The sequence below is a fragment of the Streptomyces sp. NBC_01474 genome, from assembly GCF_035918215.1.
Taxonomy (GTDB): Bacteria; Actinomycetota; Actinomycetes; order Streptomycetales; family Streptomycetaceae; genus Streptomyces; species Streptomyces aureus.
In genome coordinates this window covers 7,867,501-8,322,853 of sequence record NZ_CP109449.1, presented here as the reverse complement: position 1 = coordinate 8,322,853, position 455,353 = coordinate 7,867,501, and the positions used below count along the sequence as shown (strand labels likewise).

At 71.0% G+C, this 455,353-nt stretch carries 413 protein-coding genes, 8 tRNA genes, 2 rRNA genes, 3 pseudogenes and 1 riboswitch (2 of these 427 running past the window's edge); of the genes and pseudogenes, 138 read left to right on the top strand and 288 right to left on the bottom strand.

Annotation, left to right across the window (positions count from 1 at the left end; genetic code table 11):
* The 6 genes from hisG to OG758_RS38005 form a co-directional block, all read right to left on the bottom strand.
* Positions 1–710 carry the 5' portion of an ATP phosphoribosyltransferase gene (hisG, locus tag OG758_RS38030; RefSeq protein WP_266566648.1) on the bottom strand. The gene continues 139 nt to the left of window position 1, outside the view, so 710 of the gene's 849 nt are visible here — the first part of the coding sequence; it begins with the start codon at positions 708–710; the stop codon falls past the left edge of the window.
* A 62-nt stretch (positions 711–772) separates the two neighbouring features.
* Positions 773–1,045, bottom strand: coding sequence for a phosphoribosyl-ATP diphosphatase (locus tag OG758_RS38025; RefSeq protein ID WP_100597453.1), 273 nt, complete (start codon positions 1,043–1,045; stop codon positions 773–775).
* Positions 1,046–1,080: 35 nt separating this feature from the next.
* The gene (gene ribH, locus OG758_RS38020) at positions 1,081–1,566 is read right to left on the bottom strand and encodes a 6,7-dimethyl-8-ribityllumazine synthase (RefSeq protein ID WP_100597452.1); all 486 of its coding nucleotides are present in this window, start codon (positions 1,564–1,566) and stop codon (positions 1,081–1,083) included.
* A gap of 66 nt (positions 1,567–1,632) precedes the next feature.
* Positions 1,633–2,931 (bottom strand): bifunctional 3,4-dihydroxy-2-butanone-4-phosphate synthase/GTP cyclohydrolase II, encoded by a 1,299-nt coding sequence (locus OG758_RS38015; protein WP_326714022.1) that lies wholly within the window; start codon positions 2,929–2,931, stop codon positions 1,633–1,635.
* Positions 2,928–3,572 carry a nicotinamide mononucleotide transporter family protein gene (locus OG758_RS38010; protein WP_326716168.1) on the bottom strand — a complete coding sequence of 215 codons (645 nt, stop codon included), beginning with the start codon at positions 3,570–3,572 and terminating at the stop codon, positions 2,928–2,930. Before OG758_RS38010 ends, OG758_RS38015 begins: the two co-directional genes overlap by 4 nt.
* A gap of 2 nt (positions 3,573–3,574) precedes the next feature.
* Entirely contained in the window at positions 3,575–4,183 is a 609-nt protein-coding gene (locus OG758_RS38005) for a riboflavin synthase (protein ID WP_100597450.1), read from the bottom strand.
* Positions 4,184–4,486: 303 nt separating this feature from the next.
* Positions 4,487–4,617: riboswitch (FMN riboswitch) on the bottom strand.
* An 82-nt stretch (positions 4,618–4,699) separates the two neighbouring features.
* Here OG758_RS38005 and OG758_RS38000 point away from each other — a divergent pair.
* Entirely contained in the window at positions 4,700–5,029 is a 330-nt protein-coding gene (locus OG758_RS38000) for a hypothetical protein (RefSeq protein WP_326714021.1), read from the top strand.
* 131 nt (positions 5,030–5,160) lie between these two features.
* Here OG758_RS38000 and OG758_RS37995 read toward each other — a convergent pair whose 3' ends face one another.
* A complete protein-coding gene (locus OG758_RS37995) occupies positions 5,161–6,351 on the bottom strand; it encodes an ROK family transcriptional regulator (protein WP_326714020.1) in 1,191 nt (396 codons plus the stop codon).
* A 141-nt stretch (positions 6,352–6,492) separates the two neighbouring features.
* Between OG758_RS37995 and OG758_RS37990 the strand changes: the two genes are divergently transcribed.
* A complete protein-coding gene (locus tag OG758_RS37990) occupies positions 6,493–7,713 on the top strand; it encodes an MFS transporter (protein ID WP_326714019.1) in 1,221 nt (406 codons plus the stop codon).
* Here OG758_RS37990 and OG758_RS37985 read toward each other — a convergent pair.
* Both OG758_RS37985 and OG758_RS37980 read right to left on the bottom strand, forming a co-directional pair.
* Complete coding sequence (locus tag OG758_RS37985; RefSeq protein WP_326714018.1) at positions 7,673–8,131, bottom strand: acyl-CoA thioesterase; 459 nt, start codon at positions 8,129–8,131, stop codon at positions 7,673–7,675. The two genes, OG758_RS37990 and OG758_RS37985, sit on opposite strands and share 41 nt — an antisense overlap.
* Before the next feature lie 98 nt (positions 8,132–8,229).
* Positions 8,230–9,510 carry an alginate lyase family protein gene (locus OG758_RS37980; RefSeq protein ID WP_326714017.1) on the bottom strand — a complete coding sequence of 427 codons (1,281 nt, stop codon included), beginning with the start codon at positions 9,508–9,510 and terminating at the stop codon, positions 8,230–8,232.
* 204 nt (positions 9,511–9,714) lie between these two features.
* Here OG758_RS37980 and OG758_RS37975 point away from each other — a divergent pair, with 204 nt between their 5' ends.
* On the top strand, positions 9,715–11,124 hold the full coding sequence (locus OG758_RS37975) for a uracil-xanthine permease family protein (RefSeq protein WP_326714016.1): 1,410 nt from the start codon (positions 9,715–9,717) through the stop codon (positions 11,122–11,124).
* Here the strand turns inward: OG758_RS37975 and OG758_RS37970 are convergent.
* Positions 11,106–12,230 (bottom strand): glycoside hydrolase family 6 protein, encoded by a 1,125-nt coding sequence (locus OG758_RS37970; RefSeq protein WP_326716167.1) that lies wholly within the window; start codon positions 12,228–12,230, stop codon positions 11,106–11,108. The two genes, OG758_RS37975 and OG758_RS37970, sit on opposite strands and share 19 nt — an antisense overlap.
* A gap of 180 nt (positions 12,231–12,410) precedes the next feature.
* Here OG758_RS37970 and OG758_RS37965 point away from each other — a divergent pair, with 180 nt between their 5' ends.
* Both OG758_RS37965 and OG758_RS37960 read left to right on the top strand, forming a co-directional pair.
* Complete coding sequence (locus tag OG758_RS37965) at positions 12,411–13,115, top strand: DUF5995 family protein (protein ID WP_326714015.1); 705 nt, start codon at positions 12,411–12,413, stop codon at positions 13,113–13,115.
* Positions 13,116–13,219: 104 nt separating this feature from the next.
* The gene (locus tag OG758_RS37960) at positions 13,220–14,149 is read left to right on the top strand and encodes an LLM class F420-dependent oxidoreductase (protein WP_326714014.1); all 930 of its coding nucleotides are present in this window, start codon (positions 13,220–13,222) and stop codon (positions 14,147–14,149) included.
* A 44-nt stretch (positions 14,150–14,193) separates the two neighbouring features.
* On the opposite strand, the gene OG758_RS37955 is transcribed toward OG758_RS37960, so the two are convergent.
* The 11 genes from OG758_RS37955 to fmt all read right to left on the bottom strand — a co-directional run bounded on the left by OG758_RS37955 (position 14,194) and on the right by fmt (position 26,203).
* Positions 14,194–15,897 carry a flavin monoamine oxidase family protein gene (locus OG758_RS37955; protein ID WP_326714013.1) on the bottom strand — a complete coding sequence of 568 codons (1,704 nt, stop codon included), beginning with the start codon at positions 15,895–15,897 and terminating at the stop codon, positions 14,194–14,196.
* 59 nt (positions 15,898–15,956) lie between these two features.
* Entirely contained in the window at positions 15,957–16,754 is a 798-nt protein-coding gene (locus tag OG758_RS37950) for a carbon-nitrogen hydrolase family protein (protein ID WP_326714012.1), read from the bottom strand.
* A 386-nt stretch (positions 16,755–17,140) separates the two neighbouring features.
* Positions 17,141–17,593 (bottom strand): Lrp/AsnC family transcriptional regulator, encoded by a 453-nt coding sequence (locus OG758_RS37945; protein WP_100597439.1) that lies wholly within the window; start codon positions 17,591–17,593, stop codon positions 17,141–17,143.
* Between the two features lie 10 nt (positions 17,594–17,603).
* Complete coding sequence (locus tag OG758_RS37940; RefSeq protein WP_116503458.1) at positions 17,604–19,076, bottom strand: amino acid permease; 1,473 nt, start codon at positions 19,074–19,076, stop codon at positions 17,604–17,606.
* A 383-nt stretch (positions 19,077–19,459) separates the two neighbouring features.
* Complete coding sequence (locus OG758_RS37935; RefSeq protein ID WP_326714011.1) at positions 19,460–20,905, bottom strand: GuaB1 family IMP dehydrogenase-related protein; 1,446 nt, start codon at positions 20,903–20,905, stop codon at positions 19,460–19,462.
* Between the two features lie 109 nt (positions 20,906–21,014).
* Positions 21,015–21,371 carry a barstar family protein gene (locus tag OG758_RS37930; RefSeq protein ID WP_227293621.1) on the bottom strand — a complete coding sequence of 119 codons (357 nt, stop codon included), beginning with the start codon at positions 21,369–21,371 and terminating at the stop codon, positions 21,015–21,017.
* Positions 21,368–21,796, bottom strand: coding sequence for a ribonuclease domain-containing protein (locus tag OG758_RS37925; RefSeq protein WP_326716166.1), 429 nt, complete (start codon positions 21,794–21,796; stop codon positions 21,368–21,370). The genes OG758_RS37930 and OG758_RS37925 overlap by 4 nt, the downstream gene beginning before the upstream one ends.
* 69 nt (positions 21,797–21,865) lie before the next feature.
* Positions 21,866–22,909: a sugar-binding transcriptional regulator gene (locus OG758_RS37920; protein ID WP_227293623.1), complete on the bottom strand. Its 1,044-nt coding sequence runs from the start codon at positions 22,907–22,909 to the stop codon at positions 21,866–21,868.
* Between the two features lie 78 nt (positions 22,910–22,987).
* Positions 22,988–23,674, bottom strand: a complete 687-nt coding sequence (gene rpe, locus OG758_RS37915) for a ribulose-phosphate 3-epimerase (protein WP_100597433.1) — start codon at positions 23,672–23,674, stop codon at positions 22,988–22,990.
* A gap of 92 nt (positions 23,675–23,766) precedes the next feature.
* A complete protein-coding gene (locus tag OG758_RS37910; RefSeq protein ID WP_326714010.1) occupies positions 23,767–25,224 on the bottom strand; it encodes an RsmB/NOP family class I SAM-dependent RNA methyltransferase in 1,458 nt (485 codons plus the stop codon).
* Between the two features lie 34 nt (positions 25,225–25,258).
* The gene (gene fmt, locus OG758_RS37905) at positions 25,259–26,203 is read right to left on the bottom strand and encodes a methionyl-tRNA formyltransferase (protein ID WP_266566610.1); all 945 of its coding nucleotides are present in this window, start codon (positions 26,201–26,203) and stop codon (positions 25,259–25,261) included.
* A 260-nt stretch (positions 26,204–26,463) separates the two neighbouring features.
* Between fmt and OG758_RS37900 the strand changes: the two genes are divergently transcribed.
* Positions 26,464–27,003, top strand: a complete 540-nt coding sequence (locus OG758_RS37900; protein WP_326714009.1) for a hypothetical protein — start codon at positions 26,464–26,466, stop codon at positions 27,001–27,003.
* Between the two features lie 143 nt (positions 27,004–27,146).
* Here OG758_RS37900 and OG758_RS37895 read toward each other — a convergent pair whose 3' ends face one another.
* The 14 genes from OG758_RS37895 to pyrR all read right to left on the bottom strand — a co-directional run bounded on the left by OG758_RS37895 (position 27,147) and on the right by pyrR (position 44,029).
* Positions 27,147–29,297 (bottom strand): primosomal protein N', encoded by a 2,151-nt coding sequence (locus OG758_RS37895; protein WP_326714008.1) that lies wholly within the window; start codon positions 29,295–29,297, stop codon positions 27,147–27,149.
* A gap of 125 nt (positions 29,298–29,422) precedes the next feature.
* Positions 29,423–30,631, bottom strand: coding sequence for a methionine adenosyltransferase (gene metK / locus OG758_RS37890; protein ID WP_326714007.1), 1,209 nt, complete (start codon positions 30,629–30,631; stop codon positions 29,423–29,425).
* Between the two features lie 249 nt (positions 30,632–30,880).
* Complete coding sequence (gene coaBC, locus OG758_RS37885; RefSeq protein WP_326714006.1) at positions 30,881–32,131, bottom strand: bifunctional phosphopantothenoylcysteine decarboxylase/phosphopantothenate--cysteine ligase CoaBC; 1,251 nt, start codon at positions 32,129–32,131, stop codon at positions 30,881–30,883.
* Positions 32,132–32,242: 111 nt separating this feature from the next.
* Entirely contained in the window at positions 32,243–32,515 is a 273-nt protein-coding gene (gene rpoZ, locus OG758_RS37880; RefSeq protein ID WP_005319902.1) for a DNA-directed RNA polymerase subunit omega, read from the bottom strand.
* A 91-nt stretch (positions 32,516–32,606) separates the two neighbouring features.
* Positions 32,607–33,164 (bottom strand): guanylate kinase, encoded by a 558-nt coding sequence (gmk, locus tag OG758_RS37875; RefSeq protein ID WP_116503433.1) that lies wholly within the window; start codon positions 33,162–33,164, stop codon positions 32,607–32,609.
* A 58-nt stretch (positions 33,165–33,222) separates the two neighbouring features.
* Positions 33,223–33,546, bottom strand: a complete 324-nt coding sequence (locus OG758_RS37870) for an integration host factor (protein ID WP_026246651.1) — start codon at positions 33,544–33,546, stop codon at positions 33,223–33,225.
* Positions 33,547–34,027: 481 nt separating this feature from the next.
* Positions 34,028–34,873: an orotidine-5'-phosphate decarboxylase gene (gene pyrF / locus OG758_RS37865; protein WP_266668356.1), complete on the bottom strand. Its 846-nt coding sequence runs from the start codon at positions 34,871–34,873 to the stop codon at positions 34,028–34,030.
* Positions 34,870–35,979, bottom strand: coding sequence for a quinone-dependent dihydroorotate dehydrogenase (locus OG758_RS37860; protein ID WP_326714005.1), 1,110 nt, complete (start codon positions 35,977–35,979; stop codon positions 34,870–34,872). The genes pyrF and OG758_RS37860 overlap by 4 nt, the downstream gene beginning before the upstream one ends.
* Positions 35,980–36,036: 57 nt before the next feature.
* Positions 36,037–39,345 carry a carbamoyl-phosphate synthase large subunit gene (carB, locus tag OG758_RS37855; protein ID WP_326714004.1) on the bottom strand — a complete coding sequence of 1,103 codons (3,309 nt, stop codon included), beginning with the start codon at positions 39,343–39,345 and terminating at the stop codon, positions 36,037–36,039.
* Entirely contained in the window at positions 39,338–40,480 is a 1,143-nt protein-coding gene (carA, locus tag OG758_RS37850) for a glutamine-hydrolyzing carbamoyl-phosphate synthase small subunit (RefSeq protein WP_227293634.1), read from the bottom strand. The genes carB and carA overlap by 8 nt, the downstream gene beginning before the upstream one ends.
* Positions 40,477–41,097 (bottom strand): PH-like domain-containing protein, encoded by a 621-nt coding sequence (locus OG758_RS37845; protein ID WP_382060546.1) that lies wholly within the window; start codon positions 41,095–41,097, stop codon positions 40,477–40,479. The genes carA and OG758_RS37845 overlap by 4 nt, the downstream gene beginning before the upstream one ends.
* A gap of 5 nt (positions 41,098–41,102) precedes the next feature.
* A complete protein-coding gene (locus tag OG758_RS37840; RefSeq protein WP_326714002.1) occupies positions 41,103–42,389 on the bottom strand; it encodes a dihydroorotase in 1,287 nt (428 codons plus the stop codon).
* Between the two features lie 5 nt (positions 42,390–42,394).
* Complete coding sequence (locus OG758_RS37835) at positions 42,395–43,372, bottom strand: aspartate carbamoyltransferase catalytic subunit (RefSeq protein ID WP_100597419.1); 978 nt, start codon at positions 43,370–43,372, stop codon at positions 42,395–42,397.
* 81 nt (positions 43,373–43,453) lie between these two features.
* On the bottom strand, positions 43,454–44,029 hold the full coding sequence (gene pyrR, locus OG758_RS37830) for a bifunctional pyr operon transcriptional regulator/uracil phosphoribosyltransferase PyrR (RefSeq protein ID WP_116503417.1): 576 nt from the start codon (positions 44,027–44,029) through the stop codon (positions 43,454–43,456).
* 243 nt (positions 44,030–44,272) lie between these two features.
* Here pyrR and bldD point away from each other — a divergent pair, with 243 nt between their 5' ends.
* Positions 44,273–44,773, top strand: coding sequence for a transcriptional regulator BldD (bldD, locus tag OG758_RS37825; RefSeq protein ID WP_100597417.1), 501 nt, complete (start codon positions 44,273–44,275; stop codon positions 44,771–44,773).
* A gap of 212 nt (positions 44,774–44,985) precedes the next feature.
* Here bldD and nusB read toward each other — a convergent pair whose 3' ends face one another.
* From nusB to OG758_RS37760, 13 genes are all read right to left on the bottom strand, one after another.
* Positions 44,986–45,420 (bottom strand): transcription antitermination factor NusB, encoded by a 435-nt coding sequence (gene nusB / locus OG758_RS37820; protein WP_326714001.1) that lies wholly within the window; start codon positions 45,418–45,420, stop codon positions 44,986–44,988.
* A 2-nt stretch (positions 45,421–45,422) separates the two neighbouring features.
* A complete protein-coding gene (efp, locus tag OG758_RS37815) occupies positions 45,423–45,989 on the bottom strand; it encodes an elongation factor P (protein WP_266566568.1) in 567 nt (188 codons plus the stop codon).
* 51 nt (positions 45,990–46,040) lie between these two features.
* Entirely contained in the window at positions 46,041–47,159 is a 1,119-nt protein-coding gene (locus tag OG758_RS37810; protein ID WP_326714000.1) for an aminopeptidase P family protein, read from the bottom strand.
* 103 nt (positions 47,160–47,262) lie between these two features.
* The gene (locus tag OG758_RS37805; RefSeq protein ID WP_326713999.1) at positions 47,263–48,219 is read right to left on the bottom strand and encodes an AAA family ATPase; all 957 of its coding nucleotides are present in this window, start codon (positions 48,217–48,219) and stop codon (positions 47,263–47,265) included.
* A gap of 123 nt (positions 48,220–48,342) precedes the next feature.
* Positions 48,343–49,437 (bottom strand): 3-dehydroquinate synthase, encoded by a 1,095-nt coding sequence (aroB, locus tag OG758_RS37800; RefSeq protein WP_326713998.1) that lies wholly within the window; start codon positions 49,435–49,437, stop codon positions 48,343–48,345.
* Complete coding sequence (locus tag OG758_RS37795; protein ID WP_326716165.1) at positions 49,434–49,916, bottom strand: shikimate kinase; 483 nt, start codon at positions 49,914–49,916, stop codon at positions 49,434–49,436. Before OG758_RS37795 ends, aroB begins: the two co-directional genes overlap by 4 nt.
* Positions 49,917–49,945: 29 nt before the next feature.
* Positions 49,946–51,130, bottom strand: coding sequence for a chorismate synthase (gene aroC / locus OG758_RS37790; RefSeq protein ID WP_326713997.1), 1,185 nt, complete (start codon positions 51,128–51,130; stop codon positions 49,946–49,948).
* Between the two features lie 144 nt (positions 51,131–51,274).
* Complete coding sequence (locus tag OG758_RS37785) at positions 51,275–52,099, bottom strand: shikimate dehydrogenase (protein WP_326713996.1); 825 nt, start codon at positions 52,097–52,099, stop codon at positions 51,275–51,277.
* Positions 52,099–53,757 carry an endolytic transglycosylase MltG gene (mltG, locus tag OG758_RS37780; protein WP_326713995.1) on the bottom strand — a complete coding sequence of 553 codons (1,659 nt, stop codon included), beginning with the start codon at positions 53,755–53,757 and terminating at the stop codon, positions 52,099–52,101. Before mltG ends, OG758_RS37785 begins: the two co-directional genes overlap by 1 nt.
* Before the next feature lie 123 nt (positions 53,758–53,880).
* Entirely contained in the window at positions 53,881–54,345 is a 465-nt protein-coding gene (gene ruvX / locus OG758_RS37775) for a Holliday junction resolvase RuvX (protein WP_326713994.1), read from the bottom strand.
* On the bottom strand, positions 54,345–57,014 hold the full coding sequence (alaS, locus tag OG758_RS37770; protein ID WP_326713993.1) for an alanine--tRNA ligase: 2,670 nt from the start codon (positions 57,012–57,014) through the stop codon (positions 54,345–54,347). Before alaS ends, ruvX begins: the two co-directional genes overlap by 1 nt.
* Complete coding sequence (locus OG758_RS37765; RefSeq protein ID WP_326713992.1) at positions 57,014–57,373, bottom strand: DUF6167 family protein; 360 nt, start codon at positions 57,371–57,373, stop codon at positions 57,014–57,016. Before OG758_RS37765 ends, alaS begins: the two co-directional genes overlap by 1 nt.
* A gap of 7 nt (positions 57,374–57,380) precedes the next feature.
* Positions 57,381–57,851 (bottom strand): DUF948 domain-containing protein, encoded by a 471-nt coding sequence (locus tag OG758_RS37760; RefSeq protein WP_116503394.1) that lies wholly within the window; start codon positions 57,849–57,851, stop codon positions 57,381–57,383.
* 147 nt (positions 57,852–57,998) lie between these two features.
* On the opposite strand from OG758_RS37760, the gene OG758_RS37755 reads away from it, so the two are divergent.
* Positions 57,999–60,203: an ATP-binding protein gene (locus OG758_RS37755; protein WP_326713991.1), complete on the top strand. Its 2,205-nt coding sequence runs from the start codon at positions 57,999–58,001 to the stop codon at positions 60,201–60,203.
* A gap of 29 nt (positions 60,204–60,232) precedes the next feature.
* Here the strand turns inward: OG758_RS37755 and rpsD are convergent, their stop codons facing one another.
* The 5 genes from rpsD to OG758_RS37730 all read right to left on the bottom strand — a co-directional run bounded on the left by rpsD (position 60,233) and on the right by OG758_RS37730 (position 65,532).
* Positions 60,233–60,847, bottom strand: coding sequence for a 30S ribosomal protein S4 (gene rpsD / locus OG758_RS37750; RefSeq protein WP_100597404.1), 615 nt, complete (start codon positions 60,845–60,847; stop codon positions 60,233–60,235).
* A 380-nt stretch (positions 60,848–61,227) separates the two neighbouring features.
* On the bottom strand, positions 61,228–62,613 hold the full coding sequence (locus OG758_RS37745; protein WP_326713990.1) for a replication-associated recombination protein A: 1,386 nt from the start codon (positions 62,611–62,613) through the stop codon (positions 61,228–61,230).
* Between the two features lie 69 nt (positions 62,614–62,682).
* Positions 62,683–63,327, bottom strand: a complete 645-nt coding sequence (locus OG758_RS37740) for a vitamin K epoxide reductase family protein (protein WP_326713989.1) — start codon at positions 63,325–63,327, stop codon at positions 62,683–62,685.
* Between the two features lie 219 nt (positions 63,328–63,546).
* Positions 63,547–64,809, bottom strand: coding sequence for a histidine--tRNA ligase (gene hisS, locus OG758_RS37735; protein ID WP_326713988.1), 1,263 nt, complete (start codon positions 64,807–64,809; stop codon positions 63,547–63,549).
* A 12-nt stretch (positions 64,810–64,821) separates the two neighbouring features.
* Entirely contained in the window at positions 64,822–65,532 is a 711-nt protein-coding gene (locus OG758_RS37730; RefSeq protein ID WP_326713987.1) for an MBL fold metallo-hydrolase, read from the bottom strand.
* 216 nt (positions 65,533–65,748) lie between these two features.
* On the opposite strand from OG758_RS37730, the gene OG758_RS37725 reads away from it, so the two are divergent.
* Positions 65,749–66,561 carry a peptidylprolyl isomerase gene (locus tag OG758_RS37725; protein ID WP_326713986.1) on the top strand — a complete coding sequence of 271 codons (813 nt, stop codon included), beginning with the start codon at positions 65,749–65,751 and terminating at the stop codon, positions 66,559–66,561.
* 134 nt (positions 66,562–66,695) lie between these two features.
* Complete coding sequence (locus OG758_RS37720; protein WP_326713985.1) at positions 66,696–67,928, top strand: DUF349 domain-containing protein; 1,233 nt, start codon at positions 66,696–66,698, stop codon at positions 67,926–67,928.
* 63 nt (positions 67,929–67,991) lie between these two features.
* Here OG758_RS37720 and OG758_RS37715 read toward each other — a convergent pair whose 3' ends face one another.
* The 15 genes from OG758_RS37715 to pgsA all read right to left on the bottom strand — a co-directional run bounded on the left by OG758_RS37715 (position 67,992) and on the right by pgsA (position 83,355).
* Positions 67,992–70,589, bottom strand: a complete 2,598-nt coding sequence (locus tag OG758_RS37715; protein WP_326713984.1) for a RelA/SpoT family protein — start codon at positions 70,587–70,589, stop codon at positions 67,992–67,994.
* 169 nt (positions 70,590–70,758) lie between these two features.
* Entirely contained in the window at positions 70,759–71,307 is a 549-nt protein-coding gene (locus OG758_RS37710; protein ID WP_266566526.1) for an adenine phosphoribosyltransferase, read from the bottom strand.
* Positions 71,304–72,431, bottom strand: a complete 1,128-nt coding sequence (gene secF / locus OG758_RS37705) for a protein translocase subunit SecF (RefSeq protein WP_326713983.1) — start codon at positions 72,429–72,431, stop codon at positions 71,304–71,306. Before secF ends, OG758_RS37710 begins: the two co-directional genes overlap by 4 nt.
* Position 72,432: 1 nt before the next feature.
* Positions 72,433–74,214 carry a protein translocase subunit SecD gene (secD, locus tag OG758_RS37700; protein WP_326713982.1) on the bottom strand — a complete coding sequence of 594 codons (1,782 nt, stop codon included), beginning with the start codon at positions 74,212–74,214 and terminating at the stop codon, positions 72,433–72,435.
* A gap of 139 nt (positions 74,215–74,353) precedes the next feature.
* Positions 74,354–74,854: a preprotein translocase subunit YajC gene (yajC, locus tag OG758_RS37695; RefSeq protein ID WP_266566520.1), complete on the bottom strand. Its 501-nt coding sequence runs from the start codon at positions 74,852–74,854 to the stop codon at positions 74,354–74,356.
* Between the two features lie 165 nt (positions 74,855–75,019).
* A complete protein-coding gene (gene ruvB / locus OG758_RS37690; protein WP_326713981.1) occupies positions 75,020–76,093 on the bottom strand; it encodes a Holliday junction branch migration DNA helicase RuvB in 1,074 nt (357 codons plus the stop codon).
* Positions 76,094–76,145: 52 nt separating this feature from the next.
* On the bottom strand, positions 76,146–76,754 hold the full coding sequence (ruvA, locus tag OG758_RS37685) for a Holliday junction branch migration protein RuvA (protein WP_326713980.1): 609 nt from the start codon (positions 76,752–76,754) through the stop codon (positions 76,146–76,148).
* Complete coding sequence (gene ruvC, locus OG758_RS37680; protein ID WP_116503365.1) at positions 76,751–77,299, bottom strand: crossover junction endodeoxyribonuclease RuvC; 549 nt, start codon at positions 77,297–77,299, stop codon at positions 76,751–76,753. The genes ruvA and ruvC overlap by 4 nt, the downstream gene beginning before the upstream one ends.
* Positions 77,300–77,404: 105 nt before the next feature.
* The gene (locus OG758_RS37675; RefSeq protein WP_326713979.1) at positions 77,405–78,157 is read right to left on the bottom strand and encodes a YebC/PmpR family DNA-binding transcriptional regulator; all 753 of its coding nucleotides are present in this window, start codon (positions 78,155–78,157) and stop codon (positions 77,405–77,407) included.
* Between the two features lie 75 nt (positions 78,158–78,232).
* A complete protein-coding gene (gene pdxT, locus OG758_RS37670; protein WP_326713978.1) occupies positions 78,233–78,838 on the bottom strand; it encodes a pyridoxal 5'-phosphate synthase glutaminase subunit PdxT in 606 nt (201 codons plus the stop codon).
* Positions 78,838–79,686: a pyridoxal 5'-phosphate synthase lyase subunit PdxS gene (gene pdxS / locus OG758_RS37665; protein WP_362906110.1), complete on the bottom strand. Its 849-nt coding sequence runs from the start codon at positions 79,684–79,686 to the stop codon at positions 78,838–78,840. Before pdxS ends, pdxT begins: the two co-directional genes overlap by 1 nt.
* 290 nt (positions 79,687–79,976) lie before the next feature.
* Positions 79,977–80,522 (bottom strand): hypothetical protein, encoded by a 546-nt coding sequence (locus tag OG758_RS37660; protein WP_326713977.1) that lies wholly within the window; start codon positions 80,520–80,522, stop codon positions 79,977–79,979.
* A 99-nt stretch (positions 80,523–80,621) separates the two neighbouring features.
* Positions 80,622–81,782 (bottom strand): glycosyltransferase family 4 protein, encoded by a 1,161-nt coding sequence (locus OG758_RS37655; protein WP_326713976.1) that lies wholly within the window; start codon positions 81,780–81,782, stop codon positions 80,622–80,624.
* Complete coding sequence (locus tag OG758_RS37650) at positions 81,779–82,684, bottom strand: phosphatidylinositol mannoside acyltransferase (protein WP_326713975.1); 906 nt, start codon at positions 82,682–82,684, stop codon at positions 81,779–81,781. The genes OG758_RS37655 and OG758_RS37650 overlap by 4 nt, the downstream gene beginning before the upstream one ends.
* Positions 82,681–83,355 (bottom strand): phosphatidylinositol phosphate synthase, encoded by a 675-nt coding sequence (gene pgsA / locus OG758_RS37645; RefSeq protein WP_326713974.1) that lies wholly within the window; start codon positions 83,353–83,355, stop codon positions 82,681–82,683. The genes OG758_RS37650 and pgsA overlap by 4 nt, the downstream gene beginning before the upstream one ends.
* Positions 83,356–83,624: 269 nt before the next feature.
* On the opposite strand from pgsA, the gene OG758_RS37640 reads away from it, so the two are divergent.
* Both OG758_RS37640 and OG758_RS37635 read left to right on the top strand, forming a co-directional pair.
* The gene (locus tag OG758_RS37640) at positions 83,625–85,832 is read left to right on the top strand and encodes an elongation factor G-like protein EF-G2 (protein WP_326713973.1); all 2,208 of its coding nucleotides are present in this window, start codon (positions 83,625–83,627) and stop codon (positions 85,830–85,832) included.
* A gap of 190 nt (positions 85,833–86,022) precedes the next feature.
* Positions 86,023–87,690 (top strand): hypothetical protein, encoded by a 1,668-nt coding sequence (locus OG758_RS37635; RefSeq protein WP_326713972.1) that lies wholly within the window; start codon positions 86,023–86,025, stop codon positions 87,688–87,690.
* 53 nt (positions 87,691–87,743) lie between these two features.
* Here the strand turns inward: OG758_RS37635 and OG758_RS37630 are convergent, their stop codons facing one another.
* Entirely contained in the window at positions 87,744–88,310 is a 567-nt protein-coding gene (locus tag OG758_RS37630) for an HIT family protein (RefSeq protein ID WP_116503347.1), read from the bottom strand.
* 66 nt (positions 88,311–88,376) lie between these two features.
* Between OG758_RS37630 and OG758_RS37625 the strand changes: the two genes are divergently transcribed.
* Entirely contained in the window at positions 88,377–89,045 is a 669-nt protein-coding gene (locus OG758_RS37625) for a potassium channel family protein (protein ID WP_326713971.1), read from the top strand.
* 31 nt (positions 89,046–89,076) lie between these two features.
* Here OG758_RS37625 and thrS read toward each other — a convergent pair whose 3' ends face one another.
* The 3 genes from thrS to OG758_RS37610 all read right to left on the bottom strand — a co-directional run bounded on the left by thrS (position 89,077) and on the right by OG758_RS37610 (position 93,064).
* The gene (gene thrS / locus OG758_RS37620; RefSeq protein ID WP_326713970.1) at positions 89,077–91,053 is read right to left on the bottom strand and encodes a threonine--tRNA ligase; all 1,977 of its coding nucleotides are present in this window, start codon (positions 91,051–91,053) and stop codon (positions 89,077–89,079) included.
* 163 nt (positions 91,054–91,216) lie between these two features.
* Positions 91,217–92,434: a hypothetical protein gene (locus OG758_RS37615; protein WP_326713969.1), complete on the bottom strand. Its 1,218-nt coding sequence runs from the start codon at positions 92,432–92,434 to the stop codon at positions 91,217–91,219.
* Positions 92,435–92,497: 63 nt separating this feature from the next.
* On the bottom strand, positions 92,498–93,064 hold the full coding sequence (locus OG758_RS37610) for a DUF4365 domain-containing protein (RefSeq protein ID WP_326713968.1): 567 nt from the start codon (positions 93,062–93,064) through the stop codon (positions 92,498–92,500).
* Positions 93,065–93,233: 169 nt separating this feature from the next.
* Between OG758_RS37610 and OG758_RS37605 the strand changes: the two genes are divergently transcribed.
* Positions 93,234–93,959 (top strand): 3'-5' exonuclease, encoded by a 726-nt coding sequence (locus tag OG758_RS37605; protein ID WP_326713967.1) that lies wholly within the window; start codon positions 93,234–93,236, stop codon positions 93,957–93,959.
* Positions 93,960–94,034: 75 nt separating this feature from the next.
* Here OG758_RS37605 and OG758_RS37600 read toward each other — a convergent pair.
* The 4 genes from OG758_RS37600 to OG758_RS37585 form a co-directional block, all read right to left on the bottom strand.
* Positions 94,035–94,106: transfer RNA gene (locus tag OG758_RS37600), tRNA-Val, on the bottom strand.
* Between the two features lie 53 nt (positions 94,107–94,159).
* Positions 94,160–94,606: an SRPBCC family protein gene (locus OG758_RS37595; RefSeq protein ID WP_326713966.1), complete on the bottom strand. Its 447-nt coding sequence runs from the start codon at positions 94,604–94,606 to the stop codon at positions 94,160–94,162.
* A gap of 328 nt (positions 94,607–94,934) precedes the next feature.
* Positions 94,935–95,006, bottom strand: a tRNA-Val gene (locus tag OG758_RS37590).
* 83 nt (positions 95,007–95,089) lie between these two features.
* Complete coding sequence (locus OG758_RS37585) at positions 95,090–95,536, bottom strand: TIGR02611 family protein (protein WP_326713965.1); 447 nt, start codon at positions 95,534–95,536, stop codon at positions 95,090–95,092.
* Between the two features lie 190 nt (positions 95,537–95,726).
* On the opposite strand from OG758_RS37585, the gene OG758_RS37580 reads away from it, so the two are divergent.
* Positions 95,727–96,140, top strand: coding sequence for an SsgA family sporulation/cell division regulator (locus tag OG758_RS37580; RefSeq protein WP_003959770.1), 414 nt, complete (start codon positions 95,727–95,729; stop codon positions 96,138–96,140).
* Positions 96,141–96,393: 253 nt separating this feature from the next.
* Positions 96,394–96,954, top strand: a complete 561-nt coding sequence (locus OG758_RS37575) for a CGNR zinc finger domain-containing protein (protein ID WP_326713964.1) — start codon at positions 96,394–96,396, stop codon at positions 96,952–96,954.
* Between the two features lie 37 nt (positions 96,955–96,991).
* Here OG758_RS37575 and OG758_RS37570 read toward each other — a convergent pair whose 3' ends face one another.
* Both OG758_RS37570 and OG758_RS37565 read right to left on the bottom strand, forming a co-directional pair.
* On the bottom strand, positions 96,992–97,171 hold the full coding sequence (locus tag OG758_RS37570) for a hypothetical protein (RefSeq protein ID WP_266566474.1): 180 nt from the start codon (positions 97,169–97,171) through the stop codon (positions 96,992–96,994).
* Between the two features lie 168 nt (positions 97,172–97,339).
* A complete protein-coding gene (locus tag OG758_RS37565; protein WP_326713963.1) occupies positions 97,340–97,777 on the bottom strand; it encodes a hypothetical protein in 438 nt (145 codons plus the stop codon).
* Positions 97,778–98,007: 230 nt separating this feature from the next.
* Here OG758_RS37565 and OG758_RS37560 point away from each other — a divergent pair, with 230 nt between their 5' ends.
* Entirely contained in the window at positions 98,008–98,529 is a 522-nt protein-coding gene (locus OG758_RS37560; RefSeq protein WP_326713962.1) for a DsbA family protein, read from the top strand.
* 19 nt (positions 98,530–98,548) lie between these two features.
* Here OG758_RS37560 and OG758_RS37555 read toward each other — a convergent pair whose 3' ends face one another.
* The 3 genes from OG758_RS37555 to OG758_RS37545 are packed head-to-tail and all read right to left on the bottom strand — an operon-like array spanning position 98,549 to position 101,305.
* Positions 98,549–99,373: a GNAT family N-acetyltransferase gene (locus tag OG758_RS37555; protein ID WP_326713961.1), complete on the bottom strand. Its 825-nt coding sequence runs from the start codon at positions 99,371–99,373 to the stop codon at positions 98,549–98,551.
* Between the two features lie 58 nt (positions 99,374–99,431).
* The gene (locus OG758_RS37550) at positions 99,432–100,253 is read right to left on the bottom strand and encodes an aminotransferase class IV (protein WP_326713960.1); all 822 of its coding nucleotides are present in this window, start codon (positions 100,251–100,253) and stop codon (positions 99,432–99,434) included.
* Positions 100,250–101,305 carry a chorismate-binding protein gene (locus OG758_RS37545; RefSeq protein WP_326713959.1) on the bottom strand — a complete coding sequence of 352 codons (1,056 nt, stop codon included), beginning with the start codon at positions 101,303–101,305 and terminating at the stop codon, positions 100,250–100,252. Before OG758_RS37545 ends, OG758_RS37550 begins: the two co-directional genes overlap by 4 nt.
* A 145-nt stretch (positions 101,306–101,450) precedes the next feature.
* Here OG758_RS37545 and OG758_RS37540 point away from each other — a divergent pair.
* From OG758_RS37540 to OG758_RS37520, 5 genes are all read left to right on the top strand, one after another.
* Positions 101,451–101,523: transfer RNA gene (locus OG758_RS37540), tRNA-Gly, on the top strand.
* A gap of 37 nt (positions 101,524–101,560) precedes the next feature.
* Positions 101,561–101,634 (top strand) — tRNA-Cys (locus tag OG758_RS37535).
* 1 nt (position 101,635) lies between these two features.
* Positions 101,636–101,707 (top strand) — tRNA-Val (locus OG758_RS37530).
* A 43-nt stretch (positions 101,708–101,750) separates the two neighbouring features.
* Positions 101,751–101,822 (top strand) — tRNA-Val (locus OG758_RS37525).
* 42 nt (positions 101,823–101,864) lie between these two features.
* Positions 101,865–101,936: transfer RNA gene (locus OG758_RS37520), tRNA-Val, on the top strand.
* A 54-nt stretch (positions 101,937–101,990) separates the two neighbouring features.
* On the opposite strand, the gene OG758_RS37515 is transcribed toward OG758_RS37520, so the two are convergent.
* The 4 genes from OG758_RS37515 to OG758_RS37500 form a co-directional block, all read right to left on the bottom strand.
* Positions 101,991–102,278: a TFIIB-type zinc ribbon-containing protein gene (locus tag OG758_RS37515; protein ID WP_266566462.1), complete on the bottom strand. Its 288-nt coding sequence runs from the start codon at positions 102,276–102,278 to the stop codon at positions 101,991–101,993.
* 69 nt (positions 102,279–102,347) lie between these two features.
* Entirely contained in the window at positions 102,348–103,295 is a 948-nt protein-coding gene (locus OG758_RS37510) for a phosphotransferase family protein (protein ID WP_326713958.1), read from the bottom strand.
* A gap of 199 nt (positions 103,296–103,494) precedes the next feature.
* On the bottom strand, positions 103,495–103,701 hold the full coding sequence (locus OG758_RS37505) for a hypothetical protein (RefSeq protein WP_326713957.1): 207 nt from the start codon (positions 103,699–103,701) through the stop codon (positions 103,495–103,497).
* A gap of 209 nt (positions 103,702–103,910) precedes the next feature.
* Complete coding sequence (locus tag OG758_RS37500; RefSeq protein ID WP_266566457.1) at positions 103,911–104,186, bottom strand: hypothetical protein; 276 nt, start codon at positions 104,184–104,186, stop codon at positions 103,911–103,913.
* Between the two features lie 196 nt (positions 104,187–104,382).
* Here OG758_RS37500 and OG758_RS37495 point away from each other — a divergent pair, with 196 nt between their 5' ends.
* A complete protein-coding gene (locus OG758_RS37495; protein WP_326713956.1) occupies positions 104,383–105,648 on the top strand; it encodes a serine/threonine-protein kinase in 1,266 nt (421 codons plus the stop codon).
* A gap of 7 nt (positions 105,649–105,655) precedes the next feature.
* Here the strand turns inward: OG758_RS37495 and OG758_RS37490 are convergent, their stop codons facing one another.
* From OG758_RS37490 to OG758_RS37450, 9 genes are all read right to left on the bottom strand, one after another.
* Positions 105,656–106,483, bottom strand: a complete 828-nt coding sequence (locus tag OG758_RS37490) for a TrmH family RNA methyltransferase (RefSeq protein ID WP_266566453.1) — start codon at positions 106,481–106,483, stop codon at positions 105,656–105,658.
* Positions 106,484–106,571: 88 nt separating this feature from the next.
* Positions 106,572–107,807 carry a uroporphyrinogen-III C-methyltransferase gene (gene cobA / locus OG758_RS37485; RefSeq protein ID WP_326713955.1) on the bottom strand — a complete coding sequence of 412 codons (1,236 nt, stop codon included), beginning with the start codon at positions 107,805–107,807 and terminating at the stop codon, positions 106,572–106,574.
* Positions 107,808–107,974: 167 nt separating this feature from the next.
* The gene (gene cobT / locus OG758_RS37480; RefSeq protein WP_326713954.1) at positions 107,975–111,439 is read right to left on the bottom strand and encodes a nicotinate-nucleotide--dimethylbenzimidazole phosphoribosyltransferase; all 3,465 of its coding nucleotides are present in this window, start codon (positions 111,437–111,439) and stop codon (positions 107,975–107,977) included.
* 355 nt (positions 111,440–111,794) lie between these two features.
* Entirely contained in the window at positions 111,795–113,006 is a 1,212-nt protein-coding gene (gene cbiE / locus OG758_RS37475; protein ID WP_326713953.1) for a precorrin-6y C5,15-methyltransferase (decarboxylating) subunit CbiE, read from the bottom strand.
* Positions 113,007–113,087: 81 nt separating this feature from the next.
* Positions 113,088–113,735 (bottom strand): GNAT family N-acetyltransferase, encoded by a 648-nt coding sequence (locus OG758_RS37470; protein WP_326713952.1) that lies wholly within the window; start codon positions 113,733–113,735, stop codon positions 113,088–113,090.
* A 130-nt stretch (positions 113,736–113,865) separates the two neighbouring features.
* Positions 113,866–114,699 (bottom strand): MetQ/NlpA family ABC transporter substrate-binding protein, encoded by an 834-nt coding sequence (locus OG758_RS37465; protein WP_326713951.1) that lies wholly within the window; start codon positions 114,697–114,699, stop codon positions 113,866–113,868.
* An 8-nt stretch (positions 114,700–114,707) separates the two neighbouring features.
* On the bottom strand, positions 114,708–115,538 hold the full coding sequence (locus OG758_RS37460; RefSeq protein WP_326713950.1) for a MetQ/NlpA family ABC transporter substrate-binding protein: 831 nt from the start codon (positions 115,536–115,538) through the stop codon (positions 114,708–114,710).
* 71 nt (positions 115,539–115,609) lie between these two features.
* Positions 115,610–116,353: a methionine ABC transporter permease gene (locus OG758_RS37455; protein ID WP_326713949.1), complete on the bottom strand. Its 744-nt coding sequence runs from the start codon at positions 116,351–116,353 to the stop codon at positions 115,610–115,612.
* Entirely contained in the window at positions 116,350–117,387 is a 1,038-nt protein-coding gene (locus OG758_RS37450) for a methionine ABC transporter ATP-binding protein (protein ID WP_266566437.1), read from the bottom strand. The genes OG758_RS37455 and OG758_RS37450 overlap by 4 nt, the downstream gene beginning before the upstream one ends.
* Before the next feature lie 540 nt (positions 117,388–117,927).
* On the opposite strand from OG758_RS37450, the gene OG758_RS37445 reads away from it, so the two are divergent.
* Positions 117,928–118,287 carry a hypothetical protein gene (locus tag OG758_RS37445; protein WP_266668480.1) on the top strand — a complete coding sequence of 120 codons (360 nt, stop codon included), beginning with the start codon at positions 117,928–117,930 and terminating at the stop codon, positions 118,285–118,287.
* Between the two features lies 1 nt (position 118,288).
* A complete protein-coding gene (locus OG758_RS37440; protein ID WP_326713948.1) occupies positions 118,289–118,720 on the top strand; it encodes a hypothetical protein in 432 nt (143 codons plus the stop codon).
* Between the two features lie 33 nt (positions 118,721–118,753).
* Here the strand turns inward: OG758_RS37440 and OG758_RS37435 are convergent, their stop codons facing one another.
* From OG758_RS37435 to OG758_RS37425, 3 genes are all read right to left on the bottom strand, one after another.
* Positions 118,754–119,251, bottom strand: coding sequence for a GNAT family N-acetyltransferase (locus OG758_RS37435; protein WP_326713947.1), 498 nt, complete (start codon positions 119,249–119,251; stop codon positions 118,754–118,756).
* A 37-nt stretch (positions 119,252–119,288) separates the two neighbouring features.
* A complete protein-coding gene (locus tag OG758_RS37430) occupies positions 119,289–119,807 on the bottom strand; it encodes an RNA polymerase sigma factor (protein WP_326713946.1) in 519 nt (172 codons plus the stop codon).
* A gap of 102 nt (positions 119,808–119,909) precedes the next feature.
* On the bottom strand, positions 119,910–121,091 hold the full coding sequence (locus OG758_RS37425) for a glycerophosphodiester phosphodiesterase (protein WP_326713945.1): 1,182 nt from the start codon (positions 121,089–121,091) through the stop codon (positions 119,910–119,912).
* Positions 121,092–121,375: 284 nt separating this feature from the next.
* On the opposite strand from OG758_RS37425, the gene OG758_RS37420 reads away from it, so the two are divergent.
* A complete protein-coding gene (locus OG758_RS37420; RefSeq protein ID WP_326713944.1) occupies positions 121,376–122,047 on the top strand; it encodes a lysophospholipid acyltransferase family protein in 672 nt (223 codons plus the stop codon).
* 133 nt (positions 122,048–122,180) lie between these two features.
* Here OG758_RS37420 and OG758_RS37415 read toward each other — a convergent pair whose 3' ends face one another.
* The 4 genes from OG758_RS37415 to argH form a co-directional block, all read right to left on the bottom strand.
* The gene (locus OG758_RS37415; protein ID WP_326713943.1) at positions 122,181–123,731 is read right to left on the bottom strand and encodes an MFS transporter; all 1,551 of its coding nucleotides are present in this window, start codon (positions 123,729–123,731) and stop codon (positions 122,181–122,183) included.
* A complete protein-coding gene (locus OG758_RS37410) occupies positions 123,728–124,279 on the bottom strand; it encodes a TetR/AcrR family transcriptional regulator (RefSeq protein ID WP_326713942.1) in 552 nt (183 codons plus the stop codon). Before OG758_RS37410 ends, OG758_RS37415 begins: the two co-directional genes overlap by 4 nt.
* A gap of 121 nt (positions 124,280–124,400) precedes the next feature.
* Positions 124,401–124,556: a hypothetical protein gene (locus OG758_RS37405; RefSeq protein WP_326713941.1), complete on the bottom strand. Its 156-nt coding sequence runs from the start codon at positions 124,554–124,556 to the stop codon at positions 124,401–124,403.
* A gap of 157 nt (positions 124,557–124,713) precedes the next feature.
* Positions 124,714–126,141, bottom strand: a complete 1,428-nt coding sequence (gene argH, locus OG758_RS37400) for an argininosuccinate lyase (RefSeq protein ID WP_326713940.1) — start codon at positions 126,139–126,141, stop codon at positions 124,714–124,716.
* Between the two features lie 243 nt (positions 126,142–126,384).
* Between argH and OG758_RS37395 the strand changes: the two genes are divergently transcribed.
* Positions 126,385–126,972 carry a pyridoxamine 5'-phosphate oxidase family protein gene (locus OG758_RS37395; RefSeq protein WP_326713939.1) on the top strand — a complete coding sequence of 196 codons (588 nt, stop codon included), beginning with the start codon at positions 126,385–126,387 and terminating at the stop codon, positions 126,970–126,972.
* Positions 126,973–126,975: 3 nt separating this feature from the next.
* Complete coding sequence (locus tag OG758_RS37390) at positions 126,976–127,686, top strand: L,D-transpeptidase family protein (RefSeq protein WP_326713938.1); 711 nt, start codon at positions 126,976–126,978, stop codon at positions 127,684–127,686.
* Here OG758_RS37390 and OG758_RS37385 read toward each other — a convergent pair.
* Both OG758_RS37385 and OG758_RS37380 read right to left on the bottom strand, forming a co-directional pair.
* A complete protein-coding gene (locus tag OG758_RS37385) occupies positions 127,680–129,158 on the bottom strand; it encodes a sensor histidine kinase (RefSeq protein ID WP_326713937.1) in 1,479 nt (492 codons plus the stop codon). The two genes, OG758_RS37390 and OG758_RS37385, sit on opposite strands and share 7 nt — an antisense overlap.
* Positions 129,155–129,883, bottom strand: a complete 729-nt coding sequence (locus tag OG758_RS37380) for a response regulator transcription factor (protein ID WP_326713936.1) — start codon at positions 129,881–129,883, stop codon at positions 129,155–129,157. Before OG758_RS37380 ends, OG758_RS37385 begins: the two co-directional genes overlap by 4 nt.
* A gap of 145 nt (positions 129,884–130,028) precedes the next feature.
* On the opposite strand from OG758_RS37380, the gene OG758_RS37375 reads away from it, so the two are divergent.
* The 4 genes from OG758_RS37375 (at position 130,029) to OG758_RS37360 (ending at position 133,655) form a co-directional block, all read left to right on the top strand.
* Positions 130,029–131,396: a ferredoxin reductase family protein gene (locus tag OG758_RS37375; RefSeq protein ID WP_326713935.1), complete on the top strand. Its 1,368-nt coding sequence runs from the start codon at positions 130,029–130,031 to the stop codon at positions 131,394–131,396.
* 8 nt (positions 131,397–131,404) lie between these two features.
* Complete coding sequence (locus OG758_RS37370; RefSeq protein ID WP_326713934.1) at positions 131,405–131,863, top strand: FMN-binding protein; 459 nt, start codon at positions 131,405–131,407, stop codon at positions 131,861–131,863.
* Positions 131,864–131,894: 31 nt separating this feature from the next.
* Entirely contained in the window at positions 131,895–132,587 is a 693-nt protein-coding gene (locus tag OG758_RS37365; RefSeq protein ID WP_326716164.1) for an FAD:protein FMN transferase, read from the top strand.
* A gap of 96 nt (positions 132,588–132,683) precedes the next feature.
* Positions 132,684–133,655 carry a bile acid:sodium symporter family protein gene (locus OG758_RS37360; RefSeq protein ID WP_326713933.1) on the top strand — a complete coding sequence of 324 codons (972 nt, stop codon included), beginning with the start codon at positions 132,684–132,686 and terminating at the stop codon, positions 133,653–133,655.
* 74 nt (positions 133,656–133,729) lie between these two features.
* Here OG758_RS37360 and OG758_RS37355 read toward each other — a convergent pair whose 3' ends face one another.
* From OG758_RS37355 to argC, 5 genes are all read right to left on the bottom strand, one after another.
* On the bottom strand, positions 133,730–134,269 hold the full coding sequence (locus OG758_RS37355) for an arginine repressor (protein WP_326713932.1): 540 nt from the start codon (positions 134,267–134,269) through the stop codon (positions 133,730–133,732).
* Positions 134,270–134,286: 17 nt separating this feature from the next.
* A complete protein-coding gene (locus OG758_RS37350; RefSeq protein WP_326713931.1) occupies positions 134,287–135,489 on the bottom strand; it encodes an acetylornithine transaminase in 1,203 nt (400 codons plus the stop codon).
* Complete coding sequence (gene argB / locus OG758_RS37345) at positions 135,486–136,421, bottom strand: acetylglutamate kinase (protein ID WP_116503245.1); 936 nt, start codon at positions 136,419–136,421, stop codon at positions 135,486–135,488. Before argB ends, OG758_RS37350 begins: the two co-directional genes overlap by 4 nt.
* Complete coding sequence (gene argJ / locus OG758_RS37340) at positions 136,418–137,569, bottom strand: bifunctional glutamate N-acetyltransferase/amino-acid acetyltransferase ArgJ (RefSeq protein WP_326713930.1); 1,152 nt, start codon at positions 137,567–137,569, stop codon at positions 136,418–136,420. The genes argB and argJ overlap by 4 nt, the downstream gene beginning before the upstream one ends.
* 88 nt (positions 137,570–137,657) lie before the next feature.
* Entirely contained in the window at positions 137,658–138,686 is a 1,029-nt protein-coding gene (argC, locus tag OG758_RS37335) for an N-acetyl-gamma-glutamyl-phosphate reductase (protein ID WP_326713929.1), read from the bottom strand.
* A 618-nt stretch (positions 138,687–139,304) separates the two neighbouring features.
* Here argC and OG758_RS37330 point away from each other — a divergent pair.
* The gene (locus tag OG758_RS37330) at positions 139,305–139,751 is read left to right on the top strand and encodes a DUF6314 family protein (RefSeq protein WP_326713928.1); all 447 of its coding nucleotides are present in this window, start codon (positions 139,305–139,307) and stop codon (positions 139,749–139,751) included.
* A 1-nt stretch (position 139,752) separates the two neighbouring features.
* Here OG758_RS37330 and OG758_RS37325 read toward each other — a convergent pair whose 3' ends face one another.
* The 3 genes from OG758_RS37325 to OG758_RS37315 all read right to left on the bottom strand — a co-directional run bounded on the left by OG758_RS37325 (position 139,753) and on the right by OG758_RS37315 (position 142,361).
* Entirely contained in the window at positions 139,753–140,328 is a 576-nt protein-coding gene (locus OG758_RS37325) for a histidine phosphatase family protein (RefSeq protein WP_326713927.1), read from the bottom strand.
* 79 nt (positions 140,329–140,407) lie between these two features.
* Complete coding sequence (locus OG758_RS37320) at positions 140,408–140,857, bottom strand: GNAT family N-acetyltransferase (RefSeq protein WP_326713926.1); 450 nt, start codon at positions 140,855–140,857, stop codon at positions 140,408–140,410.
* A gap of 67 nt (positions 140,858–140,924) precedes the next feature.
* The gene (locus OG758_RS37315) at positions 140,925–142,361 is read right to left on the bottom strand and encodes an aminotransferase-like domain-containing protein (protein ID WP_326713925.1); all 1,437 of its coding nucleotides are present in this window, start codon (positions 142,359–142,361) and stop codon (positions 140,925–140,927) included.
* Between OG758_RS37315 and OG758_RS37310 the strand changes: the two genes are divergently transcribed.
* The gene (locus tag OG758_RS37310) at positions 142,360–143,328 is read left to right on the top strand and encodes a DMT family transporter (RefSeq protein WP_326713924.1); all 969 of its coding nucleotides are present in this window, start codon (positions 142,360–142,362) and stop codon (positions 143,326–143,328) included. The genes OG758_RS37315 and OG758_RS37310 overlap by 2 nt on opposite strands.
* Before the next feature lie 71 nt (positions 143,329–143,399).
* Complete coding sequence (locus tag OG758_RS37305; protein ID WP_326713923.1) at positions 143,400–143,594, top strand: DUF1918 domain-containing protein; 195 nt, start codon at positions 143,400–143,402, stop codon at positions 143,592–143,594.
* A 15-nt stretch (positions 143,595–143,609) separates the two neighbouring features.
* Here OG758_RS37305 and OG758_RS37300 read toward each other — a convergent pair whose 3' ends face one another.
* The gene (locus tag OG758_RS37300; protein ID WP_326713922.1) at positions 143,610–144,818 is read right to left on the bottom strand and encodes a glycoside hydrolase family 10 protein; all 1,209 of its coding nucleotides are present in this window, start codon (positions 144,816–144,818) and stop codon (positions 143,610–143,612) included.
* A gap of 175 nt (positions 144,819–144,993) precedes the next feature.
* On the opposite strand from OG758_RS37300, the gene OG758_RS37295 reads away from it, so the two are divergent.
* Together OG758_RS37295 and OG758_RS37290 are read left to right on the top strand one after the other, a co-directional pair.
* Positions 144,994–145,854 carry a 3-hydroxybutyryl-CoA dehydrogenase gene (locus tag OG758_RS37295; RefSeq protein WP_266566377.1) on the top strand — a complete coding sequence of 287 codons (861 nt, stop codon included), beginning with the start codon at positions 144,994–144,996 and terminating at the stop codon, positions 145,852–145,854.
* A 208-nt stretch (positions 145,855–146,062) separates the two neighbouring features.
* A complete protein-coding gene (locus OG758_RS37290; RefSeq protein ID WP_266566376.1) occupies positions 146,063–146,320 on the top strand; it encodes a hypothetical protein in 258 nt (85 codons plus the stop codon).
* Positions 146,321–146,335: 15 nt separating this feature from the next.
* Here OG758_RS37290 and OG758_RS37285 read toward each other — a convergent pair whose 3' ends face one another.
* The 10 genes from OG758_RS37285 to infC form a co-directional block, all read right to left on the bottom strand.
* Positions 146,336–146,881 carry an NUDIX domain-containing protein gene (locus OG758_RS37285; protein WP_326713921.1) on the bottom strand — a complete coding sequence of 182 codons (546 nt, stop codon included), beginning with the start codon at positions 146,879–146,881 and terminating at the stop codon, positions 146,336–146,338.
* Between the two features lie 74 nt (positions 146,882–146,955).
* Entirely contained in the window at positions 146,956–148,296 is a 1,341-nt protein-coding gene (locus tag OG758_RS37280; RefSeq protein WP_326713920.1) for a transcriptional regulator, read from the bottom strand.
* Positions 148,297–148,581: 285 nt separating this feature from the next.
* Entirely contained in the window at positions 148,582–149,715 is a 1,134-nt protein-coding gene (locus tag OG758_RS37275) for a PP2C family protein-serine/threonine phosphatase (protein WP_382624867.1), read from the bottom strand.
* A gap of 170 nt (positions 149,716–149,885) precedes the next feature.
* On the bottom strand, positions 149,886–152,396 hold the full coding sequence (gene pheT, locus OG758_RS37270; protein WP_326713918.1) for a phenylalanine--tRNA ligase subunit beta: 2,511 nt from the start codon (positions 152,394–152,396) through the stop codon (positions 149,886–149,888).
* Positions 152,396–153,520, bottom strand: coding sequence for a phenylalanine--tRNA ligase subunit alpha (pheS, locus tag OG758_RS37265; RefSeq protein WP_116503210.1), 1,125 nt, complete (start codon positions 153,518–153,520; stop codon positions 152,396–152,398). The genes pheT and pheS overlap by 1 nt, the downstream gene beginning before the upstream one ends.
* Before the next feature lie 140 nt (positions 153,521–153,660).
* Positions 153,661–154,815 carry a sensor histidine kinase gene (locus OG758_RS37260; protein ID WP_326713917.1) on the bottom strand — a complete coding sequence of 385 codons (1,155 nt, stop codon included), beginning with the start codon at positions 154,813–154,815 and terminating at the stop codon, positions 153,661–153,663.
* A 55-nt stretch (positions 154,816–154,870) separates the two neighbouring features.
* A complete protein-coding gene (locus tag OG758_RS37255) occupies positions 154,871–155,713 on the bottom strand; it encodes a TrmH family RNA methyltransferase (RefSeq protein WP_326713916.1) in 843 nt (280 codons plus the stop codon).
* 172 nt (positions 155,714–155,885) lie between these two features.
* On the bottom strand, positions 155,886–156,269 hold the full coding sequence (rplT, locus tag OG758_RS37250; protein WP_266566360.1) for a 50S ribosomal protein L20: 384 nt from the start codon (positions 156,267–156,269) through the stop codon (positions 155,886–155,888).
* 97 nt (positions 156,270–156,366) lie between these two features.
* The gene (gene rpmI, locus OG758_RS37245; RefSeq protein WP_100597076.1) at positions 156,367–156,561 is read right to left on the bottom strand and encodes a 50S ribosomal protein L35; all 195 of its coding nucleotides are present in this window, start codon (positions 156,559–156,561) and stop codon (positions 156,367–156,369) included.
* Positions 156,562–156,678: 117 nt separating this feature from the next.
* Complete coding sequence (gene infC, locus OG758_RS37240; RefSeq protein ID WP_100597077.1) at positions 156,679–157,404, bottom strand: translation initiation factor IF-3; 726 nt, start codon at positions 157,402–157,404, stop codon at positions 156,679–156,681.
* A gap of 349 nt (positions 157,405–157,753) precedes the next feature.
* Here infC and OG758_RS37235 point away from each other — a divergent pair, with 349 nt between their 5' ends.
* Positions 157,754–158,125: a DUF1844 domain-containing protein gene (locus OG758_RS37235; protein WP_326713915.1), complete on the top strand. Its 372-nt coding sequence runs from the start codon at positions 157,754–157,756 to the stop codon at positions 158,123–158,125.
* A gap of 13 nt (positions 158,126–158,138) precedes the next feature.
* On the opposite strand, the gene OG758_RS37230 is transcribed toward OG758_RS37235, so the two are convergent.
* Complete coding sequence (locus OG758_RS37230) at positions 158,139–158,870, bottom strand: SseB family protein (RefSeq protein WP_326713914.1); 732 nt, start codon at positions 158,868–158,870, stop codon at positions 158,139–158,141.
* Positions 158,871–158,965: 95 nt separating this feature from the next.
* Here OG758_RS37230 and OG758_RS37225 point away from each other — a divergent pair, with 95 nt between their 5' ends.
* Positions 158,966–159,898, top strand: coding sequence for a serine hydrolase (locus OG758_RS37225; protein ID WP_326713913.1), 933 nt, complete (start codon positions 158,966–158,968; stop codon positions 159,896–159,898).
* A gap of 11 nt (positions 159,899–159,909) precedes the next feature.
* On the opposite strand, the gene mycP is transcribed toward OG758_RS37225, so the two are convergent.
* Both mycP and OG758_RS37215 read right to left on the bottom strand, forming a co-directional pair.
* The gene (gene mycP / locus OG758_RS37220; protein ID WP_326713912.1) at positions 159,910–161,079 is read right to left on the bottom strand and encodes a type VII secretion-associated serine protease mycosin; all 1,170 of its coding nucleotides are present in this window, start codon (positions 161,077–161,079) and stop codon (positions 159,910–159,912) included.
* The gene (locus OG758_RS37215) at positions 161,076–162,413 is read right to left on the bottom strand and encodes a hypothetical protein (protein WP_326713911.1); all 1,338 of its coding nucleotides are present in this window, start codon (positions 162,411–162,413) and stop codon (positions 161,076–161,078) included. Before OG758_RS37215 ends, mycP begins: the two co-directional genes overlap by 4 nt.
* Before the next feature lie 148 nt (positions 162,414–162,561).
* On the opposite strand from OG758_RS37215, the gene OG758_RS37210 reads away from it, so the two are divergent.
* On the top strand, positions 162,562–163,764 hold the full coding sequence (locus tag OG758_RS37210) for an amino acid deaminase/aldolase (protein WP_326713910.1): 1,203 nt from the start codon (positions 162,562–162,564) through the stop codon (positions 163,762–163,764).
* A 14-nt stretch (positions 163,765–163,778) separates the two neighbouring features.
* Here OG758_RS37210 and OG758_RS37205 read toward each other — a convergent pair whose 3' ends face one another.
* Genes OG758_RS37205 through OG758_RS37185 form a run of 5 tightly spaced genes read right to left on the bottom strand, consistent with a single transcriptional unit; the run spans position 163,779 to position 169,618 of the window.
* Positions 163,779–164,738: a DUF2510 domain-containing protein gene (locus tag OG758_RS37205; protein WP_326713909.1), complete on the bottom strand. Its 960-nt coding sequence runs from the start codon at positions 164,736–164,738 to the stop codon at positions 163,779–163,781.
* 28 nt (positions 164,739–164,766) lie between these two features.
* Positions 164,767–166,056, bottom strand: coding sequence for a haloacid dehalogenase-like hydrolase (locus tag OG758_RS37200; RefSeq protein WP_326713908.1), 1,290 nt, complete (start codon positions 166,054–166,056; stop codon positions 164,767–164,769).
* 33 nt (positions 166,057–166,089) lie between these two features.
* Positions 166,090–166,869: a 3-oxoacyl-ACP reductase gene (locus OG758_RS37195; RefSeq protein WP_326713907.1), complete on the bottom strand. Its 780-nt coding sequence runs from the start codon at positions 166,867–166,869 to the stop codon at positions 166,090–166,092.
* Positions 166,870–166,875: 6 nt separating this feature from the next.
* On the bottom strand, positions 166,876–168,240 hold the full coding sequence (locus tag OG758_RS37190) for an aldehyde dehydrogenase family protein (protein ID WP_326713906.1): 1,365 nt from the start codon (positions 168,238–168,240) through the stop codon (positions 166,876–166,878).
* Between the two features lies 1 nt (position 168,241).
* Positions 168,242–169,618 (bottom strand): glutamine synthetase family protein, encoded by a 1,377-nt coding sequence (locus tag OG758_RS37185; protein WP_326713905.1) that lies wholly within the window; start codon positions 169,616–169,618, stop codon positions 168,242–168,244.
* 86 nt (positions 169,619–169,704) lie between these two features.
* Here OG758_RS37185 and OG758_RS37180 point away from each other — a divergent pair, with 86 nt between their 5' ends.
* The 3 genes from OG758_RS37180 (at position 169,705) to OG758_RS37170 (ending at position 172,709) form a co-directional block, all read left to right on the top strand.
* Positions 169,705–170,430, top strand: coding sequence for a FadR/GntR family transcriptional regulator (locus tag OG758_RS37180; protein WP_326713904.1), 726 nt, complete (start codon positions 169,705–169,707; stop codon positions 170,428–170,430).
* 111 nt (positions 170,431–170,541) lie between these two features.
* A complete protein-coding gene (gene eat, locus OG758_RS37175; protein ID WP_326713903.1) occupies positions 170,542–171,990 on the top strand; it encodes an ethanolamine permease in 1,449 nt (482 codons plus the stop codon).
* Between the two features lie 26 nt (positions 171,991–172,016).
* A complete protein-coding gene (locus OG758_RS37170; RefSeq protein ID WP_326716163.1) occupies positions 172,017–172,709 on the top strand; it encodes a gamma-glutamyl-gamma-aminobutyrate hydrolase family protein in 693 nt (230 codons plus the stop codon).
* Between the two features lie 15 nt (positions 172,710–172,724).
* On the opposite strand, the gene OG758_RS37165 is transcribed toward OG758_RS37170, so the two are convergent.
* Positions 172,725–173,666 (bottom strand): LysR family transcriptional regulator, encoded by a 942-nt coding sequence (locus tag OG758_RS37165; protein WP_326713902.1) that lies wholly within the window; start codon positions 173,664–173,666, stop codon positions 172,725–172,727.
* 70 nt (positions 173,667–173,736) lie between these two features.
* Here OG758_RS37165 and OG758_RS37160 point away from each other — a divergent pair, with 70 nt between their 5' ends.
* Complete coding sequence (locus tag OG758_RS37160) at positions 173,737–174,894, top strand: TDT family transporter (RefSeq protein WP_326713901.1); 1,158 nt, start codon at positions 173,737–173,739, stop codon at positions 174,892–174,894.
* Here the strand turns inward: OG758_RS37160 and OG758_RS37155 are convergent.
* The 4 genes from OG758_RS37155 to OG758_RS37140 form a co-directional block, all read right to left on the bottom strand.
* Entirely contained in the window at positions 174,821–175,561 is a 741-nt protein-coding gene (locus tag OG758_RS37155) for a helical backbone metal receptor (RefSeq protein WP_382059918.1), read from the bottom strand. The genes OG758_RS37160 and OG758_RS37155 overlap by 74 nt on opposite strands.
* Positions 175,558–176,133 carry a helix-turn-helix domain-containing protein gene (locus OG758_RS37150; protein WP_266566330.1) on the bottom strand — a complete coding sequence of 192 codons (576 nt, stop codon included), beginning with the start codon at positions 176,131–176,133 and terminating at the stop codon, positions 175,558–175,560. Before OG758_RS37150 ends, OG758_RS37155 begins: the two co-directional genes overlap by 4 nt.
* 159 nt (positions 176,134–176,292) lie before the next feature.
* The gene (locus tag OG758_RS37145; protein ID WP_326713900.1) at positions 176,293–178,911 is read right to left on the bottom strand and encodes an ABC transporter permease/substrate binding protein; all 2,619 of its coding nucleotides are present in this window, start codon (positions 178,909–178,911) and stop codon (positions 176,293–176,295) included.
* Positions 178,904–180,028 carry a quaternary amine ABC transporter ATP-binding protein gene (locus OG758_RS37140; protein WP_326713899.1) on the bottom strand — a complete coding sequence of 375 codons (1,125 nt, stop codon included), beginning with the start codon at positions 180,026–180,028 and terminating at the stop codon, positions 178,904–178,906. Before OG758_RS37140 ends, OG758_RS37145 begins: the two co-directional genes overlap by 8 nt.
* 249 nt (positions 180,029–180,277) lie before the next feature.
* Here OG758_RS37140 and OG758_RS37135 point away from each other — a divergent pair, with 249 nt between their 5' ends.
* Positions 180,278–181,225 carry a 5'-3' exonuclease gene (locus OG758_RS37135; RefSeq protein ID WP_326713898.1) on the top strand — a complete coding sequence of 316 codons (948 nt, stop codon included), beginning with the start codon at positions 180,278–180,280 and terminating at the stop codon, positions 181,223–181,225.
* Positions 181,226–181,276: 51 nt separating this feature from the next.
* Entirely contained in the window at positions 181,277–182,110 is an 834-nt protein-coding gene (locus tag OG758_RS37130; RefSeq protein ID WP_326713897.1) for a siderophore-interacting protein, read from the top strand.
* Between the two features lie 64 nt (positions 182,111–182,174).
* Here the strand turns inward: OG758_RS37130 and OG758_RS37125 are convergent, their stop codons facing one another.
* The 4 genes from OG758_RS37125 to OG758_RS37110 all read right to left on the bottom strand — a co-directional run bounded on the left by OG758_RS37125 (position 182,175) and on the right by OG758_RS37110 (position 185,726).
* Positions 182,175–182,951, bottom strand: coding sequence for an ABC transporter permease (locus tag OG758_RS37125; RefSeq protein WP_326713896.1), 777 nt, complete (start codon positions 182,949–182,951; stop codon positions 182,175–182,177).
* Positions 182,948–183,976, bottom strand: coding sequence for an ATP-binding cassette domain-containing protein (locus OG758_RS37120; RefSeq protein WP_326713895.1), 1,029 nt, complete (start codon positions 183,974–183,976; stop codon positions 182,948–182,950). The genes OG758_RS37125 and OG758_RS37120 overlap by 4 nt, the downstream gene beginning before the upstream one ends.
* Before the next feature lie 324 nt (positions 183,977–184,300).
* Positions 184,301–184,948 (bottom strand): PadR family transcriptional regulator, encoded by a 648-nt coding sequence (locus OG758_RS37115; RefSeq protein WP_326713894.1) that lies wholly within the window; start codon positions 184,946–184,948, stop codon positions 184,301–184,303.
* Positions 184,949–185,129: 181 nt separating this feature from the next.
* Positions 185,130–185,726, bottom strand: coding sequence for a GNAT family N-acetyltransferase (locus OG758_RS37110; RefSeq protein ID WP_326713893.1), 597 nt, complete (start codon positions 185,724–185,726; stop codon positions 185,130–185,132).
* 78 nt (positions 185,727–185,804) lie between these two features.
* Here OG758_RS37110 and OG758_RS37105 point away from each other — a divergent pair, with 78 nt between their 5' ends.
* Entirely contained in the window at positions 185,805–186,779 is a 975-nt protein-coding gene (locus OG758_RS37105) for an RluA family pseudouridine synthase (protein WP_326713892.1), read from the top strand.
* Between the two features lie 18 nt (positions 186,780–186,797).
* Here OG758_RS37105 and OG758_RS37100 read toward each other — a convergent pair whose 3' ends face one another.
* The 17 genes from OG758_RS37100 to OG758_RS37015 form a co-directional block, all read right to left on the bottom strand.
* Complete coding sequence (locus OG758_RS37100; RefSeq protein ID WP_326713891.1) at positions 186,798–188,288, bottom strand: cytochrome P450; 1,491 nt, start codon at positions 188,286–188,288, stop codon at positions 186,798–186,800.
* 73 nt (positions 188,289–188,361) lie between these two features.
* A complete protein-coding gene (locus OG758_RS37095; protein ID WP_326713890.1) occupies positions 188,362–188,994 on the bottom strand; it encodes a GTP-binding protein in 633 nt (210 codons plus the stop codon).
* Positions 188,975–189,373 (bottom strand): DUF742 domain-containing protein, encoded by a 399-nt coding sequence (locus OG758_RS37090; protein ID WP_266566303.1) that lies wholly within the window; start codon positions 189,371–189,373, stop codon positions 188,975–188,977. Before OG758_RS37090 ends, OG758_RS37095 begins: the two co-directional genes overlap by 20 nt.
* The gene (locus OG758_RS37085; RefSeq protein ID WP_100597102.1) at positions 189,370–189,777 is read right to left on the bottom strand and encodes a roadblock/LC7 domain-containing protein; all 408 of its coding nucleotides are present in this window, start codon (positions 189,775–189,777) and stop codon (positions 189,370–189,372) included. The genes OG758_RS37090 and OG758_RS37085 overlap by 4 nt, the downstream gene beginning before the upstream one ends.
* Positions 189,774–191,396 carry a sensor histidine kinase gene (locus OG758_RS37080; protein WP_326713889.1) on the bottom strand — a complete coding sequence of 541 codons (1,623 nt, stop codon included), beginning with the start codon at positions 191,394–191,396 and terminating at the stop codon, positions 189,774–189,776. Before OG758_RS37080 ends, OG758_RS37085 begins: the two co-directional genes overlap by 4 nt.
* Positions 191,397–192,050: 654 nt before the next feature.
* Positions 192,051–194,876: a DEAD/DEAH box helicase gene (locus tag OG758_RS37070; protein WP_326713888.1), complete on the bottom strand. Its 2,826-nt coding sequence runs from the start codon at positions 194,874–194,876 to the stop codon at positions 192,051–192,053.
* Positions 194,877–195,037: 161 nt separating this feature from the next.
* Positions 195,038–195,928 (bottom strand): diacylglycerol kinase, encoded by an 891-nt coding sequence (locus OG758_RS37065; protein ID WP_326713887.1) that lies wholly within the window; start codon positions 195,926–195,928, stop codon positions 195,038–195,040.
* 30 nt (positions 195,929–195,958) lie between these two features.
* Entirely contained in the window at positions 195,959–196,903 is a 945-nt protein-coding gene (gene tatC / locus OG758_RS37060; protein WP_326713886.1) for a twin-arginine translocase subunit TatC, read from the bottom strand.
* 50 nt (positions 196,904–196,953) lie between these two features.
* Positions 196,954–197,241, bottom strand: coding sequence for a Sec-independent protein translocase subunit TatA (tatA, locus tag OG758_RS37055; RefSeq protein ID WP_326713885.1), 288 nt, complete (start codon positions 197,239–197,241; stop codon positions 196,954–196,956).
* A 261-nt stretch (positions 197,242–197,502) separates the two neighbouring features.
* A complete protein-coding gene (locus OG758_RS37050) occupies positions 197,503–197,700 on the bottom strand; it encodes a hypothetical protein (RefSeq protein ID WP_116503140.1) in 198 nt (65 codons plus the stop codon).
* A 9-nt stretch (positions 197,701–197,709) separates the two neighbouring features.
* Positions 197,710–197,955, bottom strand: a complete 246-nt coding sequence (locus tag OG758_RS37045; RefSeq protein WP_326713884.1) for a hypothetical protein — start codon at positions 197,953–197,955, stop codon at positions 197,710–197,712.
* Positions 197,956–198,092: 137 nt separating this feature from the next.
* Entirely contained in the window at positions 198,093–199,049 is a 957-nt protein-coding gene (locus tag OG758_RS37040) for a helix-turn-helix transcriptional regulator (RefSeq protein ID WP_227293754.1), read from the bottom strand.
* Between the two features lie 15 nt (positions 199,050–199,064).
* Positions 199,065–200,018, bottom strand: coding sequence for a helix-turn-helix transcriptional regulator (locus OG758_RS37035; RefSeq protein ID WP_326713883.1), 954 nt, complete (start codon positions 200,016–200,018; stop codon positions 199,065–199,067).
* Positions 200,019–200,247: 229 nt separating this feature from the next.
* On the bottom strand, positions 200,248–200,622 hold the full coding sequence (locus OG758_RS37030) for an FKBP-type peptidyl-prolyl cis-trans isomerase (protein WP_116503132.1): 375 nt from the start codon (positions 200,620–200,622) through the stop codon (positions 200,248–200,250).
* Positions 200,623–200,681: 59 nt separating this feature from the next.
* The gene (locus OG758_RS37025) at positions 200,682–201,698 is read right to left on the bottom strand and encodes an FKBP-type peptidyl-prolyl cis-trans isomerase (protein WP_326713882.1); all 1,017 of its coding nucleotides are present in this window, start codon (positions 201,696–201,698) and stop codon (positions 200,682–200,684) included.
* A 143-nt stretch (positions 201,699–201,841) separates the two neighbouring features.
* On the bottom strand, positions 201,842–203,203 hold the full coding sequence (gene pafA / locus OG758_RS37020; protein ID WP_030606492.1) for a Pup--protein ligase: 1,362 nt from the start codon (positions 203,201–203,203) through the stop codon (positions 201,842–201,844).
* Between the two features lie 9 nt (positions 203,204–203,212).
* Positions 203,213–204,472, bottom strand: coding sequence for an MFS transporter (locus OG758_RS37015; protein WP_326713881.1), 1,260 nt, complete (start codon positions 204,470–204,472; stop codon positions 203,213–203,215).
* A gap of 124 nt (positions 204,473–204,596) precedes the next feature.
* Here OG758_RS37015 and OG758_RS37010 point away from each other — a divergent pair, with 124 nt between their 5' ends.
* A complete protein-coding gene (locus OG758_RS37010) occupies positions 204,597–205,634 on the top strand; it encodes a LacI family DNA-binding transcriptional regulator (RefSeq protein WP_326713880.1) in 1,038 nt (345 codons plus the stop codon).
* Between the two features lie 65 nt (positions 205,635–205,699).
* Here OG758_RS37010 and prcA read toward each other — a convergent pair whose 3' ends face one another.
* From prcA to arc, 6 genes and pseudogenes are all read right to left on the bottom strand, one after another.
* Positions 205,700–206,458: a proteasome subunit alpha gene (prcA, locus tag OG758_RS37005; protein WP_326713879.1), complete on the bottom strand. Its 759-nt coding sequence runs from the start codon at positions 206,456–206,458 to the stop codon at positions 205,700–205,702.
* A gap of 83 nt (positions 206,459–206,541) precedes the next feature.
* A complete protein-coding gene (gene prcB / locus OG758_RS37000; RefSeq protein ID WP_326713878.1) occupies positions 206,542–207,384 on the bottom strand; it encodes a proteasome subunit beta in 843 nt (280 codons plus the stop codon).
* A pseudogene (locus OG758_RS36995) lies at positions 207,336–207,531 on the bottom strand (endonuclease domain-containing protein); the annotation flags it as partial. The pseudogene OG758_RS36995 and the gene prcB, both read right to left, overlap by 49 nt.
* Positions 207,532–207,606: 75 nt before the next feature.
* Entirely contained in the window at positions 207,607–207,825 is a 219-nt protein-coding gene (locus tag OG758_RS36990) for a ubiquitin-like protein Pup (protein WP_011027899.1), read from the bottom strand.
* Positions 207,826–207,945: 120 nt separating this feature from the next.
* Positions 207,946–209,457, bottom strand: a complete 1,512-nt coding sequence (gene dop / locus OG758_RS36985; protein WP_341483354.1) for a depupylase/deamidase Dop — start codon at positions 209,455–209,457, stop codon at positions 207,946–207,948.
* A 278-nt stretch (positions 209,458–209,735) separates the two neighbouring features.
* Positions 209,736–211,502: a proteasome ATPase gene (arc, locus tag OG758_RS36980; RefSeq protein ID WP_116503118.1), complete on the bottom strand. Its 1,767-nt coding sequence runs from the start codon at positions 211,500–211,502 to the stop codon at positions 209,736–209,738.
* Positions 211,503–211,756: 254 nt separating this feature from the next.
* Here arc and OG758_RS36975 point away from each other — a divergent pair, with 254 nt between their 5' ends.
* Positions 211,757–212,071: a ferredoxin gene (locus OG758_RS36975; protein WP_227293762.1), complete on the top strand. Its 315-nt coding sequence runs from the start codon at positions 211,757–211,759 to the stop codon at positions 212,069–212,071.
* A gap of 100 nt (positions 212,072–212,171) precedes the next feature.
* On the opposite strand, the gene OG758_RS36970 is transcribed toward OG758_RS36975, so the two are convergent.
* From OG758_RS36970 to OG758_RS36960, 3 genes are all read right to left on the bottom strand, one after another.
* Entirely contained in the window at positions 212,172–212,750 is a 579-nt protein-coding gene (locus tag OG758_RS36970) for a hypothetical protein (RefSeq protein WP_326713877.1), read from the bottom strand.
* A gap of 219 nt (positions 212,751–212,969) precedes the next feature.
* Entirely contained in the window at positions 212,970–213,875 is a 906-nt protein-coding gene (locus OG758_RS36965) for a tRNA (adenine-N1)-methyltransferase (protein ID WP_100597125.1), read from the bottom strand.
* Positions 213,876–213,937: 62 nt separating this feature from the next.
* Entirely contained in the window at positions 213,938–215,446 is a 1,509-nt protein-coding gene (locus tag OG758_RS36960) for a site-2 protease family protein (protein WP_326713876.1), read from the bottom strand.
* 206 nt (positions 215,447–215,652) lie between these two features.
* Here OG758_RS36960 and OG758_RS36955 point away from each other — a divergent pair, with 206 nt between their 5' ends.
* Together OG758_RS36955 and OG758_RS36950 are read left to right on the top strand one after the other, a co-directional pair.
* Positions 215,653–216,510: a RecB family exonuclease gene (locus OG758_RS36955; protein WP_326713875.1), complete on the top strand. Its 858-nt coding sequence runs from the start codon at positions 215,653–215,655 to the stop codon at positions 216,508–216,510.
* Positions 216,511–216,548: 38 nt separating this feature from the next.
* A complete protein-coding gene (locus OG758_RS36950; protein WP_116503106.1) occupies positions 216,549–217,220 on the top strand; it encodes a response regulator in 672 nt (223 codons plus the stop codon).
* A 92-nt stretch (positions 217,221–217,312) separates the two neighbouring features.
* On the opposite strand, the gene OG758_RS36945 is transcribed toward OG758_RS36950, so the two are convergent.
* The 4 genes from OG758_RS36945 to metH all read right to left on the bottom strand — a co-directional run bounded on the left by OG758_RS36945 (position 217,313) and on the right by metH (position 225,312).
* Positions 217,313–218,902 (bottom strand): ABC transporter substrate-binding protein, encoded by a 1,590-nt coding sequence (locus OG758_RS36945; protein ID WP_326713874.1) that lies wholly within the window; start codon positions 218,900–218,902, stop codon positions 217,313–217,315.
* Between the two features lie 76 nt (positions 218,903–218,978).
* The gene (locus tag OG758_RS36940; protein ID WP_326713873.1) at positions 218,979–220,583 is read right to left on the bottom strand and encodes an ABC transporter substrate-binding protein; all 1,605 of its coding nucleotides are present in this window, start codon (positions 220,581–220,583) and stop codon (positions 218,979–218,981) included.
* A 369-nt stretch (positions 220,584–220,952) separates the two neighbouring features.
* Positions 220,953–221,648: an HAD family hydrolase gene (locus OG758_RS36935; protein WP_326713872.1), complete on the bottom strand. Its 696-nt coding sequence runs from the start codon at positions 221,646–221,648 to the stop codon at positions 220,953–220,955.
* Between the two features lie 142 nt (positions 221,649–221,790).
* Positions 221,791–225,312 carry a methionine synthase gene (gene metH / locus OG758_RS36930; RefSeq protein WP_326713871.1) on the bottom strand — a complete coding sequence of 1,174 codons (3,522 nt, stop codon included), beginning with the start codon at positions 225,310–225,312 and terminating at the stop codon, positions 221,791–221,793.
* 288 nt (positions 225,313–225,600) lie between these two features.
* Between metH and OG758_RS36925 the strand changes: the two genes are divergently transcribed.
* The 5 genes from OG758_RS36925 (at position 225,601) to OG758_RS36905 (ending at position 231,937) form a co-directional block, all read left to right on the top strand.
* A complete protein-coding gene (locus OG758_RS36925; RefSeq protein ID WP_326713870.1) occupies positions 225,601–226,365 on the top strand; it encodes an IclR family transcriptional regulator in 765 nt (254 codons plus the stop codon).
* Between the two features lie 366 nt (positions 226,366–226,731).
* Entirely contained in the window at positions 226,732–227,523 is a 792-nt protein-coding gene (locus OG758_RS36920) for an MIP/aquaporin family protein (protein ID WP_326713869.1), read from the top strand.
* A gap of 60 nt (positions 227,524–227,583) precedes the next feature.
* Positions 227,584–229,128 carry a glycerol kinase GlpK gene (glpK, locus tag OG758_RS36915; RefSeq protein ID WP_326713868.1) on the top strand — a complete coding sequence of 515 codons (1,545 nt, stop codon included), beginning with the start codon at positions 227,584–227,586 and terminating at the stop codon, positions 229,126–229,128.
* Between the two features lie 3 nt (positions 229,129–229,131).
* Complete coding sequence (locus OG758_RS36910; RefSeq protein WP_326713867.1) at positions 229,132–230,754, top strand: glycerol-3-phosphate dehydrogenase/oxidase; 1,623 nt, start codon at positions 229,132–229,134, stop codon at positions 230,752–230,754.
* Between the two features lie 124 nt (positions 230,755–230,878).
* A complete protein-coding gene (locus OG758_RS36905) occupies positions 230,879–231,937 on the top strand; it encodes an LLM class flavin-dependent oxidoreductase (protein ID WP_326713866.1) in 1,059 nt (352 codons plus the stop codon).
* Between the two features lie 49 nt (positions 231,938–231,986).
* Here the strand turns inward: OG758_RS36905 and OG758_RS36900 are convergent, their stop codons facing one another.
* The 5 genes from OG758_RS36900 to OG758_RS36880 are packed head-to-tail and all read right to left on the bottom strand — an operon-like array spanning position 231,987 to position 237,099.
* Complete coding sequence (locus tag OG758_RS36900; RefSeq protein ID WP_326713865.1) at positions 231,987–232,523, bottom strand: MarR family winged helix-turn-helix transcriptional regulator; 537 nt, start codon at positions 232,521–232,523, stop codon at positions 231,987–231,989.
* A 56-nt stretch (positions 232,524–232,579) separates the two neighbouring features.
* Entirely contained in the window at positions 232,580–233,206 is a 627-nt protein-coding gene (locus OG758_RS36895) for an SRPBCC family protein (protein WP_326713864.1), read from the bottom strand.
* 37 nt (positions 233,207–233,243) lie between these two features.
* A complete protein-coding gene (locus OG758_RS36890; RefSeq protein ID WP_326713863.1) occupies positions 233,244–235,655 on the bottom strand; it encodes a xanthine dehydrogenase family protein molybdopterin-binding subunit in 2,412 nt (803 codons plus the stop codon).
* Positions 235,656–235,660: 5 nt separating this feature from the next.
* Positions 235,661–236,233, bottom strand: coding sequence for a (2Fe-2S)-binding protein (locus tag OG758_RS36885; RefSeq protein WP_326713862.1), 573 nt, complete (start codon positions 236,231–236,233; stop codon positions 235,661–235,663).
* Positions 236,230–237,099 carry an FAD binding domain-containing protein gene (locus OG758_RS36880; RefSeq protein WP_326713861.1) on the bottom strand — a complete coding sequence of 290 codons (870 nt, stop codon included), beginning with the start codon at positions 237,097–237,099 and terminating at the stop codon, positions 236,230–236,232. The genes OG758_RS36885 and OG758_RS36880 overlap by 4 nt, the downstream gene beginning before the upstream one ends.
* Before the next feature lie 117 nt (positions 237,100–237,216).
* On the opposite strand from OG758_RS36880, the gene OG758_RS36875 reads away from it, so the two are divergent.
* Both OG758_RS36875 and OG758_RS36870 read left to right on the top strand, forming a co-directional pair.
* Positions 237,217–238,311, top strand: a complete 1,095-nt coding sequence (locus tag OG758_RS36875; RefSeq protein ID WP_326713860.1) for an XdhC family protein — start codon at positions 237,217–237,219, stop codon at positions 238,309–238,311.
* A 179-nt stretch (positions 238,312–238,490) separates the two neighbouring features.
* Positions 238,491–239,630 carry a TetR/AcrR family transcriptional regulator gene (locus tag OG758_RS36870; RefSeq protein WP_326713859.1) on the top strand — a complete coding sequence of 380 codons (1,140 nt, stop codon included), beginning with the start codon at positions 238,491–238,493 and terminating at the stop codon, positions 239,628–239,630.
* 130 nt (positions 239,631–239,760) lie between these two features.
* Here the strand turns inward: OG758_RS36870 and OG758_RS36865 are convergent, their stop codons facing one another.
* Positions 239,761–241,125, bottom strand: coding sequence for an MFS transporter (locus tag OG758_RS36865; protein WP_326713858.1), 1,365 nt, complete (start codon positions 241,123–241,125; stop codon positions 239,761–239,763).
* A gap of 281 nt (positions 241,126–241,406) precedes the next feature.
* Here OG758_RS36865 and OG758_RS36860 point away from each other — a divergent pair, with 281 nt between their 5' ends.
* The 14 genes from OG758_RS36860 to OG758_RS36795 all read left to right on the top strand — a co-directional run bounded on the left by OG758_RS36860 (position 241,407) and on the right by OG758_RS36795 (position 254,752).
* A complete protein-coding gene (locus OG758_RS36860; RefSeq protein WP_326713857.1) occupies positions 241,407–242,894 on the top strand; it encodes an aldehyde dehydrogenase in 1,488 nt (495 codons plus the stop codon).
* A gap of 26 nt (positions 242,895–242,920) precedes the next feature.
* A complete protein-coding gene (locus OG758_RS36855) occupies positions 242,921–243,865 on the top strand; it encodes a VOC family protein (protein WP_326713856.1) in 945 nt (314 codons plus the stop codon).
* Positions 243,862–244,659, top strand: a complete 798-nt coding sequence (locus OG758_RS36850; protein WP_326713855.1) for an aspartate dehydrogenase domain-containing protein — start codon at positions 243,862–243,864, stop codon at positions 244,657–244,659. The genes OG758_RS36855 and OG758_RS36850 overlap by 4 nt, the downstream gene beginning before the upstream one ends.
* Entirely contained in the window at positions 244,656–245,435 is a 780-nt protein-coding gene (locus tag OG758_RS36845) for an alpha/beta fold hydrolase (RefSeq protein WP_326713854.1), read from the top strand. Before OG758_RS36850 ends, OG758_RS36845 begins: the two co-directional genes overlap by 4 nt.
* A 10-nt stretch (positions 245,436–245,445) precedes the next feature.
* Positions 245,446–245,967 carry a cupin domain-containing protein gene (locus OG758_RS36840; protein ID WP_100599053.1) on the top strand — a complete coding sequence of 174 codons (522 nt, stop codon included), beginning with the start codon at positions 245,446–245,448 and terminating at the stop codon, positions 245,965–245,967.
* On the top strand, positions 245,960–246,712 hold the full coding sequence (locus OG758_RS36835) for an SDR family oxidoreductase (protein WP_326713853.1): 753 nt from the start codon (positions 245,960–245,962) through the stop codon (positions 246,710–246,712). Before OG758_RS36840 ends, OG758_RS36835 begins: the two co-directional genes overlap by 8 nt.
* Before the next feature lie 19 nt (positions 246,713–246,731).
* Entirely contained in the window at positions 246,732–247,514 is a 783-nt protein-coding gene (locus tag OG758_RS36830; protein WP_326713852.1) for an SDR family oxidoreductase, read from the top strand.
* A gap of 10 nt (positions 247,515–247,524) precedes the next feature.
* Positions 247,525–249,150, top strand: a complete 1,626-nt coding sequence (locus tag OG758_RS36825; RefSeq protein WP_326713851.1) for a thiamine pyrophosphate-binding protein — start codon at positions 247,525–247,527, stop codon at positions 249,148–249,150.
* A gap of 15 nt (positions 249,151–249,165) precedes the next feature.
* Complete coding sequence (locus OG758_RS36820; protein WP_326713850.1) at positions 249,166–250,110, top strand: PDR/VanB family oxidoreductase; 945 nt, start codon at positions 249,166–249,168, stop codon at positions 250,108–250,110.
* A gap of 20 nt (positions 250,111–250,130) precedes the next feature.
* Positions 250,131–250,355, top strand: a complete 225-nt coding sequence (locus OG758_RS36815) for a recombinase-like helix-turn-helix domain-containing protein (RefSeq protein ID WP_266668678.1) — start codon at positions 250,131–250,133, stop codon at positions 250,353–250,355.
* Positions 250,356–250,359: 4 nt separating this feature from the next.
* The gene (locus OG758_RS36810; RefSeq protein WP_326713849.1) at positions 250,360–251,382 is read left to right on the top strand and encodes an aromatic ring-hydroxylating dioxygenase subunit alpha; all 1,023 of its coding nucleotides are present in this window, start codon (positions 250,360–250,362) and stop codon (positions 251,380–251,382) included.
* Positions 251,379–252,647 carry an MFS transporter gene (locus OG758_RS36805; protein WP_326713848.1) on the top strand — a complete coding sequence of 423 codons (1,269 nt, stop codon included), beginning with the start codon at positions 251,379–251,381 and terminating at the stop codon, positions 252,645–252,647. The genes OG758_RS36810 and OG758_RS36805 overlap by 4 nt, the downstream gene beginning before the upstream one ends.
* Before the next feature lie 195 nt (positions 252,648–252,842).
* Positions 252,843–253,514 (top strand): FadR/GntR family transcriptional regulator, encoded by a 672-nt coding sequence (locus OG758_RS36800; protein ID WP_116503058.1) that lies wholly within the window; start codon positions 252,843–252,845, stop codon positions 253,512–253,514.
* Between the two features lie 185 nt (positions 253,515–253,699).
* A complete protein-coding gene (locus OG758_RS36795; RefSeq protein WP_326713847.1) occupies positions 253,700–254,752 on the top strand; it encodes a PAC2 family protein in 1,053 nt (350 codons plus the stop codon).
* A gap of 161 nt (positions 254,753–254,913) precedes the next feature.
* Here the strand turns inward: OG758_RS36795 and mshC are convergent, their stop codons facing one another.
* From mshC to OG758_RS36770, 5 genes are all read right to left on the bottom strand, one after another.
* Positions 254,914–256,143: a cysteine--1-D-myo-inosityl 2-amino-2-deoxy-alpha-D-glucopyranoside ligase gene (gene mshC / locus OG758_RS36790; protein ID WP_326713846.1), complete on the bottom strand. Its 1,230-nt coding sequence runs from the start codon at positions 256,141–256,143 to the stop codon at positions 254,914–254,916.
* Between the two features lie 92 nt (positions 256,144–256,235).
* Positions 256,236–256,676, bottom strand: a complete 441-nt coding sequence (locus OG758_RS36785; protein ID WP_326713845.1) for an SRPBCC domain-containing protein — start codon at positions 256,674–256,676, stop codon at positions 256,236–256,238.
* 104 nt (positions 256,677–256,780) lie between these two features.
* Positions 256,781–257,617 (bottom strand): SCO1664 family protein, encoded by an 837-nt coding sequence (locus OG758_RS36780; RefSeq protein WP_326713844.1) that lies wholly within the window; start codon positions 257,615–257,617, stop codon positions 256,781–256,783.
* Positions 257,581–258,171 carry a DUF3090 domain-containing protein gene (locus OG758_RS36775; protein WP_266566185.1) on the bottom strand — a complete coding sequence of 197 codons (591 nt, stop codon included), beginning with the start codon at positions 258,169–258,171 and terminating at the stop codon, positions 257,581–257,583. The genes OG758_RS36780 and OG758_RS36775 overlap by 37 nt, the downstream gene beginning before the upstream one ends.
* Before the next feature lie 100 nt (positions 258,172–258,271).
* Positions 258,272–258,958 (bottom strand): histidine phosphatase family protein, encoded by a 687-nt coding sequence (locus OG758_RS36770; protein ID WP_326713843.1) that lies wholly within the window; start codon positions 258,956–258,958, stop codon positions 258,272–258,274.
* A 62-nt stretch (positions 258,959–259,020) separates the two neighbouring features.
* Here OG758_RS36770 and corA point away from each other — a divergent pair, with 62 nt between their 5' ends.
* Positions 259,021–260,019 (top strand): magnesium/cobalt transporter CorA, encoded by a 999-nt coding sequence (gene corA / locus OG758_RS36765; protein ID WP_326713842.1) that lies wholly within the window; start codon positions 259,021–259,023, stop codon positions 260,017–260,019.
* 20 nt (positions 260,020–260,039) lie between these two features.
* On the opposite strand, the gene OG758_RS36760 is transcribed toward corA, so the two are convergent.
* On the bottom strand, positions 260,040–260,828 hold the full coding sequence (locus OG758_RS36760; RefSeq protein ID WP_326713841.1) for a ferritin-like domain-containing protein: 789 nt from the start codon (positions 260,826–260,828) through the stop codon (positions 260,040–260,042).
* A gap of 236 nt (positions 260,829–261,064) precedes the next feature.
* Positions 261,065–262,120, bottom strand: coding sequence for an LLM class F420-dependent oxidoreductase (locus OG758_RS36755; RefSeq protein ID WP_266566177.1), 1,056 nt, complete (start codon positions 262,118–262,120; stop codon positions 261,065–261,067).
* A 128-nt stretch (positions 262,121–262,248) separates the two neighbouring features.
* Here OG758_RS36755 and OG758_RS36750 point away from each other — a divergent pair, with 128 nt between their 5' ends.
* Complete coding sequence (locus tag OG758_RS36750; protein ID WP_326713840.1) at positions 262,249–263,232, top strand: aldo/keto reductase; 984 nt, start codon at positions 262,249–262,251, stop codon at positions 263,230–263,232.
* A complete protein-coding gene (locus OG758_RS36745) occupies positions 263,229–265,484 on the top strand; it encodes a helix-hairpin-helix domain-containing protein (RefSeq protein ID WP_326713839.1) in 2,256 nt (751 codons plus the stop codon). Before OG758_RS36750 ends, OG758_RS36745 begins: the two co-directional genes overlap by 4 nt.
* A gap of 82 nt (positions 265,485–265,566) precedes the next feature.
* Here OG758_RS36745 and OG758_RS36740 read toward each other — a convergent pair whose 3' ends face one another.
* A complete protein-coding gene (locus OG758_RS36740; protein ID WP_326713838.1) occupies positions 265,567–266,268 on the bottom strand; it encodes a hypothetical protein in 702 nt (233 codons plus the stop codon).
* Between the two features lie 47 nt (positions 266,269–266,315).
* On the opposite strand from OG758_RS36740, the gene OG758_RS36735 reads away from it, so the two are divergent.
* Positions 266,316–266,504, top strand: coding sequence for a DUF5703 family protein (locus OG758_RS36735; RefSeq protein WP_067429589.1), 189 nt, complete (start codon positions 266,316–266,318; stop codon positions 266,502–266,504).
* 76 nt (positions 266,505–266,580) lie between these two features.
* Here the strand turns inward: OG758_RS36735 and OG758_RS36730 are convergent, their stop codons facing one another.
* From OG758_RS36730 to OG758_RS36720, 3 genes are all read right to left on the bottom strand, one after another.
* The gene (locus tag OG758_RS36730) at positions 266,581–267,330 is read right to left on the bottom strand and encodes a chaplin (protein ID WP_326713837.1); all 750 of its coding nucleotides are present in this window, start codon (positions 267,328–267,330) and stop codon (positions 266,581–266,583) included.
* Positions 267,331–267,470: 140 nt separating this feature from the next.
* The gene (locus OG758_RS36725) at positions 267,471–267,704 is read right to left on the bottom strand and encodes a chaplin (protein WP_326713836.1); all 234 of its coding nucleotides are present in this window, start codon (positions 267,702–267,704) and stop codon (positions 267,471–267,473) included.
* Positions 267,705–267,855: 151 nt separating this feature from the next.
* The gene (locus OG758_RS36720) at positions 267,856–269,181 is read right to left on the bottom strand and encodes a M20/M25/M40 family metallo-hydrolase (protein WP_165914451.1); all 1,326 of its coding nucleotides are present in this window, start codon (positions 269,179–269,181) and stop codon (positions 267,856–267,858) included.
* A gap of 188 nt (positions 269,182–269,369) precedes the next feature.
* Between OG758_RS36720 and OG758_RS36715 the strand changes: the two genes are divergently transcribed.
* Positions 269,370–269,457: transfer RNA gene (locus OG758_RS36715), tRNA-Leu, on the top strand.
* Between the two features lie 13 nt (positions 269,458–269,470).
* On the opposite strand, the gene OG758_RS36710 is transcribed toward OG758_RS36715, so the two are convergent.
* The 15 genes from OG758_RS36710 to tkt form a co-directional block, all read right to left on the bottom strand.
* A complete protein-coding gene (locus OG758_RS36710; protein ID WP_326713835.1) occupies positions 269,471–270,697 on the bottom strand; it encodes an ROK family transcriptional regulator in 1,227 nt (408 codons plus the stop codon).
* Positions 270,694–271,680 carry an ABC transporter ATP-binding protein gene (locus tag OG758_RS36705; RefSeq protein ID WP_326713834.1) on the bottom strand — a complete coding sequence of 329 codons (987 nt, stop codon included), beginning with the start codon at positions 271,678–271,680 and terminating at the stop codon, positions 270,694–270,696. The genes OG758_RS36710 and OG758_RS36705 overlap by 4 nt, the downstream gene beginning before the upstream one ends.
* A complete protein-coding gene (locus OG758_RS36700) occupies positions 271,677–272,648 on the bottom strand; it encodes an ABC transporter ATP-binding protein (protein ID WP_326713833.1) in 972 nt (323 codons plus the stop codon). Before OG758_RS36700 ends, OG758_RS36705 begins: the two co-directional genes overlap by 4 nt.
* Positions 272,641–273,564 carry an ABC transporter permease gene (locus tag OG758_RS36695; protein WP_326713832.1) on the bottom strand — a complete coding sequence of 308 codons (924 nt, stop codon included), beginning with the start codon at positions 273,562–273,564 and terminating at the stop codon, positions 272,641–272,643. The genes OG758_RS36700 and OG758_RS36695 overlap by 8 nt, the downstream gene beginning before the upstream one ends.
* Before the next feature lie 7 nt (positions 273,565–273,571).
* Entirely contained in the window at positions 273,572–274,561 is a 990-nt protein-coding gene (locus OG758_RS36690; RefSeq protein ID WP_116503022.1) for an ABC transporter permease, read from the bottom strand.
* Positions 274,562–274,571: 10 nt separating this feature from the next.
* Positions 274,572–276,266: an ABC transporter substrate-binding protein gene (locus tag OG758_RS36685; RefSeq protein WP_326713831.1), complete on the bottom strand. Its 1,695-nt coding sequence runs from the start codon at positions 276,264–276,266 to the stop codon at positions 274,572–274,574.
* Between the two features lie 31 nt (positions 276,267–276,297).
* Positions 276,298–277,164: an ROK family protein gene (locus tag OG758_RS36680; RefSeq protein ID WP_326713830.1), complete on the bottom strand. Its 867-nt coding sequence runs from the start codon at positions 277,162–277,164 to the stop codon at positions 276,298–276,300.
* A 197-nt stretch (positions 277,165–277,361) separates the two neighbouring features.
* Complete coding sequence (locus OG758_RS36675) at positions 277,362–279,053, bottom strand: carbohydrate binding domain-containing protein (RefSeq protein ID WP_326713829.1); 1,692 nt, start codon at positions 279,051–279,053, stop codon at positions 277,362–277,364.
* Between the two features lie 112 nt (positions 279,054–279,165).
* A complete protein-coding gene (locus OG758_RS36670) occupies positions 279,166–279,765 on the bottom strand; it encodes a histidine phosphatase family protein (RefSeq protein ID WP_326713828.1) in 600 nt (199 codons plus the stop codon).
* 19 nt (positions 279,766–279,784) lie between these two features.
* Positions 279,785–280,660 (bottom strand): phosphogluconate dehydrogenase (NAD(+)-dependent, decarboxylating), encoded by an 876-nt coding sequence (gene gnd / locus OG758_RS36665; RefSeq protein WP_326716161.1) that lies wholly within the window; start codon positions 280,658–280,660, stop codon positions 279,785–279,787.
* A 17-nt stretch (positions 280,661–280,677) separates the two neighbouring features.
* Positions 280,678–282,324: a glucose-6-phosphate isomerase gene (gene pgi / locus OG758_RS36660; RefSeq protein WP_326713827.1), complete on the bottom strand. Its 1,647-nt coding sequence runs from the start codon at positions 282,322–282,324 to the stop codon at positions 280,678–280,680.
* On the bottom strand, positions 282,317–283,252 hold the full coding sequence (opcA, locus tag OG758_RS36655) for a glucose-6-phosphate dehydrogenase assembly protein OpcA (RefSeq protein ID WP_326713826.1): 936 nt from the start codon (positions 283,250–283,252) through the stop codon (positions 282,317–282,319). Before opcA ends, pgi begins: the two co-directional genes overlap by 8 nt.
* Complete coding sequence (gene zwf / locus OG758_RS36650) at positions 283,249–284,781, bottom strand: glucose-6-phosphate dehydrogenase (protein ID WP_326713825.1); 1,533 nt, start codon at positions 284,779–284,781, stop codon at positions 283,249–283,251. Before zwf ends, opcA begins: the two co-directional genes overlap by 4 nt.
* A complete protein-coding gene (tal, locus tag OG758_RS36645; RefSeq protein ID WP_442810375.1) occupies positions 284,778–285,914 on the bottom strand; it encodes a transaldolase in 1,137 nt (378 codons plus the stop codon). Before tal ends, zwf begins: the two co-directional genes overlap by 4 nt.
* Positions 285,915–285,951: 37 nt before the next feature.
* Positions 285,952–288,036 carry a transketolase gene (gene tkt / locus OG758_RS36640; protein WP_326713823.1) on the bottom strand — a complete coding sequence of 695 codons (2,085 nt, stop codon included), beginning with the start codon at positions 288,034–288,036 and terminating at the stop codon, positions 285,952–285,954.
* Between the two features lie 193 nt (positions 288,037–288,229).
* Here tkt and OG758_RS36635 point away from each other — a divergent pair, with 193 nt between their 5' ends.
* From OG758_RS36635 to OG758_RS36600, 8 genes are all read left to right on the top strand, one after another.
* Positions 288,230–289,144 carry a helix-turn-helix domain-containing protein gene (locus OG758_RS36635; protein ID WP_326713822.1) on the top strand — a complete coding sequence of 305 codons (915 nt, stop codon included), beginning with the start codon at positions 288,230–288,232 and terminating at the stop codon, positions 289,142–289,144.
* A gap of 178 nt (positions 289,145–289,322) precedes the next feature.
* Positions 289,323–290,603 carry an ABC transporter substrate-binding protein gene (locus OG758_RS36630; RefSeq protein WP_326716160.1) on the top strand — a complete coding sequence of 427 codons (1,281 nt, stop codon included), beginning with the start codon at positions 289,323–289,325 and terminating at the stop codon, positions 290,601–290,603.
* A gap of 41 nt (positions 290,604–290,644) precedes the next feature.
* Positions 290,645–291,583 carry a carbohydrate ABC transporter permease gene (locus OG758_RS36625; protein WP_326713821.1) on the top strand — a complete coding sequence of 313 codons (939 nt, stop codon included), beginning with the start codon at positions 290,645–290,647 and terminating at the stop codon, positions 291,581–291,583.
* A gap of 14 nt (positions 291,584–291,597) precedes the next feature.
* Complete coding sequence (locus OG758_RS36620; RefSeq protein ID WP_326713820.1) at positions 291,598–292,443, top strand: carbohydrate ABC transporter permease; 846 nt, start codon at positions 291,598–291,600, stop codon at positions 292,441–292,443.
* 47 nt (positions 292,444–292,490) lie between these two features.
* Positions 292,491–293,489, top strand: a complete 999-nt coding sequence (locus tag OG758_RS36615; protein ID WP_326713819.1) for a LacI family DNA-binding transcriptional regulator — start codon at positions 292,491–292,493, stop codon at positions 293,487–293,489.
* 31 nt (positions 293,490–293,520) lie between these two features.
* Positions 293,521–295,455 (top strand): glycoside hydrolase 5 family protein, encoded by a 1,935-nt coding sequence (locus OG758_RS36610; RefSeq protein WP_326713818.1) that lies wholly within the window; start codon positions 293,521–293,523, stop codon positions 295,453–295,455.
* The gene (locus OG758_RS36605; protein ID WP_326713817.1) at positions 295,452–297,713 is read left to right on the top strand and encodes a glycoside hydrolase family 3 N-terminal domain-containing protein; all 2,262 of its coding nucleotides are present in this window, start codon (positions 295,452–295,454) and stop codon (positions 297,711–297,713) included. The genes OG758_RS36610 and OG758_RS36605 overlap by 4 nt, the downstream gene beginning before the upstream one ends.
* A 49-nt stretch (positions 297,714–297,762) precedes the next feature.
* A complete protein-coding gene (locus OG758_RS36600) occupies positions 297,763–298,155 on the top strand; it encodes a YchJ family protein (RefSeq protein ID WP_326713816.1) in 393 nt (130 codons plus the stop codon).
* A gap of 15 nt (positions 298,156–298,170) precedes the next feature.
* On the opposite strand, the gene OG758_RS36595 is transcribed toward OG758_RS36600, so the two are convergent.
* Entirely contained in the window at positions 298,171–298,872 is a 702-nt protein-coding gene (locus OG758_RS36595; protein ID WP_326713815.1) for a FadR/GntR family transcriptional regulator, read from the bottom strand.
* 130 nt (positions 298,873–299,002) lie between these two features.
* On the opposite strand from OG758_RS36595, the gene OG758_RS36590 reads away from it, so the two are divergent.
* The 4 genes from OG758_RS36590 to OG758_RS36575 are packed head-to-tail and all read left to right on the top strand — an operon-like array spanning position 299,003 to position 302,863.
* A complete protein-coding gene (locus OG758_RS36590; RefSeq protein WP_326713814.1) occupies positions 299,003–299,548 on the top strand; it encodes a gluconokinase in 546 nt (181 codons plus the stop codon).
* Between the two features lie 39 nt (positions 299,549–299,587).
* The gene (locus OG758_RS36585) at positions 299,588–300,985 is read left to right on the top strand and encodes a GntT/GntP/DsdX family permease (protein WP_326713813.1); all 1,398 of its coding nucleotides are present in this window, start codon (positions 299,588–299,590) and stop codon (positions 300,983–300,985) included.
* A 46-nt stretch (positions 300,986–301,031) separates the two neighbouring features.
* Positions 301,032–301,805, top strand: a complete 774-nt coding sequence (locus OG758_RS36580) for an SDR family oxidoreductase (protein WP_266931698.1) — start codon at positions 301,032–301,034, stop codon at positions 301,803–301,805.
* A 26-nt stretch (positions 301,806–301,831) separates the two neighbouring features.
* Entirely contained in the window at positions 301,832–302,863 is a 1,032-nt protein-coding gene (locus OG758_RS36575; protein WP_326716159.1) for an L-idonate 5-dehydrogenase, read from the top strand.
* Positions 302,864–302,873: 10 nt separating this feature from the next.
* Here OG758_RS36575 and OG758_RS36570 read toward each other — a convergent pair whose 3' ends face one another.
* The 5 genes from OG758_RS36570 to OG758_RS36550 all read right to left on the bottom strand — a co-directional run bounded on the left by OG758_RS36570 (position 302,874) and on the right by OG758_RS36550 (position 308,805).
* Positions 302,874–303,518, bottom strand: coding sequence for a cytochrome b/b6 domain-containing protein (locus tag OG758_RS36570; RefSeq protein WP_326713812.1), 645 nt, complete (start codon positions 303,516–303,518; stop codon positions 302,874–302,876).
* On the bottom strand, positions 303,502–304,167 hold the full coding sequence (locus OG758_RS36565) for a molybdopterin-dependent oxidoreductase (protein WP_266676222.1): 666 nt from the start codon (positions 304,165–304,167) through the stop codon (positions 303,502–303,504). Before OG758_RS36565 ends, OG758_RS36570 begins: the two co-directional genes overlap by 17 nt.
* A 141-nt stretch (positions 304,168–304,308) precedes the next feature.
* Positions 304,309–305,871 carry an APC family permease gene (locus tag OG758_RS36560; RefSeq protein WP_326713811.1) on the bottom strand — a complete coding sequence of 521 codons (1,563 nt, stop codon included), beginning with the start codon at positions 305,869–305,871 and terminating at the stop codon, positions 304,309–304,311.
* 71 nt (positions 305,872–305,942) lie between these two features.
* A complete protein-coding gene (locus OG758_RS36555; protein WP_326713810.1) occupies positions 305,943–306,902 on the bottom strand; it encodes a hypothetical protein in 960 nt (319 codons plus the stop codon).
* A gap of 235 nt (positions 306,903–307,137) precedes the next feature.
* A complete protein-coding gene (locus OG758_RS36550; RefSeq protein WP_326713809.1) occupies positions 307,138–308,805 on the bottom strand; it encodes an FAD-binding dehydrogenase in 1,668 nt (555 codons plus the stop codon).
* A 186-nt stretch (positions 308,806–308,991) separates the two neighbouring features.
* On the opposite strand from OG758_RS36550, the gene OG758_RS36545 reads away from it, so the two are divergent.
* The 4 genes from OG758_RS36545 to OG758_RS36530 are packed head-to-tail and all read left to right on the top strand — an operon-like array spanning position 308,992 to position 311,254.
* Positions 308,992–309,882, top strand: a complete 891-nt coding sequence (locus OG758_RS36545) for a DMT family transporter (RefSeq protein ID WP_326713808.1) — start codon at positions 308,992–308,994, stop codon at positions 309,880–309,882.
* Positions 309,883–309,919: 37 nt separating this feature from the next.
* Positions 309,920–310,498, top strand: a complete 579-nt coding sequence (locus OG758_RS36540; RefSeq protein ID WP_326713807.1) for an NUDIX hydrolase — start codon at positions 309,920–309,922, stop codon at positions 310,496–310,498.
* 10 nt (positions 310,499–310,508) lie between these two features.
* Entirely contained in the window at positions 310,509–310,901 is a 393-nt protein-coding gene (locus OG758_RS36535) for a YidH family protein (protein ID WP_266668769.1), read from the top strand.
* Positions 310,898–311,254, top strand: coding sequence for a DUF202 domain-containing protein (locus OG758_RS36530; RefSeq protein ID WP_326713806.1), 357 nt, complete (start codon positions 310,898–310,900; stop codon positions 311,252–311,254). The genes OG758_RS36535 and OG758_RS36530 overlap by 4 nt, the downstream gene beginning before the upstream one ends.
* Before the next feature lie 60 nt (positions 311,255–311,314).
* Here OG758_RS36530 and OG758_RS36525 read toward each other — a convergent pair whose 3' ends face one another.
* The gene (locus OG758_RS36525; RefSeq protein WP_326713805.1) at positions 311,315–312,250 is read right to left on the bottom strand and encodes an NADP-dependent oxidoreductase; all 936 of its coding nucleotides are present in this window, start codon (positions 312,248–312,250) and stop codon (positions 311,315–311,317) included.
* 86 nt (positions 312,251–312,336) lie between these two features.
* Between OG758_RS36525 and OG758_RS36520 the strand changes: the two genes are divergently transcribed.
* Entirely contained in the window at positions 312,337–312,633 is a 297-nt protein-coding gene (locus OG758_RS36520) for a hypothetical protein (RefSeq protein ID WP_116502976.1), read from the top strand.
* Between the two features lie 99 nt (positions 312,634–312,732).
* Here the strand turns inward: OG758_RS36520 and OG758_RS36515 are convergent, their stop codons facing one another.
* The 3 genes from OG758_RS36515 to OG758_RS36505 are packed head-to-tail and all read right to left on the bottom strand — an operon-like array spanning position 312,733 to position 315,784.
* Complete coding sequence (locus OG758_RS36515) at positions 312,733–313,326, bottom strand: TetR/AcrR family transcriptional regulator (RefSeq protein WP_326716158.1); 594 nt, start codon at positions 313,324–313,326, stop codon at positions 312,733–312,735.
* A 26-nt stretch (positions 313,327–313,352) separates the two neighbouring features.
* Entirely contained in the window at positions 313,353–315,020 is a 1,668-nt protein-coding gene (locus OG758_RS36510) for a class I adenylate-forming enzyme family protein (protein WP_326713804.1), read from the bottom strand.
* Positions 315,017–315,784 (bottom strand): SDR family oxidoreductase, encoded by a 768-nt coding sequence (locus tag OG758_RS36505; protein ID WP_326713803.1) that lies wholly within the window; start codon positions 315,782–315,784, stop codon positions 315,017–315,019. Before OG758_RS36505 ends, OG758_RS36510 begins: the two co-directional genes overlap by 4 nt.
* 148 nt (positions 315,785–315,932) lie before the next feature.
* Between OG758_RS36505 and OG758_RS36500 the strand changes: the two genes are divergently transcribed.
* Together OG758_RS36500 and OG758_RS36495 are read left to right on the top strand one after the other, a co-directional pair.
* A complete protein-coding gene (locus tag OG758_RS36500) occupies positions 315,933–317,183 on the top strand; it encodes an exo-beta-N-acetylmuramidase NamZ family protein (RefSeq protein ID WP_326713802.1) in 1,251 nt (416 codons plus the stop codon).
* Between the two features lie 84 nt (positions 317,184–317,267).
* Positions 317,268–318,593 (top strand): MFS transporter, encoded by a 1,326-nt coding sequence (locus OG758_RS36495; protein WP_326713801.1) that lies wholly within the window; start codon positions 317,268–317,270, stop codon positions 318,591–318,593.
* Positions 318,594–318,637: 44 nt separating this feature from the next.
* Here the strand turns inward: OG758_RS36495 and OG758_RS36490 are convergent, their stop codons facing one another.
* On the bottom strand, positions 318,638–321,493 hold the full coding sequence (locus OG758_RS36490; RefSeq protein WP_326713800.1) for a penicillin acylase family protein: 2,856 nt from the start codon (positions 321,491–321,493) through the stop codon (positions 318,638–318,640).
* A 257-nt stretch (positions 321,494–321,750) separates the two neighbouring features.
* On the opposite strand from OG758_RS36490, the gene OG758_RS36485 reads away from it, so the two are divergent.
* On the top strand, positions 321,751–322,353 hold the full coding sequence (locus OG758_RS36485) for a hypothetical protein (RefSeq protein WP_326713799.1): 603 nt from the start codon (positions 321,751–321,753) through the stop codon (positions 322,351–322,353).
* 107 nt (positions 322,354–322,460) lie between these two features.
* Here the strand turns inward: OG758_RS36485 and OG758_RS36480 are convergent, their stop codons facing one another.
* The 3 genes from OG758_RS36480 to OG758_RS36470 form a co-directional block, all read right to left on the bottom strand.
* Positions 322,461–322,973: a hypothetical protein gene (locus OG758_RS36480; protein WP_326713798.1), complete on the bottom strand. Its 513-nt coding sequence runs from the start codon at positions 322,971–322,973 to the stop codon at positions 322,461–322,463.
* 122 nt (positions 322,974–323,095) lie between these two features.
* Positions 323,096–323,938 (bottom strand): ABC transporter permease, encoded by an 843-nt coding sequence (locus OG758_RS36475; RefSeq protein WP_326713797.1) that lies wholly within the window; start codon positions 323,936–323,938, stop codon positions 323,096–323,098.
* The gene (locus OG758_RS36470; protein ID WP_326713796.1) at positions 323,935–324,873 is read right to left on the bottom strand and encodes an ABC transporter ATP-binding protein; all 939 of its coding nucleotides are present in this window, start codon (positions 324,871–324,873) and stop codon (positions 323,935–323,937) included. Before OG758_RS36470 ends, OG758_RS36475 begins: the two co-directional genes overlap by 4 nt.
* Positions 324,874–325,006: 133 nt before the next feature.
* Here OG758_RS36470 and OG758_RS36465 point away from each other — a divergent pair, with 133 nt between their 5' ends.
* Both OG758_RS36465 and OG758_RS36460 read left to right on the top strand, forming a co-directional pair.
* Positions 325,007–326,227, top strand: a complete 1,221-nt coding sequence (locus OG758_RS36465; protein ID WP_326713795.1) for a sensor histidine kinase — start codon at positions 325,007–325,009, stop codon at positions 326,225–326,227.
* A complete protein-coding gene (locus tag OG758_RS36460) occupies positions 326,224–326,886 on the top strand; it encodes a response regulator transcription factor (RefSeq protein ID WP_326713794.1) in 663 nt (220 codons plus the stop codon). Before OG758_RS36465 ends, OG758_RS36460 begins: the two co-directional genes overlap by 4 nt.
* 11 nt (positions 326,887–326,897) lie before the next feature.
* Here the strand turns inward: OG758_RS36460 and soxR are convergent, their stop codons facing one another.
* Entirely contained in the window at positions 326,898–327,365 is a 468-nt protein-coding gene (gene soxR / locus OG758_RS36455) for a redox-sensitive transcriptional activator SoxR (protein ID WP_326713793.1), read from the bottom strand.
* A gap of 125 nt (positions 327,366–327,490) precedes the next feature.
* Here soxR and OG758_RS36450 point away from each other — a divergent pair, with 125 nt between their 5' ends.
* The gene (locus tag OG758_RS36450; RefSeq protein WP_266566073.1) at positions 327,491–327,952 is read left to right on the top strand and encodes a MaoC family dehydratase; all 462 of its coding nucleotides are present in this window, start codon (positions 327,491–327,493) and stop codon (positions 327,950–327,952) included.
* A gap of 12 nt (positions 327,953–327,964) precedes the next feature.
* Here OG758_RS36450 and OG758_RS36445 read toward each other — a convergent pair whose 3' ends face one another.
* From OG758_RS36445 to OG758_RS36435, 3 genes are all read right to left on the bottom strand, one after another.
* Positions 327,965–328,603: a TetR/AcrR family transcriptional regulator gene (locus OG758_RS36445; protein ID WP_266668800.1), complete on the bottom strand. Its 639-nt coding sequence runs from the start codon at positions 328,601–328,603 to the stop codon at positions 327,965–327,967.
* A 74-nt stretch (positions 328,604–328,677) separates the two neighbouring features.
* Entirely contained in the window at positions 328,678–328,968 is a 291-nt protein-coding gene (locus OG758_RS36440) for a YiaA/YiaB family inner membrane protein (RefSeq protein ID WP_326713792.1), read from the bottom strand.
* Positions 328,969–329,108: 140 nt separating this feature from the next.
* Positions 329,109–330,260, bottom strand: coding sequence for an acyl-CoA dehydrogenase family protein (locus OG758_RS36435; RefSeq protein ID WP_326713791.1), 1,152 nt, complete (start codon positions 330,258–330,260; stop codon positions 329,109–329,111).
* A gap of 80 nt (positions 330,261–330,340) precedes the next feature.
* Between OG758_RS36435 and OG758_RS36430 the strand changes: the two genes are divergently transcribed.
* From OG758_RS36430 to OG758_RS36420, 3 genes are all read left to right on the top strand, one after another.
* On the top strand, positions 330,341–330,988 hold the full coding sequence (locus OG758_RS36430; protein WP_326713790.1) for a TetR/AcrR family transcriptional regulator: 648 nt from the start codon (positions 330,341–330,343) through the stop codon (positions 330,986–330,988).
* A gap of 43 nt (positions 330,989–331,031) precedes the next feature.
* Positions 331,032–331,742 (top strand): ArsR/SmtB family transcription factor, encoded by a 711-nt coding sequence (locus tag OG758_RS36425; protein ID WP_326713789.1) that lies wholly within the window; start codon positions 331,032–331,034, stop codon positions 331,740–331,742.
* Between the two features lie 186 nt (positions 331,743–331,928).
* Complete coding sequence (locus OG758_RS36420; protein WP_326713788.1) at positions 331,929–332,984, top strand: urea transporter; 1,056 nt, start codon at positions 331,929–331,931, stop codon at positions 332,982–332,984.
* Here the strand turns inward: OG758_RS36420 and OG758_RS36415 are convergent.
* The 3 genes from OG758_RS36415 to OG758_RS36405 form a co-directional block, all read right to left on the bottom strand.
* Positions 332,950–334,278: an MFS transporter gene (locus OG758_RS36415; RefSeq protein WP_326713787.1), complete on the bottom strand. Its 1,329-nt coding sequence runs from the start codon at positions 334,276–334,278 to the stop codon at positions 332,950–332,952. The genes OG758_RS36420 and OG758_RS36415 overlap by 35 nt on opposite strands.
* Positions 334,279–334,474: 196 nt before the next feature.
* The gene (locus tag OG758_RS36410) at positions 334,475–335,557 is read right to left on the bottom strand and encodes a Zn-dependent alcohol dehydrogenase (RefSeq protein ID WP_326713786.1); all 1,083 of its coding nucleotides are present in this window, start codon (positions 335,555–335,557) and stop codon (positions 334,475–334,477) included.
* Between the two features lie 16 nt (positions 335,558–335,573).
* A complete protein-coding gene (locus OG758_RS36405) occupies positions 335,574–336,962 on the bottom strand; it encodes an aldehyde dehydrogenase family protein (RefSeq protein ID WP_326713785.1) in 1,389 nt (462 codons plus the stop codon).
* 283 nt (positions 336,963–337,245) lie between these two features.
* On the opposite strand from OG758_RS36405, the gene OG758_RS36400 reads away from it, so the two are divergent.
* The 3 genes from OG758_RS36400 to OG758_RS36390 all read left to right on the top strand — a co-directional run bounded on the left by OG758_RS36400 (position 337,246) and on the right by OG758_RS36390 (position 346,061).
* Positions 337,246–339,780, top strand: coding sequence for a S8 family serine peptidase (locus tag OG758_RS36400; protein ID WP_326713784.1), 2,535 nt, complete (start codon positions 337,246–337,248; stop codon positions 339,778–339,780).
* Positions 339,780–342,695 carry an FG-GAP repeat domain-containing protein gene (locus OG758_RS36395; RefSeq protein ID WP_326713783.1) on the top strand — a complete coding sequence of 972 codons (2,916 nt, stop codon included), beginning with the start codon at positions 339,780–339,782 and terminating at the stop codon, positions 342,693–342,695. Before OG758_RS36400 ends, OG758_RS36395 begins: the two co-directional genes overlap by 1 nt.
* Positions 342,696–342,779: 84 nt before the next feature.
* On the top strand, positions 342,780–346,061 hold the full coding sequence (locus OG758_RS36390; protein WP_326713782.1) for an ATP-binding protein: 3,282 nt from the start codon (positions 342,780–342,782) through the stop codon (positions 346,059–346,061).
* Here the strand turns inward: OG758_RS36390 and OG758_RS36385 are convergent.
* The 3 genes from OG758_RS36385 to OG758_RS36375 all read right to left on the bottom strand — a co-directional run bounded on the left by OG758_RS36385 (position 346,058) and on the right by OG758_RS36375 (position 349,601).
* Positions 346,058–347,326 carry an MFS transporter gene (locus OG758_RS36385; RefSeq protein ID WP_326713781.1) on the bottom strand — a complete coding sequence of 423 codons (1,269 nt, stop codon included), beginning with the start codon at positions 347,324–347,326 and terminating at the stop codon, positions 346,058–346,060. The genes OG758_RS36390 and OG758_RS36385 overlap by 4 nt on opposite strands.
* A gap of 5 nt (positions 347,327–347,331) precedes the next feature.
* Positions 347,332–348,762, bottom strand: coding sequence for a CitMHS family transporter (locus OG758_RS36380; protein WP_326713780.1), 1,431 nt, complete (start codon positions 348,760–348,762; stop codon positions 347,332–347,334).
* A 206-nt stretch (positions 348,763–348,968) separates the two neighbouring features.
* Entirely contained in the window at positions 348,969–349,601 is a 633-nt protein-coding gene (locus OG758_RS36375; RefSeq protein ID WP_383668518.1) for a TetR family transcriptional regulator, read from the bottom strand.
* Positions 349,602–349,702: 101 nt separating this feature from the next.
* On the opposite strand from OG758_RS36375, the gene hmgA reads away from it, so the two are divergent.
* From hmgA to OG758_RS36360, 3 genes are read left to right on the top strand one after another with little or no spacing between them, the layout of a single operon-like run.
* Positions 349,703–351,028, top strand: coding sequence for a homogentisate 1,2-dioxygenase (gene hmgA, locus OG758_RS36370; protein ID WP_326713779.1), 1,326 nt, complete (start codon positions 349,703–349,705; stop codon positions 351,026–351,028).
* A 40-nt stretch (positions 351,029–351,068) separates the two neighbouring features.
* Positions 351,069–351,818 carry a GntR family transcriptional regulator gene (locus tag OG758_RS36365; RefSeq protein ID WP_326713778.1) on the top strand — a complete coding sequence of 250 codons (750 nt, stop codon included), beginning with the start codon at positions 351,069–351,071 and terminating at the stop codon, positions 351,816–351,818.
* A 12-nt stretch (positions 351,819–351,830) separates the two neighbouring features.
* Positions 351,831–353,051, top strand: a complete 1,221-nt coding sequence (locus tag OG758_RS36360; protein WP_326713777.1) for a type ISP restriction/modification enzyme — start codon at positions 351,831–351,833, stop codon at positions 353,049–353,051.
* Between the two features lie 24 nt (positions 353,052–353,075).
* On the opposite strand, the gene OG758_RS36355 is transcribed toward OG758_RS36360, so the two are convergent.
* A complete protein-coding gene (locus OG758_RS36355; RefSeq protein ID WP_266566041.1) occupies positions 353,076–353,786 on the bottom strand; it encodes a TetR/AcrR family transcriptional regulator in 711 nt (236 codons plus the stop codon).
* 63 nt (positions 353,787–353,849) lie between these two features.
* On the opposite strand from OG758_RS36355, the gene OG758_RS36350 reads away from it, so the two are divergent.
* Positions 353,850–354,800 carry an ATP-binding cassette domain-containing protein gene (locus OG758_RS36350; RefSeq protein WP_326713776.1) on the top strand — a complete coding sequence of 317 codons (951 nt, stop codon included), beginning with the start codon at positions 353,850–353,852 and terminating at the stop codon, positions 354,798–354,800.
* Between the two features lie 43 nt (positions 354,801–354,843).
* A complete protein-coding gene (locus OG758_RS36345) occupies positions 354,844–355,629 on the top strand; it encodes an ABC transporter permease (protein ID WP_326713775.1) in 786 nt (261 codons plus the stop codon).
* Positions 355,630–355,646: 17 nt separating this feature from the next.
* Here the strand turns inward: OG758_RS36345 and OG758_RS36340 are convergent, their stop codons facing one another.
* Both OG758_RS36340 and OG758_RS36335 read right to left on the bottom strand, forming a co-directional pair.
* On the bottom strand, positions 355,647–357,395 hold the full coding sequence (locus OG758_RS36340) for an amidohydrolase (protein WP_326713774.1): 1,749 nt from the start codon (positions 357,393–357,395) through the stop codon (positions 355,647–355,649).
* Between the two features lie 506 nt (positions 357,396–357,901).
* Positions 357,902–358,174: a hypothetical protein gene (locus OG758_RS36335; RefSeq protein WP_116502944.1), complete on the bottom strand. Its 273-nt coding sequence runs from the start codon at positions 358,172–358,174 to the stop codon at positions 357,902–357,904.
* 341 nt (positions 358,175–358,515) lie between these two features.
* On the opposite strand from OG758_RS36335, the gene OG758_RS36330 reads away from it, so the two are divergent.
* Complete coding sequence (locus tag OG758_RS36330; protein ID WP_326716156.1) at positions 358,516–360,063, top strand: serine/threonine-protein kinase; 1,548 nt, start codon at positions 358,516–358,518, stop codon at positions 360,061–360,063.
* A 96-nt stretch (positions 360,064–360,159) separates the two neighbouring features.
* Here the strand turns inward: OG758_RS36330 and OG758_RS36325 are convergent, their stop codons facing one another.
* Positions 360,160–360,969: an SGNH/GDSL hydrolase family protein gene (locus tag OG758_RS36325; RefSeq protein ID WP_326713773.1), complete on the bottom strand. Its 810-nt coding sequence runs from the start codon at positions 360,967–360,969 to the stop codon at positions 360,160–360,162.
* Positions 360,970–361,410: 441 nt separating this feature from the next.
* Between OG758_RS36325 and OG758_RS36320 the strand changes: the two genes are divergently transcribed.
* The 6 genes from OG758_RS36320 (at position 361,411) to OG758_RS36295 (ending at position 369,704) form a co-directional block, all read left to right on the top strand.
* Positions 361,411–361,749, top strand: coding sequence for a hypothetical protein (locus OG758_RS36320; protein WP_326713772.1), 339 nt, complete (start codon positions 361,411–361,413; stop codon positions 361,747–361,749).
* A gap of 1 nt (position 361,750) precedes the next feature.
* Positions 361,751–362,845 carry a GNAT family N-acetyltransferase gene (locus tag OG758_RS36315; protein ID WP_326713771.1) on the top strand — a complete coding sequence of 365 codons (1,095 nt, stop codon included), beginning with the start codon at positions 361,751–361,753 and terminating at the stop codon, positions 362,843–362,845.
* Positions 362,846–363,222: 377 nt separating this feature from the next.
* Positions 363,223–364,023: a glycosyltransferase family 2 protein gene (locus OG758_RS36310; protein WP_326713770.1), complete on the top strand. Its 801-nt coding sequence runs from the start codon at positions 363,223–363,225 to the stop codon at positions 364,021–364,023.
* A complete protein-coding gene (locus OG758_RS36305) occupies positions 364,020–365,033 on the top strand; it encodes a glycosyltransferase family 2 protein (protein WP_326713769.1) in 1,014 nt (337 codons plus the stop codon). The genes OG758_RS36310 and OG758_RS36305 overlap by 4 nt, the downstream gene beginning before the upstream one ends.
* Positions 365,030–365,830 (top strand): polysaccharide deacetylase family protein, encoded by an 801-nt coding sequence (locus OG758_RS36300; protein ID WP_326713768.1) that lies wholly within the window; start codon positions 365,030–365,032, stop codon positions 365,828–365,830. Before OG758_RS36305 ends, OG758_RS36300 begins: the two co-directional genes overlap by 4 nt.
* Positions 365,823–369,704 (top strand): lipopolysaccharide biosynthesis protein, encoded by a 3,882-nt coding sequence (locus OG758_RS36295; protein ID WP_442810374.1) that lies wholly within the window; start codon positions 365,823–365,825, stop codon positions 369,702–369,704. Before OG758_RS36300 ends, OG758_RS36295 begins: the two co-directional genes overlap by 8 nt.
* Positions 369,705–369,743: 39 nt before the next feature.
* Here OG758_RS36295 and OG758_RS36290 read toward each other — a convergent pair whose 3' ends face one another.
* Positions 369,744–371,168: a GH39 family glycosyl hydrolase gene (locus OG758_RS36290; RefSeq protein WP_326713767.1), complete on the bottom strand. Its 1,425-nt coding sequence runs from the start codon at positions 371,166–371,168 to the stop codon at positions 369,744–369,746.
* Positions 371,169–371,322: 154 nt separating this feature from the next.
* Here OG758_RS36290 and OG758_RS36285 point away from each other — a divergent pair, with 154 nt between their 5' ends.
* A complete protein-coding gene (locus OG758_RS36285) occupies positions 371,323–372,417 on the top strand; it encodes a DUF5925 domain-containing protein (RefSeq protein ID WP_326713766.1) in 1,095 nt (364 codons plus the stop codon).
* A gap of 43 nt (positions 372,418–372,460) precedes the next feature.
* Here the strand turns inward: OG758_RS36285 and OG758_RS36280 are convergent, their stop codons facing one another.
* A complete protein-coding gene (locus tag OG758_RS36280) occupies positions 372,461–372,841 on the bottom strand; it encodes a GntR family transcriptional regulator (protein WP_326713765.1) in 381 nt (126 codons plus the stop codon).
* Positions 372,842–372,911: 70 nt separating this feature from the next.
* Here OG758_RS36280 and OG758_RS36275 point away from each other — a divergent pair, with 70 nt between their 5' ends.
* Together OG758_RS36275 and OG758_RS36270 are read left to right on the top strand one after the other, a co-directional pair.
* Positions 372,912–373,832, top strand: a complete 921-nt coding sequence (locus OG758_RS36275; protein WP_326713764.1) for a GNAT family N-acetyltransferase — start codon at positions 372,912–372,914, stop codon at positions 373,830–373,832.
* Positions 373,813–374,313: a DUF402 domain-containing protein gene (locus OG758_RS36270; protein ID WP_326713763.1), complete on the top strand. Its 501-nt coding sequence runs from the start codon at positions 373,813–373,815 to the stop codon at positions 374,311–374,313. The genes OG758_RS36275 and OG758_RS36270 overlap by 20 nt, the downstream gene beginning before the upstream one ends.
* On the opposite strand, the gene OG758_RS36265 is transcribed toward OG758_RS36270, so the two are convergent.
* The gene (locus OG758_RS36265) at positions 374,310–374,945 is read right to left on the bottom strand and encodes a class I SAM-dependent methyltransferase (RefSeq protein WP_326713762.1); all 636 of its coding nucleotides are present in this window, start codon (positions 374,943–374,945) and stop codon (positions 374,310–374,312) included. The genes OG758_RS36270 and OG758_RS36265 overlap by 4 nt on opposite strands.
* A 110-nt stretch (positions 374,946–375,055) precedes the next feature.
* Between OG758_RS36265 and OG758_RS36260 the strand changes: the two genes are divergently transcribed.
* Positions 375,056–375,196: a hypothetical protein gene (locus tag OG758_RS36260; RefSeq protein ID WP_326713761.1), complete on the top strand. Its 141-nt coding sequence runs from the start codon at positions 375,056–375,058 to the stop codon at positions 375,194–375,196.
* 19 nt (positions 375,197–375,215) lie between these two features.
* On the opposite strand, the gene OG758_RS36255 is transcribed toward OG758_RS36260, so the two are convergent.
* From OG758_RS36255 to OG758_RS49155, 3 genes are all read right to left on the bottom strand, one after another.
* Positions 375,216–375,695 carry a GNAT family N-acetyltransferase gene (locus OG758_RS36255; protein ID WP_326713760.1) on the bottom strand — a complete coding sequence of 160 codons (480 nt, stop codon included), beginning with the start codon at positions 375,693–375,695 and terminating at the stop codon, positions 375,216–375,218.
* 260 nt (positions 375,696–375,955) lie between these two features.
* Entirely contained in the window at positions 375,956–376,657 is a 702-nt protein-coding gene (locus tag OG758_RS36250; protein WP_326713759.1) for a class I SAM-dependent methyltransferase, read from the bottom strand.
* A 9-nt stretch (positions 376,658–376,666) separates the two neighbouring features.
* Complete coding sequence (locus OG758_RS49155) at positions 376,667–376,891, bottom strand: transposase (RefSeq protein WP_442810433.1); 225 nt, start codon at positions 376,889–376,891, stop codon at positions 376,667–376,669.
* 545 nt (positions 376,892–377,436) lie between these two features.
* On the opposite strand from OG758_RS49155, the gene OG758_RS36240 reads away from it, so the two are divergent.
* Positions 377,437–378,426 (top strand): lytic polysaccharide monooxygenase auxiliary activity family 9 protein, encoded by a 990-nt coding sequence (locus tag OG758_RS36240; RefSeq protein ID WP_326713758.1) that lies wholly within the window; start codon positions 377,437–377,439, stop codon positions 378,424–378,426.
* Between the two features lie 76 nt (positions 378,427–378,502).
* On the opposite strand, the gene OG758_RS36235 is transcribed toward OG758_RS36240, so the two are convergent.
* The gene (locus OG758_RS36235; protein ID WP_326713757.1) at positions 378,503–379,369 is read right to left on the bottom strand and encodes an esterase/lipase family protein; all 867 of its coding nucleotides are present in this window, start codon (positions 379,367–379,369) and stop codon (positions 378,503–378,505) included.
* 172 nt (positions 379,370–379,541) lie between these two features.
* Positions 379,542–379,988 carry a MarR family winged helix-turn-helix transcriptional regulator gene (locus OG758_RS36230; protein WP_326713756.1) on the bottom strand — a complete coding sequence of 149 codons (447 nt, stop codon included), beginning with the start codon at positions 379,986–379,988 and terminating at the stop codon, positions 379,542–379,544.
* Positions 379,989–380,096: 108 nt separating this feature from the next.
* Between OG758_RS36230 and OG758_RS36225 the strand changes: the two genes are divergently transcribed.
* Entirely contained in the window at positions 380,097–380,471 is a 375-nt protein-coding gene (locus tag OG758_RS36225; RefSeq protein WP_326713755.1) for a cupin domain-containing protein, read from the top strand.
* A gap of 4 nt (positions 380,472–380,475) precedes the next feature.
* Here the strand turns inward: OG758_RS36225 and OG758_RS36220 are convergent, their stop codons facing one another.
* Positions 380,476–381,450 (bottom strand): DNA polymerase Y family protein, encoded by a 975-nt coding sequence (locus OG758_RS36220; RefSeq protein WP_326713754.1) that lies wholly within the window; start codon positions 381,448–381,450, stop codon positions 380,476–380,478.
* A complete protein-coding gene (locus OG758_RS36215; protein WP_326713753.1) occupies positions 381,447–384,977 on the bottom strand; it encodes a DNA polymerase III subunit alpha in 3,531 nt (1,176 codons plus the stop codon). The genes OG758_RS36220 and OG758_RS36215 overlap by 4 nt, the downstream gene beginning before the upstream one ends.
* Before the next feature lie 384 nt (positions 384,978–385,361).
* Between OG758_RS36215 and OG758_RS49150 the strand changes: the two are divergent.
* Positions 385,362–385,682, top strand: a pseudogene (locus OG758_RS49150) (DUF3533 domain-containing protein); the annotation flags it as partial.
* 60 nt (positions 385,683–385,742) lie between these two features.
* Here OG758_RS49150 and OG758_RS36205 read toward each other — a convergent pair.
* From OG758_RS36205 to OG758_RS36155, 11 genes are all read right to left on the bottom strand, one after another.
* Entirely contained in the window at positions 385,743–386,825 is a 1,083-nt protein-coding gene (locus OG758_RS36205) for a S1 family peptidase (RefSeq protein WP_326713752.1), read from the bottom strand.
* Positions 386,826–387,062: 237 nt separating this feature from the next.
* Positions 387,063–387,896 (bottom strand): slipin family protein, encoded by an 834-nt coding sequence (locus OG758_RS36200; RefSeq protein ID WP_326713751.1) that lies wholly within the window; start codon positions 387,894–387,896, stop codon positions 387,063–387,065.
* Positions 387,897–388,099: 203 nt separating this feature from the next.
* Positions 388,100–389,005 carry a S1 family peptidase gene (locus OG758_RS36195; protein ID WP_326713750.1) on the bottom strand — a complete coding sequence of 302 codons (906 nt, stop codon included), beginning with the start codon at positions 389,003–389,005 and terminating at the stop codon, positions 388,100–388,102.
* 256 nt (positions 389,006–389,261) lie between these two features.
* A complete protein-coding gene (locus OG758_RS36190; protein ID WP_326713749.1) occupies positions 389,262–390,050 on the bottom strand; it encodes a DUF1684 domain-containing protein in 789 nt (262 codons plus the stop codon).
* Positions 390,047–391,405: an NtaA/DmoA family FMN-dependent monooxygenase gene (locus tag OG758_RS36185; protein WP_326713748.1), complete on the bottom strand. Its 1,359-nt coding sequence runs from the start codon at positions 391,403–391,405 to the stop codon at positions 390,047–390,049. Before OG758_RS36185 ends, OG758_RS36190 begins: the two co-directional genes overlap by 4 nt.
* Positions 391,402–392,484, bottom strand: coding sequence for an LLM class flavin-dependent oxidoreductase (locus OG758_RS36180; protein ID WP_326713747.1), 1,083 nt, complete (start codon positions 392,482–392,484; stop codon positions 391,402–391,404). Before OG758_RS36180 ends, OG758_RS36185 begins: the two co-directional genes overlap by 4 nt.
* A 47-nt stretch (positions 392,485–392,531) precedes the next feature.
* On the bottom strand, positions 392,532–393,503 hold the full coding sequence (locus tag OG758_RS36175) for an ABC transporter substrate-binding protein (RefSeq protein WP_326713746.1): 972 nt from the start codon (positions 393,501–393,503) through the stop codon (positions 392,532–392,534).
* A gap of 59 nt (positions 393,504–393,562) precedes the next feature.
* Positions 393,563–394,342, bottom strand: coding sequence for an amino acid ABC transporter ATP-binding protein (locus OG758_RS36170; protein ID WP_326713745.1), 780 nt, complete (start codon positions 394,340–394,342; stop codon positions 393,563–393,565).
* Positions 394,339–395,235, bottom strand: coding sequence for an amino acid ABC transporter permease (locus tag OG758_RS36165; protein WP_326713744.1), 897 nt, complete (start codon positions 395,233–395,235; stop codon positions 394,339–394,341). Before OG758_RS36165 ends, OG758_RS36170 begins: the two co-directional genes overlap by 4 nt.
* A 45-nt stretch (positions 395,236–395,280) precedes the next feature.
* Positions 395,281–397,038 (bottom strand): FAD/NAD(P)-binding protein, encoded by a 1,758-nt coding sequence (locus OG758_RS36160; protein WP_326713743.1) that lies wholly within the window; start codon positions 397,036–397,038, stop codon positions 395,281–395,283.
* Entirely contained in the window at positions 397,035–397,901 is an 867-nt protein-coding gene (locus OG758_RS36155; RefSeq protein ID WP_326713742.1) for an amino acid ABC transporter permease, read from the bottom strand. Before OG758_RS36155 ends, OG758_RS36160 begins: the two co-directional genes overlap by 4 nt.
* Positions 397,902–398,422: 521 nt before the next feature.
* On the opposite strand from OG758_RS36155, the gene OG758_RS36150 reads away from it, so the two are divergent.
* Positions 398,423–399,385 (top strand): ABC transporter substrate-binding protein, encoded by a 963-nt coding sequence (locus OG758_RS36150; RefSeq protein ID WP_326713741.1) that lies wholly within the window; start codon positions 398,423–398,425, stop codon positions 399,383–399,385.
* A gap of 43 nt (positions 399,386–399,428) precedes the next feature.
* Here the strand turns inward: OG758_RS36150 and OG758_RS36145 are convergent, their stop codons facing one another.
* Positions 399,429–400,766 (bottom strand): DUF5685 family protein, encoded by a 1,338-nt coding sequence (locus OG758_RS36145; protein WP_326713740.1) that lies wholly within the window; start codon positions 400,764–400,766, stop codon positions 399,429–399,431.
* 290 nt (positions 400,767–401,056) lie between these two features.
* Here OG758_RS36145 and OG758_RS36140 point away from each other — a divergent pair, with 290 nt between their 5' ends.
* On the top strand, positions 401,057–401,500 hold the full coding sequence (locus OG758_RS36140; RefSeq protein ID WP_326713739.1) for a cell division protein SepF: 444 nt from the start codon (positions 401,057–401,059) through the stop codon (positions 401,498–401,500).
* Between the two features lie 56 nt (positions 401,501–401,556).
* Here OG758_RS36140 and OG758_RS36135 read toward each other — a convergent pair whose 3' ends face one another.
* Positions 401,557–403,188: an MFS transporter gene (locus OG758_RS36135; RefSeq protein ID WP_326713738.1), complete on the bottom strand. Its 1,632-nt coding sequence runs from the start codon at positions 403,186–403,188 to the stop codon at positions 401,557–401,559.
* A gap of 259 nt (positions 403,189–403,447) precedes the next feature.
* On the opposite strand from OG758_RS36135, the gene OG758_RS36130 reads away from it, so the two are divergent.
* A complete protein-coding gene (locus tag OG758_RS36130) occupies positions 403,448–404,605 on the top strand; it encodes a hypothetical protein (protein ID WP_326713737.1) in 1,158 nt (385 codons plus the stop codon).
* 261 nt (positions 404,606–404,866) lie between these two features.
* Positions 404,867–405,892 carry a phosphatase PAP2 family protein gene (locus tag OG758_RS36125; RefSeq protein ID WP_326713736.1) on the top strand — a complete coding sequence of 342 codons (1,026 nt, stop codon included), beginning with the start codon at positions 404,867–404,869 and terminating at the stop codon, positions 405,890–405,892.
* 112 nt (positions 405,893–406,004) lie between these two features.
* Here the strand turns inward: OG758_RS36125 and OG758_RS36120 are convergent, their stop codons facing one another.
* Entirely contained in the window at positions 406,005–406,220 is a 216-nt protein-coding gene (locus OG758_RS36120; RefSeq protein WP_116502908.1) for an I78 family peptidase inhibitor, read from the bottom strand.
* 413 nt (positions 406,221–406,633) lie between these two features.
* On the opposite strand from OG758_RS36120, the gene ctaD reads away from it, so the two are divergent.
* Positions 406,634–408,340, top strand: coding sequence for an aa3-type cytochrome oxidase subunit I (gene ctaD, locus OG758_RS36115; RefSeq protein ID WP_326713735.1), 1,707 nt, complete (start codon positions 406,634–406,636; stop codon positions 408,338–408,340).
* On the opposite strand, the pseudogene OG758_RS36110 reads toward ctaD, so the two are convergent.
* The 4 genes and pseudogenes from OG758_RS36110 to OG758_RS36090 form a co-directional block, all read right to left on the bottom strand.
* Positions 408,222–408,685: pseudogene (locus tag OG758_RS36110) on the bottom strand (WYL domain-containing protein); the annotation flags it as partial. The gene ctaD and the pseudogene OG758_RS36110 sit on opposite strands and share 119 nt — an antisense overlap.
* 54 nt (positions 408,686–408,739) lie before the next feature.
* Positions 408,740–409,588, bottom strand: coding sequence for a hypothetical protein (locus OG758_RS36105; RefSeq protein WP_326713734.1), 849 nt, complete (start codon positions 409,586–409,588; stop codon positions 408,740–408,742).
* The gene (locus OG758_RS36100) at positions 409,585–410,853 is read right to left on the bottom strand and encodes a glycosyltransferase family 4 protein (RefSeq protein ID WP_326713733.1); all 1,269 of its coding nucleotides are present in this window, start codon (positions 410,851–410,853) and stop codon (positions 409,585–409,587) included. The genes OG758_RS36105 and OG758_RS36100 overlap by 4 nt, the downstream gene beginning before the upstream one ends.
* Before the next feature lie 400 nt (positions 410,854–411,253).
* Positions 411,254–411,874, bottom strand: coding sequence for a transglycosylase family protein (locus OG758_RS36090; protein WP_384655907.1), 621 nt, complete (start codon positions 411,872–411,874; stop codon positions 411,254–411,256).
* 393 nt (positions 411,875–412,267) lie between these two features.
* Between OG758_RS36090 and OG758_RS36085 the strand changes: the two genes are divergently transcribed.
* A complete protein-coding gene (locus OG758_RS36085; protein WP_326713732.1) occupies positions 412,268–413,083 on the top strand; it encodes a hypothetical protein in 816 nt (271 codons plus the stop codon).
* A 227-nt stretch (positions 413,084–413,310) separates the two neighbouring features.
* Positions 413,311–413,628, top strand: a complete 318-nt coding sequence (locus OG758_RS36080) for a hypothetical protein (protein WP_326713731.1) — start codon at positions 413,311–413,313, stop codon at positions 413,626–413,628.
* A gap of 29 nt (positions 413,629–413,657) precedes the next feature.
* Here OG758_RS36080 and der read toward each other — a convergent pair whose 3' ends face one another.
* The 6 genes from der to OG758_RS36050 form a co-directional block, all read right to left on the bottom strand.
* Positions 413,658–415,130, bottom strand: coding sequence for a ribosome biogenesis GTPase Der (der, locus tag OG758_RS36075; RefSeq protein WP_326713730.1), 1,473 nt, complete (start codon positions 415,128–415,130; stop codon positions 413,658–413,660).
* Between the two features lie 80 nt (positions 415,131–415,210).
* Positions 415,211–415,798, bottom strand: a complete 588-nt coding sequence (locus tag OG758_RS36070) for a lysophospholipid acyltransferase family protein (protein ID WP_326716153.1) — start codon at positions 415,796–415,798, stop codon at positions 415,211–415,213.
* Positions 415,799–415,857: 59 nt separating this feature from the next.
* Positions 415,858–416,562 (bottom strand): (d)CMP kinase, encoded by a 705-nt coding sequence (gene cmk / locus OG758_RS36065; protein WP_326713729.1) that lies wholly within the window; start codon positions 416,560–416,562, stop codon positions 415,858–415,860.
* A 112-nt stretch (positions 416,563–416,674) separates the two neighbouring features.
* Positions 416,675–417,760 (bottom strand): prephenate dehydrogenase, encoded by a 1,086-nt coding sequence (locus tag OG758_RS36060; RefSeq protein ID WP_326713728.1) that lies wholly within the window; start codon positions 417,758–417,760, stop codon positions 416,675–416,677.
* Positions 417,757–418,119, bottom strand: coding sequence for a chorismate mutase (gene aroH, locus OG758_RS36055; RefSeq protein ID WP_326713727.1), 363 nt, complete (start codon positions 418,117–418,119; stop codon positions 417,757–417,759). The genes OG758_RS36060 and aroH overlap by 4 nt, the downstream gene beginning before the upstream one ends.
* A 145-nt stretch (positions 418,120–418,264) precedes the next feature.
* Positions 418,265–418,681, bottom strand: coding sequence for a YidB family protein (locus tag OG758_RS36050; protein WP_326713726.1), 417 nt, complete (start codon positions 418,679–418,681; stop codon positions 418,265–418,267).
* 189 nt (positions 418,682–418,870) lie between these two features.
* Between OG758_RS36050 and OG758_RS36045 the strand changes: the two genes are divergently transcribed.
* Positions 418,871–419,575: a nucleotidyltransferase domain-containing protein gene (locus OG758_RS36045; RefSeq protein ID WP_326713725.1), complete on the top strand. Its 705-nt coding sequence runs from the start codon at positions 418,871–418,873 to the stop codon at positions 419,573–419,575.
* A 176-nt stretch (positions 419,576–419,751) separates the two neighbouring features.
* Here OG758_RS36045 and OG758_RS36040 read toward each other — a convergent pair whose 3' ends face one another.
* The 11 genes from OG758_RS36040 to OG758_RS35990 form a co-directional block, all read right to left on the bottom strand.
* Positions 419,752–420,756: an ADP-ribosylglycohydrolase family protein gene (locus OG758_RS36040; protein ID WP_326713724.1), complete on the bottom strand. Its 1,005-nt coding sequence runs from the start codon at positions 420,754–420,756 to the stop codon at positions 419,752–419,754.
* Entirely contained in the window at positions 420,753–421,484 is a 732-nt protein-coding gene (locus tag OG758_RS36035; protein WP_326716152.1) for an NUDIX hydrolase, read from the bottom strand. Before OG758_RS36035 ends, OG758_RS36040 begins: the two co-directional genes overlap by 4 nt.
* 95 nt (positions 421,485–421,579) lie before the next feature.
* Complete coding sequence (locus tag OG758_RS36030) at positions 421,580–422,770, bottom strand: pseudouridine synthase (protein ID WP_326713723.1); 1,191 nt, start codon at positions 422,768–422,770, stop codon at positions 421,580–421,582.
* A gap of 12 nt (positions 422,771–422,782) precedes the next feature.
* Positions 422,783–423,427, bottom strand: coding sequence for an SMC-Scp complex subunit ScpB (gene scpB, locus OG758_RS36025; protein WP_326716151.1), 645 nt, complete (start codon positions 423,425–423,427; stop codon positions 422,783–422,785).
* Positions 423,428–423,432: 5 nt separating this feature from the next.
* The gene (locus OG758_RS36020) at positions 423,433–424,557 is read right to left on the bottom strand and encodes a segregation and condensation protein A (RefSeq protein WP_326713722.1); all 1,125 of its coding nucleotides are present in this window, start codon (positions 424,555–424,557) and stop codon (positions 423,433–423,435) included.
* A gap of 16 nt (positions 424,558–424,573) precedes the next feature.
* Entirely contained in the window at positions 424,574–425,125 is a 552-nt protein-coding gene (locus OG758_RS36015; RefSeq protein ID WP_326713721.1) for a hypothetical protein, read from the bottom strand.
* Positions 425,110–426,279 carry a ParA family protein gene (locus tag OG758_RS36010; protein ID WP_116502892.1) on the bottom strand — a complete coding sequence of 390 codons (1,170 nt, stop codon included), beginning with the start codon at positions 426,277–426,279 and terminating at the stop codon, positions 425,110–425,112. The genes OG758_RS36015 and OG758_RS36010 overlap by 16 nt, the downstream gene beginning before the upstream one ends.
* Before the next feature lie 346 nt (positions 426,280–426,625).
* Positions 426,626–427,741, bottom strand: a complete 1,116-nt coding sequence (ald, locus tag OG758_RS36005; protein WP_227293926.1) for an alanine dehydrogenase — start codon at positions 427,739–427,741, stop codon at positions 426,626–426,628.
* A gap of 144 nt (positions 427,742–427,885) precedes the next feature.
* A complete protein-coding gene (locus OG758_RS36000) occupies positions 427,886–429,925 on the bottom strand; it encodes a tetratricopeptide repeat protein (RefSeq protein WP_326713720.1) in 2,040 nt (679 codons plus the stop codon).
* A 181-nt stretch (positions 429,926–430,106) separates the two neighbouring features.
* Complete coding sequence (locus OG758_RS35995; RefSeq protein WP_326713719.1) at positions 430,107–430,736, bottom strand: NUDIX hydrolase; 630 nt, start codon at positions 430,734–430,736, stop codon at positions 430,107–430,109.
* Positions 430,737–430,846: 110 nt separating this feature from the next.
* The gene (locus OG758_RS35990; protein ID WP_116502888.1) at positions 430,847–432,520 is read right to left on the bottom strand and encodes a CTP synthase; all 1,674 of its coding nucleotides are present in this window, start codon (positions 432,518–432,520) and stop codon (positions 430,847–430,849) included.
* Between the two features lie 458 nt (positions 432,521–432,978).
* Here OG758_RS35990 and OG758_RS35985 point away from each other — a divergent pair, with 458 nt between their 5' ends.
* Together OG758_RS35985 and OG758_RS35980 are read left to right on the top strand one after the other, a co-directional pair.
* Positions 432,979–434,787, top strand: coding sequence for a glycoside hydrolase family 15 protein (locus OG758_RS35985; RefSeq protein WP_326716150.1), 1,809 nt, complete (start codon positions 432,979–432,981; stop codon positions 434,785–434,787).
* A gap of 126 nt (positions 434,788–434,913) precedes the next feature.
* The gene (locus OG758_RS35980; protein ID WP_326713718.1) at positions 434,914–436,584 is read left to right on the top strand and encodes a PucR family transcriptional regulator; all 1,671 of its coding nucleotides are present in this window, start codon (positions 434,914–434,916) and stop codon (positions 436,582–436,584) included.
* Between the two features lie 24 nt (positions 436,585–436,608).
* On the opposite strand, the gene OG758_RS35975 is transcribed toward OG758_RS35980, so the two are convergent.
* The 3 genes from OG758_RS35975 to recN form a co-directional block, all read right to left on the bottom strand.
* The gene (locus tag OG758_RS35975) at positions 436,609–437,778 is read right to left on the bottom strand and encodes a glycosyltransferase family 4 protein (protein ID WP_326713717.1); all 1,170 of its coding nucleotides are present in this window, start codon (positions 437,776–437,778) and stop codon (positions 436,609–436,611) included.
* A 165-nt stretch (positions 437,779–437,943) separates the two neighbouring features.
* Positions 437,944–438,723 (bottom strand): hypothetical protein, encoded by a 780-nt coding sequence (locus tag OG758_RS35970; protein ID WP_326713716.1) that lies wholly within the window; start codon positions 438,721–438,723, stop codon positions 437,944–437,946.
* A 6-nt stretch (positions 438,724–438,729) separates the two neighbouring features.
* Entirely contained in the window at positions 438,730–440,457 is a 1,728-nt protein-coding gene (gene recN, locus OG758_RS35965; protein WP_326716149.1) for a DNA repair protein RecN, read from the bottom strand.
* Between the two features lie 235 nt (positions 440,458–440,692).
* On the opposite strand from recN, the gene OG758_RS35960 reads away from it, so the two are divergent.
* Entirely contained in the window at positions 440,693–442,036 is a 1,344-nt protein-coding gene (locus OG758_RS35960; RefSeq protein ID WP_326713715.1) for an FtsX-like permease family protein, read from the top strand.
* A 16-nt stretch (positions 442,037–442,052) separates the two neighbouring features.
* Here OG758_RS35960 and OG758_RS35955 read toward each other — a convergent pair whose 3' ends face one another.
* From OG758_RS35955 to OG758_RS35945, 3 genes are read right to left on the bottom strand one after another with little or no spacing between them, the layout of a single operon-like run.
* Positions 442,053–442,958, bottom strand: coding sequence for an NAD kinase (locus OG758_RS35955; RefSeq protein WP_227293932.1), 906 nt, complete (start codon positions 442,956–442,958; stop codon positions 442,053–442,055).
* The gene (locus OG758_RS35950; RefSeq protein ID WP_227293933.1) at positions 442,955–443,770 is read right to left on the bottom strand and encodes a TlyA family RNA methyltransferase; all 816 of its coding nucleotides are present in this window, start codon (positions 443,768–443,770) and stop codon (positions 442,955–442,957) included. The genes OG758_RS35955 and OG758_RS35950 overlap by 4 nt, the downstream gene beginning before the upstream one ends.
* Positions 443,771–443,777: 7 nt before the next feature.
* Positions 443,778–444,071, bottom strand: a complete 294-nt coding sequence (locus tag OG758_RS35945; protein ID WP_326713714.1) for a hypothetical protein — start codon at positions 444,069–444,071, stop codon at positions 443,778–443,780.
* 42 nt (positions 444,072–444,113) lie between these two features.
* Between OG758_RS35945 and OG758_RS35940 the strand changes: the two genes are divergently transcribed.
* The gene (locus tag OG758_RS35940; protein ID WP_116502879.1) at positions 444,114–444,461 is read left to right on the top strand and encodes an SCP2 sterol-binding domain-containing protein; all 348 of its coding nucleotides are present in this window, start codon (positions 444,114–444,116) and stop codon (positions 444,459–444,461) included.
* On the opposite strand, the gene OG758_RS35935 is transcribed toward OG758_RS35940, so the two are convergent.
* The 4 genes from OG758_RS35935 to OG758_RS35920 all read right to left on the bottom strand — a co-directional run bounded on the left by OG758_RS35935 (position 444,445) and on the right by OG758_RS35920 (position 448,573).
* Positions 444,445–445,338: an ABC transporter ATP-binding protein gene (locus tag OG758_RS35935; protein ID WP_326713713.1), complete on the bottom strand. Its 894-nt coding sequence runs from the start codon at positions 445,336–445,338 to the stop codon at positions 444,445–444,447. The two genes, OG758_RS35940 and OG758_RS35935, sit on opposite strands and share 17 nt — an antisense overlap.
* The gene (locus OG758_RS35930) at positions 445,335–446,363 is read right to left on the bottom strand and encodes a FecCD family ABC transporter permease (RefSeq protein ID WP_326713712.1); all 1,029 of its coding nucleotides are present in this window, start codon (positions 446,361–446,363) and stop codon (positions 445,335–445,337) included. Before OG758_RS35930 ends, OG758_RS35935 begins: the two co-directional genes overlap by 4 nt.
* The gene (locus OG758_RS35925; protein ID WP_326713711.1) at positions 446,360–447,403 is read right to left on the bottom strand and encodes a FecCD family ABC transporter permease; all 1,044 of its coding nucleotides are present in this window, start codon (positions 447,401–447,403) and stop codon (positions 446,360–446,362) included. The genes OG758_RS35930 and OG758_RS35925 overlap by 4 nt, the downstream gene beginning before the upstream one ends.
* Positions 447,404–447,544: 141 nt before the next feature.
* Entirely contained in the window at positions 447,545–448,573 is a 1,029-nt protein-coding gene (locus OG758_RS35920; protein ID WP_326713710.1) for an HAD hydrolase-like protein, read from the bottom strand.
* 72 nt (positions 448,574–448,645) lie between these two features.
* On the opposite strand from OG758_RS35920, the gene OG758_RS35915 reads away from it, so the two are divergent.
* Complete coding sequence (locus tag OG758_RS35915; protein WP_326713709.1) at positions 448,646–449,935, top strand: DUF1015 domain-containing protein; 1,290 nt, start codon at positions 448,646–448,648, stop codon at positions 449,933–449,935.
* Positions 449,936–450,045: 110 nt separating this feature from the next.
* On the opposite strand, the gene OG758_RS35910 is transcribed toward OG758_RS35915, so the two are convergent.
* The 4 genes from OG758_RS35910 to OG758_RS35895 form a co-directional block, all read right to left on the bottom strand.
* A complete protein-coding gene (locus OG758_RS35910) occupies positions 450,046–450,873 on the bottom strand; it encodes a hypothetical protein (RefSeq protein ID WP_326716148.1) in 828 nt (275 codons plus the stop codon).
* Complete coding sequence (locus tag OG758_RS35905; RefSeq protein ID WP_326716302.1) at positions 450,765–452,174, bottom strand: hypothetical protein; 1,410 nt, start codon at positions 452,172–452,174, stop codon at positions 450,765–450,767. The genes OG758_RS35910 and OG758_RS35905 overlap by 109 nt, the downstream gene beginning before the upstream one ends.
* Before the next feature lie 144 nt (positions 452,175–452,318).
* A 5S ribosomal RNA gene (rrf, locus tag OG758_RS35900) occupies positions 452,319–452,435 on the bottom strand.
* A 140-nt stretch (positions 452,436–452,575) separates the two neighbouring features.
* Positions 452,576–455,353: ribosomal RNA gene (locus tag OG758_RS35895) — 23S ribosomal RNA — on the bottom strand; it runs 345 nt beyond the window's last position.

The following is a 455,353-nucleotide window of genomic DNA, read 5'->3' as shown; positions in this document are numbered from 1 at the left end:
ACCGTCGGCGACTCGAGACCCGGGGTGAGGGCGACGGCCTGCTCCAGGTGCTCGGCGCGGCAGTCGTAGTCCATCATCACGTACGTCCTGGCGACCAGGACGCCCTGGAGACGGCGCAGGAACTGCTGGACCTTGGGCTCTTCGGCAGCCGCGCCGGAGCGGCGGATCACGACGGCCTCGGACTTCATGATGGGCTCGCCGAAGACTTCGAGGCCCGCGTTGCGCAGGGAGGTACCGGTCTCGACGACGTCCGCGATGACCTGGGCGACGCCCAGCTCGATGGCCGTCTCGACGGCGCCGTCGAGGTGGACGACGGACGCGTCGACGCCGGACTCGGCGAGGTGCTTGCCGACGATGCCCTCGTAGGAGGTGGCGATCGTCTTGCCCGCGAGGTCCTCGAGGCCGGAGACGGTGCCCGGCTTGGCCGCGAAGCGGAACGTGGAGCGGGCGAAGCCGAGCGGCAGGATGACCTCGGCGTTGACGCCGGAGTCGATCAGCAGGTCCTCGCCGGTGATGCCGATGTCGAGCTTGCCCGACGACACGTAGATCGCGATGTCCTTGGGCCGCAGGTAGAAGAACTCCACCTCGTTGACCGGGTCGACGAGGACGAGCTCCTTGGACTCCTTGCGCTGCTGGTATCCGGCCTCATGGAGCATCGCCGACGCAGGTCCGGACAGTGAACCCTTGTTGGGGACGGCGATGCGCAGCATGAGGTCGGATTCCTTTGCGTTCAAGAGGGGTGTGACGTGCGAGTGGGAACTTGACGCCGGCTCTAGAGGTGGGCGTAGACGTCGTCGAGGGAGATTCCCCGGGCGACCATCATCACCTGGACGTGGTACAGCAGCTGCGAGATCTCCTCGGCAGCTGCCTCCTTGCCCTCGTGCTCGGCGGCCATCCAGACTTCGGCGGCCTCCTCGACGACCTTCTTGCCGATGGCATGGACGCCCTTGTCCACCAGTTCGGCGGTGCGGGACGTCGCGGGGTCGCCGTTCTTGGCCTTGAGCTGAAGCTCGGCGAAGAGCTCTTCGAAGGTTTTGTTCGCCATGATGGTCCTAAGACTACGGTGTTCCGCCCGGCCACTCAGCGCCAGGGTTCGCTGACCGAGCGCAGTGTGGCCGCCGTGGCGACGGCCGCCGTGACGGCCTCGTGGCCCTTGTCCTCGTTCGAGCCCTCGATTCCGGCGCGGTCGAGAGCCTGCTCCTCGGTGTCACAGGTCAGCACGCCGAAGCCGACGGGGACGCCGGTGTCGATGGTGACCTGGGTGAGCCCCATGGTGACGCCCTGGCACACGTACTCGAAGTGCGGGGTGCCGCCTCGGATGACGACGCCGAGGGCGACGATCGCGTCGTAGCCGCGGCCCGCGAGCACCTTGGCGACGACGGGGAGCTCGAAGCTGCCCGGGACCCGAAGAAGGGTCGGCTCGTCGATGCCGAGCTCGTGCAGGGCGCGCAGGGCGCCGTCCACGAGGCCGTCCATCACCTTCTCGTGCCACTGCGCCGCGATGACGGCGACGCGCAGGTCACCGCAGTTGCGTACGGACAGTTCGGGTGCGCCCTTGCCACTCACGTTGCTCCTCAGTGCTTGTGTGGTGCTGTGTTCGGTGTGCGGTGTGTCGTCTGACGGGGGTACGGGCTACTGGTTCGCGCAGGTCGTGGACGCGGGGGCGTCCAGCCAGGGCAGGTCGTGGCCCATCCGGTCCCGCTTGGTGCGCAGGTAACGGAGGTTGTGCTCGCCCGCCTGGACCGGCATGGACTCGCGGGCGACGACCTTGAGGCCGTGCCGCAGGAGCGCGTCGGTCTTGTCGGGGTTGTTGGTCAGCAGGCGCAGGCCGCGCACGCCGAGGTCCTCGAGGATCTGGGCGCCCGCCGCGTAGTCCCGCGAGTCGGCCGGAAGGCCCAGTTCCAGGTTGGCGTCCAGCGTGTCGCGGCCGCGCTCCTGGAGCTCGTAGGCGCGCAGCTTGGAGAGCAGGCCGATGCCGCGTCCTTCGTGGCCTCGCAGGTAGACGACGATGCCGCGCCCCTCCTCGGTGATGCGCCGCATCGACTCCTCCAGCTGGGGGCCGCAGTCGCAGCGCAGCGAGTGGAAGACGTCGCCGGTGAGGCATTCGGAGTGGACCCGCACGAGGACGTCGTCGCCGTCGCCGATCTCGCCGTGGACGAGGGCGACATGCTCGACACCGTCGACCGTGGAGCGGTAGCCGTACGCGGTGAAGTCGCCGAAGGCGGTGGGCAGATTGACCTCGGCCTCGCGGCGGACCTTCGGCTCGGAGGAGCGGCGGTAGGCGATCAGGTCCTCGATGGAGATGATCGTCAGGCCGTGCTTGCGGGCGAACGGGATGAGCTCGGGCAGGCGCAGCATCGTGCCGTCCTCGCCCGCGATCTCGACGATCGCGCCGGCGGGGCGCAGGCCCGCGAGCCGGGCGAGGTCGACGGCGGCCTCGGTGTGGCCGTTTCTGACCAGGACGCCGCCGGACTTGGCGCGCAGCGGGAAGATGTGGCCCGGCCGCACGAAGTCGCCGGCCTCGGCGGTGCCGCCGGCCAGGAGCTGGAGCGTGGTGGCGCGGTCGGCGGCGGAGATGCCGGTGGTCACGCCGTGCGCGGGGCCCGCGTCGACGGAGACCGTGAAGGCGGTGCGCATCGACTCGGTGTTGTTCTCGACCATCTGCGGCAGCTGGAGGCGCTCCAGCTCGTCGTTCTCCATGGGAGCGCAGATCAGGCCGCGGCACTCGCTCATCATGAAGGCGACGATCTCGGGGGTGGCCTTCTCGGCCGCGATGACGAGGTCGCCCTCGTTCTCGCGGTCCTCGTCGTCGACGACCACGACGGGCCGGCCGTTCGCGATGTCGCGGATCGCCTGCTCGACGGGGTCGAGCGACAGGTCCGAGGTGTCCTCGTCGTGCGAGGTGCTGTACCAGACGGGTGCCGTGGTCATGCCGGTGCTCCTTCCAGGGCGGGCTGCGAGGCCGAGCGGGACCGCAGCCACCAGTCGCGCATGCCCCACAGGACGAGCGCGCCGTAGATCACGTAGACGAAACCGGAGAAGGCGAATCCGTTGGCGAAGTTCAGCGGTACGCCCACCAGGTCGACGAGCAGCCAGGCGAACCAGAACTCGACCATGCCGCGCGCCTGGGCGTACATGGCGACGATCGTGCCGACGAAGATGTACGCGTCCGGCCAGGGGTCCCACGAAAGCGTGGGGAAAGCGGTGAACAGGCCGCCGACCGCCAGGGTGCCGAGTGCGGCGGCGCCCAGCAGGTAGCCGCGCTCGCGCCAGGTGGCGAACCGGACGGCGAGGGAGCCGTCCTGGGCCTGCCCCTTGCCGCGGTTCCACTGCCACCAGCCCCACACGGCGACGACGATGACCACGAGCTGCTTGCCCGCGCTGCCCGAGAGATGGGCGGTCGCGAAGGCCGTGAGCAGGATGAGGCCGGAGACGAGCTGCGCGGGCCAGGTCCAGATCGAGCGGCGCCAGCCGAGCGCGAGGGCGACCAGACCGACGGTGTTGCCGATCATGTCGGACCACATGATGTGCTGGCCGAAGAGCGTGAACGCCTCGGAGTTCAGCCAGTTCAGGCTCACTTGGTGGCCTCCTGGGCACGGTCGCCGAGCAGCCGCTCGACGTACTTGGCGATGACGTCGACCTCGAGGTTGACCGGGTCGCCGGCCTGCTTCAGGCCGAGCGTGGTCAGGGCGAGGGTGGTGGGGATCAGGCTGATGGTGAAGTAGTCGGGGCCCGCGTCGACGACCGTGAGGCTCACTCCGTCGACGGTGATGGAGCCCTTCTCGACGACGTAGCGCGCGAGGTGCGCCGGGAGCGAGACCTTGACGATCTCCCAGTTCTCCGACGGCTTGCGCTCGACGATGCTGCCCGTGCCGTCGACGTGTCCCTGCACGATGTGTCCGCCGAGGCGCGCGCCGACGGCGGTGGGGCGCTCCAGGTTGACCCGGGAACCGACCGCGAGGGCGCCGAGGCTGGACCGGTCGAGGGTCTCCGCCATGACATCGGCGGTGAACTCGTCGCCCTCGTGCTCCACGACCGTCAGACAGACGCCGTTGACGGCGATGGAGTCGCCGTGGCGGGCCCCTTCGGTGACGACAGGGCCGCGCAGCCTGAAGCGGGAGGCGTCGCCGAGTTCCTCGACGGCAGTGATCTCGCCCAGCTCTTCGACGATTCCGGTGAACACTTCAGTGCTCCTTCGCTGCAGGGGCCGCGGGGCCGACAAGGGCGGCGGTGAGGCGCAACGCCTCAGGGCCGGCGGGGATTCCTGAAGGAGCGAAGGACGCGTGCGGGCGCACGGCTGCTCGCCGGGCGGGCACTGCGGAAGTGGTGGCCACCGGGTCCTCCTGCCTCTTCGGGCACGGACTCCGGGGCACTGTCGCGATAGGGCGACAGAACGTACGGGCGAGGACACCGAGGACGACGCCGAATGAGACCTGTCCCTGAGGACAAGTCGAAACAGACGGCGGCGCGCACGAATGCCCGCCCGCCGCGCACTGCCTCCCATCCGGACTTTAACCGTCGGTCCAGGAATTTCACCTGGTCAACCGGCCGCTGGAAGCGACCGGGTCGCGGACTGTAACCGCCGGTTCGGACTTTCACCGACCCCGGAGTGCGCTGCTTCTGGTACAGGGCCAGTGTGCCACGTCCACGCGTGGGCCAAACGGGTGATCGACTGTGGGCTGTCTCACAGGCCGTGTGCGTGGACTCGCGCAGCGTTCCGGGCGGCCGCCTCTACCAGGGCAAGAGCGTGCCGATCGCAACCGCCGACGAGTTCGAGTCCCACCGTCCGCGCATGTTCGGGCTCGCGTATCGGATGCTCGGTTCGGTCGAGGAGGCCGAGGAGGCCGAGGACACGGTGCAGGACGCGTATCCGCGATGGAGCGGCACGGACCGGGGCGCGATCGGGCGGCCAGGCCGCCTGGCTCGCGAAGGTGGTCACGGAGCTCTGTCCCGACCGGCTCACCTCGGCCAGGGCGCAGCGCGAGCGGTACGCGGGGCCGTGGCTGCCCGAGCCCGTGCTCACCCCTGACGGCACCCTCGGCCCCAAGGGCATGCGGGACGGCGGGCATCTGACGCCCGAACGGGCTGTGGGCAAGGGCACGTTCGAGGAGTTCCTCGCGCGACGGTTCCCCGCGAGCCGACCCGGACCGTGCGCGGGGTTCAGCGGTCCGTCGGCGCGAAGAGGTCGTCCTGCGCCCCGTCCCGCGCCATCAGCAGCGCTCCCCGCAGCACCGCGGCGCCGCCGAGGGCGCCGGCCCGTACCTCGGTGGGCAGCGGGGACATGGCGGCGAGGCGGGTGGCGACCCGGGTCGCGAGGCGGTCGCCTCCCGCGCGGCCGACCTCGCCGCCCAGGACGAGGCAGCCGGGGTCGAGGACGGCGACGACGGAGGCGGCCCCGAGGACGAGCCGGTCGGCGAGTGCGTCGAGGAAGCGGGCGGCGGGCGTCCCGGGCTCCGCCAGTACCGCTTCGCGGACGAGCGCCGCGGCGGCCGGCTCCCCCGGTGCGGACGTCGGGGCCACCAGGCCGTGGGCACGGGCAAGTTCGGCGATGGCGGCGGATCCGGCCAGCGAGTGGAAACCTCCGTCGCACCCGGTCGCGGACGGGAGTCCGGCCGTGCCCGGCACGGGCAGGAAACCGATCTCGCCGGTGCCGCCGGAGGCCCCGCGGCGCAGAACGCCGTCGAGGACGACCGCGGCGCCGATACCGTGACCCAGCCAGAGCAGGGCGAACGTGTCGCGGTCGCGGGCGGCGCCGTCGCGCTGTTCGGCGAGGGCGGCGAGGTTGGTCTCGTTCTCCACCAGGACGCGGGCCGGCAGGCGTTCGTGGAGGGCGGCGACGAGGCGGCGGTGCCACTCGGGCAGGCCCGACGAGTCACGGAGTTCACCGGTGACGGGGTCGATCAGGCCGGGGGCGCCGATTCCCACGGTGTGCAGGGGCTCGGCGCCCGCCTCCTTGGCGGTGCGCTCGACCAGGGCGACGGCCCGTTCGACGGCGGGACCGGTGCCCTCCTCGTCGCCTATGGGCGCGGACGCCTCGGCGAGGACGGTGCCCACGAGGTCGGCGACGGTGAGGGTGACACCCTCGGTGCGGACGTCGAGCGCGGCGAGATGGGCGAGCCCGGAGACGATCCCGTGAAGTTTGGCGTTGGGGCCTCGGCGCCGGGCGCCGGCTTCGCCGACGACCTCGATCAGGCCCTGGGCCGTGAGCCGCTCGACGAGGTCGGCGACGGAGGGCCGGGACAGACCGGTGAGCTCTTTCAACTGCCCGGCCGTCAGGGGGCCTTCGCTCTGGAGGAGGCGCAGCGCGAGCCGGTCGTTGATGGCCCTGGCGGTACTCGGTGATGCGGGCATGGCGCGGATCCTTCCAGATCGCCTTCGCTGCCGGGGCCGGGGCCGTACGGGGAGACCGGTGGAATACCGACTATTTATCAGGCAGGGTTCCTGATAGTTTACGCCAGCAGCCTGGGGACGGTATCGGGAGGGGCACGCCGGATGAGCGAAGTCGGTTACGGGGCAGGGGAGTTGAAGCGCGCACGCTATGCGGTCGCGACCGTCTTCTGCGTCCATGGAGCGGTCACCGGGTCCTTCGCGACCCGGGTGCCCTGGATCCAGGACCACGCGGGGGTCAGCGCGGGCCAGCTCGGTATCGCCCTCGCCTTCCCCGCGCTCGGCGCCTCGGTGGCGATGCCGCTCGCGGGCTGGGTGAGCCACCGGTTCGGCGCGCGCACGGCGCTGCGCGGCCTGCTCGCCCTGTGGACGCTCGCGCTGATCCTGCCCTCACTCGCGCCGAATCTGGCCGTGCTGTGCGTGGCGCTGTTCGTGTACGGCGCGTCGGCGGGCATGTCGGACGTGGCGATGAACGCACTGGGCGTCGAGGTCGAGAACCGCCTCGACCGGTCGATCATGTCGAGCCTGCACGGCATGTGGAGCGTGGGCGCCCTCATCGGTTCGGCGGCCGGCACGCTGGCCGCACACCTCGGCTCCGACGCGCGTCTGCACCATCTGCTCGCCGCGGCGACCCTGACGGTCGTGGGCCTCATCGCGTGCGGCGGCGTGCTGGACCTGCGCCCCACGGAGGACGAGGAGCCGCCGCCACGCTTCGCGCTGCCGCCCAGGTCGGCGCTGCTGATCGGCGCGGTCGGCTTCTGCGCCGTCTTCGCGGAGGGGGCGAGCCTGGACTGGTCGGCGGTCTATCTGCGGGACGTCCTCGACACGTCCGCCGGACTCGCGGCCGCGTGCACCACCGCGTTCACGCTCACGATGGCCGTGGCGCGGCTTGCCGGCGACAGGATCGTGGACCGGTTCGGCGCGGTCCGCACCGTGCGGGTCGGCGGGGTCGGCGCCACGCTCGGCGGGCTACTCGTGGTGGTGGCGCCGAACCCGGCGGTCGCGATGGCCGGTTTCGGCCTGATGGGCCTCGGGATCGCGGTGGTCGTGCCGCTCGCCTTCGCGGCGGCGGGGCGCAGCGGACCGAATCCGAGCCAGGCCATCGCGGGCGTCGCCACCATCACGTACACCTCGGGGCTCGTCGCGCCCTCCGCGATCGGGACCGTCGCCGACGCGACGAGCCTGGTGGTGTCGTTCGGCCTGGTGACGTTCCTGGCGTGCGGGCTCGCGGTGTTCGCGGGAGTGCTGCGCACGGGGGACCGTGCGCGGACGGAGCAGGCCGAGGTCAGTCCTGCGTCCGCAGGAGCTCACGGCCAAGGGTCCTGAACATCTCGCTCCAGGGGGCGGGGCGCAGGGTGGCCGGGTCCAGGCGGACGAGCACGCGGGTGCCGTGGGCGTAGGTCGCCCCACCGTCCGCCGAGCAGAAGCGGAAGCCGTACGTCAGGCCGGTGGTGCCGAGCCGGTCGAGCCAGAGGTGCACGGCGTACGCGCCGGGGCGGTTGACCGGCGCGTCGTAGGTGATGCGCAGCTCCTTGACCGCGTTGCAGAAGTCGCCGGCCGCCACCCAGTCGCCCTCGAAGACGAGGCCGCGCTCCGCCCACAGCGCGGTCCAGGCGCGCTCGACCAGCACCGGGTAGCGGGCGTTGTGGAGCAGGCCGAGCGCGTCGAGGTCGTCGAAGTGGACGGTGACGGGGACGAGCTGTCCGTGGGACTGGGCGGGGCGGGCGAGGGCTTCGGCGGTCACGGGTGGGGCTCCTGATGCGGTACGTACAAGAGCCCCATCGTACGACCTTTGACTAAGCAAACGCTCAGCAGGCCAGGTCGGGGCGTGACGCGACCCGTTCAGCCCGCGATCGAGTCGAGCTGCTCGGCCGCCGGGCGCAGTGCCCACAGATCCCCGCCGGGCGGCGTCTCCAGATGCGGGACCGCCCGCTTCGCCGCGGCGCTCCCGGCGTCGGCGGCAGCGTGCACGATGTCGCTCGCCGCGAACCGGTGGAACTCCAGCTCGGGGTGCGGCCACGCCGTCGCCCCGGTGGCCGCGGGCAGCAGATAGTCGACGGCCTTGAACAGGCTCTGCCCGTCCGGGCCCCGGTACGACCACAGGTCCACGCCGACATGCCGCCCGATCGCGGCGAGCCGGGTGTAGGCGACCAGATCGAAGGTCGAGTAGTGCCAGCTGCGGGTTCTGGCGAGCTCCTGCGGCTGGCTGCCGTCGCCCGCGATCTGCGGGGCTATGCGCTTGGTGCGGGCGTCGAGGACGGTGCGGCGGGCGAGGGCGGTGTCGCCGGTGACGTAGGCGAGGGCGGCGACCTGCATGTCGTAGAACGTGCCGTGGTTGTTCTCGGCGGCGCCCTCCTCCTTGCCGAAGTCGCTGTTCACGAGCCAGCCGAGGAAGTCCTTGTTCCACTCCCCCATCGCCGAGCGGTCGCCCTTCGACCAGCCTGGGGCGCCCGTGCCGAGGAGGGCGACGGCGTCGGTGACGCTCGTGTACGACTGCGAGAAGTCGATGATGCCGATGGCCCGGCCGTCGTACTTGCAGGGGATGAACTGGGCGTGGTCCAGGTTCGGGTTCATGCGCGTGTCCGGGTCGAGGAACCAGGTGCGCAGCACCGTGGCGGCCTTCTCCGCGTACTCCTTGCGGCCCGTGTAGTACCAGGCGAGGGCGAGGTCGTACGTCGAGTCGAAGACCTTCTCCACGTCCTGGCGGTCGGTCCCGGTGTCGACCTCGGGGTTGCGCTGCCCGTCGCGCTGGACGTAGGGGCAGCCCCAGGGGTTGTCGACGGTGGGTGTCTGTGAGGGCCACCAGTAGGGGGCCTGGCTCAGGTAGTCGTGGACGTCGCCGCCGGGCGCGGGCTTCGGTTTGTCGACGACGGTCCAGGGGCCCTGATCCAGCCAGGTGTCGGCGCGGGCCGTCAAGTCCCCCACCGCACGCTTGAGTTGCGGGTCGCCGTGGTCGAGGCGCTGCTTGGTCCGCAGCAGGCGCTCGCCGTCGAGGACGGCGGTACGCGGGGCGCGCACGCCGGCCGTCGCGGACTGGGCCGACACCGGGACGGCCGCGACGGCGGTGACGGCCGCCGCCGCGGTGAGTAGGGCACCGAGACGCACACGGAATCTGGCACGCATCACAACTCCCATCACATATATGAACGAAGTTCATGGATCGAGCCGTGTGAGCGTAGGGCGCCGAGGTGAGCGTGACAATGCCCCTGACAAGGATTCACGCATGGGATCGAGGCCTTCGACCGTGGCGCGAAAAGGGCCTTACGGCGCATTAACATGGCGGCGATCATTTCGAGCCACGAAAGCACCACAGAAAGCAGAACTCATATGGACCTCGGTGTGCGCTGGAAACTTCACGGCGACGGGCGCACCCCGGCTCCGGGCGCCGTCGTGCGCCCGGACGAACGGCTCTCCTGGCCGCGCACCTTCGGGCTCGGCGCCCAGCACGTCGTCGCGATGTTCGGCGCGTCCTTCGTGGCGCCCGTCCTGATGGGTCTCGACCCGAACCTCGCGATCATGATGTCCGGCGTCTCCACGGTGATCTTCCTGCTCGCCACCCGCGGCCGCGTGCCCAGCTATCTGGGCTGTTCGCTCTCCTTCGTGGGCGTCGCCGCGGTGATCCGGGCACAGGGCGGGACCAGCGCCACGGTGACCGGAGCCGTCTTCGTGGTCGGCGCCGCACTGTTCCTGGTGGGTCTCACGGTGCAGAAGTTCGGCGCGCGGATCATCCACGCCGTCATGCCGCCGGTCGTCACCGGTGCGGTCGTCATGCTGATCGGCTTCAACCTCGCGCCGGTGACGGCGTCGACGTACTGGCCGCAGGACCAGTGGACCGCGCTTCTCGTGATGCTGTTCACCGGTTTGGCCGTGGTGTGCCTGCGCGGTTTCTGGTCCCGCATCGCGATCTTCCTCGGGCTGCTCTTCGGCTACGGCATCTCCTGGGTCTTCGACCGGATCTTCGGCCGGATCCACTCCGTGACCGGCGGCGCCGAGGCCGTCGACCACTGGCGCCTGAACCTGTCCGGCGTCGGCAACGCCGAATGGATCGGCCTGCCCTCCTTCCACGCCCCGTCGTTCCAGTGGTCGGCGATCCTCGTCGCGCTGCCCGTCGTGATCGCGCTGATCGCCGAGAACGCCGGACACGTCAAGGCCGTCGGCGAGATGACCGGCGCCAACCTCGACGACAAGCTCGGCACCGCGATCTCCGCCGACGGCGTCGGCTCCATGCTCTCCACCGCGGTCGGCGGCCCGCCCAACACCACGTACTCCGAGAACATCGGCGTGATGGCCGCGACCCGCGTCTACTCGACCGCCGCGTACTGGGCGGCCGCCGGTTTCGCCCTGCTCTTCGGCGTGTGCCCGAAGTTCGGCGCGATCGTGGCCGCCATCCCGGGCGGCGTCCTCGGCGGCATCACCGTGATCCTTTACGGCATGATCGGCCTGCTCGGCGCGCAGATCTGGATGAACGCCGGGGTGGACCTGCGCAATCCCCTGAACCTGGTGCCGGCCGCGGCGGGCATCATCATCGGCATCGGCAACGTCTCCCTGAAGTTCACCGACAACTTCTCGCTGAGCGGCATCGCCCTCGGCACGCTCGTCGTCATCACCGGCTACCACGCGCTGCGCGCCATGGCTCCCGCGCATCTCAAGACGCAGGAGCCGCTGCTCGACGAGGGGACCTCTTCGTACGACGACGCGGCCGGCGACACTGCCGACGGTCAGTCCGCCAAGTCGTAGGCGTAGTCGGGGGCGAACGATCCCGGCTCGCCCTTGCAGCCGTCCGACTCCCCCGGCAGCTTCACCCACAAGTAGGCGTCGATCCCGCGCTCCCCGGTGCGCAGGGTCGGCGCCTGCCCCAGTTTGCGGCCCGAGGGGTCGCACCACGCGCCGTTCGGCGGGGCGCCGTTGCCGTTGCGGCTGGTGTCGATCACGGCGCCCAGGGACGGCGGACCGCCCATCGCCGCCAGGACCCGGCGGGCGTAGGCCACTTCGGCGGAGGTGCGGTTGAAGTTGGAGACGTTCGTGAAGACGCCGTCGGACGAGGCCGGCGACGCGGCGCCCGCCGCTCGCAGCCGGGCCGCCTGGGTACCGGCGGGGTTCCAGTCGGAGTGCCCGGCGTCGTAGTACACCCGGGCCCTGGGGTTCGCCGACTTGAAGGCGCGGCCCGCGCGGGCCAGCGCCGCGTACCGGTCGGAGGGCTGCCCGCCGGAGAGGCACTCGGTCTGGGAGAGCGCGTCGGGTTCGAGGACCACGATGACCTCGCCGGAGCCGAGGCCGGCCGCGAACTTCTGCGCCCAGCTGTCGTACGCGGCGATGTCCGGCGCCCCGCCCTCCGACGCGCCCCCGCAGTCGCGCTCGGGAATCGCGTACGGCACGAGCACCGGCACGCGGCCCTCGCGCGCAGCCGTGGACGTCACCGCCCGCACCCGGGACGTGATGGTGTCGGGCGTGAAGTCGGCGAACCAGACGGCGGCGGGCCGGTCGGCGATCCGGGACTCGATGAGGGGGCGCCGCGGGTCGGAGCGGTTGGCCCTGACCCAGTCGAGCACCTGGGAGTCGGTGTGCCGGTACAGGCGCGTGGAGGCGGGCGCCACGGGCCGCCCGGTGGACGCCCTCGGAGCGGGCTGCGGCTTCTTCTTCGCGGTCTTCGAATCCGACGGGGAGGGCGACGGGCCGGGCGAGGCCGAGGCGGATGTCGCGGTCGGTACGGCGGGCGGCGGAAGCAGGCCGGGCGACCGCGTCACCCGGGGCCGCGCCACATCGCCGCCCTCAAACCCGTCGAGCGCCGACACCATCCCGGCGACCGTGCCGACCGCCGCGACCAGCGACGCGGCCGCCGCCATGGCCCCCCGGCGGGCCGCGCCTCTGCGCTCGGCGCGACGCTCGGCCAGTCGCTGCGCACGTAAGCCTGACACGGTGTTCGCCCCCTCCCCCCACGCACTGTGCCCGGCCCGTTCCCCCATTCCGGGGAAGCCCCCGGCCAGGCGGCACGCGCGCCAGCCTAGGCTTGAGAACCTGCCCCCATGTCGCAGTTGGAACGGTTCGCGAAGTGCACGCCCGCCGCGCGCGGGGTCGACTCCGTGGTGGCCCGGATGCGTGAGCTGGCCGCGTCCTGGCCCGCCTGCGACGGCGTGGCCGTCTTCAACCGGGTCTATCTGTCCGTCACGGAAGAGGTCGACCGGCACATCCACGGCGGCCGGTTCGCCGACCCTGAAGCCGCGACCACGCTGGACGTTCGGTTCGCCGGACGCTATCTGGCGGCCGTCGGAACCCGCTCCCCCGACCACCGTCCGCCCGCCTGCTGGCGTCCGCTGCTCCAGTACCGCCGCCATCCAGGCGTACGCCCCCTGCAGTTCGCCCTCTCGGGCATCAATGCGCACATCGGCCACGATCTGGCGCTCGCCGTCGTGGACACCTGCCGTACCCTCGGCTGCGAACCGGCCGACGTGGAGGATGAGTTCGACCGCGTGGGCGATCTCCTCGTCTCGCTGGAGGAGCGCATCCGCGAAGATCTGATGCCGGGCCCCGATCTGCTCCAGATCGCCGACCCGCTGACCCATCTGCTCGGCTCGTGGACCCTGGAGCGCGCCAGGGACGGTGCCTGGGCAGCGGCCCGCGCCCTGTGGGTGCTGCGTGAATTCCCGGACGTCACCGAGGAGTTCGTCCGGCGCCTCGACGCCTCTGTCGGGCTGGTCGGCCGCATGATGCTCACACCTCTGCCGGACTGATCCGGCCACGCGCCCGCCTTCGTCGCGGAACTCCCCAGTGATCGCTGTACGTTGACGAGAAGTTACGCGAGCGATCCCTGATGCGAACGCGAAGGAGCACCGGCATGGCGACCCGACTCGGCCTCAGCCTCCCCCAGATGAAACAGTACGACATCGGGCGCGACATCCCGGCGGTGGCCCGCGCCGCCGAGGAGATCGGCTACGAAAGCCTGTGGGTCTTCGAGCGGATCCTGTTCCCCGAGCCCGCCCGCCAGGGCCTGTACGGGGTCCCCGGCCTCCCCTGGCCGGACCAGTACCGCTCGGTCGCCGACCCGCTGGTCTCCCTCACCCTGGCCGCCGCCGTCACCGAGCGGGCCCGGCTCGGCACGAGCGTCCTTGTCGCCCCGCTGCACGTACCGTTCCAACTGGAGCGCGCGCTGGCCTCGTTGGACGCGGCCAGCGGTGGCCGCGTCGTCGCGGGCATCGGCACGGGATGGTCCCACGACGAGTACGCGGCCGCCTCCGTGGCCCCGTTCGAGAAGCGCGGCCAGGTCCTGGACGAGCTGCTCGACGTGTGCCGGGCCGTGTGGGGCCCCGACCCGGTGAGTTACGAGGGTGAGCTGACGACGATCGCGCCGTCCGTGGTGGGGCCGAAGCCCGCCGGGCCGATCCCGGTGCTGCTGCCGGCGAACAGCCCGAAGGCCGCGCGCCGGCTCGTGGACCGTGCGGACGGCTGGATGCCGGGGGCCGCGGGCGCGGAGCAGCTCGCCGAGCAGTGGCGCGGTCTGCAGGAACTGGCCGAGGAGCGCGGCCGCAAGGAGCCGATCCAGAGCGTGCTGCGGGTGAACACGATCTACACGCGCGACGCGTACAAGGGCGACGACCGCCGCCCGTTCCAGGGCAGCGTGGCGCAGATCGTCGAGGATCTGGTCGCGCACGACGCGGTGGGCCTCGAGGAGATCCTGATCGACCTCCAGGGCCGCGTCCGCGACGCGGACGAGCTGACGGATGTCGCGGCCGAGGTGTTCACGGCCGCGCGCGAGGCCGGGGTCTGAGTGAGGGTTGCGGGCCCCGGCCTCTGCCGGGGCCCGCACGCCGATCAGTCCTCGGGCAGCTCGACCGGCGCGATCTCGTCGTACACGTCGCCGGGGCCGGGGTTGGTGCCGTCCGTCGCGCCGCCGAGCTGGTGCATGACGCCCCAGACCGCGTTGAGAGCGGTCTGCACGGCGCCCTCGGCCCAGCCGGCCGTCCAGGAGATGTCGTCGCCCGCGAGGAAGATGCCCCGCTTGTCCTCGGGGAGGCGGTCCTGCATGAAGTGCGTGAACAGGCGGCGCTGGTAACGGTAGTGACCCGGCAGGTTCGCCTTGAACGCGCCCATGAAGTAGGGCTCGTTCTCCCAGGACACGGTCACCGGGTTGCCGATGATGTGCTTCCGGATGTCGATCTTCGGATAGATCTCGCCGAGCGACTTGAGCATGACCTCCATGCGCTCGTTCGCCGACAGGGGCAGCCACTTCAGGCTGTCGTCGCACCAGGTGTACGACAGGCAGATGGTGGCCGGCTTGTCCGGGCCGTCGTCGAGCAGGTACGTGCCGCGCGTCATCCGGTCGGTGAGCGTCATGGACATCGTGTCCCGCCCGGTCTCCTCGTCCTTGTCCAGCCAGAACGGCCGGTCCACAGGCACGAAGAGCTTCGAGCTCTCCATGTAGTGGGTGCGCTCGATCGCCGTCCAGTGGTCGATCGGGAAGAGCGAGTCGTCGCACGCGACCTTGGACAGCAGCATCCAGGACTGCGCGGTGAAGATCGCCGCCTGGTAGGTGCGGATGTCACCCGACGCGTCGGTGACCGTGATGTGGTTGCCCGCGGTGCGGTGCAGCCGGGTCACGGCCGGGCGCGGCTTCCGGCTGTCGTGCAGCTCGGCGAGCGAGGTGCCGTACGCCCAGTGGACGATCTTCTCCGGCTCGCGCTCCCACAGGCGCACCGGCAGCTGCTGGGAGCCGCCGACGATGCCGCGGTGGTGGTCGTCGGCCTCGGTGTAGACGACGCGCAGGATCTCCAGGATGGAGTTCGGGAAGTCGGTGTCCCAGCCGCCGGTGCCGAAGCCGACCTGGCCGAAGATCTCACGGTGCCGGAAGGACTTGAAGGACTCGGAGTCGCAGAGGAACCCGTAGAACGTCTGGTTGTCGAGCTTGTCGACGAGCTTCGACCAGATCTCGCGGATGCGCGGCACGTCGCGCTCGCGCATCGCGCGGTTCATGTCGGAGAAGTCGGCGCCCTCTTCGAGGCAGGCGTTCCACGCGTTCATGACGTCGCGGTAGACCTGCGGCAGGTCGTCGACGGTGTTGGCGTAGTGGGACTCGCCCTTGAGGTCGACGACGGTCGACGGGGTCTCGGGGGCAAGCGGGTTGGGGAAGGGCCGCGTCTCCAGGCCCACCAGGTCGATGTAGTGCTGGAGCGCGGTCGACGACGGCGGGAAGCGCATCGCGCCCATCTCCGCGGTCAGCCCGGCGGCCTCGGCGGGGGTGCCCTCGAAGCCGACCGTGCGCAGCCGGCCGCCGATCTCGTCCGCCTCGTACACGACGGGCTTGAGGCCCATCTTCATCAGCTCGTACGCGGCGACGATCCCGGAGAGGCCACCGCCGATGACCGCGACCTCGGTGCCGTGCTCGGTCGCCGGTATCTGCCCGAGGCCCGCGGGGTGCGCGAGGAAGTCGTCGTACGCGTACGGGAAGTCCGGCCCGAACATCGTGATGGGGGGCTGCGCGTCGGTGTGCTGGACGGCGTTGGGCACCGTGGACGTCATGGGGTACGGACTCCTTGCGGGAACTGAGGTACTGAGGGTTCGGGGCGGCGGCGCGGGGCTCAGATCAGCGGCGTGTACAGGCCCGGGCGGCGGTCGCTGAGGTACGGGTTGGCGTCACGGGACGCGGCCAGGAAGGCGGGGTCCACGTCGGCACAGATCAGCTCGTCACCGCGGCCGGCGCGCGCCCTGGCGACGCCGTCGGGCCCGGCGAGCGTGGAGAGCCCGACGAACTCGAACTCCCCTTCCTGGCCGACCCGGTTGACGTACGCGACGTACATCTGGTTCTCGAAGGCCCGCACGGGCACGACCGACTCGGCGACGAACTGGTACGGGTGCATCTGGGCCGTCGGTACGAGCAGCAGGTCGGTACCGGCGAGGGCGTGCGCGCGCACGTTCTCCGGGAACTCGACGTCGTAGCAGATCATGAGGCCGATGCGGACACCGTCGAGCTCGGCCTGGACGACGGCCTGGTCGCCGGGCGTGAACGCGTCGCGCTCGAAGCAGCCGAAGAGGTGGGTCTTGCGGTAGTTCGCGAGGCGGCTGCCGTCGGGGGCGATCAGCTGGGCCGAGTTGAACACCAGCTCCCCGTCGCGCTCCGGGTAGCCGTAGGCCACGGCGACGCCGTGCCGGGCCGCGATCTCGGCGATGGCCTGCGCGGAGGGTCCGTCGGCGGGCTCGGCGAGGCGGGCCACGTCGTCACCGATCGCGTACCCGGTCAGGAACATCTCGGGGGCCGCCAGGAGCCGGGCTCCGGTCGCGGCGGCGCGGCCCGCGGCCTCGTCGAGCACCTTGAGGTTCTCGGCGACGGACCCGGGGCGGCCGGAGCTCTGGAGCAGGGCGGTGCGCAGCGGCGGCATGGGCGTCCTAGGGAGCGTGCGAAAAAGAGGAGGGGATCGGATAAGACGGTACGTTTCCGCGGTCCGGCGGGACAAGACTGGACTGTTGCGTCTTCTCGTACGATCCGTTGCGCCTCATGGGCCGCCGACGGCGATTTGTTGCGCGTCCGGGTGAGCCCTTGGTCGCAGTCCGTACGGGGCGGCCTCCTCAGCCCGGGGAGGGGGAAGCCGACCGTGGCCCGACGTGCCGGGTGGGGATCCTGGGCTGCAGCTGACCGAGCCCCGACACGGAAAAGACGAAGGTGCCGCGGAGCCTGGGCTCGGCGGCACCTTCGAGACGGTCGAACAGGGCACCGGCGACTTCACGGTGCTGCCGTGGCGCCCGGTGCATCCCACACGGTGAGGCGTTACGCGGGCGAGCCCGATGTGTAGCGCCGCATCAGCGGGGACAGGACGAGCACCGACTTGGTCCGCTCCACGAACGGCTCCCCCGCGATCCGTTCCAGGACCCGCTCGAAGTGCCGCATGTCCGAGGCGAAGACCTGGACGATCGCGTCCGCGTCACCGGTGACGGTGGATGCGGACGCGACCTCGGGGTAGCGCTCCAGGCCGCGCTTGATGGCCTCGGGCGAGGTGTTGCGGCGGCAGTACATCTCGATGAACCCCTCGGTCTCCCAGCCGAGCGCGGCCGGGTCGACCCTGACCGTGAAGCCCGTGATGGCTCCGGTGGCCCGCAGCCGGTCCACGCGCCGCTTGACGGCAGGCGCGGACAGGCCGACGAGCTGGCCGATGTCGGCGTAGGAGCGGCGGGCATCCTCGGCGAGGGCGTGCACGATGCGTTCGTCGAGATCGTTCAGCAAGGCAGGTGGTTCACTTCTCTTGGGCAGGCGCGGAGGCGAGTCGGGAGCGACGGGCCCCGTAAAGGAAGTAGAACACGAGGCCGACGGCCATCCACACGCCGAAGACCACCCAGGTGACGGTGGACAGGCTGCCCATCATCCACACGCAGAACCCGAAGCCGAGCGCCGGCAGGATCGGCGAGAGCGGCACCCGGAAGGTGCGCGGCATGTCGGGGCGCGTGCGGCGCAGGACCACGACCGCGATGTTGACCAGGGCGAACGCGAAGAGCGTTCCGATGCTGGTCGCGTCGGCGAGCTGGCCGAGCGGGATCGCCGCGGCGAGGATGCCGCAGAACAGCGAGACGATCACGGTGTTGGCGCGCGGCGCCCCCGTCTTGGGGTGGACCTTCGAGAACACCTTGGGCACGAGGCCGTCGCGGGACATCGCGAACAGGATGCGGGTCTGGCCGTAGAGCACGGTCAGGACGACGGACGCGATGGCGATGACGGCGCCGGCGGCGAGCAGCGTCGCCCAGAACGACTGCCCGGTGACGTCCTTCATGATCCCGGCGAGCGCGGCCTCGGAGTCGTTGAACTGCTTCCACGGCTTGGCGCCCACGGCGACGGCCGCGACCAGCACGTACAGCGCGGTGACGATGACGAGGGAGAGCATGATGGCACGCGGCAGGTCGCGCTGCGCGTTCTTGGCCTCCTCGCCGGCGGTGGAGGCGGCGTCGAAACCGATGTACGAGAAGAAGAGCGTCGCGCCGGCCGCGCTCACTCCGGCCATGCCGAGCGGCATGAAGTGCTCGTAGTTGCCGGACTGGAAGCCCTTGATGCCGATGGCGCAGAACAGCAGCAGCGCCACGATCTTGACGACGACCATGATCGTGTTGGCGCGGGCGGACTCACGGGCGCCGCCGAGCAGGAACGCCATCGCGAGGAGTACGACGATCAGCGCCGGCAGATTGAAGATGCCGCCGTCGCCGGGGGGCGCGGACAGGGCGTCAGGGATCGTGACGCCGATCGTGCCGTCCAGGAGCTCGTTCAGGTACTCGCCCCAGCCGACGGCGACGGCCGCGACCGAGACGCCGTACTCGAGGACCAGACACCAGCCGCAGATCCAGGCGATCAGCTCACCCATCGTTGCGTACGCATACGAGTAGGAGGAGCCCGCGACCGGTATGGTCCCGGCCAGCTCGGCGTACGAGAGCGCCGAGAAGAGGGCCGTGAGGCCGGCGATCACGAACGACAGGGTGACCGCGGGGCCCGCCTTCGGGACGGCCTCGCCGAGCACCACGAAGATGCCGGTACCGAGCGTGGCGCCGATGCTGATCATGGTCAGCTGCCACATGCCGAGCGAGCGGCGCAGACTGCCGCCTTCGCCCTGGCCACCCTCCGCGACCAGGGCTTCCACCGGCTTGCGCCGCATCAGCCTGGCGCCGAGGCCCGGGGTGAGGGTCTCGGTTGTTCGGGTGCGCGGTGGTGCGCCGTGGTCGAGCACGGGCTGGCTCCTTCATCGCTGCCGGTCAGGTGGGCGCGCGCCGGGAACAGCAAGCAGAGACAGCCCACACCAGACCGGGGACCGCCGAGCAGGCCGTCCCCGCCACGCCACGTACAGCGCTTGACTCTAAAGGGTTTCTCTTCCCAGCTGTAATGCAGCAACCTTGCGTATACGTGCATGAACGTTGCGTGGTGCGCGCGGGTGCGGGCGAACGTTGCGCGGTCCGTTTCGTCCGTTGCGTTCCAGCTCCCGGGAAACTTCCGGAAATGGCGAAACCCCGCGCCCCGGAAGGGCGCGGGGCAGTGTCGATGTGCGGCGCCGCCGCGCGAGCGCGACCAGCCGCACGACCCGCAGACAGCGAGCGGCCGGACCCCGCGGAGCGACTAGCTCCAGCTGGCGTGCAGGGGCTTGCCCTCCGCGTAACCGGCGGCGGACTGGATGCCGACGACGGCCTTCTCCTCGAACTCCGCGAGGGAGCTGGCACCCGCGTAGGTGCAGGAGGAGCGGACGCCCGCGATGACCGAATCGATCAGGTCCTCGACGCCCGGACGCTGCGGGTCGAGGAACATGCGCGAGGTGGAGATGCCCTCCTCGAACAGCGCCTTGCGGGCGCGGTCGTAGGCGGACTCGTCGCTCGTGCGGTTCTTCACGGCACGCGCCGACGCCATGCCGAACGACTCCTTGTACAGGCGGCCGTTGGCGTCCTGCTGGAGGTCGCCCGGGGACTCGTACGTGCCCGCGAACCAGGAGCCGATCATGACGTTCGACGCGCCGGCGGCGAGCGCCATGGCGACGTCGCGCGGGTGCCGGACGCCGCCGTCGGCCCAGACGTGCTTGCCGTACTTCTTCGCCTCGGCGGCGCACTCCAGGACGGCGGAGAACTGCGGACGGCCGACTCCGGTCATCATGCGCGTGGTGCACATGGCGCCGGGGCCCACGCCGACCTTGATGATGTCGGCGCCGGCCTCGATGAGGTCCTTGACGCCCTCGGCGGCGACTATGTTGCCCGCGACGATGGGCACCTGCGGGTCGAGGCCGCGGACGGCCTTGATCGCGGAGATCATCGACTCCTGGTGGCCGTGCGCGGTGTCGACCACGATGGTGTCCGCGCCGGCGTCGAGGAGCAGCTTGGCCTTGCCCGCCACGTCGCCGTTGATGCCGACGGCGGCCGCGATACGAAGCTTGCCGTTCGCGTCGGTGGCCGGGGTGTAGAGCGTCGCGCGCAGGGCGCCCGTGCGGGTCAGGATGCCCGCGAGGCGGCCGTCGGCGCCCACGGCGGGGGCGTAGCGGCGGTTGGCGTGGTCCAGCTTGTTGAAGGCGTCGCGCGGGTCGATGTCCGCGTCGAGCAGGAGCAGGTCCTCCTTGGACATGACCTCGGACAGCTGCGTGAACCGGTCGACGCCGGTCAGGTCGGCATCCGTGACGACGCCGACGGGCCGCTGCTCCTCGTCCACCACGACACCGGCGTTGTGCGCGCGCTTGTTCAGCAGGGCGAGCGCGTCGGCGACGGTCTGGTGCGGGACGAGGACGATGGGGGTGTCGAGGACCAGGTGGCGGGTCTTCACCCAGGAGATGACCTCGGTGACCACCTCGATCGGGATGTCCTGCGGGATGACGACGAGGCCCCCGCGGCGGGCGACGGTCTCGGCCATGCGGCGCCCGGCGATCGCGGTCATGTTGGCGACGACCAGCGGAATCGTGGTGCCGGTGCCGTCGGGGGACGCCAGGTCGACCGCCTGACGGGAACCCACGGCGCTGCGGCTCGGCACCATGAAGACATCGTCGTAGGTCAGGTCGTACGCAGGCTGGATGTCGTTGAGGAAACGCACGTGCTGCTCATCCCAGTCGATCAGAGGTGGCCCCCGGGCAGGTCAGCCCGTGGGGGAAAAGCACGTACTTCAGTGTCCCATGCCGCCACTACCACATGCCCACGGACGATTACACAGGCGGCTGGGAGGGGGTGTGGTCAGATCCTCCAAGGGTCAGTGCGATCACCAGCCTCGGGTTCCGGCCACGCCTGCGGTCGACCGCGTCGGTGAACACGTCGAGCGCGGTCTCCCAGTCCTCGGGCCTGGCACTCGCGTAGGGCCGCCAGCCCACGACGGACAGGAGCAGCGCCTGCTCACTGCCGTCGGGCCAGAAGGAGACATCGGTCAGGACGTCGAACAGCGCGTCCCAGTTGCGGCCGAACCAGTCCGGCAGCTCCAGGTCGCGCACACACCGGTCCATGAACCCGGCCTTGTCCTTGACACCTTCGAGGTCGAGGACGCGGATCCTGTCGGGACCTCCGGTCATCTCAGCACCGCCTTGAACGACTCGTAATGGTCATCGGTGTAGTACGTCTCGTGGCTCTGCCTCATGACGATGCGCCGGGCGCCACGGTCCCGCTCGCCGGGGGTGGGGACGGTGTACTCGTGGTAGTAGCCGCGGCTCTGCCGGGGCAGCTCCCGCTCGAAGTTCCCGAATACGGCACCGTCCTTGGCGTACGGGAACGGCCCGCCCTTGTCGATGAGGGTCAGGGTCGTACGGGCCTCGGCGGGGAGCCCGGACTCGGGGACCGTGGACAGACCTCGCGCCCAAGCGGGCGTGGAGCGGCCCGGGGCCGCCGTTGTGGCCTGTTGCGTGTCCTGGGCGGAGCACCCGGTGACCAGCAGTGCGAGGGCGACGAGCAGGGCCCCCACGAGGCGGGTGGGGAGGCGGGTGAGTTGCCGCGGCAGCATGCCGCCGATGCTGCCACAGTCGCCCCCGGTGAGCGCGGTACGCGCCATGAGTACCGCGCTCTACGGGGCCTAGGCCCCGTCGGGGTCCGCGCGGTTCAGCGCCGGCTTCGGCGTGGGGCCCGCGGTGAGGAGGAAGTCCGCGGCGGCCGTGTCCGTGACGAGGCTGGTGACGAGCCCCGACCTGAGCACCGCGTCGATCGCGGCGGCCTTGCGCTGACCGCCCGCGATGGCGACGACCTCCGGTATCCGCCGCAGGCGGTCCGCCTCGACCGTGATGCACCGCTCGCCCAGGTCACGGCCGACCCGGCGGCCCTCGGCGTCGAAGAGGTGTGCGGACATCTCGGCGGCGACGCCGAGCGAGGCGTAGTGGGCCCGCTCCTCGTCGCTGAGCATGTCGTGGACAGTGGAGATGCCCGGCTCCCAGGAGCCGATCGAGACGCAGGCGACCGTGACCTTGTCGAAGTACTCGAAGGCGCGGGCGATGCCCGTCTGGCTGCGCAGCGCGGCCGCGGTGGCCGGGTCGGGCAGGAGCATCGGCGCGTAGATCGGGTGGGCCTCGCCGCCGGAGACCTGGGCGGCGCGCCGCACGGCCTCGACGGAGCCGCGCTCGGCGGTCCCGGCGTCGTACACGCCCGTGAGCTGCACGACCGTGCAGGGCGGCAGCCGGTCGAGCGCGGCCGCCATGTGGATGGTCGAGCGGCCCCACGCCAGGCCGAGCACATCACCCTCGGAAACCAGCTCGCCCAGGAGGTCGGCCGCGACCTCGCCGAGGTTCTCGGGGTCGGGCGACTCCTCGGCCTCGGCCGGGGACTCGACCACCACGGCGTGCCGCAGGCCGTAGCGGGCGCGCAGCGCGTCGGAGCGCTCCGCGTCGAGCTCGGCCGGTACGCGGATCTCGATGCGTACGAGATCCCGTTCGAGCGCGGTCTCCAGGACCCTGGCCACCTTGAAGCGGCTCACGCCGAACTCCTCGGCGATCTGGATCTTGGATTTGCCCTCGAGATAGAAGCGGCGGGCCATGGCCGCCGCCTGCACCAGCTCCGCGGGTCCCATCCGCATCGCTGAGCGACCCGGCGACAGTGCCGACACGGCGATCTCCTCACTGCTGTTCACAACCTGGACTCACCGTTCATCCTTGCAGATGTGGTGGACTTGATCTGCCCTGATGGGCGGCGTTCACGTTCCCGTGGCTCAGTGGCCGCATGCCCAGGCCGCGGCGGCCGACACCGTCTCCGCCTGCGTGCGCAGTGCACGTACCGCCTGGGCGGGGTCGGCGGCGCCGTAGACGGCGGAACCGGCGACGAAGACGTCGGCGCCCGCCTCCGCGCAACGCTCGATGGTGGAGGCCGAGACGCCGCCGTCGACCTGGAGCCAGAGTTCGAGGCCGTGCTTGCTGATCAGCTCACGGGTGCGGCGGATCTTCGGCAGCATGAGGTCCAGGAACGCCTGCCCGCCGAATCCCGGCTCGACCGTCATGATCAGCAGCATGTCGAGTTCGGGGAGCAGGTCCTCGTACGGCTCGATGGGGGTCGCCGGCTTGAGCGCCATGGAGGCGCGGGCGCCCTTGGCGCGGATCTCGCGGGCCAGCCGGATGGGGGCGGCCGCGGCCTCCGCGTGGAACGTGACGGACCCGGCGCCCGCCTCGACGTACTGCGGCGCCCAGCGATCGGCGTCCTCGATCATCAGATGGCAGTCCAGCGGGATGTCCGTAGCCCGCGCCAGGGACTCCACGACCGGCACCCCGAGGGTCAGGTTCGGGACGAAGTGGTTGTCCATGACGTCGACATGGAGCCAGTCGGCGCCCTCGACGGCTTTTGCCTCCTCGGCAAGGCGGGCGAAGTCCGCGGACAGGATGCTGGGGTTGATCTGCACGGCCATGACCCAAGACTGCCATGCCCGGCGCCGGTTGCTCCCCCCGGTCCAGACCTGTCTCGCTCCCCGGATGCCGCGCCCTGGTGTCAGGCGGTGCGTCAGGCGGTGCGCCGGATCAGCGCCAGATACATCGCGTCCGTGCCGTGCAGATGCGGCCAGAGCTGGATGTCGGGGCCGTCCCCGAGCGCCGGTACGCCGGGCAGGAGCGGGCGCGCGTCGATGAGTTCGGCGCCGGGGTGGTGCTTCATGACGTCGTCCACGACGGCGCGGGTCTCGGCGAGGTGCGGCGAGCAGGTCGCGTAGCCGACGACGCCTCCCACCCGTACGGAGTCGAGGGCGGTGGTCAGGAGCGAGCGCTGGAGCGGCGCGAAGCCCTCCAGATCCTCGGGGCGTCGCCGCCAGCGCGCCTCGGGCCTGCGGCGCAGCGCACCGAGACCGGTACAGGGCACGTCCATCAGGACGCGGTCGAACGTACCGGGACCCCACGGCGGGCGGGTGCCGTCGGCCGCGATGACCTGGTACGGGCCCGGGTTCCCCGCGAGCGCGTTCGCCACGAGGCGGGCGCGGTGGGGCTGCTTCTCGGCAGCGAGCAGGGCCGCACCCCGTTCGGAGGCGAGTCCGGCGAGCATGGCCGCCTTGCCGCCGGGGCCGGCGCAGCCGTCGAGCCACTTCTCGTCCCGGCCCTCCAGGGGCGCGTTCGCGAGGGCGATCGCCACGAGCTGGCTGCCCTCGTCCTGGACACCGGCCCGGCCGGTCCGCACGGGGTCGAGCGAGCCGGGCTCACCGCCCTCGGTGAGCCGCACGGCGTACGGCGACCAGCGCCCCGGCAACGCCGACTCCTCGCCGACCTCGTCCAGGACGACGTCCGCGGTCGTCCGGCCCGGCCGCGCCACGAGCGTCACCTCGGGCCGCTCGTTGTCGGCCTCCAGCAGGTCCTCGATCCCCGCACGGCCGCCGCCGAGCGAGTCCCACAGCGCCGACACGATCCATCGCGGATGCGAATGCACCACGGCGAGATGGTCCTCGGCGTCCTCGTCGTACGGGGGCGCGACCTTCTCCACCCACCCGTCGAGGTCGTCCTGCGCCACCTTGCGGAGCACGGCGTTCACGAACTTGGCGCGCCCGTCACCCAGCACGACCCGCGCCAGCTCCACGGAGGCCGACACGGCCGCGTGCGTGGGGATCCGCGTGCCGAGCAGCTGGTGGACGCCCATGTTCAGCACGTCGAGAACCGGCGGATCGACCTCCCGCAGCGGCCGGTCGATACAGGCGGCGACGATCGCGTCGTACGTGCCCTGCCGGCGCAGCGTCCCGTACACCAGCTCCGTGGCGAGCGCCGCGTCACGGGCGTCGAAGTCGCCCTTCTCGCGGGCCTTGCGCAGCAGCGGCGGGAGCACGAGGTTCGCATACGCATCGCGCTCGTCCACGGCCCGCAGCGCCTCGAAGGCGAGATAGCGGACCGGGTCCTTCTGAGGGCGGCGGTACGGCTTTCCGTGCTTCCCGGGGGTGCCGGGCTTACCTGACTTCTGGGGACGCCGGCCGGGCTGGTCGTTCAAAGGTGCTCCGCTGCTGGTATCGGCTCGAACCCATTCAGCCTACGTCGGTCCCGCCCAGGCGCTCGCCCGGGGCAATCCGCACCCCGCGCGCCCAGTCGGCCGCGGCCATCGGCTTCTTGCCCTGGGCCTGCACCCACAGCAGCTCCACCGCGTACGAGCCGGTCCCCACGTACAGGTTCTTCTTGCCGACGGCGAGCTCACCGGGCGCGAGATCGGTGCGGTCCGGGACCGGGACGGCCTGGATGAGCTTGAGGCGTTCGTCCCGGAAGACGGTCCAGGCGCCGGGGGCGGGCGTGCAGCCGCGGACGACGCGGTCGACGCGCAGGGCGGGCGCCGACCAGTCGACGTGCGCGTTCTCGACGGTGATCTTCGGCGCGACCGTGATGCCGTCGGCGGGCTGCGGCAGGGCCTTCAGGGAGCCGTCCTCGATGCCGTCCATGGTCGCGGAGAGCAGGCCGGCGCCCGCGAAGGCCAGCCGGGTGAGCAGGTCGCCGCTCGTGTCGGTGGGACGCACCATCTCTGTCACCGTCCCGTAGAGCGGCCCGGAGTCGAGCCCCTCCTCGATCAGGAACGTGGACGCACCGGTGATCTCGTCGCCGGCCATGATCGCGTGCTGCACGGGGGCGGCGCCGCGCCAGGCGGGCAGCAGCGAGAAGTGCAGGTTGACCCAGCCGTGCGCGGGGACGTCGAGGGCGACCTTCGGCAGCAGCGCGCCGTAGGCGACGACCGGGCAGCAGTCGGGCGCGATCTCGCGCAGCCGGGCCAGGAATGCCTCGTCGCGCGGTTTCGCGGGCTTGAGGACCTCGATCCCCGCCTCCTCCGCGCGATCGGCGACCGGACTGGCGACGAGCCTGCGGCCGCGGCCCGCGGGAGCGTCCGGCCGGGTGACGACCGCGGCGACCTCGTGACGGTCGGAGGCGATCAGGGCGTCCAGAGCGGGAACGGCGACCTCGGGGGTGCCTGCGAAGACGAGCTTCATAGGTGTCTTTCGGCCTCTCGGGGCGAGGAGTTGACGGGCAGCACACCAGTCTATGGCCGTTCCACGGTCCCCTCCCGCCGGTATTCGGGGCCGCCTGTCCCTGGGGGGCGTACGCATCGACGCGCGCTCTGCGCATATGCGCATACGCCCCTCCAGCGTGACCCCTCACCAACTGGCGCGTTGGTCAAGGAAGAGTTGACCAACCAAGGGCCACAGATGCGGCCCGATCCGTTTCAACGCCGGTCTCGAGAGGCTTGTTCATGGCCGACCACGCAACCCACGACGCCCAGGCACGGGCCAGCCTGCACCTCCTGGTACGGGACATCGAGCGGGTCCGCCGGCAGGTGGACGCACTGCGCACCCTCACCGCCCAGCTCGGCAACGTCTACCGCCCGCGCCGCTCCGGCCCCTCCGCGGGCTTCGTCGTCTACGGGCGCGCTCCCGCCCCGACCGTCCGCCTGGCCCAGGAGCTGCGCGACAGCGTCGAGACCCTGGTGACCGCCGCCGTCGACTTCGACCGCTCGCTGGGCTTCTCGTGGGACGCCGTGGGCTCCGCGCTCGGTGTCACGAAGCAGGCCGTACACCGCCGTTACGGGGCCCGCAGGGCAGCGGCGCAGGCGGCGGCCGAGGCCGAGCGCGCCACGGAGACGGCGGGGACACGGCCCCCCGTCCCCATCGGCACGGCGACGATCCCGTCCGTCCCCGCCGCCCGCTCCATGCCCACGCAGCCGACAGCGGGCAGCCAGGTGCTCCGCGAGGACCCCCGCCCGACGGCCTTCCCCGGCCCGCGCAACGGCTGACCTCACTCACGGCCTCCCCGCGTGCCAAGTGCGGGGAGGCGGAGGTGTGTTGGGGGCGCATTGCGTTGTTCCGGGGTGGCACCCGGGACAGGCCGATTGCCACCGGCCCTCCGGGCGAGCCACCCCGCACCACGCACACCACGTCAGCCGATGTCCGGCGGATCCACTCGCACCCGTACCGGCTCCGTGCCGCCGCGGGCCATCCGGGCCGCCTGCGCGTGCTTCAGCGCCGACGCGAGTGCCGCGCCACTGCCGGGCGGGACCCTGACCAGGACGCGCTCCCAGTGCTCCCCCGGCGGCGGGGCCCCGGGGCGGCGAGACGGCCCCGGCGCCGCGTCCGGCACCGGGACAGGGCCCAACACTTCGGCGTCACCCGGCAGTTCCACCGCCGCCAGGAACCCGGCGAGCGCCTCGGGCGCGCCCGAGACCGCCGCCATCCGTGACACCGGCGGGAAGCCCAGCTCGGCCCGCTCGGAGAGCTCCCGCACGGCGTGCCCCACCGGATCCCACCGCACCAATGCCTGCACGGGACGCAGGGTCGGCTCGGCCACGATCACCACCGTGCCGCCCGTCCCCTGCGGTCTCACCAGCGAGGCCGCCGCGATCCAGCGCCGCAGCGCGTCCTCCCCCGCCCGCAGATCGGGGCGGCCCAGCATCGCCCAGCCGTCGAGCAACAGCGCGGCCGCATACCCGCCTTCGGCCACCGGCTCCGCGCCCGGCGTACTCACCACCAGGGCCGGCGCCCCCGGCACCGTGTCGAGGACCTGCTCCCGTCCGGACGTGCGCACCGGCACCGCCGGAAACGCCCGCCCCAGCTCCTCCGCCGTCCTGCGCGCCCCCACGACCCGCGCCCGCAGCCGGAACCCCCCGCACTCCTGGCAGTGCCAGGCACTCTCCTCCTGGCCGCACCAGCCGCACGTCAGGCTGGACGTCCCCTCACTTGCCTCCAGCGGCCCGGCGCAGTGGCGGCAGCGCGCGGGCTCGCGGCACCGCTCGCACGCGAGCCGCGGTACGTAGCCGCGCCGCGGCACCTGCACCAGAACCGGCCCGCTCTTCAGCCCTTCCCGCACCACCTGCCACGCGAGCGAGGGCAGCCGCGCGGCCCGCGCCGCCTCGTCGCGCGCGAGATCCCCGTCCCCCACCGTCCGTACAAGGGGTGCGGCGCCCCGCACCTGCTCACGCCCCGCGATGAGGGGCGCGGCCCAACCGCTCTCGACGAGCTGCGCGGCCTCGACCGTGCAGCTCCAACTCCCCAGCAGAAAAGCACACTTGTCGTGTGCGGCCCGCAACAGCAGCACATCGCGCGCATGCGGCTGCGGAGCATGCGGCTCCGCGTGGCTGGAGTCGCCGTCGTCCCAGATGACCACGAGACCCAAATCCCGCACGGGGGCAAACATCGCGGCCCGGGTGCCCACGACCGCCCGTACCGACCCACGCCGCACCCCGAGCCACTCGCGGTACCGCTTCTCGGGACCCGCGTCGGCGGTCAGCACGGCATGCCGCCCCTCGCCGAGTACGGCGCCCAGCGCGGCGTCGACCCGCGCGACCGCGCGACCGTCGGGCACGACGACGAGGGCCCCGCGCCCGCAGGAGAGGCTCGCGGCGACGGCGCGCGCCACCTCGTCGGCCCACTCGGGTCCGGGCAACGCGGTCCACACGGCGCGTGGCGCGCCGCCCGACGCGAGAGCCTCCAGGAATCCGGCCCCGCGCTCGTACCGCCGCCAGCTGCCCGCGTCCGGCGCCGGCGGAGGCGGGAGCGGCTCGGGCGACGGCTTCTTCTCCGCGCGTGCGTTCCGCGGCGGGACGGCCAGCTGGAGCACGTCGGCGAGGCTTCCCGCGTACCGGTCGGCGACGGCGCGGGCGAGACCGAGCAGCTCCTCCCCGAGCACGGGCTCGGGCGATACGACCTGCGCGAGGGCGGCGAGCGGCCCCTGGTACTCGGAAGCGGCGACCCGCGCGACGACGAACCCGTCGATCAGACCGCCCCCCTCGCGGCGCCCGTCCCGCACGGAGTGCTTCCCGGCGCCGAACCGCACGCGCACCCGCACCCCCGGCTGCGCGTCGGCGTCGAGCTCCTCGGGCACCGCGTAGTCGAAGTACCGGTCGAGATGGAGCACGCCCTTGTCCACGAGCACCCGCGCCACGGGCAGCTCCTTGGCGAGGGCGGCCCCCCGCCACGTACGCGGCTTGGCGCGCGGCACCTTGGCCTGCCGCACGGTCTCCCGAATCAGCGCAAGCTGCTCGGGCGGCGCACCCTCACCGCCGCCGTCGCCCTGCCCGTTCTCGCTGCTCACAGCCAAATTCCTACCAGACCGCACTGACAGCGGCCGCCGCGATGGGGGCTAGGACGCGCGACGGCCCCGGACCGAACCGGTCCGGGGCCGTTCACGTACAGGCGTCGTCGGCCGTGCGGTCCCGCTTAGAGGCCCGCGGCCTTGCGCAGCGCGTCCACGCGGTCCGTGCGCTCCCACGTGAAGTCGGGGAGCTCGCGGCCGAAGTGGCCGTACGCGGCGGTCTGCGCGTAGATCGGGCGGAGCAGGTCGAGGTCACGGATGATCGCGGCGGGGCGGAGGTCGAAGACGTCGGCGATCGCCTGCTCGATCTTGTCCGTGTCCACCGCGGCCGTGCCGAACGTCTCGACGAAGAGGCCCACCGGCTCGGCCTTGCCGATCGCGTACGCGACCTGGACCTCGCAGCGGGTGGCGAGGCCGGCCGCGACGACGTTCTTGGCGACCCAGCGCATCGCGTAGGCGGCCGAGCGGTCGACCTTGGACGGGTCCTTGCCGGAGAAGGCGCCGCCACCGTGGCGGGCCATGCCGCCGTACGTGTCGATGATGATCTTGCGACCGGTCAGGCCGGCGTCGCCCATCGGGCCGCCGATCTCGAAGCGGCCGGTGGGGTTCACCAGAAGGCGGTAGCCCTCGGTGTCCAGCTTGATGCCGTCCTCGATCAGCTGGCCCAGGACGTGCTCCACGACGAACTCGCGGATGTCGGGGGCGAGCAGCGACTCGAGGTCGATGTCCGACGCGTGCTGGGAGGAGACCACGACCGTGTCGAGACGGACGGCCTTGTCGCCGTCGTACTCGATGGTGACCTGGGTCTTGCCGTCGGGGCGCAGGTACGGGATCGTCCCGTTCTTGCGGACCTCGGACAGGCGCCGCGAGAGCCGGTGCGCGAGGTGGATCGGGAGCGGCATCAGCTCGGGCGTCTCGTCGCACGCGTAGCCGAACATCAGGCCCTGGTCGCCCGCGCCCTGCTTGTCGAGCTCGTCCTCGTCACCCTCGACACGCGACTCGTACGCCGTGTCGACGCCCTGGGCGATGTCGGGGGACTGCGAGCCGATGGACACCGACACGCCGCAGGAGGCGCCGTCGAAGCCCTTCTTCGAGGAGTCGTAACCGATCTCGAGGATCTTCTCGCGCACGAGCTGCGCGATCGGCGCGTACGCCTTGGTCGTGACCTCACCGGCGACGTGCACGAGGCCCGTGGTGATGAGCGTCTCCACGGCGACCCGGGAGGTCGGGTCCTCCCGCAGAAGCGCGTCGAGAATGGTGTCGCTGATCTGGTCAGCGATCTTGTCGGGGTGACCCTCGGTCACGGACTCCGAGGTGAACAGGCGACGGGACACAACGCTCCCTGTGGTTGCAGCGGCTGCTGGCTGATCATTTGCGGACGGCCGGGGGCTGCGCCCGGCGTCGTCCGTGACCAGTTTATCGGTCACTCTCGGCCGTCGGACCACGCGTCTCGCCACTTGGGAGCGCTGTGACCAGCGGCACTGCATTCTGCGGTACGACGATCGCTCTTAGGAAGAGGCGAAGGTGTCCGAATTGTAAGCGTTCTATGCGGTTCGTGGCCTCCGCTGGAGCGAAAGTGGCATTCACTCACCGTCGTAGATCCGCTCCTGGGCCCGCGCGTCGCCGATGGGCAGCAGCCGGACGACCTCGTCCCAGATCGTGTCGGAGACCACTTCCTTCGGGCCGTACGGGACCGGGGTCTCGCTGCCGTCCGCGCCGAGCAGGACGGCCTCGTTCTCCTCTGAGCCGAAGGTCTTGCGCTCCCCCACCTCGTTGACGACGAGCAGGTCACAGCCCTTGCGGGCCAGTTTCTTGCGGCCGTTGGCGAGGACGTCGTCCGTCTCGGCGGCGAATCCGACGACGATCTGCCCGGGGCGCGGCCGGTCCGCCGAGAGCTCGGCGAGGATGTCCGGATTACGGACCAGGACGATGGGCTCCGGCTCCTGCCCGTCCTTCTTCTTGATCTTTCCTGTGGCGTACGTCTCGGGGCGGAAGTCGGCCACCGCGGCCGCCATGACCACCGCGTCCGCCTCCGGCGCCGCCTCGAGGACGGCCTCGCGCAGCTGCACGGCCGTCCCGACGTGGACGACGTCGACGCCGGCCGGGTCGGGCAGCGTCGCGTTCGCCGCCAGGAGAGTGACGCGGGCGCCGCGGGCTACCGCCGTGCGCGCGAGGGCGTACCCCTGCTTGCCCGAGGAGCGGTTGCCGAGGAAGCGGACCGGGTCGAGGGGCTCGCGGGTGCCGCCGGCACTGATGACGACGTGACGTCCGGCGAGGTCCTGGACGGTCGCCTGATCGCCGCGTGCGAGGACCCGGCGCACGAAGTCGAAGATCTCCACCGGGTCGGGGAACCGGCCCTTGCCCGTGTCGACGCCGGTGAGGCGGCCGACGGCGGGCTCGATGACGAAGGCGCCCCGGCGGCGGAGCGTGGCCACGTTCTCCCGCGTCGCCGGGTGCTCCCACATCTCCGTGTGCATGGCGGGGGCGAAGACGACCGGACAGCGGGCGGTCAGGAGCGTGTTCGTGAGGAGGTCGTCGGCCAGGCCGTGCGCGGCCTTGGCGAGCATGTCGGCGGTGGCGGGCGCGACGATCACGAGGTCGGCGTGCTGCCCGATGCGGACGTGCGGGACCTCGTGGACGGATTCCCACACCTCGGTCGAGACCGGGTTGCCGGACAGCGCCGACCAGGTCGCCTCGCCCACGAAGTGCAGGGCGGACTCCGTCGGCACGACGCGTACGTCATGTCCCGACTCGGTCAGCCGGCGCAGGAGTTCGCACGCCTTGTAGGCGGCGATTCCGCCGCTGACCCCCAGAACGACCTTGGGCTTGTCCACCGTCCGTGCCTCCCCGCACTCGGATTCCCGCACTCGGGAACGTACGACTCCATGACACACCACAGGCCCGGCAGTCGCGCTGCCGGGCCTGTGGTGAAGAAAACTGATTGATTACTGAGCCGGACCCTCGATGGCCTCGGACGTCAGCAGCCCCGCGTTGATCTCGCGGAGCGCGATCGAGAGCGGCTTCTCGTGGACGTGGGTGTCCACCAGCGGGCCGACGTACTCGAGCAGGCCCTCACCGAGCTGCGAGTAGTACGCGTTGATCTGGCGCGCGCGCTTGGCGGCGTAGATCACGAGGCTGTACTTCGAGTCGGTCGCCTCGAGCAGCTCATCAATCGGCGGGTTGATGATGCCCTCGGGCGCGGTAATGGAAGAGGACACTCTCTGCCTTCCGATGGGATTGAAGATCACATGTGATCAGGAAAACGCGGGATTGCTCCGGCGGAATTCGAGATCACAAATAGATCGAAGATCAAACAACTCTCATCAAGGCTAGCAGCTCGCGGGCCACGTCCTCGACGGAGGTGTTGACCAGGGTCGTATCGAACTCCGCCTCGGCGGCGAGCTCGATCTTGGCGGCCGCGAGTCTGCGCTCGATCACCTCGGGGGCCTCGGTCCCCCGGCCGGTGAGCCGGCGGACCAGCTCCTCCCAGCTCGGCGGGGCGAGGAAGACCAGCTGGGCCTCCGGCATCGACTCGCGGACGAGCCTGGCGCCCTGGAGATCGATCTCGAGGAGGACGGGTTCGCCCGACTCGAGACGGTCCAGTACGGCCCGGCGGGGCGTCCCGTACCGGTTGCCCGCGAACTCGGCCCACTCCAGCAGCTCGCCGTTGGCGATCAGCTTGTCCATTTCCTCGTCGGTGACGAAGAAGTAGTGGACACCGTGCTTCTCGCCGGGGCGCGGCTTGCGGGTGGTGGCCGAAACCGACAGCCAGACCTCGGGGTGTTCCTTGCGCATATGAGCGACGACCGTGCTCTTGCCGACCCCGGAGGGGCCGGAGAGCACGGTCAGCCGCGGACGTTCACTCATGCAGCGATTATTCCAGCTATCCCCGCGTGCCCGGACCAGTCGGTCCGGGCACGGAGGACTAGGCGCCGGTGCTGCCGAACTCGCGCTCCAGGGACGCGATCTGGTTGGAACCGAGTCCGCGCACACGGCGGCTCTCGGAAATTCCGAGCCGCTCCATGATCTGCTTGGCGCGGACCTTGCCCACGCCCGGGAGGGACTCGAGGAGGGCGGAGACCTTCATCTTGCCGATGACGTCGTTCTCCTGACCCTGCTTGATGACCTCGTGCAAGGAGGCGCCGGAGTGCTTGAGTCGATTCTTGACCTCGGCCCGCTCCCGGCGAGCCGCGGCGGCCTTTTCGAGCGCGGCTGCGCGCTGTTCAGGGGTAAGGGGCGGAAGAGCCACGCCTACGTCACCTCGGATGTCGAACTGTCGGATACGGACCGGTGAGGAACCTAGTCGCCCCTCACCTGGGGAGCAACGAGCAAAACGCTCGCCCGTTTCTCCCCCACTGCCTTGAGAGCGTGGGAGGTGCCCCCACTCGACGGAGACTAGCGGCCAGGACCGCCCGAGTCAGCGAGAACGGACGAAAAGTCCTGGTCAGCCTCCGTCGAGCCAGACATTACAGACATATGACCCCGGATTTCTGCCCGGATCCGGATGCGAGCCCCTCCCCGAGGCCCCGCTGAAACATCACGGAATGGTCAAGGAGGCTCTCGAGGGCCCCCACGAGGACCGTTTTCGCACCTCGGCAGCGCCTCTCAGTACCTCTCAGCACCAAGAACAGCTGCGAATCCGTGACCTGACGCCCGCATTCCGGATGCCTCACGGGCATGCAGAAGGCCCCCGCACGCGCGTGCGGGGGCCTTCTGGCGTTCGGACCGGGTCAGGCGGCGACGACCGCCGCGCGGACCTCGTCGGCGAAGCGGACCGACGCCTCGCGCAGGGCGGCGACCGAGGGGCCGGCCTTCAGGACGGCACGACTGACGTTCGGGACGACGTTGCGCGCGGCCGCGCCGAAGACGCCGGGCAGATCCGCCGGGGTCGCACCCTGGGCGCCGATGCCCGGGGCGAGGAGCGGACCGTTGATGTCCAGGTCGTACGAGGACAGGTCCCCGAGCGTCGCCCCGACGACGGCGCCGAACGAGCCCATGGGCGTCTCGCCGGCATTCTCCTCGGCGAGGTGGGCGAGCATCGTCGCGCCCACGTTGCGCCCGTCGGCACGTACGGCGTGCTGGACCTCTCCGCCCTCCGGGTTCGAGGTGAGGGCGAGGACGAAGAGCCCGGCGCCGGACTCGCGGGCCAGGTCGACGGCCGGCTTCAGGGACCCGTAGCCGAGGTACGGCGAGACGGTCAGGGCGTCCGAGAAGAGCGGTGAGTCCTTGTGCAGGAAGGTCTCCGCGTACGCGGCCATGGTGGAGCCGATGTCGCCGCGCTTGGCGTCCATGACGACGAGCGTGCCGGCGGCGCGCAGGTCCGCGACGGCGCGCTCCAGGACGGCGACGCCGCGCGAGCCGAAGCGCTCGAAGAACGCCGACTGCGGCTTGACGACGGCGACGGTGTCGGCGAGCGCCTCGACCGAGATCCGCGTGAAGCGCTCCAGGCCGTCGATGTCGTCGTTCAGGCCCCACGCCGACAGAAGCGCCGCGTGCGGGTCGATGCCGACGCAGAGGGGGCCACGCTCGTCCATGGCGCGGCGCAGGCGGGCGCCGAAGGGTTCGAGAACCGTCATGCGTGGGCCTTCTTCACGTCGGCGCCGACGGCGTCGGCGAGGGTGGCGTACGGCGAGGTGTTCAGGCGGGCGGCGAGGCCCTTGTGGATGGCTCGGGCGTAGAACGGGCCCTCGTAGATGAAGGCGCTGTAGCCCTGGACGAGGGTGGCACCGGCGAGGATGCGCTGCCAGGCGTCCTCGGCGTTCTCGATGCCGCCGACGCCCACCAGGGTGATCCGGTCGCCCACGCGCGCGTAGAGGCGCCTGAGGACCTCCAGGGAGCGTGCCTTGAGGGGCGCGCCGGACAGGCCGCCGGTCTCCTTCACGAGGGACGGGTCGGAGGTCAGACCGAGGCCGTCGCGCGCGATGGTGGTGTTCGTGGCGATGATCCCGTCGAGGCCGAGCTCCACCGCGAGGTCGGCGACGGCGTCGACGTCCTCGTCGGCCAGGTCGGGGGCGATCTTCACCAGGAGGGGGACGCGGCGCGAGGTGACGGTGCGGTCGGCCGCCTCGCGCACGGCGGTCAGGAGCGGGCGCAGCGCCTCGGTGGCCTGGAGGTTGCGCAGGCCGGGCGTGTTCGGCGAGGAGACGTTCACGACGAGGTAGTCGGCGTGGGCGGCGAGCCGCTCGGTCGACTTCACGTAGTCGCCGGCCGCCTCCTCCTCGGGGACGACCTTGGTCTTGCCGATGTTCACGCCGACGGTGGTCCTGAAGGCGGGCTTGCGGGCCGCCAGGCGCTCCGCCACGGCCTCGGAGCCCTCGTTGTTGAAGCCCATGCGGTTGATGAGCGCTCGGTCCGGCACGAGGCGGAACAGGCGCTTCTTGGGGTTGCCGGGCTGCGGCTCGCCCGTGACGGTGCCGATCTCGATGTGGTCGAAGCCGAGCATCGTCATGCCGTCGATCGCGACGGCGTTCTTGTCGAAGCCGGCGGCGAGCCCGAACGGGCCGTGCATGCGCAGGCCGAAGGCCTCCGTGCGCAGTTCCTTGTGGCGGGGCGCGAGGACGGCCGCGACGAACGTGCGGAGCACGGGGACGCGGGCCGCGAGGCGGATCCAGCGGAAGGCCAGGTAGTGGGCCTTCTCCGGGTCCATGCGCTTGAAGACGAGGTTGAAGAAGAGTTTGTACATCGTGGGTGTCCTCACACGGAGGGGGACACCGTTTCCGATGTCCCCCTCAGTGGGCTGCTAGTCGCGGGCCGCGGTCAGGTGTTCCGCGTGTTCCTGGAGTGAACGGACGCCCACGTCACCGTGGTTGAGGGCGTCGATGCCCTGCACCGCGGCCGCGAGGGCCTGCACCGTGGTCAGGCACGGGACGCTGCGCGCCACCGCCGCCGTACGGATCTCGTAGCCGTCGAGGCGGCCGCCCGTGCCGTACGGGGTGTTGACGATGAGGTCGACCTGGCCGTCGTGGATGAGCTGGACGATCGTCTTCTCGCCGTTCGGGCCCTCGCCCTCGCTGAGCTTCCGCACGACCGTGGCGTTGATGCCGTTGCGGCGCAGCACCTCGGCGGTGCCGGACGTGGCGAGCAGCTCGAAACCGTGCGCGACGAGCTCGCGCGCCGGGAAGATCATCGTGCGCTTGTCCCGGTTGGCGACCGAGATGAACGCGCGGCCCTTCGTCGGCAGCGGGCCGTACGCGCCGGCCTGCGACTTGGCGTACGCCGTGCCGAAGACCGAGTCGATGCCCATGACCTCGCCGGTGGAGCGCATCTCCGGGCCGAGGACGGTGTCCACGCCGCGTCCGTGGACGTCGCGGAAGCGGCTCCACGGCATCACGGCCTCCTTGACGGAGATCGGCGCGTCCAGCGGCAGGGTGCCGCCGTCGCCGGTCTTCGGGAGCAGGCCCTCCGCGCGCAGCTCGGCCACGGTCGCGCCGAGCGAGATGCGCGCGGCGGCCTTGGCGAGCGGCACCGCGGTCGCCTTCGAGGTGAAGGGGACGGTGCGCGAGGCACGCGGGTTCGCCTCGAGGACGTAGAGGATGTCACCCGCCATCGCGAACTGGATGTTGATCAGGCCGCGGACGCCGACGCCCTTGGCGATGGCCTCGGTCGAGGCGCGCAGGCGCTTGATGTCGAAGCCGCCCAGCGTGATCGGGGGCAGGGCGCACGCCGAGTCGCCGGAGTGGATACCGGCCTCCTCGATGTGCTCCATGACGCCGCCGAGGTAGAGCTCGTGACCGTCGTAGAGCGCGTCCACGTCGATCTCGATCGCGTCGTCGAGGAAGCGGTCGACGAGGACGGGGCGGGACGGGGAGATCTCCGTGGACTCCTCGATGTACGAGGCGAGGCGGGTCTCGTCGTACACGATCTCCATGCCGCGGCCGCCGAGGACGTACGACGGGCGGACGAGGACCGGGTAGCCGATCTCGTCGGCGATGGCCTTGGCCTCGGAGAAGGTGGTCGCCGTGCCGTGCTTGGGCGCGGGCAGTCCGGCCTCGGCGAGGACGCGGCCGAAGGCGCCGCGGTCCTCGGCTGCGTGGATGGCCTCGGGCGGGGTGCCCACGACCGGTACGCCGTTGTCCTTGAGCGCCTGCGACAGGCCCAGCGGGGTCTGGCCGCCGAGCTGGACGACGACGCCGGCGATCGGGCCCGCGAGGGACTCCGCGTGGACGATCTCCAGGACGTCCTCGAGCGTCAGCGGCTCGAAGTACAGGCGGTCGGAGGTGTCGTAGTCCGTGGACACGGTCTCCGGGTTGCAGTTGACCATCACGGTCTCGTAGCCGGCGTCGCTCAGGGCGAAGGAGGCGTGGACGCAGGAGTAGTCGAACTCGATGCCCTGGCCGATGCGGTTCGGACCGGAGCCCAGGATGATCACCGCGGGCTTGGTGCGCGGCGCGACCTCGGTCTCCTCGTCGTAAGAGGAGTAGAAGTACGGGGTCTTCGCGGCGAACTCGGCGGCGCAGGTGTCGACCGTCTTGTAGACCGGGCGGACGCCGAGCGCGTGCCTGACCTCGCGGACGACGTCCTCGCGCAGGCCGCGGATCTCGGCGATCTGGGCGTCGGAGAAGCCGTGCCGCTTGGCCTCGGCGATCAGGTCGACGTCGAGGCGCTCGGCGGCGGCCAGCTCGTCGGCGAGCTCCTTGATGAGGAAGAGCTGGTCGACGAACCAGGGGTCGATCTTCGTGTACTCGAAGACCTCTTCCTGGGTGGCGCCGGCGCGGATGGCCTGCATGACGGTGTTGATGCGGCCGTCGGTCGGGCGCACGGCCTCGGCCAGGAGCTCGGCCTTGTCGCCGGGCTCGCCGACGAAGGTGAACTGGCTGCCCTTCTTCTCCAGGGAGCGCAGCGCCTTCTGGAGGGCCTCGGTGAAGTTGCGGCCGATCGCCATGGCCTCGCCCACCGACTTCATGGTGGTGGTGAGGGTGGAGTCGGCGGACGGGAACTTCTCGAAGGCGAAGCGCGGGACCTTCACGACCACGTAGTCGAGCGTCGGCTCGAAGGAGGCCGGCGTCTTCTCCGTGATGTCGTTCGGGATCTCGTCGAGCGTGTAGCCGACGGCCAGCTTGGCGGCGATCTTGGCGATCGGGAAGCCGGTGGCCTTCGACGCGAGCGCCGAGGAGCGGGAGACGCGCGGGTTCATCTCGATGACGATGATCCGGCCGTCGGTCGGGTCGATCGCGAACTGGATGTTGCAGCCGCCGGTGTCGACGCCGACCTCGCGGATGATCGCGATGCCGATGTCGCGCAGGCGCTGGTACTCGCGGTCGGTGAGCGTCATCGCCGGGGCCACGGTGATCGAGTCACCCGTGTGGACGCCCATCGGGTCGAAGTTCTCGATGGAGCAGACGACCACGACGTTGTCGTTCTTGTCGCGCATCAGCTCGAGCTCGTACTCCTTCCAGCCGAGGATGGACTCCTCCAGGAGCACCTCGGTGGTGGGAGACAGGGTCAGGCCCTGGCCGGCGATGCGGCGCAGCTCCTCCTCGTCGTGCGCGAAGCCGGAGCCCGCGCCGCCCATCGTGAAGGAGGGGCGGACGACGACGGGGTAGCCGCCGAGCGTGTCGACGCCGTTGATGACGTCGTCCATGGTGTGGCAGATGACCGAGCGGGCGGACTCGCCGTGGCCGATCTTGGCGTTGACGGCCTCGACGACGCCCTTGAAGAGGTCGCGGTCCTCGCCCTTGTTGATGGCCTCGACGTTGGCGCCGATGAGCTCGACGCCGTACTTCTCGAGGACGCCGTTCTCGTGCATGGAGATCGCGGTGTTGAGCGCGGTCTGGCCACCGAGGGTGGGCAGGAGCGCGTCGGGGCGCTCCTTGGCGATGATCTTCTCGACGAACTCGGGGGTGATCGGCTCGACGTACGTGGCGTCGGCGATCTCCGGGTCGGTCATGATCGTCGCAGGGTTGGAGTTCACGAGGATGACCCGCAGGCCCTCGGCGCGCAGGATGCGGCAGGCCTGGGTGCCCGAGTAGTCGAACTCGGCGGCCTGGCCGATGACGATCGGTCCGGAACCGATGACCAGGACGGACTGGATATCGGTGCGCTTAGGCACGCTGGCCCTCCATGAGCTCTACGAAGCGGTCGAACAGGTAGGCCGCGTCGTGCGGGCCCGCCGCTGCCTCGGGGTGGTACTGGACGCTGAATGCCGGCTGGTCGAGGAGGTGGAGCCCCTCGACGACCTGGTCGTTCAGGCAGACGTGGGAGACCTCGGCGCGGCCGAAGGGGGTGTCGGAGACCTTGTCGAGCGGGGCGTCGACGGCGAATCCGTGGTTGTGCGCGGTGACCTCGACCTTGCCGGTCGTGCGGTCCTGCACCGGCTGGTTGATGCCACGGTGGCCGTACTTCAGCTTGTAGGTGCCGAAGCCGAGGGCGCGGCCGAGGATCTGGTTGCCGAAGCAGATGCCGAACAGCGGGGTCTTACGGGAGAGGACCTCCCGCATGACCGCGACGGGGCCGTCGGCGGTGGCCGGGTCTCCCGGGCCGTTGGAGAAGAACACACCGTCGGGCTGGACGGCGTAGATGTCCTCGGCGGTGGCCGTCGCGGGCAGCACGTGCACCTCGATGCCGCGCTCGGCCATCCGGTGCGGGGTCATGCCCTTGATGCCGAGGTCGACGGCGGCGACGGTGAAGCGCTTCTCACCGATCGCGGGGACGACGTACGTCTCCTTGGTGGCGACCTCGGCGGCGAGGTTCGCGCCCTTCATCTCGGGCGCCTGGCGCACCTCGGCGAGCATCGTGCCGTCGTCGGGCAGCGCGTTGCCGGAGAAGATGCCGACGCGCATGGCGCCGCGCTCGCGCAGGTGGCGGGTGAGGGCGCGGGTGTCGATGCCGCTGATGCCGACGACGCCCTGCTTGCGCAGCTCCTCGTCGAGGGAGCGCCGCGAGCGCCAGTTGGAGGGCACGCGCGCGGGGTCCCGCACGACGTAACCCGCGACCCAGATCTGCTTCGACTCGGGGTCCTCGTCGTTCACGCCGGTGTTGCCGACGTGCGGGGCGGTCATCACGACGACCTGGCGGTGGTACGACGGGTCGGTCAGCGTCTCCTGGTAACCGGTCATGCCGGTGTTGAACACCGCCTCGCCGAAGGTCTCCCCCACGGCCCCGTAGGCGCGGCCGCGGAAGATGCGGCCGTCCTCCAGGACGAGTACGGCGGGAGCGTTGGCGGCTCCCCGGGTGGAGGTCGTCATCGTGCGGTGCCTTCCGTCGTGATGGTCGTGCTGTTCATGCTGCTTGTGTTGTTCGCACTGCTTGTGCTGTTCGTGTCGATCATGTTGTTGAGGGTCTCGACCCACTCGGCCTGCTCCGCCGCGTGGTCGGAGCGGAAGCCGGAGTCGATCAGCTTGTCCCCGTGCCCCCAGGTGACGATCAGGAGACCGCCCTCCGTGAGGACCTTGCCGGCGATGCCCTTGTCGAGCCGGGCCTCGCGCAGCTGTGCGACGGGGATGAAGAAGTCCGTGGCTCCGGGGCGTACGACGTCCAGACCCGCGTCCGTGAGCGTGAGCTCGACGCGGCTGCGGGTGCCGAGGCCGTGGGCCACGATGCGGTCGAGCCACTGCCCCGCGGTCGTGGAGCCGTGGTACCGGCCGCTCAGCTCAAGTCTGGCCGGACCCGGCGCGGACGGCGCGGCGGGGAGCGGCGGCAGGTCGCCCTGGAGGGTGCCGCGCCACTTCCACCCCTGGCGCATCAGCCAGTAGACGAGCGTGATGAAGAGGAGCAGTCCGACGATCCAGCCGATCCGGTCGGGCCAGTCCGTCACGTCCGCCGACTTCTGTTCGGCGGCGAGCACTGCCAGTGGTTGCGTCAGTCGTGTCACGCGAGCTTCCCGTCGACGAGCGTGGCCTTGCCCCGCAGCCACGTGTGCGTGACGCGCCCGGGCAGCTCACGCCCCTCGTAGGGCGTGTTGCGGCTGCGCGAGGCGAAGCCGGCGGGGTCCACGGCTCCACGGTAATCGGCGTCGACCAGGACGAGGTTCGCGGGCTCACCTGCCGAGACGGGCCGTCCGTGGCCGTTGGCCCGGCCGATCTGCGCCGGCTTGACGGACATGCGGTCGGCCACGCCGGCCCAGTCGAGCAGCCCGGTCTCGACCATCGTCTGCTGCACGACGGACAGGGCGGTCTCGAGCCCGACCATGCCCATGGCGGCCGCGGCCCACTCGCAGTCCTTGTCCTCGTGCGGGTGCGGGGCGTGGTCGGTGGCGACGATGTCGATCGTGCCGTCGGCGAGCGCCTCGCGCAGGGCCATGACGTCGCGCTCGGTGCGCAGCGGCGGGTTGACCTTGTAGACGGGGTTGTACGTGCGCACCATCTCGTCGGTGAGGAGCAGGTGGTGCGGGGTGACCTCGGCGGTCACGTCGATGCCGCGGGACTTGGCCCAGCGCACGATCTCGACGCTGCCGGCCGTGGACAGGTGGCAGATGTGCACGCGGGAGCCGACGTGCTCGGCGAGCAGCACATCGCGGGCGATGACCGACTCCTCGGCTACGGCGGGCCAGCCGCCGAGTCCGAGCTCGGCCGAGACGATGCCCTCGTTCATCTGGGCGCCCTCGGTGAGGCGGGGCTCCTGCGCGTGCTGGGCGACGACGCCGCCGAAGGCCTTCACGTACTCCAGGGCGCGGCGCATGATCACCGCGTCGTCGACGCACTTGCCGTCGTCGGAGAAGACGGTGACGCCGGCGGCGGACTCGTGCATGGCGCCGAGCTCGGCGAGCTTCTTGCCCTCCAGGCCGACGGTGACGGCGCCGATGGGCTGCACGTCGCAGTAGCCGGACTCCTGGCCGAGCCGGTAGACCTGCTCGACGACGCCGGCGGTGTCGGCGACCGGGAAGGTGTTGGCCATGGCGAACACGGCGGTGTAGCCACCGGAGGCGGCGGCCCGGGTGCCGGTGAGGACGGTCTCGGAGTCCTCACGGCCCGGCTCGCGCAGGTGGGTGTGCAGGTCGACGAGGCCCGGCAGGAGGACCTTGCCGCCGGCCTCGACGACCTCGGCGCCCTCGGCGGACAGGCCGGTGCCGACCGCCTCGATGACGGAGCCGTCGATCAGGACGTCCTGCTGCTCGCCGCCGAGCACCTTCGCACCACGGATAAGGATCTTGCTCATGGTTCTTACTTCTCCTCGGTACGGGTGTGGGTGACGGCGGGCTCGTTGCCGCCCAGAAGCAGGTACAGGACGGCCATGCGGATGGAGACGCCGTTGGCGACCTGCTCGATGACCGTGCAGCGGTCGGAGTCGGCGACCTCGGCGGTGATCTCCATGCCGCGGACCATCGGGCCCGGGTGCATCACGATGGCGTGCTCGGGCATCTTCGCCATGCGGTCGCCGTCCAGGCCGTAACGCCGCGAGTACTCGCGCTCGGTCGGGAAGAAGGCGGCGTTCATCCGCTCACGCTGGACGCGCAGCATCATGACGGCGTCGGACTTCGGCAGGGTGCTGTCGAGGTCGTACGAGACCTCGCAGGGCCAGGTCTCGACGCCGACCGGGACGAGGGTGGGCGGGGCGACGAGGGTGACCTCGGCGCCGAGGGTGTGCAGCAGGTCGACGTTCGAGCGGGCGACGCGGCTGTGCAGGACGTCCCCGACGAGCGTGATGCGCTTGCCCTCGAGGTCCTTGCCGAGTCCGGCGTCGCGGCCGACGAGGCGGCGGCGCATCGTGAACGCGTCGAGGAGCGCCTGCGTGGGGTGCTGGTGGGTGCCGTCGCCCGCGTTGATGACCGGGGCGTCGATCCAGCCCGAGGTGGCGAGGCGGTAGGGCGCGCCGGAGGCACCGTGCCGGATGACGACGGCGTCGACGCCCATCGCCTCCAGGGTCTGGGCGGTGTCCTTGAGGGACTCGCCCTTGGAGACGCTGGATCCCTTGGCGGCGAAGTTGATGACGTCCGCGGAGAGGCGCTTCTCGGCGGCCTCGAAGGAGATCCGGGTGCGGGTCGAGTCCTCGAAGAAGAGGTTGCAGATCGTGCGGCCGCGCAGGGCGGGCAGCTTCTTGATCGGCCGGTCGGCGACCCGGGCCATCTCCTCGGCGGTGTCGAGGATGAGGACGGCGTCGTCGCGAGTGAGGTCGGCGGCCGAGATGAGGTGTCGCATCATCGGGGAGGCTCCGTAGGAAAGTTCAGGAGTATTCGGGCATACGGGCGCGCGGTGGCACCCTCAGGGTCGGGCTGAGGGTGGCTACTGCTCGCCGGCCGGAGCGGTCCGCTTGGCGCCGAGCAGCACGGAGTCGCGTCCGTCCTCCTCGGCGAGCTGGACCTTGACCGTCTCCCGCAGCGACGTGGGGAGGTTCTTGCCGACGTAGTCGGCTCGAATGGGGAGTTCGCGGTGGCCGCGGTCGACGAGGACCGCGAGCTGCACGGCGCGGGGGCGCCCGATGTCGTTCAGGGCGTCGAGTGCGGCGCGGATGGTGCGGCCGGAGAAGAGCACGTCGTCGACGAGGACGACGAGGCGGCCGTCGATGCCGTCGGCGGGGATCTCCGTGCGGGCCAGCGCACGCGGCGGGTGCATGCGCAGGTCGTCGCGGTACATGGTGATGTCGAGGGAGCCGACCGGGATCTTCTGTCCGGTGATCTCTTCGAGCTTGTCCGCGAGCCGGCGGGCCAGGAAGACGCCGCGGGTGGGAATGCCCAGGAGCACGACGTCTTCGGCGCCCTTGGCGCGCTCGACGATCTCGTGAGCGATGCGGGTCAGTACCCGCGCGATGTCGGGGCCCTCGAGTACGGGGCGTGCCTCATCGGAGCTGCTGATGTCCATAAAAAACGGACCCCCTTCTCCGCCTCACGGGACGGACCTTAAAGGACGTCGGATTTGCGCCGTCAACGCTACCAGGCCCGCAACGCCACTGTTCACCCCCCTGGAGGTGCGAGACACGCCGTTCCGAGGGAAGGTCGGTAACGGACCACTCGGCTTGACGCAGCCAAGTAACGCTGCGTAACCTCACAGTGAGTTACCAGCCACGCGGCGGAGCCGCACGTTGATACAGCGTCCGGGAGCTATATGTCCAGCGAATACGCCAAACAGCTCGGGGCCAAGCTCCGCGCCATCCGCACCCAGCAGGGCCTTTCCCTCCACGGTGTCGAGGAGAAGTCCCAGGGACGCTGGAAGGCGGTCGTGGTCGGTTCGTACGAGCGCGGCGACCGTGCCGTGACCGTGCAGCGCCTCGCCGAGCTGGCGGACTTCTACGGGGTGCCGGTGCAGGAGCTCCTGCCGGGCACCACGCCGGGCGGTGCGGCCGAGCCCCCGCCGAAGCTCGTTCTCGACCTGGAGCGCCTGGCCCACGTCCCGCCGGAGAAGGCGGGTCCCCTGCAGCGCTACGCGGCGACGATCCAGTCCCAGCGCGGTGACTACAACGGCAAGGTGCTGTCGATCCGCCAGGACGACCTGCGCACCCTCGCCGTCATCTACGACCAGTCGCCCTCGGTCCTCACCGAGCAGCTCATCAGCTGGGGCGTCCTGGACGCCGACGCGCGTCGCGCTGTCGCCCACGACGACCTCTGACAGACAGAAGTCGGCAGAAACGTCACGCCGGAGGGGCGGGCCCGCGTTTTCGCGGCCCGCCCCTCCGGCGTTCTCGTGCCCTGCAGCCCCGTGTCCCGCAGTCCCGGAGTCCCGCAGTCCCGGAGTCCCGGAGTCCCGGAAAAGCATCAGGCCCGGAGCGGAACACTGAACAGTGTTCCGCTCCGGGCCTGACGGCTGTCGCTGTCTGCCTGCTACGCCTCGTCGCGGCGCAGCGTCGGCTTCAGGTCCTTGAAGCGTCCCAGAAGCCCGTTGACGAAGGCCGGGGAGTCGTCCGTGGAGAACTCCTTGGCGAGCTGCACAGCCTCGTCGAGCACCACGGCGTCCGGGGTGTCGTCGACCCAGACGAGCTCGTAGGCGCCCAGGCGCAGGATGTTGCGGTCGACGACCGGCATCCTGTCCAGGGTCCACCCGACGGCGTACTGCGAGATGAGCTCGTCGATACGCGTGGTCTTGCGCGCGTATCCCTCGACCAGCTTCATCGTGTACTCGCTGACCGGCGGCTGCCGGGTGTCGGACCGGGAGTGCCGGATCCAGTCCGCGAGGACCGTCTGGACGTCGACTCCGCGCTGGTCTGCCTCGAAAAGGATCTGGAAGGCGCGCTTGCGGGCCGTGTTGCGAGCAGCCACGGTTAGCTGTTCACCCGGCCGAGGTAGTCGCTCGTGCGGGTGTCGACCTTGATCTTCTCGCCGGTCGTGATGAAGAGCGGCACCTGGATCTGGTGGCCGGTCTCCAGCGTGGCGGGCTTGGTGCCACCGGTGGAGCGGTCGCCCTGGACGCCCGGCTCGGTCTCCTGGACGACGAGCTCGACGGCGGCCGGCAGCTCGACGAAGAGCACCTCGCCCTCGTGCTGCGCGACGGAGGCGGTGAAGCCCTCGATCAGGAAGTTGGCGGCGTCACCGACAGACTTGCGGTCGACCATGAGCTGGTCGTACGTCTGCATGTCCATGAAGACGAAGTACTCGCCGTCCATGTACGAGAACTGCATGTCGCGCTTGTCGATCGTGGCCGTCTCGACCTTGACGCCGGCGTTGAAGGTCTTGTCGACGACCTTCCCGGAGAGCACGTTCTTGAGCTTGGTGCGCACAAAGGCAGGGCCCTTGCCGGGCTTGACGTGCTGGAACTCGACGACGGACCAGAGCTGGCCCCCGTCGAGCTTGAGCACCAGGCCGTTCTTGAGGTCGTTCGTGGAAGCCACGGTTGCGGAATCTCCTGGACTGACGATGGACGACCCCGGGGGCGCGCGCCGTTACAGCGCGAGCAGTTCCTTGGTCGTAATGGTGAGTAGCTCGGGTCCGCCGTCCGCCTCGGGGCGCACGACGAGCGTGTCATCGATCCGGACACCGCCCCGGCCCGGGAGGTGGACCCCCGGTTCGACGGTGACCGGCACACAAAGGTCCAGTTTACCCATGGCCGCGGGGGCCAACTGCGGCTCCTCGTCGATTTCGAGTCCGACACCGTGTCCGGTGAGCTGTGAGAGGCCGTCCGCGTACCCCGCGGAGTCCAGTACGTGGCGTGCCGCGCGGTCCACCTCACGGCACTCGGCGCCGGGCGCGAGGCTCTCACGAGCAGCCCTCTGGGCTGCGAAGACCAGGTCGTACAGGTCGATCTGCCAGTCCGCGGGCGAGGTGCCGATGACGAACGTACGGCCGATCTCGCAGCGGTATCCGCGGTAGGCGGCGCCGAGGCAGACCGAGAGGAAGTCGCCCTCTTCGACGCGGCGATCGGTGGGGCGGTGGGCGCCACGGCCCGAGTTCGGCCCGGTGCCTACCGAGGTCGGGAAGGCGGGGCCGTCGGCTCCGTGGTCGACCAGGCGGCGCTCCAGTTCCAGGGCGAGATGGCGTTCGGTGCGGCCGACAAGGATCGATTCGAGCAGTTCACCGAGGGCCTGGTCGGCGATCTCGGCGGCGATGCGCAGGCAGGAGATCTCGTCCTCGTCCTTGACGAGCCGCAGCTGCTCCACGGCGCCGCCCAGGTCGGCGAGGCGCAGCCGGGGCGCCACGGAGCCGAGCGCCCGGTGCCTGGCCACGGTCAGATGGTGCTCCTCCACGGCCAGCGAATCCGCCCCCAGGGAGAGCGCGATGTCGCCGGCGGCGACGGCCGGGTCCCCGCCGGGCGCATCGAGCACCTGGATGCGCAGCGACTCGTCGGGCCGTCCCTCGGCGGGCTGCTCGCTGGGTGGCAGCCCGCACATCAGGACGTCGTCTTCGGCGTCGGGGCCCTTCCCCAGCAGGAGTACGGCGCCTTGGGGCGCCGCGCCCGCGAGATAGCGAACGTTGGCGGGGCGCGAGACGAGGACGGCCGCACTGCCGCCCGCCGCAGCGCGCTCCCTCAGCCGGTCCCTACGGGCCGCGTACACCTCTGACATGAACCGAGCGTACGAGCGGTGGGGGAACGCGGCCCGGTCAGCGCGTCCGGACGAGCGGCGAGGAGGCCGGGCCGGGGGGGCTGTGCGGCGGGCCGGGGGCCCGCTACCACTGGGGCGGGCTCGCGATCGAGCGGGCGAGTACGTCGTCCAGGACGCGGGCCGTGGTGGGCACGTCCATCTGGGAGTTGTCGATGATGGGCAGGCCCGAGCCGTACCAGCCGGCCATGCGGCCGTGGATACGGGCGACCTCCTCGTCCGTGAGGCGGCGGTTCCCGCTGCGCTCCGCGTTGCGCTCGAGGACGATCTCCAGGCCGGGGAGCAGCACCACGGGCAGCAGGCCGGGGCCCACGTGCCGCTTCCAGCCGCCGAGACCCACGACCGGGCGGTCCGGGAAGACGGCGTCGTCGAGGATGCACGAGATGCCGTTGGCCAGGAAGTTGCGCGCGGCGAAGCCGCAGGTGCGGCGGGCGAGGCGGTACTGGGCCTCGGAGTGGTCGTTCCACCCCGACTGCGGGTCGGCGAAGCCGGAGCGCACCCACTCGCGTACGTCGTCGAGGCTGATGTGGGCCGTGGGGACGCGGCGCTGGTCCGCCCAGTACTTGGCGACGCTCGTCTTGCCCGCGCCGGCGGGGCCGATGAGCAGGACGGCGAGCGTCGTGGCGGTGGCATCGGCGGTGCCGGCCGCGGGGGGCGGGCTCGGCATGGCGACGGGGCCGCCGGGCGGGAGCTGCACATGGCCCGTGGTGTCCCGCGAGGGGGGCGGGGCGTGCTGAGGGACGCCCGGATGGGGGTGCTGCCCCTGCGGCGGCGGGCTGTGCGGGGCCTGGGGATGCGGGGCGGGTTGGTGCGGGGCGGGCGCCGGAGCGTGCGGCGCGGGTGCGTGCGGGGCCGGGCCCGAGGGGCCGGGTGGGCCCGCGAAGCCCGGGGCAGGCGGTGGCGGACCCGCCGGTCCGGGGCCCGGGTGGGCGCCCGGGTGATGCGCGGCCTGGGACCAGCCGGCGGCCGGTCCGTGCCCCGGCTGAGGGGGCGGCGGCAGCGGCGAACCCACTCCGTGCTGCATCCGGTGCGACTCCGTCTCCTACAGGCAACTGGCGCCGGCGAACAAGGCGCTACCGAACGGTACCTTCCCCGGCCGCCGTTGTGTGAACGGCCGGGGAGGTCGCGAAGTGCCCGAAGACGGGCGCTATTCGGCCACTTCGCCGTACGCCGCGAGGAGCACGGCCGGGTCGGGTCCTTCGAGGACCGTCGGCTTGGCGAGGCCGTCGAGGACGATGAACCGCAGCAGGTTGCCGCGGGACTTCTTGTCGACCTTCATGTTCTCCAGGAGCTTGGGCCACTGGTCGTAGCGGTAGCTCAGGGGCAGCCCGACCGACTCGAGGACGGTGCGGTGCCGGTCGGCGGTCGCGTCGTCCAGGCGTCCGGCGAGACGGCCGAGTTCGGCGGCGAAGTGCATGCCGACGGAGACGGCGGCGCCGTGCCGCCACTTGTAGCGCTCGTTCTTCTCGATGGCGTGCGCGAGGGTGTGCCCGTAGTTGAGGATCTCGCGCAGGCCCGACTCCTTGAGGTCGCCGGAGACGACCTCGGCCTTGACCTTGATGGAGCGCTCGATGAGCTCGGCGGTGTGCGGGCCCTGCGGGGAGCGTGCCGCCTCAGGGTCGGACTCGATCAGGTCGAGGATCACCGGGTCGGCGATGAAGCCGGCCTTGATGATCTCCGCGAGGCCGGACACGAAGTCGTTGACCGGAAGCGAGTCGAGAGCCGCGAGGTCGCAGAGCACGCCGGCCGGCGGGTAAAAGGACCCCACGAGGTTCTTGCCCTCGGCGGTGTTGATCCCGGTCTTGCCGCCGACGGCCGCGTCCACCATGCCGAGCACGGTGGTCGGCACGGCGATCCAGCGCACCCCGCGCAGCCAGGTCGCGGCCACGAACCCGGCGAGGTCCGTGGTCGCGCCGCCGCCCACGCCGACGATGACGTCGGTGCGGGTGAAGCCGGACTGGCCGAGCGCCTTCCAGCAGTAGGCGGCGACCTCGGCGGTCTTGGCCTCCTCGGCGTTGGGCACCTGGATGGCGACGACCTCGAAGCCCTGGTCGGCGAGGTCGCCACGCAGCGCCTCACCGGTCTCGGCGAGCGCCTCGGGGTGGATGATCGCGACGCGCTGGGCGGACTCGCCGATCAGACCGCCGAGTTCACCGAGGAGCTGACGTCCGACGAGGACCTCGTACGGGTCGGTGCCCGCCGTGCCTCCGACCTGGATCCGGGTCACCTGTTGTTCGGTCATGCCTTCTTCAACTCCAGGGCGTCGAGGACCGCGCGGGCGACCTCTTCGGGGGTGCGGTCGTCGGTGGGTACGACGACGCGGGCGACTTCGGTGTACAGGTGGCGGCGCGCCTCCATCAGTTCGCGCCACTGGCGGCGCGGGTTGACGGCGAGCAGCGGACGGGCCGTGTTGAGGCCGGTCCGCTTGACCGCCTCCTCGACGTCCATCGACAGATAGACGACGGGGAGCGAAGCCAGCAGCGCGCGCGTCGACTCGTCGAGGATCGCTCCGCCGCCGAGCGCGAGCACACCCGGGTGCTCGGCGACGGCTGCGCGCACGGCCTGCCGTTCGAGTTCGCGGAAGCGGGGCTCACCCTCGTCCACGAAGATGTCCGCGATGGGGCGGCCCTCGGCGGCCACGATGTCCGCGTCGGTGTCCCGGTAGGGGGAGCCCAGCCACTCGGCGAGCAGCTCCCCCACGGTGGACTTGCCGACGCCCATGGGGCCGACGAGTACGACCAGCGGGCCGGTCACCGGATCTGGAGGTTGTCGAGGTACGACTGCACGTTGCGCCGGGTCTCGGGGACGCTGTCGCCGCCGAACTTCTCCGCGACGGCGTCGGCGAGCACGAGCGCGACCATGGCCTCGGCGACGATGCCGGCGGCCGGGACCGCGCACACGTCGGAGCGCTGGTGGTGGGCCTTCGCGGCCTCGCCGGTCGCCACGTCGATGGTGGCCAGCGCCTTCGGGACCGTGGCGATCGGCTTCATCGCGGCGCGCACACGCAGCAGTTCACCGGTGGTGAGGCCGCCCTCGGTGCCGCCGGAGCGACCCGACGTGCGCTTGATGCCGTCGTCCGTGGTCACGATCTCGTCGTGCGCCTTCGAACCGGGCACGCGCGCGAGCTCGAAGCCGTCGCCGACCTCGACACCCTTGATGGCCTGGATTCCCATGAGGGCCCCCGCGAGCCGGGCGTCGAGACGCCGGTCCCAGTGGACGTGCGAGCCGAGGCCCACCGGCACGCCGTAGGCGAGGACCTCGACGACGCCGCCGAGGGTGTCGCCGTCCTTGTGGGCCTGGTCGATCTCCGCGACCATCGCCTTCGACGCGTCCGCGTCCAGGCAGCGCACCGGGTCGGCGTCGAGCTTGTCGACGTCGGCCGGGGTCGGGTAGACGCCGTAAGGCGCCTTGGCGCTCGCCAGCTCGGTGACGTGGCTGACGATCTCGATGCCGGCCGTCTCCTTGAGGTAGGAGCGGGCGATGGCGCCGAGCGCGACGCGGGCCGCCGTCTCACGGGCGGAGGCGCGCTCCAGGATCGGCCGGGCCTCGTCGAAGCCGTACTTCTGCATACCGGCGAGGTCGGCGTGACCCGGGCGGGGCCGGGTCAGCGGCGCGTTGCGCGCCAGATCGGCGAGGATCTCGGGGTCGACCGGGTCGGCCGACATGACCTGCTCCCACTTGGGCCACTCGGTGTTGCCCACCATGACCGCGACCGGCGAGCCCATGGTGAGGCCGTGGCGCACGCCGCCGAGGAAGGTCACCTCGTCGCGCTCGAACTTCATCCGCGCGCCGCGTCCATAGCCGAGCCGCCGCCGGGCCAGGTGGTCCGCCACCATCTCCGTGGTGATCGGCACGCCGGCGGGAAGTCCCTCCAGCGTCGCGACAAGTGCGGGTCCGTGGGACTCCCCAGCGGTCAGCCAGCGCAACCTGCTCAACGGTGCTCCTCTTGCTCGCGCCTCGAACTGCGATGGCGCGGCCGGGTGCGCGGCCCTGGCCCGCCACCCCCGATCCTCCCACGTCCGCGCACCCGACCCGGCCCCCGGTCCATCAGACGGACGCCGGGACGGACACGGCCCGGGTCAGCCGGCGAGCGCCCGCTCCCCCGCCCGGCGCATCGCACCGAGCGGCGCCGGGGCGCGCCCCGTCATCTGCTCGACCTGGAGGACGGCCTGGTGCACCAGCAGGTCGAGCCCGCTGACGACCGCTCCGCCGTACCCGGACCAGCGGGCCGCGAGCTGTGTCGGCCAGGGGTCGTAGAGGACGTCGAAGAGGGTGCCGGGCCGTTCGGGGATGTCGGCGGCGAGGGCGTCCGTGGTCCCGGCGGGCGTCGTGGCGACGACCAGCGGCGCGGTGAAGGCACGCGCCGCGTCCGACCACTTCCCGATCTTCACGTCCAGGTCGAGCCGCTCGCCCCACTCCCGCATCTCGGCGGCACGGGCGTCGCTGCGTACGTACGCGACGATCTCGCCGGTGCAGATCCGCGACAGGGCGGCGAGCGCGGAGGAGGCGGTGGCGCCCGCGCCCAGGATCGCGGCGGACTCGACCTTGTCGATGCCGCGCTCGGCGAGGGCGGCGACCATGCCGGGGATGTCGGTGTTGTCGCCGACCTTGTGCCCGTCCTCGGTGAGGACGACGGTGTTGACGGCCTCGACGGAGGCGGCCGTGTCACTGATCGTGTCGAGCAGCGGGATCACCGCGCGCTTCAGCGGCATGGTCAGCGAGAGGCCCGCCCACTCGGGCCCGAGCCCGGCCAGGAAGTCGGGCAGAGCCACCTCGTCGACCTCGAAGCGGTCGTAGGACCAGTCCTCCAGGCCCAATTCCTCGTAGGCGGCACGGTGCAGCACCGGGGAAAGGGAGTGGGCGATGGGCGACCCGAGTACGGCCGCCCTTCTGATTGCTGACATCAGTTCTTCCTCGACGCGTTCCACTTGTCGACCAGCTTCTGGTGTTCCTCGTTCGTCTTGGTGAACTCGCTGGTCTTGCCGTCCATCGAGATGAAGTAGTACCAGCCGTCACTGGTCGGGTCGACGGCGCCCTTCAGAGCTTCCTCACCCGGGTTTCCGATCGGCCCGGGCGGCAGGCCCTTGTAGTAATACGTGTTGTAGCGGTTGTCGTACTTGCGCAGCGCGGTGAGACTCAGGTCGATCTTGCTCTGGTTCTTGACGTAGTTGTATGTGGAGTCGAACTCCAGCATTCCGTTCGTCTGCTCGTTGCCGGGCTTGAGGCGGTTGTAGACGACCTCGGCCATCTTGCGGAAGTCGTCGTGGCTCGTGCCCTCGGCCTGCGCGAGGCTCGCCACCGTGATCAGCTGCCACGGGCTGTCGAGGCCAAGGCTCTTGGCCTTCTTCTCGACGCCGTAGGACTCGTACTTCTCGGTCGCCCGCGACACCATCTGCTTCAGGACCGCCTCAGGCTTTCCGCCCTTGGCGACGCCGTAGCTGGACGGGTAGAGGAACCCTTCCAGCGGGTCCTTCACATTCGGCTCGTTCATGGCCCAGGAGGGCAGTCCGAGCTCCTTGTAGTCCTTCTTCGCGACCTCTTGCGTGGTCCCCTTGGCGACGCCGAGCCGCTTGTCGATCTGCTCGTAGACCCACACGTTGCGGCGGCCCTCGGCGATGATCAGGTTGTTCCGGCTGCTCGGGCTGAGCATCATATCGACCGCACTTGCGGCCGACATTTCCTTCTCGAGGTTGTATCCGCCGTCCTGAATGAACTTGCCCCGCGGATTCTGCTCCTGCGCCGCAACGAAGGCGTCCACGCTCTTGATGACGCCCGCGGCCTTCAGACGCTGGCCGATGACGTAGCCGCCCGCATCCGGGGGAATTTCTACGGAAACGGGTTCGCCATTTCCGGACCCCGCGTAATCCGGCGCCGATCCGAAACGGTTCTGATAGAACTGATAGCCGAAATAGCCGACACCGCCGACACCGCCGACGAAGATCACAGTGAGGACCAGGCAGGCGCATCCGCTGCGCCGCTTCTTCGGCTTCTTGCCGCCCCGGCCGCGGCGGCTGCCCCGGTCGCGCGGGTCGTCGTAGTCGTCGCCGTCGTCATCGCCGCCACCGGCGAAGAACGCGTGCTCACCCTGGTCGGGGCCCGGGTCCCAGTTCGTCTCCGGCTCCGCGGCGGCCCCGCGCCGACCGGGCGGCTCCGGCGGCGGGTACGCGTCGGGGGTGCCGTAGAGATCCGGCTGCTCACCGCCGTACGCGACAGGCTGCTGCTGACCGCCGTACGGGTCCACCGGGTCGGCGTTGTACGGGACATGGCCGTGCTGACCGGTGTCCCAGCCGCCACCCTGCGGCTGACCGCCGTACGGCTGTTGGCCGCCGTACTGCTGCTGGCCGTACTGGTCGTGCTGACCGGTGCCCCACTCGCCGCCGTACTGCTGCGGCTGCTGGTGGGACTGAGGATGCTGCTGCTGCGGCTGCTGAGGGTGGTACTGCCCCTGGCCGCCGTAGGCAGGCTGGCCGTCGGCGGCCTGCTGCCCCCACCCCTGGTCCCCGTACAGCGGGTCCTCGGGGTGCCACGGTTCGGAGCCAGGGCCCCGGCCATACTCAGTCATCGATCCCCTACAAGCCGCGAGGCGGCGGCCGCGTCTGGGTGGCAGGGCAACCGTTCCGCCTCTTGATGCTGTGCGGCAGCTGTTCGAACGCCGCCGGTCGCGCGGAACGTTACCGTATCGCGATCAGGTGCCCACTTCGACGCCCTCGCCCGGAGCTTTACCTGACGCCCGTTCGGACTCCAGTGCCTGCTGGAGAATGATGACCGCGGCCGCCTGGTCGATGACAGACCGGCCCTTTTTGGACTTCACGCCCGAGGCGCGCAGCCCCTGGCTGGCCGTCACTGTGGTCATCCTCTCGTCCACGAGCCGCACGCCGACGGGGGCGATCCCGTCGGCCAGCTCCTGGGCGAACGCGCGGACCTTGACCGCGGCCGGCCCCTCGCCCCCCTTGAGGGAGCGAGGGAGTCCGACGACGACCTCGATCGGCTCGTACTCCTCCACGAGTTGCCGCAACCGCCGGTGGGCGGCCGGGACATCGCGTCCCGGCACGGTCTCCACCGGGGTGGCGAGGATCCCGTCGGGGTCGCACGAGGCGACCCCGATCCGGGCGTCCCCGACGTCGATCGCGAGCCGTCGGCCGCGTCGCATCAGGCGGTTTCCGCGACGAGTCGCTCGACGGAGGCCACGGCGTCACCGATGGCGGCCGGGTTCTGGCCGCCGCCCTGGGCGACGTCAGGCTTGCCGCCACCGCCGCCGCCGAGGGTCTTGGCAGCCGTGCGGACCAGGTCACCGGCCTTCAGGCCGCGCTCACGAGCGGCCTCGTTCGTGGCGATGACCGTCAGCGGTTTGCCGTTGACCGTCGTGAACAGGGCCACCACGGCAGGGCGTCCGCCCTGGATGCGGCCGCGCACGTCGAGGACCAGCCTGCGCAGGTCGTCGGCGCCGGTGCCGTCCGGGACCTGGCCGGTGACCAGGGCGACCCCGCGCACGTCGGTGGCGCCCGCGGCAAGACCGGCGGCGGCCTGGAGGACCTTCTCCGCGCGGAACTTCTCGATCTCCTTCTCGGCGTCCTTCAGCTTGCCGAGCATCGCCGAGACCTTCTCCGGCAGCTCCTCGGAGCGACCCTTGACCAGCTCCTGGAGCTGGGCGACGACCGTGTGCTCGCGGGCGAGGAAGTTGTACGCGTCGACGCCGACCAGGGCCTCGATACGGCGCACGCCCGAGCCGATGGAGGACTCGCCGAGCAGCTTCACCAGGCCCAGCTGGGCGGTGTTGTGCACGTGCGTGCCGCCGCACAGCTCCTTGGAGAAGTCGCCGATGGTGACGACGCGGACGCGCTCGCCGTACTTCTCGCCGAACTCGGCGATGGCGCCCTGCTTCTTGGCGTCGTCGATCGACATGACCTCGGCCTGCACGTCGAGTTCGCGCGAGAGGACCTCGTTGATCTTCTGCTCGACGTCCGTCATCACGGCCGTGGGCACGGCGGACGGCGAACCGAAGTCGAAGCGGAAGCGGCCGGGCTGGTTCTCGGAACCGGCCTGGGCGGCCGTCGGGCCGAGGGCGTCGCGCAGCGCCTGGTGCGTGAGGTGCGTGGCAGAGTGGGCGCGGGCGATGGAGCGGCGGCGCGTGATGTCGATGACGGCCTGGGCCGGGGCGCCGATGGTGACCTCGCCGACCTGGACGACGCCCTTGTGGACGTAGACGCCCGGGACCGGCTTCTGGCAGTCGCGGATCTCGATCACCGCGCCGTTGTCCAGCTTGATGCGGCCGGTGTCACCGATCTGGCCGCCGCCCTCGGCGTAGAAGGGGGTGCGGTCGAGGACGACCTCGACCTCGTCGCCCTCGGAGGCGGCCGGGGAGGAGACGCCGTTGACCAGCAGGCCGACGATCGTGGACTCGCTGTCGGTCGACGTGTAGCCGATGAAGTCGGTGGCGCCGGCGGCGTCCGCGATCTCGCGGTAGACGCCGACGTTGGCGTGGCCGGTCTTCTTGGCCTGGGCGTCGGCCTTGGCGCGCTCCCGCTGCTCCTTCATCAGGCGCCGGAAGCCGTCCTCGTCCACGGACAGGCCCTGCTCCGCGGCCATCTCCAGGGTGAGGTCGATCGGGAAGCCCCAGGTGTCGTGGAGCAGGAACGCCTTGTCGCCCGCGAGGACCGTGCCGCCCGCGGCCTTGGTGTCGATGACGGCGGTGTCGAGGATGTTCGTGCCGCCCTTGAGGGCCTTGAGGAAGGCGGCCTCTTCGGCGAGGGCGACGGTCTCGATGCGCTTGCGGTCGGTGATGAGCTCCGGGTACTGCCGGCCCATCGTGTCGATCACGACGTCGACGAGGTCCTTGACGACCGGACCGGTGGCGCCCATGAGGCGCATGTTGCGGATGGCGCGGCGCATGATGCGGCGCAGCACGTAACCGCGGCCCTCGTTGCCGGGGGTCACGCCGTCGCCGATAAGCATCACGGACGTGCGGATGTGGTCGGAGACGACGCGCATCGAGACGTCGGTGCCGTGCTTCTCGCCGTACCGGACACCGGTGAGTTCGGTGGCCTTGTCCATGACGACGCGCAGGGTGTCCGTCTCGTACATGTTCTGTACGCCCTGAAGGATCATGGCGAGACGCTCGAGGCCGAGACCCGTGTCGATGTTCTGCGACGGCAGGTCGCCGAGGATCTCGAAGTCCTCCTTGCCGATGCCGGCGCCGCGCTCGTACTGCATGAAGACCAGGTTCCAGATCTCCACGTACCGCTCGTCGTTGACGGCCGGGCCGCCCTCGACACCGAACTCGGGGCCGCGGTCGTAGTTGATCTCGGAACACGGGCCGCAGGGGCCGGGGACGCCCATGGACCAGAAGTTGTCCTTCTTGCCCAGGCGCTGGATGCGCTCCTTGGGCACGCCGACGACGTCGTGCCAGATGCGCTCGGCCTCGTCGTCGTCGAGGTAGACCGTGATCCAGAGCTTCTCCGGGTCGAGGCCGTAACCACCGTCCGCCACGGAGCTGGTGAGCAGCTCCCAGGCGTACTTGATGGCGCCTTCCTTGAAGTAGTCGCCGAAGGAGAAGTTGCCGCACATCTGGAAGAACGTGCCGTGGCGGGTCGTCTTGCCGACCTCTTCGATGTCCGGCGTGCGCACGCACTTCTGCACCGATGTGGCGCGCGGGGCGGGCGGCTTGACCTCGCCGAGGAAGTACGGCTTGAACGGGACCATGCCCGCGTTGACCAGCAGCAGAGTCGGGTCGTCCGCGATGAGCGACGCCGAGGGCACGACCTTGTGGCCACGCTCCTCGAAGAAGCTCAGCCAGCGGCGGCGGATTTCAGCCGACTCCATCAGTGGTCCTCATTCCGGTTGTACGAGTACGTCGTGTTCTCGAGGTACTTGGGGTTGTTCTTCACGTGGTTGTTCTTCACGTGCTTCTCGATGACGGCGAAGCGGCGCTGCCCGGGGAGTTCGGCGTCCACCGGGGCGTTGAGGCCCAGTGCGTCGTCGAGTTCGGCCTCGCGCTCGGCCATGCCGTCGCGGACGTCCAGGGCGAAGTCCTTGAGGCGGTGGCCCGCCTCGACCGCCTTGTTCGCGGCCTGCGCGGCGAGGCTCTCCGGCGTCAGCTTCTTCAGCTTGCGGTTGACCTTGGTGGTGGCCCATACGCCGGCGGCTGCGCCCGCGGTGAACCAGAACGTACGGCGGAACATCGCTGCGTCAGTCCCTCTTATTCGGGTTGTCCCGCGTGGCCCGCTTGCTGCGCCGCGCCGACGGGACGGTGCGGCCCACGATCACGGTACGGCGGGACGGCTTGGCGGGCGCGTCGGCTGCGGAGGCACCCGTGGACTTGCGACCGATCGCCCGGCGCACGCCGTAGCCGAAGGCGGCCACCTTGACGAGCGGGCCACCGAAGGTGGAGGCGACGGTGGAGGACAGCGCCGACGCGTTCGACGTGACTTCCTGGACGTCCGATGCGATGGCGTCGACCCGGTCGATCTGTGTCTGTGCGGAACGCACGGCCGCGGAGGCGTCGGCGAGCAGCGGGACCGCCTGCTCGGTCACATCCGCCACGAGCTTGGTGGTCGCCCTGAGCGTCTGGGCCAGCCTCGCCAGAGCCACCGCGAGGAAGGAGACCAGGATCGCCCAGAAGACGGCCACCAGGATCCCGGCCACCTCTCCACCGGACACTTAGCACCGCTTCCTGAACATCGAAAAGTCGTCCCCCGAGCCTATCGCGCCGGGGTCCGCGCTCCGTACCGGATTACCGCTCACCGCGGGCGAGGTTGCGCGTACCGATTGTACGGACTGCTTACGGATGAGTACGCTCCGTACCTGATGCGACGCGAACTGCGCCCTGCCGACAGGCCCGAGGGTTCCACCCCGCCCGGCAACCTCCCCCTCGAACTCAACCTCTTCGTCGGTCGGGCCGACGAACTCGCCGAGCTCACGCGGGCTCTTGAGGCGGCTCGCCTGGTCACCGTGACCGGCGCCGGCGGAGTCGGCAAGTCCCGCTTCGCCGCGAGAGCGGCCGCCCTGGCCGCGGGGTACCTGGGCTGCGACGCCGTCCGGCGGGTGGACCTCGCCGCGGTGCGCGAGCCGAACCTGGTCGAGTACGCGCTCGCCGCGGCCCTCGAACTGACCGACCACACGAGCCGCCCGCAGCGCGAGGTCCTCCTCGACCATCTCGGGCAGCGCCAACTCCTGCTCGTCATCGACGGGTTCGAGCATCTCGTCGACGCGTGCGCCTCGCTCGTGACCGAACTGCTCGGTGCGGCGCCCGATCTGCGGATCCTCGCGGTGGGGCGCAGGCCCCTGTCCGTAGAAGGGGAACGGATCTTCCCGCTGGCGCCGCTCGACACCGCGGACGCGGCCGACCTCTTCGCCGACCGGGCCGCCGCACTGCTGCCGGGCTTCGCCCTGGACGACGGGAACCGGACGGATGTCGTCGAGGTGTGCGAGCGGCTCGACTGTCTGCCGCTCGCGGTGGAACTGGCGGCGGGGCGGCTGCGGGCGCTGTCACCGGCGGACCTGCTCGGCCGGCTCGACGACCGGTTCAGACTGCTGACGGGCGGCACGCGCGGCGCGCTGCCGCGGCATCAGACGCTGCGGACGGCGATCGGCTGGAGCCATGAGCTGTGCACGGCGCAGGAGCGGCTGCTGTGGGCACGGCTGTCCGTGTTCTCCGGGCAGTTCGACCTGGACGCGGCGGAGTACATCTGCAGCGGGGACGGACTGCACGCCGACGCGGTCCTCGATGTGCTCTCCGAGCTGATCGCGCAGTCCGTGATGATCCGCGAGGAGGCGGACTCCGTGGTGCGCTACCGGATGCTCGACACGGTCAGGGCGTACGGCGCCGACTGGCTGGAGGTGTCGGGCGACACCGCGCGCATGCGGCGCAGGCACCGCGACTGGTACATGGGTCTCGCCACGTGGTGCGAGCTCGACTGGTTCTCGCCGCGGCAGGCGCAGGTGGCGGCGCAGATCGGGGCGGAGCTGCCGAATCTGCGGGCCGCGCTGGAGTTCTGCCTGACGGAGCCGGGCGAGACGCATCTGGGGCAGTACCTCGCGGGCACGCTGTGGTTCTACTGGGCGGGCTGCGGCCACCTGTCGGAGGGGCGGCACTGGCTGGAGCGCAGCGTGGAGCTCGACGCGGAGACCGAGGACGGCGACTACGCCCGGTCCCGCCTGAAGGCCCTGTGGGTGCTCGGCTATGTGGCGATCCTCCAGGGCGACACGGTGCCCGCGCTCGCGGCACTCCAGGAGTGCCGCGACGAGGCGGACCGTATCGGCGACGCCACTGCGGTCGCGTACGCGGTGCATCGCAGGGGCTGCCTGGCCCTGGTCACGGACGATCTGCCGCGCGCCGAGGAGCTGCTGCGGACGGCGCTGGCCGGGTACCGGGAGATCGGTGAGCTGAACAGCAGCGTGCTGATGGGCCAGGTCGAGCTGGCGATGGCCGTGGCGTTCCAGGGGGATCTGGCCGCGGCGGTCGAGCTGTGCGAGGACGTGCGGCTGGTCTGCGAGGACCACGGCGAGCGGTGGACGCTGGCGTACGCGCTGTATGTCCTGGCGTACGCGGAGTGGACCAAGGGCGATCTGGTGCGGGCGCGGCAGCTGCTGCGCGAGTGCCTCGTCATCGGGGACACGTTCCACGACCTGCTAGGCACGGTCCTGACGATCGAGCTGCTGGCGCTCGTCACCGTGACGGAGGGGGACGCGGGTGAGGCGGCGCTGCTCCAGGGCGCGGCGGGCCGGATCTGGCCGTCCGTGGGGCTGCCGCTGTTCGGCTCGGCGCACTACAACGCGCCGCACGAGCGGTGTGCGTCGGACGCCCGGGCCATCCTCGGCGACGCGCGGTTCGAGTCGTTCGTGGCGGCCGGGGCGCGCCTGGAGCCCGGGGAGGCTGTTCAGCGGGCGCTCGGGCGGGACACCGCATCGCGGCCGGCTGTGGTGCCGGGACCGCGTACCGCGCATCCGGCCCCGGAAACGCGCGAACCCGCCGCCTCCCCGACCGTGCAGGGCGGGGAGACGACGGGCTGAAACGCAGGAAGTGCTACGTCGCCGGATGATCAGCGGGCGTAGTACTCGACGACGAGCTGCTCGTCGCAGATCACGGGGATTTCCTTGCGGTTCGGGTCACGGTCCAGACGGAAGGCCAGGGCCTTCAGGTTGACCTGGAGGTAACGCGGGATCTCGCCGTCGGGGGCGAAGCCACCCTCACGCGCGACCTGGAACAGCGGCTTCTCGCGGCTGCGCTCGCGGACCATCACGACGTCGTCGGGACGGACACGGTACGACGGCTTGTCGACCTTGCCGCCGTTGACCTCGATGTGGCCGTGAACGACCATCTGGCGGGCCTGGTAGATCGTGCGGGCGATGCCCGAACGCAGAACCAGGGCGTCGAGACGACGCTCCAGCTCGATGACCAGGGCCTCACCGGTCTTGAGCTGCGTCTTGGCGGCACGCTCGTAGGCGCGGACGAGCTGGCGCTCGGACACGTCGTACTGCGCGCGCAGACGCTGCTTCTCGAGCAGACGGACCTTGTAGTCCGAGTTCTGCTTGCGGCCGCGGCCGTGCTCGCCCGGCGGGTAGGGGCGGGCCTCGAAGTACTTGACGGCCTTCGGGGTCAGCGCGATACCGAGGGCACGCGACTTCTTGACCTTGGGGCGGGACTGGTTCGTCATGAACCAAACACCTCATTGTTCTGTGTGGATACGGCTTCACCAGGGTTAAGGGAGGTCGCATCCGCAGCCGGGGAAACCCGCCTTGTCCTTGCGGACGGGGCAGGCAGCCGCTCCCTGGTCTGGGCACATACGTGCAGCACGCGAGTGGCCCACCGACCGCTTCCCGGGGGCCGGGATGGTGGTGGGCTGCCCGCGACACCTATCGACGGTGCGCGACGCTCCTGGATCCCCATGCCTTGCGGCGTCGGGGTTCCGGCTGCATGTCCCGCTCTGGTGGTGCCGGCCGGGGCCGGACGCGAGACGCAGCGCTTCGGGAAGTTTACAGGGTGGCGAGGAGTGCTGCGGACCGGGGTCACGACCCCCCGGGGTATCGCGGGGCGTCAGCTGTCCGTCGCGCCCGGCCGTTCCCCGGTGAGGCGCTCGCGGACGCGCTCCGCCACGTCCGCGTACCGGGCCTCCGCCCCGTACCGGGTGGGCTGGTAGTAGCGCTTGCCCTTGACCGCGTCCGGCGCGTACTGCTGGGCGGCGATGCCTCCGGGGACGTCGTGCGGATACACGTATCCCTGCGCGTGGCCGAGCTTGGCCGCGCCCTTGTAGTGGCCGTCACGCAGATGGGGCGGGACGGGGCCCGCGAGGCCCTTGCGGACGTCCTCCATGGCGGCGCCGATCGCCGTCGTCGCGGAGTTCGACTTCGGGGCGAGGGCGAGGGCGATCGTCGCGTGGCTGAGGGTGAGCGCCGCCTCCGGGAAGCCGATCATCGCGACGGCCTGGGCGGCCGCGACGGCCGTGGGCAGCGCCGTCGGGTCGGCGAGGCCGATGTCCTCGCTCGCGGAGATCATCAGGCGGCGGGCGATGAAGCGGGGGTCCTCGCCGGCCTCGATCATGCGGGCCAGATAGTGCAGGGCCGCGTCCACGTCCGAGCCGCGGATGGACTTGATCAGGGCGCTCGCGACGTCGTAGTGCTGGTCGCCGTCCCGGTCGTACTTGACCGCGGCGCGGTCGACCGACTCCTCCAGCGTCTGGAGGGTGATCTCCTTCTCCTGCTTGGCGAGGGCCGAGCCCGCGCCCGCCTCCAGCGCAGTGAGGGCCCGGCGCGCGTCGCCGCCCGCGATGCGCAGCAGGTGGCCCTCGGCCTCATCGGGCAGCGTGACCGCGCCGCCGAGGCCGCGCTCCTCGGTGAGTGCCCGCCGGAGCAGGGCACGCAGGTCTTCGTCCGTGAGGGATTCGAGGGTGAGGAGCAGGGAGCGGGACAGGAGCGGGGAGATGATCGAGAAGTACGGGTTCTCGGTGGTCGCCGCGATCAGCGTGACCCAGCGGTTCTCGACGGCCGGCAGCAGGGAGTCCTGCTGGGCCTTGCTGAAGCGGTGGATCTCGTCGAGGAAGAGGACGGTCTCCTTGCCGTGGCCGCCCAGTGCCCGGCGGGCGCCGTCGATGACGGCCCGCACTTCCTTGACGCCCGCGGTGATCGCAGAGAGCTCCACGAAGCGCTTGTTCGTGGCCTTGGAGACGACGTACGCGAGGGTCGTCTTGCCGATGCCGGGCGGGCCCCAGAGGATCACCGACGAGGGCCCGGCAGGGCTGTACCCGCCGTGGGCTCGATCGCCCTCCCCCACGAGGCGGCGCAGGGGTGAGCCGGGCTTCAGCAGATGCTGCTGGCCGACGACTTCGTCGAGGGTGCGCGGGCGCATCCGAACGGCCAGGGGGCTGCTGGACGGGTCCTTTTCCTGGCGGTCTTCGGCTGCGGCGGTGAACAGGTCGGGCTCCACGTCGAAAACCCTATGTCACCCCACTGACAATCCCGCCCGGCCCCGTGAAGCAGGGGCCCCGGCCGCGGCTCAGCTGGTCCAGAAGTCCCACCAGCGCGTCAGGATCAGCATCCCGATGATCCCGACGTGCAGCACGGGCACGACCCACGTGAACTCACCGAAGAACGACCGCAGCCAGGACGGCGCGGGCAGGAACCCGTTGCGCACGTTGAACGACGTCACGTACCAGAACATGACGATCGTGGCGACCCACGCCAGACAGCACCACAGGCACAGCGAGTTGATCCGGTACAGCGACTGGAACTGCAGCCACGAGCAGAATCCGACCCCGAACAGCGTGCCCGCGTTGAACGTCAGCCAGTACCAGCGCGGGAACCTCGCCCGCCCCAGCAGACTCATCCCCACACAGATCACGACGGCATAGGCCGCGAGCCCCAGCATCGGGTTCGGGAACCCGAACACCGACGCCTGGGCGCTCTTCATGATGTTCCCGCAGGACACCACGGGGTTGAGGCTGCATCCCGGCGTGAAGTTCGGGTCCTCGAGCAGCTTGAACTTGTCGATCGTGATGACCCACGCCGCGAGCAGCCCCGCCGCACCGGTGATCACCAGAAGCAGCGCGAAACCCAGGGAACCCCCGACGCTGCGGGCAGCGCCCGCTCCGTCGTCGCCGGTGGAGGACGCGCTGTCGCTTGCCGTGGTCGTCTTGCTCATCACGCCGTTCCGTCGCTTGGGGTGGTGGCCTGCTGGCAGCCTCATTCTGCCGCACGCTCCTGTGTGTCCACCGTTCGATGGTCATAAGCATGTACAGCCGACGGTCGCGAAACGTTCGCTCCGACGGGCCCCTCCCTGACATGACGACACACACGGCGCGAACAGATAAGGAGCGGGGCACGCGCGTGCCCCGCTCCTTCGACTGCTCCAGAGACCCGGCTACGCCAGCTTGGCCTTCAGGACGGCCACGATCTCGTCGACCGCCACCGCATCCTGCTCGCCCGACTCCATGTCCTTGAGCTGGACGACGCCGTCGGCGAGGTCGCGTTCGCCGGCGACGATCGTGAAGCGGGCGCCGCTGCGGTTCGCGTTCTTCATCGCGCCCTTGAGGCCCTTGCCGCCGTACGAGAAGTCGGCGGAGACGCCGGCCCGGCGCAGCTCCGTCACCTTGGAGAAGAGGACGCGGCGCGCCTCGTCACCGAGCGGGACCGCGAACACGCTGGTGGTGGAGGGGAGTTCGAGCTCCACGCCCTCCGCCTCGAGCGCCAGGACCGTACGGTCGACGCCGAGCGCCCAGCCGACGGACGGCAGCGACGGGCCGCCGATCATCTCGGAGAGGCCGTCGTAGCGACCGCCGCCGCCCACCGCGGACTGCGACCCGAGACCGTCGTGGACGAACTCGAAGGTGGTGCGCGTGTAGTAGTCGAGGCCGCGGACCAGCCTCTCGTCGTCCTCGTAGGCCACGCCCTCGGCGGTCAGGAGCTCACGGACCTGCTCGTGGTACGCCTTGCAGCCGTCGCACAGGTAGTCGCGCAGCGAGGGCGCGCCGACGAGCTGCTTCTGAACCTCGGGGCGCTTGTCGTCGAGGACGCGCAGCGGGTTGATCTCGGCGCGGCGCAGGGTGTCCTCGTCGAGGTCGAGACCGCGCAGGAAGTCCTGGAGCGCGGCGCGGTAGACCGGACGGCACTCCTTGTCGCCCAGCGAGTTCAGCAGGATGCGGAAGTCGCGCAGCCCGAGCGAGCGGTACGCCTGGTCGGCCAGGATGATCAGTTCGGCGTCGAGCGCCGGGTCCTCCGCGCCGATCGCCTCGGCGCCGACCTGCGAGAAGTGCCTGTAACGGCCCTTTTGGGGGCGCTCGTAGCGGTAGTACGAGCCGGAGTACCAGAGCTTCACGGGGAGGTTGCCGGCCTTGTGGAGGTTGGCCTCCAGGGCGGCACGCAGCACGGACGCGGTGCCCTCGGGGCGCAGGGCGAGCTTGTCGCCGCCCTTCGTCTCGAAGGCGTACATCTCCTTGGTGACGATGTCGGTGGACTCACCGACACCGCGCGCGAACAGTTCGACGTTCTCGAAGCCGGGCGTCTCGACGTAGCCGTAGCCGGAGTTCCTCAGCGGGGTGGAGATGGCGTCGCGCACCGCGAGGTACGTGGCGGAGTCGGGGGGAAGCAGGTCGTACGTGCCCTTGGGGGCCTGAAAGGTGCTCACGGAAGTCTCTCGTCACAATCCTCGTCGGGGAGCCTCGAAGGAGGTTCCCTGGCCGGCGGCCACCTGCCGCAGATACGGGTTGGTGGCGCGCTCCTGGCCGATGGTCGTCTGGGAGCCGTGCCCTGAGAGCACCACGGTCGAGTCGTCGAGCGGCAGGCACACGCGTGCCAGCGATTCGAGCATGTCGTCCATGGAGCCACCGGGCATGTCGGTGCGTCCGATGGAGCCGGCGAAGAGCAGATCCCCGGAGAAGAACACGGACGGGATGTCCGCGCTCTCGGGCATCTTGAAGGCCACCGACCCCTTGGTATGACCCGGCGCGTGCGCCACGGTCAGGTCGAGACCCGCCAGCTTCAGTTCGGTGCCGTCGCTCAGCTCCCGCACGTCGTCGGGCTCCCCCACGGTCAGCTCGCCCATCAGCGGCATACCGATGGAGCGGCCGATCCCCTTCTCCGGGTCGCTCATCATGTAGCGGTCGGAGGGGTGGATCCACGCCGGGACGTCATGGGCCCCGCACACGGGCACGACGGAGGCGACGTGGTCGATGTGGCCGTGCGTGAGGATGACCGCGACCGGCTTGAGCCGATGCTTCTTGAGCGCGTCCTCGACTCCCTGGGCGGCCTGGTGGCCGGGGTCGATGATCACGCACTCCTCACCCGCGGCGGGGGCAACCAGGTAACAGTTGGTGCCCCAGGCCCCGGCGGGGAACCCGGCAATCAGCACGATCGTCCTTCGTATGTCGTCCGGCGGAAGTGTGTCCGCAGAAGAATGCGGCAGATCAGAGCCTACCGGCGCTGCCGATTCCACAGCTAACCCATATACGGTACGGGGCACACAGCAGGCGGTCGTAACAGGTCCAGTTCAGACCAGGTTCGTCCCGTTCGGATCACTTCGCATCGGTTCGGAATCAGGTCTCGCGACGTACGAGGAGTAGACCCGGTGGTCAGCAACGATCAGCGGCGGCGGCAGCTCGCCCGGGAGAAGTTCTTGCGGCAGCAGCAGCGGCGGGAGTCCGCGCGGCGCAGGGCGCGCACACGCAACACGGTGATCGCGTCGGCATTGGCCGTGGTCGTGGTGGCGGGCGCCGGCGCGTTCGCCGCCGGGGCCTTCGACGGCAAGGACAAGAAGGACTCGGCGGCCTCCAAGCCGAGCGCGAGTCCCTCCAAGGCCGCCGACCCGTGCAAGAAGCCCGCCGCGGGCAAGGTGAAGCCGCTCAGCTGGAAGAAGGAGCCGGCGCTCACCGTCGACAAGGCGGCGGACTACACGATGAACCTCGCGACCACGTGCGGCGACATCGGTATCGACCTCAAGGCGAAGGAGGCGCCGCACACGGTGAACTCCTTCAACTTCCTGGCCGGCAAGGGCTTCTTCGACCACACCAAGTGCCACCGGCTCACCACCAACGGCATCTACGTCCTGCAGTGCGGTGACCCGAAGGGCACCGGCGCGGGCGGCCCGGGTTACACGATCCCGGACGAGAACCTGAAGGACAAAAGCCTGAAGGGGAACGTGTACCCGGCGGGCACGATCGCGATGGCGAACACGGGTCAGAAGCACACCGGCGGCAGCCAGTTCTTCCTCGTGTACCAGGACAGTCAGTTGCCGCCGAGCTACACACCGTTCGGGACCATTTCCGATTCCGGCATGAAGGTGCTCAAGAAGATCGCCGCCGCTGGTGAGAGCACCGGGCAGGGCGACGGCGCCCCGAACGCCACCGTCGTGATCGACAAGGCGACCGTGAAGAAATCCTGACCGCCGGCGGTGAAATTTCGGTCGCGCGGGATGCGGACAGCCGCCCCGCCGGTCGCCTATGTTGGCCGTGACGAAACTGTGGACGATGCCCGGGGCCCCAAGGCGCCCCGCAGGCATCATGTGGAGGAGGCGCTGTGAGCAGCGACCCGTGGGGCCGCGTCGACGAGACGGGGACCGTGTACGTGCGTTCGGCCGACGGCAGCGAGCGTGAAGTCGGTTCGTGGCAGGCAGGTTCTCCTGACGAGGCCCTCGCCTACTTCAAGCGCAAGTACGACGGCCTGGTCGTCGAGATCGGGCTCCTCGAGCGCCGGGTGCAGACGACCGACCTGTCGGCGAAGGACGCCACGACCGCCATCGAGCATCTGCGCGAGCAGGTGACGGACGCGCATGCCGTCGGCGATCTGGAGGCTCTGGGCAAGCGCCTGGACAAGCTCGTCGAGACCGTCGACGCGCGCCGCGAGGAGCGCAAGGTCCAGAAGGCGAAGCAGTCCGACGAGGCGCGGCACGCCAAGGAGGCCCTGGTCACCGAGGCCGAGGAGCTCGCCCAGAGCGAGCAGTGGCGCGCGGCCGGTGAGCGGCTGCGGGCGCTGGTGGACACCTGGAAGGGTCTGCCGCGTCTGGACCGCAAGTCGGACGACGAGCTCTGGCACCGCTTCTCGCACGCGCGCTCGGCGTTCTCGAAGCGCCGCAAGGCGCACTTCGCCTCGCTGGACGCGCAGCGCGAGGACGCCCGCCAGGCCAAGGAGAAGCTGGTCGCCGAGGCCGAGTCGCTGTCGGCCTCGACCGACTGGGGCACCACGGCCGCCCGGTACCGCGAGCTGATGACGGACTGGAAGGCCGCGGGCCGCGCCCAGCGCGAGCACGAGGACGACCTGTGGAACCGCTTCCGCGGCGCCCAGGACGTGTTCTTCGCGGCGCGCAGCTCGGTCTTCGCCGAGCGGGACGCCGAGCAGGGCGAGAACCTCAAGCTCAAGGAGGAGCTCGCCGACGAGGCCGAGAAGCTCCTGCCGATCGGGGACCTGAAGACGGCCCGCGCCGCCTTCCGCTCGATCAACGAGCGCTGGGAGGCCATCGGCCACGTGCCGCGCGACGCGCGTCCGAAGGTCGAGGGCCGGATGCACGCCGTGGAGCGGGCCCTTCAGGAGTCCGAGGAGACCGAGTGGCGCCGTACGAACCCGGAGGCGCGCGCGCGTGCCGAGGGGCTCACCGGTCAGCTCCAGGCCGCGGTCGACAAGCTGCGGGGCCAGATCGACGCGGCCCGCGCGCAGGGCAACAACGCGAAGGCCGACAAGCTCGAGCGTGAGCTCGGCGGCCGTCAGGCGCTGCTCGACCAGGCGCTCAAGGGCCTGCACGAGTTCGGCGGCTGAGCAGTCATCACATGAGAGGGGCCCCCGGCGCTGAGCGCCGGGGGCCCCTCTCATGTCGGTCGGTTACGGTCTGCGCGCCGACGTCACGCGGTAGACGTCGTAGACGCCCTCCACTCCCCTGACCGCCTTCAGGACGTGACCGAGGTGCTTGGGGTCACCCATCTCGAAGGTGAAGCGGGAGGTGGCCACCCGGTCGCGGGACGTCTGCACGGCCGCGGACAGGATGTTGACGTGCTGGTCGGACAGGACCCTGGTGACGTCCGAGAGCAGTCGCGAGCGGTCGAGGGCCTCCACCTGTATGGCGACAAGGAAGACCGAGGACTGCGTGGGCGCCCACTCGACCTCGAGGATCCGCTCGGGCTCACGGGACAGCGACTCGACGTTCACACAGTCGTTGCGGTGCACCGATACGCCGCTGCCGCGCGTGACGAAGCCGATGATGGGGTCGCCGGGGACGGGCGTACAGCAGCGGGCCAGCTTGACCCATACGTCGTCGACACCCTTGACGACCACGCCGGGGTCGGCGTTCGCACGGCGCTTGCGGCCGCGCGACGGGGGTGCGCTCTCGGCGATGTCCTCGTTGGCGGCCTCCTCGCCGCCGAGGGCCTGCACGAGCTTCTGGACGACGCTCTGCGCGGTGACGTGGCCTTCGCCGATCGCCGCGTACAGGGACGAGATGTCGGGGTAGCGCATCTCGTGCGCGAGCGTGACGAGGGAGTCGCCCGTCAGGATGCGCTGGATCGGCAGGTTCTGCTTGCGCATGGCGCGCGCGATGGCGTCCTTGCCCTGCTCGATCGCCTCGTCGCGGCGCTCCTTGGAGAACCAGGCGCGGATCTTGTTGCGCGCGCGGGGCGACTTGACGAAGCCCAGCCAGTCCCGCGAGGGCCCGGCGCCGGCCGCCTTGGAGGTGAAGACCTCCACCAGGTCGCCGTTGTCCAGGGTCGATTCGAGCGGTACGAGCCGCCCGTTGACCCGCGCTCCTATGGTGCGGTGGCCGACCTCGGTGTGGACCGCGTAGGAGAAGTCGACGGGGGTCGCTCCGGCCGGGAGCGCTATGACGTCGCCCTTCGGCGTGAAGACGAAGACCTCGTTGCGCGAGAGGTCGAAGCGCAGGGACTCCAGGAACTCGCCCGGGTCCTCCGTCTCCTTCTGCCAGTCGAGCAACTGGCGCAGCCACGCCATGTCGTTGAGGTGGTCGTCCTTGCCGGTGGCCTTCGGCTGGTCACTGCGCACCTTGGAGGCGCCCGCGACGGCCTCCTGCTTGTACTTCCAGTGCGCGGCGATGCCGTACTCGGCGCGGCGGTGCATGTCGAACGTACGGATCTGGAGTTCGACGGGCTTGCCGTTGGGGCCGATCACCGTCGTGTGCAGCGACTGGTACATGTTGAACTTGGGCATCGCGATGTAGTCCTTGAACCGGCCGGGGACCGGGTTCCATCGCGCGTGCACCGTGCCGAGGGCTGCGTAGCAGTCCCGCACCGTGTCGACAAGGACACGGATGCCCACCAGGTCGTAGATCTCCGCGAAGTCACGGCCGCGGACGATCATCTTCTGGTAGACGCTGTAGTAGTGCTTCGGGCGGCCGGTGACGGTCGCCTTGATGCGGGCGGCGCGCAGGTCGCTCTGCACCTCGTCGGTCACTATGGCGAGGTACTCGTCGCGCTTGGGCGCGCGCTCGGCCACCAGACGCACGATCTCGTCGTACATCTTGGGGTAGAGGATCGCGAAGGCGAGGTCCTCCAGCTCCCACTTGATGGTGTTCATGCCCAGGCGGTGCGCCAGCGGAGCGTAGATCTCCAGCGTCTCGCGGGCCTTCTTCTCCTGCTTCTCGCGCTTGAGGTAGCGCATCGTGCGCATGTTGTGCAGGCGGTCGGCGAGCTTGATGACCAGGACGCGCGGGTCCTTGGCCATGGCGACGACCATCTTGCGCACGGTCTCGGCCTGTGCGGCCTCGCCGAACTTGACCTTGTCGAGCTTGGTGACGCCGTCGACGAGGAGGGCGACCTGGTCACCGAAGTCGCGGCGCAGCGTGTCCAGGCCGTACTCGGTGTCCTCGACGGTGTCGTGCAGCAGGCCCGCCATGAGTGTCGCGGGGTCCATGCCCAGCTCGGCGAGGATCGTCGTCACCGCGAGCGGGTGCGTGATGTACGGGTCGCCGCTCTTGCGCTTCTGGCCGCGGTGCCAGCGCTCGGCGACCTGGTAGGCGCGCTCGACCTGGCGGAGCGTGGACGTCTCGATCTTCGGGTCGTTGCTGCGCACTATCCGCAGCAGCGGCTCGAGAACGGGGTTGTACGGGTTCGAGCGCTGCACGCCGAGACGGGCGAGGCGGGCGCGGACGCGGTTCGAGGAGCCGGAGCGGGTGGGCTGGCCTGCCGCGGGGCGCACCACGGGCGGCGTGGGCGGTGCGGCCGGAGCCGGGGCGGCGGCAGCGGGGCCGGGGGCGGGGCTCTTGCCGGCGGCGGGCTTGGGGCGCGGCTGCTGCTCGGCCCTCTTGCCTTCCGGGGTGCCGGTGGAGCCCGGCCCGGTCTGGCCGGTCTTCCCGGGCTTCGCGGGCACACCAGTGGGGGCCGCGGCCTGGTCGGCCTTCTGGTCGGGCTTGGCGGCTGTGGGTACCCCCACGCGCTCGGCGCTGGGGGAGAGTGGCTTGGCCTCGTCTGGCAACGGCGCTCCTCGTGCGCGACGGGTCCCCCGTTCAGGTCCCGGAGAGCCCATGGTATCGACACTGGGCCGCCCGCTCGCCTTCGGCCGGTGGGACGACTTTCAACAGGGCAAACGCAAAAGGCGGGCACCGGATTCCTCCGGGCCCGCCCTTACGCCTGTGACCAGGTGTTCAGACCATGAGCAGTGCGTCCAGCGGGGCGCCGTCAAGGGCCGGAAGCAGCCGTTCGCGGCCGCCCAGGAAACCCAGCTCCATCAGGACGGCGATGCCGGCGACCTCGGCGCCCGCGCGCCGGATGAGCCGCACCGACGCCTCGGCCGTGCCGCCGGTGGCGAGGACGTCGTCGATCACCATGACGCGGTCGCCCGCGACCAGGTCCTCGGCGTGCACCTCGATCTCGGCGGACCCGTACTCCAGGTCGTACGACTGGCTGAGCGTCGCCCCGGGGAGCTTGCCGGCCTTGCGTACGGGGATGAAGCCGAGCCCGGCGCGTACGGCGACGGGGGCGCCCAGGATGAACCCGCGCGCCTCCAGGCCGACCACCTTGGTGGCGCCGTTCGCTACGCAGAACTCCGCGAGGGCGTCAGTGAGTGCCGTGAAGGCCGACGGGTCCGCCAGGAGCGGGGTGATGTCCTTGAACATCACGCCCGGCTCCGGGTAGTCCGGCACATCGCGGATGCGGCTGTGGAGCAGCGCCGAGAGTTCTGCGAGCTCGGTCATCGGCGCTTCCCCGAGGGCCGGCCGCGGCCGCGGCCGCGCGACGCGGGCTGGTGGCGGGGGCCGACGACCGCAGCGGCCTCGTCGTCCGACGGGTCGTCGTCGAAGTCGTCGCCCTCGCCCTGTGCCTCCGGGGCCTCGGCGGACTCGCCCTTGGCGGCCGCCGCCGCGCGCTTGGCGAGCACGCGCCTCTTCAGGGCCTTGATCTGCGGGTCGCGTTCCTTGAGGTCGGCGACGAGCGGAGTGGCGATGAAGATCGACGAGTACGCACCGGCCGCGAGACCGACGAACAGCGACAGCGAGATGTCGTTCAGCATGCCGGCGCCGAGGAAACCGCCACCGATGAACAGCAGGCCCGCCACCGGCAGCAGCGCGACGATCGTGGTGTTGATCGAACGCACCAGCGTGCCGTTGATGGAGCGGTTGGCGATCTCGCTGTACGTGTAGCGGGTCTGCTTGGTGATGTCCTTCGTGCCCTCCTTCAAGGAGTCGAAGACGACCACCGTGTCGTAGAGCGAGTAACCGAGGATGGTCAGCAGACCGATCACCGTACCCGTGGTGACCTCGAAGCCGACCAGGGCGTAGATCCCGACCGTGATCGTGATGTCGTGGATCAGTGCGACCAGAGCCGCGATGGCCATGCGCCACTCGAAGGCGATGGCCAGATAGATCACCACGAGGATCATGAACACGATCAGGCCGGTCCATGCCTTGTTGGCGATCGTCTCGCCCCAGCTGGGTCCGACGAGGTCGGCGTTGATCTTCGCCTCGGGGACGTTCAGGTCCTTGGCGAGTTCGGTCTTGATCTGGTCGGACTTCGCGGTGTCCACGCCGGAGATCTGGATGCGCAGACCGCCGGTGCCGAGCTGCTGGACGATCGCGTCGTGCCCGGAGGCCGCTTCGGCGGAGCGCTCCGCCGTGCCCGCGGAGACGCTGGTCTTCGGGGTCGTGAAGACCGCGCCGCCCTCGAACTCGATGCCCATGTTCAGACCACGCACCGCCAGGCCGACGATGGCCGTGATGGTGATCAGGATCGAGATGCCGTACCAGATCTTGCGCTTGCCGATGAAGTCGTAGCCGACTTCACCGCGGATGAGCCGGGCGCCGAGATGGCCGAGCTTCGACATCTCACGCCTCCTTCGTGTCGACAGGGCCTACGGAAGAGCCGGGGGCACGGCGCGTACGGCGCAGTGGCGGCTTGGCGCCGAGGCGCTTCGGGTCGAGCCCGGACCACGGGTGTCCGCTCGCGAAGAACTTCTTGCGGGCCAGGATCGTCATCAGCGGCTTGGTGAACAGGAAGACGACGACCACGTCGAGCACGGTGGTCAGGCCGAGCGTGAACGCGAAGCCCTGGACCTTGCCGACGGTGACGACGAACAGCACCGCGGCGGCGAGGAACGACACGAAGTCGGAGACCAGGATCGTGCGCCGGGCCCGCGGCCAGGCGCGCTCGACGGAGGGCCGCAGCGAGCGCCCCTCACGGATCTCGTCCCTGATGCGTTCGAAGAACACGATGAACGAGTCGGCCGTGATACCGATCGCCACGATCGCGCCGCAGACCGCCGGCAGGTTCAGCGCGAAGCCGATGGCCGGGCCGAGGAGCGTCATGATCACGTAGGTGAGGACCGCGGACACGAGGAGCGAGGCGAGCGCGATCAGCGACAGGCCGCGGTAGTAGACCACCAGGTAGATCACGACCAGCAGGAGGCCGATGGCACCGGCGATCAGGCCGGCGTGCAGCTGCTCACCACCGAGGGCCGCGGTGACCGTCGTGACGCTCTGCTCCTGGAAGGAGAGCGGGAGCGCACCGTAGGACAGCACGTTGGCGAGGTCCTGGGCGGACTGCTGGTCGAAGCTGCCGGAGATCTCCGCGCTGCCGCTCAGGGTCGAGCTGACGCTGGGAGCCGAGACCACGTCGCCGTCGAGCACGATGGCGAACTGGTTCATCGGCGGCTGCTGCTGCGAGAGCTTGCTGGTGATCTTCGCGAACTTCTTCGAGCCACCGCCCGTGAAGTCCATGTTGACGACCCAGGCACCGGTCTGCTGGTTGATCGTGGCCTGCGCCTTGTCGACGTCCTTACCGTTCACCTCGGCGGGGCCGAGGATGTACTTCTCCCACTGGCCGGACGAGTTCTTGCCGCAGGCCACGGCGGTGTCCTCGGGCCTGACGCCCGAGGTGACCTGGCTGCGGGCGGCCTTGTCGGTGCAGTCGAGGTCCGTGAACTTCTTCTGCAGCGCGGCGGTGGCCGCGTCCGGGGTGGAGCTCGCCGAGGGGGTGGGCTTGCCGCTCGCGGAGGAGCTCGCGCTCGGCGTCGGGGAGGAGTCGGCCTTCAGGGCGTCGGTGACAGCACGGCCCTGCGAGGTCTGGGAGGCGGTCGGCGTGGGGGTCGGCGTGCTGGACGCCTTGCCCTTGCCGCCGTCCGTGGCCTTGTCGGCCGCCTTGTCGGTCGCCTTGCCCTTGTCCGAGCCCGAAGGGCTGGCGGACGGCTCGGGAGTGGGCGCACCGGCGGCAACGGTGAGCACGGGGCGGAAGTAGAGCTGGGCGGTCGTGCCGACCTGCTCGCGCGCCTGCGCCTCGTTCGTCCCCTTGGGGATGTTGACGATGATGTTGTCGGAGCCCTGGGTCTGGACCTCGGACTCCGTGACACCCAGACCGTTGACGCGGCGCTCGATGATGCTCACGGCCGTGTTCATGTTGGTCTGGTTGACCGCGTTCTTCTGACCCGGCTCACTCTTCGCCTTGAGCGTGATGCTCGTACCACCGGCGAGGTCGATGCCCAGGCGCGGCGTGGTGTGGCCGGACAGGAACATCCCGCCGGTCAGCGCCACCATCGCGATCAGGATGAAGGCCAGTGTGCGGCCCGGCCTGCTCTGGGCGCCGTGACTTCGGCCCTTCTTGGGTGCTGCCACCTTCTCGTTCTCCCTCTCCATCCGTCCAGCAGCGGGGTACGTGCCCGGACGGCCATGAAATGGTGTCGAGAATCCGTGCGGAAATCACACGTCCGGGACCGCGGAGCGCGAGCGGGCGCGCGCGGTCCTGGGGGCGTGACTACTTCGCGTCGGACTCGCCGTCGGTCTTCTTCGGCTCTGCGCCGTCGGCCTCGGGGGCTGCGTCAGTGGCGGCAGCCTCGTCCTTCTTGCCGAGGTCGATGCGCGAGTCGTCGGAAGCGCCGGCGGGCTCGTCGGTCTCGGTGAGGGAGGAAGCGTCGTCCGGCACGATCGCACCATCGGCGCCGAGGGCGTCGTGGTCATCGTTGTCATCACTCTCGGTGCCGTGGACGATGCGGTTGTACTCGTCGTCGCCGAGGACGGCGCCGATCGAGTTCTTCGCGTAGACGGCGTGGACGCCGGGGGCCACCTCCAGAAGGACCATCTCGTCGTGGACCTCCTTGACGGTGGCGTACATGCCCCCGATCGTGCGGACGCCGGAACCGGGCTGCATCTGGTCCCGCATCTGGCCTGCCGCCTGCTGCTTCTTCTTGGCGGAGCGGGTCATCAGGAACATGGCCCCGATGAGCACGATGAACGGGAGGAGGGTCACGATATTCACGGGACGGAAATTCCTTCGCACGACCGCGCACGTAAGCGGCCTGTTGGATGGGGGTGGGCACGCCGTCCACAAGGGCGGCATCGGCGGAGTCTAAGCGAGTCCACGCTCAAGGAACAACGCTCGACATGGCACCGGGGTTCCTGACCTCGCGACTACGCTGCGCGATCAGGTCCCGAACAGGTCCTGTTGTCCGCTTGTGCCTCTTATCTGCTGGGGCGGCGTGAGGCCGAGATGCGCCCAGGCCGCGGGGGTGGCGACCCGCCCACGCGGGGTACGGGCCAGCAGGCCTTCGCGTACGAGGAAGGGTTCGGCGACCTCCTCGACCGTCTCGCGCTCCTCTCCCACGGCGACCGCGAGGGTGGAGAGGCCGACGGGGCCGCCGCCGAAGAGCTTGATCAGCGCTTCGAGGACGGCGCGGTCGAGCCGGTCGAGGCCACGGCCGTCCACCTCGTAGACGCCGAGGGCCACCCCGGCGATGTCACGGGTGATGTGCCCGTCGGCCTTGACCTGCGCGTAGTCACGGACCCGACGCAGCAATCGGTTGGCGATACGGGGGGTGCCCCGGGAGCGGCCGGCGATCTCGGCGGCGCCCTGGGCGTCGATCTCCACGTCGAGGAGGTTCGCGGAGCGGTGGATGACGCGCTCCAGCTCGGCCGGCTCGTAGAACTCCATGTGCGCCGTGAAGCCGAAGCGGTCGCGCAGCGGCGGGGGCAGCAGGCCCGCGCGGGTGGTGGCGCCGACGAGGGTGAACGGGGGCAGCTCCAGCGGAATGGCCGTGGCGCCGGGGCCCTTGCCGACGATGACGTCGACCCGGTAGTCCTCCATCGCCATGTACAGCATTTCTTCGGCGGGGCGGGACATGCGGTGGATCTCGTCGAGGAAGAGGACCTCGCCCTCCTGGAGGGAGGAGAGGATCGCGGCCAGGTCGCCGGCGTGCTGGATGGCCGGGCCGCTGGTGATCCGGATGGGGGCGCCCATCTCGGCCGCGATGATCATGGAGAGCGTGGTCTTGCCGAGGCCTGGCGCTCCGGAGAGCAGGACGTGGTCGGCGGTGGCGCCACGCGCGCGTGCCGCCCTGAGGACCAGGTCGAGCTGTTCGCGGACCTTCTCCTGGCCGATGAACTCGCCCAGGTCCTTGGGGCGCAGGGCGGCCTCGACCGCTTGGTCCTCGCGGTCGGCGACAGAGCCCACGAGCCGCTCGGTGTCGGGCGTCGCGTCGGTCGTGTCGTCCCAGTTCATGAGGTGTGCCTCGCGGTGGTGGTGGTTCGGGCGGGGAGCGGGCGCGGCCCGGTCAGCGGGTGCGGTTCAGCGTCTGGAGCGCGGCCTTGAGGAGCTTGCCGACCTGCGGCGTGCCGACCTCCTCCTCGGCCTGCGGGGCGACCGCCTCGATGGCCTCGTCGGCCTCGCGGGTGGCGTAGCCGAGCCCGATGAGCGCGGCGTGCAGCTGGTCGCGCCAGCCGGAGGTCACGGGGGCTCCCACGCCCGTGCCGGTGCCGAGGGGCGCGCCGAGCCGGTCCTTCAGTTCGATGAGCAGCTTCTGGGCGCCCTTCTTGCCGATGCCGGGCACGGCGGTGAGCGACTTCTCGTCGCCGGAGGCCACCGCGCGGCGCAGGGCGTCGGGGCTGTGCACGGCGAGCATGGCCTGCGCGAGCCGGGGTCCGACACCGCTGGCGGTCTGGAGCAGCTCGAAGGTCTGCCGCTCGTCGTCGTCGGCGAAGCCGTAGAGCGTGAGCGAGTCCTCGCGTACGACGAGGGAGGTGGCGAGCTTGGCCTGCTGGCCGATGCGGAGCCCCGAGAGCGTGTTCGGGGTGCACTGGACGGCCATGCCGATGCCGCCGACCTCGACCACCGCGGTGTCAGGGGCGAGGGCGGCCACCGGGCCGCTGACGAAGGCGATCATGCGATACGGCCTTTCGGTGCTGTGGCAGGTTTCGATGCGTGCAGGGCGACGGCCTGCTGGAGTCTGTTCTGCGCGGGGGCGCGCCAGATGTGACAGATGGCGAGGGCCAGGGCGTCGGCCGCGTCGGCGGGCTTGGGGGGTGCGTCCAGTCTCAGCAGGCGTGTCACCATCGCGCCCACCTGCGCCTTGTCAGCCCGTCCGCTGCCCGTCACGGCGGCCTTGACCTCGCTGGGCGTGTGAAGGGCTACGGGGATGCCGCGGCGGCTGGCGCAGAGCATGGCGACCGCGCTCGCCTGGGCCGTCCCCATGACCGTCCGCACGTTGTGCTGGCTGAACACCCGCTCCACGGCGACGAATTCGGGCCGGTACTCGTCGAGCCACTGCTCGATGCCCTGCTCGATGGCGACGAGGCGGTGGCCCAACTCCGCGTCGGCCGGGGTCCGTACGACGCCGACACCACGCATCGTCAGGGGCCGCCCCGCGACCCCCTCGACCACGCCGACACCGCACCGGGTCAACCCCGGGTCCACGCCGAGTACGCGCACCCCGCCCCTCCTTCGATAGCCAGTTTGTGCAGGCTATCGGGTACCGCTGACAATGCGACGGGCCGACGGGGCGTGTGTCCCGTCGGCCCGTGCGCTGCCTGCGTGTCAGGCGTCGACCTTCTCCATGACCTCGTCGCTCACGTCGAAGTTGGCGAAGACGTTCTGCACGTCGTCGCTGTCCTCGAGCGCGTCGATGAGCTTGAAGATCTTGCGGGCGCCCTCCTCGTCCAGCTCGACCTGCATGGTCGGGACGAAGTTGGCGTCGGCCGAGTCGTAGTCGATGCCGGCCTCCTGGAGCGCGGTGCGCACCGCGACCAGGTCGGTGGCCTCGCTGAGCACCTCGAAGGACTCACCGAGGTCGTTGACCTCTTCGGCACCCGCGTCGAGCACGGCACCGAGGATGTCGTCCTCGGACAGCTCACCCTTGGGGACGATCACGACACCCTTGCGGTTGAACAGGTACGAGACGGAGCCGGGGTCGGCCATGTTGCCGCCGTTGCGGGTCATGGCGACACGCACGTCGGACGCGGCGCGGTTGCGGTTGTCGGTGAGGCACTCGATGAGCACCGCGACACCGTTGGGACCGTAGCCCTCGTACATGATCGTCTCGTAGTCGGCGCCACCGGCCTCGAGGCCGGCGCCGCGCTTGACCGCGGAGTCGATGTTCTTGTTAGGGACCGAGCTCTTCTTGGCCTTCTGGATGGCGTCGAAGAGCGTCGGGTTGCCGGACACGTCGGAGCCGCCCGTGCGGGCAGCGACCTCGATGTTCTTGATCATCTTCGCGAAGAGCTTGCCGCGCTTGGCGTCGATCACGGCCTTCTTGTGCTTCGTCGTAGCCCATTTAGAGTGGCCGGACATCTGCCTGTCTCCTTCGCGTAACCAACCCAGTACGAACTCCCCCTGGCCTCAAGGGCCGGGGGACCCCCCGAGATCCTACAAGGACCCGGCCACCAGCTTCGCCCGCACCATGTCGACGAACAGCGCGTGCATCCTGTGGTCGCCGGTCAGCTCGGGGTGGAAGGACGTGGCGAGGGCGTTTTCCTGCCGTACAGCGACTATGTGCCCGTCGTACTCCGCGAGTACCTCGGCACGGGCGCCCACCGACTCGACCCAGGGGGCGCGGATGAAGACGCCCTCCACGGGATCGCCCTCCACGCCGCGTACGTCGACCGCCGCCTCGAAGGACTCGTTCTGACGCCCGAAGGCGTTGCGGCGCACGATCATGTCGATCCCGCCGACCGTCTCCTGGCCCGAACGCGGGTCGAGGATCTTGTCGGCGAGAAGGATCATGCCCGCACAGGTGCCGTACACCGGCATGCCCTCACGCACGCGCGCGCGAAGGGGCTCCATGAGCCCGAACAGGACGGCCAGCTTGGAGATGGTGGTCGACTCCCCGCCGGGCAGGACGATGCCGTCCACCTCGGCGAGTTCCTCGGGCCGCCGCACGGGCCTGGCCACGGCGTCCGCCGTGGCCAGGGCGACGAGGTGCTCCCGTACGTCGCCCTGGAGCGCAAGGACGCCCACTACGGGAGAGGTCATTACCAGCCCCGGTTCGCGTAGCGCTCGGTCTCGGGGAGGGTGTCGCAGTTGATGCCGACCATGGCCTCGCCCAGGTTTCGGGAGGCGTCCGCGATGATCTTGGGGTCGTCGTAGAAGGTGGTGGCCTTCACGATGGCGGCGGCGCGCTTGGCGGGGTCACCGGACTTGAAGATGCCGGAGCCGACGAAGACACCCTCGGCGCCGAGCTGACGCATCAGGGCGGCGTCGGCGGGCGTGGCGACACCACCGGCGGAGAACAGCACCACCGGCAGCTTGCCGAGTTCGGAGACCTCCTTGACGAGCTCGTAGGGGGCGCGCAGCTCCTTGGCGGCGGCGTACAGCTCGTTGTTGTCGAAGCCGCGCAGCCTGGCGATCTCGTTCTTGATCTGGCGCAGGTGGCGGACGGCCTCGACGACGTTGCCCGTGCCGGCCTCACCCTTCGAGCGGATCATGGCCGCGCCCTCGGCGATGCGGCGCAGGGCCTCGCCCAGGTTGGTGGCACCACACACGAAGGGGGTCGTGAACGCGAACTTGTCGCTGTGGTTGACCTCGTCGGCCGGGGTCAGCACCTCGGACTCGTCGATGTAGTCGACGCCGAGCGACTGCAGGACCTGGGCCTCGACGAAGTGACCGATGCGCGACTTGGCCATGACCGGGATGGAGACGGCCTCGATGATCTCTTCGATCATGTTCGGGTCGGACATCCGGGCCACGCCGCCGTCCTTGCGGATGTCGGCCGGCACCCGCTCCAGCGCCATGACGGCCACCGCGCCGGCGTCCTCGGCGATCTTCGCCTGCTCGGCGTTGACGACGTCCATGATCACGCCGCCCTTGAGCTGCTCGGCCATGCCGCGCTTCACGCGTGCGGTGCCGGTGGTTTCGACGGACTGGGGGGTGCTGGACACGGGTGACCTCGCTCGGTGGAAAAAGGGGGGTTGCTACTCCACAGAGGAAACGCCCCGCGACCAGTCCACATCAAGGGCCAATGTCCGACCGGTGGCTCATTCTTCGCGAATGCGCCTGGTCACCATCGTGTTATGTGGTCGACCGGTCGGCCGCTTTATGTGGCGGGCCCGGCGAGCACTCATGTGGTGGACCGGTCGGCCAGCCCTTATGTGGTGTACCGGTCGGCCAGCCCTTATGTGGTGGGCCGGTCGGCGAGCGCGACGGGCGCTTCATCGTCCATCTCGAAGGCCAGGGGGAACGGCGCGTGACCCGCGAGCCGGAACCAGCGCACCGTGCGGTGCCTGCGCAGGGCGCGTGCGGCCCGTACGGCGTCGTTGTGGAAGCGCCGGGCCATCGGCACCCTGCGGACGGCCTGAGCGAGCTCCTCGGCCGCGTCGGGGCCGCCCGGGGCGGCGCGCACCGCCTCCATCTGCCCGGCCTCGCCGAACACGGCGCGCAGCGCCTGGCTCAGCTCGCTCTCGGCGACCTCCCGGTGGTCCTCCTCGGCCTGCCGCGCCGCGTGCGCGGCCTCGTACAGGACGATCGAGGCGGCGGGGTCGAGCACTCCGGAGGTGGCCAGCTCCTGTGCCACCGAGGCGCGGCGCAGCAGTTGGGCGTCGAGGGCGGCGCGGGCCGCGTCGATCCGGGCGTGCAGCCGGTCGAGACGGCCCGCTGTCCAGCTCAGGTAGAGGCCGACCGCGATGAGGAAGACCGCGATCCAGATCAAAGTGGAGGTCACGGGCGCAAAGGCTACAGCCGTGCACCGCACCGGCGATCAGCCGCGTGCGGGACGGGAGGGACGTACCGGTTTGTGCGCGTGGCGCGCCGGTACGTCCCGTCAGTCGCGGGCGAGCCCGAACCGGGCCCGCAGTCCGCTGCGTTCGTCGGTGGCCACGGCCGCTGCGCCCGTGGTCACCGTCTCGTACACGGACAGGATGTCCGCCCCCACGGTCGACCAGTCGAAGCGCCGCACGTGCTTGCTGCCGCGCTCGCGCAGCTCCTCGCGCCGGCCGGCGTCGCCCAGGAGCCGGACGGCCGAGTCCGCCAGAGCGTTCGCGTCCTCGTTGGCGAACAGCTCCCCCGCGCCGCCCTGGTCGAGGACCTGGGCGAACGCGTCGAGATCGGAGGCCAGGACGGGCGCGCCCGCCGACATGGCCTCGACCAGGATGATGCCGAAGCTCTCGCCGCCGGTGTTGGGGGCCACGTACACGTCGACGCTGCGCAGCAGCCGGGCCTTGTCCTCGTCGCTGACCATGCCGAGGAACACGACCTGTTCGCGCATCTCGGCGGGCAGGCTCTCGACGGCCTCCTCCTCGTCACCGCGTCCGGCCACGAGCAGCCGGGTCCCGGGCCGCTCGGCAAGGATCCTCGGCAGGGCCCTCATCAGCACGGGAAGACCCTTGCGGGGCTCGTCGATGCGCCCGATGAAGCCGATGGTGCCTCCCTGCCACTCGGCCTTGGGCTCGGCGCGGGCGAAGAAGTCCACGTCGACGCCGTTCGGGATGACGACGGCGTCCCCGCCGAGGTGCTCCACGAGCGTGCGGCGCGCGTACTCGCTCACCGCGATCCGCGCGCTGATCTTCTCCAGGGCGGGCTGGAGGATCGGATACGCGGCGATCATGGCGCGGGACCGCGGGTTCGACGTGTGGAACGTGGCGACGATCGGGCCCTGCGCGGCCCAGCAGGAGAGCAGCCCCAGCGAGGGGGAGGCCGGCTCATGGATGTGGATCACGTCGAACGTGCCGTCGTGCAGCCAGCGGCGCACGCGCGCGGCGCTCAGGAAGCCGAAGTTGAGCCGGGCGACCGAGCCGTTGTAGGGCACGGGGACGGCACGGCCCGCCGAGACGACGTACGGCGGCAGCGGGGTCTCGTCGTCGGCCGGGGCGAGGACGGACACCTCGTGACCCAGGGCGATGAGGTGCTCCGCGAGGTCGCGGATGTGGAACTGGACGCCGCCCGGTACGTCCCAGGAGTACGGGCAGACGATGCCGATCTTCACGGTCGGCGCTCCTCGAGGTCAGCGAGCCACAAGCGCTGCAGCATGTGCCAGTCCTCCGGGTGGTCGGCGATCCCTGTGGCGAAGGCGTCGGCCAGCGCCTGCGTCATGACAGACGTCTTTTCGGCGCGCGTACCTGTCTCGGGCACCTCGATGGGGGCGTGGATGCGTCCGCGCATGACGGGCGACTCGTCGTACCAGAGGGTGACCGGGAGGAGCAGTGCGCCGGTCTGCTGGGCGAGTATCGCCGGGCCCGCGGGCATGCGGGCGGTGTCTCCGAAGAACTTCACCTCGACGCCGGACTCGGACAGATCGCGGTCGGCGACCAGGCAGACCAGGCCGCCGGCGCGCAGCCGGCGCGCGAGCGTGCCGAAGGCGGATCCGCCGTCGTGCGGCAGGACCTCCATGCCGAGGCTCTCGCGGTAGGCCACGAAGCGGTCGTAGAGGGTCTCGGGCTTGAGGCGCTCGGCGACCGTCGTGAACGGGGTCTCCAGCTTGGTGGTGACCCAGGCGCCCGCCAGGTCCCAGTTGCCCAGGTGGGGCAGGGCCAGGATGACGCCCTTGTCGGAGGCGAGGCCGTCGGTGAGGAGGTGGGCGTCGTCGATGTCGAAGCCGTTCCTGACCCGGTCCGCGCTCCAGGACGGCAGCCGGAACGACTCCATCCAGTACCGCAGGTACGAGCGCATGCCCGCCTTGGAGAGCTGCTTGAGGCGCTCCGGGGAGGCGTCGGGCACCACGCGCGCGAGGTTGGACTCCAGGCGCAGGACGCTCTTGCCGCGCCGCTTCCACGCGAGGTCGGCGATGGTGTGGCCCAGGCGGACCGCGACGGGCTCGGGGAGCTTCTTGACCGTGCTCCAGCCCGCTCCGTAGAGGGCGTCGACGAGTCGTTCACGCGCGTTGCTCACGATGCGGTCCCGCTCTCCTGGGAGGCCTCGGCTGCGGCCTCGGCGTCGGCCTCGGCCGACTCCCTGCGGACGGTCACCATCCGCTGGATCAGCGTCACGAGGCTGCCCGCGGCGACGGCCCACAGGGCGATCGGCAGCAGGATCTGGATGCCGGGCACACCGAACGTGTGCAGCCCCGCGAGGCCGGCGGCGACGAGGGTGATCACGAGCCGCTCGGCGCGCTCCACCAGACCGTTGACCGCGACGGGCAGGCCGATGGCCTCACCGCGGGCCTTGGTGTACGACACGACCTGGCCGCTGGCGAGGCAGAAGATGGAGACGGCGCACAGCATGTTGTCGTCGCCGGATCCCGCGTACCAGAGGGCGAGGCCGCCGAAGATCGCGCCGTCCGCGACGCGGTCGAGCGTGGAGTCGAGGAACGCGCCCCAGCGGCTGGTGCGGCCGAGCTGGCGCGCCATGTTGCCGTCCACGAGGTCCGAGAACACGAACAACGTGATGACGATCGTGCCCCAGAAGAACTCCCCACGGGGGAAGAAGACCAGCGCGCCCGCCACGACCCCGGCCGTACCGAGGAGCGTGACCGCGTCGGGGCTGACCCCGCGACGGATGAGAAACGCGGCGAACGGTGTGAGGACACGCGTGAAGAATGCACGCGCGTACTTGTTCAGCATGGCCTTCCCGAGGGTCGGATGGCCGCGCGGCCCTTCTGGCCACCGGCTGGCCCATCGTAGTCACGCGCGCGCGTGGACGACCTACGGGCACCCGCGTGCCCCGGGGGATCACGTACGACGTATGGACGCACCGTGACGCGAGTGGAAAGCTCGAAGACACCGCGGGCGTCGTCGGAGCCGCCATCGCGGGTCCCGCGTGTCCGCGCCCAATGGGACCCCCTCTTCAGCAGGGGTGCCACCTCACCGTGCAAGTAACCGGGAGGCAAGGCATGGGCGACAAGGCGAACACACACTCCGGAGCCGCCGGCAGGGCTACGGCGGCCGACCACCCCGCGTCCGTGAGGAATGTGGTGCTGGTCGGCCACAGCGGATCGGGCAAGACGACGTTGGTGGAGGCTCTCGCGCTGACCGCGGGGGCGGTGAACAGGGCGGGCCGGGTGGAGGACGGGACCGCCGTTTCCGACTACGACGAGATCGAGCACCGGCAGCAGCGGTCGGTGCAGCTCTCCCTGGTGCCCCTCGAATGGGACGGGTACAAGATCAATCTTCTGGACACCCCGGGATACGCGGATTTCGTCGGGGAGCTGAGGGCCGGTCTGCGAGCAGCGGATGCGGCCCTCTTCGTCGTCTCGGCGTCCGACGGGCCCGAGACCATGGCGGGCGCGACGCGCATGGTGTGGGAGGAGTGCGCGGCGGTCGGCATGCCACGCGCCATCGTGGTGACGCATCTGGAGGCGGCGCGGTCCGACTTCGAACAGATGACGCGGACCTGTGAGACGTTCTTCGGCGGCGACGACCCGGACGCCGTCATCCCGCTCTACCTGCCCCTGCACGGCGAGCCGGGGCACGACGGGCACGCGCCGGTCACCGGCCTCGTCGGCCTCCTGTCGCAGCGCGTGTTCGACTACGCGTCGGGCGAGCGCAAGGAGTCCGAGCCGGACCCCGATCAACTGCCGCTCATCGAGGAGGCACGCAACCGTCTGATCGAGGGGATCATCGCCGAGAGCGAGGACGAGACCCTCATGGACCGCTATGTGAGCGGCGAGGAGATCGACTACAAGACGCTGGTCGGTGACCTGGAGCGGGCCGTCGCGCGCGGTGTCTTCCACCCGGTGCTCGCCGCGGCCCCCGCGGCTCCGGGCGCCCGCCAGGGCATCGGCACGGTCGAGCTGCTCGAACTGATCACGGGCGGCTTCCCCACTCCCCTGGAGCGCGCGGCCCCCGTGGTCACCACCCCGTCGGGCGACGCGCGCACGGTGAACGTCTGTGATCCGGACGGCCCCCTGGTCGCCGAGGTGGTGAAGACGGCGTCCGATCCGTACGTGGGCCGGATCTCGCTGGTACGGGTCTTCTCCGGAACCCTGCGACCCGACGACACGGTGCATGTGTCGGGGCACGGCCTCGCCGACCGCGGCCACGAGGACCACGACGTCGACGAACGCATCGGCGCCCTCTCGTCGCCCTTCGGGAAACAGCAGCGCGTGCTCTCCCACTGCATCGCCGGTGACATGGCGTGCGTGGCCAAGCTCGGCAGGGCGGAGACCGGCGACACCCTCTCCGCCAAGGACGACCCGCTCCTCATGGAGCCGTGGGACATGCCGGACCCACTGCTGCCGCTGGCGATCCAGGCACACAGCAAGCCGGACGAGGACAAGCTCTCGCAGGGCCTGTCCCGACTGGTCGCCGAGGACCCGACGATGCGGCTCGAACAGAACCAGGCCACCCACCAGGTCGTCCTGTGGTGCCTCGGTGAGGCGCATGCGGACGTCGCCCTGGAGCGGCTGCGCAACCGGTACGGCGTCCAGGTCGACGTCGTCCCCCACAAGGTCTCGCTGAGGGAGACGTTCGCCGACAGGTCGGCGGGGCGCGGGCGCCATGTGAAGCAGTCCGGCGGGCACGGGCAGTTCGCGATCTGCGAGATCGAGGTGGAGCCGCTGCCGAACGGCTCCGGCATCGAGTTCGTGGACAAGGTCGTCGGCGGTGCGGTGCCGCGGCAGTTCATCCCGTCCGTGGAGAAGGGCGTACGGGCACAGGCCGCGAAGGGCGTGGCCGCGGGCTATCCCCTCATCGACGTGCGGATCACGCTGCTCGACGGCAAGTCGCACTCGGTGGACTCCTCCGACGCGGCGTTCCAGACGGCGGGCGCGCTGGCGCTGCGGGAGGCGGCGGCGGACGCGAAGATCCATCTCCTGGAGCCGGTCGCCGAGGTGCAGGTGCTCGTCGCGGACGACTACGTGGGCGCGGTGATGAGCGACCTGTCGGGGCGGCGCGGCCGCGTGGTCGGCACGGAACAGGCACCGGGGTCTCGCACGCTCGTACGAGCCGAGATCCCGGAGATCGAGATCGGCCGGTACGCGGTGGACCTGCGGTCGCTCTCGCACGGCACGGGGCGCTTCAGCCGGGCGTACACGCGGCACGAGCCGATGCCTTCGCAGCTGGGCGACAGGATGCGCGAACAGGCGCAGGACGTCTCGTAGTTGACCGTCCCCCGGCCACTCGCCAGCCAGGCCGCCCGACCGGTCCCCTTCCGGGCGGGCGGCTTCGGCCGTCCCCTGACGGATGTCGGTGCGCCCGGATACGCTGATGACCTGATCAAGCCGATGACCTGATCAACAGGTGTGCGGGGCAAGGAAGTCGGGAAAGCCGCAGGAGCGAAGGCGCGCGGCGATGGGGGCGGCAGTGGCGGACGACGTATTCGACTTCAGGCCCGGGGCGCAGGTGCCGCTGCACGGCTCCGCGGGCCAGACCGCGGCCACGTACGCCCTCGCTTCGGCGGCGTACCGGGACGCGAAGGTGGACGATCTGCTCGCCGCCAACAGCGAGTGGCACAAGTCCGAAGTGAAGAAGGGCATTTGGTCGCTGGCCGCGCCGAATCTGGGCGAGGCGTTCTCGCGAGCCGTCCAGGGCCGGCTGCTCGGCGGCGCCCGCAAGCCGCTCATCCAGTCCTTCGGCACCGAGCCGCAGGTCGTCGTCGAGCACTGTCTCGCGGCGAACCGGATCCGTAAGCAGCGGGACAGCTGGCTGACGGCCGTGACGGCGCTGTGCGGTCTGCTCTTCCTGCCCGGCCTGATCGCGTGGCTGCTCGTCTTCCAGATCCGCCGCATGATCGGCAAACACGCGAACAAGCGCACGGCCGCCCTGTTCACGACGCTGATGGTGGCCGTCGCGGCCGTCGCCGTGATCTTCCTGGTCCGGCTGCCGTTCACCGGCTTCTGGGCCTGGTATCTGCGCGCGGCGATCGTGGCGCCAGTGGTCGGATGGCTGTGGGCCCGGCAGATCTGCGAGCGCACGGCGCAGGACATGCGGGAGCGCTGGGACAGCCTGCTCGCGGGCGGCGGCATCGGCGCCAAGATCCCGGAGGCGGTGCCCGGCAGCCCCGGCGAGACGGCCGCCGAGCGGCTGCGCCAGAGCCTCGCCAAGCTGACCGCCGAGCAGCAGTCGAACGCCGTGTTCTACGCGGGCCCCAAGGGCATCCTCGGCATGGGCACCCGCTGGGGCAGCTGGCAGCTCGCCGAGGAGCTGATCCCCCGCGACGAGGGAGCGGAGATCCATCCGTTCCGCAGCTGGGACGTCATACGGGCGATCCACGACAAGCTGCGGCTCCTGGAGCGCGGCCCGCTGCACACGGGCGGGTTCCCGACGCCGTCGATCAAGCACTGGATCGTCTCGCCGATCGGGGAGAACGCGAAGAAGGTGGCCCGCCCCAGCGGCACCGACGTCGAGGCCTTCCAGATCAAGAACCACGAGATACAGCGGATCTGCAACGAGCAGCAGTTCGGCAGCGGCGACCGCCACTACCTGGGCGTGCAGTTCACGCTCTGGGACGGCCAGTTGGTCATCACGATGCTGATCACGGTGACGGTGCTGCACGAGACGCTGCGCATCGAGATCACGGGCCATGCTCTCGGCCCGGTGCACTCCCTGTTCACGACGAAGCCCGAGCCGAAGATCAAGGAAGTCGCCAAGGCCATCAAGTTCTGGGAGACGGTGGAGAAGAAGCTCCCCCTCATCGAGCCCGACGAGGTGGTCCGCCTCGCGGTGCGCGCGCCCTTCACGTGGTACCCGCCGCTCCTGGACTTCATCGGCGGCAAGCTGATCCTGCCCGAGCCCTTCGGACTGCGGCACGCCTGGGCGGACAAGCCGTGGCGGCACCGCTTCATGGCGGACGACGCGCTGCGCACGGCCACCCCGGTCCTGCGCGTGGTGCACGCGGCGGCGATCAAGGTGCTTGAGGAGAACGGCGTGGACACGGAGAAGTTCGGTACGCGCTCGTCGTTCCTCAGCAACCTGGTCCAGGCCCCGACGCCCATGAACGCCGACGTGTACGACGCGTAGCCGGGCCCGGCCGGCCCGGCACGGAAGCGCCCGGCCGGCCGGTCACCATCGTCTCAGTCGGCGTCCGGCCAGGCCTTGGCCAACGCGGTCCTGGTGTCGCCGAGCAGCTGCGGCAGCACCTTGGTGTGACCCACCACGGGCATGAAATTGGTGTCGCCGCCCCAGCGCGGAACGATGTGCTGGTGCAGGTGCGCGGCAATGCCGGCCCCCGCCACCGCGCCCTGGTTCATGCCGATGTTGAAGCCGTGCGCCCCGGACGCGGTGCGCAGCGCGGCCATCGCGCGCTTGGTGAAGAGGGCCAGCTCGGCGGTCTCGCCGTCGTCCAGATCCGTGTAGTCGGCGACGTGCCGGTACGGCAGCACCATCAGGTGGCCGCCGTTGTACGGATAGAGGTTGAGGATCGCGTAGACGCTCGCGCCGCGCGCCACGATCAGCGCTTCCTCGTCGGTCATGCCGGGTGCGGCGCAGAACGGACAGCCGTCGTCGGCTCCCGGTCCGGTCGGCTTGTTCTCCCCCTGGATGTAGGCCATCCGGTGCGGCGTCCAAAGGCGCCCGAACCCGTCCGGCTCACCCACCGGCCCCGTGTGCTGCTCCGGCTCACTCGTCATGAGGTGCAGCATATGGCTTCGCCCGTTCGGAGCGTGTCGGCGGGGCAGGCCCCGGTCCCCGCCCGCGATCCTGGACCGATGGACGAGAGACGGCGCACGCCGTGGGAGCACCGGATGGAGACCCCGCTGACGCTGGCGTCCCTGCTGTTCCTCGCGTCGTACGCGGTCAGAGTCCTGGGGCACGGGCTTCCGGACGCGGTGCGCGACGCCTGTCTCGCGGTGACCTGCGCCGCCTGGGCCGTCTTCGCGCTGGACTTCGCCGTCCGATGGCGCCACAGCGGCAAGGGGCTCTCGTTCGTGCGCCGCCACTGGCTGGACGCGGTGGTCATGGTGCTGCCGCTGCTGCGCCCGCTGCAGGTCGTGCGGACCTACGACGCCGTGCGGCGGCGGCACGCACAACCGCGGCTCAGCCTGCACGCGCGCGTGGCGACCTACGCCGGGATGTCCGCCACGCTGCTCGGATTCGCGGCGTCACTGGCCGTGTACCAGGTCGAGCGCGGGCAGCCGCACGCCACGATCCGTACCTTCGGGGACTCCGTGTGGTGGGCCTGCTCGACGCTGGCGACCGTCGGATACGGGGACGTGGTGCCGGTGACCCTGCTCGGGCGTCTGGTGGCGGTGGCGCTGATGGGGTGCGGTGTGGCGCTGCTCGGAGCGATCACGGGCTCGTTCTCGTCCTGGATGTTCCAGGTGTTCCGGCGCGACGACGAGGAGAGGCCCCCGGAAGACTTCCCGGGGGCCTCTTGATGTCGTGCGTCGCTGCCGTCAGCGGCGGGCGTCAGACCTGCACGCGCTCCTCGACGACCTTGACGATCTTCTCGATCGCCTCGTCGACGGGGATGCCGTTCTCCTGCGAGCCGTCGCGGTAGCGGAAGGAGACGGCGCCGGCCGCCATGTCCTCGTCGCCCGCGATGATCATGAACGGCACCTTCTGCTTCTGCGCGTTCCTGATCTTCTTCTGCATACGGTCCGACGAAGAGTCCACGTCGACGCGCAGCCCCTTCCTCTTCGCCTTGGTCGCGAACTCCTCGAGGTACGGGATGTGCGCGTCGCCGATCGGGATACCGACCGCCTGCACCGGCGCGAGCCAGGCCGGGAAGGCACCCGCGTAGTGCTCGAGGAGCACCGCGAAGAACCGCTCGATGGAGCCGAACAGCGCACGGTGGATCATGACCGGGCGCTGCTTGGTGCCGTCGGGGCCGGTGTACTCCAGGTTGAAGCGCTCCGGCAGGTTGAAGTCGAGCTGCACGGTCGACATCTGCCAGGTGCGGCCGATGGCGTCCTTCGCCTGGACGGAGATCTTCGGGCCGTAGAACGCGGCGCCGCCCGGGTCCGGGACCAGCGGGAGGCCCTGCTTCTCGGCGACCTGGCGCAGCGTCTCGGTGGCCTCTTCCCAGACCTCGTCCGAGCCGACGAACTTCTCCGGGTCCTTGGTGGACAGCTCCAGGTAGAAGTCGGTGAGGCCGTAGTCGCGCAGCAGGCCGAGGACGAAGGTGAGCGTCTTGTCGAGCTCCTCCGCCATCTGCTCCTTGGTGCAGTAGATGTGCGCGTCGTCCTGCGTGAAGCCGCGGGCGCGGGTGAGGCCGTGCACGACGCCCGACTTCTCGTACCGGTACACGGTGCCGAACTCGAAGAGGCGCAGCGGCAGTTCACGGTAGGAACGCCCGCGCGCATCGAAGATCAGGTTGTGCATCGGGCAGTTCATGGGCTTGAGGTAGTAGTCCACGCCCTCGTCGAGCTGCATGGGCGGGTACATGCCGTCGGCGTACCAGTCCAGGTGGCCGGAGGTCTCGAAGAGCTTCCCCTTCGTGGCGTGGGGGGTGTAGACGAACTCGTAACCCTCCTCCTCGTGCCGGCGGCGCGAGTAGTCCTCCATGACCCGGCGGATGATGCCGCCCTTGGGGTGGAAGACGGCCAGACCGGAACCGATCTGGTCGGGGATGGAGAACAGGTCCAGCTCGTTGCCGAGCTTGCGGTGGTCGCGCTTCTCGGCCTCGGCGAGGAACTCCAGGTGCGCCTTCAGCTCGTCCTTCGACGGCCAGGCGGTGCCGTAGATGCGCTGGAGCATCGGGTTCTTCTCGCTGCCGCGCCAGTACGCCGCCGCGTTCCGCATCAGCTTGAACGCGGGGATGTTGCGGGTGGTGGGCAGGTGGGGACCGCGGCAGAGGTCCTTCCAGCACAGGTCACCGGTCTTGGCGTCGAGGTTGTCGTAGATGGTCAGCTCGCCGCCGCCCACCTCGACATTCGCACCGTCGTCGGTGGACGCGGAGCCCTTGATGCCGATGAGCTCCAGCTTGTACGGCTCGTCGGCCAGCTCCTCGCGGGCGGCCTCGTCGGTGACGACACGGCGCGAGAAGCGCTGCCCGCGCTTCTGGATCTCCTGCATCTTCTTCTCGATGGCCTTGAGATCCTCGGGCGTGAAGGGCTTCTCCACGTCGAAGTCGTAGTAGAAGCCGTCCTTGACCGGCGGGCCGATGCCCAGCTTGGCGTCGGGGAACAGCTCCTGCACGGCCTGCGCCATCACGTGGGCGGTGGAGTGGCGCAGGATGCCCAGGCCGTCCTCGGAGGAGATCTCGACGGGCTCGACCTCCTCGCCGTCCTGCACGGCGTACGCGAGGTCCTTCAGCTCGCCGGCCACACGGGCGGCGACGATGGTGCGCTCGCCGGCGAAGAGCTCGGCGGCCGTAGTGCCCGTCGTCACCACGCGCTCTTCCCGCTCGGAATCGCGTTGGATGATCACACGGACGTCTGACACCGGGCTCTCCTGCCTGAAGGGGGCACGCGATGACCTGGCCACGCGCGCAATACACAGAGGATCGTACCGAGCCCGGGGCCCGACTCGCGAAACGGTATCAACGCGGCCCGCACCGCGATCCCCGTCCACGCGCCGGGAACCCCCTGCTCACGAGCCCGTGAGCTCAGTCGTCCCCGCTGCACGCCTCTTCGAAGAAGTCCAGATTCTCCTGGAGCGACTTCATCAGCCGGTCGCGCTCGGCCTCCTCCACCTGTACGGGCACCACCTCACTCGCCCCGGTCAGCCGCCGGAAGCCGCCCCGGCTCTCCAGCCGCCCGTGCACCCTGATCGGCAGCCCCACGAGATGCGCGTGCCCCGCCGTCCGGTACGCCTCCTCGTCCAGCGTCATCCGGACGTGCGGCACATCGGCGCCCCCTAGGACGTGCAGCCGCACCGTGCCTTCTCCGCGCGGCCCCGATCTACGCATGCGCACGACGGTCCCGGTGACGCGGACGGCGATGGACGGCTCGGCCTGCAGATAGCGGGCGCTCGCCTCCCGCAGCACCGCCAGGTCGCCGGGCGAGAACTCGACGGGCGCGTCCCCGGCCGTGCACTCGTCGGGCACCCCGGCCGCCGGTGACCACTCGACGCCGACCCGGGCTCCCTCCGTACCGCGGACGAGGGCGACGAGCGCTTCGATGAGCTCGTGGCTCACCCCCGCCTCGACAGCGCCGTCGAAGGCGTCCATGCCGCCGGTGGCCCGCCGGTAGTCGATGGCCTCGCGGGCCGCGTACAGCGCCTGGTGGAGACGGACTGCGAGCGCGCGCCCCGCGGCGACGGGCACGAACGCGGTGAGCCTGCGGCCGCCGGGGGCGTCACCGACGAGGACGGTCTCCAGCGACGCGGCTGCGGGCCTGCGGTGGCGGGCGCCGTAGTAGCCGGCCCTGCCCCGGGCGGCGAGCGCGGCGGCCAGCAGCATCCGGCGGGCGGCGGTGCGCAGTTGCTCCTCCACCGGCCACGCGGCGCTGCCCGCGGGCCCGGCCGGCACATCGCGCCACCAGCGGATCTCGTCGCTCGGCACGGCGAGCGAGACGAGGACCTCCCGCGCGGAGGGCGACCCGCTGCGCTCCAGGGCCTCGAGCGCCTCGCCGAGCAGGTCGTCGCTGTCGGGAAAGGCGCGGGTCTCCGGCACGAGCAGGCTGGTGCGCCCGGAGGCGCCGGGCAGCGTCCAGCGCACATAGCGCCCGGTGGCGCCGCCGCGGCGTTCCCAGCCGTGCCGGTCGAGCAGTGCGTTGAGCACGACCGGGTCGACCTGCTCCGGTCCGGGGCCTTCGAGGTCGGCGGGGTGCGATCGGGCGGTGTTCAGGGCGCGAAGGCGATCGTCGGTCGGGCGGTGCTGCATCAGGGGTCTCCCTCCCTGTCCGTCAGGGCCTCGCGCGTTGCCCGTCAGGGCCTCCCGCGTCCTTCAGGGCCTTCCGCCCGTCCCGATCCGCGTCATGATCTCGCAGAGCGCACGGTCGTCGAAGATCCGCGAGGTCGGGATGCGCACGGTGGTGCGGCGCCGTCCTGTCACGGGGTGGCCGGCCAGGTTGGTCCAGTAGCAGCAGTGCCGCAGGTCGAGCCGGTCGTGGCCGGCCCGCAGCCAGTCGTCCTGCGAACGCGGCACGATCATCACGACCAGGATCTTGTGCACCGACACCGGTGTGCGGGCGAGTTTCTCCAGGTGCGCGTTGTCGAGCGTGAAGGAGAAGGACGGCCCCGGCGGGTTCGGCGAGAGCTGGTACGTGCACTTGAGCTGCACCTTGATGGTGACCTCGTCGTCGACCGTGTGCCCGGGGGCGCTGTGGCTGACGTGCCAGTCGATTCCGTTGTCAGGGAACGGCTGAGAGAGCGAACAGCCCGCGGCTGCCGCTACGGCGTGCAGATAGCCCACCTGCAGTGTCTCCATGCAGGCGGTGGTGGCGAGTGTGCCGCGCGGCGGTGCGATCCGCTCGGGCAGCAGCCCACCCTGTTCGGGCTGCGCGAGCGCCATGTCCAACTGACCTTCCGAAACAGGTGAATCTCCTGGGCGGGCCGCTGAACTGCCGTGACCCGTATCTGTGTTGTCTCCGGTCGGCGTACGACGCAAACAGCCCGGGTATCACCGAAACGGGCAGCAGCGAGGGGCCATCTGCCAGGTGTGAACGAGGAGTTGCATTGACATGACGTGCTGGTACGAGGGTCCTCTGGCCGCCTTCGACACCGAGACCACCGGCGTGGACGTGGAGAGCGATCGCATCGTGTCGGCCGCGATCGTGGTGCAGGACGCCGCGGGCAGCCGGCCGCGCGTCTCACGCTGGCTCGTGAATCCTGGAGTGCCGGTGCCGGCCGGGGCGACGGAGGTGCACGGCCTGACGGACGAGCACCTCCAGCGCAACGGCCGCTGGCCGGCTCCCGCCGTGGAGGAGATAGCCCGGCTGCTGGGCGAGCAGGCCGCGGCGGGCCGCCCGCTCGTGGTGATGAACGCGCCGTTCGATCTGACGCTCCTGGACCGGGAGTTGCGGCGACATCGCGCCTCCGCGCTCGGCCGCTACATGGAGAGTTCGTCGCTGTGCGTCCTCGATCCGCGCGTCCTCGACAAACACCTGGACCGCTACCGCAAGGGCCGCCGCACCCTGACGGACCTGTGCGCGCACTACGAGGTGGAGCTGGAGGGCGCGCACGACGCGGCCGCGGACGCGCAGGCCTCCCTGGATGTCGTACGGGCCGTGGGTCGCCGCTTCGCGTCCCGCCTGGAGCGTCTGTCCCCCGCCGAGCTGCACACCCTTCAGGCGGTGTGGCATGCCGCTCAGGCGCGTGGGCTGCAGGCGTGGTTCGCGCGCAGCGGCAATCCGGAGACGGTGGATCCGGCGTGGCCGATGCGCACGGAACTGCGTGAGGCCGCCTGACAGTTGCCCGTGCGGGCTCGGGCCCGGGGCACAGAAAAGCCGGTCCGTCTACTGACGGACCGGCTTTCTTCCGGGTGGGCGATACTGGGTTCGAACCAGTGACCTCTTCGGTGTGAACGAAGCGCTCTCCCACTGAGCTAATCGCCCGGGAACGGGTTGAACCATACAGGCCCCGGCGGGTTTCCAACAAACCGGTTCGGTCAGCGCCGCCGCAGATGCGCGACGAGCCCGCGCCGCCCACCCCGCATCATCAGCGCGTGGTTGACGAGGAACACCGGCCTGCCGACGAGGGCGAACCGCCGCAACAGGGGTTTGCACACCTCCACCTCCTGCTCGTACAGCGCGCGCGTCCCGCCCTCTCGCGCGCGCACGGTCCACCGCACCCAGCCCTCCAGGTCGCCGGACACGGCGATCTCCAGGACCCCGGCCTCGGTGTCACGGCGCAGGGCGGTGGCCGTCACGAACAGGTCGTACGGGAGGAGCGAGCGGAATCGGGCGGTGCCGCGGTGCTCGTCAAGGGGTGTCGCCTCGCGCACTTGGGGCCACCACAGGGGGTAGTCCTCGGCGCGCTCGAGGGCCGCGAACACATCGGCGGGCTCCTCGGGCAGGTCCCAGACACTGCGGAAGCGGTAGTGGTTCCAGTCCATGGTGCGAGTCTCCCCCCGTGACGCGGTGACTCACCTGAACGTGAATTGGCCTGATGGCGACTGTCGTTGATTCACCGTCAGAACTTCCGGATTCCCACTGAAATCCGAGAACTCTGAAACGGGGTCAGGTTTGCCCACCCGTCGAATTGCCGAAGGGTCCCGCGGGGATTTATATCCCAGGCATCCGTACGGATTATGGGATTCCTGTTCCGGTCGCCGGACACCAGGAGCGCGCCGCAGCCAGAAAGCGCTTGCAGGTCATGGCGGCCGGGCGCGGAAACGCCGAGTGCCCCGGAGGCTTGAAGCCTCCGGGGCACTCGGTCCGGGGTGGGCGATACTGGGTTCGAACCAGTGACCTCTTCGGTGTGAACGAAGCGCTCTCCCACTGAGCTAATCGCCCGGGCGCAGAGAGAACATTACCGCATGTCAGCAGGTGCTCCGACCAGCCCTGACACCCCCGGCGCGACCCTCGCGGGCCCCCGCTCACTCCTTGATCTTCCACGGCATCTCGAAGCCGAACTTCCACACGTAGATCACCACGAGCACCACGATGATCACCACGCCGACCGACGTCAGGATGATGTTCCGCCGGCGCACCGCGGGGTCGAGCGCGCGCTGCGTGGCCTCGGTGACCTTGCGCTTCGTCCAGCGGAGCACGAGCTGCGCCCAGACGAACTCGGTCGCCCAGATCGCCATGCCGCCGAAGATCACCAGCCAGCCCGGCCCCGGCAGCGGCAGCATGATCACGCCCGCCACCACCACCGCGAGCCCGACCACGAAGACGCCGACCTGCCAGCTCAGATGCAGGGCTCTGCGGGCCTTGATGAACTCCGGCGCCCGCGAGCCGAGCTCCGGCTCGGCCTTCGCCCCGCCCCCCGTCGCCGCGGCCACGGATTCAGACTCGGCCGCCTCGTCACTCCCCGTATTCATACAACCAAACCTACCCGACGGAATCCCGTCACCGGAATGGACGCTCCGGACCGAGAAACACTCCGCCGTCCGAGCTACCTAAACGCACTCAAAACACTCAGAGGGGTTTACAACGGCACCGTAGGTGGCATGTCGATTTCGCCGACGTGCGAATCCCCGAGCGCACACTGAGCGAAAGGCCCTGGCGCTTATGAACACCACGGTCAGCTGCGAGCTGCACCTGCGCCTCGTTGTGTCGAGCGAGTCCTCACTGCCTGTACCCGCAGGACTGCGGTATGACACGGCCGATCCCTACGCCGTGCACGCCACCTTCCACACCGGAGCAGAAGAGACGGTCGAGTGGGTGTTCGCCCGCGATCTGCTCGCCGAGGGCCTGCACCGGCCCACCGGCACCGGCGACGTCCGAGTCTGGCCATCCCGTAGTCACGGCCAAGGCGTCGTCTGCATCGCTCTGAGTTCCCCTGAGGGCGAGGCTCTGCTCGAAGCCCCTGCGAGGGCGCTGGAGTCGTTCCTGAAGAGGACCGACGCGGCCGTGCCACCCGGCACGGAACACCGCCACTTCGATCTCGACACGGAGCTCTCACACATCCTGGCCGAAAGCTAAGGCCTGGAGCCGACGCCGGCACACCGCCGGAGTCACGCACCGCGAGAGCCGCTCGATGCCGTCCACTCGGGGAGACGGACCGAGCCACAACAACTGCATATGGCATACACCGGCGCCGCCGCCGTGGGATCCCCACGGCGGCGGCGTCGGCGCGTCCATGGGCCGGCGGCCAGGCGCCACACGGACGGGCGGACCTATAACATCGGCCAGCATCGGCGGGCACAGGCCCGACCCCCAGGCCAGGGAGCAAATCGTGCTGATCACCCACGACACCCGGTGCGCCCTCGACACCGTGGTCGATCTGGTGAACACCGCACCGGACGACGAGCAGGCCGTCGACGGGCTGGCCGATGTGGCAGCCCTGGGCGAATTCGTACGAAGGAACGACATCAGTGACGTCGGGACACTCACGGAGCGTGACCTCGACGGCGTACAGAGTGTGAGGGGACGGTTCGCCGCCGTGTTCGCGACGCCCGACCCGCACGCCGCCGCCTCGCTCATCAACGAGCTGGTCGCCGCCGCGGGCACCACGCCGCGCCTGACGGACCACGACGGCTACGACTGGCACGTGCACTACTTCGCACCCGGCGCCTCCGTGGCCGACCACCTGGCGGCCGACTGCGGGATGGCGCTCGCCTTCTTCGTGGTCGCCGGGGAGCAGGAGCGGCTGCGGCGGTGCGAGGCCCCGGACTGCCGGCGGGCCTTCGTGGACCTCTCCCGTAACCGGTCGCGCAGGTACTGCGACAGCCGCACCTGCGGAAACCGTTTGCACGTGGCGGCGTACCGGGCGCGCCGCAAGGAGGCGGCGGGCTGACCCGCCCGTGGCCTCACAGCAGGAACAGCCCGTGGCCTCACAGCAGGAACAGATCGTGCAGCGAAGCCAGGAGCAGCAGGCAGCCGATCACCGCCAGAAAGATCATCAAGGGTGGCTGTGACAGTGCGAAGAGGCAGCCTCGGCGTTCGTCGGCCATGAGGGCGTCGTGTCGCTCGTCGGCCTGCGGGGCGGAACCGCCCTGTGTTGTGTCCAGCATCTCGCGGCGATGATGACGCAGCCGGCACACCGCAGTCGATCAACACGCTCAAAAGAAGCGGGAGTTCGCCGGATCCCGTGACGTGGGTGGTACGAGGTCGACCGGGAAGGGTCCGGCGGCTTCCGTTTTCCGACCGGGGTCGACCGACCGCCTGAGAGATTCCTCTGGTCAGATCCCGTGCTTCTTCAGAATCGCCTCGATGTCGCTGAAGTCCTCGGAGCCGGGCTTCGCGGCAGGACCGGCCGCCGCGGGCCGGGCGGTCTGCCCCAGCGAGGGGGCGGAGGCCGCGGGTGCCACGGCCTGGGTCTCGGCGGCGGCCTTCGCCGCCTTGCGCTCCTTGCGGGTGCCACCGCTGCGGCGCTCCAGCGCGCGGGTCACCATGAACAGGAGCCAGGCGCCACCGAGCACGACGAATCCGGCCCACGCCGTAGGGCTGAACGCGGTGTCCGCCAGCCAGCCGACCGCACCGGTCATCACCAGACCGATCGGCACCAGCGAATACGCCGCTATGCGCGCGGCCGCGAGGAAGCGCTTCCGGTACGCGGTGACCGCGGCGATACCCAGCCCGGCCACGGAAACGGCGGAACAGACGGTCTCGGCAATCATCCGGTCCTCCTGGCACAGGCAGCGGGCGACGGAGCATTCCGTCCTCTCCATCGTGCACCGCCCCAGGGTCCGGAGGCCACGGTCCAGCCCGACCTCAGGGACTTTTCCGGGTACGACCTCCTCCGTAGGTGCCGGTCCGGGGCCTGTCAGGGGTCCTTCCAGGGTCTGATCAGGGAGTCTGCCGCAGGTGCCGGTTGGGGTCCCCGGCGCCCGGCTGGAAGACTGGTCCCATGAACGACGCCTCTCCCGCCTCCGCCCCTCAGGGCCGCCCCGTCCTCGACGTCTGGTGCGAGCTCCAGTGCCCCGACTGCCGCACCGCTCTCGACGACGTGCGCGCGCTGCGGGCCCGCTACGGCGACCGCATCGACCTGCGCCTGCGGCACTTCCCGCTGGAGAAGCACAAGCACGCCTTCGCGGGCGCGCAGGCCGCGGAGGAGGCCTTCGAGCAGGGACAGGGCTGGCCGTACGTGGAGGCGGTGCTCGGCCGGGTCGAGGAACTCGACCGCAAGGGCGAGCCGTTCCTCGTCGAGGTCGCGCGTGAACTCGGCCTGGACGCCGAGGAGTTCGACACCGCACTCATCGACGGCAGGCACATCCTGATCGTCGACGCGGACCAGGCCGAGGGCAAGGCGATCGGCGTCACGGGCACACCCACGTACGTCATCGACGGCGAGCGGCTCGACGGCGGCAAGAGCCAGGACGGCCTGCTCGAACGCGTCGAGGAGATCGCCGACCGGCTGCTCGGCTCGTAGCCGGCGGCCCGCGGGCCGCTCAGAGCAGCGGCTTGTACAGGTGGAACTCGGTCGCCCGGTATCCGAGCGACTCGTACAGGCGGACGGCCGGGGTGTTGCCCGCGAAGACGTTGAGCCCCAGGCGGGCGACGCCCGCGGCGTGCGACTCGGCCTCCGCGAGGAGCATCAGCGACCGCCCGTGGCCGTGCCCGCGGTGCTCGGCCGCGACCTCGACGTCGTAGACGTAGGCGCTCTCGCCGCGCAGCGCGACCCACAGCGTGCCCACGACCGCGCCGTCCGCCTCGAGCACGCTCAGGACCGCGTCCCGTGTGGCCAACCCTTCCGCGAGCGTCGCCGCGTGATCGGCCTCGGTCTTGGCGCGGGCCTGGGCCTCCGGGACGCCCCGCTCGACCAGGGTGCGCACATAACCAGCCTGCGTGTGTGCCTCCCACGCGGTGAACTCGGGGCCGGTCATGCGCCGTCCCACGCTGCCCGCCGGGAGCGTGGGGGGCTCGGCCGGGAGCTCCTTCTCCATGTTCCGGTTGCGCTCGACGTAGCCGAGGGCGGTGGCCAGGGCGAGGGCACGCTCCGCCGGCGCGGGGATCGAGACCTCGATCCGGCCGCAGCCCCAGCCGCGCGCCACCTCCTCGGCGGCGAGCGCGGCGACGGTGCCGCGGCCCCGCCCGCGGTCCTCCTCCTCGATCCGCAGATCACGGATCCGGGCCACCCCTTCGCCGTAGACGGGGTGGGTGCCCAGACGCAGCTCGCCGACGGGGCGGCTGTTCACGCACACCTGGTAGTGGCGTGACCGCGTCCCGTCGGCATCGCGCTGAAGCGGCTCGGTCGGCCGCAGGGTGGTGGTCATCAGGGGTGTTCTACCCGCCCTGTGACCACCGCGTCACCCGGATTAGGAGTCGTCCTGTCTACGGGTCGAGGTCGTCCGCCGCGCGCTCGTCGAAGACGCGCATCGCCTTGGCGGTGACGGGACCGGGCGCGCCCGGCAGCTCGCGTCCGTCGACTCGGTGCACGCCCTGCACGTCGCGCAGCGTGGACGTCAGGAAGATCTCGTCGGCACGCTCCAGGACGTCCAGCGGCAGATCGGTCTCCTTGGCGCCGGTCCACTCGACGGCCAGCGCTCGGGTGATGCCCGCCAGGCAGCCGGAGGCGACCGGCGGGGTGTGGATCTCGCCGTCCAGGACGACGAAGACGTTCGACCCCGTGCCCTCGCAGAGCTGACCCACCGTGTTGGCGAACAGCGCCTCGGAGGCGCCCTGTTCGCGCGCGCGGGCGAGCGCGACGACGTTCTCCGCGTACGAGGTGGTCTTCAGGCCGGTGAGCGCGCCGCGTTCGTTGCGCGTCCACGGGACCGTGACCGTGGCGGTGGAGTCGGGGCGCCGGGCGGCCTCGCCGAGGGCGACCACCAGCGTCGGCCCGTGCTCACCGCGGTCGGACCCCAGCGGGGAGAGCCCTCCGGTGTACGTGATCCGCAGCCGTCCGAGCGGCATCGGGTTGGCCTCGAGGACGGCTTCGCAGGCCCGGCGCACCTCGTCGAGATCGGGCTCGGGCAGACCGAGACCGCGCGCGGAACGGGCGAGCCGGTCCAGGTGGCGGGTCAGCGCGAACGGCTTCCCGTCGACCGACTTCACCGTCTCGAAAATGCCGTCGCCCACGGTCAGGCCATGGTCGAACACCGAGACACGGGCGGCCTCGAGGTCCTGCAGTGTGCCGTCGAGCCAGATCTTCACGTAGGGATCCCTCCACTTTCCTGGTACGTACCCGACGCTACCGCTAGCAGCCGAGAAGCCTTCAGTTCGGTCTCCCGCCACTCACCTTCGGGGTCCGACCCCCAGGTGATTCCGGCGCCCGTGCCGAACCGCAGGACGCCCTCGGCCCGGTCGGCCCAGAACGTGCGGATGCCGACGGCCAGCTCGCCGATGCCCCGGTCGGCGTCGACCCAGCCGATGCCGCCGCAGTACGGACCGCGCGGCGCCGTCTCCAGGGCGTCGATGATGCGCAGGGCGCTGGACTTGGGCGCTCCGGTGACCGAGCCGGGCGGGAACGCGGCGCCGAGCAGGTCACGCCAGCCCGCGCCGTCGCGCAGTTCACCGCGGACGGTGGAGACAAGGTGGACGAGGCCCGGGTGTTTCTCGACGACGCACAGCTCCGGGACGGTCACGGAACCGGTCGCGCACACGCGTCCGAGATCGTTGCGGACCAGGTCCACGATCATCACGTTCTCCGCGTAGTCCTTCTCCAGGAGGTCCGCCTCGGTCCGGCCCGTGCCCTTGATCGGCCCGGACTCGACGGTCCGCCCGGTGCGGCTCAGGAACAGCTCGGGGGACGCGGTGGCTATCTCCACGCCGTGCTCGGGAAGGCGGATGGTCCCCGCGTAGGGGGCCGGATTGCCGCGCGCGAGGAGCGCCGTGAGGGCGTCCACGTCCGCGCGCGGCGGAAGGGGCGCGGACAGGACGCGGCAGAGGTTGGCCTGGTAGACATCGCCGGCCGCGATGCGGGCGCGGATCCTGCGGACGCCCTCCGTGTACGCGGCCCGGTCGAGGGACGACGTCCAGTCACCGGCCGCGGGCCCCTGCCAGGCCCCGGGGACCGGGGCGGGCACGGGCTCCTCGCGTACGGAGCCGAAGCGGGCACACACAAGACGGCCCTCGAAGTCCGCGGACACGGCCCAGAAGCCGGCGGAGTCCAGGGCCTCGGGATCGCCGGTCACGTCGCGCAACTCGGTCGCTACGAGACCGCCGAAGCGGGCCAGAGGGGGCAGGTCGTGAGGGAGGTCGCGCACGTCTTCGAGTCTATGGCGGGTGTCCCCCGCGTGACCTGGGGTGGTCGCACCGCAGCACGCTGCGCAAACGCGTTTTTGTACTGGCCCAGGAATCCGCTAGAGTTCAACACGTCGCCGGGACGCGCAAGCGAAACGGAAACGACAAGCGGACGTAGCTCAGTTGGTAGAGCGCAACCTTGCCAAGGTTGAGGTCGCCAGTTCGAACCTGGTCGTCCGCTCAGGAAGTGGGGGATCTTCCCGAACCCCCACACTCCTGGTGGAGTGGCCGAGAGGCGAGGCAACGGCCTGCAAAGCCGTCTACACGGGTTCAAATCCCGTCTCCACCTCCAAGGACGATTAGCTCAGCGGGAGAGCGCTTCCCTGACACGGAAGAGGTCACTGGTTCAATCCCAGTATCGTCCACTGGATCATCGCGAAGGTCACCTTCCCGACGGTCCGAAACCCCGCGCGATTAGCTCAGCGGGAGAGCGCTTCCCTGACACGGAAGAGGTCACTGGTTCAATCCCAGTATCGCGCACGCAGCACCACTCACGGGTCCTGATACAGTCTGGTCCGTCCCGCGCGATTAGCTCAGCGGGAGAGCGCTTCCCTGACACGGAAGAGGTCACTGGTTCAATCCCAGTATCGCGCACACTCAAGAAGCCCCCAGCCTTTCGGCCGGGGGCTTCTTCATGTGCTGGGCGGCTCAGGAGGAGAAGAGCATCCGGCCGAAGCCGCCCTTGTGGTGGCCGTGGTGACCGCCGTGGTGCCCGCCGTGGTGCGGGGCACCCCAGGCCGGGGCGGGGGCCGACGGGTACGCCTGCGGGGCCGGAGGCGCCGGCGGCACCTGCTGCTGCCACTGGGACTCGAGGCGCGTCAGGGACTCCAGCTCGCCATAGTCGAGGAATATCCCCCGGCAGCCGCTGCACTGCTCGATCTGGACGCCATTGCGGTTGTACGTGTGCATCGGTGCATGACACTTGGGGCACTGCATGGTCGGCTCAACTCCTCGCCGTTCGGCACTTCTTCGCCGGAACACTTCCCGGCACCGGTCCGTTGCACCCTACTTCGCCACGCCGTGTGCCAACTCGGCCGGTACCGCTGCCATTCGGTCACAGGCGTCGACCAATGCCTCCTCCGCCTCGTCGAGCGCCCGGCCGGCCGCGACGGCCTTGGCCACGGCGAGTGCCGCGGTCTGGACGGTGAGAGCGCGGGCCGGGGCGTCGAGGGCGGGCCACGGGTCGCCCTGGAGCGACGGAGCGCCGCCCGCCTCCTGGTACGCGGTGAGGAACCTCGTCCACTCCTGTGCCGGAAGCAGGCCGCACGCGAACCACGCGGCGGGGCGGGCGAGGTCCCAGGCCGGGTCTCCGGTGCCGAGATCGTCGACGTCGATCAGGAGCCAGGGGCCGGTGCCGGCGGGGCGGCGGACGAGCTGCCCGAGGTGCAGGTCACCGTGGCACAGGGCCGACGCGTGCCCGCCGGGGGTCTCGGCTCGGGCCCAGGGCGGCAGGCCCGACCAGGCGCGCAGGATCGGGGCACATGCCGCGTGCGGGCCGGCGGCCAGGAGCCGCGCGACGGCGAGGGCCGCCTTGGCCGGGCCGCGCATCGGCGGGAGCGGGCCCGGGAGTTGCGCCGTGGGCACCGCGTGGAGGCGGGCCAGGAGCGTGGCCGCGTCCTCCCACGGCGCGCGTTCGGGGGCGTCGGGGTCCACGGGGCTGCCGTGCGGCCAGAACGTGACGAGCCGGTCGTGCAGATCCGCCGCGACCGGCGTGAGGGGTGGCAGCAGGATGCCGGGGAGCGCCGCCGCCGTGGCGAGGCGGGCGGTGAGCTCGGCGGGATCCGTGCCGGGGGCGTGGGCCTTGGCGACGATGTCTCCGTGACGCACGACCGTGCCGTCCGCCCGGTCGGCGAGTACTGCGCCTGCGGCCGGGCAGGCGCAGGGCCCCTGGCCGGGGTGCGCCGCGCCGCGTGCCGTGGCGGTGAGTGCGGGCAGCAGGACGGGTGCGGTCATCGGTGGTTCCCCCCGGGTGGTGTCACCGCGAGCGTACGCAGAACCGGCGGGTGGGTCCTACCGGTGCGCGGGCAGAACAATGGCCGCGCAGCTCCCCAGCTGCGCGGCCATCATGTGCCGTCCGCCGCACCCCCGTCCCCACGGGGTTTCATGGCCGGATGTCCCCGCCCGGACCGCTCTTCCGGGCCTGGGGCGCCGCTCAGCGCCCCAGCATCACGCCCACGGACGACGCTTGTGTGACCACTGCTTCCCAGCCGCCGAAGACGACTACGAGCAGGGCCGCCAGGGGAAGAACCATGGCCGTCGCCACCAAGGGGTGACGGCGCTCGGAACGACGGCCGCCGAACGTGGCGAATGCCCTGCGTCCCTGCGTGCGGACCATAGTCCGCGGTGCCGTGTCCGCCATGGTTCCTCTCCCGGTCAAGATCTTCGGTTTGGCAGCGGCGGGTACCTGACCTCGGGGGACGAGTGCTTGCACCCGCCGCTTGACCTCAAATCTAGGCGCGTCAGGAGCCACGGTCGTCATGCCCTCGTACCGATTGCCGGGCCTCCCGGAGGATGAGCACCGCTCCCTCGCCTACTCCCCTGGGTGGAGAAGAGGACCTAGGTCTCGGGCTAGGTCTCGGGGTCTTCCCGGAGGGGACGCGCGGCGCGGGCCGCCGCCTCCGAGGGCTCCTCCCTGGGTACCGGCTGCTCGACCAGGGCGAGTACCCGGGTCGCCATGAATCGTGCCGTACGCACGACAGAGCCGGAGCGGGTGACTTCGCTCACTTCCACCACGCCCCTGCGGACCGCCGTCTCGACTCGGCGGCCCGCCCGGCTCGCCACCACCTCGTACGTGCGCGTCGTGTCCCCCGCGTCCACGACTATCTCCACTCGATCACCCTTCACAGGCCCAATCCCCCTTCTACGACGGATGGTTGGCGATCAGGGCAGGCGCGGGCCGCACCACTCCCGCTTTCCCTGACCACCTCTCAAGTTTCCCACCGGGCACTGACAATCGATCGGATCGCGAGGGCGCGGCCTATGCGCGCACCCGGCCGTGGAAACGTAAGCTGTCGCTCGTCAAACGGACCGGGCAGCGGGGATGGACATGGCGATGATGCGCCTGAGGCGCGAGGACCCGCGTGTCGTCGGCTCGTTCAGGATTCACCGGCGGCTCGGCGCGGGCGGGATGGGCGTCGTCTATCTGGGCTCCGACCGCCGTGGCCAGCGGGTCGCGCTGAAGGTGATCCGGCCCGATCTCGCGGAGGACCAGGAGTTCAGGTCGCGCTTCGCGCGCGAGGTCTCCGCGGCCCGCAGGATCAGGGGCGGCTGCACGGCCCGCCTGGTCGCGGCCGATCTCGACACCGACAAGCCGTGGTTCGCCACCCAGTACGTCCCCGGGCCCTCGCTGCACGACAAGGTCGCCGAGGAGGGGCCGCTGGCCGCCTCCGACGTGGCCGCGGTCGGTGCGGCGCTGTCCGAGGGGCTCGTCGCCGTGCACGAGGCGGGCGTCGTGCACCGCGACCTCAAGCCGTCGAACATCCTGCTGTCGCCCAAGGGCCCGCGCATCATCGACTTCGGCATCGCCTGGGCGACCGGCGCCTCCACGCTCACCCATGTCGGTACGGCCGTCGGCTCCCCCGGGTTCCTCGCCCCCGAGCAGGTGCGGGGCGCCGCCGTCACGCCCGCCACGGACGTCTTCGCCCTCGGCGCCACCCTCGCGTACGCGGCGATGGCCGACTCGCCCTTCGGGCAAGGCAGTTCCGAGGTGATGCTGTACCGGGTCGTGCACGAGGAGGCCCAGCTGCACGGCGTACCGGACGCCCTGTCCCCGCTGATCCGGGCCTGCCTCGCCAAGGACCCCGAGGAGCGGCCCAGCACGCTCCAACTGTCGCTGCGGCTCAAGGAGATCGCGGCCCGCGAGGCACAGGGCCTCGGCGACGCCAGGCCGCCCGCCCCGCGCGGGGACACCGACCGGCCCACGGGCCGGCTCGCCGAGCAGTACGCGGAACAGCGCACACAGCGTCGCGCTCCGCAGGGCACTCCCCCGCCCCGGCCGAGCAACGGTTCCTCACGGACCGGCGGCAGCACGCGGCCGGGCGCGCCCCGCAACACGACGCGTTCGGGCTCGCGCCCCGCGCCCCGCAGCAACGGCGGGCGACAGGGGCCGCGGACGACGGGGACCGGGAAGCGCCGGCCCGCCAATCCGCGGCTGCTGCGCCAGCGGCTCTTCGTGTTCGTGGTGGTGACGCTGCTCGTGGCGCTCGGCATCGCGGCGGCACAGGGCTGCCAGGGGCCGTCGCGCGGGCTCGGTGAGCCGCGCGACGGCGTGCACGCGCAGGAGACGCTGCCCCGCCCCTACCTCTGAGGTCCGGTCAGGACCGGGGGCGGCCGGTGGCCACCGCGTAGAACGCGACCGCGGCCGCCGCTCCCACATTGAGCGAGTCGACGCCGTGGGCCATCGGGATGCGCACCCATTCGTCGGCGGCGACGAGGGCCTGGGTGGAGAGGCCGTCGCCCTCGGCGCCGAGCATCAGGGCCACACGGTCCATCTTGTGCGGGGCCACCTCGTCGAGGCTCTTCGCCTTCTCGTCGGGGGTGAGCGCGAGCAGGCTGAAGCCCGCCTCGCGCACCGACTCCAGGGACTTGGGCCAGGATTCGAGGCGTGCGTAGGGGACCGAGAAGACGGCGCCCATGGAGACCTTCACCGAGCGGCGGTAGAGCGGGTCGGCGCAGTCCGGGGAGAGCAGGACCGCGTCCATGCCGAGCGCGGCCGCGCTGCGGAAGATGGCGCCGATGTTCGTGTGGTCGTTCACCGCTTCCATGACGACGACGCGGCGCTGCGTGGCGAGGAGTTCGTCGGCGGTCGGGAGCGGCTTGCGCTGCATCGAGGCGAGGGCGCCGCGGTGCACGTGGTAGCCGGTGACGCGCTCGGCGAGGTCCGGGCTCACGGCGTAGACCGGGGCCGGGACCTCGTCGATGACGTCGCGCATGACGTCGACCCACTTGGCGGAGAGCAGCATGGAGCGCATCTCGTACCCGGCCTGCTTGGCCCGTCTGATCACCTTCTCGCCCTCGGCGATGAAGAGGCCCTCGGCGGGCTCGCGCCTGCGGCGGAGTTCGACGTCGGTCAGGCCCGTGTAGTCGCGCAGGCGCGGGTCGTCGGGATCTTCGATGGTGATGAGACCTTGAGCTTCAGCCACAGGTTGATACTGCCTTGTCCTGGGTGCGGTGCCAACGGCTCGGAGCGAGTTCTGTTACCGCTGGTTACGTGTGGGGGTTCGTGACGGGTCACACGGTGTGCTGCGGGCCCACCGCGACGACGTCGCCGATGACGATGACGGCCGGGGGCCTCACCTCGTGGGTGCGGACGGCCTCCTCGACCGTCTCCAGGGTCGCGTCCACGCGGCGCTGGGCGGCCGTGGTGCCCTCCTGGACCAGGGCGACCGGCGTCTGCGGGGACTTGCCGTGCGCGATGAGGGTCTCGGCGATCCTGCCGATCTTGTCGACGCCCATGAGGACGACGAGGGTGCCGCGCAGCTTCGCGAGGGCGGGCCAGTCGACGAGCGAGCGCTCGTCGTCGGGCGCGACATGGCCGCTGACCACGGTGAACTCATGGGCGACGCCGCGATGGGTGACCGGGATGCCGGCCGCGCCGGGGACGGAGATCGAGCTGGAGATGCCGGGGACGACCGTGTACGGAATGCCCTCGGCCTCCAGCGCGATGGCCTCCTCCATGCCGCGGCCGAAGACGTACGGGTCGCCGCCCTTGAGGCGTACGACGGCCTTGCCCTGCTTGGCGTGCTCGATGAGCGCGTGGTTGATGGCCTCCTGGGCCATGTAGCGGCCGTACGGGATCTTCGCCGCGTCGATCACCTCGACATGCGGCGGGAGTTCGTCGAGCAGGTCGCGGGGGCCGAGCCGGTCGGCGATGACGACGTCCGCCTCGGCGAGGAGACGGCGGCCGCGGACGGTGATCAGGTCAGGGTCGCCGGGGCCGCCGCCGACCAGGGAGACGCCGGTGGTGCGGGTGCGGTGGTGCGGGGCGACGAGCGTGCCGTCGCGCAGGCCCTCGACGATCGCGTCGCGCACGGCCGCCGTGTGGCGGGGGTCGCGGCCGGCGGCGTCGGTGGTCAGGACGGCGACCGTGACGCCCTCGGAGCGGCCGGTGGCCGGCGTCCACGCGGTGGCCGCGTCGGCGTCGTCGGAGCGGACGCACCAGACACGGTGGCGCTCGGCCTCGGCGGAGGCCGCCTCGTTCGCGGCGCGGTCGCCGGTGGCGATGAGGGCGTACCAGGCGTCGGCCAGGTCCCCCTCCGCGTACGGGCGTCGCGACCAGGTGAGTTCACCGCCGTCCGCCATGGCCTCCACCGAGGGCGTCGCGGTGGGCGAGACCAGGTGGATGTCGGCGCCCGCCGCGATGAGGGCCGGGAGGCGGCGCTGGGCGACCTGGCCGCCGCCGAGTACGACTACGCGGCGGCCGGTGAGACGGAGGCCTACGGGGTACGCGGGGTGTTCTGCGGCCATGGGCGTGCGGCTCCTCGTGCGGGTGGCGCGTGTGACGGGTGATGCCTGTAGGAGGCTCGCTTCGGCGCTGGAGCGGGCCTTTGACGTGCGGGTTCAGCGTACGGGGCGGGCGGGACCCGTGTCCCGGCCCGCCCCTGTGGCAGTGAGGGCTGCAGCCCTCGCCCCTGCTACTTCTCCGTGACGCCCGCCGAGTCGAACGTCGCCACCTCGTGCATCGCACGGGCCGCGCTCTGGACGATCGGCAGGGCGAGGAGCGCTCCCGTGCCCTCGCCGAGGCGGAGGTCCAGGTCGATCAGGGGGCGCAGGCCCAGCTTGTTCAGGGCCGCCACATGGCCGGGCTCCGCGCTGCGGTGGCCGGCGATGCAGGCCGCGAGAACCTCGGGGGCGACGGCGCGGGCGACGAGGGCGGCCGCTCCGGCGCTGACGCCGTCCAGGATCACCGGGGTGCGCAGCGACGCGCCGCCCAGGAGGAGACCGACCATCGCCGCGTGCTCCAGGCCGCCGACCGCGGCGAGGACGCCGACCGGGTCGGCCGGGTCCGGCTGGTGGAGGTCGAGCGCGCGGCGGACGACCTCGACCTTGCGGGCGTGGGTCTCGTCGTTGATGCCCGTGCCGCGGCCGGTCACCTCGGACGGGTCGACGCCCGTGTAGACCGAGATCAGAGCAGCCGACGCCGTGGTGTTGGCGATGCCCATCTCGCCGGTGAGGAGCGCCTTGTTGCCGGCCGCGACGAGGTCACGGGCCGTCTCGATGCCGACCTCGATGGCCGCCTTGACGTCCTCACGGCTCAGGGCGGGCCCGGTGGTCATGTCGGCGGTGCCGGCCCGGACCTTGCGGGGCAGCAGGCCCGGGGTCGCCGGGAGTTCGCTCGCCACACCCACGTCGATGACGCAGACCTCGGCGCCGACCTGGTTCGCGAACGCGTTGCAGACCGCGCCGCCGCCCAGGAAGTTGGCGACCATCTGGGCCGTGACCTCCTGCGGCCACGGGGTGACGCCCTGGGCGTGCACGCCGTGGTCACCCGCGAAGATCGCGACGGCCGCGGGCTCGGGGATCGGGGGCGGGCACATCCGGGACAGGCCGGAGAGCTGGGCCGAGATGATCTCCAGCATGCCGAGTGCGCCGGCCGGCTTCGTCATCCGCTTCTGCCGCTCCCACGCCTCGCCGAGCGCCTTGGCGTCCAGCGGGCGGATGTTGGAGACGGTCTCGGCGAGCAGGTCGTGCGGGTCCTCGCCGGGCAGGGCGCGGCGGCCGTACGTCTCCTCGTGGACGACCCAGGACAGCGGGCGTCGCTTGGACCAGCCGGCCTGCATCAGCTCGGGCTCGTCCGGGAACTCGTCGACGTAGCCCACGCAGAGGTAGGCGACGACCTCGAGGTGGTCGGGCAGGCCGAGGGTGCGGACCATCTCGCGCTCGTCGAAGAAGCTGACCCAGCCGACGCCGAGACCCTCGGCGCGGGCCGCGAGCCACAGGTTCTCGACGGCGAGCGCGGAGGAGTACGGGGCCATCTGGGGCTGGGTGTGGCGGCCGAGCGTGTGGCGGCCGCCGCGCGTCGGGTCTGCGGTGACGACGATGTTCACGGGAGTGTCGAGGATGGCCTCGATCTTCAGTTCCTTGAACTGCTTCGCGCGGCCCTTGGGCAGGGACTTGGCGTACGCGTCCTTCTGGCGCATGGCCAGTTCGTGCATCGTGCGCCGGGTCTCCGCGGAGCGGATGACGACGAAGTCCCAGGGCTGCGAGTGGCCGACGGACGGCGCCGTGTGGGCGGCCTCCAGGACACGGAGCAGCACGTCGTGCGGGATCGGGTCGCTGCGGAAACCGTTCCGGATGTCGCGGCGCTCGCGCATGACGCGCAGGACGGCCTCGCGCTCGGCCTCGTCGTAGCCGGGGGCGGCCGGGCCCTCGAGGTCGTCGGCCGGGGCCGGCAGCGTCTCGGAGGTCGCGTCCGTCACGGCCTGGGGGGCGGGGTCGGCCTCGCGGGGGGCGGGGACGAGGGTCTCCGGCTCAGCCTCCACGAGCGCCTGCTCCGTCTCCGCGACGGGCTCGGCGGCCGCGGGAGCGGTCTCCGGCTGCGCTTCGGCCTGGACGGGGGTCTCGGCGACGGCGTCGGGGAGCACGGGAGAGGTTTCGGCGGGCGCCTCGAACGCCTCGGGCGTCTCGTTCGCCCCGGCGGTCCCGGAGAGGTCAGCCGCCTCGGAGATCTCAGAGGCTTCGTGCGTCGCCTGCGGCTCGTTCGTCGCGTGCGTTTCGTTCATCGTGTGCGCCGCGTCGTCGACCGCGGGCGCTTCGTGTGTCTCGGGTACCACGTGGACTTCGTGTGCTTCTTGCGCTCGGGGGACCTGGTCCGCGTCGGGTGTTTCGGGGGCCTCGTCGATGAGGACGGGGGCCGGGGCGGCGGGCGCCACCGGTTCGGGCAACTCGGCCGCGGGCTCGGGCAGCGGCGGCACGACCATGTGCTGCGGCGGTGTCGGCGCCAGGTGCGGCGTGGTGGGGATCGTCCCCTCGACGGGCACGAACTGGCCGAGCGGCTGCGCCGCCTGGTCCGCCGGACCCTCGGCGGGAGCCTGCGGGAAGTGCTGGCCCTGAACCGCCTCGGGCGCCATGGCGAACTGGCCGGAGTGCGGGTCGACGGGCAGTTCACCGGGGTGCGTGGCCATCTGCTGATGCCCTGCGTAGGCGGCCACCGGCTCGGGCTGCACCGCGAACTGCGCGCCCTCGGGGCCCTGCCCGACCGGCGCGAACTGCACACCGTTCGGAGCGGAGGAGTAGTCGACGGCGTACTCGGCCGGCGCGGCCTGCTCCTCGGCGAACAGGACACCGTCGGGAGCCGCCGCGTACACCGGCACCTCCTCGGGGACGGCGAACTCCGGGGCCACCGTGCCCTCCGGCGTCTGCTCGGCCTGCGCGGCGTGCGGGTCCTGCACGTCCTGCGAATGCTGCGGCGCCTGGGCGAACACGGGGGCGTCGCCTACGGTCCGCTGCGTCGGGGCGGCCGGCGTGGCGGGAGTGGCGTCCGGGACGACCGTTTCTGCTGCGACCTCTGGGGCGAGCTCCTGTGCGACCTCCGCGGCGGGCGCCTCGAAGCCCTGCTGCGGCGCCTGCGCGCCCCAGGGAGCGGCGCCCTGCGGCGGGATCTCACCGAGCTGCGGCACCGGGGCGCCCGTCTCGTCGCGCGGGATGTCGAGGTACTCGGGCTCCGTGATGGGCGGGCCCGCCTGACGTACCGGCATGGGGTTCGGCGGTGTGTGTGCGGGGCCGCGGTCGGCGAGCGAACGGACGGGGCTGCCCGTGCCGTCCGGCACCGGCGGACCCATGTGCAGCGGGCGACGCGCGGGCCCGGGGTGCGGGGCGGGCGAGGGCCCCGGCACTCGGACTCCGTTCAGGTCGACCTGGCCGCTGTCCCGGCCCGCCGTCTCGTGCGGGCCCGGCTCGTGCGGGGCGGGCATCGGGGCGGCCTGCGGCTCGCCCCAGGCGCCCTGCGAACCCGGCATCAGCAGCAGATCGTCGTCTTCGGTGGGGGTTTCGGAGGGGTCGAGGAAGGTGTACGCACCCGGGGCGGGGACGCCCGGCTGTTCCACCGTGCCTGCGTTCTCCGGCAGCCCCTCGCCCGGAACCTGGCCGGTGTCGGTCATGCGTACCCCTCGCCCATCGGTTAGTGCTTCTTCGGCAGCCCCCGGCCGTCGGCCGGGGATGCGACCCCAGTGACCGGAACGGCGCACCGACCGCCCGTCATGAAGAACGAGCGTGAGTGCCGTGCGGCACGAGCCGGCTGAGGACAACAGGTATTGTCCCGGTCGGCCGGCTGCCACCGCACCTGGATCGGGCACGGCCCGCTGTGGACTGCGCCACGTTGCGCATCCTCCGGTCCTGCCGTACCACACGCACCCCAAAAGTGGCGCGTTTTCCGGACATTGACCGACGGAAAGCCGGACGTCCGGGTGCAGTACAACGATCGGCCAGCCTACAGCGCGCCCCGGAGCGACGTGGTCACGGGTTGCGGTCGGGCAACTCCCCGGAGAGCAGGAACCCCACGGTCCGCTCCTTCTCGGTCCAGGCGCGAGTGTCCAGCTCGACGGACTGCAGGAGCGAACACTCGACCCGGTAGCCGTGCTCCGTCAGGTCCCTGCCGATGAGTTCGGCGGCATCGCGTGTCGCGGCGTGCGTCACGATGCGTTCGGGACGCCGGTCCGCGACGGCGGAGACGACGGCCGCTCCCCCGCCCCCGATGCGTACGACATCGGGTTCGGGCAGGTCCTCGAGGATGTGGGGCGCCGTGCCGTGCACGATCTGCGGCTGCACTCCGAAGCGGCGGGCGGTGGCGAGGGTGCGGGCGCAGGCGTCGGGGTCGCGGTCGACGGCGATGACGGCGGCACCGAAGCGGGCGGCCTCCGCGGTGAAGGCTCCGCTGCCGCAGCCGATATCCCAGACGAGGTCGCCCACGCGCGGTCCGGTGCGGGCTAGTTGGGCGGCGCGCAGGGGCTCGGTCTCGCCCTCGCCGAGGCGGCCGCCGTACTCGGCGGCGGGCAGTGCCCAGCCGCGCGGGGTGGCCGGGGGGGCGCCTCCGGCGAGCCAGGCGCTGTCGTCGGACGGGGCGGCCGGGCCGCCGATGACGATGACGACGTTCGGGTCCCGCCAGGTGTGGTCGGCGGCGTTGTCGCTGGTCACAACGGTGACCTGCTCGCGGTCGGTGCCGAGTTCCTCGCAGATGACGAAGGTGCGGTGAACGCCTTCGAGGAGCAGTCCGAGTTCGGCGGGGCCCGCTCCGGGCGAGGTGAGAACGGCGACCTTCGGGTGGGCGCGGCAGACGTTGACGGCGCGGCGCAGGGTGCGGCGTTGGGCGACGACGACCTGGGCGTCGTCCCAGGGCATACCGGCGCGGGCGAAGGCCTGGGCCACGGAGGAGACGGCGGGGACCACTTCGACCTCGAGGCCGAACTCGGGCGCGCGCAGGGTGCGTACGACTCCGAAGAAGCCGGGGTCTCCGTCGGCGAGGACGACGGCGGTGCCGCGGTGGGCGGCGATACGGCGGGCGGCGAGCGAAACGCTGCCGAGCCTGATCCGCTCGGCACGGCCCGGGACCTCGGGAAGGGCGAGGTGGTGGCCCGCGCCCGCCACGAGGGTGGCGGCGCCGAGGGCGGAGCGTGCCGTCGCGGTCAGGGGCGAGCCGTCCCAGCCGATCACCGTGACCCGGTCGGCCATCGTCGTCAGTCTCCTGGGGGTTCTCGCGGGTCGAACGGGCTCGGTGAGCGTACCTGGTGTACCTGGGTGTGACCTTTGGGGTCAGTTCCAGTCCGGGAATGACGTGTATCCGCCGGTCTCGGCGAACTCGTCGGAAACGCCGTCGAGGTCCTCGGGCAGCAGGCTCCACACGATGAAGTCGGTCCGCAGGTCCTCCCAGCCGCCGTCCTCGGTACGGGTACGCGCTATGCACGCGTTGCGCAGGACGCCCTCACTGATGCAGCCGATCTTCTGGGCGACCTGCTGGGAGGCGGTGTTGTCGGCCGCGGTGCGCAGCTCCAGGCGCTCCAGACCCTGCTCGCGGAAGAGCCAGCGGGCGGTGGCGAGCGCCGCCTCGGACGCGTAGCCCTCGCCGCGGGCCCAGGGCGCGATGATGTACGACAGCTCCGTGGAGCCCACGTGCCAGTTCGTCTTGCCGAGCTGGACGATGCCGACCAGGCGCTGGGTGAGGAACTCGGTGACGGCCAGGTCGAGGCCGCGGCCCGCGATGCGCTCGGTGGGGGCGTACTGGGTGATCCAGGTGCGGGCCTGGTCCTCGCCGAAGGGCTGGGGCACCGAGGTCCAGGCGGCGACCATCTCGTCGTTCATCATCTCGGCGAGGGCGGGGGCGTCGTCCTCCTCGAGGGCGCGCAGGACCAGCCGCTCCGTGCTGATGGAGATGTCCGGGAAGCCCCGAGTACCAGTCGTCATGGCGCCGCTCCGTAACCTTCATGGCCTGGTGAAGTGCCCAGCATGCAGCATGAAGGCACGTAACTGCACCACGGGGTCCTCTCCCGGTGCGGAAGAGGACCCCGTGAAGGTGCGGTGGCTACGAGTGGTGTCAGCCGGCGGCGACCGGAAGCACCGAGCCCTGGTACTTGTCCTCGATGAACTTCCTCACCTCGGGCGAAGTCAGCAGCACGGCAAGCTTCTTGACCCGGGGGTCGTCCTCGTTGCCCTTCTTGACGGCGAGGACGTTGTTGTACGGGTTGCCCTTCGCGGACTCCACGAGGATGGCGTCTTTCTTGGGGCTCAAGTTCGCGTCGAGCGCGTAGTTGTTGTTGATGACGGCCGCGTCGACGTCGCCCAACGAGCGGGGCAGCTGGGCCGGTTCGAGCTCCTTGAAGACGAGCTTCTTCGGGTTGGACGCGATGTCCTGCGGGCTCGCGTTCGCGCCGGCGCCCTTCTTCAGCCCGATGACGCCCTTGGAGGCCAGGAGTTCGAGCGCCCTGCCCTCGTTGGTGGTGTCGTTCGGCAGTGCCACGGTCGCCCCGTCACGGAGCTCGGTGACGTCGTCGACCTTCTTGGAGTAGACCCCCATGGGCGGCAGGTACACCTCGGCGACCGCGCTCAGGGTGGTGCCCTTGGACTTGTTGAAGTCGTCCAGGTAAGGCTTGTGCTGGTACAGGTTGGCGTCGAGAGTGCCGTCCTGGAGGGCGGTGTCCGGCAGGACGTAGTCCGTGAACTCCTTGATCTCCAGGTCGAGTCCGGCCTTCTTCGCCAGGTGCTGCTTTACGTACGCGAGGACTTCGCCGGCCGGCGTCGGGGTGGCGCCGACGACGAGCTTGCCGCTCCTGTCGCCGGAGCCGGACCCCGAGTCGCCGGACCCGCAGGCCGTCAGGCCGAGCGCGAGGGCTCCGGCGATGACGGCTGCGGGAATCGTGACGGTGCGCATCGCTGCGATCAGAAGGAGGGAAGGACGGAGCCGGCGTACTTGTCCTCGATGAACTTCTTCACCTCGGGCGACGTCAGCAGCTTCGCGAGCTTCTTCACGCGCGGGTCGTCCTCGTTGCCCTTCTTCACGGCGAGGACGTTGTTGTACGCGTTGTTCTTCGTGGACTCCAGGGCGAGGGAGTCCTTGGCGGGGTTGAGGTGGGCACCGATCGCGTAGTTGCCGTTGATCACCGCAGCGTCGACGTCCTGCAGGGAGCGCGGGGTCTGGGCCGCCTCGACCTCCTTGAACTGGAGGTCCTTCGGGTTCTTCGCGACGTCCTGCGGGGTCGCGGTGGCCTCGGAGCCGCTCTTGAGCGTGATGAGCTTGTTGGCGGCGAGGAAGCGCAGGGCGCGGCTCTCGTTGTCGGCGTCGTTCGGGAGCGCGATGGTGCCGCCCTTCTTCAGGTCGCCGAGCGCCTTGGCCTTCTTGGAGTAGAGGCCGAGCGGCTCGAGGTGGACCGTGGCGACCGACTCGAGGTGCGTGGCGTTCTTCTTGTTGAAGTCTTCCAGGTACGGCTGGGTCTGGAAGTAGTTGGCGTCCACGGACCCGTCCTCGGTCGCCGTGTTCGGCGTGACGTAGTCGGTGAACTCCTTGACCTCCAGGTTGAGGCCGGCCTTCTTCGCCAGGTGGTCCTTCACGTACTCGAGGATCTCGGCGTGCGGGACGGGGGTCGCCGCGACGACGAGCGGGTCGGACGCCTTGGCCTTGGTGTCACCCTTGTCGGAGCCGCAGGCGGTCAGGCCCAGGGTGAGGGCGCCGGTGGCGAGGACAGCAGCGGTGATCTTGGTGGTGTTACGCACGAAAAGTGCCTTTCTCCATGGGTGGTGCAACCCGCCGGGTGGGGCGGGGAGTCAGGGGTCAGCGGGTCTTGTCAGCGGGTCTTGGTGGTGGCGCCCGCGGTGCTCACGGCCGGCCGGCCGACGAAGAGGCTGAAGCGGAGCGGCTCGCCGCCCTTGCCCGCGCGGCGGTGCAGGACGCGGGCTCCGCTGTCGCCGCCGAACTGGATGATCGCGATGACGACGGCGAGGATCGCCACGATGGTCCACATCATCCCGGTCTCGAAGCGCTGGTAGCCGTAGCGGATCGCGAGGTCTCCGAGGCCGCCCGCGCCGACGGTGCCGGCCATGGCGGAGTAGCCGATGATGGCGACGATCGTCGTGGTGGTCGCCGAGATCAGCGAGGGCAGCGACTCGGGCACGAGCACCTTGCGCACGACGGTCCAGGTGTTGCCGCCCATCGACTGCACGGCCTCGACCAGGCCGCCGTCGACCTCGCGTACGGAGGTCTCGACGAGGCGCGCGAAGAACGGGATGGCGCCGATGGCCAGCGGCACGATGGCGGCCTCGCGGCCGATGGTGGTGCCCACGATCGCGCGCGTGAATCCGATCAGGGCGACCATCAGGATGATGAAGGGCATCGAGCGGACGATGTTCACGATCTGCCCGATGACCTTGTTCACCAAGGCGTTCTGCAGCAGACCGCCGCGGTCCGTCAGGACCAGCAGGATGCCGAGCGGAAGACCGCCGACGACGGCGATCAGCGTCGACCAGCCGACCATGTAAAGGGTGTCCCAACACGCCTGGGACAGCAGCGGCTGCATCTCCGACCAGGTCACTTGGTGACACCTTCCTTCAGCAGTACGGGCTCGTGACCCTGGATCTCGACCTGGAGCCCCTGCTCGCGCAGGAAGCCGATCGGGACGACGTTCTCGTCGAAGCGGCCGGGCAGCTCGATGCGCATGCGGCCGACCTGCTTGCCCGCGACGGTGTCCATCGCGGCGCCGAGGATCGAGATGTCGATGTTGTACGTGCGCGACAGTTGCGAGATGACCGGCTGGGTCGTCGACTCCCCGTGGAAGGTGACGTCGATGACCGTGCGATCCGCGCCGGAGGCGTCGCCGCTGACCGGGAAGAGCGCGGCGGCGAGCTCGGAGCCCGGCGTCGCGAGCAGCTCGCCGACGGTGCCGGACTCCACGATGCGTCCGCGCTCCATGAGGGCGGCGGAGTCGCAGACCGTCTTGACGACGTCCATCTCGTGCGTGATGAGCAGGACGGTCAGGCCGAGCTGCTGGTTGAGGTCGCGCAGGAGCTGGAGGATCGAGCGGGTGGTCTCGGGGTCGAGGGCGCTGGTGGCCTCGTCGGAGAGCAGCACCTTCGGGTCGCCGGCCAGGGCGCGGGCGATGCCGACGCGCTGCTTCTGGCCGCCGGAGAGCTGGGCCGGGTAGGACTTGGCCTTGTCGGCGAGCCCGACCAGGTCGAGAAGTTCCAGCGCCTTGCGGGACCGCTCGTTCCCCGACTTGCCGAGGATCTCGAGCGGCAGCTCGATGTTGTCCTGGACCGTGCGCGAGGACAGCAGGTTGAAGTGCTGGAAGACCATGCCGATGCGGCTGCGGGCCTCGCGCAGCTCCTTGCCGGCGCGGGAGCCGCGGCCGACGAGGGCGGTGAGGTCCTGTCCGGCGACCGTCACGGTGCCGGAGGTGGGACGCTCCAGGAGGTTGACGCAGCGGATGAGGGAGGACTTGCCGGCGCCGGACTGGCCGATGACGCCGTACACCTCGCCCTCGCGGACGTGCAGATCGACGCCGTCGAGGGCGGTGACCTCTCGACCGCGCGAGCGGTAGACCTTGGTGAGGCCCTGGGTGGTGATCACGTGGGATTCCGTCACTGTCGATTGCGCGGCGCGGGTGAGCGCCTGCGGCGGGCATTCATGGTCGGGATCGGCCTGGACGCAGCACGGTTCTCGCTGTGGCGGTGGAACCGGGGGGAGACTGTGCGCGGGGCGGCCCGGTCACGTACGGCGTAAGCACGGACAGGGCACGGCGTTTCGCTTCGGGGCGCGAGAAACAGGCGGTGCGGGGGCCCTCAGAAGGCGCACATTCGACACATACAACGAGCACCGGGCGTCATCGTCGCCTCGGTCGCAAGGGTGCGGCTGCTCGTCGTGGTCATGCGAAAAGTAAAGCAGAAGTGCGCCCTGATCCCCGAACCGCTGTCCGAATAGCGGACAGCCCTGGACGGTGGACACCCGGCCCGGACGCCGCCCGAGTGAGCCGTGCGGCCAGTGCGGGCAGGGGCAGCAGGTGGTTCCCGCCGTCGTCCGCGCCCGGCCCGGCACCGGGCGCGCTGTGGCCAACGCCACGGTGGCGGGGCCGCGCGCAGCGGGCCTTTTCGGCCGTAATAGGGTCTCGGCATGCTTGATGCCCTGACGGTCGCGACCGCTGTCGCCGCGCTCGCGCTCGCCGCCTGGTGCGGCTTCGCCGCCTACCGCGACCAGCCGACCAAGGACTGGCACTTCATCGGTATGGCGGTGGTGTCACTGCTCGCCACGGTCCAGCTGATCGTCGGCATCGTGCAGCTGGCGCGCGGCGAGAAGCCCGACCAGGGCACGACGATCTTCGTGGCCTATCTGATCGGCGCGTTCGCGTGCATCCCGGCGGCCGGCTTCATGTCGCTCGCCGAGCGCACCCGCTGGGGTTCGGTGACGGTGGCGGCCGGCGGCATCGTGCTGGCCGTCCTGCAAGTGCGGCTCTACGACATCTGGGGAGGCTGAGGTGTCCGTGACCTCACAGAGCGAGAGCGGCAGCAAGCCGCAGAGACTGACCAGCGGCCCCGGCACGCTGCTGGTGTGGCTGTACGGCGTGATGGTGGTCGGCGCGGTCTCGCGCTCGGCCGTCCAGATCTCGACGGAGTTCGGCCACGCGCCGCTGGCCTACTCGCTGTCGGCGCTCGCGGGCATCGTGTACGGCTTCATCACGTACTCCCTCGTGCGCGGTGGGGAGAAGGCCCGCAGGGCGGCGCTGGTGTGCTGCGCCGCCGAGCTCGTGGGCGTACTGACCGTGGGGACGTGGACGCTGGCGGACCCGTCGGCGTTCCCGGACGCCACGGTCTGGTCGGACTACGGCATGGGCTATCTGTTCATTCCGGTACTGCTCCCGGTGACTGCCATGTTCTGGCTCAACAAGGCGCGCAGGACTGCCGCCTAGGGCTTGTCTCCAAGCCCTGGGGTCTGACGGCCCCTAGGCGACGAAGGCGCCCGCTTCCGCGTCCTTGGCGAGCGTCACCACGGTGAGCCGCTCGTCGACGCGCTTCGTGGACACGGCCGCATAGCCGTGCTTCCGGTAGAGACGCAGGTTGTGCTCGCTGCGGTGGCCGGTGAACAGCTGGAAGCGCTTGGCGGCGCCGTCCGCGCCGAGCTTCGCCTCGACGGCGTCGAGCAGCCGCCCGCCCAGGCCGTGGCGCTGCATGCGCGGGTGCACGACGAGCTTGCCTATCCGTGCCGTGCCGTCCGCGTCCATGGCGCCCCGCACCGCGGCCACGACTTCCTCCCCGAGCCGGGCCACCAGGACCGTGCCGCCCGCGAGTTCGGCCCTGACCGAGTCGAGCGGTTCCGTCAGCGGCTCGATCGAGTAGTCGCCGTAGAGCTCGGCCTCGCTCTGGTAGCACAGGTACTGAAGTTTGAGGATCTTCTCGGCGTCCTGCTCGGTCGCCGCAGAGATGATCACGCTCATGCCCATGTGTGCATGCCTCCCGCTCACCTGCTCCGCCGGTTGTCTATCGCTCCTTTCCCCAGGGTTCAGGAGCCGCAACCTCTGCTGCCAGCATTCTGCGCAGGCATCCCAGACATCTGGAACGTTCCGGACCGAGGCTGCCCTGTGAGATACCCAACTCGCCTGCGATCTCGCGGTAGGTGAGGTCCTGCGGCGACAGGAAGGCGGCCACGACGCGGGGGCAGCGACCGGGCAGTCGGCGCACGGCGGCGTGCAGCGCGCGGTGACGGTCGCCGGCCAGCGCCCGCTGTTCCGGGCCGTGTTCGAAGGCGTCGGCGGGCTCGGTGACGTACGGGATCTCCCGCAGCGCGGCGTGGCGGGTGCGGCGGGCCTCGGATCTGACGGCGGCGGTGAGCCAGGCGGCGGGGTCGGCGGGCGGGCCGTCGCTGTCGATGCGCTCCAGCAGGCGCAGCCAGACAGCCTGTTCGAGGTCGCCGGGTTCGCCCGCGCCGGCGTGGGCCTCCGCCGAGACCTCGGCGGCGATGAGCGGGCGCAGGGTGTCGATGACCAGGTCGTACGTCATGCCGGGCGGGACGCGGCCGCCCGGGCGTGTGGTTGCCGGGGCGGCCGCGCGTCACCCCAACCGGGGCCGGGATGCGCTGTGTTGACGGCGTGCTGACGGAGGTCAGGCCTTCAGGAAGTCCTCGCGGGCGAGCAGCGCCGTGTCGCAGTTGTCCGAGAAGATGCCGTCGATGCCGGTGGCCAGGTAGGTCTTGAAGGCGCCGAACGCGTCGCCGTAGGCGTTCGGGTCGGTGCCCTTCTTGAAGTCGGCGGGCAGGAAGGTGTTCTCGTTGCGCATCGTGTACGGGTGCAGGATCAGGCCCGCGGCGTGCGCGTCCTTGACGAGCGTGGTGGGCGCGAGGAGCTTGCCGTCCTTGTCCTTGGGGATGACGAGGTCGAGCGTAGGGCCGATGCCCTGGGCGTACGAGGCGATCTCGTCGAGGCCCTTGGGGGTGATGAGGTCGGCGACGGTGCGCGGGTCACCGGCGTCGACGAAGTCCCAGGGGCGCGAGTTCGCGGTCGACAGGAGCACGACGAGCGGGTTGTCGACCAGCTTGTTCAGCCGCTGGATGCTGGTCGGCTCGAAGGACTGGAGGAAGACCGGCGAGTTCTTCTTGTTGACGCCGTACTTGCGCAGGAGCGTGGCGACGCGCTCCTCCAGGCCGAGGCCGAGCTTGCGGAAGTAGGTGGGGTGCTTGGTCTCGACATGGATCCACACCTCCTTGCCGCGCTCGCGGCTCTGCCGCTCACGCCACGTGAGGACCTCTTCGAACGTGGGGATCTCCCAGCGGCCGTCGTAGAGGGTGTTGCGCTGGCGGTTGGCCGGGATGCGCTCCTTGGCGCGCAGGGTCTTCAGCTCGGCGAGCGTGAAGTCCTCGGTGAACCAACCGGTCGTGGCGACCCCGTCGAGGCTCTTCGTGGTCTTGCGGCCGGCGAACTCGGGGTGCGCGGAGACGTCGGTCGTCCCGCCGATTTCCGGCTCGTGACGGCATACGAGGTGACCGTCCTTGGTGGGCACGAGGTCGCCCGCCTCGATGACGTGCGCGCCCATCTCCAGGGCCAGCTGGTACGAACCGAAGGTGTGCTCCGGCCGGTAGCCGCTCGTGCCCCGGTGGGCGATGACGGTCGGCACGGGCAGGCTCTTGTAGCCACCGCCACCGTGATGTCCGCCACCACTGCGCTCGTCGGCGCTCGCCACGCCGGGCGCGCCCAGGACGGCTCCGCCCGCGCCGAGCACCGCCGCACCCAGTACCGAACGGCGGCCGAGCTGCGACCCCCGGGACTCCTGTGACTTCCGCATGCCCATTGAGCACTCCTCCCACATCAGTGCCTTGCACCTGTCAAAGCGCACCGATCGTAGGTGTGCGGGAGTGACCAGTGGGAGACCTTGGACCGAACGGAAGGGTGATGCGAGGTGACTCCTGCGCACCGCGTGACGGCCAACGGAGCGTAAATGCGGGTCAACACTGCGTATCGAGTGCGTGAACCCGATGTGCAACGGGCCGGGGGCCGCGAGTATCGTCCTCACCTGCAGACTTCAGCTCATCCAGCCACGGCTTAGGCCGCCACCCCTTGACACCGGAGGGCCCGTTGTCCCGTTTCGCGTTCATCAAGGCAGTGCTCTCACCGATCATGCGCCTGATGTTCCGCCCCCGGGTGGAGGGCGCCGAGAACATCCCGGGCACCGGTCCGGTCATTCTCGCGGGCAACCACCTGACCTTCATCGACTCGATCGTGCTGCCGATCGTGTGTGACCGTCAGGTCCTGTTCATCGGCAAGGACGAGTACGTCACCGGCAAGGGCGTCAAGGGCCGCGTCATGGCGTGGTTCTTCACCGGCGTCGGCATGATCCCCGTCGACCGGGACGGCGCGAACGGCGGTGTCGCGGCGCTCATGACGGGCCGTCGCGTCCTGGAGGAGGGCCAGGTCTTCGGCATCTACCCCGAGGGCACCCGCTCCCCCGACGGCCGCCTCTACCGCGGCCGCACCGGCATCGCCCGGCTGACCCTGATGACAGGCGCGCCCGTCGTCCCGTTCGCGATGATCGGCACGGACAAGCTCCAGCCGGGCGGCAGTGGCCTCCCGCGGCCCGGCCGCGTCACCGTCCGCTTCGGCGAGCCGATGGAGTTCTCCCGCTACGACGGCATGGGCCGCGACCGCTACGTGCTGCGCGCCGTGACCGACTCGGTGATGGCGGAGGTCATGCGCCTGTCCGGCCAGGAATACGTGGACATGTACGCGACCAAGGCGAAGGCCGCCTGAGCGGGTCGCGCTCGAACACGACGAAGGGCCGCACCCGGTGGGTGCGGCCCTTCGTCACACGTACGGACGCCTCGACGCCCGGTGAAGGTGCGTCATCCGTACGGCCGTGTCGTCATCCGTACGGTCGCGTCCGTCACGGGTGTTCGACGCCGTCCTCCAGCTTCTGGCCGCGCAGCAGGAACCACGCCGCCACCGCCGTCGCGAGGAGTACCGCCGCGCCGACCCCCGCGGCCGCCCGCAGCCCGTCGACGAAGGCGCTCTGCGCGGCCGAGATCAGTTCGCTCGCGGTGTGCGCGGGCAGCGCCGAGACGGAATCGACCGCGCCGCCCAGGGATTCGTGGGCGGCCGACGCCACCTCGGGCGGGGTGCCGACCGGGGCCGTGAAGTCCCGGTAGACGCCCGTGACGATGGAGCCGAGCAGGGCGATACCGAGGGCCGCGCCCAGTTCGTACGCCGTCTCGGAGACCGCCGAGGCCGAGCCCGCCTGCTCCTTCGGCACGTTGGAGAGGATCACGTCGGCCGTGACGGTGAACGAGAACCCCGCGCCGACGCCGACGATCAGGAGCACCGACCCGAGCAGCGGATAGCCGGTCGACTGGCTGAGCCCGGTCAGCCCGGCCAGGGCGAGGCCCACCGCGGCGAGGCCACCCGCGACGACGGAGCGCACGGAGAACCGGCGCGCGACCCTGCCGGCGACCAGTCCGGCCGCCACCGCACCGATGGCGGCGGGCAGTTCGGCGAGACCGGCCTCGAACGGGCCGCGCCCCTGGACCAGTTGCAGGAACTGGGAGAGGAAGAACACCAGGCCCGAGAGGCCGAGGATGGTGAGCAGGTCGGCGAGGACCGCGGCCGAGAATCCGCGGTGGCGGAACAGACGCATGTCGAGGAGCGGCGCGGGCAGCGTGAGCTGGCGTCGGACGAACCATGCCAGAGCGGCCAGTCCGAGCACGCCGGACGCAAGCACCTGCCAGCCGAGGCCGTGCGACGCGGCCTCCTTGACCGCGTAGACGACGCCGATCATGCCGACGAGGGACAGGACGACGCTGATCAGGTCCCACGGACCGCCCGCCGGGTTCTTCGACTCGGGCAGCAGCTTGACGCCGACGACGACGAGGACCGCCATCACGGGCAGGTTGATCAGGAAGACCGAGCCCCACCAGAAGTGTTCGAGCAGGAAACCGCCGACGACGGGACCCACGGCCGCGCCCGCCGAGGCCGCCGCACCCCAGATACCGACGGCGAGCGAACGCTCGCGCGGGTCGGTGAAGATGTTGCGGATCAGGGCGAGGGTCGAGGGCATCAGGGTGGCACCCGCGACGCCGAGCAGGGCCCGGGCCAGGATCATCATTTCGGGGCTCGTCGCGTACGCGTTGAGCACCGAGACGGCACCGAACGCGACCGCGCCGGTGAGCAGCAGCTTCTTACGGCCGATGCGGTCGCCGAGGCTGCCCATGGAGACCAGGAGTCCCGCGATCACGAACGAGTAGACGTCGCCGATCCACAGGAGCTGCGTACCGGTCGGCTCCAGGTCCTCGCTGATGTACGGCGTCGCGAGACCGAGCACCGTCGCGTCGACCGCGACCAGGAGCACCGCGAGCACGAGGGCGGAGAGCGCGAGCCATCGTCCTCGTCCGGGCCTCGGCTCCACCTCCGCCGCGAATGTGCGCTGGTGTGTGCTGGTCATGGTTCCACTCTCCGTCTGGCGCCGCCGAGCAGGAGCTCGACGATCATGTGTTGGAAGTCCTTGGCGGCCACACGGCCGTCCTGTACGGCCCAGGCGCCCCCGCCGATCAGGCTGTAGAGCGCCTCCGTGAGCCACGCGGGTGTCAGGTCGATACGAAACTCGCCGCGCTCCTGGCCGCGCGTGAACAGCCCGGCGATACGGGCGTCGAGCCGGGCCCAGCCCTCGTTCTGGGACTCGCCCTCGAAGAGTTGGTTCTCCGTGACGAGGAAGGCGAGGAGTCCGGCGCACGGCTGGATCTCCGTCACGAGCCGGCGTACGGCGTCGTCGGCGCTGCCCTCGTCGAGCCGGGCGGCGTCGAGAGCCGCCTCGCACTCCTGGATCCCCAAGTCCTCGAGGGCCCTGACGAGTGCGTCCCGGCCCGCGAAGTGCCGGTGCAGTGTGGCGCGGCTGAGACCGGCTGCCCTGGCCACCTCGTCCATCGTGGCCGTGGCCTTGCGGGTGAGCAGGGCGGCTGCGGTGCGCAGCACCTGGTCTCGGTCGACTGACATGAGACGAGGATAGACCACGTGAGACATGTTTGTCTCATGCAGAGCGTGGACGTCTCATAGATGGCTGGATATATGGGGGCGAACCAGGTGAGGGTGGGCGCGACAGGGGCGCGGGCGCGGGTCAGGTCTGCCAGGCCTCGCGGCACAGGGCTGTGGACGCCTCGTCGAGGTGACGGGCCGTGGCGAGCCAGGCACGGGCGACGGCGTCGGCGTCGGCGTCCGCCGGGACGAGGCGGCCGAACCCGTCGCGGCCCCGCTCGGCCGCGGATCTGCGCATCGCATCGACCACCGGTCGTGGGCGCGCGCGCCGAACGCACTCGTCACGAGCACCGGTTGTGAGCCGGTGTTGATCAACCGCCGGAAACTTTGGAGGCATCCACCGACAACGCCGTGTGGCCCGGCCCCCTGAAGGGCCGGGCCACACAAAGGGCAGGTCAGGACTTGGCGTCGGCCCACGCGCGCTGCACGGCGAGGTCGTCCTTCACCTCGGCGAGCTGCACCGCGACGGCCGAAGGAGCGGTGCCGCCGCGCCCGTTGCGCGAGGCGAGCGCGCCCGCAACGTTGAGGACGGTGCGCACCTCGGGCGTGAGGTGCTCGGAGATCTTCGCGAACTGCTCGTCCGTGAGCTGGTCGAGCTCGATGCCGTGCTGCTCGCACTCCTTGACGCACTCGCCGGCGACCTCGTGCGCGACGCGGAACGGCACGCCCTGCTTGACGAGCCATTCGGCGATGTCGGTGGCGAGCGAGAAGCCGGCCGGGGCGAGCTCCTCCATCCGCTCCCGGTTGACCGTGAGCGTGGCCATCATGCCGGTGAACGCGGGCAGCAGGACCTCGAGCTGGTCGCAGGAGTCGAAGACCGGCTCCTTGTCCTCCTGAAGGTCGCGGTTGTACGCGAGCGGGAGGGCCTTGAGCGTGGCCATGAGTCCGGTCAGGTTGCCGATCAGACGGCCGGACTTGCCACGGGCGAGCTCGGCGATGTCCGGGTTCTTCTTCTGCGGCATGATCGACGAGCCGGTGGAGAAGGCGTCGTGAAGGGTCACGAAGGAGAACTCCTTCGTGTTCCAGATGATGATCTCCTCGGCGATGCGCGAGAGGTTCACGCCGATCATCGCGGTGATGAAGGCGAACTCCGCGACGAAGTCCCGCGACGCGGTGCCGTCGATGGAGTTGCCGGCCGAGCCGTGCTCGAAGCCGAGGTCCTTCGCGACGGCCTCCGGGTCGAGGCCGAGCGACGAACCGGCCAGGGCGCCGGAGCCGTACGGCGAGACCGCCGTGCGCTCGTCCCACTGCCGCAGCCGCTCGGCGTCCCGGGACAGGGACTGGACGTGCGCGAGGACGTGGTGCGCGAACAGGACCGGCTGGGCGTGCTGGAGGTGCGTACGGCCGGGCATGGCGACGTCGGCGTGCGCCTCGGCGAGGCCGACGAGCGCGTCCTGGAGGTCGGCGACGAGGCCGCCGATGACGCGCGCGTGGTCGCGCAGGTACATCCGGAAGAGCGTGGCCACCTGGTCGTTGCGGGACCGGCCCGCGCGCAGCTTGCCGCCGAGGTCGACGCCGAGCCGCTCCAGCAGGCCGCGCTCCAGCGCCGTGTGGACGTCCTCGTCGGCGATCGTCCCGACGAACGAGCCGTCCGCCACATCCGCTTCGAGCTGGTCGAGGCCCGCGAGCATGCGGGTCAGCTCGTCCTCGGTGAGCAGGCCCGCCTTGTGCAGCACGCGCGCGTGGGCGCGGGAGCCGGCGATGTCGTACGGCGCCAGGCGCCAGTCGAAGTGGACCGAGGCGGAGAGTTTCGCCAGGGCCTCGGCGGGGCCGTCGGCGAACCGGCCGCCCCAGAGGCGGACATCGCCGGTGTTGCTGCTCACGGTTGCTCCTAGATGTGCGGTGACGCGGGGCGGGTTTTCTCTTCCCCGTCCCGCCCCTTCCCGTAACGGGTATCAGGCGAGGTCGCGCTTCGCCGCGCTCTTCGAGGACGGGGCGAAGACGTCGATGACGTCATGCATGAGTATGCATTCGACTGCATGATTCGTCAATCGACCCCTCCGCGGACCGAAACGCGCGCGAAATCCTTAGACAGGCGAACGATCCCGGGCCGATAATCCAGAACCATGGGAAAGACCTACGAACGCATAGACGGCAGGCTCCGCACCTTCATCGAGGAGCAGCCGATGTTCTTCACCGCGACCGCACCCCTCGCCGAGGACGGCACGGTGAACCTCTCACCCAAAGGACTGACGGGATCCTTCGCCGTGCTCGACGAGCGGACCGTCGCCTATCTCGACTTCGCCGGCAGCACCGCCGAGACCATCGCGCACCTGCGCGAGAACGGCCGCATCACCCTCATGTGGTGCGCCTTCCAGGGCCCTCCGAACATCGTCCGGGTGCACGGCCACGGAGAACCCGTCTTCCGTGACGACCCACGGTTCAAGGACCTGCTCGAACACTTCCCCGATATCGACCCCAGCCTCCACGGACTGCGCGCCATCGTCGTCGTGACCGCCGAGCTCATCCGCGACAGCTGCGGATACGCGGTGCCCTTCATGTCGTACGACGCGGACCGCGACCTGCACGGGAGGCGGTTCGCACGCGAGGACGACGCCTCCCTGAGCGAGTACTTCAAGAAGAAGGAACACATCGAGCACAGCATCGACGGACTTCCGGGGCTGCCGCTCCCGTTGCCTCCGACTACCGTCTGACACATGCACTCACGATCCGTCACCATCGCGTCCCTGGCCGCGGCGATCGCCGTCCTGACCCTGGGCGCGGCACCGCCCGGCGGGCCCGCGCCCCTGCCCGAGCGGATGGCCGACACGGGCGGCGGCTCCCAGCTCGTCACCGCGCAGGCCGCCGGCACGGGCTCCACCACCGGCACCGTCACCTGGTGGGACCGACGCGGCGGCCGGTGGGTCGCGGCGGGTTCGGCGGCGGCGCGGTTCGGCGCGAAGGGCCTCGCCGACGGCGGCTCGCGCAAGCAGGGCACGTACACGACACCCACGGGTCTGTACGGCCTGCCCTACGCCTTCGGGACCGAACCCGCGCCGGCCGGCACGACCGCCGCCTACCGGCGCGTGCACCAGGACTCCTGGTGGTGCCAGGACAACGACTCGCGGTCCTACAACCGCTGGACCGAGCCGCGTCCGGCCGACTGCCGCGCCGCCGAGTCCGAGCACCTCGTGGCGTACGCGACCCAGTACGGGCACGCCTTCGTCATCGCCTACAACTACGACCGGCCGGTGCGCGGGCGCGGCGCGGGGATCTTCCTTCATGTGAACGGGCGCGGGGCGACGGCCGGGTGCGTGTCGGTCCCGGCGGACGCGATGCGTCGCATCCTGCGCTGGGCCGAGCCCGGCCGGCGGCCGCACATCGCGATCGGAACGGCGAGCGGCGCGACCGCGATCACGCGTTACTGAGGCGGCGCCGTCGGAAAGTGGACCGTGAACACGGTCTCGCCCGGCTCGCTGCGCAGCGTCGCGGTGCCGCCGTGTGCCTCCGCGACCGCCGTGACGATGGCGAGGCCGAGTCCGGTGCCGCCGCCCGCCCCGGCCGGCCGGGGCCGGTCGCCGTGGGTGAAGCGTTCGAAGATCCCGTCGCGGATCTCCTCCGGGACGCCGGGGCCGTCGTCCCGTACCGACAGCGACACCCCGAGCTCGTCGGCGTCGATGCGGGCGGTGACCCGGGTGCCGGGCGGGGTGTGCAGGCGGGCGTTGGCCAGGAGGTTGGCGACGGCCTGGTGGAGGCGGTGCGCGTCGCCCGTGACGGTGACCGGTTCCTCCGGGAGCTCCATGGCCCAGCGGTGGTCCGGGCCCGCCGCCCGGGCGTCGGTGACCGCGTCGAGCACGAGGCGCGTGAGGTCGACCGGCTCGCGTTCCAGGGGCCGGCCCGCGTCCAGGCGGGCGAGGAGGAGCAGGTCCTCGACCACCTCGCCCATCCGTCCGGACTCCGCGGCGATGCGCTCCAGTGCATGGCGGACCTCGGTGGGTACGGGGCCCCGGTGCAGGAGGGCGAGTTCCGCGTGGCCGCGGATGGAGGCGACGGGGGTGCGCAGCTCGTGGCTGGCGTCGGCGGAGAAGCTGCGCAGGCGTTCCTCGGAGGCGTGCCGGCGGGTGAGCGCGTCCTCGACGTGGCCGAGCATGCGGTTGAAGGCGGACGCCACCTGTCCGACCTCGCTGCGCGGGTCGGACTCGGGAGCGCGCGGGGGCAGGACCACCGCGCCGCTCGCGAGCGACAGTTCGCTGACGCGGGTGGCCGTGGCGGCGACCCGGCTCAGCGGGCGCAGGGACCAGCGCACCCAGAGGGCGCCGGCGACGCCCGTGGCGGCGAGCGCGATCCCGAAGACGCCCGCCGCGACGAGTTCGAGGCGGTGCACGGTGGCTTCGACGGGCTCCAGCGGCAGGCCCGTGAGGAGGACGTCGCCGTCCTTCCCCTCCCGGGCCTCGACCCGGTAGTGGTCCAGGGACGACAGCCGGATCGTGTGCCCCTGCCCATCGACCGGCACGGCGGCGAGGGTCCTGCGGTCGACGTCGGTCAGGCGCACGCTCAGGTCGGCGGCGCCGTCGGACACGGCGCCCGCCCTGATGACGGCGGCGTTGGTGACGGTGGGGCCGACCAGCCGGGCGCCGAGGGTTCCGGTGGCCTGGCGGCGGGTGTCGGCGTGCTCGTCGCCGTCGTGGTCGTCGGGCCCGCGGCCGCTGTGTTCGAGGCTCTCCGGCAGGGCGCTCCCGGCGTCGTGGAGCTGCTGGTCGAGGCGCCCGGTGAGGAAGCCGCGCAGCTCCACCACGGCGGCCACACCGACGGCCGCGCAGCTGATGGCGAGCAGCGCGACGAGCCCGGCGGTGAGGCGGGCGCGCAGGGTGTGGGGGATGCGCGGGCGCGGCCGGCTCATCGGGCGGCCGGCTTCAGGACGTACCCGGCGCCGCGCACCGTGTGGATCATGGGTTCGCGGCCGGCGTCGATCTTCTTGCGGAGATAGGAGACGTAGAGCTCGACGACATGGGCCTGGCCGCCGAAGTCGTAGGACCAGACGCGGTCGAGGAGCTGGGTCTTGCTGAGGACGCGGCGGGGGTTGCGCATCAGGCAGCGCAGGAGCTCGAACTCGGTCGGCGACAGGTCGATGCCCGTGCCGCCGCGCGTGACCTCGCGCGCGTCCTCGTCCATCACGAGGTCACCGACGGTGAGCTGGGCGCTCTCGGCGAGTTCCCTGGTCATGCCGGCGCGGCGCAGCAGGCCGCGCAGCCGGGCCACCAGTTCCTCCAGGCTGAACGGCTTGGTCACGTAGTCGTCGCCGCCCGCGGTGATGCCGGTGACCCGGTCCTCGACGGTGTCGCGGGCCGTGAGGAAGAGCACACAGACGTGCGGCTGCGCGGCGCGCAGTTCGCGCAGGACGGACAGGCCGTCGCGGTCCGGGAGCATGATGTCGAGGACGACGGCGTCGGGACGGAAGTCGAGTCCTTCGCGCACGGCGTCACGGCCGGTCCCAGCGGTGCGGACGTCCCAGCCCTCGTAGCGCAGGACTCCGGTCACGACCTCGGCGATGTCGGGTTCGTCGTCGACGACGAGGACGCGCACGGGGGTGCCGTCGGGGCGGGTGAGTGCGGGGCGTTCGTTCATCTCGTCCCAAGACTCTCTCGGATTGCTGTGAGTTCGCTCTGAACAACAGGTGGCGCCTCCCGTTCAGAGCCCGCTCAGAGGTTCGGGCCGCAGAGTTGCGTCCTGTCCGGCCCGCCCGACCCCGATCCGACGAGGAGCCGCTCCGGTGACCACCACGCACAGCCCTCCGCCGCTGCGTCACCGCGCCCCGCGCCCGGCGCGCCGCCGCTCCCCCGCGGTGCCGCTGCTGGCCGCCGCGGGCGCGGGCGGGGCCGCGGTGCTCGCCCTGTGGTGGCAGGGCACGGGCGTCGTGTCCGGCGCCGACGGCTGGCTGACGGGGGCGGGCCGGATCATGGGCCTGATGTGCGGCTATATGTGCGCGCTCCTGGTCGCCCTGATGGCGCGTGTGCCGCTTCTGGAGAAGGGGCTCGGCAGCGACAGGACGGCGCGCTGGCACGCCTCGGCCGGCCGCTGGACGGTCGGTCTGCTTCTCGGCCACATCGTCCTGATCACTCTCGGCTACGCGGCGCAGAGCCGTACCGACCCGGTGTCGGAGCTCGGCACGATCGTCCTCGACTACCCGGAGATGCTGAAGGGCACGGTGGGCGCGGCCGTGCTCGTGCTGGTGGGCTTCGTGTCGGCGCGGGCGGTGCGCCGCCGGATGCGGTACGAGACCTGGTACTACCTGCACGTCCTGACGTACGCGGCGATCTTCCTCGCGTTCGGGCACCAACTGGCGCTCGGCGCCGACTTCGCGGGCGGGGCGGCCGCCCGCGCGGGCTGGTACGCCCTCTACCTGGGGGTGGCCGCGCTCGTGCTGTGGTTCCGGGTGCTGGTGCCGGTGCGGCTCAACGTCCGGCACCGGCTGCGCGTCGAGGCCGTCGTGCGGGAGGCGCCGGGGGTGACGTCGGTGTGGGTGAGCGGCCGGCGCCTCGAAGCCTTGGGTGCGGAGCCGGGTCAGTTCTTCCGCTGGCGCTTCCTCGCGCCCGGCATGTGGGGAGCCTCGCACCCGTACTCGTTGTCGGCGATGCCCCGCGGCGGGTTCCTGCGGATCACGGTGAAGGCGCTGGGCGACCACAGCGCGTCCGTCGCGGGCCTGACGCGGGGCACGCGGGTGTGGGCGGAGGGGCCGTACGGGGCGCTCACGGCGGGGCTGCGGCGCTCGCGCCGGGTGCTGCTGCTCGCGGGCGGCACGGGCATCACTCCCCTGCGCACGCTCTTCGAGACGCTGCCGGCGGCGCCGGGCGACCTGACGCTGCTCTACCGGGCGCGCACCGCCGAGGAGTTGGCGCTGCGCGGTGAACTGGAGTCGATCGCGGCCGGACGCGGCGCCCGCCTCGTGTACGTCCTGAACGACACCGACGGCACCCGGACGGACGTCACCGCGGACGGACTGCGCCGGATGCTCCCGGACATCGCGGCCCACGACGTGTACCTGTGCGGGCCGCACGGCCTCGCGCTCGCCTCGTACGACGCCCTGCGCGGGGCCGGCGTGCCCGCTTCCCGTGTCCACTACGAGTCCTTCGAGCTGTGAGCCGCGCCATGAGAGCCCATCCGATCCGCCGTACCGTCCTGACCTGCGTCGCGACCGTCTCCGTGACGACGCTGGCGCTCGCACTCAAGCCGCACTCGCAGCCGGTCACGGCGGCCCCGCAGTCCCCGACGTCCAGCCGCTCCCCGGCGGCCTCGGGCGGCACGGGGTCCGGGTCCGGCAGCGCGGCCGGAAAGCGGACTCTCACCGGCGAGACCGTGCAGACGCGTTACGGCCCCGTCCAGGTCGAGATCACCGTCGACGGCTCGAAGATCACCGCCGCCCGTGCCGTCAAGACCCCGTCGGGCGACCGGCGCAGCCAGGACATCGCCTCGTCCTCGGTCCCGACCCTCGTGCAGGAGACCCTGGACGCCCAGAGTGCCCGGATCGACACGGTCTCCGGTGCCACGTTCACCAGTGAGGGCTACATGACGTCGCTGCAGAGCGCGCTGGACCAGGCCCGTGGGTGACACCGCCGGACTGCACCGGGTCGTGCACACCATGGGAACGGTGTTCTCGATCACGGTGCGCGGCACGGACGTGGGTCCGCGGGCACTCGACGAGGCGGAGGCGTGGCTGCGTCACGTGGACGCCGTCTTCTCGACGTACCGCGAGGACAGCGCGGTCAGCCGGATCGCCCGGGGCGAGCTCGCGCCCCAGGACTGTGCGCCCGAGGTCCGCGAGGTGCTGCGACTGTGCGAGCGGGCACGCGAGCACACCGGCGGCTGGTTCACGGCGGGGCACTCCGGTGGCTTCGACCCGAGTGGCCTCGTCAAGGGGTGGGCGGTGGAGCGGGCGGCCGAGGCGCTGCTCTCCGCGGGCGCGACCGGCGTCTGCCTGAACGGCGGCGGCGACGTCCAGCTCCACGGCGGCCCGTGGCGCGTGGGCGTCGCGCATCCGCTGCGTCCGGGTCAGGTGGCGGCGGTCGTCGAGTCCCGGCAGGGCGCGCTCGCGGTAGCGACGTCGGGTCCTGCGGAGCGCGGCTGCCACATCGTCGACCCGCACACCGGGCAGGCGCCCGTCGGCGGTCTCGCCTCCCTGACCGTCGTCCACGCAGGGCTGACCGACGCGGACACCTGGGCGACCGCCGCGTACGCGATGGGTCCGGGGGCGCGGGCGTGGCTGGAGGCGCAGCCCGATGTCACGGCGTTCGCGGTGACGGCGGACGGGGAGACCTGGTCGGTGACTCCCTGACGAGGACGGGGAAGATGTGTGGGGCTCATGAAGATGTAGGGACCACATAACGAGACGGGGTTGCGGGCACACCAGGTGGCGGCGTTGCATCGCCCGGTGCAGACCGAACAGTTGATCCCCCAGCCGACAGACACCGGCAACCGCGCGGCGCGCCTGGCCGTGACCGTGTTCCCCGTACTCGTGCTCGCGGCGGGCGGTATCGGGCTCGCCCTGCCGGACGCCTTCGTGAGCTGGAAGACGAACGTCCCGTACCTGCTGGGTGTGGTGATGTTCTGCATGGGGCTCACGATGACCCCGCACGACTTCAAGGGCGTCGCGAAGCGGCCCTGGGCCGTCGGCCTCGGACTCGTCGCGCACTACGTGATCATGCCGGGGCTCGGCTGGCTGATAGCCAACGCGCTGAACCTGCCGCCCCAGTTGGCGGCGGGAGTGATCCTCGTGGGCTGCGCCCCCAGCGGCACGGCCTCCAACGTGGTGACCTACCTGGCGCGCGGCGACGTGGCCCTGTCCGTCTCCGTCGCCACCGTCTCGACCGTGCTCGCCCCGCTCGTCACACCGCCGCTGACCCTGCTCCTCGCGGGCGAGTTCCTGCCCGTGGACACGGGGTCGATGGTCACGGACATCCTCAAGACCGTGCTGCTGCCGGTCATCGCGGGGCTCGTCGTGCGCCTGGTCCTCGGCCGCTACGTCGACCGGGTGCTCGGCGTCCTGCCCTGGCTCTCGGCGCTGACGATCGCCGTCATCGTGGCCGTGGTCGTCGCGGGCAGCGCGACGGCGATCAAGTCGGCGGCCGGGCTCGTCCTGCTCGCCGTCGTCCTCCACAACGGCCTCGGGCTCGCGCTCGGTTACGGCGCCGGAAAGCTGGCCCGCCTCGGGGCGCCCGCGTCCCGCGCGATGGCGTTCGAGGTCGGCATGCAGAACTCGGGGCTCGCCGCGTCGCTCGCCACGGCCCACTTCAGCCCGCTCGCGGCGCTCCCCGCGGCGGTGTTCTCCGTCTGGCACAACGTGTCGGGCGCCCTGGTCGCGGCCTGGATGTCGTACCGGGCGCGCCGTGCCGAGCAGGCCTGAGGAACGCGGAAGCGCCCCGGACCGCCCGTGAATCCCGGGCGGTCCGGGGCGCGAGCCCGAACGATTCAGCGCACTCAGTGGTCGTTCTGGGCGAGCCGCAGCAGATGGTCGGCGAGCGCCTGCCCGCCGGCCGGGTCGCGGCTGATCAGCATCAAGGTGTCGTCACCCGCGATCGTGCCCAGGATCACCTGGAGTTCCGCCTGGTCGATCGCCGACGCGAGGAACTGGGCGGCGCCGGGCGGGGTGCGCAGGACCACGAGGTTCGCCGAGGCCTCCGCGGAGATCAGCAGTTCCCCCGCGAGCCGCCGCATCCGCTCCTCCTTGGCCGAGCCGCCGAGCGGGGCCTGCGGGGTGCGGAAGCCGCCCTCGCTGGGCACCGCGTAGATCAGCTCGCCGCCGGTGTTGCGGATCTTGACCGCGCCCAGCTCGTCCAGGTCCCGGGAGAGCGTCGCCTGCGTGACCGAGAGGCCGTCGTCGGCGAGCAGCTTCGCCAGCTGGCTCTGCGAGCGCACCGGCTGCCGGTTGAGGATGTCCACGATCCGGCGGTGGCGCGCGGTGCGGGTCTGCGGCACGGCGGGTCCCGCGGCGTGCTCGTTGTCCTGCGCCTGACTCATCGTCGTCGTCCCATTCCTCAGGATCGTCCTTCCCCGTCGGCCCCTTCGAGGGCCTTGTCCAGGACGCCGGGCAGGGCCTGGAGCAGGGTGTCCACCTCGTCGTCGTGGAGGTTGAGCGGCGGCATGAGCCGTACGACATCGGGGGCGGGCGCGTTCACCAGGAGGCCGGCGTCCTGAGCCGCCTGCTGCACCTGGGGCGCGAGCGGCTCGGTGAGCACGATACCCAGGAGGAGCCCGGCGCCCCTTACGTGGCCGACGAGCGGGTGCCCGAGGGAGGCGACACCGTCCCTCAACCGCGCCTCGGCGCGCTTCACGTTCTCCAGGAGGCCCTCGCCCGCGACGGTGTCGAGCACCGCGAGGCCGGCCGCGCAGGCGACGGGATTCCCGCCGAACGTCGTGCCGTGGTGACCGGGCTTGAGCAGCTCGGCCGCCTCGCCGAACGCGACGGTCGCGCCGATGGGCAGTCCGCCGCCGAGCCCCTTGGCGAGCGTGACGACATCGGGGTCGATGCCCTCCTCCGCCTGGTACGCGAACCAGTGGCCGGTCCTGCCGATGCCGGTCTGCACCTCGTCGAGGACGAGGAGGGTGCCGGTGGCCCGGGTGATCTCCCTGGCCGCCCTGAGGTAGCCGGCGGGCGGCACGACGACGCCGTTCTCGCCCTGGATCGGCTCGATGATCACGAGCGCGGTCTCTTCCGTGACCGCAGCCCGCAGCGCCTCGGCATCGCCGTACGGGACATGCGTGACGTCGCCGGGCAGCGGTACGAACGGCTCCTGCTTGCCGGGCTGGCCGGTCAGCGCGAGGGCACCCATCGTCCGGCCGTGGAAGCCGCCCTGGGTGGCGACCATGTGTGAACGGCCCGTCAGGCGGCCGATCTTGAAGGCGCCCTCGTTGGCCTCGGCGCCCGAGTTGCAGAAGTACACGCGGCCGGACCGGCCGAAGAGCTGGAGGAGCCGTTCGGCGAGCGCGACGGGCGGCTCGGCGACGAAGAGGTTCGAGACATGGCCGAGGGCGGCGATCTGCTCGGTGACCGCCCGGACGACCGCGGGGTGCGCGTGGCCGAGGGCGTTGACCGCGATGCCGCCGACGAAGTCGACGTACTCCTTGCCGTCGGCGTCCCACACCTTGGCGCCCGCGCCGCGGACGAGGGGCAGCCGGGGCGTGCCGTAGTTGTCCATGAGCGCGCCCTGCCAGCGCGCGGTCAGCTCCTGGTTGCTCATGACTCCCCCTGTGCGTCGATGGCGCTCACGTCGGTGGCCTCGGGGGCGTCCGGCACGACCATCGTGCCGATGCCCTCGTCGGTGAAGATCTCCAGCAGGATCGAGTGCGGGACCCGGCCGTCGATGACGCGGGCGGTCGTCACGCCGCCCCGCACGGCGTGCAGGCAGCCCTCCATCTTGGGCACCATGCCGCTGGCCAGCTCGGGAAGGAGCTTCTCCAGCTCCTTGGCGGTGAGCCTGCTGATGACCTCGTCGGAGTTCGGCCAGTCCTCGTAGAGGCCCTCGACGTCGGTCAGGACCATCAGGGTCTCGGCGCCCAGTGCCGCAGCGAGTGCCGCGGCCGCCGTATCGGCATTGACGTTGTAGACATGTCCGTCGTCCTGGGAGCGGGCGATCGAGGAGACGACCGGGATACGGCCGTCGGCGAGCAGGGCCTCGATGGCGCCGGTGTCGATCTCGGTGATCTCGCCGACCCGGCCGATGTCGATCAGTTCGCCGCCGATCTCGGGCTTGTGCTTGGTGGCGGTGATGGTGTGCGCGTCCTCGCCGGTGAGGCCGATGGCGAGCGGGCCGTGCTCGTTGAGGAGCCCGACGAGCTCGCGCTGCACCTGGCCGGCCAGGACCATCCGCACGACGTCCATCGCGTCCTCGGTGGTGACCCGCAGGCCCGCCTTGAACTCGCTGACGATGCCGTGCCGGTCGAGGGCCTTGCTGATCTGCGGTCCGCCGCCGTGCACGACGACGGGCTTGAGGCCCGCGTGGTGCAGGAAGACGACGTCCTGCGCGAAGGCGGCCTTGAGGTCCTCGTCGATCATGGCGTTGCCGCCGAACTTGATGACGACGGTCTTGCCCTGGTGCCGGGTGAGCCAGGGCAGCGCCTCGATGAGGATCTGCGCCTTGGGCAGTGCGGTGTGCTTCCGCGTCGTGCTCATGAGCTGTACGCGCTGTTCTCGTGGACGTAGTCCGCGGTCAGGTCGTTCGTCCAGATCGTCGCGGTCTCGGAGCCGGCCGCCAGGTCGGCGGTGATGACGACCTCCCGGAAGCGCATGTCGACGAGCTCGCGGTCCTCGCCGACGCCGCCGTTCTTGCAGACCCAGACGCCGTTGATGGCGACGTTCAGCTGGTCGGACTCGAAGGCGGCGGACGTCGTACCGATCGCGGACAGCACCCGGCCCCAGTTGGGGTCCTCGCCGTGGATCGCGCACTTGAGGAGGTTGTTACGGGCGATGGAGCGGCCCACCTCGACGGCGTCGTCCTCGGTCGCGGCGTTGATGACGTCGACCCTGATGTCCTTGCTGGCGCCTTCGGCGTCGCCGATGAGCTGCCGTCCGAGGTCGTCGCAGACCGTGCGGACGGCCTCGGCGAACTCGGTGTATTCGGGGGCCACTTCGGCAGCGCCGGAGGCCAGGAGCAGCACGGTGTCGTTCGTCGACATGCAGCCGTCGGAGTCGACGCGGTCGAAGGTGACCTTGGTGGCGTCCCGCAGGGCCTTGTCCAGGACGTCGGCCTCCAGGTCGGCGTCCGTCGTCAGGACGACGAGCATGGTGGCGAGGCCGGGGGCGAGCATGCCCGCGCCCTTGGCCATGCCGCCGACCGTCCATCCGTCACCCTCGAACACCGCGGTCTTGTGCACGGAGTCGGTGGTCTTGATGGCGACGGCGGCCTTCTCACCGCCGTGCGGGCCGAGCTGCGCGACCGCCGTGTCGACGCCCGGCAGAAGCTTGTCCATGGGGAGGAGTTCGCCGATGAGACCGGTCGAGGCGACGGCGACCTCGCCCGCGTTCAGGCCGAGCGCCTCCGCGACCTTCTCCGCCGTGGCGTGCGTGTCCTGGAAGCCCTTGGGACCCGTACAGGCGTTGGCGCCACCGGAGTTGAGGACGACGGCGGACACGAGCCCGCCCTTGAGGACCTGCTCCGACCAGAGCACCGGCGCGGCCTTCACGCGGTTGGAGGTGAAGACGCCCGCGGCGGCCAGGCGGGGCCCGCTGTTGACCACGAGGGCCAGGTCGGGGTTGCCGTTCTGCTTGATCCCGGCGGCGATGCCCGCGGCCGTGAATCCCTTGGCTGCCGTCACACTCACTGTGTCTCCTTGTTCGCTTCTCCAACCGCGCAGCGCAGCGGCGCGGCCTTGGTACCCGTCTGCGGCCCGGCGGCTGCGCGCGCGTCGCTCACGGCGCGACTCCGATCGTGGTGAGCCCAGTGGTCTCGTCGAGACCGAGGGCGATGTTCATGCTCTGGAGGGCGCCGCCCGCGGTGCCCTTGGTGAGGTTGTCGATGGCGCTGATCACGATGATCCGGCCGGCCGCCGAGTCGTACGCGACCTGCACCTGCACGGCGTTCGAGCCGTACACCGAAGAGGTCGCGGGCCACTGCCCCTGCGGGAGCAGGTACACGAACGGCTCGTCGGCGAAGGCCTTCTCGTAGACGGCCCGTACGCTCTCGGCGCTCACGCCCGGCTTCGCCTTGGCGCTGCACGTGGCGAGGATGCCGCGCGGCATCGGGGCCAGCGTCGGAGTGAAGGAGACGGAGACCGGCACACCGGCGACCGCGCCCAGGTTCTGGATCATCTCGGGGGTGTGCCGGTGGCCGCCGCCCACGCCGTACGGGGACATGGAGCCCATGACCTCGGAACCGAGCAGGTTCGGCTTGGGCGCCTTGCCCGCGCCGGACGTCCCGGACGCGGCGACGATCACGGCCTCCGGCTCGGCGAGCCCGGCCTCGTACGCGGGGAAGAGCGCGAGGGAGACGGCCGTCGGGTAGCAGCCGGGGACCGCGATGCGCTTGGTGCCCTCCAGCGCGGCGCGCGCACCGGGCAGCTCGGGGAGCCCGTAGGGCCAGGTCCCGGCGTGCGAGCTGCCGTAGAACTTCTCCCAGTCGCCCTCGTCCTTCAGCCGAAAGTCGGCGCCCATGTCCACGACGAGCGTGTCCTCGCCGAGCTGCTCGGCGACGGCGGCGGACTGCCCGTGCGGCAGCGCGAGAAAGACGACGTGGTGGCCGGAGAGCACCTCGGCGGTCGTCGGCTCGAGGATCCGGTCGGCCAGCGGCACCAGGTGCGGCTGGAGCGCACCGAGGGGCTGCCCCACGTTCGAGTTGCCGGTCAGGGCGCCGATCTCCACATTGGGATGAGCGAGCAGCAGACGCAGCAGCTCTCCGCCCGCGTATCCGCTTGCCCCTGCCACTGCTACGCGTACCGCCATGGAACCCTCCTCTTGGATGGCATGACTATACGCAGGAATGCACGTTTATGCAATGCGAGCGGTCTCCGGAACCGCGGTGCCGTCAGTCGGCGACCGGCGACGAGGTTCGCGAGCCGGGAGACCAGAGGCCGGCCGGCCCACCGCGCCGGCGCCTCGGTGCCGCGCAGGCGCGGTGGGCGGAAGCGGTGCGGGGCGGGGCGGGGCGTCGAGCAGAACCGGTCGCGCCGCGGCGGGAGAGGCCACCCGGACGAAGTCGGGGGCGGGTTCGCCGAGCCGGCGGTACAGGCCGGTGACGGCGGCTTCGGCGCGTGCCCGGTCGGCGGGGCGCGGACAGTGCATGGCGGCGGAGTCACTCGGCAGCGACGATCTGCGCCGGCTCGACGCGCTCGCCTGAGGAGTGGGGAGGGGCAGACGTGATCTTCGAGAGTCCCCTGCGGGGAGGCGTCAGCGGGCTCACCGGAGGGTGGCGGTGTCCGCCTATCCAGTCGTCATGCGGCAGAGCGTGACGGAGGCCGCGCGGCTGGCGCAAGGGATGTCCGGCGGCCCGACCCCGTCGCCGGGCGGGGTCCCGGCAGGCGGCAAAATGGGGAGCACGGGCAACGAGATGGGTGGGACGAGATGAGTGAGGCCTGGGCGGTTGCCGACGTGCTGGCCCATCTGGCGGGCCGGTGGCACGTCGAGCGGACGGTGCGGGACCTCGCCGGCGACGCGGTCGGCACCTTCTCCGGCACCACGGACTTCACGTCCGACGACGCGGGCGGGCTGCTGCACCACGAGGCGGGGACCTTCGTGTGGCACGGCAGCGCCCGGCCCGCCGAGCGCAATCTGCGGTTCCTGCCGGGCGACGCTCCCGGCACGGCCGTCGTGCGGTTCTCCGACGGCCGCTTCTTCCACGACCTGGACCTGCGCACCGGCCACCACACGGCGGACCACCCCTGCGCGGCGGACCTCTACCGCGGCGAGTTCGAGGTGACAGGACCGGACCACTGGCGGATGGAGTGGCGGGTCAGGGGCCCGGCGAAGGACCTGGTGCTCACCACCGCGTACACGCGCGCCGCGTCCTGACTCACACCGCGGCGTCCAGCCGCACGCTCCAGCGGCCCGCGCTCCCCGTGAGGACGGCGGCCGACAGGGGGCGCACGTCGATGTTCCAGTACGTCGACGGGGGCGCCTTGAGCGCGTAGACGAGCGCCGCCCGCACGACGGCCGGCTCGGCGACCGCCACGACGGTCGCGCCGTCGTCGCTCGGCCGCGTGTCGAGCCAGCCGCCGACCCGCGATATGAACGCGAGCAGCGACTCCCCGCCGTGCGGCGCCGATCGCGGGTCGCGCAGCCAGGCGTCGACGGCGCCCGGCTCGACGGCCGTCACCTCGGCGAGCGTGCGCCCGCGCCAGCGGCCCATGTCGCAGTCCCGGAGGGCGAGCTGGGCCAGGGGCGCGAGGCCGAGCGCCTCGGCGGTGCCGCGGCTCCGGGCGGTGGGCGCGCAGTAGCGCAGTTCCGCCGCAGCGAGCGGCACCAGCGCGGGCGAGGCCAGCTCCACCTCGTGCCAGCCGGTGTGGTCGAGGGGCCGGTCGTCGTCGAAGCGCTCCGCGAGCAGCGAGGCGCTGCGCGCGGCAGCGAGAAGCGTCACGCGAACGGGCATGCGGTGATCGTGGGGCGTGCCACGGCTGCGGTCAAGAGTCCGCGGGGCGTATGCCGGACGCATGCGCCCCACCGTGCGCTCACCGCAGGGTCAGCACCATCCAGTTCTCCGGCTCGGCGAGCGCCGCGAAGCCCACCTTGTCGTACACCCCGTGCGCGTCCCGCGTGGCGAGCATGATGCGGCGCAGGCCGAGCGGCTCCAGGTGGCCTCGTACGGCGGCGACGAGCGCGGTGCCCACGTTCTTGCCGCGGACGGCCCGGTCCACGTAGACGTCGCAGAGCCAGGCGAAGGTGGCGTGGTCGGTCACGACACGGGCGTACGCGACCTGCTCACCCGAGGCGGCGTCGTAGACCCCGAAGTTCAGCGAGCCCGCGATCGCCCGGTCCTGGTGTTCGCGGGCGCGGCCCATGGCCCAGTAGGCGTCCGTGGAGAGCCATTGGTGCACGCGGGCGGCGTCGAGGCGGGCGGCGTCGGTCGAGATCTCGTAGCCGTCGGGGAGCGCGGGGGCCGTGGTGTGTGTGTCGGTCATGACGCGAGATTTGCAGGCGGCGCCGGTGTCCGTCGAGCAGGTTTCGGGCGCTGATCCCTCCCGTCGCCTACTCGAGTACCTCGTCGCACGCGGTCCGCAGCCGGCGGATGCCCTCCGTGATCTCCGCGGGCCCGGCGACCGCCGCGAAGCTCAGCCGGATGTGCGGGGCCGGGGGCTCGGCGGAGAAGTAGGGGCGCCCGGGCGCGACGGCGACGCCCGCGCGCAGCGCCCCCGCGACGAGCGCCGCCTCGTCCGTGCCGTCGGGCAGCCGCGGCCACAGCAGATAGCCGCCCAACGGCACGTGTCCCACCGTGAGTTCGGGCAGGGTGGTGCGCAGGGCCGTCGTCATCGTGTCGCGGCGCACCTTCAAGTGGGCGGCCACGGTGCGCAGATGGCGCGGCCAGGCCGGTGAGCCGACCAGTTCGAGGGCGGCCTCCTGGAGCGGGCGCGGCACGAAGAAGTGGTCGACGACCTGAATCGCGCGCAGCCGTTCCAGGACGGGGCCGCGCGCGGCGAGGCAGCCGATGCGGAAGCTCGGCGAGGTCGCCTTGGTCAGGGAACAGACATGGACGACGACGCCGTCGTGGTCGTCGGTGGCCAGCGGACTGGGCAGCGGTCCCGCGTCCTCGTGGACGAGGCGGCGCACGAAGTCGTCCTCGATGATGAACGCGCCGGCCTCGCGCGCGATCCTCAGCACCTCGGGGCGCCGCTGTACGGAGAGGACCGCGCCCGTGGGGTTCTGGAACAGCGGCTGACACACGAACACACGCGCCCCCGTCGCCCGGAACGCCTCGGCGAGCAGCTCCGGACGCACCCCGTCCGTGTCGACCGGCACGGGCACGGGCCGCAGCCCCGCCGCGCGCGCGATCGCCAGCATGCCCGGATACGTGGGTGATTCGACGAGGACGGGGGCGCCGGGCGGGGCGAGGGCGCGCAGCGCGGTGGCCAGGGCGGACTGGCCACCGGACGCGATCAGTACCTCGGCGGCGGTGATGGCGCCGCCGATGCCGCGGGCGAACCACTCGCGCAGTTCGGGGATGCCGTCGACCGGGGGGCGCCCCCACGCGCCGGGGCGGCGGCCCGCGCGGGCCAGAGCTGCGGCCATGGCGCGTTCCGGCTGGAGCGAGGGGTGCAGATAGCCGCCGTTGAACTCGACGACTCCCGGTGGCGGGGCGGAGAGCGTGACCAGGACTCCGGAGGCGTCCACGGCCCGCGGCACCAGTTCGGTCGCGGAGTCGGCGCTCAGTGCGAGCGCCTGCCAGGAGGTGTCACCGGCCGGGTGTGTCGCGGCGCGGGGCTCGGCGCGGAACGCCCCGGCCCCCGGACGTGTCACGACGAGGCCCTCCGCGGCGAGCTGCGCGAGCGCGCGCGACACGGTCACCGGGCTCACCCGGAACCGTTCGACGAGAGCCCGGCTGGACGGCAGCTTTCCACCTGGAGAGTAGCGATCCAGCTCCCCCCGCAGCTGTTCCGCCAGTTCACCCACACTGCTACGCTCATACATGAGGACAGAGAGTAGCGCTACTACCGCCGCCGGGATAGCAGTTGACGCGAGCGCGGCCCCCGCCGCGGGCACCGCGACACGTCCTGGCCCCACCCCCCTCACCGCGAAGGCGACCCGTGGCGGGACCGTCCTCGCCGCGCTCGGCGTCACCGCCTTCTCGCTCACCTTCCCCGCCACCGCCTGGGGACTCGAAGGGTTCGGGCCCTGGAGCCTCGTCACCGTGCGGAGCGTCCTCGCCGCCGTGATCGCCGGCTCCTGTCTGCTCGCGCTGCGCGTCGCCGTCCCCGAGCGCCGCCACTGGGCCGGTCTCGCCGTGGTCGGCGCGGGCGTCGTGCTCGGGTTCCCGCTGCTCACAACGCTCGCCCTGGAGACGGCCACCACCGCGCACTCCGCCGTCGTCGTCGGCCTGCTGCCCCTGACGACCGCCCTGCTCTCGGCGCTGCGCACCGGCGCGCGGCCCTCGCGCAGCTTCTGGATCGCGGCGTGCGCGGGCGCCGCCGCCGTGATCGCGTTCACCGTGCAGCAGAGCGGCGGCACGCTCACGACCGCCGACCTGTACCTCTTCGGCGCGCTCCTCATCTGCGCCGCCGGCTACACGGAGGGCGGCCGCCTGGCCCGCGTGATGCCGGGCTGGCAGGTCATCGCCTGGGCACTCGTGACGTGCCTGCCGCTCACCGTGCCGGGGGCGCTCGTCGCGCTGAGCCACGAGCCGTTGCACCTGACGGGGCACGCCGTCGCGGGGCTGCTCTGGGTGGCCGTGGGCTCGCAGTTCGTGGGCCTGGTCGTCTGGTACCGCGGCATGGCCGTCATCGGCATTCCCAAGGCGAGCCAGCTCCAGCTGGCCCAGCCCCTGCTCACCCTGGTCTGGTCGGTGTTCCTGCTCGGCGAACACCTCTCCCCGGCCGCGCCCCTGACCGCGGCGGCCGTGCTCGTGTGCATCGCGGTGACCCAACGGTCCCGCGGCTGAGGGTCCCCAACCCCGCAACCCGGTCCTACCCTTGAGATACGGGTCGACGAGGGACGAGGAGGTCACTCACGATGCGTGCCACCAAGGGCGACCATCTGCGGGTGCACGGCAGGACCGTGGGCGAGCACGACAAGGTCGCGGAAATCGTCGAAATCATGGGCCACGACGGCGAGCCGCCGTTCAGGGTCCGCTTCCAGGACGGCCACGAGGCGGTGATGTCACCGGGTCCCGACTCCGTCGTGCAGCACGAGGAGCCGACCCCCTAGTCACACCTGGCCCTCTCAGTAGTGGTCCTTGACCACCCGGGCCATGGCGCCGATCCGGTCGGCGCCCACCTCCTTCGCCGAGAAGTACACATGTCCGTTCACCTGCGGATAGCGCTCGGCGAAGGTGAGGTGGCGGGAGAGCTCGGCCGGATCCTGCCACGCGGCGGGCTGCGACGGATCGCCCGCCTTGTAGAGCGCCTCGCCCGCGTAGAGGCGCACGCCCGTCCCACGTGCGACGTCCGACCACCAGGGCACGAGCTTCGCGTAGTCCGCTGCGGCGAAGCCGATGTTCCAGTAGATCTGCGGGCAGATGTAGTCGATCCAGCGCTCGCGCACCCACTTGCGGGTGTCGGCGTGCAGGTCGTCGTACGTCTGCACCCCGGCCCGGGTGTCCGAGCCGAGCGGGTCCGTCGCGGCGTTGCGCCACACGCCGAAGGGGCTGATCCCGAACTGGGTGCGCGGCCTGATCCGTTTCACGCTCGCGGACATCTCGCGCACGAGCCGGTCGGTGTTGTCGCGCCGCCATGACGCCCGGTCCGGGAAGTTCCCGCCGTGGGCCGCGTAGGCGTCGTCGTCGTCGAAGACCTGGCCCGCGACCGGATACGGGTAGAAGTAGTCGTCCCAGTGCACGGCGTCGATGTCGTAGCGGCGGACGGCGTCGAGCATCGCTTCCTGGACGAACTCGCGCACGTCGGGCAGGCCCGGGTTGTAGTAGAGCTTCCCGCCGTAGGGGACGACCCAGTCGGGGTGCCGGCGGGCCGGGTGCGTGGACACGAGGCGGGAGAGGTCCGTGTGGTTCGCGATGCGGTAGGGGTTGAACCAGGCGTGCAGTTCGAGCCCGCGCCGGTGCGCCTCCGCGACGGCCGTGCCGAGCGGGTCCCAGCCCGGACTTTCGCCCTGCACCCCCGTGAGGACGTCCGACCAGGGCTCGTACGGCGAGGGCCACAGCGCGTCGGCCGTCGGCCGTACCTGGAAGACCACGGCGTTCAGGTGCCGGCCCACCGCCGTGTCGAGGTGGGCGATGAGCTCCGTACGCTGCTGTGCCGCGCTCAGGCCCGCCTTCGAGGGCCAGTCGAGGTTGGCCACCGTCGCCAGCCACATGCCCCGCATGTCGCGGGCCACCGGAGCGTGACGGGCCCCGGCGGCGGCCGCGTCCCCCGCGGCGAGCCCGGTCAGCGCGGCCGCCGCCGCGGCTGTGAAGCCCCTGCGTGACAAATGCCTCATTCGCCCACCCCGTGGCCAACGGGCCCGGCCGTCCCGGGCCGCACTGGGGACAGCATGCCCGACCCGGCCCGCCGTGTACGGGAGGTTCCGAGTAACGTGCAGGGCCGAGGCAGGCGCCGGAACCCGGGGGTCCTGCCGGCCGGAGAACAGCGAAAGGCACGAGGTGACCGACCCTATGGGGGACATCCAGCGCGTCGGAGTGGTGGGCTGCGGCCAGATGGGAGCCGGGATCGCAGAGGTCTGCGCCCGCGCCGGTCTGGACGTCATGGTGGCGGAGACCACCGGAGAGGCCCTGGAGATCGGCCGTACCCGGCTGCACAACTCCCTCTCCAAGGCGGCCGAGCGCGGCAAGATCAGCGCCGAGGAGCTGGCCGAGACCCTGGCCCGCCTGAGCTTCACCACCGACCTCGGGGAGTTCTCCGACCGGGACCTCGTCATCGAGGCCGTCGTCGAGAACGAGCAGGTCAAGACCGAGATCTTCCAGGTGCTCGACCAGGTCGTCACCCGGCAGGACGCCATCCTGGCGTCCAACACCTCCTCGATCCCGCTGGTCAAGCTGGCCGTGGCGACCTCGCGCCCCGACCACGTCATCGGTATCCACTTCTTCAACCCGGCGCCCGTGCAGAAGCTCGTCGAGCTGATCCCGGCCCTCACCACCTCCGAGGGCACCATCAGCCGCGCGCAGTCCCTCGTCGAGAAGATCCTCGGCAAGCACGCGATCCGCGCACAGGACCGCTCGGGCTTCGTGGTCAACGCGCTGCTGATCCCGTATCTGCTCTCCGCGATCCGGATGTTCGAGTCGGGCATCGCCAGCCGCGAGGACATCGACAACGGCATGGAGCTCGGCTGCGCCCACCCCATGGGCCCGCTCAAGCTCGCCGACCTCATCGGCCTCGACACCGTCGCCTCGGTCGCCGACTCGATGTACGCGGAGTTCAAGGAGCCCCTGTACGCCGCTCCCCCGCTGCTCCAGCGGATGGTCGACGCGGGCCGTCTCGGCCGCAAGACGGGCTCGGGTTTCTACCAGTACTCGTGACCGCGCGCGGTTCCACACCGCGTTGACTCTGCGTAGTCGAAAGTTCGGGCCCGGCACTCTTCGGAGTGCCGGGCCCGAACCATTCGCACACCGTGTGCGCACCGGGCCCGCATATGCCCATCGCACACTCTCCCGCCGTACCCACCAGGCGAGTTGACTTTCCGTGCGTAAGGCAACGGATCTGCCGACTACGGAAAGGAGCCGACCCGTGACCGCCGACCCCGAGCGTCCCGTGGTCCCGGAAGAACTCGCGGAGTTACGCCGCAGCCTCGATGTGGGTCTCGCCCGCGTCGACGGCAAGCTGGCGTTGCTCACCCAGCGCGATGAACAGAGCGTCAAGGATCAGGACGATCTGAGCACCCGGGTCGCCCAGCTCGAGCACACCCGATGGCCGCTGCAGGCCGTCGCCGCGATCACCGCGGCCGGCGCGCTCGCCCTTGCCGTCTGGCAGGCGTTCGGACGCTAGCGCCTTTCGTCCGGGTCAGGCCGGGGTGTCCTGCCCCAGCCTGAGATGGTGCAGCATCAGCAGCGCGGCCGCCATGTTGGCGGCCGGGACCTCGCCGCGGGCGACCATGTCGGGGACGAGCTTGAGAGGGACCCACTCCCTGCGGTCCGACTCGAAGTCGTCCTCGGGATGGCCGACGTACGAACCCTCCTCGGCCCAGTAGACGTGGTGCCTGGCGTCCTCGAGACCGTTGGACGGCTCCACGCTCATCAGATGGCGTAAGGGTCCCGGCCGCCAGCCGGTCTCCTCCTCCAGTTCCCTGGCGGCCGCGGCGGCGATGTCCTCGCCGTCCTCGACCACTCCCGCCGGGAGCTCCCAGCCCCAGCTGTCGGTGATGAAGCGGTGCCGCCACAGGAGCAGCACCTCGTTGGCCTCATTGACCACGGTGGCCACGGCGACCGGCCGCAGCCGTATGACGAAGTGGTCGAGATGCCGGCCGTCCGGGAGCTCGACATCCGCGAGATTGACCCGGAACCAGCGGTTTTCATACACCGTTTGTTCGTTCTGTTTCGTCCACTGCACGATTCTGCCACCTTCCGCCGAGTTAGATGGCAATATCGCAGCAGCGGAGCGTGAGAGAGCGGTGCAGGTCGGGCTCAGAGCGGTACGCGCAGTGCTCCGTCGATGAGTTCGGCGGCCTCGGCCGTGCCGGCACAACCGTTGCGCACCAGGTGTTCGCGTACCGCCCGGAGTCTGTCGCGCAGCCGCTGGGACTCCATTCCCCGTGCCCGTTCGGCCATCTCCACGGCTATCGCGACGGCCTTCTCGGCGTTGCCCTGTCTCAGCTCGATCTGGCTGAGCATGGCGAGGCGGTGCACCCGCCCCCGGTCGTGGGCGGGGTTGTGCACGGCCGCCGCCGCGTGTTCACGTGCCGAGGTGAGGTCACCGAGGCTCAAGAGGGCTTCCGCCACCTGCACGTTGACGAGTCCGGGCTGGACATAGCCCGTCTCGTCCGGTTCATGGCCGCGCCGGATGCGGTCGGCGGCCGACTCGGCACGCCGGATGCAGGACAGGGCGCTGCTGCCGTCGCCGAGGTGTGCGTACGCCTTGGCCTGCATCGCGTACAGATCCGAGGCGAGCGCGGGCGTGATGTGCCGTCCGGCGGCCCGCAGCGCGGCCTCCGCGAAGGCCACCGACTGCCGGTACTGCCGCATGTGGAGCGACTGGTTGACCAGGAGGGCGATGACGTAGGCGCCGAGACCGCGGTCACCGCTCGCCTTGGCGAGGCGCAACGCCTGGTGGAAGTAGCGCTGGGCGAGGCCGTGCGCGTCGGAGTCGTAGGCGCAGATGCCCGCGATGGCGACCAACCCGCCGGTCGCGCGGTGCAGTTGGCGGCCCGTCTCGTCGGTGTAGCTGCCGCGCAGCAGGGGCGCCGCCTCCGCGTTGAGGAAGCCGACGATGCGGGTGCGCGTCGCGATGCCGCCGGCCTTGCGGTACATCTGCTCGTAGTGCGTGCGGGCCGAGCGCATCATCTCCAGGTCGGCGGCGCTGACCCGGTGGCGCCCCCCGCGCGACACGTCGGTGTCCTCGGGCGGGTTCTCCCACTCCCATACGGGCATCACGGCCGGGGTCCCCGTGACGGCGGGGGCGCCCAGTATGTGGGGCCGCTGCTGTTCGTCCGAGCGCCACAGGGCGGTGGCCCGCTCGACGAATCCGGACAGGCTCTGGCCGTGCGGGGTGGCCGGTTCGCCGGGCATGCCCAGGCCGATGTCGTCGAGGGTGACGGGGCGGTGCAGACGGGCGGCGAGGACCTCGCAGATGAGGTCGGGCACCTGACCCCGTGGCCGCTGGCCCTTCAACCACCGTGCGACGGCGGTGTGTTCGTACCGCAGGGCGAGTCCCCTGGCGCGGCCCGCCTGATTCACGTGTGCGGCGAGGCCCGCATGGGAGATCCCGGCCTCGTCGAGGATCGCGTCGAGCAAGGTGTTGGGCTGCATGGAGGGCCCTCCGGTGGCTCGGTGCCGTCAGCGTAGTGGAGCGGGCTTCACACGGGGTGTGAACGGAGTGCCCGAATCCGGGTGTTGCGCGCTCTTTTGTGGCGTGATGCAACTCGATTGACTGAACTGCCTCGCAAGAGGCCGGCCGGGCCGCCGGCTCCCCCTCGTACAGTGCGGCGGCCCGTTTTGCGCCGTCCGACCGGCCGCCTGCCCGACACTCCGCGGCCGGCGGACGGCGCGACCCGCGGGCGGGAGCCCGAGGGTCAGGTCACGCGGTGGCTGCGCTCACTTGGCAGCACTGTGGACGCGGGGCTCCCCGTGCTGCAAGGGGACTCGCTTGCGGTCGTTGCGCAGGACGAGGAGCGCGGCGTCGTCGTCCGGCAACCCGCCCGTGTGGCGCAGGAGTTGGGCATACACGGCACGGATGACGGCCTTGGGGACGACCGGCTGGACGCGGACGGCCTCGGCGAGCGCGGCGGGCAGCGGGAAGAACCGGCCGCGGGCGTCCCGCGCGTCCTCGAGCCCGTCGGTGTGGAGCAGCAGCCCCTCCCCGGGAAGAAGCCGCCCGCACGCGACGACGGGCAGTTCGGCCGGCAGCGGGAACGGGCCGAGCGGCGGCAGGGGGTCACCGCCCACGACCAACTCGGCGTAGCCACGCGCCACGGCCGCGGGACCCGCATGACTGCGCAGCAGATACGGCCACGGGTGCCCGCAGTTGAGCGCGAGCACCTCCCCGTCCTGCCGGATCTCCAGGAGCAGAACGGTGACGAACTCCTCCGCGACCGGACTGACCGGCTCGGCGCCGCCGGCCGCGGGGTGCTCGTCCCGCGACCGCTCGCGCAGATGCCGGGCCATGGCCCGCTCGAGTCGCCTCAGTACGCAGGTCAGTTCGGCCTCGTCGTGCGCGGCCTCGCGGAAGCTGCCGAGGACGGCGGCGACGGTTGCGAGGGCGGCGAGGCCGTGCCCGCGGACGTCCCCCATGACGACCCGCACGCCGTGGTCGGTGGCGATGACCTCGTAGAGGTCGCCCCCCACGGTGGCGCCCCGGTCGGCCGAGAGCTGTCCTGCCGCGATGGCCAGGCCGTCGATGCGGGGCGGCAGCGGGCGCAGCAGCACGTTCTGTGCGGCCCCCGCGATCCTGCGCAGCTGCCGCAGCTCGCGCTGGAGGCCGCGCCGCACATGGAGTATCAGACCGGTGCCGACGGCGAAGAACACGGCGCTCGACGCGATGCGCGCGCCGAGTCCGGTCTCCTGCGCGAGCGGGCACGCCAGTTTGAAGGTGATCGCCACGGCGCCCCAGGCCGTGGGCAGCGCCAGATCGAGCGCGCGGCGCACGCGAAGGGATCGGGAGCGGGTGAGCCGGGATCTGAAGGAGGTGCGGGGTGGTCGGGAGGGCATTCTCGGATGGTTACGGATCATGCCGACGGCCTCCCTAAGGCCCTGTTCAGCGCGGTCGGCCCTGCGGCCGCAACGATTCTGTCGAGCGCCTGCCCCGATCGGAGCGGATCACCGCCACTTCTCACCCGAACGAGTGAGGGGCACCTCCGGTGGTCCGGAGGTGCCCCTCACTGCGTCTCGCTCTGCCGGGATCAGGCCCCGCGCAGCACCGCCCCGGTACGCTCGGCGGCCAGCGCCACCGCCGCGTCGCGGGCCGCGGAGGCCTCGTCGACGGTCAGCGTGCGGTCGGCGGCACGGAAGCGCAGCGCGTAGGCGAGGGACTTGCGGCCCTCACCGAGCTGCTCGCCCGTGAACACGTCGAACAGGCGGAGGGACTCGAGGAGTTCACCCGCCCCCTCGCGCAGCGCCTTCTCCACGTCGGCGGCCGGCACGGAGGCGTCGACGACGAGCGCGACGTCCTGCGTGGCCACGGGGAACGTGGAGATCCGCGGCGCCTGGAGCGCGCCGGTGCCGGCCCGCTCGATCAGGTCGAGGTCGACCTCCATGGCGCAGCTGCGCTCGGGCAGGTGCAGCGCCTTGACGACACGCGGGTGCAGCTCACCGGCGTGGCCGACGAGCGTCTCCGCGCCGTCCACCACGGCGAACAGCGCGGCGCACCGGCCCGGGTGCCAGGGTGCGTGCTGGTCGCCGCGCACGATCAGATCGACACCGGCCTCGCGGGCGATGGTGCGGGCCGCCTCGACGGAGTCCGCCCAGTCGGCCGGCCGGCCCTTGCCCCACCAGCCGGCCTGCTCGCGGGCGCCCGTGAGGACGACCGCTGCGTGGCGCGGCTGACGCGGCAGCGCGGCGTCGAGGCCGGCGATCTCCTCGTCGGTGGGACGCCGGTCGACGGGCAGGCGGACGGCCTGCGGCTCGTCACCGGTCGGCCGGAAGACCAGGCCGGTCTCGAACAGCGCCAGGTCGTGCGAGCCGCGGCCGTCGTTGCGGCGCAGCGCCTCCAGGAGGCCCGGCAGCAGCGTCGTACGGAGCGCGGGCTCCTCGTCGGAGAGCGGGTTGACCAGCTTCACCGTGGTGCGGCGCGGGTCGTCCTGCTCGATGCCGAGCTTGCCGAGCGTCTCGTCGCTGATGAACGGGTAGTTCAGCGCCTCGACGTAACCGGCGCCGGCCAGGGCGCGGCCTGCGCGGCGGTGGAGCCGCTGGCGCTCGGTCAGGCCGCGGCCCGCCGGGGGCCTCGGCAGCGTCGAGGGCAGGTTCTCGTAGCCCTCGAGCCGGATGACCTCTTCGGCCAGGTCGTTCGGCTCGACCAGGTCGGGACGCCACGACGGCACGGTGACCGTCAGGTTGTCCTGGCCGTAGACGTCGCAGCCGACCTGCTGGAGGCGGCGCACCACGGTCTCGCGGCCGTACGTGACACCCGCGACCTTGTCGGGGTGGTCCGCCGGGAGCGTGATGGTGTGCGGCGCGGAGGGCGCGATGACCTCGGTGACGCCGGGGTCGGCGGTGCCGCCCGCCAGGAGCACGAGGAGGTCGACGGTGCGCTGGGCCGCGGCGGACGCGGCCTGCGGGTCGACGCCGCGCTCGAAGCGCTTGGACGCCTCGGAGGACAGCTTGTGGCGGCGCGCGGTGCGGGCGATGGAGACGGGGTCGAAGTGAGCGGCCTCGATGACGACGTCGGTGGTCCCGGCGCCGGCGTCGTGGTCGGCGATCTCCGTGTTGGCTCCGCCCATGACGCCCGCGAGGCCGATGGGGCCGCGGTCGTCGGTGATCACCAGATCCTCGGCGTCGAGCACACGCTTGGCGCCGTCGAGGGTGGTGAACTTCTCGCCCTGCTCGGCCCGGCGCACGCCGATCGCGCCCTGGACGAGGGAGCGGTCGTAGGCGTGCAGGGGCTGGCCCAGCTCCAGCATCACGTAGTTGGTGATGTCGACGGCGAGCGAGATCGGGCGCATGCCCGCCTTCTGCAGCCGGCGCCGGAGCCAGATCGGGGAGCGGGCCTCGGGGTCGAGGCCGGTGACGGTGCGCGCGGTGAAGCGGTCGCAGCCGGCCGGCTCGGAGATCCGGACCGGGTAGCCGTTCGCGTTGGGCCCGGGCACGTCGAGGAGTGCCGGGTCGCGCAGCGGCAGGCCGTACGCGATGGCGGCCTCGCGGGCGACACCGCGCAGGGACAGGCAGTCGCCGCGGTTGGCGGTGACGGCGATGTCGAGAACCTCGTCGACGAGCTGGAGGAGCTCGATCGCGTCGGTGCCGACCTCGTGCTCGGGCGGCAGGACGATGATGCCGCCGGAGCCGTCGTCACCCATGCCCAGCTCGTCGCCGGAGCAGATCATGCCGTGCGAGGTCTTGCCGTACGTCTTGCGCGCGGCGATCGCGAAGTCGCCGGGCAGCACGGCGCCGGGCAGGACCACGACGACCTTGTCGCCGACGGCGAAGTTACGGGCGCCGCAGACGATCTCCTGCGGCTCGCCCGTGCCGTTGGCCCGGCCGACGTCGACGGTGCAGAAGCGGATGGGCTTCTTGAAGCCCTCCAGCTCCTCGACGGTCAGCACCTGACCGACGACGAGGGGGCCCTTGAGGCCGGCGCCGAGCTGCTCGACGGTCTCGACCTCGAGGCCGGTGGCCACGAGCTTCTCCTGCAGGTCACGGCCGGTCTCGGTGGCGGGGAGATCGACGTACTCCCGCAGCCAGGAAAGCGGGATACGCATCAGATCTCCATCCCGAACGGCCGGGTGAACCGGATGTCACCCTCGACCATGTCTCGCATGTCTTCGACGTTGTGGCGGAACATCAGCATCCGCTCGATGCCGAACCCGAAGGCGAATCCGCTGTACTTCTCGGGGTCGATGCCCGCCGCGGTCAGCACCTTGGGGTTGACCATGCCGCAGCCGCCGAGCTCGATCCAGCCCTCGGAGGAGCAGGTGCGGCACGGCCGGTCCGGGTTGCCGACGGACTCGCCGCGGCACACGTAGCAGACCATGTCCATCTCGGCGGACGGCTCGGTGAACGGGAAGAAGTTCGGCCGCAGGCGGGTCTTCATGCCCTCACCGAAGAGCGCCTGGACCATGTGGTCGAGGGTGCCCTTGAGGTCCGACATCGTCAGGCCCTCGTCGACGGCGAGCAGCTCGACCTGCATGAACACCGGAGTGTGCGTGGCGTCCAGCTCGTCGGAGCGGTACACGCGGCCCGGGCAGATCACGTAGACCGGCGGCTCGCGGTCGAGCATGGACCGGATCTGCACGGGGGACGTGTGGGTGCGCAGGACGACGTTCGACTCGGTCTCGCGGCCCTTGGGGCCCTCGACGAAGAACGTGTCCTGCATGCCCCGCGCCGGGTGGTCGGGGCCGATGTTCAGGGCGTCGAAGTTGAACCACTCCGCCTCGACCTCGGGGCCCTCGGCGACCTCGTAGCCCATGGCCACGAAGACGTCCTCGATGCGCTCCGAGAGCGTGGTCAGGGGGTGGCGGGCGCCGGCCGGGGTCCGGTCATAGGGCAGAGTGACGTCCACGGCCTCCTCGACCAGGACGCGCGCGTCGCGCTCGGCCTCGAGCTCCGACTGGCGGGCGGCGAGCGCCTTGCTGACGGCGCCGCGGGCCATGCCGACGCGCTTGCCGGCCTCGGCCTTGGCCTGCGGGGGCAGGGCGCCGATCTCGCGGTTGGCGAGCGACAGGGGCGAGGTGCCGCCGGTGTGGGCGACCTTGGCCTCCTGGAGCGCGCCGAGGGAGTCCGCGGCCGCGAAAGCGGCGAGCGCCTCGTCCCGCATGCGCTCGATCTCTTCCGGTTTCAAGGCCTCGACCTCAACAGGGTCGTACGACTTATTCGGTGCCGACATCTCTTCCCGTGCTTCCGGTTGGTTTGGCGGATGGTCCCCGTCCACGACTCGGAGACGATTCGTCTCAGGATTGGGACGCAAAGTGCCAAAGACCGAGTCTAACGGGGGTGAGGTGTGCCGAGGTGCCCGTGGGGGCCCGCTCAGGCGTTCAGATACGCCGGGGCCCCCACGGGCAACGTAAATCGGAACTGGGCGCCGCCGCCGAGCGCGCGGCCGACCGTGATGGTCCCGCCGTGGGCCTCGACGATGCCCTTGACGATGTACAGGCCGAGTCCGGTGCCGCCGCGCTTGCTGCCCCGCCAGAAGCGGGTGAAGACGCGGTTCATGGACTCCTCCGGGATACCGGGCCCCTCGTCGCTCACGGTGACCGACGTGCCGGCGCACTCCCGCTCGCGGGGTGATGCCGAGGGCATGACGTCGATGGTGACCGTTCCCTCGCCGTGGCGCACGGCATTTTCCAGGAGGTTGCTGAGCACCTGGTCGATCTTGTCCGGGTCGGCCCAGAGGTCGGGCAGGGGCTGTTCCACCCGGACGAGGAAGCGGTCGGCCGGCTGTCCTGAGGCGACGTGGGCCTGGACGTGGCGGGCCACGGCGGCGCCGATGTCGACGGGCTGGCGGCGCACTTCGAGGCGGCCGGAGTCGATGCGGGAGATGTCGAGGAGCTCGGCGATGAGCCGCGTGACGCGGTTCGCGTCGGCGTCGACGGTCTCCAGCATCAGCTTCTTCTGGTCGTCGGTGAACCGCTCCCACTTCGCGAGCAAGGTCGCGGTGAAGCCCTTCACCGAGGTGAGGGGCGAGCGCAGCTCGTGGGCGACGGTCGCGATCAGCTCTGCGTGGCTGCGCTCGGTGCGGCGGCGGGCCTCGGTGTCACGGATGGAGACGACGACGCGGCGGACGGGGCCCGTGGGCGCGGTGCGGACATAGCGCGCGGAGACGAGGACCTCTCGCCCGCCGGGCAGCAGCAGATTGCGCTCGGGCTGCGCGAAGCGGGTGGCGAGGCCGCCGTACGGGTCGGTCAGCTGCCACCAGCGGCGGCCTTCGAGGTCCTCCAAGGGGAGCGCCCGCTCCAGGGGGTGGCCGAGGGCGTCGGCGGCGGGGACGGCCGTGATGCGGACGGCCGCCGCGTTGAAGCAGATGACGTGCCCGGTCTCGTCGGCGACGACGAGTCCGTCGGGCAGATCGTCCGGGTGGAGGCCGCCGTCGGCGAGGGTGGTGAGGTCGTCGGGGCCGCATCGGGGCGCGGGCCGGCGCAGGGTGTCCCGTGCCCCCGGTGCTCTGCTCGTGCCGACGCTCATATCCCCGTATCCCACCTCTCGGAAGGGCGCTGTGACCTCCGAGCTCGCCACACTACTAGCTGGGGGTGACGGAGCGGCACCCTCCGGGGGCTCGCTGTGCGCGCGCGGAGGCGTACAGGCAGACGGCGGCGGCCGTGGCGAGGTTCAGGCTCTCGGCCTTGCCGTGGATCGGGACCCGTACGACGGCGTCGGCGAGCTCGCGGGTCTCCTCGGGGAGCCCCCATGCCTCGTTGCCGAAGATCCAGGCGGTGGGGGTGCCCATGGTGCCGCGGTCGAGCTCGGTGTCGAGGTCGTGCTCCCCCGCGCCGTCGGCGGCGAGGATGCGTACGCCCGCGTCCTTGAGCCCCTGCACGGCCCGCTCCACGGGTACGCCGACGGCGACCGGCAGGTGGAACAGCGAACCGACGGACGCCCGCACCGACTTGGGGTTGTACAGGTCGACGGACGCGTCGGTCAGGACGACGGCGTCGGCGCCCGCGGCGTCGGCGCAGCGCAGGACGGTGCCGGCGTTGCCGGGGTCGCGGACGTTGGCGAGGACCGCGACGAGCTTGGGGCGGGCGGCGAGGACGTCCTCGAACGAGGTGTCCAGGAAGCGGCAGACCCCGACGAGGCCCTGTGGGGTGACGGTCGTCGAGATGTCGGCGATGACGTCCTCGTCGGCGAGGTGCACCCGTGCGCCGGCGCCGCGGGCCTCCGCGACGATGTCGGTGTAGCGCTCGGCGGCGTCGAGGGTGGCGAACAGCTCGACGAGGGTGTCCGCGTGCCCGGCGGCCTCCCGCACGGCCTGCGGCCCCTCGGCCAGGAACAGCCGTTCCTTGCCCCGGAAGTTCCGCTTGGCAAGCCGTCGCGCGGCACTGACGCGGGACGACTTGGGGGAGATCAACTCGGGGCCGACCATGAACTCACCTTCGGGGGGCAGAAGTTGAACAGGGGCGGGGCAACGCGCCCCGAAAGGGGCACGGGGAACTGCGCGAACAACCCCCATCACCCCGCAACCGACAACGGACGCACTCGGACCCGCAAGCCAAGTGACTTGCGGGTCCGAGGAGCATCCGGCTGAAAGCGGAGCGTCACGCAGCCTTGGGCGCGTTCACGTCGGCCGGAAGGGCCTTCTGCGCAACCTCGACGAGCGCGGCGAACGCGTTCGGGTCGTTGACGGCCAGCTCGGCGAGGATCTTGCGGTCCACCTCGATGTTGGCGGCGTTCAGACCCTGGATGAGGCGGTTGTACGTCATGCCGTTCTCGCGGGCAGCGGCGTTGATGCGCTGGATCCACAGACGGCGGAAGTCGCCCTTGCGCTTCTTGCGGTCGTTGTAGTTGTAGACCAGGGAGTGAGTGACCTGCTCCTTGGCCTTGCGGTACAGGCGCGAGCGCTGACCGCGGTAACCCTTGGCGGCCTCGAGGACTGCCCTGCGCTTCTTGTGGGCGTTCACTGCCCGCTTGACGCGTGCCACTTGTTAACTCCTTGTAGCGGGGCCGTGGTTGAACTCACACGACCCGAAAACGAATTGGTCCCGGTCCGAACTCCGGCGCGCTGGTGCGCGCCTGAACTCACTTGCCGAGAAGCTTCTTGATCTTCTTGGCGTCGCCCGGGGCCAGCTCGACCGTGCCGGTGAGGCGGCGCGTCACGCGGGACGACTTGTGCTCGAGCAGGTGGCGCTTGCCGGCGCGCTCACGGAGCACCTTGCCGGAGCCGGTGATCTTGAAGCGCTTGCTGGCACCGCTGTGCGTCTTGTTCTTCGGCATAGCGCCGTTCTCTCCTCGTCAGTGGCGTTCCCTGCCGGTCCGGGGGTGCGGACCGGCATGCGGAACGTCCAGATGTATCGGTTGGCATCCGGTCCGTACGGGCTGTACGTGGCCGGATCAGGCCTCGGCGGAAGCCTCGGCCGTGGCCTCTTCGGCCGGGGCTTCGTCGGTCGCCTCGGCCGGGGCCTCGGACTCCGACTCCGCGGCGTCGTCGCTCGCCCGCTGCGTGCGGCCGTGCGTCGGCAGAGCCTTCTGCTCGGCCTTGCGGGCCTCCTGGGCCTCGCGGGCCTCGGCCATGGCCTCGGTCTTCTTCTTGTGCGGACCGAGAACCATGATCATGTTTCGGCCGTCCTGCTTCGGGTTCGACTCGATGAACCCGAGGTCCTCGACGTCCGAAGCGAGACGCTGCAGCAGTCGGAAACCCAGCTCGGGGCGGGACTGCTCGCGACCACGGAACATGATCGTGATCTTGACCTTGTCGCCCGCCTTGAGGAACCGGACGACATGACCCTTCTTGGTGTCATAGTCGTGCGGGTCGATCTTCGGCCGGAGCTTCATCTCCTTGATGACCGTGTGCGCCTGGTTCTTGCGCGCTTCACGGGCCTTCATGGCCGACTCGTACTTGAACTTGCCGTAGTCCATGAGCTTGCAGACGGGCGGACGGGCTGTCGCCGCCACCTCGACGAGGTCGAGGTCGTACTCCTGAGCAAGCTCAAGGGCCTTGGCAAGCGGAACAATCCCGACCTGCTCGCCGCTGGGACCGACAAGTCGCACTTCGGGAACGCGAATCCGGTCGTTGATGCGGGGCTCGGCGCTGATGGATCCTCCTCGGTAGCACCACACGACGGTCTGGCGGACCGCCGCGTAACGTCTGTTTCGTAGTACCAACCGCGCCGAAACACAAAAAATGCCCCGGACGGTACACAGGCGGGGCTCCAATGACTACCGGAGCACCGACGCGTGTGACCGCGGGGCGCACATCGGACGACTCCATCGTCCGTACGGAACGATGGGGGCCGTCTGACCGGTGACCCGCCGCCCCTGAGGAGCAGCAAGGTGGGAGATCGGAGCCTCCACTTGTGGGCCGGTCACTCAAGCCAGTGGCATGCGTGTCCGGCCGGTCGTTACACAAGGTTAGCAGCTCTCGGGGGGTGGGCCCAACCGAGTGCGCGGGCGGCATATCGTGGGGCACATGAATGACGCCACCCCCGCCGCCGAAAACGCCGAAAACACTGATTACGACGCCCTGACCCGGGACATCGCCGAGGTCCCCGCCGTCGAGGTGATCGTGACGGTCGCGGTCAACCTGATGAGCGCCGCCGCGGTGAAGCTCGGCCTCACCGAGGAGGGCGAAGCCCACAAGGACCTCGACGAGGCCCGCAAGCTCGTGCACGCCCTCGCCGGCCTGCTCGACGCGAGCACGACCGAGATCAGCTCGTTCCACGCGGCGCCGCTGCGCGACGGTCTGAAGTCCCTGCAGCTGGCGTTCCGCGAGGCGTCCTTCGTGCCGGACGAGCCGGGCCAGGGCCCCGGCGAGAAGTACACGGGCCCGGTCTACGGCTGATCGTCCCGGTAGTTCACGCGCGTACGTAGAGGGGCTCGCCGGGTGGCGTGGTCCCGGCCGGCAGGAGTGCCAGGTCGAGGCCCCGCACCAGGCGGGCCCTCAGTGTTTCGTCGGCGGCGATGCGCCCGGCGACGGCGCGGGCGGTCTCGGCGGGGGCGGCCGACGGGTCGAGGACGAGCGCGAGGATCCCGTCGGCGCTGCCCGGGCCCAGGTGGGCGCGCAGGACCCCGGGCTCGGCGGCGACGGCGGCGCGGACCGCCTCCGTGACGGCCGGGTCGGCGAGGGGCTCGACGGTGGTGCGGCCCTCGTTCGCGGCACGCAGGGCGGCACCGCTGAGCTCGTACGCGACCGGGCCCGCGAGGTCGATGACGACGGTGTCGGCCTGCTCGTGCGCGGCGGCCTGGAGCGCCTGGTGCAGGGGTACGGCGACGGGGCGCGCCTCGGGGTCCCACAGGGCGAGGGCCGCGGTTGAGGTGAACGCGGGCAGGGCCTTGCGGTCGCCCGCCGTGAGGGTGGGTACGGCCATGTCGCTGGTCTTCTCGCGGCGCAGCCCGTTCTCGTCCTCCTCCACCTCGCCGAGTACGGCGACGACGGGGACGAGGAGCCGGGCTTCCTTGAGTGCCGCGAGGACGGGGCCGTGCGCTGTGCGGTCCTCGGCCCACGCCGCGAGGGCCGCGCTCAGACGCGGGTCCGCGGAGCCGTCGTCGTCGGAGAAGCCGGGGTCGGGAATGTTCTTGTTCGCCACGTTCACCGACCCTACCGACCCGGCGGCGCGATCTTCTCAGCGGACCCAGAGCCTGGTCTCACGGTGCGCACAGGACGGGCGCCGAGCATCCGGGCATGCACCGGAACGGACTCGCGGCGTGGGCCGCCCTACTCACGGGAACGCTCGTGGGGACCCTCATAGGCTGCTCGCCGGGCGGGGCGGGGCAGACGGTTCCGGTCGCCGCCACGGCGTCAGCGCCCTCTTCCGGGGAGGCGTCCGCATCCGCACCCGACGAGGAGGTCTCCGTGGACCGTGACGACGCGCTCGCCAAGGCGCTGAAGCCCCTGCTTCCGGACGGTGACGCGCGGGTCTCCGTGGCGGTGGCCGCGCTGGACGGGGCGACGGACGGCGCCGTGTACGACGGCACGTCCGCGTTCGACACCGCGAGCATCGTCAAGGTCGACATCCTCGCGGCACTGCTGCTGCGGGCGCAGGACGCGGGGCGGGCACTGACCCCGCAGGAGCGCGTGTACGCGACGGCGATGATCGAGAACAGTGACAACGCGTCCGCGACGGCCCTGTGGGAAGCGATCGGCGGCGCGGACGGGCTCGACGCGGCGAACCTGACGCTGGGACTGACCGGGACGAGGGCGGGCGCCGGCGGCGAGTGGGGTCTGACGCAGACGACGGCGGAGGATCAACTGACGCTGCTGCGGGCCGTGTTCGGCACGGAGAGCGCGGAGGACGCGGAGGGCGCGGAGAGCGCGGACTCGGGGCTGAGCGAGGCGTCGCGCGCGTACGTCGCCGGGCTGATGGAGCGGATCGCGTCGGATCAGCGGTGGGGTGTGTCCGCGGCGGCCGACTCCGCGTCCGTGTGTGCGCTGAAGAACGGGTGGCTGCCGCGCAGCGCTACCGGGCTGTGGGACATCAACAGCGTCGGGCGGGTGTCCGTGGGCGGGAAGCGGTATCTGGTCTCGGTGCTCTCCGACGGCAATACGACCAAGGAGGCGGGGGTGGCGCTGGTGGAGGGGGCCGCGAAGGCGGCCGTCGCCGTGCTCACCGGCTGAGGCCCAGCAGGTCAGCGGACCGTGCGACGCCCGCGCCACAGATAGACGGCGGCCGCGAGGAGCACGACGCCGAGGCCTCCCGCGACGGGGCCCGCCCAGCCGGTTGAGGCGTCGCCGTCGGGGGTGTCGGGTCCCGTGCCGAAGAACTTCTCCGAGTACGTGGTCGAGCGCAGGCCCTCGGGCTTGAGGGAGTCGCCCTTGCGGATCGCGGCCTCCGGGTCGACGAAGCCGAAGCCGAGGGAGTCGTCGCGGCCGCCCGAGGGGGCGTCGCGGGCGGTGTCCTCGAGGAGCTGCTTGATCTGCGCGGGCGTGAGCCCCGGGTAGGCGGCGCGGACCAGCGCGACGGCGCCGGAGACGAAGGCGGAGGCGGCGCTGGTGCCCCAGCCCGAGTAGTACGTGCGGTCGGGGTCGGCGATCGCGATGGCGTTGCCGGGGGCGCTGACGGTGGCGTACCAGCGGCGGGTGGAGAAGGGGGCGCGGTGGAGGTAGCGGTCGACGGCGGTGGCCGTGATCACTCCGGGGTACGCGGCCGGGTAGGAGATGTGGTCGCCCTTCTTGCCGCCGTTGCCCGCGGAGGCGACGACGACGGAGCCCTTCTTCAGGGCGTACTGGACGGCGGCGTCCTCGGTGGCTTCCGGGTGGGCGGTGGCCGAGTCGTCGCCGAGGGAGAGGTTGATGACGTCGGCGCCGTGGTCGGCGGCCCAGCGGATGCCGTCGGCGAGTGCGCTGCCCCGGCTGGAGCGGGCTTCCTTGCGGGCCGGGTCACCGTCCTCCAGGATCACGCGGACGGGCAGGATCTTCGCCTCGGGGGCGACGCCGAGTACGCCGTCGTCGCCGCCGGGGCCGTGGCCGTGACCGGCGATGATCCCGGCCATGGCGGTGCCGTGCCGGGCCCAGGAGCGGTCGCCCCGCTTGGCTCCGAAGCCGACGAAGTCCTTGGCGGGCAGGACGTTGCCCTTGAGGTCGGGGTGGGTGTCGTCCACACCGGTGTCGAGGACGGCGACCGTGATGCCCTTGCCCTTGGTCGTGCGCCAGGCCTGCTCCGTGTGCATGGCGTCCAGGCCCCACTGCTGGGCGCGGATGGAGTCGGCGTGGGCGGTGGTCGACGGGAGCAGCGCGAGGGCCGCGGCGGCCGTGAGCGCGGTGGCGGCGTTCCGCCAGGCGGCGGCCGTGCGGGTCATGACGGCTCCTCGGTGGCCTTGGCGACGGCGGCGCGCAGGCTTCGTTCGACGCGGTCGGCGATGCCCTGTGCCTCGTAGCCGAGCCCTGCCTGCGCGGGGGTCGTGACGCTGCCGGACTTCATGGCCTCGGCGGCGGGCTGCGGGTCGGTGACGGTACGGGCGTCGGCGAAGCCGGAGACGGCGTAGGCGACGACGGGGGCGTCGGTGAGGACGGAGATGGTCCAGGAGGCGCGCTGGGCGTCGCCGAACCCGGCGGCGAGGGTGCCCTTGGCCGCGTACGGGTGGGGCATGAGGTCGTTCCTGCGGTCGAGGCCGTCCTCGGTGAACCGGGTGCGCAGCGCCTTCATGGCCTCGGTGTCCGCCTTGGTGAACAGCAGGCCGACGGTGGTGACATGGCTGCGGGTGGCGTCGGTGTAGGTGGCGCGCAGGAGGCGCAGGCAGCCGGCGGGCGCGAGCGCCTTTTGCAGCAGCGGGTCGAAGGCGTTGTCGCAGGTGCTGTCGGGGGCGACGGCGATGCGTGTCCAGGTGCGGTCGGCGCCGCCGGGTCCCGCTCCGTCGCCCTTGATGACGGGCGGGAAGATCCGGTCGACGGGGACGCTGTGCCAGAGGGTTCCGGCGGCGGCGTACGAGCTCGGCGAGCCGATGCTGCCGCCGCTGTCGCCGGTCAGCCAACTCCCGGTCGCCGCGCCGCCGATGAGGCCGAGCCCGAGCACGGCGCACGCCGCGGCGGTCGCGACGCGGGGCCGTATCCGGGAGCCGATGGGGCGCAGGCGGGTGGTGCTGTCGTCGTACGAGGCGGGGCGGGCGAAGAACACGAAGGGGCGGCCGGCGCCGGGTCCCGGGGTGAGATCGACGGCTCCGACCGGGCGCCTCCCGACGGGGGGCTCGCCCGGGACGCGTGGGGGCGCGGCGGGGCGAGGGACGGTGGCGTGCGGTTCGCCGGGGCCGCGCGGCGGCGTGGCGGGGTGGCGCGGGGCTGCCGCGGGGGGTGTGGCGGGCGGGGGCGGGCCGTCGGGGCTCTGCACGGCGGTGTCCCTGATCGGGCGCAGCCGGGTCGTGGTCTCCGTCGGGCGCTCGGGCGGCAGGGGGCCGGCCCCGGGGCGCGTGGCGGGCGCCGGCCGGTCGGACGCGGGCGCGCCCGGCACGGGCGGGGTGTCCGGGAAGCGGGCCGAGGCCGGGGGCGGCGGAGGCGTGTGGTCCGCCGCCAGGGTGTGCGCGGGGCGCGGGGGTATGGACGCGTCCGGGCCGGCGGAGGCATCGGCCAACTCGTCGCGCGGCGTGGGCGGCTGGGAGGGGCGCGGCGGGATCGGCGCGCGGCGCGCTTGCGTGCTCATGCCTCCCCGTTTCCGTCCCGTTCTCGTCCTGCGTGCGCGTCACTCTACGGGCTGACGCGGCCTCGCAGGGAACCCGTATCGCAGGTCAGGACGATCTGCCCGGATCCTCCCCCTACCCCGCGGTAATCGTGTCTGGCAGGCTTCGGCCATGACACCCCGCGCAGCCGACAGGGCCCGCTACGACCGGGCCACCGCTCATCTCGACGCCCCGGTCGCGATCGTCGATCTGGACGCGTTCGACGCCAACGCGGACGACCTGGTGAGGCGGGCGGGCGGAAAGCCGATCCGCGTCGCGAGCAAGTCGGTGCGCTGCCGGGCCCTTCTCGAACGGGTGCTGGCCAGGGACGGTTTCGCCGGGATCATGTCGTTCACGCTCGCGGAGTCCCTGTGGCTGGCGCGGTCCGGTTTCGAGGACGTGCTGCTCGCGTATCCGTCGGCGGACCGGGCCGCTTTCGCGGAGCTCGCGCACGACCCGAAGCTGGCGGCGGCGGTCACGGTGATGGTCGACGACCCGGCCCAGCTGCGGCTGATGGACGACGCGCGGGACGGCGGGCGCGAGGAGATCAGGGTCTGTCTGGAACTGGACACCTCGTGGCAGGTGCTCGGCGGCCGCGTGCGGGTCGGCGCCCGCCGCTCCCCGCTCCGCTCCCCCGCCCAAGTCGCCGACATGGCACGCTCCGTGGCCCGGCGGCCGGGGTTCCGGCTCGTGGGCCTGATGGCGTACGAGGGTCATGTCGCGGGAGTCGGGGACGCGGTCGCGGGGCAGCCGGTACGGTCGCGGGCGATCCGGCTGATGCAGGCGGCGGCCCGCAAGGAGCTCGCGGTCAGGCGGGCCGAAGTGGTGCGCGCGGTACGGACGGTGGCGCCGGACCTGGAGTTCGTGAACGGCGGTGGCACGGGCAGCGTGCAGCACACCGCGGCCGAGCGCGCGGTGACCGAGATCGCGGCGGGGTCCGGTCTCTATGTGCCGCGCCTGTTCGACAACTACACGTCGTTCACGGGCCGGCCCGCCGCCCTGTTCGCGCAGCCCGTGGTGCGCAGGCCGGGCGTCGGGGTCGTGACCGTGCTCGGCGGCGGTTATCCGGCGTCGGGCGCACCGGGAGCCGACCGGCTGCCGGTCCCCTATCTCCCGGAGGGCCTGCGCTACGACCCGCAGGAGGGTCCGGGCGAGGTGCAGACACCACTGCTCGGGGCGCCCGCCGACGATCTGCTGATCGGCGACAAGGTGTGGTTCCGGCACGCGAAGGCCGGCGAGTTGTGCGAGCGGTTCGACGTGCTGCGCCTGGTGGAGGGCGACACGGTGACGGCGACCGCGCCGACCTACCGCGGCGAGGGCTACACGTTCCTCTGAGGACCCTGAAGACGCTAAGGCGTGACGGTGGGGCCGATGCTGCTGCCCACGCCGCCGTCCGACCCGCTGTCCCCGGCCGCCTTGATGCCCTTGACGATGCGGTCCATGTCGGAGAGCGGCGGCGCATCTTTGCCTGCGTCGACGGTGATGCGGACGGTCACCAGGGACTCGGAGCCGACGCTGGAGGGGAAGACGACGGACTGGACGTAACCGCCGGGCCCCTTCGCGGTCTTCACCTTCCAGCGGACGAGGTAGCCGGCGCGCCCGGCGACCGCGGTCTGGCGGGCGGCGATCTGCTGGTGCGACTCGATGCCGCCGAAGGGCTGCTGGTTGATGCCGTTCTTGTCGTACGAGGCGTTCGCGGCGTCCTTGATATCCCGTTTGGCGATGACTTCGGGTGAGGTCTCGTCGGTCCCGGTGACGGTGCGGGAGACGACGGTGCCGTGCCGGCACAGACCCGAGTCGCCGGGGCAGTCGTAGGTGCGCGGGGTGGTGATCAGCATGTCGTCGTCGACGACGTTCTCGGCCTTCTGCCAGCCGTCGAGGACGGGGAGCGTGATGCCGTCGAGCTGGTCGACGGCGGTGGACGCGTCCTCGGTGGGGGTGGGCTCGGCGCTGCTCGCGGTGGCGGTCGGGTCCTTGGGCGTCGGGGCGCTCGTGGTGGGTGCCGTGCGGGTGTGGGGGCCGTCGCCGCCGCGGCCGAGCAGTACGGCGCCGGTGGCGACGGAGGCGACGAGCACGATGCCGGCGGCGGCCAGGGCGATGGTTCTGGCGCGGCGGCCCGGTGCGGCGGGCGGGCGCTGCGGGCCCATGGCCGGGAGCGGGGGCTCGACGGGCGGCCCGAAAGCCTGTGGCGCGGCCGGGGTGTTCTGCGGCTGCCGCCGGTGCTCGGTCCACGCGGCCCCGTCCCACCAGCGCTCGATGGGCGGGGCCGTGGGGTCCGGGTACCAGCCGGGCGGGGGCGTCATGCTCATCCCGGCACTCTAAATTGCGCGGGGAAGGTCAGTACACCGAGTCCGCCTGGTCGGGCACGACGGAGCCGTCCGGGCGCAGGACCGGGCCGAAGCCGCCCTCGGGCCTGTTGTACGCGGCCGTGGAGCAGGGGTAGTTGCCGGACTTGCGCGGGAGCGGTTCGATGAACATGGGGTTCACGACCCAGCGCCCGTCGGTGTTGTCGTAGGCGCGGCACATCACCTCGTTCTTGTTGCGGTTGAGCACGAGGTGCGCGCCGGTGGCGTCGCCGACGAAGGTGACGTCGGTGTCGGCGTCACCGCCGCCGAGGGCGATGCGCTTGCTCCAACGCTGCTTCTCCCAGGCAGACTTGCCCTTGATGTGGAAGATGTCCTGATCGATCCAGCAGCGCTTGCCGTCGATGTAGGGGATGGCCTCGCCCTGGGTGCGTCCGACCCCGCCGCAGCCTTCGTTGTACGTGGTGATGCGGCCCTTGCTGTCGAGGACGGAGCGGATGGCGATGGTGTGGGCGCGGTCGATGCCGACGCCGCCCCTGCCGCTCGACCACACCTCGGTCACGGGCTCGGACCCGGCCGACACGATGTAGACGTCGAACCCGGCCTTCTGCAGCGTGCGGATGAGGTCGCGCTGCTGCTCGTAGTAGCGGACGTACCCGGGGATGGTGTGCGTGCCGAGCGTCTGGGTCGAGCCGACGGGTGCGGCCAGCGCCTCGCGGCGGGCCTGGGCGGCGTACGACTCCAGTTCGGGGACGGTGTGTCCGGCGAACAGCTGCGGCACCCAGGCGTACTGGGGCACGGTGCGGCGGTGGTTCCACTCACCGGCGAAGGCGGCGGCGCCGCTCATGGTCTTGCCGGACTCGCGGATGTTGAAGATCTCGTCGGTGCAGTCGGTGTCGGTGGAGGTCGGCAGCGGCGCACCGACGGGTACGGCGGTGCCGCAGGCGGCGGTCAGGGCCTTGTCGGCGTCGTCGGTCAGCCACTTGCTGGTCTTCTTCCAGCTCGCGGGCCGCAGGATCTTGTCGTGCTTGAGCGACCAGGCGATCGTCGCGTCGGTGACGTCGTTCTTGGAGACGGTGTTGTCCCAGTCGAACGCGGCGACGGGCCGGGGCCCGTGGTGGCCGGAGCAGGTCCCGCGCTCGTCGATCACGCGCTGGAGCCGGGCCCGGTTCTGGCCGTACCACGACAGCTTCTTCGAGAGCTGCGGGCAGGCCCGGTCGGTGGTGGGAGCGGACGTGGCGGCGGCCGCAGGAGAGACGAGAGCCGTGGCCACCAGGACGGTGACCACGGCTGAAGTCCACGCGGCAACATCTCTGTTACGCATGCCTGGGGACCGTACACCTACATGACGCGTCCCCTACAGAGGCGTGACGTACGCCCCCGAGATGCCGCCGTCGACGAGGAAGTCGGTGGCGTTCACGAACGAGGAGTCGTCGCTCGCGAGGAAGGCCACCGCGGCGGCGATCTCGTCGGCGTCCGCGAAGCGGCCGACCGGGATGTGCACGAGGCGGCGCGCGGCGCGCTCGGGGTCCTTGGCGAACAGCTCTTGCAGGAGCGGGGTGTTGACCGGGCCCGGGCACAGGGCGTTGACCCTGATGCCCTCGCGGGCGAACTGCACGCCGAGCTCGCGCGACATGGCGAGGACGCCGCCCTTGGAGGCCGTGTACGAGATCTGGGAGGTCGCCGCGCCCATCCGAGCCACGAACGAGGCGGTGTTGATGATGGAGCCCCTGCCCTGCTGCCGCATGTAGGGGATGGCGGCCTTGCAGCACAGGAAGACGGAGGTGAGGTTGACCTCCTGGACGCGCTTCCAGGCCTCCAGGCCCGTGTCCAGGATGGAGTCGTCGTCGGGGGGCGAGATCCCGGCGTTGTTGAAGGCGATGTCGACCGAGCCGTAGGTGTCGTACGCGGTCTTGAAGAGGGCCTCGACCTGTCCGGCGTCGGTGACGTCGACCTGGACGAAGGTGCCGCCGACCTCCTCGGCGGCCTTCTTGCCGGCGCTCTCGTCGATGTCGGCGCAGACCACGTTCGCGCCCTCGGAGGCGAGGCGGCGGGCGGTGGCGAGGCCGATGCCGCTGCCGGCTCCGGTGATGACGGCGGTGCGGCCGGTGAGGCGGCGGCAGATGATGTCGGTCATGGTGCTTCAGGCCTCCGTGCTTTCCGTACTGATGAAGACGTTCTTGGTCTCGGTGAAGGCGGTGAGGGCGTCGGGGCCCAGTTCGCGGCCGACGCCGGACTGCTTGTAGCCGCCGAACGGGGTCGAGTAGCGGACGCTGGAGTGGGAGTTGACCGAGAGGTTCCCGGCGCGGACCGCCCCGGCGACGCGCAGGGCGCGGCCCACGTCCCGGGTCCACAGGGATCCGGAGAGCCCGTACTCGGTGGCGTTGGCGAGCCGGATCGCGTCGGCCTCGTCGTCGAAGGGCAGGACGACGGCGACGGGCCCGAAGACCTCCTCGGCGGCGGCGGGCGCGTCGGGGGCGGTGTCGGTGAGGACGGTCGGCGGGAACCAGAATCCGGCGCCCTCGGGGGCGCTGCCCCGCACGGCGGCCGCTTCCCCGTCGACGTACGAACGGACCCGTTCCAGCTGGGACTTGGAGATCAGCGGGCCCATCTGGGTCTTCTCGTCGGCGGGGTCGCCGACGACGACGGACTCGATCGCGGGCGCGAGCAGAGCGAGGAACCGGTCGTGGACGGACCGTTGTACGAGGATGCGGGTGCGGGCGCAGCAGTCTTGGCCGGCGTTGTCGAGGAACGACATGGGGGTCGCGGCGGCGGCCGCCTCGATGTCGGCGTCGGCGAACACGATGTTCGGGCTCTTGCCGCCGAGTTCGAGGGTCACGCGCTTCACCTGGCCGGCGCACTTGGCCATGATCTGTTTGCCGACGCGGGTGGAGCCGGTGAACACGATCTTGGCGACGCCCGGGTGCTCCACGAGGGCGGCTCCCGCCACGTCTCCCGCGCCGGGAAGGACCTGGAAGAGGTACTCGGGAAGCCCTGCCTCCAGGGCGAGTTCGGCGAGGCGGAGCGCGGTGAGCGGGGTCGTCTCGGCGGGCTTGAGGATCACCGCGTTCCCGGCGGCGAGCGCCGGGGCCGTGCCCCACGCGGCGATCGGCATGGGGAAGTTCCAGGGCGCGATGACACCGACGACGCCGAGGGGTTCGAGGATCGTGATGTCGAGGCCGCCGGCGACGGGGATCTGGCGGCCGGTGAGGCGCTCCACTCCCCCGGCCGCGTAGTCGAGCAGGTCGCGGACGTTGGCGGCCTCCCAGCGGGCGTTGCCGATGGTGTGTCCGGCCTCGCGCACCTCGAGGCGGGCGAGTTCCTCGACGTGCTCGTCGACGACGGCGGCGAAGCGGCGCAGGAGGCGGGCCCGGTCGGCCGGGGCCGCGGCCGCCCAGCCGCGCTGCGCCTGGTGGGCCCGCAGGACCGCGGCGTCGACCTGCTCGCGGGAGGTCGCGTGGATCGTGGCGACGACTTCTTCGGTCGCCGGGTTGAGGATGTCGTGCACGCTAGAGCCTTTCGAACGACCTGCGGAGTTCCCAGTCGGTGACGGCGGCGTCGAACGCGTCCAGTTCGACCCGCGCCATGTTGCGGTAGTGCGCGACGACCTCGTCGCCGAACGCGGCCTTGGCGATGGGGCTGTTCTCCCACAGCTCGGCTGCCTCGCGCAGCGTCGTGGGAACGTGCTCGTACTCGCCGGTGTAGGCGTTTCCGGTGCACTCCTCGGGCAGTTCGAGCTTCTGCTCGATGCCGTACAGGCCGGCGGCCACGAGTCCGGCGACCGCGAGGTGCGGGTTCACGTCGCCGCCGGGCAGGCGGTTCTCGAAACGCATCGAGCGGCCGTGGCCGACGACGCGGAGCGCGCAGGTGCGGTTGTCGTAGCCCCACGCGGCGGCGGTCGGCGCGAAGGAGCCCGGCTGGAACCGCTTGTACGAGTTGATGTTGGGTGCGTAGAGCAGCGAGAAGTCACGCAGCGCGGCGAGCTGGCCCGCGAGGAAGTGCCGCATCACCGGCGACATCCCGCCGGGGTCGTCCGCGGTGCCCGCCATGACGTTGGTGCCGGGCTCGTCGATGGACTGGAGCGAGAGGTGGATGTGACAGGAGTTGCCCTCGCGCTCGTTGAACTTGGCCATGAAGGTGAGCGAGACACCCTCCTGGGCCGCGATCTCCTTGGCGCCGGTCTTGTAGACGGCGTGCTGGTCGCAGGTGACGAGGGCCTCGTCGTAGCGGAACACGATCTCGTGCTGGCCCGGGTTGCACTCGCCCTTGGCGGACTCGACGACGAGGCCGGCCGCGGCCATGTCGTTGCGGATGCGGCGCAGGAGCGGCTCGATGCGGCCGGTGCCGAGGACCGAGTAGTCGATGTTGTACTGGTTGGCGGGGGTCAGGTTCTTGTAGCCCGCGTCCCAGGCCTGCTCGTAGGTGTCCTTGAAGACGATGAACTCCAGCTCCGTGCCGACGTGGGCGGAGTAGCCGAGTTCGGCGAGCCGGTCGAGCTGGCGGCGCAGGATCTGCCGGGGCGCGGCCACGACGGGCGAGGCATCGTTCCACGCCAGGTCCGCGATGAGCATCGCGGTGCCGTCGTTCCAGGGGACGCGGCGCAGGGTGGAGAGGTCGGCGTGCATGGCGAAGTCGCCGTAGCCGCGGTCCCAGGAGGACATCTCGTATCCGTCGACCGTGTTCATCTCGGTGTCGACGGCGAGGAGGTAGTTGCAGCCCTCCGTGCCGTGGGCGAGGACCTCGTCGAGGAAGAAGCGGGCGGCGAACCGCTTGCCCTGGAGCCGCCCTTGCATATCAGGGAAGGCCAGGACGACAGTGTCGATCTCTCCACTCTCGACGAGGGACGTGAGCTCCTCGACGCCGAGCGGGGGTGTGCGGTCTGCCACGGGAAGGCCTCCTTCGGGCTTCTTCGGTCAGCCGGAAGCCATAAGGTATTGCGGAGAACCATTGCTTGGGAAGGGGGTACGGCCATATGTCGCACACGGATGGCGACGACCGGCTCACGCCGGTACTGCGGCCCGTGCGGGCGGGCAACGGATTCGAGGAGGCCCTGGAGCAGATCCTCCAGGTCGTCCGGCTCGGCCTGGTGCCGGGGGGTGAACGCCTGCCCTCCGAGCGGGAGTTGGCGGACCGGCTCGGCATCAGCAGGGTGACACTGAGGGAGGTCCTGAAGGTGCTCCAGGACCAGGGCCTGGTCGAGTCGCGGCGCGGGCGCTACGGCGGCACGTTCGTGGTGGCGCGCACGGACGCGCCGGGCGAGGACGAGCTGCGCCGCCGCCTCGAGGACGTGGACGTCGAGGACGCGCTGCGCTTCCGGGAGGTACTGGAGGTCGGCGCGGCCGGCCTGTGCGCCGCTCACGGCCTCACGGACGAACAGGCCGGGCGGCTGCGCGAAGCCCTCGCGCGCACCCATGACGCGCCCCTCGCCGACTACCGCCGGCTCGACACGCTGCTGCATCTGACGCTCGCCGAACTGTGTGGCTCCCCCACACTCACGGCCCAGTACGCGGCGGTGCGCGCGACGGTGAACGACCTCCTCGACTGCATCCCGCTGTTGGTACGGAACCTGGAGCATTCACAGCGCCAGCACACGGCCCTGGTGGAGGCGGTGCTCGACGGGGACGCGGACGGGGCGCGGGAGATGATGCGCGAGCACTGCGCCGGCACGGCCGCTCTCCTGCGGGGCTTCCTGACCTGAGCCCGCGATCAACCGGCGCGTAACGCAGGGGTCTTGATTTCTACGCACGCTCCCCGCAAAGGTATGGATCCACTCCATTGAGCATCCACCGTACGACGGGGAGCCCGCGCCATGACCTTGGACACCCAGAACACCCGCCCCACCGGTGATACGGGGGACGACTATCTGGAACGCAGAACGCTGCGCCGCGGCAGCGCGGGCTGGCTGCTCCTGACCGGGCTCGGCGTCGCGTACGTCGTCTCCGGCGACTACTCGGGCTGGAACTTCGGCCTGGCGCAGGGCGGCTTCGGCGGCCTCGGGATCGCGATGGCCCTGATGGGCGTCATGTACGCGTGCATGGTGTTCTCGCTGGCCGAGCTGTCCTCGGTGCTGCCCACCGCGGGCGGCGGCTACGGCTTCGCCCGCCGGGCCCTCGGCCCCTGGGGCGGCTTCCTCACCGGCACGGCGATCCTCATCGAGTACGTCCTCGCGCCGGCCGCCATCTCCATCTTCATCGGCGACTACGTCGAGTCGCTCGGCCTGTTCGGCCTGACCTCCGGCCGGCCGGTCTACCTGGCCTGCTTCCTCGTCTTCATCGGCATCCACCTGTGGGGCGTGGGAGAGGCGCTGCGCTTCAGCTTCGTCGTCACCGGCATCGCGGTCGCGGCGCTGCTCGTCTTCGCGGTAGCCGCGTTCACCGACTTCGACGCGTCGAAGCTCAACGACATCCCCGTGGACACGGGCGCGTTCGGCGCCAACTCCTGGCTCCCCATGGGCCTGTTGGGGATCTGGGCGGCGTTCCCGTTCGGCATGTGGTTCTTCCTGGGCGTGGAGGGCGTGCCGCTCGCGGCCGAGGAGACCAAGGATCCGGCGCGCACGCTGCCCCGCGCCATCCGCTGGTCCATGGCGATCCTCGTGGTGCTCGCCGTCCTGACGTTCCTCGCCTCGTCGGGGGCGCGCGGCTCGGCCGCGATCCAGGGGGCGGGGAACCCGCTCGTGGAGGCACTCCAGCCCGGCGGCAGGGCGACCGCGCTGAGCCGCATCGTGAACTACGCGGGGCTCGCGGGCCTGGTCGCGTCGTTCTTCTCCCTCATCTACGCGGGCTCGCGCCAGCTCTTCGCGCTCTCCCGCGCGGGCTACCTGCCCCGCTTCCTGTCGCTCACCAGCCGGCGCAAGGCGCCCTACCTCGGCCTGCTCGTGCCGGGCGCGATCGGCTTCGCGCTGGCGGCATCGACGGGGGACGGTGCCCGCATGCTGAACGTCGCGGTGTTCGGCGCGACGATCTCGTACGCTCTGATGTCCCTGTCGCACATCGTGCTGCGGCGCCGGGAACCGGGCCTCGAGCGGCCGTACCGCACTCCGGGCGGCGTGCTCACGTCCTCCGTGGCACTGGTCCTCGCGTGCGCGGCGCTGGTCGCCACCTTCCTGGTGGACGTGACGGCGGCGCTGATCGCGCTCGGGGTGTACGCGGTGGCGATCGGGTACTTCGGGGCCTACAGCCGCAGGCATCTGGTGGCGCGGGCCCCCGAGGAGGAGTTCGCGGCGCTCGCGGCGGCAGAGGCCGAACTGGAACGGGACTGACCATGGCGAGGGAGCACGGGCACATGATGGGCAGGCCGCTGATCGGGGTCAGCACCTACTTGGAGGCGAAGGCGAGCTGGGGCGTGTGGGAGTTGCCCGCCGCACTGCTGCCCGCCGGGTACCCGCGGCTCGTGCAGTCCGCGGGCGGCCTCGCCGCGATGGTGCCGCCGGACGACCCCGCGTACGCGCCCTCGGTGGTCGCCCGGCTCGACGGGCTCGTCGTCGCGGGCGGTCCCGACGTGGAACCGGGCCGGTACGGCGCCGAGCGCGAGGACCGCACCGGGCCGCCCGCGGTCGAGCGGGACGCGTGGGAACTCGCCCTGATCCGCGCCGCGTTGGCGTCCGGCAAGCCGCTGCTCGGCATCTGCCGGGGCATGCAGCTCCTGAACGTGGCCCTCGGCGGCACGCTCACCCAGCACATCGAGGGGCACGTCAAGGACATCGGCGTCTTCGGGACGCACGCGGTGACGCCCGTGCCCGGGACGCGGTACGGCGAGCTGGTGCCCGACGAGTCGGACGTGCCGACCTACCACCATCAGGCGGTCGACCGGCTCGGCCGGGGTCTGGTCGCGTCGGCCCACGCGGCGGACGGCACGGTCGAGGCGGTTGAACTCCAGGGCCTCACCTGGGTACTCGGCGTGCAGTGGCACCCCGAGATGGGCGAGGACGCACGCGTCATGGGCGGCCTGATCCGCGCGGCGGCGCGGGGCGGCTCCTGACGTCACGGGCGACGCTCAGGCCGGCCCGCGCGTGAGAGCGAGCAGCTCCCTGGCCGGCCCCACCGGCCGGTGCCCGGTCGGCCAGACCGCGCGCAGGTCCCTGCGCAGCCGTACGCCTTCGAGCGGGATCTCGACGAGCCTGCGGGCGGCGAGCTCTTCGCCGACGGCTAGCTCGCTCAGGACGGAGGGGCCCGCCCCGCTCACCGCCGCCGCCTTCACCGCGGTCGTCGACGACAGCTCGATGAGGGGGCGCGCCAGGCCGCCGAGCGCGGCGTCGAGGACCTGCCGGGTGCCCGAGCCGCGCTCGCGCAGGATGAGCGGGGTCGCCGCCAGCTCGTCGGCCGCCAGCGGCTTCCTGCGCCGGGCCCACGGGTGTCCGGGGGCGGTGACCACGATGAGCCGGTCGTGGGCGATGACCGTGGCGTCCAGGCCCGCGGGCACCGCGAGGCCCTCGACGAAGCCGAGGTCCGCGTCGCCGGACAGGAGGCGCTCCGCGACCGCCGCCGAGTTGCCCGCGTGGAGCGACACCGCCGTGTCGGGGCGCTCCGCGCGCAGCGCGAGCAGCCAGTTCGGCAGCAGGTACTCGGCGATCGTCATGCTCGCGGCGACCCGCAGGCGCGAGTCACGGCGGTCGCGCAGCGCCTGTGCCCCGGCGTCGAAGGCGGCCGCCGCCTCGACGATCCGCCGCGCCCAGTCCGTGACGAGCGCGCCCGCGTCGGTGAGCCGTGAGCCGCGCGGCGACCGGTCGACCAGGGCCACCCCGAGCTGGCGTTCCATGGAGCGGATGCGGCTACTGGCGGCGGGCTGCGTGATGCCCGTCTCGCGGGCTGCGCGGCCCAGACTGCCGAGCCGCGCCACGGCGAGCAGGAGTTCCAGCGCGCCGAGGTCCGGGACCCGGTGGGCGAGCCCTGCCCCCGTCGTGGAACCGTCCGCCGCACCCGCCGTATCGCCACTCATAAATCCAGCTTATGCCCTCATAGAGGCATGGTCCCTGGTGGGGGGATCGGCCCGGCGCGATCGTGGACTCATGGTCACCGCCGCCCAGCCGCTGACAGCGGCCCGCATCCCGTCCCTTCGATGTCCCGCCGTCCGGCGGCTCGGTCCCAACTGGTACGCGTCCGTGATGGGTACGGCGATCATCGCGAACGCGGGCGCCGCGCTCCCCGTACACGTTCCGGGCCTGCGGGCCCTGTGCACCGTGATGTGGGCACTGTCCCTCGTGGCGCTCCTCGTCCTCCTCACGGCCCGCGCCCTGCACTGGACACACCACAGCGACCGCGCAAAGGAACATCTCCTCGACCCGGCCGTGGCCCCCTTCTACGGCTGCCTCGCGATGGCATTGCTCGCTGTCGGCGGCGGCACGATGCTCGTCGGCCAGGACTGGATCGGGACGCAGGCGGCCGTGGCCCTGGACACGGTGCTGTTCACGGCGGGGACGGTGACCGGGCTCGTCGCGGCGGTGGCCGTCCCGTACCTGATGGTGGCCAAACACCGGATCGAGCCGGGTCAGGCGTCCCCCGTCTGGCTGCTCCCCGTCGTGGCGCCCATGGTGTCCGCGGCCGTCGGCCCGCTCCTGGTGCCGCATCTCCCGTCGGGCCAGTGGCAGCAGACGATGCTCCTCGCCTGTGTCGCCATGTTCGGGCTCAGTCTGATCGCCACCGCGGTGATGCTTCCGGTGATCTTCGCGCGCCTGGTGACGGCGGGACCGCTGCCGCTGATGCTCACGCCCGCGCTGTTCCTCGTGCTCGGCCCCCTCGGCCAGTCGACGACCGCCGTCAACAAGTTCGCGGACACCGCGCCCGGCGTCCTGCCGGCCCCCTACGACCAGGGGTACGGCGTCTTCGCCGTCCTGTTCGGAGTCCCCGTGATGGGGTTCGCACTGCTGTGGCTGGCGCTCGCGGCGGCGCTCGTGGTGCGGGCCCGCCGCCGCGGCATGCGGTTCTCGATGACGTGGTGGGCGTTCACCTTCCCCATCGGCACCTGTGTCACCGGCGCGGAGGGCCTCGCCAAGCACACCGGGCTCGCGGCGTACGACGCGCTCGCGGTCGTCCTGTACGCCGTACTCGTCGCCGCCTGGGCCTTCGCCGCCGTGCCCACGGTCCGCGGCCTGATCAGCGGAGAGCTGCTCGCAGCGCCGCGCGCAGCACAGCCGGCGCCTGCGTCAACGACGGCCCGTACCACGTGAGATGACGCCCGCTGACGAGCGCGGCGGGCACCGGGAACTGCTCAGGCCCGTCGTCGCGCGTGAAGCGGTACGGCTCGTCGGGCAGCACCACCAGGTCGATGTCCGCCGAGCGCAGTTCGTCGGCCGCCAGGCGCGGGTAGCGCTCGCCGTGGTCCGCGTACACGTTGTCCACGCCGAGCCGGGCGAGCACGTCACCGGCGAAGGTGTCCCTGCCCAGCACCATCCAGGGGCGCCGCCACACCGGCACCGCCGCCCGCAGCCGCCGGGTGGGGGGCTCCAGTCCGTCCCAGGCCGCCGCGGCCTCGTCCAGCCAGCGGGGCCGGCGGGGAGAGCCGCAGGCCCTGAGGACCCGCTCCAGCTCACGCAGCGCGCCCGGCAGATCGCGGATCTCGGTGACGAGGACGTCGAGTCCCGCGGCGCGCAGAGCCGCGAGGTCGGGCGCGCGGTTCTCCTCCTCGTTCGCGATCACCAGATCGGGGGCGAGGGCGACGACCCGTTCGACGTCGGGGTTCTTCGTGCCGCCGATCCGTACGAGACCGCTGCCGAGGTCCACCGGGTGTGTGCACCAGTCCGTGGCACCGACCAGGGCTCCGGGCAGCGTGACGGCGACCGCCTCGGTCAGCGAGGGGACGAGGGAGACGACACGCGGGCCGCGGGACACGGTCACCGCCCGGGTTCGTCCCGTGCCTCGATGTGTTCGGCGACCGCGACGACGAGCACGCGCGCGTCCGCGGCGGTGGCCCGCCAGCGGTGCCGTACGCCACCGGTCAGGTACAGGCTGTCACCGCGACCCAGCCGGTAGGCCCTGCCCTCGGCCTCGACCTCGACGGCGCCTTCGGTGACGTACATCAGCACGTCGTTGCGGAGCTGGAACTCGCGACGCGGGTCGTGGTCGCCGATGAACTCCTCGGCGTGGAGCTGGTGATGGCCGCGGACGAGGGAGCGCACGACCGATTCGGGGGACGCGTCCTCGGCGACCGTGGTGTCGTCCGCGCGCACCAGGTCCACGGTGTGTGCGGGGTCGGCGGCGGCCAGGAGCTCGACCGCCGTGGTGCCGAGCGCGTCGGCCACCTTCTCCAGGGATCGCCGGCTCGGCCGGGCGCGTTCGTTCTCGACCTGGCTCAGGAACGGGACGGACAGGCCGCTGCGCTCGGCCACGGTGGCAAGGGTGAGCTCCTGGGCCCGGCGCCTGCGCCGCACGGCCGCGCCCACCCGAAGAGTCTCCTTGTGTTCGTCCATCGCTCCGGCTGCCTCCCGCGCGTCGTCATCTGCTCGGCTCCTTGCACCCTACGCAGGTTCGCCGGACGGTTTCATGTGAGCGGCGGAACGCGCGTGGGCGGCCGGTGCTGAACACCGGCCGCCCACGCGCTTGGAACTGCTTCGGAACGTACTCGGGAACTACTGCGGAGCCATCCGGTCCGCGACGCCCTTGTGCGTCTTCAGCCACGCGTCCACGGCCTCTTCCTCATGGCCCTGACCGTGCTTCTTGATCTCCGCCTCGAGGCTGCCCAGCTCGCTCTCGCTCATCTTGAAGTTCTTGAACCACTTCGTGAGCTGCGGGTACTTCGAGGGGAAGCTCTTGTTGGCGATGGTGCGGATCGTGTTGCCCTCACCGAAGAGCTTCTTGGAGTCGGTCAGCTTGTTGAGCTTGTACTCGCTGTACGCCCAGTGCGGCGACCAGAGCACGACGGCGACCGGCTGCTTCTTGGCGTACGCGCGCTTCAGCTCGGCGAGCATCGCGGGCGTGGAGCCGTCGACGACCTTGTACTCCTTGTCCAGGCCGTAGCCCGGCAGGACGTTCTTCTTCAGCAGGTTCATCTCGCCGGTGCCCGGCTCGATACCGATGATCTTGCCGTCGAAGGTGGAGCCCTTGCCCTTGAGGTCCTCGAGGGACTTGACGCCCTTCACGTAGGACGGCACGGCGACCTCGAGCGACGTCGGGCTGTACCAGGAGCCCAGGTCCGTCAGGTTGTCCTTGTGCTTGTCCCAGTAGTTCTTCTGGGCATAGGGCAGCCAGGCGTCGAAGTTGACGTCCAGGTCGCCGGAGCCGAGACCCGTGTAGACGGGGCCGACGTCCATCTGCTTCAGGTTGAGCTTGTAGCCGCGGTCGCCGAGGACCCGCTTCCACAGATAGGTGACCGCGACGTCCTCGTCCCAGGGGAACCAGGCGACGTTCACCGGACGGGCGGCCTCACCCTTGCCGCCGGCCGTCGACGACTTCTTGACCGGGGCCAGCTTGTCGACGACGCCGGGGTTGGACTTCAGCCAGGTCTTGACGGCGTCCTGCTGCTTGCCCTTGCCGGCCTTGTTGATCTCGGCCTCAAGACTCGTGAGCTGCTTCTCGGTCAGCTTGAAGTCCTTGAGCCACTTGCCGACCTCGGGGTTGTCCGCGGCGAAGCCCTTGCGGGACAGCGTGTGCACGCCGTCACCCTTGCCCCAGGCACCCTTCGGGTCCTTGAGCTTCTTCAGCTTGTAGTCGCTGTACGCCCAGTGCGGCGACCAGAGCGTCGTGACGATCGGCTGCTTCTTGGCGTACGCGCGCTTCAGCTGCGCCAGCATCGCCGGCGTGGAGCTGTCGACGACCTTGTACTCCTTGTCGAGGCCGTACTCCTTGAGGACCTTGTCCTTGAGGATCCCCATCATTCCGGCGCTGGACTCGATGCCGGTGATCTTGCCGTCGAACGTGCCGCTCTTGCCCTTGAGGTCCTCGAGCGAGTCGATGCCCTTCATGTACGCGGGCACGGACAGCTCGAGCGACGTCGGGCCGTACCAGGAACCCATGTCGTCGAGCTGCTTGCCGTACTTCTTCCAGTACTGGGCGTGTGTGGTCGGCAGCCAGGAGTCGGTCTCGAAGTCGATCTGGCCGGAGGCCAGCGACGTGTACAGCGGCCCGGCTTCGAGCTGCTTGACCTGCACGTCGAATCCACGCTGCTCGAGGATCTCCTTCCACAGGAAGGTGGAGGCGACGCCCTCGTCCCACGGGATGTAGCCGATGGAGATCTTCTTGCCCTGGCCGACGTTCGACGCGTCGGCCATCGGCGTCTCGTTCTTCGAACCGCCGAAGATGCCCATGCCGCCCGCGACGAGCGCGAGGATGACGACACCGACGACCGCGACCGCGGCCTGCGGACGATAGTTCCAGACCGTCAGACCGTGCGCGGCGCGCACCTTGGCGAGCGCGCGGCGGCCCATCGGGGACGACTGGGTGCCGAGCGCGCCGGTCATGCGGTCCAGGTAGATCGCGAGGATCACGATGGCGACGCCGGACTCGGAGCCGAGACCGATGTTCAGCTGGCCGATGGCCTCGTTCACGTCGGCGCCGAGGCCCTCGGAGCCGACCATGCCCGCGATGGCGGCCATGGACAGGCCCAGCATGATGACCTGGTTGACACCGGCCATGATCGACGGGAGCGCGAGCGGCAGCTGGACGCGGAACAGCGTGTTGCGCGGGGTGTCACCGAACGCGTCGGCGGCCTCGACCAGTTCCTTGTCGACCTGCCGGATGCCCAGCTCCGTCATGCGGACGCCGGGGGCCAGGGCGAAGATCAGGGTCGCGACGATGCCCGCGGGGGCGCCCGAGCCGAAGAACAGGATGGCCGGGATGAGGTAGATCATCGCGGGCAGCGTCTGCATGAAGTCCAGGACCGGGCGCACGACCGCGCTGACCCGGTTGGAGCGGGCCGCCCAGATGCCGACCGGTACCGAGATGACCAGCGCGATGATCGTCGCCACGAGGACGAGCGACAGCGTCATCATCGCGTGGTCCCACAGTTCGAGGGAGTCGATGAAGGCGAATCCCACGAAGGTCAGGACACCGGCCACCGTGCCGCGCAGCCAGAAGGCGACCACCGCGAAGATGCCCGCGAGGATCAGCGGCTGCGGGGCCTGGAGGACCCAGTTGATGCCGTCGTAGGCACCGTTGAAGACGTTCTTGAAGAAGTCGAAGAGCCACGCGGCGTTGCTGAGCAGCCACTCGACGACGTCGTTGACCCAGTCACCGAAGGGAATCCTAGGCACCGGCGCTCACCTTCTTCACCGGCTCGTCGCCCTCGCCACGCGGCGTGGGGACGGCGTCCTTCGGAGTCTTCGTCATGGAGGTCTGCTCGGTGGGCTTCATCGGCTCACCGAGCACGGCGAGGAGCCGTTCCCGCGTCACGACGCCTGTGAGCTTGCCGCTCTCGTCGGTCACCGCGACGGCGACGCCGTCCTTGGAGCACGGCGTGAACAGCTCGATCACCGGGGTGTCCTCGGTGACCGTCGCGGGCGCGTCGGCCGGGTCGTACCCCTTCTCGGGGGCGGTCATGATGGCGCCCGCGGTCAGCACGCGGGAGCGGTCCACGTCCTGGATGAACGAGGCGACGTAGTCGTTGGCCGGCGTGACGAGGATGTCCTCGGCGCTGCCGATCTGGACGATGCGGCCGTCGCGCATGACGGCGATGCGGTCGCCCAGACGCATGGCCTCGTTCAGGTCATGGGTGATGAAGACGATGGTCTTCTTCAGGGTCTTCTGCAGTTCGAGGAGCTGGTCCTGCATGTCGCGGCGGATCAGCGGGTCGAGCGCGCTGAACGACTCGTCCATGAGGAGCAGGTCCGCGTCGGTGGCGAGTGCGCGGGCCAGGCCTACGCGCTGCTGCATACCGCCGGAGAGCTCGTCGGGCCAGGACTTCTCCCAGCCGGCGAGACCGGCCAGGCGCAGCGCCTCGACGGCGCGCTGCTCGCGCTCCTTGCGCGGGACGCCCTGGACCTCGAGGCCGTACGCGGCGTTCTCGAGCACGCTGCGGTGGGGGAAGAGCGCGAAGTGCTGGAAGACCATGCTGATCTTCTTGGAGCGCACGGCCCGCAGCTCGCGGGGGCTGAGCGCGGTCAGATCCTGGCCATCGAAGCGGACGTGCCCGGCGGTGGGCTCGAGCAGTCCGTTCAGCATGCGCAGAAGCGTGGACTTGCCGGAGCCCGACAGACCCATCACGACGAAGATCTGGCCCGGCTCGACGGTGAAGGAAGCGTCGATCACGGCAGCGGTGGTGCCGCCGGCGCGCAGTTCCTCACGGTCTGCTCCGTGGCGGAGTTTCTCCACCGCTTCATCGGGTCGTCTGCCGAACACCTTGTACAGGTCTTCGGCTTGCAGCGTGGACACATACACCTCTCGGGTAGAACCATGACGGCCCGCCTCCCCCGCCGGCGGGCCGTGGAGCGATGCGAGGTCCGCTCGCAGGCCGGAAACACATCCATTGGTTGAATGAGGGACCGGGTTCGCTCCGGGGGCGCGCCTGCCCTCACTTATGCAGATCAAACGGAAGAGTGTTCCAGTTCACATCTCGTTCACTTCCGGAACCGGATCTGCCACATCCTCGCGAGGCAGTGACTGTCGGTGCCGTGCGGCAGGATGTGGGACGTGACCCAGCGAACCGATCGCCTGATGCTGCTCGACACCGCGTCCCTGTACTTCCGGGCCTACTTCGGGGTCCCCGACTCCGTGAAGGCCCCGGACGGGACGCCGGTCAACGCGGTGCGCGGCCTGCTCGAATTCATCACCCGGCTCGTGCACGACCACCACCCCGACTCGCTGGTGGCCTGCATGGACGCGGACTGGCGCCCCCAGTGGCGGGTCGACCTGATCCCCTCGTACAAGGCGCATCGCGTCGCGCAGGAGACCGAGACCGGGCAGGACGGTTCCTACACAGAGGAGATCCCCGACACCCTCTCCCCCCAGGTCCCGATCATCGAGGACGTGCTCGACGCGGTGGGCATCGCGCGCGTGGGCGTCGAGGGGTACGAGGCGGACGACGTCATCGGCACGTTCACCGGGCGGGCCACCGGTCCGGTCGACATCGTCACCGGCGACCGTGACCTCTTCCAGCTCGTCGACGACGTGCGTGGGCGCCGCGTCCTGTACCCCCTCAAGGGCGTCGGCACCCTCCAGGTCACCGACGAGGAACTGCTGCGCGAGAAGTACGGCGTCGACGGCTCCGGTTACGTGGATCTGGCTCTCCTGCGCGGCGACCCGAGCGACGGCCTGCCGGGCGTGCCCGGCATCGGCGAGAAGACGGCCGCGAAGTTGCTCGCGCAGTTCGGGGACCTGGCCGGGGTCATGGCCGCCGTCGACGACCCGAAGTCGAAGCTGACCCCCTCGCAGCGCAAGCGCCTGGACGAGTCGCGCCCGTACATCGCCGTCGCGCCGACGGTCGTACGGGTCGCACGGGACGTGCCCCTGCCGGACGTGGACACGGTGCTGCCGCGCGAAGCGCGCGATCCCGCGGCCCTCGACAAGCTCGCGGAGCGCTGGGGCTTGGGCGGTTCTTTGCAGCGGCTGCTCACCACCCTGGAGCGCTGAGTGTTAACTTAGGTAAACCTAAGTAGCCAGTGATCTTCAGGGGAGGCCGCCATGGCGGAACGTCCGGAACGCAGGAAGCCGACGGCACACCGGGGCGAGGTCCTGCGCACCGAGCGGCTCACCCCGCACATGCAGCGCGTGGTCCTCGGCGGGGACGGCCTCGCCGCGTTCACCGCGGGCGGCTGCACCGACCACTACGTGAAGCTGCAGTTCCCTCTCGACGGCGTCACCTACCCCGAGCCGTTCGACCTCGGCCGGATCCGCGAGGAGCTGCCGCGCGAGCAGTGGCCTGTGACGCGTACGTACACCGTGCGCGCCTGGGACCCCGTGGTGCGGGAACTGACGCTCGACTTCGTGGTGCACGGCGACGAGGGCATCGCCGGCCCTTGGGCGCGGGACGTACAGCCGGGCGCGAGCGTGCATCTGTCCGGTCCCGGCGGCGCCTACGCCCCGGACTCGACTGCCGACTGGTATCTGCTCGCCGGTGACGAGAGCGCCCTGCCCGCGATCGCCGCCGCCCTGGAGGCGCTGCCCGAGGGCGCCGTCACCCACGCCTTCGTGGAGGTCTCCGACGCCGCCGAGGAGCAGAAGATCGACTCCGCCGCGCAGGTCGTCTGGCTGCACCGCGGCGACCGGCCGGTGGGCGAGGCCCTCGTGGAAGCCGTACGCGGGCTCGCGTTCCCGGCCGGCCGGGTGCAGGCCTTCGTGCACGGCGAGGCGGGCTTCGTGAAGGAACTGCGCCGCCATCTGCGCACCGAGCGGGAGATCCCGCGCGAGGACCTCTCGATCTCCGGGTACTGGCGCCTCGGCCACAACGAGGACGGCTGGCAGGCCTCGAAGCGGGCGTGGAACGCGCAGGTGGAGGCGGAGCAGGAGACGGCGTAGGGCCATCTCCCGCCCCCCCCTGGGGCGCCCCCTCAGACGGGGCGCCTCCCCTGGGGCGCCGTGCTCAGACGGACCGCTGGTACGAGCGGAAGGTGCGGGTCGACAGCCACACCGCCGCGACGGCCAGCACGAGGAGTGCCCCGCCGCGGGTCAGCACGTCACTCCAGTCCGGGTGGTCGGACATCGCCGAACGGCCCGCGACCATCGCCCAGTTGAGCGGGTTGAAGTCGGCCATGTGCCGCATCCACGACGGCATCTGCGACGGCGCCATGAACGCGGAGGACAGGAAGGTCAGCGGGAGCAGCAGGAACGTGTTGATCCCGATGATCGACTCCCGCTCCCTGACCAGCATGCCCAGCGCGTTCGACAGCGCGCCGAACACCGTACCGAGGAGCACCGCGGCGACGACGAGGATCAGCACTCCGCCCGCCCCGCCCGGCAGTTCGGCCCCGCCGAGGAGGCCGAGCAGCACGATGACGACGGACTGGAGCGCGGTGACCAGACCGTTGCTCACCACATTGCCGTTCATCAGGGCCCCACGGCTCACCGGTGTGGTGAGGAACCGGTTGAGCGTGCCGCGCTGGATCTCGTCGAGCGTCGCCATGCCCGCCCACATGTTGGAGCTGAGCGCGCTCATCACGACGACGCCGGGGATGAGGTAGTCGAGATAGGTCGTGGTCCCGAACCCGCCCAGCTCGACGACCTTCTTGAACAGATTGCCGAACAGGAACAGCCAGACCACCGGCTGGATCAGGGTGATCAGCAGATACGCGGGCTGGCGCAGGAACACCATGAGCTGACGCTGCGTCATGTACCAGGTCTGCGGGATCGCGGTACTCATCGGGCACCTCCGGCGGGGGCGAGGGCGCCGGCGGCGGACTCGTCCCCGGTGGCGGCCTGCGCCTCGGAGTAGCGGCGGCCGGCGTAGCGGAGATAGACGTCGTCGAGTGAGGGGCGGGCCACGGTGGCGGCGGTGACCGCTACGCCCGCCCGCTCCAGCGCGCCGAGCAGCGCGGGCACGGCGGCGGCCCCGTCGTCGGCGCGGACACTGACGCGCCGGCCGTCGAACTGGGTCTCGCGCACACCGGGCAGCGCGGCGAGCGCGCTCTCCAGCAGCGTGCGGCCCGCGTCCTGGACGGGGGCGCGCAGCTCCAAGTGGACGGCGTCCCCGCGCAGTTCACCCTTGAGGCCGTCGGGGGTGCCCTCGACGACGACATGGCCGCGGTCGACGACGGCGATGCGCTCGGCGAGCCGGTCGGCCTCTTCGAGGTAGTGCGTGGTGAGCAGGATGGACAGGCCCTCGTCGCCGGCGAGGCGCGTGATCTCGTCCCACATCGCGGTGCGGGCCTCCGGGTCGAGGCCGGTGGTGGGCTCGTCGAGGAAGAGCACCTCGGGCCGGTGGACGAGGCCGAGCGCCACGTCGAGGCGGCGTTGCATGCCGCCCGAGTAGCCCTTGACCTGGCGTCCGGCGGCGTCGGAGAGGCGGAAACGGTCGAGGAGTTCGGTGACGCGCCGGTTCAGGTCGGCTCCGCGCAGGCCGTAGAGCCTGCCCTGGAGCTGGAGGTTCTCGCGGCCGGTGGCGACGGGGTCGGCACCGGACTTCTGGGCGACGACACCGATGGCGCGGCGCACGCGGTCGGGGTGCCGCAGCACGTCGTGGCCCGCGACGGTGGCCGTCCCGGAGTCGGGGCGGGCAAGGGTGGTGAGGATCTTGACGGTGGTGGACTTCCCTGCGCCGTTCGGGCCGAGCAGGCCGAAGACGGTGCCGGGTTCCACGGTGATGTCCAGGCCGCTGAGCGCGGTGACATCGCCGGGATAGGTCTTGACGAGTTGACGCGCCTGCACTGCGGGCGCACGGGTGCTCATGACGACGGCTCTCCTGTGTGAGCGGACGACGGTGGATCCGCTCGCGGGTGTGAGCGGACGACGGCCGATCCACGTGAAGAGCGCCGGGCTATCCTGGGTGTGCCGCACCTCGATCGCCTGGCTCGCCGCACGGTGGGTCGGTCCGGGGTTCGAGACCCTGGCGGGACTGCTGCAACAGTCCTGCCGGGGTCTGTTTGTCTCTCGGCTTGCTTCTCTCCGGGTCTCTCTTTCTCTTCCTACGGTTGAGCCCCACCGGTTTCCGGGTGGGTCACCGGTTCACGAGCGGGCCACCGGCTTGCGGGTGGATCACGGCTTGCGGGCGGATCACCGGTCGAGGCGGGTTTCCTCCAACTCGGCGAATTCCGGCGGGATCTCACCGGTCTCCTGGAACGTCCGCCACTGTTCGACGCCGTCGAGCGTGCCCTCCTTGACCTCCCGCAGGAAGCCCCGGAGCCACTCGGCCTGCGCCTCGACCATGTGCAGCTGGTACTCGGTCTCCACGAGGAAGATCCGCGGCAGCGTCTCGTACAGCTTCATGAGTCCGCCACGCGTGCTCGCCGCCTGGACCTCGAGCGAGGCGAGCCGCTCCTCCAGCAGTCGCGTCACCTCGTCGGGGTGTATGACCCCCATGAGGGAGAGCGCCGTCTCGAAGATCGGGTACTCACGCGCGGGCACGGCGAGCAGGTCGGAGAGCCACTCGAGCGCTTCCTCCCGGCCGTCGTCGGTGATCCCGTAGAGCGTGCGCTCCGGCCGGTTCCCCTGCCGCTGCACGTCCGCCACCTCGACGAAGCCGTGCTTCTCCAGGTTCTGGACGACCGTGTAGAGCGAGCCGTAGTTGATCTTCGTCGTGGTGTCCTTGCCACGCCGGCGCAGGGTCTGCGCGATCTCATACGGGTGCATGGGCTTCTCCATGAGCAGCACCATCACCGCGAGGGCCAGCGGATTGCCCAGCTTGCGCCGCTTCGTGGCCACGGACCTCACCTCACCCTCGCACCCGACACCCCGTATCCGAATATCCGTAGCCGAACATATCGCGATAGAGCATCGAGGTCAATACACGATGTATCGCGAATGAGGCGGGTGCGCAAGAGGTGCGGACTTCGGCGCGGGGATCCGGCGGGAGCGGCCGCGGCAGGTTCGGGTCGTGGCCGCGTCACGCCTCCGGACGGCGATCCCCTTGCACGCGCGCGTGGAGGTGGCAGTCGTGCCAGCCGTCCGCGTGCAGGAGCGCGCTGCGCTTCGTGCCCTCCAGGGCGAACCCCGATTTCAGGGCGACCCGGCAGGACGCCATGTTGCCGACGGCGTGCTGGAGTTCGAGGCGGTGGAAGCCGATCTCGTCGAGCGCCCAGCGGGACAGCGCGGCGACGGCGCGCGGGGCGATACCGGCGCCCCTCGCCGCGGGCAGGACCCAGTACGCGACCTCGGCCAGCCCCTCGTGCAGGGAGAGGGAGCGCAGCGCCGTGCGGCCCACCACCTCGCCGGTGTCCGCCGCGACGAGGGCCCAACTGGCCCTCTGCTCGGCGTCCCAGGCGTCCCGCCACTCCTTCATCCAGCCGCGCGCCTCGTCCTCGGACTCCGCGACCCGTGCGTGCCAGTGCTGGATCGTCGGGTCACGGAACGCCGCGTACACGGCGGGCACGTCGTCGTCCCGCCAGGGCCTCAGGACGAGGCCGCCCTCGGCCTCGATGGTGGGCTGGGGGCCGCGGGCGAGCGTGCCGGTGGCCAGGACCTGCGGAATCGTGATCGGCATGGGCCCCATCCTGCCCCCGGTGGCCCGCCTCCGTCCGTGGTTCCTGGGGACCGGCGGCCGCCCGTAGGCTGGGCCTCGATGAGACGTAAGCGGCGCATTCCGCCCTCCCCGCTGCCGCAGCGCGACGGCATCGACGCGTTCCGGGTCATGCTGCCGCTCGACGGCGCCTGGAGCACGGTGCGCGAGCATCTCGTGGAGCGGCTCGCGGCCGGGCCCGCGGTGATCGACGCGATGCTGCGCGAGGGGCGGATCGTGGGCGCGGACGGGGCCGCGGTGACGGCGGACGCACCGTACGCGCCGGGTGCCTGGGTGTGGTTCCACCGCGACCTGACGCCCGAGGTGCCGGTGCCGTTCCCCATCGCGATCGTGTACCGGGACGAGCACATCGTCGTCGCCGACAAGCCGCATTTCCTGGCGACGACGCCGCGCGGCAGCCATGTCACCGAGACCGCGCTGGCGCGTCTGCGGCGCGAGCTGGACCTGCCCGCGCTCGGGCCGGCTCACCGGCTCGACCGGCTCACCGCGGGCCTCGTCCTGTTCGTCGTCCGGTCCGAGGAACGCGGCGCGTACCAGACGCTGTTCGGCGACAAGCTCGTACGCAAGGAGTACGAGGCGGTGGCCGCCCACGACCCGGGAATCGCCCTGCCGAGGACCGTGCGCAGCCGGATCGAGAAGGAGCGCGGGGTGCTTGCCGCGCGCGAAGTGCCGGGCGCGGAGCCGAATGCGGAGAGCCGGATCGAGCTCGTCGGGCAGCGCGGCGGCCTCGGCCGCTACCGGCTGCTCCCCCACACCGGCCGCACCCACCAGCTACGGGTCCACATGAACGCGCTCGGCCTGCCGATCCTCGGCGACCCGATCTATCCGGTGATCGCCGACGAGGTGGCGTCGGACGACTTCCGCCGCCCGCTCCAACTCCTCGCCCGGACCCTGGAGTTCAGGGATCCCGTGACGGGCCGGGAGCACCGCTTCGAGAGCGGGCGGATGCTCGAGGCCTGGTCGGCGTACGAGGAGTGGGCGAGCGACGGGCCGACCGCGCCCGCGCACCCCTCGTAACGCCTGGGTGCGGCCCGGTCAGTAACCGCGCCACCAGCGCAGGAAGCGCCGCCAGGCGCCCCGCGGCGGTGCGGCGGGCTCCGGGAACACGGCGGGCGGCTGCTGCGGCCCCGGGGCCGCGGCCGGAACGGGGGCCGGCTGCGGGGCCGGCGGGGCGTGCGTCGACACCTGCCATTCGTCGCGCGGCTCCGGGACCGTCCGGATGCCGGGCTTGGCGACGACGTCCTGCGGCGGGCGCGGCTCGAACTTCACCGGCAGCTCCACCAGGTGCTGCGAGAGGATCGAGGAGCGCCAGCGCAACTCGTGCTCGTGCACCGAGAGTTCGACGTCGGGAAGGCGCATCAGGAGCGCGTCGACGCCGATGTCGGCGATGGCACGGCCGATGTCCTGTCCGGGGCACTCGTGCGGTCCGCCGCCGAAGGCGAGGTGCGAGCGGTTGCCCTGCATGTTGGCGGTCAGGTCGGGGCGCACGACGGGGTCGACGTTGCCGGGCGCGATGCCGAAGATCAGGCCGTCGCCCCGGCGGATGTGCCGGCCGCCGAGCTCGGTGTCCTCCTTGGCGAAGTAACCGACCATGGCGCTGAACGGCGGCTCGTCCCACAGGGACTGCTCGACCGCCTCGGGCACGGTCATCTGGCCGCCGTTGAGCCGGGCGCGGAAGCGGGGGTCGGTGAGGACCACGCGCAGCACGTTCGCGATGAGGTTGGCCGTGGCCTCGTACGCTGCGATCAGGACGAGGCGCAGGTGCTGGGCGACCTCGTCGTCGTCGAGGGCGGCGGGCTGGGCGATGAGGTGACTGGTGAAGTCGGCCTCGGGGTGGGCCCGGCGGCGGGCGGTCAGCCTGGTGAGGACGCCCATGATGTATTCGTTGCTGGCGATGGCGGTCTCGGTGCCCTTGATCATGTCGCGGGCGGCCTGCACCATCCGCTCGTTGTACTCCTCGGGCATGCCGAAGATCCGGCACATCACCATCATCGGCAGATGCTCGGCGAACTGGCTGACGACGTCCGCCTCGCCGATCTCGCAGATCTTGTTGACCAACTCGTTCGAGGCGCGGTTGATGAAGCGCCGCAGGCCCCGGGCCTCGATGGTGCCGATCGCCCCGGTGACCGCGCCGCGCAGCCGCTGGTGGTCGGCGCCCTCGGCGAAGCTGCAGATGGGCTGCCAGCTGAAGACGGGCGCGAGGGGGTTGGTGGGGGTGACGCTGCCGTCGAGGACGGCGTTCCAGTGGCGCGCGTCGCGGTTGAACTGGGAGGTCGAACGCACCATGTGCAGGTTCTCGCTGTGCCCGAGGACCGCCCACATCGGCACGTCGTCGTGGATCAGGACCGGGGCGACGGGGCCGTGTTCGGCACGCAGCTTCTCGTACACGGCCGCGATGTCGTCGTCCGCCTCGGGACCGTAGAGCCGGCGCAGGCCGCCGGGGCCCAGGGCGTGGGCCGGGCAGCCGGGCGGCGGACTGAGCGCGGCCTCGTCCGTGCCGGCGTGTGAGTGGGAGGGAGTCGTCACGGTGATCGCTCCGGTGGTGTGGAAAGGCTGTGTGGAAACGGCTGTGTTGAAGCAGGGGCCGGCACCGGCCGGGTCAGACCCGCGCGAGCGCCAGTTCGTGCAGATAGCGCATCAGCGTCATCAGGACGTCCCGGCTGGAGGCCCGGCGCCGGGCGTCGCACTCGAGGATCGGGACGTCCGGGTCGAGGTCCAGGGCCTGGCGCAGTTCGTCGGCGGGGTAGCGCGGGCCGTCGGGGAAGGCATTGTTGGCGATGACGAAGGGCACGCCGCGCTCCTCCAGGCGCCCGATCACGTCGAAGCTGACTTCGAGGCGTCGGGTGTCGATGAGCACGACGGCGCCGAGTGCGCCCTCGAACAGGCCGTTCCAGAGAAACCAGAAGCGCTCCTGGCCCGGGGTGCCGAAGAGGTAGAGCACGAGCTCGTCCGTGATGCTGATGCGTCCGAAGTCCATGGCGACCGTGGTGGCGGTCTTCGTCTCGGAGCCGTAGTTGTCGTCGACTCCGATGCCCGCCTGGGTCATGGTCTCTTCGGTGGTGAGCGGCCTGATCTCGCTGACGGATCCCACCATCGTGGTCTTGCCCACGCCGAATCCGCCGACGATGACGACCTTCACGGCGGCCGAGACCGTGTCGGGCAGGTGGTCCTCGCTCCGGGGCCCCGGAATGTGGGGTCCGTCCCGGAGCGTGTCAGAGCTTTTGAAGTCCATGCATCACCGCTTCGAGGAGGGAACGGTCGGCGACGGCGCCGCGGATGACGGGCGCGCGCGCCTGAACCAGTTCAGCCGCGAGGAGTTCGCCGAGCAGCACGGTGACCACGCTGAACGGCAGACTGAGGTAGGCCGAGATCTCGGCCGTGGACAGGGGTGACTTGCACAGCCGTAACAGGGCTGCCTGCTCGGGCGGCGCCGCGGGCGGGGGGTCGGCGCGCGCGATGATCAGGGTGACCAGGTCGAGCGGCGCGCGCTCGGCCCCCTCGCTGCCGCCCGTGATGGTGTAAAGGCGTTCGGGGTTGGCGCCCTTGCCGTCCGGCCCGCGGCGCTCGCGCTGCGGCGGCTCCGCCCGGGAGGGTTGCGGGGGGTGCGTCATACGGTCTGCCCGTTGCGCCGGGGCGGACTGGTCAGGTGTGCGCCGATGCGTACGACGAGGTCGCGCATGCGGTTGCTGATGAGCCCGGCGTCCACGTGGGCGTCGGCGAGGACCGCGAGGTACGCGCCCTTGCCCGCGGCCATGAGGTAGAAGAACCCTCCGCTGACCTCGATGATGACCATGCTCATCCGGCCGTCGCTGTCGGGGATCTCGCTGGCCACCGCGGTGGCGAGGCTCTGGAGTCCGGCGCAGGCGGCGGCGATGCGGTCGGCGGCGTCGGGGTCGCCGCCGTAGCGGGCGATGCGCAGGCCGTCCGCGGAGAGCACCACGACCTGCCGGGTCTGGGGCACGCCGTCGGCGAGCTCCTTGAGCATCCAGTCGAAGTTGGCCCTTTGCTGGATCACTGACGGTCTCCCTCGTCGACCTGCTGATTGGTCCCGGTGGGCTCGCCCGACGCGTCGCCCTGCCCGTCACCCTTGAGCCCGTTCATGAACGCCTCGACCCACAGGCCCGGTTCGGGCTGGTCCGGCTTCTCGGGTTCGGCCTCCGAGGCCGGCACCGGGATGGGCGTCCACTGCGGGGGCTGGTCCGCGCGGGGCGCCGCCCCGCTGCCGTTCTCGGGCGCTCTGGGCGTCACGATGATCTGCTGGTCGATGACCTTCGTGTCGACCTTCCTGCGGCGCTGCGGCAGGCCGTTGGCGCGCCACTCGGTGACGACAGGAACGTCGTCCTCCATGGCGGCCACCAGCGGTGCGGAGGGGCGGGGACCCGTGGTGGGGCGGCGCAGCTTCTTCTTGCGGGGCTCCTCCACGATGGGCTCGCCGTCGTTGTTGACGCGAGGCACACCAGAGGCGCCGATGCCGTGGGCGAGACCGGGCGCGGCGTCGCTCGTCACCATGATCCGCGGCACGATGAGGACGGCACGGACACCGCCGTACGCGGACTGGCGCAGTGCGACCTGCATGTCGTACATCTGCGAGAGCCGGCCGACGACGGCCATGCCGAGGCGGGGGTTCTCGCCGAGGTCGTTGAGGTCGATACCGGCCTTGGCGCGGGCGAGCATCTCCTCGGCGCGGCCGCGGGCCTCCTCGCTGAGGCTGACGCCGCCGTCCTCGATCTCGATGGCGATGCCGGTCTGCACCTCGACCGCGGTGACGTGCACCTTGGTCTGCGGCGGCGAGTAGCGCGTCGCGTTGTCCATGAGTTCGGCGAGCGCGTGGATGAGCGGCTCGACGGAGATGCCGCGGATGGCGACCTTGGCGATCGAGTGCAGCTCGATGCGCGGGTATTCGAGGATGCGCGACATGGCGCCGCGCAGCACGCTGTAGAGCGGCACCGGCCGGGGCCACTGGCGGCCGGGGCGGGCGCCGCCGAGGACGGTGATGGAGTCGGCGAGCCGACCGATCAGCGCCGTGCCGTGGTCGATGCGCAGGAGGTCGTCGAAGACCTCGGGGTTGCGGCCGTGGTCCTCCTCCATCTCGCGCAGTTCGGCGTTCTGCTTGTGCACGATGGACTGGACGCGGCGCGCGATGGAGACGAAGGCGCGCTGCGCGGCGTCGCGCATGTTCTCCTCGCGGTCGATGAGGTCGAGCACCTCGGCCATCAACCTGCGCTGAGCGTGAGGGAGTTGAGAGTGTGCGGGGTCGCTCTCGACGACGACCTTGACGGCTTCCGAGGCCGTGTCGCCGGAGCGCAGCCGGTACAGGGACTCGGGCAGCAGATACCGGGCCATCCACTGGGCCTCGTCGTCACGGGCGGCGAGGCTGCGTTCCAGGTGCTCGACGTGGCGGGCGGACTGGGCCCGCTCCCACTTGATCGTGCGGCCGCGGCGTACGGCCTCGGCGGCCACCAGGATCAGCAGAAGCGTGGCGAGGCCGCCGCACAGGGCGACGGCGAGCCGCGCGGGTTGCGCCACCACCGCGACGGCGGCTCCGGTCGCCGCGGCCATGGCCACGGCGGGCAGCAACAGCACGCGTGTGTAGGGGATTTCTCGGCCACCGGGAGGCGATTGAACACTCACCATGTATGCCCTCTGAACGGTCGGATCGGGGAAATGTGTGGTTACGGGGACGTGCTGACGTGCACGTGGGGGGGATGAACTCGAACCATCTACAAGATTGGGAACAAACGCACGAATATGTGCCAACCCAGTGCGCTGCGGGCGAGCTTAGTCCCGTGGAATCACCGCTGTGTCATATTCCGCAAGCACCTGAAATGGCCGGACGGGAGGAATACACTCGACTCCATTTGCACGCTCGGCGGCGGATCGTACACATGGAGTGATCACGTCCGCCTGTGCGAAATCCCCCTCATGGAAGGGCTGTTGGGCCCTCGGCACGTGACGTGTGTGAGGTCAGAGGCTCGCGATGCGCGGGGCCGCGCCCCCGGTCGTCGCGGCGAGGACCGGGGCGGCGACCGGTACGGAGCGTTCGGGATCGCGGCGGTGCACGAGAATGACGCCTTCGGTCAGCCCGAGGAACAGATCGGTACGCGGGGAGAGTTCACCCTTGGCGAGCGCACGCCCTGATCGGTGGCGGCAGCAACTGCCCCTGGATTTCGTTGAGTTCGGCGCGAAAGGGCACGGACGGCAGGAACGGCATGGAATCGCGTACGGCCCGTGTCCCCGCGCCCGTCCGGGGCGCGGGGAACGGCATGACCGGTCACCACCGGCCGCGTCCTAACCGACGGACGAGTACGCCACCACACCGCGCCGCAACGCGTCCACGGCCTTGCGGGCGTTCTTGGCAACCGTGTCCCCGTCTCCCGCGCCGGAGACGGACGGCGCCGCGGCCGCGATCTGGCCGAGCACGTCGATGACCTGCTTGCACCAGCGCACGAAGTCACCGGCGGGCATGTCCGCCTCACGCAGGACCTCGTCGAGGCCCTTGCCGGACGCCCACTGGTGCGCGGCCCAGGCGAAGCCCAGATCGGGTTCGCGCTGGCCGACGCCCTCGGTCTGGCTGATCTTGAACTCTTCCTCCAGGGCGTCGAGCCGGCCCCAGATGCGGACCATCTCGCCGAGCGCCGCCTTGGCCTTGCCGGACGGCAGCTTGGGGGCGAGGGCATCGTCGGCGGCACGGGCCTCGAACACCAACGCCGAGACACACGCGGCCAGTTCGGCCGGACTGAGGCCTTCCCAGACCCCGTCGCGCAGGCACTCGCTGGCGAGCAGATCGAGCTCGCCGTAGAGCCGCGCGAGACGCTTGCCGTTCTGCGTGACCTCGTCGCCGCGCAGATAGTCCATCTCGGTCAGCAGGGCCACGATGCGGTCGAAGGTGCGGGCGATCGTGTTCGTCCGGCCCTCGATGCGACGCTCCAGCTGCTGCGTGTCGCGCCGCAGCCGGTAGTAGCGCTCGGCCCAGCGGGCGTGGTCCTCGCGCTCGTCGCAGCCGTGACAGGGGTGGGCGCGCAGCTCGGCGCGCAGCCGCGTGATCTCACGGTCGTCGGCCGCCGCCGCGCGGCCCTTGCGGTGCCGGTCGGGCACGATGTGGCCGGCCTTGGTGCGCAGCGCGGACGCGAGGTCCCGCCGCGACTGGGGCGAGCGCGCGTTGAACGACTTGGGGATCCGCATCCGCTCCAGCGCCTCGACGGGCACCGGGAAGTCGATCGACGCGAGCCGCTTGACCTGGCGCTCGGCGGTCAGGACCAGCGGGCGCGGGCCGTCGTGCTGCTCGAAGCCACGGTGTCCGTTCGACCGGCCGGCCGGGATGCCGGGGTCGAGAACGAGCGCGAGCCCGGCGAACTTGCCGGAGGGGACGTGGATGACGTCGCCCGGCTTGAGCTTCTCCAGAGCGGCGGCCGCAGCGGCGCGCCGCTGGGACGCGCCCTGCTTGGCGAGCTCCGTCTCGCGGTCCTTGAGGTCGCGGCGCAGCCGCGCGTACTCCTCGAAGTCCCCCAAGTGGCAGGTCATGGAGGCCTTGTAGCCCTCCAGGCCCTCCTCGTTGCGCTGGACCTGCCGGGAGATCCCGACGACCGACTTGTCGGCCTGGAACTGCGCGAAGGACGTCTCGAGCAGCTCGCGCGAGCGGTGCCGGCCGAACTGCTCGACGAGATTCACCGCCATGTTGTACGACGGCTTGAAGCTGGAGCGCAGCGGGTACGTGCGGGTGCCCGCGAGTCCCGCCAGGTGCTCGGGGCTGAAGGCGCGCTGCCACAGGACCACGGCGTGGCCCTCGACGTCGATGCCACGCCGGCCGGCCCGGCCGGTGAGCTGGGTGTACTCGCCGGGCGTGATGTCGGCGTGCTGCTCGCCGTTCCACTTGACGAGCTTCTCCAGCACGACGGACCTGGCCGGCATGTTGATGCCGAGCGCCAGGGTCTCCGTCGCGAAGACGGCCTTCACGAGACCGCGGACGAACAGCTCCTCGACGACCTCCTTGAACGTCGGCAGCATGCCCGCGTGGTGGGCGGCGATGCCGCGCTCCAGGCCTTCGAGCCACTCGAAGTACCCGAGGACGTGCAGGTCCTCGTCGGGGATGGCGGCCGTGCGCTCCTCGACGATCTCGCGGACGCGGGCGCGGGCCTCGTCGTCATTGAGCCGCAGGCCCGCGTACAGGCACTGCTGTACGGCGGCCTCGCAGGCGGCGCGGCTGAAGATGAACGTGATCGCGGGCAGCAGCCCCTCGCTGTCGAGGCGCTCGATGACCTCGGGGCGGCCGGGCGTCCAGATCCGGGAGCGCTGTCTGCGCTCGCGCTCGCGGTCCGCCTCGCGCACCATCTTGCCCTTGCGGCGGTCGCGCGGGTTGTACGAGCGGCTGGCCTCCATGCGGGCCATGCGCGTCAGGTCCGGGTTGACGGCCTTCTTGCGGCCCTCGCCCTCCTCGAAGAGGTCGTACATCCGGCGCCCGGCGAGCACATGCTGGAACAGGGGTACGGGCCGGTGCTCGGAGACGATCACCTCGGTGTCGCCGCGCACGGTGTCGAGCCAGTCGCCGAACTCCTCCGCGTTCGACACGGTCGCCGAGAGGGAGACCAGGGTGACGGACTCCGGGAGGTGGATGATCACCTCTTCCCAGACGGCGCCACGGAAGCGGTCGGAGAGGTAGTGCACCTCGTCCATGACCACGTAGCCGAGGCCGAGGAGGGTCTGCGAGCCCGCGTACAGCATGTTCCGCAGGACCTCGGTGGTCATGACGACCACCGGAGCGTCCGCGTTCACGCTGTTGTCGCCGGTCAGCAGGCCGACCTTGTCCGCGCCGTACCGCTTGGCGAGGTCGGCGTACTTCTGGTTCGACAACGCCTTGATGGGTGTCGTGTAGAAGCACTTCTTGCCCTGCTGGAGGGCCAGGTGGACGGCGAACTCGCCGACGATCGTCTTGCCGGAGCCGGTGGGCGCGGCCACCAGAACGCCCTTGCCCGTCTCAAGGGCCTGACACGCCTCTATCTGGAAGGGGTCGAGGCCGAAGTCGTACATCTCGCGGAAATCGGCGAGCGCGGTGGCCTGCTCGGCAGCGCGCTTACGTGCTGCCGCGTACCGCTCGGCCGGTGAGAGGTCCTCTGTCATCGTGCTTTCGAGACTACCGGCCACCACTGACAACGGACGATCTTTATTGTGATCGGTCCCTTCCGGGCTCGGGACGCCATGACTTCCGGGCTCGGGGCGCCATGATTCCCGGGGCCGAGGCCCCACGATCTCCAGGCCTGGGGCCCCGCGATCTCCGGGCGTCAGGGCCCTACGATCAGCCCGGCCTGCGGCACGCACTCGACGGTGAGGGGCAGGCTTCCGAGCGGCTCCCCGTCGGCGTACCCGGTGATCTCCTCCGCGGCCAGTTCGACCTTCTTCGCGCGGTGGACGGTGACCACGGGGTGGTCGAGGTGGGTCCCCTTGTAGACGCGCGGGAAGACCTTGAGCAGCGTCGCCCGCGAGCAGTCCCCGACGACCGTGATGTCGAAGAGCCCGTCCGTCATGTCGGCGCCCGCACAGATCTTCATGCCACCGCCGTACGACGTCCCGTTCCCCACGGCGACGAGCGTGGCCTCGACCTCCAGCACGGGGCCGTCGTCCAGGGTGATCCGGTACGGGACGGGCTTGAACGCGGCGAGTTCGGCGACGATCGCGAGGTCGTACTTGAAGCGGCCGCCGGGCCAGCGCATCCGGTTGCCCCGGTCGTTGACCCGGGAGTCGAAACCCGAGGCCAGGACGGTGCCGAACCAGTGTCCGTCGGCCCGACCCAGGTCGAGCTCGCGTATCCGCGATCCCTTGAGCGCGTCGGCGACGAGGGCGCCTGCCGCCGCCGGGTCCCGCACGGGCAGTCCGAGGGAGCGGGCGAAGTCGTTTCCTGTCCCGACGGCGATCACGCCGAGCGGGGTGCGGGTGCCCGCGACGGCCTGGAGCGCGAGGTTGGCCATGCCGTCACCGCCGACGGCTATGAGCGCTCCGGTGCCGGCGTGGACCGCGGCACGCGCGCGCGTGAGCGCGTCGTCGGCGTCCTCCCCCACGACCGTACGTACGGAGAAACCGGCCGCCCGCAACGCGGAAGCGGCCGGCTGCGCCGCCTGGGCGCCCCGGCCGCGTCCGGCGGTGGGATTGACGAAGAGGGTGATCTCGCTGGTCACGGGCGGACCTTACAAGATCGTGCCGCCCTGTCAGGTCACGTCGTCATAACCGTTGACCCGGTCAAGGTCCGAGCTCGCCTGCTCGGGCAGCGCGCGGCTGGCCGAGACGGGCTCGGGCGTGAGGTCCAGGTCCGAGGCCTCGTCGTCGTCCAGGTCCTCGCGCTCCCTGGCCTTGCGACGGTCGTTGAGCAGGGAGAAACCGGCGGCCGCGAAGTACAGGATCCAGATGGGTCCGGCGAGCGCCAGCATGCTCAGCGGGTCGGTGCTGGGCGTGGCCACGGCCGCGAAGACCGTGATGCCCATGATCATGCCGCGCCACCAGCCGATCATCCGCTTGCCCGTGATCACCCCGGTGAGGTTGAGCATCACGAGGAGCAGCGGCAGCTCGAAGGAGAGCCCGAAGACGACCACCATGCGCGTGATCAGGTCCAGGAGATCGTCCAGCGGCAGCTGGTTGTCGACACCGCCCGGCGAGAAGTCGAGCAGCACCCTCGCCATCGTGGGGAGGGTCTTGTACGCGAAGAAGGCGCCGCACAGGAACAGCGGGAAGCCGGTGGCGACGAAAGCGGTCGCGTACTTCTTCTCGTGCCGGTGCAGGCCGGGCGCGACGAAGCCCCACAACTGGTAGAGCCAGACCGGCGACGCGAGCACGACGCCCGCCATCAGCGAGATCTTCAGCGCGAGCGTGAACGGCGTCAGCAGACCGTTGAGCACGATCCGCGCGCACGTCTCGTCGTGCTGTCCCTTGTTCGCCTGCGCGGCGAGCTCGGCGAAGCTCGACTTGCAGCCCACCGAGTCGAGCACCGGATTGGTGAAGAACTCGATGATGTCCTTGTAGAAGAAGGCGGCGACGATCGTGACGACGACGATGGCCAACAGGGCCTTCGCGAGCCGGTTGCGTAGCTCACGCAGGTGTTCCGCGAGCGGCATCCGCCCCTCGGGATCCTTCTCCGTCTTGCGGGCAGACTTGGGCAACCCACGTCCTCATCTCGTGCGACAGGCCGCCTTCGCGGGGCGGCCCGGAATCAGCGCTGCGAAGTCTGGTCGGTCGGCTCGGTGACCGGGCGCGCGTTGGTCACGTCGCCGGGGGCGGCCTTGATGGTGCGCTGAGCCGGGGCCTGCTCGTCGTTCTTCGGCGGGTCCGTGGGCGCGGTCTGCTGACCGTCGGACTTCATCGCCTTGGCCTCGCTCTTGAGGATGCGGGCCGACTTGCCCAGCGAGCGCGCCATGTCGGGAAGCTTCTTCGCGCCGAACAGCAGGACGATGACGACGAGGATCAGAATGATCTCGGGGGCGCCGATCTTTCCGAACATAAGCGTTTACCTTCTCACCGAGGCGGCAGGGGCGGGGCTGCCGGTACAGGTCGGACTGGTGTCCGACCACCGTGCTGGCAGCGATCGTATCCCGTGGGGGTGAACAGGGGGCAATCCCTCTGCGTACTCCCAGTTGCGGGCCGCGCCTCGCTCTTCGGGCCGCGCCTCGCAGCGTACCCGCCCGTCCCTGCAACCGGACAGGGCACAGAGGTAAAGCGCTTACCAGCATGTCTCCCCCGTCACATTCGGCGGGTCGTGCGATCAGAGAAGTTCGCGGCTCGTGCGGGCCGTGCCGGCCGCCGCCCGCTCCAGGTCCTCCGCCGCGCGGTTGATCTGCTGTGTGGTGTCGGCGACTTGGCGCCCCAGGCGCTGCGCCTCGACGAAGACCTTGACCGCGAGCACGCCGAGCACGGCGAGTCCCACGAACCCCACAGCAATCGCCAGCATCGCCCAGAACATGCGCCGAGCCTAGACGGTCTGGTGGAGGCGGAGCGTGCTCACCCCTCCACCGGTGAGGAGTTCGATGATGCGCTCCCCGGCCGGCTTGCGTACGGCGACGCCGCACTCAGGGCAGGTGAAAGAGTAGAACGTGGTGCGACGGGTGGCGCCGATCGCCAGGCGCAGGGCGCCCGCGGAGAGTTCGAACCGCTCACGGCATTCGGGGCAGGCGGCTTTGAAAAGCACCGGACCCACCACCGCGGACAATCCACCCATTTCGACCATCCCAGACTTTTCAGAGTTTCCCGAACTTCTGGCACCCCCGGGCCGCACCGCGGTCAACGGCACGCCCACCCTTCTCACCCCGGCCGTGCGCGTGAGGGTCGTCACAGACACGCCCGCGGCCAACGGCCCTACCCCTGCCCGTCGTACGCGGCCAGCGCCTCCCCGGCAGCCTGCCGAGCACTCTCGGCGAGCCCGAGCGGCGAGACGATACGCCCGTCGCGGCCGAGCCGGAGCGCGAGCCGCCGCAGCGACGACGGGTCCGGCGTGCGCAGCGTGATCCGCAGGCCGCCGTCCGCCAACTCCTCGGCGCTGTCGTGCGGGTAGTACTCCGCGACCCAGCGTCCGCCGGGACCGACCTCGACCACGACCTCGGGGTCCTCGGCCGCGGGCTGCACGAGCCCCTCGGACAGGTCCCGCAGTTCGATCTCCGGCGGCGCGGACGGCTCGTCCAGGATCCGGATCTCCGCGACCCGGTCGAGGCGGAAGGTGCGCCGCGCCTCGGAGCGCCGGCACCAGGCCTCCACATAGGTGTGGCCGACGCTCACCAGGCGAATGGGGTCGATCTCCCGCTCGGTGAGCTCGTCGCGGGCCGGGGAGTAGTAGCGAATCCACAGCCGGCGCCGCTCCGAGATCGCCCGGTCGACGTCGGCGAACACGCCACCCTCGGACTCGAACGTCACCGAGAGCCGGGCGCTCGCGCCGGCCGCCTCGCCGGCCGCGGCCTCCAGCTTCGCGGTGGCCCGGAGGAGCGCGAGCCGGTCGCTCTCCCTGAGGCCGGGCAGCGTGGACACGGCGCGGGCGGCGACGAGCAGCGCCGTCGCCTCGTCGGCGGCGAGCCGCAGCGGCGCGGCGACATCGTCCGGGTTGTGCCACCAGATGCGGTCGCCGTCCGTGTCGATGTCGAGGAGGTCACCCCCACGGAAGCTCGTCCCGCACAGCGGCAGGATGTCGAGGTCCGAGATCAGCTCGTCCTCGGTGATCCCGAAGGCGCGGGCGACATCCTCGACGCGCGCTCCCGGGCGCTCCCGCAGATACGTCACGAGGGACAGCATCCGCCGGGTCTGGTCGATGGCGTTCGTGGCCATTGGTCCTCGTTCCCCTCAGCCCTTGGCCACGGCACGCAGCCGGTCGACGACCTCGGCCCGCAGCTCGGCGGGTTCGAGCACGACCACGTCGGGCCCGAACTCGACCAGCCAGGCGTCGAGCCCGTGCCCGTAAGGGATCTCCAGCTCGTCCCAGCCATCGCCGAGGTCGCGTACGGCGGAGGCCTTGGCGCGCAGGGGATAGCCGGAGCCGGTGCGCAGCCTGATGAGGGCCGTGCGGTCGGCGGTCTCGCCGGCCCAGCTCGCGACGGTCTCGCGGACGGTCACGACGTCGGGCACGTCGGCGGTGAAGCGGCCGGCCCGGGAGCGGACCTTGCCGGTGATGCGGGAGAGCCGGAAGACGCGTTCGGCGCCGCGGTCGCGGTCCCAGCCGGCGAGGTACCAGTGGCCGCGCCAGCACTCCAGCGCCCACGGCTCGACATGCCGCTGCTCGGGCCGCGCGGCGGTGGCCTTGCGGTAGTCGAAGACGACGGGTCGCCGGTCGCGGCAGGCCAGCATCAGAGGTTCGAAGGACGCCTCGTGCGCGGGGATACGGGGTTCGAGGGCCGAGTGCGCCCCGTACGGGTCGACGTCCTCGGGGAGTCCGGCGGCCCGCAGCTTCTGCAGGGCTCCACTGGCGGCGCCGGCGAGGCGGGCCTGCTGCCAGACCTTCGCGGCGAGGCCCAGCGCGGCGGCCTCCTCGGCGTCGAGGGTGACGGGCGGCAGCCGGTTGCTGTCGCGGCGGGCGAGATAGCCGATCTCCCCGTCGAGGCTCTCCACGGTCGCGATGACCAGACCGAGCTCCCGCAGGTCGTCCTTGTCACGCTCGAACATCCGGTTGAAGCTGTCGTCGGAGTTGGCTTCCATGTAGGCCTCGATGGAACCGCGCAGCTCACGCTTGCTGAGCGGGCGTCCCGTCCCGAGCAGACACAGCGCCAGATTCATCAGCCGCTCGGCCTTCGCAATGGCCATCGACGCCCTACGTCCTCTCTTCGAGAGCCCCCTGGCTCTCCCCCATCCGAAAGTCGACCGTACCGCTCCGGGGTGTCGTGGCAAAAGCCGAGGACAAGGGGTGCATCCCAAAGGGATTCGGTGGAGGGCGGTGGAGGGAGACGGGCTGGGCCCATGCCAGGAGGCATGGGCCCAGGGTTTGACCGCTTGCGGTCACAACCTGATCAGACAGCGACCGCGTCGCTGACGATCAGACGCCGATCAGGTCGCAGACGAAGATCAGCGTCTCGCCGGGGGCGATCACGCCGCCGCCGGCTCCACGCTCGCCGTAGGCGAGGTGGGCGGGGATGGTCAGCCGGCGGCGGCCGCCGACCTTCATGCCCTGGATGCCCTTGTCCCAGCCGGTGATGACCTGGCCGGCACCGAGCTGGAACTCCAGCGGGTTGCCGCGGTTCCAGGAGGCGTCGAACTCCTCGCCGGTGGAGAAGGCCACGCCCACGTAGTGGACCTTGACGTAGTCGCCGGGCTTGGCGACGGCGCCGTCGCCCTCCCAGATCTCCTTGATCTCCAGGTCAGCCGGCGGCTGGCCCTCGGGGAAGTCGATCTCGGGCTTCTCGATGCTCACGTCTCTTGCTCCTGCTGATAAACGGTTGGGCAACCCGGACAGTCTTGCATCCCGCAGGGTCAGGACGTGGCCAGGATGTCGACGACGAACACGAGCGTCGAGTTGGCCGGGAGCGTGTCGCCCTTGGCCTGCTTCCCGTACGCCTGGTCGGCCGGGATCACCAGCAGGACGCGGTCGCCCACGTGCTTGCCGACGAGACCCTTGTCCCAGCCCGGGATGACCTGGCCCTTGCCGATGACCGTGGTGAAGGGCTGGCCGGCGTTCCACGAGGAGTCGAAGAGCGTGGCCTTCGGCTTGCCCTCGTTGATCTTCCAGGCGGCGCCGCTGTACTGCATGGTGACCGTCTTGCCGCTCTTGACCTCGGCGCCCTTGCCCTGGATCAGGACCTGGTCGACCAGCTTCTTCGGCGGGTCGTTCTTCGGCACGGAGATCGTCGCGGGCTCCGGCTTGTCGGCCTTGATCTGCGGCAGGTTCGACGGGATGGGCGCCTGCGTGCCCGTCGCCATCTTCGGGGTGACCTTGCCGACGTCGATCGCGAAGACCAGCGTGTCGGTGCCGGTGACGCCCGCCTGCTGGTTGCCCTGGCTGCCGAAGCCGGCGGCGGGCGGCGCCACGACGAGGACGCGGCTGCCCTCCTTCTGGCCGACCAGGGCGTCCGCGAACGCCGGGATGACGGACTTCGAGCCCGCGGTGATCATCTGCGGGCTGCCGCCCTGCTGGTAGGAGCTGCCGAGGTCCTTGCCGCTCTTCCAGACCTTGCCGGTGAAGTTCATCGACACCAGGTCGTCCTTCTTGACCACGGCGCCGTCACCCTGCGACAGCGTGTGCACGACGAACTTGCCGCTCGGCTCGGCCTTCGGCACGGTGATCTTCGCCTGCTTGCCGAGAGCGCCGCTGATCTCCGGCATGGGCGAAGCCGAGTCGACGGGCTTGGGCGCGGCCGCCTCGGCCTTGGGCGAGGAGGACGCCGAATCCGCCTTGTCCGTGTCGCTCTTCTTGTTGTCATCACCCCCGCACGCCGTCGCGGTCAGCGCCAGAGCCGGGACGATGAGCAGAGCAGCAAGTCGGCGTCGCACAGTGATCCTCAGGTTGCGGGTTACGTGAGTACGGTCCAGCCACTGTAGGCCCTCACGTCACATACCCGGGGTACCGCACACGCACCAAAAGGGCCCCGTCCGCAGATCACGTACGGGGCCCCGGGCCGACAGAGCCGGTCGTCCTACATTCCGGCGATCAGCTTCTCCACCCGGTCGTCCACCGACCGGAAGGGGTCCTTGCACAGCACGGTCCGCTGCGCCTGGTCGTTCAGCTTCAGGTGCACCCAGTCGACCGTGAAGTCACGGCGCTGTTCCTGGGCCCTGCGGATGAAGTCGCCCCGCAGCCGCGCGCGCGTGGTCTGCGGCGGCACCGACTTGCCCTCGAAGATCTTGAGGTCGTTGCAGATGCGGGCCGCCTGTCCCTTCCTCTCCAGGAGGTAGTAGAGGCCCCTGCGGCGATGGATGTCGTGATACGCGAGGTCTATCTGCGCGACCCGCGGATGGGACATGGTCATGTTGTGCTTGGCCCGGTACCGCTCGATGAGCTTGTACTTCATCACCCAGTCGATCTCGGTGCCGATCCGGTCGAGGTCCTCGGCCTCGATCGAGTCGAGAACGCGGCCCCACAGTTCGAGGACCTGCTCGACGGTGCCGGTGCGGATCCCGCGGCGCTCGCAGAAGTCCACGGCCTTCTCGTAGTACTCGCGCTGCACCTCGAGGGCGGATGCCTCGCGGCCGCTGGCCAGACGCACCTTGCGCCGACCGGTGATGTCGTGACTGACCTCGCGGATGGCCCGGATCGGGTTCTCCAGTGTGAGGTCACGCATGACCGTGCCGGCCTCGATCATGCGGAGCACGAGGTCGGTGGCGCCCACCTTGAGGAGCATCGTCGTCTCGGACATGTTCGAGTCGCCGACGATGACGTGCAGGCGCCGGTAGCGCTCGGCGTCCGCGTGCGGTTCGTCGCGGGTGTTGATGATGGGACGGGAACGCGTGGTCGCGGAGGACACGCCCTCCCAGATGTGCTCGGCACGCTGGCTCACGCAGTACACGGCGCCGCGCGGAGTCTGCAGCACCTTGCCCGCGCCACACAGCAGTTGCCGTGTGACCAGGAACGGAATGAGGATGTCCGCGAGTCGCGAGAACTCCCCGTGACGGGCCACCAGATAGTTCTCGTGGCAGCCGTAGGAGTTTCCCGCCGAGTCGGTGTTGTTCTTGAAGAGATAGACGTCGCCCGCGATTCCCTCCTCGTGCAGGCGGCGTTCGGCGTCGACGAGCAGGCCTTCCAGAATGCGCTCGCCCGCTTTGTCGTGCGTGACCAACTCGGTCACGTTGTCACATTCGGGAGTTGCATATTCCGGATGTGACCCGACATCGAGATAGAGGCGGGCGCCGTTCCGCAGAAAGACATTGCTGCTGCGGCCCCATGACACGACACGGCGGAAGAGGTACCGCGCCACCTCGTCAGGAGACAGGCGGCGCTGTCCCCTAAACGTACATGTGACGCCGTACTCGTTCTCCAGCCCGAAAATGCGGCGGTCCATGAGTGAACATTACGCCTGATGCCCTGTGCTGAAACCGGGTTCGACAGCACCGTTTCGATCATTTTCCGATGAGCCCGCGACACGCCCGGCGCTACGGGGAGCTGCGAGGACCCGTCCGGTGGCGAGGAGCACGAGCAGCGCGGCCACGCCCGCGGCTCCGGGAACGGCGAAGCCCCACACCGTGCCGCCCCACTCGACGACCGGTCCGGCCGCGGCGGTTCCGATCGACGTACCCACCGTGAACGTCGTCACGAGCCATGAGAACGCCTCCGTCACCGTGCCCCGCGGCGCGTGACGGTCGACGATGATGAACGCGCACGCGATCGACGGGGCGAGGAACACCCCCGCGAGCGCCGTCAGGGCCGTCATGGCCACGACGCCCGGCATCAGTACCAACGGCACGTAGAAGAGGGCCAGCAGGGCCACCAGCCACCGCAGCCGCCGCTCGGGCACGCCGGCCCACTGCCGCGCCCCGTAGACCGAGCCGCCCGCCAGCGCGCCGAGCCCGAGCGCCGCCATCAGCCAGCCGTACGTCACGTCGCCGCCGTGTCCGTCCGCGTACGAGACGCCCGCCACCGTGATCGAGCCCAGCGCCGTCCCGATGAACAGGAACGCCCCGAGGAGCGCGAGGAGTCCGGGCGAGCGCAGGGCGCCCAGCCAGTGCGCCTCACGCGGCGCCGAGCGCCACGCGCGCGACGGCTGTGAGACCACCACCGACAGCGCGCCGAGCACGCCGACGACGTTCACAACGATGAGCGCGGCCTGCGCCGACCACAGCGAAACGCACACGGTGACGAGCAACGGACCGACGGTGAACATGACTTCCTGCGCCACCGCGTCCATGGCGTACGCGGTGTGCACCTGGTCCTCGCGCGGCAGCACGTTCGGCCACAGCGCGCGCAGCCCGCCCTCGAGGGGCGGTGTGAACAAGCCGGCCGCGCCCACGGCGATGTACGCGAGCGCCGGCGACCCGGTCCCGGCGAAGGCGAAGACGGTCATGGCCAGCGCCGACGCCAGCGCTGCCGGGAGCTGCACTCGCGGCTGTCCCCGCAGGTCCACGAGCCGGCCGAGCAACGGCTGCCCCACCGCGTTGGAGACGCCGTACACCGCGGCGAGCGCCCCGGCCAGGCTGTACGTGCCGCCCTCGGCGCGCACGAACAGCACGATCGCGATGGCGGCCGTCGCGTTCGGCAGCCGCCCGACCAGGGTGCCCGCCAGCAGCCGCGCCGCGTGCCGCGCCTTGAGGATCTCCGCATATCCCGCGGCCATCGCCCGCCCTCTCGCCGCCCCGAGGCGCCCTAGGTTTTACGTATAACTTCGAGGGTCATACGTACCATGTCCGCAGGCCACGGGTCCACCCGAAGGCCCCGCCGCACACCCCACGGAGGCATGAGTGACGACCGGGTCAGACGAGACGGCCCCCGCGCGTCCCACCAGCCGCGACGTCGCCCGCGCCGCCGGAGTCTCCCAGGCCGCCGTCTCCCTCGTACTCGGCGACAAATGGCGCGGCCGTGTCGCCGAAGCCACCGCAGAACGCGTCCGCGCCGCCGCCCGCGACCTCGGCTACCGCCCCAACCTCGCCGCCCGCAACCTGCGCCTCGGCCGCACCCGCACGGCCCTCCTCGTGGTCCCCGCCCTCACCAACGAGTTCTTCGCCGGCGTCTACACCGGCGCCGCCCGCGTGGCCGCGGAGCACGGCTTCGGCGTCGTGCTCTACCCCTCCCCCGAAGGCATCGGTCCCGCTCGCGATCCCTTCGACTCCGCACGCGCGGCCCTCGACGGCGTGCTCGCCTCCTCCATGGCCTCCGACGCCGTCACCGCCATCCGCGGCGGCGGACTCCCCCTCGTCATGCTCGACAGCGACCCCGACGACACGGCGGGCACCGGCGGCGCGGCCACCGTCAACCTCGACATCGCCGACGGGATGCGCCAGGTGACGGACCATCTGCTCGCCCTCGGCCACCGCCGGTTCCTCCACCTCGCCTCGGCCGTGCCCTCCTGGACCTTCGACGTACGCGCCCACGAGCTCGCCGACCGCACGGCCCGCGTCCCCGAAACCCACGTGAGCACCGTGCGCTCACCCCTGACGGTCGAGGCCGCCCGCACAGCCGCTCAGGACGCGCTCACCGCCCCGGGACCCCGCCCCACCGCGATCGTCTGCGACGACGACAAACTCGCCACCGGCGCCTACAAGGCCGCCCGCAGACTGGGCCTGCGCATCCCCGACGACCTCTCCGTCACCGGCTTCGACGACCTCTCGCTCGCCACCGCCGTCGAGCCCGAACTCACCACCGTCCGGCTGCCCGCGGAGCTCTTCGGCGAGCGGGGCATGGCCGCGCTCCTCGCCGTCCTGGACGGCCGCACCCCGGAAACCGGCGCGCTCCCCGTCGAGTTGGTCATCCGCGGCTCCACGGCCGCGCCCGCGGGCTGACACGACGAACGGCGCCCCGACCGCTTCACGGTCGGGGCGCCGGACACCTCCGCAGGAAACCCTGCTCACTCCTCGTCGTCGGACTCCTCGTCACTGCTCTCCACCGGCTCGGCGGACGTCGCCGCACCGGCCTCGAGCAGCCGCGACAGCTGCGGCCCCACGATGCGCTTGAACTTCCGCTGCTGCGGGCGCGTGCGGTCGAGGACCGCCACCTCCAGCCGCTCCGCGGGGATCTCCCGCTCACTGCCGTTGGTGTCCCGCGACAGCGCCTGCACCGCCAGCTTCAGGGCCTCCGCCAGGGTCATTCCGTCACGGTGACGCTGATCCAGATAGGTGCTGATCTGCTCCGCGTTTCCCCCGACCGCGACCGAGCCGTGCTCGTCGACGATCGAGCCGTCGTGCGGAAGGCGGTAGATCTGGTCACCATCAGGGGTCTCGCCGACCTCCGCGACCACCAGCTCCACCTCGTACGGCTTCTCGGCCGCGCTCGAGAAGATCGTGCCCAGCGTCTGCGCGTACACGTTCGCCAGGCCACGCGCCGTCACATCGTCACGGTCGTAGGTGTAACCGCGCAGGTCGGCGTAGCGCACACCGCCGATCCGCAGGTTCTCGTACTCGTTGTACTTGCCGGCGGCGGCGAAGCCGATCCGGTCGTAGATCTCGCTGAACTTGTGCAGCGCGCGGGACGGGTTCTCGCCGACGAACACGATGCCATCGGCATACTGCAGCACAACCAGGCTGCGACCGCGGGCGATGCCCTTGCGGGCGTACTCCGCCCGGTCGGCCATGGCCTGCTGGGGTGAGACATAGAACGGCGTCGACACCGGCTGTCCGTCCCTTTCTGTCAGTGACTCAGTGACTCAAGTCTCGGGCGAATGGCGCTTCGGGCATGACGGATGCGTACCGGTCAGAGAAGCGCGGCCCGCGGGCCGTCGGGCTGCTCGAGCCGGCGCTCGAGGATGGAGCGAGCGATCTGCGCCCCCTCCTCGTCGGTGAGCCTGCGGAACCCGTCGTCCGTGATCACGGTGACGATCGGGTAGATCCGACGCGCCACGTCGGGGCCACCGGTCGCCGAGTCGTCGTCCGCCGCGTCGTACAGGGCCTGCACGACGAGCGTCGTGGCCTCCGCCTCCGTCAGATCGTCGCGGAAGAGCTTCTTCATCGCCCCACGCGCGAAGATCGACCCGGATCCGGTCGCCGCGTACCCGTGCTCCTCGCTGCGCCCGCCCGTGACGTCGTACGAGAAGATGCGGCCCTTGCCGCGGTCCACGTCGTACCCCGCGAACAGCGGCACCACGGCCAGGCCCTGCATGGCCATGCCGAGGTTCGACCGGATCATGGTCGAGAGCCGGTTCGCCTTGCCCTCCAGCGACAGCTGGGCGCCTTCCACCTTCTCGAAGTGCTCCAGCTCCAGCTGGAAGAGCTTCACCATCTCCACGGCCAGACCGGCCGTACCGGCGATACCCACCGCCGAGTACTCGTCCGCCGGAAAGACCTTCTCGATGTCGCGCTGAGCGATCATGTTGCCCATCGTGGCCCGGCGGTCACCGGCGAGGACGACACCGCCGGGGAACGTGACGGACACGATCGTCGTGCCGTGCGGCGCCTCGATCGCGCCCTTCACCGGCAACGCGCGGTTCCCGGGCAGGATTTCCGGCTGATGCACGGACAGGAAGTCCACGAAGGACGAGGATCCAGGCGTCAGGAAGGCTGCTGGTAGACGCCCGGTGCTACGAGTGTTGGCTTCCACGCGATTCCTTCCACGTAGGCGGCGGCGCGACGGATGACGTCGGGACGAATGTCCCAACTTGCCGATGGCCGAATTGCAGTTGAAGCACAGTACGTCAGGGACCCTACCCGCGGAACGGCGGTGATCCACATCCGTGGCCGGGTGCTTGGGACGGCTTCGGTCGACGACCTGCCCGCCCCCCGCACCCCGGCCACGCCACCTTCAGTTCAAAGGTGGAACGAGCTACTCGCCGCCCTTTTGAACGAAGCTCCGCACGAAGTCCTCGGCGTTCTCCTCGAGGACGTCGTCGATCTCGTCCAGCACGGAGTCCACGTCGTCGCTCAGCTTCTCCTGGCGTTCCTTGAGGTCCTCGGAAGCCTGCGCGTCCTGCGCCTGCTCCTCGACCTCCTCGGTGGAACGCGTCGCCTTCTGCTGTCCGCCGCCGGTGTCCTTGGTCGCCATCTACCTCACCCCGCTCGGTTCGACGTTCTTGATCAGACCCTACAAGCCGGGTCCGACATCGGCCCCGCACTTCGTCCAACGTGCGAGGCCCACCTCTGTGATTCCCCTGCCGCCGGCTTTTCAGCCTCCGGACAGCACCCGGACCAGATCTTCGGCCGTGCGGCACCGGTCGAGCAGCTCCTTCACGTGATTACGCGTTCCGCGAAGGGGTTCGAGGGTTGGGACCCGCTGCAGAGAGTCACGGCCGGGCAGATCGAAGATCACCGAGTCCCAGGAGGCCGCGGCGACGTCGTCCGCGTACTGCTCCAGGCAGCGCCCGCGGAAGTACGCCCTGGTGTCCTCCGGAGGCTTCGTACGGGCCCTCTCGACCTCCGACTCGTCCAGGAGCCGCTTCATCCTGCCGCGGGCCACGAGACGGTTGTACAGGCCCTTCTCGGCCCTCACGTCGGCGTACTGGAGGTCGACGAGGTGGAGCCGCGCGGCGTCCCAGTCGAGGTTGTCGCGGCGGCGGTAGCCCTCCATGAGCTGCCGCTTCGCGACCCAGTCGAGTTCTCCGGCCAGGCTCATCGGATCGCTCTCCAGACGGCCGAGCACGTCCTCCCAGCGGGTCAGGACGTCCTTGGTCTGCTCGTCTGCGTCCGCCCCGTAGCGCTCCTCGACGTACTTCCTGGCGAGCTCGAAGTACTCCATCTGGAGCTGCACCGCGGTGAGCGTGCGGCCGCTGCGGAGTGTGACCAGGTGTTGCAGGCCGGGATCGTGGGAGACCTGGTGGAGGGTGCGCACGGGCTGGTCGACGGCCAGGTCGACAGCGATGAACCCGTCCTCGATCATGGAGAGGACCAGGGCCGTCGTGCCCAGCTTGAGATAGGTCGAGATCTCGGAGAGGTTCGCGTCGCCGATGATCACGTGCAGGCGACGGTACTTCTCCGCGTCCGCGTGCGGCTCGTCCCTGGTGTTGATGATGGGGCGCTTGAGGGTCGTCTCGAGGCCGACCTCGACCTCGAAGTAGTCCGCGCGCTGGCTGAGCTGGAAGCCGTGCTCATGGCCGTCCTGGCCGATGCCGACGCGGCCGGCGCCGGTGACGACCTGGCGGGAGACGAAGAAGGGCGTCAGGTGGCGCACGATGTCCGAGAAGGGGGTCTCCCGCTTCATCAGGTAGTTCTCGTGCGTGCCGTAGGAGGCACCCTTGTTGTCGGTGTTGTTCTTGTAGAGGTGGATCGGCTGGGCCCCGGGGAGCTGGGCGGCGCGCTCGGCGGCCTCGGCCATGATGCGCTCGCCGGCCTTGTCCCACAGGACGGCGTCCCGCGGATTGGTGACCTCGGGGGCGCTGTATTCGGGGTGTGCGTGGTCGACGTACAGGCGGGCACCGTTGGTGAGGATGACGTTGGCCAGGCCGATGTCCTCGTCGGTGAGCTGGCTGGAGTCGGCGACCTCCCGGGCGAGGTCGAAGCCTCGCGCGTCCCGCAGCGGATTCTCCTCCTCGAAGTCCCAGCGGGCGCGGCGCGCCCGGTGCATCGCCGCCGCGTAGGCGTTGACGATCTGGGACGAGGTGAGCATGGCATTGGCGTTGGGGTGGCCGGGGACGGAGATCCCGTACTCCGTCTCGATGCCCATTACTCGCCGTACGGTCATGCGGCCCTCCTTGCCCGGCGGCGCCCCCGTTCGGGGGCGGCGCTCAAGTACCGCTGGTTCTCCGGTGCGCGTGCGGTGCCCGTCCCCGCGCTGCGCGACTCGGCGGTACCGAAGAGCCTAGAACGCCTATGCGCTGGTGGGGAGATCATTACCGTCATTGCTGTTGCTGAGCCTGCGAGCCGGCCGTTGCCGGGAAACCGGAAAGTCGGCCGGAATTGTTGCCTGGAAAACAGTCGGCTGCGGGTACCCGGTAGAGGCACCCGCAGCCGCCCTGCCTTTTACAGGTACTGCCCGGTGTTCGCCACCGTGTCGATGGAGCGTCCGGTGTCCGCGCCCTGCTTTCCGGTGACGAGCGTACGGATGTAAACGATCCGTTCGCCCTTCTTACCGGAGATGCGAGCCCAGTCGTCCGGGTTGGTGGTGTTCGGCAGGTCCTCGTTCTCCTTGAACTCGTCCACACAAGCCTGGAGGAGGTGGGAGACCCTGAGGCCCTTCTGGTTGTGCTCGAGGAAGGCCTTGATGGCGGCCTTCTTGGCACGTCCGACGATGTTCTCGATCATGGCGCCCGAGTTGAAGTCCTTGAAGTACAGGACTTCCTTGTCACCGTTGGCGTACGTGACCTCGAGGAAGCGGTTCTCCTCGCTTTCCGCGTACATCTGCTCCACGGCGGTCTGGATCATCCCGTGGACCGTACTGGCGCGGTCGCCGCCGTGCTCCCCGAGGTCGTCGGAGTGCAGCGGGAGGCGGGCGGTCAGGTACTTGGCGAAGATGTCCTTGGCCGCTTCGGCGTCCGGGCGCTCGATCTTGATCTTCACGTCGAGTCGTCCGGGCCGCAGGATCGCGGGGTCGATCATGTCCTCACGGTTGGAGGCACCGATCACGACCACGTTCTCCAGGCCCTCCACACCGTCGATCTCGGCGAGCAGCTGGGGGACGATGGTGTTCTCCACGTCCGAGCTGACGCCGGATCCGCGGGTGCGGAAGAGGGACTCCATCTCGTCGAAGAAGACGATGACGGGCGTGCCCTCACTGGCCTTCTCGCGCGCACGCTGGAAGACGAGGCGGATCTGCCGCTCGGTCTCGCCGACGTACTTGTTGAGCAGCTCCGGACCCTTGATGTTGAGGAAGAAGCTCTTGCCCGTGGCCTGTCCGGTCACTTCCGCGACCTTCTTGGCAAGGGAGTTGGCCACTGCCTTGGCGATCAGGGTCTTGCCGCAGCCGGGAGGCCCGTAGAGCAGGACGCCCTTGGGCGGCCGCAGCTCGTGCTCCTTGAACAGGTCCGGGTAGAGGTAGGGGAGCTCGACCGCGTCGCGGATCAGCTCGATCTGGTTGCCCAGACCGCCGATCTGCTCGTAGCCGATGTCCGGGACCTCTTCGAGGACGAGCTCTTCGACTTCGCTCTTGGGTACGACTTCGTAGACATAGCCGGAACGGGGTTCGAGCAGGAGGGCGTCGCCCGGGCGGATGGTGATGTCGAGGAGCGGTTCGGCGAGCCGGACCACCCGTTCTTCATCGGTGTGCCCCACCACCAGGGCGCGCTCGCCGTCCTCGAGGATCTCCTTGAGGGTGACGATGTCGCCGACGCTCTCGTACTCCATGGCCTCGACCACGTTGAGCGCTTCGTTGAGCATCAGTTCCTGGCCGCGCCTGAGCTCTTCGAGCTCCACGCTGGGGCTGACGTTCACCCGGAGCTTGCGGCCGCCGGTGAAGATGTCGGCGGTACCGTCCTCGTTCGCCATGAGGAAGACTCCGAAGCCGGCCGGCGGCTGCGCGAGCCGGTCGACTTCCTCCTTGAGGGCCACGATCTGGTCGCGGGCCTCCCTGAGCGTGTTGGCGAGCCGCTCGTTCTGTGCGGACACGCCGGCCAGGTTGGTCTGCAGTTCGACGATCCGCTCTTCGAGAATCCTCGTATGGCGCGGAGAGTCGGCGAGCTTGCGTCGCAGGACGGCGATCTCCTGCTCAAGATAGGCAATCTGACCGGCGGGGTCGTCGGACCCTCTTCCCGGGCGGATGCCGCGGTTCATGTCGTCGTCGTGGGCTGCCACGGTCCTCACCTCCTCCAAGGGGAGCTGGACGCTTCCAGACCCTACCTGGGTGGGTGTCGATTGAAACCCCTAGATCACAAAGACGAAGGGGGTGTGTCCGATCTTCACCCTTGCGCTCTCCCTCACGCCAGGGGAATACCCACCCAACAACATCGGAAAGCGGCCGGTTGTAGGGTCGAAGCGTTCAACACCCGTCGGAGCTGGCCCGACTTGCTGGTACCCGGGGTGGTTCGAGGCAGGAAGCGGCAGGAGATATGAGCGTGCAGCAGGAGGCCGGATCCGGCATCGACAGCGGTGTCGCCCTTGAGGTGTGGATCGACCAGGACCTCTGCACCGGCGACGGGATCTGCGTGCAGTACGCGCCGGAGGTCTTTGAGCTGGACATCGACGGACTGGCTTATGTGAAGGGCGCGGAGGACGAGCTGTTGCAGGCGCAGGGGGCCACCACCCCGGTGCCGCTGCCGCTGCTGAACGATGTCGTGGACTCCGCGAAGGAGTGCCCGGGCGACTGTATTCATGTACGTCGCGTTTCGGACAGGGTGGAGGTCTACGGCCCTGACGCGGAGTGACCGCGGAGTTCCCGCGCGTCACTCAACGTGGGTGAAGGCCAACGAAAGGGGCCCGTGCCGCCGTTCCCGGCGGGCAGGGCCCCTTTTCGTATGCCGCGCTTCAGACGCTGCGTGCCTCCGCGGGAGTGGAGCGCACGAACGCGTCGCCCTTCCACTGCCACTTGGCCTTGTCCTGGGTGTCGGGGCAGCAACTGGGGACGGCGGAGCTGGAGTAGCCGAGGAGCGTCGCGGTGACGGCCCGGTCGCGTACCGCCACGTCGTCGGCCGTGAGCCGGTCCTTCGGGTCGACGAGGGTGGCGACGATGCGCGGCTTGGCGTGGGCCTCGTGGGGCTGGGTGAGGACGTAGACGCCGTTCGGCGGGGTGCCGGAGCCGGCGTCGCAGCGGACCACGGCGACGGTTTCCGGCCTGCCGTCACCGTCGAGGTCCCCGGTGGCCTTCTTCACCACGAGGATCTTGGCGGGGCCGCACTCGAGCGGGAAGTGGACGGCGGCCGCGTCGGGCGGTGCGGCCGCGGTTCTGGTGGCGCCGGGCGGTGTTCCCGGCTGGGCCGCGGTGGCCGCGCCGGGCTGCAGGAAGGAGGAGACCGCGACGACGGCCGATACGGCCGCGGCGGTCGCGAGCCAGTGGATGGGGCTGGTGGTGGTGTGCGCCAGTTCCGGGACGGCGGGGTGCTGCACTAGGAGTGTCTCCTGTGAGGGCTGTGCCGGTGGGGGTGGCCAGCATCGTGCCATACCTCACACCGTGGGGGAACGTCAGGGTCCGCTGATTCTCAGCTTCCTCACGTGTCCTTGCCGTATCGTGCGCGCCGCTCCTCAACGCACGGGCGCCGCCGCCGAGTTCCCTGCGTATCGGGGGAACTCGACGGCGGCGCCTGTGCGTTGTGTCGGGTGTTCGGGTCAGCGCCCGGCGTTGCCGCCGTCCGCGTTCGGGCCCGAGTAGTCCTCGCCGTACGCGCCCTTGGCGGGGCGGCGGCGGCGCATGGGCGGCTCGACGCCGTCCGCGAGGCGGCGGGCGGTGAGGAGGAAGCCGGTGTGGCCGATCATGCGGTGGTCCGGGCGGACGGCCAGGCCCTCGACGTGCCAGTTACGGATCATCGACTCCCAGGACGTCGGCTCGTTGAAGCAGCCGATCTCGCGGATGGACTCGACGGTCCGCGCGAGCTGGGTGGTGGTGGCGACGTAGCAGCAGAGGATGCCGCCGGGGACGAGTGCCTTGGAGACGACCTCGAGGCACTCCCAGGGGGCGAGCATGTCGAGGATGACGCGGTCCACGTCGGCGTCGCTCAGGTTGTCCTGGAGGTCGCCGACGGTGAGCTGCCACGCGGGGTGGGAGCCACCGAAGTAGCGCTCCACGTTCTGCGTGGCGATCTCGGCGAAGTCCTCGCGGCGCTCGTAGGAGTGCAGCATGCCCTCGTCGCCGATCGCGCGCAGCAGGAAGCTGCTCAGCGAGCCGGAGCCGACCCCTGCCTCGACGACGCGTGCGCCGGGGAAGATGTCGGCGAAGGCCAGGATCTGCCCCGCGTCCTTGGGGTAGACCACGGCGGCGCCGCGGGGCATGGACAGGACGTAGTCGGGGAGCAGGGGGCGCAGCGCGAGGTAGGCGACGTTTCCGGTGGTGCGGACAACGCTGCCCTCGGGAGCGCCGATCAGCTCGTCGTGGGGGAAGGAACCCTTGTGGGTGTGAAAGTTCTTCCCGGCCTCGAGCGTGAACGTGTAGTGGCGGCCCTTGGGGTCGGTCAGCTGTACCTGGTCCCCGACCTTGAAGGGCCCGCGTCGGCGGGCGGCACCGGTCGGTTCGGACATGTGACCAGCCTACCGGTCCGCGGAGGACCCGCGGACCAGGGGCGTGGGGGTGCGGGCCCCGGTCAGGAGGGGCGGGCCATGGCCTTGACGAAGGCGCGCTCCACGTCGGCGGCGGACAGGACGCCGTAGATGGCGCCGCTCTCCTCGACGACGAGGTACTCGGTGGCCGGGGTGGCGCGGAGGGTGTCGAGGAGCTCCTCGCCGGCGAGTTCCGCGGAGACGCGCATGCCGTCGGTGAGGTCATGGGCGAGGCCGCTGACGGCGACCCAGGGGCGGCGGTGTTCCGGTACGCCGACGATGGCGGCCTCGCGCACGAGGGACCTGGGTTCCCCGTCGGCGTCGACGATGACGAGGGCGCGGGCGCCCGCCTCGTTGGCGCGCCGCAGGGCCTCGGACAGCGGGGTGGCGCTCTCCACGGGGACGGCGCGGCGGGTCAGGGTGCGGGCGCGCAGCTCCGGGAGGTGCTCGCGCAGGCGGGCCATGCGGAGGCTGTTGCCGGCGCCGGTCCAGATGATCGCGGCGAGGATGGCGGCCAGCAGGGCGTCGGTGACGGTGTCCATGCCACTGACGTCGGCGGCGCCTTCGCCGAGGGCGCCGGACTGGGTGAGCAGCGGGAGTCCGATGAGGACGGTGATCGCGAGGGCCCGGCCGACCCAGGCGGCGGCGACGGTGCCGCTCATGGGCTTTCCGGTGATCTTCCAGACGATGGCGCGGAGCATGCGGCCGCCGTCGAGGGGCAGGCCCGGCAGCAGGTTGAACGCGGCGACGATGAGGTTGGAGATCATCAGTCCCGCGAGCAGGACGCCGGGCACGGTGCCGGGTTCCACGGCGAGCATGCCGAGGTAGAAGACGCCGGCCAGGACGAGGGAGAGCAGCGGTCCGACGAAGGCGAGTACGAACTCGCGTCCCGGCGACTCGGATTCCTTCTCGATCTCGGACACGCCGCCGAAGAACTGGAGCTGGATGCGGCGCACCGGCAGCTTGAAGCGGAGCGCGGCGACGGTGTGCGCGAGTTCGTGGACGAGTACGGAGGCGTAGAACGCGACCGCGAAGAAGAGGGAGACCAGATAGCGGACCGCGCCGAGTCCGGGCAGGACGTGGTCGAGTTGTCCGCCGAAGACCCAGGTGATGAGGGCGGCGACGAGGAACCAGCTGGGCGCGACGTAGACGGGGACGCCGAAGGGGCGCCCCATGAGGAGTCCGCCACGGGGCTCGGGAGCCTTGGTGGGGCGGCGGCCGCTGGTCGCGGGAGTACGGGTGGGCGGGGTGTCCCCCTGGGATACGGGGTCCTGGGCGGGCGGGGCTGTGTCATCTCCGCCGGCCGGGGTGTGCTCGGTGAACGGGTCCGAGCCGGCAGCGGTGTCCGGGGTGTCGCCCTGGTCGGCCGGGGTGGTGTCCTCGGGGTGCTCCTTGTGCGGCGGCTCTTCCGGGTCCCGGGGCGTGTGCGGGACGGAATTCGCGCGGGCCGCGCCGTTCGCGCTCGCGGGTGGTGGGGGCGTGGGGCCGGGGCGGGCGGCCTGGTGGTCGTCCGTCGTGCCGCTGCCGGGCTGCGGCCGGCCGCTCTCGTCCACGGTGATCCCTCGGTCCCCTCGTTGGAAATCCCTCGCTCCTGCCGTTGCACGATCATGCAGGGCGAGGGGGTCTGCCGTCGATGGTATGCGTCCGGTGCGGCGCGGCCCTCGTCGACTCCCCTGCGCCGCCGCCGGGCCCCGCTTCCCAGGACGCCCGCGACGCGTTCGTACCTGACTGTCAGTGGCGGCCCGTAAGGTCTGTCGTCATGGAAACCAGCACCGAAGGGGCCGCCGCGGCCGCTCGCCCTGCGTCGCTCTCGCCTTCGCGCGCGAGCGACTTCATGCAGTGCCCGTTGCTCTACCGGTTCCGGGTGATCGACAAGCTCCCCGAGAAGCCGAGCGAGGCGGCGACCCGCGGCACGCTGGTGCACGCCGTGCTGGAGAGACTGTTCGACGCTCCGGCGGGAGAGCGGACGGCCCCGCGGGCCAAGGCGCTCATTCCCGGCCAGTGGGACCGGCTGCGCGAGGTGAAGCCAGAGCTGGCCGACCTGTTCGCGGACGACGGCGAGGGTGAGCGGATGGCGCGCTGGCTCGGCGAGGCCGAGCAGCTCGTCGAGCGCTGGTTCACGCTCGAGGACCCTACGCGTCTGGAGCCCGCCGAGCGGGAGCTGTTCGTCGAGGCCCAGCTGGACTCGGGCCTGAAGCTGCGCGGCATCATCGACCGGGTCGACGTGGCGCCGACGGGCGAGGTCCGGATCGTCGACTACAAGACGGGCAAGGCCCCGCGCCCCGAGTACGCGGAGGGCGCCCTCTTCCAGATGAAGTTCTACGCGCTGGTGGTGTGGCGTCTGAAGGGGGTCGTGCCGCGGCGGCTCCAGCTGGTCTATCTGGGCAGCGGTGACGTGCTGACGTACGACCCGGTGGTGGAGGACCTGGAGCGGGTGGAGCGCAAGCTGCACGCGCTGTGGGACGCGATCCAGCTGGCCACGGAGACGGGCGAGTGGCGGCCGCGCCCGACGAAGCTGTGCGGTTGGTGCGACCATCAGGCGGTTTGCCCGGAGTTCGGAGGGACTCCCCCGCCGTATCCGCTTCAGATCGGAGTGCCCGGGTCGGACGCCGGCTAGCAGGGCAGAATGGGCCCGGACTACCGAAGGAGAGTTACGTGGCGATCCGCGTCCTACTGGTCGACGACCAGCCGCTGCTCCGCACCGGGTTCCGGATGATTCTGGAGGCCGAGCAGGACATCGCGGTCGTCGGCGAGGCCGGAGACGGCCTGCAGGCGCTCGACCAGGTCCGTGCCCTGCAGCCCGATGTGGTGTTGATGGACATCCGTATGCCGCGGATGGACGGTGTCGAGGCGACCCGGCAGATCACCGGCCCCGGCCGGGACGGTCCGGCGAAGGTGCTCGTCCTGACGACGTTCGACCTCGACGAGTACGTGGTGGAGGCGCTGCGCGCGGGCGCCAGCGGCTTCCTCCTGAAGGACGCCCCGGCCAACGAGCTGGTGCAGGCGATCCGGGTGGTCGCGGCGGGCGAGGCGATGCTCGCGCCGAGCATCACGCGCCGGCTGCTCGACAAGTACGCGGACCATCTCCCGTCGGGCGACGACCCGGTGCCCGACACGCTGCACACGCTGACCGAGCGTGAGGTCGAGGTCCTGAAGCTCGTGGCGCGCGGCCTGTCGAACGCGGAGATCGCGGCGGATCTGTTCGTCAGCGAGACGACGGTGAAGACCCATGTCGGTCATGTGCTCACGAAGCTGGGGCTGCGCGACCGCGTGCAGGCTGCGGTGTACGCGTACGAGAGCGGTCTGGTGCGTCCCGGCGCCCAGTAGAAGGCTTCAGCGAGAACAGCGGTATAGCGGTATCTGAGAGAACAGGCCCGTGGCCGCCTCCCGCGAAGGGAGGCGGCCACCGGCCTTGTTGGTTACGCTGTGCCCTTGCTGATCTCCCAGAAGCGGAAGACGGTCGACGCGTCGAGGCAGGACTCCAGGCCGTAGACGCTGTCGCGGACGACGGCGTACTGCTTGGCCTGCCAGACGGGCAGGACCGGCAGCTGGTCGGCGACGATGTTCTGGAGCTGCTCGAAGTCCCGGTCGGTGGAGGCGCGGTCGCTCTGTGCCCCGGTCTCCGGGATGATCTTCCCGGTGATGGTGCTGTTGGTGTAGTTGTTCCCGAGCACGTTGCCGGCGCCGAAGAACGGCTGGGTGAAGTTGTCGGGGTCCGGGTAGTCCGGGACCCAGCCCTTCACGTACACGCCGTACTTGCCGGTCTTGATGTCCTTCTCGTACTGGCCGTACTCGACGGACTTCATGTCGGCGTCGAACAGGCCGCTCGCGTTGAGCTGCTTGGCGATGGCCGCCAGTTCCTGGTCGGTGGCGGGGCCGTAGCGCGAGGGCGTCGACCAGAGGGTGATCTTCACCTTGCCGGTGATGCCGTCGGCGCGCAGCGCGGCGCGGGCCTTGGCGGGCGTGGGGTGGGCACCGTAGGTGTCGAAGAAGGCCGTGTTGTGGCCGCTGATGCCCGCCGGGATGATCGAGTACAGCGGGGTGGCGGTGTCCTGGTAGACCTCGTCGACCAGGGCGTCCCGGTCGATCAGGTACGCCATGGCCTTGCGGACGGACAGGCGTCCCGCGACGGGGTCCTTCATGTTGAAGACCAGGTGCTGGACCTCGGCGCTGGTGCCCTCGACGACGTCCATGGTGTTGCTCGTCGAGGTGGAGTTCTCGATGCCGGCGATGTCCTTGGCGGCGAGTCCGCGGTAGGCGAGGTCGATGTCGCCGCCGACGAGGGCCTTCTTCAGGCCCGCCTGGTCGCCGTGGAAGAACTTGATGGTCATGCCGGAGTTCTGGACCCTCGCGGTGCCCTTGTAGTCCGGGTTGACCGAGAAGACGGCCTTCTTCTTGTCGAAGGAGTCCAGCTTGTAGGGGCCGGAGCCGACGGCCTTGCCGTCCGTGCGCAGGCCGTCCATGGAGTAGGCGGCGTGGTCGACGATGGAACCGGCGCCGGACGCGATCTTGCTGGGGAAGGTGGCGTCCGCGTGCTTCAGCTTGAAGACGACCGTCTTGGCGTTCGGCGTCTCGACCTTGTCGAGCATGGGGAACATGATCGCCGGGCCGGCGTCGTCACCGATGTTCATCATGCGGTCGAAGGAGAACTTGACGTCCTTCGAGGTGAGCTTGTGGCCGTTGCTGAACGTGAGGCCGTCGCGCAGGGTGCAGGAGTAGACGCGGGTGCCGGAGTCCGTGAAGGAGCACTCCTTGGCAGCTTCGGGTTCCGGCTCCGTGCTGCCCTTGGGGAAGCTCAGGAGCGACTGGAACACGTTGTTGAACAGCAGCCACGACCCCGGGTCGTAGCCGGACGCCGGATCGGTGGCCTGGATGTCGTCGGACATTCCCATGACCACGGCCCCGCCCTGCCCGGCGGCATCGCCCTGGTCGGTGCCGCAGCCGGCCAGCAGGGCCGCGGTGAGTCCCGTCCCGAGGGGCAGGACCAGCCACTGGTTGCGCATTCTCACGTACGTGCCTTGTCGTCAGTGGTGCGGAATCGGGCGAGCCGGCCGCCCTGGAAGGGGAGGCCGGCTCGCACGGGGATCAGCCGCTCACGCCGCGGCCGAGCTCCCAGAGCTGAAGGATCGAGGAGGAGCTCAGCGCCCACTCGACTCCGGTGATGTCGTCGCGGGCGGCGACATACTGCTTGCCCTGCCAGAGCGGGAGGACCGGTACGTCGTCGGCGACGATGTTCTGGATGCTCGTGAGGCTCTTGGAGGCGGTCAGCCGGTCGGCCTCACGACGGGACTCGGGGATGAGCTGGTCCCGGATCGTGCTGTTCGCGTACGGGGACGCGAGGAAGTTGTCCTTGTCGAGGAACGGCGCGATGAAGTTGTCGGCGTCGGGGAAGTCGGGGAACCAGCCGAGGCCGTACACGTCGTACTTGCCCTTGAGTTCGGAGGCACGGTACGTGTCCCAGGCGTCGCCCTTGATGCCGACGTCGAACAGGCCGCTGGAGTTGAGCTGCTTCTTGAGCACCTCGAACTCCCGCTTGGTGGCGGGGCCGTAGTGGTCGGTCGTGTAGTGCAGGGTCAGCTTCACCGGCGTGGTGATGTTGGCCCGCGACAGGATCGAGCGGGCCTTGGAGACGCTCGGATCGCTGTACCTGTTGAAGAACGAGTTCGTGTGGCCGGTGATGCCGGCGGGCACGAGCGAGTAGAGCGGCTCGGCGGAGGTGCCGTAGACGTCGGCCGTGAGCTGGCCGCGGTCGACGACCTGCGCCATGGCCTGGCGGACGGCCTTGCTCTTGACCACCGGGGCGCTGGTGTTGAACCCGAGGTAACGGATCTCCATGCCCGGCATCTCGACCAGGTTGATGTTCTTGCTCGGGTTGTCCGAGAGCTGCTTGATCTGCTCCGGCGACATGGTGCGCGTCATCATGTCGACGTCGCCCTTTTCGAGGGCCTTGCCCATCGCGTCGGCGTCCGCGAAGGAGACCAGCTCCACCTTGTCGTTCTTCGGCTTCAACTGCCCCTTGTAGTGGGGGTTCTTGGTGAAGACGGCCTTGACGAGGGTGTTGTTCTCGACCTTGGCGTCAAGGGTGTACGGGCCGGAGCCGTCGACCGCGAAGCCGGTGCGCAGCTTCCCCTTCGTGTAGTCGTCGGGGTTGACGATGCCGGCCGTGGGTGTGGCCAGCTTGTACGGGAAGGTGGCGTCGGGGCTCTTGAGGTGGAAGATGACCTCGCTGCGGCCCTTGGTCTCGATCGTGTCGACGCTGGAAAGCAGCGCGGAGGAGCCGCTGTCGCTCTTGATGCGGAGCACACGGTCGATGGAGAACTTCACGTCCGAGGCGGTGACGGGGGTGCCGTCGGCGAACGCGAGACCCTTGCGCAGGGTGCAGGAGAAGCGCTCGTTGCCGGTGTCGGTGAAACCGCAGGTCTGGGCGGCCTCGGGCACCGGCTCGCCGCCGCCGCGCGGCATGGCCATCAGGGTCTGGATGGTCTGGCGCAGCACGTTCCAGGAGCCCGCGTCGTAGGCGTACGCGGGGTCGAACGGGGCCGGGACCGCCTTCGAGGCAACGAACCGGTCGGTGGTACCGACGGCAATCGGGTTGCCGTCCTTGCCCCCGCTGTCGGACCCGCCGCAGGCGGCGAGCACAGGCGCGAGCAGGCCTATGACGGCCGGCAACACCAAAGTCTTGCGGTTCATGCTCGAAGTTCTCCAGAGCTGTCGATCCCGTGGGCCCGGCAACGGGGGTGGTGTCGACGGGACACGAGGGGTTACGGCGATGTTCTCGCCACGACATTAATGCGCACGGCGAAGCGTCCCGAAGGGGCCGGAGCCATGGCTTCATCACGCTACGAAACCGGGCGTGGACACACCGATAACCCCACAGGGGTCGCTTCGGCTCAGGGTCCGACCAATCGGGACACAAGGTCACTCGGGGTGGGGTGGGAGGTGGGGTCGCAGCATAGGTCCCCATACCTGTCGACCCCACGTCGAGTGGGAAACGTCACATGCTCAACTGGGTTGATGGGCGCAGCATTTCGGCCACGCGCGAGCGGTGTTACCGAAGGTTCAGTAGCCCATCAGGCCATGTAGAAAAGGGAGGTTGACGTGTTCGAGTGAGGGGACGACGGTGCGCCGGTAGGCGGGTGCGATGGGGGCCACGGAGGGTACGGCGACGACGTGGCAGCCGGCCGCCTCGGCGGCGGCGACCCCGGTGGCGGTGTCTTCGATGACGGCGCATCTGGCCGGATCCGCACCCAGTCCCGCGGCGGCGAGCAGATACGGGTCGGGGTACGGCTTCGTCCGCTCGACCTCGTCACCTGCGACCGTGAGCGCGAAATGCTCGGGGCCGAGCGAGGTCAGGACCCGGTCGATGATGCGCCGGTGCGAGGCGGACACGAGGGCCGTGGGCACCTCGTGGGCGGCGAGTTCGGCAAGGAGCCGCGCGGCGCCCGGCATGAGCGGCAGGGCGCTGCTGATGCGCTCCTCGAAGCCGTCGTTGAGCAGCACGGTCAGCTCGGGGAGCGTGATGTCCGCGCCGGTCACCTCGATGAGGAAGCCGGCACTGCGGGTCATGGGGCCGCCGACGACGACTTCGCGCCACGCCTCGTCGAGCGCGTGCCCCAGCGAGCCGAAGACGGCGACCTCGGCGTCCCACCAGAAGCCTTCGGTGTCCACCAGAGTGCCGTCCATGTCGAGGAGCACGGCCTGCAGGGCGGAGCCTTCGGCCGTTCGGGTACCGAGAGCGGGGACCGTACTGGTCATCCGGGCACACCTCCGTGAGGGACGAGAAGGCCGGCCGCCTCCTTTTGACAGGAAGGCAGCCGGCCTGCACTGGACCGACCAGTGTACGACTTCTGCGGATAAGTGCGCGCGCCGGAGACTCCCGGGCGGCCTCCGCACCGCGCTAGCGCGCGTTGAAGTACTTCGCCTCGGGGTGGTGGATGACGATCGCGTCCGTGGACTGCTCCGGGTGGAGCTGGAACTCCTCGGAGAGGTGGACGCCGATGCGCTCAGGCTCCAGGAGCTGGGCGATCTTGGCACGGTCCTCGAGGTCCGGGCACGCTCCGTAGCCGAGCGAGAAGCGGGCGCCGCGGTACTTGAGCGCGAACATGTCCTCCATCTCGGCGGGGTCCTCGCCGGAGAAGCCCAGCTCCGAACGGACGCGTGCGTGCCAGTACTCGGCGAGCGCCTCGGCCAACTGGACGGACAGGCCGTGCAGTTCCAGGTAGTCGCGGTACGAGTTCGACTCGAAGAGCTTGGCGGTCTCCTCGCCGATCCGGGAGCCGACGGTGACGACCTGGAGGCCGACGACGTCGGTCTCGCCCGACTCCTCGGGACGGAAGAAGTCCGCGAGACACAGCCGGCGGCCGCGGCGCTGGCGCGGGAACGTGAAGCGGGTGCGCTCGTTGCCCTGTTCGTCGAGGATGATCAGGTCCTCGCCCTTGGACACGCACGGGAAGTAGCCGTAGACGACGGCCGCTTCCAGGAGGTTCTTGGTGTGCAGGTCGTCCAGCCAGCCGCGCAGCCGCGGGCGGCCCTCGGTCTCCAGCAGCTCCTCGTACGTGGGCCCGTCGCCGGTGCGCGCCTGCTTGAGGCCCCACTGGCCCTTGAACAGCGCGCCCTCGTCCAGCCAGGACGCGTACTCCTTGAGCTGGATGCCCTTGATGACGCGGGTGCCCCAGAAGGGGGGCTCGGGGACCGGGTTGTCGGTGGACGTGTCGGAGCGCGCCGGCTCCTCGTCGGGCCGCTCATCGATCTGTACGGCGCCCGCCTTGACCCGGCGCTGCTTGAGCTCGGGGAGCGTGGCGCCGGGGACGCCCCGCTTGACGGCAATGAGGGCGTCCATGAGGCGCAGGCCCTCGAACGCGTCGCGCGCGTAACGGACTTCGCCCTCGTAGATCTCGTGGAGGTCCTGCTCGACGTACGCCCTCGTCAGCGCCGCGCCGCCGAGGATCACGGGGAAGTCGGCGGCCATCTTGCGCTGGTTGAGCTCCTCCAGGTTCTCCTTCATGATCACCGTGGACTTGACCAGGAGCCCGGACATTCCGATGACGTCGGCCCTGTGCTCCTCGGCGGCCTCCAGGATCGCGGAGACGGGCTGCTTGATGCCGAGGTTGACGACGTTGTAGCCGTTGTTCGACAGGATGATGTCGACGAGGTTCTTGCCGATGTCGTGGACGTCGCCGCGCACGGTGGCCAGGACGATGGTGCCCTTGCCCTCGGCGTCGGACTTCTCCATGTGCGGCTCCAGATAGGCCACCGCGTTCTTCATGACCTCGGCGGACTGGAGGACGAACGGCAGCTGCATCTGGCCGGAGCCGAAGAGTTCGCCGACGACCTTCATGCCGTCCAGGAGCGTCTCGTTGACGATCTCGAGGGCGGGGCGGGTCTGCAGCGCCTCGTCGAGGTCGGCCTCCAGACCGTTCTTCTCGCCGTCGATGATGCGGCGCTTGAGGCGCTCGTCCAGGGGCAGCGCGGCCAGTTCCTCGGCCTTGCCGGCCTTGAGGGACTTCGCGGTGGCACCCTCGAACAGCGCCATCAGTTTCTGCAGCGGGTCGTAACCCTCGGCGCGACGGTCGTGGATCAGGTCGAGAGCCGTCTGCACCTCCTCCTCGCTGAACCGGGCGATCGGCAGGATCTTCGACGCGTGCACGATCGCCGAGTCGAGGCCCGCCTTCACGCACTCGTCGAGGAAGACCGAGTTGAGGAGGATGCGGGCGGCCGGGTTGAGGCCGAAGGAGATGTTCGACAGGCCGAGCGTGGTCTGCACGTCGGGGTGACGGCGCTTCAGCTCACGGATCGCCTCGATGGTGGCGATGCCGTCCTTGCGCGACTCCTCCTGGCCGGTGCAGATGGTGAAGGTGAGGCAGTCGATGAGGATGTCCGACTCATGGATGCCCCAGTTGCCGGTCAGGTCGTCGATGAGGCGCTCGGCGATGGCGACCTTGTGCTCGACGGTGCGGGCCTGGCCCTCCTCGTCGATGGTCAGCGCGATCAGGGCGGCGCCGTGCTCCTGCGCGAGGCGGGTGACCTTCGCGAAGCGGGACTCGGGGCCGTCGCCGTCCTCGTAGTTGACGGAGTTGATGACCGCGCGGCCGCCGAGCTTCTCCAGGCCGGCCCGCAGGACCTCGACCTCGGTGGAGTCCAGGACGATCGGCAGGGTGGAGGCGGTGGCGAAGCGGCCGGCCAGCTCCTCCATGTCGGCGACGCCGTCACGGCCCACGTAGTCGACGCAGAGGTCGAGCATGTGCGCGCCCTCGCGGATCTGGTCGCGGGCCATCTCGACGCAGTCGTCCCAGCGGCCTTCCAGCATGGCCTCGCGGAACTTCTTGGAGCCGTTGGCGTTCGTGCGCTCGCCGATCGCCATGTACGAGATGTCCTGGCGGAACGGGACCGTCTGGTAGAGCGAGGCGGCGCCCGGCTCGGGGCGCGGCTCGCGGACGGTGGGGGTGAGGCCGCGCACGCGCTCGACGACCTGGCGCAGGTGCTCGGGGGTGGTGCCGCAGCAGCCGCCGACGAGGGAGAGCCCGTACTCGCGGACGAACGTCTCCTGCGCGTCGGCCAGCTCGGGGGCGGTCAGCGGGTAGTGCGCGCCGTTCTTGCCGAGGACGGGCAGGCCGGCGTTGGGCATGCAGGACAGCGGGATACGGGAGTGACGGGCGAGGTAGCGCAGGTGCTCGCTCATCTCGGCCGGGCCGGTGGCGCAGTTCAGGCCGATCATGTCGATGCCGAGGGGCTCCAGGGCGGTCAGCGCCGCGCCGATCTCGGACCCGAGGAGCATCGTGCCGGTGGTCTCGACCGTGACCGAGCAGATCAGCGGGAGGTTCGTACCGGTGGCGTCGAGGGCGCGGCGGGCGCCGATGATCGAGGCCTTGGTCTGGAGCAGGTCCTGCGTCGTCTCGACGAGGAGCGCGTCGGCGCCGCCGGCGATCATGCCCTCGGCGTTCTGCTGGTAGGCGTCGCGCAGCGCGGTGTAAGCGGCGTGGCCGAGGGTGGGCAGCTTGGTGCCGGGGCCCATGGAGCCGAGGACCCAGCGCTGCTGTCCGGTGCTCGTGGTGAACTCGTCGGCGACCTCGCGGGCGATGCGCGCGCCGGCCTCGGAGAGCTCGAAGACGCGCTCGGGGATGTCGTACTCCCCCAGGGCCGCGAGATTCGCGCCGAACGTGTTGGTCTCGACGCAGTCGACGCCGACCGCGAAGTACTCCGCGTGGACCGAACGGACGATGTCGGGGCGGGTGACGTTCAGGATCTCGTTGCAGCCCTCGAGGTTCTCGAAGTCCTCGAGGGTCGGGTCCTGCGCCTGGAGCATCGTGCCCATCGCGCCGTCGGCCACGACCACGCGGGTGGCCAGGGCTTCACGGAGGGCGTCGGCTCGGGTCCGGCCGGCGGAGTCGGTGGACGGGACGGGCGTTGGCAACGAGGCCATGAAAGTGCTCCCTGAGGTGCGACGGCTGTCGGCTTTGCGGCTCCCATGGAGGAGGCGCACCCGGTCAGGGTAGCCGGGCCGGTGGTTTCTGCGCGGAGGCGTCCACTGGCCGGAACGGCCATGTGGCGCGGGGTGCGGGTGCGTGCGGGTGCCTTCCGAACCGGGGCGTCGAGCCAAACGGGGCGAAATATAGGCTCCTCGCGTATTCGCACGAGGTCGGCAACGACCGATAGTGTTCAGCATTGTCGAACGTTGCTCGGCGAGAGGATCGAGGGAGGAAGGGCTGGGATGGCACGGAACATCCAGTCACTCGAGCGGGCAGCCGCCATGCTGCGGCTCCTTGCGGGCGGTGAGCGCCGGCTCGGCCTCTCGGACATCGCCTCGGCGCTGGACCTGGCCAAGGGCACGGCGCACGGCATTCTGCGTACGTTGCAGCACGAGGGCTTCGTCGAGCAGGACGCCGCGTCGGGCCGCTACCAGCTGGGCGCGGAGCTGCTGCGCCTCGGCAACAGCTATCTGGACGTGCACGAGCTGCGGGCGCGCGCGCTGGTGTGGACGGACGACCTGGCGCGCTCCAGCGGCGAGAGTGTCTATCTCGGCGTCCTGCACCAGAAGGGCGTACTGATCGTGCACCACGTCTTCCGGCCCGACGACAGCCGTCAGGTCCTGGAGGTCGGGGCGATGCAGCCGCTGCACTCCACGGCGCTCGGCAAGGTCCTGTCGGCGTACGACCCGGTGGCGCACAGCGAGGTGGTCGAGGTGGAACGCAAGGCGTTCACCGGGCGGACCGTGAGCGACATGGCGGAGTTCGAGACCCTTCTGGACCTGACCCGCGCGCGCGGGTACGCGGACGACGTCGAGGAGACCTGGGAGGGCGTCGCGTCCGTCGCGGCCCCGATCCACGACCGGCGGCGCATGCCGGTCGGCGCGGTCGGCGTCACCGGCGCCGTGGAGCGCGTGTGCGTCGACGGGGAGCTGCGCCCCGAGCTCGTCGCCGCCGTGCGGGACTGCGCCCGCGCCGTCTCCCGGGACCTGGGCGCCAGCCGCTTCTGAGCGCCCCGCGCCGCCCCGCCGGCGCCCCCGTACGGACCGAAGGCCCCGCTTCCCGGCGGGGCCTTCGCCGTTTCGGCGTGCAAGGCGCACCTATCCGGGACACCATCGACGAACGCGCAGTCCAGACACGGAACCGATAGCCCGACGCGATCAATAACGATCGAGTTTTCGATAACAGAACCCTTGACTAGCGAGTAACCCCGGGGTGAGACTCGCGTCCATCGGTCGGCATTGTCGAACACCTACCGGCAATAGGCGTTAGAGTGTGGCAAGCCAGGGCCGAAAACGCTCTCACCTGAGGGCGCGAACCACCGGAGAGGGACCCGGGGTTCGGCTTCCCCTGGACGAAGGACAAAGGAGTCGCGGGTGTCCAGCTCCGACATCTTCATCGGCGAGACCATCGGTACCGCCCTACTCATCCTGCTGGGCGGTGGCGTGTGCGCCGCCGTCACGCTGAAGCGCTCCAAGGCGCGCAACGCCGGCTGGCTCGCGATCACCTTCGGGTGGGGCTTCGCGGTACTGACCGGTGCCTACGTGGCGGGGGGCGTGTCAGGCGCCCACCTCAACCCGGCGGTCACCATAGGCCTCGCCATCGAGGGCGGCACCAAGTGGAGCGATGTTCCGCTCTACCTGGGCTCGCAGCTCCTGGGCGCGATGATCGGCGCCGTGCTGGTCTGGGCCACGTACTACGGCCAGTTCCACGCGCATCTGACCGACCCGGAGATCCTCGCCGCCCCGCCGGCCGAGGAAGGCATGGTCCAGGAGAAGGCCGCGCCCGACGCGGGCCCGGTGCTCGGCATCTTCTCGACCGGCCCAGAGATCCGGAACGTGGTGCAGAACCTCATCACGGAGATCATCGCCACGGTCGTGCTGGTCCTGGCCATCCTCACGCAGGGCCTCAACGACGGAGGCAACGGCCTGGGCGTCCTCGGCGCCCTGGTCACCGCGCTCGTCGTGGTCGGCATCGGCCTCTCCCTCGGCGGGCCCACGGGCTACGCGATCAACCCGGTCCGCGACCTCGGACCCCGCATCGTGCACTCTCTGCTGCCCCTGCCGAACAAGGGCGGCTCCGACTGGACGTACGCCTGGATCCCGGTCGCCGGCCCTCTCATCGGCGGCGCCATAGCGGGCGGTCTCTACAACGTCGCCTTCAAGTAGGCGACCGACCCCCTGCGCACCCTCCGCCAGAGCCGCACCGAGAACTTCCAGGAGCAGACCGTGACCGACGCACACACCGCGGGCCCGTTCATCGCAGCGATCGACCAGGGCACCACCTCCAGCCGTTGCATCGTCTTCGACAAGGACGGCCGGATCGTCTCCGTCGACCAGAAGGAGCACGAGCAGATCTTCCCGAAGCCGGGCTGGGTCGAGCACAACGCGACCGAGATCTGGACCAACGTCCAGGAGGTCGTCGCCGGGGCCGTCACCAAGGCCGGCATCACCCGCGACGACATCAAGGCCATCGGCATCACCAACCAGCGCGAGACGACGCTGCTGTGGGACAAGAACACGGGTGAGCCCGTCCACAACGCCATCGTCTGGCAGGACACCCGCACCGACGCCCTGTGCAAGGAGCTCGGGCGCAATGTGGGCCAGGACCGTTTCCGCCGCGAGACGGGCCTCCCGCTGGCCTCCTACTTCGCGGGCCCCAAGGCCCGCTGGCTGCTCGACAACGTCGAGGGCCTGCGCGAGCGCGCCGAGGCGGGCGACATCCTCTTCGGCACCATGGACAGCTGGGTCATCTGGAACCTGACCGGTGGTGCCGACGGCGGCAAGCACGTCACCGACGTGACCAACGCCTCCCGCACCATGCTGATGAACCTCCACACCATGGAGTGGGACGCGAAGATCGCCGAGTCCATCGGCGTCCCGCTGGCCATACTGCCGGAGATCCGCTCCTCCGCCGAGGTGTACGGCGAGGTCAGCGGCGGCCGTCTCGGCGACCTCCTCGGCGGCATTCCCGTCGCGTCCGCGCTCGGCGACCAGCAGGCGGCCCTGTTCGGCCAGACCTGTTTCTCCGAGGGCGAGGCCAAGTCGACGTACGGCACCGGCACCTTCCTGCTGATGAACACCGGTGACAAGCCGGTCAACTCTTACAACGGCCTGCTGACCACCGTCGGCTACCGCATCGGCGACCAGAAGGCGGTCTACGCCCTGGAGGGCTCGATCGCCGTCACCGGTTCGCTGGTGCAGTGGATGCGCGACCAGATGGGCCTGATCTCCACCGCCGCCGAGATCGAGACGCTCGCGTCGTCGGTCGAGGACAACGGCGGCGCGTACTTCGTGCCGGCCTTCTCCGGCCTGTTCGCCCCGTACTGGCGCTCCGACGCCCGCGGCGTGATCGCCGGCCTGACCCGGTACGTCACCAAGGCGCACCTGGCGCGTGCCGTCCTGGAGGCCACGGCCTGGCAGACCCGTGAGATCACCGACGCCATGACGAAGGACTCCGGCGTCGAGCTCGCGGCGATCAAGGTCGACGGCGGCATGACCTCCAACAACCTGCTGATGCAGACGCTCTCGGACTTCGTGGACGCCCCCGTGGTGCGCCCGATGGTCGCCGAGACCACCTGCCTCGGTGCCGCCTACGCCGCCGGTCTCGCCGTCGGCTTCTGGACCAGCACCGACGACCTGCGCGCCAACTGGCGCCGGGCCGCCGAATGGACCCCCAACATGGCCGCGGAGAAGCGCGACCGTGAGTACAAGAGCTGGCTCAAGGCCGTTGAACGCTCCATGGGCTGGCTCGACGAAAGTGGCGAGGAGTAAGACATGACCACCCTGCAGAGCGTCCCTGCCCTCGGGACGCATCCGGCCGCCGGCTCGACTGCGTCGTTCAAAGCAGCGAGCCGCGCCGAGACCCGGGAGCAGCTCTCCAAGGCTCAGTACGACCTCCTGGTGATCGGCGGCGGAATCCTGGGCATCTCCACCGCCTGGCATGCCGCGCAGTCGGGACTGCGGGTGGCCCTGGTGGACGCCGGCGACTTCGCCGGCGCCACCTCCTCCGCCTCCTCCAAGCTGCTCCACGGCGGTCTGCGCTACCTGCAGACCGGCGCGGTGAAGCTGGTGGCGGAGAACCACTTCGAGCGGCGTGCGGTGTCGCGTCAGGTGGCACCGCACCTCGCCAACCCGCTCACCTTCTACCTGCCCGTCTACAAGGGCGGCCCGCACGGCGCCGCGAAGCTGGGCGCGGGCGTGTTCGCGTACAGCGCCCTGTCGGCGTTCGGTGACGGTGTCGGGCACCTCCTGTCCCCCGCGAAGGCACAGCAGGACGTGCCCGAGCTGCGGACGGAGAACCTCAAAGCCGTGGCCGTGTACGGCGACGACCAGATGAACGACGCGCGCATGGCGCTGATGACCGTCCGCGCGGCCGTCGACGCCGGGGCCGTGGTCCTCAACCACGCCGAGGTCACGGGCCTGCGCTTCACCCGGGGCCGGGTCACGGGCGCGGACCTCGAGGACCGCGTCGACGGCGAGGAGTTCGGCGTGAACGCCCGGCTCGTGCTGAACGCGACCGGCCCCTGGGTCGACCACCTGCGCGCCATGGAGGACCCGAACGCGGCCCCCTCCATACGCCTCTCCAAGGGCGCTCACCTCGTCCTCAAGCGCACCTCCCCGTGGAAGGCCGCGCTCGCGACGCCGATCGACAAGTACCGCATCACGTTCGCCCTCCCGTGGGAGGACATGTTGCTCCTCGGCACGACCGACGAGGAGTACGAGGGCGACCCGCGCGACGTGTCGGTCACCGAGAAGGACACCGACCAGATCCTGGACGAGGCGGCCTTCTCCGTACGGGACCAGCAGCTGAAGCGGGATCTGATCACGTACTCGTTCGCGGGTCTGCGCGTGCTGCCCGGCGGGCCCGGCAAAACAGCGCAGGCCAAGCGCGAGACGGTCGTCACCGAGGGCCGCGGCGGGATGCTGTCCGTCGCCGGCGGCAAGTGGACGACGTTCCGCCACATCGGCCGCACGGTCATGAAGAAGCTGGAGTCGCTGCCGGGCCACCCGCTGGGCGAGGACTTCGAGCCGGTCAAGGAACTGCCGAAGCGGATGCCGCTGCCGGGTGTCGCCAACCCGCGCGCCGTCGCGCACCGCCTCCTGGTCGACAACCCGGCCCCGGGGCCGCGCATGGCGGCCGACACGGCCAAGCACCTGGCCACGCACTACGGTTCGCTGGCCTTCGACATCGCGCGGATGGCCAACGAGAACCCGCAGCTCGGCGAGCGGGTCCACCCGGACGCCCCGGAGATCTGGGCGCAGGTCGCCTACGCCCGCGACCACGAGTGGGCCGAGACGGCGGACGACGTGCTGCGCCGCCGCACCACGCTGACGATCCGCGGCCTGGCCACGGACGACGTGCGGGCCAAGGTCCAGGACGTGCTCGACAAGAAGTAAGTACCCCTGGATCCATGTGACTTGAGGGGCGGCTACCACGGGGGGAGCCGCCCCTCTCGCCTGCCCCGGTGCGCTGCCATGCCGCGTACACACGCCCGCAACGCCCGGGCGCGAGAGTGGGGGCATGAAGTTCCAGGTCCTGTCCATCATCGGCCATGCGCCGCACCCCCTCACCGGTGAACTCCCGTCCACCGCCGACCGGTTGACGCAGGTCGTCGATGTCGGTGTCGCGGCGGAGGAGTTCGGCTTCGACGCGTACGCGGTCGGCGAGCGGCACGCCGGGGCCTTCCTGTCGTCGAGCCCGACGGTGATCCTCGGCGCGCTGGCCGCCCGCACCTCCCGTATCAAGCTGCTGACCGGCGTGACGGTCGTCGCGATCCTCGATCCGGTACGGGTCGCCGAGGACTACGCGACGCTCGACCAACTCTCCCGTGGACGCGTCGAGTTGGTCATCGGCAAGGGCGCGGAGGCGGGCCACTTCGACCTCTTCGGGCTCGACGAGGAGCGGCAGTGGGACCTCCAGAAGGAGAAGTACGAGCTCCTTCGGCGGCTGTGGAGCGAGGAAGGCGTCGACTGGGAGGGCGAGTTCAGGCCCGCCCTGAAGAACGTGACGACGGTGCCGCGTCCGTACGACGGACCGCCGCGCGTCTGGCACGGCTCGGCGACCTCGCTCAACTCCCCCGAGCTGGCGGCCCGGCACGGCGATCCGCTGTTCACGGCCAACGCCATCCAGCCGCGGGCGGCCTACGCGAAACTCATCGACCACTACCGGGAGCGGTTCGAGGCGTACGGGCACGATCCGACGCGGGCGCACGTCGCGGCGGGCTCGGGCGGCCTGCTCATCGCGGACTCGCACGAGCGGGCGGTGGCGCGCTTCAAGGAGCTGTACGAGGCGAAGGTCGCGCAGTCCTTCAAGCCGCACCTGGAGGGCAGGGCGGGGTACAACACGCCGTTCCGCACGATCGAGGACGCCATCACGGACGGGCCCCAGCTGATCGGTTCGCCGCAGCAGATCATCGACAAGATCCTCGGCTACCACGAGGTGTACCGGCACGACCTCCAGTCGGTCACCGTCGACGCCTACGGGCAGGGAACGGGCGAGCAGGTCGAGACGCTCCAGCGGTTCGCCGAGGAGATCGCGCCGGTGATCAGGAGAGAGGCGCCCAGCTCCCTGTGGGAGTGAGCGCCTCCGTTCCGGAAAGCCGCATCGTCGCCCGGAAACCGCTTCGTCGCTAAGAAGCCGCTTCGTCCGGGACGTCCGACTCGAGGATGGAGTCCTCCAGCTTGCGCAACAGCCGCGCGAGTTGGCGGCGCTCCGCCGGGGAGAGGTCGCCGAGCATCCGGCGTTCGTTGTCGAGGTGCTCGGTGAAGACCTCGTCGACCTTGGCGAGCCCCTCGTCCGTGAGCCGCGAGTAGACGACCCTGCGGTCGTCCGCGTCGCGCTCCCGGACGATCAGGCCGTCCTTCTCCAGGCGGTCTATGCGCAGGGTGACCCCGGCCGACGAGACGAGCCCCTGGTCGGCGAGCTGCCCCGCGGTCAGGCGGAACGGCACGCCGGAGCGGCGCAGCGCGGTCAGCACGTCGAAGCCGGCGACGGAGAGCCCGTGCCGCTCTATCGAGGCGATGAGCTTGGTGTTGTACCGCAGGAACGAGCGGTGCAGCCGGGCGAGGACCTCCAGCGGGGCCGTGTCCAGCTCGGGCCGCTCACGCGCCCAGTCCTCGATGATCTGCGCCACGGCGTCGCGCCGCGCCGCCTTCCGTTCAGCCATCCCCGTCCCCTCGGCCTCTTCCGGGTGGGACGCGTTGTCCTACGCCCCTGAAAATCCTACCCCTGAAGAGATCGCGGACCGGAGGCGCGTCGCCCGACGAGGCGGATCACGGCGATCGTGACGAGAACGGCCACGGCCGGGACGGCCGCCTTCCGAAGGAGGACGGGCAGGGCGGCCGCGCCGAGGTCGACCGCTTCGGGCTCGCGGGCCGGGGACGAGACCACCGCCGGTTCCGTGGTGGCCGGTTCCCTCAGCAACTCCTCCAGCCGGTCGGCGAATTGGCGCACGATGCGGTCGCCGACCTCGGTCATGATGCCGCGGCCGAACTGGGCGGGGCGGCCCGTGATGTCGAGGTCGGTGCTGACGCGGACCCGGGTGCCCGCCGGGTCGGCGGCGAGCGACGCGGTGACGGTGGCGGACGCGGTGCCCGCGCCCCGGGTCTCACTGCCGCTGAGGTCGAGGACCATCGAGCGGCCGCTCTCGTCGCGGGTCACGGTGCCCTCGCCGCGGTAGCTCATCTGCACCGCGCCGACCTTCACCTTGACGCGTCCGGTGAACGCGTCGCCGTCGAGGGTGTCGAGCACAGCGCCCGGCATGCAGGGAGCCACACGGCCGAGGTCGAGGAAGAGTTTCCACGCGTCGTCGGGCGCGGCCGGGACGGTGAAGGAGTGGTCGAGTCGCATGGTGGGTGTCCAATCGTCGGGTGGGGGCGGCGCCGGGTCAGCGGGCGGCCGTGGGCCGGCCGGCCGCGCGGAGCAGGTCGCGTACGCGGCTGGGCGAGAGGGGGCCGCGCCGGACGACCACGCCGAAGGGGCGCAGCGCGTCCTCGACGGCGTTCGCGAGGACGGCCTGCGGGGCGATGGCGCCGCCCTCGCCGAGACCCTTGACGCCGAGGTCGTTCATCGGGCTCGGGGAGTGGATCTCGTCGAGGTCGAGGTCGGGTATCTCGGACGAGGTGGGCACCAGGTAGTCCATGTAGGTGCCGGTACGGGGCTGGCCGTCGGGGCCGTAGATCATCTCCTCGTAGAGCGCGCCGCCGATGCCCTGGGCGATACCGCCGGTGACCTGGCCCTCGGCGATCATCGGGTTGACGATGACGCCCGCGTCGTGGACGGCCACGTAGTGCAGGATCTCGGTCTCTCCGGTGTGTTCGTCGACCTCGACGACGGCGGCGTGCGCGCCGCTCGAGACGGCGAAGCCGGGCGGGCGGAAGTGCACGGTCTCGCTGAGCTCGGTGCCGTGCCGGCCGTCGGTGGGTTCGGGGGTGCCGGGAAGCGGGGCCCGGCCGGCGAGTTCGGCCAGGGTGAGGGCCGGCTTCCCGGCGTCCTTGGGCGTGATGACGCCCTCGCGCAGGTCGAGGCCGTCGGCGGGGACGCCGAGCCGGCGTGCCGCGGCCTCGATGATCTTCTCGCGGACGAGGCGGCCGGCCCGGTGCGTGGCGTTGCCCGCATTGACGAGGGCCCGGCTCGCGATGGTGCCGACGCCGAACGGCGTCGCGGAGGTGTCCCCGCCCACCACGTCGACGGCGTCGAAGGGCACTCCGATCGCGTCGGCGGCGATCTGCGCCATGGACGTGCGATGCCCCTGCCCCTGGGACGGTGCGCCGATCGCGAGCTTGACCCGGCCGCTGGGCGCGATGTCGATGCGGGCGGTCTCGAACGGGCCGAGTCCGGTCGCCTCGATGTACATCGCGAAGCCGACCCCGACGAGCCTGCCGTCGTGGGCGCCCTCGCGCTGCCGGGCGCGCACGCCTTCGAGGTCGGCCTTGTCGACGGCGCGCCGCAGCAGCTCGGGGAAGTCCCCGGAGTCGTACGACTGCGGCTTGCCGGAGCGGTCCACGAGGCCCGTCGCGTACGGCATCTCGTCGGGTCCCACGAGGTTGCGTGCCCTCAACTCGGCAGGTTCGAGGCCGAGTTCGGCGGCGAGGCGGTCCATCGCGCGCTCCATCGCGAAGACGGTCTCGGGGCGGCCCGCTCCCCGGTAGGGCGTGGCGAAAGTGGTGTTGGTGAGGACACCGACGACGTCGATGTCCACGTGCGGGACGCGGTAGGGGCCGAGGAGGTGGCACACCGAGTTGTAAGGAACGACCAGGCCGGTCATGTTGTACGCGCCGAAATTGACGGTGATGCGGTCGCGTACGGCGAGGAGGTGGCCCTGGGCGTCCGCGGCGAGTTCGATGCGGTGGATCTGCTCGCGGGCGTGCGAGGAGGCCGTCAGATTCTCGTTGCGGTCCTCGCGCCAGAGCACGGGGCGGCCAAGGACGCGGGCCGCGTACGGGACGAGCATCTCCTCGACGTAGAGGATGCCCTTCTGGCCGAAGCCGCCGCCGACGTCGGTGGCGATGACGCGGACGCGCTCCGGGTCGAGGCCGAGCGTGTGCGCCGTGGCCTCCCGCACCCGGTGCGGGGTCTGGGTGTTGGACCAGACGGTCAGCTCCCCGCTGTACGGGTCGACCTGGGCCGAGACCGCGCGGGTCTCGATGGGCGAGGCGACATAGCGGTGGGCCTGGAACTCCTCGCTGACGACGGTGTGGGCCGAGGCGAACGCCGCGTCGGGGTCGCCCACCTTGGTGGCCACGGCGACGGCGGTGTTGTCGCGGAGGTCGTCGTGGAGCAGCGGGGCGCCCTCGGTCAGTGCGCGGTCGGGGTCGACGAGGACGGGCAGGGGCGCGTAGCGGACGTCGACGAGTTCGAGGGCGTCCTCGGCGAGGTAGCGGTTCTCGGCCAGGACGACGGCGACGGGCTGACCGACGTAGAGGACCTTGTCCGTGGCGAGGAGCGGCATCGGGGTGATCGCGACGTACGGGTCGAGGAGTTCGGCGAGGCCGGGCGGGGTACGCAGCTCCTCCCTGTTGAGCATGGCGGGCAGATGGGCCACGTCGGCGCCGGTCCAGACGGCGAGGACCCCGGGGGCGGCGAGCGCGGCGGTGACGTCGACCGACCGGATGCGGGCGTGGGCGTGCGGGCTGCGCAGGAAGGCGGCCTCGGCGGCGCCGGGCAGGGCGACGTCGTCGACGTAGCGGCCGTTGCCCCGCAGGAGGCGGTCGTCCTCGACGCGCGGAACGGGGCGGCCGGTCCAGGGGCCGCCGTCCGGCGCGGGCTGCTGGGGTGCGTGGGACGGTCCGTGGGACATACGGGTCACTCCCCCCGCCCGGCGGGGCCGTCGGCGAAGCGCTCGTCCAGCGCCTGGCACACGGCACGACGGATGTTGCGGTAGCCCGTGCAGCGGCACAGGTGTCCGCTGAGAGCGTCGGCGACATCAGCCGCGTCGGGCCGCTGGGCCTGTTCGGTCAGCGCGGTCGCCGTCATCACGAATCCGGGGGTGCAGAAGCCGCACTGCATCCCGTGGCACTCGTGGAACGCCCGCTGTACGGGGGTGAGCGGGGCGTCACCGGGGGCGAGGCCCTCGACCGTGCGCAACTCGGCGCCCGCGCACTGCACCGCCAGGGTCAGGCAGGAGCGCGCCGGCTCCCCGTCGACGAGGACGGTGCAGGCGCCGCAGACGCCGTGCTCGCAGCCGACGTGGGTGCCGGTGAGGCGCAGCCGGTCCCGCAGGAAGTCGCTGAGCAGCAGCCGGGACTCCACCTGGGCGGTCACGGGCGCGCCGTTGACGGTCAGGCGGATCTCGTGCCAGCCGGAGGGTTCGGCGAGCGGCGGCGGGGCGGCATGGGTGGCCGTCGCCGGGTCGGGGGTGGCGAGGTCGGTGGTCATGAGCAGCGCTCCCAGGCGAGGGTGCAGGCACGGACGAGGAGGTGGGCGGCTGCCTCGCGGCGGTAGGCGGCCGTGGCGTGGACGTCGTCGGCGGGCGTGAGCCCGGCGAACGTGGCGGACGCGGCAGCGTCGAGGGCCGCCGCTCCCGCGTCGGTCCCGGTCAGCGCCTCCTCGACGGCGGGCAGGCGGACGGGTACGGGGCCCGCGCCGCAGAAGACCGCGCGGGCGGCGGCGACCGTGCGCCGGTCCGGCGCCCGGCGCAGGGTGACCGCGACGCCGACGGTGGCGAAGTCGCCGTGCCTGCGGGCGAGTTCCTCGAAGGCCCAGCCGTCACCGGCCCGGGGCGGCAGGACGACCTCGGTGAGGAGCTCGTCCGGTGCCACGGCGGTCTGGAAGGTGGCCACGAAGAAGTCGGCGGCGCCGACGGTACGGGTGCCGCCGGGTCCGGCGATCACGAAGCGGGCATCGAGGGCGAGCGCGGCGGCCGGCAGTTCGGCGGCGGGGTCATGGTGCGCGAGGCTGCCGCAGACCGTGCCGCGGTGGCGGATCTGCGGGTGCCCGATGCGCCTGATCGCCGCCGCGAGCAGGGGCCACCCGTCGCGCACCACGGGGTCGTCCGCGGCCCGGGACTGGCGGACGGCGGCGCCGATGTGCAGGGCGCCCGACGCGTCGGCGTACAGGCGGTCGAGGCCGGGGACCCGCGTGATGTCGACGAGCAGTCCCGGGCGGGCGAGGCGCATGCTGAGCATGGGGATCAGGGACTGGCCGCCGGCCAGGACCTTGGCCTCCCGCTCCTCGTCGGCGAGGAGGGCAAGCACCTCGCCGACGCTGCCTGGAGCGCTGTAGTCAAAGGGTGTCGGTTTCAACCGGCTTCCACCAGGCCTCTCGGGTCGACGCATCTATCTAATGCCTAAAATGATTTACACTAAAGTTTCTCCTTGGCAAGAGGGTGCAGCCGATTCGATGTGCTCGAGGTGAGAGACATGCGACACGTGATCGACCAGGCAGCCGCGTGGCAGGCCTCCACGACCCGCTTCGCGATGGCGACGGTCGTCCACACCTGGGGCTCCGCTCCGCACGCCGCGGGTACGTCGATGCTGGTCGCCGAGGACGGCCGCGTCGTCGGCAGCGTCTCCGGCGGCTGCGTGGAGGCCGCGGTGTGCGCGGTCGCGGAGGATGTCCTCGCCGGTGCGGGGCCCGCCCGCGAGACGTACGGGGTCAGCGATGACGACGCCTTCTCGGTGGGCCTGACCTGCGGCGGAACCATAGAGGTACTGATCCGCGAGGTCACCGCCGACGCACCGCTCGCCTGGGTGGCCGCCGACCTCGCGGCTCACGTCCCGGTGGCACTGGTGACCCCGGTCGAGGGCGCACCCGGCAGTCTCGCCGTGGGCGCGTCCGGCGTGAGCGGGACACTGGGCGACGCGCGGCTCGACCGGGCCGCGGCCCAGGCCGCCGAAGCGCTGCTCGCCCGCGGCACGAGCGGCCTCGTCCGCGTCGGCGAGCCGGGCCCGGACCCGTCGTGCGCGCCCGAGCGGGAGCTGTTCGTGCAGGTCTTCGGGGCGCCGCCGCACCTCCTGGTGTGCGGGGCGGTCGAGTTCGCGCGCCCCCTCGTGCGGATCGGAGCGCTGCTCGGACACCGGGTGACCGTGTGCGACGCCCGTCCCGTCTTCGCGACGGCCGCACGCTTCCCCGAGGCGCACGAGGTCGTCGTGGACTGGCCGCACCGCTGGTTCGCGGCACACGAGGACCAGGTCGACGCGGCCACCGCCGTGTGCGTGCTGACCCATGACGCCCGCTTCGACGTGCCCGTCCTCGAACTGGCCCTGCGCAGCAGGGCCGGGTACGTGGGCGCCATGGGCAGCCGGCGCACGCACGAGGACCGGCTGGCACGGCTGCGGGCCGCGGGGCTCGGCGAGGCCGAACTGGCGCGGCTGCGCTCACCGATCGGCCTCGATCTCGGCGGGCGCGGGCCGGAGGAGACGGCCGTGTCCATCGCGGCGGAACTCATCGCGGTGCGGCGGGGCGGCAGCGGACGGGCGCTGAGCGGCCTCGTGGGGCCGGTGCACGCGTCGTGAGCCCATTTTTGAACGGGCGTTTTTGAACGGTTGTTTTTGAACGCGTCCCGCGAGGACGCAGCGGGCGGTCCGGTCCGGCGACGGCGGCCCGGGCACGCGGCGGCGACGGTGTCCGGGCGGGCCGCCCCATACGACCAGCCCGGACACCCCATTCTGAACACTCGTTTAATCTGAGGCACGTGGACGCAGAGCACAGCACCCCGGACCGGACCGCCCCCGAGCCCCGTCGCAGCCGCTCCCACGACCCCGAGGGGCGGCGCGGCGCCGTGCTGGCGGCGGCCCGTCGGCTGTTCGCGGCCCAGGGCTACAAGGGGGTCGGCATCCGGGCCATCGCCGCCGAGGCGGGCGTCACCCCCGGCCTGGTCATGGCGTACTTCGGCTCGAAGGACGGACTGTTCCGTGAGGTCGTCGGCGGCGGGACCGGGGTCACCGAGGGCGTGCTCGACGACCCCTCGGTCGGCCGGGAGGAGCTGCCGCACGCGCTCGCCCACGACTATCTCGACCGCTGGGACCGGCTCCCCGCGCACGACCCCTGGCCTGCGCTGATCCGCTCGGGGCTCAGCCATCCCCCCAGCGCCGAGCTGCTGTCCACGGTCCTCGACCGGCAGGTGAGCGAGCCCCTGCGGCGGCTGCTCGGCGACTGCGACGCGGCGGACGCGCGGATCGCCATGATCCGCAGCATCCTCTTCGGCGTGATCATGGAGCGCTATCTGTTCGCCCACGAACCGGCCACGTCGGTGCCGACGGACACCCTGGAGCCCGTCCTCACGGACGTCCTGACGGCGGCGCTCACCGGGCGGGTGCCCGAGCCGGAAGCCGAGCCGGACCCCGAGGCGGCGCACCGGCCGCCCGCGCGCGAGGCCCCCGGCGCGTCCGGTCCGGCCGTCTTCGCCGCGCTGAACGAGTGCACCGCGCGCTACCGGACCCTGATCGGCCGCGTCGTGAAACGGCACGGCCTCAGCCTGGCCGCCTTCGAGGTGCTGGCCGCCCTGCGGACGGTGGGTGCCCCCTACCGGCGCACGATGGGCGAGATCGCCGCGGCCGGCGCGGTCAGCGCGGGCGGCGTCACCCAGCACGCCGACCGCCTGGTGGAGGCCGGTCTCATCACTCGCGAACGGGACGGCCAGGACCGTCGGATCGTCCATCTGAGCCTCACCCCGGCGGGGCTCGACCTGGTCGGCCGCGTGTCCGATGACCGCCGCACGCACGAACGGGAGCTGCTCGCCGGGCTCGTACCGGGTGATCAACGGCAGCTCGCCGCGCTGCTCGGCGCCCTGCGGCGGTCACTGACGGGCCCGGAGACATCCGGCGGTCACTGACGGATCCGGAGACAGCCGGCAGTCACTGACGGACCCGGAAACAGCCGGAGACACAGAGAGCCGGGTCCCTCGCACCCCCAGCGAGGGACCCGGCACCGAACACCCCGGCATCCGCCGGGAGTTCAGAAGGTCAGGCGTTGAGCTCCTCCAGCGTCTTCCCCTTCGTCTCCACCGCGAACAAGGCGATCACCGCGCCCACCGCCGCGACCCCGGCGAGCTGGGCGAAGACGAGCGTCAGGCTGCCGCCCCCGCCGATGATCGCGCCGACCGTGATCGGGCCCAGGATGACGCCGAGGCGGTTCCACAGGCCGCCGAACGCGGCACCCTTGGCGCGGTTGCGCGTCGGGTACAGCTCGGGCGAGTACAGGTACAGGCCCGCGTTGATGGCGTAGACGAAGAACGTCGTGCCGGAGGCGAAGAGCGCGACCTGACTGCCCGAGGTCACGCCGACCAGGGCTAGCGTCGCGAGGGTGAGTGCGCTGCCGAGGAGTGCGGCCACGAGAGCGGGGCGCCGGCCGACGCGGTCGATGACGAGGGCGACGGCGAAGGTGCCGAGGAGGCCCGTCACGTTGCTGAGCAGCGTGTACTCGAGCGCGGTGGTCAGGTCGAGCCCGAAGTGCTTGGTGTAGAGCGACGGCAGCCAGGTCGAGATGCCGTGGTTGACGTAGTACGCGACGAACCAGAGCCCGGAGAGCACGGTCGTGCGGCGCAGGTACCGGCCGGTGAACAGCTCCCGCAGGCGGCCCCGGGCGGTGTCCTCGGCGCGGGCCTCGGCCGGCTCGGGGAGCTCCGCGCCGGTGGCGGCCGCGACCTCTTCCTCGATGCGGGCGATGACCTGCTCGGCCTCTTCGGTACGGCCTTGGGAGAGCAGCCAGCGGGGCGACTCGACGACCTTCTTGGGCAGGGCGACGGCGAGCAGGACGGGCAGGGCGCCGATCACGAACATGGCGCGCCAGCCGAAGGTCGGCACCACCCATACGGCGATCAGGGTGGCCGCGGCCAGTCCGAGCGGGAAGATCATCTCGTAGAGCAGGACGAACCGGCCGCGCTTGTCGGAGCGGGCGATCTCGTTGATGTATGTGGCCGCCACGGGGACGACGCCGCCGATGCCGAGGCCTTGTACGAAGCGGAACAGCGAGAACATCTCGATGTTGTTCGAGAAGGCCACCGCGAGGCTCGCGAGCGCGGTGACGGCGACGCCGAGGGCCACGGTGCGCACCCGGCCGACGCGGTCGCCCATCCACCCGGCGACCAGGGCGCCCAGGAGCATGCCCACGGAGCCCGCGGTGATGGCGAAGGTCGCCTGGCCCGTGCTCAGGTGCCAGTCCTTGATCAGGACGGGCAGCGCCGACGCGGAGAGGAGCTGGTCGAACGCTTCGAAGAAGGTGACGGCACCGATCAGGAATCTGACCTTCACGTGCCATCGGGATTGTGGAAGTCGTTCGAGCCGGGCGGCTATCGAGCCGAGACCTGGCTTGCCGGCCACAGTCGTCATGAGAGGGGGTCCTTCCGCGGCAACGCGAACAGAGGAGTTGCGCAGACACTAGGAGGACTTATCTAAGTGGTCAATGGTTAATGGCTTAGATACATCCAGGGTGACTCGACCTTTACCTTCACGCAACCGACCTCGGGCACTCTGCCCCAACTGCTCCGCCGAGGGGTCTTGCGGGAAATTACTTAAGCCCTTAGATTTCTAGCACTTCAGCGCTCAGGCATCGCCGCGCTGAACGTTCCACCCCCTCGCCCGTAGGCCGTAGACCCCTGGAGGTCCCGCCCGTGCCTCACGACATCTCCACCGACATCCTGATCGCGGGCCAGTGGCGACGCGGCGCGGGCGAACCGGTCGAGACCGTCGACCCGGCGACCGGAGAGGTGCTCGCCACCGTCCACTCCGCGTCCGCGGACGAGGTCGACGAAGCCGCTCGGGCCGCCGCGCTCGCCGTGGCCGACCCCGCCTGGCGCGATCTCCTCCCCCACCAGCGGGCCCGACTCCTCTACCGCATAGCGGAGTTGACCGAGGAGGCCGCCGGCGAGCTCGCGGCCCTCCAGACCGCCGACACCGGCAAGACCCTCACCGAGACGAAGGCCCTCGCGCTCAGCGCGGCCGGCACCTTCCGGTACATGGCTGCGGCCCTGGAGACGGCCGAGGAGACCCTCACCCCGTCCCGCGGCCCGTACGTGACGATGAGCGTGTACGAGCCGATCGGCGTCGTCGGCGCGATCAACCCCTGGAACTCGCCGGTCGCCAGCGACGCGCAGAAGATCGCGCCCGCCCTCGCCGGCGGCAACGCCGTCCTGCTCAAGCCCGCCGCCTGGACCCCGCTGGTCTCCCTCGCGCTCGGGCGCCTGATCCACCGGGCGCTCGGCGAACTCGGACTGCCCACCGCCCTGCTGTCGGTCCTGCCCGGCAGCGGCCGGATCGTCGGGGACGCGATCGTGCACCACCCCCTGGTGACCAGGATCGGCTTCACCGGCGGCACCGAGACCGGCCGGTCCATCGCGGCGGTGGCGGCCTCGAAGCTGATCCCCGCCTCCCTCGAACTCGGCGGCAAGTCGCCGACGATCGTGCGCGCGGACGCGGACGTCGAGCAGGCCCTGGCGGGCGTGATGTTCGGGATCTTCTCGTCCAGCGGCCAGTCGTGCATCGCCGGTTCGCGGCTCTTCGTCGCACGCCAGATATACGACAGCTTCGTCGGCGAACTCGTCGCGCGGGTGAGCAAGTTGCGCGTCGGTCCCGGCACGGGCCCCGACACCCAGGTCGGGCCGCTGGTCCACCACCGGCACCGGGACTCCGTCGCCGCCTACGTCGATCTGGCCCGCTCGGAGGGCGCCCGGGTGCTGTGCGGCGGCCGGGCGCCCGAGGCCGACTCGTACCAGGGCGGCGCGTACTACCTGCCCACCGTCCTCGACGGGCTCCCCAACACCTCACGGACCTGCCAGGAGGAGATCTTCGGGCCCGTCCTGGTCGCCCTGCCCTACGACGACGAGGACGACCTGGTCCGCCAGGCCAACGACTCCGTCTACGGGCTCGCCTGCGGGATCTGGACCCGTGACCACCGGGCCGCGTGGCGTCTGGCCCGCCGGATCGAGGCGGGGACGGTCTGGATCAACACGTACAAGCAGTTCAGCGCCTCCACCCCGTTCAGCGGGATGAAGGACAGCGGTCTCGGTACGGAGAAGGGCCGCGACGCCATCCGCGCCTACCAGCGCCAGAAGTCCCTGTACTGGGGCACTTCGGACGCGCCCCTGCCCTGGGCCAACTGACCGCGCCCCGTCGTCTGGAGACACTCATGCCCCACCCATCGCCAGGACCCGTCGCCCGCCTGCGCTCCCTGCGCTACGTCGAGCTGCTCACCCCCGCCTTCACCGAGGCCGCCGACTTCTACGAGGAGGTCTGGGGCCTGCGGACCGTCGAGGCGGAGCGCGGCGCGGCGGCCTGGCTGCGCGGCACCGGCGAGGAGCACCACGTCCTGCACCTCACCCGCGCGGACCGCACGGGACTCGGCCGACTCGCGTTCGCCGTCGCCACGCCCGCCGAGGTCGACGAGGCGGCCCGGCGCCTGGAGGCCCGCGGGATCACCCCGGTCTTCGGCCCCGGACCGCTCGACCAGGTGGGCGGCGGCTACGGCCTGCGCTTCACCGACCCCGAGCAGCGGCTCGTGGAGATCAGCGCGCAGGTAGAGGCGGTCGCACCGCGCGGCAGGGACGCCGCCGTCCCGGTCGGCGTCACGCACGCCGTCCTGAACACCGCCGACATCGACGCGTCCGTCGCGTTCTACTGCGACGTCCTCGGCCTGCGCGTCTCCGACTGGTCCGAGCACCAGATGGCGTTCCTGCGCTGCAACGCCGACCACCACTGCATCGCGTTCAACCAGGCCGAGTGGGCTTCCCTCAACCACGTGGCGTACGAGATGAGTTCGGTCGACCACTTCATGCGCGGGCTCGGCCGGCTCAAGCACCACGGCATCGACCCGCAGTGGGGGCCGGGGCGTCACGGGCCCGGCAACAACACCTTCTCCTACTTCACCGACCCGTCCGGCCTCGTGTGCGAGTACACGTCCGAGGTCGCCCAGATCGTCGAGGACGCGTGGATCGCGCGGGTGTGGCGGCGCGTGCCCGAGCTGTCCGACCTGTGGGGCACGGCGGGCCCGCCGTCGAAGGAGATCCGCTGCCACATGGCGGGGTCGCCCGACCCCGGTCCGCTCGCATCCACTTCCCTGGAGGTCTCCGCATGAGCACGGTACGCAAGGTGGGCCTCGTCGGCTGGGGCGCGATCGGCCGCGTCGTCGGCACCGCACTCGCCGAACAGCAGGTTCCCGGCGCCGAGTTGACGTGCATCATCGACAACCGCCCCCTCGGCGACACGGCGCCCGCACCCCAGCGGACCTTCGACGAGGCCCTGGAGTGCTGCGACCTGATCGTCGAGGCGGCCGGGCAGGGTGTCGTACGGGAGTGGGGTGAGCGGGTCCTCGCCTCCGGCACCGATCTGCTCGTCGCGTCGACCGGGGCGCTGACCGACGACGAGCTGTCCAAGCGGCTGCTCGCGACGGGCCCCGGCCGGGTGTACTTCACCGGCGGCGCGGTCGGCGGCCTCGACCTCCTCCAGGCGGTACGCTCCCTCGGCCCCCTCGACGAGGTGCGACTCACCACCACCAAACTGCCGTCCACCCTCGAACAGCCCTGGATGGACGAGGAGTTGCTGTCCAAGCTGCGGACGGCGACCGGGCCCGTCGAGGTCATGTCCGGCACGGCGCGCGACATCCCCGTGAAGTTCCCCAAGTCGACGAACGTGGCCGCCTCGGTCGCCCTCGCCGTCGGCGACCTGGACGCTGTGCGGGTCCGGGTCGTCGCCGACCCCGGCGCCCGCCACACGCGGCACGTCGTCGAGGCGTCCGGTGCCCACGGCGCGTACCGCTTCGACGTCGCGCACCTGCCGGACCCGGGCAACCCCGCGACCAGCCAGGTCGTGCCGTACGCGGTGCTGCGCAGCCTGGCGGCGCTGGCCGGGCGGACGGGCCAGATCCTGTGAGCGCCGTCCATGTCGAGGAGGCGGGCGACCACGGCCCCCTGCTGCTGTGCCTGCACGGCATCGGCTCCTCGTCGGCGGCGTTCGCCCCGCAGCTCGCCGAGCTGTCCGCGTACGCGCGGGTCGTGGCCTGGGACGCGCCCGGCTACGCCAAGTCGCCGGATCCGGAAGGGCCGTTGGACCTGGACGGATTCGCGGATGCGGCGGCCGAGCTCATCCGGGAGCGCGGCGGACGCGCGCACGTCCTCGGTGTCTCCTGGGGCGGGGTGATCGCGCTGCGGCTCGCGGCCCGCCACCCGGACCTGGTCGAGTCCCTCGTCGTCGCCGACTCCAGCGCCGGATCCGGCACCGACCCCGCCAAGGCCGAGGGCATGCGGGCGCGGGCCGCCGAGCTGGCCGAGCTCGGACCGCGCGCCTTCGCAGAGAGGCGCGGGCCGCGGCTCGTGTCCGGCGGGGCGCCCGAGGAACTCGTACAGCGCGTCGTCGACACCATGGCCGGGTCCGTGCGGCTGCCCGGCTACGCCTACGCCGCCGAGTCCATGGCCTCCGCCGACCTGCGGGCCGAACTGCCCGCGATCGCCGCGCCCACGCTCGTCCTGTGCGGCGACCAGGACCAGGTCACCGGCGTCGAGGCCTCGCAGGTCCTCGCCGGCGCCCTCCACAAGACCGCCTACGTGATCGTCAAGGACGCCGGTCACCTGGCCAACCAGGAACAGCCCGCGCGCTTCGACGCGTGGGTCCTGTCCCACCTCCGCATCACCGCCCGCATCCCCGAGTAGGAGTCCAGCCATGCCTCTGACCACCACCGACTACGACAACGGCAGCGACCTCGGCAAGTACACCGACTCGCTCATCGCCACCAAGGAGTCCCGCGTCGCGGACTTCAACACGCTCTCCTTCCAGGAGAAGGCGGGCCCGCAGTACCGCCGCGGCCAGATCCGCTACGTCGGCTCCGGCGCCACCGGCAACCACGAGAACGACTCGCGGATCCTCCCGTCCGGCGGCTTCACCTTCTCCAACATGCTGCTGCCGCCCGGCGCCGAGGGCCCCGAGCACACCCACCACGACGTCGAGGAGGCCTTCTTCGTCCTGGAGGGCCAGGTCCGCGTCGGCATCCACCGCGGCGCCGACGAGGTCGAGTACCGCACCCTCGGTTACCGCGACATGATCGTCGTCCCGGCGGGCGTGGCCCGGTCCCTGAAGAACGAGGGCGACACCGACGCCCTGTTCTGCGTCGTCATCGGCACGCAGAAGCCGCAGGTCCCGACGTACCCGGAGCACTCGCCGATGCACGGTGTCACCCGTGACTGACCCCTCAGGGGGCGCCGGCACCGTCGTCGTCACCGGGGCGGGCCGTGGCCTGGGACTGGCCATGGCCCGCCGGGCCGCCGAGGACGGCTTCCGCGTCGTGGTCGCCGAGCTCGACACCGAGCGCGGGACCCAGGCCGTCGAGGGTCTGCGAAGTGACGGGCTCGACGCCCACTTCGTGCGCTGCGACGTGGCCGACCCCGAGTCGGTCGACGAACTCGCCGGTCACGTACGGGAATTGGGTCCGCTGTACGGCCTGATCAACAACGCGGCTCTCGCCAACGGCGTCGGCGGCAAGGAGTTCCAGGACATCGACGTTGAGGTGTGGGACCGCCTGATGACGGTCAACGCCCGAAGCCCCTGGCTGGTGTCGAAGGCCCTGTACCCGCTCTTCGGCTCGCCGGGCCGGATCGTGAACGTCGCCTCGGACGCCGCGCTCTACGGCTCGCCCCGCCTCGCCCACTACATCGCCTCGAAGGGCGCGGTCATCGCGCTGACCCGGGCGATGGCCAGGGAACTCGGCGACAAGGGCATCACCGTCAACGCGGTCGCGCCCGGCCTCACCGAGTGCGAGGCCACCGAGACCGTCCCCGAGGAACGGCACGAGCTGTACCGCTCGGGCCGGGCCATCTCGCGGCCGCAGGAGCCCGGCGACCTCATCGGTCTCGTCGCCTTCCTGCTCGGCGAGGAGTCCCGCTATCTCACCGGACAAGTGATCGCCGTCAACGGCGGCTTCACGATGAACTGACCCACAGGAGCACAGAATCATGGATCTGGGCCTCGCCGACCGGACCGTCCTGGTCACCGGCGGCAGCTCGGGCGTCGGCCTGGCCACGGTCCGCGCCCTTCTGGACGAGGGCGCGCGCGTCGCGACCTGCGGCCGAGACGCCGACCGCCTCGCGAAGGCGGCGGCGCGCCTCGGCAGCGACCGCCTCCTGACGGGCGTCTGCGACGTGCGGGACGCGACGGCCGTGCGGGACTTCGTCCGGCATGCCGCCGACACCTTCGGGGGCCTCGACGGGCTCGTCAACAACGCGGGCCAGTCCCGTATGAAGAGCCTCGACGAGTCGACCGCCGAGGACTGGCGCGACGAGCTGGAGCTGAAGTTCTCCGGCGTCCTCAACCCGCTGCACGCCGCCCGCGCCCACCTCGCCGGGTCCGACGCCGCGTCCGTCGTGAACGTCAACGCCGTCCTGGCCAAGCAGCCGGAGACCCGGCTGATCACGACGAGCGCCGCCCGCGCCGGCATCCTCAACCTCTCCAAGTCCCTCGCCACCGAGCTCGCCCCCGAGGGGATCCGCGTCAACTCGGTCTGCCTCGGCCTCGTCGACACCGGCCAGTGGACCCGCCGGCACGCCGCCGCGGAGTCCGGGCTCTCCTACGAGGACTGGCAGGCCGAGCTCGCCGCCGACCGCGGGATCGCGCTCGGACGGCTCGGCCGGGCCGAGGAGGTCGCGTACGCGATCGTCGCGCTGCTCTCGCCGCGCGCCTCGTACATCACCGGAACCAGCATCGACGTCTGCGGCGGAGTCGGCCGCTCCATCCTCTGAGGAGATCACCATGCGTTACGACACCGGAGGCGATCTCCTCGTCGCCGTCCTGCGGGAACTGGGCATCGACACGGTCTTCGGGATCGTCAGCGTGCACAACCTGCCGCTCGTCGAGGCCGTGGACCGCGAGCTGCGGTTCGTGCCCGTGCGCCACGAGGCGTCCGCCGTCAACGCGGCCGACGCCTACGGCAGGGCCCGCGGCACCCTCGGCTGCGCCCTCACCTCGACCGGGACGGGCGCGGGCAACGCGGCCGGCTCCCTGATCGAGGCGCTGGCGTCCGGCACCTCCGTCCTGCACATCACCGGGCAGGTCGAGTCGGAGTTCCTGGGCAGCGGCCGCGGCTTCATCCACGAGACCAAGGACCAGCTGGGCATGCTGACGGCGGTCTCCAAGTACGCCGCGACCGTGCCGTCCGCCGATGCGGCGGGCCGCGTCCTGCGCGAGGCGGCCCGCGCGGCGCTGACCGCCCCGGGCGGCCCCGCAAGCGTGGAGTGGCCCGTCGACCTCCAGTACGCGGCCCAGACCGACGCTGCCGTGGAGTTCACGGAGGCCGCCGTGCCCGCGCCCGGCGAGGATGAACTCGCCGCGGCGGGCGCCCTGCTGGCCTCGGCCGAACGCCCGGTGATCTGGGCCGGTGGCGGCGCGACCCGTGCCCGTACCCAGCTCGCGGACCTGCTGGCCGCGACCGGAGCCGCGCTCCTGACGTCCAACTCCGGGCGCGGCGCCGTCCCCGAGGACCACCCGCAGGTCGTCGGCAACTTCGCGACGACGCCGGCCGGGCGGGCCCTGCTCGCCGACGCCGACGTGCTGCTCACGATCGGCACCCACTTCCGGTCCAACGAGACCGCCGACTACGGGCTCGGGCTCCCCGCCGCGCACATCCAGATCGACCTGGACGCGAACGCGCTCGGCCGTGTGTACCCGGCCCCGCACGCGCTGCACGGCGACGCCGCCGGCGTACTGGAGCGACTGCTCCCGTACGCGAAGTCCGCCGAACCGGGCTGGACGGCGCGGGTCACCGCGGTCCGCGACGAGGTGCGCGCCACCCTGCACGACAACATCGGCCCGCAGGCCGCCATCTGCGACGCGATCCGGGCCGCGCTCCCGCGCGAGGCCGTCGTCGCCCGCGACGTCACCATCCCGTCGAGCAGCTGGGGCAACCGGCTCCTCGACATGTACGACCCGCGCGACAACGTCTTCCCGCGCGGCGGCGGCATTGGTCAGGGCCTCGGCATGGGCATCGGGGCCGCGCTCGCCAGGCCCGACGCGCCCACGGTCGTGATCGCCGGTGACGGCGGGCTCGCCGTGCACCTCGGCGAGCTGCTCACCCTCGCCCAGGAGCGCCCCCGCCTGACCCTCCTCGTGTTCAACGACGGCGGCTACGGCGTCCTGCGCAACATGCAGGACCGGCACAGCGACCGGCGCTCCGGCGTCGACCTCGCCACGCCCGATTTCGAACTCCTCGCCCGGGCCTGCGGGTTGCCGTATCTGCGGATCGCCGCCGCCGAGCACGCGGAGCCCGTCATCTCCGAGGCCGTCGCCTCCGACGGGCCCACGCTCGTCGAGGTCGACCTCGCGGCGCTCGGCCCGATGAAGAACCCGTTCACCCCGCCCGTGAAGATCCCCACCGCGTAGGGAGGCCCCGCAGCCATGACCGCAACCGACGAGACCCTCCTGGACCTCCTCGTACACCGCATGACCTGGGAGGCCGACGGCGTCCTCTCCGTCGAACTGACCCACCCGGACGGCAAGCCCCTGCCCGCCTGGGAGCCCGGCGCGCACCTCGACGTCCACGTGGGCGGGCAGGTCCGCCAGTACAGCCTGTGCTCGGACCCGCGCACCCCGGCGTCGTACCGCATCGGCGTCCTCAACGAGCCGTCGTCACGCGGGGGTTCGCGCCATGTGCACACGAAGCTCCGCCCCGGCGGGCGGGTCACGGTGTCGGCGCCGCGCAACCACTTCGCGCTTGAGGACGCGCCGGGCTACGTCTTCGTCGCGGGCGGCATCGGTGTGACGCCGATCCTCGCGATGGCCCGCGAGGCCGCGCGCCGGGGTGCCGAGTGGCGCATGGTGTACGGCGGTCGCAGCCGTGCGTCGATGGCCTTCGTCGACGAACTCACAGCGCTGGGCGGCGACCTGACGGTGGTGCCGCAGGACGAGCGGGGTCATATCGACCTCGCGTCCACTCTCGCCGGGCTGCCGGACGGGACCCTCGTCTACTGCTGCGGTCCCGAGCCGCTGCTCGCCGCCATCGAGGCCCTCTGCCCGGCGGACCGGCTGCGCGTCGAGCGGTTCGCGGCCCCGGTCGTCGAGCGGTCCGCGGACGACGAGGGCTTCGAGGTCGAGTGCCGCACCTCCGGGCTCACGCTCACCGTCGGCGCCGACACCTCGATCCTGGAGGCGGCGGAGGCGGCCGGCCTGGACGTGGCCAGCTCCTGCCGCGACGGGATCTGCGGGTCCTGCGAGACCCGGGTGCTCGACGGCACGCCGGACCACCGCGACTTCCTGCTCTCCGACTCCGAGCGGGCCGCGGGCGCCTCGATGATGATCTGCGTCTCGCGCTGCGCCTCCGGCCGCCTGGCCCTCGACCTGTAACCCCTTCCCTGGAGGCACGTGTGACCACCACCTGGCCGTACCTGGACGTCCACCAGTCCCGTACGCACGAACCCACCCCCTACGAGTACAAGCTGGCCGCCACCCTCGAAGAGGTCTTCACCAAGGACGGCCACGAACTCACCGACGTCATCCGTGGGCTGAACGCCCGCCAGGTCCACGCCCCCGACGGCGCCCCGTGGACCGAGGACTCGTTCCGCGCCGAGATGCACCGACTGGGAGCGTGACCCGATGACCGCCACCACGACCGCCTCGGCGGCTTCCTCCGCCGACCACATCTACGCGACGGGCCTGCGCAACCAGTGGCACCCCGTCGTGCCGTCCTCGTTCGTCGCGCCCGGCGCCATGCGCAAGGTGACGGCGCTCGGCGAGCAGTGGCTCCTGTTCCGCCGCTCCGACGGCACGCTGTCCATGCTCGCGGACCGCTGCCCGCACCGCGGCGCGCCCCTGTCGCTCGGCAAGCACCTCGGCGACCGGGTGGCGTGCTGGTACCACGGCGTCGAGGTCGAGGGCGACGGCACCGTCTCCTCGGTGCCCGGCCTGCCCGGCTGCAACCTGGAGGGCAAGAAGCTCGTCAGGTCGCTGCCCGTGCGCGAGGCCGGCGGCGCGGTCCTCGCCTACTTCGGCGACGATGAGCACCCGGAACCGGCCGAGTTGACGCTCCCGGAGCCGCTCACCGACCCCGGCACCGACGCGATCCTGTGCTACGCGGAGTGGGACGTGCCGTGGCGCTACGCCGTCGAGAACCTCCTCGACCCGATGCACGGTGCCTTCCTGCACCACGACTCGCACACCATGTTCGACGGTGACACGACGGCCAAGTTCCGCATCCGCGAGACCGACCGGGGCTACTTCTTCGAGAAGACCGACCAGCGGGGCGTCAACTTCGACTGGGTCGAGCTGTGCCAGACCGGCGTCGACTGGGTCGACCTGTCGATCCCGTACCCGCCGTCGGCCGGCCCCGGCGGCCCGTTCGGCATCGTGGGCATGGTCTGCCCCGTCGACGAGAAGCGCTGCGGCGTCTTCTTCTGGCGCTACCGCAGGGTCGAGGGCTGGCAGCGCGACACCTGGCGCTTCCTCTACAAGACCCTCATCGAGAAGCGCCACTGGGACGTGCTCGAGCAGGACCGCGTGATGCTGGAGGCCATGCCGGCCGACGCCGACCAGCGCGAGAACCTCTACCAGCACGACCTGGGCGTGGTGCGCCTGCGCCGCATGTACCGGGCGGCCGCCGCGGAGCAGGCGTCTGCATGAGTTCTAGAGCCCGCTGGGCCGGCGTCCTGAGCCTCCTGGTCATCGTCCTGATCAGCTACGTGGACCGGGTGAACGTCTCCGTCCTCATCACCGACGAGGCGTTCACCGACCACTTCGGCATCACCGGTGACCGGGTGGCTCAGGGCGCCCTGTCGACCGTCTTCCTCGTGGGGTACGGCATCGCGGCCTTCTTCCTCACCCCGTTCTACGAGACGACGCTCGGGGTGCGGCGCGGCCTGTTCGTGAGCGTGGCCCTGTGGTCGGTGATGACGCTGCTGTCGCCGTACGCCCTGGGCGCGCTCACGCTCACCGTCCTGCGTGCCCTGCTGGGCGCGGCCGAGGGGCCGCTGTTCTCGCTCAAGACGATGTACGTGCGCGAGCACTTCCCGCCGCACGAGGCGGGACGGCCGAACGCGGTCAGCTCGATGGGGGTGTCCCTGGGCACGGCCGCGGGCCTCCCCCTGATCACGTATCTCGTCTACCACTTCGACTGGCATACGTCGTTCCTCGCCCTGGCCGCGCTCAACGCGGTGATCGGCCTGCCACTGATAGCCCTGTTCGTCCGTGGCCGGGGTGTGGCGGGGGCCCGCCGGTCCGGATTCGGTGCCACCCTCAAGGGCGCCCTGAGCATGCCGCGCCTGGCGCCGATCCTGCTCATCGAGATCGCCACGCTCGCGTATCTGTGGGGTTCGAGCGCCTGGCTGCCGTCGTATCTGATCCAGGAGCGGCACTTCTCCCTGGCCGCCATGGGCGCCGTGTCGTCGCTGCCGTTCCTGATGTCGCTGGTGTCCGGGTTCCTCGGCGGGCTGCTGCTCGACCGGCTGCCGCGGCGGCTGCTCGCGCTGCCGTTCGTCGTCGGCTCGGCCGGCACGGCGGTCTGTGTCCTCCTCGTCGCCGGGGCGGACAGCGACGGGGCGGCGGCGACGGGCCTGATCCTCGCGGGCGCGTTCTGGGGCCTGCAGGGTCCGGCGATCCCCACGCTGGTCCAGCACTGCGCGCCGGCCCGTTTCGTGGGCAGCGCGTACGGGGTGGTCAACGGGGTCGGCAACCTGGTCTCGGCGTTCATGCCGATGCTGATGGGCGTGGCCATCGCGGCGAGCGGCGGGCACGGCTTCGGCGCCGGGTTCACGCTGCTGGCCGGGGCGCAGTTGATCACGCTGGTGTGCGGGGCCTGGCTGCTCGCGCGGCCGGTTCAAGGTCCGTCGGGCGCGGGTGCGCAGCCCTCGACAGAGTGCTCCGACTTGGAGCACAGCCAGGCGAGTTGAGGCCGCCCGGCCGGGGAGATCCCGGCCGGGCATGCGTCGTTCGCCGTCCGGGTGTTCCGTTCGCACCCGCACGATCAGGTCGTGGTTGCGGGACTCCGCCCCGCCCACCGCATCCCTGCACACATAATGGGCCGATACATCGGAGGTATCGGCGCTCCAGACGGTGGCGCTCCAACCGAGGACAGGGAGGCCGCCATGGCTGTCACCGACGAGGCCATCGAGAAGATCAAGGGCATGATCGTCTCCGGCGCCCTGCGCCCGGGCGACCGGCTCCCCAAGGAGAGCGAACTCGCCGCCGATCTCGGCCTGTCCCGCAACTCCCTGCGCGAGGCCGTCCGCGCCCTGTCCCTCATCCGCATCCTCGACGTGCGGCAGGGCGACGGAACGTACGTCACCAGCCTCGACCCCCAACTCCTCCTCGAAGCCCTGAGTTTCGTCGTCGACTTCCACCGCGACGACACCGTCCTCGAATTCCTCGCTGTGCGTCGCATCCTGGAGCCGGCCGCGACCGCGATGGCCGCCACCCGGATCGACGAGGCGCGGCTCGACGCGCTCGCGGCCCAGCTGGACGCGCTCGGCGCCGCTCCCTCGGTGGAGGAACTCGTCGCCTCCGACCTGGAGTTCCACCGCGGCATCGTGCAGAGCTCGGGCAACTCGGTCCTGTGCTCGCTCCTCGACGGCCTGTCCGGCCCGACGACCCGGGCGCGCGTCTGGCGCGGTCTGACGCAGGAGGACGCGGTCAGCCGGACCCTGCACGAGCACCGGGCGATCCTGGCGGCGCTGCGCGACGGCGACGCGGAGGCGGCGCGGTCCTGGGCGACGGTGCACATCGCGAGCGTGGAGCAGTGGCTGCGCTCCACGCTCTGAGACGGGTTCCGCTACGGGCGTGAAGGGGGAGTGCGAGGGCGGATCGCGGGGCAGTGATCCGGTCACTCCCCCGTACAAGGGGGCTGCGGATGGCCCTCGCGGACGCCGTAAGGTGGGCAGGTACCGCGATGGGGGTGCCTCCCAGGCCATTAGGGCACTGGGGGAACGTCGGAAGGAGGCGCTGGGTGATCGAGCTCGAGGGGGTTCCCGAGCTGGTCGACCCGGTCATGGTGGCCGCGTTCGAAGGCTGGAACGATGCCGGTGACGCCGCCTCCGCCGCGGTCGCGCATCTCGACAAGGAGTGGAAGGGCGAGGTGTTCGCGGCGCTCGACGCCGAGGACTACTACGACTTCCAGGTCAACCGGCCGACGGTGTGGCTCGACGGCGGCGTGCGCAAGATCACCTGGCCGACGACCCGGCTCTCCGTGGTCAGGGTCGGCGGCGACAAGCCGCGCGACCTGGTCCTGGTCCGGGGCATCGAGCCGTCGATGCGGTGGCGTTCGTTCTGCAACGAGCTGCTCGGCTTCGCGCACGAGCTGGGCGTCGAGCTGGTCGTCATCCTGGGCGCGCTGCTCGGCGACACCCCGCACACGCGGCCCGTGCCGGTCAGCGGCGTCACGTCCGACGCGGACCTGGCGCGCACCATGGACCTGGAGGAGACCAAGTACGAGGGTCCGACGGGCATCGTCGGCATCCTCCAGGAGGCCTGCACGCACGCGGGCGTCCCCGCGGTCTCCCTGTGGGCGGCGGTGCCGCACTACGTGTCGCAGCCGCCGAACCCGAAGGCGACGCTGGCGCTGCTCAACCGCCTGGAGGACCTGATCGACCTGCGCATCCCGCTGGGCGAGCTGGCCGAGGACTCCCGGGCGTGGCAGCTGGGCGTGGACCAGCTGGCGGCGGAGGACAGCGAGGTCGCCGAGTACGTGCAGTCGCTGGAGGAGGCCCGGGACACCGCGGAACTTCCCGAGGCGTCCGGCGAGGCCATCGCCCGCGAGTTCGAGCGCTATCTGCGGCGCAGGGACGGCGGCGGCCCTTCGGGCGGCCCGGCCGGCCACGCGACGGACGGCGGCGGCGGCGGCGGCGACACGGCGTCGTACCTGCGGGACACCCCGAGCGAGCGCACCCGGCCGCCGCGGCCCCAGCGCCCCGATCCGGGCACGGAGACCCCAGGCGGGACGGGTGACACGGACACGTCCTCGGACTCCGGGGACGATTCCTCCGAGGACTCGCCGGAATAGGTCGGCAAACGGCTCGGAAGGGGCGGTGCACACATGGTGTGCACCGCCCCTTCGCAGTGCGCCTGCAGTCACCCGGGTAAACGTGACCGCCCCCGAACTCCGTTGAGTTCGGGGGCGGTTGAGGGATGTGTGCCCCGAGGCCGGGACCGGGGCCGAGGTGTCTAGAGCGCCACTCCGAGCAGGGCGTCGACCGCGCGGGACACCACGCCGGGCGCCCCCTCGTCCGTACCGCCCTGCTCCGCCTGAAGGGCGGCCCAGCGGTCCACCGCGAGGAGCGCGGACGGTGCGTCGAGGTCGTTCGTCAGCGCCTCGCGGATCTCCTCGACGAGTGCCGCGGCGGACGGACCGTCGGGGCGGGACACGGCGGCACGCCAGCGGCCCAGCCGCTCGACGGCGTCGCTCAGGACCTGGTCGGTCCACTCCCAGTCGGCCCGGTAGTGGTGCGCGAGGAGCGCGAGACGGATCGCGGCCGGGTCGACCCCGTCACGCCGGAGCTTCGAGACGAAGACGAGGTTGCCCTTGGACTTGGACATCTTCTCGCCGTCGAGCGCGACCATGCCGGCGTGGACGTACGCCTTGGCCATCGGGAACTCGCCGGTGAGGACCTGCGCGTGCGAGGCGCCCATCTCGTGGTGCGGGAAGGCCAGGTCGGACCCTCCGCCCTGCACGTCGAAGCCCATGCCCAGGTGGTCGAGGGCGATGGCGACGCACTCGATGTGCCAGCCAGGCCGGCCGCGGCCCAGCGAGCCGCCGTCCCAGCTCGGCTCGCCCTCGCGGGCGGCCATCCACAGCATCGGGTCGAGCGGGTTCTTCTTGCCCGGGCGGTCCGGGTCACCGCCCCGCTCGGCGGACAGCAGACGCATCGCCGCGGCGTCCAGGCGGGAGACCTGGCCGAAGTGGGGGTCGGACTCGACGGAGAAGTAGACATCGCCCTCGAGCTCGTAGGCGGCGCCCATGTCCCGGAGCCGTTCGACGAGCGGCACGATGCCGGGTATCGCCTCGACGGCTCCGATGTAGTGCTGGGGCGGCAGCATCCGCAGGGCGGTCATGTCCTCGCGGAAGAGGGCGGTCTCGCGCTCCGCGAGTCCGGTCCAGTCGACGCCGTCACGGATCGCGCGCTCGAGCAGCGGATCGTCGACGTCCGTCACGTTCTGGACGTAGTGAACCTGCCGCTTGGTGTCGAGCCACACGCGCTGAACGAGGTCGAACGCGTTGTAGGTCGCCGCGTGACCCATATGGGTCGCGTCGTACGGGGTGATCCCGCAGACGTAGATACGGGCGACGGGACCGGGCTCGAGGGTGACGAGGCCATCGGTCGCGGTGTCGTGGATCCTCAGGTCGCGGCCCTTGCCAGGCAGGACGGGGACCTCAGAAGCGGGCCAGGCATACATGCCATGAGCCTAACCGGACGGAGCTTCCGCATACGAACCGGACCGGGTCCGATGGCCGGGAAGGCCCTCTTGCGGTCCGCTCGGGTGCCATGTCAGGCCTCGACGGTGGCACGGATGGCGCCCGAGAGTCCGAAGTGGCGGATGCCGTGCAGCAGATGCGCTCTGAGCGCCATCACGAAGTACGTCCACCCCTGGGTCTGCCCGACGGCCCGCGCGGCGCCCGCCAGGCTCTGCCCCATGGGCTGCTCGGTGATCGTGAGAAGGGTGGCCGCGCCGTCGTCGGCCCGCTCCAGCTCGATGGTCACGTCTCCCCCGGGCCAGCTCCACGAGATCAGCCGGTCCGTCTCCACGGGCCCGATCTCGACGTCGAACGTCGCGTCGACATGGCCGAAACGCCAGGTCACCGTGGTGTTGGGGATCATCGGGGCGGAGGCGTCAGCCGTGAAGAAGCTGGACAGCCCCTCCGGGCTCACGATGGAGTTGAACACGTCTTTCACGGGCCGGTCGATCCGGTCCTCGACGATCAGTTTCACGGCGTGGCCTCCGTTCCGGGAATCCCCTGAGGGATCCCTTCGAACGTAGCCGCAGCCACTGACATGCGCCCCCGGACGACGCGGACGGGCTCAGACGGGTCGGCTCAGACGGGCGGCCACGGGATGGCCGGCCACTCCCCGCTCGGCTCCCGGTGCTTCCCGGTCGAGAGCATCGCGTCGACCCGTGCGCGTACGGCGTCCAGCTCGGCCCCGGTGATCAGCTCCGCGAGCCGCAGCGCGAGGGGTTTCCCGGCCCCCAGGGCGCCCGTGAGCGCCTTCAGGGCGTCGGTCGCCTCTCCGGTCAGGGGCTCACCCGCCCAGCCCCACAGGAGCGTGCGCAGCTTGTCCTCGGTGTTGAAGGAGACGCCGTGGTCGATGCCGAACAGGTTCCCCTCTGCGTCGACCAGGAGGTGGCCGCCCTTGCGGTCGCCGTTGTTGATCACCGCGTCCAGCACGGCGAGGCGCCGCAACCGTATGTCGTCGGCGTGCACGAGCAGCGCCGTGCGCCCCTCGCCGACCTCCGCGAACCCGACGGCCTTCCAGCCGTCGCCCGGCTCCTCACCCTCCACGAGAGCGAGAAGCTCAGCACCCTCGGTGGGTTCCTCGGGCTGGTCGATCCAGAGCTGGCACATGCCTTCGCCGTACGGCCCGTCGCGGAGCACGGTCGGCGGTACGAGGCTCCACCCGAGGGCTTCGGAGACCTCGTAGGCGGCGACCTCGCGCCGGGCGAGGTTGCCGTCGGGGAAGTCCCACAGGGGGCGCTCGCCTGCGACGGGCTTGTACACGCACGACGCCTCACGGCCCGCGTGAGTGACCGTGCACAGGAGCACCGCGTTCGACGCCTCACGGATGCGCCCCTGGACCGCCAGTTCGCCCCTGGTGAGGAGGTCCGTGTCCGAGACGGTCACGCTCCTCGCCGGTATCCGTTCTGACGCGGGCATACGTGTCCCTCCGGGTCGAGCGGCAGACTGCACAGGGGGCACGGCGGACGCCCCGCGTTCACGACGTCCAGGGCGCGCTTGGCGAACGCGCGCGCCTGTACGCCGGTGAGCCGGACCCGCAGCATCGGGGGGCCGTTCTCCTCGTCCTGGAGCAGCCGTTCCTCGGCCTCCGCGAGGTCCTCGTCGGAGTCCGCGTCGAGCTCGACGAGCGCCTGCGCCTCGACGATCATCCGCTCCTCCTCGCCGTCCCAGGCGAGGGCCATCGTGCCGACCCGGAACTCCTCGTCGACGGGCGCTTCGAGAGGCGCGGTGTCGTGGATCTCGGTGGGCACGACGGCGGGCACCGGCGCGTTCCCGCCGCTGCGGCGCACGACCTCGTCGAGGAGCTCGTCCATGCGCTCGGCGAGGGCGGCGACCTGGGTCTTCTCCAGGGCCACACTCGTCACACGGGCGCCGGCCGAGGCCTGGAGGAAGAAGGTGCGGCGCCCGGGGAGCCCGACCGTGCCGGCCACGAAGCGCTCCGGGGGGTCGTAGAGGAACACCTGACGGGACACGTCCTGTCTCCATTGGAATCGACTGCTGGGACCGACTGCTTGATCGGGCGCGGCAACAACTGCAGCTACTGCGACGGCTTCACCCTACTGCGGCGGACGATCACGGGGCGCCCGCACCGCCCCCGACCGGGGCGTCCCCCTCGGCCGGCTTCTCGCGCGGGGCGAGCGACGCGAAGTCGCCGGTGTCACCGAGGCGGACGAGATAGGGGCGGAGCCGGGTGTAACGGATCGCCGTGACCGAGCAGGGCTCCACGGAGATGCGCTGGAAGAGGTCCAGATGAAGCCCTATGGCGTCCGCGACGAGCGACTTGATGATGTCGCCGTGGGAGCACATCAGATAGGCGGCGTCCGGGCCGTGGTCGCGCTCCACGCGCGCGTTCCACTCGCGTACGGCCTCCGCCGCCCGGTGCTGCATGGCCCGCATGGATTCGCCGCCGGGGAACGCGGCGGCCGACGGGTGCTGCTGCACGACCTCCATCAGGGGGTCGTCGACGAGCTCGGCGAGCTTGCGGCCCGACCAGTCGCCGTAGTGGCACTCGCCGATGCGGTCGTCGGTGTGCGGGGTGAGTTCCGGGCGGGCGGCGAGCAGCGGGGCCAGGGTCTCCTGACAGCGCTGGAGGGGGCTCGTGACGATCTCGGCGAGGGGCACCGCGGCCAGCCGCTCCGGCAGCGCGGCAGCCTGCGCGGCGCCGCGCTCGTCGAGGGACACACCGGGGGTCCACCCGGCGAGCAGGCCCGCGGTGTTGGCGGTGGAGCGTCCGTGCCGGACGAGGATCAGCGTGGGCATGCGGGCCAGCCTAGGCCCAGTGCGACGTGCGGCCCGGGCAACCCCTGGGAAGAATACGAAGCGTGATCGTCGACTGCGGCATCTATCGCGACGGGCGCAGGACCGAGGGGCCCGCTGACTTCTCCGACGCGCTCGCCGAGGCCCGGGCCGAGGGCCACTCCTTCGTCTGGATCGGCCTGTACGAGCCGACGGAGGACGAGTTCGAGCGGGTCAGCGCCGAGTTCGGGCTGCATCCCCTGGCCGTCGAGGACGCACTCAAGGCTCATCAGCGGCCGAAGCTGGAGGTGTACGACGACTCCGTGTTCGTGGTCCTCAAGCCGGTCGTGTACGAGACGGACAGCGACAGGGTCTCCTCCGGTGAAGTCATGCTCTTCATGGGCGACTCGTTCGTGGTGACCGTCCGGCACGGCGAGGGCGCACCCCTGAAGGTCGTACGCAAGCGGCTCGAAGCCGACCCCGACGTGCTGCGGCACGGGCCGACCGCGGTCCTGTACTCGATCGCCGACGCGACCGTCGACCACTACCTGGAGGTCGCCACCGAGCTCCAGACCGACATGGAGGGGCTGGAGGCGGAGGTCTTCTCGCCGGAGGGTGGCGGCTCGCGCAACACGGCGTCCAGGATCTACACGTTCAAGCGCCAGATCCTGGAGTTCCGCCGGGCCACGGGCCCGCTGATGCTCCCGCTCGCCCGGCTTTCCGGAACCGGCCAGTACGTGGGATCCGTGCCCTTCGTGAACGACTCGGCGCGGCCGTTCTTCCGCGACGTCAGCGACCATCTCCTGCGCGTCAACGAGTCGGTGGACGCCCTCGACCGGCTCGTCTCGGACATCCTGGCGGCGCACCTGGCGCAGATGGGCGTGCGGCAGAACGACGACATGCGCAAGATCTCGGCGTACGCCGCCATGGCCGCGGTCCCGACCCTGATCGCGGGCATCTACGGCATGAATTTCGACCACATGCCGGAGCTGCACTGGACGTGGTCGTATCCGATCGTGATCCTCGGGATGCTCTGCCTGGAACTTCTGCTGTTCCGGACGTTCAAGCGGCGCGGCTGGCTGTAGCGCGCACCTCCGGCGGGCGCCTAGGCGAACTCGACCGCGCTCGTCGCGGGCCCGCCCAGCGCGTTGCGCCGCTCCGGCATCTCCAGGGACACCATGCGCCGCCAGCCGACCAGTCGTTCGTACGCGTACACGGCGTGGATGGCGGCCGCGAGCAGGGCCGCCTTGGGCCTCGGCCAGCGCAGGATGTGCCCCATGTGCTCCATGACGGCGAGGCTGACGTCGCGGTAGACGCGGATCTCCTCCAGGGCGCACTCGCGCAGGATGCGCTGGATGTCGCGGCCGTGGCCCGCGTACGCGAAGCGCAGCAGCTCCTCGTGGCAGTACGCGAGGTGGTTGTCCTCGTCGGCCGAGATCATCTTCACCGCGCGGCCGATGTCGGGGTCGTCCGCGAAGTACTTGCGCAGCAGGTCCATCTGCTCGGAGGCCCGCTGCTCGGTGACCCGGCTGTGGGCGAGATACGTGACGACGTCCCGCACGGTGAGCGGCTCGTCGGCCTTGAGCTGCTGGTGCGCGAGGCCGATGCCGTGCTTCTCCAGGAGCATCGTGTAATCGGTCTCCGGCGGTACGTCCACGGGTTGCAGGCCGCGCTTCCTCATCAGCGCGTTGAAGATCCGCCCGTGCTTGTCCTCGTCGGCGCCGTGCCGCGCCACCTTGGGCGCGAGGTCCCGCTCACTGAGGGGGACCAGCGCGGCGATACGGCAGTTCTCCCAGCCTCCCTGCGACTCCCCGCTCGCCGCGATGGAGCAGAAGAGCCGGAAAGACTCGTCGTCGTCGAGGATCTCCTGGAACAGGCTCTTGGCCGACAGCATCTCTGGCACCTCCGTGCGCGCCTCGCGTCCCGTGCGGGGTTCCGCCGAAAACGAGTCAAATACGGCATGCCGGACCGGGCAACAGCTGTGTGGGGCCACTCGGCCGAAGGAAGGACCCCTAGAGAGGGTCCCGGGGCGTAACCAGGTGCCCGATGAGACGTTGTTACCCGTGACGGCCGTGGCGGGGAAGACCCCCGAGCCCCCACCACGGCCGCAGAACTTTCCCTCTCCCCGCGTTACGCCAGTCCGGCCCGCTCCAGGGCCTCCGTGCCGGCCCGCAGGGCCGCGATCCGCTCGTCGAGCGTGAAGCCGGCGGGGGCCAGCGTCAGGGTCGTCACCCCGGCAGCCGCATACGCCTGCATCCGCTCGGCGATCCGGTCCACGGAACCGAGCAGCGTCGTCGAGTCGATCAGCTGATGCGGCACCGCGGCCCCCGCACCCTCCTTGTCGCCGCCCAGGTACTTGTCCTGGATCTCGGCGGCTTCCTTCTCGTAGCCCATGCGCTGGGCGAGCTGGTTGTAGAAGTTCTGCTTCCGGCTGCCCATGCCGCCGACGTACAGGGCGGTGTACGGGCGGAACATGTCGGCGAGCGCGGGCACGTCCTTGTCGGCGCCGAGCGCGAGGGGCAGCGTCGGGACGACGTCGAAGCCCTCCAGGGTCTTGCCGGCCTTCTCGCGCCCCGCCCGCAGGTGCGTCAGGGCGGTCTCCTCCAGGTGCTCGGCGGCCGGGAAGATCAGCAGGGCGCCGTCGGCGATCTCGCCGGTCTGCTCCAGGTTCTTCGGGCCGATCGCCGCGATGTAGAGCGGGATGTGCTCGCGCTGCGGGTGCACGGTCATCTTGAGCGGCTTGCCCGGGCCGCCCGGCAGCGGCAGCGTCCAGTGCTCGCCCTCGTACGACAGCCGCTCGCGGCTCATCGCGCGGCGCACGATGTCGACGTATTCGCGGGTGCGGGCGAGGGGCTTGTCGAACTTCACGCCGTACCAGCCCTCGGAGACCTGCGGGCCGGAGACGCCGAGGCCGAGGCGGAAGCGGCCGCCGGACAGGGAGTCGAGGGTCGCGGCCGTCATCGCGGTCATCGCGGGCTGGCGGGCGGGGATCTGCATGATGGCGGAGCCGATGTCGATGCGCTCGGTCTGCGCGGCGACGTAGGAGAGCACCGTGGGCGCGTCCGAGCCGTAGGCCTCCGCGGCCCAGCAGACGGCGTAGCCGAGCTTGTCGGCCTCCCGCGCGACGGCCAGGTTGTCCGCGTCCATTCCGGCGCCCCAGTAACCGAGGTTGATGCCGAGCTCCATGGCCGATCCCCTTACTGATCAGTAACGTCCTTTGTCCGGGCACCCTAGCGCGCCGGTTCGGGGGTCGGCAGAGGCCGGTTGTCCACAGGCCCCCAATAACCGACTTCCGGCCAGTAATCTCAGCGCCCATGGAGCAGAGGCATCTCGGCCGCACCGGCCTGCGCGTGTCCCGGATCGGGCTCGGCACCCTCACATGGGGCCGCGACACCGACGAGCACGACGCCGCGGACCTGTTGAAGACCTTCTGGGAAGCGGGCGGCACACTCGTCGACACGGCCGATGTCTACGGGGGCGGGGAGGCCGAGTATCTCCTCGGGCAGCTCGTCGAGGGCCTCGTGCCGCGGCGCGATCTCGTCATCGCGACCAAGGCCGGCAGCGTGCCCGACCCGGACCGCCGCTTCGACGGCTCGCGCGCCCATCTCCTCTCCGCCCTCGACGCGTCCCTCGCCCGCCTCGGCACGGACTACGTCGACCTGTGGCAGGTCCACGCCTTCGACCCGGCCACCCCGCTCGACGAGACGCTCCAGGCCCTCGACATCGCGGTGACCAGCGGCCGCGCCCGGTACGCGGGCGTCTCCAACTTCTGCGGCTGGCAGCTGGCCAAGGCCGGCACGTGGCAGCTGGCCGCACCGGGGATACGCACCCGGCTCGCCAGTACGCAGATGGAGTACTCCCTGCTCCAGCGCGGGGTCGAACGGGAGGTCCTGCCCGCGGCGCTCGACCTCGGCATCGGTCTGCTCCCGTCGTCGCCGCTCGGCCGCGGGGTCCTCACCGGCAAGTACCGCAAAGCCACGCCCGTCGACTCGCGGGGCGCGTCCGACCACATGGCGCCCTTCGTCGCGCCCTACCTCGACGACGCCGCGACCCGCATCGTCGACGCGGTCACCACGGCGGCGGACGGCCTCGCGGTGACGCCGCTCCAGGTCGCCCTCGCCTGGATCCGCGACCGGCCCGGGGTGGCCGCCCCCATCATCGGCGCGCGCAACTCGCAGCAGCTCACGGCGGCATTGTCAGTGGAGGCCCTTAGTCTTCCTGACGAGATCTGCCAGGCGCTCGACGACGTGTCGGCGCCCGTGCACCGCTATCCCGATCAGGACTGGAGCACGCTGTGAGTACGGAGCCCGCTGCCGCGGAGGGCCACCCGGGCCCGGCCGACACCGACGCGCCCCGCGCCGGGCAAGGCGCGGAGGCCACCGGCCCCGAGGAAACCGCCGCCGAGGAAGGGGCCGGCGCCCCTGATCCGGCTGACACGGACGACGGAGCCGACGCCGATGCCGGTGCCCCCGCCGCGGAGCCCACCGCCGAGGGCGAAGGCGTGTCCGAGGCCGCTGCCGAGATCGCCGCGCAGCGGGAGTTGCAGGAGCGGATCGCCCAGCGGAAGGCGGCCAAGGAAGGACCCATCGCCGCCGGGGGGAAGCTGAGCGGTACGGCCGCCGATCTCCTGGCCGCGGTCAGGGCCGTCGAGAGCGGTGAGCGGCCCGCCGCCGTGTTCAACGAGCCGGCACCGGCTCCCCGCAAGGTCGTCGCCGAGCCCGTCCGCCGTGCGCCGGCCGCCGCGCCCGCGGGGCCTGCCGAACCGGCCGCGGAGGCCGTCGACGCCGTGCGGGCCCTCCTGGCCGAGGGCGGCGCCCCCGCCTCGCTCGCCGCACCCGCCGCCGCGACGCTCGGCGAGGGCGCGGACAGCGCGCTCCGGGACGACCCGTGGCAGCTTCTGCGCATCCCGGGCGTGCGCCCCGAACAGGCGGACGGCTTCGCCCGCGCGCTGCTCGGCGCAGAGTGCGGCCCCGACGACGAGCGCAGGGGCCGCGCCCTGACCGTATGGCTGCTGGAACAGGCCGCGGTCGCGGGGCACACCGCCCTGGACGCGCCGCTGCTCGCGGAGGCACTGGGCAAGCGCGCCGTGCCCGACCCGGGCGAGGCGGTGCAGAGTGCCATCGCGGAGGGCGACGCGCTCGTCTTCCAGGACGCGCTGGAGGAGCCGCCCGGCGGGCCCGCCCGCGCCCCGGAGAGCACCCAGGAGACCGCAGCCCAGGACGGCTCGCAGGACGGTGACGAAGCCGAGCGGCCGGTCCGGGTTCTCGTCGGCCTCGAGCGGTACGCGCTGGCCGAGGAGAGCCTCGCCGACGGGCTTGCCCGGCTGGTCAACTCCCTTTCCAAGGAGGACAGTTCGCAGGCCCTCGCGGACTGGGAGCCGGCCGCCGCGGCGGCCGCCGGTTCCACCGCCGAGCTGATCAGGGCGGCCGCCGGACACGGCCTCGTCCTGCACACGGGCGCCGAGGCGGCGCGCGCCGAGCCCGCCGCACTCGTCCAGGCCGCGGCCCGCCTCGGCCTGCGCGTGTGCGCCGCGGCGCACAGCGTCGACGGGCGGCGCCGCCTCGCCGAGCACTTCGGCCCCGGCGCCCCGGAGGGCACCGCGGTCACCGTGTCCGGCCTGCTGTCCGGCACCGAGGGCCCTGGCCGGGACCGGGACGGCGCGCTCGCGGTGGACCTGCTGGTGGTCCTGGACGCGCCGCAGCTCGACGTGGAGACGGCCGCGATGCTCGCCGAGTCGCTCCCGGACGGCGCGCGGCTCGTCCTCAGCGGCGACCCGTCCGTCCTGTGGTCCGCGGGCCCCGGCCGGGTCTTCGCGGATCTCCTCGCGGCCCGCGTGTGCCCCCAGATCGCCTCCCGCACCCCGGACCCCGGCCCGGTCGGCGAGCTGGTCTCCGGCATCGGCGCGGGCGAGCTGAACGAGGTGGCGGCCCCCGGCAAGGAAGTGGTGATCGTGCCGGTGCGCGACGCCGCCGAGGCGATCCACCGGGCCGTACAGCTGGTCGCCGACTCGGTGCCGCGCGCGATCGGCGTGCCCTCCGAGCAGACCCAGGTCATCACCCCCGGCCACGGGGGCGCCGCCGGGACACGCGCGCTGAACGCGGCCCTCAAGGAGCGCCTCAACCCCGGCCCCGGCCGCTTCGGCGGCTTCGACCCGGGCGACCGGATCGCCTATGTACCGGCCCCTGGCCGGACGGTACCCGGCCGGGTGGTGCGGGCCGACGCGGACGGCCTGCACCTGGACTGCGCCGGGACCCCGGTCGTCGTACCGCAGGACGCGGTGGAGCGGACCGTGCGGCACGGATGGACGCTGACCGCGCACCAGGCGGTGGGGCTGCGGTGGCCCGCGGCGGTGGTCGTGCTGCCGGGCGACGCGACGCAGGCGCTGAGTCGTCCGTGGGTGTACACGGCGTTCGGCCGCGGTGAGCGGCACCTCTCGGTGGTGCACGGCGCGGACACGGCCCTGCCGCGCGCCGTGGCCGAGGTCCCGGCCAAGCCGCGTACGACGCGTCTGCAGACCCTGCTGCGCGCGCAGGTCCCGCCGACGCAGTAGGCGCACAGCCGCAAGCGGGAGGGGCGGGCGGACCGAAGTCCGCCCGCCCCTCACTCACTCGCGCACGCCGTCACCGGCCGTGTCAGGTCGGTTCCAGCTCGTCCTCCGTGGCGCCCGCGACCGCGTCGGGCCCGTCGTCCGCGAGGTCGCCGTCCAGCTCGTCGTCGAAGACGGAGCTGACGTCGAAGCGGCAGACGACCCGCTGCGGATCGGCCTGGTCGAACGGTGCGTCCAGCCACTCCCCCGGCTCCGCCGGTTCGTCCGAGGCCGTCACCCACAGCGTGGAGTCGCCCTCCTCCAGGCCGAACTCCTTGTGCCGGGAAGCGATTTCGTCGGGTTCGTACTCTCCGAAGAGGACACCGAGTGCAGCGTGCACGCTGCTCCCGATGGTCCCGACCGCCGCCGCGGCGCCGTCGCCGAGGTCCGAGTCGGCCTCCACGTCGGCGACCCGCTGGGCCTGTGCGAGCAGTCGCTGCGGCTCGACCACGGCGTAGTCGCGGCGGATGAGCACGCTCAGGGCGTTCGGTTCCTCGGGGCCGGTGTACGGGGGCAGCGAGTCCTCCGTACCGGGAATCTCGAAGGGGGTGACCTCGTCGTAGCGGTCGTAGAGGAGTTCGTCGTACTCCTCGGCCGCCGCGGCCAGTTCGTTGAACGCTTCATAGACGGCCGGATCGTCCTCACCCGACCTGCGCTCGACAGCCGCCAAGTGGCGGTCGAGCGCAGCCTTGACCGCCTCGGCGGCGGCGCGTACCTCGGCAGCGGTGGGCTGCGCAGCATCAGACATAGAGCAGACGCTATCCGTACACGGCCCGTGCCCGCACAATAGATGCGATGCCGGAATACGAATTTGTCGACGTGTACGTCCCTCGCGGGGTCTCCCGCAAGGACGCCACACGCCTGCTGACCGACCATGCCGAGTACGGACACTGGGAGTTGGACCGCCTGAGCCTGCTGCGCGACGGCAGCCGCAGAGTGCGGTTGCGCCGGCGGATCATCCGCCAGCTGCGCGCCACGTGGTGAGTGAACGGAGCGGGCCCCCTCGCTACTGGGCCCGCTCCGTTCCGCACCTTCTCAGTCACGCCGCGTCACGCGGCGGTCACACGCCTGCCCGCGCCCGCCGGTAGAGGAGCGCGCCCGCGAGCAGCGCGCCCGCACCGGCCGGCAGGACGGTACCCAGCGGCATCGAGCTGCCGGTCTCGGCGAGCTGCTCCGAACCCTTGGGCTGGGTGACGGTCTGCGTCCCCGGGTGGTTCGGGGTGACGGGGTGGCTCGGCTTCGACGGCGTGACGGGGTGGTGGGGCGTGCCCGGCACGTTCTTCGTCGGCGGCTTGGTCGGCGGCTCGGTCGGCGGCTTGGTCGGCGGGGTCGTCGACCCGTGGCCTCCCGGCGAGTTCGCGCAGTCGTCGCCGCCCGCGGGGTTGAGAAGCCCGATGACCGAGACGCTGTTGCCGCAGGCATTGACCGGCACGTGGACCGGGACCTGTACATGGTTGCCGGAGCCGACACCGGGCGAATCGCTCGTGCCCCCCTCGGCCGTGGAGCCGCCGTGGTGGTGGCTCCCGCCGTGGTGGTGGCTCCCGCCGGAGTGGCCGCCTCCCGGCTTCGACGTGTTGGCACAGTCGTTGCCCGACGTGGGGTTGAGCAACCCGACGACGTTCACTGTGTTGCCGCACGCGTTGACCGGGATGTCCACGGGGAGCTGGATCGTGTTGCCGGAGAGGACACCGGGCGATCCCGACGAGCCCCCCTCGGCACCGGAGTCTGCGTGTGCGTAGCCACCGGACACGGCGAGTACGCCGGTCGCGGCCGCCACGGTGATCAGGCCTTTGCGCGTGACCTGTCGCATAGCTTTAACCTGCCTTATGCCTTGCGGAATGCGCACGGGCATCCATACGCGTGCGCGGAATGGCCAATCGGCCCCGGAGCGCATGGCGCGCACTCCGGGGCCGACGGACTCAGGCCCTCAAGGGGCGATGCACAACAGCGTCACTTGTTGACGCAAGCGTTGCCGAAGGTGGGGTTCAGCAGCCCGATCACGGACACCGTGTTGCCACAGGCGTTCACCGGGATGTGGACCGGAACCTCGATGACGTTGCCCGAGATCACACCGGGAGACCTCACGGCGGCACCCTGGGCACCGGCGTCGGCAGCGGCGATGCCCGCACCAGCGAGCACAAGACCACCAGTGGCAGCCGCAGCAGCGACGACCTTCTTGATCATTATTCCTCCTTGTTGGCAATGCAGCCCCAGCCGCGGACTGCACTCCCTGTAACGAGGAGGGACTGATGAGGCTACGAGCCTATGTTTCCTTTCACTCTTTCCAGTCCCGTGCGTACGCGCAGTCGAATACCGGCGGCGCGGTCCCGCCAGGTCAGGACGCGTCGATGAACCGGTCGAGCACACGCACACCGAACTTGAGCCCGTCGACCGGAACCCGCTCGTCGACGCCGTGGAACATGCCCGCGAAGTCCAGCTCCGGCGGCAGCTTCAGGGGGGCGAAGCCGAACCCGCGGATGCCGAGGTCGTCGAAGGACTTGGCGTCGGTGCCGGCGGACAGCATGTACGGCACCGCGCGGGCGATCGGGTCCTCGGCCTGGAGCGCCGTCTGCATGGCGTCGACGAGCGCGCCGTCGAAGGTGGTCTCCAGTGCCTTGTCGGCGTGCACGTCCTCGCGCTTCACGTTCGGGCCGAGGATGCGGTCCAGGTCGGCGAGGAACTCCTCCTCGTAGCCCGGTAGATAGCGGCCGTCGACGTGCGCGGTGGCCTGCCCGGGGATCACGTTCACCTTGTATCCGGCGCCGAGCTGCGTCGGGTTGGCGGTGTTCTGCAGCGAGGCACCGATCAACTTGGCGATGCCGCCGAGCTTGGCGAGCGTCTCGTCCATGTTCTCCGGGTCGAGCTCGGTGCCGAGCGCGTCGCCGAGCTCGTCGAGGAAGTGCCGCAGAGTCTTGGTGACCCGCACCGGGAACTTGTGCCGCCCCAGGCGCCCGACGGCCTCGGACAACTCGGTGATCGCGTTGTCCTTGTGGATCATCGAACCGTGACCGGCGGTGCCGTCCACGGTCAGCTTCATCCAGTGCATGCCCTTCTGGGCCGTCTCCACGAGGTAGAGCCGCAGCTTCTCGTTGACGGTGAAGGAGAACCCGCCGACCTCGCTGATCGCCTCCGTGCACCCCTCGAAGAGATCCGGGTGCTTGTCCACGAGGTGCCGCGCGCCGTACGTGCCGCCCGCCTCCTCGTCGGCGAGGAAGGCCAGGACGATGTCGCGCGGGGGCTTGCGGCCGCTGCGCAGCCGGTCGCGGACGACCGCGAGGGTCATCGCGTCCATGTCCTTCATGTCGACGGCGCCGCGGCCCCAGACGCACCCGTCGGCGATCTCGCCGGAGAACGGGTGGTGGGTCCAGTCCGCCGCGTTGGCCGGTACGACGTCGGTGTGGCCGTGGATCAGGAGCGCGGGACGCGAGGGGTCCTCGCCCTGGATGCGGGCGACCGTGGAGGCCCGGCCCGGGTGCGACTCGAAGATCTTGGGCTCGAGGCCGACCTCGGCGAGCTTCTCCGCCACGTACTCGGCGGCCTTGCGCTCGCCGGGGCCGGAGTGGTCGCCGTAGTTGCTGGTGTCGATCTGGATCAGCTCACGACAGAGGTCGACGACCTCGTCCTCGCCCGAGACCGTCCTGCCCGTGCTCGACTCGCTCACGCCTGTTCCTCCCACTGTCGTTGCTGGTGGTCCCCCTCATCCTCTCTCTCCGGAGGTCCCGGCCCAAGGGCGGGCGGGGGTCGTCATCCGCCGTTCACAGCGAAGAGGTGGCGGGATCGGGCACCCCTTCGGGCCTGGTAATGTTCTCTCTGTCGCCGCGGGGAAAACCCCGCGAAGACAGACACCTTGTCCGGGTGGCGGAATGGCAGACGCGCTAGCTTGAGGTGCTAGTGCCCTTTATCGGGCGTGGGGGTTCAAGTCCCCCCTCGGACACCAGCAGGAACCCCAGTCAATCTGGGGTTTTTTGCATTTCCGGCACCTCTGTCGGACCCCTCTCCGACCCCCTCCCCGTCAGACGCTCGAAGAGCAGCGGGCGGGCGGCGCGCAGGGCCGTGGTGATCGCTCCGAACAGGACCGCGTCGGCTCCCGTCCTGCTGGGCTCGACGCGGGGACGCAGCGGGGTGAGGCGGTGCAGGGTCTCGCCGACCGTGGCGAGCAGGAGGTCCGCGCCCCGGCCGACGCCGCCGCCGAGGACCACCAGATCGGGGTCGAGGACGGCGGTCACGGAGGCGACGACGAGGGCGAGGCGCTCGCCCTCCTGCCGTACGGCGGCGAGAGCGGCACGGTCGCCGGTGCGGGCGGCGTCGAAGACACGCTTGGCAGTGAGCGGCCCGGTCATCCCCAGGACGCGGGCGGCCCGGACGACGGCGTCGGCGGAGACCGCGTCCTCCAGCATGCCGCGCCGGGGGGCCGCTCCCGACGCCGGTACGCCGTCCAGCGGCAGGAAGCCGATCTCACCCGCGGCGCCGTGCGCGCCGAGGAAGAGTTCGCCGTCGGCGACGACGCCCATGCCGAGGCCGGTGCCGATCAGGACGTACACGAACAGATGACTGTCCGCGCCCGCGCCGAAGGTGTACTCGCCGAGCGCGGCGAGGTTGGCGTCGTTGTGGACGGAGAGCGGGGTGCCGAGCCTGTCGCGCATGCGCTCGATGAGGCCGGGGCGCCCCCAGCCGGGCAGGTTGACGGCGTAGCGGACCCGGCCGGTGTGGCGGTCGAGGACGCCGGGGGTGGCGACGGCGGTGTGCACGATGTCCGTCTGGCTCAACCCGGCGTCCGCGAGGGCCTGTTCGGCACAGATGACGGCCGCGTCGGCGACGGCTCCCGCGCTGCGGCCGCGGTTGCGTACCTCCGTGCGGGAGACGATCGCGCCCGTGAGGTCGGCCACCGCCGTGCGCAGCCGGGCACGGCCGATGTCGATGCCGAGGACGTGTCCGGCACGCGGGTCGGGTTCGTAGAGGACGGCGACGCGCCCCCTGCTCTGGGCGTGGGTGCCGGCCTCGCGGACCAGGCCCGCGCGTTCCAGGGCGGCGAGGGCGGAGGAGACGGTGGGCTTGGACAGGCCGCTGTCGCGGGCGAGTTGGGCGCGGGAGGCGGGGCCTTCGAGGCGTAGGCGTTCGAGGAGCAGCCATTCGTTGTTGCTGCGCAGGCGCAGGCGGTTCCAGGGGGGTGTGGTCACTGGGCGCCCTCGGGCGGGGCGGTGACGTGGCAGGCCGCCGTGTGGCCCTCGGCGACGGGTTGCAGGCGCGGGGTGACGTGGTGGCACCGGTCGACGGCGAGCGGGCAGCGGGCGCGGAAGCGGCAGCTGGGGGTGGGGTCGATGACGACGGGCGGGTCGGTCTTGGCGGCGGCCGCGTCGACGTCGAGCGGGGCGCGCGGATCGGGGACGGCGGACAGGAGCAGCTCGGTGTAGGGGTGGCGGGGGTGGGCCAGGACGTCCTCGGTGGGGCCGGTCTCGACGACGTGACCGCCGTACATGACGGCGATCCGGTCGGAGAGATAGCGGGCGCCGGCGATGTCGTGGGTGATGTAGAGGATGGAGACGCCCTCGGTCTCGCGCAGGTCGGCCATGACGTTGAGCAGGCCGATGCGGATGGAGACATCGAGCATGGAGACGGGTTCGTCGGCGAGGATCAGTTTGGGGCGGTGGGCGAGGGCCTGGGCGAAGCCGATGCGCTGGCGCTGGCCGCCGGAGAGTTCGTACGGGAAGCGGGACAGGACCTCGGCGGCGGGGGTGAGGCCGACCGCCTCGACGACCCGCTCGGCCTCCGCCTGGCGCTCGGCGCCGCTCAGTTCGGGGCGGTGCAGCTTGAGGCCGCGCAGGATGCCGTGGGAGACGCGGTAGGCGGGGTTGAGGGAGGCGAAGGGGTCCTGGAAGACCATGGGGACGTCGCCGCGGTAGGCGAGCTTGGCCCTGCGGCCTCGCTGGGCGGTCAGCGCCTGTCCCTGGTAACGGATTTCGCCGCGGGTGGGCTTGTGGACCTGGGCGACGAGGCGGGCGAGCGTGGACTTGCCGCTGCCGCTCTCGCCGACGAGGGCGACGATCTCTCGTTCGCCGATGGCGAGGTCGACGTCGTCGACGGCGTGCAGGACGCTGCGGGTGAGCCCGGTGCCGACCTTGAAGTGGCGGGTGAGGCCGATCGTTTCGAGCAGAGGGCTCATGAGGCGGCCTCCGTGAGGTGCAGCAGGCAGCGGGAGCGGGCCGCGCCCACTTCGTACAGGGCGGGCTCGCTGACGTGGCACCGCTCGTGGACGAGGGGGCAACGCGGGGTGAAGCGGCAGCCGGCCGGGGGCGCGGCGAGGTCGGGCGGGCTGCCGGGGATGCCGTGCAGCGGGACGCGGGGGCCGCGGATCGAGGGAAACGCTTCGAGGAGGCCGCGGCTGTAGGGGTGGGAGGGGTGGTCGAAGACGGTGCGGGTGGGGCCCTGTTCGACGACCTGGCCCGCGTACATGACGAGGAGCTGGTCGGAGAAGTGGCTCACCAGGGACATGTCGTGGGTGACGAACACGACGGCGAAGCCGAGGAGCTGCTGGAGTTCCTTGATCTGGACCATGAGGGAGCGCTGGGCGACGACGTCGAGCGCGGAGGTCGGCTCGTCCATGATGACCAGGTCCGGGGTGAGCAGCAGCGCCATGGCGATCATGGCGCGTTGACGCATGCCGCCGGAGAGCTGATGCGGGTAGCTGTGCAGATGGACCGGGTCGATGCCGACGAGGTCGAGGACCTCGCCGGAGCGGGCGCGGATCTCCTCGTTCGTGTAAGTCCCGTGGGCGGCCATGGCGTCCTTGTACTGGGCGGCGAGGGTGGCCACCGGGTTCAGGGCGTTCATGGCGGACTGCAGGACGACGGAGAAGTCGCGCCAGCGCAGGGCGTTGAGTTCGCGTTCGCCGAGGGTGACGAGGTTCTCGCCGCGGAAGCGGACGGTGCCACCGGCGATGCGGGCGGGCGGGTTGAGCAGCTGCGCGACGGCGAACATCAGGGTGGACTTGCCGCAGCCGGATTCGCCGACGACAGCGGTGAACTGCCCCTTTTCCACGGTGAGTTCGACGTGGTCGACAGCCGTGACCGGGCCGCGTGCGGTGTCGTGGACAACGGTCAGGTCGGTGACGCTCAGCAGGGGTTCAGGCACCTTTGCGCCTCCTTCGTACGGGACGCAGGGCCGGGTTGCCGATCTCGTCGAAGGCGTAGTTGACGAGGGCGAACGCGACGCCGAGCAGGGCGACGCACAGGCCGGGGGCGATGGACCACAGCGGGGTACCGGTCTGCAGGGCCTGCTGGTTCTGGGCCCAGTAGAGCATCGTGCCCCAGCTCTGCGAGTTCGGGTCGCCGAGGCCGAGGAACTGCAGGCCGGCCGCGCTGAGCACCGAATAGAGCGCGGCGCCGAGGAAGTTGGCGACGATGAGGGACGTCATCGTCGGCAGGACCTCGCAGACGATGATGTACGAGCGCCGCTCGCCGCGCACCCGGGCCGATTCCAGGAAGTCCCGGTTGCGCAGCGACAGGGCCTGGGCACGCAGTTGGTTGGCGCCGTAGGACCAGCCGGTGAGGACGAGGACGGCGAGGATGACGGTGAGCGAGCCCTTGCCGGCGTACTTGGCGAGGATGATCACCAGGGGGAACGCCGGGATGACGAGGACGACGTTCGTCAACAGGGACAGCAGGTCGTCGGCAAGGCCGCCGAGGTACGCGGCGGAGACTCCGACGATCACGGACAGAACGGTGGCGAGGGCGCCGGCGACGACGGCGATGACGAGCGACTCCCGTGTTCCGTAGATGAGTTGGGAGTAGATGTCCTGGCCGAGCGCCGTGGTGCCGAGGAGGTGGGCGGTGGACGGGGCGAGGCGGGGGGCGAAGTTCGCCTCGTCGGGGTGGTCGACGGAGGTGAACAGGCCCGGGAACGCGGCGACGACGGTGAACACGAGCAGGATCACAGCGCCCGCCATGGCTTTCCGGTTGCCCCGGACGGCCCGCCAGAGGCCGCCGCCCGCCCGGCTGCGGGCGGGGGCCTTCTCCGGGGGCGGTGCGGTGATGGCGGTGGTGGTCATCGGGCACTCACCCCTTCGCCCTGGCTCGCGGATCCAGCCACACGGTCGCGATGTCCACCGCGAGCAGCGCCACCAGGACCGCGACCGTGAACAGCATGAACAGGGCCTGCATCAGCGGGTAGTCGACGTTCTGGACGGCGTTGTAGAGGAGGTAGCCGATGCCGGGGTAGTTGAAGACGTACTCGATGAGGATCGCGCCCGAGATGACGAAGCCGAGGGACATGGCGAAGCCGGCGAGGTTGGGCAGGATCGCGTTGCGGGCCGCGTAGCCGTACATGATGCGGCGGGAGCCGAGGCCCTTGGCGCGGGCCATCCGGACGTAGTCCTCGGCCAGCGTGGTGATCATGTTGTTGCGCATGGTGAGGATCCAGCCGCCGATCGTCGTGATGAGCAGCGTCGCCGCGGGCAGGACCGCGTGGGACAGGACGCTGCCCACGAAGCCCGGGGAGAAGCCGGGCACGATCGTGGTGTCGTAGTTGAAGTTGGCGGGGAGCCAGCCGCCGGTGCCCTGCGAGAAGACCAGGATCAGCAGCAGGCCCACCCAGAAGTACGGCAGCGCCGAGGTGATCACGAAGATCGGCGGGAGGATCGCGTCGAGGGCGCCTCCGCGCCGCCAGCCCGAGACCGTGCCGATGAGCGTGCCCAGCACGAACGCGAGGACCGTGGTGATGCCGACGAGGCCCAGGGTCCAGGGCAGGGCGCCGCCGATCAGCTTGGTGACCGGCTCGCCCAGCGTCTGGCCGATGGAGCGGCCCCAGTTCCCGGTGAACATGTGGCCCAGGTAGTCGACGTACTGGACCGCCACGTTCTGGTCGGGCTTGAAGCCGAACGACGTCAGCATCTGTTCGAGCGCGTCGCGGGAGACCCGGCCGCGGGTGCGCACGACGAGCGCGTCGACCGGGTCGCCCGGCATGAAGCGCGGGATGAAGAAGTTCAGGGTGAGGGCCGCCCAGAGCGTGAGGAGAAAGAACCCCAGGCGGCGCAGTATGAAGCGCACAGGTCACCGCCTACTGGGCCGACTTGGAGTACAGGTGGGTGAGCACCTGGCCCGTGTCGGGGAAGTTGTAGGCCGCGGGCTGGGCGTAGGGGTTGTCCTCGGTGGGCCAGCCGGCGATGTCCTTGGTGTTGTACTGGAACCAGTCCACCGCCTCCACGACGGGGATGACCGGGACGTCGTCGAGCATGTACTGGGCGACCTGCTTGACGATGGCGACCTGCTCGGTCTCGCTCGCGGACGCGTAGTCGTTGAGGAGCTGGTCGACCTTCGGGTTCCTGTAGCGCTCCCAGTTGCTGGCGGCGTTCTTGCCGAGCGGCGCGGTGTTCGCGGAGTGCAGCACCTGACGCAGCTCGTAGTACGGGGTCGGGCCGCTGGTCTGCTGGCTGTAGTAGGCCAGGTCGTAGTCGCCGGTGTAGAGCTTGCCCACCATGGTCTGCTGAGCGAGGTCCTGGACGGTGAGGTCGATGCCGACGGCCTTCAGGTTCTGCTTGATGACGTTGAGGGAGGCGTCCCAGTCGGTGTAGCCGGTGATCGTGATGATCTTCAGCTTGAGCGGCTTGGACGGGGAGTAGCCGAGGCCGGACATGAGCTTCTTCGCGCGGGCCGGGTCGGGCCGGTCGAAGCCGGCCTTCTCGACGGCCGCCCTGTCGTAGTACTTGTCGAACGTCGGGGTGACGATGCCCGACTGGTTGGCGGCCGGTTCCTGGCCGCCCACGCCGATCTTGGAGACCTTGTCCCGGTCGATGGCGAGGGAGATCGCCTGGCGGACCTTGAGGTTGCTGGTCATCTTGTGGGACGGGTCGAGGTTCGGGTGGATGCTGACGTTCTGGACCGGCGGCGACCACGTGTGGTTGTCGGCCGACTTGTCCAGGTAGAACTGCTTGATGCCCGGGATGAACTGGCTGCCCCACTGCGCCTTGCCGTTGGCGAGGTCGAGGTTGGCGGGGCCGTTGTCGAGGTAGGCCGGGTACTCGACCTTCTGGATGTACGGCTTGCCCTGCTGCCAGTAGTCGGGGTTGGCCGTGTACTGGATGTTGTTCGGCGAGCAGGGGCTGACCTCGAACGGGCCGGTCCCGACGGGCTTCTTGTCGACCCAGGTGTCGGGGTGGGCGGCGGCCGCGCCGGTGCCGAAGACGTGCTCGGGCACGATGGCGACCTGGTGGGCGAACGCGTAGAAGTAGGGCTGCGCCGCCTTCTCGAACTTCAGGGTGACCTGGTCGCCGGAGGCGGTCGCCGACCGGAGTCCGGCCGTGGTCCACAGGGCGTACAGGTCGGTGGACTTGACGCGCTTCATGAGGTTGAAGGTGAAAGCGACGTCCTTGGCGGTGAGCGGCTTGCCGTCGTTCCACTTCACTCCGGAGCGGATCGTGAAGTCGATCTGCGTCTTGTCGGCGTTCCACTTGTAGCTCTTGGCGAGCATCGGTGTCTCGGCCTGGTTCTTGAGGGTGTTGACGTAGATCAGGGGTTCGTAGACGAAGCCGATGGAGGTGTTGTAGACGGCCGGGTTGAACGGGTTGAAGTTGCAGGTCCAGGTCTGCCCCGCCGTGTTGGCGATGGTGACCGTGCCGCCCTTCTTCTTCGGGCCGCTGCTCTGTGTGGCGTCGTTGCTGTCGGAGCCGCCTTTGTGCTTGGTCTCCGAACAGGCCGTCGCCGTCACGGCGAGCACGCCGATGACCGCTGCGGCGAGGATGCGCGTGGGCCTCATGTCCTGCCAGTCCCTTCGTGGGCCGGGTGCGTCAGGTTCGGGTGCGCGCGGCCTCGACGGCCAGCGCGAGTGCCCCGAGCAGGGGCGCGTCGTACGGGTGCGCCGCGGGTACGAGCTGCGGCGGGTAGGGCACGGCCGCGTCCAGGGCGGTGCGCAGCGGTGCGTGCAGAGCGGCCCAGGAGCGGACCATGCCGCCGCCGACGACGATCCGCTGGGGATCTACGGCGATGGCGAGGTTGACGAGATGGAAGGCCAGCTCATCGATGAACTCCCCCATGTGACCGGCGAGTTCGGCGGACCGGTTGGCCCCCGCGGCCCGGCTGAGGGCCTTGCCGCTGACGACGTCCTCCAGCGGGGTCCGGTCGCCGGAGTCCCGTCCGACGTCGGCGACCGTGCGCAGGTTGTAACCGATCTCGCCGGACGCACCGTGCCGTCCGGCCACGACCGTGCCGCCGGCCACGATGGCGACGGCGAGCCCGGTGCCGAGGTTGACGTACAGGCCCGGGTCGCAGCCCTGCAACGCCCCGGCATCGTGCTCGTAGCGGGCCGCGGCCTTCACGTCGGTGGCCAGGCGAAGCTCCGACCCGGGGAATTCCAGGGCGAGTTCATGGCCCAGGGCGAGCTCTTCCCAGCCGGGGATGTTCGGGGCGAGGGCGACGCCTGCGGCGCCGGGGATGCCGATGGTGGACACCCCGACGGCGACGGGTTCGCGGCCGTCGAGAAGCGTTCGGGCGGCGCCCACGGCCCTTTTGAGGCTGGCCCGTGCGCCGTGCTCCGCCGCGGTCTCGACGGTGAGGTCGTGCAACCGGGTGCCGTGCTGGTCTGCGACGGTCAGGGCCGTCTTGGTGCCGCCGAAGTCGAGTGCGAGAACGACGGGCGCGGAGGGGGGCACGTTCACATGGAGCTCCTCACGCGGGTGGGAGGCGCCAGTAAAGTTACGTAACTAAACGAGGTTGCCCGGGACTGTACGCGCGATGCGTCTCCCGCGTAAGCCTGTGCGCCCACAGCGAAGTTGAGGATCTTCCGGGCCTCTCGGGGCGTTCGGCAACGACAAGGCCCCCGGGAGTCCCGGGGGCCTGTCCGGTGCGCGGGTGCTCAGCCGGTGAACCCGGCGGTGATCTTCGTGAACTGCCAGTTGTCCTGGCTGATGCCGGAGCAGTTCTCCGCCACTCCCCCGCCCGCGCACGGCCGGTCACGGTTGACCGACCAGAAGGCGAGGCGGGCGATGTGGTGGCTGTTGGACCAGTCCTTGACCTGGGTCCAGATCGCCGGCGTCGTGGTCTCCTGCTGGTCGCTGAGGCCGTTCATGCCGGAGATGCCGATGTGCGCGTACGCCGTCGTGTCGTCCCAGCCGAAGACCGACTTGAGCTTGGTCTTGAGGCCCTCGGCGGCGTTCACGGTGCTGCCGTACATGTCGGAGCCGCCGCCGAAGTCGAACGGCATGATCGTGAAGACGTCGATGTCCGCGTTCAGGGCCTTGGACTGCTCGATGAGGCGGTTGCCGTAGTACGTCGGTCCGGTCGTCGAGGTGCCGAAGGTGAGGATGGTGCGCAGGCCCGGGTTGTTGGCCTTGACGATCTTCAGGGCGCCCAGGATGCGGTCCTGGACGGCTTCGTTCTCGAACTCGTCGGAGTTCTCGATGTCGACGTCGATGGCCTTGAGCCCGTACGCGTCGATGACCTTCTGGTAGGCGCCCGCGAGGGCTTCGGGGGTCGAGCAGTTGGGGCCGAGCTTGTTGCCGCTCCAGCCGCCGATGGACGGGACGACGTCGCCGCCCGCGGAGCGGATGGCGTTGATCGCGGTCTGGTCCTGGCCGCCGGTGAGGGCGCGCTGGCCGTCCCAGGCGGGGTTGCAGCCGCCGGAGGAGAGGACGAACGCCATCGTGAACCACTTGACGCCGGTCGCGTTCATCACCGTGGCCGGGCTGGGCGGGTCACCCCAGCCGGTGTAGAAGTACGGGGCCGCCTGCTTGAAGCCGGTGCCGCCGCCGGAGCCCTGATCCGTGGTCACGGAGACCGAGTTGGAGGCGGCCGAGGCGTTGCCGGCCGCGTCATGGGCCTTGACCGTGAAGGCGTACGCGGTGCTCGGGGAGAGGCCGCTGACGGTGGCGCTCGTGCCGGAGACCGTCAGGAGTTTGTTGCTGCCGCCGCTGTAGATGTCGTAGCCGGTGACGCCGACGTTGTCGCTCGCCCCGGTCCAGGACAGGGAGACGCTCGTCGAGGTCTTGCCGGTGGACTTCAGGGCCGTCGGGGCGCTGGGCGCCTGGGTGTCGCCGCCCCCGCCGCCGGGCCCGTCGAGGCTGATGTCATCGGCGTAGTAGGTGCCTTGCGCGTACCAGCCCTGGGTGTAGATGGTGGCGCTGGTCTGGGAGGCGCCGGTCGTGAACTGCACCGTGAGCTGACTGTAGGCCGTCGGGGACTGCGTCCAGGTCGAGGCCCCGCCGTCCACGCCGAGGTAGACGTAGTTGCCGCGCACCCAGCCCGAGAGGGTGTAAGCGGTGTTCGGCTGGACGGAGACGGTCTGGCTGCACTTCGCGTTGTCGCTGGAACTGGCCGCCCCTGACAGGGCTTTGGTGCCGCCGTGGACCGGGCTGGACACGACCGAACCGAGCCCGCCGGAGCAGGTCCACGGGCTCGTGCTGCCGCTTTCGAAGCCCGCGTTGGACAGCACGTTCGCCGCCTGTGCGGTGGTGGGGAGGGCGACCGCGCCGGCCACGGCGAGTGCGGCGGATCCGATGAGGGCGAGAAGGCGGGGCCTTGAGGAGCGTCTCTTGCGTCTGGAGAACACATGAACTCCCGGTGGGGGCAAGGGGATTGGACCGGACACCAGCGGCGCGCGAGGCGCGACCACCAAGTTGGTATGGACCAATCCCCTTGTCAAGACCCCGCGTTCACTCGGCTCACTCGTGTCCGGGCGTCCGCACGTTCCACTCCGCGATCACCGGTCGCCCGTGCTCCGTCGAAAGGCGGCTCACCGTCCCGGTCGCCAGCTGGAACAGCCGGCCGTCCGCCGGGGTGAGGCCCAGGCGGCGGGCCGTGAGCACGCGCAGGACGTGGGCGTGGGCCACGAGGACCACATCGCCCTCCGCGAGCGCGGGCGCCACACGGGCCAGGACGCGGTCGGCCCGCTCGCCCACGGCCCCCGGGGACTCGCCGGGCCCGCCTTCGGGACCCTGCGGGACGCCCTGGGTCCACAGGTCCCAGTCCGGGCGGGTGCGGTGGATCTCGGGGGTGGTGACACCTTCGTAGGCGCCGTAGTACCACTCATGGAGATCCGGTTCGGACCTGGCCCCGCTCAGGCCCGCGAGGTCGGCGGTGCGGACCGCGCGGCCGAGCGGGCTGGTGAGGACGAGGGCGTACGGACGTCCGGCGAGGAGCGGGGCGAGGGACTTGGCCTGTTCCTCGCCGTGCTGGGTGAGGGGCTTGTCCGTCCAGCTGGTGTGCTGTCCGGACAGGCTCCACTCCGTTTCGCCGTGGCGGACCAGCAGGAGGTCGCCCATGGCTGTCGTCTCCCTCTGATTACTTCTTCTCGACGGCGTGGCCGCCGAACTGATTGCGCAGGGCGGCGATCATCTTCATCTGCGGCGAGTCGTCCTGGCGCGAGGCGAAGCGCGCGAAGAGGGAAGCGGTGATCGCGGGCAGCGGCACCGCGTTGTCGATGGCCGCCTCGACGGTCCAGCGGCCCTCTCCGGAGTCGGCGGCGAAGCCGCGCAGCTTGTTCAGGTGCTCGTCGTCGTCCAGCGCGTTGACCGCCAGGTCGAGCAGCCAGGAACGGATGACCGTGCCCTCCTGCCAGGAGCGGAAGACCTCACGCACATCGGTGACGGAGTCGACCTTCTCCAGGAGCTCCCAGCCCTCGGCGTAGGCCTGCATCATGGCGTACTCGATGCCGTTGTGAACCATCTTGGAGAAGTGCCCGGCGCCGACCTTGCCGGCGTGGACGTAGCCGAAGTCGCCTTCGGGCTTGAGAGCGTCGAAGATCGGCTGGACGCGAGCGATGTGCTCCTTGTCGCCGCCGACCATGAGGGCGTAGCCGTTCTCCAGGCCCCAGACGCCGCCGGAGACACCGCAGTCGACGAAGCCGATGCCCTTGACGGCGAGCTCGGCGGCGTGCTTCTCGTCGTCGGTCCAGCGGGAGTTGCCGCCGTCCACGACGATGTCGCCGGGCGAGAGGAGCTCCTTCAGCTCGTCGATCGTCGACTGGGTGGCGGCGCCCGCGGGAACCATCACCCAGACCACGCGCGGGCCTTCGAGCTTCTCGACGAGCTCGGCGAGGGAGTCGACGTCGGAGACCTCGGGGTTGCGGTCGTAGCCGATGACGGTATGGCCCGCGCGGCGGATGCGCTCGCGCATGTTGCCGCCCATCTTGCCGAGGCCGATGAGTCCGAGCTGTATCGCGGTCATGTCTGTCTTCACTTCTTCCGGAGCGTGCGGTAGGTGGCGACGAGCGCCTGGGTGGAGGCATCGAGGCCGGGGACGTCGGCGCCCTCGGTGAGGGCGGGCTCGACGCGCTTGGCGAGGACCTTGCCGAGTTCGACGCCCCACTGGTCGAAGGAGTCGATGTTCCAGACGGCGCCCTGGACGAACACCTTGTGCTCGTAGAGGGCGATGAGCTGGCCCAGGACGGAGGGCGTCAGTTCCTTCGCCAGGATGGTGGTCGTGGGGTGGTTGCCCCTGAAGGTGCGATGGGGCACCTGCGCCTCGGCGACGCCCTCGGCGCGGACCTCGTCTGCGGTCCTGCCGAAGGCGAGGGCCTGACCCTGCGCGAACAGGTTCGCCATCAACAGGTCGTGCTGGTCGGCCAGTTGAGCCGAGAGCTCGCCGACCGGGCGGGCGAAGCCGATCAGGTCGGCCGGGATGACCTTGGTGCCCTGGTGGATGAGCTGGTAGTAGGCGTGCTGCCCGTTGGTGCCGGGGGTGCCCCAGACCACGGGTCCCGTCTGCCAGTCCACCGGGCGGCCCTCGCGGTCCACGGACTTGCCGTTGGACTCCATGTCGAGCTGCTGGAGGTACGCCGTGAACTTGGACAGGTAGTGCGAGTACGGCAGGACCGCGTGCGACTGGGCGCCGTGGAAGTTGCCGTACCAGATGCCCAACAGGCCCATCAGGAGAGGGGCGTTCGCTTCGGCGGGGGCGGTGCGGAAGTGCTCGTCCACGAGGTGGAACCCGTCGAGCATCTCGCGGAACGCGTCCGGGCCGATCGCGATCATCAGCGAGAGGCCGATGGCCGAGTCGTACGAGTAGCGCCCGCCGACCCAGTCCCAGAACTCGAACATGTTGGCCGTGTCGATGCCGAAGTCGGAGACCTTCTCGGCATTCGTCGACAGGGCGACAAAGTGCTTCGCGACCGCGGAGTCGTCGCCGAGCGCCTTGAGCATCCAGCTGCGCGCCGCCGTGGCGTTGGTGATCGTCTCGATCGTCGTGAACGTCTTCGAGGCGATGACGAACAGCGTCTCGGCCGGGTCGAGATCACGCACGGCCTCGTGCAGGTCCGCACCGTCCACGTTCGACACGAAACGGACCGTCAGGTCCCGGTCGGTGAAGGAACGAAGCACCTCGTACGCCATCGCGGGACCGAGATCGGAGCCGCCGATACCGATGTTCACGACGTTCTTGATCCGCTTGCCGGTGTGGCCCGTCCACTCCCCCGAACGGACCCTGCCCGCGAAGACGGCCATCTTGTCCAGCACGACATGCACCTGCGGGACGACATCGACACCGTCGACCTCGACCACCGCACCACGCGGGGCCCGCAGCGCCGTGTGCAGCACGGCCCGGTCCTCCGTCGCGTTGATCTTCTCCCCGCGGAACATGGCGTCGCGCTGCCCGAACACGTCGGTGGCGGTGGCCAGTTCCTGGAGCAGGGCGAGCGTCTCGTCCGTGATCAGGTGCTTGGAGTAGTCGATGTGCAGGTCGCCGACCTGGACGGTGTAGCGCCCGGCGCGGTCCGGGTCGGTGGTGAACAGATCCCGCAGATGGACCTGGCGCTGCTTCGCGCGGTGGTCCGAAAGGGCCGTCCACTGGGGGCGGACCGTGAGATGCGGGGTGGTGTCAGGCATGTTGAACGCGCTCCTTGGTGCCGTCGCCGCGCAGGGCGACGGCGTACATCTCGTCCGCGTCGAGGCGGCGGAGTTCTTCGGCGATCAGCTCGGAGGTGCTGCGGACCTTGAGGGCCAGGGTGCGCTGCGGCTGGCCGGGCAGGGTGAGCTGGGCGAGCGGGCCCTCGGGGCGGTCGATGCGGATCTCGCCGCCGGCCGTGCCGAGGCGGACGGCGGTGACGACCGGGCCCGCGGTGGTGACGCGCTCGACGGGCACGCCGAGGCGGACGCCCAGCCAGCGGGCGAGCAGCTCGGCGCTGGGGTTCTCGGCCTCGCTCTCGACGGCCGCCGAGGTGATCTCGGCGCCCGCCTGGTCGAGGGCGGCGGCGAGCATGGAGCGCCACGGGGTGAGGCGGGTCCAGGCCAGATCGGTGTCGCCGGGGGCGTACGAGGCGGCGCGGGCGGCCAGCGCGGACAGCGGGTCCTCGACGGCGTACGTGTCGGTGATGCGGCGCTGGGCGAGCGCACCCAGGGGGTCCTTGGCGGGAACCTCGGGGGCGTCGACGGGCCACCAGACGACGACGGGCGCGTCCGGGAGCAGCAGGGGCAGGACGACGGAGTCGGCGTGCTGGCCGACTTCGCCGTACAGGCGCAGCAGGACCGTCTCGCCGGTGCCGGCGTCCGCGCCGACCCGCACCTCGGCGTCGAGGCGGTTGCCCTGGCGGTCGCGGGGCGAGCGGGCGTGCCGCTTGATCACGACGAGGGTGCGCGAGGGGTGCTCGCGGGAGGCCTCCTCGGCGGCCTTGATGGAGTCGTAGGCGTTCTCCTCGTCGGTCACGATGACCATCGTGAGGACCATGCCCACGGCCGGGGTGCCAATCGCCCTGCGGCCTTCCACCAGGGCCTTGTTGACCTTGCTTGCCGTCGTGTCGGTGAGGTCGATCTTCATGGCCTGCGCCAGCTCCGTCCGTCTCGTGCGAGCATCTCGTCCGCTTCCTTCGGGCCCCAGCTCCCCGAGGCGTACTGCGCGGGCCGGCCGTGGGTGTCCCAGTGGCCCTCGATCGGGTCGAGGATCTTCCAGGACTCCTCCACCTCCTCCGTGCGGGGGAAGAGGTTGGCGTCGCCGAGCAGGACGTCCAGGATGAGCCGTTCGTACGCCTCCGGGCTGGACTCGGTGAAGGACTCGCCGTAGGCGAAGTCCATCGACACGTCCCGGATCTCCATCGAGGTACCCGGGACCTTCGAGCCGAAGCGTACGGTCATGCCCTCGTCGGGCTGGACGCGGATGACCACGGCGTTCTGGCCGAGTTCCTCCGTGGCGGTGGAGTCGAACGGGGAGTGCGGGGCGCGCTGGAAGACGACGGCGATCTCGGTGACGCGGCGGCCGAGGCGCTTGCCGGTGCGCAGATAGAACGGGACGCCCGCCCAGCGGCGGTTGTCGACCCCCAGCTTGATCGCCGCGTAGGTGTCGGTCTTCGACTCGGGGTCGATGCCGTCTTCCTGGAGGTAGCCGGGGACCTTCTCGCCGCCCTGCCACCCGGCCGCGTACTGGGCGCGGACGGTGTGCTCGCCGAGGTTCTCGGGCAGCCGCACCGACTTGAGGACCTTGAGCTTCTCGGTGAGGAGCGACTCGGCGTCGAAGGACGCGGGTTCCTCCATGGCGGTGAGCGCCATGAGCTGGAGGAGGTGGTTCTGGATGACGTCGCGGGCGGCGCCGATGCCGTCGTAGTAGCCGGCGCGGCCGCCGATGCCGATGTCCTCGGCCATCGTGATCTGCACGTGGTCGACATAGCTCCGGTTCCAGACGGGTTCGTACATCTGGTTGGCGAAGCGGAGGGCCAGGATGTTCTGGACGGTCTCCTTGCCGAGGTAGTGGTCGATGCGGAAGACCTGGTCGGGGGCGAAGACGTCGTGCACGATCGCGTTGAGTTCGCGAGCGCTGGCGAGGTCGTGGCCGAACGGCTTCTCGATGACGGCGCGGCGCCAGGAGCCCTCGGGTCCGTCGGCGAGGCCGTGCTTCTTGAGCTGCTGCACGACCTGCGGGAAGAACTTCGGCGGCACGGACAGGTAGAAGGCGTAGTTGCCGCTGGTGCCGCGCTTCTCGTCGAGGTCGTCGACGGCCTCGCGCAGCTGCTTGAACGCCGTGTCGTCGTCGAAGTCGCCGGGGATGAAGCGCATGCCTTCGACGAGCTGCTGCCAGACCTCCTCGCGGAACTCGGTGCGGGAGTGCTCGCGCACCGCGTCGTGGACGACCTGGGCGAAGTCCTGGTCCTCCCACTCGCGGCGGGCGAAGCCGACGAGCGAGAAGCCCGGCGGCAGCAGTCCGCGGTTGGCGAGGTCGTAGACGGCCGGCATCAGCTTCTTGCGGGACAGGTCGCCGGTGACGCCGAAGATGACGAGCCCGGAGGGGCCCGCGATGCGCGGCAGGCGGCGGTCGCGGGGGTCCCTCAGCGGGTTCTGCCAAGCGGTGATGCTCACTTGGCCTGCGCCTCCTTGCCGGCGAGGCGGTTCGCGACGGTGCCGAGCAGGTCGTTCCACGCGACGTCGAACTTGGCGACGCCCTCGTCCTCGAGCTGCTGGACGACCTCGTCGTAGGAGATGCCGAGCGCGTCGACGGCCTTGAGGTCGGCGCGGGCCTGCTCGTAGCCGCCCGTCACCGTGTCACCGGTGATCTCGCCGTGGTCGGCGGTGGCCTTCAGGGTGCCCTCCGGCATCGTGTTGACCGTGCCGGGGGCGACGAGCTCGTCGACGTACAGCGTGTCCTTGTACGCGGGGTCCTTGACGCCGGTGGAGGCCCACAGCGGGCGCTGCTTGTTGGCGCCGGCGGTCTCCAGCTTCGTGGCGCGTTCGGAGGCGAAGACCTCGTCGTACGCCTCGTACGCGAGGCGGGCGTTGGCGAGGGCGGCCCTGCCCTTGAGGGACTTGGCCTCGTCGGTGCCTACCTGGTCGAGGCGCTTGTCGATCTCGGCGTCGACGCGCGAGACGAAGAAGGAGGCGACGGAGTGGATGCCCGCCAGGTCGATGCCCGCGGCCTGCGCCTTCTCCAGGCCCGCGAGGTAGGCGTCCATGACGGCGCGGTAGCGCTCCAGGGAGAAGATCAGCGTGACGTTGACGCTGATGCCGAGGCCGATGACCTCGGTGATGGCCGGGAGGCCCGCCTTCGTCGCCGGGATCTTGATCATGACGTTCGGGCGGTCGACCAGCCAGGACAGCTGCTTGGCCTCGGCGACGGTGGCGTCGGTGTCGTGGGCCAGGCGCGGGTCGACCTCGATGGAGACGCGGCCGTCGCGGCCCTGCGTCGCGTCGTACACGGGGCGCAGGATGTCGGCGGCGGCGCGGACGTCGGCGGTGGTCATCATGCGGACCGCCTCGTCGACGGTGACGCCGCGGGTGGCGAGGTCGGCGAGCTGCTCCTCGTAGCCCTCACCGGAGCCGATGGCCGCCTGGAAGATCGAGGGGTTCGTCGTGACGCCCACGACGTGGCTGTTCTCGATCAGTTCGGCGAGGTTGCCTGACTCGATGCGCTTGCGGGACAGGTCGTCCAGCCAGATGGAAACGCCTTCGCCGGCAAGGGACTTGAGGGGCGTGACGGTGGAGTCGGCGTTGCTCATGTTCTTCATCTTCTTTCGGTGTACGGGTGCGTACGGGTCAGGCGCGGGCGGCGGTGAGGGACTCGCGCGCCTGGGCGGCGATGTTGTCGGCGGTGAAGCCGTACTCGGCGAAGAGCGTGGCGGCGTCGGCGGAGGCGCCGAAGTGCTCCAGGGAGACGATGCGTCCGGCGTCGCCGACGTAGCGGTACCAGGTCAGTCCGATGCCGGCCTCGACGGCGACGCGCGCCTTCACGGACGACGGCAGGACGCTGTCCTTGTAGTCCTGCGACTGCTCCTCGAACCACTCGACGGACGGCATCGACACGACGCGCGTGCCGACCCCCTCGGCCTCCAGCTGCTCGCGGGCGGCCACGGCGAGGTGCACCTCGGAGCCGGTCGCGATCAGGATGAGGTCGGGCGTCTCGGTGGAGGCCTCGCGCAGCACGTAACCGCCCTTCGCCGCCCGCTCGTCGAGCTCGTACGTGGGCACGCCCTGGCGGGTCAGCGCGAGGCCGTGCGGGGCGGGCCTGGTCGTGCCGCGGCGCAGGATCTCGCGCCAGGCGACGGCGGTCTCGTTGGCGTCGGCCGGGCGGACGATGTTCAGGCCCGGGATGGCGCGCAGGGAGGCGAGGTGCTCGACGGGCTGGTGCGTGGGGCCGTCCTCGCCCAGGCCGATGGAGTCGTGGGTCCACACGTACGTGACGGGGAGCTGCATCAGCGCGGAGAGGCGGACGGCGTTGCGCATGTAGTCCGAGAAGACGAGGAAGGTGCCGCCGTAGATGCGGGTGTTGCCGTGCAGCGCGATGCCGTTCATCTCGGCGGCCATCGAGTGCTCGCGGATGCCGAAGTGGATCGTGCGGCCGTACGGGTCGGCCTCCGGCAGCGGGTTGCCCTTGGGCAGGAACGAACTGGCTTTGTCGATGGTCGTGTTGTTCGAGCCCGCGAGGTCGGCGGAGCCGCCCCACAGCTCGGGGATGACCGGGCCGAGTGCCTGGAGGACCTTGCCGGACGCGGCGCGCGTCGCGACCTTCGTGCCCGCGTCGAAGGAGGGGAGCGCCTGCTCCCAGCCCTCGGGGAGGCGGCCGGCGACCACGCGGTCGAGGAGGGCGGAGCGCTCGGGCTCGGCCGTGCGCCACTCGCCGAGCCGCTTGTCCCACTCGGCGTGCGCGTCGGCGCCGCGGTCGAGGGCCCCGCGGGTGTGGGCGATGACGTCGTCGGCGACCTCGAAGGTCCGCTCCGGGTCGAAGCCGAGGACGCGCTTGGTGGCGGCGATCTCCTCGGCGCCGAGGGCGGAGCCGTGGGACGCCTCGGTGTTCTGCGCGCTCGGGGCGGGCCAGGCGATGATCGTGCGCATCGCGATGATGGACGGGCGGCCGGTCTCGGCCTTCGCCGCGGTCAGGGCCTCGTACAGGGCCTGCACGTCGGTGTCGCCGTCGGCCTTGGGCTCGATGCGCTGCACGTGCCAGCCGTAGGCCTCGTACCGCTTCAGGACGTCCTCGGAGAACGCGGTGGCGGTGTCGCCCTCGATGGAGATGTGGTTGTCGTCGTAGACGAAGACGAGGTTGCCGAGCTGCTGGTGGCCGGCGAGGGAGGAGGCCTCGGCGGAGATGCCCTCCTCCAGGTCGCCGTCGGAGACGATCGCCCAGATGGTGTGGTCGAAGGGGGATTCGCCCTCGGGGGCCTCGGGGTCGAAGAGGCCGCGCTCGTAGCGGGCGGCCATCGCCATGCCGACGGCGTTGGCGACGCCCTGGCCGAGGGGTCCGGTCGTCGTCTCGACACCGGCGGTGTGGCCGTACTCGGGGTGGCCGGGGGTCTTCGAGCCGTGGGTGCGGAACGCCTTCAGGTCGTCCAGCTCCAGCTCGTAGCCGGAGAGGAAGAGCTGGGTGTAGAGGGTGAGGCTGGTGTGGCCCGGGGAGAGGACGAAGCGGTCGCGGCCGGTCCACTCGGGGTCGGCCGGGTCGTGGCGCATGACCTTCTGGAAGAGGGTGTACGCGGCGGGGGCCAGGCTCATCGCCGTACCCGGGTGTCCGTTGCCGACCCGCTGCACGGCGTCGGCCGCGAGCAGGCGCGCGGTGTCGACGGCACGCCGGTCGAGGTCGCTCCACTCGAGGGGGCCGAGGGCGTCCGGTGTCTGCGTGCTCATCTGTACGACTTCCTTCGCATCCGTTGTGCATCCGAGGTACCGAAAGGCACCGTCCGACCGGGGCTAAAGCCCTGGTCGAACCACATACGAATCTAAAGGTCATACTTTTGGCGCGGCAGGTGCCCCCGTGCCAGCGTTCGGTGAAAATGGGACACCTGCAAGAGGCCGAGCCGGTTTGAGCCAAGGAAAGTGAATGACGGAGCAGGGTGGCGCCCATCCGAGCGCACATATGGGAGACGGGGAGCACATCCGTACGTATCCCTTCGACCCCAGCGCCAGCGTGTCCGGGGTCGGGATACAGATCGGCCCGATGGGCACGGAGGGCCCCTGGGCGGGCGGCGTCGGCCTGTCGCGCCGCGTGCACCGGATCGATTTCCACGTCCTGCTCCTCTTCCGCGAGGGCCCGGTCCGCCACATGATCGACTTCACGGAGTACGAGGTCGGAGCCGGCGACATCCTGTGGATCCGGCCCGGCCAGGTGCACGGCTTCTCGACGAGCGAGCGTTACGTCGGCACCGCGCTCACCATGCAGCCCGGGTTCCTGCCGCGCGCGATCGTCGAGGCGACGGGCCTGTACCGCTACGACCGGCCACCCCTGCTCCACCCCGACGAGGCCCAACTGGTCGCCCTGGACGCCTCGTTGGAGCAGCTGCAGCGCGAATATCTGGACACGGCGACACTGCCGCTCAGCCTGCACACCTCCGTGCTGCGGCACTCGCTCACGGCCTTCATGCTGCGGGTCGCGCATGTGTCGGCGCAGGCGGCGGCGGACGAGTGCAGGCCACAGCCGGACACGACGTTCAGCCGCTTCCGCACGGCGGTCGAGCAGGGCTTCACCACGAACCACAGCGTGAGCGCGTACGCCGACGAGCTCGGCTACTCCCGGCGCACCCTCGTCCGCGCGGTGCGGGCGGCGACCGGCCAGACCCCGAAGGCGTTCATCGACCGCCGGGTGACCCTGGAGGCGAAGCGCCTGCTGGCCCACACGGACCTGCCGGTGGGCCGGATCGGCGTGGCCGTCGGCATCGGGGACTCGGCGAATTTCTCGAAGTACTTCCAGCAGCACACAGGCGTGACACCGGCGGCATTCCGGGCCGAGCAAGCCTGACAGAACCCACTTTCCCTGGGTATGCGCGGGTCCGCGGCGGCCCCGTTTCAGCATGCGCAACGGGGGGTTGACCGTTCTCCTCCGGCCCCTTACGGTGCTCGCACCTCCCACAGGTATATCGATTAACCACTCCGTCGTTATCCGTAACCCCGGTTGGAGACATACCGCTGTGCGCTCTGTGCCCTCGACGATGAGCCGGCGCGGATTCCTCGCCGCCGGCGGCGGACTCGCCGCCGCCTCCGCCCTGTCCGGCTGCTCCGCCCTCGCCGCCGCCGACGACGACCCCGGCACCCTCGTGGTGCACAGTCAGCTCGGCACCACCGCCCCCGGCTCCCCCACCTACCTCTCCGCCCTGGACCGTTTCCGCAAGGAGAACCCCGGTCTCAAGGTCAGGAACCTCGTCAACGGCGACGACCTCGCGCAGGTCTACGAGACCTCGCGGCTGGCCCGCAAGGAGCCGGACGTCGTCATGGTGAACCTCTACGACAAGACGCTGGCCTGGACCGATGTCGGCGCCACCGTGGACGTGAAGGGCTACCTCGACGACTGGGGGCTGCGCGAGCGGGTGCTGCCCGTGGCCCTGGACGCGTGGACCGACGGCAAGGGCCGGGTGAGGGCCTTCCCCTACTTCGCCACCAACTGGCCGATCGCCTACAACCGGGCGCTCCTCGACAAGGCGGGCGTCGACCGCGTCCCGGCCACCGGCGACGAACTGATCGCCGCGGCGGGCAAGCTGCGCAGGAAGGGCATCGCGCCCGTCACGGTCGGCGGCAACGACTGGACCGGCCAGAAGCTGCTCGCCCAGATCATCCAGACGTTTCTGACCGAGGACGAGGCCAGGCACGTCTACGCGACCGGGGACTTCGGCGGCCGGGGCGCACGGCAGGGGCTCGAGTACTTCGTGGAGCTGCGCGACGCCGGGGTGTTCGCCGACAAGGCCCAGGGCCTGACGTCGGACTCGATGACCACGCAGTTCAACACGCAGGCCGCGGCGATGCAGTCCGCCATGTCGTCGGCCCTGGCGAAGGTGCCGGCCGAGGTGGCGCGGCACACCGACGTGGGTGGCTGGCCGCTGGCCCCGGGGGCGGCGCACGACAAGCCGACGATCCTGCGGACGTACACGCTGATCGGCTTCTGGATCAGCCCGAACGGCACGAAGAAGATCGACGCCGTCGAGAAATTCCTGCGGTTCATGTACCGCCAGGACACCGTCTCGCGGTTCATCAAGGAGGCCGGGCGCGACATGGCGCTGCGGTCCGACACGGTCAGCTCGGACTTCCCGCTGGTGGCGGCTGCGCAGCGGCTCGGCGGTGACGTGAGCCAGGTGCTGCTGCCCGACCTGTTCGTCCCGCCGGCGGCGACGCAGCCGCTGATCACGGCGACGAGTACCTCCTTCACGCGCGGCACGAGCGCGGCCAAGGTCCGCTCGGTCCTCGAGGCCGCGTACCGCGGCGCCTGACCGCACGCCCCCCTCTCTCCTCATCCGTAAGGGAGTTGCTCATGACGACGATGACGTCGACAGCGGGCGAGACCGCGGTCCGCCGCCCCACCCCGTCCTCCCCGGACGCCGCCCGGCGGCCGCGCCGCCAGGGCGGCACGATCCTCGCCCTGCCCGCCCTCGTCTGGTACCTGGTCTTCATGGTCGGCCCGCTGGTCGCCATCTTCGTGGTCGCCGCCCTGCGCTGGCCGGGCATGCTGCAGCCCGTCTCGTTCGCCGGGTTCGACAATGTGCGCACGGTCCTCGACGACCCGGTGTTCTGGGACGCGGTGAGCAACACGGCGATCCAACTCGTCGTCGCTGTCCCGGTGATGGTCGTGTGCGCGTACATGCTCGGCTACTACGTCGCGCAGAAGCCGCCCGGTCACAAGGTCATCCGGTATCTGCTGTTCATCCCCGGGCTGATCTCGACGCCGGCGAAGGCGATGGTGTTCTACGCGGCGCTGTCCCCCGACGGCCTGGTCAACGGCGGCCTGAAGGCGGTCGGGCTCGGCTCGCTCGCCGACGCGTGGCTCGCCTCCCCCTCCACCGCGCTCGCCTGCCTGATCGCGCTGGACATCTGGGCCGGGATCGGCTTCACGGCGGTGCTGTTCGCGGCGCGGCTCGGGAGCGTGCCCGAGGAGATCGGCGAGGCGGCGCAGCTGGACGGCGCCGGACACTGGCGGACCATGTGGCGCATCCACTTCCCCGTGATCCGCGACTACGTGGGGGTGGTGACGATGCTGCAGTTCCTGTGGACGCTCTTCGGGTCGGCCCAGCATGTGCTGCTGCTGACGCAGGGCGGCCCCGGCAGCTCGTCGACAACGCTGTCGTTCCTCGTCTACCAGAAGGCGTTCATCGCGGCCGACCTCGGCTACAGCCAGACCGTCGGTGTCTTCCTCTTCCTCACCGGGCTCGTCGGACTGCTCGCCATCCGGCGCGCGTTCCGCCAGAACCACTGATCGGAGCCGTCGCCATGAAGTCCGCCAAGCACAGCCGCCTCGGCAGGTCCTGGCTGCCCGCCCACATCCTCGTCTGGCTCTACGCGGTGCTCCTCGTCGTGCCGCTGTACTACTTCGTCGCCTCGGCGTTCAAGACGAACGAGGAGATCTTCGCCAGTCCGTTCGCGCTGCCGTCGTCGTTCGGCCTCGGCAACTTCGGTACCGCCTTCCACAGCGCCGACCTCGGGCTCGCGGTCGTCAACTCGGCCCTGGTGACAGTGTTCTCGCTCGTCCTGACGCTGGCGCTCTCGATCCCCGCGGCATTCGCGCTGGCCCGGTCGACGGGCCGGCTCGCGTCCCTGGTCGAGAGTGTCTTCTCGCTGGGGTTCCTGATCCCGACGTTCGCGGCGCTCTTCCCGACGTTCCTGCTCGCCGCGGCCACCGGCCTGTTCCACACGCGCACGTTCATGATCCTGTTCCTGCCTGCCACGGCGATGCCGCTCTCGGTGGTGATCCTGGTCCAGTTCATGCGGACCGTCCCCAGGGAGATGGAGGAGGCGGCCCGCATGGACGGCGCCTCGACCTTCGCGGTGCTCCGGCACGTGTACACGCCCATGTGCCTGCCCGGCATCGCGACGGTACTGCTCCTGAACTTCCTGACGTTCTGGAACGAGTACCTGTACTCGCTCGTCATCATCGGCCCGGACCCGGCGCAGCGCACGGTCCAGGTGGCGCTGCCCACGCTGAAGTCCATCACCGGGACGGACTACGGGGTCCTGACCGCGGGGACCGTCCTCACCCTCGTACCGGTGTGGATCGTCTATACGGTGCTCCAGAAGCGGATGCAGCAGGCACTCGTCAGTGGGGCGGTGAAGATGTGAGCGGGACCCGACCGAAACGGCCGACCGGTCGTCCGACCATCAAGGCGGTGGCGGCCGCGGCGGGGGTGTCGACGGCCGCGGTGTCTCAGGCGTTCAACGAGAAGGGCCGGCTCGCCGAGCCGACCCGGCGGCGGATCCTCGACGCGGCGGCGGAGCTCGGCTGGTCGCCGAGCGCGTCCGCCTCGGCGCTGCGCAGCGCGCGTACCCGCACGCTCGCGCTCGTCGTGCGCAGGCCCACCGACGTGCTCGGGGCCGACCCGCACTTCAGTGAGCTGATCACCGGTATAGAGGGCGAGTTGGCGCCGCGCGGCTACGGTCTGCTCCTGCATCTCGTCGCCGGTGTCGACGAGGAGAGCGCGCTGTACGAACGGCTCGCCTCGGAGGGCCGGGTCGACGGTGCCGTCCTGACGGACGCGCGGGCCGACGACCCGCGCCCGGCGCTGCTGCGCCGCATCGGCCTCCCGTCGGTACTGCTCGGCGCGCCCGACCCGGAGGCGTCCGTGCCGACCGTCGGGCTCGGCAACCAGGGGGCGGGCGTCCACGAGGCGGTCGACCACCTGCTCGGGCTCGGCCACCGGCGCATCGCGTACGTCTCCGGACCCGCCGAGCTCCAGCACACCCGGCTGCGCCGCACGGCTTTCGAGGAGACGCTCGAACTCGCCGGGCTCCGTCCCGCCGCCGTCCTCAGCACCGACTTCTCGGAGTCGGCCGCCGTCGCCGCGACCGAGGAGCTCATCGGGCGCGCCGAGCGTCCGACCGCGATCGTGTACGCCAATGACTCGATGGCCGTGTGCGGCATCGGCACCGCCCAGCGGGCCGGCCTCGCCGTGCCCCGGGACCTGTCCGTCGTCGGCTACGACAACCTCCCCCTCGGCCGCTGGCTGCACCCGCGCCTGACGACCGTCGACCAGCAGGTGCAGCGGGTCGGCGCGGCCGCCGCGCGCGTGCTGCTCGCCCGGTGCGGCGAGGACGTCCCCGAGACACCGCTCGAAGGGCGCCCGCACCTGGTCGTCCGCGAGTCGACCGGCCCCGCAACCCCCTGTTAGATCCCGCATTTCAACGGAGCTAGGTACCACCATGCGACGCCACAGCGCCCACCTCACCCACGACTCCGCCGTCCTGCCCTGGCTCGGCGCCAACTTCTGGTCCCGCAGCGGCGGTCCCCTGATGTGGCGCGACTACGAGCCGAAGACGGTGCGCGAGGAACTGGCGGTGCTGCGCGAGCACGGTCTGAACATGACCCGCTCGTTCTTCTACTGGCCCGACTTCCACCCCGAACCGCACCGGATCGACGAGGAGTTGTGCGAGCGCTTCCGCGACTTCCTCGACGCGCACACCGAGGCGGGCATGGGCACCGTACCGACGTTCATCGTCGGTCACATGTCCGGCGAGAACTGGGATCCGGCCTGGCGCGGGGGCCGGGACCTGTACGAGGACGTGTGGATGGTCGGCCGCCAGGCGTGGTTCGTGTCGCAGATGACGCGCCGCTTCAAGGACCACCCGGCGGTCACGGGCTGGCTGATCACCAACGAGATGCCGGGCTACGGGCGGATCTACCAGGTCGACCCGCCCTCCAGTGACGTCGTCACGGCGTGGGCGCAGGCCATGTGCAACGCGGTGCGCGCGGCCGGAGGCACCCAGCCCGTCTCCCTGGGCGACGGGGCGTGGGGCATCGAGGTGACGGGCCGCGACAACGGTTTCTCGCTGCGGGACACCGCCGAGTACGTCGACTTCGTGGGCCCGCACGTCTACCGCTCCGACACGGACCGGCCGCGCCAGCACTACCGGGCCGCGTTCGAGTGCGAGCTCGCGGCCGTCACGGGGCAGCCGGTGGTCCTGGAGGAGTTCGGCCTGTCGACGGACACGGTCTCCGCCGAGAATGCGGGCGTGTACTACCGCCAGACCCTGCACAACTCACTGCTCGGCGGCGCGACAGGCTGGGTCGCCTGGAACAACACGGACTACGACGATCTGTGGGACCGGTCCCCCTACGACCACCACCCCTTCGAGATGCACTTCGGCATCACGGACAGCACGGGCGCCCCGAAGGCCCCGCTCGTCGAACTTGCCGCGTTCGCCGAGGTGTTGGAGCAGGTCGACTTCGCGCGCTGCCGCCGCTCGGACGCCGGGGCCGCGCTGGTCGTGCCCGCCTTCCTGGAGCGCGGCTACCCCTACAGCCGCCCCGCCGACCGCCCGCTCATCTTCACCTCGCTCCACCAGGGGTACGTCGCGGCGCGCGCCGCCGACCTGGCGGTGGGCCTCACCCGGGAGGCGGACGGCATCAGCGAGGACGCGTCGCTGTATCTCCTGCCCGCGACACGGCAGTTGACGACGCGCACCCGGCGCGCGCTCGCGCGGCGCGCCGCCGAGGGAGCGACGGTCTACCTGTCCTTCTGCTCGGGCGAGCACCCCGGCACGCGCGGGCCCTGGTTCGACGACCTGGACGGGCTGTTCGGGGTCGAGATGCAGCTGTCGTACGGGGTGGCCGAGCCGATCGAGGACGACGTCCTGGAGATGACGTTCACGAAGGACTTCGGGGGCATCAGGGCCGGTGAGACCCTGCGCTTCCCCGTCGCGGGCAACGAGGACAGCCGGGCGTACCTGCCGGTCGAGGCGCGCGACGCGGAGGTGGTCGCCGTCGACGCGCACGGCCGCCCCGCGCTGCTTTCGCGGGCCACGGGTCTCGGCCGCACCGTCCTCGCGACGTACCCGCTGGAGCACATGGCCGCCCGAACGGCGCACGTCAACCCGGAGCAGACGCACCGGCTGTACGCGGCGCTCGCCGAGGTCGCCGGTGTGGCCCGGCCCGTGACGGTCGGGAGCCCGTACGTGTCGGCCGATGTGCTGGTCCATGAGGACGGGCGGCGGTTCGTGTGGCTGGTGAGCCAGTCCGGGCAGGAGGTGGCGGTGCGTCCGGAGACGGATGGAACGCTGCACGACGCGGGGACGGGCGAGCCCGTCACGGACGTCACCCTGGACCCGTACGGCGTGCGCATCCTGGAACTGCGATGAGTGAGCCGCTGTACCGCGATCCTGCGGCCCCGGTGCCCGGGCGTGTGCGGGACCTGCTCGGCCGGATGACCCTCACCGAGAAGGTCGGGCAGCTCAACCAGCGGATGTACGGCTGGCAGGCGTACGAGCGCACCGGCTCGGGCCACCGGCTCACGGACGCGTTCCGCTCCGAGGTCGCCGCGTACGACGGCATGGGCGCCCTGTACGGGCTCCAGCGCGCGGACCCGTGGTCCGGGGTGACGTTCGCCGACGGGATCACGGCGGCGGACGCGGCGGGCGTCGCGGACGCGGTACAGCGGCACATGGCCGAACGGACGCGCCTCGGCATCCCGGTGCTCCTGGTCGAGGAGGTCCCGCACGGCCACCAGGCGCTCGACGGCACCGTCCTGCCGGTGAACCTGGCCGTCGGCTCGACGTGGGACCCGGACCTCTACGAGGAGGCGGCGGCCGCGGCTGCGGCCGAACTGCGGGCCAGGGGTGGCCATCTGGCCCTGGTGTCCGCGCTCGACCTCGTCCGCGACCCGCGCTGGGGCCGGGCCGAGGAGTGCTTCGGCGAGGACCCGTATCTGGCGGCCCGGTTCACCGAGGCGCTCGTACGGGGTATGCGGCGGTCCGCGGTCGGCGTGGTGCTCAAGCACTTCGCGGGCCAGGGTTCCTCGATCGGCGGGCGCAACAGCGCGGCCACCGAGCTGGGCGCCCGCGAGCTGCACGAGATCCACCTGGCGGCGGCGCGGGCGGGGGTCCGCGAGGGCGCCGCGGGCGTGATGGCGGCGTACAACGAGTTCGACGGCCTGCCGTGCGCCGCGAGCCGGTATCTCCTGACTGAACTCCTACGGGAACGCTGGGGATTCGACGGCATCGTGATGGCGGACGGGGGCGCGCTCGACCGGCTGACGCGGCTGGCCGGCGATCCCGCGGCGGCGGGCGCTCTCGCCCTGGCGGCGGGCACGGATCTGAGCCTGTGGGACGACTGCTTCCCGCGACTCGGGGAGGCCGTCGAGCGGGGGCTCGTGGCGGAAGAGACCGTGGATACGGCGGTGGAGCGTGTCCTCGCGCTCAAGTTCCGCCTCGGCCTCTTCGAGCGGCCCTACGTCGGAAAGCCTGAACGGAACTCCGATGTGCGGGAGTTGAGCGAGCGCGTGGCCCGGGAGTCGATCGTGCTCCTGGAGCACGACGGGGTGACGCTGCCGATCAGCCCTTCACTGCGCCGCATCGCGGTCGTGGGTCCCGGCGCGGACTCCGTTCCCGGCCAGATCGGGGACTACACCGCGCCGCAGCGGCCCGGCTCGGGTGTCACCGTGCTCGACGGGATCCGGGCGGGGGCCGCTCCCGGCTCCGAAGTGACGTACGCGCGCGGCTGCGAGCTCGTCGGCGGCGATCTCTCCGGCGTGCCGGAGGCGGTCGCTCTGGCCGCATCGGCGGACGTGGCCGTGCTCGTCCTCGGCGGGTCGAGCGCCCGCGAGGCCGACGCGCGCTTCGAGGCCAACGGGGCGGCCGTCGTCTCCTCGGGGAACCCGGTCGGCATGACCTGCGGCGAAGGCGTCGACCTGGCCGATCTGCGGCTGCCCGACGGGCAGTCGGCGCTGCTCGACGCGGTGGCAGCGACGGGCGTCCCGGTCGTCGTGGTCCTCGTCCAGGGCCGCCCGCACGCGCTGCCCGACCTCACGGGGAAGGCGAAGGGCGTGCTGTGTGCCTGGTATCCGGGGCCGTGGGGCGGACGGGCGGTGGCCGACGTCCTGTTCGGGACCGCGTCGCCGGCGGGCCGGCTCCCGGTGTCGGTGCCGCGGTCCGCCGCGCAGCTGCCGGTGTTCTACAACGCCAAGGACCACGGCTACCGCGGCTACGTGGACCAGAGCGCCACCGCGCGGCACTCCTTCGGTCACGGCCTCTCCTACTCGACGGTGGAGTACGCGGCGCCCCGCCTCGCGCACGCCACCGTCACGGCCGGTGAACCCGGCACCACGTGCTCCGTCACGGTGACGAACTCCGGGACGCGGCCCGTGCGCGAGACGGTGCAGCTGTATGTGCGCCGGGTGTCGGGGGGTACGTCGTGGCCGCGTGTGCGGGAGTTGCGCGGGTTCGTACGGCTCGACCTGGAGCCCGGCGGGAGTGCGGAGGCCGTGTTCGCCGTCGACGTCGAGGCGCTCGCATCGGTCACCCGCGACCTGGAGCTCGCCGTGGAGCCCGGCGAGTTCTCGATCGAGACGGGGCCCTCGTCGGACCGCACGCGGGGCGCGGCACTGACCGTGACGCGATGACAGGGGTGGGGGCCGGGTGATCGGCGGCGGAGCTGGTTGAATCGTCCGCATGTCACGCCCCGCCCCCACCTGCCCCTGCGGGCTCCCCGCCGCGTACGACGCCTGCTGCGGCCGGTATCACTCCGGACGAGCGAACGCGCCGACCGCCGAGGCCCTGATGCGGTCCCGCTACTGCGCCTTCACCGTCAAGGACGCCGCGTATCTGCTGCGGACCTGGCACCCGGCCACCCGGCCCCCGGCCGTCACCTTCGAGCCGGGTATGAAGTGGACCGGTCTGGAGATCCTGGGGACGACCGAGGGTTCGGCCTTCCACAGCACCGGCACCGTGACCTTCCGGGCCCGCTACACCGACGGCGGGCGGCCCGGCGCGCTGCACGAGCGCAGCAGGTTCATCCGGCTCGACGGCGCATGGGTGTACGTCGACGGCGACTTCATCGAATAGTGCGCGCCGGCGCGCTCAGGGCGCGAGGATGTCCAGTTCCTCGAGCGCGCCCACCGCGATCTCGCGCGTGAGTGCCTCCGCGCGGGCCGCGTCCCCCTCGCGGACGGCCTCGGCGACGTGCACATGGAGTGACACGGCCGCCGGGTCCGGGTCCTCGAACATCACCTGGTGGTGCGTGCGGCCCGCGAGGACCTCCGCGACCACGTCACCGAGCCGGGCGAACATCTCGTTGCCCGACGCGTTCAGGACGACCCGGTGGAACTCGATGTCGTGGACGAGGTACGCCTCCAACTGCTGGCCGCGTGACGTGGCGACCATGCCGAGCGCGCACTCGGTGAGCGCCGCGCACTGCTCGGCCGTGGCCTGCGTCGCGGCGAGGCCGGCCGCGACCGGCTCGACCGCGGAACGCAGCACCGTGAGGGAGCGCAACTGCCGCGGCCGGTCCGCGCCGGCCAGCCGCCAGCGGATGACCTGCGGGTCGTAGACGTTCCACTCCTCCGTGGGCCGGACGGTCACGCCGACCCGGCGCCGGGACTCCACGAGGTGCATCGACTCGAGCACCCGTACGGCCTCCCGCATGACCGAACGTGACACCTCGAACCGCTGGGCCAGCTCGTCCGTGCGCAGCACGCTGCCCGGTGGGTACTCCCCGGCGGTGATGGCGGGGCCGAGGTTCTCCAGTACGTGGGCGTGCAGCCCCCGGCCCTGTGTGGTCATGACGTCAGCGTACGAGGCGGGTCGACGGAATAAAAAGTCAGACTTTTATGTCACAGTCTCTTGAATTTGTCCGACCATTTAGGTTTCAGTGGCGTGACACAGCGATGTCGAAGAAGACAGCGAGGACGCGATGAAGACACGACGCACCCCCCACGTCGTCGTAGTCATGGGCGTAGCAGGGACCGGCAAGACCACGATCGGCCCCCTGCTCGCAGACAGGCTCGGCGTCCCGTACGCCGAGGGCGACGACTTCCACCCGCCGGCGAACATCGCCAAGATGTCGGCCGGCACCCCCTTGACCGACGACGACCGGTGGCCGTGGCTCGACGCCATCGGCGAGTGGGCGCACGGACGGGCGGGACTCGGCGGCGTCGTCAGCAGCTCCGCCCTCAAGCGGAGCTATCGCGACCGGCTCAGGGCCGAGGCCCCCGGAGTCGTGTTCGTCCACCTCACGGGTGACCGCGCCCTGATCGAGGACCGGATGTCGCACCGCCAGGGGCACTTCATGCCCACGGCCCTGCTGGACTCGCAGTTCGCCACGCTCCAGCCGCTCGCGGCGGACGAGGCGGGCGTCGACGTCGATGTGTCGGGCAGCCCCGAGGAGATCACGGAGCGGGCCGTCGCGGCCCTCGCCGACCTCGAAGGCCAGTCCCCGTCCCCCAGCGCCCGGCGCTGAAGTAGTCCCAGAAGTCCCCACCCACACCAAAGGAAAACCGTGACCAGTCTCAGCGTCGAGACGCTGGCAGCGGATGCCGTCGAACCGATCACCTCGGCGGGCCACGCCCAGCTGGGGATCGCCGTCCTCGCGGGCATCGCTGTCATCGTTCTGCTCATCACGAAGTTCCGGGTCCACGCCTTCCTGGCGCTGACCATCGGTTCTCTGGCCCTGGGAGCCTTCGCGGGCGCCCCGCTCGACAAGACCATCGTCAGCTTCACCGCGGGCCTTGGTTCCACCGTGGCCGGTGTGGGTGTGCTGATCGCGCTCGGCGCGATCCTGGGCAAGCTGCTCGCCGACTCGGGCGGCGCCGACCAGATCGTCGACACGATCCTCGCCAAGGCGGGCGGGCGCGCCATGCCGTGGGCGATGGTCCTGATCGCCTCGGTGATCGGTCTGCCGCTGTTCTTCGAGGTCGGCATCGTGCTGCTGATCCCGGTCGTCCTGATGGTCGCCAAGCGCGGCAACTACTCGCTGATGCGCATCGGCATCCCGGCCCTCGCCGGCCTGTCGGTCATGCACGGCCTGATCCCGCCGCACCCCGGCCCGCTCGTCGCGATCGACGCCGTCGGTGCCAACCTCGGCGTCACGCTCGCCCTGGGTGTCCTCGTCGCCATCCCGACGGTGATCATCGCGGGTCCGCTGTTCTCGAAGGTCGCCGCCCGCTGGGTGGATGTCCAGGCCCCGGACAAGATGACCCCGGCCCGGGCCAGCGACGACCTGGAGAAGCGTCCCAGCTTCCGCGCGGCCGTCGCCACGATCCTGCTCCCCGTCGTCCTGATGCTCGCCAAGGCGCTCGTCGACATCGTCGTGGACAAGCCCGAGCACACCGTGCAGCGCGTCTTCGACGTCATCGGTTCGCCGCTGATCGCCCTGCTCGCCGCCGTGATCGTCGGCATGTTCACGCTGGGCCGCGCGGCCGGGTTCACCAAGGACCGGCTGTCCTCCACCGTCGAGAAGTCGCTCGCCCCGATCGCGGGCGTCCTCCTCATCGTCGGCGCGGGCGGCGGCTTCAAGCAGACCCTCATCGACTCGGGCGTGGGCCAGATGGTCCTCGACATCTCCAAGGACTGGGCGATCCCGGCCCTGCTGCTCGCCTGGCTGATCGCGGTCGTCATACGCCTCGCCACGGGCTCCGCCACCGTCGCGACCATCTCGGCGGCCGGACTCGTGGCGCCGCTCGCGGCCGACATGTCGACCGCGCACACGGCCCTGCTGGTCCTCGCGATCGGCGCCGGCTCGCTCTTCTTCAGCCACGTGAACGACGCGGGCTTCTGGCTGGTGAAGGAGTACTTCGGCCTGGACGTCGGGCAGACCATCAAGACCTGGTCCGTCATGGAGACGATCATCTCGGTCGTCGCCGGTGGTCTGGTCCTGCTGCTGTCCCTGGTCATCTAGCCACCTCGTGATCTGGCTCCCTTCGGAGCGACTGGAGTACTGAGCGATGACCCACCCCCTCTTCGACATCAGCGGCCGCACGGCCCTGGTGACCGGTTCCAGCCGCGGGATCGGGTTCGCCCTGGCCCGCGGCCTCCTGGAGGCCGGCGCGACCGTCGTCCTCAACGGACGTGACGAGTCCGCCCTCGCGGACGCGGCCGAGCGGCTGTCGGAGCAGACGGGAAACAGCCCGGTCCACACCGCGGCGTTCGACGTCACGGACGGACCGTCCGTCGCCGCCGGGGTCGCCGGGGTCGAGGAGCGGGTGGGTCCGCTCGACATCCTCGTCAACAACGCGGGCATGCAGCTGCGCGCCCCGCTCCTGGAGTTCACCGACGCCGACTGGCACCGGGTCCTGAACACCAATCTGACGAGCGCGTTCCTGGTGGGCCGCGAGGCGGCCCGCGGCATGGTGGAACGCGGTCACGGAAAGATCATCAACATCTGCTCGCTGCAGAGCGAGGTCGTGCGGCCCGGCATCGCGCCCTACGCCGCCACCAAGGGCGCCCTGAAGATGCTCACCAAGGGCATGTGCGCCGACTGGGGCCCTTCCGGGGTCCAGGTCAACGGGCTCGGCCCCGGCTACATCGAGACCGAACTGACCGAACCGCTCGTCCGTGACGAGGAGTTCAGCGCCTGGGTCCGCCGCAGGACCCCGGCCGGCCGCTGGGGCCGCACCGACGACCTCGTCGGCGGCACCCTGTTCCTGGCCTCCCCCGCGTCCGACTTCGTCAGCGGGCAGATCCTCTACGTCGACGGCGGCATGACGAGCGTTCTCTAGAAGACCTCATGGCTGGAGGAGACCTGATGCTGGGCTGCGTGATCCACGGCGCGGGAGATCTGCGCGTCGACGAACTCCCCTCCCCCGAACCCGGCCCGGGCCAGGCGCTCGTCGCCGTCCGCTACGGCGGGGTGTGCGGGTCGGACCTGCACTACTGGCGCCACGGCGGCGTCGGCGACTTCCGGCTCCAGGAACCCATGCTGCTCGGCCACGAGGTCGTGGGCACGGTCCTGTCGTACGGGGTCGGGGCCACCGGTCCCGCGCCCGGCACGGCTGTCGCCGTGCACCCGGCCACCCCCTGCGGAACCTGCCCCGAGTGCGTGGACGGGCGGCGCAACGTGTGCCGTGACACCCGCTACCTGGGCAGCGCGGCCCGCACCCCGCACGTCCAGGGCGGCTTCGCCGCGCGGATCGCCGTTCCCGCCGGCCAGTTGAGGGCCGTGCCCGACGGGCTTCCGCTCGACCGGGCCGCCCTCGCCGAGCCCCTCGCGGTGGCGCTGCACGCGGTGCGCCGGGCGGGCCCGGTCGCGGGCAGGCACGTCCTGGTGACCGGAGCGGGCCCGATCGGCTGCCTCGTCGTCGCCGCGGCCAAGGCCGCCGGAGCGGCACATGTGACCGCCACCGACCTCCTCCCCGAAGCCCTCCGTTACGCGCGGCTCGCCGGCGCCGACACCCTCGTACGCGCCGACGACCCGGCCGACAAGGGCTGGCCCGACGAGGCCGACACGGCTGTCGAGGCGTCGGGCGTGGCCGCCGGGCTCGACAGCTGCCTGCGCCATGTGCGGCGCGGCGGTGTGGTCGTCCAGCTGGGGATGCTGCCGCCGGGGCAGAGCCCGTTCGCGGGGAACCTCGTGGTCAGCCGGGAGATCGAGCTGCGCGGGGCGTTCCGCTTCGACACGGAGTTCGACGACGCGCTGCGCCTGCTCGCCGGGCGGCCGGGGCTCGCGGAGCTGATCAGCGCGGTGGTCCCGGTGGCGGCCGCGGAGTCGGCGTTCGCGCTGGCCGCGGACCGCGCACGGGCGTGCAAGGTCCTCCTGGACTTCGGCGCGGGCGCGTAATACGGCGCCGTCACGGCAGCCACTCGCCGTGCTCGCGCTCGGCCCACTCCCTCCCCACGAACCCGGTCCGGATCCCGAGCCGCGCCTCGGGGTCCGCCCACGCCTTCGCGATGTGCCCGGCGACCACGATGCCGAGGGCGAGGGACAGCCAGTCGTGCACGAAGGTGCTGCCGGTGCGCCAGGTCAGGGGCACGATGGGGGTCCCCCCTGCTCGGGCGAAGCCGAGAGCTTGGGGGAGGGTGGACCACATGAGCAGGCCCGTACCGAGCATCACCAGGACCGCTCCCGCGAGCCAGCCCGCGTACAGTTTCTGGCCCGCGTTGAACTTGCCCGCGGGCCTCGGGCCCGAGCGGCGCAGGGCGGAGCGCAGCCAGGTGCGGTCGTGCGGGACGAAGCGGTTCAGGCGGCGCAGGTCGGCGCGGAAGGCGCGGGACGCGAGGCCGGCGAGGTAGGGCGCGGGCAGCAGGAGACCGGACCACTCGTGGAGCCTGACCACGAGTTCGCGGCGGCCGACGAGCTCCGCGAACTGGGGTACGTACAGGCAGGCCGCCGTCAGGATGCACAAGCCCATGAGGGCCGCCATGGACCAGTGGACCCAGGTCTCGGAGCGGGTGAAGCGCCTTACGCGCGCCGGGAGTTCAGTGGGTGGGTTCATCGTCGCGTCCGTTCGAGCGGCCGACCCACGCGTCCACGTCGTAGCCGCGGTTCTCCCAGTAGCCGGGTTCGACGCGGTCGGTGACGGTGATGCCGGACAGCCATTTCGCCGACTTGTAGAAGTACATGGGGCCGACGTAGAGCCGGACGGGCCCGCCGTGGGTGTGGCCGAGGGGCTTGTCCTGCATGCGCAGCGCGACGAGCACGTCCGCGCGGCGGGCCTGCGGCAGGGTGAGGCTCTCGCTGTACGTGCCGTCGAAGCAGGTCAGCCGCAGCGCCTTGGCCGAGGGCCGGACGCCGGCCGCGTCGAGGATGCTGGACAGGCGTACGCCCTCGAAGGGGGTTTGTGGCACGCGCCATCCGGTGACGCACTGGACGTCGCGCACGAGCCGGGTCTGCGGGAGCGCCCGCAGCGCGGGGAGCGTGTAGGTGGTGGGCCGGTCGACGAGGCCGTCGACGGTGAGGCGGTAGTCGGCGGCCGATCTGTGCGGGACGGAGGAGGCGACCGAGTAGTAGCGGAAGCCGCCGCCGTTCGGCAGGAGGTCCGTCAGACCGGTGGGGTCCTTGTCCGCGGCGCTGCCGAGGAAGGATTCGAGGCCGCGCTGGAGGGTGGGCGCGGCGGCGACGCCGAGGGCGCCGAGTCCGAGCATGCCGAGGACGAGGCGGCGGCCGACGGGCGCGCCGCGCTCCTCGTCCCGCTCGGGCGGTACGGGTTCTTCCGGGTTCACACACTGATTCGAGCACCCGTGGCCTCTGAGGGCCAGGGGCCACGGGTGTTCGTCAGCGTTCTGTCACTTCTCGGCGGGCCCGCCGGCCGCCTTCTCCAGCTGGAACGCCTCGTTGCCGAGGCCGATCCCGGCGTGCGCCTCGGGGTTGCGCCCGCGCAGGACGAGGCCGTGGACGAGGCCGATGACGGCGGCCAGCGCGATGATGCCGGGCAGCACCCAGTTGAGGGAGGAGCCGGGGCCCGAGCCGACGAGGACGTCGAAGTCCTTGACCGTGTAGAACGCGATGACGAGCAGCGCGATCCCGGCGATCCCCGACGCGACGAGGCGCCAGATCTGGGCGCCCGCGGCGCCGCGCCTGACGAAGAAGACGATCACGGCCAGCGAGGCGGCGGCCATCAGCAGGATGATGCCGAGCGCGCCGACGTTTCCGCCCCAGGTGAAGAGCTTGAGCACGGGCGCCGTCGGGTCGCCCGCCTTGCCGTCGTCGGTGACCGCGAAGGCCACGACGACGATCAGGGAGAGGGCGGTCTGGAGCAGGGAGCCGGTGCCGGGCGCGCCGCTGGAGCTGTTGGTACGGCCGAAGGTGGCGGGCAGCAGGCCCTCGCGGCCCATGGCGAAGGCATAGCGCGAGACGACGTTGTGGAAGCTGAGGAGCGCCGCGAACATGCCGGTGACGAACAGGACATGGACGATGTCCGTGAACGTGCCCCCGAGTCTGCTCTCCGTCAGGAAGAACATCAGGCCCGCGCTCTGCTTCTGCGCGGTCGGGATGATCGCGGAGGGTCCGGCGGCGACGGTGAGCGCCCAGGAGCTGATGGCGAAGAAGACGGCGACGAAGCCGACCGCCATGAACATCACGCGCGGCACGAGGATGTGCGGGCGGCTGGTCTCCTCCGCGTACACGGGCGCCTGCTCGAAGCCGGTGAAGGCGGCGATGCAGAAGCACAGGGCGGTGCCGACGCCCGCGCCGGTGAGGGTGTCAGGGTTGAAGGCGTGCAGCGACAGGCCTTCCTTGGCCGGGTCGCCGATCGCAGCGACGTCGAAGACGACGACGAGCGCGACCTCGACGAGCAGGAGTACGCCGAGCACGCGCGCGTTCACGTCGATCTTCAGCAGGGCGAGCGCGCCGACGGCGAGCACGGCCACAAGCGCCGGGATCCACCAGGCGATGCTCAGGTCGAGATAGGTGGCGAAGAGGTTGGACACCTCGAAGCCGAACATCCCGTAGATGCCGACCTGGAGGACGCTGTAGGCGACGAGCGCGACCAGGGCGGCGCCCGCGCCGGCGGTCGGGCCGAGACCGCGGGATATGTACGCGTAGAAGGCACCGGCGTTGTGGACGTGCCGGCTCATCTCGGCGTAGCCGACGCTGAACAGGGCGAGGACGACGCCCAGGATGAGAAAGAGCAGCGGCTGCCCGACGACGCCCATCACGGCGAACGTGGTGGGCATGACGCCGGCGACCACCATGAGCGGGCCCGTCGCGGCCAGCACGGACAGGAGCAGGCCCGCCGTGCCGAGGCGGCCGGCGCGCAGGGCGCTGTCCTGCCCCTTGAAGGTGCTGATCCCCGCGTCGGACTCGGGGGGTCGTGCCGTGTCGCTCGTGCTCGAACTGCCCGTCGTCATGGCGGGGTTGTCCCTTCCCTGTGGATGAGCGCTGCTGGTGCGGATGTCTGGGGTTTTCCGGGGGCGTCGTCCTAGGCCGTGCCGAGCGCGGCAGCGCGCGCGGCACGGAACGCTTCGTGCGGATCGCGGTCCGGGTACGACCAGGGGGCGGCGGTGGCGTGCCGGCCGATGCGGTGGAACAGCGCTGCGGCCTCCGCGGGCCTGCCCTCGCAGGACTTGGCGTGGGCGAGGAAGTTCAGGTCGACGCGGCCGCGCGGATGGGCGGGGCGCTCCGGAGTGCCCCATTCGAGCCACCAGTCGAAGGCGGTCTTCATCACGAGACGGGCGCGGCGGCCCGTCCAGTGTCCGGACGCCTTGGGGTCGGGCGGTTCGCTGCCGGCGGCGGCGAGGACCCGGTAGCGCTCGGCGTGAGCGACCACGGGGAGGACGGCGAGCGGTGAGCCGTGGCCCGCCTGTTCGGCGGCCCAGGACGCGAAGTCGTACACCTCGTGCAGGGGGTCCTGGCCCGCGTCGGGGCGGCGTTCGGCGAGCCTGGCGACCATCAGGTGGTGGGCGTGGTGGTGCTCGGCGTGGCGGTGGCGGATCTCGTCGAAGAGGCGGACGACGTCCTCCTCGCGGCCCATGTCCCGTTCCAGGAGCAGGAGTCCGAGCCAGGGCGTGGGGTCGGCGGGCACGAGGGCCGCCGCGTCGCGGCAGGCGTCGCGGGCCTTCTCGGGGCGCGTCTTGCCGATCCGGGCGCGCTGCACGGCGGCGAGGGCGAGCAGGACGGCCGCGTCGGCGGATTCGGGTTCGGCGAGCCGCCAGTCCCTGACCCATGCGGTGGTCGTCGGTTCCTCGGCGAGGACGACGATGCGGTGGCCGCGGCGGTCCCAGTCGTCGCCGGTGGCCGAGATCAGTTCCCTGACCTCGGTCCAGCGCCCCTGAGCGAGGGCCGCGCGGGCGGCGACGAGGTCGCTGTCGTCGAGCGCGGAGTCGAACGGGGGAGCGGCCCGCTTGCGGGCACGCCCGAGTGGTGGCGGGGGTGGGGGCACCGCGGGAAATCCTCTACGACGCGGCTTGCTTGAGGTGATCACGCACAGCAAAGCGGTACCGGGCGCTCCGAGTCAAGAGCAGACCAAGGAATGGTCTTCACCAACTCGTTTCACAATCCTCCGAGTTCACCCTCGCGATGCACCAATTCCCGCTCCCACCTGGGCAGTTGAACTGATGACACGAGACAGCACCCCGAACCAGGAAGCGGGGTCCGGGGTGCTGTCAAGGCAAGATTCAGCCGGTCGCGGCGGCCGCGGCGCGGCCCGCCGTGCGGCCCGAGAAGAGGCAGCCGCCGAGGAAGGTCCCTTCGAGGGAGCGGTAGCCGTGCACTCCCCCGCCGCCGAACCCGGCCGCCTCCCCCGCCGCGTACACGCCCGGCAGCGGCTCGCCGCCCTCGGTCAGGACGCGCGAGGACAGGTCGGTCTCCAGGCCGCCGAGGGACTTGCGGGTGAGGATGTTGAGGCGCACCGCGACCAGCGGGCCCGCCTTCGGGTCGAGGATGCGGTGCGGCGCGGCGGTGCGGATGAGGCGGTCGCCGAGGAACTTGCGGGTGCCGCGGATGGCGGTCACCTGGAGGTCCTTGGTGAAGGGGTTGACGATCTCGCGGTCGCGGGCGACGAGGGTGCTCCGCAGCGCGGCCTCGTCGATCAGCGGACCCGACGACTTCTCGGCGAGGGCGTTCATGCCGCGCACCAGGGCCGGGAGGTCCTTCTCGATGACGAAGTCGGCGCCGTGGTCCATGAACGCCTTGACGGGCGCCGGCACGTCGGCACGGGCGCGGTCGATGACCCCGCGCACGGACTTCCCGGTCAGGTCGGGATTCTGCTCGGAGCCGCTGAGGGTGAACTCCTTGCCGATGATGCGCTGGTTGAGCACGAACCACGTGTAGCCGTATCCGGTCTTCATGATGTGGTCGAGGGTGCCGAGGGTGTCGAAGCCGGGGAAGAGCGGCACGGGCAGACGCTCGCCGCGCGCGTCGAGCCAGAGCGAGGACGGGCCCGGCAGGATGCGTATGCCGTGCTTGTCCCAGATGGGGTTCCAGTTCTCGATGCCCTCGGTGTAGTGCCACATGCGGTCGCGGTTGATGAGGTGCGCGCCCGCGTTCTCCGTGATCCCGAGCATCAGGCCGTCGACGTGCGCGGGCACGCCGGAGAGCATCTTCTCGGGCGGGGTGCCGAGGCGCTCGGGCCAGTTCGCGCGGACGAGGTCGTGGTTTCCGCCGATGCCGCCGGAGGTGACGATCACCGCCTGCGCCTTGAGCTCGAAGGAGCCCGTGACCGTACGGCTGCTGCCCTGGCCGCGTTCGATGGACGACGGTTCGAGGACCTCGCCGGTGACGGTGTCGACGGCGCCGGCGCTGCGGGACAGGCCGGTCACCCGGTGTCGGAACTTCAACTCGACCAGACCGCGCGCCGCCCCCTCCCTGACCCGGCGCTCGAAGGGCGCGACGAGGCCGGGGCCGGTCCCCCAGGTGATGTGGAAGCGCGGCACCGAGTTCCCGTGCCCGTTCGCGTCGTAGCCGCCGCGCTCCGCCCAGCCGACCACGGGGAAGAACCGGACGCCCTGCTGGTGCAGCCAGGACCGCTTCTCGCCCGCGGCGAAGTCGACGTACGCCTCGGCCCACTTGCGCGGCCAGTGGTCCTCGGCGCGGTCGAAGCCGGCGGTGCCCATCCAGTCCTGGAGCGCGAGCGCGTGGCTGTCCTTGATCCGCAGGCGGCGCTGCTCGGGCGAGTCGACGAAGAAGAGGCCGCCGAAGGACCAGTGCGCCTGCCCGCCGATGGACTGCTCCGGCTCCTGGTCCAGGAGGATCACCTTGCGGCCCGCGTCCACGAGTTCCGCCACCGCGGCGAGCCCGGCGAGGCCCGCCCCGATCACGATCACGTCCGCGTCGTACGTCGTCATTGGGGTCCGTCCCTCTCGAAAGTTACCGGTGGGTCAGATCTTGGGTACGGGGGTGGGCGGCGTCAACCTCACCGACCGGGTCACTCGCGGGGCAGCCCGTGCCGCAGGGCGCTATCGTCGGCCTTACACCCGTGCAACGACCCGCCCATGGCCGATCTTGATACCTGCATTCTCGAGGTGCGCAGCGTGTCGGTTCTCGTACTCGTCCTCGCCGTCTCCGCGGCCTTCTGCCTGGGCATCGGATTCGTGCTCCAGCAGAACGCGGCGCAGCACGCCCCGCTGAACGACTTCCTGTCGCCGCGCCTGCTCCTCGACCTCGTACGGGTCCCCCGCTGGCTGTTCGGCATAGGTTTCATGGTGTGCGGCATGGTGCTCGGCGCGATCGCGCTGGGCAACGGGGAGATCTCCCTCGTCGAACCGCTGCTCGCGACCAACCTCCTGTTCGCGCTCGCCCTCTCGCGCCACCAGACGCGCCAGCCCCTCGGCAAACAGGGCTGGTCGGGGCTGGCCCTCCTCGCGGGCGGGGTGACGGCCTTCATCGTGGCGGGCGAGCCACGCAGCGGCGACGCCGTCACCGACCCGCTGCGGCGCTGGCTGATCATCGGCCTGATGGTGGGCGGCGCGCTGCTGCTCACCGCGTACGCGAAGAAGTCACGGATGAGCTCGGCCCCGGTCCTGCTGGGCGTGGCGGCCGGGCTCCTCTACGGAGTACAGGACGCGCTGACGCGGATGAGCGGTCAGCTGTTCTCGTCGGGCGGCTGGGGTGGGTTGGTCACCAGCTGGCAGCCGTACGGGGTCCTGGCGCTCGGCATCACGGGCCTGATCCTGGTGCAGAGCGCCTTCGAGATGGCGCCGCTGCGGATGTCGCTGCCCGCGCTGACGGCCGCGCAGCCGCTCGCGGGCATCGCGTGCGGCGTCGGCTTCATGGGCGACCAACTGCGCACGGACGCCGGGGCGCTCGCCTGGCAGGCGACCGGGCTCACGGCGATCGTGGCGGGGATCGTGCTGCTCGGGATGCATCCGGCGATGCCGACCACGGGCCCTCGGGAGGGGGACCGGGCAGGGGTCGGGGTCTGATCCCCCGGGGGGCCGCCGGGTCTGGTCTCATGGGCGCATGACCCCTCCCAGCGATCCCCCGCACGCCGCTGACGCCCCGGATCCGGCAGCGGAAGTCCTCGACATCGTCGACGAGCACGACCGGGTGGTCGGGCAGGCACCGCGCGGCGAGGCCTACGCCCGCGGACTGCGCCACCGGTGCGTGTTCATCCAGGCCAGGGACGGCGCCGGCCGGATCTTCGTGCACCGGCGCACTCCGACGAAGCTGGTGTTCCCGTCGCTGTACGACATGTTCGTCGGCGGCGTCGTGGGCACCGGGGAGTCCTACGACGACGCGGCGCTGCGCGAGGCGGAGGAGGAGCTCGGCGTCTTCGGGCTGCCCCGCCCCGAGCCCCTGTTCAAGTTCCTGTACGACGGCGGGGCGGGTCGGACCTGGTGGTCGTACCTGTACGAGGTGCGCTGCGAGCTGCCCGTGAACCCGCAGGCGGAGGAGGTGGCCTGGCACGACTTCCTCACCGACGAGGAGCTGGAGCGGCGGCTGCCCGAGTGGCCGTGGGTGCCGGACGGGCTCGACGCGTACGAGCGGCTGCGGGCCTACCGCGCAGAGGCCGCGGGCCTGCCCCGGCCGCCCGGATAGGGTCGCCCCCGTGATCGAATTTGTGCGCAGTGTCCGCCTCTGGTTCGCGCCCGAGCGGGTGCGGGACGACGGCGATACGCCCGACTACCGCTTCTCGCTGGCCAACGAGCGCACGTTCCTGGCCTGGCTGCGCACGGCGCTCGCCCTGATCGGCGGCGGGTTCGCCGTGGACCAGTTCCTGCCGGACCTGCGCTGGGCCTGGCGGGCCGGTCTCGCGCTCGCGCTGCTCGCGGCAGGCGCTCTGTGCTCCCTGCGGGCGGTCAGCCACTGGGTGCGCTGCGAGCGGGCGATGCGGCGGGGCGAGGACCTGCCCGTCTCGCGGTTCCCGGCACTGCTGAGCGTGGTCGTGGCGCTGGTGGCCGTCGCGATGGTGGTGGTCGTGCTGGCCGGGTGGGCGGGGTGAGCGGCCCGTCGCAGCCGCCCGGCGACGGACGAGGCGGCGCAGCGGCGGCCGGGCGCGACCCGGGGCTCCAGCCCGCGCGGACGCGGCTCGCCTGGCGGCGGACGACACTGTCGTGCACCGTGGCGGCGATCCTCGCGGCCAGGGCGGCACTGCACGGCGGCACGGACACGCTCGGTGTGCTGGGCGCGGCCCTGTGCTTCCTGGCGTGGCTGGGGTTCCTGGCGGTGGCGCACCGCCGGATCCGCGATCTGGCACTGCACGAGGCGCGGCCGCCCGTGATGACCGCCCGCGCGGCCGTGGTGGCGGTGACCTGCTCGGTGGCGTTGGCCGCGTTCGCGGCGCTCGTGGTGTGACGCCCCCGACCCGGTGGGGGCTGTCGCCGATCCTCGGCAGCCGGTCGGGCATTCGGTCGGTCAGTCGGTCCACGGCACAGTGACCACGATCTTGCCCCTGGTGCGGCCCTCGGCACTCAGCCGCTGGGCGTCGGCGGCCCGCTCCAGCGGGAACGTCTCGTCGACGTGCACCGTGACCACGTCCTGTTCCGCGAGGTCAGCGAGGCGCGCGAGGTCGGCGGCGTCGGGGCGCACGAAGACGTAGCGGCCGCCCAGGTCGACGACCGAGGCGTCCGCGATGGACGCGAGACGGCCGCCCGGAGCGAGCAGGTCCGCGGACACCTTCAGGGCCTCCCCGCCCACCGTGTCGAACACGGCGTCCACGCCCTCCGGCGCGAGGGCCCGCACGCGTTCGGCGAGGCCTTCCCCGTACGTGACGGGTTCGGCGCCCAGCTCCCGCAGGAAGTCGTGGTTGCGCTCGCTCGCCGTGCCGATGACGCGGGCGCCGAGATGACGGCCCAGCTGGACCGCGATCGACCCGACGCCGCCGGCCGCCGCGTGGACGAGCACCACGTCGCCCTCCTGCACGGCGAGGGCGCCGGTCAGGACCTGGTAGGCGGTGAGCCCGGCGAGCGGCAGTCCGGCGGCCTCCTCGTAGGTCAGGTTCCGGGGCTTGCGGGCCAGGGTGCGCACGGGCGCGGCGACGTACTCGGCGAACGTCCCGTGGGAGAGGAAGTCCTCGCGCACGTAGCCGATCACCTCGTCGCCGGTGACGAACTCGGTGACGGAGGCGCCGGGTTGGATCACGACGCCGGACACGTCCCAGCCGGGGATCACCGGGAAGACGGCGTCGAGCACCGGGTCGAGGTAGCCCTCGCGGGCCTTCCAGTCGACGGGGTTCACCGCCGCGGCCCTGACCTTCACCAGGACGGAGTCGGGCCCGACCTTGGGGTCGCGCGCCTCCCCGTACTCGAGCACCTCGGGACCGCCGTAGCCGCTGTAGCTGATCGCCTTCATCCGACGTACTCCTCGCGACGGTCACAGGAACAGGCACAAGATTTCCATAACGGAATGATTCGGGCATTTCCGGCTAGCCTGGCTTCATGACCACTCTCCACCAGGAACACCCCGTCCACGAGCACACCCACGGCGAGGGCTGCGGCCACACGGCGGTGCCGCACGGGGACCACGTCGACTACGCGCACGAGGGGCATCTGCACGCGGAGCACAACGGCCACTGGGACGAGTGCGAGCCCGGCGCCCACACCACGCACCAGGGCCACGAGCACCAGCACGGCCAGGACTGCGGGCACCAGGCCGTCACCCACGGCGATCACGTCGACTACGTCCACGACGGTCACCGGCACGCGCAGCACGACGGCCACTGGGACGACCACTGACGGTCCGGGGCAGTGACGCGGTGACCGCGTGACAGCGAAGGGCCCCGCACTCGGCGTGAGTGCGGGGGCCCTTGGCCGTGTCTCCGGGCCTGAGCGGCGTCAGGGACGCAGTGCGCGCAGCAGCAGGTCCGCCAGGTGGTCCGCGACCTCCTGCGGGGCGAGCGGGCCGCCCGGGCGGTACCAGGTGGAGAGGTGGTGCACCGACCCGAAGTGGTAGTCGACCACCAGGTCGGCGGGCGTGGCCGTGGAGAACACACCGGCCTGCTGGCCCTCCTCGATCAGGGCCCTGAACCGCTCGTGGTAGCGCCGCCGCTCGGACCGCACCTGCTTGTTCTTGTCCGGGCTGAGGTGGTGCATGGAGCGGAAGAAGATCGACGCGTCGTCGAGGTTCTCGATGGTCGTGACCACCACGTCGGCCGCCGCGTCGCGCAGCCGCTGCTCCACGGGCGCGTCGGCGTCCGCGAACGCGTCGAGGCGCTCCTGCTGAAGGCGCAGCACGCGCGCGTACACCTCGTGCAGCAGGTCGTCCTTCGAGCCGAAGTAGTGGTAGAGCGCGCCCTTGGTGACGCCGGCCGCCTCGACGATCTCCTGCACCGAGGTGCGGTCGTAACCGCGCTCGGCGAAGAGCCGGGTGGCGGCGGCGAGCAGCCTCTGAGGGACGGGCGTACCGTCTCCGTCCGACGTCCTGGGCACTGCCGCCACCTGCCTTTCTCCTGCGATCAGCTGTTCTGTGTACGGGAACGCAGTTCCCGCCGGAGGATCTTCCCACTTGTCGTCTTCGGCAGCTCGGGCAGGATCTCCACCTCGCGCGGGTACTTGTACACGGCGAGCCGCTCCTTGCAGTAGGCGGACAGGTCGTCCGGGCCCACCGAGGCGCCCGGGCTCAGACTCACGTACGCCCTGACCGTCTCCCCGCGGTAGGGGTCGGGGACACCCACGACGGCGGCCTCGCGCACGGCCTCGTGCGTGTAGAGGACGTCCTCCACCTCGCGGGGCCAGACCTTGAAGCCGGAGGCGTTGATCATGTCCTTCTTGCGGTCGACGACGTAGAGCCAGCCGTCGGCGTCCATGAAGCCGATGTCCCCGGTGCGCAGTTCGCCGTCCGGGAACGACTCGGCGGTGGCGTCGGGGCGCTTCCAGTAGCCGGGCACGACCTGGGGGCCGCGGACGGCTATCTCGCCCTGCTCGCCGAAGGGCACCTCCTGGCCGAGGTCGTCCACGATCCGGACGATGCTCTCGGGTCCCGGGACGCCGACGGCGAGGGTGCCGGAGACGGGGTCGACGGGGGCTTCCTTGCCGGGCGGCACGGAGGCGCAGGGAGCGGTGCACTCGGTGAGGCCGTAGCCGTTGTGGATGTAGGGGCCGAAGCCGGCCCGGAACTTCTCCACGAGGGCGGGCGGCACCGGCGCGCCGCCGGACGAGATCGACTGGAAGGATTCGAAGTGCTCGCGGGTAGCGGCCGGGTGCGCGGCGAGCGCCATGAACGCGGTCGAGGGGCCCACGGTGTAGGCGGGCCGGTGCTCGGCGAACGCGTCCAGGACGACGCCCGCCTCGAAGCGGTACGCGAGGACGAGGGTGCCCGTGTTCGCGAAGGAGGAGACCAGCTCGCAGACCATGCCCGTGATGTGGAAGAGCGGCGCGAGCCCGAAGTACGTGCCGCCTTCGGGGATGCCGAGTCCGGCGCGCTGGCGCTCGGCGTTGTACGTGATGTTGCGGTGCAGGTTCGTGGCGCCCTTGGGCGTGCCGCTGGTGCCGGAGGTGTAGCTGATGAGCGCGATGTCGCCCGGGCCCGGGTCGCGGCCTTCGGGCGCCGCGTGGCCCGCGCGGGCGACCGTCAGGAGGTCGTCGGCGTCCTCGGCCTGTGGCTCCACGCGCTCGAACTTGAGGACCCGCTCGTCGCCCCGCGTCTGGAGGTCCAGCTCGCAGGCGGTGAGCGCGATCCGTACGGGAGAGTCCGCCGCGGTCTCGCGCAGATACGCCTCCCAGGCCCGGTCCGAGCAGATCAGGGCGGTCACGTCGGCGTCGTGCAGGACGTGGGTGACCTCGCCCGCCTTGTACATCGGGTTGACCGGGACGACGGTGGCGCCCGCCTTGTAGGCGGCGAGCAGGCCGATCACGAAGTGCGGGGAGTTCTGCAGCATGAGGGCGGCGCGGTCGCCGCGCTCGAGGCCGCGCGCGGCGAGGTGCCCGGCGACGGAGTCGCTGAGCTCGTCGAGCTCGCGGTAGCTGAGGCGGCCGTCGAAGTAGGCGACGGCAGTGCGGTCGGGGGCCTTGCGGACCGCGGCGCGGAATGCGTGCAGCACGGACTCGGCCGGGGTGACCGGGGCCCGCTGCGCCTCGGAGAGCTGCCCGAGCCAGGGCATGGCCGCATAGATCGAGGAGCTCACTTCTGTGCCGCCTCCCACTTCTGCTGGATGTGGTTCATGTTCGACAGCCAGCGGTCGGGCGTCGCGGCCCTCGCCGCGTAGTACCCGGCGACCTCGGGGTGCGGGAGGATCAGGAAGCGGTCCTCCGCCATGCCCGCGAAGAGCGCGTCGGCGACGTCCTCGGGCTCGATCGCGGTCGGCGCGAGGACGAGCTCCCCGGCGGATCCGGAGGCGGTGAGCATGTCCGTACGCACGCCCTGGGGGCAGATCGCGTGGACCTTGAGCCCGCGGTGACGGTAGGTGAGGGAGAGCCACTCGGCGAAGGCGTACGCGCCGTGCTTGGTGACGCTGTAGGGCGCGGCGCCGACCATCGTGAGCAGCCCGGCCGCGGAGACGGTGGAGACGAAGCGGCCGCTGCCGCGCTCCAGCCAGCCGGGCAGCAGGGCCTTCGCGGCACGGACGTGCGCCATCACGTTGACGTCCCAGGCGGCGGCCCAGATCTGCTCGTCGGCGTCCTCGGTGCCGCCGGAGGCGAGCCCCGCGTTGGCGCAGTAGACGTCCACGGTGCCGTCCAGGGCGTCCAGCGCCTCGGGCACGATCTCGGACGCGTCGCCCGGCACCGCCGTGGCGCCGATCTCGTCCGCGACCGCCTTGGCCTTCCCCGCGTCCAGGTCGTTCACGACGACGCGCGCTCCCGAAGCGGCGAAGCGGCGGGCGAGCGCGGCTCCGATGCCGCCTCCCGCGCCGGTGACGACGACCCCCGTGCCGTGCAGGCTGTCCACCATCGGTCTCCCTTGACTCGATTTCCCGTTACAGACTAAGCAGTCGGTCAGCACAACGGAAGAGGTGTCGCGGTCGGCTTCGTTCCGCGGGGGCGCGGCGCACGCTAGCGTGCGTGCACATGCCACCTTCCGCGATCACGGAGGTCACCACATGAACGTGTCCAGACGGAGCCTGCTCGCCGCCACCACCGCCTCGGCGGTGGCCGCCACGGCGGGCTCGGCGTCCCCCGCGCTCGCCGCGGAGAAGGACGCCGGCCGGCTCCGCACCGGTTTCGAGCGGCTCGCGGCCGACGGATACCGGATCCTCGCCGGGCAGAAGGTCGGCTTCGTGACGAACCCGACCGGCGTCACGCGCGACGTCAAGCACATCGTCGACGTGATGCACACCGACGAACGCGTGAAGCTGACCGCGGTGTTCGGGCCCGAGCACGGCTTCCGCGGCACGGCGCAGGCGGGCGGCTCGGAGGGGCGCTACGACGATCCGGCGACCGGACTGCCCGTCTACGACACCTACTTGAAGAGCGGGCAGGCGCTGGCGGACGTCTTCACCGCGTCCGGTGTCGACACCGTCGTCTTCGACATCCAGGACGCGGGCGCCCGCTTCTACACGTACATCTGGACGCTCTACGACTGCATGGAGGCCGCGCAGCTCGCCGGGAAGCGGTTCGTGGTGCTCGACCGGCCGAACCCGGTGACCGGGCGCGGGGCCTACGGGCCCGTCCTCCACAAGGAGTTCGCGACGTTCGTCGGCCGGCGCGAGATCTCCCAGGCCCACGGGATGACGGTCACGGAGCTGGCGCGCCTGTTCAACGGCGAGTACCTCGCGAAGCCCGTCGAGCTGGAGACGGTCCGGATGACGGGCTGGAAGCGGCGCGACTTCTACGACGCGTCGGGGCTGCCGTGGGTGCCGCCCAGCCCGAACATGCCGACCCCCGACACCGCGCTCGTCTACTCGGGCACCTGCCTGTTCGAGGGCACGAACCTCTCCGAGGGCCGCGGCACGACCCGCCCCTTCGAACTGCTCGGCGCCGAGGACGTCGACGGACGCTGGGCGGCCGCCGCCAACGAACTCCACCTGCCCGGCGTGGACTTCCGCGAGGCGTACTTCGCGCCGACCTTCTCCAAGTTCCAGGGCAAGACGATCGGCGGCGTGCAGATCCACGTCAGGGACCGGGCCGCGTACGACCCCGTACGCACCGGCATCGCGCTCCTGGTGACGGCGAAGAAGTCCTGGGGCGGTTTCGCCTGGCGCTCGGACAACTGGATCGACAAGCTCACGGGGTCCACCCAGGTGCGGACGATGATCGACGCCGGGGCGTCCACGGACGAGGTGGTCGCGGCCTGGCAGGGCGAACTCGCGGCGTTCCGGGCGGTGCGCAGCCGGTACCTGGCGTACAAGTAGGGCCTGGCCCCTGACGTCTCGCGATACGGGACGACCCATTCCGCGTATTGACTGCCATGTACACGCACAACCACAGTGCAGTACGTGCTCAAAGACGACTCCACCAGGCAGAACACGGTCACGGGCGCGGATTCTGACGGGGACAGCCCCGAGAGCCTGCGCCGCGTGGCCGTCGCCAGTTTCATCGGGACCGCGATCGAGTTCTACGACTTCTACGTCTACGGAACGGCCGCCGCCCTCGTCCTCAACGAAGCCTTCTTCCCGAACCTCTCCTCCCTCAACGCGACCCTCGCGTCCTTCTCGACCTACGCGGTGGCCTTCGCGGCCCGCCCCATCGGCTCGCTCCTGTTCGGTCACTTCGGCGACCGCGTCGGCCGCAAGTCCGTCCTCGTCGCCTCGCTGCTCCTGATGGGCCTGTCGACGGCGTGCGTCGGCCTGCTGCCCGGATACAGCACCTTGGGCGTGTGGGCGCCGCTGCTGCTCGTGCTGCTGCGCTTCCTCCAGGGCGTGGGCCTCGGCGGCGAGTGGGGCGGGGCGGCGCTGCTCGCCGTGGAACACGCGCCGCGCGGCAAGCGCGGTCTCTTCGCGGCGTTCCCTCAACTCGGCCCGTCCGTGGGCTTCTTCGCGGCGACCGGCATCTTCTGGATCCTGTCGACGACGCTCGACGACGAGGCGTTCCACTCGTGGGGCTGGCGCGTGCCGTTCCTGCTCTCCTTCCTGCTGGTCGCCGTCGGCCTCTTCGTGCGGCTGAAGATCAGTGAGACGCCGGTGTTCGCCAAGGTGATGAAGGAGCAGGAGGCGAGCAAGGCGCCTGCGCTGGAGGTCTTCAGGCGGCACCCCCGCGAGATCCTGCTCGGCGCGGGCGGCATGGTCGTCGCGTACGGACTCTTCTACACCGCGACCACGTACTGCCTCGCCTACGGCACGACGACCCTCGGCGTCCCGCGCAACACGATGCTCGCGGTCTCGCTCGTCGCCTGCCTCTTCCTCGCGGCGGGCACCTGGCTGGCCGCGACCCGCTCGGACGCGGGCGGGCGCCGCAGGCTCGTGCTGGCCGGCGCCGGGCTCGCGGTGGTCTGGGGCCTGGTCCTCTTCCCGCTCATGGACACCGGGCAGCCCGTGCTGATCGCGCTCGCCCTCGGCGGCGCGCTGTTCTGCATGGGCGTCGTGTACGGGCCGATGGGCGCGTACCTGCCGGAGCTGTTCGGGGTGCGCGTGCGCTACTCCGGGGCGTCCTTCGCGTACAACCTGGGCGGGGTGCTCGGCGGCGCGGTGTCACCGCTCGTGGCCACGCGGCTCCAGGGCGAGTTCGGCTCTTCCTCGGTGGGCTGGTACGTCAGCGCGATGGCCGTCGTCTCCCTGCTCTGCGTCCTCGCCCTGCCGGAGACGAGGGAGCGCGAACTGGGCTGACCCCCATGGGGCACGCGGGTGCGTGCCCCATGGAAGCGGCCGGACTACGGCCGGTGCGCCGGGAATTCGACGACCTGCTGGTACGTCGGACGGTTCTGCCACTGGATCCCGCGGTGCGTGATGCCGCCGAGCGCCCGGTGGATGATGGTGTCCGAGCACCACTGGTCGCCGGCCTTGCACGCGTCGTCGCCGGGGTAGACCTCGGCGGCGGGCTTCGCGGCCGCCTGCACGAGCGTGGCGAGCAGGACGTCGCGGCAGGCGTCGAGTTTGCCGCCGCCGCAGTAGGCGGCGCCGAGCCTGCCCTTCACCGGCTGCCCGAGGACCGTGCGCAGGTCCTTGTCCACATAGCCCCACCAGCCGTACTGGAACGCCGATCCCGCGTGCGCGCCGGTCGGGCCGTGGCCGGCGGACGGCGACTCGTCGATGGCCAGTTCGCCGGTGAGCGCCCCGTACAGGTCGCCGCCGAGGCCGGGCTCGAACTCGGCCTTCACCAGGAGCGGCCACCAGGCGTCCATGATGCGTACGGCGTCCGGGTGCGCGTAGGTGTGCGAGCCGGCCGACGTCTGGTTGCGCTGGGCGCCGCCCTTGCGCCAGGCCTCCAGCTGCTGCACGGCCTTGTTCAGGGCGGGGTCGTCGACGGGCTTGCTGCGGATGACCTTGAGGATCTCGGGCAGCACCTGCTCGCCCCGCAGATCCGTGAGGGCGGCCTCCTCCATGGCCTGGGTGAGCGAGGCCCTGGTGACGCCGCCCTCGGCGACGAGCCGCTTCACGCGCCCGTCGAGCAGATCGGCGCGGTGCACGGCGCCCAGGCTGAAGTTGGCGGCGCCGAACCCCTTGGCCTGCTTGTTGTTCCAGGAGACGTAGTAGTCCTGGTCCACGGAGTTCGGGTGCTGGGACGGCGGCGCGTACGCGGCCGTGTTGCCCGTCGGGTCGAAGTCCCGCCACTCGTAGGCCTTCTCGGCCTTCACCGGGAAGGAGGCGTCGACACCGGCCGCGCGCACCGGGTTGGCGCCGCTGTTGTAGTACGCGATGTCGCGCGAGTCGGCGTAGAACCAGTTGAAGGCGTAGCTGATGTGCTGCGCGGCCTTCTCGAAGGTCGCCGCGTCCTTCACGTACGACGGGTCGTTCAGCATCTGGAAGCCGATGATGGAGTCGGCCTCGTGCCGGTACGTCGAGCGCAGCGAGGTGTACGCGACGGGCTTGCCGCCGACCGCCGCACGGTGCGTGACGATGCCGTACTTCGTGCGGAAGACCTGCATCCGGTAGGAGCCGGCCGCTGTGGAGTCGGCGAGGGTCGGCTTCCAGGCGTTCTTCTTCTCCAGCTTCTCCATGGGCGTGCAGGTGCCGCGGTACAGGTAGTTCGTGGACTGCCGGGTGGGCGTCGCGCCGTCCGGCTCGCACAGTTCCACGGCGTACGTGTCCGTGATGTCCTGGCCCGCCGAGGTCGCCGACCAGGCGTAGTCCTGGCCGCGGCCGAGCTGGATGTACATGCCGACGCCCGCGAACGAGACGCCGCGCGCACTGATGCCCGGACCCTGGAGCTCCTGCATCATCAGGAGCTGCGGGGCGAAGTACCCGGTCTGCGGGCCGAACACGGCGACCGGGTGGCCGGACGCGGTGTGCTTGCCGGAGACGAGGAGGGCGTTGGACATGCCCTTCTTGGAGTCGGAGTTCCTGAACGTGTCCGCGGGCAGCACGCCCTTGTCGTACATGCCCTGGAGCGGCTTGAGCTTCGCCGGTGCCTTGACGGGGGCCTTGCGCCCCGCCTCGGCCGGCTTGGCCGAGCCCTCACGGTCGTACACGAGGGGTTCGCTCTCGACGGTGCCCTTGTCGGGCAGCGCCTCGCCACGCGGGTTCTCGGGCTTGGCGCCGTAAGGGAAGCTCGTACCGTCGTGGATGGTCGTCACGGCCTCGGGGTCGTCGCGTCCGCGGAAGGACTCCCAGACCTCGGTGCCCCGCTCGACGCCGTACTTCTGCTGCGCCGACAGGAGCGAGAGGGCCTGGCCGACCTCTCCCCCGCCGCCGCCTCCGAAGAGGCCGCCGACGACCGAGGCGAGCGCGATCATGTCGGTCACCTTGAACGGCTGGATCTCGCCCACGTTCGTGATCGCGTCGATCTTGCCGGTCAGGACGTACTCACCTGGGAAGTAGCGGCCGTTCTTCGACTTCTCGCGATAGGCGTTGAGCCCGTCGATGTAGGCCTGCGCGTCGTCCATGGCCTGCTTGCCACGGGCGCCCTGGGTCGTCCTGATGTATTCGACCTGCTTCTCCAGGTCCTGCTCGGTGTACGGGGCCTGCGGCCAGAACTCCTGCTCGAGTCCCTGGTTGGCGAGGGCCCCGCCCGCGAACGACGTGAGCTCGCCGCGGCCGATGTGCCGGAACAGGTCGATCAGCCAGAGCCGGTCCTGACCTGCGGCGTAGCCGGCGCCGAACTCTGTTCCGTAGCGCGTGGAACCTTTGACATGGGGTACACCGTTCTTCTTGTCACGGGTGATCGTCACATCGTCGCGGGGGCGCGTGACGGAACCGACCTGACCATCGGGGACCCCGAAGGAGGAGTCGTTGAAGAACTGGGTGAGGGTGTCGTCCGTCAGGGACGGGTACCCGGCGGCGAGCGCGTCGTAGGGGCCGAGTTGATCGTCGGCGTGGGCGGGCTGGGTGCCGAAGAGGCGGTGGCCGAGTATCTCGGCCAGCGTGGCGCTGCCGTTGGCGCCGGGCGGCAGGATGTCCGCGCACCGGCCCGCGCAGTAGTCGGGCGCCGGTGCCGGCTCCGCGGCGGACGCCTCACCGACCGGGGACAGCAGCCCCGCCGTGAGGACGAACACCGCGGTGGCGGCCGTGCGCTGGAGAGTTCTACGGAGGCTTCTGTGCTGGGTGGTTCGTGTGGTGCGCCGTCGCATGCCTGATCCTCCCGACGATGGTGCGCCGGAGGTTACCGGCGGTAGGAAGCCGACTGGAGATGAACATGCGTCACCTTTTCGGAATCGCCACACGCGACCCCCTGGGACGAACGGGCCCCAGGAGGTGCCGCTGATGGAGTCCATCGGAAATCGGATGGAACGGCATGGATCCGAATCGAGTGTCGATACGTCTATTCGGCGACGTCCTTTCGACGACGACGCCGAAGTACATGTACGTGTGACGGAGGTGCAGGGCGATGGCCGGATTCCGGAGTCTGGCGAGACAGGCGCGCGACCCGCGCAATGATCTGGCACTGCGGCGATACTCGCTGCGCAAGTGCCTGGAGCGGTTTGCCCCTTACGGGCACCGGGCGACCTGGGACCACCTGTGCTCGCGGGCCGGGTTCGACCCCGAGGACCGGTCCCCCGAGCCGGCGCGCCTGACGGCCGCGCTCGACGAGCTCGAGGAGGCGCGGGCGGTCTGGCTCGCGTACGAGACGCAGTTCGCGGAGCGCCGCCGCAAGGAGAAGCACGACGGGCTGCGCAGACCGGGCACGTTCGACGACTGGCACCGGCTGACCTGGGGCGGCTTCGGCGTCGCCTGGTGCGACGACCCGATGGTGCATCCCTCCGAGCCTCTCGCGGAGGTTCTGAACCGGCTCATCGCGGCCCTGGAGCGCGAGCCCGGCACGGCCTGTCCCGTCTGCACCGGCACGACACTGCGCTGGGAGCACGACCTGGCGCACGAACCGTCGTCAGGACCGGTCTGCACCCACTGCGGCATCGTGGTGCCGCGCCCCGTCCTCACCCCCGCGTCCCTGGCCGGAGCCTGGCGGGCACGGGTCCTTGTCTCGGCGTGAGCGCATCGGCACGAGCACGACTGCACGAGCACGACTGCTGGAGCACGGCTGTGTGAGCACGACGGGGGTGCCGCCCATGAGCCGCACCCCCGGTCCACTCATCTGTCTCAGCCGCTCGGTGTGATCACGTCCGTCTGGACGGCCAGCTTGAACTCGGCGAGGACCAGCGGCGTACGGATCAGCGCGTCGCCCGCCCCGCGCACCGAGATCTTCAGGCCGACCGGGGTTCCCGGGTGCACGAACATCTGCCAGGTGTACGACCGGTACTGACCGCCGCCGGTCGGCGCCGAGTCCGTCGTGGCGGTCGAGTCGTAGCCGGTCGAACCGGCGAGCGGGTCGCGCACGAAGCGTGCCCTGAACTCGCGCGGTCCGGAGTCCGGCTCCCAGAAGACCAGCGCGGACAGGGTGCCCCACCCGTCGTGACTCGGCCGGATCAGACCCGAGTGGGTGTCCGGGTACCTGGACCCCTTCGGCGGGTCGTGCATCTTCCAGGGGTCGTACGACTCCTCGCCCGCCGCGTAGGGGAAGCGGACGAGGTGGTAGCCGTCGCGGTCATAGGTGATCTTCTGCGGGCCCGAGCGTGCGGCCTCGTACTTCAGCGAGCAGATGGCGAGTCCCATACGCGTCTCCCCGTCCCCGTGATACGTCCTGCCGTCCTGCCCTCATGCATCCCCAACTCCCTTGCGGGTGAAGACATCCGGACGCCCGGATCCGGTTGCGGACGGATACGTGCCGGATACGGTCACACGTCGCGGCGCCGTACGACGAGCAGTGCCAGGGCGAGCGCGACCAGCGGCCAGAGCACGTACACGGTCCAGCTCCCGGCGACCGTGGCCCCGTTGTACGCCTCGGGCGGCGTTCCGTAGATCTGGGCCAGGCGCTGCCACGCGTTGCGCACCATCGCGTTGGCGAAGGTGACGGACAGCGGCTTGCGGGACGAGAAGAACACCGGCAGCAGGAGCAGGACGAACGAGCCCGCGACCACGGTGGTGGCGCTGTGCCGGATCAGGACGCCCAGGCCGAGGCCGACGAGCGCGCACACCGGGGCGAGCAGCGCCGAAGCGGCCAGCGCCCGCAGCGCGTTGGGGTCGCCGAGGGAGATCGCGGCGTCCCGCCCGCTGAGGATGGCCTGCACGACGGAGAACGAGCAGAGACCGACGACCGACCCGAGCACGGTCCACAGGACGGCCTGCACGACGGCCTTGGCGAGGACCACGGCGCCGCGCGCGGGGACAGCCACGGTGGTGGTCCGGATGAGGCCGCTGCCGTACTCGCTGACCGTGGCGATCGCGCCGACGGACACAGCGGCGAGCATCAGCGTCAGATACCCCTCCGCCGGAAAGGAATCGCCCAGTGAGAACGGGTGCTCCCGCTGCGTGAGGGCGTTGTAGGACGGGAAGTTGTTGTAGTCGGCGAGGGCGCGGGCCGCGGCGACGCCGGTCACGACCAGCGTGACCAGGACGATCACCCAGGGTGTGGAGCGCAGCGACCGTACCTTGATCCACTCGGCGGCGACGAGGTCGAGGAAGCGAGCCGCCGGCTCGTTCACCGCCCCGGCGATCGTTGTTGTGGTGGTGCTCGTCATCGGGGCTGCCCCGCCTTTCCCGCGTCTCCCGACAGGTACTCGACGCTGCCGGCGGTGAGTTCCATGAATGCCTCCTCCAGCGAGGCCGTGCGGTTGGTCAGCTCGTGCAGCATGATCCGGTGCTCGAAGGCGAGCGCTCCGATGCGCTCGGCGGGCAGCCCGGTCACGGCGATCCTGGCCGCGTCCGGCGGGCCGTGCGGCTCGACGGACGCGCCGGCCGCCGTGAGGACGGCCGTCAGCTCGCCGGCCTGCGGCGTCGCGACCAGCACGCTGAAGCGGGTGCTGCGGGCCGCGAACTCCCGTACGGACTCGGCGGCGATGAGGCGGCCCTGTCCGATCACGACGAGCTGGTCCGCGGTGCTCTCCATCTCCGTCATCAGATGGCTGGAGAGGAAGACGGTGCGTCCCTCGGCTGCCAGGCGGCGGAAAAGCCCGCGTACCCAGAGCACGCCCTCCGGATCCATGCCGTTGATCGGCTCGTCGAACATCAGCACAGGAGGGTCGCCGAGCAGGGCCGCCGCGATGCCGAGCCGCTGCTTCATGCCGAGCGAGAACCCGCCGATGCGGCGCCCGGCCGCCTCGGTCAGGCCCACCTCGGCGAGCACCTCGGCCACGCGGCTCGCCGGGATGCGGTTGCCGCGGGCCAGGGCGCCGAGGTGCGCGGCGGCGCTGCGCCCGCCGTGTACCTGCTGGGCGTCGAGCAGCGCGCCGACGTGGCGCAGGCCGCGCGGGTGGGTGCGGAAGGGGACGCCGCCGATGGTCGAGGTGCCGGCAGTGGGCGTGTCCAGGCCGAGGAGCATCCGCATCGTGGTCGTCTTGCCCGCGCCGTTGGGGCCGAGGAAGCCGGTGACCTGCCCCGGCCGGACGGCGAAGGAGAGATGGTCGACGGCGGTCTTGTCGCCGTACCGCTTGGTGAGTTCGCTGACTTCGATCACGAGGGCAACGGTGCCGGTGCGGATGTGGGGCGCGCATCGGCCCGTCGGCGGCCTTCCTCCGGGGCGGCATGCACCCGTGGGATGCAGCCCGTGGACTCATGCCGGGAGCGGACGGCGCACCTACGATCCCTGTGTGGACGCCACCTCGACACCCTCGCCGCCCCAGCGCACGTTCGGGCGCGCCCGCTCCGTCCTGACCTGGATCGGCGCGGTCCTGTACCCGTTCATGGCCCTGCTCCCCGCGGTCAACACCGACCGGCGGGCGCCCGGCATCCTCCCGGCCTGTGCCGCGGCGCTCGCGACGGTCCTGCTCGTCGGCATGATCCGGCGCAGGCCCATGGCCGCCCTGGTCATGGTGCTGCTCGTCACCGCCCTCCTGCCGCCGGTGGCCAAGTACCACGGCCCTGTGTGGTTCGTGCCGTTCGTCGCGGTCGACATCACGCTCGGGTACGTCGTCGCGACCCGCACCCTGCGGGCGTCGGTGGCCGCCGTCTCCCTAGCGTTCCTCACGCAGTGCCTGACGATCCTCGGCTTCACGAGCGGGCCCGACAATCTCATCGCGATCGGGACGATCGCCCTCCTGGCGCTGGTCACCGCCTGCGTCGTGGGCCTCCTCGGCCGCGAGCGCCGACGGCACGCGACGGAGCTGCGCTCGCACGAGGTGGCCGAGGCGATCACGGCAGAACGGCTGCGGATCGCCCGCGAGTTGCACGACCAGGTCGCGCACAGCATCGGCATCATCGCGATCCAGGCCGGTGTCGGCAGCCGGGTCATCGAGACGCAGCCGCTGGAGGCGCGGGCCGCCCTGAGCGCCATCGAGGCCACGAGCAGGGAGACCCTGTCGGGGCTGCGGCGCACGCTCGTCGCGCTGCGCAGGTCGGGTCCTTCGGCGGAGTCGGGGGCGGCGCCGTACGGACCCGCGCCGGGCCTCGGCAATCTGGAGCGCCTCGCGGCCACGACCACGGACGCGGGCGTCGTGGTCGACCTGCGGTGGAGCGGGCAGCGGTGTCAACTGCCGCCCGACATCGGCCTGTCGGCGTACCGGATCGTGCAGGAGGCGCTGACGAACGTGGTACGGCACTCGGGCGCCGGGCGGTGCCGGGTGACCGTTGGGTTCGGGGAGGATGAGCTGTCCGTGGAGATCGTCGACGAGGGGCGCGGGATGCGAGGCGCGGGGCCGGGCGTGGGGTTCGGGATCACCGGGATGCGGGAGCGGGTGGCGCTGCTGCACGGGGAGTTCAGCGCGGGGCCGCGGCCCGAGGGAGGCTTCCGGGTGGCGGCACGGCTGCCGCTGCCGGAGCCGACGGCGACGGCGACGGACGACGCCGCCGCGTCCGGGGCGGACGCCCGATGACCGTGCGCGTGGTGCTCGCCGACGACCAGCCGCTCGTGCGCTCCGGGCTGCGCGTCCTCATCGCCGACACCCCCGATCTGGAGGTCGTCGGGGAGGCCGCGAACGGTGAGGAGGCCGTCCGGCTGGCGAGGGAGGTCAGCCCCGATGTGATCGTGATGGACATCCGGATGCCGGGCATGAACGGGATCGAGGCCACGAGCCTGGTCACCTCGGGCCCGGGGGCGACCCGTGTGCTGGTGCTGACGACCTTCGACGAGGACGACTACGTCTACGGCGCGCTGCGCGCCGGCGCGAGCGGCTTCGCGGTCAAGGACATGGCGCTCGACGACATCCTCGCCGCGATCCGGGTCGTCGCCGCCGGGGACGCGCTGATCGCGCCGGGGATCACGCGCCGCCTCATCGCCGACTTCGTGGGCCGCCCCGAGCCGTCCCCCGCCCGCGCGCCGCGTGCGGTGGAGGGCATCACCGAGCGGGAGCGCGAGGTGCTGACGCTGGTGGGGCTCGGCCGGTCGAACAGCGAGATCGCCGAAGAGCTGTACATCACCGTGGCCACGACCAAGTCGCACGTGGCCCGCCTGTTCACCAAACTGGGCGCCCGGGACCGGGTCCAACTCGTCATCATCGCCTACGAGTCGGGGCTGGTCTCCGCGCCCCGCTGAGCGGCAGTCCCTCAGGCGCCTTCCCGGTTCTCCTTCATCAGGCGGGACCCTGTGAGGCGCTCGCCGAACACGTCGTCCGGGTTCGAGAGGACACAGTTCTCCAGGGACAGACAGCCGCACCCGATGCAGTCGGTCAGGTGGTCGCGCAGCCGCCCCAGCTGCGTGATGCGCTGGTCCAGTTCGGAACGCCAGGCCTCGGAGAGGTGTGCCCAGTCCTCGCGGGTCGGGGTGCGCCCCTCGGGCAGCGCGGACAGCGCGTCACGGATCGTGGCGAGCGGGATGCCGACGCGCTGCGCGGCGCGGATGAACGCGACCCTGCGCAGGGTGTCGCGCTGGTAGCGGCGCTGGTTGCCCGTCGTGCGGCGGCTGCTGATCAGGCCCTTGGCCTCGTAGAAGTGCAGGGCCGAGACGGCGGCTCCGCTGCGCGCCGACAGCTGACCGACGGTGAGTTCGTGGATCTTCACTGGAATCTGGGGCACCGTGCCGAGCCTACTGGGCCGACCCTGCCGTCGTTGACAGAGGTCGCCCGCCCTAGCATGCTGAGCAAGCGCTTAGACATCCGCCTGAGACATCCGCACATGGTGCAAACATGGGAGGCCAGGACATGGCAGAGCCGAGGGTTTTCGCGACGGTCGACGAGCTGCGCGCGGCGGTGGGCGAGCAGCTGGGGTACAGCGACTGGGTCGAGATCGAGCAGAAGCGGATCGACCAGTTCGCGGACGCCACGGGTGACCACCAGTGGATCCATGTCGACCCCGAGCGCGCCAAGGACGGGCCGTTCGGCACGACGATCGCGCACGGTTATCTGACCCTGTCGCTGCTCCCCCTCTTCGGGCCGCAGCTGATCAAGGTCGACGGCATGAAGATGGGCGTGAACTACGGGACGAACAAGGTCCGCTTCCCCGCCCCGGTGCCGGTCGGCTCACGGCTGCGCGCCACCGCGAAGATCACCGGCGTCGACGACGTGCCCGGCGGCGTCCAGGTCTCGGTCGCCTTCACCGTCGAGCGCGACGGCGGCGACAAGCCGGTGTGCGTCGCCGAGTCGGTGTCCCGCTACTACCTCTGAGCCCCGCCGGGGTCAGGAAACCCGGGCCCCCACCATCCGCAGGACGAGGTCGGCGTACAGCGCGCCGACCTCGTCGGGTGTCCGGCGCCCCTCCGTGTTGAACCAGCGCGCCACGTCGATGCAGAGCGACAGCACGGCCAGCGTGGTGCCCGGGACGTCGGGGACGTCGAACTCCCCCGCCTTCACACCGTCGTTGATGATCTCGCGCACGGTCGCGTCGCTCTCACGGCGCAGGGCCACGATCTCCGGCCGGTGCTCCTCGCCGAGCGAGTCCAGCTCGTACTGCACGACGCGCGCCGTCAGATGGCGTGCCGCGTGCCAGCGGACGAAGGACCGTACGGCCTCGGAGAGCCGCTCGGAGGCGGTGCCCTCCTCGGCGGCCGCGTCCTTGAGGATCTCCAGGGCCTTCTCGTGGCCGATACGGCTGATGCGGAGGAGCAGGTCCTCCTTGGTCCGGTAGTGAATGTAGAGCGCGGCCGGGCTCATGCCGGCCCGGCTCGCGATGTCCCGGGTGGTGGTCGCGTGGTAGCCGCGCTCCGCGAACGCCTGGACAGCAGCGATCAGCAGCCGCCTGGCCGCGTCCGGGGTGACCTCGGCCCAGGACATGTCGTCCGTGGCAGCCTCGTTCTGGCCGTGCCGCTCCGCGCTCATCGCTCGCTCACATCCTCCCGTGGACAGGACGAACACCATACCCCTAGAGCTGAGCGAGCGCTTAGTACCGTACGTCAGCCAACGGGCTTGAAGGGGTCGTGGTCGGCGAGGATCTTGTCGATACGGGCCTGGTCGATACGGCTGACGACCTGATCGACCTCCTGACGGTCGCGGATGACCTTGGCGAGCGTGAACGCGGAGGTCGTCAGATAGAGGACGGCGATGGCGAGGAAGCCGCGGACCCAGCCGCTGGCGTCGATGCGGTAGACCCCGACGGCGGTCGCCACGAGCGCGAGCGCGAAGGAGGCGACGGCCTGTCCGTAGAAGGCGTTGGTGGTCCTGTGCTTGACCGGTGTGTCACTCATGGGCGACAGCATGGAGCGGACGGGGGCGCACCCCCATCCGCTCGCGTACTCAGAAACGTACTCAGAAGCCGAGCCCGGAAGCCGGACTCGGAAATCTGACTCGGAAATCTGACTCGACAGCCGGACTCGGCAGCCCGGTCTCAGAAGGCCGATACGCCGGTGAGCGCGCGGCCGATGATGAGCTTCTGGATCTGGCTGGTGCCCTCGTAGAGGGTCATGACGCGGGCGTCGCGCAGGAGTTTGCCGACCGGGTACTCGTCGATGTAGCCGTAGCCGCCGAAGACCTGGAGGGCGTTGTTCGCGCAGCGCACCGCGGCCTCGGAGGCGAACAGCTTCGCCTGGGAGGCCGCGGTCGCGAAGTCCTCGCCGCGGTCGATGAGGTCGGCGACGCGCCAGGTCAGCAGGCGCGCGGCGTCCACGTCGACAGAGATGTCGCTGATCAGCTCCTGCACCAGCTGGTACGAGGCGATGGACTTGCCGAACTGCTCGCGCTCCGCCGCGTATCCCACGGCGGCGTCGAGCGCGGCCTGCGCGATGCCGACGCAGCCCGCGGCCACGGACATGCGCCCCTTGGCGAGCGCCGACATGGCGACGGAGAAGCCCTTGCCCTCGGGCCCGAGCATCGCGGAGGCGGGGACCCGGACGTCCTCGAGGACCAGCTCGGCGGTGGCCTGGCCGCGCAGGCCGAGCTTGCCGTGGATGGTGCGGCGGGTGAGGCCGGGGGTGTCCGAGGGGACGAGGAAGGCGGTGACACCCTTGTGTCCGGGGGCGTCGGTGGAGCGGGCGAAGAGGAGGACGACGTCGGCCCAGGTGCCGTTCGTGATGAACATCTTGGAGCCGTTGATCACGTAGTCGTCGCAGTCGCGGACGGCCCGGGTCGTGAGGCTGCCGGCGTCGGAGCCGGTGCCGGGCTCGGTGAGTCCGAAGCAGCCGAGGGCCTCGCCGGCCGTGAGCCGCGGCAGCCACTTCCGCTTCTGCTCCTCGGTCCCGTACGACTGGATGGTCTTGGTGACCAGACCGAGCGAGACGGAGACGATGCCGCGCACGGACGAGTCGCCGCGGCCGAGCTCCTCGGTGACCAGGCAGTACGCGAGGTGGTCGCCGCCCGAGCCGCCGTACTCCTCGTCGATGGTCAGGCCCAGGAAACCGACGTCGCCGAGCTTCTTGACGATGCCGCGGTCGACCTCTTCGGCGCGGTCCCAGCCGACGACGTTCGGGGTGATCTCGCGCGCCACGAAGTCCCTGGCGAGCCGCCTCGCGGCCGCCTGCTCCTCGCTGAGCTCCAGATTCATGGACCACACCTCAAGGCATAAGTGAATGAGCACTAAATTAGCAGTGCTAGTTTTCTGTTGACAGCCCTACTATGTGCCGCATGGCCCGACCGCGCAAGCCCCTCCTGAGCAGAGACCGCATCGTCACGGCGGCGCTCTCTCTCGTCGACGCCGAGGGCCTCGCGGCCGTCTCGACACGGCGGCTCGCCGCCGAGCTGGGCGTGAGCGGTCCCTCGCTCTACAACCACTTCCGCACCAAGGACCAGATCCTGGAGGCGGTCGCCGACTCGGTGAGCGCGCAGGTCGACCTGTCGATGTTCGACCCCGCGGACGGGCGCGACTGGCACACCTCCCTGCACGACTGGGCGGTGTCCTACCGGGCGGCCCTCCTCGAGCACCCGAACATCGTTCCCGTCCTCGCCCAGGGGCCCGGCCGCCGGCCCGCGGGACTGCGGCTCGCGGACGCCGTGTTCGGCTCGATGGTGGACGCGGGCTGGCCCCCGGCGCAGGCCACGTCGATCGGCGCGCTCATGCGGTACTTCGTGACGGGCTCCGCGCTCGGCTCGTTCGCCGGGGGCTTCGTCGACGACGAGACGGCGTACGACCCCGCCGACTACCCGCACCTCGGCCAGGCGCACCTGCTCGCCGACCGCCAGGAGCTGATCGACGAGCGGGCCTTCGAGACGGGCCTGCGGGCGCTCCTCGACGGGCTCGCGCAGCAGTACGGGCAGGTCGCGGCGCTGCACTGACGTTTCGGCCGTCACCGAACCGTTCCGGGCGCATGCTTGACCCATGAAGTCGAGGGAACCCGGGGCACCGCGCCTCGCCGCGCTCGCCGCACTCATGGCCGACGAAACCCGCGCCGCCTGTCTGCTCGCACTGCTCGACGGGCGGGCGTGGACCGCCGGTGAGCTCGCGCGGCACTCGGGGGTGGCCGCCTCGACCGCGAGCGAGCATCTGGGAAAGCTCGTCGCGGGCGGCCTGCTCACCGAGGAACGGCAGGGGCGCCACCGCTATGTGCGGCTCGCGGACGCGCGCGTGGCGGGGCTCGTCGAGGAACTCGCCGCGTACGCGGCGCCGGACGGCGGGGAGCGGCCGGCGACGTTGCGGGCGGTGAGCGCGCGGGACGCGATGGCACGCGGGCGCACCTGTTACGACCATCTCGCGGGCCGTCTCGGCATCGCCCTCACGGACGCGCTGGTCCGGCGCGGGGATCTGCAAACGGAGACGGGGTTCGCGCTGACCCCGCAAGGGGTGGACCTGTTCGGGGCGTTGGGGATCGGGCTCGAGCGGTCGGGGCGCCGGCCCATGGCGCGGGCGTGCCTGGACTGGACCGAACGCCGGCCGCATCTCGCGGGGACGGCGGGCGCGGCGCTGTGCAGCCGCGCGTTCGACGCTGGCTGGGTCGTGCGGATCGGGTCCGAGCGGGCCGTGAAGGTCACGCAGGACGGGGAGCGGGCGTTCGGCGACGCCCTGGGGATCGGGGCGGAGTCGCTGCGCTAGCGACGCCCGGGGATCGAGGCAGCGGCGCTGCATCGGCGGCGCCCGGGGATCGGGGCAGCGGCGCCGCGTCGGCCGGGAGGGGGGTGCTTCCTGCCTCGATAGGCCCCTTCTTCCGGACTTCAGGGGATGTCTGTAAAGTGCCTCCGTTCTGCTCGGTGAAACAGGGACGTAACACGGGAGCACGGGATGCGGCAGGCCAAGAACGGCCCAACTCCTGGCGAATCAGCCCTTGATCGGGGTGCGGGTTGTAGGCAATTCGGCGTTCAGGTCCTACGGGGGCAGGCTCAGGTCGCCTTTCTGTCCAGCGTCCCGGCCGGACTGCTCTTCGCCGTGGCGCTGTTCGCGGCGGGGTGGGAGTACGGGCTCTACGCGATCGCGGGAACGGCGCTCGGCACGGCCACCTCGCGGCTGCTCGGCGCGGACCGCGAGCGCGTCTCGACGGGCCTCGAAGGGTTCAACGCCTGTCTGACGGCGCTGTGTTTCGCGGTGTTCCTGGGCGCCGGCCATCTTTCGACCGCGCTGCTCGCGGCGGCCGGCTGCGTCGTCGTCACCGTCGTCACCGCGGCCGTCGTCAATCTGCTCGGCGTGTGGAACCTGCCGTCGCTGACGCTCCCCTACTGCCTCCTCGCGAGCGCGATGACCACCGCGGCACCGGGGTTCGAGCGGATCTGGCACCACGGCGACGGCCTCGCCGCCCTCACGAGCGCGGCGACCGGGCCGACCTCGCTCGGCTTCTCCGACCTGTGGCACGGGTTCTTCACCGGCTTCGCCCAGATCTTCTTCATGCCGCAGTGGTACGTCGGCGCGCTGGTGCTCGCCGCACTCCTCGTCGCGAGTCGCCGGGCCGCCGCCGTGGCGGGCGTGGGCAGCCTCGTCGGGATCCTCTCGGCGTGGGCGCTCGGCGCTCCCGCCGCCCAGATCGCGGACGGCACCATGGGCTACAACGCGATCCTCGTGATGCTGGCCCTGTGCGGGGTGTTCCTGGAGGCGGGCCCGCGCACTCTGGGCTACGCCGTGGTGGGCGCGTTCACCGCGACGGCCGCGACGTCGGCCATGGCCGCGGTGTTCGCGCCGTCCGGCGGACACATGTTCACCTGGCCGTTCGTCCTGACGACGTTCGCCTTCCTGGCGGCGGCCCGGTCCTTCCCCGAACTGCGGACATCGGCTCCGGCGCCCGCGGCGCCGGAGCCGATGTCGGCGGAGGCTCTCAGCGCGCAGCCGCCCGCCCCGCAAGCACCTTGATGGAGATCAGAGCGATCACGCCGAGCCCGATGATGTAGCCGGAGACGGCCATCGACGTGCCGGTCGCCTCCAGGAGCAGCACCATCACGAACGGCGCGAGTCCGCCGCCGAACACGGCCGCGATCTGATAGCCGAGCGAGGCGCCGGTGTAGCGCATCTCCGCGGTGAACAGCTCCGCGAACAGGGCGGCCTGAGGCCCGTACATGATGCTCAGGAAGCAGCTGGTGACAAAGGTGCCGACGGCCAGCCAGAGCAGTGAGCCCGTGTCGATGAGCAGGAACATCGGCACGGCCCACACGACGAGGCCCGCCGCGCCGAGTGCGTAGATCCGCAGCCGTCCGATGCGGTCGGAAAGGGCCGCCGACGCGGGGATCAGGGCGAGCTGGGTGAGGCTGATGCAGAGCGAGACGGTCAGGACGGCCTCGCGCTTCATACCGAGTTCACGGGTCGTGTAGTCGAGGACTCCCGTGATGATGATGTAGAACGTCGCGGTGTTCACGGCGAAGGAGCCGCCCGCGAGGAAGACCGTGCCGAGGTGTTCGCGCAGAATCCTGCGCAGCGGGGAGCGGGAGCGGTCCGCCTCCGCCTTCGCCAGTTCCGCCTCCGCCGCCTTGAACTCGGGGGTCTCCTCGACCTTCGCGTGGATGTACCAGGCCAGGGCGAGCACGAGCAGGCCCACCAGGAACGGGAGCCGCCAGCCCCACGCGGCGAAAGCACTGTCGCTGGTGAGGGCGCCGGCGACGAGGAAGACGGTGTTGGCGGTCACCACGCCGATGGGGACGCCGAGTTGGACGAGGCTGCCGTAGAGGCCGCGCTTGCCCTCGGGGGCGTACTCGGTGGCCATCAGCATCGCGCCGCCCCACTGGGCGCCGACGGCGAGGCCCTGCACGACCCGCAGGGCGACGAGGAGGATCGGCGCGGCCACGCCGATCGTGTCGTACGTGGGAAGCAGGCCGATGCCCGTGGTGGCGAGGCCCATCAGGGTCAGGGCGAGGACCAGCATGGGCTTGCGGCCGCGCTTGTCGCCGAGCTGGCCGGCGATGACCCCGCCGAGCGGGCGGGCTAGGAAGCCGACGGCGAAGGTCGCGAAGGCGGCGAGCACGCCCGCCGACGAGCTGCCCGAGGGGAAGTAGAGGTCGCCGAGCACGAGGGCGGCCGCGATGCCGAAGACGAAGTAGTCGTACCACTCGACGGCCGAGGCGAGCGCGGCGGCGGTGGCGACCTTTCGTCGGGCACGGGTCTCGGCTTCGGAGGAAGCGGTGGCTGCGGGGCGAGCGGATGGTGCCGTGTCCATGCGTGCACACTCCGGTGGCTGCGGGGAGGGGACGGTCCGCGGCGCCGCGGTCCCGGGAACATACTGACCGGACGGTACGCGGGTCAACGGGTTGCGCAGCAGCAGTTTTTGCCTGCACATGGGCAAGCGCCGGCCGTGTGCGGACAGCCCTGTGACCCCGGCCGCTCGGGGGCGGCCGGGGTCATGGGGTGCGGGTCTAGAAGACGACCAGCGCCCGTCCGCCCTTGCCCGCGACCATGTTGTCGAAGGCGGCGGGGATCCCGTCGAGTGCGATGTGTTCGGTGACGAGTGCGCTCGGGTCGAGGCGGCCCGCGCGGATGTGCTCGGCCAGGACCGGGAGGTCCTTCGCCGGGTCGGAGTTGCCGTAGACGCAGCCGGAGAGCGTGCGGCCGAAGTGGAAGATCTCCAGTGCGTTGAAGGTGACCTGCTGGTCCTTGCCGCCGATGCCGACGACCGTGGTGCGGCCGCCGCGCCGCGTGGACTCCCACGCGGTACGGATGGTCACGGCGCGGCCCACGCACTCGACCGCGACGTCCACGCCCTGCTTGCCGGTGAGACCGCGGATCTCGCGTGCGGTGGTCTCGGAGGACACGACGTAGTCCGTGGCGCCGGCCCTGCGGGCCAGCTCCTCCTTCTCCGGCGAGACGTCCACGGCGATGATCTTCGAGGCGCCGGCGATGCGGGCCGCCTGGAGCGTGGCGAGGCCGACCCCGCCGACGCCGAAGACGGCGACCGTCTCGCCCTCACGGACCCGCGCCGAGTGGTGCACGGCGCCGTATCCGGTCAGTACGGCGCAGCCGAGGAGGGCCGCGTCGGTGAGGGGCACGCCCTCGGGGGCGCGCAGGACGCAGTTCGCGGCGACCACCGTCTCCTCGGCGAACGCGGCGACGTTCAGGCCCGGGTGGAGGTCGCCGCCGTCGTCGGAGCGGTGGGCGTACACGGAGCCCGCGCCGGTGAGGGCGTCGGCACACAGCCACACCTCGCCGAGTGAGCAGGCGTGGCACTTTCCGCACGCGGGCGCCCAGTTGAGGACGACCCCGTCGCCGGGTGCGACATGGGTGACGCCCTCGCCGACGGAGACGACCGTGCCGGCGCCCTCGTGGCCGAGCACGGCGGGGACGGGCACGCGCATCGTGCCGTTGGTCAGGGACAGGTCGGAGTGGCAGACCCCGGCGGCGGCGAGCTTGATGCGGACCTGCCCGGGGCCGGGCTCGGGCAGGTCGATCTCCGTGATCTCCAGGGGAGAGCCGACGGCGGGCAGGACAGCGGCGCGGACCATGATGCGGGGAACTCCCTTAGAACTGGAGGGACTTGGTCTGGAGGTACTCGGACAGGCCGTGCGCGCCCAGCTCGCGGCCGACGCCCGACTGCTTGTAACCGCCGAACGGGGCAAGGGGGTTGAAGCGGCCGCCGTTGATGTCGACCTGGCCGGTGTCCATGCGGCGCGCGAACGCGACCGCCTCGGCGTCGTCGGCCGCCCAGACGGCTCCCGCGAGGCCGTACACCGTTCCGTTGGCGATGCGCAGGGCGTCGCCCTCGTCCTCGTAGCGGATGATCGAGACGACCGGGCCGAAGATCTCCTCCTGGGCGATGGCCATCTCGGGGGTGACGTCGGCGAAGACGGTCGGGCTGACGAAGTAGCCCTCCTCGCGCGGGGCTTCGGGGCCGCCTGCGACGAGGCGGGCGCCCTCGGCGACGCCCTTCTCGATGTAGCCGCGCACGCGCGTGTGCTGCTTGGCGTTGACGAGCGGGCCGATGCGGTCGCCGTACTTGGCGGCGGCCTCGGCGGCGAGCGCGACGGCCTCGTCGTACTGGGACGTGTGGACGAGCATGCGGGTCCAGGCGCTGCACGTCTGGCCGGAGTTGCCCATGACGTTCGCGATGCCGACACCGACCGCCTTGGCGAGGTCGGCGCTCGGCAGGATGACGTTGGCGGACTTGCCGCCGAGTTCGAGGGCGACGCGCTTGACGGCCGCGCCCGCGGTGGCGCCGATCTGCTTGCCGACGGCGGTGGATCCGGTGAAGGAGACCAGGTCGACGCCCGGGTGCTCGGCGAGCGCCTGGCCCGCGACGGGGCCGAGGCCGGTGACGAGGTTGAACACGCCCGCGGGGATGCCCGCTTCATGGACGGCCTCGGCGAAGAGCTGGGCGGTCAGCGGGGTGTCCTCTGCGGGCTTGAGCACGACGGTGCACCCGGCCGCGAGCGCGGGGGCCACCTTCGCGACGATCTGGTGGAGCGGGTAGTTCCAGGGCGTGATCGCGCCGACGACGCCGACCGGTTCGGCGTAGACGGTGGAGTTGCCGACCTTCTCCTCGAAGGCGTACGAGGCGGCGAGTTCGGCGTACGAGCCTGCCACCAGGATCGGCACGCCCGCATGCACCATCTGCGAGAACTGCAGGGGCGCGCCGAGTTCGGCGGTGACGGTCTCGGCGATCTCGTCCTTGCGGGCGACGAGGACGTCGCGCAGGGCGGCGATCCGCGCGGCGCGTTCGGCGGGCGGGGTCGCGGCCCAGGCGGGGAACGCCTCGTGGGCGGCGAACACGGCGGCGTCGACGTCCTCGGCGACGCCCGCCGGCACATGGGCGATGACCTGCTCGTCCGCCGGATTCACCACGGCGATCGTGTCCGTGCCGGCGGCGGCCCGCCACTCGCCGCCGATGTACATCCCGTCGTGGGCCTTCATGGCTGTTCCTCCCGGGGTGCCGCGTCCACGGCACAGTCGTCCGCTACGGCGAAGTCGTCCGCGGCCCAAACTAGCGCCGTTAGTTTTTGGGCGCCAGGGGCCACTTTCATGGTTCCCGTCACGGTGCCACGCCCGGTGCGCGAAGTCCGCCTCGTCCAGGCCGGTAACGCGCCAGTAACGGCCCCCTCCTAGCGTCCCGGACCAGCCCGCCCCGCCCCCGTACCTCCCCCGTGGGTACGGGCGGCGGGCGGGTTCCCCGTACCAGTCCTGGAGGAGCGCTCCTATGCACCTGCCCCGATCCCCCCGGCGCAGATCCGCCGCTTGGGCCGCGGCCGCGATCACGGCGGCGGCCGTCCTGATCGGCCCGGCCCCCGCCTTCGCGCAGTCCGACACCACCACGAGCAGCACCGCCGAGGTCGACCAGTCCGTTCTCGACACCGTCGGGAAGGGCAAGGAGTCGACCTTCTTCGTCGTCCTCAAGAAGCAGGCGGACCTGTCCGCGGCCAAGGGCGCGCGCACGCACGCCGCGAAGGCGAAGTCGGCGTTCGCCGAGCTGCGCGCCGAGGCCAGGAGCAGCCAGCAGCCCCTCCAGTCCTTCCTGGACAAGGAGAAGGTCGGCTACGAGTCGTTCTGGATCACCAACGCGCTCAAGGTGACCGGCGACGAGCGGCTCGTCGAGGACCTGGCGAAGCGCGCCGATGTGGCGAGCATCGTCAAGGAACACCACTACGCCCTTGACGCCACCGAGAGCCGGGTCTCCGACGCGGCCGGCGACAGCGACCCGGTCACCCCCGAGTGGGGCGTCAAGGACATCAAGGCCGACCAGGTCTGGGACCAGTACGACGACCGGGGCGAGGGCATCGTCATCGCCAACGTCGACTCGGGCGTCCAGTACGACCACCCGGCGCTGAAGGCCAACTACCGCGGCAACAACGGCGATGGTTCCTTCACACACGACTACAACTGGTACGACCCGACCGGCCAGTGCCCCACGTCGGCGCCCTGCGACAACAACGGTCACGGCACCCACACGATGGGCACCATGGTCGGCGCGGGCGGCGTCGGAGTCGCGCCCGGTGCGAAGTGGATCGCCGCCAAGGGCTGCGAGTCCAGCTCCTGCTCGGACGCCTCGCTGCTCGCGGCGGGCCAGTGGATCCTCGCCCCGACCGACCACAACGGCCAGAACCCGCGCCCCGACCTCGCGCCCGACATCGTGAACAACTCCTGGGGCGGCGGCGACACGACGTTCTACCAGGACATCGTCGAGGCGTGGAACGCGGCCGGGATCTTCGAGGCGTTCGCCTCCGGCAACGACGGTGACGGCGTGACCTGCTCGACCGGCCACGCACCGGGCTCGCAGGCACCGGCGTACGGCGTCGGCGCGTACGACGTGGACGGCAAGATCGCCTCCTTCTCCGGCTTCGGGCCCTCCAAGCTCGACGGCTCGATGAAACCGAACATCTCGGCCCCGGGCGTCAACGTCCGCTCCACCTGGCCGGGCAACACCTACAAGGCGATCTCCGGTACGTCGATGGCGACCCCGCACGTCGCGGGCGCCGTCGCCCTGCTCTGGGCGTCGGCTCCCTCCCTCATCGGCAACATCGAGGCGACGCGCGCGCTGCTGAACGAGGGTGCGGTCGACGTCGACGACACACATTGCGGCGGCACCGCCGGCGCAAACAACGTGTGGGGCGAGGGCAAGCTCGACATCTTCGCCTCCGTCGACAAGGCCCCGCACACGGCGGCCGTCGTCACCGGCAAGGTCACCGACAAGGCGACGGGCTCCGCGTTGTCCGGCGTCACCGTGAAGGCCTCGGGCGCCACCTCGACCCGCACCGTGACGACCGCGTCAGACGGCTCCTACCGGCTGACGCTCCCGGCGGGCACGTACGACTTCACCCTCGGTGGCTACGGCTACGCGGACGGCGCCAGGTCCGGCATCACCGTCACCACCGGCGAGCAGGCCACCGAGGACTTCGCCCTGAACGCGGTCGCCTCGCACGCCGTGTCCGGCACCGTCCTCGACGTCACCGGCAAGCCGCTGGCCAAGGCCACCGTCCAGGTCGCGGGCACGCCCGTCGCCTCCGTCACCACGGACGCCACCGGCCACTTCACCCTGCCGAAGGTCGCCGAGGGCTCGTACACGCTGACCGCCACGCCCGCCGCGCCCGTCCTGTGCAACGGCACGTACAACAGCAAGCTGACCGTGGACGGCGACGAGACGCTCACCGCCCGGGTGCCCGCCCGCTCCGACAGCACCGGCAACAGCTGCACCCCCGCCACGTACTCCTGGATCGCCGGCAGCAGCAAGGTCGCGCTCAGCGGGGACGAGGACGCCAGGACGATCGCGCTGCCCTTCCCGGTGAAGCTGTACGGCGTCCCCTACTCCAGCGCGAGCGTCACCACGAACGGCCTGATCAACTTCATGGAGCCGCGGCTCGGCGACTACGAGAACGTCGCACTCCCGTCGGCGGACAAGCCGAACGGCACCGTCGCCGCGTTCTGGGACGACCTGACCCTGGACAAGAAGTCGAGCGTGCAGACCTCCACCACCGGTACGGCCGGCAGCCGGAAGTTCGCCGTCGTCTGGAACAACGCCGCGTTCGCTGACGGGAGTCCGGGCCGCGTCACCTTCGAGGCCGTCTTCGACGAGGCCACCGGCGCCGTCACCCTCCAGTACCTCGCCGTGCCGGGCGGCGGCGCGAGCGCCACCGTCGGCATCGAGAACCAGGCCGGCACCGACGCCCTCCAGTACACCTTCAACGAGCCGGTCCTCAAGGACAAGGCCGCCATCCGCATCGCGCAGGGGACCAAGTGATGAGAAGCAACTCCCGGCGGGCGCTGCGGCTCGCCTCCGCGCTGGTCGCGGCCGGCCTGGCGCTGAGCGCCGCGCCTCCCGCCCTCGCGGCCGACGACGGCTCCCTGCTGACGCTGACGGACGGCCAGGCCGAGAAGCTCGCCGACCACGCCCAGCTCAACCCCTACGCGGACGCCGACCGCGAGACGGTCGACCCGCAGGGCGCGACCAAGGGCTCCGGTACGGACGGGCAGGGCTCCGGCTCCCACCTCGACGAAGGCACCGGCACCGACGGCGCCGTCACTATCTCCCCCAAGTCCGCGCTGGAAGGCGTGCGCGGCCTCGCTGCCACCGTCCCCGCCGGGGGCAAGGGCGGCGACTACTTCACCCTGCACAGCCTCGGCAGCGTCCAGCGCAGCAAGGCCGACGGCACCGCCCTGTGGCGGCGCGACAACGCCTCGCTGTACGCGGACTGGGGTGTCAAGAACTCCCGGCCATGGCAGACAGAGCCGTACCCGGCGCGGATCGTCATGGGCTACAACGCGGTCAGCCCGTTCACACCGGCCTCCGACCAGGGGTACGTGACCGGCGACCTGACCGGCGACGGCGTGGACGACGTGGTGTTCTCGGCGAGCGTCGGCGTGAACCCGTACCGCCCCTTCACCTCGCCCGGCTCGACCCTGCCCAACGGCACCTTCGTCACGGTGCTCGACGGGAAGACCGGCAAGACGCTGTGGTCGAAGCTGTACGCGTACGCCTACAACGTGAAGCTCGTCGGCAAGACGCTCGTCGTCACGGACGCGCCGTACTACAACCTCAACTCCCCGGCCACCGCGACCGCCACCGTCTCCGGCCTCCGCTTCGCGTACGCCGACGGGGCACTGAAGCCCACCGACACGTGGACGTACGACACGGAGGTGCGCGACCGCACGGCGTGGGGTGCTCTGGAGGATCTCGGCGGCGGCCTGGTCGCCGCGTCGTACAACCAGCGCAAGACAGCCACGACGGCGGGCCGCGGCCGCACTCTCGTGCTCGACACAACCGACGGCCAGGTCAAGTGGAAGACGGACAGCGCTCTTTACTCACGCCAGCTGCACCTGGACACAGCGCGCGGCCGGCTCGTGGCCTTGGAGCAGTCCGACCCGAACGACGGCGTCAAGTACGAGATCGACACCTACTCCCTGGCCGACGGCAGGCGGACCACCCTCGACACCCGGATCAACGCGCTGCCCACCGACATGACGATCGGTGACCTGCGGGGCGACCGGAAGCCCGAGTACGTGGTCAGCGAGTCGACACTCGACCCGTACCTGTACCTCAACTCCAACACCGTCAGGGTCGTGGACGGAACGGACCCCGCCACGCTGCTGTGGTCCTCAACCATCAAGCGGGCCGCCGACAACGGCCATGACGGTCCGAGCGTCTGGAGCCTCGACGTTGTCGACGGCAGCCTGGTGACGGCCGCCCAGGACGACACCGGCATGAACACCGCCGAGAACCCCGGCGGCGGCCAGTACGCCTCGCTCACCGTGTTCTCCGGCAGCGGTGACGTGCGCTGGCAGGAGAAGGGTATCGGCGCGTCGCCGATGTTCGCCCAGGCCTACCGCGACGCCGACGGCCGGCATATCCGCACGGTCGACCAGAACCAGAACCTGCGCACCTACGGGTTCGGCAACGGCGAGCAGCAGGCCCTGCTGCCCTTCCAGGGCGACCTGTCGTCCTCGGCCTCGGCCGACCTCGACGGCGACAAGAAGAACGACCTGGTCGTCGGCGGCAAGTCCAATGGCGTGTGGGCCTACTCGGGTCCCTCGCTGACCGCGGGCAAGCCCAAGCTCCTGTGGAAGGCCACCGTCCCGGGCCAGGTGCACCGGATCGAGAAGGGCGACGTCAACGGCGACGGCGTCGACGACTTCGCGGTGGCCGCGGACACGGCGGTCGCGGTCCTCGACGGCCGCACCGGCAAGGCCCTCGAACGCATCGACGGCAAGGGGCAGTTCATCCGCTCCGTGACGGTCGCCGACCTGAACGGCGACAAGCGTGCCGACGTCCTCGTGCCCACCGACAAGCTGCGGGCCTACCGCGGCGACGGCTCGGCGCTGTGGACGTACGCGGCACCGGACAGCGCGGGCGACGTCGTGTTCGGCGACCCCGCGGTGGGCGAAGGCCGGGTGTACGCGCAGTACACCAGCACCGACTCCCTCGACAAGGACTCACCCGTGGTCGACGGCGCCGCACTCGACGCCAAGAAGGGCACGGTGCGCTGGACCGCCTCGCCGAAGGCCCCGGCCGAGGCCGTCGACGGCAAGCTGTACGGAGCCGTCCTGAAGCGAGGCGTGTTCACCTCGCCGAAGATCCCGTACGCCGACGGGCACGCGGTCGTCTACACCTGGATGGCGGCGACCTCCACCACCGCGTCGGGCGCCCCGGACGCGACGAGTCTGCGCAACGTCGTCGAGATCCGCGACAGCCGCACCGGCGAGGTCCTGCACCAGGGCCTGGCCGGCGGCGCCTGGACGCTCGGGAACTACTTCACCGGGCCGGAGGGGCTGAACGTCGCGGGGACCGCTTCGTTCCGCACCTATGGGGCGGGCGGCCAGGACTACTCGATCTTCACCTTGGCCAGCACGGAGACCGGCGGCTTCCTGACCGGACCGGGCGGAAAGCGGCTCCTCGCGGCGGGCACCCAGGCGGGCCTCGACCTCTACGACCCGGCCGTGCTCACCGGGGGCCACAACTACCCCGCTCCCGTGGGCCGAGTCACGCTGATGGGCGCCCGGGAGTACTTCTCCGGCGACCTGGACGGTGACGGCGTCGACGAGGTCGTGAACCTCGGTTTCGACGAGACGGGCTTCGACCGGACGACCGAGCTGCTCGGCGGCCGATACCTGAACCAGTTCACCGCGATCTCCCAGCTGACGGTGAACACACTCTCCTGACCTTCGCCATCGCCCGCAGGCCCCCCGGACATCCGTTCGGGGGGCCTGCGGTGCGCCTGGGGCAGGGGGTTAAAGTGCGCCCTTATGGGTGCGGACAACACGAACCACGGCACGGAATCCGCTCCTCCACTGCTGCGTCTACACCTTTTCGGCGGCTTTCGGCTCACTCGCGACGGCGGCCCCGCCCTCGCCGAACGATGGCCACGCCCCAGCGCCCGCGCCCTCGTCAAACTCCTCGCGGTCTCCCCCGGCCACAGCCTCCACCGCGAACAGGCCATGGACATCTGCTGGCCCGACGCCGACGCGTCCGCCGCGCTCGGCAGCCTGCGCGTCGCCCTGCACGCCGCGCGCCGCGCCCTGGAGCCGGAGCTGGCGCCGCGAGCGGCCTCCTCGTACCTCATCTCGGACGGCACGCTCCTGCGCCTCGATCCGCGGACGGTCTGGATCGACGCCGACCACGCGGAGCGACTGGCGGAAGCCGCGCTCGACTCCGGCTCCACCACCCGACTCGGCGCCGCGCTCGGCGCGTTCACGGGGGAACTGCTGCCGGAGGACCGGTACGCGCCGTGGACCGACTCGCGGCGCGAACGGCTCGCCGTCGTGTGCGAACGGCTGCGGATCACACTGGCCGAGGCGCTGCTCGACGAGGATGCCGCCGACGAGGCCGCCACGGTTGCCCGGTCGGCGCTCGACGAGAACCCGGCGGACGAGCGCGCCCATCAGCTCCTCATGAGCGCCTATCTGCGCCAAGGGCTGCGGCGGCAGGCGGTACGGCAGTTCCACGCGTGCCGCGAGGCCCTCGACTCCGAACTCGGCGTGCGTCCCGGGCCCCGGACTCAGCGGCTCCATCTGCTCGCCCTCGACGCGGGCGGAGCGGCGGCCCCGGTGGCGCGGCCCGCCGCGGGATTCACGCCGCCGGGCGCGGTGCGAGGGCCCGCGCCGGCGCCGCTGCGGGGGCGTGACGCGGTCCTCGACCGGCTGCTCGCGCCGGACGCGCCCGCCGTACAGCTGATCTGCGGCGAGGCGGGGCTCGGCAAGACGCGCCTGGTGAGCGAGGCGGCACGACGCGCTCTCGGCGAAGGCTCCGCGGTGCTGTGGGGTGCGGGCCACGACGCGGAAGGACACACGCCGTTCGGCGCATTCGTGGAGGCGCTCGACGGCTGGCTCGCCGACCGGCCGCCCGCGGAGCGCGCCAGGGCCGGTGCCGAGTACCCCGAACTGGCGTCGCTGCTCCCGTCGTTGGGGCAGGCGGGCGGTGGCGCGGAGCGCAGTCCGGAGGAAGAGCGGGAGCGGCTGTTCCGGGCGGCGGCCGGGCTGCTCGGAGAACTCGCGGAGACGGCGCCCGTCCTGGTCGTCCTCGACGACCTGCACGCGGCCGACGCGGGCTCGTTCCAACTGCTCGGCCATCTGGCCCGCCGTGTCAGGACGGCCCGCGGCCCCGTCCGCTTCGTGGCGACGTACCGGTCCGAGGAACTCACCGAGACCGACCCGCGCCGCGCGGGCCTCGAATCCCTCGTACGCCAGCGACTCGCGCGCCATGTGGAACTGCCCCGCCTGGGCCGCGACGACTGTCTGACCCTGGCCGCGGACGCGCTGGGCCTGCCGGCCGGGTCCGCCGTACCCGAGCGGGTCTGGGACCTCTCGCTGGGCAACCCACTCTTCGCCCTGGAACTGGCGCGGGCATTCGGGGACGAGCGCGGGGGCGAGGCAACCATGACGGAGGCATCCGAGCCCGAGCCTCAAGCTCCCGACGGTGTACGGCAGTTGGTGGCCACGCGGCTCGCGCGGCTCGGGTCCGCCGCGCGCCGGGTCGTGGAGGCCGTGGCGGTGGCCGGCGGGGACGCGGCACTCGCCGAGGTGCTCGACGTCGCGGGCGCGGGGCTGCACCCGCTGCTCTCCATGGCCGAGGCAACGTCCGGCGCCGACGCGGCCGTCGCGGCCTCGGTCCTCGCCGAACGGGACGTCGTCGCCGACGGGCGCACCGTACCCGGCCTCACCTTCCGCCACCCCCTCGTACGCCTCACCTGCTACGAGCGCCTCTCCGCCGCCCGCCGCCGCCTCCTCCACTCGGCCTACGCCGAGGCCGTGCTGCGGCGCAGGCCCGACGCCGTGGACACGCTCGCCGCGCATCTGACCCGCGCGGACGACCCGCGCGCCACCGGCTATCTCCGGCAGGCCGCCGAGCGGGCAGCCGCCCTGTGCGCGAACGACACCGCGGACCACTACTACGCTCAGCTCACCGACCGTCTCGACGCGTTCGCCGCCGAGTCGGCGAGGGCCAGGATCGACCGGGCGGCCGTGCTGCGCCGCATGGCGCGGTACGAGGACGCGGCGCGGGTGCTGCGCGAGGCCCTCGACGACCTGGCTCGCCGCGGCGACGCGGACGGGCGCGTCCTGGCCTCGGCCCGGCTTGCCGAGGTCCTGGCGAAGACCCGCTCCACGGAGGAAGGGCTCGCCCTCCTCGACGCGGCGCCGCCCGCCGCGGGAACCACGCCGGAGACGGCCACCGCGCACCATCTCGCCCGCTCCCTCCTGTACTTCGTCACCGGCCGCTACCCGGAGGCCGTCACCGCGGGAGAGGCGGCGCACTCGGCGGCGCTGCGGGTGACGGGGCCCGAGCAACGCGGTCTGCTCGCGCGTTCGCTCGCCACACAGGCCACGTCGCTGGCCCTGGCCGGGCGCTTCGCGCAGGCCAGGCCCGTGGCGGACCGCGCGCTGCCGCACGCGGAGGCGTACGGGGATCCGCAGTTGCTCGGCTCGGTCCTCTCCGTCCTGCGGGAGCACGCGCGCCGGTCGGGGCGGCTGCGGGAGGCCATCACGACGGGCCAGCGCGCCCTCGCGCTGGCCGAGCGCTCCGGCGACCCGACGGCGGCAGCCTTCGAGCGGGCCAATCTCGCCGAACTCCATCTGCTCCTGGAGGAGTACGACGCGGCGCGCGACCTCGCGCAGGACGCGGTACGCGAGTCGGAGCCGCACACGGGCTGGTGCGCTCCGTATGCGCTGGCCGCGCTGGCGCGGGTACGGATGCGGTCGGGTGACGCGGAGTCCTGCGCCGCCCTCCTGGACCGGGCGGGCCGGACCGCCGACGCGCAGGGCGACCGGCAGGCCCAGCAGGAAGTACGGCTGGCCCGGGCCGAGTTGGGCGTACGCCGGAACCGCCCCGAGGAGGCGCTGGCCCTGCTTGCCGGGACGACGGACGCGGGCCATCTCACGGCCTGGGCCCACCTGGAGGCGGGCCGCCCCGCCCAGGCAGCAACGCTCGCCGAGGCCGAAGCCGCCCGCGCCCAAAAGGCGGGCGAGCGCCTGGCGGAGGCGGAGGCCAGGATCATTCACGGCCGCGCGCAAGCAGCACTAGGGCGTAGCTAGCCCCTCCGGCGCTTGAGGGGCGGGGTCCGGGGCGGAGCCCCGGTTCGGGAACGGGCGGGCCCGGGGAAGAGACCCCGCCCCGAGGACCCCCCGCTACCACCCCGCACCCCGACCCCCGCCGCCCCCACCAGCAGCACGCCGAGCATCAGGAACGGCGCGGCAACCCCCGCGACCCCCGCCACAAGCCCGGCCGCGGCCGGCGCCGCCACCTGCCCGAGCCGGTTGCCGGTGAGCCGCAGCGCGAGCGCCGTGGACCGGGCGTCGTCGGGCGCCGCCTGGACGACCGTCGTCATCGAGAGCGGCTGCCCGACACCCAGGCAGAAACCGAGCACAGCCAGCATCAGGGCGAGCGCCCACACCGGCACGGGCAGCGCGATACCCGCACACACAGCCCCGGCGACCAGGCAGGTGGTGGCGAGAAGAGTCGCCCTCCCGAGGCGCCGCAGCATCGGCGTCATGACAAGCCGGCAGGCGATCGTGGCGGCGGCCCGCAGGCTCAGCAGCAGGCCGACGACGGACGGCGCGATCCCCCGGTGCTCGCCGACGACCGGCAGATACGCCGTGAGGATGTCCGTCGCGGACAGGACAGCGAGGGAGATGAAGATGCCGCCGGGCACACCCCGGGTACGCAGGATCCGCCCGACCGGCACGCGCGGCCCGGCGGGTGCGGCCGCACCCGTCTTCGCACGGGGGTGCTCGATGCGCCACAGCGAGGTGAAGGAGACCGCGGCGACGGCTGCCGCGACGAGCAGCGCGAGCGCGCTCGTGGCTCCCAGGTCGGGCCCGCCGATGAGCGCGCCCGCGGCGATCGGCCCGCCGAGCTGGCCGAGGGACGCGCCGATGGTGAAGTGACCGAAGTTGCGGTCCTGTTCGGCCGGAGCGGACTGGCGGGCGACGATCGACTGCGCGCCGATCACGAACGACAGATGACCGAGTCCCATCACGCCGCTCCAGGCGGCCATCGCGGCAAGGGAGCCGGCCGTGCCGCTGAGCGCGCAGCCGCCGGCGATGAGGACGACGCCGACGGGCAGCAGGGGCGCGCACCGGCCGTGGTCGGTGCGGCGGCCGAGCGGTACGGCCGCGAACAGCGGAAGGAGCGCGTACACACCCGCGATCACACCGATCGCACGCTCGTCCGCGCCGAGCGCGACAGCCCGGTAGGAGACGGCGGGCCGCGCCATCGACACCGCCCCCTGCGCGAAGCTGAAGGCGATGACGAGGCGGAGCAGCCAGCTTCTCCTGCCGGGCTCTGTAGGGAGACTCATCGAGGTCAGAGGATCCCGAAGAGGAATCCGGCGCCGAGTATCACCAGCGCGGTGAGCGCGGCCCATTTGACCGTGAATTTCGTGTGGTCGCCGAACTCGACCTTGGCCATGCCGACGAGGACGAAGACGGCGGGGACGAGCGGGCTCGACATGTGCAGCGGCTGGCCGATGAGGGAGGCGCGGGCGATCTCGAGGGTGGAGACGCCGTGCGCGTTCCCGGCCTCGGCGAGGACGGGCAGGATGCCGAAGTAGAAGCCGTCGTTCGACATGAAATACGTGAACGGGATGGACAGGACGCCGGTGACGAGGGCCATGTGCGGGCCCATCCAGTCGGGGATGCCGCCGACGACCCACTTGGCCATGTGGTCGACCATGCCGGTGCCCTGGAGGACGCCGGTGAAGACGGCCGCGGCGAAGACCATGCCGGAGACGTTCAGGACGTTCTCGGCGTGGGCTGCGAGGCGGGCCCTCTGGTCGGGCATGTGCGGGAAGTTCACCGTGAGGGCGAGCGCGGCGCCCAGGATGAACAGCACCGGGATCGGCAGCCACTCCATGATCATCGCGGTGAGCAGGGTCACCGTCATGAGCGCGTTGAACCAGTAGAGCTTGGGGCGCAGGGTGGCGCGGTTCGGATCGAGGGCGGCGAAGGTCTCGCCGTCCTCGTTCTCGTACGAGGGCGCGTCGGAGCCGGAACCGGAGCCGCCGGAGGCCTTCTTGCCGGAGCCGGAGCCGGAACCCGTGCCGCCGGAGGCACCCGCACCGACGAGCACCTTCTCGTCGGACGTCTCGGTGACGGTCTCGGTGACCTCGTCGAGCGACAGGTAGCCGAGGCGCTTGCGCTCGCGGCGGCCCAGCACGTAGGCGAGGGCGAAGACGAAGAGCAGACCGACGGCGAGCGCCGGGATCATCGGCACGAAGATGTCGCTGGCGTCGAGCTTCAGCGCCGTCGCGGCGCGGGCGGTGGGGCCGCCCCAGGGCAGCGTGTTCATGACGCCGTTGGCGGTCGCGGCGACACCGGTCATCACGATCAGGCTCATCTTGAGGCGCTTGTACAGCGGGTACATCGCCGAGACGGTGATCATGAAGGTGGTGGAGCCGTCACCGTCGAGGGAGACGATCGCCGCGAGCACCGCGGTGCCGACGACGATGCGGACCGGGTCGGCCTTCGCGAACTTCAGGATGCCGCGCACGATCGGATCGAAGAGGCCGACGTCGATCATCAGACCGAAGTAGACGATGGCGAACATCAGCATCGCCGCCGTGGGCGCGAGGTCACCGATGCCCGCGACGACGTAGTCGCCGAGCTTGGCTCCCTTGCCCACGAAGACGCAGAAGAGAGCGGGGATGAGCACGAGCGCCGCGATCGGCGACACCTTCTTCATCATGATCAGCACCAGGAAGGTGGCAATCATGCCGAAGCCGAGGATGGTCAACATGTGGATACCTAACGTTCGCCCTTGAACTTCCACCGGGGCCTTGCGGTCAGCGAGACGTTAGGGCGCGCACATCAGCCTTAACAAGATGTTGACGTGCGAGCAATAAGCGCAAAACTCCAGGTCACGGGGTTGGGCGGCGATCGAGGGTGCCGGCGAGGACGTTTTCAGCGCTCCCGGGGACCGCCGCCGACGGGGCGGGCCCCGGATCAGTCCAGCACTCGCGCCAAATACACCCGCAGCAGCTCCCGCGTCTCCGCGATGACGTTCTCGTCGCCCGTCGGGTCGAGCCGGAACGCGAGCCGGACCAGGGCGTCGGCTGATTCGACGGCGACCAGGAACGTGCGCCGCAGGGTTTCGTCGGGGGTGCGGTCGAGGTGGACGGCGAGCAGCTCGGTGAGGCGGTCGGTGAGGCGGTGGTTGGGGCCGGCGTCGGCGCCGACGGGGATCTGATTGCCGAAGTCGACGAGGGAGAAGCCGGGAGCGGTGCGCTTCATGGCGAGGTACTCGTCGAGGACGGCGTCCATGGCGGCGCGCCAGTCGGCCGCGGGGATCGCCGCGAGGCGCCCTACGATCCGCTCTGCGTAGCGCTGCAGATTGCGTTCGGCGAGGGCGTCGACGAGGGCGCGTTTGTTGCCGAAGAAGCGGTAGACGGAGCCGATGGGCACCCCGGCGCGGACCGCCACGGCCCGGGTGCTGAGCTCCTCGTAGCCGCCTTCGTCGAGCAGTTGCGCGCAGGCGTCGAGTATCCGGCTCAGGCGTTCGGCGCTGCGCTGCTGGACGGGCGCCCGGCGCAGGGACGTGGAGTGGGTCACGGGTTCCACGGGCGGCGTCCACGGCATGACCCGGAGAGTAGAGGACTGTTCAGCTTCCCGGGGTGCTCTTGCGCGAGGAAAAAGGGAATCCTACGGTAGAGCATAGGAATCATGGACGAGGGAGCCACATGCGTGACGCGAGGAAGACCGCCGAGGGGCTTGCCTACCTCTCGGGCTTCGGCAACGAGCACAGCTCGGAGGCGGTGCCCGGCGCTCTGCCCCACGGACGCAACTCGCCGCAGCGCGCCCCGCTCGGTCTGTACGCGGAGCAGCTGAGCGGCGCCGCGTTCACCGAGCCGCGGGCGCACAACCGGCGTTCGTGGCTGTACCGGATCCGCCCCTCGGCCGCGCACCCGGCGTTCGTACGGGCGGACAACGGCGCGCTGCGCACCGCCCCCTTCACCGAGTCCGTCCCCGACCCCAACCGGCTGCGCTGGAACCCGCTGCCCGAGCCGGCGCCCGGCACGGACTTCCTGGCGGGCCTGTGGACCCTGGGCGGGAACGGCGACGCTGCCCAGCGCGCCGGTATGGCCGTGCACCTCTACCACGCCAACTCCTCCATGACGGACCGGGTGTTCAGCGACGCGGACGGCGAGCTCCTGATCGTCCCCGAGCGCGGCGGCCTGCTGCTGCGCACCGAGTTCGGCCTGCTGCACGTGGATCCCGGCCACGTCGCGCTGATCCCGCGCGGGGTCCGCTTCCGTGTCGAACTCCTCGACGGCGATGCCCGCGGCTACGTCTGCGAGAACTACGGCTCCCCCTTCCGGCTGCCCGACCTGGGCCCGATCGGCGCCAACGGCCTGGCGAACGCCCGGGACTTCATGGTCCCCGTCGCCGCGTACGAGGACACCGAGGGGCCGGTGGAGGTGGTGAACAAGTTCTGCGGAAACCTCTGGCGCGCCACGTACGACCACTCGCCGCTCGATGTCGTCGCCTGGCACGGCAACCATGTCCCGTGCGTCTACGACCTGCGTCGTTTCAATGTCATCGGGTCGGTCAGCTACGACCATCCGGATCCGTCGATCTTCACGGTCCTCACCTCGCCGAGCGACACCCCGGGGCTCGCGGGCGTGGACTTCGTGGTGTTCGCGCCGCGCTGGCTGGTCGGCGAGGACACGTTCCGGCCGCCGTACTTCCACCGGAACGTGATGAGCGAGTACATGGGCCTGATCGAGGGCGCTTACGACGCCAAGACGGCCGGCAAGGGGGGTTTCGTTCCGGGCGGTGGTTCGCTGCACAACATGATGTCGGCGCACGGCCCGGACCGTGAGACCTTCGACAAGGCGTCGGCGGCCGAACTCAGGCCGCAGAAGGTCGACGACGGGCTCGCCTTCATGTTCGAGACCCGGTGGCCGGTGACCGCGACCGCCCAGGCGGCGCAGGCCGATCACCTCCAGCGCGGCTACGACGACGTGTGGAGCGGCCTCGAACGGCACTTCAGGCCGTCGCACTGAGCCCGTTGCACTGAACGCGCCCGACCGATACGGATAGCCCGTGACCTCTTTCGCCCCGGACTCGATCGTCCTGAACCGCAAGCTGCCGCTCTGGTATCAGGTGTCGCAGTCCCTGCGCGCCTCCATACTGGGGCGCTCCCCCGACGACCCGCTGCGCCTGCCCACCGAGGAACAGCTCGCGGGGCACTACGGGGTGAGCGTCCTGACCATGCGGCAGGCGCTCAAGGAGCTGGAGGACGAGGGGCTCATCACCCGGCACCGCAGGCGCGGCACCTTCATCGAGCCGGCCGCGCGGCGGGGAGCACCCGTGCGCCTGCTCGGCTCGGTCGACGCCATCGTGGCCCAGCAGTCCGGTATGACGACCGAACTGCTGGACCACGGCACGGTTCCGGTTCCCGGCACGATCGCCGAGTACTTTCCGGAGGCCGAGACCGTGGGCACGTACCACCGGCTGCGCTGCGACGAGAAGACCGGTGAGCCGACGAACCACGCCCGCAACTACATCAGGGCCGACCTCGCCGACCGTGTCGACCTGGACGATCTGGTGCGCTGGCCGATGACGAAGGTCCTGCGCGACATCGTCGGCGTGCGCATCAGCCGGATCACCGACACCGTCGAGGCCCGGCTCGCGGACCCGGAGACGGCCCGCCTGCTGCAAGTCCCGCTGCTCAGCCCGATCCTGCACTACACGGGGATCACCTATGACGAGGACGGCCGGCCGCTGGATGTCGCCGTCATCCACTACCGCGGCGACCGGTTCTCCTTCACGGTCACTCTCGACGCGCACTGACCGCGTCGTACGATGCCGGGCGTGACGCCCGACAGCCTCGAAAGCCTTGTTGACGCGCCGCTGCTCGCGGACCTCATGCCGTGGTCCGTCGCGCCCCTGCGCCTGGGCCGCGCCTGGCCGCTGGCGCCGGACCAGGCTTCCCTGAAGGCCCGTTGGTCCGCGTTCGTGAAGGCCGAGGCGGCGGAGCGCGAGTCCCTGCTCGAACCGAGCCGGGCCCGCACCCTGCGCACGGCCGTCGCCCAGCTCCCCGGCCGGCGCACCCCGACGGACGACCTGACCCACGCCGAGGGCCCCTGCCCCGAACCCGTCCGGGTGCTGCACGCCCCCTTCGACGAGCAGTGGCTGATACCGGACCACCGGCTGATCGACGCGGCCCGACCCGAGCTGTGGCGGGTGGCCGACGAGAGCCAGCTGTTCCTCGTCGAGCAGGGTTTCGTGCCCGGGGCGGGCGGACCGGCGGTGCTCGCCTGCGCGATCCTGCCCGAGGGCCGCTCCCCCGCGGGACGCCCCGGCCGCATCCGCCCGCTGTACCGGCGCCCCGAAGGACGCGAACCGAATGTGACGCCCGGCCTGCTCACCGAGCTCTCCGGCCGGTTCGGGCACGGGGTCGGGGCGCGCGACCTGCTCGCCTGGACCCTCGCCGTGGCGCGGCCCTCCCCGCAGGGCCCGCGGGTCCCGCTCACGGACGACGCCGGAGTCTGGGCCTCCGGCACAGCGCTCGGCGAGCGGATCCTGTGGCTGTTGCGCCGAGGCGGCGAGGGCGACCGCCCCAAACTCCCCGGGGGCCGCCGCCCGTACGTGCGCGCCCCGCTCCCGGACCGCCCCACCGAGCTGCTCTACGACCGCGAGGAGGAGGCCCTGCTCGTCGGCGACGGCCGCATCTCCCCGGTCCCCGCCGAGGCCTGGGACTTCCAGGTGAGCGGGGTGCGGGTGATCGAGCAGTGGTTCGCGCGCAGGACCGCGGCCGCCGAGCCGGGGACGCTGGCCGGGATCCGCTCCAGTGCCTGGCCGCAGTCGTGGACGTCGGAGCTGCTGGAGATCGTCACGGTACTGGCACTGCTGGCCGAACTGTGCGCGCGGCAGGAGGAGTTGCTGACGGACGCCGCGTCGCTCATCACGGCGACGGACCTGCGTGGGGCGCGCGTCCTGCCCCCGGCGCCGGCCACGCGCAGGCCGGCCTCGGTCCTCGACCATCACGAGGAGGGCCCGGGCGGCCAGTTCGCGCTGCTCTGAAGTTCGGCGCTCCCCCCCCCGGACTCAGGAGGGGACGAATCCGTCGAGGGTGCGCCCGAGGGCCCGCTCGAAGGCCGCTTCCATGTCGACGGGCCCGGTGCTCTGGGCGAACGCGGCGGCCAGGTGCGGATAGTCGCCGGTCGAGATCCGGCTGACCAGGTAGGCGGTCCGCGCGGCGAACTCCTGTTCCTCCGACCAGGGCAGCGAACGGGTCCGCTCGGCGGAGGCGATCTCGTTGGCGACGTAGAACGTCACGACGCCGGTGAGGGACGCGACGAGTTCCATCTTCGTCCCGGCCGGCAGGTCGACCGGTTCGAGGCAGGTCATGCAGTACTCCAGGTACCGCAGCGCGTTCGGGCTGAAGCCGTAGACGGGTGACATGAGCCGGGGCATCCACGGGTGCCGGATCATCAGGGCGCGGGCCTGCCGGGCGAGGGCGAGCAGGTCGGCGCGCCAGTCGCCGGTCGGCTCGGACAGGTCGTACTCGGCGCTCACCGCGTCGACCATCAGTTCGTAGAGGTCGTCTTTCCTGGGCACGTAGTTGTAGAGCGACATCGTGCCGAGGCCCAGCTCCCCGGCGATCCGCCGCATCGACACGGCGTCGATGCCGTCCGCGTCCGCGACGCGCACGGCGGCGGCCGCGATGTCACCCCTGCCGTAGGCGGGTTTCGGGCCACGTCCCGCGCGCTCGGGGCGCGTCCAGATCACTTCGGGTTCGGCCGCTCGGCCCGTCATCGATCATCACCTCGCCCACCATCGTAGTTACGTACACCGTACGTAGTGCGCTACGGTAGCTCCATGACTTCTACGTACGCCGTACTTAGTGAAGGTCTGGAGAAGCGATACGGCTCCGGGGACCAGGTGGTCCACGCCCTGCGGGGCCTCGATCTCGCCGTCGAGGAGGGCACGGTCTGCGGGCTGCTCGGGCCGAACGGCGCGGGCAAGACGACAGCCGTCCGGGTGCTCACCACCCTGCTGCGGCCCGACGCGGGGTCCGCGCGTGTCGCGGGCCACGACGTCCTGACCGAGGCGCCGGCCGTGCGCCGCCTGATCGGCGTCACCGGGCAGTACGCATCGGTCGACGGCGACCTCACCGGACGCGAGAACCTGCGCCTGTTCGCCCGCCTCCTGCGGCTGCCGCGGAGCCGCGCCGACGAACTGCTCGACCGCTTCGGCCTCACCGCGGCGGCCGACCGCACGGCCCGTACGTACTCCGGCGGGATGCGCCGCCGCCTCGACCTCGCGGCGAGCCTGCTCACGCGGCCCGCCGTGCTCTTCCTCGACGAGCCCACGACCGGCCTCGACCCGCACAGCAGGAGCGGCATCTGGGACGCGGTCCGCGAGCTGACCGGCCAGGGCACGACCGTGCTGCTCACCACGCAGTACCTGGAGGAGGCCGACCAACTCGCCGACTCCGTGGTCCTGATCGACGGGGGACGCGCCGCCCACCGCGGAACCCCCGCCGAACTCAAGGCGCAGACCGGCAGTTACGCGGAGGTGGTGGTCGCCGAGGACGCGGCCCTGCACGCCGCCGCCGTCGTCCTCGACCAGCTCACCGGCGCCGAGCCGACCCTCGACCCGGACCGCAGGGCGGTCGGCGTGGTCACCCTCGACCAGACCCTCACGCTCCCCCGCATCGTCCGCGAACTGGACGCGTCGGGCGTCCCGATCGTCGACGCGACCCTGCGCCCGCCGACCCTGGACGAAGCGTTCCTGCGCCTCACCGGCGCCCGGGAGCTCGTCGCATGACCGCACCGCCCACCGACCCCGACTCCCCTTCGGAGACGACCTGATGACCACCGCGCTCCTGTACGACGGCACGGCGATGCTCGGCCGGCACCTCCAGCGGATCCGGCACGCGCCCGCGATCCTCGTGATGACGCAGACGATGCCGATCGTCTTCCTGCTCTTCTTCGGATACGTCTTCGGCAGCGCCCTGGCGATGCCCGGCGCGGACTACCGCGCCTTCCTGGTGCCGGGCATGCTCGTCGCGACCGCGGCGAACGGGATCATGACCGGGATGTTCACGGCGGCCCAGGACTCGCACCGGGGCGTCATGGACCGCTTCCGTACGCTGCCGATGACCCGCGCGGCCGTCCCGCTCGGGCAGGCGGCGGCCGACATCGTGACGACGGCGGCCGGTCTCGTGCCGCTGCTCCTCGTCGGGCTCGCGATGGGCTGGCGGATCGAGGGCGGCGCGCTCGAAGCGGCGGGCGCCTTCGGCCTGTTGCTGCTGTTCCGCTTCGCCGCTACGTGGGTCGGCATCCTGCTAGGGCTTGTCTCGCGCAGCGAGGAGGCGGCGGGCCAGCTCGGCGGCGCGACGTTCATGCTCCCGCTGCTGTCGAACGCGTACATCCCGACGGCGGGCTTCCCCGGCTGGGTGCGCGTGCTCGCCGAGTGGAACCCGATCAGCGCGGTCGCCACGGCCGTACGCGACCTGTTCGGCAACGCCCCCGTGCCCGGCGGCTCCTCGTGGCCCGTGGCGCACCCGGTGGCCGGCTCGCTCGCCTGGTGCGCGGGGCTGCTCGCGGTGTGCGTGCCGCTCGCCGTCCGCCGGTACACGACCGGCGGACGCTGAGCGAACTGCGGGCCGGTCTACTTCTGCGGGGCCAGCTCGGGTCCGAGCGAGGAGAACTTCTCGTTCGAGACGACCCGCCGGGGCGGCCAGGTGATGTTGTTCGGCGGCCACTTCTGCCCGGTCTTCTTCAGGAACCAGGCCGGCGGCTCGTACATGGGCGGCTCATAGCCGTCCGGCAGGGCCGTCTTCCACTCGACGTCCTTGGTGCGCTCCTTGAACTCGTCCTTGAGAGCCTTGAGCCGCTCGGGCTGCGTGATCAGGTCGACCGCCGTCGCCGCCAGGTACTTCGCGGCGGCGATCACCGCGGCCCGACCGGGCGCCGCGGCGGCGCACGACGCGGTGGACCAGGTGTGGAACTTGCCGCCGATCGGGGCGAGCGCGGCGCCCATCGACACAGTGGGCACGTTCCAGCTGATGTCGGCGACGTCCGTCGAACCGCCGCCCAGGAACACGGGGTTGGGCGGGGTCAGTTCGGCGACCTTGTCGTGCATGCCGACCTCGGGAAGCCCCAGGGACTTCTGCAGGTCCTTCGCCAGCTGGTGCGCCTCGGCGGTGAACGCGGGCGGGCCGATCTGCCGCATGTTGTCGTACAGCAGTTCCGCGGCCGCCTTGTTGGGCAGCTGGTTCCAGCAGGCGGAGGTGATGCGGTGCTGCACCTTCGTCTGCGAGGCCTTGGCGGCGGCCTCGGAGATCGCGATCACCTTGTCCAGCAGCACCTGGACGCGCGCCGTGCTTCCCTCGCGCACGTAGTAGGAGATCTCGGCGATCTCCGGGGTCACGTTCGGGATGTCGCCGCCGTTGTTGATGACCCAGTGCAGGCGCGCGGCCGGAGCCATGTTCTCCTCGCGCAGGAACTCCGACATCGTCGCCATCATCACGGCGGCGTCCAGCGCCGACTTGTTGCCGAGCGGGGTGCCGCCGTGGCCCGCCACGCCGAGGAACGTGAAGGTGACCGCGGTCATGGCGTTGCTGGTGCCCCAGCCGGTGGCGTTGGCGGTGGAGGGGTGCCAGTCGAGGAACGCGTCGAGCCCGTCGTACACGCCCCTGCTGACCGCGTACGTCTTGCCGATCAGCGCCTCCTCGGCCGTGGAGCCGAAGAACTTCACCGTGACCGGCACCTTGTGCTTCTTCGCCGCCTGCGCGACCGCGGCCGCCGCTGCCGCCGCCGCGGTTCCGAGGGCGCTGTGCCCACAGCCGTGGCCCGGCCCGTAACTCGGGGAGAAGGGGTCGTGGATGTACTCGCGCGGATCGTGATGGCCGACGCCTTTGTTCTGGGAGAGCCCGGGCAGCGCGTCGTACTCGCCGCTGAAGCCGAGGACCGGGCCGCCGCTGCCGTACGAGAAGGTCGCCGTGAAGGCCGTCGGGAAGCCGGCCGTACCGAACTTGACGTCGAATCCCGCCTTTTCGAGGAATCCGGCCTCGGCGACCGAGGAGTTCCACTCGCGCAGCGACAGCTCCGCGTGCTCCCAGATCTCCTCGTTCAGGCCCGTGATGCGGGAGGAGTTGGAGGTGATCCAGCCGAGGGCGGAGGACTTGGCCGGGCTGTCCTCGGCGAGGCCCTCGGGCGCCTTGTAGGCACCGGCCTCCTCGACGATGGAGTCGGCCGCCGCGGCCATCGCCGGGTCGGCCTCGGCGGTCATGGCAGCGGTCACTCCGGCCGCGCCGAGCAGTTGCATGATGCGGCGCCTGCTGAGCTGCGGGCCGGCGGCGGTCTGACTCGTCCCGTGCTCATGCTCGTGCTCATGCTGGTCGTGCAGGTCACACACGCGCGTACCTCCGGGGGTGAGGTTTCCGTGTACAGGCCAAACGATCAGGATCAGGCGCAACATTGGCCCCGGAACATTGCCCCGTCAACATCCGTGCATGACAAAGCTGTTACGCACCGGACATGGACGACTGCGCGCGGCGATGCCTGCGGGGGCGTCAACAGGCCCCGGAATGACAGAAAACCGACCGTGCGGAGGGCACGCGTCGGAGGTGAGAGGAGATGTACGGCGGCACAAGGGTGACAGGGATGCACGACGGCGCACCGGGGGGCGGGGAGGGTGCGGCTCACATGCCGTGTCAGCGCGCGTCAGCGCCGCTTCAGTGCCGGGCGGTCCGATGGGAAGAGCGGTGCCGGGGCGGCAGGGGATTTCTGTCCCGCGTCAGGCGAACACACCTGGATGACGCCGCGTGCCGTGGGGATGACGGTCGCGGAGATCGCGGCGCCGTGCCGGTACGGCATGGTCGCCTGAGCGCGGGACCGGGCTGTGCCGGTGATGACCGCCTGTCAGCGGCGGCCGCCGAACAGCGAGCGGCGCAGTCGCCGCAGTGGCGCGAAGAGCGAGACCCGGCTCACTCGCGCGCCCCTGCTGCTGCGCTCGTGCGCGACGTCACGCGAGGTGAGCTCACGCATGAGCGACGTCGCCTCGGCCGCCTCGCGCTGCGGGACGGCGGGACCGCCCAGCACCGAGAGATGGCGGTCGAGACGCGAGCTGGTCGCACTGCTCCCGCAGGTGATCGCAGGCACACGTGGCCTGCTGCGCACTGTTATCTGTTCCATGTCACTCCCCACCCGTACGAGGGCACCCGGCCCGGGCAGGTTAACCCTATCGCCCCGTCGCGACACTCGTGTATCCCGGCCACAGGATTCACCTCCCCTATAAGGAGGTTGACGATTACTCACCGAATCCGACTGATTCCAGGGCGAGTTGGACATGGCGGGCAGGAACGGGCACGTCCGGAACGTGGTCGATCTCACGGACACTGGGCTAGCTTTGTGGAGAATCGCACCGCTACGGATGGGGGTCGCCCGTGAGCGAGAATCCGGGCCGTGGAGAGACCGGTGAAGCGCGTGTGATCGCGGGGCGCTACCGGCTGCTGAGCCCCCTGGGCGAGGGCGGCATGGGCACCGTCTGGCGCGCCCGCGACGAGGTCCTGGGCCGCGAGGTCGCCGTCAAGGAGGTGCGCGCCCCGGCCGGGCTCCCGACGAGCGAGGTCGACCGGATGTACGCGCGCCTGGAGCGGGAGGCCTGGGCAGCGGCCCGTATCTCGCACCGGAACGTGGTCACTGTGTACGACGTGGCGACCGAGGAGGGCCGCCCCTGGATCGTGATGGAACTGGTGCGCGGGCTCTCCCTGTCCGACCTCCTGGACGCCGAGGGACCGCTGCCCCCGCGGCGCGCGGCGCACATCGGGGCCGAGGTGGTCTCCGCGCTGCGCGCCGCGCACGAGGCCGGCGTCCTGCACCGGGACGTGAAGCCGGGCAACGTACTGATCGCGAACGACGGACGCATCGTCCTGACCGACTTCGGCATCGCCACGGTCGAGGGCACTTCGGCGATCACGATGACGGGCGAGGTGATCGGCTCGCCCGAATTCCTCGCTCCGGAGCGGGCGTTGGGTCGCACACCGGGCCCCGAGTCCGACCTGTGGTCGCTCGGGGTCCTGCTGTACGCGGCCGTCGAGGGGCAGTCGCCGTTCCGGCAGGAGACGCCGTTGAACACGCTGCGGGCGGTGGTGGACGAGGAACTGCCGCCGGCCCACCGCGCGGGCCCGCTGGCACCCGTCATCGAGGGGCTGTTGCGCAAGGATCCGGCCGAGCGGACGCCGGCGGCCGACGCCGAGCGCGATCTGCGGCTGCTGGGCTCGGGCGGCACGCCCCGCGCGGGTACGGTCCTGGCGTCCCCGGAGTCGACGCCGACGCAGACGTCGTGGCAGGGAACGCCGCCGGCTCCTGTTCCCGCCGGATTCGCCTCGGGGCAAGGCGCGACGCCCTCCCCGGATCCGGCCACGCCGCCTCCGGAACGCCCCCGCCGCTCCGTCGCCGTCCTGCTCGTCGGCGTCGTGGCGCTGCTCCTTGCGCTCGGCGGCCTCACGTACGCGCTGATGAACCGGGGCGACGGGAGTGACAACTCCGGGGACAACAGTGCGAGTTCCGGCGGAAGCGTCTCCGGCACCCCGCGCAGCCCGTCGGACGATGATTCGAAGGGTGGCGGAGCAGGATCGCCCAGCGGGGACGGCGGCGGCAGCAAGGGCGGCAGCGGAGAACACTCGACGCCACCGCAGCAGTCCGTGCGCGTCAGCGTCTCGGCGGTGCACGGGAGTTACAGCGGTACCTGCCCGCCGCCGGGTGGGGAGGCTCCGGCCTTCAGGGCGACCTTCACGGTGGGCCGCGTGCCCGTCGACGTCCAGTACCGCTGGGTGACGGAGAGCGGCGAGTCGAGCGACCCGGGGTGGAAGACGCTCAGCTTCGCGTCCGGCGGCCCGAAGACCAGGTCGGTCGACCATGTCGAGACGGGCTACACGGACGGGGCCACGCTCCACAACCAGGTGAGTGTGGAGGTGCGCGACCCCGTCCGTGCCACGTCGAACTCGGTGGCGTACTCGGTGACGTGCAAGACGGAGCCCCCTACGGGCGGGACCTCTCCCTCGCCGTCATCGTCGTACTAGGCCTTTCGTTTGCACCGGACCCCGCGAGCCCGGCGGGATCCGGACGAGAGGCCCCAGGTGAGCGGACGTGCAGGGCGGTACTCGGAACTCGACGGGCTAGGCGGCCGCGCTGAACACGGGGAGGTAGCCGCCGGACTGGCCGGCCGCGGTGGGGTGGTAGGACTCGCTGGGGTCCAGCCAGTTGACGCTGTGCAGCCAGGCGCTGCCCGAGCAGATCTCGTGACCGGTGAACGTCGAGGTCACGTTGCCGAACGCGAAGCCGTGGTCGGCGGCCCGCTTGGCGGTGGTGGAGTTGATCAGGTCGGCCGCGCCGTTGATCGCGGCGCGTTCGGTCTCGGTCAGGCCCGCGATGCAGGAGCCGTTGAGCTGGTAGAAGCGCGGGTATCCCAGGACGACGACATGGGCGGCCGGTGCCCTCGCGGTTATCGCGGAGTACACCGAGTCGAGCTGGCCGGGCAGGGTGTTCTGGACGTAGGCCTTGGCCTCGTTGACGCGGGCGACACAGGTCGACTCGGACTGCAGGACGCAGGTGGTCATGACGTCCGCGAAGCCCGCGTCGTTGCCGCCGATCGACAGCGAGACGAGGCCGGTGCCGGGGCCGAGCGGGCCCAGCTGTCCGGAGAGAACGTCACTCGTGCGAGCGCCCGAGCAGGCGGTGAAGCTGAAGCTCGACGGTGAGTGGGCGGCCGCCCAGAGTGCGGGATAGGCCTTCGTGCTGCGCTTGCAGGAGCCGCTGGAGCTGTCGTAGCTGCCGGCACCCACGCCGGACGAGTACGAGTCGCCGAGTGCCACATAGCCCGTGGCCGCTGCCTGTTCGGACGCCTGGGCCGCTGTCGCTCCGGTGAGGGCGACGCCGACCGCAAAGAGGATTGAGGTCACGTACGCCGTAATTCGGAAACGTCTCATGAAAACCTCCTTTAGCAGGATCTCTGCCACAACTGTGGTAGCACGCCCCACAGTTCACGGGAAGTGTCCATGTCAACCTTTTCTCGTACGCCTCACGAGAGTTCGCCCGGCGTTCGATTGCAGGTACATGTCAGGCTTATGACATACCCTCAACTTCCTTGCGCTACGCCCGTAGACCGGCCGATCTCAACTGCACCTGTGTGAACGTGAGTTCGCGCGTGACACACCAGGTCTCCGGGGAACGTGCGTATGACATCTGCACCCTCCCTCCGCACCTTGACTGGGGCCCCGGGACTGCGCGACATTGAAGCCCGGCATCCGGCGCTTCGGGGGGCAAAGTCGCCAATGCAGACCATCGGCATCAAGCCACCGTCATCAGACAGAGCACCGTCACCTGCGCAGTTGGGACGCAGCAGGGACGTATCACCCTTGCTGGCAGGGGTGGCCGCCGCTGTCGCAGGGGTCGGCGCGGTACTGGCGCTCGCGGACATCACGTCGCCGCTGCGCGGCCCGTTGACGCTCTTCTTCCTTCTCGCGGCGCCGGGCGCCGCGATCGCTTCGGCGCTGCGCGGACTCGATCCGTGGGGTCGCTGGATCTCCGCCGTCTCGGGAGCGGTCGCGCTCGACCTGCTCGTGGCCGAGGCGATGCTCGCCACGCACCGCTGGTCGGTGACCGGCGGGGTCGTCACGATCGCGGCGATCAGCGTCGTCGGCCTCCTCGCACCCATGGTCCCCGCGCGACGGCTGCTCGGCCGCGCACCGGGAAGGCGGGACTCCTGACGTGGACATCACCCTGCACCGGCCCGGTGAGCTGACCGCCGCCGACCGGGCCGCCTGGACCGCCATGCAGTCCAAGGCGCATCTGCACGGCACGCCCGAGCTGGCGAACCCTTTCCTCTCACCCGAGTTCACCCTCGCGATGGGCCGCTGCCGGCGCGGGGTGCGGATCGCCGTCGTGCGCGAGGACGGCGAACCCGCGGCGTTCTTCCCGTTCCAGAGATCCGTGACCGGCGTCGGCAGAGCGGTCGGCCTCGGCGTCTCCGACAGTCAGGGCCTGGTGCACAGACCCGGCTTCGAGTGGGACGCCCGTGACCTCCTGCGGGCCTGCGGGCTCTCGGTTTGGGAGTTCGACCACCTGGCGGGAGGCCAGGAGCCGTTCGAGGCGGAGGCCTCCGGCAGCTTCCCTTCCCCGGTCATGGACGTCGACCAGGGGTACGAGACGTATCTGCGCCTGCTGCGCGAGCGGTCGCCGAAGTTCGCCAGGACGACGCTGGCCAAGGACCGCAAGCTGGGCCGGGACGCCGGCGAGGTGCGCTACGTGCACGACGAGCGCGACCCGCGGGCCCTGGCGACGCTGATGGAGTGGAAGTCGGCCCAGTACCGCAGGACCGGCCGCAGCGACCGCTTCTCGCACGCGTGGATCACCCGCCTCGCGCAGCAGCTCTTCCACACCTCTTCGGAGCCGTTCGCCGGGATCCTGTCGGTCCTGTACGCGGGCGGGCAGCCGGTCGCCGCGCACTTCGGGCTCCGCTCGGAGCGCGTGCTCGCCTGCTGGTTCCCGGCCTACGACCCGGCGTTCGCGAAGTTCTCGCCCGGGCTGATCCTGCATCTGCGCATGGCCGAGGCGGCCGCCGCCGACGGCATCGCCTATCTGGATCTCGGCCGCGGCCAGAAGGAATACAAGGACTCCCTCAAGACACGGGAACTGATCGTGCACGAGGGTTGGGTGACGCGCCGTCATCCGGTCGCTCTCGGACACCGGGCGCGCCGCGCTCCGGTCCGGGCGCTGCGTAACACCGTGCTGTCCCGGCCCGAATTCTTCGAGCCGGCCGACAAACTCCTGAAACGGATGGGGAAAATCCGTTCGGGGAGTTAAAGGCGAGGGTCAGGTAAAGGCCAAAAACAACAGAAAAGTGAGACCTGGATACAGGTCTTGCCATACAGTCTCAATCATCAATACCGTCGTACATCCACCCGCATCGGACCATCAACGCAATAGCGATCCAGGGGAGGGCTCAGGATCGCGATGGTCGGGCGCGGGGCGCGGTAGGGGGGTGCCGTGCTCGGTGACCGAAATTCAGCCGAGTCGCGTGCCGCGTGGCCGATTTAGTCGATCGGTCTATTTTGCCAGCTCACCCGGCCTGTACAGAGCTCCATTTGTCATGGCCATAAGTGAGAACCCCCCTTTCGAACCGGACAGACAACCGGACCGCCCGGGGGCGGGCGGTCCACCGGACGAGAGGGACCAGACTCATGAGTTCTTTTGTGCGTCCTGCGATATCCAGCCAGTACAGGGCGATCTCGAACCATCTCGCGATTGCGCCGCCGGTGAGCGTCGTGATCCCGGCCATGAATGAGGCGGAAAATCTTCCGTACGTCTTCAAAACCCTTCCCGACTGGATCCACGAAGTGGTTCTCGTCGACGGGAATTCCACCGACAACACGGTGGAAGTCGCCCGCGAACTGTGGCCCGACGTGGTCGTCGTCCCGCAGCGCGGCAAGGGCAAGGGCGACGCTCTGATCGCCGGCTTCGAGGCGTGCACCGGGGACATCATCGTGATGGTCGACGCGGACGGTTCCGCGGACGGCCAGGAGATCGTCTCCTACGTCTCCGCCCTGGTCTCGGGCGCCGACTTCGCCAAGGGCTCCCGCTTCGCCAACGGCGGCGGCACCGACGACATGACGCCGATCCGCAAGCTCGGCAACTGGGCGCTGTGCACGGTCGTCAACAAGAAGTTCGGCGCCCGCTACACCGACCTCTGCTACGGCTACAACGCGTTCTGGAGGCACTGCCTGGACCAGATCGACCTCGACTGCACCGGCTTCGAGGTCGAGACCCTGATGAACATCCGGGTCGTCAAGGCCGGCCTCAAGGTCCAGGAGATCCCGAGCCACGAGTATCTGCGGATCCATGGCGCGAGCAACCTGCGGGCCGTGCGGGACGGGCTCCGGGTCCTCAGGGTGATCCTCAAGGAGCGCTCGACCCGGCGCGCCCAGCGCCGCCGCCGGACGCAGGCGACCATGCTCAACACGGGCCGGGGAGAGGTGTCTTGAGCGCTCACGCCCCGCACGGCGGCGTGTCCGTCGTGATCTGCGTCTACACCGAGGACCGCTGGGAGGACATCCTCGCGGCGGTGTCCTCGGTGCGGGCGCAGTCGCTTCCGGCGCTCGAGACGCTGCTGGTGGTCGACCACAATCCGGCTCTCCTGGAGCGCCTCGGCAAGGAGTTCAAGGAGTCCGAAGACGTCCGTGTGCTCGCCAACGCGGGCCCCCGCGGCCTGTCCGCGGGACGCAACACGGGCATCGCCGTCTCGCGCGGCGGGATCATCGCGTTCCTCGACGACGACGCGGTCGCGGAGCGGGACTGGCTGCGTCACTTCGCCGCCGGGTACGACGATCCCCTGGTCATGGCGGTCGGCGGCCGCACGGAACCCGTCTGGGCCTCGGGCCGCCGCCCCGCGTGGTTCCCCGAGGAGTTCGACTGGGTCGTCGGCTGTACGTACAAGGGGCTGCCGCGCGGGAAGGTGCGGGTGCGCAACGTGCTCGGCGGGAACGCCTCGTTCCGGCGGTCCGCGTTCGACGCGGCGGGCGGCTTCGCGACGGGCATCGGCCGCGACGGCGACAAGCGGCCGCTCGGCTGCGAGGAGACGGAGCTGTGCATCCGGCTCACCCGCGCCCGGCCGGACGCGGTGCTCCTGATCGACGACCGCGCGGTGATCCACCACCGGGTCCCCGCGGGCCGCGAACGCTTCGCCTACTTCCGCACCCGGGCGTACGCCGAGGGGCTTTCCAAGGCACTGGTCGCGCAGAGCGTGGGAGCGGACAAGGGCCTCGAGTCCGAGCGGCGCTACGCCACGCGGGTCCTGCCGGCCGGAGTGGCGCGCGGGGTGAGGGACTTCGTCCTCGCGCGGCCGGGGGGCGCGGGGCGGGCCGGGGCGATCGTGGCCGGAGTGCTCACGACGGCCGGCGGGTACGCGCTCGGCAGCCTCAGGGCGCGCAGGACGGGCGCGACGTTCTCGGTCGTGGAGATCGGGGCCGCCGAGGGGGGCGGTGGGCCGTCATGAGCACGCCCGTGCCCATCCTCATGTACCACTCGGTGGCGCGTGAGCCGAACGACGCGACGCGCGAGCTGTCGGTGACGCCCGAGGCGTTCGCCGAACAGCTCGCGGCCGTCGCCGACCTCGGCCTCACTCCCCTGACGACCGCCGAACTCGCCGCGATCTGGCGCTCCCCGGGGCGCGCCCTGCCCGAGCGGCCCGTCCTCATCACCTTCGACGACGGCTACGAGGGCGTGCACCGCCACGCGCTCCCCGTCCTCGCCAAGTACGGCTTCCCGTCGACGCTGTTCGTGTCGACGGGCTGGCTGCGCGGGGCGTACGACACCGGGGGCGGGCTCGACACGATGCTCGGCTGGGACGAGGTGCGCGCGCTCGCCGGTGCCGGGACGGAGATCGGCGGGCACAGCCACACGCATCCGCAGCTCGACCAGCTCGACGACGACGCGCTCGGGTTCGAGCTGCTGCGCTGCAAGGAGATCGTCGCCGACGAACTCGGCGCGGTGCCGCAGTCGTTCGCGTATCCGTACGGCTACTCCAGCCGGCGGGTGCGCGCCGCCGTGCGCGGGGCCGGGTTCGCCCAGTCCCTGGCGGTCGGCAACGGCCTGGCCCGGCGGCGGCAGGGCCCGTACGCCCTCCGGCGCGTCACCGTGCGCCGCGCCACCGGTATCGAGGAGTTCACACGGCTCGTGGAGGGCCGCGCGATCGCCCGCAACTTCGCCAGGGACCGTGCCCTCACCAAGGGGTACGCCCTCGTCCGCAGAGCCCGACAGGTCCGCCGGAAGGCAATCCGAACCCGTGTCTGACACGACCACCGCCCAGGCCGCCACGACCACACCGACGACCGAGCCCCAGCAGCCGGCCGGCCGCAAACTGCGGCTGCCCGGCATGGGCAAGGGCGGCAAGGGCAACAAGGACGGCATGGGGTCGGGGGGCGGGAACCAGCTGTTCCGCAACGCCTATGCCCTGATGCTCAACACCGGCATCTCCGGAGTGCTCGGCGTCGGCTTCTGGCTTGCCGCCGCCCGCTACTACTCGGCGGACTCCGTGGGTCAGGGCTCGGCGGCCATCGCGGCGATGAAGTTCCTCGCGGGGCTGACCGCGGTGACCCTGACGGGCGCGCTGGCCCGCTTCATCCCGATCGCGGGGCGGCGCACCGGCAGTTTCATCTTCCGTACGTACGCGGGGAGTTCGCTCGCCGTCGCGTGCGCGGCGCTGGTCTTCCTGCTGACGCTGGACGTCTGGGGGCCGTCGTACCGGTTCCTGCACGGCCCGGTCAACGGGCTCGGTTTCATCGCCGCCGTGGTCGCCTGGTCGCTGCTCACGCTCCAGGACGGCGTGCTGACCGGGCTGCGCAGCGCGCTGTGGGTGCCGGTCGGCAACACCCTCTTCTCCACGGTCAAGCTGGGCCTGCTGATCGCGTTCGCCGTGGCGATCCCCACGACCGGCGTCTTCGTCTCGTGGGTCGTGGCCATCGCGACGTCCGTGATCCCGCTGGGCTGGCTGGTGTTCCGGCGCCTGGTGCCGCGGCACGTCGAGCTCACGGCGCACCGGACGAACCCGCCGACGCTGCGCGAGGTGGGCCGCTTCCTGGCGGGCGACTACACGGGCTCCCTGTTCTCGCTCGCCGTCGTCTACCTCGTCCCGGTCCTGATCGCCTCGCAGGTCAGCTCCGCCGACAACGCGTACTTCTACATCACCACCACGATCGGCGGCACCGTCAACCTGCTCGCCATCAACATGGGCGCGTCACTGACGGTGGAGGGCTCGCACGACCCCGCGCAGCTCGCGGCGAACACCCGGGCCGCGCTACGCCGGATGACGCGGATCATGCTGCCGATCTGCGGGCTGCTGTTCCTCGCGGCGCCGCTGGTCCTGCACGTCTTCGGCGACGACTACGCGCACGCGGCGACGCCGCTGCTGCGCTGGTTCGCGGTCGGCGCGGCCCTGCGCGTGGTCATGGAGACGTACTTCGCGGTGCTGCGTGCGCAGAGCCGGACGGCCGGACTCGCCTGGCTGCAGGGCCTGTTGTGCGTCCTCGTCCTCGGTCTGACGCTGCTGCTCCTGCCCCGGATGGGCCTGACGGGCGCGGGCGTCGCGGAGATCTCCAGCCTGGCCGTGATCGTGGCGCTCGCCGCGCCGAAGCTGTACCGCATCGTGCGGACCGCTCCCCCGGCGCCGGCTGTCGTGGCGGCCCCTGACGGCGATCTGGCCGACCTCGGCACTCCGGACGTGACCACGGGGGCCAAGCGGCAGGGGCCCGGGCAGGCGCTGCGCGGCACGCTCGACTCCGACACACTGCACCTCGCGGTGCAGCTCAATCTGGACCATCAGGAGCGGCGCCCCGACGTGCGGCCGGGGCCCGCGACACCCGCGCACGGGACGCCGGCGGCGGCGGGCGGGGAGGACGACATGGGGCACCGGCCGACCTGGGCGCTGAAGTCCCCACCGCCACCGGCGCCGAGACCGCCAGCCGAGCGGGAGCCGGCCCCGGCCTCTGCCACCTCCGAAACTTCTGCCGCGTCGGAGGCTTCTGACACCTCAGGCGTCGATGGCACCTCAGGCATCGATGGCGCCTCTGACACGGCAGGCGCCTTCGACACGGCAGTTCTCGCCCCACCTGCCACACCCACAGCCACCCCCCGGACCCTGCGGGACCGGCTCGCGCTGCTGAGCCCGCGCGTCGTCGTCCTGGCGCTGCTGCTGGTCGCCGCGCTCGGGCTGTACTGGGGACCCGTACTCGGCCTGAACGACGGTGATCTCGACGGGATGGGCGGGCTCGGGCTCATCTCGGTGCTGCCGCCCGCCACGCTGCTCGGCGCGGCGCTCCTGATCGGCGTGTTCGCGTCCCTCCTGTGGCTCGAACGCCCGCACAAATGGATGCTGTTGCTGACGCTGCTCGCCACGGTCGTCTCGCTGCACGCCCTGCCCGCCGTGATCGAGGCCGAGCCGCGCTTCGCGACGGCATGGCAGCACCTGGGCTTCATGGAGTACATCGACAGGACCGGCTCGGCGGTGCCCGACCTGGACGCGCGCTGGAGCTGGCCGGGGTTCTTCGCCGCCGCGACGTTCGTCGCCAAGGCGTGCGGCGTCACGGACATGACGGAGGTCATCCGCTGGTGGCCGCTCGCCATGCAACTGCTCTACCTGGCGCCGATGTTCCTGCTGACACGCTCGATGCGGGCGAGCTGGCGCGCCCGGTGGACCGGGCTGTGGATCTTCGTGCTCAGCGGCTGGGTCGGCCAGGACTACTTCTCCCCGCAGGGCTTCACATACCTCCTCTACCTGGCCTTCGTCGCCATCCTGCTGGTGTGGTTCCGGGCGCCGCGGGTGCTGTGGACCAAGCGGCGGCCCGGCGAGCTGAAGGTCGAACCCACCGACCGGCGCCAGCGGGCGGTGCTGCTGCTCGTCCTGATCGGCCTGTTCGCGGCGACGGTCCCGGCCCACCAGCTCACCCCGTTCGTGATGCTCGGGGTCCTCGCGGTCCTGGTGCTCGTGGGCCGCTCCGAGCTGCGCGGCCTGCCGATCCTGTTCGCGGTCCTGGTCGCCGTCTGGGTCTCGTTCCTCGCGGAGCCGTACTGGTCGGGCCACTTCGACGAGCTGTTCGGCGGGCTCGGCGGCGTCGGCGGCAATGTGTCGTCGTCGGTCTCCGGGCGTATCCAGGGCGGCAGTTCGGCCCACAAACTCGTTCTCTACGCGCGCGTGCTGCTCGCCGGCGGTGTGATGGCGTTCGCGTGCTGGGGCTGGTGGCGGCGGCGCGACGCCAAGTACCGGGAGCGCTCCCTGCTCGTCCTCACGTTCGTGCCGTTCCTGGGCTTCGGCATGCAGTCGTACGGCGGCGAGATGGCGCTGCGCGTCTTCATGTTCGCGCTGCCGGGCGCCGCGCTGCTCGCCGGGCTCGCGCTGTTCCCGCGCACCGGGATCACCGCGAAGGAACGCGACCGCGACCGGGTGAGCCTCGCGCCGCTCGCCGCGCTGCTGGCGGGCCTGATCCTGATGGGCGGGTTCCTCGTGGCGCGCTGGGGCAACGAGCCGTTCGAGCGGATCAGGCCGGGCGAGGTCGCGGCGATGGACTACGTCTACGCGCACGACGATCCGACGGTCCGCCTGTTGTGGATGAGCAACGACACCGTCGACAACGTCACACCCGCGATGCCATGGGGCACGCGTGACATGGAGAAGGTGCAGTACGTTCCCACGCTCGCGCCCGTCGACCCCGTCCTCGTCTCCAGCCTGGTGAAGGCGCTCAAGGACGCGGGCCCGAACTCGTACCTCGTGATCAACAGGAGTCAGGTCGTCTATCTGCAGATGGACGTCGGCTACTCGAAGACCTGGGAGACGCGGCTCATCCGCAACCTCGACGACCGCCAGGAGCTGACGAAGGTCCTCGTCAACGACGACGTCACGATCTACGCGCTGCGCAAGCAGCCGAGCGGTGAGGTCCCGAAGGCCGAGCCGGGGCCGATCGGCCCGCAGATCACCTGGACCCCGTGGTCCGTGGTGGGCGGGCTCGCGGCCGTCGCCCTGGTCCTGCTGCTCGGGGCGCGCGAGATCGTGCGGGTGGCGGTACGTCCGGGTGTGCGGCAACTGCGGTGGCTGCAGAGCAGCTTCTGGTTCTCGCTGCCGCTGCTGGCGGTGCTGCTCGCGTCCATCCTCCAGAGATTCCTGACGATGGCGTAGGCCCCGCGGGTCCTGTGAGCAGTCGGTGGCTCGGGCGGACTACTTCCGCTCGAGCCACTTCACTTCGTAGGCACCCATCTCGAACCGCTTCCCGTCGACCTTCGCGCTGATCTTCCGGTTCAGGGTGTTCACCACGACGACCGTCCTGTCGTCGGCCAGCACCCGCACGTTCGGTACGTCGTCCGCGGCGACCGGCACCGTCTCGTACTCGGTGCCGGGCGGGAACGCCTTGTGGAAGCGGGAGATCAGGTCGTACATGGGCAGTTTCGTGCCGCCGTCGCCCGACTGCGTGGGCGTCCACAGGCAGCCGGCGCACGTCGTGCCCGTCTTCTCCTCCGGGTTCCAGTAGAAGCCGGAGGACGCGCCGCCCTTGGCCATCGCGACGAGGCCGGACGCCTGGACGGCGACGCGGTGCGGCTCGCTCCAGCCCTTGCGGTCGTCGTTCTGGTCGCCGGGTTCCACGTAGTACTCGGCCCACCACAGGGGCAGGTCACGGGTCTGCCGCTCCACCCACTTGCCGACGGCGGTGAGTTTGTCGGTGGCCTTGAACTCGTCGGGCAGCAGCTCGTCGTCGACGGTGTAGCTGGAGCCGTCGACGACGACGAAGTCGGCGCCCGCCTTGTTCTTGTTCCAGTAGCCGAAGGCGTCGAGGACTCGCTGGTCCATGCTGCCCCAGGGCCCCTTCACGTCCGCCGACGCGTTCTCGGTCTGGCGCGGGTCGACACTGTCCATCACCAGGTACGGCCCGCCGACCATGATGTCCTTGTCGACCTTCTTGAGGGCCTTGTAGACGAGGTTGTACAGCTCCGTGTAGCCCTCGTAGTCCCAGCGCTGCTTCCCGTTGTTCCAGAAGCCCTTGAACTCGTTCCAGACGATGAAGTGGCGCACGTCCGGGTAGCGCTCGGCGACCGTCGCGGCGAGCGCGGCGAAGTCCTTGAAGTGCGCGCGGTCGGGCGCGGTCTCCAGGGACTGCCGGCTCCAGTCCGTGTTGTCGACCCCCGCCTTGCCGCCCTTCATCCAGTCCGGGGAGCAGCACAGGGTGACGACGGGGGTGCCGCCCGACTTCCTGATGAAGTCGATCCGGCGGTCCATCTCGTCGAAGTCGTAACGGCCCTTGACCGGCTCGGGGTTCCCGGCGCCCCAGCCCATGATGTGCTGGATCTGTGGAACCCCCTGGCCGGAGGGCATGTCCTCGACCCGCCGCGTCGCGCCGTCGTCTCCCTCGTCCGCGCTGTACTGGGTGTGTGTGAAGCCCCACCCGACCGCCGGCCCCAGCTGCGCGGACGGGTCGGACGGGGAGCCGTGCACCTTGTCACCGGCGCTCGTGGTGCCCCTGTCGTCGGCCCGGTCGTTCGGCAGTGTGCTGATCACCGTCAGCACCAGGGCCAGAGTGGCCACCCCCACGCCGAGCAGAGCGGTGAGCCGCCACCGCCCCGCCCCCGAATTCCACCCATGACGTCCCATCAAGGGCAAGAGTAACTACGGTCCTTCGCGGAGGGACAGCCTCCGCTGCGACAGGGTTGTAACGGGGAACGGGAGCGGCCCGCCGTGCGCGCAAGCGTGTGACGCGCTGCGGAAATCCCGTGCGGGAGCGCCGTGCGTGGCGGATCATGGCGGCATGTCTGCGAACCCACACGACGCGCTGCCGATCCGGCTCAACGTCGACGACAGCGACTCTCCGGCCGACGTCGTCGACGCGCTGTTCCTCGGCCGTTTCGCGACGGGCGAGCAGCCGCACTCGCACGCGGCGAACATCGACCGGGTGCGGTCGGGGGCCACCCTCCTGCCGCCCGACGCGGTGGTCCTGCGCTCCGCGCGCGACGACGACCGCAGCGCGACGCTCGCCGAGGGCGACGGCTGGACCGTTCTCGTCTCCCGCTGGAACAGGGGCGCCGACGTCACGGTGACGGCGACCACCGCCGAGCTCGCCGAGAAGGTGCTCGGGCAGGCCACGGACGGCGCCGCCGACGAGCCCGAACCCCAGCCGGAGAACGTGACGATGGGGTTCTGGTACGTCTCGCCCCGGCGCGGACCGCACCGCACCACGCGGCAGATCTCGGCCGGCACGTGGGACGAGGTGCGGGAGAACTACACGGCGCCGGTGGCCGGGGCCATGGACCAGCTGATGAAGACGACCCCGGAGGACATCGCGGGCCGGCTGCTCCTGCTGCACGGGCCTCCCGGCACGGGCAAGACGTCCGCGCTGCGCACGCTGGCCCGGTCGTGGCGGGACTGGTGCCAGGTGGACTGCGTACTGGACCCGGAGCGGCTGTTCTCCGACGTCGGCTACCTCATGGACATCGCGATCGGCGAGGACGACGGCACGGCGAAGGGCCGCTGGCGTCTCCTCCTCCTGGAGGACTGCGACGAGCTCATCCGAGGCGAGGCCAAGCACACGGCGGGGCAGGCGCTCTCACGCCTGCTCAACCTGACGGACGGCCTGCTCGGGCAGGGGCGGAACGTGCTGGTCGGCGTCACGACGAACGAGGACCTGGAGCGTCTCCACCCGGCGGTCGTGCGCCCCGGCCGCTGCCTGGCCCGTATCGAGGTGGGCCCCCTCACCCACCGCGAGTCGGTGGACTGGCTCGGCAGCGAGGAGGGCGTGGGCCGCGAGGGCGCGACGCTCGCCGAGCTGTACGCGCTGCGCCGCGGCACCAGCCCGGCGTCGGTCCCGGACCAGCGCGATTCGGCGGACGCGGGGCTGTACCTGTAGGGGCAGGGCGCTCAGGCCTTGGGCGCCCTGGGCTGCCGTCCGGTCACCCCTTGTCCCCGTACGACGCCCGCAGCGCGTCCCGTACCGCGCCAAGCGCCTGCGACTCGGAGAGGCCGAGGCGGTGGGCCCGCTCCGCGAACGCGGCGGCCGCCGCCGAGGCCTCCCGGGCCGAGGCGTCACCCGCGGCGGCGACGAATGTGCCGTTGCGGCCGCGCGTCTCGATCACGCCGTCCGACTCGAGCGCCCGATACGCCTTGGCCACCGTGTTGGCGGCCAGGCCGAGCGTCTCGGCGAGCCCGCGCACCGTCGGCAATTTGTAGCCGACGGGCAGGGTCCCGGAGAGGGCCTGTCCGGCGATCTGGGCCCGTACCTGTTCGTAGGGCGCCGTCGCCGCGCCCGCATCGATGTCGATCTTCAAGGTCACGGGCCGATTGTCCCGCACCTCACAAAAATGGGAGGCACCCCGGCGCGCCCCGCGCGTAGCGTGCGGCCGTATGACTGTGATCGTCCGGGCCCTGCGGCCCGAGGACGCGGCTGCGTTCGCCCGGGTTCGCCGCGCCGCGCTGCCCGCCATGCTCGCCACCGCCGAGTCGGTCGCCTTCGATCTGGCGCACGCCCATCCGGACGCCCGGTACCGGCCGCTGGTCGCCGAGGCCGACGGCGAGGTCGTCGGCACCGCACAGGTCGGGATCGCGTACGACAGCCCGGACCCGGGGCAGGGCTATGTGAACGTCTATGTGGACCCCGGGCACACGGGGCTCGGAGCCGGGTCCCTCATCGTGCGGGCGGCGGAGGAGTATCTCGCCGGTGAGGGCGCCGTCGCCGTCTATTCGTGGGTACTGGACACCCCGCGGGACCGGGCGTTCGCCGCGCGCCGCGGCTACCGGGCGAGCCGGCCGGCCCACTTCCTCCGACTGGATCTGGCGCACGGCACGCTGCCGCCGCTCGCCGCGCCGCCGGCCGGAGTGACGCTGCGGACCGGCGCGGACTTCGCGGACGACCCGCGTCCGCTGTTCGACCTGGACGCGGAGACGGTGAGCGATGAACCGAGCGACGTGGCCACGGAGTTCACGGACTACGAGCACTGGCTCGACGAGACCTGGCACCATCCGCTGACCGACCACCAACTGACCTCGGTGGCCGTGGCCGGCGGCCGGCCCGTGGCGTTCAGCCTGGCCCGCACCGATGACGAGACCCGCTACACGTCGGGCATGACCGGCACCGCGCGGGACTTCCGCGGCCGCGGCCTGGCCAAGCTGGCCAAGAACGACTCCCTGCACCGCGCCCGCGAGGCGGGCATCACGGAGGCGTTCACGGGCAACGACGCGGGGAACGGCCCGATGCTCGCGATCAACAAATGGTTCGGCTACGAGATCTGTGCCACGGAGGTACGCCATGTCCGCACCCTCACCTGAGACGACCGAGACGCTTGAGGTAGTCCTGCTCAAGGCGGGCCGTACGAAGATCCGTTACCCCGCGGACGTCGTCCGCGACGACGGCACGCGCGTGACCGTCACCGCCGCCTGGGCCTCCCCCGGGGTCAGGGACTTCGGGTTCGTGCGCTTCGGGCCGGGCGACGTCTTCACCGAGCACTACTGGCGGGACCGGTGGTACGCGGTCAAGGAGGTGCGCACCGGCGGCGGCACGCTCAAGGGCTGGTACTGCGACGTGACCCGGCCGGCGGTCCGCGAGGGCGGCGAACTCGTCGTGGAGGATCTCGACCTCGACCTGTGGGTCTCGGCGGACGGCAGTGACGTACTGCGGCTCGACGAGGACGAGTTCACGGAGAGCGGGCTCGCGGAGCGCGACCCGCACGCGGCGGCGGCCGCGCTCCGCGCCCTCGACGACCTCGAACTCCTCGCGCGCACCGAGGGGTTCGGCCGGCTGCTCGCCTAGAGCCGTGCGGTCGCGACCACCGCGTACCGGTCGTCATCGACCTGCCTCCCCCACAACAACGCGTCGCCGGAGAGCGGTTCGTGCCGGACGTGGGTGGCGAGCGGGGCGAGGGCGCCGGTGAGCCGGGCCGCCGGGATGCCGACGGGGCTGAGCGTTCCCCACACGCCCTCCACCAGGATCAGCCGCCCGCCGGGCCGCAGCAGCGAGAGCCAGTGTGCGAGGGCGCCGTCGAGGTCGGGCAGCGTCCACGCGACGTGCCGCACAAGGACGGCGTCGAAGGTCCCGCCCGCGACAGGCGGCGCCGCGGCGTCCCCGACGAGCACCCGGGCGGCGCGGCCGGCGAGCTTGGCGCGCGCGAGGTCGACCATGGCGGGCGACAGGTCGACCGCGGTCACGCTGTGCCCCTGGTCGGTGGCGAGCAGCGACATGCTGCCCGTACCGCAGCCCAGGTCGAGCAGTTCGCAGGGGTGGTCCGGCAGCCAGTCCCGCAGGCGCGCGGCCCAGGCCCCGCGCACGACGGGATCACGCAGACCGTGGTCGGGTTCGTCGTCGAAGGCCGCGGCCTCGGCGTCCCAGTCGACCCGTTCCAGGGGCGCCATGTCCCGGTTCGTGGTGTCCTCGCTCATCCTCATGCCCAGATCGTGACACCTGCCACTGACAATCACGCTTCGATGCGTCACCCTCCGGGGAACACGTCTACAGCGGTACCGCAGTGGAACCGGGGTAGGCACAGGAGGCAGTCATGCGCCGTGTGACCATCAACAAGCCCGTGGCGAAGACCAGCACCACCCGCCGGCAGCAGCAGGAAGACGCCGCCGAGCGCCGCCACGACCGTCCGGAAGTGCGCAAGGACATCCGGCGCACGTGGTGGCCCGACGAGTGAGCGGGCCGGGGCGCACGCGTCACGCGGGCCGGTCGCTGGAGAGCCTCCTGCGGTAGTGGATGCGGTCGTAAGGGCCGTCGACGCGGCGCTCCACCACCTCGTACCCGTACCGCGGATAGATCTCCTGGTTCTCCCACATCATCGCGTTCGTGTAGAGCCGTACCTCGGGAAGGCCGAGCACGCGCGCGTGCTCGTCGACGAATGCCAGCAGCCGTCGCCCCACGCCCTGCCCATGGGCGTCGGGGTGGACGGCGATGCTGTCGAGGAACAGATGGTCCTCGCGGGGTTCGACGACCACGAGCCCGACGACGGCGGGCGCTCCGCCCCGCTCCCCGTCCACGACGTACACCCTGCCCGCGGCCACCTCGGCGCCGTGGTCGGCCTCCATGGGCGCGGGCACCACTCCGATGCGGTCGATGTAGTGGTGGTACGCGGCGTCGGTCACCGTTTTCACGGCGGGTACGTCGGCTGCCACTGCGCGGCGAACTGTGTGAGTCATGGCCGCACAGTACGGGACCTGATCGCAGCCTGAGCGCCTCCGTAAAACCACCGTAAAGACCCAAGCGCGCCTTGCTGACCTGCAATGCAAGTCAGCAAGGCGCCACGACTTCCCCCTCAACACCTGGCACAGGCAGCCCCGCCGCGGCGCTCGCCATGATCTTCAAGCCGGTCGAGTCCGGCGAAAGCCTGGGCGGGGTCGAGAACGGCGTCCTGGTCGAGCGGTCCGAGGTCGAGGTGGCCTGAGCACGCTCCAGTCGACTACAGCTGGCGCCGGCCGTGAGGCGTGCGCTCGTTCCCGGCGGTGGATTCGGTTGTGGCTGCCTGACGGAGCACGTCGTAGCCGATGAACTCGAACAGGCGGTCGCCGCGGCGCAGGGGGTGGGGCGTTCCGGCGAACCGGTGCACACCGACCCCGAAACCGGCGTCCGCTGCCGACAGCCACTGAAGTGCGAAGCCCTGCGCTTCGAACCATTCGCAGATCTGCGGTACTCGGTCGGGTGCGGCGCGGTGCCGGGTCCAGATGACGGTTCCGCCGGCCTTGCACAGCTGGCTGCAGGCGGCGATGGTGTGCTCGATGTCAGCGTCGGCGATGTTGCCGAAGACGCCGCAGATGAGGACGAGATCCGCAGGAGCTGTGTCCTCGTACTGGTCGATAAGGCCGGCGTCACCAGTCACCACCTCCACGTGTTGCAGGCCGGCCCGGCCGGCCCGTTCCGCAGCGGCCGACGCGTTGCGCGCATCCAGCTCGACGAGCTTCGCCCGTACATCGTCGCGACGGGGGTGCCCGGCCAGAACGTCCAGAAGATCGCGGCCCTCCCCGGCGCAAAGGCTGAGCACCCTCAAATCACCGTCCGGGGCACCAGACAGGGCAGCGCCGACCTGGGCTTGAACCGTCTGTAGCCGTCGTGCCATCCACGAGTCGGCCAGGTCGTACTGATCGTGCCATGCGCTCCAGTCCATGGACGGACGCTACGGCCTCGCACCGCTCGCGAGCGACCCAATTCCGACCGGACCCAGGACGCGGCCATCCACAGGTCTTGTCAATTGCCCGGCGCCGAACTCGGCGGGTATTCCCCGCCACTGCCCGCCCGTCCGAAACCGCCACATCACCCCCTCGAACTGCTGCCGCAGCCGCACCCGGTACGGGCCGTACTCGCCGATCGGCAGGTATGGCTCGATGAACTCCCTCTCCACATCGGTCAATTGCGCACGTCTCACGCAAGACGATCTACCGGATCGAAGATCAGCGCGAGGTCGGGGGTGTTGCCGCGCACCGCTGGCAGTCACTGCGGTGGCAGCTCACCTTCTCCAGCGTGTGTGTCGAGGCTGCGGCGGACATCGATCGGTGTTCATCAGGCGCCATCAGCGATCCCGTCAACCAGCTCACGAACGCTATGGCAGCCACACGGTCCGCCCGTGCCACAGGGGTTGAGCCAGAGCCACTACTGCTCGACAAGCCAGTCTCCTGGGAGCCAAACGGAGAGCCAAGCACCGCGACACCTTCTGGATTCCAGTGGACTGTGGCGGACTGGTTCACGCACAGCACGCAGGTCATCGGGCTCTCTGTAAACGCCCAGCCTGAGCCCCCTATTAGCCCTCCCTTAAACCCACCATAAAGATCGCCATCGCCTGCTCTCAGCAGGCGATTTCGCGGTTTTCAGGGGCTAGCTTTCTCACCGCCGGGGCCCTTGTCGCGGCCTGTCCCCCCACCCCTGAACCGCCGTTGAGGAGTTCCACTCATGACAGTTCGCCGCAAGGCCGCCGCGTTCGCCGTCGCAGGTGCCGTCCCGTTCGCCCTGACCGCGCTGGCCGCCGCGCCCGCGTCGGCGCACGGCTCGATGACGGACCCGGTCAGCCGCGTCTCCGCCTGCTACGCGGAGGGCCCGGAGAGCCCGCGGTCCGCGGCGTGCAAGGCCGCCGTCGCGAGCAGTGGCGCGCAGGCCTTCTACGACTGGAACGCGGTCAACATCGCGAACGCCGCGGGCAAGTCGAAGGAGATCATCCCCGACGGCAAGCTGTGCAGCGCGGGCAACGACAAGTACAAGGGGCTCGATCTTCCGCGCGCCGACTGGCCGTCGAGCCCGATGTCGGCGGGCAGCCACACGTTCCACTACAAGGGAACGGCCCCGCACAAGGGCTCGTTCGAGCTGTACATCACCAAGGACTCGTACGACCCGACGAAGCCGCTGAAGTGGTCGGACCTGGAGGCGCAGCCCTTCGTCAAGGTCACCGACCCGAAGATGGAGAACGGCGACTACGTCTTCGACGGTGACGTCCCGGCGCGGTCGGGCCGCCACCTCATCTACTCGATCTGGCAGCGCTCCGACTCCCCCGAGGCCTTCTACACCTGCTCCGACGTGGTGTTCGGCAAGGACAGCGGGGCCGGTGCGACCGCTCCCGCCGCCTCCGCGCCCTCCGACCAGGAGATCGCGGACGGCGCCGGCAAGTCGTCCGTGGAGCACCACCACGGTGCCGCCGGGGGCAGCGCCGAGCCGCAGGCCGAGGCGTCCGTGGCGCCGGCCGCCGATGCCTCGACGGGCGGCAACGGGCCCGAGGCGAAGGGCGGTGCCACGAAGCCTCTCGCCGACGAGAACCTCGCCGAGACCGGCGGCGACAGCGCCACCCCGTACATCGCGATGGGCGGCGCCGCGGTCCTGGCGGTCGGCGCCGCGACGATGTTCGCGTCGGTGCGGCGCCGCTCCGTGGCGGGCGGGCGCCACAGCCACTGACGCCCACAGCCGGGCCGCCGTCCCTCTGCCCGCTCCTGGGGACGGCGGCCCTTTTGCCTTTCTCGCTGCTCCGGGCTCAACTCACCGCCGAGGCGCAGGTGGTGGGGCTGGCGTGGGCCGGGTCGAGGGCGTTCGCGACCTCGTGGAAGGCGACGCGGTCGATGGTGCCGATGGCGACGTGCTCGGACAGGTCGACGGCGCACAGGTCCTGGAGCTTGACGTTGTGGACGTCGGGGCCGCTCAGGAACTGCGTGCCGTACGGGGTGACGACCTCGTCGTACTTGGTCGCGATGACGGTGTAGTGGACGCCGGGGACGGTGTCCCCGCCCTGGTTGAGCTTGGTGATGAACGGGGAGCCCGCCATCTGGTCGGCGAGGCCGGGGGTGGCGAGGGTCAGCAGGTCACCGGCCCCGGGGAAGTACGGCAGGAGATTGGTCAGGCCGTTCAGGGTGGTGCCGTGGTTGTCGGGTGCGACACCGACGAGGGAGTTCACCTTCGCGGCGCCGCCGAGGAACTTGAGGTAGTAGCGGGGCATCATGCCGCCCTGCGAGTGGCCGACGAGGTCGGCCTTGGGGGCGCCGGTGGCGGCGAGCACCTTGTCGACGAACGTGTCGAGCTGGCCCGCCGACTTGTCGATCGGGCCGAGGCCGTTGAACAGCGGGACGCCGGGCAGCTGTCCGTAGTCGAGCGAGAAGACGCAGTAGCCGCGGTTCACCAGGTAGGGGGCGAGGACGAGCCAGTTGTCGACGGAGTTCCCGAAGGTGCCGTGGACGAGGACCACGGGGCGCGGGTGGGCGGCGGACGGCTTGCAGTTGTAGTTGTTCCAGCCGCTGCTGGGGGCGGTGTCGGCGTGGGCGGCGGCGGGGACCGCGGTGGCCGCGGCCGTGAGCAGCAGGGCCGCGGTCAGGGATCTGACCGCACGTTTCCAGTTCCGGGGCAGCATCGTGTGATCTCCTTGCGGCTCAAGGGAGTGGCGATGTGGGGTGCGTGCCCTGTGATCCGGATCACGAGGATGCCGTACTGCCAGTAAATTACGCGCCAGTAGTAAAAGAGTGAAGTTACGCGTCAGTAAAAACTCTCCGTGTCGACTGGATGCTCCTGATGCTGACGCGATGTCACCAGGTGGGCCTGATGGGCCCGTCGGGCGCGACGGCGGTCAACTGGTCGAGCAACTCCCGGGCCTTGCGCTCGCCGAGCCGCTCGACCCACGGTCGCACCGCGTCGGCGGCGGACTCCTCCGCGGCGTGCGCGCACGCCCAGCCGCGTTCGGTCATGACGACGAGCCGGGCGCGGGCGTCGTCCGGGTGGGGCCGGCGCTCGGCGTAGCCCTTGCGCACCAGCTCGTCGACGAGCTGGCTCGCGGCCTGCTTGGTGACCCCCAGATGCGCGGCGAGGTCGGTGGCGGTCGCGCCGCCCCGGGAGAGCCGCGTGAACGCGAATCCGTGCGCGGGCCGCAGCCCCTCGAAGCCGCGAGCGACGACCCCTTCGTGGATGCGTTGCGTCAGCTCACCGGCAGCGGAGAGCAGTGCGGCGGAGAGGGCCATGGCCTGGGAGTTCTGCACGGAGCCATTCAAACACCCTTGACGATTTGGTCAAGCAGCCTGACTATGTAGTCAAGCCACTTGACCACTTGAGCCGCCACTTGGCCGGCTGAACCACTGGGAGTCGCCATGCCAGTCATCCGCGCATCCGAGGCCGCCGTCCATGAGATGCACGGCGTCCGCTTCGTCTCGTACGCCAAGCCCGCCACCGGCAGCAAGGAGCTGTGCGCCTGGCGGGCCGAGATCCCTGCGGGCACCCCGGGCGTCGCCCACACGGTGTCCCGCGAGGAGATCCTGCACGTGCTCAGCGGCAGCCTGCGCTTCACGGTCGACGGGCGCACGGACACGCTCGCCGCCGGCGACACCGCGATCGTCAATCCGGGCGCGACCCTCACCGTCGAGAACCCGGGCGACCTGCCCGCCACCATGTGGGTCACGACGTCCGTGGGCCTGGAGGCCACGCTGGCGGACGGCACGCGCGTCACGCCGCCCTGGGCTCAGTAGGGGCTCACGCCGCGAGCCGACCGGGCACGATCGCCCCGGGTCCGAACCGCGCCCGGGCCCGGTCGGCCACCGCCTCCAGCGCCCGCGCCTTCTCGTCCGCGGGGTCGAAGGTCAGCTGGCGGGCGGAACCCTCCACCGGGCGGAGCCCCTCCGCCCGCAGACCGAGCGCCCGCACCCTGGCCCGCTGCAGACCGAGCGCCTCGTACATCCGGTACGCGGCCGTGGACAGCGCGGTCGTGTGCGCGGTGGGCTCGGGGAGCGTACGACTGCGGGTCGTCGCGGACCGGTCCGCGTAGCGCACGGTGAGGGTCAGCGAGCGGCACACCTGCTTCCCGTCGCGGAGCCGGGCGCCCAGCTCGTCGGCGAGGGACAGCAGGGCGCGGCGGTGCCGGTACGGGTCGAGTTCGTCGCGCGGGAAGGGGCGCTCGGCGGCGGTGGACCGCGTGGCGGCGTTGGGGGTGACCCGGGTGCGGTCGACGCCGCGTGCCTTCTCGTGCAGTTCACGGCCGATGCGGGCGGTGGTGAGCCGTTGCAGGGTGCCTTGCGGGGCGGCGGCCACCCGGCCGAGGGTGTCGAGCCCGTACTCGCACAGGGTGCGGGCGGTGGCGGCGCCGACGCCGGGCAGCGCGGCGACCGGCTGCCCGGCGAGGAACTCCGCCACGGTGCCGGGGTCCCCCGGCACCACCCTGGTCACCCCGGGCGAGGCCGTCCGCGCCGCCATCCGCGCCAGCATCGGGCCGGGGCCCGCACCGATCACGCACTCCACCCCGTACAGGGCGAGCGCCCGCACCCTGATCACCGCGGCGAGTTCGACGGCGTCCCGCCCGAAGTAGCGCACCGCCCCACCCAGGTCCACGAGGGCGGCGTCGGGCGGCAGCGCCTCGACCGTCGGGCTGAACTCGCCCAGCAGGGCGATCAGTTGAGGCAGCGCCGCCTCGTACATGGGCAGCAGCCGGAACCGTACGTAAAGAGTCGTCATCCCGCGCTCCCGGGGCTCTGGTGCCACAGTTTGCGCGGTGGTCCGGACTGGCCGTCGCCCGCCGGGCGCAGGTCCGCCCAGGGGTGCATCTCGTATCCGGTGGCCATGCGGATGCGGCGGCCGTCGACCGGGTCGTCCCCGTCGGACGGCGGCTGTTCGGGCGGCTCCGCCAGGCGCAGCGCCACCGCGTCGAGGCCGCCTTCCCTGCGGACCTCGACCAGGTCGGCGAGGTTCCACGCGGCCGCGCCCACCACGCTGAGGCTGCGCGGGCCGCGCCGCTGGACCGTGCCGCGGACGAGGAGCAGCCACGAGTGGAAGACGGTGTGCGCGCACGCGGCGTGCGCGTCGTCGAAGAAGGCCAGGTCGACCAGGCCCGTGCCGTCGTCGAGGGTCGTGAAGATGACACGCTTGCCGGAGCGGATCGGCGGGGTCTGGGTGGCCACCTTGGCGCCCGCGACCAGGACGACCCTGCCGTGCTCGGCCTCGCGCAGACGGCGCGCCGTCAGCACCCCCAGCTCCTCGAGGAACTTCTCGTGGTCGCCCATGAGATGGCGGGACGCGTCCATGCCGAGGACACCGAGTTCGGCGCTGAGCCGCTCGGCGTCGCCGAGGTCGGGCAGGCCGGCCGGCGCGGTCCCTTGGCCGCCGGACAGGGGAAGTTGGGCGCCGCGGGCACCCCGGGACCCGCGCGTTCCCCGGTGCAGTTCCGTCAGGTGCAGTTGCAGGTCACGCCGGTTGGCGCCGAACGCGTCGAGCCCGCCGACCTGGGCGAGCCGCTGCGCGAGCGGCCGGCTGGGCCTCGCCCGCTCCCAGAAGTCGAGCAGCGAGGAGTACGGCTGCCCCTCCTCGATGCGGGCCGCCTCGGCCTCGCTGATGCCGTGCACGTCGGAGAGCGCGAGCCGCACGCCCCACTTCTCCTCTTTGTGACCGCCGTCCTTGTGACCGCCGTCCTTGCGACCGCCCCTCGTGTGGTCACCACTCCCTTTATCAGACACCAGTTCGATACGGTGAGCGACCGCGGACTTGTTCACGTCCAGCGGAAGGACCGGCACCCCGCGCCGCCGCGCGTCCGCGAGGATCAGCCGCTTCGGGTACATCCCGGGGTCGTGCGTGAGCAACCCCGCGTAGAACGCGGCCGGGTGATGAGCCTTCAGCCACGCCGACTGATAGGTCGGCACCGCGAAGGCGACGGCGTGCGCCTTGCAGAACCCGTACGACCCGAAGGCCTCGACGATCTCCCAGGTGCGGGCGATGGTCTCGGCGTCGTATCCGTGCGCCGCCGCCTGCTGCGCGAACCAGAACCGGATGCGCCCCTGTGAATCGGGGTCGGACAGCCCCCGCCTGACCCGGTCCGCCTCGTCGCGGCCGCATCCCGTCATGATGTTCACGATCTCGATGATCTGCTCGTGGAAGACGACGACCCCGTACGTCTCCTTCAGGGGCCCTTCCAGGTCGCGGTGCGGATAGCGGACCGGGGCGCGCCCGTGCCGCGCCTCGATGAACGGCCGCACCATGTCGGCGGCGACGGGACCCGGGCGGAACAGCGAGATGTCCACCACGAGGTCGTGGAAGGTGGCCGGCTGGAGCCGTCCCACCAGGTCCCGCTGGCCCGGCGACTCGATCTGGAAACAGCCCAGCGTCTCGGCGGACTTGATGAGCCGGTACGTCTCCGGGTCACCGGGCGCCACCGCGTCCAGGTCCACCGTGGAGCCGGTCGCCCGCTCGGTCTCCGCGACCGCGTGTGCCATCGCCGACTGCATCCGCACCCCGAGGACGTCGAGCTTGAGCAGGCCGAGGTCCTCGACGTCCTCCTTGTCGAACTGCGACATGGGGAAGCCCTCTCCGCTGGTCGGCATGACGGGCGTACGGGCGAGCAGTGAGGCGTCCGAGAGCAGCACCCCGCACGGGTGCATGGCGATACCGCGCGGCAGCGCGTCGAGCGCCTCGACCAGCTCCCACATGCGTCCGTACCTGTCCCCGCCCTGCCTGGACTCCCCTGCCAGTTCCCGCAGTTCGGGCAGTTCCTCCAGTGCGGCCCGCGCGTCGCGGGCCCTGATGTGCGGGAAGGACTTGGCGATCCGGTCGATGTCGGCCGGGTCCATGGACAGGGCGGCGCCCACATCGCGTACGGCATGGCGGACGCGGTACGTCTCCGGCATCGAGACGGTCGCGACGCGCTCGGCGCCGAACCGGCCGAGGATCGCCCGGTAGACCTCCAGGCGCCGGGCCGACTCCACGTCGATGTCGATGTCGGGCAGGACGGAGCGGCGCTTGGACAGGAACCGCTCCATGAGGAGGCCGTGTTCGACCGGGTCCGCGTGCGCGATGCCGAGCAGATGGTTGACCAGGGACCCGGCGCCGGAGCCGCGCGCGGCGACCCGGATGCCCATGTCCCTCACGTCGTCGACGACTTGGGACACCGTCAGGAAGTACGTGGCGAAGTCGTGGTGGGCGATGATGTCCAACTCGCGGTGCATCCGCTCCCAGTACTCCCGCTTCCGGTCGTACCCGAGGCGCAGCATCCCCGCCGCCGCCCGCGACGCGAGGACCCGCTGCGCGGTGCGGCGGCCGGCGCCGACGAGCCGCGGTTCGGGGAAGTGCACGGAGCCGATGCCGAGGTCGTCCTCGGGATCGACGCGGCATTCCGCAGCCGCGGTGTTGGTCTGTTCGAGAAGCCGGTACGCGGCGTCGCGGCGGAAGCCCGCCGCCTCCACCACCCGTTCGGCCGTCATCAGCATGGCGTCGGCGTCCTTCAGCCAGCGCTCTCCGCTGTCGAGTTCCTTCCGGGGGTCGACCGGGACGAGGCGGCGCGCGGCGTCGAGGACGTCGGCGACCGGACCGAGGCCCGGGTCGGCGTACCGGACGTCGTTGGTGAGGACGGGGCGGATGCCCTGTTCGGCGGCGAAGCCGACGGTGCGGGCGGCCAGGCGCAGGGATCCGGGGCCCGTGCCCTCGCGGCCGTGGTGGACGACTTCGAGGCGCAGGGCGTCGCCGTAGATCTCGCGCCAGGGGGCGAGGAGGCGCGCGGCCCGGTCGGGGCGGCCCGCGGCGAGCGCGCGGCCGACGTCGGACGCGGGTCCGAGCAGCACGGTCAGGCCGTCGCCGTGATTGTTCTCCCAGGTCAGCCGGGTCTCACCGGCGGCGTGGGCGGCGGTGACCAGACGGCACAGGGAGGCCCAGCCCCTCGCTCCGTCGCGGGCGAGGAAGGTCACGCGCGGGGTCGACTCGTCGATGAAGGCACCGCCGCGCACGGGCTGCCTGCGCCGCTCGGCCGGGGCGTGGCCCGGCGCGGCCGGTCCGGTCGGCGGGGGGCCGCTCACCGCGAGGTCCGTCCCGAACAGCGGCCGTACCCCTGCCTTGGCACAGGCCTTGGCGAACCTGACCGAGCCCGCGAGGGTGTCCCGGTCGGTGAGGGCGAGCGCGTCCATGCCCCGCTCGGAGGCACGCCCGGCCAGCCGCTCCGGGTGCGAGGCCCCGTATCTGAGGGAGAACCCGGAAACGGTGTGCAAATGCGTGAACCCTGGCACACGCACCTCCTGCACACCTCGAACCGACCTGCTCTCGCCTCCCCACCACCACCATAGACCAAGTATCGAACGCATGTACGACATCCGAGCGGGGTCGCTGCCTCAGGCACCCGTTCAGCCCCACCCCGCCTGCGTACGGACCGGGCTCCCCGGACCGTGAGGGCATGACCCAGACAGCCGACACCCCGCCCGGGCCCCCGCGCGGGTCCTTCCTCGACGAGGTGAAGAGCGCCGTCACACCGCGGGCCGCGCTGCTCGTCATCGGCCCGATCGCCCTCCAGCTGCTCTTCATCGCTTCCTACGCAGGGGCCCTGCACAACCCGAAGCCGAAGGACGTGGCGTTCGGTGCCGCCGCGCCGGTCCCGGCCGTCGCGGGCCGCGGCCGCGCTCTTCGGCATCGTGGGCATCGTGGGCATCGGCCTGGCGATCCTGCTCGTGGTGGTCGCGGGCAACCCGAGCGCGGGCGGCGCCTTCCCGCTGCCGGTGCTGCCGCCCTTCTGGAAGGCGATCGGCCCGGCACTGCCGCCGGGCGCGGGCACCTGGGTGGCCCGCTCCATCGCCTGCTCCAAGGGCAACGCGGTCACCGGGCCGCTTCTGGTGCCGGCCGCGTGGGCGGTCGCCGGCATCGTGATCACGATGGCCGCCTCCGTGTTCCGCGGCAGGCGGAAGCCGGGCCCCGGGGCGTCCCGGACACTCAGAACGTGAGGGGCCGGCCCGTCGATGACGAGCAGGCCCCCTGCGTCGTGCTGTCGCGCTGTCGCTACGTCAGCCGATCTCGGCGCCGAACGTGGACAGCGCCTCCGTCACCGGCTGGAAGAAGGTCTCCCCGCCGGAGGTGCAGTCGCCGCTGCCGCCCGAGGTGAGGCCGATCGCGGTGTCGCCCGAGAAGAGCGAGCCGCCACTGTCGCCGGGCTCGGCGCAGACGTCGGTCTGGATGAGTCCGTTGACGACGTCGCCGTTGCCGTAGTTCACGGTGGCGTCCACGCCGGTGACGGAGCCGTCGTGGACCTGGGTCGTGGAGCCGCTGCGGGTCACCTTCATGCCGACGGTCGCGTCGCCCGCCTTGGTGATCGGCTGCGTGGAGCCGTTGTAGAGGTCGACCTCGCTCGGGTGCTCGACGCCGGCGGTGTACTTGACCAGACCGAAGTCGTTGTCCGGGAAGCTGGACTGCTCGTTCTTGCCGATCTCCTGGCCGTTGGAGTCCGACCAGGTCGAGATCGCCTCGGTGCAGTGGCCGGCCGTGATGAAGTACGGCTGGCCGCCCTTGACCACGTTGAAGCCGAGGGAGCACCGGCCGCCGCTGCCGGTGATGGCGTCACCGCCCGCGATGAGGGGCTTGAACTCCCCCTTGGTGCGCCGGAGTTCGGCCTTGGAGCCGAGGCCGTCGACGACCTTGCCGAGCTTGTTCCACGCGGTGGCGTCGACCGTGCGGTCGGCGGTGACGACGACCTTGTTGGTGGCCGGGTCGACCGCCCACGAGGTGCCGGGGATCGTCGCGTCCTGCTTCAGGGTGGTGCGGGCGCCCTTGAGTTCGGCCAGGGAGTTCTCGACGACTCTGGCCTTGGCTCCGGCCGCCCGCGCGATGTCCGCCGCATCCTTGTTCAGGACGTTCACGACGAGGTGCTTGGCCTTGGCGTCGTAGTACGTCCCCGCCGAGTCCGCGCCGAGGTCCTTGGTCAGGGACGAGGCGAGATTTCCGGCCTTCGCGATCGACAGGGTCTGCGGGGCCACATCAGGGGTGTCCGTGCTCGCGTTCGCAGTCTGGAAGGTGACTCCCGCGGCGACCAGGGCGGCGATGCCCGCTCCTACCGCGGCGGCACGCCGCTTGGGTATGCGTCGGTGCTTCAACTCTCGTCCTCCTGTGGGGGGTCGGAACCGACCGCTGTGGGGTGAGCCGGTCCCGTAGGTTGACGCGCCCACTATCCCGACGGCCACAGGGGACACACAAGGTCGACTTCAGGACGCGCATGCGACTGACGCTATGCGCTCCCCCGGCCGCGTGCACCCCCGTCACACGCCTGTCGCACCACGTCGGTTCCCACTGCAAACACTCCGCGCAGAGGGGCGATCCGCAAAGGGTGAGGTCTAGTCCTGTCCTGATTCCGATGTCACGGGGCCGGGAACCGGCGGTTGTTCGGCGCCTGGCTGCCGCACCGCGTCCCCCGGCGTCGCCCGCTCCAGGAAGCGCAGGAGCTCCACCGGGAAGGGCAGTACAAGGGTCGAGTTCTTCTCGGCTGCGACGGCCACCACGGTCTGCAGAAGCCGGAGTTGGAGCGCCGCGGGCTGTTCGGACATCTCAGCGGCGGCCTCGGCGAGCTTCCTGGAGGCCTGGAGTTCGGCGTCGGCGTTGATGATCCGGGCGCGCCGCTCGCGCTCCGCCTCGGCCTGCCGCGACATCGAGCGCTTCATGGTCTCGGGCAGCGACACGTCCTTGATCTCGACGCGGTCGATCTGCACGCCCCAGCCGACGGCGGGGCTGTCGATCATCAACTCGAGTCCCTGGTTGAGCTGTTCGCGGTTCGAGAGGAGGTCGTCGAGGTCGCTCTTGCCGATGATGGACCGCAGTGACGTCTGAGCCATCTGGGAGACGGCGAACCGGTAGTCCTCCACCTGTACGACGGCCTCGGACGCGTCGATCACCTTGAAGTAGATGACGGCGTCGACCCGCACCGTGACGTTGTCTCGGGTGATGCCGTCCTGCGCGGGCACCGGCATCGTGACAATCTGCATGTTGACCTTACGGAGCCGGTCCACGAACGGCAGGATCATCGTGAACCCCGGACCGCGCACATCCGGTCGCAGCCGCCCCAGCCGGAAGACCACTCCCCGTTCGTACTGTTTGACGACGCGCGCCGCCGCCGTCGCGTAGATCACCAGGACGGACGCGGCGGCGGCTCCCGCCAGCAGCTCTTCGACCATGGAGGCCTCCAGGGTTCGGACCCAGGCACTCAGACAGGCTTTTCGAAGGTGGCGCTTCTCGAAGGTGACGCTTTCAACGGTTTCTCCTTCGAAGGTAACTCCGCAACGCGCACAAGGGCGAGCCCCCGCACGGCAGTTGCCGTGCGGGGGCTCCCTGCTGCCGGCCGCAGATCAGGCTGTATCCGTCAACCGACGGACACGGATCAGTAGACGCTCACTCCGTACGCACTCAGCGCCTCGGTGACCGGCTGGAAGAAGGTCGTCCCGCCGGAGGTGCAGTCGCCGCTGCCGCCGGAGGTCAGGCCGTACGCGGTGGAGCCGCCGTAGAGCGGGCCGCCGGAGTCGCCGGGCTCGGCGCAGACCGTGGTCTGGATGAGGCCGGAGACGATGTCGCCGCCGCCGTAGTTCACGGTGGCGTTGAGCGCGGTGACGCGGCCGCTGTGGATACCGGTGGTCGAGCCGCGCCGGGTGACCGTGGTCCCCACGGACGGCGTGGCCGCACCGGTGATGTCCTGGCTGCCGACCGTTCCGGGCGGGGTCCCCGTGGTGCTGTACCTGACGATGCCGTAGTCGTTGCCCGGGAAGCTGGATCCCGCGGTCGACCCGATCGTCGTCGAGTGGGACGAGTTCGACCACCAGGTGCCGGCGCCGTCGGTGCAGTGGCCCGCGGTCAGGAAGTAGTAGGTGCTGCCCGAGCGGACGTTGAAGCCGAGCGAGCAGCGCCAGCTACTCGCATAGATGGCGTCGCCGCCGGAGACCAGCTTCTTGAGCGTGCCGGGGGTGCGCTCGATCTTCAGGGCGCCCGCGTTGCTGCCGGCCGCCTTCTGGATCCTGGCGATCTCGGCCCGGGAGACCGTGCTGTCGGCGGTGACGACGACCTGCTTGGTCTTCTGGTCGACCGCCCAGGCGGTGCCGGGTACATCGGACTTCAGGACGGACGTGCCGGCCTGGGTGAGCTGGGTCGCGCTGAAGGTGTGCGCGACGGGCGCGTCCGACGCGCTGGCCGTGGGGACGGTGAGTGCGCCGATGGCGACGAGTCCGGAGGCCACGGAGATCATCCGGGCGCGTCTCGCTATGCCACTGCGGGGGGTGGTGCGCTTGATCCTCACTGGTTCGTTCCTCCCGAGGGAAGTCGGGGGCCCGCGTGGGGTCGGGGCCCGTGAGGCGCAGCCAGCGGCCCGTCGTTCGGATTCCGGATTCCGGAATGTTCCGAAGATGCGGTGCCCCTGACAAGCGCTGCTCGGGAGTATTCGGCGTTTCAACTGACCGGCACAAGGGCGCCTTTCGGCCGTCCGACCGGTACATGTCCACATGCCCCGACGGCTGCTGCGGTGGTTCGCAGGCCGCCGGGGCTCGGCTCCTCTGTCAGACGGAGTGGCGGGCGACGAGGTTCCGTTCGCCGGCCTCGATCTTGACCGGCAGGGTGTTGCCGGGCGGCGGGAAGGGGCAGACGAAGTGGTCCGCGAAGGCGCAGGGCGGCAGCACCGCGCGGTTGAAGTCCACGCCCGTACGGCCTTCGGCGTCGGGCGCGGCGGGCCGCAGGAAGCGGAATCGGAAGGTCCCGTCGCCGCTGGTGGCGTCGGCGAACACGGCCCAGAGCGAGCCGTCCGCCTGCACGGCGACCTGGAGCGTGAGGTCCTGTCCGTCGAGGGTGAAGGCCAGTTCGCCATCGAGGCCGAGGCCGCGCTCCTTGCCGTCGGCGTTCTCCACGCGGACCGTGCGGCGGGTCTCGTACGGCGTGAAGCGGCCCTCGACCGTCCAGCGGGGGTCGTGGGCGGTGACCTCGATGCCGCGGAAGGCGCGCCGCGGCCCCGACTGCGGGTCGAAGTCACGTACGGCCCACAGGCCTTCACGCACGATCGCGACGAGGCGGCGCTCGCCGAGGCCGACCTGCGCGTCGCCCGTGAGCCGCACCTCACCGGTGAGCGGCTGTCCGTCGCGGGTGAGTCCGTCCTCGGGCGCGGCGGTCAGGACGACCTGGTCGCCGTCGGCCCGCCACTGCCCGGGAATGGCCGGAAGTTTGCCTTCCGGATAGTCGTCGAGCCAGTGGGTGCCGGTGAGGGCGAGCGGTCCGTAGGGCTCGGAGACGGACGCGGTCCGCTGCTCGTGCCACTGCTGCCAGGCGCCGGCTGCGCCGGTCGCGTCGTCGGTCATGCGGTCAGGCCTTCCTCGCGTGCGGGGCGTACGGGTTCATTCAGCCCCAGGTGGGAGCGCAGCGTCGTACCGGTGTATTCCGTGCGGTACGCCCCGCGTTCCTGGAGCAGGGGCACCACCTGGTCGACGAACTCGTCCAGGCCGCCCGGGGTCAGGTGCGGTACGAGGACGAAGCCGTCGGCCGCGTCGCTCTGCACGAACTCGTCGAGCTCGGCGGCGACGGCCTGCGGGGTGCCGATGAACGACTGGCGTGTGGTGGTCTCGATGACGGTCTGCCGGATGGACAGGCCCTTTGCGCGCGACAGGGCCCGCCACTCCTCGGCGACGGCACGGGGATCGCCGCGCTTGGTGCGGCCCTGCGAGAGCCCGGAGTCGACGACCGGATCGATGTCCGGCAGCGGCCCGTCGGGGTCGTACGAGGAGAGGTCGACGCCCCAGACCTGCTCCAGGGTGAGGAGCGCGTTCTGCGGGGACACCTGCTGGCGCCGGATCCCGGCGGCCCGCTCCTGGGCCTCGGCCGCGGTGTCGCCGAGGACGACGGTGACACCCGGCATGATCTTCAGGTCCTCGGTGGTGCGCCCGTGCTTCGCGAGCCGGCCCTTCACATCGGCGTAGAACTCGCGGCCCGCCTCCAGGGTGCCGTGCCGTGTGAAGATCACGTCGGCCGCCGACGCCGCGAACTCGCGCCCCTCGGGAGAGTCCCCGGCCTGGATGACGACCGGGTGCCCCTGCGGGGAGCGCGGCAGGGTGAACTCGCCCTCGATGTCGAAGTGTTGACCGGTGTGCGCGAAGGGGCGCGGCTGCCCCTCGGGCGTCCAGGAGTCCCACAGTTCGCGGGCCGTGGCGACGAACTCGGCGGCGCGCGTGTACCGGTCCGCCCGGTCGAGGTAGCCGCCGCGGCGGAAGTTCTCACCGGTGAAGGCGTCGGAGGAGGTGACGACGTTCCAGGCGGCGCGGCCCCCGCTGAGGTGGTCGAGCGTGGCGAACCTGCGGGCGATCTCGTAGGGCTCGTTGAACGTCGCGTTGACGGTCGCGGCGAGGCCGAGGCGCTCGGTGACGGCCGCGAGGGCGTTCAGGACGGTGAGGGACTCCGGCCGCCCGACGACGTCGAGGTCGTGGACGCGCCCCTTGTGCTCGCGCAGCCGCAGCCCCTCGGCGAGGAAGAAGAAGTCGAACAGGCCGCGCTCGGCAGTGCGGGCGAGGTGCTCGAAGGACGCGAAGTCGATCTGGGAGCGGGAGCGCGGATCGGTCCAGACGGTGGTGTTGTTGACCCCCGGGAAGTGGGCGGCCAAGTGGATGTGCTTGTTGTGCGGCCTCCGGCCGCGGGGCTTGTGCTGCTTGTCAGTTGAGGTCATGACGGCTCCCCCGCGAGCGCGGCGTACTGGTTGGCGGGCCGGGCGAGCCCCAGGTGCTCCCTGAAGGTGCTGCCCGGATAGAACGTGCGGAACAGGCCGCGGTGCTGGAGCAGCGGCACCGTGCCGTTGACGAGCCGCTCCAGGTCACGGCGCGGCTCGACCGGCGTGAGGTGGAAGCCGTCCACGGCGCCGGCGCGGTGCCAGGCGGTGACGAGGTCGGCGAGGTCGACCGGGCCGCCCCGGTAGAGCGGGCCGAGGTCGCTCGGCAGCGGCCCTCCCCCGCCGTGGCCGGGCACGGCCGCGTGCTCCCCGCCGCCGAGGTCGATGCGCAGCGCGGCCAGGACGCGCAGGGCGTCGGGATCGCGGCCGTACTCGGCGGCTCGGCGGCGCAGTCCGGCGCGGACGGCGGCGGCCTGCGCCGGGCCCGCCGCGTTCACCAGGGCGACGTCGGCGTGGCGGGCGGCGACGTCGTACGCGTGCTGCTGCGTGGCGTCGACGACCGTGACGGGGTGACCCTGCGGCGGCCGCGGCACGATGGAGGGGCCGCGTACGGAGAACGTGGCGCCCTGGAAGTCGACGTAGTGCAGCTTCTCCCGGTCGATGAAACGTCCGGTCGCCACGTCGCGGATCTCCGCGTCGTCCTCCCAGCTGTCCCACAACCGGGCTGCCACGTCGGCGACTTCACCGGCCTCGCCCCACAGCTCCGCGGCGGGCGCGGTGGCCCTGCGGCCGAAGAGGCGGGCTTCCTCCCCGGTGGCGGACACCTCGGGCCGCCAGCCGGCGCGGCCCCGGCTCACCCAGTCGAGGGTGGCGACGGCGGCCTGCACGTGGAAGGGCTCGGTGTGCGTGGTGGTGACGGTGGGGACGAGGCCGATGCGGGTGGTGGCCGGAGCGACCCGGGACAGCACGGCGAGGGCGTCGGGCCCGGGCCGGCCGAAGGAGTCCCCGAGGGTGACGAAGTCCAGGGCGCCGCGTTCCGCGAGGCGCGTGAGCGTGAGATACGGATCGGCGTCGTAGGTGTCGGGCTGGTCGACGGCCGCCGCGAGATGCAGCAGGCCGCGCCCGGTTGACGTAGTCATGAGCAGGTCCTTGGACGAGGAACGGAAGAACGGGGGCAGCGGGCGGGCTACGGCTTGGGCAGCCCGGGCGGGTTGATCTCCGACTTCTCGACCGCCTCGGTCGACAGGCCCCAGCGCTTCAGGACGCGCCCGTACGACCCGTCCTTGATCACGTGGTCGAGGGCGGCGGCGTACGCGTCGACGAGTCCGCTGTCCTTCTTCGTCGTGGCGGCGATCTTGCCCTGGATCTTGTCCCCGGCGCCGGAGAGCGTGCCGATGATCTGCGACCGGCCCGCGGACTCCACGTGGTAGGCGGCGCTGGGGCTCGGGCCGAGGTAGGCGTCGATGCGGCCCGACTGGAGAGCCAGGTAGTAGTCGGTGTCCTTCTGGAAGTACTTGATGGTGACCGGCTTCAGGCCCGCCTTCTCGTCCTGCTTGCTCCAGTCGACGAGGATCTTCTCCTGGTTGGTCCCGGAGGAGACGGCGATGGTCTTCCCGGCCACGTCCTTGGGTTCCTCGACCCGCCAGCTCGTGCCCTTCTTCGCCTCGAACGCGATGTTGTCGAGCCGGTAGGTCGCGAAGTCGTACTTCTCCTTGCGCTCCTCCGTGACGGTGACGTTCGAGAAGACGGCGTCGAACTTGCCGCTGTCGAGGCCGACGAAGAGGTTCTCCCAGGACACCGGGGAGAACTCGATCTTCAGGCCGAGCGTGTCGGCGACGAGGGTCGCGATGTCGATCTCGGAGCCGATGCGGGTCTTGTCGTCGGTGGCGTAGAAGCCGAGTGGCGGCGAGGCGTCGGCGCTGCCGCCGAGCCTGAGCGTGCCGCGCTTGCGCACCGCGGCCGGCAGCTCGGCCGCGATCGCGTCGACCTTCTTGGCGCGGATGCGGTGCTGGTCGGGCCCGATGTTGATGCCGCCCACCTTCTCGGAACCGCCCTTGCCGGTGCCGGTCGCGGCATCGCTGTCACCTCCGCAGGCGGTGAGCAGGGGCGCGGCCACGAGCGCGGCGACGGACAGGGCGAGGGTGCGGCGGGACAGCATGTGCGAACTCCTGGGTGAGAAAGGTGAGTTGGAAGGGAGAGTCGAAAGGGACGCGAAGGTCAGAGGACCTTGGAGAGGAACGCCTTCGTGCGGTCGTGGCGCGGTGCGTCCAGCACGTCGCCGGGGGCGCCCTGTTCGACGATGCGGCCCTCGTCCATGAAGACGACGGTGTCGGCGACCTCGCGGGCGAAGCCGATCTCGTGGGTGACGACGATCATCGTGGTGCCCTGGAGCGCCAGGTCCTTGATGACGTCGAGGACCTCGCCGACGAGTTCGGGGTCGAGCGCCGACGTCGGCTCGTCGAAGAGCAGCAGCTTCGGTTCGAGGGCCAGCGCGCGGGCGATGGCGACGCGCTGCTGCTGCCCGCCGGAGAGCTGCTTCGGGTAGGCGCCGGCCTTGTCGGCGAGCCCGACACGGTCGAGCAGCCTGCGCGCGCTGTCGAGCGCGTCCTTGCGGGGGCGCTTGAGAGCGGAGACCGGGGCCTCGGCGATGTTCTCCAGGACGGTGAGGTGCGGGAACAGGTTGAAGTTCTGGAAGACGAAGCCGATCTGGGTGCGCTGCTTGAGCACCTCGCGCTCGCGCAGCTCGTACAGCTTGTCGCCGGAGCGCCGGTAGCCGACGAGGGAGCCGTCGACGCTGATCCAGCCGCTGTCGACCTTCTCCAGATGGTTGATGGTGCGCAGCAGCGTGGACTTGCCGGAGCCCGACGGACCCAGGACGACGGTGACCTCGCCGGTACGCACCTCCAGATCGATGCCGCGCAGCACTTCCAGCGTGCCGAAGCTCTTGTGGACGGCCTTGATGTCGACCATGGTCCGGCCGGCGCCCGCGTCGCTCATCGGGTGGTTCCCTTCGAGAAGTGTCGTTCTACGTAGTGCTGGAGGACGGAGAGCGCGCTGGTCAGGAGCACGTACCAGACGGTGGCGACCATCAGGAGCGGGACCACGCGCCCGTTGCGGCCGTAGATGACCTGGACCTGGTAGAAGAGCTCTCCGATCGCCATGACGGAGACGATCGAGGTGCCCTTGAAGAGGGAGATCACCTCGTTGGCCGCGTTGGGCAGGATCGAGCGCATGGCCTGCGGCAGGACGATGCGGCGGATCTGCCGCAACCGGGGGATACCGAGCGCCGCCGCGGCCTCCAACTGGCCGCTGTCGACGGCCAGTACGCCGCCGCGCACGATCTCGGCGGCGTACGCGGCCTGGTGGAGCGCGAGCCCGAGGACGGCGGCGCTCATCGCGCCGACCAGGCCCATCGTGTCGAAGGAGAAGAAGCCGGGCCCGAAGGGGACGCCGAACTGCAACTCCTTGTACAGATACGCCAGGTTGAACCAGAAGAGCAGCTGGACGATCAGCGGGATCGAGCGGAACGCCCAGATGTAGCCGAAGGCGACGGCCTGGAGGAACCGGCTGGCCGACAGGCGCATGAAGGCCAGGACGATGCCGAGCGCGAATCCGAGCGCCGTTCCGTAGAACGTCAGCTGAAGGGTGACCCACACCGCCTTGAGGATCACGTCGGCGGTGAAGTAGTCGGCGAACACCCCCCATTCCCAGCCGGTGTTGGTGATGAATCCGTGCGCGAACTGGGCGAGCAGCACGGCGGTCGCGACGACGGCGGCCCAGCGCCAGGGGTGGCGGACGGGCACCACTTTCAGCGCGGCGTAGTCCTCTGCGCCGCCGGCGGTCTTGACTGATGTCGTTTTGTCGATGGGTGGATCACTGGTCAGGGACATGGGGGTTCCTCAAGAGGGCGGAAAGGTACGGGCGGGGGCCGGGGCTCAGGCTGCGGCGCGACAGGCGAGGTCGTGCAGGAACGCCAGGACCGCGCGGGCGGTGGCGTCGTTCTGCCGGAACGAGGGGCTGTTCGTGCGCGGCCGTGTGAACGCCCCGGCTCCGCGCGCGTTCGTGTGCGGGCCGAGCGCGAAGCGGCGCGGGTGTGCCGTGCCGTCGCGGTGCAGGACGCGCCCGTCCTCGGGGTCGACCGCGAGGAGCCCGGCCGGGGTCGCCCGTGCCCCCTCCTCGTACAGCTCGCGCAGGAGCTGGTCGCGGGTGCGGGCGAGCGTGGGGTGCGGCAGGCGGGCCTCGACGAGGGCGCGGGCCTCGATGACGGAGCCGGGCACGGTGGCGCTCGTGGCGCGGAAGACGCCGTCCTCGGCGGTGACCCGCATGTCCGCGCCGGCGAACTTCACGACGCCGGCCCGGGAGAGCGCGAGCAGTTGCCGCAGCCGCGGTCCGGGCGGCCCGGAGGCGAGATAGCTGAAGAAGCCGTGCCACCAGGACCCGATGTCGCCGAGCCGCACGACCTGCCCGTACACGGAGAGCAGACCGAGGAACACGGCGAGGTCGGGGCTGTGCACGGGGTCGTGGCGCCGTTCGAGGTCCGCGGTGATGTAGCCGCGCAGCCCGTCCTGGAGTTCCTCGTACGAGGTGTGGCGTACGCCGTCCAGCGGGTGGTCGAGTGCCGTGAGGTCGAGGCGGTCCGCCGGGTCGGGCACGGCGGAGGCCACGAGGGCCTGGAGTTCGGCGCTCAGCGGTTCGGCGGCGGCGTACTTCTCCTCGAAGTCGGCCCAGGCGACGGCGGTGCGCTCGGGGTGGGCGGCGAACAGGCGGTGGTAGTGGGCGAAGCCGAGTTCCTTGTCGATCAGGGGCCACACGTCGCGGCGGAAGTCGTAGCCGTCGGGGCGGGCGAGGAGTTCGTCGATCTGGGCCGGGCCGAGGAAGCGTGGCAGCGGCGGGCGCTCGCCGGTCCAGTCGTAGCCGATCTTGGAATGGTAGGGGATGCCGCGCCGCGAACCGACGTGCAGGACCGGCTCGCGTCCCGAGGGGAGGTAGGTGTCCCCCTCGTACCGTCCGCCGCGGCCCTCCGTCAGGAGCACCATCAGATCGACGAAGGCCAGGCCGAAGCCGCGGACGAGGACGTCCTCGCCGGGCGCGAGCGCGGACAGGTCACTGTCCGCGGTGAAGTCGGGCGGCAGGTGGACGAGTCCGTGCTCGCGTGCGTACGCGCCCAACTCCCGCTGCTCTTCGTCGAGTTCGGCGTCCAGGTGTCCCTGGGCGAGGATGACGGTGTCGGCGAGGAGAGGGCGGGCGCGCCCGTCGAGCCACACCTGCTGGCGGCCCTCGCGGGGGCCGCTGACGCGCAGGGCGCGGCGCGGGTGGTGCCGGACGGTGACGCCCGGCGGGAGCGCGGCCACGGACCGCTCGTACACCCAGCGCAGATAGGCCCCCTGGAGCTGCCGGTCGGCGAACGCGCGGCCGTCGAGGTCCGCCCACTCGTGCAGGGCGGGCCCGGGGAGTACCGGACCGTCGAGTTCGACCGTGTCGTCGGTGAACATCGTGACGTCCTGGGACTGCGAGTTCATCCAGAGCAGCGGGGACTGCGCCTGCCGCCAGACCCGTCCGCCGCCCGGCGGGAACGGGTCGACGAGATGGATGTCGAGTTCGAGCCCGGCGTACTCGGGTGCGTTCGCGGCGATCCGCTCCAGGACGCCGGTCCCCCGCGGACCGGCTCCCACGATCACCAGCGAGGGCCTCATCGGGAGCGCTCCGAACCGCGCGCGTAGTGCCGCTCGACGTAGAACTGGCCGGCGCTCAGGAGCGAGGTGACCACGACGTACCAGATGGTGGCGACCAGGAGCATCGGGATGACCTGGTAGGTGCGGTGGTAGACGAGCTGCACGGAGTAGAGCAGGTCCTGGACGGCGATGACACTGACGATGGAGGTGCCCTTGAGGGTGCCGATCAGCATGTTCCCGGCCGGCGGCACGATGGAGCGCATGGCCTGCGGCAGGATGATCCGCCGCCAGCGCCGCAGCCGGCTCAGCCCGAGCGCCTGCGCGGCCTCGATCTGCCCGCGGTCGACGGAGAGGATGCCGCCACGCACCACCTCGGCGGCGTACGCGGCCTCGTGCAGGGTGAGGCCGATGATGGCGACGGTGATCGGCCCGAACAGGTCGACGGTCCTGATGCCGAGGATGTGCGGGTACAGCGCCCCGATGTTGAACCAGAACAGCAACTGCACGAGGATCGGCATCGACCTGAACAGCCAGACGTAGCCCCAACTCACCGCGCGCAGGACGGGGTTGGCGGACAGACGCATGACGGCGAGCAGGGTTCCGAGGGCGAAGCCGAGCGCCATGACGAGGGCGGTCAGCCAGAGGGTGAGACCGAGGCCGCGCAGGACGGACGCCGATGTGAAGTAGTCGGCGACGACGTCCCACTGGAAGGCATCGTTGCGGATCACCGAGTTGGCGGCGAGCGCGAGGAGTACGAGGACGACGGCGGCGGCGAGCCACTGGCCGGTGCGGGGCCGGCGGACGATGCGGGGCTGTGCCTCACCGGTCTCGGCGGGCGGTCCGGCCGCGGCAGGCGCGGTCTTTGCGAGTGTGTTCGAGGACATGCGAAGGCTCCGTGGGCACTGGAATCCAGCACGGTCTTGCCTTCACACGGAACTTGCGGGCCGAGCCCCTCAGCAGCGGTCCCCTCACCGAGAGTACGGGGCTCGCTCCGCTCGCTGTCAAGGCTGTCCAGAGTGTGAGCCGTACGTCTCATGTGAGTTGACGCGGAAACGGATGCCTGTTCCACTTGCCCCATGCATCCGCAGCAGTGGCTGGTCACGCGCTCCCACATCGACTTCGGTCGAGTGTGGTCGGCGTCCTGTTGATGCCCTTCTGACGCCCGCTGCGCGTCTGTTTTTCTCTCTTCTCGACGCTTTCGACGCTTCCGGACGTATATCGCGTTCTGAACGCTTCGGCGTCTTCTGCGTAACCGCGTCTTCTACGTAACCCGCGTTTCCCGGTGCGCCCAAGTGCGCGCACTCGTCCGCGCCTTCACACACCCACGCGTCCTCGCGTACCCCTCCCCTCAGCTGTCTCCCCATCCCTGCGTGCCTGTTGTCTTCGAAGGGCAGAACTCCACGCCATGCGTAACACTTTGACGACCCATCAGCGGCTCACCGCCGCGTTCACGTTGATCACCGCGGCCACCCTGACACTGACCGCCTGCGGCTCCGGCGACCCCGGAACCTCCGCCGGCGGCGCCGCACCCGCGGGCAAGAGCGACAAGATCCCCACGACCGACGTGGTGAAGGCCGTCAAGAAGGACGAGGCGGCGTCCGAGCTGCTGCCCGCCGACGTCCGGTCGAGCGGCAGGCTGACCGTCGGCGCCTCCATCGGCGGCACCCCGCCCGGCGCCTTCTACCTGGAGGACGGCAGGACCGCCGCCGGCCAGGACATCGACTTCGCCGACGCCGTCGCCAAGGTCCTCGGGCTGAAGCTGAAGCGGGAGGCGGCCGGTTTCGAGGCGATCCTGCCCGCGCTCGGCAGCGGCAAGTACGACCTGGGCACCGGCAACTTCGGCGTCACGGACGAGCGGCGCAAGACGATCGACTTCGTCACGTACATCAATGACGGCCAGGGCTTCGCCGTGCGCAAGGACAGCGACCTGAAGAAGGTCACCGACCTCAGGCAGCTGTGCGGCCTGAACGTGGCGACCGGCGCGGGCACCACCTTCGAAGCGACCCTGGAGGAGAACAAGCACCTCTGCACGGACGCCGGGAAGAAGGCGTACAGCGTGAAGACGTACGCCGACCAGAGCGCGATCTGGTCGTCCCTCCAGCAGGGCCGGTCCGACGTGGTGATGAGCACCATCAACGGGCTGCGGTACGCCGTCGCGCAGCAGGAGGGGCTGAAGTTCCTCAACGAGTACCACCGCCTCGACGTCGGCTTCGCCTTCAAGAAGGGCACGAAACTGGCGCCGGCGTTCCGGGCGGCGGTGAACAAACTGATCGCCGACGGGACGTACGACAAGATCCTGAAGAAGTGGGGCACGAGCGAGTCCGCGATCGAGAAGTCGCAGATCTCACCGCCCGAGATCAAGGACTGACCCCGGCCCCGGACCCTCGACCCGCGCCCCGCGCCCCGGGGGCTCAACAGTCGCAGCAGGAGCAGCACTCACAGCATTCGCAGATGGAGCACGCCTCGCAGCAGCTGCAGTCGGTGGAGCAGCATTCGCTGCACCAGCCGTCGCGCTTCTTCCGGGACCAGGGCCCCTCGAACTCGTCGGCACAGCACACCTTGCAGGTGCAGCAGAGCCCCACGGCCGCGGCGCACCCGGCGAAGAACCCGCGCTTGCCGGGCTTCGGCGGCTGGAAGGACGGCCCGCCGCCGAAGCCACCGGGCCCGCCCGGACCACCGGGACCGCCCTGTCCGCCGCCGTACGGATTCTGGGAGCCGTACGGGCCCGAGGACCCGGGCGGCACATACGGGCCCGATCCGGTGGGCACCCAGGGGCCGGGCGCGCCGGGGCCCTGTTGCGGCGTGGACGCGGCCGGAGCGTGCGCGCCGCGCGCGGGGCCGGCGCCGTGGGTCGCGCCGGTTCCGTGGGTCGCGTCGGAGCCGTGCGCGCAGCCCGTCGTACCGAAGACGCGGTCGACCGAGCGGCGCAGTTCGTGGACGAGCAGCAGGTGCGCGAGCGTGCCGTCGACGAATTCGGCCTCGCGCAGGGCGAGGCGGATGCCGCGCAGTGCGTCGTCGGCGAGGCGGCGTGCCTCGGCGAGGTCCGTGCCGGTCGCCGTGAGCGGGTTCCAGGCACCCGACGCGACGTCAGCTTCCTTGTCCTCCACGGCGTCCAGGAGGTGCGCGAGCCGCCCGAAGAGCCGCCCGGCCTCGGCGAGCGGCGCCGCGTTGCCGGGGCGTCCGGCGAGGACCGCGGTGTGCGCGAAGGCGGCGGCGGTCGCCGTCTCGGTCGGTTCGGTGACCGTGAGTACCGGGGTCCCGAGGCCGGCGAGCGCCTCGATCCCGATCTGGCGCTCCACGGCGTCGACCAGGACCGCGGTATCGAACCCCACGTCAGAACCCGTACGGGAACCGGCCTTTCCCCACTTGGTGGCGACCCGGCGGGCCGCCGCGGCCACCGGCCTGCGGGCCAGCAGGCCGTCGCCGTCGGCGACGTGGTCGCGGACCTTCGCCGAGGCGAGGACCAGCGAGACGGCCGCGGCGAGCCGGGCGCCCTCGCCCTGCGCGACGGACGCGGTGCGCATCCCGCGCAGCGGACAGGGCCCCGCCGTGCGCCGCCCCCCGGCGGCGTGTTCGGCCTGAGCCTCCGTCAGAACCGAGATCAGCAAACCGTCATAGTTCGTGACAACCCGGGCGAACTGCCCGTGATCAGCGCGAAGTGCCAGGCAGAGTCCGCACAGATGGGCCATCCATTGCGCCTTGAGCCCCTCGCCGAGACGATGGCTGCAAGGCCGGACTATTCCGAACAAGACGACTCCCCCGAGGGTCTCGAAGACGTAAGCTGCGGCATCGTATCGAGGGTGCCGTTCACCCGTACGCCCCGGCCGTCACCCATACGCCGCGAAGAATCATATTTCACTCACTGTCAGCAGCCGTACGGGGTACGACCCTTGGGATTCACGGGACAGCGCCGTGTTGACTCTGCACCAGTAGCGTCACGAAAACCCCGCGCGGCGACTATCCACTTGGCGCACCATCCGCATCATGGACGACCATAGGGATGCGGAACGCAGAGGAACCGCTGTGAGAGGAGGCGTCCATGGGATCGGTGCGCAAGGCGAGTGCCTGGCTTGGCCTCGTCGACGACAACGATGACGAGCGTTACTACGACGACGACTACGCCGAGGGGGCCGAGCCCCAAACCGGCGCCGCCTGGGTCACGGACCCGCGCGTGAAGGTGGCGGCCGACGCCGCCGAGGAGCAGGGCCGCCGGATCGGCACGGTCACCCCGGACGGATTCCGGGACGCCCGCGGCATCGGCGAGATGTTCCGGGAAGGTGTCCCGGTCATCATCAACCTCACGGCCATGGAGCCCGGGGACGCCAAGCGCGTCGTCGACTTCGCGGCCGGGCTCACGTTCGGGCTGCGGGGTTCCATCGAGCGGGTGGCGAACCGGGTGTTCCTGCTGAGCCCTGCCGACACGCAGGTGGTCAACGGTGAGGCGGAGAGCCGTCCGACGGACGGTTTCTTCAACCAGAGCTGAGCGTCACGGGTGGGTAGGGCCCGGCCCCTCGGCCGGGTCACCGCCCGCGGCAGCCGTCACGCGACGGTGGACTCCACGCCGACCCGCTCGGGACCACGCTGGGGCCCGATCTTCGCCGTGCCCTCCGCGTCCTGCGGAGCGGCGGCTTCGCACTCCATCCGCCGGGGCAGCCGCAGCGCGGCCACCGCGCCGAGCAGCAGGAGCCCGGCGCTGACGAACAGCGTCACGTGCAGCCCGTGGACGAAGGCGACCCGGGCGGCGCTGCGCAGCGCCTCACCGGCGGTCCCGCCGAGCCGCGTCGCGACCTGGTACGCCTCCCCGAGCGAGTTGCCCGCGTGGGCGCTCGCGGATCCGGGCACTCCGGTGACCCGGGCGATCCCGGGTGCGTACGCGGCGTTCATCACCGAGCCGAGCAGGGCGATGCCCATGCCCGCGCCCAGCTGGTAGGAGGTCTCCCCTATCGCCGCGGCGCCGCCCGCGTCCTGCGCCGAGGCCTCGCTGAGCATCGACTCGTACGCCCCGAAGAGGGTGGTCTGCAGGCCGAAGCCGAGAAGGACGAAGGCGAAGGTGAGCAGCGACGGCCGGTCGTGCTGTCCCATCAGCGTGAGCATGAGCACCGCGGCCGCGGTGAGGACGAAGCCGGCCGAGACCATGCGGCGCGGTCCGAAACGGCGCAGCTGCGACGAGCCGAGGACACCCGCGGCCATCGCCGCGAAGGTGAGGGGCAGCAGCCGCACCCCCGTCTCCAGGGGGCTCAGGCCGAGTACCAGCTGGAGGTACTGGACGGCGATCAGCTCCAGGCCGACCAGGGCGAGCATGGCGAGGACGATGCAGCCGACCGCGGTGGAGAAGGCGGGCCTGGCGAACATCTTCATGTCGACGAGCGGATGCTCGCGGCGCTTCTGCCGCCGCACGAACACGATCAGCACGGCCGCGCCGACGAGGAGGGGGGCGACGGCGGACGGGTCGAGCAGGTCACGGTCGACGCCGAGCCGCTTCACGCCGTAGACGACACCGAGCATTCCGACGGCCGCCATGAGTGCGCCGACCACGTCCCAGGGCCCGTCGGAACGGCCCTTGGACTCGGGAAGTATGAGACGGCCGAGGGGCAGCATGACGGCCATCAGCGGGATGTTGATCAGGAAGACCGAGCCCCACCAGAAGTGCTCGACCATGAAGCCGCCGAGTACCGGTCCCGTGGCGGCGCCTATCGCGGCGACCGCGGACCAGACGCCGATGGCCACGGCCCGCTCGCGCCGGTCGGGGAAGACCGCGCGCAGGATCGACAGGGTCGCGGGCATGATCATCGCGCCGCCGACGCCGAGCAGCGCGCGGGCCAGGATCAGGACGTGCGGTGTCGAGGCGAACACGGCGAGTGCGGAGGCCACGCCGAAGAGGCCGTATCCGAGGAGCAGGACGCGTCTGCGTCCGACGCGGTCGCCGAGTGTGCCGAAGAGGATCAGGAGCGCCGCGCAGATCAGCGGATAGGCGTCGACGATCCACAGCAGCTGGACCGCCGAGGGGCGCAGGTCCTGGGTGACGGCGGGGACGGCGACGTGCAGCACGGTCGCGTCGAGGGCGACGAGCAGCAGGCTGGTGCACAGGACGACGAGGACGACCCAGCGGTTGGCGCCTGGCCCGGCGGTCCACCGGCGAGAGGGCACGGCCGTCGTGGTCGTCCCGGACATATGCGTACCTCCCAGTGGTCCCTCGCGCTCGGCGGATCCGCGGGGTGGGGACTTCCCCGCGGTTGCGGCCGGAAGGAGCGGACTCCCGTGCCCACGCAACGATTGGCGAGTGAGCCGCCAGAGTACGCGAGTTCATTGCGGTGACACGTGGCGGACCTCTCATGTGCCTGACCGTGGAGTGTGGTGTACGCCACGCTCCACTCCCCGACCACGCACCGCGCGTGCGGTCCGGTTGCGCCCGGCGCCGATAATCGACGCCGTGACCGAAGTCGACCTGCAAGAACCGCGGCGCGTGCCGGCCCGGGCGGCCGGTGCGCTGCGCCGCGCGGCGCCCGCGCTCCTTGCCTATGCCGGGGTGCGCGCCCTGGGCCTGCTCCTGCTCGCCGTGTGGAGCGCGGCGAAGGGGAAGAGCCCGCACACACTGCTGACCGCCCGCTGGGACTCGCTCTGGTACACCCGCGTCGCGGATTTCGGCTACGGCTGGGAGGTGCGCCTGCCGGACGGCACCGTGCACTCGAACCTCGCGTTCTTCCCGCTGCTGCCGTGGCTGGAGCGGCTGGTGTCGGCGGTGAGCCCGCTGTCGTACGGGGACGCGGGCCTGCTGGTGAGCTGGCTCGCGTCGCTCTGCGCGGCCTGGGGGATCTTCCTGGTGGCCGAGCTGCTGTACGGGCGGCGGGCCGGGGTCTGCGCGGTCGCGCTGTGGGCGGCGCTCCCGGTCGGGATCGTGCAGTCGATGGCGTACAGCGAGTCCTTGTTCACGGCGCTCGCGGCCTGGTCGCTGTACGCGGTCCTGACCGGACGGTGGGTGAGTGCGGGGCTGCTCGCCTCGCTCGCGGGGCTGACCCGGCCGGTGGGGGCGGCGGTGGTCGCCGCGCTCTGGGCGACGGCCGCGGTCCACGTCGTGCGCGACAGGAAGCTCTCCTGGCGCATGGCCGTCGGCGTACTGCTCGCCCCGCTGGGCGCCGCCGCGTACGTCCTGTGGGTGGGGCACCGCACGGGGGGCGGCCTCTTCGGATATCTCGACGTGCAGGGCCAGTGGGGCAACGGCTTCGACGGCGGTCTCGCCTTCGCGCGCTTCGTCGGCGACAAGTTCACGTCATTCCCCTCGGCGCTCGCGGGGCTCGGCCTGATCGTCGGGGTAGCGCTCGTGATCTGGCTCTACGTGCTGTGCGTCCGGCGAGGTCAGCCGCTCGCGCTGCTCGTCTACTGCGGGATCGTCGTCGCGCTCGCCCTGTGTGCGTCGGGGTACTTCGGCTCGAAGCCGCGACTGCTCCTGCCCGCCTTCCCGCTCCTGCTGCCGGTCGCGGTGGCGCTCGCCCGGCTGCGTACGAGCAGATCGGCGGCGGTGCTCGGCGGCGTGGCCGTGGCGTCGGCGGTGTACGGGGCCTTCTGGCTGAACGGGTCGGGTCCTCCTTGATCGACTCGGCGGGCCCCGGGAGGCCCTCCGATCGCGCCGGGTGATCGGACGGGAAATTCCGAGGAAGCCGCCGGTGAACGAATTCGGACGCGGCGAAAAACGAATACAAGAAATGATCAATGAAATTGAAGGCGGCACCCCGGTCCGATAGTGATATCCGCAGGAATAAACGCCCCGCTGAGAGCAATCCCACATCACATCGTCATCACAAACCGAGTGATTCGGCCGGGTTCGGCACTCACTCGCTGTAGCGTCGATTGGGTGCGTACCGAACGAAACCTCACCCGTCTGGAGCGGCTCTTCGCCCGCCTCGACCGTGAGCCGGAACGACCGGTCAACCTGGATGTGCCCAGGATGAGCCGGCACAGGGTCGTGCTCTTCGGGGCCACCCTGTCCTTCTATCTCGCCATCGTGGTGGCGGTGTTGACCACGTCCTGGCTGGTCACCTTCGACTGGCAGGTCATGTTCTTCCGGCCGTACCAGCAGTGGCCCGAGATCCACGCGTTCCTGGACTACTGGGTCGTGCTCGGCCAGCGCGGGCCGACCGCGGTGATGGTCATGGCCTGGCTCGGCTGGCGTTCCTGGCGCCAGCACACGCTGCGGCCGCTGCTCACGTTCGGTGCCGCCTTGCTGCTCCTGAACATCACCGTGGGTGCCGCCAAGCTCGGCATGGGCCGCCTCGGCCCGCACTACGCGACCACCATCGGCTCGAACGAGATGTGGCAGGGCGGCGATATATTTCCTTCCGGCCACACCGCCAACGCCGTGGTGACCTGGGGAATCCTCGCGTATCTGGCCTCGACGCCGCGCGCCAGGCGCTGGCTGTCGGCCGCCTCCGCCGTGATCTCGCTGAGCGTGGGCCTGACGACGGTCTACCTCGGTACGCACTGGCTCAGCGATGTCTTCCTCGGCTGGGCCGCCGGACTGCTCATCCTGCTCGCGCTGCCCTGGGTCGAACCGCTGATCACGCAGGTCGAGGCCTGGATCTTCTCTCTGCGCGAGCTGTGGCGCAACCGTCGTTCCGGTGCGCTCCCGGCGCCCGCCCCGGCCGCCGCCACGCCCGCGATGGTTCCGCAGCGCGTCTCCCCGCCCGCCCCGGAGGAGTCGCCGGTACGCGAACCGGTCGGCGCCGCGCGGGCGGTGCGGCCTCCCGGGCTGCTCGCCCCGGGTCCGCACACCGCGCGCTCCGAGCGCACCCCGGTCACCCCGGCCGGCAGCCGCAGGCCGCCGCACGCGGACCGGGTGCCGCGCGGCACCACGTCCGCCCGCCCCGTCGCCGGCGGCTGACCGCCCCCGGCGCGAGAGCGTCGAAGGCGGCCGGGCCGGTACGCACCGCCTGCCCCCGCACGCCGAAGGCCCCCGGTTCCGTCACGGAACCGGGGGCCTTCGCGTTGTCCCGTCAGCCCTTCCAGCAGCGGGTCACGGTGCCGTCGGACACCTCGAAGTTCAGGCGTCCCGCGCGGTACTCCATGGTGATGATCGCGCCCGGGGGCAGCGACCTGACCGTGGACCAGCCGCGCTCACGGGCCCGCCGCTCGGCGCCCGGCGCATCGAGGCCGACGTACGTGTCGAGGGTGTCCTGGGGTTCTGCGGGAGGGGTCGGAATGGGTGCCATGACCGCCACGTTAGGCGGCCGGGCTGTCTGGCACCAGGGCGGACCACCCCCCGTCACCGGTCCCCCTCCGGTCACGCTTCTGTCACAGGTCAACGACACGCGTTTCACCCGAACTCCGTCACACGTACGAGCGATTCGATGCTCCTTCTGCGTATGTTCTGCGCGCGCCACGACATAATTCCGCGACTTCACAGAAAGCATCCGGATAACGTGCCCGAAAATAGCGTCACGACCGCGCCCGGGACCCGCCCAATTCGGATTCCCGGGCGCTCTTCATCAGTTGACGCCCCATCGGAATTGCATGAACGCGACACAGAGCTCCCGTACGCCCCCTGTCGGAGTCGATGGGGACGCGAGCATCATGGCGTGTGCTCGAGGCAGGCCCGGGGCGCGAGAAGCGAGGGGGGCAAGCGATGGGTGCGACGGACGTGCAGCCCGTGCAGCCGGCGGCGGGATCGGTGCGGACGAGAACGCCGGGCCGGATCGTCGTGGACTGGCTGACCACCACGGACCACAAGAAGATCGGCCACCTCTACCTGATCACGTCGTTCGCGTTCTTCCTCGCCGGCGGGATCATGGCGCTCCTGATGCGGGCGGAGCTGGCACGGCCCGGTCTTCAGATGCTGTCCAGCGAGGAGTACAACCAGCTCTTCACGATCCACGGCACGATCATGCTGCTGCTCTTCGCGACCCCGACCTTCGCGGGCTTCGCCAACGAGATCATGCCACTGCAGATCGGCGCCCCCGACGTGGCGTTCCCCCGGCTCAACATGTTCTCGTACTGGCTGTTCCTGTTCGGCGGACTGATCGTGATCAGCTCTCTGATGGTGCCCGGCGGGGCCGCGGACTTCGGCTGGTTCGCGTACGCCCCGCTCAACAGTCTGACGCGCTCGCCGGGCGTCGGCGCCGACATGTGGATCATGGGTCTGGCGCTCGCGGGCTTCGGCACGATCCTCGGCGCGGTGAACTTCCTGACGACCATCATCGGGATGCGGGCGCCCGGCATGACGATGTTCCGGATGCCGATCTTCACGTGGAACACGCTGTTCACGTCGATCCTCGTGCTGATGGCCTTCCCGGTGCTCGCCGCGGCGCTGCTCGTCCTGGAGGCGGACCGGCGCTTCGGGGCCGTGGTCTTCGAGGCCCAGTTCGGGGGTGCGCTGCTGTGGCAGCACCTCTTCTGGTTCTTCGGCCATCCCGAGGTCTACATCATCGCGCTGCCGTTCTTCGGCATCGTCTCCGAGATTCTCCCGGTCTTCAGCCGCAAGCCGATCTGGGGCTACACGATGCTGGTCGGCGCCACGATGGCCATCACCGGGCTCTCGATCGTCGTGTGGGCGCACCACATGTTCGTGACGGGTGGGGTGCTGCTGCCGTTCTTCTCGTTCATGACGTTCCTGATCGCGGTGCCCACGGGCGTGAAGTTCTTCAACTGGATCGGGACGATGATCAACGGGTCCCTGTCCTTCGAGACCCCGATGCTGTGGTCCGTCGGCTTCCTGGTGACGTTCCTGTTCGGCGGCCTGACCGGCGTCATCCTCGCCGTGCCGCCGCTGGACTTCCATGTGACGGACTCGTACTTCGTGGTCGCTCACTTCCACTACGTCGTGTTCGGCACGGTCGCCTTCGCGACGTTCGGCGGCTTCTACTTCTGGTGGCCCAAGTTCACCGGGAAGATGCTCGACGAGCGGCTGGGGAAGATCCACTTCTGGACGCTGTTCGTCGGCTTCCACACCACGTTCCTGGTGCAGCACTGGCTCGGCGCCGAGGGCATGCCACGGCGGTACGCCGACTATCTGGCGGCCGACGGGTTCACGGCGCTCAACACGCTGTCGACCATCGGTTCGTTCCTGCTCGGCTTGTCCACGCTGCCGTTCCTCTACAACGTCTGGAAGACGGCCAAGTACGGCGAGAAGGTCGACGTGGACGACCCCTGGGGCTATGGGCGTTCGCTGGAGTGGGCGACACCGTGCCCGGCACCGCGGCACAACTTCGTCACGCTGCCGCGGGTCCGCTCCGAGTCCCCGGCGTTCGATCTGCACCATCCGGCGTTCGCGTCGTCCCGTCCTCTGAGCCGGCCCCTTCCATCGCCCGGGACAGACCGTCCCGAGCGGTCCTGATCACGTCCGTGAGCCCGTCGGGTTCGAGCACCTCGAACCCGAAGCCCATCAGGATCACGCGGATCACCATCATGTCGAGGCTCGCCGGTGGGCGTACGGGCCCTGCGAGATATGCGCGGCGGGGGCGTGCGCGGGGTGAGGCGCGGCCCGTGCGGCGGCTTCGGCGTGAGGCGGTCGACGCGGAACGCGCGCCAGTCCTCGCGGTCGACGTCCCAGACGACCAGGGACCAGCGGCGCTCGCCGCACACCAGGCGCGCGGCTCGTGGCGACGCCCCCGTGGTCCTCGTAGGCGAGGCGCAGCCGCTCCGAGTCCCGGCAGGCGGCGGCGAGTTCGATCAGGACGGACGCGGGTCTGCCGGCCCTCGCGGACAGCCGGAGTCCGCAAGGGCGCCGTGCGGGCTACTCGGCGGCAGCCGCGGTCACGAGGATCGCCAGGTCGTTGTCTCTCGTGTAGTACGGCTCGACGGCGATCCGGCCGTGCCCGGTGTCCAGGCGTGCGGTCGGGTAGGTGAAGATCGGCTTCTTGTCGGCGACGTCGTCCAGGAGCCGGGCGACGCGTACCGCGAGTCCGTCCTCGCCCTCCGGGCGCACCCACAGGTCCCAGCGTCCCGCTTCCAACTCCTCGTACGCGACGCGGAAGGTGAACTCGTCGCCACACGGGGTCAGTTCGCTGCGGAGCGTCGGCCCGCCGTCCGTGCGTGAACGTATCTCCGCGTACGCCTTGGGGGTGATCGCGGTGCCGTAGATTCGGCCGCTGACCCTCATCTCGCCGTCCGCGACGAGCAGTTCACCCGCCTCGGCGTGCGGGGCGCGCAGCCAGCTGCGCACGCTGAGGTTGCCGTGCTTGGTCGCGTAGGGGATGCGGACGGCGACGAAGCCGCGGGAGCCGCTGGGTACCCGGTCGACGAGGGACCGCAGGTCGTTGAGGCCGGGGGCCAGGCGCCGCGGCTCCTCGCCGGCCACCTGCGCGAAGACGTCCCAGCGTCCCTCGGGCAGCCGGACGCTGCTGGGCAGCGCCGCCCGGAGGCTGCCGTCGCCCGCCGGGGTCAGCGGCAGGCGCACGTCCTCGCCACTGTCGCGGTCGGTGAGGACCAGATGGGCCGGGTCGGGCCCGCCGTGGTCGGTGACGTCGAAGGTGAGACCGCCCGCCGAGTCGGCGATGCAGTCGGCGTGGGGCGCCGTGGTCCCGTCCCCCACGGACGGCTCGGACGAGTCCGAGAAATCGGCCGAAGCGGTCGACGGCGTCATGCTGTGCGCCCCTTTCTCTGCGAGGTTCCCTGGGCGGTGAACGCGGAGCGTCCCGCGTCCCGCACCGCGTACGCGCCCCCGAGCAGCGCGCCGCGGGTGCGGTGCAGAAGGCCTCCGCCGCGGCGGGCCGTCAGCGAGCCGAACAGCGATTCGTAGCGCTCGGCGATGTGCGCCGGGTCGAACCGCTCGGAGTCCTTGAGCGCGGCGCTCGCCATCCGGGCGCGCAGCGCGTCGTTGTTGATCAGTTCGAGGAGCCCGCCGGAGATCGCCTCGACGTTGCCCACCTCGACCAGACGCCCGTCGACACCGTTGTCGATGATTTCGCCGGGGCCGTGCGGACAGTCGGTGGCGACCACCGGGAGGCCGCAGCGCATCGCCTCGACGATCGTCATGCCGAACGACTCCAGGCTGGAGGTGACGGCGGCGATGGAACCCTTCGCCCACTCCGGTTCGATGGGGTGGGCGGGGCCCATGAGGAACACGTGGTTGTAGAGACCGAGGTCGTCGATCAGGGCGCGGAGCTTGTCCTTCTGCTTGCCGCTGCCGTAGATCCGCAGGCGCCAGTCGGGCCGCTCGGCGCGGACCCGGTCGAAGGCCCTGACCAGCAGGTCGTACCGCTTCACGGGCGCGAGCCGGCCGGCCGCGACGACCCACTTGCCCGAGCCGTCCGCCGGCTCGACGCCGGGCGCGGGCACGGAGTTCGGCACGGCCTCGATCCGCACACCGGGCAGCCGCATCTTCGCGCGGTACGCCCGGGCGTCGGCCTCCGTGGTCGTGGTGAGCGCGTCGAGCCGCGGGTAGACCGCGCGCAACTGCCGGCGCAGCGCGGTGGGGTGGCTGTCGAGCGTGAGGTGTTCCTGGCCGACGCGCAGGGGGCCGCGCCGGGTCTGGCGGGCCAGGTGCACATTGAGTCCCGGGCGGGTGCCGACGACGACGTCGGCGTCGGCCGCGCGCAGGTGCTCGGCGATCCGCCGGTCGGTGAGCGCGCTGTACTGGTCGTAACGGCCCTCGGCGCGCGGGAACGTCGCGGCGGGGGTGCGGTATTCGGGGCTGTCGCCCTCGTAGCCCGGTGTGCCCTTGCGGATGTCGATGAGGTGACGGACGCGGATCCTCGGGTCCGCCCTGAAAACTGGCTCGTCACGGTGGCGCAGGACGGAGACCACCTCGACGTCGTGCTGTTCGGCAAGCGTGTTCGCGAGGTTGTACGTCGTCCGGATCGTCCCCCCGATTCCGTACGCGTTGTGAATCAGGAAAGAAATCTGCATGCATCCCCGTATTCCACTGTTCCTCGCGGACAGTCCGTCTCGTCCGCCTACCGCAGGGTTAGACAGGAGTGCGGGGGCGGAGGTTGGGCGTCATCATCATCTTGTTCCAGAACAGATGCGTGATTGAGAGACGATTCGTGGAACCTTTTGACGTTTTCCGCCATCAAGGCAGGTAGGAGAGCTGAGACACCTCGAAGCAGTTCGTGGTCATGTCACCCGCTTGAGTGACCCACCCCGAGCCGTCCTTACAGCGCGCCATCGACCGGCAGGCGCGACGCGTCTTCGGTGGCTCCGGCAGCCGCTCGCAGGTGACGGGCGGCGGCAGTCCGCGCGGTGTACGGCTCCCTGCGCACGCGCGCGGGCGTGGTGGTGTACGAACTGCGGCGGGGCGCCGTCGTGTTCACCGGCGAGGCAGCCGAGTTCGGCCGAGGCTCTTGGCCGACGCCTTCGGGATGAGCAGCACGGTGCCTTTGTCGAGGCGGTCGGGGTGGGTCCCGACCATCTGCTTGTTGGCCTTGTAGAGCGCCCGCCAGCCGCCCTTGAGGTGGTACCGCGCGGCGATCGAGATGAGGGTCTCGCCCGGCTTGACCACATGGACGCGGCCGTCGAGCGCGAGGAGCTTGGAGCAGATCGGCCAGGCACGCCAGCCCTGGGTGCGCAGCACCTTCTCGGCGACCGCGATCTGTTCGGCGCGCGTCGCGAGGTCCGCGCGCGGGGCGTACCCGAGGCCGCCGTTCTCCTTCCAGGTGGACTGCCGGAACTGCAGTCCTCCGTAGTAGGCGTTGCCGCTGTTGATGTGCCAGCGCCCGCTGCTCTCGCACTCGGCGAGGCAGCCCCACGGCCACTGGTCCCTGGCGCAGTCGTCCAGCCTGAGGATGAGGCGCCCGGGGCCGGGAGCCGGTGGGGTCGGGACGGCGGCCGCGGCCGCGGGGGCGAACAGGGCGGCGAACAGGGCGGCCGGCAGGGCCGCGAGACGGAAGCGGCGTGCGGGGCGCGTGCGGTTCACGGGCATGGGGCGCATCGCGTCACGCTAGGCACGCGAGCCCGCGCCCGCGCCGAGCCGCGCCATGCGCGGACCCGGCCCCACCCGGTCGGCCGCCTCCCGGCCCGCCGTAGGCACTCTTTCGCCAACGACTGTTTTCAGCCACCTGCTTCATTACACGATTTCAGGATTTGTCGACCTGTGGGCATGGCGACCTTCCGCTCACCCCTGCGGATCAACCTCCTTATCCACAACGGGAGTTGATGTGGAGCGATTGATTCCGGCCGCCGGTTCGCGCCGTGCGTCGGATGGGTCGATTCCGTCCCCTTCCGGGCGTGACCCCCGGCACAGATCATCCGTTGTCTTCTTTATGAGCCGGGGACCACCCGGCCGCATTCGACACAGCAACACACCGAATCCGAGGAGCCACCCGTGCCGCGCATGCTCGACGTCAGCGACGACGTACGCGCCGAGATCGGCGACGCAGAAGCCGACCGGCTGCTCGCCGGAGAGAACGCCCCGGGCACGTACGACTGCACGTCCTGCCGTACTCCGGGCGATTCGGAACAGGAGCGCACCAGCACCGTCCTGTTCATCGGCGACGAGACCGCCGTCCTGGCCTTCGCCCACTCCACCTGCCTCCCCTCACAGGTCGTCCAGGTGTCCGAGGAACAGCTGCAGGGAGCCGTACGTTCCATCACCGGCGACGGCGGCGCCCCCTCCCCCGCGGCGCACTCCATCCCCGGGCAGGCCGTTCCGGAACAGTTCGTTCCGGAACAGGCGGTGCTCGGCGTGACCAGCGGGCTCGTCCTGATCGCCGGCGAACTGCACCCCGCGCTCGTCGTCGAGCCGACCGGGCCGATCGCCCGCCCCGGCTCGACGGGCGGCTTCGACGAGTTCCTGACCCTCCTCGTGGAGCAGGGCTTCACGCCGACCGCCCAGGTCGGCGAGGTGCCGCCGGTGCTGTACGGCTGGTCCGTGCTGCTCGCCATGGGCCAGCTGCACGCCGTCCTGCAGCCCGGCACCGTCGGTGCGGGTCAGGTCGCGTGGTGGCAGGCGCACCAGCCGCTGCACGTCACCGACAGCTGGCGCGCGGCGGCGAACAAGACGAACTCCGTCCTCGTCTTCGCCGCCCCGGCCGGCACGATCGGCCGCCAGCCCCGCGAGGACCTGCTCCGCGGCGCCCTCGACAAGGCCGCGGCGAACGGGCTGCTCGTCGGCGCGGCGATGCCCCTGGCAGGTACGTGACCCTCAGCCATGAACCGAGGTGACCGTGGGCCGGGCGCGCGCCCGGCCCACGGTCGCACCCGGCCCCCGGACGCCGGCCCGTGCACCTCTGCGCGCGCCGCCGCACCCCCGTCGGCCTGCGAAAGCGCGGACCGGACCGCATCCGCGAGGGTGTGCGGGTCGTTGGCACCTACGTGCACGCATACGACCCCCCTCGCCGGCCGCAGTATCCGACCCCGATCCCCGCCATGCGCGGGACGCATGAATCGGTGGGTGGCCGCTCGGCCACACCGATCTACGACGCCCTGTACTCGGAGTACCGCAGATCCTTCCGGGCCCTGCCGGGCGACCGCAGCGGCGAAGAGAACCTCTCGTTCTCCGCGTTCGGCTCGGGCTCCTACACCGTGCACCACAGCAGCAGCGGCCGGCACGGCGCGTCGTACCACGAACCGCAGCACGTTCACAGCTCGCCGCCGACCGGCTCCTGGCACGCGAACGGGCGGCAGCACAGCTCCGGGAGCAACCTCCCTGCCGCACTGCCGCCCGCTCCGCGTCGCGAGCGCTAGGCGCCAAGTCCTGGGCGCCGGGCGCTAGTTCACTTCTTGCGGCCGCGCTTCTCGCGCACCCGGACCGAAATGTGGATCGGCGTCCCCTCGAAACCGAACTCCTCGCGGAGGCGCCGCTCCACGTACCGCCGGTAGCCGGCCTCGATGAAGCCGGAGGCGAAGAGCACGAACCGCGGCGGCTTCGTGCCGGCCTGCGTACCGAAGAGGATGCGGGGCTGCTTGCCACCACGGACCGGGTGCGGGTGCGAGGCCACCAGTTCGCCCAGGAACGCGTTGAGGCGACCCGTCGGGACGCGCGTCTCCCAGCCGTCGAGGGCCGTCTCGATCGCGGGGACGAGCTTCTCCATGTGGCGCCCGGTCGTCGCCGACACGTTCACCCGGGGCGCCCACGCGACCTGCGCGAGCTCCGTCTCGATCTCGCGCTCCAGGTAGTAACGCCGCTCCTCGTCGAGGGTGTCCCACTTGTTGTACGCGACGACGATCGCGCGGCCCGCCTCGACGGCCATCGTCACGATGCGCTGGTCCTGGATCGAGATCGACTCGGACGCGTCGATAAGGATCACCGCGACCTCCGCCTTCTCGACGGCGGCGGCGGTGCGCAGGGACGCGTAGTAGTCGGCGCCCTGCTGGAGGTGGACCCGCTTGCGGATGCCCGCCGTGTCGACGAACTTCCAGGTCTTGCCACCGAGCTCGATGAGCTCGTCGACCGGGTCGCGGGTGGTGCCCGCCAGCTCGTTCACGACGACACGGTCCTCGTTCGCCACCTTGTTCAGGAGGGAGGACTTGCCGACGTTCGGGCGGCCGATGAGGGCGATGCGGCGGGGGCCGCCGATCGCGGTGCCGAAGGTCTGGGCCGGAGCGTCGGGCAACGCCTCGATGACGGCGTCCAGCATGTCGCCGGTACCGCGGCCGTGCAGGGCCGACACCGGGTACGGCTCGCCGAGACCGAGGGACCACAGGGCGGTGGCGTCCGCCTCGCCGCTCGGCCCGTCCACCTTGTTGGCGCACAGCACGACCGGCTTGCCGGCCTTGCGCAGCAGCCGTACGACCGCCAAGTCGGTGTCGGTGGGGCCCACCGTGGCGTCGACGACGAAGACGACCGCGTCGGCGGTCTCGATCGCGTACTCGGCCTGCGCGGCCACGGACGCGTCGATGCCGAGGACGTCCTGCTCCCAGCCGCCCGTGTCGACGAGCCGGAAGCGGCGGCCCGCCCACTCGGCCTCGTACGAGACGCGGTCACGGGTGACACCCGGCTTGTCCTCGACGACGGCCTCGCGGCGGCCGATGATGCGGTTCACCAGGGTCGACTTGCCGACGTTGGGGCGGCCGACGACGGCGAGCGCGGGCAGCGGGCCGTGACCCGCCTCCTCGATCGCGCCCTCGACGTCCTCGATGTCGAAGCCCTCTACCGCGGCGAGCTCCATGAACTCCGCGTACTCCGCGTCGCCAAGGGCCCCGTGCTCGTGCTCGGCCGAGCCCTCCGGCTGGATCTGGTCGTTCATGAAGTCCGTACCTCGTCGTTCATCGTGGTGATCGGTGGACCGTCTGCATCAATGCGGCGGTCCACTACTGAAAGTCTCGCTCAGTGCCCGGTGAGGCGCCTGGCGTTTTCCAGGTGGGCGGTGAGCCGCTCCTGGATGCGCACGGTCGCCTCGTCCAGCGCCTTGCGCGTACGCCGCCCGCTGCCGTCGCCCGCCGGGAACGGGTCCCCGAAGACGACGTCGACGCGGCTGCGCAGCGGCGGCAGCGCCTTTATCAGCCGGCTGCGCTTGTTCGTGCTGCCCAGGACCGCCACCGGCACGATCGGCGCCCCGCTGCGCACCGCGAAGTACGCGAGGCCGGCCCGCAGGGAGGCGAAGTCGCCGCCCCCTCGGGTGCCCTCAGGGAAGATCCCGAGGACTCCCCCCTCGTCGAGCACGCTCAGCGCACGCGTGATCGCCGTACGGTCCGCCGTCGAGCGGTCCACCTCGACCTGGCCGATGGCGCCCAGGAACGTACCGAGCGGCCCGATGAACGCTTCCTTCTTGATCAGGAAGTGTGTCGGCCTGGGCGCGACGCCCATGACCATCGGCCCGTCGACGTTGTGCGCGTGGTTGACGGCCAGGATCACCGGGCCGGTCGCGGGGACCTTCCAGGCGCCGAGGACGCGGGGCTTCCACAGCCCGTACATGAGGCCGACCCCGATGCGGCGGCCGACCTCCGCGCCTCTTTCCGAGGGGGAAGCCGCGCTCACTTCACCGCCCGCTTCTCCCCGATGAGGGTGACCACGCACTCGATGACCTGCTGGAGCGTGAGCTCGGACGTGTCCACCTCGACGGCGTCGTCGGCCTTGGCCAGCGGGGACGTCTTGCGGCTGGAGTCCGCGGCGTCCCGCTTGATCAGGGCCTCCTGGGTCGCCTTCACGTCGGCGCCCTTGAGCTCACCGCTGCGGCGGGCCGCGCGGGCCTCCGGCGAGGCGGTGAGGAAGATCTTCAGGTCGGCGTCGGGCAGGACGGTCGTACCGATGTCACGGCCCTCGACGACGATGCCCTGCTCGGTCGAGGCGGCGATGGAGCGCTGCAGCTCGGTGATGCGGGCACGCACCTCGGGGACGGCGCTGACGGCGCTGACCTTCGAGGTGACCTCGGTGGTGCGGATGGGACCGGCGACGTCGACGCCGTCGACCGTGATCGTCGGTTCGGACGGGTCGGTGCCGGAGACGATCTCGGCCTTGCCGGCCACGGCGGCGATGGCCGTCGGGTCGGTCAGGTCTATGCCGTTGTTCACCATCCACCAGGTGATCGCCCGGTACTGGGCACCGGTGTCCAGGTAGCTGAGCCCGAGCTGGGCGGCGACGGCCTTGGAGGTGCTCGACTTGCCCGTGCCGGAGGGGCCGTCGATGGCGACGATCACTGCTGCCGGGGCGGCGCTTGCGGCGGTTGCGGCGGTTTCCACGGGGCTGCGGACACCTTTCTCAGTGCACGGGACAGGGAGGCGGGGCGCAAAGGCGCCCCGCACAAGGTTACTGGCTCAAGCACCCTGCCCTTACAGCCCCTGTGGACAGGACCTACTGGCGCATCGCCCAGCCCCGGTCGCGCAGAGCCGCGGTCAGCTTCGGGGCCGCCGCCGGCTGGACCAGCAGCTGGACGAAGCCCGCCTGCTGGCCGGTCGCGTGCTCGATGCGGACGTCCTCCACGTTGACGCCCGCGGCGCCCGCGTCGGCGAAGATCCGGGCCAGCTCGCCCGGCTGGTCGGAGATGAGGACCGCCACGGTGTCGTACGCCGCCGGGGCCGCGCCGTGCTTTCCGGGGACGCGGACCTGGCCCGCGTTCCCGCGGCGCAGGACCTCCTCGATGCCGGTGGTGCCCTCGCTACGCTTCGCCTCGTCCGACGACTGGAGGGAGCGCAGGGCGCTCACCGTCTCGTCGAGGTCGGCGGAGACCGCGGAGAGCAGGTCGGCGACCGGGCCGGGGTTCGCGGAGAGGATGTCGATCCACATGCGGGGGTCGGAGCCCGCGATGCGCGTCACGTCCCGGATGCCCTGGCCGCACAGGCGTACGGCCGACTCCTCGGCGTGCTCCAGGCGGGCCGCGACCATGCTGGAGACCAGGTGCGGCATGTGGGAGACGAGGGCGACGGCGCGGTCGTGGGCGTCCGCGTCCATGACGACGGGGACGGCCCGGCACAGCGCGACCAGTTCCAGCGCGAGGTTCAGGACCTCGGTGTCGGTGTCGCGGGTGGGCGTCAGCACCCAGGGGCGGCCCTCGAAGAGATCCGCGGTGGCCGCCAGGGGCCCGCTGCGCTCGCGGCCCGACATGGGGTGCGTACCGATGTAGGGGCTGAGGTCGAGGCCGAGCGCCTCCAGCTCACGGCGCGGTCCGCCCTTGACGCTGGCGACGTCGAGGTATCCGCGGGCCACCCCGCGCCGCATCGCGTCGGCCAAAGTCGTCGCGACGTGCGCGGGCGGCACGGCCACCACACAGAGGTCTACGGGTCCCTCGGGCGCCTCGTCGGTGCCCGCGCCGAGCGCGGCGGCGGTGCGGGCCTGCGCCGGGTCGTGGTCGGCGAGGTGCACGTGCACACCGCGCGAGGCGAGCGCCTGGGCCGCGGAGGTGCCGATGAGGCCGGTGCCGATGACGAGGGCGGTTCTCACTGGGCGATGTCCTTGCGCAGGGCGGCGGCGGCGCCGAGGTACACGTGCGCGATCCCGGACTTCGGCAGCTCGGACTCGATATGGGCGAGGACGCGGACGACGCGCGGCAGCGCTCCCTCGATGTCGAGTTCCTGCGCGCAGATCAGCGGCACGTCGACGATGCCCAGCTTGCGGGCGGCGGCGGCCGGGAAGTCGGAGTGCAGATCGGGGGTGGCCGTGAACCAGATCGAGATCAGGTCGTCGGAGGTCAGCCCGTTCCGCTCAAGGATGGCGGTGAGCAGCTCGCTGACCTGCCCGTCCATGTGTCCGGCTTCGTCCCGTTCCAGTTGGACGGCGCCACGGACCGCTCGTACCGCCACGGTGTCGCTCCTTGCTTGCGTACGTACAGCTGATGAGGTGCCAAGCCTAGTCAGCCCCGCAGACACCGGCGCGCGGCGCCCGCCTGCCGAGACGGACGCCGCGCACGGTGCGGGACATCAGAGCTTCCGGTCTCCGACCAGCCGGTCAGAACTTCTGCTGCTGGACCAGCTCGTCGAGCGAGAGGCCCGGCACCTCGCCCTCCGGGGTCAGCTTGTCGACGGCCGTGGGCAGGGCGCTCGCGATGTCGTTCGCCGCCTGGTCGGGGCTGACGCCCGACTCCGCCGCGACCTTCTGCAGCGTGGCGTCCGGCAGGGCCTCCTTGACCTGGTCCGGGGTCAGCTGCTCGTTCGAGCCGGTGCCGACCCAGGACTGCGCCTGCCCGCCGAGGCCCGACTTGGCGAGCGCCTCCAGGAGGCCACCCAGCGGGTTGCCGCCCGCGGAGCCGCCCTGGCCCTGGGTGAACGCCGCCAGGAGCGAGGTGAGGACCCCGCCCGCCGAGCCGCCCGCCTTGTCACCGAGGAGGCCGCTGAGCAGGCTTCCCAGATCATTGTCACCCGCCATGGTCACGCCTTTCAGGACGTTCTCGGAGTCCTTCGTGGACTCACTTCCGGAGCCCGAAGACCCCTGACAATGTGACCCGAACCACACTCTGTCGCCACTCGGACGGCCCAGGCCGGCCCTCCCTCCGGAAGATCACGGACGCCGGAAATTCGCTCCGCTCCGGCAGGGCGCGGACCGTACGCTCCGTTCATGACAGAGGCTCTGGACCTGGTGCGCGACCACACGATCTACTCCTGCGTGATGGGGTCGCGGGCGTTCGGCCTGGCCACGGACGGCAGCGACACCGACCGCCGGGGCATCTTCGTGGCGCCGACGCCGATGTTCTGGCGGTTCGAGAAGCCGCCGACGCATGCGGACGGTCCGGCGGACGAGCAGTTCTCCTGGGAGCTGGAGCGCTTCTGCGAGCTCGCCCTGCGGGCCAATCCGAACGTCCTGGAGTGCCTGCACTCGCCGCTCGTCGAGCACGTCACCGACACGGGCCGCGAACTGCTCGCCCTGCGCGAGGCGTTCCTGTCCCGACAGGTCCACGCCACATTCACCGGCTACGCGACGGGCCAGCGCAAGAAGCTCGACGCGGATGTCCGCCAGTACGGCGCCCCGCGCTGGAAGCACGCGATGCATCTGCTGCGCCTCCTCGCCTCCTGCCGCGATCTGCTCCGCACCGGCCGGCTGACCCTCGACGTGGGCGAGGACCGTGAGGCGCTGCTCGCGGTGAAGCGGGGCGAGGTTTCCTGGGACGACGTGGTGGCCCGGATGGCGCGCCTGGGCGGCGAGGCGGAGGAAGCCGCCGCCCGCACCCCGCTGCCGGCCGAGCCGGACCGGGCGCGGGTGGCGGACTTCCTGTTCGGGGTGCGCCGGGCGTCAGCCCTTCAGCTCGTCGGCCCTTCGGCCTGAGCCGTACGCCGAGGTCGTGCAGGGCGCCTCGCAGGCGGTCGGGGTGTCCGGCGGGAACCCTCCCGCGCGGCGTCGAGGACGGCGTGCAGCGGGTCCGCCTGCCCGCCGACGATGCCGCGAACTCCGCGTCGGTCACGCGCACAGCGCGGCGCACCCATGCCGTCCGCCGTCATCGGTCAGGCGTCCCAGAGTGCCCCGAGGGACAGCAGGTCGCTGCGGTACTCGATCCGTTCCGACCAGTCCGCCGGCCACACCTCGTCGCCCAGGTACGCCCCGGCGAACGCCCCCGTGAGACAGGCGATCGAGTCCGAGTCGCCCGAGGTACAGGCGGCGCGGCGCAGGGCGGTGACGGGTTCGTCGACGAAGAGCAGGAAGCAGAGCAGGCCCGTGGCGAGCGCCTCCTCGGCGATCCAGCCCGCCCCGGTGGCCAGGCACGGGTCGGTCTCGGGCGACGGTGAGCGCAGCGCCTCCTGGAGCCGTTCGAGCGCGGCCAGGCAGTCGTCCCAGCCGCGCGCGATGAAGTGCTCCGGGCTCGGGTCGGCGGCGTGCGCCCACAGGTCACCGAGCCACGGCGCGTGGTACTTCTGCCGGTTCTCGTACGCGTACGAGCGCAGCATCCCGACGAGTCCGGCCGGCTCGGCGCCCTGGGCGAGGAGGTGGACGGCATGCGCGGTGAGGTCGGACGCGGCGAGGGCCGTGGGGTGCCCGTGCGTGAGGCCGGACTGCAACTGGGCGGCGCCCGCGCGCTGTTCGTCGCTGAGGCCGGGGACCAGGCCGACCGGCGCGACGCGCATGTTGGCGCCGCAGCCCTTGGACCCGATGCGGCTGGCCTCCTGCCAGGGCTTGCCGCGCGTGAGGAGGTCGCAGGCCTGGAGGCAGGTGTTGCCGGGGGCCCGGTTGTTCTCCGGGGACTGGTACCAGTCGATGAACTCCTCGCGCACGGGCCGCGTCATGCGCAGCGGCGCGAGCACGCCGCGGTCCATCGCGGTGCGCAGGCCGCGCCCCAGGGCGAGCGTCATCTGGGTGTCGTCGGTGACGATCGCGGGCCTGGGCAGGGCCATCTGCCGCCAGGGCCCGCACTTGGCGAGGATCGACGGCACGTCGTTGAACTCGGTCGGGAAACCGAGCGCGTCCCCCAGGGCGAGCCCGACGAGGGAGCCGGTCGCCGCACGCTTCTTCATGAGGGTCGTCCTTCCGCGGGGGGCCTGAGCAGGGGCGGGTGCAGGGCGGTGGCGGGCCCTGCTTTGTAGAGCGCGGCGGGTTTGCCGCGGCCGCCGGTGAGCCGGGCGGCCCCGTGCACCGGTTCGACGAAGCCGGGGGTGGCGAGGACCTTGCGCCGGAAGTTCGCGGGGTCGAGGCCGGCGCCCCACACCGCTTCGTAGACCCCCCGCAGCTCGCCGAGAGTGAACTCGGGCGGGCAGAAGGCCGTGGCCAGGCAGGTGTTCTCGATGCCGGCGCCGACGCGCTCGTGCGCGTCGGCGAGGATCCGGTCGTGGTCGAAGGCGAGCGGACCGTACGCGCCCGTCCCGTACGGCAGCCAGTCCGCGCGGGCGGCGTCACCGCCCCCGCGCACCTCGGGCGGGTCGGGCACGAGGGCCGCGAACGCGACGGAGACGACCCGCATCCGGGGGTCGCGGTCCGGGTCGCTGTAGGTGCGCAGCTGTTCCAGGTGCAGCCCGGTGACGTCGGACAGGCCGGTCTCCTCGGCCAGTTCGCGCGCCGCCGCCGTCTCCGCGGACTCGTCGGGCAGGACGAAACCGCCGGGCAGTGCCAGGCGGCCCGCGTACGGGTCCTGCCTCCGCTCGACGAGCAGCACCCTCAGCGCGCCGTCCCGGATCGTGAAGACGGCCAGATCGACGGTGACGGCGAAGGGCTCGAAGCCGTACTTGTCATAGCCCTGCACGCACACCACCCCCCTCTCTTTATAGTCTTACCGACTATAAAGAGAGGGGGGTGGCACACACAAGAGCCAGGCCCTTGCCGGGGCGGGGTGCCCAGGTGCTTCTAGAGGTCGACCTCCTGCATCAGCATGCCGACCTCGGTGTTGGACAGGCGCCGCAGCCAGCCCGACTTCTGGTCGCCCAGCGCGATCGGCCCGAAGGACACCCGCACCAGCTTGTCGACCGGGAACCCGGCCTCCGCGAGCATGCGCCGCACGATGTGCTTGCGGCCCTCGTGCAGGGTGACCTCGACGAGGTAGTTCTTGCCGGTCTGCTCGACGACGCGGAAGTGGTCCGCCTTCGCGTACCCGTCCTCCAGCTGGATGCCGTCCTTGAGCTGCTTGCCCAGGTCGCGCGGGATCGGGCCCACGATGTGCGCGAGGTAGGTCTTCTTCACGCCGTACTTGGGATGGGTGAGGCGGTGGGCCAGCTCTCCGTGATTGGTGAGCAGGATGATGCCCTCGGTCTCGGTGTCGAGCCGCCCGACGTGGAACAGCCGCGTCTCGCGGTTGTTCGTGTAGTCACCCAGGCACTGGCGGCCGTCCGGGTCCTCCATGGTGGAGACGACACCGGCCGGCTTGTTCAGCGCGAAGAACTGGTGCGACTGGGTCGCCACGGTCAGACCGTCGACCTTGATCTCGTCGTTCTCGGTGTCGACGCGCAGCCCCTGCTCGAGCACGATCTGGCCGTTGACCTCGACCCGAGCCTGCTCGACGAGCTCCTCGCAGGCGCGCCGGGAGCCGTAACCGGCCCGCGCGAGCACCTTCTGGAGCCGCTCGCCCTCCTGCTCGGCGCCCGGGAAGGTCTTGGGGGTCTTGATGTCCGGCCTGCCCGCGTACCGGTCGCGGTTGCGCTCCTCCTGCCGGGCGTCGTACTCCCGCGAGGTCCCCGGGGCGCCACTGCGACCGCCGCCGCGGGCGCCGGTGCCCTGGGAGGTGCGGGGGCCTCCCTTGGCGCCGCCGCGCGCCGCCGCGCCCCGGCCCCTCTTCGGCGCGCCGCCGCCGTCGGCGGGGCTCACGTCGTAGCGCCGCTCCTCGGGACGCGGCTTGCTCGGCCGGCCCTGCTTGTCGTCACGGTCGTTGCCGGCACCGCGGTAGTTCCCGCGACCGCCGCCACCGCTGCCGCCACTGCTGCCGCCGCGGCCACCACCGCTACCGCCGCGACCGCCACCGCTGCTGCCGCGGCCGCCGCTGTTGCCACCACGGCTCCCGCCGTTGTTTCCGCTGCTGTTCCTGCCGCTGCTGCTGCTTCGCATCAAAAGTTCCGTCTAGTCGTCTGCGTCCTCGTAACCCGGCGCATCGGGTGCGTCCGGGTCGAACGACGGGACCCCTTCCTGCGTCTCGGCCTCGATCGCGTCCGCCTCCGGAAGGAAGGGCGCGAGTTCCGGGAGCTCGTCCAGGCCGCGCAGGCCCATCCGCTCCAGGAAGTAGTTCGTCGTCCTGTACAGGATCGCACTTGTTTCGGGTTCCGCGCCCGCCTCCTCCACGAGGCCCCTCTGGAGGAGGGTCCGCATCACGCCGTCACAGTTCACTCCGCGCACGGCGGAGACCCGCGATCGGCTCACCGGCTGGCGGTACGCGACGACCGCGAGGGTCTCCAGAGCTGCCTGGGTGAGCCGGGCCTGCTGCCCGTCGAGCACGAAGCGTTCGACCGCCGCCGCGTACTGCGGCCGGGTGTAGAACCGCCAGCCGCCCGCCACGAGCCTCAGCTCGAATCCGCGGCCCTGGACCGTGTACTCGTCCGCCAGGGCCCGCAGGGCGTCCGCCACGGCCCTGCGCGGCCGGTCCAAAATCTTCGCGAGGTGCTCTTCGGTCGCGGGCTCGTCGACGACCATCAGTACGGCCTCCAGAGCCGGCCCGAGATCCAGCTCGGCCACCCGGTCGGCCCCGGCGACGGCCTCCTGCCCACTCATGCCCGTCATGACTGCTTCTCCTCCGCCCCGCCCCGCTCGGCCTTTGTCTCTTTACCGTCTTTGCCGGCCGTCTCGGGAGGCCTGTCGAACTCGTCCGTGACGGTCGGCTCCCCGTCGCTCTCCCCACCGGTCCAGCGCACGAGAAGCTCCCCGAGGGCCTCCTCCTGATCCAGGCTGACGACCTTCTCCCGGTACAGCTCAAGGAGCGCCAGGAAGCGTGCCACGACGGTCAGGGTGTCGTCGGTGTCCTCGACCAGCACCCGGAAACTCGCCTCGCCCAGCTCCCGCAGCCGCGCCACTACGAGCCCGGCCTGCTCGCGCACGCTGACCAGCGGGGCGTGGATGTGGTCGACGTACACCTGGGGCTTCGGCCTGGGCTGCATCGCCTTCACGGCGAGCCGGGCGAATCCTTCCGCCCCGATACTGATGACGACTTCCGGCAGCAGCTCGGCGTGATGCGGCTCCAGACCGACGGTCCGCGGATAGCGCCGCGCCTCCTCGTCGAGCCGCTCGCTGAAGATGTCGGCGATCTTCTTGTACGCGCGGTACTGGAGCAGCCGGGCGAACAGGAGGTCACGCGCTTCGAGGAGCGCGAGGTCGGCCTCGTCCTCGACCTCGGCGGTCGGCAGCAGCCGGGCGGCCTTGAGATCGAGCAGCGTGGCGGCGACGACGAGGAACTCGGTGGTCTGGTCGAGATCCCACTCGGGCCCCATGGCGCGGATGTGCACCATGAACTCGTCGGTCACTTTGGAGAGCGCGACCTCGGTGACGTCCAGCTTGTGCCTGGAGATCAGCTGGAGGAGCAGATCGAAGGGCCCCTCGAAGTTGGCCAGCCGCACCTTGAACCGCCCGTCATCGGGCACAGGCTGCTCAGGTGCGGGTTCCGAGCCGGAGCCCGCCGGCTCCTGAGACTCCAGACCGGGCTCAGCCACGAGCTCCGCCGGCGGTCCAAGTTCCGGCTCGGGAACGAGCTCGGGCTCAGGAACGGGCTCCGACTCAGGAACCGCCACGGGCTCAGGAACTACCCCCGGCCCCGGCCCCGGCAGGCGCGTCGCCCCCGGGCCCCGGCCCAGCGCGCGTCGCCGCGCGCCCCGGCCGGGCGTGGAGGAGTCGTCGTCGTTCGCGGGCATCAGGCGGACGTTACCGCTACCGCCCGCGCAGTCGGCGTACGAGAATGCTCGCGTCTCCGCGCGACTCCAGGTCGGCGAGCACCACGGCGACCGCCTCGCGGACGATGCGGCCGCGGTCCACGGCGAGCCCGTGCTCCCCGCGGAGCACGAGGCGCGCGTGCTCGAGGTCCATCAGCTCCTCGGCGGAGACGTACACCGTGATCTTCTCGTCGTGGCGCTCACGCCCGCTGGGCCGCCGGTTGGCGGCCGCCCGGGAGCGCTTGCGCGACGATCCCGCGGAGGCAGAACCTTCCTGCGCCTGCGGCGGGCGGCGCCCCGCGGGCTTGTCGCCCTCGGTGGCGCGGCTGCGGGACCCGCCCGACTCGTCGTCCGCCGCCGCGTGTTCGGCGCTCTCGCCGCCCTCGCCGCGCTGCTTCTCCTCGGCGGCGACGGGGTCGCTCTCACCCGCCGGTGCGGGCACCCGCGCTTCGCCGTTGACCGGGCGTCTCGGGGAGGAGGCCTGGAGCCCCATTCCCCCGGTGGTACGGAACAGTTCGTCGGCCCCCGGCAGACTCACTCGGCGTGACACCGGGCGAGCACCTCCCTGGCGAGCTGGCGATAGGCGGCCGCGCCGACCGAGTTGGAGGCGTACGTCGTGATCGGCTCACCGGCGACCGTGGTCTCCGGGAAGCGCACGGTCCGGCCGATCACGGTGTGGTAGACGTGATCGTCGAACGCCTCGACCACGCGCGCGAGCACCTCACGGCTGTGCACCGTGCGGGAGTCGTACATCGTGGCGAGGATGCCGTCGAGCTCCAGGTCGGGGTTGAGCCGCTCCTGGACCTTCTCGATCGTCTCCGTGAGGAGCGCGACACCGCGCAGTGCGAAGAACTCGCACTCGAGGGGCACGATCACCTTGTGAGCCGCCGTCAGGGCGTTCACGGTGAGCAGGCCGAGCGAGGGCTGACAGTCGATCACGATGTAGTCGTAGTCGGCCATCAGCGGCTTCAACGCCCGCTGGAGCGTGGACTCGCGAGCGACCTCGCTCACCAACTGCACCTCGGCGGCGGACAGGTCGATGTTGCTCGGCAGCAGGTCCATGTTCGGGACCGCGGTCTTCAGGAGGACCTCGTCCGCGGCCATGCCCCGCTCCATGAGCAGGTTGTAGACCGTCAGGTCGAGTTCCATCGGGTTCACGCCGAGACCGACCGAGAGCGCGCCCTGCGGGTCGAAGTCGACGAGCAGGACACGGCGTCCGTACTCCGCGAGCGCGGCACCCAGGTTGATGGTCGACGTGGTCTTGCCGACGCCGCCCTTCTGGTTGCACATCGCGATGATCTTCGCGGGGCCGTGGTCGGTCAGCGGGCCTGGGATCGGGAAGTACGGGAGCGGGCGCCCGGTCGGGCCGACGCGCTCGCGGCGCTGACGGGCAGCGTCGGGCGCCAGCGTGGCCGCGTACTCGGGGTCCGGCTCGTACTCGGCGTCGGGGTCGTAGAAGTGCCCCTCGGGCAGTTCGTCGTAGTCGGCGAAGTGGGAGCGTTCGCCACTTCGGTCGCCGGCCATGGCGTTCACGTGATGGCCATCCATGCTCTGGGGTGCTGTCTGCGTCTGCAGGGGGCTGCTCTGACGGGCGGCAAAGGTACGGACCGCGACGGAGCCGACAGCCTCGAGCCCCGCGGGACCTTGCTCCCTCGCAACCGTTCCTGGTTGACCACCCCCGGGAGTAAATGTCGACTCATTCACAAGTCGTCTTACCTCCTTGGTGACCAGGAAACTTCTAGATAGGTCAGCGTGGCACCATGCCGACGGTTGGCGACTCTATGGCGTGTCACCACTCCGCAGCAACACAATCCGCCGGACCCGGCCCGATGTGTCGGCAACGGAACACCCTTGTGTCAAGGGTGCACGGCGTCGGTTCGAAGCGTTTCGCGGGTGCGCGAATCGGTTAAAGGGTTACGTTCGAGGCGAGTTGACCAAGTCCGTATTGATGCCCAAGTGATACGCATACGGCCGGACCCCTCACAAGGTCCGGCCGCAGGCGTGAGATTGACGACTTCCGTTGACGGAAGTGGTCGAAGAGTCGTCGACGTCAGCCGAGCAGGGACTCCAGCTCGGTGTGCTCGAGGCCGTGGGACTCGGCGACCTCGCGGTAAACGACCTTGCCGTCATGCGTGTTGAGGCCCAGGGCGAGCGCCGGGTCGCGGCGCAGCGCCTCGACCCAGCCGCGGTTCGCCAGCTCGACGATGTACGGCAGCGTGGCGTTCGTCAGCGCGTACGTCGACGTGTTGGGCACGGCGCCGGGCATGTTGGCGACGCAGTAGAAGACCGAGTTGTGGACCGGGAAGGTCGGCTCGGCGTGCGTCGTCGGGTGCGAGTCCTCGAAGCAGCCGCCCTGGTCGATCGCGATGTCGACAAGGACACTTCCCGGCTTCATGCGGGAGACGAGCTCGTTGGTGACCAGCTTCGGGGCCTTGGCGCCCGGGATGAGGACGGCGCCGATGACCAGGTCGGCCTCGAGGCACGCCTTCTCGAGCTCGAAGGCGTTGGAGACGACGGTCTGGATCTTCGTACCGAAGATCTTGTCGGCTTCCTTGAGCTTGTTGATGTCGCGGTCGAGCAGGGTCACGTGGAAGCCCATGCCGATGGCGATCTGCGCGGCGTTCCAGCCGGAGACACCGCCGCCGATGACGACGGCCCTGGCGGCGAGCACGCCCGGGACACCGCCCGGCAGGACACCGCGGCCGCCGTTGGCGGCCATCAGGTGGTAGGCGCCGACCTGCGGGGCCAGGCGGCCCGCGACCTCGGACATCGGGGCGAGCAGCGGGAGCGCGCGGTTCGCGGTCTCGACCGTCTCGTAGGCGATGGCGGTGGTGCCGGACTCCAGGAGCGCGTCCGTGCACTCCTTGGAGGCGGCGAGGTGCAGGTAGGTGAAGAGCGTCTGGTCCTTACGAAGGCGGTGGTACTCCTCCGCGATCGGCTCCTTGACCTTCAGGAGCAGGTCAGCGGTGGCCCAGACCTCGTCGGCGGTGCCGAGGATCTGCGCACCGGCCGAGACGTACTCGTCGTCCGTGATCGAGGAGCCGACACCGGCGTTCTGCTCGACGAAGACCTGGTGGCCGTTGCGCACGAGCTCGTGCACACCGGCGGGGGTGATGGCCACCCGGAACTCGTTGTTCTTGACCTCGCGGGGGATGCCGACCTTCATCGTCGATCACGGTCCTTGGCTCAGGGATTTCTCGGGCAATGCACTACATACCAGTGCGCTTGGGGGCGCACCGGGAGACGCCACGGAAGTACGCGGCGGAGCCAGTCTAATGAAGGATTTCTAGCTGTCTAGCCTTTCAAAGCATCAATCTTCTTCGGATGCACTACGGATTTCGTAGGCATCAGCACCCTGTTCTGGAGTCATTCCTTCGATCGGTAGCTCCTCTCCCAGCATGCGCTCGGCCGCACCGCGGTGCAGCTTCGCGGCCGCGGGGTCGCCGAGCCGGTCGAGCGTGTCGGCCAGGCGGAGCTGCAGCGCGGCCTGCAGTCGTACGTCCTTGGCCTGGCGCGCCCACTCGACCGCTTCCTGGCAGGTGTGCAGCGACTCCTCGGGCCGGCCCGCGTACTCCTGGACACGCGCCATCTCGCTCAACGCCCGCGCCTGCGCTGCGACATCGCCCTCCTTGCGGTACCCGGCGGCGGCCGAGCGCCAGCTGCGCAGCGCGTCGCCGTAGCGGCCCGCGTAGGTGTTCACCGTGCCGATGCGGCCGTGCAGCCGCGCGGCGTCGGCGCGCTCGCCGCGGGTGAGCCGCTGGGCGAGGGCGCGCCCGTACCAGTCGGCGGCCCGGTACCAGTCCCCCAGCTCCTGGTACGTGCCGCCTACGGATTCCATCGCGCGGCCGGTCGCGTACGGGTCCCTGGCTTCGCGTCCGGCGTCCAGAGCGGCCCGGTAGCGGGTGAGCGCCTCCTGGGTGCGGCCGGTCCGCGCGTCGAGGTCGGCGAGGTTCAGGAGGGCCGCGGCCTTCTCGCGGGGCAGGTTCCTGCGCTCGGCGACGTCGAGGACGAGGCGATGGATGCCGTAGAGGTCGGGGGCGGCGGCCTCGGCGCCGACGTGCGCGGCCAGGGCCCGCGCCAGGGCCGCCATCAGGCGCCTGGCCAGGGTGTCGAGCTCCCCGTCGGCGACGGCGAGGCGGGCGGCGGCCAGGAGCGCGGGCCGCCGGACCCGCAACCACTCGGCGCCCGCCGCGGGGCTCGGGAAACGCAGGGCGCGGGGCAGCCCCGCGAGCTTCTTGCGGGCGGGCGAGCCGTCCGGTTCGGTGATCGCACGGCAGGACTGGAGCAGCCGCACCGTGCGCTCCAGCATGCGGGCGCGGGCGAGCTGCACCTCGCCCGGCCGGTCGTGGGTCTCGGTCAGGCCGCGCAGGAGCGGCATCAGGCAGCCGGGCACCTCGTACTGCGGCAGCTCGGAGTCGATCCGCCCGACCAGGCCGAGCACCGTGAAGTCGTCGAGGGTGGTCTGCGCGGCGGAGACGGAGCAGCCGGCCAGCGCGGACGCGGTGTGCGGGTCTACATGACCCTCGGGGGCGAGGGACAGGTAGCGCAGTATCCGGGCGGCGGGCACCGGCAGGGACGCGTAGGCGTGCTGGAAGACGCGGGCGAGCGCGGGCCCGTCGTCGGCCTGGGCGTGCAGCTGCTTGGCCAGGTCCGCCACGGCCTCCTTGGGGCGTACGGCGAGCCAGCCGCCGGCCAGCCTCAGCGCCGCGGGCTGTGACCCGCACTCCTCGACGAGGGATTCCGCGGAGCGCGGGTCGACGGTGATGCGGACCGCTCCGGTGTGCCGGCCGAGCAGTTCGAGGGCGGATTTCGTGTCGAGGCCGCCGAGCGTGCAGGGCCGCACGTCGGAGATTCCGGTCAGTGGCCCCTCGGACACGGCGACGACCAGGCAGTCGGGGGTTTCGGGGAGCAGCGGGTCGACCTGTTCGGCGTCCGCCGCGTCGTCGAGGAACAGCACGACCCTGCGGACGGAGAGCCCTTCGCGCAGCCGCTCGGCGAGGTCGTCCTCGTCTTCGCCCGGAGGCGCGGGCAGATCGAGGGTGTCGAGGAGTTCGCGTGCGGTGCGTTCGGTGGGGACGCGGGTGCCGTCCGGGGCGGTGAGGCGGGTCCGCAGGATGCCGTCCGGGTAGCCGGCGGCGACCTGGCCCAGGAGTTCCTCGGCGAGCGCGGTGCGACCGGATCCCGGGCGGCCCGCGATGAGCAGGACGCGCGCGCGCGGCGCTTTGCGCCCGGCGATCGTGTCGAGTCCCGCGCGCTCGATGTCGGCGCGCAGTTCCTTCAACTCACGGCTGCGGCCCAGGAACTGACTGCCCTTCAGTCCGTCCTTCGGTTCGACCGCCTGATCCGTCACGGGCCACGCTCCGTCCACCTGCGCCGAACCCGCCGGGGTGCGGGCGGGACGCTTTGAGAGCCTAGTTCAGGCGGAACAGCGTTCCCTGGCGGGCGGCGCGGAGGTGTCCCTCAATCGGATCAGCCGATGGTGTGACCGGAGGGGCCGATCGGAATCAGCCCCTCCGGTGCACAGCCCGTACCTACGCCTCGAACGGCCGGGCGGGCCAGGGCGCCTCGGCCGGCCGGAGCGACTCCACGCCGTCACCGGCCCGCACGGCGGTCAGCGCGAGCGCCCCCACCACCAGGCAATTGTTGTGCAGCTCGCCGGCCAGCACACCGCGTACGAGCTCCCCCAGGGGGACGCGGGCCAGCTCCATGTCGGCCTCCTCGTCCTCCACCTCGAAGCGCTCACCCTCCGCCTCGGACAGGTCGCGGGCCAGGAAGACGCGGACGGCCTCGGAGCAGCCGCCGGGCGTCGTGTAGACGTCGGTGAGGACGCGCCAGTCCTCCGCCTTGACGTGCGCCTCCTCGTAGAGCTCGCGCTGAGCCGCGTGCAGCGGGTTCTCGCCGGGGATGTCGAGGAGTCCGGCCGGAATCTCCCAGAGCTTGTGCCGCACGGGGTGGCGGTATTGCTTGAGGATCAGGACGCGGCCCTGGTCGTCGAGGGCGAGGACGGCGACGGAGCCGGGGTGGACCTGGTAGTCGCGGCGGACGACCGAGCCGTCGGGCATGACCACGTCGTCGGTGCGCACAGAGGTCTTGTTCCCGACGAACGGGGTCTCGGTCGCCCGGACCTCCCACTCCTCGGCGGTGTCCTTGATCGTCGTCATGTCGACAGGTCCTCCTACGCACATAAAAAGAAACCGGGGCAACAGAAACCGGGGCACGTACCCCAAAAGGCACGTACCCCGGCAACCGTACAACCCATGTCCTACACGGCTTACTTGGCCTTCTTGCCGTTCGCCGCGGCGCCGGTCTTGCGCTCGACGGCCGCCTTCACCAGGCCCGCGAAGAGCGGGTGCGGGCGGGTCGGGCGGGAGCGGAGCTCGGGGTGCGCCTGGGTCGCGACCAGGTAAGGGTGCACCTCACGCGGGTACTCCACGTACTCCACGAGCTTGCCGTCCGGCGACGTGCCGGAGAACTGCAGACCGGCCTTCTTCTCCAGCTCGGCGCGGTAGGAGTTGTTCACCTCGTAGCGGTGACGGTGGCGCTCCTCGACGTACTCCTTGCCGTCGTACACCTCGCGCGCGATGGAGCCCTCGGCGAGCTTCGCCGGGTACATGCCCAGACGCATGGTGCCGCCCATGTCGCCCTCACCTGCGACGATGTCGAGCTGCTCGGCCATCGTGGAGATGACCGGGTGCGCGGTGGCGGCGTCGAACTCGGTGGAGTTCGCGTCGGGGATGTCGGCCAGGTTCCGCGCGGCCTCGATCACGATGCACTGCAGGCCGAGGCAGAGGCCGAGCAGCGGGATCTTGTTCTCGCGGGCGAACTGGATCGCGCCGACCTTGCCGGACACGCCGCGGTCGCCGAAGCCGCCGGGGATGCAGATCGCGTCCACGTCACCGAGCTGCTTCTTGGCGCCGGCCGCGGTCTTGCAGTCGTCGGACGCGACCCACTTGATCTTGACGCGGGCCTTGTTGGCGAAGCCGCCGGCGCGCAGCGCCTCGGTCACCGACAGGTAGGCGTCGGGCAGGTCGATGTACTTGCCGACGAGCGCCATGACGATCTCGTGGTCGGGGTTGTGGACGCGGTCGAGCAGGTCGTCCCAGGTCGTCCAGTCCACGTCGCGGAACGGCAGGTCCAGCTTGCGAACGACGTAGGCGTCCAGGCCCTCGGTGTGCAGGACCTTCGGGATGTCGTAGATCGACGGGGCGTCGATGGCCGCGACGACGGCCGCCTCGTCGACGTCGCACATCAGGGAGATCTTGCGCTTGATCGCGGTGGGCACCTCGCGGTCGGCGCGCAGGACGATCGCGTCCGGCTGGATACCGATGTTGCGCAGGGCGGCGACCGAGTGCTGGGTCGGCTTGGTCTTGAGCTCGCCGGAGGGGCCGATGTAGGGCAGCAGCGAGATGTGCACGACGAAGACGTTGTCGCGGCCGACCTCGTGGCGGACCTGGCGGACGGTCTCCAGGAACGGCAGGGACTCGATGTCGCCGACCGTGCCGCCGACCTCGGTGATGACGACGTCGACGTCGTCCGTGGCCATGCGCCGGATGCGGTGCTTGATCTCGTTCGTGATGTGCGGGATGACCTGGACGGTGTCACCGAGGTACTCGCCGCGCCGCTCCTTGGCGATCACCTGGGAGTAGACCTGGCCGGTGGTGACGTTGGCCGTGCCGTCCAGATCCACGTCGAGGAAGCGCTCGTAGTGGCCGATGTCCAGGTCGGTCTCGGCGCCGTCGTTGGTGACGAACACCTCACCGTGCTGGAACGGGTTCATCGTGCCGGGGTCGACGTTCAGGTACGGGTCGAGCTTCTGCATCGTGACCCGCAGACCACGCGCCTTGAGGAGCGCACCCAGGCTGGAGGCCGTCAGGCCCTTGCCGAGGGAGGAGGCGACACCCCCGGTGACGAAGATGTGCTTGGTCGTCGTGGATTTGGGCGTCATGGCCAAGAGGGGGCTCCCGTGGTCGCGGTCTGGAATGCGTACCGGCTTGCCTGGTCCGGAGATTTCCGGGGGTGCCGTCGCTGCGGGTTCGGGGGCTTCGACTGCTTGCAGAAGCGCACCGGTCCACGGGCTACCAGGGTAACAGCGAGTGGGCGAGGCTGCTTCCGGCCACGCTCCGCACATGCGTCACCACAGCATCACCGAAACCTCACCCGCCGCTCACCCTTTCGGCCCACCTTCGTTGCCGGGACCGGCGCGCGGATCACTGCGCTGCGTCGTATCCTGCTCGGACACTCGCTGCCGAGCCAGGCCGGCAAACGGCACTACCCCCGCCCGTTACTCCCGGAACAAGAGCTCGTCAGTTCGTTTCTCACGACGACGCACCAACACGAACCCTTGACCGCAGAGACCGCAGAGCGATCGCCCTTCCGGGGGCGTACGTGGCCGTTCGACTGGAGATGCACGTGGCCGGGCGCATCGAGGACTACGCACTCATCGGAGACATGCAGACCGCAGCCCTGGTCTGCCGGGACGGAACAGTCGACTGGCTGTGCCTCCCACGCTTCGACTCGCATGCCATTTTCGCCGGCCTGCTCGGCACCGAGGAACACGGCTTCTGGCGGCTGGGACCGGCGCACGCGCCGGAGGCCGAGCCGCCGACCGCGGCGCGCCGGACGTACCGCGGCGATTCCCTGATCCTCGAATCCGAGTGGGACACCCCCCGCGGCACGGTCCGCGTGACCGATTTCATGCCGCCGCGTGACGGCGCGCCGCAGCTGATCCGGATCGTGGAGGGCATCAGCGGCCGCGTCCCGATGCGCTCGGCACTGCGCATGCGTTTCTCCTACGGGCGGATCGTGCCGTGGGTGCACAAGGTCGACAGCCGCACGGTCGCGGTCGCGGGCCCCGACTCCGTGTGGCTCGACTCGACCGCGGAGACGTACGGCAAGGACCTGACGACCTACTCGGACTTCACGGTGGCGCCGGGCGACCGGATCGCGTTCACCCTCTCGTGGCAGCCCTCGCACCTGAAGCCGCCGGCCCTTCCCGACCCGGAGGGGTCTTTGGAGGCGACGGAGGAGTTCTGGGGCGAGTGGGTCGAGCACTGTACGTACCACGGGCCCTACCGCGAGGCCGTGGTCCGTTCGCTGATCACGCTCAAGGCCCTGACGTACGCGCCGACCGGCGGCATCGTCGCCGCGCCGACGACGTCGCTGCCGGAGGAGATCGGCGGTGTCCGCAACTGGGACTACCGCTACACCTGGCTGCGCGACGCGGCGATCACCCTGTCGTCCATGCTGCGCACCGGCTACCGCGAGGAGGCCCGTGCCTGGCGGGACTGGCTGCTTCGCGCGGTCGCCGGCGACCCCGAGAACCTGCAGATCATGTACGGGATCGCGGGCGAGCGTGAGCTCGGCGAGGCAGAGCTCGACTGGCTGCCCGGCTACGAGAACTCGGCGCCGGTGCGGGTCGGCAACGGCGCGGCGCACCAGCTCCAGCTCGACGTGTACGGCGAGGTCACCGAGGCGCTGCACCTGGCACATATGACGGGCCTGACCCGCAACGACTACGCGTCCCTGCTCCAGCTCAAGCTGATCCGCTACCTGGAGAAGCACTGGGACGAGCCGGACGAGGGCATCTGGGAGGTGCGCGGGCCGCGGCGGCACTTCGTTCACTCGAAGGTGATGGCGTGGGTCGCCGTGGACCGCACGATCAAGCTCATCGAGTCGGGTGACGCGGACGGGCCGCTGGAGAAGTGGCGCGAACTGCGCGACGACATCCACCGGGACGTGTGCGAGCGGGGCTACGACAAGGAGCGCAACACGTTCACGCAGTCGTACGGCTCGAAGGAGCTGGACGCCTCGCTGCTCCTGATCCCGCAGATGGGCTTCCTGCCGCCCGACGACAAGCGCGTCATCGGCACGATCGAGGCGATCCAGCGGGAGCTCTCGACGCCGGACGGGTTCATTCTGCGTTACCCGACGACGGGCGAGGACGCGGGCGTCGACGGCCTGGAGGGCGACGAGGGCGCGTTCCTCGCCTGCTCGTTCTGGATGGCCGACGACCTCGCGATGATCGGCCGCGTGGACGAGGCCCGCACGCTCTTCGAGAAGCTCCTGTCGCTGCGCAACGACCTGGGGCTGCTCGCGGAGGAGTGGGACTCGCGTCTGCAGCGCCAGGTCGGCAACTTCCCGCAGGCGTTCAGTCACGTTCCGCTGATCGACACGGCCCTGCGGCTGACGGCCTCGGGGGCGTACGGCGGCTAGCGCGGCTTCCTGATCATCATTCCGGCGGCGCGTCCCCCTGCGGGACGCGCCGCCGGCGGCGTCAGCCACGTCCTGCCTGACGGCCGGAGGTTTTCCCGGAACGTGCTCGCAGGTAGCGTCCGCACCATGGACACTCAGGCCCCCCACAGCAGCACGCCCGGCACCCAGGGCGGCATCACCGTGCAGCGGGCCCTGGAACTGCCAGGTCTGCGCAGCGGGCTCCCGGAAGTGGTGGCGGGCGGGGACCGGCTGCAGCGCACCGTGCGCTGGGTGCACGCGGGCGAGGTGCCCAACATCGCCTCGCTCCTCAAGGGCGGCGAGCTGCTCCTGACGACCGGGTTCGGCATCGGTACGCGCCCCGCCGAGCAGCGGGCCTTCGTCCGCAAGCTCGCCGACCGCGGCATCTCCGCGCTCGTCATCGAGCTGGGCCAGCGCTTCGCGCGGCTCCCCGCCGCGCTGGTGGAGACCGCGCGCGCGGCCGGCCTCCCGCTGGTGCAGCTGCACCGTGAGGTGCCGTTCGTGACGGTCACCGAGGAGGTCCACACCGAGATCGTCAACGGGCACTACGCGCTGCTCCAGCGCGCAGAGGAGGTGCACCGGCGCTGCACGGAGGCCCTGCTCGGCGGCGGCGGAGTGCCCCAAGTCCTGCGTATTCTCGCGGAGTTCAGCGGCAACCCGGTGTTCCTGGAGACGGCCGACGGGCAGCTCCTGTACGCGGCCGGGGGCGAGCCCGAGGTCGCCGACCCGCTCCAGGTGTGGGAGGGGATGCGCGGCAAGCCCGCCGACCGGGACGAGCCGCCGGCCGGGGCCGTGCTCGTCGACGTGCCGGGCGGCGGGCCCGGCACCGGGTCCGTGCGGGCGCGTCTCGTCCTGCTGCCGGTCGCGGCCCCACTGGCGCCCGTGCACCGCATCGCGGCGGAACGGGCGGCGAGCAGCCTCGCCGTCGTCCTGATGCAGGCCCGCCAGGAGGAGGAGCTGGCGGCGCGCGGCCGCGGTGACTTCCTCACGGATCTCGCGGAGGGCCGGATCACACCGGACGACGCCCCGGCGCAGGCGCGCGTCCTCGGGTTCAAGCCGGGCGGCCAGGGGCCGCTGCTGCCGGTCGTGATGCGGCTGCCCGAGGCGTCGGTGGGCTCGGTGGGCCTCTCCCCCGGCGGCGGCTGGGCGGTGCTCGCCCGGGCGGTCGCCGAGGAGCTTGCCGCGGTCGGGGTTCCGGTCCTGCTCGGCGTACGGCCCGTCGAGGGGCGCGTCCCCCTGCTGCTCGGGCTGCGGTCGGACTCGGAGCGCACGGCGGTCGCGGACCGGGTGGCGGCGGCGCTGCGGGCGGGGGTCGAGCGGGCGGGCATGCTGCGCGCCGGGACGCAGCCGCCGGTCGTCGTGGTCGGCGGCGCGGGCGGCTGGGCCGCGGCCGCGGCCGGCCTGCGGCACGCGGCCGAGACGGCCACGGCGGCGCAGGGTCTGTCGGACCGGCCCTGGTACGACGCGCGGCGCCTCGACATCGACCTGCTGCTGTGGCGGTTGCGGGACCATCCGGACCTGGCGGCGTTCGTGGAGCGTGCGATCGGCCCTCTCCAGGCCCACGACCGCCGCGCCAAGCCCCCGCTCCTTCCCACGCTCCAGACGTATCTGGCGCACGCGGGCCGCAAGGCGGAGACGGCCCGCGAACTCCACCTGAACCGTCAGACGCTCTACAACCGCCTTGCCCGCATAGGGGAGTTGCTCGGAACTGACCTGGACGACCCGCAGACGGTACTCGCGTTGAGCCTGGCGCTGCGGGCGCGCAGGCATGTGGGGTGAGCGCGCCGTCAGACCTTGGTCAGGTCAGCCCGGCGGCCGGGCCCCCGTCAACTCGTCGTAGACGCTGAGCACTTGGGCCACCGTCTCGTCCTCCGTCGGCCACGACGCCGCCTGCAGCGTGCCGCGCTCCTTGAGTCGGTCGCGGCGCGCGGGGTCGGCCAGGAGGCGGACGACGGTGTCGGAGAGGGCGCGCGCGTCGCCGTAGGGGACGAGCTCCGCCGCGTCGCCCACGAGTTCGGGGATACCGCCGACGTCGGTGGCGACGAGCGGTACGCGTGCGTGGAGCGCCTCCTGCGCGAGGACCGAGCGGGACTCCCAACTGCTGGCCAGCAGAGCCACATCGGCGGCAGCGAGCAGTTCGGAGACGTCGTCCCGGCGCCCAACGAGCCGTACGGGCAGCTGCTCGCTCTCGATCCGGCGCTGGAGCGCGCCCCGCTCCGGCCCCTCGCCCGCGATGACGAGGAGCGGCACGGGGTCGAGGTGGCTCCAGGTGCGCGCGGCGTCCAGCAGTGTCCCGTAGCCGCGGTGCTTCACGAGGCTGCCGACGGCCATCAGCAACGGCCGGTCCACAGCGCCGAGTTCGGCCCGCGCCTTGTGCTGCAGACGCTCCGGGTCCTCGGGTCCCTCGGGGCCGGGCACCGGCGCGGCTTCCGACGAGCCGGGGCGGGACGGCGCCGGGAAGGCGACCGCGGCCAGCCGGGCGTCACGGGCACCACGGACACGCGCTCGCTCGACGAGGTCCGAGGACGTGCCCAGGACCACGGACGCGGCCCTCGCGACGCGCCGTTCGAGCAGCCGCAGCAGGTGGGCGCGGGCGCCCTCGGCGTGGGAGCGGGTGTGCCAGGTGACGACGAGGGGTGTGGTCCGGCCGCTGAGCGCGAGGGACGCCCGGAGCCCGGCGTGCAGCCCGTGCGCGTGGACGAGGTCTGCGTCGGCGCAGGCGAGCCGGAGCGCCGCGACGGATCCGGGGTCGCTGCTGCGGGGCACGGTGACATGCTGGGCGCCGACGTCCGCGAAGCCGTAGACATGCGCGACCTCGGTGGGGGCGCAGACGGTGACGCGCACTCCCCTGGCGACGAGCCCGGCGGCCAGCGACCTGACGTGCGTGCTGCTTCCGGCGCTGCCGCCGCCCAGCACTTGCACGGTGCGCAACGACGACTGGCCGTGCGCTGGCTGGCTGCTCACGTGACTCACGTGGCCGGGGCTCCTGGGTCGGTCGGTGCGGGACGCTCGGGGATGTCGCGCCGTAACGGTCTGGGCCAAGGATGCCAGCCCGTACGGGCGTTCCGGCACCGGGCTGGAGTCCCGACCGTGTCGGAGTGGGCAACACGTCGTACGGGATCACTCACACGCGTGAATTCAGGCGTGTCGGGCTGACTTCGCCCCGCGGGCCAGTGCGGTCACTTTGTCCCCGTATGCCGCTGCGAGGACCAGCCCGGCCGCGTGCGCGAGGAGTCCGGCGCGCCCGTTCCCGGCGACGACGGCGACGCCGAGCGCCGCGCCCAGGGCGTGGGCCCCGGTGTCGCCGATCATGGTGCGCCCGTCGAGATCCTCCGGCAGGACCGCTGCGACCGCGCCCATGGGGGCCGCGGCGACGGCCCCCTTGAGCAGTCCGGGCGCCCCGAGCACCAGCACCGCCGCGGCCGCCCGCCCGGGCCGTACGTCCACCAGGTTCACGAGGTGCGCCGCGCCGGCGATCACGACACCGGCGAGCGCCTTGTCCACGGCCCGTTCCTCGAGCAGCGCGCCTGCGACGAGCCCCGCGGCGGAGATGCCGATCAACTTCACGGCCCCGCTGGTCAGTTCGCCGTCGCGCAGCGCCGACAGATGGGCCCGGAACCCGCTGCGCGGATCTCCGGCGCCCGCCACGTCGTCGTACGCGCCGCACGCCGCGGCGGCGAGCACGGCCAGGACGGCGGCCCGGCGGTCGGGTCCCGAGGTGGCGGCGGCCGCCCCGGCGACGGCCCCGGCCACGACGGCGGGCCCGGCGTACAGGTCGACCGCCCGGCCCGCCAAGTTCGTCCGCTCCCACAAGGCAGACCCACCCGGCCTGGCCCGCCGCAGCGCCGCATACCCGGCCCGGGCCACGACGGCCCCGGCCGCGAGAGCCGTGAACCGGCCCACCACACGCTTCTCCACGGGCGGTTACGCGTCCGCTCGGGCGGTGGCGAGCAGTTCCTCCGCGTGCGCGCGCGCCGTCTCGGAGTCCTCCTGGCCCGCCAGCATCCGGGACAGCTCGCGGACCCGGTCCTCGCCCTCGAGGACGGTGACACCGGACCGGGTGACGGTCCCGTCGTTCGTCTTCTCCACGAGGAGCTGCCGGTCGGCGAAGGCCGCCACCTGCGGAAGGTGCGTGACGACCACGACCTGCGCCGACTTGGCGAGCTTGGCGAGGCGCCTGCCGATCTCCACGGCCGCCTTGCCGCCGACGCCCGCGTCGACCTCGTCGAACAGATACGTGGGCACGGGATCGGTCCCGGCGAACACGACCTCCACGGCGAGCATCACGCGGGACAGCTCGCCGCCCGAGGCCCCCTTGGCGATCGGCCGCGGCGGGGCGCCGGGGTGCGGGGCGAGCAGCAGCTCGACCTCGTCCACACCGGAGGGGCCGTACGCGACGGTGCGCCCGTCGAGCTCAACGCCGTCCGGGTCGTCGGTGCGCCGGATGTCGAAGGACACGCGCGCGTGGGGCATGGCGAGCGAGGCCAGCTCCTGCGTGACGGCTTCCGCGAAGCGTGACGCCGCCTCCGTGCGGGAGTCCGTCAACGCCTGTGCCAGGACGCCCAGTTCACTGCGGAGGCCGTCCCGCTCGGCGGTCAGCTCATCGACCCGGTCGTCGTCTCCGTCGAGTTCGAGCAGCCGCACCGAGCCCTGCTCGGCCCAGGCGAGCACCCCGGCCGTACCCTCGTCGGCCGCCCCGTACTTGCGCGTGAGCTGCGTCAGCGCGGCCCGCCGCTCCTCGACCGCCGCGAGCCGCAGCGGGTCGGCGTCCAGGTCGTCGGCGTATCCGGCGAGTTCTCCCGCCACGTCGGACAGGAGGATGCCGATCTCGCCGATCCGGTCGGCGAGCGCGGACAGGGCCGGGTCGTGCGAACGCACGGCGTCGAGTGCGCGGTTCGCGCCGCCCACGAGTGTGGTGGCGTCGACGCCCTCGGGGTCCTCGGGGTTGCCCGCGAGCGCGGCGTGCGCGGCGGACGCAGCGGAGGCGAGCGCCTCCGCGTGACCGAGCCGCTCGGCCTCCGCCGACAGCTCGACGTCCTCGCCGGCGCGCGGCTCGACGGCCGCGATCTCGTCGAGTCCGAAGCGCAGCAGATCTGCTTCCTGGGCGCGTTCACGCGCGCGCGTGACGATGGTGTCCAGCTCGGCGCTGACGGCCCGCAGCCGGCGGTACGCGGCCTGGTACTTGGTGAGCGGCACGGCGACCGCGTCGCCCGCGTACCGGTCGAGGGCGCCGCGTTGCCGGGACAGCTTGAGCAGCCCCTGCTGATCGGTCTGGCCGTGCACGGCGACGAGCTCGTCGGCGAGCTCGGTCAGCATGCCCACCGGCACCGAACGCCCGCCGAGATGCGCCCGTGAGCGCCCCTCCGCCGAGACGGTGCGGCTGATGAGCAGCGCCCCGTCGTCGAGTTCGGCACCCGCCTCCTGGGCGCGCACGACGGCCGCGGTGCCCTCGGGCACGGTGATCCGGCCCTCGACGACCGCCGCCTTGGCGCCGATCCGTACGAGGGCGGGGTCCGCGCGCCCGCCGAGCAGCAGGCCGAGGCTGGTGACCACCATCGTCTTGCCCGCACCGGTCTCGCCGGTCACGGCGGTGAATCCCGGTGACAGCTCGACCACCGCGTCGTCGATGACTCCGAGCGACCGTATCCGCATCTCCTCCAACACGGACACGACCTTACGAGGTCCGGAGCCATGTGTGCGACGGGCCCTGCCCCGCTTCCCTCCCGGCGGACCGAAATCGCAGGTCGTGAGTGGCTCTGTCCGGTCCTCCCGTCGCGCGTTGTCACCCCTTGTCACCCGTGAGAGTGGGGACAGCCGCCGCCCGGAACGACCTGCCGGCCGCATGGTGCCCGCGCCCCGCGCCCCGCGCGCCCGCACGCTTGATCCCATGAGTACCGGACTGGCCAGGGCGGCCCTGCGCGCACACCGGCCCGCCTTCGTCGGCACGGCGGTCGCCGCGCTGTTCGCGGCGACGGTGGTGAGCGCGTCGACGACGGTGCTGCTCGCCACGAGCACCGACGGACTGCCGGCAGGCGCGCGCCACCACGTCACGGAGAACGGCGTCGGCGACATCGCGGCCGTCCTCCTCATCGGTTCGATCTACATGTCGATTTTCGTGGTCGTCTCGTCGATGGGCACGGCCGTCACGCAGCAGCACCGAGAGCTCGCCCTCGTACGCGCCATCGGGGCCCGACCGCGCCAGGTGCGCCGCGCGGTGGCGAGGCAGGCCCTGGCCGCGTCCGTCCCCGCGGCGCTCGCGGGCTTCGCGGCGGGCGGGCTGCTCGCCAGGGCCTGGTTCTCCGGCATGGTCACGCACGGCCTGATCCCTCCGGGGGTGCCGTTCCGCTTCAGCTGGGCGGCGCTGCCTGTCTGCCTCGGGGTGACCGTGGTGACGTCGACGGTCACCGTGCTGCTCTCGTCGCTGCGGTTCTCGCTCCTGCGGCCCGCCCGCGCCCTGTCCGAGGCGGCAGCGGGCAGGCGGCGCCTCGGCCTGCTCAGGGCGCCGCTCGGCCTGGTCGCGGTCGCCGGGGCGCGCTCCCTCTCGGCCCTGCTGTCCCGGCAGGACGCCGAGGAGGCGGGCCAGGGCGCGTTCCTCGTCCTGATCCTGTTCTGCGTGGGGGTGGGCCTGCTCGGCCCGCGGCTCGTGGGCCCCGCGGCCCGGCTGGTCCCGGCGCTCGTGGGCCGCTTCGGCGCGAGTACGCGGCTCGCGATGCTCAACGTCCGCTCGCAGCCCCGCCGCTTCTCGGCCGCCCTCGTCCCGCTCGTCCTCGTCGTCGGCTTCGGCCTCACCAAGGTCGCCCTGCACACGACGGCACAGCACCGCACGGGCTCGGCGGGCAGCACCGGCGAAGTGTGGCTCGACTACATGGGTACGGCGCTGTACTCGGGGTTCGCCGCCATAGCCGCCGCCAACACGCTCGCCATGATCTCGTTCGAGCGGCGCCGGGACGTGGCCCTGCTGCGGGTCGTCGGCGCCCAGCGCGGCCAGGTGCGCTCCATGGCCGCCTGGGAGGCCGTCGTCGCCGGTACGGCGCTGCTGATCGGCACCCTGATCGCGCTCGCCACGCTCGCGCCGATCCTCGACACGGCCTTCGGCTCGCCGCTGCCGTACGTCCCGTGGACCCTGGCCGCCGGGACGGTCGCGGGCACACTCCTGCTGACACTGCTCGCGACCGGTGTCCCGGTGCGGTCGGTGATGTGCCACCGCGCGATCACCGTCGTACGGACATGATCACCTACGGGATGTCCTAGTGGGGCTTCCCTCGCCAGCCGGAGACGGGCAGCGCGAACTTGGCGACGAGCCGATCCGTGAACGAGGCGTGATGCAGCCGCGCGAGCCGCACCGGCACCGCCCCGCGCCGCACCTCGACGCGCGCGCCGGCGGGCAGTTCGACGGTCCGCCGTCCGTCGCACCACAGCACGCCGTGCGGGGTGTGCTGCTGCACCTCGACGGCGAGCACCGAGTCCGGCGAGGTCACCAGCGGCTTGGCGAACAGGGCGTGCGCGCTGATCGGCACCATGAGGAGCGCCTCGACCTCGGGCCACACGACGGGACCACCGGCCGAGAACGCGTAGGCCGTGGAGCCGGTGGGCGTCGCGCACACGATGCCGTCGCAGCCGAAGCCTGTGACGGGACGCCCGTCGATCTCCAGGACCACCTCGAGCATCCGTTCGGCCGACATCTTCTGTACGGCGGCCTCGTTGAGCGCCCAGTCGCGGTGCACGACATCGCCGTTGCTGTGCACGAGGACGTCGATCGTCATGCGCTCCTCGACCTCGTACGCCTTGGTGACGACCCGGTCGACCACCCTGTCGAGGTCGTCGCGCTCGGCCTCGGCGAGGAAGCCGACGCGGCCGAGGTTCACCCCGAGCATCGGGACTCCGGAGGCGCGGGCGAACTCGGCGCCGCGCAGCAAAGTCCCGTCGCCGCCGAGGACGACCAGCAGCTCACAGGCGTCGAGGCACTCCGGAGTCGCCTCCTTCACGAGCTCCACCGACGCCGGGAGCGGCAGGTCCGCCGCCTCCGACTCCAGGACCCGTACGCCGATGCCGCAGCGCAGCAGCCCCTCGACGACGAGTTCGGCACTCCGGATGGCGGCGGGCCGCCCGGTGTGCGCGAGCAGGAAAACAGTTCGAGCTCGAGTCTGTGTCAACGCGGCCCCTCCGCCACTGCACGGTCAACGTCCGCCGGGTCGAGTTCGGGAGCACCGGCGCGGAGCCACAGAAAGTACTCGACGTTTCCGGACGGCCCGGGCAGCGGGCTCGCCGTCACGCCCCTTACGCCGAGGCCGAGTTCCCACGCCTGCCGGGCCACCGTGCGCACCGTCTCGGCCCGCAGCTCCGGGCTGCGCACGACACCGCCGCTGCCGAGGCGGTCCTTACCGATCTCGAACTGCGGCTTCACCATGAGCACCAGGTCCGCGTCGGGCGCCGCGCACCGCGCGAGGGCGGGGAGCACCAGGCCGAGCGGGATGAAGGACAGGTCTCCGACGACCAGGTCCACGGGTTTTCCATCGATCGCCTCCAGCGTCAACTCGCGTACGTTCGTACGGTCCTTGACGGTGACGCGTTCATCGCTCTGCAGTGACCAGGCAAGTTGCCCGTACCCGACGTCGACGGCGACGACATGGGCGACGCCGGCCCTCAGCAGTACGTCGGTGAACCCGCCCGTGGACGCCCCCGCGTCGAGCGCGCGGCGCCCCTCGACGGCGAGCCCCTGCGGCACGAAGGCCGCGAGGGCCCCCGCGAGCTTGTGGCCGCCGCGCGAGACGTAGTCGGGGTCGTTGTCGTCCTGCGTGACCACGATCGCGGCGGCGGTCTCCACCTGCGTGGCGGGCTTGGTCGCGGTGGTCCTGCCGACCGTGACGCGCCCCGCGGCGATCAGCTGGCTCGCGTGTTCGCGCGAGCGGGCGAGCTTCCGGCGGACGAGCTCGGCGTCGAGGCGGCGTCGTGCCACTCCTGCCACGTTCGGTTCAGCTCCTGTGTCGGTTCGAGGGTGAGGGCTCGGGGCGTGCGTCCAGCGCGGTCAGCGCGTCACGCAGGCCCCGGTGTACATCCTCGTACACCTCGATGTGTCCGTCGGCAGTGAGGTGGTCGACGTCGGCGAGCCGGTCGAGCCCGGCGTCCACGTCCGCGTTGCCGGTGGGGGTGCGCGGGACGCCGAGGGGAGCCGGGGCCGCGGGCTCGTACGACGGTTCGTCCCAGACCTCCGGGACCCCGGCCGCCTGGTCCGGCACCTGGTCGGGGTCCGGATGAGAGTCGTTCATGCCACGACGCTACCGCGTAGCACTGGGGTACGGTCGACCGCGATGGCGACGACGCAGGAGTGCCGTGCCGCACTCGACAAACTCTCTGACAATCTGGCGGGCGCGGACGGCGGGGTCCGCAGCGCGGCGGCGCTCGACCGCTCGCTGAGCTGCCATGTCACGGACCTCGGGATCACGTTCACGGGCCGGCTCGAGAACGGCCGGATCGAAGTGGTCGACACGGTCGACGGGCCGCCGCCCGACCGGGCGCAGATCCGGCTCGCGATGACCGGCGACGACCTGGTCGCGATGGTCGACGGCAGGCTGAACTTCGCGAAGGCCTGGGCCTCCGGCCGGATCAGGCTGGAGGCCGGCTTCCGCGATCTGCTGCGGCTCAGGACGCTGCTCTAGCCACCGCCTTCGCGGGCGCCTCCGCGTCCCCGGCCGGGACCTTCCTGGCCTTGCGCGCGGCCGGCACCACCAGCGGAGTACCGGTCTCCGGATCGTCGATGACCTGGCACTTCATCCCGAAGAGCCGCTCGACGAGGTCCGCGGTGACGATGTCGCCCGGCGCTCCCTCGGCGATGACCTCGCCGCCGCGCAGGGCGATCAGGTGGGTGGCGTAGCGGGCCGCGTGGTTGAGGTCGTGCAGGACCGCGACGAGCGTGCGCCCCTGCTCCTCGTGCAGCTCCGCGCAGAGGTCCAGTACGTCGATCTGGTGCTGGATGTCGAGGTACGTGGTCGGCTCGTCGAGGAGCAGCAGCGGGGTCTGCTGGGCGAGCGCCATGGCGATCCAGACGCGCTGGCGCTGACCGCCGGACAATTCGTCGACAAAACGATCGGCGAGTTCGGCCACTCCGGTGGAGGCCATCGACTCCTGCACGATCCGCTCGTCGTCGCTGGACCACTGGCGCAGCAGACCCTGGTGGGGGTAGCGGCCGCGGGAGACGAGGTCGCCGACGGTGATGCCGTCCGGCGCGATCGACGACTGGGGCAGCAGCCCCAGCGTGCGCGCCACCTTCTTCGCCGGCATCGACTGGATGGCCTGCCCGTCGAGGAGCACCCGGCCCGTCGACGGCTTCAGCATCCGCGACAGCGCTCGCAGCAGCGTGGACTTGCCGCAGGCGTTCGGGCCGACGATCACGGTGAAGGAGTTGTCGGGGATCTCGACCGAGAGCTCCGACGCGATCACACGCTGGTCGTAGCCCAGGGTGACGTTCTCGGCGGACAGTCGGTTCACGGTGGTGCTCCTCCGGTTGTTGCTCTGGCTGGGGTTCCTGTCGCTCATATCCGGCCGGCCTTCCGCTCGGAGACCAGGAGCCACAGCAGATAGACACCGCCGACGACTCCGGTGACCACTCCGACGGGCAGCTGGTCGGCGCCGAAGGCGCGCTGCGAGATCCAGTCGGCGGTGACGAGCAGGGCCGCTCCCATGCACATGGACGCCGCGATGTTCGGACCGGGCGAGCGGGTCAGCCGCCGGGCCAGCTGGGGGGCGGTCAGCGCGACGAATCCGACGGGTCCCGCGGCGGCGGTGGCCGCGGCGGTGAGCAGCACGGCGGCCACGAGCAGCACGAGCCGCGTCCGCTCGACCCGCACCCCGAGCGCGTTCGCCACGTCGTCGCCCATCTCCAGCATGCGCAGCGGCCGCGCGTACGTGAGGACGACGGGTACGAGGACGGCGCACAGGGCGAGCAGGGGCCAGACCTGGTTCCAGTCGCGGCCGTCGAGCGATCCCGTCATCCAGACCGTCGCGCGGGCGGCGTCGACGATGTCTGCCTTCGTCAGCAGATAGCCGTTGACCGCGGACATGACGGCGGACATTCCGATGCCGACCAGGACGAGCCGGTATCCGTGCACGCCACGCTTCCAGGCGAGCAGATAGATGGCGAACCCGGTCACCAGACCGCCGACGAGCGCCCCGAGCGCGACCTGGGCGGCACTCCCCGAGAACAGCACGATCATGACGAGCGCACCGGCCGTGGAGCCCTGACCGAGGCCCAGGATGTCCGGACTGCCCAGCGGATTACGGGAGATGGCCTGGAAGAGCGCGCCGCCCAGCGCGAGCGCCGCGCCCACGAGGAGGCCCACGAGGACCCTGGGCAGCCGCAGTTCGTCGACGATGAACTCCTGCCCCGCGTCACCGTTGCCGAGCAGCGTACGGATCACGTCGGTGGCGGAGATGGGGAAGTCGCCGGTGCCGATCAGCGCGACGCTCGCGGCGAGCGCGGCGCACAGCAGCACGAGGACGATCACGAGCGCGCGGATGTCGAGGCGCAGGGAGATCCCGCCCCGGGTACGGATCGCCTTCACAGCTGGGTGACCTTCCGCCGGCGCACGAGGTAGATGAAGACCGGGCCGCCGATGATCGCGGTGACGATGCCGACCTGGACCTCGGCGGGCCGTGCCACGAGCCGGCCGACGACGTCCGCGCCGAGCAGCAGCACGGGTGACAGGACAGCGGAGAACGGCAGAATCCAGCGCAGGTCGGGGCCCGTGAAGGAACGGACGACGTGCGGCACCATCAGGCCGACGAACACGATGGGCCCGCAGGCGGCGGTCGCGGCGCCGCACAGCAGCGTGGCAGCCGCCATGGACAGCGCACGCGTCCTGTTCAGGTTCGCGCCGAGGGCGCGGGCCATGTCGTCGCCCATCGCCATGGCGTTGAGCGGCCGCGCGAGCGCGAGGGCGAGCACCGAACCGACGGCGATGAACGGCAGCACCTGCCGGATCGTCGACATGTCGGCGGAGACGAGCGAACCCACCGTCCAGAAGCGCATCTTGCCCAGCGCCGCGTTGTCCATGATCATCACGGCCTGGAGATAGCCGTAGAGCGCGGCACTGATGGCGGTCCCGGCGAGTGCGAGCCGCACCGGCGTCGCGCTGCGGGTCCCGCCGAGGACGTAGACGAGAACACCCACGGCCGCGGCCCCGAGGAAGGCGAACCACACATAGCCCGTCAGCGAGGTGACGCCGAAGAAGCTGACGGCGGTGACGACGGCCGCCGAGGCGCCCATGTTGATGCCGAGGAGGCCTGGGTCGGCCAACGGGTTACGGGTCAGCGCCTGGAGGACCGCGCCTGAGAGCCCGAGCGCGACACCGGCGAGAAGCCCGAGCAGCGTGCGCGCGAGCCGCTCGCCGACCACGACGTCGCTGAACGTCCCGGTGTCGTCGAACAGGCCGTGCCACACCTGGTCGACAGACAGGGGTTTCGCCCCGATCGCGATGCTCACGACCAGGAGCGCGACCAGTACGACGACGGCTCCGAGGAGCCCGACCGTACGTATCGCCCGGCGGTTCGGGGGCGCGGCGGCGGTGTCCGCGCGCTGTTCAGGGGGACTGTCGACCAACACGGGGTTAGGTTAGCCTACCCTCTCCATTCTCTTCGAGGTCGCTACCGACAGAGAAGCTCGGGGAAGCACTGGGGAGCACCGAGAAGCTCGGGGAAGCGCAGAGAACCCCACCCGCTGGTACGCCTCCCCGCCCGCGCCGCCTCAAACCCCCAGCCGCGCCAGCGCCTTCGCACCGTCGAGCCCGCAGGTCCCGTCCCCGGCCGCCGTCCAGGCCGCCGCGCACAGCGCCCTCAACCCGTCGATCGCCTCGCCGTCCCCCTCCAGCTCAAGGCGCTCGTCGCCCGCGGTCGCGACCCAGCCACCGCACGCGAACCCGCCCCCCCGCGCCACGACCTCCGGCTGCCCGGTGAGCAGCCCTCGCAGGTCGACGTCGACATATGTGGGCCGGTGCTGGGGCGGCGCGGCGAGCAGCTGCGCGCCGTCGGTGACACCGGTCAGGACGAGCAGCGAGTCCACCTCCCCGTTGAACGCGCCCTCGATGTCCGTGTCGAGGCGGTCCCCGATCACCAACGGCCGCTCCGCGCCGGTGCGCAGGATCGTCTCGCGGTGCATCGGAGGCAGCGGCTTGCCTGCCACCTGTGGCTGCGCACCCGTCGCGATTCGGACGACCTCGACCGCCGCGCCGTTGCCCGGAGCGATGCCGCGCGCGCTCGGAATGGTCAGGTCCGTATTGGACGCGAACCACGGCACACCGCGCGCGATCGCGTAACAGGCCTCCGCGAACCGCCCCCAGGCCAGGTCGGGCCCGCCGTATCCCTGCACCACCGCCACCGGCTCGTCGTCGGCTGAGTCCACCGGCTCGAGCCCGCGCTCCCTCAGCGCGACCCGCAGCCCCTCCCCGCCGATCACCAACACCCGTGACCCGTCCGGCACTTGCTCACTGATCAGGCGCGCCACTGCCTGCGCCGACGTGATGACGTCCGCCGCGTCCGTCGGAATCCCCAGCTCCGCCAGATGCTCGGCCACGGCGTCCGGCGTACGCAGCGCGTTGTTCGTGACGTACGCGAGCCCCATGCCCGCCCCGCGCGCCACGGCGAGCGACTCGGGGGCGTGCGCGATGGCGTCACCGCCCGCGTACACCACCCCGTCGAGGTCGAGCAGCGCCGTGTCGTACGCCTCGTTCAGCGCCCGCCGACTGCCTTCGGGCCGCGTCCTGACGGTCTGGCTCATTACACATCGCTCCTCGTTCGATCCCACTCCCCCGATCATCGCTCATGCCACTGACACACATACGATGCAGCAATGAACACTGCAGGTCCCCCAGGTCCGACGGACAGTGACGGCCTCGACCTGATCCCGTTCAGGGGTGTGCGTTACGTCCCCGAGCGCGTGGGCAGCCTCGCCGCCGTGACGTCACCCCCGTACGACGTGGTCGTCCGCCCCGACGGCCTGCACCACCTGGAGTCCGCGGACCCGCACAACATCGTCCGCCTGATCCTCCCGCAGGCCGTCTCACCGGACACGCGCAACGCCCTCGCGGCCGACACCCTGCGCCGCTGGCTGTCCGAGGGCATCCTGGCCCCCGACGAGATCCCCGCGCTGTACGTCTACGAGCAGCGCGACGGCGACCACCTCCAGCGCGGCGTCATCGGTGCCCTGCGCCTGTCCGAGCCGTCCGAAGGCGTCGTCCTGCCCCACGAGGACGTCATGCCGCACGTGGTCGCCGACCGCGCGGGCCTGATGCGCGCCACGGCCGCCAACCTCGAACCCCTGCTCCTCACCTACCGCAGCGAGGGCAACGCGACGGGCACGACCGCGGTCATCGAACGCACGGTCAAGCGCCCCCCGCTCCTCGCGACGACCACGGAGGACGGCTTCGCCCACCGCCTGTGGTCGGTCACCGACGCGGCCGAGCTGGCCGAGATCCGCGCGGACCTCGCCCACCACCAGGCCCTGATCGCGGACGGCCACCACCGGTGGGCGACGTATCTGCGCCTGCGCTCCGAACAACCGTCCCCCACCCCATGGGACTTCGGCCTCGTCCTCCTCGTGGACACGGCCCGCTATCCGCTGCGCGTGCGCGCCATCCATCGCCTCCTGCACCGCCTCCCGGTCCCGGACGCCCTGGCCGCGCTGAACGGCTCCTTCCGTCTGCGCGAAGTCCCCGGCCCGCTGTCACAGGCCCTGGACGCCCTCGCCGAAGCGGCCGCCCACGGCAACGCTTTCCTCCTCGCCGGCGCCGGCTCCTTCCACCTCGCGGACACCCCGTCCCCGGACCTCCTGGCCCGTACGATCCCTGCCGACCGCCCTGAGGCCTGGCGCACGCTCGACGCGACCGTCCTGCACTCCACGCTGCTGGACCATGTCTGGCGCATCCCCGAGGACTCGCCGGAGCACATCGCGTACATCCATGACGCGGCCGCCACGGTCGCGAAGGCGGAACGTGACGGCGGCACGGCGGTCCTCATGCACCCGGTCCGCGAGGAAGTCGTCCGCGACCTGGCGCGGCAGGGCGTGACGATGCCCCGCAAGTCGACGTCGTTCGGCCCGAAACCGGCGACGGGTCTGGTGCTGCGCACGCTCGCCGACTGACCGCGAGCCACGCGCGCGTAGGCGCATACGACGAACGGGCGGGACCCCATCGCTGGGATCCCGCCCGTTCGTCATGCCTCGTCATGCACGGCCGCAGTCAGCCGCTGAGCTCAGCCCTTGTCGTTCTCGGACTCGAACTCCTCGTCGTCCTCGTCGTAGAACTCTTCGACGTCCTCGTCGTCCTCGACCCAGGGCTCGTCGTCGTCACCCGCGACGGCCTTCGGCCCCGCGACAGCAGCGGGGGCCTCGTCGGACTCGCCCTCGAAGGCGTCGACGAACTCGACCCCGTCCATCTCGGCGAGCCGGTCGGACGCGTCGGTGCTGCCGTCCCGGTCGGACTCGACGGCCTTTGCGAACCACTCGCGCGCCTCGCCCTCACGACCGGCAGCGAGCAGCGCGTCGGCGTACGCGTACCGCAGACGCGCGGTCCACGGCTGTACGGAGTTCGAGGCGAGCTCGGGGCCCTGCAGCGTCACGATGGCCGCGTCGAGCTGGTCCATGTCACGCCGGGCACCGGCCGCCACGAGCCGCATCTCGACCTGCCCGGCCTTGTCCAGCTTGGCCACCTCGGGCGCACCGGCCATGTCGAGGGCCTTCTCGGGCCGCCCGAGACCGCGCTCGCAGTCCGCCATGACGGGCCACAGCTCGACGTTGCCGGTCATGCGCCGGGCTGCGCGGAACTCCGCGAGCGCCTCGCTGAACTTCTGGTTCGCGTACGCGGCGAAGCCGGCGGCCTCGCGCACGGCCGCGACCCTGGAGGCGAGCCGCAGCGCGATCTTCGAGTACTCGTAGGCCTGCTCGGGGTCCTCGTCAATCAGCTTGGCGACCATCACCAGGTTCTTGGCAACGTCCTCGGCCAGGCCCTTCGGCAGGCTCTGAAGCTCCTGCCGTACGTCCTTGTCGATCTCGTCGCCGGTGACGTCCTCGGGGATCGGCAGCCGACGGATGGGCTCGCGGTCGCGGTCACGCTCGTCGCGGAAGCCGCCACCGCCACGGCGGTCGTCACGCCCACGGAACCCGCCGGGACGTCCACCACGGTCGTCGCGGCGCGGCCCACGGTCGCGGTCGTCACGCGGCCGGTAACCGCCACCACGGCTGTCGTCACGCCGGTCATCACGGCGGTCATCACGGCGGTCATCACGGCGGTCATCGCGGCGGAAGCCGCCACCACGGTTGTCATCGCGGCGGTCGTCACGCCGGTCATCACGACGGTCGTCACGGGGACGGTAGCCACCGCGGTCGTCGTCACGGCGGAAGGCCGGGCGGTCGCCACCAGGGCGGTCGCCGTCGCGACGGGGGCCACGGTCACGGTCGTCACGCGGGCGGTAACCGCCACCGCCACGGCTGTCGGCGCCGCGGTCGTCACGCCGGAACCCACCGCCACGGCTGTCGCCACCACGGTCATCACGCCGGAACCCACCGCCACGGCTGTCGCCACCACGGTCATCACGCCGGAACCCACCGCCACGGCTGTCGCCACCACGGTCATCACGCCGGAACCCACCGCCACGGCTGTCGCCACCACGGTCATCACGCCGGAAGCCGCCACCACGGCTGTCGCCACCACGGTCATCACGCCGGAAGCCGCCACCGCGGTTGTCGCCACCACGGTCATCACGCCGGAAGGCGGGACGGTCGCCGTCACGGCGGAAGGCGGGGCGGTCGCCACCGGGGCGGTCGCCGTCACGACGGGGACCACGGTCACGGTCGTCACGCGGGCGGTAACCGCCACCACCACGGCTGTCGCCACCGCGGTTGTCGCCACCGCGATCGTCACGACGGAACCCACCACCACGGCTGTCGTCACGGCGGTCGTCACGGGGACGGTAGCCACCGCGGTCGTTGTCACGACGGTCGTCGCGCCGGTTGTCGTCACGGCGGTCATCGCGTCGGAAGGGAGGACGGTCGCCGTCACGACGGGGACCACGGTCACGGTCGTCACGCGGGCGGTAACCGCCACCACCACGGCTGTCGCCGCCACGGTCGTCACGACGGAACCCACCACCGCGGCTGTCGCCACCACGGTTGTCGCCGCCGCGATCGTCACGACGGAAGGCGGGGCGGTCGCCACCGGGGCGGTCGCCGTCACGACGGGGACCACGGTCACGGTCGCCGCCGCGGTCGTCCCGGCGGGGCGCCTGGCCACCACGGTCGTTGTCGCGTCGCGGTCCGCCTCGGTATCCGCCCCGGTCCCGGTCACCACTGTCCCGGCGTCGCTGGTCGCGATCCGGTCGCTCATCGGGAGAGTTGGTGGACATGGGTGACTCCTGTCTTCGGTACCGCAGTCATTCTCGCGCAGCCGGGTAGCCGGCGCGCTTCGACAAAACAAAAAAGGACCCTTGGTCCCAGCGTGTGTGCTGGGACCAAGGGTCCTCTAAAAATTGTTCGGCGGCGTCCTACTCTCCCACAGGGTCCCCCCTGCAGTACCATCGGCGCTTTGAGGCTTAGCTTCCGGGTTCGGAATGTAACCGGGCGTTTCCCTCACGCTATGACCACCGAAACCCTATCAGTGTCCCGTTTCAAGGAAACGGGTTCCCGAACAAGGCAGCGAACAAGCACACTCTTCAATTAAGTAGTGCGGCCGTTCAGCCGACACAATTGTTCGTTATCTGAGAACAAACACAGTGGACGCGAGCAACTGAGGACAAGCCCTCGGCCTATTAGTACCAGTCACCTCCACCCGTTACCGGGCTTCCAGATCTGGCCTATCAACCCAGTCGTCTACTGGGAGCCTTAACCCCTCAAGGGGGTGGGAATACTCATCTCGAAGCAGGCTTCCCGCTTAGATGCTTTCAGCGGTTATCCTTTCCGAACGTAGCCAACCAGCCATGCCCTTGGCAGGACAACTGGCACACCAGAGGTTCGTCCGTCCCGGTCCTCTCGTACTAGGGACAGCCCTTCTCAATATTCCTACGCGCGCAGCGGATAGGGACCGAACTGTCTCACGACGTTCTAAACCCAGCTCGCGTACCGCTTTAATGGGCGAACAGCCCAACCCTTGGGACCGACTCCAGCCCCAGGATGCGACGAGCCGACATCGAGGTGCCAAACCATCCCGTCGATATGGACTCTTGGGGAAGATCAGCCTGTTATCCCCGGGGTACCTTTTATCCGTTGAGCGACGGCGCTTCCACAAGCCACCGCCGGATCACTAGTCCCGACTTTCGTCCCTGCTCGACCCGTCGGTCTCACAGTCAAGCTCCCTTGTGCACTTACACTCAACACCTGATTACCAACCAGGCTGAGGGAACCTTTGGGCGCCTCCGTTACTCTTTAGGAGGCAACCGCCCCAGTTAAACTACCCATCAGACACTGTCCCTGATCCGGATCACGGACCCAGGTTAGACATCCAGCACGACCAGAGTGGTATTTCAACGACGACTCCCCCTGAACTGGCGTCCAGAGTTCAAAGTCTCCCACCTATCCTACACAAGCCGAACCGAACACCAATATCAAACTGTAGTAAAGGTCCCGGGGTCTTTCCGTCCTGCTGCGCGAAACGAGCATCTTTACTCGTAGTGCAATTTCACCGGGCCTATGGTTGAGACAGTCGAGAAGTCGTTACGCCATTCGTGCAGGTCGGAACTTACCCGACAAGGAATTTCGCTACCTTAGGATGGTTATAGTTACCACCGCCGTTTACTGGCGCTTAAGTTCTCAGCTTCGCACACCCGAAAGTGCACTAACCGGTCCCCTTAACGTTCCAGCACCGGGCAGGCGTCAGTCCGTATACATCGCCTTACGGCTTCGCACGGACCTGTGTTTTTAGTAAACAGTCGCTTCTCGCTGGTCTCTGCGGCCACCCCCAGCTCGAGGAGCAAGTCCTCTCACCAGTGATGGCCCCCCTTCTCCCGAAGTTACGGGGGCATTTTGCCGAGTTCCTTAACCATAGTTCACCCGAACGCCTCGGTATTCTCTACCTGACCACCTGAGTCGGTTTAGGGTACGGGCCGCCATGAAACTCGCTAGAGGCTTTTCTCGACAGCATAGGATCATCCACTTCACCACAATCGGCTCGGCATCAGGTCTCAGGCACATGCTGTCCGGATTTACCTGGACAACGCCCTACACCCTTACCCCGGGACAACCACCGCCCGGGCTGGACTACCTTCCTGCGTCACCCCATCACTCACCTACTACAAGTCTGGTCCGTCGGCTCCACCACTTTCCTTTCCCCGAAGGGTCCGGAACGGCTTCACGGACTTAGCATCGCCTGATTCAATGTTTGACGCTTCACAGCGGGTACCGGAATATCAACCGGTTATCCATCGACTACGCCTGTCGGCCTCGCCTTAGGTCCCGACTTACCCTGGGCAGATCAGCTTGACCCAGGAACCCTTAGTCAATCGGCGCACACGTTTCTCACGTGTGTATCGCTACTCATGCCTGCATTCTCACTCGTGAACCGTCCACAACTCGCTTCCGCGGCTGCTTCACCCGGCACACGACGCTCCCCTACCCATCACGATCCCCGTTGGGGGTATATATCGCAATGACACGACTTCGGCGGTACGCTTGAGCCCCGCTACATTGTCGGCGCGGAATCACTAGACCAGTGAGCTATTACGCACTCTTTCAAGGGTGGCTGCTTCTAAGCCAACCTCCTGGTTGTCTGTGCGACTCCACATCCTTTCCCACTTAGCGTACGCTTAGGGGCCTTAGTCGATGCTCTGGGCTGTTTCCCTCTCGACCATGGAGCTTATCCCCCACAGTCTCACTGCCGTGCTCTCACTTACCGGCATTCGGAGTTTGGCTAAGGTCAGTAACCCGGTAGGGCCCATCGCCTATCCAGTGCTCTACCTCCGGCAAGAAACACACGACGCTGCACCTAAATGCATTTCGGGGAGAACCAGCTATCACGGAGTTTGATTGGCCTTTCACCCCTAACCACAGGTCATCCCCCAGGTTTTCAACCCTGGTGGGTTCGGTCCTCCACGAAGTCTTACCTCCGCTTCAACCTGCCCATGGCTAGATCACTCCGCTTCGGGTCTTGAGCGCGCTACTGAATCGCCCTATTCGGACTCGCTTTCGCTACGGCTTCCCCACACGGGTTAACCTCGCAACGCACCGCAAACTCGCAGGCTCATTCTTCAAAAGGCACGCAGTCACGACGCAAGGAACAAGTTCCTTGCGCGACGCTCCCACGGCTTGTAGGCACACGGTTTCAGGTACTATTTCACTCCGCTCCCGCGGTACTTTTCACCATTCCCTCACGGTACTATCCGCTATCGGTCACCAGGGAATATTTAGGCTTAGCGGGTGGTCCCGCCAGATTCACACGGGATTTCTCGGGCCCCGTGCTACTTGGGTGTCTCTCAAACGAGCCGCTGATGTTTCGACTACGGGGGTCTTACCCTCTACGCCGGACCTTTCGCATGTCCTTCGCCTACATCAACGGTTTCTGACTCGTCTCACAGC

Excerpts from the sequence above, each read along its gene's own strand:
- OG758_RS37505 (WP_326713957.1), bottom strand. The coding sequence starts at position 103,701 with ATGGCGGACACGGCACCGCGGACTATGGTCCGCACGCAGGGACGCAGG.
- OG758_RS36135 (WP_326713738.1), bottom strand. The coding sequence starts at position 403,188 with ATGTCCGGGACGACCACGACGGCCGTGCCCTCTCGCCGGTGGACCGCC.
- argC (WP_326713929.1), bottom strand. The coding sequence starts at position 138,686 with ATGGCGGTACGCGTAGCAGTGGCAGGGGCAAGCGGATACGCGGGCGGA.
- OG758_RS36800 (WP_116503058.1), top strand. The coding sequence starts at position 252,843 with ATGGCTGTCACCGACGAGGCCATCGAGAAGATCAAGGGCATGATCGTC.
- OG758_RS36670 (WP_326713828.1), bottom strand. The coding sequence starts at position 279,765 with ATGGGCGACCTCCTGCTGGTCCGCCACGGCGAAACGGAGTGGAGCCTG.
- rpe (WP_100597433.1), bottom strand. The coding sequence starts at position 23,674 with ATGGCCGTGCAGATCAACCCCAGCATCCTGTCCGCGGACTTCGCCCGC.
- OG758_RS36270 (WP_326713763.1), top strand. The coding sequence starts at position 373,813 with ATGTCCGCACCCTCACCTGAGACGACCGAGACGCTTGAGGTAGTCCTG.
- OG758_RS37045 (WP_326713884.1), bottom strand. The coding sequence starts at position 197,955 with ATGGGTGGATTGTCCGCGGTGGTGGGTCCGGTGCTTTTCAAAGCCGCC.
- OG758_RS36380 (WP_326713780.1), bottom strand. The coding sequence starts at position 348,762 with ATGTTGACCATCCTCGGCTTCGGCATGATTGCCACCTTCCTGGTGCTG.
- OG758_RS36695 (WP_326713832.1), bottom strand. The coding sequence starts at position 273,564 with ATGACCACCACCGCCATCACCGCACCGCCCCCGGAGAAGGCCCCCGCC.
- OG758_RS36635 (WP_326713822.1), top strand. The coding sequence starts at position 288,230 with ATGACGGAGCAGGGTGGCGCCCATCCGAGCGCACATATGGGAGACGGG.
- OG758_RS36975 (WP_227293762.1), top strand. The coding sequence starts at position 211,757 with ATGAGCGTGCAGCAGGAGGCCGGATCCGGCATCGACAGCGGTGTCGCC.
- OG758_RS36460 (WP_326713794.1), top strand. The coding sequence starts at position 326,224 with ATGACCGTGCGCGTGGTGCTCGCCGACGACCAGCCGCTCGTGCGCTCC.
- OG758_RS36185 (WP_326713748.1), bottom strand. The coding sequence starts at position 391,405 with ATGACCTCAACTGACAAGCAGCACAAGCCCCGCGGCCGGAGGCCGCAC.
- OG758_RS35990 (WP_116502888.1), bottom strand. The coding sequence starts at position 432,520 with ATGACGCCCAAATCCACGACGACCAAGCACATCTTCGTCACCGGGGGT.
- OG758_RS36820 (WP_326713850.1), top strand. The coding sequence starts at position 249,166 with ATGACCGCAACCGACGAGACCCTCCTGGACCTCCTCGTACACCGCATG.
- OG758_RS36165 (WP_326713744.1), bottom strand. The coding sequence starts at position 395,235 with ATGTCCCTGACCAGTGATCCACCCATCGACAAAACGACATCAGTCAAG.
- OG758_RS35985 (WP_326716150.1), top strand. The coding sequence starts at position 432,979 with ATGCACGTGGCCGGGCGCATCGAGGACTACGCACTCATCGGAGACATG.
- OG758_RS37170 (WP_326716163.1), top strand. The coding sequence starts at position 172,017 with ATGGGCAGGCCGCTGATCGGGGTCAGCACCTACTTGGAGGCGAAGGCG.
- pheS (WP_116503210.1), bottom strand. The coding sequence starts at position 153,520 with ATGTCGGCACCGAATAAGTCGTACGACCCTGTTGAGGTCGAGGCCTTG.
- metH (WP_326713871.1), bottom strand. The coding sequence starts at position 225,312 with ATGGCCTCGTTGCCAACGCCCGTCCCGTCCACCGACTCCGCCGGCCGG.
- OG758_RS37105 (WP_326713892.1), top strand. The coding sequence starts at position 185,805 with ATGAGACGTAAGCGGCGCATTCCGCCCTCCCCGCTGCCGCAGCGCGAC.
- OG758_RS35915 (WP_326713709.1), top strand. The coding sequence starts at position 448,646 with ATGAACACTGCAGGTCCCCCAGGTCCGACGGACAGTGACGGCCTCGAC.
- OG758_RS36605 (WP_326713817.1), top strand. The coding sequence starts at position 295,452 with ATGAGTGAGCCGCTGTACCGCGATCCTGCGGCCCCGGTGCCCGGGCGT.
- OG758_RS37580 (WP_003959770.1), top strand. The coding sequence starts at position 95,727 with ATGAACACCACGGTCAGCTGCGAGCTGCACCTGCGCCTCGTTGTGTCG.
- OG758_RS37040 (WP_227293754.1), bottom strand. The coding sequence starts at position 199,049 with ATGGCCACGAACGCCATCGACCAGACCCGGCGGATGCTGTCCCTCGTG.
- OG758_RS36285 (WP_326713766.1), top strand. The coding sequence starts at position 371,323 with ATGTCTGCGAACCCACACGACGCGCTGCCGATCCGGCTCAACGTCGAC.
- OG758_RS36560 (WP_326713811.1), bottom strand. The coding sequence starts at position 305,871 with ATGACGACGGGCAGTTCGAGCACGAGCGACACGGCACGACCCCCCGAG.
- OG758_RS37215 (WP_326713911.1), bottom strand. The coding sequence starts at position 162,413 with ATGAGCACGCAAGCGCGCCGCGCGCCGATCCCGCCGCGCCCCTCCCAG.
- OG758_RS36410 (WP_326713786.1), bottom strand. The coding sequence starts at position 335,557 with ATGGTCCGCGCCGCTGTCCTGCCCGCCGTCGGCTCTCCCCTGGAGATC.
- mycP (WP_326713912.1), bottom strand. The coding sequence starts at position 161,079 with ATGACCCGCACGGCCGCCGCCTGGCGGAACGCCGCCACCGCGCTCACG.
- OG758_RS36595 (WP_326713815.1), bottom strand. The coding sequence starts at position 298,872 with ATGACCACACAGGGCCGGGGGCTGCACGCCCACGTACTGGAGAACCTC.
- OG758_RS36770 (WP_326713843.1), bottom strand. The coding sequence starts at position 258,958 with ATGCCCACGCTGATCCTCGTCCGGCACGGACGCTCCACCGCCAACACC.
- OG758_RS36735 (WP_067429589.1), top strand. The coding sequence starts at position 266,316 with ATGCCGGAATACGAATTTGTCGACGTGTACGTCCCTCGCGGGGTCTCC.
- OG758_RS36400 (WP_326713784.1), top strand. The coding sequence starts at position 337,246 with ATGCACCTGCCCCGATCCCCCCGGCGCAGATCCGCCGCTTGGGCCGCG.
- der (WP_326713730.1), bottom strand. The coding sequence starts at position 415,130 with ATGAACGACCAGATCCAGCCGGAGGGCTCGGCCGAGCACGAGCACGGG.
- OG758_RS36905 (WP_326713866.1), top strand. The coding sequence starts at position 230,879 with ATGAAGTTCCAGGTCCTGTCCATCATCGGCCATGCGCCGCACCCCCTC.
- OG758_RS36450 (WP_266566073.1), top strand. The coding sequence starts at position 327,491 with ATGGCAGAGCCGAGGGTTTTCGCGACGGTCGACGAGCTGCGCGCGGCG.
- OG758_RS36900 (WP_326713865.1), bottom strand. The coding sequence starts at position 232,523 with ATGGCTGAACGGAAGGCGGCGCGGCGCGACGCCGTGGCGCAGATCATC.
- OG758_RS36910 (WP_326713867.1), top strand. The coding sequence starts at position 229,132 with ATGACCACCCTGCAGAGCGTCCCTGCCCTCGGGACGCATCCGGCCGCC.
- OG758_RS36090 (WP_384655907.1), bottom strand. The coding sequence starts at position 411,874 with ATGCGCCCCATGCCCGTGAACCGCACGCGCCCCGCACGCCGCTTCCGT.
- OG758_RS37810 (WP_326714000.1), bottom strand. The coding sequence starts at position 47,159 with ATGTCAGAGGTGTACGCGGCCCGTAGGGACCGGCTGAGGGAGCGCGCT.
- OG758_RS37275 (WP_382624867.1), bottom strand. The coding sequence starts at position 149,715 with ATGATCCGTAACCATCCGAGAATGCCCTCCCGACCACCCCGCACCTCC.
- rpmI (WP_100597076.1), bottom strand. The coding sequence starts at position 156,561 with ATGCCGAAGAACAAGACGCACAGCGGTGCCAGCAAGCGCTTCAAGATC.
- OG758_RS37350 (WP_326713931.1), bottom strand. The coding sequence starts at position 135,489 with ATGAGCAACCAGGAGCTGACCGCGCGCTGGCAGGGCGCGCTCATGGAC.
- OG758_RS35940 (WP_116502879.1), top strand. The coding sequence starts at position 444,114 with ATGGCGACGACGCAGGAGTGCCGTGCCGCACTCGACAAACTCTCTGAC.
- argB (WP_116503245.1), bottom strand. The coding sequence starts at position 136,421 with ATGAGCACGACGCGGAAGCACACCGCACTGCCCAAGGCGCAGATCCTC.
- OG758_RS36760 (WP_326713841.1), bottom strand. The coding sequence starts at position 260,828 with ATGCTGTCGGCCAAGAGCCTGTTCCAGGAGATCCTCGACGACGACGAG.
- OG758_RS36160 (WP_326713743.1), bottom strand. The coding sequence starts at position 397,038 with ATGAGGCCCTCGCTGGTGATCGTGGGAGCCGGTCCGCGGGGGACCGGC.
- OG758_RS35905 (WP_326716302.1), bottom strand. The coding sequence starts at position 452,174 with ATGAGCGACCGGATCGCGACCAGCGACGCCGGGACAGTGGTGACCGGG.
- OG758_RS35980 (WP_326713718.1), top strand. The coding sequence starts at position 434,914 with ATGGACACTCAGGCCCCCCACAGCAGCACGCCCGGCACCCAGGGCGGC.
- mshC (WP_326713846.1), bottom strand. The coding sequence starts at position 256,143 with ATGTATGCCTGGCCCGCTTCTGAGGTCCCCGTCCTGCCTGGCAAGGGC.
- OG758_RS37465 (WP_326713951.1), bottom strand. The coding sequence starts at position 114,699 with ATGCGCACCGTCACGATTCCCGCAGCCGTCATCGCCGGAGCCCTCGCG.
- OG758_RS37150 (WP_266566330.1), bottom strand. The coding sequence starts at position 176,133 with ATGGACGAACACAAGGAGACTCTTCGGGTGGGCGCGGCCGTGCGGCGC.
- OG758_RS37405 (WP_326713941.1), bottom strand. The coding sequence starts at position 124,556 with ATGCGCAGATCCGCGGCCGAGCGGGGCCGCGACGGGTTCGGCCGCCTC.
- hmgA (WP_326713779.1), top strand. The coding sequence starts at position 349,703 with ATGCGTGACGCGAGGAAGACCGCCGAGGGGCTTGCCTACCTCTCGGGC.
- OG758_RS37160 (WP_326713901.1), top strand. The coding sequence starts at position 173,737 with ATGGTCACCGCCGCCCAGCCGCTGACAGCGGCCCGCATCCCGTCCCTT.
- OG758_RS37135 (WP_326713898.1), top strand. The coding sequence starts at position 180,278 with ATGTGGGACGTGACCCAGCGAACCGATCGCCTGATGCTGCTCGACACC.
- OG758_RS36360 (WP_326713777.1), top strand. The coding sequence starts at position 351,831 with ATGCCGGGCGTGACGCCCGACAGCCTCGAAAGCCTTGTTGACGCGCCG.
- OG758_RS36240 (WP_326713758.1), top strand. The coding sequence starts at position 377,437 with ATGACAGTTCGCCGCAAGGCCGCCGCGTTCGCCGTCGCAGGTGCCGTC.
- OG758_RS37515 (WP_266566462.1), bottom strand. The coding sequence starts at position 102,278 with ATGCAGTGCCCCAAGTGTCATGCACCGATGCACACGTACAACCGCAAT.
- carA (WP_227293634.1), bottom strand. The coding sequence starts at position 40,480 with ATGACGACCTCCACCCGGGGAGCCGCCAACGCTCCCGCCGTACTCGTC.
- OG758_RS37260 (WP_326713917.1), bottom strand. The coding sequence starts at position 154,815 with ATGAGCGTCGGCACGAGCAGAGCACCGGGGGCACGGGACACCCTGCGC.
- alaS (WP_326713993.1), bottom strand. The coding sequence starts at position 57,014 with ATGGAGTCGGCTGAAATCCGCCGCCGCTGGCTGAGCTTCTTCGAGGAG.
- cobT (WP_326713954.1), bottom strand. The coding sequence starts at position 111,439 with ATGACCGACACCGGCCAGGTTCCGGGCGAGGGGCTGCCGGAGAACGCA.
- mltG (WP_326713995.1), bottom strand. The coding sequence starts at position 53,757 with ATGACTGAGTATGGCCGGGGCCCTGGCTCCGAACCGTGGCACCCCGAG.
- OG758_RS36580 (WP_266931698.1), top strand. The coding sequence starts at position 301,032 with ATGACCCACCCCCTCTTCGACATCAGCGGCCGCACGGCCCTGGTGACC.
- OG758_RS37990 (WP_326714019.1), top strand. The coding sequence starts at position 6,493 with ATGAGCGAAGTCGGTTACGGGGCAGGGGAGTTGAAGCGCGCACGCTAT.
- OG758_RS36625 (WP_326713821.1), top strand. The coding sequence starts at position 290,645 with ATGACGACGATGACGTCGACAGCGGGCGAGACCGCGGTCCGCCGCCCC.
- OG758_RS37925 (WP_326716166.1), bottom strand. The coding sequence starts at position 21,796 with ATGCTGCCGCGGCAACTCACCCGCCTCCCCACCCGCCTCGTGGGGGCC.
- scpB (WP_326716151.1), bottom strand. The coding sequence starts at position 423,427 with ATGAGTGGGCAGGAGGCCGTCGCCGGGGCCGACCGGGTGGCCGAGCTG.
- OG758_RS37445 (WP_266668480.1), top strand. The coding sequence starts at position 117,928 with ATGCTTGATGCCCTGACGGTCGCGACCGCTGTCGCCGCGCTCGCGCTC.
- OG758_RS37255 (WP_326713916.1), bottom strand. The coding sequence starts at position 155,713 with ATGGTCGGCCCCGAGTTGATCTCCCCCAAGTCGTCCCGCGTCAGTGCC.
- OG758_RS36200 (WP_326713751.1), bottom strand. The coding sequence starts at position 387,896 with ATGGTCGAAGAGCTGCTGGCGGGAGCCGCCGCCGCGTCCGTCCTGGTG.
- OG758_RS36190 (WP_326713749.1), bottom strand. The coding sequence starts at position 390,050 with ATGACCGACGACGCGACCGGCGCAGCCGGCGCCTGGCAGCAGTGGCAC.
- OG758_RS37120 (WP_326713895.1), bottom strand. The coding sequence starts at position 183,976 with ATGAGCACCCGTGCGCCCGCAGTGCAGGCGCGTCAACTCGTCAAGACC.
- cobA (WP_326713955.1), bottom strand. The coding sequence starts at position 107,807 with ATGGCCGCAGAACACCCCGCGTACCCCGTAGGCCTCCGTCTCACCGGC.
- OG758_RS37615 (WP_326713969.1), bottom strand. The coding sequence starts at position 92,434 with ATGCAGCACCGCCCGACCGACGATCGCCTTCGCGCCCTGAACACCGCC.
- OG758_RS37415 (WP_326713943.1), bottom strand. The coding sequence starts at position 123,731 with ATGACCAGCACACACCAGCGCACATTCGCGGCGGAGGTGGAGCCGAGG.
- OG758_RS37320 (WP_326713926.1), bottom strand. The coding sequence starts at position 140,857 with ATGACCGACACACACACCACGGCCCCCGCGCTCCCCGACGGCTACGAG.
- OG758_RS36155 (WP_326713742.1), bottom strand. The coding sequence starts at position 397,901 with ATGTCCTCGAACACACTCGCAAAGACCGCGCCTGCCGCGGCCGGACCG.
- OG758_RS36405 (WP_326713785.1), bottom strand. The coding sequence starts at position 336,962 with ATGAAGGCCCACGACGGGATGTACATCGGCGGCGAGTGGCGGGCCGCC.
- OG758_RS37755 (WP_326713991.1), top strand. The coding sequence starts at position 57,999 with ATGCGACGCGAACTGCGCCCTGCCGACAGGCCCGAGGGTTCCACCCCG.
- OG758_RS36390 (WP_326713782.1), top strand. The coding sequence starts at position 342,780 with ATGGGTGCGGACAACACGAACCACGGCACGGAATCCGCTCCTCCACTG.
- OG758_RS37180 (WP_326713904.1), top strand. The coding sequence starts at position 169,705 with ATGTCGCACACGGATGGCGACGACCGGCTCACGCCGGTACTGCGGCCC.
- OG758_RS37950 (WP_326714012.1), bottom strand. The coding sequence starts at position 16,754 with ATGCCGCCGCTGCGCACCGCCCTGCTCCAGAGCTCCGGCCGCCCCGGG.
- OG758_RS37960 (WP_326714014.1), top strand. The coding sequence starts at position 13,220 with ATGGCGACCCGACTCGGCCTCAGCCTCCCCCAGATGAAACAGTACGAC.
- OG758_RS37860 (WP_326714005.1), bottom strand. The coding sequence starts at position 35,979 with ATGTACAAACTCTTCTTCAACCTCGTCTTCAAGCGCATGGACCCGGAG.
- OG758_RS35945 (WP_326713714.1), bottom strand. The coding sequence starts at position 444,071 with ATGAACGACTCTCATCCGGACCCCGACCAGGTGCCGGACCAGGCGGCC.
- pyrF (WP_266668356.1), bottom strand. The coding sequence starts at position 34,873 with ATGACGGTTCTCGAACCCTTCGGCGCCCGCCTGCGCCGCGCCATGGAC.
- OG758_RS36725 (WP_326713836.1), bottom strand. The coding sequence starts at position 267,704 with ATGATCAAGAAGGTCGTCGCTGCTGCGGCTGCCACTGGTGGTCTTGTG.
- OG758_RS37765 (WP_326713992.1), bottom strand. The coding sequence starts at position 57,373 with ATGTTCCGCCGTACGTTCTGGTTCACCGCGGGCGCAGCCGCCGGCGTA.
- OG758_RS36050 (WP_326713726.1), bottom strand. The coding sequence starts at position 418,681 with ATGGCGGGTGACAATGATCTGGGAAGCCTGCTCAGCGGCCTCCTCGGT.
- OG758_RS37200 (WP_326713908.1), bottom strand. The coding sequence starts at position 166,056 with ATGCGTAACAGAGATGTTGCCGCGTGGACTTCAGCCGTGGTCACCGTC.
- OG758_RS36225 (WP_326713755.1), top strand. The coding sequence starts at position 380,097 with ATGCCAGTCATCCGCGCATCCGAGGCCGCCGTCCATGAGATGCACGGC.
- OG758_RS37555 (WP_326713961.1), bottom strand. The coding sequence starts at position 99,373 with ATGACCACCACCCTGCGGCCGACCGAGCCGCTTCAGCGCGATGCCGAC.
- OG758_RS37305 (WP_326713923.1), top strand. The coding sequence starts at position 143,400 with ATGCGTGCCACCAAGGGCGACCATCTGCGGGTGCACGGCAGGACCGTG.
- OG758_RS36430 (WP_326713790.1), top strand. The coding sequence starts at position 330,341 with ATGGCCCGACCGCGCAAGCCCCTCCTGAGCAGAGACCGCATCGTCACG.
- OG758_RS37795 (WP_326716165.1), bottom strand. The coding sequence starts at position 49,916 with ATGGGCGTCGGCAAGTCCACCGTGGGGGAGCTGCTCGCCGAGTGGCTG.
- OG758_RS36395 (WP_326713783.1), top strand. The coding sequence starts at position 339,780 with ATGAGAAGCAACTCCCGGCGGGCGCTGCGGCTCGCCTCCGCGCTGGTC.
- OG758_RS37195 (WP_326713907.1), bottom strand. The coding sequence starts at position 166,869 with ATGACCGACATCATCTGCCGCCGCCTCACCGGCCGCACCGCCGTCATC.
- OG758_RS37930 (WP_227293621.1), bottom strand. The coding sequence starts at position 21,371 with ATGACCGGAGGTCCCGACAGGATCCGCGTCCTCGACCTCGAAGGTGTC.
- rpsD (WP_100597404.1), bottom strand. The coding sequence starts at position 60,847 with ATGACGAACCAGTCCCGCCCCAAGGTCAAGAAGTCGCGTGCCCTCGGT.
- OG758_RS37785 (WP_326713996.1), bottom strand. The coding sequence starts at position 52,099 with ATGTCAGCAATCAGAAGGGCGGCCGTACTCGGGTCGCCCATCGCCCAC.
- OG758_RS36825 (WP_326713851.1), top strand. The coding sequence starts at position 247,525 with ATGCGTTACGACACCGGAGGCGATCTCCTCGTCGCCGTCCTGCGGGAA.
- tatA (WP_326713885.1), bottom strand. The coding sequence starts at position 197,241 with ATGTTCGGAAAGATCGGCGCCCCCGAGATCATTCTGATCCTCGTCGTC.
- OG758_RS37110 (WP_326713893.1), bottom strand. The coding sequence starts at position 185,726 with ATGCCGATCACGATTCCGCAGGTCCTGGCCACCGGCACGCTCGCCCGC.
- ruvA (WP_326713980.1), bottom strand. The coding sequence starts at position 76,754 with ATGATCGCCTTCGTCAGCGGCCCGGTGGCCGCCCTCGCCCCTGACACC.
- OG758_RS35960 (WP_326713715.1), top strand. The coding sequence starts at position 440,693 with ATGAGTACCGGACTGGCCAGGGCGGCCCTGCGCGCACACCGGCCCGCC.
- OG758_RS37840 (WP_326714002.1), bottom strand. The coding sequence starts at position 42,389 with ATGAGCAAGATCCTTATCCGTGGTGCGAAGGTGCTCGGCGGCGAGCAG.
- OG758_RS36540 (WP_326713807.1), top strand. The coding sequence starts at position 309,920 with ATGACCCCTCCCAGCGATCCCCCGCACGCCGCTGACGCCCCGGATCCG.
- OG758_RS36325 (WP_326713773.1), bottom strand. The coding sequence starts at position 360,969 with ATGAGACGTTTCCGAATTACGGCGTACGTGACCTCAATCCTCTTTGCG.
- cbiE (WP_326713953.1), bottom strand. The coding sequence starts at position 113,006 with ATGGCCGACCGGGTCACGGTGATCGGCTGGGACGGCTCGCCCCTGACC.
- OG758_RS36550 (WP_326713809.1), bottom strand. The coding sequence starts at position 308,805 with ATGACGACGTACGACGCGGACGTGATCGTGATCGGGGCGGGCCTCGCC.
- OG758_RS36565 (WP_266676222.1), bottom strand. The coding sequence starts at position 304,167 with ATGCTCGGACTCGGCGCCCTCGGCGTCGCCGCCGCGCCCACCCTCCAG.
- OG758_RS37625 (WP_326713971.1), top strand. The coding sequence starts at position 88,377 with ATGGACGAGAGACGGCGCACGCCGTGGGAGCACCGGATGGAGACCCCG.
- OG758_RS36965 (WP_100597125.1), bottom strand. The coding sequence starts at position 213,875 with ATGTCCGAACCGACCGGTGCCGCCCGCCGACGCGGGCCCTTCAAGGTC.
- OG758_RS36475 (WP_326713797.1), bottom strand. The coding sequence starts at position 323,938 with ATGACGAGCACCACCACAACAACGATCGCCGGGGCGGTGAACGAGCCG.
- OG758_RS37355 (WP_326713932.1), bottom strand. The coding sequence starts at position 134,269 with ATGAGTCAGGCGCAGGACAACGAGCACGCCGCGGGACCCGCCGTGCCG.
- OG758_RS36480 (WP_326713798.1), bottom strand. The coding sequence starts at position 322,973 with ATGGGACTCGCCATCTGCTCGCTGAAGTACGAGGCCGCACGCTCGGGC.
- OG758_RS37050 (WP_116503140.1), bottom strand. The coding sequence starts at position 197,700 with ATGTTCTGGGCGATGCTGGCGATTGCTGTGGGGTTCGTGGGACTCGCC.
- OG758_RS37565 (WP_326713963.1), bottom strand. The coding sequence starts at position 97,777 with ATGATTGCCGAGACCGTCTGTTCCGCCGTTTCCGTGGCCGGGCTGGGT.
- OG758_RS37970 (WP_326716167.1), bottom strand. The coding sequence starts at position 12,230 with ATGGCGGCGGCCGCGTCGCTGGTCGCGGCGGTCGGCACGGTCGCCGGG.
- OG758_RS36265 (WP_326713762.1), bottom strand. The coding sequence starts at position 374,945 with ATGAGGATGAGCGAGGACACCACGAACCGGGACATGGCGCCCCTGGAA.
- OG758_RS36020 (WP_326713722.1), bottom strand. The coding sequence starts at position 424,557 with ATGCCCGCGAACGACGACGACTCCTCCACGCCCGGCCGGGGCGCGCGG.
- OG758_RS37380 (WP_326713936.1), bottom strand. The coding sequence starts at position 129,883 with ATGAACGAACGCCCCGCACTCACCCGCCCCGACGGCACCCCCGTGCGC.
- OG758_RS36490 (WP_326713800.1), bottom strand. The coding sequence starts at position 321,493 with ATGCGACGGCGCACCACACGAACCACCCAGCACAGAAGCCTCCGTAGA.
- OG758_RS36810 (WP_326713849.1), top strand. The coding sequence starts at position 250,360 with ATGACCGCCACCACGACCGCCTCGGCGGCTTCCTCCGCCGACCACATC.
- OG758_RS37595 (WP_326713966.1), bottom strand. The coding sequence starts at position 94,606 with ATGGACTGGAACCACTACCGCTTCCGCAGTGTCTGGGACCTGCCCGAG.
- OG758_RS37635 (WP_326713972.1), top strand. The coding sequence starts at position 86,023 with ATGGGGGCGGCAGTGGCGGACGACGTATTCGACTTCAGGCCCGGGGCG.
- opcA (WP_326713826.1), bottom strand. The coding sequence starts at position 283,252 with ATGAAGATCGACCTCACCGACACGACGGCAAGCAAGGTCAACAAGGCC.
- OG758_RS36425 (WP_326713789.1), top strand. The coding sequence starts at position 331,032 with ATGAAGTCGAGGGAACCCGGGGCACCGCGCCTCGCCGCGCTCGCCGCA.
- tal (WP_442810375.1), bottom strand. The coding sequence starts at position 285,914 with ATGAGCAACGCCGACTCCACCGTCACGCCCCTCAAGTCCCTTGCCGGC.
- OG758_RS36865 (WP_326713858.1), bottom strand. The coding sequence starts at position 241,125 with ATGACGACTGTGGCCGGCAAGCCAGGTCTCGGCTCGATAGCCGCCCGG.
- OG758_RS36070 (WP_326716153.1), bottom strand. The coding sequence starts at position 415,798 with ATGTACGGGCTGTGGAAGCCCCGCGTCCTCGGCGCCTGGAAGGTCCCC.
- OG758_RS36505 (WP_326713803.1), bottom strand. The coding sequence starts at position 315,784 with ATGGTGGACAGCCTGCACGGCACGGGGGTCGTCGTCACCGGCGCGGGA.
- OG758_RS36590 (WP_326713814.1), top strand. The coding sequence starts at position 299,003 with ATGAAGACACGACGCACCCCCCACGTCGTCGTAGTCATGGGCGTAGCA.
- OG758_RS37310 (WP_326713924.1), top strand. The coding sequence starts at position 142,360 with ATGAGGACAGAGAGTAGCGCTACTACCGCCGCCGGGATAGCAGTTGAC.
- OG758_RS36890 (WP_326713863.1), bottom strand. The coding sequence starts at position 235,655 with ATGTCCCACGGACCGTCCCACGCACCCCAGCAGCCCGCGCCGGACGGC.
- OG758_RS37390 (WP_326713938.1), top strand. The coding sequence starts at position 126,976 with ATGCACTCACGATCCGTCACCATCGCGTCCCTGGCCGCGGCGATCGCC.
- tkt (WP_326713823.1), bottom strand. The coding sequence starts at position 288,036 with ATGAGCACGCAGACACCGGACGCCCTCGGCCCCCTCGAGTGGAGCGAC.
- OG758_RS36705 (WP_326713834.1), bottom strand. The coding sequence starts at position 271,680 with ATGAGCCCTCTGCTCGAAACGATCGGCCTCACCCGCCACTTCAAGGTC.
- OG758_RS37095 (WP_326713890.1), bottom strand. The coding sequence starts at position 188,994 with ATGGACTTCAAAAGCTCTGACACGCTCCGGGACGGACCCCACATTCCG.
- OG758_RS37585 (WP_326713965.1), bottom strand. The coding sequence starts at position 95,536 with ATGAATACGGGGAGTGACGAGGCGGCCGAGTCTGAATCCGTGGCCGCG.
- OG758_RS36940 (WP_326713873.1), bottom strand. The coding sequence starts at position 220,583 with ATGAACCGCAAGACTTTGGTGTTGCCGGCCGTCATAGGCCTGCTCGCG.
- fmt (WP_266566610.1), bottom strand. The coding sequence starts at position 26,203 with ATGAAGCTCGTCTTCGCAGGCACCCCCGAGGTCGCCGTTCCCGCTCTG.
- OG758_RS36220 (WP_326713754.1), bottom strand. The coding sequence starts at position 381,450 with ATGACGACTCTTTACGTACGGTTCCGGCTGCTGCCCATGTACGAGGCG.
- OG758_RS37900 (WP_326714009.1), top strand. The coding sequence starts at position 26,464 with ATGGCCGACCACGCAACCCACGACGCCCAGGCACGGGCCAGCCTGCAC.
- OG758_RS37805 (WP_326713999.1), bottom strand. The coding sequence starts at position 48,219 with ATGCAGCACGGAGTGGGTTCGCCGCTGCCGCCGCCCCCTCAGCCGGGG.
- OG758_RS36375 (WP_383668518.1), bottom strand. The coding sequence starts at position 349,601 with ATGCCGTGGACGCCGCCCGTGGAACCCGTGACCCACTCCACGTCCCTG.
- secF (WP_326713983.1), bottom strand. The coding sequence starts at position 72,431 with ATGTCGAAGCTCGGCCATCTCGGCGCCCGGCTCATCCGCGGTGAAGTC.
- OG758_RS37965 (WP_326714015.1), top strand. The coding sequence starts at position 12,411 with ATGTCGCAGTTGGAACGGTTCGCGAAGTGCACGCCCGCCGCGCGCGGG.
- OG758_RS35935 (WP_326713713.1), bottom strand. The coding sequence starts at position 445,338 with ATGAGCGACAGGAACCCCAGCCAGAGCAACAACCGGAGGAGCACCACC.
- eat (WP_326713903.1), top strand. The coding sequence starts at position 170,542 with ATGACCTTGGACACCCAGAACACCCGCCCCACCGGTGATACGGGGGAC.
- aroB (WP_326713998.1), bottom strand. The coding sequence starts at position 49,437 with ATGACCGAACAACAGGTGACCCGGATCCAGGTCGGAGGCACGGCGGGC.
- OG758_RS36500 (WP_326713802.1), top strand. The coding sequence starts at position 315,933 with ATGAACGTGTCCAGACGGAGCCTGCTCGCCGCCACCACCGCCTCGGCG.
- OG758_RS36875 (WP_326713860.1), top strand. The coding sequence starts at position 237,217 with ATGCGACACGTGATCGACCAGGCAGCCGCGTGGCAGGCCTCCACGACC.
- OG758_RS36935 (WP_326713872.1), bottom strand. The coding sequence starts at position 221,648 with ATGACCAGTACGGTCCCCGCTCTCGGTACCCGAACGGCCGAAGGCTCC.
- OG758_RS37410 (WP_326713942.1), bottom strand. The coding sequence starts at position 124,279 with ATGTCAGTCGACCGAGACCAGGTGCTGCGCACCGCAGCCGCCCTGCTC.
- OG758_RS37090 (WP_266566303.1), bottom strand. The coding sequence starts at position 189,373 with ATGACGCACCCCCCGCAACCCTCCCGGGCGGAGCCGCCGCAGCGCGAG.
- OG758_RS38025 (WP_100597453.1), bottom strand. The coding sequence starts at position 1,045 with ATGGCGAACAAAACCTTCGAAGAGCTCTTCGCCGAGCTTCAGCTCAAG.
- OG758_RS37570 (WP_266566474.1), bottom strand. The coding sequence starts at position 97,171 with ATGCTGGACACAACACAGGGCGGTTCCGCCCCGCAGGCCGACGAGCGA.
- OG758_RS37835 (WP_100597419.1), bottom strand. The coding sequence starts at position 43,372 with ATGATGCGACACCTCATCTCGGCCGCCGACCTCACTCGCGACGACGCC.
- OG758_RS36780 (WP_326713844.1), bottom strand. The coding sequence starts at position 257,617 with ATGCCCGCGTCAGAACGGATACCGGCGAGGAGCGTGACCGTCTCGGAC.
- OG758_RS36440 (WP_326713792.1), bottom strand. The coding sequence starts at position 328,968 with ATGAGTGACACACCGGTCAAGCACAGGACCACCAACGCCTTCTACGGA.
- OG758_RS37630 (WP_116503347.1), bottom strand. The coding sequence starts at position 88,310 with ATGCTGCACCTCATGACGAGTGAGCCGGAGCAGCACACGGGGCCGGTG.
- OG758_RS36895 (WP_326713864.1), bottom strand. The coding sequence starts at position 233,206 with ATGCGACTCGACCACTCCTTCACCGTCCCGGCCGCGCCCGACGACGCG.
- OG758_RS36610 (WP_326713818.1), top strand. The coding sequence starts at position 293,521 with ATGCGACGCCACAGCGCCCACCTCACCCACGACTCCGCCGTCCTGCCC.
- pyrR (WP_116503417.1), bottom strand. The coding sequence starts at position 44,029 with ATGGACATCAGCAGCTCCGATGAGGCACGCCCCGTACTCGAGGGCCCC.
- ruvB (WP_326713981.1), bottom strand. The coding sequence starts at position 76,093 with ATGAACTGGGACGACACGACCGACGCGACGCCCGACACCGAGCGGCTC.
- ald (WP_227293926.1), bottom strand. The coding sequence starts at position 427,741 with ATGAAGGTCGGCATCCCCCGCGAGGTCAAGAACAACGAGTTCCGGGTG.
- OG758_RS37365 (WP_326716164.1), top strand. The coding sequence starts at position 131,895 with ATGGGAACGGTGTTCTCGATCACGGTGCGCGGCACGGACGTGGGTCCG.
- OG758_RS37980 (WP_326714017.1), bottom strand. The coding sequence starts at position 9,510 with ATGCGTGCCAGATTCCGTGTGCGTCTCGGTGCCCTACTCACCGCGGCG.
- OG758_RS36045 (WP_326713725.1), top strand. The coding sequence starts at position 418,871 with ATGACAGAGGCTCTGGACCTGGTGCGCGACCACACGATCTACTCCTGC.
- OG758_RS37035 (WP_326713883.1), bottom strand. The coding sequence starts at position 200,018 with ATGGCCATTGCGAAGGCCGAGCGGCTGATGAATCTGGCGCTGTGTCTG.
- OG758_RS36740 (WP_326713838.1), bottom strand. The coding sequence starts at position 266,268 with ATGTCTGATGCTGCGCAGCCCACCGCTGCCGAGGTACGCGCCGCCGCC.
- OG758_RS37975 (WP_326714016.1), top strand. The coding sequence starts at position 9,715 with ATGGACCTCGGTGTGCGCTGGAAACTTCACGGCGACGGGCGCACCCCG.
- bldD (WP_100597417.1), top strand. The coding sequence starts at position 44,273 with ATGTCCAGCGAATACGCCAAACAGCTCGGGGCCAAGCTCCGCGCCATC.
- OG758_RS37015 (WP_326713881.1), bottom strand. The coding sequence starts at position 204,472 with ATGGCCGCGGGATATGCGGAGATCCTCAAGGCGCGGCACGCGGCGCGG.
- OG758_RS36150 (WP_326713741.1), top strand. The coding sequence starts at position 398,423 with ATGCGTAACACTTTGACGACCCATCAGCGGCTCACCGCCGCGTTCACG.
- dop (WP_341483354.1), bottom strand. The coding sequence starts at position 209,457 with ATGACCGTACGGCGAGTAATGGGCATCGAGACGGAGTACGGGATCTCC.
- OG758_RS37710 (WP_266566526.1), bottom strand. The coding sequence starts at position 71,307 with ATGACCGAGCTCGCAGAACTCTCGGCGCTGCTCCACAGCCGCATCCGC.
- OG758_RS36750 (WP_326713840.1), top strand. The coding sequence starts at position 262,249 with ATGGAGCAGAGGCATCTCGGCCGCACCGGCCTGCGCGTGTCCCGGATC.
- OG758_RS36420 (WP_326713788.1), top strand. The coding sequence starts at position 331,929 with ATGCGGCAGGCCAAGAACGGCCCAACTCCTGGCGAATCAGCCCTTGAT.
- OG758_RS35995 (WP_326713719.1), bottom strand. The coding sequence starts at position 430,736 with ATGACGACGATCAAGGACACCGCCGAGGAGTGGGAGGTCCGGGCGACC.
- OG758_RS36120 (WP_116502908.1), bottom strand. The coding sequence starts at position 406,220 with ATGGCACCCATTCCGACCCCTCCCGCAGAACCCCAGGACACCCTCGAC.
- OG758_RS37315 (WP_326713925.1), bottom strand. The coding sequence starts at position 142,361 with ATGTATGAGCGTAGCAGTGTGGGTGAACTGGCGGAACAGCTGCGGGGG.
- OG758_RS37610 (WP_326713968.1), bottom strand. The coding sequence starts at position 93,064 with ATGGCGCTCGCGCAGCCCGAACAGGGTGGGCTGCTGCCCGAGCGGATC.
- OG758_RS37205 (WP_326713909.1), bottom strand. The coding sequence starts at position 164,738 with ATGAGCATGACGCCCCCGCCCGGCTGGTACCCGGACCCCACGGCCCCG.
- OG758_RS36030 (WP_326713723.1), bottom strand. The coding sequence starts at position 422,770 with ATGCGAAGCAGCAGCAGCGGCAGGAACAGCAGCGGAAACAACGGCGGG.
- OG758_RS36415 (WP_326713787.1), bottom strand. The coding sequence starts at position 334,278 with ATGGACACGGCACCATCCGCTCGCCCCGCAGCCACCGCTTCCTCCGAA.
- OG758_RS36105 (WP_326713734.1), bottom strand. The coding sequence starts at position 409,588 with ATGACGCCGTCGACCGCTTCGGCCGATTTCTCGGACTCGTCCGAGCCG.
- OG758_RS36310 (WP_326713770.1), top strand. The coding sequence starts at position 363,223 with ATGAGTTCTTTTGTGCGTCCTGCGATATCCAGCCAGTACAGGGCGATC.
- OG758_RS36520 (WP_116502976.1), top strand. The coding sequence starts at position 312,337 with ATGACCACTCTCCACCAGGAACACCCCGTCCACGAGCACACCCACGGC.
- OG758_RS36170 (WP_326713745.1), bottom strand. The coding sequence starts at position 394,342 with ATGAGCGACGCGGGCGCCGGCCGGACCATGGTCGACATCAAGGCCGTC.
- pdxS (WP_362906110.1), bottom strand. The coding sequence starts at position 79,686 with ATGGCCGAGCAGCTCAAGGGCGGCGTGATCATGGACGTCGTCAACGCC.
- OG758_RS36345 (WP_326713775.1), top strand. The coding sequence starts at position 354,844 with ATGACCACCGCGCTCCTGTACGACGGCACGGCGATGCTCGGCCGGCAC.
- OG758_RS36955 (WP_326713875.1), top strand. The coding sequence starts at position 215,653 with ATGGAAACCAGCACCGAAGGGGCCGCCGCGGCCGCTCGCCCTGCGTCG.
- recN (WP_326716149.1), bottom strand. The coding sequence starts at position 440,457 with ATGCGGATACGGTCGCTCGGAGTCATCGACGACGCGGTGGTCGAGCTG.
- OG758_RS36600 (WP_326713816.1), top strand. The coding sequence starts at position 297,763 with ATGTCACGCCCCGCCCCCACCTGCCCCTGCGGGCTCCCCGCCGCGTAC.
- OG758_RS36445 (WP_266668800.1), bottom strand. The coding sequence starts at position 328,603 with ATGAGCGCGGAGCGGCACGGCCAGAACGAGGCTGCCACGGACGACATG.
- OG758_RS37995 (WP_326714020.1), bottom strand. The coding sequence starts at position 6,351 with ATGCCCGCATCACCGAGTACCGCCAGGGCCATCAACGACCGGCTCGCG.
- OG758_RS37280 (WP_326713920.1), bottom strand. The coding sequence starts at position 148,296 with ATGCAGCCCAACACCTTGCTCGACGCGATCCTCGACGAGGCCGGGATC.
- OG758_RS37430 (WP_326713946.1), bottom strand. The coding sequence starts at position 119,807 with ATGACGTACGACCTGGTCATCGACACCCTGCGCCCGCTCATCGCCGCC.
- OG758_RS37675 (WP_326713979.1), bottom strand. The coding sequence starts at position 78,157 with ATGTCCGGCCACTCTAAATGGGCTACGACGAAGCACAAGAAGGCCGTG.
- OG758_RS36925 (WP_326713870.1), top strand. The coding sequence starts at position 225,601 with ATGGCACGGAACATCCAGTCACTCGAGCGGGCAGCCGCCATGCTGCGG.
- pdxT (WP_326713978.1), bottom strand. The coding sequence starts at position 78,838 with ATGACCTCTCCCGTAGTGGGCGTCCTTGCGCTCCAGGGCGACGTACGG.
- OG758_RS36830 (WP_326713852.1), top strand. The coding sequence starts at position 246,732 with ATGGATCTGGGCCTCGCCGACCGGACCGTCCTGGTCACCGGCGGCAGC.
- OG758_RS37605 (WP_326713967.1), top strand. The coding sequence starts at position 93,234 with ATGACGTGCTGGTACGAGGGTCCTCTGGCCGCCTTCGACACCGAGACC.
- ruvX (WP_326713994.1), bottom strand. The coding sequence starts at position 54,345 with ATGCGACGCGGCCGACGGCTCGCGATCGACGTCGGGGACGCCCGGATC.
- OG758_RS36755 (WP_266566177.1), bottom strand. The coding sequence starts at position 262,120 with ATGGAGCTCGGCATCAACCTCGGTTACTGGGGCGCCGGAATGGACGCG.
- OG758_RS36855 (WP_326713856.1), top strand. The coding sequence starts at position 242,921 with ATGCCCCACCCATCGCCAGGACCCGTCGCCCGCCTGCGCTCCCTGCGC.
- OG758_RS37510 (WP_326713958.1), bottom strand. The coding sequence starts at position 103,295 with ATGACCGCACCCGTCCTGCTGCCCGCACTCACCGCCACGGCACGCGGC.
- OG758_RS36335 (WP_116502944.1), bottom strand. The coding sequence starts at position 358,174 with ATGGAACAGATAACAGTGCGCAGCAGGCCACGTGTGCCTGCGATCACC.
- OG758_RS37125 (WP_326713896.1), bottom strand. The coding sequence starts at position 182,951 with ATGAGTACCGCGATCCCGCAGACCTGGTACATGACGCAGCGTCAGCTC.
- OG758_RS37640 (WP_326713973.1), top strand. The coding sequence starts at position 83,625 with ATGGGCGACAAGGCGAACACACACTCCGGAGCCGCCGGCAGGGCTACG.
- OG758_RS37425 (WP_326713945.1), bottom strand. The coding sequence starts at position 121,091 with ATGGGCATGCGGAAGTCACAGGAGTCCCGGGGGTCGCAGCTCGGCCGC.
- OG758_RS37955 (WP_326714013.1), bottom strand. The coding sequence starts at position 15,897 with ATGACGTCCACGGTGCCCAACGCCGTCCAGCACACCGACGCGCAGCCC.
- OG758_RS36235 (WP_326713757.1), bottom strand. The coding sequence starts at position 379,369 with ATGCTGCCCCGGAACTGGAAACGTGCGGTCAGATCCCTGACCGCGGCC.
- OG758_RS37385 (WP_326713937.1), bottom strand. The coding sequence starts at position 129,158 with ATGAGCCGGCCGCGCCCGCGCATCCCCCACACCCTGCGCGCCCGCCTC.
- gmk (WP_116503433.1), bottom strand. The coding sequence starts at position 33,164 with ATGAGTGAACGTCCGCGGCTGACCGTGCTCTCCGGCCCCTCCGGGGTC.
- OG758_RS37370 (WP_326713934.1), top strand. The coding sequence starts at position 131,405 with ATGAGAGCCCATCCGATCCGCCGTACCGTCCTGACCTGCGTCGCGACC.
- OG758_RS36570 (WP_326713812.1), bottom strand. The coding sequence starts at position 303,518 with ATGAACCCACCCACTGAACTCCCGGCGCGCGTAAGGCGCTTCACCCGC.
- OG758_RS37470 (WP_326713952.1), bottom strand. The coding sequence starts at position 113,735 with ATGACGACTGGTACTCGGGGCTTCCCGGACATCTCCATCAGCACGGAG.
- OG758_RS38015 (WP_326714022.1), bottom strand. The coding sequence starts at position 2,931 with ATGACCACGGCACCCGTCTGGTACAGCACCTCGCACGACGAGGACACC.
- OG758_RS36525 (WP_326713805.1), bottom strand. The coding sequence starts at position 312,250 with ATGAAGGCGATCAGCTACAGCGGCTACGGCGGTCCCGAGGTGCTCGAG.
- OG758_RS36385 (WP_326713781.1), bottom strand. The coding sequence starts at position 347,326 with ATGAGTCTCCCTACAGAGCCCGGCAGGAGAAGCTGGCTGCTCCGCCTC.
- OG758_RS36040 (WP_326713724.1), bottom strand. The coding sequence starts at position 420,756 with ATGAAGAAGCGTGCGGCGACCGGCTCCCTCGTCGGGCTCGCCCTGGGG.
- OG758_RS36275 (WP_326713764.1), top strand. The coding sequence starts at position 372,912 with ATGACTGTGATCGTCCGGGCCCTGCGGCCCGAGGACGCGGCTGCGTTC.
- OG758_RS37495 (WP_326713956.1), top strand. The coding sequence starts at position 104,383 with ATGGACATGGCGATGATGCGCCTGAGGCGCGAGGACCCGCGTGTCGTC.
- OG758_RS36435 (WP_326713791.1), bottom strand. The coding sequence starts at position 330,260 with ATGAATCTGGAGCTCAGCGAGGAGCAGGCGGCCGCGAGGCGGCTCGCC.
- OG758_RS37130 (WP_326713897.1), top strand. The coding sequence starts at position 181,277 with ATGGCGGAACGTCCGGAACGCAGGAAGCCGACGGCACACCGGGGCGAG.
- OG758_RS36100 (WP_326713733.1), bottom strand. The coding sequence starts at position 410,853 with ATGCAGATTTCTTTCCTGATTCACAACGCGTACGGAATCGGGGGGACG.
- OG758_RS35920 (WP_326713710.1), bottom strand. The coding sequence starts at position 448,573 with ATGAGCCAGACCGTCAGGACGCGGCCCGAAGGCAGTCGGCGGGCGCTG.
- OG758_RS36250 (WP_326713759.1), bottom strand. The coding sequence starts at position 376,657 with ATGGACTGGAGCGCATGGCACGATCAGTACGACCTGGCCGACTCGTGG.
- OG758_RS36840 (WP_100599053.1), top strand. The coding sequence starts at position 245,446 with ATGCCTCTGACCACCACCGACTACGACAACGGCAGCGACCTCGGCAAG.
- OG758_RS37330 (WP_326713928.1), top strand. The coding sequence starts at position 139,305 with ATGAGTGAGGCCTGGGCGGTTGCCGACGTGCTGGCCCATCTGGCGGGC.
- OG758_RS36990 (WP_011027899.1), bottom strand. The coding sequence starts at position 207,825 with ATGGCGACCAAGGACACCGGCGGCGGACAGCAGAAGGCGACGCGTTCC.
- OG758_RS36885 (WP_326713862.1), bottom strand. The coding sequence starts at position 236,233 with ATGACCACCGACCTCGCCACCCCCGACCCGGCGACGGCCACCCATGCC.
- OG758_RS36575 (WP_326716159.1), top strand. The coding sequence starts at position 301,832 with ATGCTGGGCTGCGTGATCCACGGCGCGGGAGATCTGCGCGTCGACGAA.
- OG758_RS37560 (WP_326713962.1), top strand. The coding sequence starts at position 98,008 with ATGAACGACGCCTCTCCCGCCTCCGCCCCTCAGGGCCGCCCCGTCCTC.
- pgi (WP_326713827.1), bottom strand. The coding sequence starts at position 282,324 with ATGCCTGACACCACCCCGCATCTCACGGTCCGCCCCCAGTGGACGGCC.
- ctaD (WP_326713735.1), top strand. The coding sequence starts at position 406,634 with ATGGGTGCGACGGACGTGCAGCCCGTGCAGCCGGCGGCGGGATCGGTG.
- OG758_RS36850 (WP_326713855.1), top strand. The coding sequence starts at position 243,862 with ATGAGCACGGTACGCAAGGTGGGCCTCGTCGGCTGGGGCGCGATCGGC.
- OG758_RS36355 (WP_266566041.1), bottom strand. The coding sequence starts at position 353,786 with ATGACGGGCCGAGCGGCCGAACCCGAAGTGATCTGGACGCGCCCCGAG.
- OG758_RS36080 (WP_326713731.1), top strand. The coding sequence starts at position 413,311 with ATGCGCGGGACGCATGAATCGGTGGGTGGCCGCTCGGCCACACCGATC.
- OG758_RS37225 (WP_326713913.1), top strand. The coding sequence starts at position 158,966 with ATGCACCGGAACGGACTCGCGGCGTGGGCCGCCCTACTCACGGGAACG.
- OG758_RS36730 (WP_326713837.1), bottom strand. The coding sequence starts at position 267,330 with ATGCGACAGGTCACGCGCAAAGGCCTGATCACCGTGGCGGCCGCGACC.
- OG758_RS37235 (WP_326713915.1), top strand. The coding sequence starts at position 157,754 with ATGAATGACGCCACCCCCGCCGCCGAAAACGCCGAAAACACTGATTAC.
- OG758_RS37435 (WP_326713947.1), bottom strand. The coding sequence starts at position 119,251 with ATGGGCATGAGCGTGATCATCTCTGCGGCGACCGAGCAGGACGCCGAG.
- OG758_RS36290 (WP_326713767.1), bottom strand. The coding sequence starts at position 371,168 with ATGGGACGTCATGGGTGGAATTCGGGGGCGGGGCGGTGGCGGCTCACC.
- OG758_RS37740 (WP_326713989.1), bottom strand. The coding sequence starts at position 63,327 with ATGAGCAAGACGACCACGGCAAGCGACAGCGCGTCCTCCACCGGCGAC.
- OG758_RS36175 (WP_326713746.1), bottom strand. The coding sequence starts at position 393,503 with ATGCTGTCCCGCCGCACCCTCGCCCTGTCCGTCGCCGCGCTCGTGGCC.
- OG758_RS37295 (WP_266566377.1), top strand. The coding sequence starts at position 144,994 with ATGGGGGACATCCAGCGCGTCGGAGTGGTGGGCTGCGGCCAGATGGGA.
- OG758_RS36620 (WP_326713820.1), top strand. The coding sequence starts at position 291,598 with ATGAAGTCCGCCAAGCACAGCCGCCTCGGCAGGTCCTGGCTGCCCGCC.
- OG758_RS37325 (WP_326713927.1), bottom strand. The coding sequence starts at position 140,328 with ATGCCCGTTCGCGTGACGCTTCTCGCTGCCGCGCGCAGCGCCTCGCTG.
- OG758_RS36300 (WP_326713768.1), top strand. The coding sequence starts at position 365,030 with ATGAGCACGCCCGTGCCCATCCTCATGTACCACTCGGTGGCGCGTGAG.
- OG758_RS36805 (WP_326713848.1), top strand. The coding sequence starts at position 251,379 with ATGAGTTCTAGAGCCCGCTGGGCCGGCGTCCTGAGCCTCCTGGTCATC.
- OG758_RS37165 (WP_326713902.1), bottom strand. The coding sequence starts at position 173,666 with ATGAGTGGCGATACGGCGGGTGCGGCGGACGGTTCCACGACGGGGGCA.
- pafA (WP_030606492.1), bottom strand. The coding sequence starts at position 203,203 with ATGGACCGCCGCATTTTCGGGCTGGAGAACGAGTACGGCGTCACATGT.
- pgsA (WP_326713974.1), bottom strand. The coding sequence starts at position 83,355 with ATGCTGAACAAGTACGCGCGTGCATTCTTCACGCGTGTCCTCACACCG.
- OG758_RS36350 (WP_326713776.1), top strand. The coding sequence starts at position 353,850 with ATGACTTCTACGTACGCCGTACTTAGTGAAGGTCTGGAGAAGCGATAC.
- OG758_RS37070 (WP_326713888.1), bottom strand. The coding sequence starts at position 194,876 with ATGACAGAGGACCTCTCACCGGCCGAGCGGTACGCGGCAGCACGTAAG.
- OG758_RS36255 (WP_326713760.1), bottom strand. The coding sequence starts at position 375,695 with ATGACTCACACAGTTCGCCGCGCAGTGGCAGCCGACGTACCCGCCGTG.
- OG758_RS36685 (WP_326713831.1), bottom strand. The coding sequence starts at position 276,266 with ATGAGGCCCACGCGCATCCTCGCCGCAGCGGTCATCGGCGTGCTCGCC.
- OG758_RS36140 (WP_326713739.1), top strand. The coding sequence starts at position 401,057 with ATGGGATCGGTGCGCAAGGCGAGTGCCTGGCTTGGCCTCGTCGACGAC.
- OG758_RS37080 (WP_326713889.1), bottom strand. The coding sequence starts at position 191,396 with ATGGTGAGTGTTCAATCGCCTCCCGGTGGCCGAGAAATCCCCTACACA.
- OG758_RS36260 (WP_326713761.1), top strand. The coding sequence starts at position 375,056 with ATGCGCCGTGTGACCATCAACAAGCCCGTGGCGAAGACCAGCACCACC.
- OG758_RS37210 (WP_326713910.1), top strand. The coding sequence starts at position 162,562 with ATGACACCCCGCGCAGCCGACAGGGCCCGCTACGACCGGGCCACCGCT.
- OG758_RS37300 (WP_326713922.1), bottom strand. The coding sequence starts at position 144,818 with ATGAGGCATTTGTCACGCAGGGGCTTCACAGCCGCGGCGGCGGCCGCG.
- OG758_RS37395 (WP_326713939.1), top strand. The coding sequence starts at position 126,385 with ATGGGAAAGACCTACGAACGCATAGACGGCAGGCTCCGCACCTTCATC.
- pheT (WP_326713918.1), bottom strand. The coding sequence starts at position 152,396 with ATGCGTATCCCGCTTTCCTGGCTGCGGGAGTACGTCGATCTCCCCGCC.
- OG758_RS36330 (WP_326716156.1), top strand. The coding sequence starts at position 358,516 with ATGGGCACCGTCTGGCGCGCCCGCGACGAGGTCCTGGGCCGCGAGGTC.
- OG758_RS36485 (WP_326713799.1), top strand. The coding sequence starts at position 321,751 with ATGGCCGGATTCCGGAGTCTGGCGAGACAGGCGCGCGACCCGCGCAAT.
- OG758_RS36180 (WP_326713747.1), bottom strand. The coding sequence starts at position 392,484 with ATGACTACGTCAACCGGGCGCGGCCTGCTGCATCTCGCGGCGGCCGTC.